At 65.7% G+C, this 453859-nt stretch carries 440 protein-coding genes, 3 tRNA genes, 4 pseudogenes and 1 riboswitch (2 of these 448 running past the window's edge); of the genes and pseudogenes, 262 read left to right on the top strand and 185 right to left on the bottom strand.

What is annotated here, in order from left to right:
• The 4 genes in view from ACTU6V_RS00275 to ACTU6V_RS00290 are tightly spaced (at most 58 nt apart) and all read right to left on the bottom strand, a layout consistent with a single transcriptional unit that may run on beyond the window.
• Positions 1-178 carry the beginning of an NAD-dependent epimerase/dehydratase family protein gene (locus ACTU6V_RS00275; RefSeq protein WP_443469575.1) on the bottom strand. It extends 857 nt beyond the left edge of the window, so 178 of the gene's 1035 nt are visible here — the first part of the coding sequence; it begins with the start codon at positions 176-178; its stop codon lies off the left edge, out of view.
• Positions 179-194: 16 nt separating this feature from the next.
• Positions 195-1070, bottom strand: a complete 876-nt coding sequence (locus ACTU6V_RS00280) for a carbohydrate ABC transporter permease (RefSeq protein WP_443469576.1) — start codon at positions 1068-1070, stop codon at positions 195-197.
• Entirely contained in the window at positions 1067-2002 is a 936-nt protein-coding gene (locus ACTU6V_RS00285; RefSeq protein WP_443474599.1) for a carbohydrate ABC transporter permease, read from the bottom strand. Before ACTU6V_RS00285 ends, ACTU6V_RS00280 begins: the two co-directional genes overlap by 4 nt.
• Positions 2003-2060: 58 nt before the next feature.
• Positions 2061-3293 (bottom strand): ABC transporter substrate-binding protein, encoded by a 1233-nt coding sequence (locus tag ACTU6V_RS00290; protein ID WP_443469578.1) that lies wholly within the window; start codon positions 3291-3293, stop codon positions 2061-2063.
• Between the two features lie 195 nt (positions 3294-3488).
• Here ACTU6V_RS00290 and ACTU6V_RS00295 point away from each other — a divergent pair, with 195 nt between their 5' ends.
• The 7 genes from ACTU6V_RS00295 to ACTU6V_RS00325 all read left to right on the top strand — a co-directional run bounded on the left by ACTU6V_RS00295 (position 3489) and on the right by ACTU6V_RS00325 (position 10050).
• Positions 3489-4661 (top strand): ROK family protein, encoded by a 1173-nt coding sequence (locus ACTU6V_RS00295; protein ID WP_443469579.1) that lies wholly within the window; start codon positions 3489-3491, stop codon positions 4659-4661.
• A complete protein-coding gene (locus ACTU6V_RS00300) occupies positions 4658-5659 on the top strand; it encodes a Gfo/Idh/MocA family protein (protein ID WP_443469580.1) in 1002 nt (333 codons plus the stop codon). Before ACTU6V_RS00295 ends, ACTU6V_RS00300 begins: the two co-directional genes overlap by 4 nt.
• The gene (locus ACTU6V_RS00305; RefSeq protein ID WP_443469581.1) at positions 5656-6693 is read left to right on the top strand and encodes a Gfo/Idh/MocA family protein; all 1038 of its coding nucleotides are present in this window, start codon (positions 5656-5658) and stop codon (positions 6691-6693) included. The genes ACTU6V_RS00300 and ACTU6V_RS00305 overlap by 4 nt, the downstream gene beginning before the upstream one ends.
• 1 nt (position 6694) lies before the next feature.
• Positions 6695-7918: an aminotransferase class III-fold pyridoxal phosphate-dependent enzyme gene (locus ACTU6V_RS00310; protein WP_443469582.1), complete on the top strand. Its 1224-nt coding sequence runs from the start codon at positions 6695-6697 to the stop codon at positions 7916-7918.
• A complete protein-coding gene (locus tag ACTU6V_RS00315; RefSeq protein ID WP_443469583.1) occupies positions 7915-8661 on the top strand; it encodes an amidohydrolase family protein in 747 nt (248 codons plus the stop codon). The genes ACTU6V_RS00310 and ACTU6V_RS00315 overlap by 4 nt, the downstream gene beginning before the upstream one ends.
• Complete coding sequence (locus ACTU6V_RS00320; protein WP_443474600.1) at positions 8658-9437, top strand: hypothetical protein; 780 nt, start codon at positions 8658-8660, stop codon at positions 9435-9437. The genes ACTU6V_RS00315 and ACTU6V_RS00320 overlap by 4 nt, the downstream gene beginning before the upstream one ends.
• 79 nt (positions 9438-9516) lie before the next feature.
• Complete coding sequence (locus ACTU6V_RS00325) at positions 9517-10050, top strand: Gfo/Idh/MocA family protein (RefSeq protein ID WP_443474601.1); 534 nt, start codon at positions 9517-9519, stop codon at positions 10048-10050.
• A 175-nt stretch (positions 10051-10225) separates the two neighbouring features.
• Here the strand turns inward: ACTU6V_RS00325 and ACTU6V_RS00330 are convergent, their stop codons facing one another.
• From ACTU6V_RS00330 to ACTU6V_RS00355, 6 genes are all read right to left on the bottom strand, one after another.
• A complete protein-coding gene (locus tag ACTU6V_RS00330) occupies positions 10226-10600 on the bottom strand; it encodes a lipase maturation factor family protein (RefSeq protein ID WP_443474602.1) in 375 nt (124 codons plus the stop codon).
• A 198-nt stretch (positions 10601-10798) separates the two neighbouring features.
• The gene (locus ACTU6V_RS00335) at positions 10799-11710 is read right to left on the bottom strand and encodes a glycine betaine ABC transporter substrate-binding protein (protein WP_443469587.1); all 912 of its coding nucleotides are present in this window, start codon (positions 11708-11710) and stop codon (positions 10799-10801) included.
• Positions 11711-11765: 55 nt separating this feature from the next.
• Positions 11766-12716: an ABC transporter permease gene (locus tag ACTU6V_RS00340; protein ID WP_443474603.1), complete on the bottom strand. Its 951-nt coding sequence runs from the start codon at positions 12714-12716 to the stop codon at positions 11766-11768.
• On the bottom strand, positions 12716-14017 hold the full coding sequence (locus ACTU6V_RS00345; RefSeq protein ID WP_443469589.1) for a quaternary amine ABC transporter ATP-binding protein: 1302 nt from the start codon (positions 14015-14017) through the stop codon (positions 12716-12718). Before ACTU6V_RS00345 ends, ACTU6V_RS00340 begins: the two co-directional genes overlap by 1 nt.
• Positions 14018-14298: 281 nt before the next feature.
• The gene (locus ACTU6V_RS00350; protein WP_443474604.1) at positions 14299-15516 is read right to left on the bottom strand and encodes a class I SAM-dependent methyltransferase; all 1218 of its coding nucleotides are present in this window, start codon (positions 15514-15516) and stop codon (positions 14299-14301) included.
• An 86-nt stretch (positions 15517-15602) separates the two neighbouring features.
• Positions 15603-17069, bottom strand: a complete 1467-nt coding sequence (locus ACTU6V_RS00355) for an MFS transporter (protein ID WP_443474605.1) — start codon at positions 17067-17069, stop codon at positions 15603-15605.
• 237 nt (positions 17070-17306) lie between these two features.
• Here ACTU6V_RS00355 and ACTU6V_RS00360 point away from each other — a divergent pair, with 237 nt between their 5' ends.
• Positions 17307-18014, top strand: coding sequence for a GntR family transcriptional regulator (locus ACTU6V_RS00360; RefSeq protein WP_443474606.1), 708 nt, complete (start codon positions 17307-17309; stop codon positions 18012-18014).
• Between the two features lie 119 nt (positions 18015-18133).
• On the opposite strand, the gene ACTU6V_RS00365 is transcribed toward ACTU6V_RS00360, so the two are convergent.
• Positions 18134-19363, bottom strand: coding sequence for a CaiB/BaiF CoA transferase family protein (locus tag ACTU6V_RS00365; RefSeq protein WP_443474607.1), 1230 nt, complete (start codon positions 19361-19363; stop codon positions 18134-18136).
• A 179-nt stretch (positions 19364-19542) separates the two neighbouring features.
• Between ACTU6V_RS00365 and ACTU6V_RS00370 the strand changes: the two genes are divergently transcribed.
• The 9 genes from ACTU6V_RS00370 (at position 19543) to ACTU6V_RS00410 (ending at position 29489) form a co-directional block, all read left to right on the top strand.
• Positions 19543-20295 (top strand): SDR family NAD(P)-dependent oxidoreductase, encoded by a 753-nt coding sequence (locus ACTU6V_RS00370; protein ID WP_443474608.1) that lies wholly within the window; start codon positions 19543-19545, stop codon positions 20293-20295.
• Positions 20289-21746, top strand: a complete 1458-nt coding sequence (locus tag ACTU6V_RS00375; protein ID WP_443474609.1) for an aldehyde dehydrogenase family protein — start codon at positions 20289-20291, stop codon at positions 21744-21746. The genes ACTU6V_RS00370 and ACTU6V_RS00375 overlap by 7 nt, the downstream gene beginning before the upstream one ends.
• 2 nt (positions 21747-21748) lie before the next feature.
• Complete coding sequence (locus ACTU6V_RS00380; protein ID WP_443474610.1) at positions 21749-23125, top strand: MmgE/PrpD family protein; 1377 nt, start codon at positions 21749-21751, stop codon at positions 23123-23125.
• A gap of 114 nt (positions 23126-23239) precedes the next feature.
• Positions 23240-24121, top strand: coding sequence for an amidohydrolase family protein (locus ACTU6V_RS00385; RefSeq protein WP_443474611.1), 882 nt, complete (start codon positions 23240-23242; stop codon positions 24119-24121).
• Positions 24122-24144: 23 nt separating this feature from the next.
• On the top strand, positions 24145-24978 hold the full coding sequence (locus ACTU6V_RS00390) for an SDR family NAD(P)-dependent oxidoreductase (RefSeq protein ID WP_443474612.1): 834 nt from the start codon (positions 24145-24147) through the stop codon (positions 24976-24978).
• 46 nt (positions 24979-25024) lie between these two features.
• A complete protein-coding gene (locus ACTU6V_RS00395) occupies positions 25025-26230 on the top strand; it encodes a cytochrome P450 (protein ID WP_443474613.1) in 1206 nt (401 codons plus the stop codon).
• Complete coding sequence (locus ACTU6V_RS00400) at positions 26230-27063, top strand: SDR family NAD(P)-dependent oxidoreductase (protein ID WP_443474614.1); 834 nt, start codon at positions 26230-26232, stop codon at positions 27061-27063. The genes ACTU6V_RS00395 and ACTU6V_RS00400 overlap by 1 nt, the downstream gene beginning before the upstream one ends.
• A gap of 22 nt (positions 27064-27085) precedes the next feature.
• Positions 27086-28291: a cytochrome P450 gene (locus ACTU6V_RS00405; RefSeq protein ID WP_443474615.1), complete on the top strand. Its 1206-nt coding sequence runs from the start codon at positions 27086-27088 to the stop codon at positions 28289-28291.
• Between the two features lie 76 nt (positions 28292-28367).
• The gene (locus ACTU6V_RS00410) at positions 28368-29489 is read left to right on the top strand and encodes an MFS transporter (protein ID WP_443474984.1); all 1122 of its coding nucleotides are present in this window, start codon (positions 28368-28370) and stop codon (positions 29487-29489) included.
• Here the strand turns inward: ACTU6V_RS00410 and ACTU6V_RS00415 are convergent.
• Positions 29471-29902 carry an HtaA domain-containing protein gene (locus ACTU6V_RS00415; protein ID WP_443474616.1) on the bottom strand — a complete coding sequence of 144 codons (432 nt, stop codon included), beginning with the start codon at positions 29900-29902 and terminating at the stop codon, positions 29471-29473. The genes ACTU6V_RS00410 and ACTU6V_RS00415 overlap by 19 nt on opposite strands.
• Positions 29903-30054: 152 nt before the next feature.
• Between ACTU6V_RS00415 and ACTU6V_RS00420 the strand changes: the two genes are divergently transcribed.
• Genes ACTU6V_RS00420 through ACTU6V_RS00435 form a run of 4 tightly spaced genes read left to right on the top strand, consistent with a single transcriptional unit; the run spans position 30055 to position 35158 of the window.
• On the top strand, positions 30055-30867 hold the full coding sequence (locus ACTU6V_RS00420; protein WP_443474617.1) for an SDR family NAD(P)-dependent oxidoreductase: 813 nt from the start codon (positions 30055-30057) through the stop codon (positions 30865-30867).
• A gap of 27 nt (positions 30868-30894) precedes the next feature.
• Positions 30895-32067, top strand: a complete 1173-nt coding sequence (locus tag ACTU6V_RS00425) for a serine hydrolase domain-containing protein (RefSeq protein WP_443474618.1) — start codon at positions 30895-30897, stop codon at positions 32065-32067.
• 35 nt (positions 32068-32102) lie between these two features.
• Complete coding sequence (locus ACTU6V_RS00430) at positions 32103-34346, top strand: cytochrome P450 (RefSeq protein WP_443474619.1); 2244 nt, start codon at positions 32103-32105, stop codon at positions 34344-34346.
• Positions 34343-35158 carry an SDR family oxidoreductase gene (locus ACTU6V_RS00435; RefSeq protein ID WP_443474620.1) on the top strand — a complete coding sequence of 272 codons (816 nt, stop codon included), beginning with the start codon at positions 34343-34345 and terminating at the stop codon, positions 35156-35158. The genes ACTU6V_RS00430 and ACTU6V_RS00435 overlap by 4 nt, the downstream gene beginning before the upstream one ends.
• 70 nt (positions 35159-35228) lie before the next feature.
• Here the strand turns inward: ACTU6V_RS00435 and ACTU6V_RS00440 are convergent, their stop codons facing one another.
• The 3 genes from ACTU6V_RS00440 to ACTU6V_RS00450 form a co-directional block, all read right to left on the bottom strand.
• Positions 35229-35597 (bottom strand): FmdB family zinc ribbon protein, encoded by a 369-nt coding sequence (locus ACTU6V_RS00440; protein WP_443474621.1) that lies wholly within the window; start codon positions 35595-35597, stop codon positions 35229-35231.
• Between the two features lie 8 nt (positions 35598-35605).
• Positions 35606-36391, bottom strand: a complete 786-nt coding sequence (locus ACTU6V_RS00445; protein WP_443474622.1) for an N-acyl homoserine lactonase family protein — start codon at positions 36389-36391, stop codon at positions 35606-35608.
• A 132-nt stretch (positions 36392-36523) separates the two neighbouring features.
• Positions 36524-37207, bottom strand: coding sequence for a GntR family transcriptional regulator (locus ACTU6V_RS00450; RefSeq protein ID WP_443474623.1), 684 nt, complete (start codon positions 37205-37207; stop codon positions 36524-36526).
• Positions 37208-37393: 186 nt separating this feature from the next.
• On the opposite strand from ACTU6V_RS00450, the gene ACTU6V_RS00455 reads away from it, so the two are divergent.
• The 6 genes from ACTU6V_RS00455 (at position 37394) to ACTU6V_RS00480 (ending at position 44239) form a co-directional block, all read left to right on the top strand.
• A complete protein-coding gene (locus tag ACTU6V_RS00455) occupies positions 37394-38596 on the top strand; it encodes an ABC transporter substrate-binding protein (protein ID WP_443474624.1) in 1203 nt (400 codons plus the stop codon).
• Between the two features lie 87 nt (positions 38597-38683).
• Entirely contained in the window at positions 38684-41464 is a 2781-nt protein-coding gene (locus ACTU6V_RS00460) for an ABC transporter permease subunit (RefSeq protein WP_443474625.1), read from the top strand.
• Positions 41461-42162, top strand: a complete 702-nt coding sequence (locus ACTU6V_RS00465; RefSeq protein WP_443474626.1) for an ABC transporter ATP-binding protein — start codon at positions 41461-41463, stop codon at positions 42160-42162. Before ACTU6V_RS00460 ends, ACTU6V_RS00465 begins: the two co-directional genes overlap by 4 nt.
• A 93-nt stretch (positions 42163-42255) precedes the next feature.
• The gene (locus ACTU6V_RS00470) at positions 42256-42645 is read left to right on the top strand and encodes a GntR family transcriptional regulator (RefSeq protein ID WP_443474627.1); all 390 of its coding nucleotides are present in this window, start codon (positions 42256-42258) and stop codon (positions 42643-42645) included.
• Complete coding sequence (locus ACTU6V_RS00475) at positions 42642-43553, top strand: ATP-binding cassette domain-containing protein (RefSeq protein ID WP_443474628.1); 912 nt, start codon at positions 42642-42644, stop codon at positions 43551-43553. Before ACTU6V_RS00470 ends, ACTU6V_RS00475 begins: the two co-directional genes overlap by 4 nt.
• Positions 43553-44239, top strand: a complete 687-nt coding sequence (locus ACTU6V_RS00480) for a hypothetical protein (RefSeq protein ID WP_443474629.1) — start codon at positions 43553-43555, stop codon at positions 44237-44239. Before ACTU6V_RS00475 ends, ACTU6V_RS00480 begins: the two co-directional genes overlap by 1 nt.
• A gap of 51 nt (positions 44240-44290) precedes the next feature.
• On the opposite strand, the gene ACTU6V_RS00485 is transcribed toward ACTU6V_RS00480, so the two are convergent.
• The 5 genes from ACTU6V_RS00485 to ACTU6V_RS00505 all read right to left on the bottom strand — a co-directional run bounded on the left by ACTU6V_RS00485 (position 44291) and on the right by ACTU6V_RS00505 (position 48537).
• The gene (locus ACTU6V_RS00485; protein ID WP_443474630.1) at positions 44291-45073 is read right to left on the bottom strand and encodes an ABC transporter ATP-binding protein; all 783 of its coding nucleotides are present in this window, start codon (positions 45071-45073) and stop codon (positions 44291-44293) included.
• Between the two features lie 16 nt (positions 45074-45089).
• On the bottom strand, positions 45090-45941 hold the full coding sequence (locus ACTU6V_RS00490) for an ABC transporter permease (RefSeq protein WP_443474631.1): 852 nt from the start codon (positions 45939-45941) through the stop codon (positions 45090-45092).
• Positions 45941-46747, bottom strand: a complete 807-nt coding sequence (locus tag ACTU6V_RS00495) for an ABC transporter permease (RefSeq protein WP_443474985.1) — start codon at positions 46745-46747, stop codon at positions 45941-45943. The genes ACTU6V_RS00490 and ACTU6V_RS00495 overlap by 1 nt, the downstream gene beginning before the upstream one ends.
• 37 nt (positions 46748-46784) lie before the next feature.
• Entirely contained in the window at positions 46785-47804 is a 1020-nt protein-coding gene (locus ACTU6V_RS00500; RefSeq protein ID WP_443474632.1) for an ABC transporter substrate-binding protein, read from the bottom strand.
• Between the two features lie 139 nt (positions 47805-47943).
• Positions 47944-48537, bottom strand: a complete 594-nt coding sequence (locus ACTU6V_RS00505; protein ID WP_443474633.1) for a helix-turn-helix domain-containing protein — start codon at positions 48535-48537, stop codon at positions 47944-47946.
• 75 nt (positions 48538-48612) lie between these two features.
• Between ACTU6V_RS00505 and ACTU6V_RS00510 the strand changes: the two genes are divergently transcribed.
• Entirely contained in the window at positions 48613-49923 is a 1311-nt protein-coding gene (locus tag ACTU6V_RS00510; protein ID WP_443474634.1) for an MFS transporter, read from the top strand.
• A gap of 202 nt (positions 49924-50125) precedes the next feature.
• On the opposite strand, the gene ACTU6V_RS00515 is transcribed toward ACTU6V_RS00510, so the two are convergent.
• The 7 genes from ACTU6V_RS00515 to ACTU6V_RS00545 all read right to left on the bottom strand — a co-directional run bounded on the left by ACTU6V_RS00515 (position 50126) and on the right by ACTU6V_RS00545 (position 55885).
• Entirely contained in the window at positions 50126-50344 is a 219-nt protein-coding gene (locus ACTU6V_RS00515) for an SCO4848 family membrane protein (protein ID WP_443474635.1), read from the bottom strand.
• A 21-nt stretch (positions 50345-50365) separates the two neighbouring features.
• Complete coding sequence (locus ACTU6V_RS00520) at positions 50366-51118, bottom strand: DeoR/GlpR family DNA-binding transcription regulator (protein ID WP_443474636.1); 753 nt, start codon at positions 51116-51118, stop codon at positions 50366-50368.
• Entirely contained in the window at positions 51118-51960 is an 843-nt protein-coding gene (locus ACTU6V_RS00525) for a class II fructose-bisphosphate aldolase (RefSeq protein WP_443474637.1), read from the bottom strand. Before ACTU6V_RS00525 ends, ACTU6V_RS00520 begins: the two co-directional genes overlap by 1 nt.
• Complete coding sequence (locus ACTU6V_RS00530; protein WP_443469607.1) at positions 51957-52895, bottom strand: 1-phosphofructokinase family hexose kinase; 939 nt, start codon at positions 52893-52895, stop codon at positions 51957-51959. Before ACTU6V_RS00530 ends, ACTU6V_RS00525 begins: the two co-directional genes overlap by 4 nt.
• Positions 52892-53782, bottom strand: a complete 891-nt coding sequence (locus ACTU6V_RS00535) for an ROK family protein (RefSeq protein WP_443474638.1) — start codon at positions 53780-53782, stop codon at positions 52892-52894. Before ACTU6V_RS00535 ends, ACTU6V_RS00530 begins: the two co-directional genes overlap by 4 nt.
• A gap of 101 nt (positions 53783-53883) precedes the next feature.
• Entirely contained in the window at positions 53884-54792 is a 909-nt protein-coding gene (locus ACTU6V_RS00540; protein ID WP_443469609.1) for an SIS domain-containing protein, read from the bottom strand.
• A gap of 79 nt (positions 54793-54871) precedes the next feature.
• Entirely contained in the window at positions 54872-55885 is a 1014-nt protein-coding gene (locus ACTU6V_RS00545) for an N-acetylglucosamine kinase (protein ID WP_443474639.1), read from the bottom strand.
• 95 nt (positions 55886-55980) lie between these two features.
• Here ACTU6V_RS00545 and ACTU6V_RS00550 point away from each other — a divergent pair, with 95 nt between their 5' ends.
• From ACTU6V_RS00550 to ACTU6V_RS00590, 9 genes are all read left to right on the top strand, one after another.
• Positions 55981-56775, top strand: coding sequence for a sugar isomerase domain-containing protein (locus ACTU6V_RS00550; RefSeq protein ID WP_443469611.1), 795 nt, complete (start codon positions 55981-55983; stop codon positions 56773-56775).
• A gap of 21 nt (positions 56776-56796) precedes the next feature.
• Positions 56797-58215: an N-acetylglucosamine/diacetylchitobiose ABC transporter substrate-binding protein gene (ngcE, locus tag ACTU6V_RS00555; RefSeq protein WP_443474640.1), complete on the top strand. Its 1419-nt coding sequence runs from the start codon at positions 56797-56799 to the stop codon at positions 58213-58215.
• A complete protein-coding gene (locus ACTU6V_RS00560) occupies positions 58212-59213 on the top strand; it encodes a carbohydrate ABC transporter permease (protein ID WP_443469613.1) in 1002 nt (333 codons plus the stop codon). Before ngcE ends, ACTU6V_RS00560 begins: the two co-directional genes overlap by 4 nt.
• A 62-nt stretch (positions 59214-59275) precedes the next feature.
• The gene (locus ACTU6V_RS00565; protein WP_443469765.1) at positions 59276-60124 is read left to right on the top strand and encodes a carbohydrate ABC transporter permease; all 849 of its coding nucleotides are present in this window, start codon (positions 59276-59278) and stop codon (positions 60122-60124) included.
• A gap of 54 nt (positions 60125-60178) precedes the next feature.
• On the top strand, positions 60179-60772 hold the full coding sequence (locus tag ACTU6V_RS00570; RefSeq protein WP_443474641.1) for a short chain dehydrogenase: 594 nt from the start codon (positions 60179-60181) through the stop codon (positions 60770-60772).
• Positions 60773-60791: 19 nt separating this feature from the next.
• On the top strand, positions 60792-61991 hold the full coding sequence (locus ACTU6V_RS00575) for a sensor histidine kinase (protein ID WP_443469615.1): 1200 nt from the start codon (positions 60792-60794) through the stop codon (positions 61989-61991).
• Positions 61988-62608, top strand: coding sequence for a response regulator (locus ACTU6V_RS00580; RefSeq protein ID WP_443469616.1), 621 nt, complete (start codon positions 61988-61990; stop codon positions 62606-62608). The genes ACTU6V_RS00575 and ACTU6V_RS00580 overlap by 4 nt, the downstream gene beginning before the upstream one ends.
• 133 nt (positions 62609-62741) lie before the next feature.
• Positions 62742-63461 carry a DUF4822 domain-containing protein gene (locus ACTU6V_RS00585; RefSeq protein WP_443474642.1) on the top strand — a complete coding sequence of 240 codons (720 nt, stop codon included), beginning with the start codon at positions 62742-62744 and terminating at the stop codon, positions 63459-63461.
• 12 nt (positions 63462-63473) lie between these two features.
• Positions 63474-64727 carry an ankyrin repeat domain-containing protein gene (locus ACTU6V_RS00590; RefSeq protein ID WP_443469618.1) on the top strand — a complete coding sequence of 418 codons (1254 nt, stop codon included), beginning with the start codon at positions 63474-63476 and terminating at the stop codon, positions 64725-64727.
• A gap of 43 nt (positions 64728-64770) precedes the next feature.
• On the opposite strand, the gene ACTU6V_RS00595 is transcribed toward ACTU6V_RS00590, so the two are convergent.
• Positions 64771-65070 carry a chorismate mutase gene (locus ACTU6V_RS00595; protein WP_443469619.1) on the bottom strand — a complete coding sequence of 100 codons (300 nt, stop codon included), beginning with the start codon at positions 65068-65070 and terminating at the stop codon, positions 64771-64773.
• A 61-nt stretch (positions 65071-65131) separates the two neighbouring features.
• Here ACTU6V_RS00595 and ACTU6V_RS00600 point away from each other — a divergent pair, with 61 nt between their 5' ends.
• A complete protein-coding gene (locus ACTU6V_RS00600) occupies positions 65132-66382 on the top strand; it encodes an AI-2E family transporter (RefSeq protein ID WP_443469620.1) in 1251 nt (416 codons plus the stop codon).
• Between the two features lie 8 nt (positions 66383-66390).
• Here the strand turns inward: ACTU6V_RS00600 and ACTU6V_RS00605 are convergent, their stop codons facing one another.
• From ACTU6V_RS00605 to ACTU6V_RS00650, 10 genes are all read right to left on the bottom strand, one after another.
• A complete protein-coding gene (locus ACTU6V_RS00605; protein WP_443474643.1) occupies positions 66391-66768 on the bottom strand; it encodes a hypothetical protein in 378 nt (125 codons plus the stop codon).
• A gap of 54 nt (positions 66769-66822) precedes the next feature.
• Entirely contained in the window at positions 66823-67740 is a 918-nt protein-coding gene (locus ACTU6V_RS00610) for an ABC transporter substrate-binding protein (RefSeq protein ID WP_443474644.1), read from the bottom strand.
• A gap of 22 nt (positions 67741-67762) precedes the next feature.
• Positions 67763-68494 carry an ABC transporter permease gene (locus tag ACTU6V_RS00615; RefSeq protein WP_443469623.1) on the bottom strand — a complete coding sequence of 244 codons (732 nt, stop codon included), beginning with the start codon at positions 68492-68494 and terminating at the stop codon, positions 67763-67765.
• Positions 68491-69180, bottom strand: coding sequence for an ABC transporter permease (locus ACTU6V_RS00620; RefSeq protein ID WP_443469624.1), 690 nt, complete (start codon positions 69178-69180; stop codon positions 68491-68493). The genes ACTU6V_RS00615 and ACTU6V_RS00620 overlap by 4 nt, the downstream gene beginning before the upstream one ends.
• Positions 69177-70019: an ABC transporter ATP-binding protein gene (locus ACTU6V_RS00625; RefSeq protein ID WP_443469625.1), complete on the bottom strand. Its 843-nt coding sequence runs from the start codon at positions 70017-70019 to the stop codon at positions 69177-69179. Before ACTU6V_RS00625 ends, ACTU6V_RS00620 begins: the two co-directional genes overlap by 4 nt.
• A 169-nt stretch (positions 70020-70188) precedes the next feature.
• Positions 70189-71604 (bottom strand): dihydrolipoyl dehydrogenase family protein, encoded by a 1416-nt coding sequence (locus ACTU6V_RS00630; protein ID WP_443474645.1) that lies wholly within the window; start codon positions 71602-71604, stop codon positions 70189-70191.
• Positions 71605-71767: 163 nt separating this feature from the next.
• Positions 71768-72961, bottom strand: a complete 1194-nt coding sequence (locus tag ACTU6V_RS00635; RefSeq protein WP_443474646.1) for a lactonase family protein — start codon at positions 72959-72961, stop codon at positions 71768-71770.
• Between the two features lie 13 nt (positions 72962-72974).
• Positions 72975-74261 carry an adenylosuccinate synthase gene (locus ACTU6V_RS00640; protein WP_443469628.1) on the bottom strand — a complete coding sequence of 429 codons (1287 nt, stop codon included), beginning with the start codon at positions 74259-74261 and terminating at the stop codon, positions 72975-72977.
• 82 nt (positions 74262-74343) lie between these two features.
• Entirely contained in the window at positions 74344-75789 is a 1446-nt protein-coding gene (locus ACTU6V_RS00645; protein ID WP_443474647.1) for a mechanosensitive ion channel domain-containing protein, read from the bottom strand.
• Between the two features lies 1 nt (position 75790).
• Complete coding sequence (locus ACTU6V_RS00650; protein ID WP_443474648.1) at positions 75791-77944, bottom strand: adenylate/guanylate cyclase domain-containing protein; 2154 nt, start codon at positions 77942-77944, stop codon at positions 75791-75793.
• A 182-nt stretch (positions 77945-78126) separates the two neighbouring features.
• On the opposite strand from ACTU6V_RS00650, the gene ACTU6V_RS00655 reads away from it, so the two are divergent.
• From ACTU6V_RS00655 to ACTU6V_RS00695, 9 genes are all read left to right on the top strand, one after another.
• Entirely contained in the window at positions 78127-79221 is a 1095-nt protein-coding gene (locus tag ACTU6V_RS00655; RefSeq protein WP_443469631.1) for an AAA family ATPase, read from the top strand.
• 2 nt (positions 79222-79223) lie between these two features.
• The gene (locus ACTU6V_RS00660) at positions 79224-80111 is read left to right on the top strand and encodes a DUF58 domain-containing protein (RefSeq protein ID WP_443474649.1); all 888 of its coding nucleotides are present in this window, start codon (positions 79224-79226) and stop codon (positions 80109-80111) included.
• Positions 80098-80586, top strand: a complete 489-nt coding sequence (locus ACTU6V_RS00665; RefSeq protein WP_443469633.1) for a hypothetical protein — start codon at positions 80098-80100, stop codon at positions 80584-80586. Before ACTU6V_RS00660 ends, ACTU6V_RS00665 begins: the two co-directional genes overlap by 14 nt.
• The gene (locus ACTU6V_RS00670) at positions 80577-81563 is read left to right on the top strand and encodes a VWA domain-containing protein (RefSeq protein ID WP_443474650.1); all 987 of its coding nucleotides are present in this window, start codon (positions 80577-80579) and stop codon (positions 81561-81563) included. Before ACTU6V_RS00665 ends, ACTU6V_RS00670 begins: the two co-directional genes overlap by 10 nt.
• Positions 81560-82582, top strand: a complete 1023-nt coding sequence (locus ACTU6V_RS00675) for a vWA domain-containing protein (RefSeq protein WP_443474651.1) — start codon at positions 81560-81562, stop codon at positions 82580-82582. The genes ACTU6V_RS00670 and ACTU6V_RS00675 overlap by 4 nt, the downstream gene beginning before the upstream one ends.
• Entirely contained in the window at positions 82579-83352 is a 774-nt protein-coding gene (locus tag ACTU6V_RS00680) for a tetratricopeptide repeat protein (protein WP_443469636.1), read from the top strand. Before ACTU6V_RS00675 ends, ACTU6V_RS00680 begins: the two co-directional genes overlap by 4 nt.
• Positions 83346-84443, top strand: coding sequence for a hypothetical protein (locus ACTU6V_RS00685; RefSeq protein ID WP_443474652.1), 1098 nt, complete (start codon positions 83346-83348; stop codon positions 84441-84443). The genes ACTU6V_RS00680 and ACTU6V_RS00685 overlap by 7 nt, the downstream gene beginning before the upstream one ends.
• A gap of 76 nt (positions 84444-84519) precedes the next feature.
• Complete coding sequence (gene argG, locus ACTU6V_RS00690; protein WP_443474653.1) at positions 84520-85950, top strand: argininosuccinate synthase; 1431 nt, start codon at positions 84520-84522, stop codon at positions 85948-85950.
• 109 nt (positions 85951-86059) lie between these two features.
• The gene (locus ACTU6V_RS00695) at positions 86060-88705 is read left to right on the top strand and encodes a penicillin acylase family protein (RefSeq protein ID WP_443474654.1); all 2646 of its coding nucleotides are present in this window, start codon (positions 86060-86062) and stop codon (positions 88703-88705) included.
• A 3-nt stretch (positions 88706-88708) separates the two neighbouring features.
• On the opposite strand, the gene ACTU6V_RS00700 is transcribed toward ACTU6V_RS00695, so the two are convergent.
• Positions 88709-89470 carry a GntR family transcriptional regulator gene (locus tag ACTU6V_RS00700; protein ID WP_443469649.1) on the bottom strand — a complete coding sequence of 254 codons (762 nt, stop codon included), beginning with the start codon at positions 89468-89470 and terminating at the stop codon, positions 88709-88711.
• Positions 89471-89660: 190 nt separating this feature from the next.
• Here ACTU6V_RS00700 and ACTU6V_RS00705 point away from each other — a divergent pair, with 190 nt between their 5' ends.
• The 5 genes from ACTU6V_RS00705 to ACTU6V_RS00725 are packed head-to-tail and all read left to right on the top strand — an operon-like array spanning position 89661 to position 93577.
• Entirely contained in the window at positions 89661-90542 is an 882-nt protein-coding gene (locus ACTU6V_RS00705; RefSeq protein WP_443469650.1) for a transporter substrate-binding domain-containing protein, read from the top strand.
• 14 nt (positions 90543-90556) lie between these two features.
• Positions 90557-91303, top strand: coding sequence for an ectoine/hydroxyectoine ABC transporter permease subunit EhuC (gene ehuC, locus ACTU6V_RS00710; RefSeq protein ID WP_443469651.1), 747 nt, complete (start codon positions 90557-90559; stop codon positions 91301-91303).
• A complete protein-coding gene (ehuD, locus tag ACTU6V_RS00715) occupies positions 91303-91977 on the top strand; it encodes an ectoine/hydroxyectoine ABC transporter permease subunit EhuD (protein ID WP_443469652.1) in 675 nt (224 codons plus the stop codon). Before ehuC ends, ehuD begins: the two co-directional genes overlap by 1 nt.
• The gene (ehuA, locus tag ACTU6V_RS00720; protein WP_443469653.1) at positions 91961-92776 is read left to right on the top strand and encodes an ectoine/hydroxyectoine ABC transporter ATP-binding protein EhuA; all 816 of its coding nucleotides are present in this window, start codon (positions 91961-91963) and stop codon (positions 92774-92776) included. Before ehuD ends, ehuA begins: the two co-directional genes overlap by 17 nt.
• 33 nt (positions 92777-92809) lie before the next feature.
• The gene (locus tag ACTU6V_RS00725) at positions 92810-93577 is read left to right on the top strand and encodes an alpha/beta fold hydrolase (RefSeq protein WP_443469654.1); all 768 of its coding nucleotides are present in this window, start codon (positions 92810-92812) and stop codon (positions 93575-93577) included.
• A 122-nt stretch (positions 93578-93699) separates the two neighbouring features.
• On the opposite strand, the gene ACTU6V_RS00730 is transcribed toward ACTU6V_RS00725, so the two are convergent.
• From ACTU6V_RS00730 to ACTU6V_RS00770, 9 genes are all read right to left on the bottom strand, one after another.
• Positions 93700-94575, bottom strand: coding sequence for an endonuclease domain-containing protein (locus tag ACTU6V_RS00730; RefSeq protein ID WP_443474655.1), 876 nt, complete (start codon positions 94573-94575; stop codon positions 93700-93702).
• Positions 94576-94839: 264 nt separating this feature from the next.
• On the bottom strand, positions 94840-95664 hold the full coding sequence (locus ACTU6V_RS00735; RefSeq protein WP_443474656.1) for a DUF2510 domain-containing protein: 825 nt from the start codon (positions 95662-95664) through the stop codon (positions 94840-94842).
• 17 nt (positions 95665-95681) lie between these two features.
• Entirely contained in the window at positions 95682-96071 is a 390-nt protein-coding gene (mnhG, locus tag ACTU6V_RS00740; protein WP_443474657.1) for a monovalent cation/H(+) antiporter subunit G, read from the bottom strand.
• Positions 96068-96337: an MrpF/PhaF family protein gene (locus ACTU6V_RS00745; protein WP_443469658.1), complete on the bottom strand. Its 270-nt coding sequence runs from the start codon at positions 96335-96337 to the stop codon at positions 96068-96070. Before ACTU6V_RS00745 ends, mnhG begins: the two co-directional genes overlap by 4 nt.
• On the bottom strand, positions 96334-96909 hold the full coding sequence (locus tag ACTU6V_RS00750) for a Na+/H+ antiporter subunit E (RefSeq protein ID WP_443469659.1): 576 nt from the start codon (positions 96907-96909) through the stop codon (positions 96334-96336). Before ACTU6V_RS00750 ends, ACTU6V_RS00745 begins: the two co-directional genes overlap by 4 nt.
• A complete protein-coding gene (locus ACTU6V_RS00755) occupies positions 96906-98459 on the bottom strand; it encodes a Na+/H+ antiporter subunit D (RefSeq protein ID WP_443469660.1) in 1554 nt (517 codons plus the stop codon). The genes ACTU6V_RS00750 and ACTU6V_RS00755 overlap by 4 nt, the downstream gene beginning before the upstream one ends.
• Positions 98456-99019 carry a Na(+)/H(+) antiporter subunit C gene (locus ACTU6V_RS00760; protein ID WP_443474658.1) on the bottom strand — a complete coding sequence of 188 codons (564 nt, stop codon included), beginning with the start codon at positions 99017-99019 and terminating at the stop codon, positions 98456-98458. The genes ACTU6V_RS00755 and ACTU6V_RS00760 overlap by 4 nt, the downstream gene beginning before the upstream one ends.
• On the bottom strand, positions 99019-101964 hold the full coding sequence (locus tag ACTU6V_RS00765; protein ID WP_443469662.1) for a Na+/H+ antiporter subunit A: 2946 nt from the start codon (positions 101962-101964) through the stop codon (positions 99019-99021). The genes ACTU6V_RS00760 and ACTU6V_RS00765 overlap by 1 nt, the downstream gene beginning before the upstream one ends.
• Positions 101965-102058: 94 nt before the next feature.
• Positions 102059-103123, bottom strand: coding sequence for a LacI family DNA-binding transcriptional regulator (locus ACTU6V_RS00770; RefSeq protein WP_443469663.1), 1065 nt, complete (start codon positions 103121-103123; stop codon positions 102059-102061).
• Positions 103124-103181: 58 nt separating this feature from the next.
• Between ACTU6V_RS00770 and ACTU6V_RS00775 the strand changes: the two genes are divergently transcribed.
• From ACTU6V_RS00775 to ACTU6V_RS00785, 3 genes are read left to right on the top strand one after another with little or no spacing between them, the layout of a single operon-like run.
• A complete protein-coding gene (locus ACTU6V_RS00775) occupies positions 103182-104411 on the top strand; it encodes an MFS transporter (RefSeq protein ID WP_443469664.1) in 1230 nt (409 codons plus the stop codon).
• A 9-nt stretch (positions 104412-104420) separates the two neighbouring features.
• A complete protein-coding gene (gene nucS, locus ACTU6V_RS00780) occupies positions 104421-105116 on the top strand; it encodes an endonuclease NucS (RefSeq protein WP_443469665.1) in 696 nt (231 codons plus the stop codon).
• A 41-nt stretch (positions 105117-105157) separates the two neighbouring features.
• On the top strand, positions 105158-105838 hold the full coding sequence (locus ACTU6V_RS00785; protein WP_443474659.1) for an HAD hydrolase-like protein: 681 nt from the start codon (positions 105158-105160) through the stop codon (positions 105836-105838).
• 70 nt (positions 105839-105908) lie between these two features.
• Here the strand turns inward: ACTU6V_RS00785 and ACTU6V_RS00790 are convergent, their stop codons facing one another.
• Both ACTU6V_RS00790 and ACTU6V_RS00795 read right to left on the bottom strand, forming a co-directional pair.
• Positions 105909-106115: a cold-shock protein gene (locus tag ACTU6V_RS00790; protein WP_417512196.1), complete on the bottom strand. Its 207-nt coding sequence runs from the start codon at positions 106113-106115 to the stop codon at positions 105909-105911.
• A 294-nt stretch (positions 106116-106409) separates the two neighbouring features.
• Entirely contained in the window at positions 106410-108029 is a 1620-nt protein-coding gene (locus tag ACTU6V_RS00795) for an MFS transporter (RefSeq protein ID WP_443474660.1), read from the bottom strand.
• Positions 108030-108232: 203 nt separating this feature from the next.
• On the opposite strand from ACTU6V_RS00795, the gene ACTU6V_RS00800 reads away from it, so the two are divergent.
• Positions 108233-108406, top strand: coding sequence for a CsbD family protein (locus tag ACTU6V_RS00800; protein ID WP_443474661.1), 174 nt, complete (start codon positions 108233-108235; stop codon positions 108404-108406).
• A gap of 110 nt (positions 108407-108516) precedes the next feature.
• Here the strand turns inward: ACTU6V_RS00800 and rarD are convergent, their stop codons facing one another.
• Entirely contained in the window at positions 108517-109440 is a 924-nt protein-coding gene (rarD, locus tag ACTU6V_RS00805; RefSeq protein ID WP_443469766.1) for an EamA family transporter RarD, read from the bottom strand.
• A 24-nt stretch (positions 109441-109464) separates the two neighbouring features.
• Positions 109465-110025 carry a small multidrug efflux protein gene (locus tag ACTU6V_RS00810; RefSeq protein WP_443469767.1) on the bottom strand — a complete coding sequence of 187 codons (561 nt, stop codon included), beginning with the start codon at positions 110023-110025 and terminating at the stop codon, positions 109465-109467.
• Between the two features lie 112 nt (positions 110026-110137).
• Here ACTU6V_RS00810 and ACTU6V_RS00815 point away from each other — a divergent pair, with 112 nt between their 5' ends.
• The 3 genes from ACTU6V_RS00815 to ACTU6V_RS00825 are packed head-to-tail and all read left to right on the top strand — an operon-like array spanning position 110138 to position 112672.
• On the top strand, positions 110138-111364 hold the full coding sequence (locus ACTU6V_RS00815; RefSeq protein WP_443474662.1) for a sensor histidine kinase: 1227 nt from the start codon (positions 110138-110140) through the stop codon (positions 111362-111364).
• Positions 111361-111963, top strand: coding sequence for a response regulator (locus ACTU6V_RS00820; protein ID WP_443469670.1), 603 nt, complete (start codon positions 111361-111363; stop codon positions 111961-111963). The genes ACTU6V_RS00815 and ACTU6V_RS00820 overlap by 4 nt, the downstream gene beginning before the upstream one ends.
• 16 nt (positions 111964-111979) lie before the next feature.
• Positions 111980-112672, top strand: a complete 693-nt coding sequence (locus ACTU6V_RS00825) for an aspartate/glutamate racemase family protein (protein WP_443474663.1) — start codon at positions 111980-111982, stop codon at positions 112670-112672.
• Positions 112673-113064: 392 nt separating this feature from the next.
• Here ACTU6V_RS00825 and ACTU6V_RS00830 read toward each other — a convergent pair whose 3' ends face one another.
• The 7 genes from ACTU6V_RS00830 to ACTU6V_RS00860 form a co-directional block, all read right to left on the bottom strand.
• On the bottom strand, positions 113065-114036 hold the full coding sequence (locus ACTU6V_RS00830; RefSeq protein ID WP_443474664.1) for a helix-turn-helix transcriptional regulator: 972 nt from the start codon (positions 114034-114036) through the stop codon (positions 113065-113067).
• A 131-nt stretch (positions 114037-114167) separates the two neighbouring features.
• Positions 114168-115109 (bottom strand): helix-turn-helix domain-containing protein, encoded by a 942-nt coding sequence (locus ACTU6V_RS00835; protein ID WP_443474665.1) that lies wholly within the window; start codon positions 115107-115109, stop codon positions 114168-114170.
• A 202-nt stretch (positions 115110-115311) separates the two neighbouring features.
• Positions 115312-116445, bottom strand: coding sequence for a non-hydrolyzing UDP-N-acetylglucosamine 2-epimerase (gene wecB, locus ACTU6V_RS00840; protein ID WP_443474666.1), 1134 nt, complete (start codon positions 116443-116445; stop codon positions 115312-115314).
• A 43-nt stretch (positions 116446-116488) separates the two neighbouring features.
• Positions 116489-117115, bottom strand: a complete 627-nt coding sequence (locus ACTU6V_RS00845) for a hypothetical protein (RefSeq protein ID WP_443474667.1) — start codon at positions 117113-117115, stop codon at positions 116489-116491.
• On the bottom strand, positions 117115-118467 hold the full coding sequence (locus ACTU6V_RS00850; RefSeq protein ID WP_511198792.1) for an XrtP-associated glycosyltransferase: 1353 nt from the start codon (positions 118465-118467) through the stop codon (positions 117115-117117). The genes ACTU6V_RS00845 and ACTU6V_RS00850 overlap by 1 nt, the downstream gene beginning before the upstream one ends.
• 3 nt (positions 118468-118470) lie before the next feature.
• Positions 118471-119130: an archaeosortase/exosortase family protein gene (locus ACTU6V_RS00855; protein ID WP_443474668.1), complete on the bottom strand. Its 660-nt coding sequence runs from the start codon at positions 119128-119130 to the stop codon at positions 118471-118473.
• A 245-nt stretch (positions 119131-119375) separates the two neighbouring features.
• A complete protein-coding gene (locus ACTU6V_RS00860) occupies positions 119376-120053 on the bottom strand; it encodes a hypothetical protein (RefSeq protein WP_443474669.1) in 678 nt (225 codons plus the stop codon).
• A 482-nt stretch (positions 120054-120535) separates the two neighbouring features.
• On the opposite strand from ACTU6V_RS00860, the gene ACTU6V_RS00865 reads away from it, so the two are divergent.
• A complete protein-coding gene (locus tag ACTU6V_RS00865; protein ID WP_443469671.1) occupies positions 120536-121906 on the top strand; it encodes a DUF2252 domain-containing protein in 1371 nt (456 codons plus the stop codon).
• Between the two features lie 18 nt (positions 121907-121924).
• On the opposite strand, the gene ACTU6V_RS00870 is transcribed toward ACTU6V_RS00865, so the two are convergent.
• Complete coding sequence (locus tag ACTU6V_RS00870; RefSeq protein ID WP_443474670.1) at positions 121925-130675, bottom strand: metallophosphoesterase; 8751 nt, start codon at positions 130673-130675, stop codon at positions 121925-121927.
• 242 nt (positions 130676-130917) lie between these two features.
• Positions 130918-131000: transfer RNA gene (locus tag ACTU6V_RS00875), tRNA-Leu, on the bottom strand.
• A gap of 144 nt (positions 131001-131144) precedes the next feature.
• On the opposite strand from ACTU6V_RS00875, the gene ACTU6V_RS00880 reads away from it, so the two are divergent.
• The 7 genes from ACTU6V_RS00880 to pknB are packed head-to-tail and all read left to right on the top strand — an operon-like array spanning position 131145 to position 140019.
• Entirely contained in the window at positions 131145-131828 is a 684-nt protein-coding gene (locus tag ACTU6V_RS00880) for an FHA domain-containing protein (RefSeq protein ID WP_443469673.1), read from the top strand.
• Positions 131825-132340, top strand: a complete 516-nt coding sequence (locus tag ACTU6V_RS00885; protein ID WP_443469674.1) for an FHA domain-containing protein FhaB/FipA — start codon at positions 131825-131827, stop codon at positions 132338-132340. Before ACTU6V_RS00880 ends, ACTU6V_RS00885 begins: the two co-directional genes overlap by 4 nt.
• A 7-nt stretch (positions 132341-132347) precedes the next feature.
• On the top strand, positions 132348-133697 hold the full coding sequence (locus ACTU6V_RS00890; RefSeq protein ID WP_443469675.1) for a PP2C family protein-serine/threonine phosphatase: 1350 nt from the start codon (positions 132348-132350) through the stop codon (positions 133695-133697).
• Positions 133694-135079, top strand: a complete 1386-nt coding sequence (locus ACTU6V_RS00895; protein ID WP_443469676.1) for an FtsW/RodA/SpoVE family cell cycle protein — start codon at positions 133694-133696, stop codon at positions 135077-135079. Before ACTU6V_RS00890 ends, ACTU6V_RS00895 begins: the two co-directional genes overlap by 4 nt.
• Entirely contained in the window at positions 135079-136533 is a 1455-nt protein-coding gene (locus tag ACTU6V_RS00900) for a penicillin-binding transpeptidase domain-containing protein (RefSeq protein ID WP_443469677.1), read from the top strand. The genes ACTU6V_RS00895 and ACTU6V_RS00900 overlap by 1 nt, the downstream gene beginning before the upstream one ends.
• Positions 136530-138275: a serine/threonine protein kinase gene (locus ACTU6V_RS00905; RefSeq protein ID WP_443474671.1), complete on the top strand. Its 1746-nt coding sequence runs from the start codon at positions 136530-136532 to the stop codon at positions 138273-138275. Before ACTU6V_RS00900 ends, ACTU6V_RS00905 begins: the two co-directional genes overlap by 4 nt.
• A 49-nt stretch (positions 138276-138324) precedes the next feature.
• A complete protein-coding gene (gene pknB, locus ACTU6V_RS00910; protein ID WP_443469679.1) occupies positions 138325-140019 on the top strand; it encodes a Stk1 family PASTA domain-containing Ser/Thr kinase in 1695 nt (564 codons plus the stop codon).
• A 112-nt stretch (positions 140020-140131) separates the two neighbouring features.
• Here pknB and pucL read toward each other — a convergent pair whose 3' ends face one another.
• From pucL to ACTU6V_RS00950, 8 genes are read right to left on the bottom strand one after another with little or no spacing between them, the layout of a single operon-like run.
• On the bottom strand, positions 140132-141088 hold the full coding sequence (gene pucL / locus ACTU6V_RS00915; RefSeq protein ID WP_443474672.1) for a factor-independent urate hydroxylase: 957 nt from the start codon (positions 141086-141088) through the stop codon (positions 140132-140134).
• A gap of 9 nt (positions 141089-141097) precedes the next feature.
• Positions 141098-141439, bottom strand: a complete 342-nt coding sequence (gene uraH, locus ACTU6V_RS00920; protein ID WP_443474673.1) for a hydroxyisourate hydrolase — start codon at positions 141437-141439, stop codon at positions 141098-141100.
• Positions 141436-141933 carry a 2-oxo-4-hydroxy-4-carboxy-5-ureidoimidazoline decarboxylase gene (gene uraD / locus ACTU6V_RS00925; protein WP_443474987.1) on the bottom strand — a complete coding sequence of 166 codons (498 nt, stop codon included), beginning with the start codon at positions 141931-141933 and terminating at the stop codon, positions 141436-141438. The genes uraH and uraD overlap by 4 nt, the downstream gene beginning before the upstream one ends.
• A gap of 5 nt (positions 141934-141938) precedes the next feature.
• Positions 141939-142433 carry a thioredoxin-dependent thiol peroxidase gene (gene bcp / locus ACTU6V_RS00930; protein ID WP_443469682.1) on the bottom strand — a complete coding sequence of 165 codons (495 nt, stop codon included), beginning with the start codon at positions 142431-142433 and terminating at the stop codon, positions 141939-141941.
• Positions 142430-144934 carry an allantoinase AllB gene (gene allB, locus ACTU6V_RS00935; protein ID WP_443474674.1) on the bottom strand — a complete coding sequence of 835 codons (2505 nt, stop codon included), beginning with the start codon at positions 144932-144934 and terminating at the stop codon, positions 142430-142432. Before allB ends, bcp begins: the two co-directional genes overlap by 4 nt.
• 1 nt (position 144935) lies before the next feature.
• The gene (gene gcl / locus ACTU6V_RS00940) at positions 144936-146717 is read right to left on the bottom strand and encodes a glyoxylate carboligase (RefSeq protein ID WP_443474675.1); all 1782 of its coding nucleotides are present in this window, start codon (positions 146715-146717) and stop codon (positions 144936-144938) included.
• Between the two features lie 31 nt (positions 146718-146748).
• Positions 146749-147627: a 2-hydroxy-3-oxopropionate reductase gene (locus tag ACTU6V_RS00945; RefSeq protein ID WP_443474676.1), complete on the bottom strand. Its 879-nt coding sequence runs from the start codon at positions 147625-147627 to the stop codon at positions 146749-146751.
• 40 nt (positions 147628-147667) lie between these two features.
• Positions 147668-148465 carry a hydroxypyruvate isomerase family protein gene (locus tag ACTU6V_RS00950; protein ID WP_443474677.1) on the bottom strand — a complete coding sequence of 266 codons (798 nt, stop codon included), beginning with the start codon at positions 148463-148465 and terminating at the stop codon, positions 147668-147670.
• A gap of 350 nt (positions 148466-148815) precedes the next feature.
• Between ACTU6V_RS00950 and ACTU6V_RS00955 the strand changes: the two genes are divergently transcribed.
• Entirely contained in the window at positions 148816-149691 is an 876-nt protein-coding gene (locus tag ACTU6V_RS00955; RefSeq protein ID WP_443474678.1) for an endonuclease domain-containing protein, read from the top strand.
• Between the two features lie 233 nt (positions 149692-149924).
• Here ACTU6V_RS00955 and ACTU6V_RS00960 read toward each other — a convergent pair whose 3' ends face one another.
• The 4 genes from ACTU6V_RS00960 to ACTU6V_RS00975 all read right to left on the bottom strand — a co-directional run bounded on the left by ACTU6V_RS00960 (position 149925) and on the right by ACTU6V_RS00975 (position 155017).
• Positions 149925-150740 (bottom strand): bifunctional allantoicase/(S)-ureidoglycine aminohydrolase, encoded by an 816-nt coding sequence (locus ACTU6V_RS00960; protein ID WP_443474988.1) that lies wholly within the window; start codon positions 150738-150740, stop codon positions 149925-149927.
• 16 nt (positions 150741-150756) lie between these two features.
• Positions 150757-152007: a DUF6986 family protein gene (locus ACTU6V_RS00965; RefSeq protein WP_443474679.1), complete on the bottom strand. Its 1251-nt coding sequence runs from the start codon at positions 152005-152007 to the stop codon at positions 150757-150759.
• Positions 152004-153653, bottom strand: a complete 1650-nt coding sequence (gene aceB / locus ACTU6V_RS00970) for a malate synthase A (RefSeq protein ID WP_443474680.1) — start codon at positions 153651-153653, stop codon at positions 152004-152006. Before aceB ends, ACTU6V_RS00965 begins: the two co-directional genes overlap by 4 nt.
• Before the next feature lie 122 nt (positions 153654-153775).
• Complete coding sequence (locus ACTU6V_RS00975) at positions 153776-155017, bottom strand: metal-dependent hydrolase family protein (protein ID WP_443474681.1); 1242 nt, start codon at positions 155015-155017, stop codon at positions 153776-153778.
• Between the two features lie 163 nt (positions 155018-155180).
• On the opposite strand from ACTU6V_RS00975, the gene ACTU6V_RS00980 reads away from it, so the two are divergent.
• The 4 genes from ACTU6V_RS00980 (at position 155181) to xdhC (ending at position 160838) form a co-directional block, all read left to right on the top strand.
• Positions 155181-155933, top strand: a complete 753-nt coding sequence (locus tag ACTU6V_RS00980; protein ID WP_443469691.1) for an IclR family transcriptional regulator — start codon at positions 155181-155183, stop codon at positions 155931-155933.
• A 257-nt stretch (positions 155934-156190) separates the two neighbouring features.
• Entirely contained in the window at positions 156191-157657 is a 1467-nt protein-coding gene (locus tag ACTU6V_RS00985; protein ID WP_443474682.1) for a xanthine dehydrogenase small subunit, read from the top strand.
• The gene (xdhB, locus tag ACTU6V_RS00990; protein WP_443469693.1) at positions 157654-160020 is read left to right on the top strand and encodes a xanthine dehydrogenase molybdopterin binding subunit; all 2367 of its coding nucleotides are present in this window, start codon (positions 157654-157656) and stop codon (positions 160018-160020) included. The genes ACTU6V_RS00985 and xdhB overlap by 4 nt, the downstream gene beginning before the upstream one ends.
• 8 nt (positions 160021-160028) lie before the next feature.
• Complete coding sequence (gene xdhC, locus ACTU6V_RS00995) at positions 160029-160838, top strand: xanthine dehydrogenase accessory protein XdhC (protein WP_443474683.1); 810 nt, start codon at positions 160029-160031, stop codon at positions 160836-160838.
• Between the two features lie 164 nt (positions 160839-161002).
• On the opposite strand, the gene ACTU6V_RS01000 is transcribed toward xdhC, so the two are convergent.
• The 3 genes from ACTU6V_RS01000 to ACTU6V_RS01010 all read right to left on the bottom strand — a co-directional run bounded on the left by ACTU6V_RS01000 (position 161003) and on the right by ACTU6V_RS01010 (position 164427).
• Positions 161003-162175: an MFS transporter gene (locus ACTU6V_RS01000; protein WP_443469695.1), complete on the bottom strand. Its 1173-nt coding sequence runs from the start codon at positions 162173-162175 to the stop codon at positions 161003-161005.
• 205 nt (positions 162176-162380) lie between these two features.
• On the bottom strand, positions 162381-163844 hold the full coding sequence (locus tag ACTU6V_RS01005) for an NCS2 family permease (protein ID WP_443469696.1): 1464 nt from the start codon (positions 163842-163844) through the stop codon (positions 162381-162383).
• Between the two features lie 52 nt (positions 163845-163896).
• Positions 163897-164427 (bottom strand): nucleoside deaminase, encoded by a 531-nt coding sequence (locus ACTU6V_RS01010; RefSeq protein WP_443469697.1) that lies wholly within the window; start codon positions 164425-164427, stop codon positions 163897-163899.
• A gap of 180 nt (positions 164428-164607) precedes the next feature.
• On the opposite strand from ACTU6V_RS01010, the gene ACTU6V_RS01015 reads away from it, so the two are divergent.
• The 5 genes from ACTU6V_RS01015 to moaA are packed head-to-tail and all read left to right on the top strand — an operon-like array spanning position 164608 to position 168808.
• A complete protein-coding gene (locus ACTU6V_RS01015; protein WP_443474684.1) occupies positions 164608-165015 on the top strand; it encodes a TOBE domain-containing protein in 408 nt (135 codons plus the stop codon).
• Positions 165012-165776, top strand: coding sequence for a molybdate ABC transporter substrate-binding protein (gene modA, locus ACTU6V_RS01020; protein ID WP_443474685.1), 765 nt, complete (start codon positions 165012-165014; stop codon positions 165774-165776). The genes ACTU6V_RS01015 and modA overlap by 4 nt, the downstream gene beginning before the upstream one ends.
• A complete protein-coding gene (locus ACTU6V_RS01025) occupies positions 165773-166600 on the top strand; it encodes an ABC transporter permease (protein ID WP_443474686.1) in 828 nt (275 codons plus the stop codon). Before modA ends, ACTU6V_RS01025 begins: the two co-directional genes overlap by 4 nt.
• Complete coding sequence (locus ACTU6V_RS01030) at positions 166597-167676, top strand: ABC transporter ATP-binding protein (protein WP_443474687.1); 1080 nt, start codon at positions 166597-166599, stop codon at positions 167674-167676. Before ACTU6V_RS01025 ends, ACTU6V_RS01030 begins: the two co-directional genes overlap by 4 nt.
• 37 nt (positions 167677-167713) lie before the next feature.
• Complete coding sequence (moaA, locus tag ACTU6V_RS01035) at positions 167714-168808, top strand: GTP 3',8-cyclase MoaA (RefSeq protein WP_443469702.1); 1095 nt, start codon at positions 167714-167716, stop codon at positions 168806-168808.
• Here moaA and ACTU6V_RS01040 read toward each other — a convergent pair.
• Positions 168793-169950: a ThiF family adenylyltransferase gene (locus ACTU6V_RS01040; RefSeq protein WP_443474688.1), complete on the bottom strand. Its 1158-nt coding sequence runs from the start codon at positions 169948-169950 to the stop codon at positions 168793-168795. The genes moaA and ACTU6V_RS01040 overlap by 16 nt on opposite strands.
• A 64-nt stretch (positions 169951-170014) precedes the next feature.
• Between ACTU6V_RS01040 and ACTU6V_RS01045 the strand changes: the two genes are divergently transcribed.
• The 3 genes from ACTU6V_RS01045 to ACTU6V_RS01055 are packed head-to-tail and all read left to right on the top strand — an operon-like array spanning position 170015 to position 171243.
• Positions 170015-170263 carry a MoaD/ThiS family protein gene (locus ACTU6V_RS01045; RefSeq protein WP_443469704.1) on the top strand — a complete coding sequence of 83 codons (249 nt, stop codon included), beginning with the start codon at positions 170015-170017 and terminating at the stop codon, positions 170261-170263.
• 42 nt (positions 170264-170305) lie between these two features.
• Complete coding sequence (gene moaC / locus ACTU6V_RS01050; protein ID WP_443469705.1) at positions 170306-170776, top strand: cyclic pyranopterin monophosphate synthase MoaC; 471 nt, start codon at positions 170306-170308, stop codon at positions 170774-170776.
• Positions 170773-171243, top strand: coding sequence for a MogA/MoaB family molybdenum cofactor biosynthesis protein (locus ACTU6V_RS01055; RefSeq protein WP_443469706.1), 471 nt, complete (start codon positions 170773-170775; stop codon positions 171241-171243). Before moaC ends, ACTU6V_RS01055 begins: the two co-directional genes overlap by 4 nt.
• A 6-nt stretch (positions 171244-171249) precedes the next feature.
• Here the strand turns inward: ACTU6V_RS01055 and ACTU6V_RS01060 are convergent, their stop codons facing one another.
• From ACTU6V_RS01060 to ACTU6V_RS01070, 3 genes are read right to left on the bottom strand one after another with little or no spacing between them, the layout of a single operon-like run.
• Positions 171250-171885 (bottom strand): anthranilate synthase component II, encoded by a 636-nt coding sequence (locus ACTU6V_RS01060; protein WP_443474689.1) that lies wholly within the window; start codon positions 171883-171885, stop codon positions 171250-171252.
• Entirely contained in the window at positions 171882-172037 is a 156-nt protein-coding gene (locus ACTU6V_RS01065; protein WP_417512146.1) for a hypothetical protein, read from the bottom strand. The genes ACTU6V_RS01060 and ACTU6V_RS01065 overlap by 4 nt, the downstream gene beginning before the upstream one ends.
• A 10-nt stretch (positions 172038-172047) precedes the next feature.
• Entirely contained in the window at positions 172048-172839 is a 792-nt protein-coding gene (locus ACTU6V_RS01070; protein ID WP_443469708.1) for a class E sortase, read from the bottom strand.
• A 78-nt stretch (positions 172840-172917) separates the two neighbouring features.
• Between ACTU6V_RS01070 and ACTU6V_RS01075 the strand changes: the two genes are divergently transcribed.
• Complete coding sequence (locus ACTU6V_RS01075) at positions 172918-173157, top strand: cell division protein CrgA (RefSeq protein ID WP_443469709.1); 240 nt, start codon at positions 172918-172920, stop codon at positions 173155-173157.
• 250 nt (positions 173158-173407) lie between these two features.
• Here the strand turns inward: ACTU6V_RS01075 and ACTU6V_RS01080 are convergent, their stop codons facing one another.
• Positions 173408-174304 carry a rhomboid family intramembrane serine protease gene (locus ACTU6V_RS01080; protein WP_443469710.1) on the bottom strand — a complete coding sequence of 299 codons (897 nt, stop codon included), beginning with the start codon at positions 174302-174304 and terminating at the stop codon, positions 173408-173410.
• 24 nt (positions 174305-174328) lie between these two features.
• Positions 174329-174886 (bottom strand): peptidylprolyl isomerase, encoded by a 558-nt coding sequence (locus ACTU6V_RS01085; protein ID WP_443469711.1) that lies wholly within the window; start codon positions 174884-174886, stop codon positions 174329-174331.
• Positions 174887-174992: 106 nt separating this feature from the next.
• Between ACTU6V_RS01085 and ACTU6V_RS01090 the strand changes: the two genes are divergently transcribed.
• Positions 174993-175490: a DNA helicase gene (locus ACTU6V_RS01090; RefSeq protein WP_443469712.1), complete on the top strand. Its 498-nt coding sequence runs from the start codon at positions 174993-174995 to the stop codon at positions 175488-175490.
• Positions 175487-175951: an aminoacyl-tRNA deacylase gene (locus ACTU6V_RS01095; RefSeq protein WP_443469713.1), complete on the top strand. Its 465-nt coding sequence runs from the start codon at positions 175487-175489 to the stop codon at positions 175949-175951. The genes ACTU6V_RS01090 and ACTU6V_RS01095 overlap by 4 nt, the downstream gene beginning before the upstream one ends.
• Positions 175952-175971: 20 nt before the next feature.
• Here the strand turns inward: ACTU6V_RS01095 and ACTU6V_RS01100 are convergent, their stop codons facing one another.
• Positions 175972-176394, bottom strand: coding sequence for an NUDIX hydrolase (locus ACTU6V_RS01100; RefSeq protein WP_443469714.1), 423 nt, complete (start codon positions 176392-176394; stop codon positions 175972-175974).
• A gap of 105 nt (positions 176395-176499) precedes the next feature.
• On the opposite strand from ACTU6V_RS01100, the gene ACTU6V_RS01105 reads away from it, so the two are divergent.
• From ACTU6V_RS01105 to ACTU6V_RS01115, 3 genes are read left to right on the top strand one after another with little or no spacing between them, the layout of a single operon-like run.
• Positions 176500-177603, top strand: coding sequence for an alcohol dehydrogenase catalytic domain-containing protein (locus ACTU6V_RS01105; RefSeq protein WP_443469715.1), 1104 nt, complete (start codon positions 176500-176502; stop codon positions 177601-177603).
• A gap of 47 nt (positions 177604-177650) precedes the next feature.
• Positions 177651-178400, top strand: a complete 750-nt coding sequence (locus ACTU6V_RS01110) for an SDR family oxidoreductase (protein WP_443474690.1) — start codon at positions 177651-177653, stop codon at positions 178398-178400.
• Complete coding sequence (locus tag ACTU6V_RS01115) at positions 178397-178852, top strand: MaoC family dehydratase (RefSeq protein ID WP_443469717.1); 456 nt, start codon at positions 178397-178399, stop codon at positions 178850-178852. Before ACTU6V_RS01110 ends, ACTU6V_RS01115 begins: the two co-directional genes overlap by 4 nt.
• A 53-nt stretch (positions 178853-178905) precedes the next feature.
• On the opposite strand, the gene ACTU6V_RS01120 is transcribed toward ACTU6V_RS01115, so the two are convergent.
• Positions 178906-180129, bottom strand: a complete 1224-nt coding sequence (locus ACTU6V_RS01120) for an acetyl-CoA C-acetyltransferase (protein ID WP_443469718.1) — start codon at positions 180127-180129, stop codon at positions 178906-178908.
• Between the two features lie 24 nt (positions 180130-180153).
• A complete protein-coding gene (locus ACTU6V_RS01125) occupies positions 180154-181371 on the bottom strand; it encodes an acyl-CoA dehydrogenase family protein (RefSeq protein WP_443469719.1) in 1218 nt (405 codons plus the stop codon).
• Positions 181372-181483: 112 nt separating this feature from the next.
• Here ACTU6V_RS01125 and ACTU6V_RS01130 point away from each other — a divergent pair, with 112 nt between their 5' ends.
• From ACTU6V_RS01130 to ACTU6V_RS01150, 5 genes are all read left to right on the top strand, one after another.
• Positions 181484-182137 (top strand): QsdR family transcriptional regulator, encoded by a 654-nt coding sequence (locus ACTU6V_RS01130; RefSeq protein ID WP_443469720.1) that lies wholly within the window; start codon positions 181484-181486, stop codon positions 182135-182137.
• Between the two features lie 33 nt (positions 182138-182170).
• Positions 182171-182572, top strand: coding sequence for an acyl-CoA thioesterase (locus ACTU6V_RS01135; RefSeq protein WP_443469721.1), 402 nt, complete (start codon positions 182171-182173; stop codon positions 182570-182572).
• 77 nt (positions 182573-182649) lie between these two features.
• The gene (locus ACTU6V_RS01140; protein WP_443474691.1) at positions 182650-183684 is read left to right on the top strand and encodes a phosphotransferase family protein; all 1035 of its coding nucleotides are present in this window, start codon (positions 182650-182652) and stop codon (positions 183682-183684) included.
• Positions 183684-184898 carry an acyl-CoA dehydrogenase family protein gene (locus ACTU6V_RS01145; RefSeq protein ID WP_443474692.1) on the top strand — a complete coding sequence of 405 codons (1215 nt, stop codon included), beginning with the start codon at positions 183684-183686 and terminating at the stop codon, positions 184896-184898. Before ACTU6V_RS01140 ends, ACTU6V_RS01145 begins: the two co-directional genes overlap by 1 nt.
• 36 nt (positions 184899-184934) lie before the next feature.
• Positions 184935-186512 carry an AMP-binding protein gene (locus tag ACTU6V_RS01150; protein ID WP_443469724.1) on the top strand — a complete coding sequence of 526 codons (1578 nt, stop codon included), beginning with the start codon at positions 184935-184937 and terminating at the stop codon, positions 186510-186512.
• Between the two features lie 62 nt (positions 186513-186574).
• Here the strand turns inward: ACTU6V_RS01150 and ACTU6V_RS01155 are convergent, their stop codons facing one another.
• From ACTU6V_RS01155 to ACTU6V_RS01205, 11 genes are all read right to left on the bottom strand, one after another.
• Entirely contained in the window at positions 186575-187858 is a 1284-nt protein-coding gene (locus tag ACTU6V_RS01155) for an ABC transporter substrate-binding protein (RefSeq protein WP_443469725.1), read from the bottom strand.
• Positions 187755-188903 (bottom strand): branched-chain amino acid ABC transporter permease, encoded by a 1149-nt coding sequence (locus ACTU6V_RS01160; RefSeq protein ID WP_443469726.1) that lies wholly within the window; start codon positions 188901-188903, stop codon positions 187755-187757. Before ACTU6V_RS01160 ends, ACTU6V_RS01155 begins: the two co-directional genes overlap by 104 nt.
• Positions 188900-189778 carry a branched-chain amino acid ABC transporter permease gene (locus ACTU6V_RS01165; RefSeq protein ID WP_443469727.1) on the bottom strand — a complete coding sequence of 293 codons (879 nt, stop codon included), beginning with the start codon at positions 189776-189778 and terminating at the stop codon, positions 188900-188902. Before ACTU6V_RS01165 ends, ACTU6V_RS01160 begins: the two co-directional genes overlap by 4 nt.
• Entirely contained in the window at positions 189778-190497 is a 720-nt protein-coding gene (locus ACTU6V_RS01170) for an ABC transporter ATP-binding protein (RefSeq protein ID WP_443469728.1), read from the bottom strand. Before ACTU6V_RS01170 ends, ACTU6V_RS01165 begins: the two co-directional genes overlap by 1 nt.
• Entirely contained in the window at positions 190494-191255 is a 762-nt protein-coding gene (locus tag ACTU6V_RS01175; RefSeq protein ID WP_443469729.1) for an ABC transporter ATP-binding protein, read from the bottom strand. Before ACTU6V_RS01175 ends, ACTU6V_RS01170 begins: the two co-directional genes overlap by 4 nt.
• Positions 191256-191356: 101 nt before the next feature.
• Positions 191357-192091: an SDR family NAD(P)-dependent oxidoreductase gene (locus tag ACTU6V_RS01180; RefSeq protein ID WP_443469730.1), complete on the bottom strand. Its 735-nt coding sequence runs from the start codon at positions 192089-192091 to the stop codon at positions 191357-191359.
• Entirely contained in the window at positions 192088-193095 is a 1008-nt protein-coding gene (locus tag ACTU6V_RS01185) for an NADPH:quinone oxidoreductase family protein (RefSeq protein ID WP_443474693.1), read from the bottom strand. Before ACTU6V_RS01185 ends, ACTU6V_RS01180 begins: the two co-directional genes overlap by 4 nt.
• Positions 193079-193672, bottom strand: a complete 594-nt coding sequence (locus tag ACTU6V_RS01190; RefSeq protein ID WP_443469732.1) for a TetR/AcrR family transcriptional regulator — start codon at positions 193670-193672, stop codon at positions 193079-193081. The genes ACTU6V_RS01185 and ACTU6V_RS01190 overlap by 17 nt, the downstream gene beginning before the upstream one ends.
• 52 nt (positions 193673-193724) lie before the next feature.
• Complete coding sequence (locus tag ACTU6V_RS01195; protein WP_443469733.1) at positions 193725-194465, bottom strand: SDR family oxidoreductase; 741 nt, start codon at positions 194463-194465, stop codon at positions 193725-193727.
• 61 nt (positions 194466-194526) lie between these two features.
• Positions 194527-195660 carry an aminotransferase class V-fold PLP-dependent enzyme gene (locus tag ACTU6V_RS01200; RefSeq protein ID WP_443469734.1) on the bottom strand — a complete coding sequence of 378 codons (1134 nt, stop codon included), beginning with the start codon at positions 195658-195660 and terminating at the stop codon, positions 194527-194529.
• Between the two features lie 45 nt (positions 195661-195705).
• Positions 195706-196509, bottom strand: a complete 804-nt coding sequence (locus ACTU6V_RS01205; RefSeq protein WP_443469735.1) for a hypothetical protein — start codon at positions 196507-196509, stop codon at positions 195706-195708.
• A gap of 104 nt (positions 196510-196613) precedes the next feature.
• On the opposite strand from ACTU6V_RS01205, the gene ACTU6V_RS01210 reads away from it, so the two are divergent.
• The 6 genes from ACTU6V_RS01210 to ACTU6V_RS01235 all read left to right on the top strand — a co-directional run bounded on the left by ACTU6V_RS01210 (position 196614) and on the right by ACTU6V_RS01235 (position 201850).
• Positions 196614-197057: a hypothetical protein gene (locus ACTU6V_RS01210; protein WP_443474694.1), complete on the top strand. Its 444-nt coding sequence runs from the start codon at positions 196614-196616 to the stop codon at positions 197055-197057.
• A gap of 207 nt (positions 197058-197264) precedes the next feature.
• Complete coding sequence (gene ectA / locus ACTU6V_RS01215) at positions 197265-197711, top strand: diaminobutyrate acetyltransferase (RefSeq protein WP_443474989.1); 447 nt, start codon at positions 197265-197267, stop codon at positions 197709-197711.
• Positions 197712-197784: 73 nt separating this feature from the next.
• Positions 197785-199125: a diaminobutyrate--2-oxoglutarate transaminase gene (gene ectB / locus ACTU6V_RS01220; RefSeq protein WP_443474695.1), complete on the top strand. Its 1341-nt coding sequence runs from the start codon at positions 197785-197787 to the stop codon at positions 199123-199125.
• On the top strand, positions 199122-199514 hold the full coding sequence (locus tag ACTU6V_RS01225) for an ectoine synthase (protein ID WP_443469738.1): 393 nt from the start codon (positions 199122-199124) through the stop codon (positions 199512-199514). The genes ectB and ACTU6V_RS01225 overlap by 4 nt, the downstream gene beginning before the upstream one ends.
• A 49-nt stretch (positions 199515-199563) precedes the next feature.
• Positions 199564-200460 carry an ectoine hydroxylase gene (gene thpD, locus ACTU6V_RS01230; RefSeq protein WP_443469739.1) on the top strand — a complete coding sequence of 299 codons (897 nt, stop codon included), beginning with the start codon at positions 199564-199566 and terminating at the stop codon, positions 200458-200460.
• A gap of 310 nt (positions 200461-200770) precedes the next feature.
• Positions 200771-201850, top strand: coding sequence for a 3-deoxy-7-phosphoheptulonate synthase (locus ACTU6V_RS01235; protein ID WP_443469740.1), 1080 nt, complete (start codon positions 200771-200773; stop codon positions 201848-201850).
• Positions 201851-202026: 176 nt separating this feature from the next.
• Here ACTU6V_RS01235 and ACTU6V_RS01240 read toward each other — a convergent pair.
• The 5 genes from ACTU6V_RS01240 to ACTU6V_RS01260 all read right to left on the bottom strand — a co-directional run bounded on the left by ACTU6V_RS01240 (position 202027) and on the right by ACTU6V_RS01260 (position 205138).
• Positions 202027-202099, bottom strand: a tRNA-Ala gene (locus ACTU6V_RS01240).
• 28 nt (positions 202100-202127) lie between these two features.
• Positions 202128-202201, bottom strand: a tRNA-Ile gene (locus ACTU6V_RS01245).
• A 53-nt stretch (positions 202202-202254) separates the two neighbouring features.
• Positions 202255-203154, bottom strand: a complete 900-nt coding sequence (locus ACTU6V_RS01250; RefSeq protein WP_443474696.1) for a DUF4097 family beta strand repeat-containing protein — start codon at positions 203152-203154, stop codon at positions 202255-202257.
• The gene (locus ACTU6V_RS01255) at positions 203151-203846 is read right to left on the bottom strand and encodes a response regulator (RefSeq protein ID WP_443474697.1); all 696 of its coding nucleotides are present in this window, start codon (positions 203844-203846) and stop codon (positions 203151-203153) included. The genes ACTU6V_RS01250 and ACTU6V_RS01255 overlap by 4 nt, the downstream gene beginning before the upstream one ends.
• Complete coding sequence (locus ACTU6V_RS01260) at positions 203834-205138, bottom strand: sensor histidine kinase (RefSeq protein ID WP_443469743.1); 1305 nt, start codon at positions 205136-205138, stop codon at positions 203834-203836. Before ACTU6V_RS01260 ends, ACTU6V_RS01255 begins: the two co-directional genes overlap by 13 nt.
• Positions 205139-205257: 119 nt before the next feature.
• Between ACTU6V_RS01260 and ACTU6V_RS01265 the strand changes: the two genes are divergently transcribed.
• Positions 205258-205971 (top strand): VIT1/CCC1 transporter family protein, encoded by a 714-nt coding sequence (locus ACTU6V_RS01265; protein WP_443469744.1) that lies wholly within the window; start codon positions 205258-205260, stop codon positions 205969-205971.
• Positions 205972-206031: 60 nt separating this feature from the next.
• On the opposite strand, the gene ACTU6V_RS01270 is transcribed toward ACTU6V_RS01265, so the two are convergent.
• The 7 genes from ACTU6V_RS01270 to dnaA form a co-directional block, all read right to left on the bottom strand.
• Positions 206032-206436, bottom strand: coding sequence for a DUF3566 domain-containing protein (locus ACTU6V_RS01270; RefSeq protein ID WP_443469745.1), 405 nt, complete (start codon positions 206434-206436; stop codon positions 206032-206034).
• Entirely contained in the window at positions 206433-209003 is a 2571-nt protein-coding gene (gene gyrA, locus ACTU6V_RS01275; protein WP_443474698.1) for a DNA gyrase subunit A, read from the bottom strand. Before gyrA ends, ACTU6V_RS01270 begins: the two co-directional genes overlap by 4 nt.
• Before the next feature lie 58 nt (positions 209004-209061).
• The gene (gene gyrB / locus ACTU6V_RS01280; RefSeq protein WP_443474699.1) at positions 209062-211119 is read right to left on the bottom strand and encodes a DNA topoisomerase (ATP-hydrolyzing) subunit B; all 2058 of its coding nucleotides are present in this window, start codon (positions 211117-211119) and stop codon (positions 209062-209064) included.
• A gap of 118 nt (positions 211120-211237) precedes the next feature.
• Entirely contained in the window at positions 211238-211723 is a 486-nt protein-coding gene (locus tag ACTU6V_RS01285; protein WP_443469748.1) for a DciA family protein, read from the bottom strand.
• Positions 211720-212901, bottom strand: a complete 1182-nt coding sequence (recF, locus tag ACTU6V_RS01290; protein WP_443474700.1) for a DNA replication/repair protein RecF — start codon at positions 212899-212901, stop codon at positions 211720-211722. The genes ACTU6V_RS01285 and recF overlap by 4 nt, the downstream gene beginning before the upstream one ends.
• Positions 212902-212978: 77 nt before the next feature.
• A complete protein-coding gene (dnaN, locus tag ACTU6V_RS01295; RefSeq protein WP_443474701.1) occupies positions 212979-214121 on the bottom strand; it encodes a DNA polymerase III subunit beta in 1143 nt (380 codons plus the stop codon).
• 407 nt (positions 214122-214528) lie between these two features.
• Positions 214529-215920, bottom strand: coding sequence for a chromosomal replication initiator protein DnaA (dnaA, locus tag ACTU6V_RS01300; protein ID WP_443469751.1), 1392 nt, complete (start codon positions 215918-215920; stop codon positions 214529-214531).
• Between the two features lie 322 nt (positions 215921-216242).
• Between dnaA and rpmH the strand changes: the two genes are divergently transcribed.
• The 10 genes from rpmH to ACTU6V_RS01350 all read left to right on the top strand — a co-directional run bounded on the left by rpmH (position 216243) and on the right by ACTU6V_RS01350 (position 223201).
• Positions 216243-216380 carry a 50S ribosomal protein L34 gene (rpmH, locus tag ACTU6V_RS01305; protein ID WP_045278552.1) on the top strand — a complete coding sequence of 46 codons (138 nt, stop codon included), beginning with the start codon at positions 216243-216245 and terminating at the stop codon, positions 216378-216380.
• A 5-nt stretch (positions 216381-216385) separates the two neighbouring features.
• Positions 216386-216736, top strand: coding sequence for a ribonuclease P protein component (rnpA, locus tag ACTU6V_RS01310; protein WP_443469752.1), 351 nt, complete (start codon positions 216386-216388; stop codon positions 216734-216736).
• On the top strand, positions 216733-217083 hold the full coding sequence (gene yidD / locus ACTU6V_RS01315) for a membrane protein insertion efficiency factor YidD (RefSeq protein WP_443469753.1): 351 nt from the start codon (positions 216733-216735) through the stop codon (positions 217081-217083). Before rnpA ends, yidD begins: the two co-directional genes overlap by 4 nt.
• A gap of 3 nt (positions 217084-217086) precedes the next feature.
• On the top strand, positions 217087-218154 hold the full coding sequence (gene yidC / locus ACTU6V_RS01320; protein ID WP_443474702.1) for a membrane protein insertase YidC: 1068 nt from the start codon (positions 217087-217089) through the stop codon (positions 218152-218154).
• Positions 218154-218648, top strand: a complete 495-nt coding sequence (locus ACTU6V_RS01325; protein ID WP_443469755.1) for a Jag family protein — start codon at positions 218154-218156, stop codon at positions 218646-218648. Before yidC ends, ACTU6V_RS01325 begins: the two co-directional genes overlap by 1 nt.
• A 19-nt stretch (positions 218649-218667) precedes the next feature.
• Entirely contained in the window at positions 218668-219288 is a 621-nt protein-coding gene (rsmG, locus tag ACTU6V_RS01330; RefSeq protein WP_443474703.1) for a 16S rRNA (guanine(527)-N(7))-methyltransferase RsmG, read from the top strand.
• 160 nt (positions 219289-219448) lie between these two features.
• Positions 219449-220372, top strand: coding sequence for a ParA family protein (locus ACTU6V_RS01335; RefSeq protein WP_443474704.1), 924 nt, complete (start codon positions 219449-219451; stop codon positions 220370-220372).
• Complete coding sequence (locus tag ACTU6V_RS01340; protein WP_443469758.1) at positions 220372-221346, top strand: ParB/RepB/Spo0J family partition protein; 975 nt, start codon at positions 220372-220374, stop codon at positions 221344-221346. The genes ACTU6V_RS01335 and ACTU6V_RS01340 overlap by 1 nt, the downstream gene beginning before the upstream one ends.
• A 67-nt stretch (positions 221347-221413) precedes the next feature.
• Complete coding sequence (locus tag ACTU6V_RS01345) at positions 221414-222856, top strand: sugar porter family MFS transporter (protein WP_443469759.1); 1443 nt, start codon at positions 221414-221416, stop codon at positions 222854-222856.
• A gap of 9 nt (positions 222857-222865) precedes the next feature.
• On the top strand, positions 222866-223201 hold the full coding sequence (locus ACTU6V_RS01350; RefSeq protein WP_443469760.1) for a tryptophan synthase subunit alpha: 336 nt from the start codon (positions 222866-222868) through the stop codon (positions 223199-223201).
• A 107-nt stretch (positions 223202-223308) separates the two neighbouring features.
• On the opposite strand, the gene trxA is transcribed toward ACTU6V_RS01350, so the two are convergent.
• The 3 genes from trxA to ACTU6V_RS01365 all read right to left on the bottom strand — a co-directional run bounded on the left by trxA (position 223309) and on the right by ACTU6V_RS01365 (position 226875).
• The gene (trxA, locus tag ACTU6V_RS01355) at positions 223309-223662 is read right to left on the bottom strand and encodes a thioredoxin (protein WP_417509667.1); all 354 of its coding nucleotides are present in this window, start codon (positions 223660-223662) and stop codon (positions 223309-223311) included.
• 48 nt (positions 223663-223710) lie between these two features.
• Positions 223711-224682: a thioredoxin-disulfide reductase gene (gene trxB / locus ACTU6V_RS01360; protein ID WP_443469761.1), complete on the bottom strand. Its 972-nt coding sequence runs from the start codon at positions 224680-224682 to the stop codon at positions 223711-223713.
• Positions 224683-224766: 84 nt separating this feature from the next.
• Complete coding sequence (locus ACTU6V_RS01365; RefSeq protein WP_443474705.1) at positions 224767-226875, bottom strand: DUF6049 family protein; 2109 nt, start codon at positions 226873-226875, stop codon at positions 224767-224769.
• 98 nt (positions 226876-226973) lie between these two features.
• Between ACTU6V_RS01365 and ACTU6V_RS01370 the strand changes: the two genes are divergently transcribed.
• A complete protein-coding gene (locus tag ACTU6V_RS01370) occupies positions 226974-228488 on the top strand; it encodes a class I SAM-dependent methyltransferase (protein WP_443474706.1) in 1515 nt (504 codons plus the stop codon).
• Positions 228489-228531: 43 nt separating this feature from the next.
• Positions 228532-229584, top strand: coding sequence for an LLM class flavin-dependent oxidoreductase (locus ACTU6V_RS01375; protein ID WP_443474707.1), 1053 nt, complete (start codon positions 228532-228534; stop codon positions 229582-229584).
• Between the two features lie 299 nt (positions 229585-229883).
• Here ACTU6V_RS01375 and ACTU6V_RS01380 read toward each other — a convergent pair whose 3' ends face one another.
• Entirely contained in the window at positions 229884-231065 is a 1182-nt protein-coding gene (locus tag ACTU6V_RS01380) for a S8 family peptidase (RefSeq protein ID WP_443474708.1), read from the bottom strand.
• Between the two features lie 258 nt (positions 231066-231323).
• Between ACTU6V_RS01380 and ACTU6V_RS01385 the strand changes: the two are divergent.
• Positions 231324-231446 (top strand): annotated as a pseudogene (locus ACTU6V_RS01385) (LLM class flavin-dependent oxidoreductase); the annotation flags it as partial.
• Here ACTU6V_RS01385 and ACTU6V_RS01390 read toward each other — a convergent pair.
• Positions 231447-231800, bottom strand: a complete 354-nt coding sequence (locus tag ACTU6V_RS01390; protein ID WP_443469954.1) for a nuclear transport factor 2 family protein — start codon at positions 231798-231800, stop codon at positions 231447-231449. It lies immediately after the preceding pseudogene.
• A gap of 74 nt (positions 231801-231874) precedes the next feature.
• Here ACTU6V_RS01390 and ACTU6V_RS01395 point away from each other — a divergent pair.
• The 4 genes and pseudogenes from ACTU6V_RS01395 to ACTU6V_RS01410 all read left to right on the top strand — a co-directional run.
• Positions 231875-231994 (top strand): annotated as a pseudogene (locus ACTU6V_RS01395) (LLM class flavin-dependent oxidoreductase); the annotation flags it as partial.
• Positions 231995-232167: 173 nt separating this feature from the next.
• Entirely contained in the window at positions 232168-234222 is a 2055-nt protein-coding gene (locus tag ACTU6V_RS01400; protein ID WP_443474709.1) for a serine hydrolase domain-containing protein, read from the top strand.
• A gap of 179 nt (positions 234223-234401) precedes the next feature.
• Positions 234402-234845, top strand: a complete 444-nt coding sequence (locus ACTU6V_RS01405; RefSeq protein ID WP_443469952.1) for a MepB family protein — start codon at positions 234402-234404, stop codon at positions 234843-234845.
• Between the two features lie 44 nt (positions 234846-234889).
• The gene (locus tag ACTU6V_RS01410; RefSeq protein WP_443469951.1) at positions 234890-235180 is read left to right on the top strand and encodes a hypothetical protein; all 291 of its coding nucleotides are present in this window, start codon (positions 234890-234892) and stop codon (positions 235178-235180) included.
• A gap of 54 nt (positions 235181-235234) precedes the next feature.
• Here ACTU6V_RS01410 and ACTU6V_RS01415 read toward each other — a convergent pair whose 3' ends face one another.
• Positions 235235-235936 carry a hypothetical protein gene (locus ACTU6V_RS01415; RefSeq protein WP_443474710.1) on the bottom strand — a complete coding sequence of 234 codons (702 nt, stop codon included), beginning with the start codon at positions 235934-235936 and terminating at the stop codon, positions 235235-235237.
• 123 nt (positions 235937-236059) lie between these two features.
• Here ACTU6V_RS01415 and ACTU6V_RS01420 point away from each other — a divergent pair, with 123 nt between their 5' ends.
• Genes ACTU6V_RS01420 through ACTU6V_RS01430 form a run of 3 tightly spaced genes read left to right on the top strand, consistent with a single transcriptional unit; the run spans position 236060 to position 238902 of the window.
• Positions 236060-236596 carry an ArsR/SmtB family transcription factor gene (locus tag ACTU6V_RS01420; RefSeq protein WP_443469949.1) on the top strand — a complete coding sequence of 179 codons (537 nt, stop codon included), beginning with the start codon at positions 236060-236062 and terminating at the stop codon, positions 236594-236596.
• On the top strand, positions 236593-237441 hold the full coding sequence (locus ACTU6V_RS01425) for a M23 family metallopeptidase (protein ID WP_443474711.1): 849 nt from the start codon (positions 236593-236595) through the stop codon (positions 237439-237441). Before ACTU6V_RS01420 ends, ACTU6V_RS01425 begins: the two co-directional genes overlap by 4 nt.
• A gap of 33 nt (positions 237442-237474) precedes the next feature.
• Positions 237475-238902 carry a CCA tRNA nucleotidyltransferase gene (locus ACTU6V_RS01430; RefSeq protein ID WP_443474712.1) on the top strand — a complete coding sequence of 476 codons (1428 nt, stop codon included), beginning with the start codon at positions 237475-237477 and terminating at the stop codon, positions 238900-238902.
• A gap of 14 nt (positions 238903-238916) precedes the next feature.
• Here ACTU6V_RS01430 and ACTU6V_RS01435 read toward each other — a convergent pair whose 3' ends face one another.
• The gene (locus ACTU6V_RS01435; protein ID WP_443474713.1) at positions 238917-239834 is read right to left on the bottom strand and encodes a hydroxyacid dehydrogenase; all 918 of its coding nucleotides are present in this window, start codon (positions 239832-239834) and stop codon (positions 238917-238919) included.
• 85 nt (positions 239835-239919) lie between these two features.
• Entirely contained in the window at positions 239920-241038 is a 1119-nt protein-coding gene (locus ACTU6V_RS01440; RefSeq protein WP_443474714.1) for a hypothetical protein, read from the bottom strand.
• A 34-nt stretch (positions 241039-241072) separates the two neighbouring features.
• Here ACTU6V_RS01440 and ACTU6V_RS01445 point away from each other — a divergent pair, with 34 nt between their 5' ends.
• Positions 241073-241426: an avidin-fold protein gene (locus ACTU6V_RS01445; protein WP_443474715.1), complete on the top strand. Its 354-nt coding sequence runs from the start codon at positions 241073-241075 to the stop codon at positions 241424-241426.
• Between the two features lie 48 nt (positions 241427-241474).
• On the opposite strand, the gene ACTU6V_RS01450 is transcribed toward ACTU6V_RS01445, so the two are convergent.
• On the bottom strand, positions 241475-242062 hold the full coding sequence (locus tag ACTU6V_RS01450; RefSeq protein WP_443469943.1) for an Lrp/AsnC family transcriptional regulator: 588 nt from the start codon (positions 242060-242062) through the stop codon (positions 241475-241477).
• A gap of 145 nt (positions 242063-242207) precedes the next feature.
• Between ACTU6V_RS01450 and ACTU6V_RS01455 the strand changes: the two genes are divergently transcribed.
• From ACTU6V_RS01455 to ACTU6V_RS01475, 5 genes are read left to right on the top strand one after another with little or no spacing between them, the layout of a single operon-like run.
• The gene (locus ACTU6V_RS01455; protein WP_443469942.1) at positions 242208-243791 is read left to right on the top strand and encodes an ABC transporter substrate-binding protein; all 1584 of its coding nucleotides are present in this window, start codon (positions 242208-242210) and stop codon (positions 243789-243791) included.
• Positions 243792-243799: 8 nt separating this feature from the next.
• Positions 243800-244858: an ABC transporter permease gene (locus tag ACTU6V_RS01460; RefSeq protein WP_443469941.1), complete on the top strand. Its 1059-nt coding sequence runs from the start codon at positions 243800-243802 to the stop codon at positions 244856-244858.
• The gene (locus tag ACTU6V_RS01465; protein WP_443469940.1) at positions 244855-245772 is read left to right on the top strand and encodes an ABC transporter permease; all 918 of its coding nucleotides are present in this window, start codon (positions 244855-244857) and stop codon (positions 245770-245772) included. The genes ACTU6V_RS01460 and ACTU6V_RS01465 overlap by 4 nt, the downstream gene beginning before the upstream one ends.
• Entirely contained in the window at positions 245769-246578 is an 810-nt protein-coding gene (locus ACTU6V_RS01470; RefSeq protein WP_443469939.1) for an ABC transporter ATP-binding protein, read from the top strand. Before ACTU6V_RS01465 ends, ACTU6V_RS01470 begins: the two co-directional genes overlap by 4 nt.
• Complete coding sequence (locus tag ACTU6V_RS01475) at positions 246571-247410, top strand: ABC transporter ATP-binding protein (protein WP_443469938.1); 840 nt, start codon at positions 246571-246573, stop codon at positions 247408-247410. Before ACTU6V_RS01470 ends, ACTU6V_RS01475 begins: the two co-directional genes overlap by 8 nt.
• A 138-nt stretch (positions 247411-247548) precedes the next feature.
• Here the strand turns inward: ACTU6V_RS01475 and ACTU6V_RS01480 are convergent, their stop codons facing one another.
• Positions 247549-248409: a hypothetical protein gene (locus tag ACTU6V_RS01480; RefSeq protein WP_443469937.1), complete on the bottom strand. Its 861-nt coding sequence runs from the start codon at positions 248407-248409 to the stop codon at positions 247549-247551.
• A gap of 47 nt (positions 248410-248456) precedes the next feature.
• Positions 248457-249539: a hypothetical protein gene (locus ACTU6V_RS01485; protein ID WP_443474716.1), complete on the bottom strand. Its 1083-nt coding sequence runs from the start codon at positions 249537-249539 to the stop codon at positions 248457-248459.
• A gap of 212 nt (positions 249540-249751) precedes the next feature.
• On the opposite strand from ACTU6V_RS01485, the gene rpsF reads away from it, so the two are divergent.
• The 4 genes from rpsF to rplI all read left to right on the top strand — a co-directional run bounded on the left by rpsF (position 249752) and on the right by rplI (position 251422).
• Positions 249752-250120, top strand: a complete 369-nt coding sequence (rpsF, locus tag ACTU6V_RS01490) for a 30S ribosomal protein S6 (protein WP_417509527.1) — start codon at positions 249752-249754, stop codon at positions 250118-250120.
• A 5-nt stretch (positions 250121-250125) separates the two neighbouring features.
• Positions 250126-250638 (top strand): single-stranded DNA-binding protein, encoded by a 513-nt coding sequence (locus ACTU6V_RS01495; RefSeq protein ID WP_443469935.1) that lies wholly within the window; start codon positions 250126-250128, stop codon positions 250636-250638.
• A gap of 65 nt (positions 250639-250703) precedes the next feature.
• Positions 250704-250958 (top strand): 30S ribosomal protein S18, encoded by a 255-nt coding sequence (gene rpsR, locus ACTU6V_RS01500; protein ID WP_017829850.1) that lies wholly within the window; start codon positions 250704-250706, stop codon positions 250956-250958.
• Between the two features lie 11 nt (positions 250959-250969).
• Entirely contained in the window at positions 250970-251422 is a 453-nt protein-coding gene (rplI, locus tag ACTU6V_RS01505) for a 50S ribosomal protein L9 (RefSeq protein WP_417509523.1), read from the top strand.
• Here rplI and ACTU6V_RS01510 read toward each other — a convergent pair.
• Entirely contained in the window at positions 251394-251882 is a 489-nt protein-coding gene (locus tag ACTU6V_RS01510) for a chaplin family protein (RefSeq protein WP_443474717.1), read from the bottom strand. The two genes, rplI and ACTU6V_RS01510, sit on opposite strands and share 29 nt — an antisense overlap.
• Positions 251883-252418: 536 nt before the next feature.
• On the opposite strand from ACTU6V_RS01510, the gene dnaB reads away from it, so the two are divergent.
• From dnaB to ACTU6V_RS01535, 5 genes are all read left to right on the top strand, one after another.
• Complete coding sequence (gene dnaB / locus ACTU6V_RS01515; protein ID WP_443469956.1) at positions 252419-253792, top strand: replicative DNA helicase; 1374 nt, start codon at positions 252419-252421, stop codon at positions 253790-253792.
• 145 nt (positions 253793-253937) lie between these two features.
• Positions 253938-254204: a hypothetical protein gene (locus ACTU6V_RS01520; RefSeq protein WP_443474718.1), complete on the top strand. Its 267-nt coding sequence runs from the start codon at positions 253938-253940 to the stop codon at positions 254202-254204.
• Between the two features lie 120 nt (positions 254205-254324).
• Positions 254325-255563, top strand: a complete 1239-nt coding sequence (locus tag ACTU6V_RS01525; RefSeq protein WP_443474719.1) for an MFS transporter — start codon at positions 254325-254327, stop codon at positions 255561-255563.
• Positions 255560-256579 carry a DUF2804 domain-containing protein gene (locus ACTU6V_RS01530; protein WP_443474720.1) on the top strand — a complete coding sequence of 340 codons (1020 nt, stop codon included), beginning with the start codon at positions 255560-255562 and terminating at the stop codon, positions 256577-256579. The genes ACTU6V_RS01525 and ACTU6V_RS01530 overlap by 4 nt, the downstream gene beginning before the upstream one ends.
• Before the next feature lie 27 nt (positions 256580-256606).
• A complete protein-coding gene (locus ACTU6V_RS01535) occupies positions 256607-257992 on the top strand; it encodes an aldehyde dehydrogenase family protein (protein ID WP_443474721.1) in 1386 nt (461 codons plus the stop codon).
• 7 nt (positions 257993-257999) lie between these two features.
• Here the strand turns inward: ACTU6V_RS01535 and ACTU6V_RS01540 are convergent, their stop codons facing one another.
• The 3 genes from ACTU6V_RS01540 to ACTU6V_RS01550 are packed head-to-tail and all read right to left on the bottom strand — an operon-like array spanning position 258000 to position 259887.
• Positions 258000-258656, bottom strand: coding sequence for a histidine phosphatase family protein (locus tag ACTU6V_RS01540; protein WP_443469780.1), 657 nt, complete (start codon positions 258654-258656; stop codon positions 258000-258002).
• 59 nt (positions 258657-258715) lie between these two features.
• Entirely contained in the window at positions 258716-259663 is a 948-nt protein-coding gene (gene zapE / locus ACTU6V_RS01545; RefSeq protein ID WP_443474722.1) for a cell division protein ZapE, read from the bottom strand.
• Entirely contained in the window at positions 259660-259887 is a 228-nt protein-coding gene (locus ACTU6V_RS01550) for an RNA-binding S4 domain-containing protein (protein ID WP_443469782.1), read from the bottom strand. The genes zapE and ACTU6V_RS01550 overlap by 4 nt, the downstream gene beginning before the upstream one ends.
• Before the next feature lie 126 nt (positions 259888-260013).
• On the opposite strand from ACTU6V_RS01550, the gene ACTU6V_RS01555 reads away from it, so the two are divergent.
• The 8 genes from ACTU6V_RS01555 (at position 260014) to murQ (ending at position 269264) form a co-directional block, all read left to right on the top strand.
• The gene (locus ACTU6V_RS01555; RefSeq protein WP_443474990.1) at positions 260014-261177 is read left to right on the top strand and encodes an exo-beta-N-acetylmuramidase NamZ family protein; all 1164 of its coding nucleotides are present in this window, start codon (positions 260014-260016) and stop codon (positions 261175-261177) included.
• Between the two features lie 27 nt (positions 261178-261204).
• Positions 261205-261900, top strand: coding sequence for a PIG-L deacetylase family protein (locus ACTU6V_RS01560; RefSeq protein WP_443474723.1), 696 nt, complete (start codon positions 261205-261207; stop codon positions 261898-261900).
• Positions 261901-261948: 48 nt separating this feature from the next.
• Positions 261949-262914 (top strand): GNAT family N-acetyltransferase, encoded by a 966-nt coding sequence (locus ACTU6V_RS01565; RefSeq protein ID WP_443474724.1) that lies wholly within the window; start codon positions 261949-261951, stop codon positions 262912-262914.
• A gap of 32 nt (positions 262915-262946) precedes the next feature.
• Positions 262947-264596, top strand: coding sequence for an ABC transporter substrate-binding protein (locus ACTU6V_RS01570; RefSeq protein WP_443474725.1), 1650 nt, complete (start codon positions 262947-262949; stop codon positions 264594-264596).
• Between the two features lie 74 nt (positions 264597-264670).
• Positions 264671-265648 carry an ABC transporter permease gene (locus tag ACTU6V_RS01575; RefSeq protein ID WP_443469787.1) on the top strand — a complete coding sequence of 326 codons (978 nt, stop codon included), beginning with the start codon at positions 264671-264673 and terminating at the stop codon, positions 265646-265648.
• Between the two features lie 3 nt (positions 265649-265651).
• The gene (locus ACTU6V_RS01580; protein ID WP_443469788.1) at positions 265652-267508 is read left to right on the top strand and encodes a dipeptide/oligopeptide/nickel ABC transporter permease/ATP-binding protein; all 1857 of its coding nucleotides are present in this window, start codon (positions 265652-265654) and stop codon (positions 267506-267508) included.
• Complete coding sequence (locus ACTU6V_RS01585) at positions 267505-268362, top strand: ABC transporter ATP-binding protein (RefSeq protein ID WP_443469789.1); 858 nt, start codon at positions 267505-267507, stop codon at positions 268360-268362. The genes ACTU6V_RS01580 and ACTU6V_RS01585 overlap by 4 nt, the downstream gene beginning before the upstream one ends.
• A complete protein-coding gene (gene murQ / locus ACTU6V_RS01590; protein WP_443474726.1) occupies positions 268359-269264 on the top strand; it encodes an N-acetylmuramic acid 6-phosphate etherase in 906 nt (301 codons plus the stop codon). Before ACTU6V_RS01585 ends, murQ begins: the two co-directional genes overlap by 4 nt.
• 3 nt (positions 269265-269267) lie before the next feature.
• Here murQ and ACTU6V_RS01595 read toward each other — a convergent pair whose 3' ends face one another.
• Entirely contained in the window at positions 269268-270779 is a 1512-nt protein-coding gene (locus ACTU6V_RS01595; RefSeq protein ID WP_443474727.1) for a glycoside hydrolase family 3 protein, read from the bottom strand.
• A 17-nt stretch (positions 270780-270796) separates the two neighbouring features.
• Entirely contained in the window at positions 270797-271939 is a 1143-nt protein-coding gene (locus tag ACTU6V_RS01600) for a serine hydrolase domain-containing protein (protein WP_443474728.1), read from the bottom strand.
• Positions 271940-272039: 100 nt separating this feature from the next.
• Here ACTU6V_RS01600 and ACTU6V_RS01605 point away from each other — a divergent pair, with 100 nt between their 5' ends.
• Positions 272040-272633, top strand: a complete 594-nt coding sequence (locus tag ACTU6V_RS01605) for a GNAT family N-acetyltransferase (protein WP_443474729.1) — start codon at positions 272040-272042, stop codon at positions 272631-272633.
• Between the two features lie 141 nt (positions 272634-272774).
• Here the strand turns inward: ACTU6V_RS01605 and ACTU6V_RS01610 are convergent, their stop codons facing one another.
• From ACTU6V_RS01610 to ACTU6V_RS01625, 4 genes are all read right to left on the bottom strand, one after another.
• Positions 272775-273185: a hypothetical protein gene (locus tag ACTU6V_RS01610; protein ID WP_443474730.1), complete on the bottom strand. Its 411-nt coding sequence runs from the start codon at positions 273183-273185 to the stop codon at positions 272775-272777.
• 214 nt (positions 273186-273399) lie between these two features.
• On the bottom strand, positions 273400-274335 hold the full coding sequence (locus ACTU6V_RS01615) for a J domain-containing protein (protein ID WP_443474991.1): 936 nt from the start codon (positions 274333-274335) through the stop codon (positions 273400-273402).
• Entirely contained in the window at positions 274335-275066 is a 732-nt protein-coding gene (pnuC, locus tag ACTU6V_RS01620) for a nicotinamide riboside transporter PnuC (RefSeq protein ID WP_443469796.1), read from the bottom strand. Before pnuC ends, ACTU6V_RS01615 begins: the two co-directional genes overlap by 1 nt.
• A gap of 7 nt (positions 275067-275073) precedes the next feature.
• A riboswitch (FMN riboswitch) is annotated at positions 275074-275202 on the bottom strand.
• A gap of 31 nt (positions 275203-275233) precedes the next feature.
• Positions 275234-276301 (bottom strand): LacI family DNA-binding transcriptional regulator, encoded by a 1068-nt coding sequence (locus tag ACTU6V_RS01625; RefSeq protein WP_443474731.1) that lies wholly within the window; start codon positions 276299-276301, stop codon positions 275234-275236.
• 298 nt (positions 276302-276599) lie between these two features.
• On the opposite strand from ACTU6V_RS01625, the gene ACTU6V_RS01630 reads away from it, so the two are divergent.
• From ACTU6V_RS01630 to ACTU6V_RS01680, 11 genes are all read left to right on the top strand, one after another.
• On the top strand, positions 276600-277526 hold the full coding sequence (locus tag ACTU6V_RS01630; RefSeq protein WP_443474732.1) for an ABC transporter permease: 927 nt from the start codon (positions 276600-276602) through the stop codon (positions 277524-277526).
• Positions 277523-278410: an ABC transporter permease gene (locus ACTU6V_RS01635; RefSeq protein WP_443474733.1), complete on the top strand. Its 888-nt coding sequence runs from the start codon at positions 277523-277525 to the stop codon at positions 278408-278410. The genes ACTU6V_RS01630 and ACTU6V_RS01635 overlap by 4 nt, the downstream gene beginning before the upstream one ends.
• Positions 278407-279423, top strand: coding sequence for an ABC transporter ATP-binding protein (locus ACTU6V_RS01640; protein ID WP_443474734.1), 1017 nt, complete (start codon positions 278407-278409; stop codon positions 279421-279423). The genes ACTU6V_RS01635 and ACTU6V_RS01640 overlap by 4 nt, the downstream gene beginning before the upstream one ends.
• Positions 279416-280243, top strand: coding sequence for an ABC transporter ATP-binding protein (locus ACTU6V_RS01645; protein ID WP_443474735.1), 828 nt, complete (start codon positions 279416-279418; stop codon positions 280241-280243). Before ACTU6V_RS01640 ends, ACTU6V_RS01645 begins: the two co-directional genes overlap by 8 nt.
• A 28-nt stretch (positions 280244-280271) precedes the next feature.
• A complete protein-coding gene (locus ACTU6V_RS01650) occupies positions 280272-281822 on the top strand; it encodes an ABC transporter substrate-binding protein (RefSeq protein WP_443474736.1) in 1551 nt (516 codons plus the stop codon).
• Positions 281823-281919: 97 nt separating this feature from the next.
• Positions 281920-283272 carry an FAD-dependent oxidoreductase gene (locus ACTU6V_RS01655; protein ID WP_443474737.1) on the top strand — a complete coding sequence of 451 codons (1353 nt, stop codon included), beginning with the start codon at positions 281920-281922 and terminating at the stop codon, positions 283270-283272.
• 40 nt (positions 283273-283312) lie between these two features.
• Positions 283313-284242: a DUF6772 family protein gene (locus ACTU6V_RS01660; protein WP_443474738.1), complete on the top strand. Its 930-nt coding sequence runs from the start codon at positions 283313-283315 to the stop codon at positions 284240-284242.
• Between the two features lie 39 nt (positions 284243-284281).
• Positions 284282-284608, top strand: a complete 327-nt coding sequence (locus ACTU6V_RS01665; protein WP_443474739.1) for a DUF6385 domain-containing protein — start codon at positions 284282-284284, stop codon at positions 284606-284608.
• A 4-nt stretch (positions 284609-284612) separates the two neighbouring features.
• A complete protein-coding gene (locus ACTU6V_RS01670) occupies positions 284613-286088 on the top strand; it encodes a mannitol dehydrogenase family protein (protein ID WP_443474740.1) in 1476 nt (491 codons plus the stop codon).
• Complete coding sequence (locus ACTU6V_RS01675; protein WP_443474741.1) at positions 286085-287101, top strand: NAD(P)-dependent alcohol dehydrogenase; 1017 nt, start codon at positions 286085-286087, stop codon at positions 287099-287101. The genes ACTU6V_RS01670 and ACTU6V_RS01675 overlap by 4 nt, the downstream gene beginning before the upstream one ends.
• The gene (locus ACTU6V_RS01680; protein WP_443474742.1) at positions 287088-288011 is read left to right on the top strand and encodes a carbohydrate kinase family protein; all 924 of its coding nucleotides are present in this window, start codon (positions 287088-287090) and stop codon (positions 288009-288011) included. The genes ACTU6V_RS01675 and ACTU6V_RS01680 overlap by 14 nt, the downstream gene beginning before the upstream one ends.
• Here ACTU6V_RS01680 and ACTU6V_RS01685 read toward each other — a convergent pair.
• The 3 genes from ACTU6V_RS01685 to ACTU6V_RS01695 all read right to left on the bottom strand — a co-directional run bounded on the left by ACTU6V_RS01685 (position 287995) and on the right by ACTU6V_RS01695 (position 290318).
• Entirely contained in the window at positions 287995-288912 is a 918-nt protein-coding gene (locus ACTU6V_RS01685; RefSeq protein WP_443469797.1) for a DUF808 domain-containing protein, read from the bottom strand. The genes ACTU6V_RS01680 and ACTU6V_RS01685 overlap by 17 nt on opposite strands.
• Before the next feature lie 44 nt (positions 288913-288956).
• The gene (locus ACTU6V_RS01690; protein ID WP_443474743.1) at positions 288957-289787 is read right to left on the bottom strand and encodes an SDR family NAD(P)-dependent oxidoreductase; all 831 of its coding nucleotides are present in this window, start codon (positions 289785-289787) and stop codon (positions 288957-288959) included.
• A gap of 162 nt (positions 289788-289949) precedes the next feature.
• The gene (locus ACTU6V_RS01695) at positions 289950-290318 is read right to left on the bottom strand and encodes a cupin domain-containing protein (protein ID WP_443469799.1); all 369 of its coding nucleotides are present in this window, start codon (positions 290316-290318) and stop codon (positions 289950-289952) included.
• Between the two features lie 86 nt (positions 290319-290404).
• Here ACTU6V_RS01695 and msrA point away from each other — a divergent pair, with 86 nt between their 5' ends.
• Positions 290405-290938, top strand: a complete 534-nt coding sequence (gene msrA / locus ACTU6V_RS01700) for a peptide-methionine (S)-S-oxide reductase MsrA (RefSeq protein WP_443469800.1) — start codon at positions 290405-290407, stop codon at positions 290936-290938.
• A 104-nt stretch (positions 290939-291042) separates the two neighbouring features.
• On the opposite strand, the gene ACTU6V_RS01705 is transcribed toward msrA, so the two are convergent.
• Both ACTU6V_RS01705 and ACTU6V_RS01710 read right to left on the bottom strand, forming a co-directional pair.
• Positions 291043-292092 carry an NAD(P)-dependent alcohol dehydrogenase gene (locus tag ACTU6V_RS01705; protein ID WP_443469801.1) on the bottom strand — a complete coding sequence of 350 codons (1050 nt, stop codon included), beginning with the start codon at positions 292090-292092 and terminating at the stop codon, positions 291043-291045.
• Positions 292093-292128: 36 nt separating this feature from the next.
• The gene (locus ACTU6V_RS01710; protein WP_443474744.1) at positions 292129-292923 is read right to left on the bottom strand and encodes an alpha/beta fold hydrolase; all 795 of its coding nucleotides are present in this window, start codon (positions 292921-292923) and stop codon (positions 292129-292131) included.
• Between the two features lie 132 nt (positions 292924-293055).
• On the opposite strand from ACTU6V_RS01710, the gene ACTU6V_RS01715 reads away from it, so the two are divergent.
• Together ACTU6V_RS01715 and ACTU6V_RS01720 are read left to right on the top strand one after the other, a co-directional pair.
• Positions 293056-293457 carry a hypothetical protein gene (locus tag ACTU6V_RS01715; protein ID WP_443474745.1) on the top strand — a complete coding sequence of 134 codons (402 nt, stop codon included), beginning with the start codon at positions 293056-293058 and terminating at the stop codon, positions 293455-293457.
• 67 nt (positions 293458-293524) lie between these two features.
• Entirely contained in the window at positions 293525-294997 is a 1473-nt protein-coding gene (locus ACTU6V_RS01720) for an MATE family efflux transporter (RefSeq protein ID WP_443469804.1), read from the top strand.
• 18 nt (positions 294998-295015) lie between these two features.
• Here ACTU6V_RS01720 and ACTU6V_RS01725 read toward each other — a convergent pair whose 3' ends face one another.
• On the bottom strand, positions 295016-295480 hold the full coding sequence (locus ACTU6V_RS01725) for an Lrp/AsnC family transcriptional regulator (RefSeq protein ID WP_443469805.1): 465 nt from the start codon (positions 295478-295480) through the stop codon (positions 295016-295018).
• Positions 295481-295593: 113 nt separating this feature from the next.
• On the opposite strand from ACTU6V_RS01725, the gene ACTU6V_RS01730 reads away from it, so the two are divergent.
• Positions 295594-296805 carry a trans-sulfuration enzyme family protein gene (locus ACTU6V_RS01730; RefSeq protein ID WP_443474746.1) on the top strand — a complete coding sequence of 404 codons (1212 nt, stop codon included), beginning with the start codon at positions 295594-295596 and terminating at the stop codon, positions 296803-296805.
• Between the two features lie 75 nt (positions 296806-296880).
• Here the strand turns inward: ACTU6V_RS01730 and ACTU6V_RS01735 are convergent, their stop codons facing one another.
• Genes ACTU6V_RS01735 through ACTU6V_RS01750 form a run of 4 tightly spaced genes read right to left on the bottom strand, consistent with a single transcriptional unit; the run spans position 296881 to position 301238 of the window.
• A complete protein-coding gene (locus ACTU6V_RS01735; RefSeq protein WP_443469807.1) occupies positions 296881-298791 on the bottom strand; it encodes a M3 family metallopeptidase in 1911 nt (636 codons plus the stop codon).
• Positions 298757-299641: a metal ABC transporter permease gene (locus tag ACTU6V_RS01740; RefSeq protein ID WP_443469808.1), complete on the bottom strand. Its 885-nt coding sequence runs from the start codon at positions 299639-299641 to the stop codon at positions 298757-298759. The genes ACTU6V_RS01735 and ACTU6V_RS01740 overlap by 35 nt, the downstream gene beginning before the upstream one ends.
• Positions 299638-300363, bottom strand: a complete 726-nt coding sequence (locus ACTU6V_RS01745; protein ID WP_443469809.1) for a metal ABC transporter ATP-binding protein — start codon at positions 300361-300363, stop codon at positions 299638-299640. Before ACTU6V_RS01745 ends, ACTU6V_RS01740 begins: the two co-directional genes overlap by 4 nt.
• Positions 300360-301238 carry a metal ABC transporter substrate-binding protein gene (locus ACTU6V_RS01750; RefSeq protein ID WP_443474992.1) on the bottom strand — a complete coding sequence of 293 codons (879 nt, stop codon included), beginning with the start codon at positions 301236-301238 and terminating at the stop codon, positions 300360-300362. Before ACTU6V_RS01750 ends, ACTU6V_RS01745 begins: the two co-directional genes overlap by 4 nt.
• A gap of 234 nt (positions 301239-301472) precedes the next feature.
• On the opposite strand from ACTU6V_RS01750, the gene ACTU6V_RS01755 reads away from it, so the two are divergent.
• From ACTU6V_RS01755 to ACTU6V_RS01765, 3 genes are all read left to right on the top strand, one after another.
• On the top strand, positions 301473-303020 hold the full coding sequence (locus ACTU6V_RS01755) for a hypothetical protein (RefSeq protein WP_443469810.1): 1548 nt from the start codon (positions 301473-301475) through the stop codon (positions 303018-303020).
• A gap of 85 nt (positions 303021-303105) precedes the next feature.
• Positions 303106-303729, top strand: coding sequence for a ClpP family protease (locus tag ACTU6V_RS01760; protein ID WP_443469811.1), 624 nt, complete (start codon positions 303106-303108; stop codon positions 303727-303729).
• The gene (locus tag ACTU6V_RS01765; protein WP_443469812.1) at positions 303726-304325 is read left to right on the top strand and encodes a ClpP family protease; all 600 of its coding nucleotides are present in this window, start codon (positions 303726-303728) and stop codon (positions 304323-304325) included. The genes ACTU6V_RS01760 and ACTU6V_RS01765 overlap by 4 nt, the downstream gene beginning before the upstream one ends.
• 96 nt (positions 304326-304421) lie before the next feature.
• On the opposite strand, the gene ACTU6V_RS01770 is transcribed toward ACTU6V_RS01765, so the two are convergent.
• Positions 304422-304757, bottom strand: a complete 336-nt coding sequence (locus tag ACTU6V_RS01770; RefSeq protein WP_443469813.1) for a helix-turn-helix domain-containing protein — start codon at positions 304755-304757, stop codon at positions 304422-304424.
• 62 nt (positions 304758-304819) lie between these two features.
• Entirely contained in the window at positions 304820-305791 is a 972-nt protein-coding gene (locus tag ACTU6V_RS01775; RefSeq protein ID WP_443474747.1) for an acetylxylan esterase, read from the bottom strand.
• A 223-nt stretch (positions 305792-306014) separates the two neighbouring features.
• Here ACTU6V_RS01775 and ACTU6V_RS01780 point away from each other — a divergent pair, with 223 nt between their 5' ends.
• The 5 genes from ACTU6V_RS01780 to ACTU6V_RS01800 are packed head-to-tail and all read left to right on the top strand — an operon-like array spanning position 306015 to position 310031.
• The gene (locus ACTU6V_RS01780; RefSeq protein WP_443474748.1) at positions 306015-307475 is read left to right on the top strand and encodes a coiled-coil domain-containing protein; all 1461 of its coding nucleotides are present in this window, start codon (positions 306015-306017) and stop codon (positions 307473-307475) included.
• Between the two features lie 3 nt (positions 307476-307478).
• Positions 307479-308303 carry a sulfurtransferase gene (locus ACTU6V_RS01785; protein ID WP_443474749.1) on the top strand — a complete coding sequence of 275 codons (825 nt, stop codon included), beginning with the start codon at positions 307479-307481 and terminating at the stop codon, positions 308301-308303.
• A gap of 36 nt (positions 308304-308339) precedes the next feature.
• A complete protein-coding gene (locus ACTU6V_RS01790; protein ID WP_443469817.1) occupies positions 308340-309008 on the top strand; it encodes an acyl-CoA synthetase in 669 nt (222 codons plus the stop codon).
• Complete coding sequence (locus tag ACTU6V_RS01795; protein WP_443469818.1) at positions 309005-309364, top strand: hypothetical protein; 360 nt, start codon at positions 309005-309007, stop codon at positions 309362-309364. The genes ACTU6V_RS01790 and ACTU6V_RS01795 overlap by 4 nt, the downstream gene beginning before the upstream one ends.
• A 34-nt stretch (positions 309365-309398) precedes the next feature.
• Positions 309399-310031 carry a YoaK family protein gene (locus ACTU6V_RS01800; protein WP_443469819.1) on the top strand — a complete coding sequence of 211 codons (633 nt, stop codon included), beginning with the start codon at positions 309399-309401 and terminating at the stop codon, positions 310029-310031.
• Positions 310032-310034: 3 nt separating this feature from the next.
• Here ACTU6V_RS01800 and ACTU6V_RS01805 read toward each other — a convergent pair whose 3' ends face one another.
• From ACTU6V_RS01805 to ACTU6V_RS01815, 3 genes are read right to left on the bottom strand one after another with little or no spacing between them, the layout of a single operon-like run.
• Positions 310035-310790 (bottom strand): patatin-like phospholipase family protein, encoded by a 756-nt coding sequence (locus tag ACTU6V_RS01805; RefSeq protein WP_443469820.1) that lies wholly within the window; start codon positions 310788-310790, stop codon positions 310035-310037.
• 42 nt (positions 310791-310832) lie between these two features.
• Positions 310833-312191, bottom strand: a complete 1359-nt coding sequence (purB, locus tag ACTU6V_RS01810; protein ID WP_443474750.1) for an adenylosuccinate lyase — start codon at positions 312189-312191, stop codon at positions 310833-310835.
• Between the two features lie 47 nt (positions 312192-312238).
• Entirely contained in the window at positions 312239-312730 is a 492-nt protein-coding gene (locus tag ACTU6V_RS01815; protein ID WP_443469850.1) for a low molecular weight protein-tyrosine-phosphatase, read from the bottom strand.
• 178 nt (positions 312731-312908) lie between these two features.
• Between ACTU6V_RS01815 and ACTU6V_RS01820 the strand changes: the two genes are divergently transcribed.
• Both ACTU6V_RS01820 and ACTU6V_RS01825 read left to right on the top strand, forming a co-directional pair.
• Positions 312909-313172 carry a hypothetical protein gene (locus ACTU6V_RS01820; RefSeq protein ID WP_443474751.1) on the top strand — a complete coding sequence of 88 codons (264 nt, stop codon included), beginning with the start codon at positions 312909-312911 and terminating at the stop codon, positions 313170-313172.
• Positions 313169-314464: a hypothetical protein gene (locus ACTU6V_RS01825; RefSeq protein WP_443474752.1), complete on the top strand. Its 1296-nt coding sequence runs from the start codon at positions 313169-313171 to the stop codon at positions 314462-314464. Before ACTU6V_RS01820 ends, ACTU6V_RS01825 begins: the two co-directional genes overlap by 4 nt.
• A 2-nt stretch (positions 314465-314466) precedes the next feature.
• On the opposite strand, the gene ACTU6V_RS01830 is transcribed toward ACTU6V_RS01825, so the two are convergent.
• On the bottom strand, positions 314467-314868 hold the full coding sequence (locus ACTU6V_RS01830; RefSeq protein ID WP_417509434.1) for a phage holin family protein: 402 nt from the start codon (positions 314866-314868) through the stop codon (positions 314467-314469).
• Positions 314869-314957: 89 nt separating this feature from the next.
• On the opposite strand from ACTU6V_RS01830, the gene ACTU6V_RS01835 reads away from it, so the two are divergent.
• From ACTU6V_RS01835 to ACTU6V_RS01915, 17 genes are all read left to right on the top strand, one after another.
• Positions 314958-316064, top strand: coding sequence for a histidinol-phosphate transaminase (locus ACTU6V_RS01835; protein ID WP_443474753.1), 1107 nt, complete (start codon positions 314958-314960; stop codon positions 316062-316064).
• Positions 316065-316085: 21 nt separating this feature from the next.
• The gene (locus tag ACTU6V_RS01840; RefSeq protein WP_443474754.1) at positions 316086-317213 is read left to right on the top strand and encodes a thiamine pyrophosphate-dependent dehydrogenase E1 component subunit alpha; all 1128 of its coding nucleotides are present in this window, start codon (positions 316086-316088) and stop codon (positions 317211-317213) included.
• Positions 317168-318190 (top strand): alpha-ketoacid dehydrogenase subunit beta, encoded by a 1023-nt coding sequence (locus ACTU6V_RS01845; protein ID WP_443469826.1) that lies wholly within the window; start codon positions 317168-317170, stop codon positions 318188-318190. Before ACTU6V_RS01840 ends, ACTU6V_RS01845 begins: the two co-directional genes overlap by 46 nt.
• Before the next feature lie 25 nt (positions 318191-318215).
• Positions 318216-319559, top strand: a complete 1344-nt coding sequence (locus ACTU6V_RS01850; protein ID WP_443469827.1) for a dihydrolipoamide acetyltransferase family protein — start codon at positions 318216-318218, stop codon at positions 319557-319559.
• Positions 319560-319645: 86 nt separating this feature from the next.
• Positions 319646-320641 carry a metal ABC transporter solute-binding protein, Zn/Mn family gene (locus ACTU6V_RS01855; protein WP_443469828.1) on the top strand — a complete coding sequence of 332 codons (996 nt, stop codon included), beginning with the start codon at positions 319646-319648 and terminating at the stop codon, positions 320639-320641.
• Entirely contained in the window at positions 320638-321474 is an 837-nt protein-coding gene (locus tag ACTU6V_RS01860; protein ID WP_443469829.1) for a metal ABC transporter ATP-binding protein, read from the top strand. The genes ACTU6V_RS01855 and ACTU6V_RS01860 overlap by 4 nt, the downstream gene beginning before the upstream one ends.
• Entirely contained in the window at positions 321471-322337 is an 867-nt protein-coding gene (locus tag ACTU6V_RS01865) for a metal ABC transporter permease (protein ID WP_443474755.1), read from the top strand. The genes ACTU6V_RS01860 and ACTU6V_RS01865 overlap by 4 nt, the downstream gene beginning before the upstream one ends.
• A gap of 206 nt (positions 322338-322543) precedes the next feature.
• Positions 322544-322954: a Fur family transcriptional regulator gene (locus ACTU6V_RS01870; RefSeq protein ID WP_443469831.1), complete on the top strand. Its 411-nt coding sequence runs from the start codon at positions 322544-322546 to the stop codon at positions 322952-322954.
• On the top strand, positions 322951-324006 hold the full coding sequence (locus ACTU6V_RS01875) for a permease (protein WP_443474756.1): 1056 nt from the start codon (positions 322951-322953) through the stop codon (positions 324004-324006). The genes ACTU6V_RS01870 and ACTU6V_RS01875 overlap by 4 nt, the downstream gene beginning before the upstream one ends.
• Positions 323999-324769: a TIGR03943 family putative permease subunit gene (locus tag ACTU6V_RS01880; RefSeq protein WP_443474757.1), complete on the top strand. Its 771-nt coding sequence runs from the start codon at positions 323999-324001 to the stop codon at positions 324767-324769. Before ACTU6V_RS01875 ends, ACTU6V_RS01880 begins: the two co-directional genes overlap by 8 nt.
• On the top strand, positions 324759-326366 hold the full coding sequence (locus tag ACTU6V_RS01885) for an Ig-like domain-containing domain (protein ID WP_443474758.1): 1608 nt from the start codon (positions 324759-324761) through the stop codon (positions 326364-326366). Before ACTU6V_RS01880 ends, ACTU6V_RS01885 begins: the two co-directional genes overlap by 11 nt.
• Before the next feature lies 1 nt (position 326367).
• Entirely contained in the window at positions 326368-327030 is a 663-nt protein-coding gene (locus tag ACTU6V_RS01890; RefSeq protein WP_443474759.1) for a DNA-3-methyladenine glycosylase, read from the top strand.
• A gap of 134 nt (positions 327031-327164) precedes the next feature.
• Positions 327165-327401, top strand: a complete 237-nt coding sequence (gene rpmB / locus ACTU6V_RS01895) for a 50S ribosomal protein L28 (RefSeq protein ID WP_443469836.1) — start codon at positions 327165-327167, stop codon at positions 327399-327401.
• Positions 327401-327571 carry a 50S ribosomal protein L33 gene (rpmG, locus tag ACTU6V_RS01900; RefSeq protein WP_441884558.1) on the top strand — a complete coding sequence of 57 codons (171 nt, stop codon included), beginning with the start codon at positions 327401-327403 and terminating at the stop codon, positions 327569-327571. Before rpmB ends, rpmG begins: the two co-directional genes overlap by 1 nt.
• Positions 327572-327574: 3 nt before the next feature.
• Positions 327575-327880: a 30S ribosomal protein S14 gene (gene rpsN, locus ACTU6V_RS01905; protein ID WP_144793638.1), complete on the top strand. Its 306-nt coding sequence runs from the start codon at positions 327575-327577 to the stop codon at positions 327878-327880.
• A gap of 323 nt (positions 327881-328203) precedes the next feature.
• The gene (locus ACTU6V_RS01910; protein ID WP_417509406.1) at positions 328204-328491 is read left to right on the top strand and encodes an HU family DNA-binding protein; all 288 of its coding nucleotides are present in this window, start codon (positions 328204-328206) and stop codon (positions 328489-328491) included.
• 95 nt (positions 328492-328586) lie between these two features.
• On the top strand, positions 328587-330611 hold the full coding sequence (locus tag ACTU6V_RS01915) for a bifunctional copper resistance protein CopD/cytochrome c oxidase assembly protein (RefSeq protein ID WP_443474760.1): 2025 nt from the start codon (positions 328587-328589) through the stop codon (positions 330609-330611).
• 1 nt (position 330612) lies between these two features.
• On the opposite strand, the gene ACTU6V_RS01920 is transcribed toward ACTU6V_RS01915, so the two are convergent.
• Positions 330613-331668, bottom strand: a complete 1056-nt coding sequence (locus ACTU6V_RS01920) for a hypothetical protein (RefSeq protein ID WP_443469838.1) — start codon at positions 331666-331668, stop codon at positions 330613-330615.
• An 81-nt stretch (positions 331669-331749) separates the two neighbouring features.
• Here ACTU6V_RS01920 and ACTU6V_RS01925 point away from each other — a divergent pair, with 81 nt between their 5' ends.
• On the top strand, positions 331750-333141 hold the full coding sequence (locus tag ACTU6V_RS01925) for an ATP-dependent DNA helicase (protein ID WP_443469839.1): 1392 nt from the start codon (positions 331750-331752) through the stop codon (positions 333139-333141).
• A gap of 13 nt (positions 333142-333154) precedes the next feature.
• Here the strand turns inward: ACTU6V_RS01925 and ACTU6V_RS01930 are convergent, their stop codons facing one another.
• Entirely contained in the window at positions 333155-333802 is a 648-nt protein-coding gene (locus ACTU6V_RS01930; protein ID WP_443469840.1) for a biliverdin-producing heme oxygenase, read from the bottom strand.
• Positions 333803-333840: 38 nt separating this feature from the next.
• The gene (locus ACTU6V_RS01935; RefSeq protein ID WP_443469841.1) at positions 333841-334155 is read right to left on the bottom strand and encodes a DUF2470 domain-containing protein; all 315 of its coding nucleotides are present in this window, start codon (positions 334153-334155) and stop codon (positions 333841-333843) included.
• A 131-nt stretch (positions 334156-334286) separates the two neighbouring features.
• Here ACTU6V_RS01935 and ACTU6V_RS01940 point away from each other — a divergent pair, with 131 nt between their 5' ends.
• The 3 genes from ACTU6V_RS01940 to ACTU6V_RS01950 all read left to right on the top strand — a co-directional run bounded on the left by ACTU6V_RS01940 (position 334287) and on the right by ACTU6V_RS01950 (position 337016).
• Complete coding sequence (locus ACTU6V_RS01940; RefSeq protein WP_443474761.1) at positions 334287-335567, top strand: serine hydrolase domain-containing protein; 1281 nt, start codon at positions 334287-334289, stop codon at positions 335565-335567.
• Positions 335568-335597: 30 nt separating this feature from the next.
• Complete coding sequence (locus tag ACTU6V_RS01945) at positions 335598-336389, top strand: TspO-related membrane protein (RefSeq protein WP_443474762.1); 792 nt, start codon at positions 335598-335600, stop codon at positions 336387-336389.
• Positions 336390-336452: 63 nt separating this feature from the next.
• Positions 336453-337016: a Dps family protein gene (locus tag ACTU6V_RS01950; protein ID WP_443474763.1), complete on the top strand. Its 564-nt coding sequence runs from the start codon at positions 336453-336455 to the stop codon at positions 337014-337016.
• A 90-nt stretch (positions 337017-337106) separates the two neighbouring features.
• Here the strand turns inward: ACTU6V_RS01950 and ACTU6V_RS01955 are convergent, their stop codons facing one another.
• Positions 337107-338309 (bottom strand): 4-hydroxybenzoate 3-monooxygenase, encoded by a 1203-nt coding sequence (locus tag ACTU6V_RS01955; RefSeq protein ID WP_443469845.1) that lies wholly within the window; start codon positions 338307-338309, stop codon positions 337107-337109.
• 179 nt (positions 338310-338488) lie between these two features.
• Positions 338489-339238 (bottom strand): IclR family transcriptional regulator, encoded by a 750-nt coding sequence (locus ACTU6V_RS01960; protein WP_443474764.1) that lies wholly within the window; start codon positions 339236-339238, stop codon positions 338489-338491.
• A gap of 103 nt (positions 339239-339341) precedes the next feature.
• Here ACTU6V_RS01960 and ACTU6V_RS01965 point away from each other — a divergent pair, with 103 nt between their 5' ends.
• The 3 genes from ACTU6V_RS01965 (at position 339342) to ACTU6V_RS01975 (ending at position 342538) form a co-directional block, all read left to right on the top strand.
• On the top strand, positions 339342-341243 hold the full coding sequence (locus ACTU6V_RS01965) for an FAD-dependent monooxygenase (RefSeq protein ID WP_443469847.1): 1902 nt from the start codon (positions 339342-339344) through the stop codon (positions 341241-341243).
• 76 nt (positions 341244-341319) lie between these two features.
• Positions 341320-341775 (top strand): MarR family winged helix-turn-helix transcriptional regulator, encoded by a 456-nt coding sequence (locus tag ACTU6V_RS01970; RefSeq protein WP_443474993.1) that lies wholly within the window; start codon positions 341320-341322, stop codon positions 341773-341775.
• Positions 341776-341890: 115 nt separating this feature from the next.
• Positions 341891-342538: a nucleotidyltransferase domain-containing protein gene (locus tag ACTU6V_RS01975; RefSeq protein WP_443474765.1), complete on the top strand. Its 648-nt coding sequence runs from the start codon at positions 341891-341893 to the stop codon at positions 342536-342538.
• A 55-nt stretch (positions 342539-342593) separates the two neighbouring features.
• Here ACTU6V_RS01975 and ACTU6V_RS01980 read toward each other — a convergent pair whose 3' ends face one another.
• Genes ACTU6V_RS01980 through ACTU6V_RS02005 form a run of 6 tightly spaced genes read right to left on the bottom strand, consistent with a single transcriptional unit; the run spans position 342594 to position 349819 of the window.
• The gene (locus ACTU6V_RS01980; RefSeq protein ID WP_443474766.1) at positions 342594-344165 is read right to left on the bottom strand and encodes an FAD-dependent oxidoreductase; all 1572 of its coding nucleotides are present in this window, start codon (positions 344163-344165) and stop codon (positions 342594-342596) included.
• Positions 344162-345520: an FAD-dependent oxidoreductase gene (locus tag ACTU6V_RS01985; protein WP_443474767.1), complete on the bottom strand. Its 1359-nt coding sequence runs from the start codon at positions 345518-345520 to the stop codon at positions 344162-344164. Before ACTU6V_RS01985 ends, ACTU6V_RS01980 begins: the two co-directional genes overlap by 4 nt.
• Positions 345517-346902, bottom strand: a complete 1386-nt coding sequence (locus ACTU6V_RS01990) for an FAD-dependent oxidoreductase (RefSeq protein WP_443474768.1) — start codon at positions 346900-346902, stop codon at positions 345517-345519. The genes ACTU6V_RS01985 and ACTU6V_RS01990 overlap by 4 nt, the downstream gene beginning before the upstream one ends.
• The gene (locus ACTU6V_RS01995; protein ID WP_443469895.1) at positions 346899-348248 is read right to left on the bottom strand and encodes an MFS transporter; all 1350 of its coding nucleotides are present in this window, start codon (positions 348246-348248) and stop codon (positions 346899-346901) included. Before ACTU6V_RS01995 ends, ACTU6V_RS01990 begins: the two co-directional genes overlap by 4 nt.
• Before the next feature lie 45 nt (positions 348249-348293).
• Positions 348294-349085, bottom strand: a complete 792-nt coding sequence (locus ACTU6V_RS02000; RefSeq protein ID WP_443469896.1) for an SDR family NAD(P)-dependent oxidoreductase — start codon at positions 349083-349085, stop codon at positions 348294-348296.
• 8 nt (positions 349086-349093) lie between these two features.
• Positions 349094-349819 carry an SDR family NAD(P)-dependent oxidoreductase gene (locus ACTU6V_RS02005; RefSeq protein WP_443474769.1) on the bottom strand — a complete coding sequence of 242 codons (726 nt, stop codon included), beginning with the start codon at positions 349817-349819 and terminating at the stop codon, positions 349094-349096.
• Between the two features lie 110 nt (positions 349820-349929).
• On the opposite strand from ACTU6V_RS02005, the gene ACTU6V_RS02010 reads away from it, so the two are divergent.
• Complete coding sequence (locus ACTU6V_RS02010; RefSeq protein WP_443474770.1) at positions 349930-350685, top strand: IclR family transcriptional regulator; 756 nt, start codon at positions 349930-349932, stop codon at positions 350683-350685.
• Between the two features lie 10 nt (positions 350686-350695).
• On the opposite strand, the gene ACTU6V_RS02015 is transcribed toward ACTU6V_RS02010, so the two are convergent.
• Positions 350696-351610 (bottom strand): LysR family transcriptional regulator, encoded by a 915-nt coding sequence (locus tag ACTU6V_RS02015; RefSeq protein WP_417509372.1) that lies wholly within the window; start codon positions 351608-351610, stop codon positions 350696-350698.
• Between the two features lie 113 nt (positions 351611-351723).
• Here ACTU6V_RS02015 and ACTU6V_RS02020 point away from each other — a divergent pair, with 113 nt between their 5' ends.
• From ACTU6V_RS02020 to ACTU6V_RS02075, 12 genes are all read left to right on the top strand, one after another.
• Positions 351724-352761 (top strand): amidohydrolase family protein, encoded by a 1038-nt coding sequence (locus ACTU6V_RS02020; RefSeq protein WP_443474771.1) that lies wholly within the window; start codon positions 351724-351726, stop codon positions 352759-352761.
• A gap of 11 nt (positions 352762-352772) precedes the next feature.
• A complete protein-coding gene (gene ligK, locus ACTU6V_RS02025) occupies positions 352773-353465 on the top strand; it encodes a 4-carboxy-4-hydroxy-2-oxoadipate aldolase/oxaloacetate decarboxylase (RefSeq protein WP_443469899.1) in 693 nt (230 codons plus the stop codon).
• Between the two features lies 1 nt (position 353466).
• A complete protein-coding gene (locus ACTU6V_RS02030; protein ID WP_443469900.1) occupies positions 353467-354396 on the top strand; it encodes an amidohydrolase family protein in 930 nt (309 codons plus the stop codon).
• Positions 354397-354407: 11 nt separating this feature from the next.
• Complete coding sequence (locus ACTU6V_RS02035) at positions 354408-355718, top strand: protocatechuate 4,5-dioxygenase subunit alpha/beta (RefSeq protein WP_443474772.1); 1311 nt, start codon at positions 354408-354410, stop codon at positions 355716-355718.
• Between the two features lie 24 nt (positions 355719-355742).
• Positions 355743-356696 carry a Gfo/Idh/MocA family oxidoreductase gene (locus tag ACTU6V_RS02040; RefSeq protein WP_443474773.1) on the top strand — a complete coding sequence of 318 codons (954 nt, stop codon included), beginning with the start codon at positions 355743-355745 and terminating at the stop codon, positions 356694-356696.
• Between the two features lie 80 nt (positions 356697-356776).
• Positions 356777-357736, top strand: coding sequence for an aldo/keto reductase (locus tag ACTU6V_RS02045; RefSeq protein WP_443469929.1), 960 nt, complete (start codon positions 356777-356779; stop codon positions 357734-357736).
• Positions 357733-358425, top strand: coding sequence for a substrate-binding domain-containing protein (locus ACTU6V_RS02050; RefSeq protein WP_443469903.1), 693 nt, complete (start codon positions 357733-357735; stop codon positions 358423-358425). Before ACTU6V_RS02045 ends, ACTU6V_RS02050 begins: the two co-directional genes overlap by 4 nt.
• 167 nt (positions 358426-358592) lie before the next feature.
• A complete protein-coding gene (locus ACTU6V_RS02055) occupies positions 358593-359999 on the top strand; it encodes an LLM class flavin-dependent oxidoreductase (RefSeq protein ID WP_443469904.1) in 1407 nt (468 codons plus the stop codon).
• An 87-nt stretch (positions 360000-360086) separates the two neighbouring features.
• Positions 360087-360839: a 3-oxoacid CoA-transferase subunit A gene (locus tag ACTU6V_RS02060; RefSeq protein WP_443469905.1), complete on the top strand. Its 753-nt coding sequence runs from the start codon at positions 360087-360089 to the stop codon at positions 360837-360839.
• Positions 360836-361471 (top strand): 3-oxoacid CoA-transferase subunit B, encoded by a 636-nt coding sequence (locus ACTU6V_RS02065; RefSeq protein WP_443474774.1) that lies wholly within the window; start codon positions 360836-360838, stop codon positions 361469-361471. The genes ACTU6V_RS02060 and ACTU6V_RS02065 overlap by 4 nt, the downstream gene beginning before the upstream one ends.
• Positions 361468-362634 (top strand): thiolase family protein, encoded by a 1167-nt coding sequence (locus ACTU6V_RS02070; RefSeq protein ID WP_443474775.1) that lies wholly within the window; start codon positions 361468-361470, stop codon positions 362632-362634. Before ACTU6V_RS02065 ends, ACTU6V_RS02070 begins: the two co-directional genes overlap by 4 nt.
• 161 nt (positions 362635-362795) lie before the next feature.
• Positions 362796-363581 carry an IclR family transcriptional regulator domain-containing protein gene (locus ACTU6V_RS02075; protein WP_443474994.1) on the top strand — a complete coding sequence of 262 codons (786 nt, stop codon included), beginning with the start codon at positions 362796-362798 and terminating at the stop codon, positions 363579-363581.
• A gap of 47 nt (positions 363582-363628) precedes the next feature.
• On the opposite strand, the gene ACTU6V_RS02080 is transcribed toward ACTU6V_RS02075, so the two are convergent.
• The 4 genes from ACTU6V_RS02080 to hpaD all read right to left on the bottom strand — a co-directional run bounded on the left by ACTU6V_RS02080 (position 363629) and on the right by hpaD (position 366946).
• The gene (locus ACTU6V_RS02080; protein ID WP_443474776.1) at positions 363629-364087 is read right to left on the bottom strand and encodes a MarR family winged helix-turn-helix transcriptional regulator; all 459 of its coding nucleotides are present in this window, start codon (positions 364085-364087) and stop codon (positions 363629-363631) included.
• A 66-nt stretch (positions 364088-364153) separates the two neighbouring features.
• Positions 364154-365290 (bottom strand): FAD-dependent monooxygenase, encoded by a 1137-nt coding sequence (locus ACTU6V_RS02085; protein WP_443474777.1) that lies wholly within the window; start codon positions 365288-365290, stop codon positions 364154-364156.
• Positions 365291-365405: 115 nt separating this feature from the next.
• Complete coding sequence (locus ACTU6V_RS02090) at positions 365406-365717, bottom strand: Rossmann-fold NAD(P)-binding domain-containing protein (protein WP_443474778.1); 312 nt, start codon at positions 365715-365717, stop codon at positions 365406-365408.
• A 233-nt stretch (positions 365718-365950) separates the two neighbouring features.
• Entirely contained in the window at positions 365951-366946 is a 996-nt protein-coding gene (hpaD, locus tag ACTU6V_RS02095; RefSeq protein WP_443474779.1) for a 3,4-dihydroxyphenylacetate 2,3-dioxygenase, read from the bottom strand.
• 103 nt (positions 366947-367049) lie between these two features.
• Between hpaD and ACTU6V_RS02100 the strand changes: the two genes are divergently transcribed.
• The 7 genes and pseudogenes from ACTU6V_RS02100 to ACTU6V_RS02130 form a co-directional block, all read left to right on the top strand.
• Positions 367050-367952: a LysR family transcriptional regulator gene (locus tag ACTU6V_RS02100; RefSeq protein ID WP_443474780.1), complete on the top strand. Its 903-nt coding sequence runs from the start codon at positions 367050-367052 to the stop codon at positions 367950-367952.
• Between the two features lie 51 nt (positions 367953-368003).
• Positions 368004-368693 (top strand): GntR family transcriptional regulator, encoded by a 690-nt coding sequence (locus ACTU6V_RS02105; protein WP_443474781.1) that lies wholly within the window; start codon positions 368004-368006, stop codon positions 368691-368693.
• Positions 368694-368843: 150 nt separating this feature from the next.
• A complete protein-coding gene (locus tag ACTU6V_RS02110; protein WP_443474782.1) occupies positions 368844-370376 on the top strand; it encodes an ABC transporter substrate-binding protein in 1533 nt (510 codons plus the stop codon).
• Between the two features lie 60 nt (positions 370377-370436).
• On the top strand, positions 370437-371384 hold the full coding sequence (locus tag ACTU6V_RS02115; RefSeq protein WP_443474783.1) for an ABC transporter permease: 948 nt from the start codon (positions 370437-370439) through the stop codon (positions 371382-371384).
• Positions 371381-373321: a dipeptide/oligopeptide/nickel ABC transporter permease/ATP-binding protein gene (locus ACTU6V_RS02120; RefSeq protein ID WP_443474784.1), complete on the top strand. Its 1941-nt coding sequence runs from the start codon at positions 371381-371383 to the stop codon at positions 373319-373321. Before ACTU6V_RS02115 ends, ACTU6V_RS02120 begins: the two co-directional genes overlap by 4 nt.
• A gap of 8 nt (positions 373322-373329) precedes the next feature.
• On the top strand, positions 373330-374214 hold the full coding sequence (locus ACTU6V_RS02125; protein ID WP_443474785.1) for an ATP-binding cassette domain-containing protein: 885 nt from the start codon (positions 373330-373332) through the stop codon (positions 374212-374214).
• A pseudogene (locus ACTU6V_RS02130) lies at positions 374211-374684 on the top strand (FAD-dependent monooxygenase); the annotation flags it as partial. The gene ACTU6V_RS02125 and the pseudogene ACTU6V_RS02130, both read left to right, overlap by 4 nt.
• Before the next feature lie 204 nt (positions 374685-374888).
• On the opposite strand, the gene ACTU6V_RS02135 reads toward ACTU6V_RS02130, so the two are convergent.
• Genes ACTU6V_RS02135 through ACTU6V_RS02160 form a run of 6 tightly spaced genes read right to left on the bottom strand, consistent with a single transcriptional unit; the run spans position 374889 to position 379910 of the window.
• Positions 374889-376154, bottom strand: coding sequence for a multidrug effflux MFS transporter (locus tag ACTU6V_RS02135; protein ID WP_443474786.1), 1266 nt, complete (start codon positions 376152-376154; stop codon positions 374889-374891).
• On the bottom strand, positions 376151-376543 hold the full coding sequence (locus tag ACTU6V_RS02140; RefSeq protein WP_443474787.1) for a RidA family protein: 393 nt from the start codon (positions 376541-376543) through the stop codon (positions 376151-376153). The genes ACTU6V_RS02135 and ACTU6V_RS02140 overlap by 4 nt, the downstream gene beginning before the upstream one ends.
• A 3-nt stretch (positions 376544-376546) precedes the next feature.
• Entirely contained in the window at positions 376547-377398 is an 852-nt protein-coding gene (locus tag ACTU6V_RS02145) for a fumarylacetoacetate hydrolase family protein (protein WP_443474788.1), read from the bottom strand.
• The gene (locus ACTU6V_RS02150; protein WP_443474789.1) at positions 377395-377829 is read right to left on the bottom strand and encodes a nuclear transport factor 2 family protein; all 435 of its coding nucleotides are present in this window, start codon (positions 377827-377829) and stop codon (positions 377395-377397) included. Before ACTU6V_RS02150 ends, ACTU6V_RS02145 begins: the two co-directional genes overlap by 4 nt.
• The gene (locus tag ACTU6V_RS02155; protein WP_443474790.1) at positions 377826-379100 is read right to left on the bottom strand and encodes an FAD-dependent monooxygenase; all 1275 of its coding nucleotides are present in this window, start codon (positions 379098-379100) and stop codon (positions 377826-377828) included. The genes ACTU6V_RS02150 and ACTU6V_RS02155 overlap by 4 nt, the downstream gene beginning before the upstream one ends.
• Positions 379101-379136: 36 nt before the next feature.
• The gene (locus ACTU6V_RS02160; RefSeq protein ID WP_443474791.1) at positions 379137-379910 is read right to left on the bottom strand and encodes a dienelactone hydrolase family protein; all 774 of its coding nucleotides are present in this window, start codon (positions 379908-379910) and stop codon (positions 379137-379139) included.
• A 108-nt stretch (positions 379911-380018) separates the two neighbouring features.
• Here ACTU6V_RS02160 and ACTU6V_RS02165 point away from each other — a divergent pair, with 108 nt between their 5' ends.
• From ACTU6V_RS02165 to ACTU6V_RS02190, 6 genes are all read left to right on the top strand, one after another.
• On the top strand, positions 380019-381071 hold the full coding sequence (locus ACTU6V_RS02165; RefSeq protein ID WP_443474792.1) for an amidohydrolase family protein: 1053 nt from the start codon (positions 380019-380021) through the stop codon (positions 381069-381071).
• An 8-nt stretch (positions 381072-381079) separates the two neighbouring features.
• Positions 381080-381538 (top strand): Rossmann-fold NAD(P)-binding domain-containing protein, encoded by a 459-nt coding sequence (locus ACTU6V_RS02170; protein WP_443474793.1) that lies wholly within the window; start codon positions 381080-381082, stop codon positions 381536-381538.
• Positions 381539-381551: 13 nt separating this feature from the next.
• Positions 381552-382856 (top strand): DUF3500 domain-containing protein, encoded by a 1305-nt coding sequence (locus tag ACTU6V_RS02175; protein ID WP_443474794.1) that lies wholly within the window; start codon positions 381552-381554, stop codon positions 382854-382856.
• A 107-nt stretch (positions 382857-382963) separates the two neighbouring features.
• Positions 382964-384517 (top strand): sugar ABC transporter ATP-binding protein, encoded by a 1554-nt coding sequence (locus ACTU6V_RS02180; protein ID WP_443474795.1) that lies wholly within the window; start codon positions 382964-382966, stop codon positions 384515-384517.
• Entirely contained in the window at positions 384514-385527 is a 1014-nt protein-coding gene (locus ACTU6V_RS02185) for an ABC transporter permease (protein WP_443474796.1), read from the top strand. The genes ACTU6V_RS02180 and ACTU6V_RS02185 overlap by 4 nt, the downstream gene beginning before the upstream one ends.
• Positions 385528-385606: 79 nt before the next feature.
• The gene (locus ACTU6V_RS02190) at positions 385607-386767 is read left to right on the top strand and encodes a sugar ABC transporter substrate-binding protein (protein ID WP_443474797.1); all 1161 of its coding nucleotides are present in this window, start codon (positions 385607-385609) and stop codon (positions 386765-386767) included.
• Between the two features lie 48 nt (positions 386768-386815).
• On the opposite strand, the gene ACTU6V_RS02195 is transcribed toward ACTU6V_RS02190, so the two are convergent.
• A complete protein-coding gene (locus tag ACTU6V_RS02195) occupies positions 386816-387424 on the bottom strand; it encodes a TetR/AcrR family transcriptional regulator (protein WP_443474798.1) in 609 nt (202 codons plus the stop codon).
• Positions 387425-387644: 220 nt separating this feature from the next.
• Here ACTU6V_RS02195 and ACTU6V_RS02200 point away from each other — a divergent pair, with 220 nt between their 5' ends.
• The 13 genes from ACTU6V_RS02200 to ACTU6V_RS02260 all read left to right on the top strand — a co-directional run bounded on the left by ACTU6V_RS02200 (position 387645) and on the right by ACTU6V_RS02260 (position 400752).
• On the top strand, positions 387645-389264 hold the full coding sequence (locus tag ACTU6V_RS02200) for an MFS transporter (protein ID WP_443474799.1): 1620 nt from the start codon (positions 387645-387647) through the stop codon (positions 389262-389264).
• A 146-nt stretch (positions 389265-389410) separates the two neighbouring features.
• Positions 389411-390217, top strand: a complete 807-nt coding sequence (locus tag ACTU6V_RS02205) for an ABC transporter ATP-binding protein (protein ID WP_443474800.1) — start codon at positions 389411-389413, stop codon at positions 390215-390217.
• Positions 390218-390219: 2 nt separating this feature from the next.
• Positions 390220-391074 carry an ABC transporter permease gene (locus ACTU6V_RS02210; protein ID WP_443474801.1) on the top strand — a complete coding sequence of 285 codons (855 nt, stop codon included), beginning with the start codon at positions 390220-390222 and terminating at the stop codon, positions 391072-391074.
• A gap of 51 nt (positions 391075-391125) precedes the next feature.
• Positions 391126-392247, top strand: a complete 1122-nt coding sequence (locus ACTU6V_RS02215; RefSeq protein ID WP_443474802.1) for an ABC transporter substrate-binding protein — start codon at positions 391126-391128, stop codon at positions 392245-392247.
• Positions 392231-393217, top strand: a complete 987-nt coding sequence (locus ACTU6V_RS02220; RefSeq protein WP_443474803.1) for a phosphotriesterase family protein — start codon at positions 392231-392233, stop codon at positions 393215-393217. The genes ACTU6V_RS02215 and ACTU6V_RS02220 overlap by 17 nt, the downstream gene beginning before the upstream one ends.
• A 1-nt stretch (position 393218) precedes the next feature.
• Positions 393219-394169 carry a phosphotriesterase family protein gene (locus ACTU6V_RS02225; protein WP_443474804.1) on the top strand — a complete coding sequence of 317 codons (951 nt, stop codon included), beginning with the start codon at positions 393219-393221 and terminating at the stop codon, positions 394167-394169.
• A 1-nt stretch (position 394170) separates the two neighbouring features.
• Entirely contained in the window at positions 394171-394917 is a 747-nt protein-coding gene (locus ACTU6V_RS02230) for a methyltransferase domain-containing protein (RefSeq protein WP_443474805.1), read from the top strand.
• A gap of 21 nt (positions 394918-394938) precedes the next feature.
• A complete protein-coding gene (locus tag ACTU6V_RS02235) occupies positions 394939-395676 on the top strand; it encodes a GntR family transcriptional regulator (RefSeq protein ID WP_443474806.1) in 738 nt (245 codons plus the stop codon).
• A 124-nt stretch (positions 395677-395800) separates the two neighbouring features.
• Positions 395801-396766 (top strand): phosphotriesterase family protein, encoded by a 966-nt coding sequence (locus tag ACTU6V_RS02240; RefSeq protein WP_443474807.1) that lies wholly within the window; start codon positions 395801-395803, stop codon positions 396764-396766.
• 1 nt (position 396767) lies between these two features.
• Positions 396768-397736: a phosphotriesterase family protein gene (locus ACTU6V_RS02245; protein ID WP_443474808.1), complete on the top strand. Its 969-nt coding sequence runs from the start codon at positions 396768-396770 to the stop codon at positions 397734-397736.
• A gap of 4 nt (positions 397737-397740) precedes the next feature.
• Positions 397741-398880, top strand: coding sequence for an FAD-dependent oxidoreductase (locus ACTU6V_RS02250; protein WP_443474809.1), 1140 nt, complete (start codon positions 397741-397743; stop codon positions 398878-398880).
• A 10-nt stretch (positions 398881-398890) separates the two neighbouring features.
• Entirely contained in the window at positions 398891-399829 is a 939-nt protein-coding gene (locus ACTU6V_RS02255) for an alpha/beta hydrolase (RefSeq protein ID WP_443474810.1), read from the top strand.
• A complete protein-coding gene (locus ACTU6V_RS02260; RefSeq protein WP_443474811.1) occupies positions 399829-400752 on the top strand; it encodes an MBL fold metallo-hydrolase in 924 nt (307 codons plus the stop codon). The genes ACTU6V_RS02255 and ACTU6V_RS02260 overlap by 1 nt, the downstream gene beginning before the upstream one ends.
• Here ACTU6V_RS02260 and ACTU6V_RS02265 read toward each other — a convergent pair.
• Positions 400747-402453 carry a helix-turn-helix domain-containing protein gene (locus ACTU6V_RS02265; RefSeq protein ID WP_443474812.1) on the bottom strand — a complete coding sequence of 569 codons (1707 nt, stop codon included), beginning with the start codon at positions 402451-402453 and terminating at the stop codon, positions 400747-400749. The two genes, ACTU6V_RS02260 and ACTU6V_RS02265, sit on opposite strands and share 6 nt — an antisense overlap.
• A gap of 142 nt (positions 402454-402595) precedes the next feature.
• Here ACTU6V_RS02265 and ACTU6V_RS02270 point away from each other — a divergent pair, with 142 nt between their 5' ends.
• The 6 genes from ACTU6V_RS02270 to ACTU6V_RS02295 all read left to right on the top strand — a co-directional run bounded on the left by ACTU6V_RS02270 (position 402596) and on the right by ACTU6V_RS02295 (position 410000).
• A complete protein-coding gene (locus ACTU6V_RS02270; RefSeq protein ID WP_443474813.1) occupies positions 402596-403885 on the top strand; it encodes an LLM class flavin-dependent oxidoreductase in 1290 nt (429 codons plus the stop codon).
• Positions 403886-403899: 14 nt separating this feature from the next.
• On the top strand, positions 403900-404844 hold the full coding sequence (locus ACTU6V_RS02275) for an MBL fold metallo-hydrolase (RefSeq protein ID WP_443474814.1): 945 nt from the start codon (positions 403900-403902) through the stop codon (positions 404842-404844).
• Entirely contained in the window at positions 404841-405455 is a 615-nt protein-coding gene (locus tag ACTU6V_RS02280; protein WP_443474815.1) for an NADPH-dependent FMN reductase, read from the top strand. Before ACTU6V_RS02275 ends, ACTU6V_RS02280 begins: the two co-directional genes overlap by 4 nt.
• A 96-nt stretch (positions 405456-405551) precedes the next feature.
• Positions 405552-406295 (top strand): GntR family transcriptional regulator, encoded by a 744-nt coding sequence (locus ACTU6V_RS02285; RefSeq protein ID WP_443474816.1) that lies wholly within the window; start codon positions 405552-405554, stop codon positions 406293-406295.
• Between the two features lie 116 nt (positions 406296-406411).
• Positions 406412-408130 (top strand): CocE/NonD family hydrolase, encoded by a 1719-nt coding sequence (locus tag ACTU6V_RS02290; protein WP_443474817.1) that lies wholly within the window; start codon positions 406412-406414, stop codon positions 408128-408130.
• Between the two features lie 157 nt (positions 408131-408287).
• Positions 408288-410000, top strand: a complete 1713-nt coding sequence (locus ACTU6V_RS02295; RefSeq protein WP_443474818.1) for a long-chain-fatty-acid--CoA ligase — start codon at positions 408288-408290, stop codon at positions 409998-410000.
• 78 nt (positions 410001-410078) lie between these two features.
• Here the strand turns inward: ACTU6V_RS02295 and ACTU6V_RS02300 are convergent, their stop codons facing one another.
• Entirely contained in the window at positions 410079-411281 is a 1203-nt protein-coding gene (locus ACTU6V_RS02300) for an MFS transporter (protein ID WP_443474819.1), read from the bottom strand.
• Positions 411282-411493: 212 nt separating this feature from the next.
• On the opposite strand from ACTU6V_RS02300, the gene ACTU6V_RS02305 reads away from it, so the two are divergent.
• Complete coding sequence (locus ACTU6V_RS02305) at positions 411494-413035, top strand: MFS transporter (protein ID WP_443474820.1); 1542 nt, start codon at positions 411494-411496, stop codon at positions 413033-413035.
• An 11-nt stretch (positions 413036-413046) separates the two neighbouring features.
• Here ACTU6V_RS02305 and ACTU6V_RS02310 read toward each other — a convergent pair whose 3' ends face one another.
• The gene (locus ACTU6V_RS02310; protein WP_443469911.1) at positions 413047-414288 is read right to left on the bottom strand and encodes a multidrug effflux MFS transporter; all 1242 of its coding nucleotides are present in this window, start codon (positions 414286-414288) and stop codon (positions 413047-413049) included.
• Between the two features lie 192 nt (positions 414289-414480).
• Here ACTU6V_RS02310 and ACTU6V_RS02315 point away from each other — a divergent pair, with 192 nt between their 5' ends.
• The 10 genes from ACTU6V_RS02315 to ACTU6V_RS02360 all read left to right on the top strand — a co-directional run bounded on the left by ACTU6V_RS02315 (position 414481) and on the right by ACTU6V_RS02360 (position 424366).
• Complete coding sequence (locus ACTU6V_RS02315; RefSeq protein WP_443469912.1) at positions 414481-415527, top strand: cupin domain-containing protein; 1047 nt, start codon at positions 414481-414483, stop codon at positions 415525-415527.
• 1 nt (position 415528) lies between these two features.
• On the top strand, positions 415529-416770 hold the full coding sequence (locus ACTU6V_RS02320) for an FAD-dependent oxidoreductase (RefSeq protein ID WP_443469913.1): 1242 nt from the start codon (positions 415529-415531) through the stop codon (positions 416768-416770).
• Positions 416767-417630, top strand: coding sequence for a fumarylacetoacetate hydrolase family protein (locus ACTU6V_RS02325; RefSeq protein ID WP_443469914.1), 864 nt, complete (start codon positions 416767-416769; stop codon positions 417628-417630). The genes ACTU6V_RS02320 and ACTU6V_RS02325 overlap by 4 nt, the downstream gene beginning before the upstream one ends.
• 25 nt (positions 417631-417655) lie before the next feature.
• Positions 417656-418795, top strand: a complete 1140-nt coding sequence (locus tag ACTU6V_RS02330; protein WP_443469915.1) for a zinc-binding dehydrogenase — start codon at positions 417656-417658, stop codon at positions 418793-418795.
• A gap of 166 nt (positions 418796-418961) precedes the next feature.
• Positions 418962-420191 carry an acyl-CoA dehydrogenase family protein gene (locus ACTU6V_RS02335; RefSeq protein WP_443469916.1) on the top strand — a complete coding sequence of 410 codons (1230 nt, stop codon included), beginning with the start codon at positions 418962-418964 and terminating at the stop codon, positions 420189-420191.
• Positions 420192-420220: 29 nt separating this feature from the next.
• Complete coding sequence (locus ACTU6V_RS02340; protein WP_443469917.1) at positions 420221-420973, top strand: SDR family NAD(P)-dependent oxidoreductase; 753 nt, start codon at positions 420221-420223, stop codon at positions 420971-420973.
• Positions 420963-421487 carry a flavin reductase family protein gene (locus ACTU6V_RS02345; protein ID WP_443469918.1) on the top strand — a complete coding sequence of 175 codons (525 nt, stop codon included), beginning with the start codon at positions 420963-420965 and terminating at the stop codon, positions 421485-421487. The genes ACTU6V_RS02340 and ACTU6V_RS02345 overlap by 11 nt, the downstream gene beginning before the upstream one ends.
• 25 nt (positions 421488-421512) lie before the next feature.
• On the top strand, positions 421513-422358 hold the full coding sequence (locus ACTU6V_RS02350) for an SDR family oxidoreductase (RefSeq protein ID WP_443469919.1): 846 nt from the start codon (positions 421513-421515) through the stop codon (positions 422356-422358).
• 17 nt (positions 422359-422375) lie between these two features.
• Positions 422376-423437, top strand: coding sequence for a maleylacetate reductase (locus tag ACTU6V_RS02355; RefSeq protein ID WP_443469920.1), 1062 nt, complete (start codon positions 422376-422378; stop codon positions 423435-423437).
• Positions 423438-423451: 14 nt separating this feature from the next.
• Complete coding sequence (locus ACTU6V_RS02360) at positions 423452-424366, top strand: hydroxyquinol 1,2-dioxygenase (RefSeq protein WP_443469921.1); 915 nt, start codon at positions 423452-423454, stop codon at positions 424364-424366.
• Here the strand turns inward: ACTU6V_RS02360 and ACTU6V_RS02365 are convergent.
• Entirely contained in the window at positions 424355-425887 is a 1533-nt protein-coding gene (locus tag ACTU6V_RS02365) for a class I adenylate-forming enzyme family protein (protein ID WP_443474821.1), read from the bottom strand. The two genes, ACTU6V_RS02360 and ACTU6V_RS02365, sit on opposite strands and share 12 nt — an antisense overlap.
• Positions 425888-426148: 261 nt before the next feature.
• Here ACTU6V_RS02365 and ACTU6V_RS02370 point away from each other — a divergent pair, with 261 nt between their 5' ends.
• The 4 genes from ACTU6V_RS02370 to ACTU6V_RS02385 are packed head-to-tail and all read left to right on the top strand — an operon-like array spanning position 426149 to position 431076.
• Positions 426149-427717, top strand: coding sequence for a sugar ABC transporter ATP-binding protein (locus ACTU6V_RS02370; protein WP_443469923.1), 1569 nt, complete (start codon positions 426149-426151; stop codon positions 427715-427717).
• The gene (locus ACTU6V_RS02375) at positions 427714-428712 is read left to right on the top strand and encodes an ABC transporter permease (protein WP_443469924.1); all 999 of its coding nucleotides are present in this window, start codon (positions 427714-427716) and stop codon (positions 428710-428712) included. Before ACTU6V_RS02370 ends, ACTU6V_RS02375 begins: the two co-directional genes overlap by 4 nt.
• A complete protein-coding gene (locus ACTU6V_RS02380; RefSeq protein ID WP_443469925.1) occupies positions 428709-429749 on the top strand; it encodes an ABC transporter permease in 1041 nt (346 codons plus the stop codon). Before ACTU6V_RS02375 ends, ACTU6V_RS02380 begins: the two co-directional genes overlap by 4 nt.
• Before the next feature lie 40 nt (positions 429750-429789).
• Entirely contained in the window at positions 429790-431076 is a 1287-nt protein-coding gene (locus ACTU6V_RS02385) for a substrate-binding domain-containing protein (RefSeq protein ID WP_443469926.1), read from the top strand.
• Between the two features lie 184 nt (positions 431077-431260).
• Here ACTU6V_RS02385 and ACTU6V_RS02390 read toward each other — a convergent pair whose 3' ends face one another.
• Together ACTU6V_RS02390 and ACTU6V_RS02395 are read right to left on the bottom strand one after the other, a co-directional pair.
• Complete coding sequence (locus tag ACTU6V_RS02390; protein ID WP_443469976.1) at positions 431261-432541, bottom strand: cytochrome P450; 1281 nt, start codon at positions 432539-432541, stop codon at positions 431261-431263.
• A gap of 32 nt (positions 432542-432573) precedes the next feature.
• Complete coding sequence (locus ACTU6V_RS02395) at positions 432574-433560, bottom strand: PDR/VanB family oxidoreductase (protein WP_443469975.1); 987 nt, start codon at positions 433558-433560, stop codon at positions 432574-432576.
• Positions 433561-433681: 121 nt separating this feature from the next.
• Between ACTU6V_RS02395 and ACTU6V_RS02400 the strand changes: the two genes are divergently transcribed.
• Positions 433682-434311, top strand: coding sequence for a TetR/AcrR family transcriptional regulator (locus ACTU6V_RS02400; RefSeq protein WP_443469974.1), 630 nt, complete (start codon positions 433682-433684; stop codon positions 434309-434311).
• Here ACTU6V_RS02400 and ACTU6V_RS02405 read toward each other — a convergent pair whose 3' ends face one another.
• Genes ACTU6V_RS02405 through ACTU6V_RS02415 form a run of 3 tightly spaced genes read right to left on the bottom strand, consistent with a single transcriptional unit; the run spans position 434312 to position 436627 of the window.
• On the bottom strand, positions 434312-435274 hold the full coding sequence (locus ACTU6V_RS02405; RefSeq protein ID WP_443469973.1) for an aldo/keto reductase: 963 nt from the start codon (positions 435272-435274) through the stop codon (positions 434312-434314).
• Position 435275: 1 nt separating this feature from the next.
• A complete protein-coding gene (locus ACTU6V_RS02410; protein WP_443469972.1) occupies positions 435276-436013 on the bottom strand; it encodes an SDR family NAD(P)-dependent oxidoreductase in 738 nt (245 codons plus the stop codon).
• Positions 436010-436627, bottom strand: a complete 618-nt coding sequence (locus ACTU6V_RS02415; RefSeq protein ID WP_443469971.1) for a TetR/AcrR family transcriptional regulator — start codon at positions 436625-436627, stop codon at positions 436010-436012. Before ACTU6V_RS02415 ends, ACTU6V_RS02410 begins: the two co-directional genes overlap by 4 nt.
• 88 nt (positions 436628-436715) lie before the next feature.
• On the opposite strand from ACTU6V_RS02415, the gene ACTU6V_RS02420 reads away from it, so the two are divergent.
• Complete coding sequence (locus tag ACTU6V_RS02420; RefSeq protein ID WP_443469970.1) at positions 436716-437180, top strand: MarR family winged helix-turn-helix transcriptional regulator; 465 nt, start codon at positions 436716-436718, stop codon at positions 437178-437180.
• Here ACTU6V_RS02420 and ACTU6V_RS02425 read toward each other — a convergent pair.
• On the bottom strand, positions 437169-438116 hold the full coding sequence (locus tag ACTU6V_RS02425) for an SMP-30/gluconolactonase/LRE family protein (protein ID WP_443469969.1): 948 nt from the start codon (positions 438114-438116) through the stop codon (positions 437169-437171). The genes ACTU6V_RS02420 and ACTU6V_RS02425 overlap by 12 nt on opposite strands.
• A 186-nt stretch (positions 438117-438302) precedes the next feature.
• Between ACTU6V_RS02425 and ACTU6V_RS02430 the strand changes: the two genes are divergently transcribed.
• A complete protein-coding gene (locus ACTU6V_RS02430; RefSeq protein WP_443469968.1) occupies positions 438303-439016 on the top strand; it encodes a flavin reductase family protein in 714 nt (237 codons plus the stop codon).
• 24 nt (positions 439017-439040) lie between these two features.
• On the opposite strand, the gene ACTU6V_RS02435 is transcribed toward ACTU6V_RS02430, so the two are convergent.
• A complete protein-coding gene (locus tag ACTU6V_RS02435) occupies positions 439041-439946 on the bottom strand; it encodes a LysR family transcriptional regulator (protein ID WP_443469967.1) in 906 nt (301 codons plus the stop codon).
• Between the two features lie 154 nt (positions 439947-440100).
• Between ACTU6V_RS02435 and ACTU6V_RS02440 the strand changes: the two genes are divergently transcribed.
• The 3 genes from ACTU6V_RS02440 to ACTU6V_RS02450 are packed head-to-tail and all read left to right on the top strand — an operon-like array spanning position 440101 to position 443443.
• Positions 440101-441204, top strand: a complete 1104-nt coding sequence (locus ACTU6V_RS02440) for an iron-containing alcohol dehydrogenase family protein (protein ID WP_443469966.1) — start codon at positions 440101-440103, stop codon at positions 441202-441204.
• 14 nt (positions 441205-441218) lie between these two features.
• A complete protein-coding gene (locus ACTU6V_RS02445; protein WP_443469965.1) occupies positions 441219-442718 on the top strand; it encodes an aldehyde dehydrogenase family protein in 1500 nt (499 codons plus the stop codon).
• A complete protein-coding gene (locus tag ACTU6V_RS02450) occupies positions 442715-443443 on the top strand; it encodes a class II aldolase/adducin family protein (RefSeq protein ID WP_443474822.1) in 729 nt (242 codons plus the stop codon). The genes ACTU6V_RS02445 and ACTU6V_RS02450 overlap by 4 nt, the downstream gene beginning before the upstream one ends.
• Positions 443444-443446: 3 nt before the next feature.
• On the opposite strand, the gene ACTU6V_RS02455 is transcribed toward ACTU6V_RS02450, so the two are convergent.
• The 4 genes from ACTU6V_RS02455 to ACTU6V_RS02470 are packed head-to-tail and all read right to left on the bottom strand — an operon-like array spanning position 443447 to position 446546.
• Complete coding sequence (locus tag ACTU6V_RS02455) at positions 443447-444277, bottom strand: amidohydrolase family protein (protein ID WP_443469963.1); 831 nt, start codon at positions 444275-444277, stop codon at positions 443447-443449.
• Positions 444278-444280: 3 nt separating this feature from the next.
• Positions 444281-445267 (bottom strand): substrate-binding domain-containing protein, encoded by a 987-nt coding sequence (locus tag ACTU6V_RS02460; RefSeq protein ID WP_443469962.1) that lies wholly within the window; start codon positions 445265-445267, stop codon positions 444281-444283.
• The gene (locus ACTU6V_RS02465) at positions 445264-446025 is read right to left on the bottom strand and encodes an SDR family NAD(P)-dependent oxidoreductase (protein WP_443474823.1); all 762 of its coding nucleotides are present in this window, start codon (positions 446023-446025) and stop codon (positions 445264-445266) included. Before ACTU6V_RS02465 ends, ACTU6V_RS02460 begins: the two co-directional genes overlap by 4 nt.
• Positions 445998-446546, bottom strand: coding sequence for an EthD domain-containing protein (locus tag ACTU6V_RS02470; protein ID WP_443469960.1), 549 nt, complete (start codon positions 446544-446546; stop codon positions 445998-446000). The genes ACTU6V_RS02465 and ACTU6V_RS02470 overlap by 28 nt, the downstream gene beginning before the upstream one ends.
• Positions 446547-446662: 116 nt before the next feature.
• Here ACTU6V_RS02470 and ACTU6V_RS02475 point away from each other — a divergent pair, with 116 nt between their 5' ends.
• Genes ACTU6V_RS02475 through ACTU6V_RS02485 form a run of 3 tightly spaced genes read left to right on the top strand, consistent with a single transcriptional unit; the run spans position 446663 to position 450301 of the window.
• Entirely contained in the window at positions 446663-447439 is a 777-nt protein-coding gene (locus ACTU6V_RS02475) for an alpha/beta fold hydrolase (RefSeq protein ID WP_443474824.1), read from the top strand.
• A 42-nt stretch (positions 447440-447481) separates the two neighbouring features.
• Positions 447482-448648: a MalY/PatB family protein gene (locus ACTU6V_RS02480; RefSeq protein ID WP_443474825.1), complete on the top strand. Its 1167-nt coding sequence runs from the start codon at positions 447482-447484 to the stop codon at positions 448646-448648.
• Between the two features lie 54 nt (positions 448649-448702).
• Complete coding sequence (locus tag ACTU6V_RS02485; RefSeq protein WP_443474826.1) at positions 448703-450301, top strand: Ig-like domain-containing protein; 1599 nt, start codon at positions 448703-448705, stop codon at positions 450299-450301.
• On the opposite strand, the gene ACTU6V_RS02490 is transcribed toward ACTU6V_RS02485, so the two are convergent.
• Positions 450252-450662 (bottom strand): SDR family oxidoreductase, encoded by a 411-nt coding sequence (locus ACTU6V_RS02490; RefSeq protein ID WP_443474995.1) that lies wholly within the window; start codon positions 450660-450662, stop codon positions 450252-450254. The two genes, ACTU6V_RS02485 and ACTU6V_RS02490, sit on opposite strands and share 50 nt — an antisense overlap.
• On the opposite strand from ACTU6V_RS02490, the pseudogene ACTU6V_RS02495 reads away from it, so the two are divergent.
• Together ACTU6V_RS02495 and glsA are read left to right on the top strand one after the other, a co-directional pair.
• A pseudogene (locus ACTU6V_RS02495) lies at positions 450570-451741 on the top strand (IS256 family transposase); the annotation flags it as partial. The gene ACTU6V_RS02490 and the pseudogene ACTU6V_RS02495 overlap by 93 nt on opposite strands.
• Before the next feature lie 288 nt (positions 451742-452029).
• On the top strand, positions 452030-453244 hold the full coding sequence (glsA, locus tag ACTU6V_RS02500; RefSeq protein ID WP_443474827.1) for a glutaminase A: 1215 nt from the start codon (positions 452030-452032) through the stop codon (positions 453242-453244).
• A gap of 3 nt (positions 453245-453247) precedes the next feature.
• Here glsA and ACTU6V_RS02505 read toward each other — a convergent pair whose 3' ends face one another.
• On the bottom strand, positions 453248-453859 hold the 3' portion of the coding sequence (locus tag ACTU6V_RS02505; RefSeq protein WP_443474828.1) for a class II glutamine amidotransferase. It continues 180 nt past the right edge of the window; the window shows 612 of its 792 coding nt (coding positions 181-792); its start codon lies beyond the right edge, outside the window — the gene reads right to left on this strand; it ends in the stop codon at positions 453248-453250.

The following is a 453859-nucleotide window of genomic DNA, read 5'->3' on the forward strand; positions in this document are numbered from 1 at the left end:
GACCCGCTGCATCCATCGCCTTGCGCGCGAGCATCGCGAGCGTGGGCCCCATCTTGCCGCCGGCTCCGAGGACGACGAGGTCACCCGACGACTTCTCGAAGTCCGCGATCAGCGCGGGACTGGGATCGACGAGCGCGAGCTCGAGTTCTTCCTCGGAGGTGAATCTCTGCTGTGACACGGTGGTGATGGTCCTTTCAGCCCTTGATCCCAGAGCCGGTGACGCCCTCCTGGACGTACCGCTGAGCGACCAGATAGGCCATGAAGATGGGGATGAGCGCGACGACCGAGCCGGCGAGCATGACGCTCAGCGGCACGTTCTGCTGCTGCAGTGAGGAGATGCCGACGGTCAGTGTGAACATGTCGTTGGACTTCGCGATGATGAGGGGCCACAGGAAGTCGTTCCAGTGCCACAGGAACACGAAGATGCCGAGGGTGGCCAGCACGGGCTTGCACAGGGGCAGCACGATTCGCAGGAAGATGCGCATCTCGCTCGCACCGTCGATGCGCGCCGCCTCGAAGAGCTCGTCCGGCAGGCCCTGGATGAACTGGCGCATGAGGAACACCGCCTGGGCGTTCGCGAGGGTCGGCAGGATCAGGCCCCAGTATTCATCGACGCCGCCGAGGTTGGCGATCAGCAGGAACGTGGGGATGAGGGTGACGTGGAAGGGCACCATCACCATCGCCAGGAACGACCAGAAGATCACTTCCTTGCCGGCGAAGCGCTTCTTGGCGAACGCGTACCCGGCCATCGCGGACAGGAAGAGCACCGCGACGACTGAGACAAGGGAGTACACCAGCGTGTTGAACAGCCATAGCAGGATGTTCTGGCCGCTGAGCACCTGTTCGTACGAGGCGAACGACATGTCGCCCCAGGGCAGCAGTGAACCGGGGAACTCGACTGCGGCGCCGGGCTTCAGGCTCAGCACGACCATGGCGTAGAACGGGAAGAAGCTGAAGACGGCGGCGATGCTCAGCCAGAGCCAGCGCAGTGCCAGACCCCCGCGGCTCGGCTCCAGCGCGCGGTACGACCGCTGCTTCCGTGCGTTCTTCGCTGACGTGACGGCGGTCATTTCTGCTTTCCGATCACGAGGCGCTGGATCAGCGCGACGACGAGGGTCATGATGAACAGGGCGACACCCGCGGCGGCCGCGTAGCCGTATTCGAAGTACTTGAACCCCTGGTCGTAGATGAGGTAGACGAGCGAGTAGCTGGCGTTCGCAGGCCCGCCCTGCGTCATCACGTAGATGACGTCGAACACCTGGAACGCGGCCGTCGTCTCGATGACAGCGAGGAAGAACACTGTCGGCTTCAGGTAAGGCAGGATCACCCAGCGGAAACGCTTCCAGGCGTTCGCGCCGTCCATCAGCGCAGCCTCTTCGAGTTCTCGAGGGATGTCCTGCATCGCGGCGATCATGATCATCATGCCGTAGCCGAATCGCGACCAGACGCCGACGATGATGATCGCCGGGAGGACCAGCACAGTGCTCGCCAGCCAGGATCCGCCCAGTCCGAGCGGTGTCATCATCGCCGACCACGGCCCGTTGCTGGAGAAGATCCAGACGAAGATCGCTCCGGCGAGCACCAGCGAGGTGATGACCGGCAGGAAGAAGATCGAGCGGAAGAACCGGGAGCCGCGGAAAGCGCGGCGCACGCCCAGTGCCATCGCCGTGGACAGCACGAGCGAGATCGGCACGGCGAAGACCGTGTAGATCAGAGTGGTGCCCAGGGCCCGCCAGAACAGCGGATCGTTGACCAGGCGCTGGAAGTGGTCGAGCCCTCGCCAGGCGATCTCACCGGAGATGTCGTAGTCGAAGAAGCTCAGCAGCACGCCGGCGATCGCCGGCCCGAACCGGAACGCGAGGAAGAGCAGGAATGCAGGAAGCACGAAGAGCAGCGCGATGCGCGCCTCGCGCCGGGCGAGCACGCGTGTGGAGACGAACGCGCGCTTCTTCGTCTGTGCGGACGGCTCGGGCGGGGCGGCCGTCGGTGGGGCAGTCGTCATTTCTATTCCTCGTCGGAGCGGGTGGGACGCACGGAACGACCGTGCGTCCCACCATCGATCACTTCAGCAGGGGCTCGGCGGCCTTGGCCGCGTCTTCGAGGGCCTGCTGCGGACTCTTCTGACCGAGCAGGGCGGCCTGGATCTCGGGCGAGAGCACGCCCATCAGCGCACGAGCGCTCGGTGCGAGCTCGCCGACCGTGCTGACGTCGACGAACTGCTCGACCTGGCCCTGCAGCGAGTCGGGGGCGTTGAGCGGCTCGCCCTCGAGCGCCGAGAAGAACCCGGAATCGAGCAGGTAGGGCTTGATCACGTCGGCGCTGGTGGCGAACTCGGCGAACTTGCCCGCAGCATCCTTGTCCTTCGACCCCTTCAGCATCGACAGCGAACCGACGGTGCCGTAGGTGACCGTCTCCACGTCGGTGAGGGGCGCGAGCACCTTGACGTTCTCCTCGCCCCAGATCGGGGCCAGCTCGGTGACCGAGTTGACCCAGCTGCAAGCGGTCGTGCCCTGCGCGATTCCAGTCTGCTCGAGCGGGGGCAGCGACGTCAGCGGATCGGGGTCGAGCGCACCCGACTCGGCAAGGTCAGCCAGGAAGGTCAGCGCCTCGACGCCCTCGTCGCTGTTGAAGGCAATCTGGCCGTCGTCGGTGTACACGCTCCCTCCGGCCTGCCACAGTAGCGGGTAATAGGTCATGTTGAGGGTCGCTTCTGCGGACGCCGTGTAGTTGAACAGGTGCATACCCGCGTCGACGAATTTCGGTGCGATCTCACGAGCGTCTTCCCAGGTCTCGGGGTACTCGGTGACGCCGGCAGCCTCGAAGGTGGCGGCGTTGCAGATCAGCGGCTGCGTGCTGGTCAGCATCGGTGCGCCCATCATGCCCTCCTCGAGGGAGACCGACTCGACCACGTTGGGAAGGATCTCGGCCTTGCGCTCGTCACTCAGGTATTCGTCCATCGGCTCGATGGACTTCTCGTAGGCGACCAGCTGGTCGGGGATCAGGTAGACGAGATCGGGGCCCTTGTTGGCGGCGATCGCCGTCTGCAGGCTCTCGTCGCGGTTCGCCCACGGGAAGATCTCGTAATCGACGGTGATGCCCTCGTTGGCGGCCTCGAAGTCGGCGACCGTCTTGTCCCAGAACTCCTTGTGCTTGGCCTCGTCGGCGATGACCGGGTACAACCAGACGGTGACGCTCTGGTCTCCGCTGGCCTCACCGCTTCCTCCGGCGCAGCCGGCCATGAGGCCGACCGCGGCGATACCGGCGACGACGCCGGTGATCCTCTTGACGCGCATGATGCTCCTTTGCTGAACGTGCAGGTGTAATGCCATTATGACAGTGGTCTTGGATAATTAGTCAAGCACGAAAGGTGCAATCGCACGAGATCGGTATATTTTCATTGCTTCAAGGTCGAGAATCACATCACGGCCATTCCGCGAATCACGTGTGCTAATTTTGTCGCACGTTCATCGACGACGAGAGGACCCCGCATGTCGCGCACCAGCGCCCTGCCCATCGCCGTCCGCGTCGCACTGCATCTGCGCGACAGGGGTTCGGCGACGGTCACGGAGATCGCCCGCACCCTCGAGCTCTCGCGCACCTCGGTCGAGAACGCCATGACCGCGCTCAGCGAGATCGGCCTGATCGCCGATGCCCCCGCCACCTTCGGACGCGGCGCCGGGCGCCCCGCCCGAAGGTTCTCATTCGAGGGTCGATCGGGCTTCGTCGTCGGAGTCGACATCGGCATCGCCTCCGTGCGCGTGGTCATCGCCGACCTGACCGGTGGCGTCGTCCGCCATGAGAGTTTCGGCGGCGTCGCCCACTCCCGCGACGGCGCCGACAAGCTGGCCGTCGTCATTGACGACATCCGCTCCACTCTGACCGCGTCGGCCATCCCGCCTTCGCGCGTGCGCGCGATCGGCGTGTCGCTGCCGGGTATCGTCGACGACGCGGGGCGCGTGACGACCTCGGTGGTCATCCCCGAGTGGTCGGGGGTCGACATCGGCGCGCAGCTGTCGTCCGCTTTCGGATTCCCGGTCTCGGTCGACAACGGCGTACGGCTCGCAGCTGTGGCCGAGCATCACCTCGGCGTCGCGCAGCTCGTCGACGACATGCTCTACCTCTCGGTCGGCAACCGCATCTCGATGGGCCTGATCCTCGACGGTCGTCCGCGCCGTGGCATCCACAACGCCGCAGGCGACATCGGCCGTCTCGCGTTCCCCGGTCTGGTTACTGAGACGGGCCAGCTCACGTGGCGCTCCGGCAGCACAGCCGAAGACGTCTTTGCTCTCGCCCGCGACGGCGAAGAGGCGGCCTCCGACGAACTCGCAGCCTTCGTCGATCAGCTGGCCCGGGGCATCGCCACCCTCGCGCTCACCGTCGACCCCGCCATGGTGGTGATCGGCGGTGGGCTCTCGGCCGCGCACGAGCAGTTCCTCGATCCGCTCAGGCAGGCGCTGTCGACGCACATCGGGCTTCCATTCTCGGTGCCACTGGTGGGCGCCCGGCTCGGTGCCGAGGCCGCTTCACACGGCGCCCTCGTGTTCGCCTTCCACCGCCATTCCGCGCAGATCTACCAGCTGGACGACGTTCCTGTCCCGCCGATCACGCCGCTGCCGGCCGACGCCACCGCCATCGCAGAACCCCGCAAGGAGAGAACGTGAGCACACTCAAAGTCGGACTCATCGGTGCCGGAGGGATCTCGCGCGTGCACGCCGATGCCTGGCGCACCCTGGGCGTCACCGGTTACGTGACCTCGCTCGCGGGAGCCGGCGAGATCGCCGCCGAGTACGGCTTCGAGGTCGTCGCCGACGTGAACTCCCTCATCGAGCTGGTCGACATCGTCGACATCGTCACCCCCAGCAGCACCCACGCCGATTTCGCCCTGCGCGCGATCGCCCGTGGACGAGACGTCATTTGCGAGAAGCCTCTCGCCCACACCGCTGAGGCCGCGGCCGAGGTCGCGGACGCCGCAGTCGCCGCCGGCGTGCGCCTCTTCCCTGCGCACGTGGTGCGCTACATGGGCGAGTACGCGGGTATCAAGGCCGGCATCGACGCGGGTCGCATCGGCACCGTCGCCGTGCAGCGCTTCAGTCGTGCCGGCTCCGCTCCCGCATCGCCGTGGTTCTTCACCGAGAGCACAGGCGGCGGCATCATCCGCGACCTGATGATCCATGACATAGACCAGGCGCTGTGGTTCGCAGGACCGGTGGCATCCGTCTACGCCGTGCAGAACCCGCCCACCGTCGACGACCTCGTGCCCGTGCCGGTGACCTCGCACGTCGTGCTCACCCATCGCAACGGCGTGATCAGCCACGTCCATGGGAGCTGGGTGGCCGCGGGAATGCCGTTCCGCACCAGCGTCGAGGTGGCCGGCTCGGCCGGCCGGCTGCGCTATGACAGCGCCGAGGACACCACGATGCGGGTGGACTCGATCGTGCCGCCTGGCCATGATGACTACTTGCCGCCGATGTCGCCGCAAGAGAGCCCCTACTATGCCGAGATCGCCGACTTCCTCGCCGCGATCGCCGAGGATCGCGATGCGCTGGTGACGCCGGCCGCCGGAATCGCGGCCGTCGCCGTGGCCGAGGCTGCTTACGCCTCGATCATCACCGGCGCCCCCGTCTCACTCGACGTCGAGGCCGAGGAGGCCGCCGCATGACCGCGCTCACTCCGCTGCGCGTCGCCGTGCTCTCGTTCGCCCATACCCACGCGCTCAGCTATGTGCACGCGCTGAAGGAGATGCCCGGTGTCGAGCTGATCGCCGCGGACCCCGAAGGAGCAGTGGCTCCCGACGACGCGCCGCGCGGCGCCGAACTCGCCGCCGAACTGGGCGTCGAATATGTCGACAGCTACGACGAGGCGTTCGCCTGGAAGCCGGATGCCGTCGTCGTCGCCGCAGAGAACTCGCGCCACCGCGACCTCGTCGAGCGAGCGGCGTCCGCAGGCGCCCACGTGCTGTGCGAGAAGCCGCTCGCGACGACCGTCGAGGACGCGATCGCGATGCAGCAGGTGTGCGAGCGTGCGGGCGTGACCCTGATGGTCGCCTATCCGGTGCGGTTCTCCCCCACCGTGCGCGACGCGATCGCACAGCTGCGCAGTGGGCGCCTGGGTCGCGTTCTCGGCGTCACCGGCATCAACAACGGCAAGCTGCCCCAGGACCGCGCCTGGTTCACCGACCCCGCACTGGCGGGCGGTGGCGCCCTGGTGGATCACGTCGTGCACTGCGCCGACCTGCTCGACGAGCTGCTCGGCGAGCGCGCGGCCTCGGTGCATGCCGTCTCGAACACCTTCCTGCACGCCGATCGCAACCTCGAGGTCGAGACCGGCGGACTGGTCACGATTCGATACCCCAGCGGCGTCGTCGCGACGATTGACTGCTCATGGAGCTGGCCGATGAGCTCGCCCACATGGGGCGGCCTGACACTGCAGGTGATCGCCGAGCGCGGCTCGATCACGGTGAGCCCGTTCGCCAAGGCCGTCTCGGGCCACGACGCGAAGGGTGAGACGTGGCATCCGATCGGCGCCGATCTCGACGCGCTGCTGCTCGCGGAGTTCATCTCGGCAGTGCGCGAGGGCAGGCAGCCGCAGCCCGACGCGAGAGCCGGCATCCGCACAGTCGAGATCGTAAAGGCGGCTCAGGCCTCGGCAGCCGTCGGCGGCGACGTCGTCGCTCTCGGGCGAGGCAGCCAGTGACATGGCGCATGCGACGCGAACGACCACCGGCTGGCGGGACCGCGCCCTCACGGTGATGCCCGTCGGCAGCAGCACCAATTCGAAAGCTCCGGTGCTGCTGCCGGACGAGCCCGAGGTCATCGCGCGCGGCCGCGGATGCCGGGTGTGGGACGACCAGGGGCGCGAGTTCATCGACTACCGCAACGCTCTCGGCCCTGTCACGCTCGGCTACGCCGAACCGCGGGTGGATGCCGCGATCCGCGCTCAGCTCCATGACGGCATCCTCTTCGGGCATCCGCACCCGCTCGAGACGACCACCGCCGAGCTGTTCTGCTCTCTCGTGCCGGGGGCCGAAGCCGCACGGTTCCTGAAGACGGGCGGAGAGGCGCTCGCGGCGCTGATCCGCATCGCTCGTGCGCACACGGAACGCGACCGCATCGTGCAGATCGGCTACAACGGCTGGCTGAACTCGCTGGCTCCCGGGGCGCGCGTTCTGCCGGGCGCGACGACGACCAAGGTGCCGGGCGTGCCGGCCGCTCTGGCCGAGCTGCATCATGCCGTCGATTGGAACGACCTGGCGATCCTCGACGAGCTGTTCACGGCGCACGGCTCAGAGATCGCGCTGATCCTCGTGGCCGCTGACTACCCCGGCCTTGCCGACGCCCCCGACTTCTATCGTCGCCTTCGCGCGCTGGCCGACGAGCACGGTGCGCTGCTCGGCTACGACGAGATGGTGACCGGATTCCGGGTGGCGCTGGGCGGCATGGCCGAGTTCACCGGCGTGCTGCCTGACCTGTCGGTGTTTGGCAAGGGCATCGCGAACGGCATGCCCTTGTCGGTGTACTGCGGGCGCCGGGATGTGCTTTCGGTGCTCGACCGCACAGAAGTGGTCGTCTCGTCAACCTATGGCGGTGAGACCCTGTCGCTGGCCGCGGCCACCGCGACTATGACGGCGATGCGCGACGAAGGGATCATCGATCAGCTGCACGCATCGGGCACAGCACTGCAGGCCGGCATGAACGCCGCCTTCGCGGCGTCTGGCGTCAGCATCCGGCTCGAGGGCCACCCGACCTGCCCGCAGCTCGTCGCCGGCGACGAAACGACGCTGCAGGCATTCCTGCGCGCAGCGTTCCGCCATGGCGTCTCGCTGTACCGCGTGGTCTACGTCAACGCCGCGCACACCGCCGACGACATCGACGAGACGCTGCGTCGGGTGCGCAAGGCGCTGGCCGAGGTCGCCGCGTGACGGGCGTGGACGCGCACACCCACCTGGGCGACGGCCGGTTCAATCCCGACATCATCCGCCGCGGCGAGCAGCTCGGCATCGGGCTGTTCCTGTGCAGCAACATCGGCGCGTTCGTCGCACACCCCTCGCTCGACGAGGTGCGCGAGATGAACCGCGTGATGGCGGGCGAACTCGAGCAGTATCCCGACCACCTGCGCGGCTACTGCTACGTCAACCCGCGCTACGGACGCGACAGCCTCGACGACCTGCGCCGCAACGTCGAGGATCGCGGAATGATCGGCATCAAGCTGTGGATCGCCACACTTGCCGACGATCCGCTGAACGATCCGATCCTCGAGTACGCGGCCGAGCACCGGCTCATCGTGCTGGCGCACGCCTGGCGGAAGACAGTCGGCGGATTCCCCTACGAGTCGACGGCCGAGCACATCGCGGCGGCTGCGCGACGGCATCCGGAAACCCGCTTCGTCATGGCGCACCTGGGCGGACAGGCCGACTCGGCGATCAACACCGTGCGCGAGACGACCAATGTGGCCGTCGACACCTCGGGCACGATCATCGGCGCCGGTGAGGTGGCGCTCGCAGTCGATCGGCTCGGCGTCGACAGGGTGGTCTTCGGTTCCGACCTGCCTCACGTCGACCTGTCGGCCAACGTCGGGAAAGTGCTCGGCGCGGGGCTGCCGGTCGAGGCCGAGCAGCGCGTCTTCGGCGGCACCATAGCCGGCTGGCTGGCGGAGGTGGCATGACGGCAGAAGGGCGGATGCTGCTGCGCGCATTCTCGCAGCTGGGGGTGATCGACACGATGTGCCACCTGGGCACCTGGCCGTACCGGCTCACGGCGAGCGCGGACGCCGACGGACTACGCGCGTACGCAAGACGCCACGGGTTGCGGAGCCTGTGGGTCTCGCACCTGTCGGCGCTGTTCGGCTTCGACACGCACACCGGCAACCGGGCAGCGCTGACCGAGTGCGCGGGAGACGAGCTGTTCCGGGTGTTCGCGGTGATCGATCCGAGCGAGGCCGACTGGCGCAGCGAGCTGGCCTGGGCGGCGGATGCCGGTGCCTTCGGCGTGCGCGTCGCCCCCGGCTTCCACCACTACCCGGTGCCGCTGGTCGCCGAAGTGATCGACGCAGCGGCCACACACGGAATGTCGGTGCAGCTGATCGCTCGCATGGACGACGCCCGCGTGCGGCATCCGTTCTCCCTCGCTCGGGATCTGGACGTGCACGACATCGCCGATCTTGTACGTTCCCGTCCGGAGCACCCGCTCGTGATCAGCGGGCTGAACGCGGCCGATTGGACGGAACTAAGTCGCCATCTCAGCGACGCGGTGCCTGAGACGGTGCGCCTCGACCTCTGGCACGTCAACGGCCCCACGGGCATCGTCGATCGTCTTGATCCGGCGCGCTGGGTGTTCGGCTCCGGTCTGCCCGTGCAGACGCCCGAGGCAACCATGCTGCAGATGATGGCATCTGACCTCCCACCCGACGCCCTCCGCACGATCACCACCCCGCGGCTCTGAAAGGATGCCGTCATCCCTCGCTTCGACCTGAGTCCCGAAGAACTGCGCGCGTACCGCCCCGAGTCGCCGAGCCCTGTTCATGGACACCCGCGGGCAAGGCTCGACCTGGGGCACCGCCGACCCGCGCGGATCGACGCCCGCCGCATCCGGGGTCATAACCCGTGGCATCCTCAACCCGCACGACTACTACTACCGCCGTGCGATGACCGATGGGGTGCTGGCCGTCGCCCGCCGCGCGTTCGCACGCGACCGACACGTCGTGCGCGAGAAGCCGTTCGCCGTCAGCACCGCAGATGCCGTCTCGTTGGTGCAGGAGGCATCGGATGCAGGTGAGCGCCTCTTCCCGGCGCACGTGGTGCGCTATTTCGAGAGCTACCAGCGGATGAAGGAGGGTGTCGGCTCGATCGTCACGCTGCTCGATCTGACCTTCCGCCGGGCCGTGGCGGCGCCGGATTCGGTCTGGTTCTATGCAGAGGATGCCGGCGGCGGGCTGATCCCCGACCTCATGATCCCCGACCTCGATCAGGCCCGGTGGCTCACGGGCCCGGTCGCCGAAGTGTCCGCGACGCGGGATCCCCCAGCCTTGGACGGCCGGGTCAGGCGAAGCCCGTGAGGGCTACCTGCCGCCGGCATCCGACCTCGATCCGTACCGGGCGGCCGGTCCTGCTATAGGGCTGACGCCCGGTCACGTCCTGGGGGCCGACACGCCAGATCACGGACCGGATGCCCGTCTTGGTCCGACAAGTGGCGTGTCGGACCCCGAAGCGTACTCCGCACCAGGGTCAGGGTCACGCGGGCAGGCTCACCGGCCGCACGATCACGCGCTGGCGGTCGCGCCCCCACACGGCGCCGCCCGCGCGGTGCTCGGCCCTGGCCGCGAACCGGTAGCGGTACGAGATGACGATTCCCGTCCAGCACAGCGCGGCGAGGCGGCCGTCGGTGTAGCGGATCCGCGTAAAGAGCGTGGGGCGCAGCGCCCTCTTTCGCGCCGTCGATGATGCGGCCCAGGCGAGCAGCTCCGGTGCGGGCAGAAGCCCTCGCTCACCGAGAAGCGGTCGGACCTGATTCAGCGTCGACACGAACGCGACCAGATACAGCGCGGCGGTGCCCCGCTGGAGCATCTCGCCCGCGAAACCGAAGTCGACCGCGGCGAATCCATCCATGCGACGTATCGTCGTCCGCGCCGACGTGCGGTGAAAGGGGCCTGCGCACCGCACAACTCCTGAGAATCTCTCTGGTTCGGGCACGCAGCGCCCGAGATCATGCGGATCCGGTAAAAACCTCAGGAGTTGTGCGCGGCCGGTGCAGACGAGAAGGGCGCCGCGGCCGAAGCCGCGACGCCCTCTCGCACGAAGCGGGCTCTACTTCTTGACGACCCAGTCGAACTGGTCGCCGTTCTCCTCGAGCCACTTGTCGACGGCGTCGGCCTCCTGGCCCTCGCCGAACTCGTTGACGACGAGGTCCTCGAGTGAACCGTACTGGTCGTCATCGAGCTTGATCTTCTCGACGAGCGCAGCAGCCTCGGGGAACTGCTCGCTGAAGCCCTTGTGGCCCATGAAGTTCAGCGTCTCCGCCTCACCCATCGCGCCCAGCGGGTCTTCGAGGTCCTTCACGTCGTACGTGCTGTTGGCCCAGAACGGACGCCACAACGTGACGACGACGTCCTCTTCGTTGTCGATGGCCTCACCGAGAACGGTGAGCATCGCGGCGGTCGATGAGGTCTCGAGCGTGTACTCGTCCTCGAGGCCGTACGCCGGAATCATCTCTTCCTGCGTCTGGCGGGTCAGGCCCGCCCCCGGCTCGATGCCGATGATCTTGCCGTCGAAACGAGCGGCGTCGCCCTTGAGGTCCTCGAGCGAGTCGATGTCCATGTAGCTGGGCACAGCGATCGTGAGCTTGGCGTTGTCGTAGTACGCGCCGAGGTCCTCGAGATCGTCGCCGTACTTCTCCATGTACTCGACGTGCGTGACCTCGGGCCACGCCGACGGGTACATGTCGACGTCGCCCTGCGCGAGGCCGGTGTAGAGCGGACCAGCCTCGGTCAGCGTCTCCATCTCGACCGTGTAGCCGAGCTTCTCGAACTGGTCCTGCAGGAGGTAGGCCATGCTCAGGCCGTCGGTCCAGGAGGGCAGGAATCCGAGGGTGATGGTGCCCTTGCTGTCTTCGCCGCTGTCGCCTCCAGCGGTGTCGTTGCCTGCCGCACATCCTCCGAGTGCGAGGGATGCGGTGACACCGATTGCTGCGATGGCTGTGATGTGCCGGAACTTCTTCATGTGCTTCCTTTCGTATGTTCTGCTGCGTTTCGTATGGGTAGTCAGTTGTTGTCGATCACATGATCGGGGCACGGTGCGGCGAAGCCGATTCGCGCTCGGCCTGAGCCGCAGCATCCGCCGCGGTTGCGCGACGCTCACCCTGGCGACGCGAGATGACTCCGATCAGCGATGAGCGGTACTCGCTCGGTGTCCCCAGGGCCGCAGTCACGCGGTCGAGGAACACGGCGACCAGCACGACGCCGAGACCGGCCTCGACGCCCTTGGCGATGTTCACTGTCGAGATGGCCTCGACGACCATCTTGCCGAGCCCATCGGCCCCCGCCATTCCAGCGATGACAGCCATCGACAAGGCGAGCATGATCACCTGGTTGATACCGGCCATGATGGTCGGCATCGCAAGAGGCAGCTGGATGCCGCGCAGGATCTGCCCGGGCGTCGCACCGAAGGCATGCCCCGCCTCGACGGTCTCCGAGTCGACTCCGCGGATGCCGAGCTCCGTCAGCCGGACGCCCGGAGGCAGCGAGAAGATCACGGTGGCAACGAGACCCGGGACGACGCCGATGCTGAAGAACACGATCGCCGGGATCAGATACACGAACGCCGGCATCGTCTGCATGAAGTCGAGGACGGGCTTGAGGATCGCTCTGACGGTCGCATTGCGCGCCGACCAGATGCCCAGTGGGATTGCGATAAGCACTGCCACGATCGCCGAGACGATCACCAGCGACAGGGTCTGCATCGCGGGCTCCCACAGGTTCATGCCCACGATGAGCACGAACGCCACCACGGTTCCCACGGCCATCTGCCACGATCGCACGAACCATGCGATCAGCGCGAAGATCGCGATGAGAAGCGGGAAGGGCGTGCCGACGAGGATGTCGGTCAGCCCGTTGACCAAGAACTTCACCACGAACGAGATGAAGTCGAGCAGTCCCTCGAGGTTGTCTTTGACCCAGTCGACAGCGGTCGAAGCCCACTCACCGATCGGAATGCGGAAACCGTCCATCAGCGCACCTCTCCTTCGACGTGAGCCGCCTCGGCAACCGCAGCATCCGCCTCTCCCAGCACTGCGGCGATCTCGGCATGCGAGACCGGCGGCATCGGCAGAGTGATCTCCTCCGTGGAGTTCGGTCCAGGACCCAGCGCTGCCAGAAGCGTGATGCGCGGGATGACGCCGACCAGGCGGTTCTCAGCATCCGTCACTGCGAGCGGCAGCGGCGACTCGACGGCGGGCACGAACAGGTTCATGAGGATCTCGTCTTCAGAGACGCTCTGCGGCACCGGCTTGATGATGGACGTCAGCGACGTGTCGCCCTTGCGGATGAGCTTGACGGCGTCGCGGTCGATGACCATCCCCAGCAGCTTTCGGTCGCGGTCGGTGACGTAGACCGCCGACGAATAGGTGTCGCGCATCTGGCGCAGCGCCGTGCGGGGACCGCCCGTGTCTGGCACGAAAGGACGCGGCAACTCCATGACGTTCGCGGCGGTGAGCACGCGCGCACGGTCGACGTCCTGCACGAACTGCTCGACGTAGTCGTTGGCGGGATCCGTGAGGATGTCTTCCGGCGTGCCGATCTGCACGATACGGCCATCGCGCATTACGGCGATCCGGTCACCGAGGAACATCGCCTCGTTGAGGTCGTGCGTGATGAAGACGATGGTCTTCTGCAGCTTGGCCTGCAGCTCGACCAGCTGCTCCTGCATCTCGCGGCGGATCAGTGGGTCAAGCGCGCTGAACGCCTCATCCATCAACAGGATCTCGGTGTCCGCGGCGAGTGCGCGAGCGATACCGACGCGCTGCTGCATTCCGCCGGACAGCTGCGAGGGCAGTTTGTCGCCCCAGCCGGTGAGCCCGACCATCTCGATGACCTCGTTGGCCTTCGCCAGGCGCTCTGCCTTAGCCACGCCCTTGAGCTCGAGCGGATAAGCGACGTTGTCAGCAACGGTGCGGTGCGGCAGCAGCGCGAAGTGCTGGAACACCATCGACACGTTGTCGCGGCGGATCTCGCGCAGACGTGCCGCCGAGACTCCGGCGATCTCGTCGCCGCCCACCACGACGGAGCCATCAGTGATGTCGTGCAGCCCATTGAGCATGCGGATGATCGTGGACTTGCCCGATCCGGACAGCCCCATGATCACGAAGATCTCGCCCTTGTTGACGGTGAAGCTGGCGTCGATGACGGCGGCGGTTCCGGCCTCCTGCACCTCGGCACGAGATGCACCAGCCTTCAGCCGCTGCACTGCCTGCTTCGGATTGCGTCCGAACACTTTGAAAAGATGGCGCGCCTCAAGTGCGGTTTCAGTCACGTTTCCCCTGGCGACTCACCGATACTTCGGGTTTCGGGAGCCACTTCGGTTACGTCCGGGTGATGCTCAGGGCCGTTCGACATCGTCTTGCGGGCGGCACGAGAGGGGGATCCTGCTCCCCCGTAAAAGCATCGACCTTACGCCCACGTCGCTTCCCAGCATGAATCAATTCGAACGCACGACGTGTTCGCGGACTGGTCTCAGACCAATTGGCCTACATTCCAACGTAACAAAGATGAGGATCGCTGTCGAATGTCGACAATCTGCGGCGAAGAATGAATTCAACGACGGATGCTTCGCGTGACGGTGAATTTCGAGGTGCGGTGAAGCTGGTCCGTGGGACCGATCCGCGTCGCCAGCTCTTGCTTGTACGCGAGGTGCGAGTTGTAGACGGTGAGCAGTTCGCCGCCGGGCTTGAGGATGCGCGCGGCAGCCTCGAACAGTCTGGTCGCCGCTCCGGTGTGGATGCTCGCGCCGAGGTGGAATGGCGGATTGAGCAGCACAAGATCTACTGATTGATCGGGGATTTCTGACCCGGCGTCGTCGTGGGTGACCTCGACATCGGCCCCGTTCGCATGCATCGTCGCGCGAGCGGATGCCACGGCTGCCGCCGAGCGATCAGTGGCGATGACGCGGGCCTCAGGATGGGTGAGCGCGTAGGTTGCGGCCAGCACTCCGGTCCCGCAACCGAGGTCGATGACCGTCGCCCCGGCGCCGCCTTGCATAACTCCTGAACTTTTTCGCCGATCGCTGCTTTCGCGGCTCCGGCCGGGCTGATCAGCGGAGTTTCTCAGGAGTTGTGCGCGGGAAGCGAGCACCTCGAGCAGCACGCGCGTGCCGATGTCGAGCTTCACGCCGGCAAAAGCGCCGCCGTGGGCGACCACCGTCAGCGGCTGGTCGCGCCCCGGCACCTCGATGCGCGCGCTGACCGGGAACATCGACTCAGCGGGCACGCCTCGGGGAGAGGACGCCACGATCAGCCGCGACTTGCGCTCAGCGCGCTGCGGCTGCACGTGCCCGAAACTCCGAGCGAGCACCTCGTTCTGCGTCAGAGTCATGTGCTTCACGCGACCACCGGCGATGAGTGTGACCTCGGGCGCCGCCCAGCGGGTCACGGCATCCGCGATTTCTTCAAGCTCAGCGAGCGACTTCGGCAGCTGCAGCAGCACGAGCCCCGCGCCCTCGAGCAGCTGCGCGTCGAGTTCGTGCGAGCGCAATCCCACTAGCCCGAGCGCCACGGCGTTGCGTGCCAGAGCCCGTCTCCCCGTGGCGAGGTCCTGGTGCACGCGCAGGCCGGTGAGCCCAGCATCCGCCAGCGCGAGCGTGATCGCGCCGTACTCGTCACCGATGATGGCGATCTCGGAGCCCGGCACCTGCTGATCGGCAGCGTCTGCGCGAGCGCGCTCGACCAGCATCCGGTCGGTCGCGTCGTACGCGAACAGGTTCTCGGCTTCGACGTCCGGTGAGCGGCGAAGGCGGTCGTAGGCGAAGTCGGGCACGATCCCAGACTACGAGTCCGCGCATGCGCCTCAGACGCCGACAGAGGGCGCCGCCCAGTGGCGACACCCTCTGTCGGCAGCGCTCGTCAGCGCTTGCTTGCGACCCTTGGGTCGACGTGCGGTGCACCGAGGATGAACAGACCGGCGAGCACGAGGGGAATGACACCCATATACCAGGCGGTCGAGATCCAGGTCATGCCCGCGGTGAGCATGATGGTGACGACCGTTCCCGAGATGAGGTTTCCGAGCATTCCGCTCGCGGTGATGATCGACGTCGCCGTCGCGCGAATCTTGCTCGGGAAGCTCTCGCCAGCGAAGAACATCAGCGGAGCGAACGGGCCGAGCATCATGCACATGCCGACGGCGTATGCGATGACGATCGGAACGAAGGCGCCCTGCGGGAGCATCAGCATAATGCCGTAGACGATACCGGCGAGGATCCAGCCGATCGAGATGGTGAGGCGTCGACCGATGCGGTCTCCGAGCCATCCGAATCCGAGGTAGCCGAGGAAGGCTGCGACGTTGGAGACGATGAGGATGAGGATCGCGTTCGTGAAGTCGATGTTCATGCCCGACTCCGAGGTCATCAGCGACGTCGCGAGGATCTGGAAGACCATGACACCGACACCCTGCAGCAGGTAGCCCGCGAAGATGAAGATGAACGGGCGCGCGTTGCCGTGACGGAAGAGGTCAGCCGGCGAGCTGGACTCGGCCGACTCCATGCTGATGCCGACGTGGTCTGCGACAGCCTTGGCGTCGTCAGAGCGACCGGCCTTGACGAGGTTCTTGATGCCCTGGTGAGCCGCCCACAGGGGGCTTTCCTTCATCTTCGTGGCAGCCCAGACGATGAAGATCGCGGGGATCGCGGCGACGACGAACGTCAGGTACCAGTGCCCGATCGGCATCAGCAGGTTGATCGAGAACGCGGCGATCATAGCGCCGACGGGCCAACCGGCCTGCACCAGCGAGTAGGTGAAGCCACGACGACGCACAGCCTTCTCGTCCTGGGCCGCGACGGCGTAGACCTCGTTGAGGTAGGTCGCGTTGACGGCCATCTCGGCGAAACCGAGGCCAGCAACGGTACGAACCAGCACGAGCACGACGAGGCCGAGACCGGCGAACAGGCCGTAGATCCAGTGCGTGGTCGCCGTCAGGAGCGACGCGAGAGCGGCACCGGCCACCGCGACGATGAGGCCCGCACGGCGGCCGTAGCGGTCGACCAGGCGGCCAAGGAAGTATGCGACGACCGCGGTTCCCAGGGTGACCCAGGTGTTCAGCCCCGTGGTCGCCGCCTCCGTGAGACCGAAGTCCGCACCGATGACGGGAAGCAGGTTGGCGAAAAGGATGAAGTCATAGACCGCAGCGACCCAGGCGAAGAAGCAGAGCCAGTTCGCGAAGCGGACGTCTTTCGGACCGAACTTCGGGATGCTGGCGATGACCGACTCTACGGACAGCCCAGAGTCGACAGTTGCTGATCGGCGGCTCGCCCGAGGCGAGGTGCTTACGCTCGACCCAGAACCTTCTGGATCAGCATTCAAACCCGGTTTCGTCACGGGAATCTCCTAGTTTCTCTTCGTTGAGGCAGGGGCTCTCTGGAGTCGCTTGCACGATTTCCGATAATTCCTTTTGGGAGTGTATCCCATAAAGTGTCGACAGTACAGCCAAGCTTGACACAATTATGTGAAGAGATCGCAGGCAGTTCCGTGGCGGCTGATCCCGGAGCCGCTCGACGTGTCAGTGGAAGTGTCGACGCGATGTACGGTAAACAGTCCGTGGTGAAAGGGAACCCCATGCAACTCGAAGGACAGCAGCGCGACGTCGCGACGCAGATGATCACTCGCATGCTGCGACTGACTGATCGCCAGGAATCCCTTGTCGCGCGCATCGCCCTCGACGTCGGACTGCGCATCATCGAGGGCGAGCTGCCCCCGGGTGAAGACGTCAATTCCGTCGAGCTCTCGCAGCGCTTCGACACGAGCCGCACACCGGTGCGCGAAGCATTGATGCTGCTCGAGAAGCAAGGACTCGTCGAGATCCCTGCGCGCCGTCGCCCCCGGGTCGCCGACGTCAGCGAAGGACCCGTCGAGGAGATCTACACGGTCAGGGCGCTGCTCAGCTCGCTCGCCGCTCGCCGCGTCTGCGAGCGGTCGACCGATGAGCAGCTCGTCGAGCTCAACGAGAAGCTCGACGTCATGCGCGAAGCCGTGAAATCGAATGACTCCCATGCCTACTTCTGGGCCAACGTCGCCTACAACGACCTCGTCACCGAGGTGACTGCCGACAGCGTGCTCGGCGACCTGCTCGACTCGCTCGGACTGAGCGTGCTGCAGCTGCGCCACCAGTCGATGACCTACCCGAACCGCATGGCGCAGTCGCTGGCCGATCATGAGCGCTGCTATATCGCGTTCTGCCAGCGTGACGCAGACCTCGCCGCCGCGCTGTCATCCGCGATCGTGCACGACGCGTACCGCGTGCTCACCGGCAGCTACACGCGCTGAGCGCAGTAAAGCGCTGAGCGCGCCGCAGCACGCCCGCACGCCCGCCGCACGCCCAGCGCACCGACTACATAAAGACGGCGCAACCGCCCCCACGGTTGCGCCGTCTGGCCAGCATCCGCTCAGCGGCGGACGGGAACCTTCTTCTCTGTGGCGATGACACCCGCCTCGATCAGATCGTGGATCCGGTCGTCGTCGTACCCGAGCACCTCGGCGAGCACGGCGGGGCCAGCGGCACCGACGGCCTGCGGGAACGAGTTCTCGGCCAGGCTCGAATCCTCGAGCTTGATCGGGTTTCCGAGCGTGCGGACGACCTGCCCCTCGCCCTCCAGTTCGATCACCATGTCGCGGTGCAGCACCTGCGGGTGCGAGAGCGCCTGCTCCAAGTTGTTGACCGTCGAGACCGGGATGCCGTTCTCATTGAACAACTCGACCCACTCGAGTGCTTCCTTCTTGAGGAAAGCGGGCTCGAGGTACGACCAGAGGTCTTCCTTGTTCTTGAGGCGGGCGGGGTTGTTGAGGAAGCGCTCGTCTTCGATGAGCTCTTCGAGTCCGAGCACGCGCGCCATCGACTGCCACATCCGCTCGGTGTTCGCGGTGGTGACCAAGCTCGTGCCGTTCTTCGCGGCGAACAGTCGGTAGGTCGGGATCGAGTCGTGCCTGGCGCCCTGCGGCCCAGGGTTCACACCCGACTTGAGGTAGTACGTGCCCTGGTAGCTCAGGAGAGCGATCATGCAGTCCAGCATCGAAATGTCGACGAAGTCACCGAGCCCGGTCGCCTTGCGGCGCAGGAGAGCTGCTTCCACTCCGATGACCGCGTGCAGCCCCGCTGCGATGTCGCCGATGGGGTTTCCGGTGCGCACCGGGCTGCCACCGGGCTCACCGGTGAGGCTCATCGTTCCCGACATTGCCTGCACGATCATGTCGTAGGCCGGCAGGTCGGCGCCGGGGCCGTCCTGGCCGAATCCCGAGATCGAGCACCACACCAGCTCCGGGCGGCGCTTGCGCTCTACCTCGCGGTCAATGCCGAGGCGGGCCAATACACCAGGGCGGAAGTTCTCGATCACGACGTCGCTCTGATCGATGAGGTCGCGCAGCAGCTCCGTGGAGCCCTGCGCCTTCATGTCGACAGCAATGCTGCGCTTGTTGCGGTTGATGGTGTGGAAGTAGAGGCTGTCACCGCGCACGAAGTGCGGCGGCACGATCCGGCTCGAATCGCCGACCGGCGCCTCGACCTTGATGACCTCTGCACCCAGGTCACCCAGAATCTGCGTGCCGTGGGGGCCCGCAAGGAACTGCGTGAAATCAAGTACGCGGATACCCGCCAGTGGACCGATGTGACCGTCCGACATCTCTACTCCGTCTCGTCCGTACGCGCGCTGGCTACATTGCCGCACCGCGATTCAGTAGCTCGAGCGTACGACAGAAAGACATTAAATGTCGACACTTGACGTTCTCGAGTTCGAGGACTAGCCTCAAAACGAGCAAAAATTGTCCAACAAGTCGACACAACTAGAGGGAGTGAGCAACGATGCGGTTGCAGAACGAAGTAGCGATCATCACCGGCGGCGGTTCAGGAATGGGTCGCGCTGGCGCGATTCGCTTCGCAAACGAGGGCGCTTCTGTCGTCGTCGTCGACCTGAACGAGGCAGCCGCACAGGAAACCGCCGCACTGGTCGAAGCCGCTGCTGGCAAGGCTATCGCGGTGAGCGCGGACATCTCGACGCTCGAGGGAAACCAGAAGGCCGTGGATGCCGCGGTCGAGGCCTACGGCAAGCTCTCCATCTTCTGGGCGAACGCCGGCGTCGCCGACGCCGTCGGACCTTTGGCCAACGCCTCCGAGGACCGCTTCAAGCTCATGAACGCCGTCAACGTGATCGGACCGTGGAACGGCGCGAAGGCCGCCATGCCCGAGCTCGCCAAGGCTGAGGGCTCGTTCCTCATCACGGCATCCCTCTCTGGCCTGAAGGCCCGCCCCGGGAACGCCGCGTACTCCGCGACCAAGGGTGCCGCAGTCCACCTCGTCCGCGCGCTGGCCGTCGAGTTCGCACCGCACGTGCGCGTCAACGGCATCGACCCGGTCGCAACCGAGACGCCGATGCAGCAGGTCTTCACCCCCGGCGACAAGGAAGCTGAGATGAAGCCGAAGATCATCGCCGGCGTTCCGATGGGCCGCCTCGCTCAGCCCGAGGACATCGCCAACGCTGCGCTGTTCCTCAGCTCGCGCGAAGCATCCATGATCACGGGCCACAACCTCCCGGTTGACGGTGGTGCTCTGTGCTGACCGCCGCTCCCGCTGTCGCGGATTTCTACGGTTCGTTCATCGGAGGCCAGCAGGTCGCTGCCTCCGGTGCCTCGACCTTCGAGACCTACGACCCCGCCACCGGCCTGCCGCTCACCGCGATCCAGCGCGGCGCTCAGGCCGAGGTCGACGCCGCCGTCGCGAACGCGCAGGAGGCCTTCCCGGCATGGCGCGACCTTCCCGGTTTCGAGAAGGGCCGCATCCTGCTCGCGGTCAGCCACAAGATCCTCGAGAATAGGGACACCCTGGTTGCCCTCGAGTCGCGTGACAACGGCAAGTCCTACATGGACGCGACGTTCGACGTGATCACCGCGGCGCGTTACTTCGAGTACTACGCCGGTGTCGCCGACAAGCTCGGCGGCGAGACCATTCCGATCGGCTCCACGCACGTGTCCTACACGCGCCCCGAGCCGTACGGCGTCACCGCGCACATCGTGCCGTGGAACGCTGCCTTCCAGCAGGCTGCACGCGGTGTCGCCCCGGCGCTCGCTGCCGGAAACGTCGCCGTCGTCAAGCCCGCAGAAGACACCTCCATCAGCACGGTGGAGCTGGCTCGGATCGCCGTCGAAGCTGGCCTTCCCGCCGGTGTGTTCAACGTCGTCACCGGTCTCGGTCGCGAAGCGGGCGCAGCTCTCGTCAAGCACCCCGGCGTCTCGCGCATCACCTTCACCGGCTCGGTTCCCACCGGCCAGGAGATCATGCGCTCGGCTGCAGAGAACCTGAACCCGGTCACGCTCGAGCTCGGCGGCAAGGGCCCGAACATCATCTTCGAAGATGCTGATCTCGACGTCGCCGTCCCCGGTTCGCTGATGGCCATCAACATCAACGCCGGACAGGTGTGCGCCGCAGGTTCGCGTCTGCTCGTGCACAGCTCGATCCACGACAAGGTCATCGAGCAGCTCGTCGAGCGCAACCGCAGCATCAAGCTGGGTGCCGGATGGACGGGTGCCCAGATGGGCCCGATCACCACGGCTGCGCAGTTCGCGAAGGTGCAGGAGTACCTTCAGATCGGCAAGGCCGAGGGCGCAACGGTCGCCGTCGGCGGCTCTGCCGCTACGGGCGAAGGCGTCGATGGCGGACAGTTCATCGAGCCGACGATCTTCACGGATGTGAACAACTCCATGCGCATCGCGCAGGAGGAGATCTTCGGTCCGGTGCTCTCGGTGATCCGCTTCGATTCCGAAGAAGAAGCCGTCGCGATCGCGAACGACACCCCCTACGGCCTCACGGCCGGAATGTGGACGCAGAACCTGGGCCGCGCGCATCGCGTTGCCGCACAGATTCAGGCAGGCCAGGTGTCGGTGAACGACTACTTCGCCGGCGGTGTGCAGGCCCCCTTCGGCGGCTACAAGGCCTCCGGCATGGGACGTGAGAAGGGCATGGCTGCCATCCACGAGTACCTGCAGACCAAGACCGTCAGCATCAAGGTCTGACCATGTCTCAGAACGGTGTGCTGGAAGCACTGCGCACCGAGGTGGCACGGAGTCGCGCAATGCGATTCGACTCACTGCCTGAGAACGCACGCGCAACCGCGCATCACAGCCTGCTCGACTGGCTGGGGTGCGCGGTTGCCGGTTCTCGCGAGGAATCGGCGGCACAGGCCGCTGCCGCCCTGTCACCTCAGTCCGGACCGAGTTCCGTGATCGGCTCGGCCGATCGCATCGGATGGCGCGATGCGATCATGCTCAACGGCGTGCACGGTCACGCCCTCGATTTCGACGACATGCTCCCCGAGTTCCAGGGACACCCGAGCGCCGCGATCTTCCCTGCGCTCTGGGTGCTCGGCGAGGAGCGCTCGAGCACTATCACCGAAATCCTCGAGGCGTACGTCGCAGGTGTCGAGATCGGTGTCTGGATCGCCCGGCAAGTGATGCCGGAGCACTACGACGCCGGTTGGCACGGCACCGCCACGATGGGCGTCTTTGCTGCGGCCGCCGCGGTCGCGAAGCTTCTCGATCTCGACGCCGATCACTGGATCGCGGCGCTCGACTTCGCCGCAACGCAGTCGGCCGGCATCCGTTCGCTCTTCGGAACGCCCGGTAAGCCGCTGCACGCGGGCAAGGCTGCCGAAGCCGGTGCGCTCGCGGCTCGCCTCGCGCAGGCCGGAGCCGTATCTCGCGGTCAGGGTCTGACAGCCGAGCGCGGCTACTTCTCGCTCTACGGTGCGGGAAAGACCCGCCCAGCCGACCCCGCGGGCTACGAGTGGGCCGTCGCAGGCACGCTCTACAAGACCTACGCGTCGTGCTTCATGACCCAGTCCGTCGTCGACACTGCACTCGAGCTCGGCGCAGCGCTCGGCGATGAGAAGATCGAGTCGATCGAGTCGATCGAGTCGATCGAGGTGACCGTCAGCCCGAAGCTTCGCGATGTCTGCGCCATCGAGGACCCCACGACGGGCAACGAGGCGAAGTTCAGCGTGCACGCCACGACGGCGCTCGGGCTGCTGGGCCACGACCTCAGCACGGAGGACACCTACAGCCCCGAGGTTCTCGCCGAGCCCGCCTATCGCGCCCTGCGCGAGCGGATCACGCTGGTGTTCGACCCCGCGCTCAGCGGCATCGAGACGCAGTCGCGCACACGAATCCAGCTCGCCTCCGGCACGGTTCTCACGGCAGAGCGCGATCGGGGCGTGCCCGACAGCGACCTCGCCGCACGTCTGCAGGCGACCGCGCGCAAGGTCACGGCCCTCGTCGCACCGGTGTACGGATCAGGCGCCGCAGCGCGTCTCATCGACATGCTTGAGACTCCCTCGAACACCATCAACCAGCTGAGCGATGCACTAACTGTCGCCTCTAAGCCCTGGCACAACTGACACTCGCCCCAAAATTGGGGTAAAGTGTCGACACAAGACGAAGATGTCAGCATTGCAGCGGCATCTCGAGTTACACCGGGGATCATCCTGATCCCCCCCAAGGACGGAGTAGTAATGCCCGCTGAGCGCCTCTCGCTTGACGACATCGTCGCGATCGACTTCCATGCGCACGCTCTGAACAGCAAGGACGACGTGAAGGATGCCGCATCCGACACGATCAAGGCAGACCAGGCCAACCGCTGGAAGTCCGACCTCGTCAACATCGACATCGATGCGACGGCCGAGTATTACCGCGAGCGCAAGATCATGGCGGTCCTGTTCGGTGTCGACTCCGAGCGTCACATGGGTGACAAGCGCGTTCCCAACCGCGAGGTCGCGGATGCTGCGCGCGAGCACGACGACGTCCTGATCCCGTTCGCCAGCATCGACCCCTACCGCGGCAAGGCGGCGATCGCCGAGGCCGTGGACCTCATCGAGAACCACGGCGTCAAGGGCTTCAAGTTCCACCCCAGCGTGCAGGGTTTCCACCCGCACGACCCGCTGGCGCGCGACCTGTACGAGGTCATCGCCGAGCACCGCAGCATCGCGCTGTTCCACACCGGCCAGACCGGCATCGGCCGCAACTTCCCTGGCGGTGGCGGCGTGCGCCTGAAGTACTCGAACCCGATGTACTTCGACGACCTCGCCGTGGACTACCCGGACATGACCATCATCCTGGCCCACCCGTCCTTCCCCTGGCAGGACGAAGCGCTGGCCGTCGCACGCCACAAGCAGAATGTGTTCATCGACCTGTCCGGTTGGAGCCCCAAGTACTTCGACCCGAAGCTCATCCAGCACGCGAACTCGCTCATCCGCGACAAGGTGCTCTTCGGCAGCGACTTCCCGCTCCTCACCCCTGACCGCTGGCTGGCAGACTTCGAAGCGGCCCCGTTCAAGGACGAGGTCCGGCCGTTGATCCTCAAGGAGAACGCGATCCGCGTTCTCGGACTCAAGTAAGACAGGATCGCAGCTTCATGGACATGACCGGCAAAGTCGCCGTCGTCACCGGCGGCGCAAGCGGCATGGGTTACGCGATGGCGGAGAAGTTCCTCACCGCTGGCGCGAAGGTCGTCATCGCCGACATCGAGCAGTCCGCGCTGGACCGTGCGGTCGCCGAGCTGAGCGCGCACGGCGAGGTCTTCGGCGTGCGCACCGATGTCTCGTCCGAGGAGAGCGTGCAGGCTCTCGCCGACGCCACCATCGAGCGCTTCGGCGCCGTGCACGTGCTCTGCAACAACGCCGGCGTCGAAACCGGCGGAACCTTCGGCGCGATCGAAGCACGGTCGTGGCGCTGGGTGATGGACGTCAACTTCTTCGGCGTGCTGAACGGATGCCGCGTCTTCCTACCTCTTCTCGAGCAGCAGGAAGAGGGGCACATCGTCAACACCGCCTCGGTGGCAGCGTTCAACACGGGCACCGCGACGATGACCCCCTATGCGACCTCGAAGTTCGCTGTTCTGGCGCTGACCGAATCCCTCGACATCGAGCTGCGCGCCCGTGATGCGAGCGTCAGCATGCACTTGCTTGCCCCTGGCCCCGTGAAGACCCGCATGGTCGAGGCTGAGCGCAACAAGCCGGTCGACGTGCACGTCTCTCAGGAGCCGGAGCGCGTCGCGCAAATGGAGAACCTGGCGCGGATCACCGCCGAGGTCGGACTGGAGCCGAGCGCCGTCGCCGACATGGTCTACGACGCGATCCAGAGCGGCACGTTCTTCATCCTGACCCACCCGGAGCATGCTCTCACCGGTGTGCGCAAGCGTCTGCACTGGATGGAGACGGGCGAGGCTCCGGCCCCGCGCGTCGCCGGAACGTGATGCGCCGGATCTGACACAACGACCAAGTTCTAGGAGGAGAGCGATCATGAGCACCCCTGCAGTTCCCGCAGATATTCCTGTCTTCGACGGAGACCCGTTCTCGATGGAGGCCCTCGCTGACCCCATCGGATTCGACGGTCGCGTCCGCGAACTCGGGCCCGTCGTGTACATCCCCAAGTACGACTACTACGCGGTGACCCAGTGGGATGAGATCCAGAAGTCGCTGCGCGACTGGCGCAAGATCTCCTCCGACGATCGCCCCTTCTACGAGCCGAACCCGTACCGCCCGAAGGTGCTTGTGCTGGAGGACCCGCCGTCGCACACGAAGAACAAGGCCGCAGCGATGGCCGTGCTCTCGGGTGAGAACCTCGTCAAGTTCGAGCAGTACTTCGCCGTCGAAGCAGAGCGGATCGTCTCCGACATCCTCGCCAACGGCCCGGCTGAGATCGACGCGTTCCACGACCTCTCTGCCCGCTACGTGCTGAAGGTGTTCCCGGACATGCTCGGCCTGCCCGAAGAGGGCCGCGAGCTCCTCCTGAAGTTCGGCGACGGCGTGTTCAACGTCTTCGGCCCGGACACCGAGTTCCAGCGCATGAAGCTCGCCGGTGCCGCTCCCGCCCAGGACTGGGTGGAGCGCAACAGCTACCGCGACGCGCAGACCGAGGGCACCGTCGGCTGGCAGCTGTACGAACTCGCCGACGCCGGCAAGCTCCCCGAAGAAGATGCCCGCCAGGTGCTCAAGTCGATCTTCGCGGCTGGGTTCGACACCACGACCGCATCGATCGCGTCGATGATTCGCGCGTTGGCCGACCACCCCGACGAGTGGGCGAAGCTCAAGGCGAACCCCGACCTGGTCGACAACGCCTGGGAAGAGTCGATCCGGTACTACCCGGCATCGCGCTTCGGCGGACGCTACGCCAAGCACGAAGTGCAGATCGGTGAGAACACGCTGCCCGAGGGCGCGAAGATGCTGATGATGTGGCTCGGCTCCGGACGCGATCACCGCAAGTACGACAACCCCGACACCTACCTCGTCGACCGCGACCTCACCGGCGGACACCTCTCCTTCGGCTTCGGCATCCACACCTGCGCCGGAAACCTCGTCGCACGCCTCGAAGCCCGCACTCTCCTCAAGGAACTCGTCAAACAAGTCGACACCATCGAACTCACCGGCGAACCCCGCCAAGCCATGAACTACCAGGCCTTCGGACACGAATACGTCCCCGTCCGTCTCACCCCGAAAGCAGCATGATGTCGACGACTGAAGACACGCGACTCTCGTACCTGGGTGGGCTGTTCGACCTGCGCGGCCTCGGCGCGATCGTCACCGGCGGTGCCGGTGGCATCGGCAGCGCGATGGCTGCCGCGCTGGCGCGCGCAGGCGCGGCGGTCACGCTGCTGGATCTGTCGTCGGAAGCGCTCGAGGCCGCGCAGCAGCGTCTGCAGGATGAGGGCGTCACGGTCGGCATCAAGCAGGCCGACATCACCAAGGCCGATGAATTGGATGCCGCATTCGCCGAGATCGCTTCGGCGAACGGGCTGCACATCGTCTTCGCCAACGCCGGGATCAGCGCGGGCCCCGGCCCGCGGCTGGAGTCCGGGCGGATCGCCAACGTTGACCAGGACCGCTGGAACAGCGTGCTGGACGTCAACCTCACCGGAGCGCTCAACACCGTCGCCAGCGCCTCGCGGCACATCGCCGACGGCTACGGCCGCATCGTCGTCACCGCATCACTGGCCGGCGTGCGCTCGGACGCAATGGTGGGCTACGCCTACGCCGCAACGAAGGCCGGCGTGATCGGCATCGTGCGCAACGCCGCCCTGGAGCTCGCGCCCCGCGGCATCCTGGTCAACGCGATCGCGCCAGGGCTCTTCCACACCAGCATCCGCTCCAGCGACCCGGTGCACTCCCGCTCGACGGACGACTTCGTCCGAGCATCCGCCATCGGGCGCGGAGCGCAGCCGTCCGAGATCGAAGGACTGGCGGTTTATCTGGCATCCCCCGCCAGCAGCTACGTCACGGGAGCCACCATCTCGATCGACGGCGGCGCGCAGCACGCCGGCGCGAACCCCGTCGCGATCTGATCGACAACCAGCAGGAGTCACGATGACCACCACCGAACCCGAAGCAATCGACGCCCCCGTCTTCGACGGCGACCCGTTCTCGATGGAAGCGCTCGCCGACCCCATCGGTTTCGACGGTCGCGTGCGCGAACTGGGTCCGGTCGTGTACATCGAGAAGTACGACTACTACGCGGTGACTCAGTGGGATGAGATCCAGAAGTCGCTGCGCGACTGGCGCAGGGTGTCGTCCTCCGACCGCCCGTTCTACGAGCCGAATCCCTACCGCCCGACTGTGCTGGTGCTCGAGGACCCGCCCTCGCACACGAAGAACAAGGCGGCAGCGATGGCCGTGCTCTCTGGTGAGAACCTCGCGAAGTTCGAGGAGTACTTCGCCGCCGAGGCCAAGCGCCTCGTGACGGAGATCCTCGCGAACGGTCCGGTTGAGCTCGACGCGTTCCACGACCTCTCGGTGAAGTACGTGCTCAAGGTGTTCCCGGACATGCTTGGGTTGCCAGAAGAGGGCCGAGACCTGCTGCTGAAGTTCGGCGACGGCGTGTTCAACGTCTTCGGACCCGACACGGAGTTCCAGCGGCAGAAGCTCGCCGGCGCAGCCCCCGCCCAAGACTGGGTGGAGCGCAACACCTACCGCGAGGTGCAGAAGGAAGGCACGGTCGGCTGGCAGCTGTACGAACTCGCTGACGCCGGCAAGCTCCCCGAAGAGGACGCCCGCCAGGTGCTGAAGTCAATCTTCGGTGCGGGCTTCGACACCACGACCGCATCGATCGCGTCGATGATCCGTGCGCTCGCCGACCACCCCGCGGAGTGGGCAAAGCTCAAGGCGAACCCCGAGCTCGTCGACAACACCTGGGAGGAGTCGATCCGCTACTACCCCGCGTCGCGCTTCGGTGGCCGCTGGGCGAAGGACGACCTCGTCGTGGGCGGCACGAAGATCCCCGCGGGCTCGAAGATGCTGATGATGTGGCTCGGCTCCGGACGCGATCACCGCAAGTACGACAACCCCGACACCTACCTCGTCGACCGCGACCTCACCGGCGGACACCTCTCCTTCGGCTTCGGCATCCACACCTGCGCCGGAAACCTCGTCGCACGCCTCGAAGCCCGCACTCTCCTCAAGGAACTCGTCAAACAAGTCGACACCATCGAACTCACCGGCGAACCTCGCCAAGCCATGAACTACCAGGCATTCGGACACGAATACGTCCCCGTCCGCCTCACACCGAAAGCCTGATCTCATCGCTGTCCGTGGTCGAGAGAGGGAGCCGCTGTGGACCGCTGGCTTCCTCTCCGCCACGGTCATCAACTTCCTGCTGAACGTCGTCTTCTACCTGTTGATGACGACCATGGCGGTCTACGCCCTCGACCGCTTCGCGGCGAATGAAGCACTCGCCGGCTTCGCCTCTTCCGCATATGTCTTCGGCGCACTGGCATCCCGATTCGCGGCGACGGCGCTCATCGCGCGCTTCGGCACCCGCCCGGTGTACCTCGTCGGCGCGGCCGCGGCGACGCTGGCGTGCGGGCTCTACTTCGCCGTCGACAGCCTCTGGTTCCTGATCGTCGTTCGCGCGGTGCACGGCATGACCTTCGGCCTTGCGCACTCCGCACTCGGAGCGATGTCGCAGACGCGCATCCCGGCATCCCGTCGCGGCGAGGGCAACGGCTACTTCGCGATGTCGTCGACCGTCGGCACGGCGATCGGCCCCGTGCTCGCTGTCGCGCTCACCGTCGACGGCGGATACATGCCGCTGTTCATCGCGGCCACAGTCATCTCGCTCATCTCACTGGCGGCCGGCGCGGCGATCCGCCCGCTCCCTGCAGACCTCGCCCAGAGCAGAACCGGCGGAGCACGACCGGCGTGGATCGCGCGCCCCGCGGTGCCGATCGGCCTCGTCGCCTTCCTGCAGTCGCTCGGATACGCCGCGCTGGCCGCGTTCCTCGCGGAGTACACCACCGAGCTGAACGAGCCGGCCGCCGCAGGCTGGTTCTTCCTCGTGTACGCGGGCTGCGTGCTCGTCGTGCGCGCGTTCGCTGGCCCGCTCTACGACCGGTTCGGCGCCGATGTGGTCTTCTACCCCGGGCTGGCGCTCTATGCGATCGGGTTCATCGTGCTGGCGACTTCGCCGACGATCACGGGGATCATGATCGCCGCTGCCGCGATCGGATTCGGCTACGGCACGCTGCTACCGGCCGGCATCACGATCGCCGCCGAGCGGATCGACCCCGAGATGCCCGGCGGAGCCTTCACCACGTACTACGTGTTCGTCGACCTCGGCTACGGCCTTGGGCCGATCCTGCTCGGATTCGCGCTGGGGCTGTGGGGCTGGACCGGACTCTTCTGCGCCGGGCTCGCCACAGTCATCGCGGCATCCGCGGTCTATACGCTGGTGCGCCGGCCCCCGCGTCTAGACACTCAGCTGTCAGACCGATGAACAGCAATCGGGTCGAAGGCTTCACCGGCTGCGTAGTAGTCGCCGAACATCTCCGATCCGATCGCCGTGAGAGTGACCGTGTCGAACGTGAGAACGTCGTCCTGCTCGGTCAGACCGCCCAGCTCGAAAGCGTCGACGCGGGGCCCGTCGTCGGGCGACATCGCCAGCATCCACGCGCCGTCGGTGCTCTGGTGCAGATGCAGCGACGCGAACGTCGTGAGCGGCATCCCGTAGTGCGCCTTCAGCGCGACCGAGCCGGAGAAGAACAGCTCGGAGCCGTCGGCCGACTCCACGGAGAAACGGAACTGCCCCTGCTCGGACGTCACACCGTCGGCCTGGATACCCCCTCCCGGCGCGGTCGTCACGTACATCAGCAGGCTGAGCTTGAAGCTCCACTCGAGGTATCCAGACATGATGCGGCCACTCTAGCGGCGGTGCGTGTGGTCCTGGTAGAAGGCGCACCCTTGACAACGAAGCTGTCTGACAGCAATATAGGTGAAAGCGACGAAGGCGTCCTCAATCTGAGCCGATGCCATTCCCGCACACGCACAGTTGAGGAGCAGGGATGAGATTCACCGACTCAGTCGCATTCGTGACCGGAGCCGCATCAGGCATGGGTCTGGCAACAGCCAAGGCCCTGGCCGCAGAGGGCGCCATCGTCTACGGCGCAGACCTCTCGCAGGAAGCGCTCGAGCGTGAGTTCGCGCAACTGCCCGGTGCCGTCCCTATCGCCCTCGACATCGCCGACAGCGCCGCGATCGACGCAGCCTTCGAGACGATCACTGCCGAGCACGGCAAGCTCCGCGTGCTCGTGAACGCCGCTGGCGTGAACGCACCGCACCGTGCCGCGCTCGACGTACTGAACGCCGAGAACGAGAAGGTGTTCAACGCCATCAAGAAGGGCGAGCGTCACAACTCGGTCTTCATCGAGAACACCACCGACGAGGACTTTGACCGCGTCATGCGGATCAACGTGTACGGCATGTTCTACACGACGCGCGCGGCAGCGCCGCTGCTCAAGGCCAACGGCAAGGGCGCGATCATCAACTTCTCTTCGGCGGCCGCGGTCACCGGCGTGGTCATGCCCCCGTACTACCCCGCGTCGAAGGCGGCCGTCCTTGGCCTGACCCGCGAGGCCGCAGCGGAGCTCGCTCCCTTCGGCATCACGGTCAACGCGATCGCACCGGGAGCCGTGGACACGCCGCTGTTCCGTCAGAGCGATGACGAGTTCATCGACTTCCTGATCGGGATGCAGCCGATCAGGCGAGCAGCTGACCCGGCCGAGATCGCTCAGACCGTCCTCTTCATGGCGAGCGACGAGGGCTCTTATTACACCGGACAGACCTGGTCGCCCTCCGGCGGCCTCGTGATGCACTGATCCACCCCGACTGACTCAAAGGAGATGATGACGTTGACCCGCGCAGACATTGATGAAGCCGCCCTCCAGCGACTTGTCGCCGAGATCGAATCCGATATCGCGACGGGCGCCTACGACGGCGTGCACGTGATCCTCGCCCGCGGCGGCGAGAAGGTACTCGAGCACGTGACGGGCTGGGCCGAGCGCGCCACTGACCGTCCGTTGCGCGATGATGGCGTCTACCGGGTGCTGTCGCTGACCAAGGGCTTCACCAACGTCATGGCGCTCCGGGCGATCAGCGAGGGCAAGCTCGCGCTGTCGACCCGGGTCGTCGATCTGATCCCTGAGTTCCTCGGCACCGATCGCTTCCGCACGCTGCGCAAGGACGAGATCAATGTGCTGCACCTGCTCACGCACCGCTCGGGCATGGCCGCAACGCCGAACCCGGGTCTTGACCTCAAGGACTGCGGCAAGCTGTCGGACGTCATCGCTGCGCTCGCGAGCGTGGACGTCCAGTTCGAGCCGGGCACGAACCTCAACTACTCCCCCGCGATCAACCACGCTCTCCTCGGCGAGATGGTGCGGCGGGCGTACGGCGCGGAGTCGTTCAGCCAGCTCGCGAAGGAGCTCGTGTTCGAGCCGGTCGGCATGTCCGAGACGCAGTTCGGTCTCCCCGCGGCCCTCGCCGATCGCGCGGTGCCACTGAAGGCGTACCTGCCCGAGGGCGGCTTCCTCGATCCGTCCGACATCGAAGAGCTCAACGACGTCCTCACCGAGAATGCCGAGCTCCCCTGGGTCGGTTCGACCGCGACGGCGAACGACGTGTTCCTGTTCGCCGAGATGATCCGCCGTCAGGGCTTGACGGACGGCGGCGAGCGCATCGTGTCGAAGGCGGTCATGGACCAGGCGACGACGCTGCAGACGGGCGACATCCCCAACGACATGTACGCGGCGATGGCCGTGGCGCGTCGCTGGGAGATCCCGGCAGGAAACTTCGGGCTGGGCTTCTCCCTGTCCGGTGCCGGCACCGCCCCGAACTTCTTCGGCCCGTTCACCTCTCCGCGCACGCACGGCAACTACGGTGCCGGTTCATCGCTGTTCTGGGTCGACCCGGAGCGCGATCTCACGCTGGTCTTCCTCTCGGCCGGCGTCATGGAGGAGAGCGAGAACGTCGCCCGCTTCCAGAAGATCTCGACCATGGCCGTCGCCGCGGCCGTATAACTCTTACCCCCCCCCCTAGATTCCAGGAGTCGATGATGACCGAGACAGCCCTGCGGGAAAAGCAGCCCACCATCCCCGAGTTCGACGCGATGAGCGACGACTACTTCGCAGATCCGGCGAGCTACTTCGCCCGCTTCCGCGATGACGCACCGGTGTTCTTCTACCCTTACCTCGGTGCGTGGATCGTCACGCGCCGCGAAGACATCCTCACCGTTCTCGGCGACTGGACCGACTTCTCGAACGCGGCGAACGCCGCGGACATCGAGGTGCCCGAGAAGTGGCACCACATCCTTCCTCCCGGACTCATGGCGCAGCTCGTCACCGGAATGGACCCCGACGGGCACACTCGCCACCGTGCGGTCATGCAGCGCGGGTTCACCAAGGCCAGGATGGAAGCGATCCAGCCGGAGATCGAAGCGCGTGCGAACCGCATCATCGACAAGATCGAGCACACCGGCGGCGGCAACATCATGGAGATGTACTGCCTCGAGCTGACCACCCAGACGCTCCTCGCACACCTGGGCCTCAGCTACGAGTACGACGGCATGATGCGCCAGCTGCGCAGCGATATGGCCCGCGTGCTCTCGTCCTCGCGCGAGCCGATCCCTGCTGAGCTGTACGACGGCGTGTGGGAGCGCTACGCCCTCGCACTGCAGGATCTGCAGAACATCGTGCTGGAGCGCCGCGAAAACCCGGGCGACGACTTCATCAGCGAGATGGCGATCCAGAAGGATCCCCGCACGGAGGAGTACGTCCTGTCGCCGGCGCAGATCGCGCTGCACATCTGCGAGTTCGCGATGGCCGGCACCGACTCGACCTCGCAGGCGATGACGGCCGCGATCCTCTACCTGCACAAGCACCCGCAGGCTCTCGCCGACGCCCAGGCGGGTCCCGCGCTGTGGTCCAACGTCTTCGAAGAGACTCTGCGTCTGCGCCCGTCGGCGGCTTTCGCCTCGCGACAGGCGATGCGCGACATGGAGCTGTCGGGTGTGCAGATCACCAAAGGCGACATGCTCTGGGTCGCACTCCCCAGCGGCAACACCGACACGAGCGTCGTCGAGCGACCCTTCGAGTTCGACATCCACCGCGAGAACATCACTGATCACCTCGCGTTCACGCGCGGTCGCCACACCTGCCTCGGCCAGGCCCTGGCCCGCGTGCAGGGACCGACCGGACTGAAGGTGCTGTTCGAGCGGCTTCCTTCACTGCGTCCCACCGACGACATCCCGATGGACTTCGTCAAGATGGTGCTCCTGCCGGTGCGCCTGTCGCTGCCGGTGACGTGGGACGTCGCCGACATCGAGCAGCAGATGAAGCACACCAAGCGCGAGATGAACCTGACGGTCATCGAGAAGACGGATGCCGCAGACGGCGTCACCACGCTGACGCTGGCCCACGCGGACGGCGGCGCGCTGCCCCGCTGGACCGCCGGTGCGCACGTCGACATCCACCTCACGTCGGCCAGCGGCGAGGCGGTCACCCGCCAGTACTCGCTCTCCGGTGACCCGGATGTGCCCGAGACGTGGCGCCTCGGCGTGCTGAACGAGCCGAACGGCCGCGGTGGTTCGGCAGCCGTGCACGCACTCTCAGTGGGTGACACCGTGCGGACAGGGTGGCCGCTCAACAACTTCGCGCTCGCCCCGGCGAAGAAGTACATCTTCGTCGCCGGCGGCATCGGGCTCACCCCGATCCTGCCGATGATCGCGCAGGCCGAGGCGCAGGGCGCCGAATGGGAACTGCACTTCGGTGGCCGCTCTCGTGCATCGATGGCGTTCCTGAACGAGCTCGAGCCGCACGGCGAGCGGGTGCGCCTGTACCCGCAGGACGAGGTCGGGCACCCGCCGCTCCCTGAGCTGTTCGCCACTCCGAGCGAGGGCACCCTCGTCTACGCGTGCGGTCCTGAGCCGCTGCTGCAGGCGATCGAGGGCAACCTCACGCACTGGCCGACCGAGACGCTGCACACCGAGCGGTTCACGCCGAAGGTGATCGAGCTCACCGAGCCGGACTCTTCGTTCGAGGTCGAGTTCCAGCTGTCGGGTGTGACCCTCACGATCCCGAACGACAAGTCGATCCTCGACGTGGCCGAGGAAGCTGGCCTCGCCGCGATCTCGTCCTGCCGCGAGGGCACCTGCGGTACCTGCGAGACGCCGATCCTCGAGGGACAGGCCGACCACCGCGACTCGATCCTCAGCGCGAGCGAGCAGCAGGAGAACCGCACCATGATGATCTGCGTCTCACGCGCCGCGGGCAACTGCCCCCGTCTCGTGCTCGACGCATGACCGACATCGCAGGGCGTGTCGCGGTCGTTACCGGAGGTTCCTCCGGCATCGGCCGCGGCATCGCCCGCCAGCTCATCGGTGAAGGCGCCACTGTCGTCATCACCGGCATGGACCCGGAGCGCGTCAAGGCCACAGCTAGCGAGATCGGCGCTGTCGGTCTCGCCGCGGACGTCGCCGATCCCGACGCGATGCTCGCGCTGGCCGACGAGGTCATGATGAGGTTCGGACGCGTCGACATCCTGGTGAACAACGCCGGCATCGGCCCGGCAGGGCGCATCAGCGACCTCACGCTGGCCGACTGGAAGTGGATCACCGACGTCAACTACTACGGCGTGATCCACGGACTGCTCGCGTTCCTGCCGCACCTGCGCGCCAACGAGAACGGTGGCCACATCGTCAACACGACCTCGATGGCGACCTTCCTCCCGCTGGAAGGACTCGGAGCGTACGCGGCGACAAAGTCGGCCGTGCACGCACTCAGCGAGATCCTGGCGATGGAGCTTGCTTCCGAGAACTCCTCGCTCAAGGTGACGGTGATGCCTCCAGGGCCAGTGCGCACCGATATTCGCTCGAGCACGCGGAACCGCCCTGAAGCGGCATCCGCTGGCGCGCTCGCCGATGTCGATCTCGAGGCGGCACCGGATGCTGAAAATCTGCGCTGGCTTTCGCCTGACGAAGCGGGAGCGGTGGTGGTCGAGGCGATCCGCGCCGACGCGTTCCTCGCGCTGACCCACCCCGAGTGGCTCCCCCAGATCGATGCGCGCAATGCGGCCACCCGCCAGCACTTCGAGCGCTACGACGCTCAGGCGTAAGAACACAGAACTAAAAAGGTTGTCCGGCCGCACGAGGTGCGGCCGGACAACCTTTTTTGCTTACTGCCGGTCAGTGCGAGTGCACGACGTCGCTGAGCTTCGGCGGACCGCTCTGCTCGAACTTGCGCTTCTGCTTCGCGCGTTCCGAGGCCAGTGTCGTCTCGTCGCCCCGGTGCGCCGCGATGGCTGCACGACGCGCTCCCGGCGCGATGTGGCACAGACCCGGGACATCCGGGTTGTCCTTGCAGTCGACGCTGCCGGCGGCCGGCGCGATAGCGGCCAGGTCGCGACCCGACCGCATCAGCCCGCGAATCGCGAACTTGCGCTTCGCCTGCGCACCGCAGTGCCGGCACTCAGTGGTGTCAGGGGCGGGCGAGACCAACAGCAGGTCTCCGTACCACCCACACTCGTGGCATCCGTACTCGTACATCCGGCGCATGACGACTCCTACTGAACGACCGCGCGAACGCCGCCGAACTTCTCCCAGTCGCGCGAGTCATGCGGAACCCAAACGTTGGCGTTCTCGGCCTGCGCGATGCCGGTCATCTTGCGGATGCTGGCGCGGGCCTCGTCGTAGTCCCAGTCGCTCGGGTCGGCTTCTTCCCACTCGATGTTCTCGCGCAGGTGCGCGACGTCACCGGTCAGGAGCACGTTCTGCGACGGGAGCCGGGTGAGCAGGCCGAGCGACCCAGGCGTGTGGCCGGGGAGGTGCAGGATGTTGATCGCGCCGTCGCCGAACAGGTCGAGTCCCTCGGTCGGAACCTCGTTCCAGTCGAACGTCCGCACGTACTCGGAGTCGAAGTCCTCGGGGAAGAAGAGGTGCGCGGAGCTCTCGGCGGGGTTGCGACCCCACGCGAACTCGCCAGGCCCGATGTAGAACTTCGCCTGCGGGAACAGCGAGATTCCACCCGCGTGGTCGGAGTGCGTGTGCGAGAGGATGACGTGCGTGACGTCGGAGGTGGAGTAGCCGAGCATGCTCAGCTGCGTGTCGATGCGCTTCTCGGGCGAACTGATGATCCAGTCGGATTCCGGACGATCCCCGAACAGCAGGCGCGGGTCCTCGTTGACGATGGGGTTCATCCCGGTGTCCCAGAGGACAAGGCCTTCATCATGCTCGATCACGTGTGCCGGCAGAGGGATCTCGACGATGCCCTCACCACCGAACACCAGGTGCTGTGCGTCGATACGCATCTTTGGCGCGTCGAGTCCCCACATGCGGTTTGCGGTACCCACGGCAGGTCCTTCCTTGGCTCTCACCGGCGAGAACCGTTAAAGCGAAACTAGCCTAAGTGTCGACAGAAGAGCAACCGGAAGGCCTTCATCGGGCAATTTAGACGTGAACTGTCGGCAGACTGCGAGCGCGGACTACTGACTCTCGGCGGAAAGCATCCCGTACGTCGTGCTGGCGACCTGCTGCGCATAAGATGCTGCGGCACGACGAGAGGCGGCAGGATCGTACGATTCGATCGACAGCACGATGGTCGTGAGATCGGAGAACATCCGCGCAGGACGACCGGGAATCTCCATGCCACGGATCAGGAGAGCGCTCACCCGGTTGTGCAGCTGCTGAATCGTCTGCGCCAGCACCTCGTTGCGCGTGCCCACCAACAGGATCTCGAAGAACTTCGAAATCAGGGCGAACAGCTCCGTCGGGTCGGACTCTGCTTCCACTGCCGTCTGGAACTCGGTCAGCACCTCACGAAGATCCGCCTTCTCCTCAGCGGTGGCCCGGGTGACGAAGACCTCAGCGGCAACCGCTTCGAGCTCGACGCTCACCTCGTACACACCGCGCGCCAGCGGCAGATCAGGAACGGCCACGATCGTGCCCCGGCCGTTCACCGAGATCACCAGGCTCTCGGCCTCGAGCTGACGCAGCGCTTCACGCACGGAGGGCCTGCTCGCCCCCGTCATGTCGCACAGCTGGCGCTCGACGAGCACCTGCCCCGGCGCGAGCCGCAACTCCACGATGGCGTCGCGGATGATGCCGGCCACCTGCTCACGAATCGGCGCATGCCGCTGCACGTGCCTTCCACCAAGAAGATCGTCCACGTCGTTATGCCTCCTTCGCGCGCCCGAACACCATAATTCAGGTCGCGTGCACGTCACTCTAACGCTGAGACGGTCCGCTCGGCATCCATCAGCTATCACCTATTGACTTGTCAGACAGGTGCGGCTACGCTCACGTTGACCACAGCCGAGGCTGGCCGTGGACCCGAAGCAAGGAGGCTTGGAATCGTGAACATCAACAAGACCGCGGCAGCGCTCGCAGTCGGCGCTCTGGCGCTCGCACTCACAGCGTGCGGACCTGAAACAGACACTCCAGCGGCGAACGCGCCCGCCGGTGACAGCGTGAAACTGATGGTGTTCGGCTCATTCAGCCAGCCTCCGTTCCCTCTCGCTCAGATCCGCGAAGCAGCACAGGCTGCCGTCTCGTACGTCAACGCCAACGGCGGTGCCGGCGGGTCCCAGATCGACCTCATCGAATGCGATGACAACGGAACCCCCGACGGTGCAGCCGCGTGCGGTGCCAAGGCTGTTGAAGAAGGCGTCGCCGGTGTCGTCGGATCGTTCACGCTGTTCGGTGACTCCATCGTTCCGCAGCTCGAAGCCGGCGGCATCCCGAACATCCTCAACACGGTGGTCAGCGAACTCGAGGCCACGAGCGAGCAGAGCTTCTCGATCATGAGCTCCGGTACTCCGCTCGCCGCCGCACTCCCGCTCCTGAAGGACCAGGGCTGCACGAACGTGATCCTCACCGCCAGCGACAACCCGCAGTCGCGCGGCAACCTCGACGCTTACGGAAAGCCCGCAGCAGACGCTGCAGGCATCTCGCTCGACTTCATCGGCTACCCGGCGAACACGACGGACTACACGACCGTCGCGCAGCAGATCGCTGACCGCACCAACTGCGTCATCTACGGTGGCGGCGCTGCCGACTCGGCCGCGATCATCACGGCCCTGTCGCAGATGAACGGCGACTTCGTGCACATGCCGCTGTCGACCGTTGCTTTCCCCGAGTCCGTGCTCGCTGACCTCGGTGCCGCAACGGCCGGTGTGCAGGTGCCGTCGACGTACAACTTCCCCGCCGTCGGCGGCGAGGCAGTCGACACCGCGATCGCCGAGATGAAGAAGGTCAACCCGAACATCGCGATCGACGACCCCGCTCTGAACGCCTACGCCGGCGTGCTGACGTTCGCGCTGGCCGCTGACCTCGTCGAGGGCGACATCACCGCCGAAGCGATCTCGGCAGTGCTGTCCGACCCGGCGAACACCTTCGACACCGGACTGTACGCACCGACGAACTTCGCCGAGTCCTTCGGCTGGTTCCCGGCAGCACCCCGCGTGGCAGGCACGGTCTACCAGGTCTACAGCGCCGAAGACGGCCGCTGGACGCCCGTCGGCGAGCCGATGGACGTCTCGACGATCCTGAAGTTCTAAGCAACTCCTTCTCGTCGGTCGGGACGCCTCGCTGAGGCATCCCGACCGACGTTCTTCCCTTCGACTACCGCAGCGTCAGGAGACGACATGCTCGAGGTCATCCGTTTCGCCGTCTTCGGCGCCGCCGCGGGCTCCGTGCTCGCACTCCTCGCCCACGGAATCAACGTCGTGAACCGCGCCTCGCGGGTCATGAACTTCTCCGCCCCCGCGATCGCCGTGACATCGGCCTACATGTACCGCGAGTACCTCGGGTTCACCCCCTGGCCGATCGCGCTCGTGCTGGCGATCATCACCGGCATGCTCCTCGGCGGAATCGTCGAAGTCGTCGTGATGCGCCCGCTGCACAACGCCTCCACGCTCACCAAGGCGATCGCGACCATCGGCGTGATGCTCGTCCTCCAGTCGATCCTCAACATCCGCTACGGCTACCAGCCCGCGATCGTGCCCGCGTGGCTTCCGACGACCGCAATCGATCTCGGCGGCGTCAGCGTCGGCCTCGACCGTGTGCTCACCTTCTTCATCGCGCTCGTCCTCACCGCCGCGCTCTGGCTCGTCTTCAAGAAGACCCCGCTTGGCCTGGCATCCACTGCGCTTTCGTCCAACCGCCGGGCGCTCGCAGCGCTCGGAACGTGGAACCCCTCGACGGTCAGCTTCCTCAACTGGGTGATCGCCGGCGGACTCGCGGCCATCGCCGGTGTACTGCTGGCCCCCGTGACCTCGCTCACGCCGACCCTGTCGCTCACCCTCGTCGTCCCGATCCTGTCTGTCGCCCTGCTCGGCCGTCTCGAGAGCTACTGGCTCACCTTCCTCGGCGGCGTGGGCATCGGCATCGCACAGGCCGAACTCGGGCGATTCGTTCCCGGTGTCCCCGGCATCCAGGACGCCGTGCCGTTCCTGCTCGTCGTCGTGCTGCTCGCGCTGCGAGGCAGCTCGCTGCCCAGCCGCGGCGAGACCGCCGAGCGCCTGCCGCGCATCGCCTCCGGACGCATTCCCTGGGTGCCGATGCTCATCTTCGCGGCCGCCATCGGCGTGCTCGTGTGGACCCTGCCCAACGACTGGGTGAGCGCCATCACGATCAGCACCACCTTCGCGATCGTGCTCATGTCTCTGGTCGTGGTCACCGGTTATGCAGGACAGCTCAGCCTGGCATCCTTCGCCCTCGCGGGCGTCGCCGCGCTCGTCGCCGGCCAGCTCACCGCGACATTCGGCTGGGACTTCGCGCCCGCAGCCCTCGTCGCCGTCCTCGCCACAATTCCCGTCGGCGTGCTGGTCGGTCTGCCGGCTGTGCGCACCCGAGGCACCGCCCTCGCCGTGATCACGCTCGGACTCGCCGTCGGATTCCAGTCGATGGTGCTCAACAACGGTGCCATCGCCGGTGGTCTCGGTGGGCTGAACCTCGGCACGCCGTCCCTCTTCGGCCTCCCGATCGACAACCTCACCCACCCCCGCTCGTACACGACTCTGACGCTGATCGTGCTCGTGCTCGTCGGCATCCTGGTGCTCAACATGCGCCGCAGCGCGGTCGGCCGCCGCATGGTCGCCGTCCGCGGCAACGAGGCGGCCTCCGCGGCGATCGGCATCTCGGTCGCCAAGACTAAGCTGCACGCTTTCGTCGTCTCGGGCGTCATCGCCGGCGTCGGCGGTGTGCTCATCGCCTTCACCTCTTCGCTCCTGCGTCTCGACGACAGCGGATCCGGCGGACGATTCGGCCCGAGCGCCGCCATCAACGGCATCGCGCAGGCCACCACCGGTGGCATCGGCTGGGTGGGTGGCGCCATCGGCGGTACGGCGATGCAGACCAACGCCATCGGCTTCAAGATCTTCGAGCTGTTCTCGGGTGGTGCGTGGCTGAACCTTATCGGCGGCCTGCTCATGCTCATCACGCTGATCTCGGCCCCCGCCGGAATCGCCGCACTGCAGGCGCGCGACTTCAACCGCCTGTTCGGACTGATCCCCGGAGTCAAGGAGCGCCGCGAGCGCGCCCGCCTCGCCCTCATCCCGGAGGACATCGCGACCGTGCTGCCGCAGCGCGTCTCGCCCGCGCACGTGCACGTGCAGGGGCTGGACATGTCGTTCGGCGCGAACCACGTGCTCAAGAACGTCAGCCTCGTGATCAAACCGGGCGAAGTGCTCGGTGTCATCGGCCCGAACGGTGCGGGGAAGACAACGCTGGTCGAGGCGATCACCGGATACAACCGCCCGCAGCGCGGTTCGATCCGGTTGGACGGCGACGAGCTGATGGGCACCTCTCCGACGAGCCGCGCTCGTCTCGGGCTCGCCCGTTCGTTCCAGTCACTCGAGCTCTTCGAAGACCTCAGCGTGCTCGACAACCTCACCGTCGCGGCCGACAAGCCGCTCTGGTGGCGCACGCTGCTGGCCGGTGTACTTCCCGAGAAGCCGCAGCTCGGGGATGCGGCCAAGGCCGCCGTCGCAGCATTCGGCCTCACCGACCGCCTCACCGATAAGCCGGACGACCTCTCCTACGGTGAGCGTCGCCTGCTGGCCATCGCCCGCGCGCTCGCGACCAACCCGCGCGTGCTGCTGCTCGACGAACCGGCCGCCGGCCTCGGCGCGACCGAGCGCAAAGAGCTGCGCGAACTCGTACGCCGCATCGCCGACGACTGGGGCATCGCGGTGCTCATCATCGAGCACGATGTCGAGCTCGTCATGGGAGTCTCCGACCACGTGGTCGCGCTCGACTTCGGTGAAGTCATCGCGTCCGGCGCTCCGGCTGAGGTGCGCAACGACCCCCGGGTCATCGCCGCCTACCTCGGCTCGAGCGAAGAGACGCCGGAAGGCGCTGGACTGAACACGTCATTCGTGGCTGCCGCTGGCACCACCGCCGCATCGAAGAAGGAGCAGACATGAGCACCGGAGCAGTCCGCATTCGACTCGACGGAGTGAACGCCGGATACAACGGCCAGCCCGTCATCCGCGACATGGATCTCGAAGTCCGCGAGGGCGAGATGCACGGCCTGTTCGGTACGAACGGCGCGGGCAAGACCACGACGCTGCTCACAATCGCCGGATCCGTCAAGGTGCTGGGCGGGAAGCTGGAGATCAACGGTCATAAGCATCCTGGGTCGCTGTTCAAAGCATCCAAGCGCGAACAACTCGCCCTGCTGACCGATGACCGCGGCATTTTCCCGCCGCTCAGCGTGCGCGACAACCTGCGTCTCGGCAAGGGAAGCGTGGAGCGTGCGATCGAGTTCTTCCCCGAGCTCGAGGAGCACCTCGGCCGTCGCGCCGGCCTCCTCTCCGGAGGGCAGCAGCAGATGCTCGCGCTCGGACGGATCCTCGCAGCAGAGCCCTCGATCATCCTCGCCGATGAGCTCTCGCTCGGGCTCGCCCCTCTCGTCGTCACCCGGCTCGCCCAGGCGCTCCGTCAGGCGGCCGATGCCGGCGCAGCAGTGCTGCTGGTCGAGCAGCACGTGCCCGTTGCGCTGGCTGCAGTGGACCGTGCCAGCGTGCTCGTCCGCGGCAAGATCGAGCTCAGCGACGACGCCGAGAACCTACGGGCGAACCCGCAGCAGATCATGGATCTGTATCTCTCGAACGCCGCCTGACCGCGCAAGGCCGCCCGCGCGGAGAAGTTGACACCTTCGAGGTTAAGTGGTTAGTTAGTCATCTAACTAACCACTTAACCTGGCGGAGGCATCGTGATCGAAGAAGGCAGGGCGCTCTTCCTCCAGATCGCTGAGCGAATCGAGGATCAGATCCTCGACGGCTCGCTGGAAGAGGAGTCCAAGGCACCCTCGACCAATGAGCTCGCCGACTTCTACCGGATCAACCCCGCCACCGCCGCCAAGGGCGTCGCCATGCTCACCGAGAAGGATGTGCTGTACAAGCAGCGTGGCATCGGCATGTTCGTCGCCACCGGGGCGCGCTCCGCACTCCTCGCCGAGCGGCGCTCCGCCTTCGCGGACCGCTATCTCGATCCTCTCCTGGCCGAAGCCCGCACGCTCGGGCTCGGCCCCGAAGATCTGGCCGCACTGCTGCGCGAACGAGCAGCGGCATCCGAAACCACCACTGAAGGGAACCGCGCATGACCGCCGTCATCGAGGTGAACAACCTCACCAAGCGCTACAAGGACAAGAACGCACTCGATAATGTGTCCCTCGCAATCGAGGAGAACGCGATCTACGGACTGCTCGGACGCAACGGCGCCGGCAAGACCACGCTGATGTCGATCCTCACGGCACAGAACTTCGAGTCCGCAGGAACCGTGAAGGTGTTCGGTGAGCACCCCTACGAGAACTCCCGCGTCCTCAGCCGGATCTGCTTCGTTCGCGAAAGCCAGAAATACCCAGACGATGCGACCCCGCGGCACGCATTCAAAGCTGCCTCTCTGTTCTTCAAGAACTGGGAACAGGAGTTCGCCGAGCAGTTGATCGAGGACTTCCAGCTGCCGATGAAGCAGCCGATCAAGAAACTCTCCCGCGGGCAGCTCTCGGCGGTCGGCGTCATCATCGGGCTCGCTTCGCGCGCCGAGATCACCTTCTTCGACGAGCCCTACCTCGGACTCGATGCGGTCGCGCGGCAGATCTTCTACGATCGCCTGCTCGAGGACTACGCCGAGCACCCGCGCACGGTCATTCTGTCGTCGCACCTGATCGACGAGGTATCCAACCTCATCGAGAAGGTCATCGTCATCGACAACGGCCAGATTCTCATGAACGACGACACGGATGCTGTGCGCGACCGCGCCGTCACCGTCGTCGGAGATGCCGACAAGGTGGACGCCTGGCTGCAGGGCCGAGAGGTCCTGCACCGCGAGGCGCTGGGACGGGTGGCATCCGTCACCGTTCTCGGCGCGCTCTCACCCGACGAACGCGCAGAGGTCGCGGCATCCGGCCTCGATCTTGCGCCCGTCTCGTTGCAGCAGCTCATCGTCCGCCTCACCCAGAAGGCCAGCCCCGGCCCGCACGCCGGCGCAGAAACTCAGGAGGTTCGCTGATGTCTCGCACGCTCAACGTTGTTCGTCTGCAGCTGATCAACAAGCAGACCTTCATCTGGGTGCCGCTGATCGTTCTCGTCGGCGCCGTGCTCATCTCCGTCCTGATCTACGCGATGATCCCGGTCGACGGGCCGAAGTACGGCGGCGGCGGACAGGCTCCGCTGTGGGTCTTTTTCGGTACGGGCCTTACGGCGATGACGCTCACCTTTCCGTTCTCACAGGCGCTGAGCATCACACGACGCGAGTTCTTCGTCGGGACGCTCCTGTCGGCGGTGCTGGGCAGCACTTTCATGGCCGTGATCTTCCTCATCGGCGGCGGTATCGAGCTGTTGACGCACGGCTACGGCATCAACGGCTACGTCTTCCACCTGCCGTGGATCTGGGAGGCGGGCCCGCTCGGCGCCTTCGTCGTCTTCTTCACTCTGCCGCTGTTCCTCTTCGTCGTCGGCTTCACCGGAGCGACGATCTACAAGAGCTGGGGGCCCGCGGTGCTCACCATCGTGAGCTTTGCGCTCGTGCTCATCCTGCTCGCGATCGCGTTCGTGATCACGCGGCTCGAACTGTGGGGCAACGTGTGGACGGGGATCCTCGAGCTCGGCGCCGTCGGCCTCGCACTGTGGGGACTGGTCGCGGTCGTGGCGCTCTCTGCGGTGTCGTTCCTCGCCTTCCGGCGGGCGAAGCCGTAGCCCCGCGGCCAGAGCGCCCACCATCCTTCTGGGGAGGTGGGCGCTTCTGGGTCAGAGCGAGGCGGCGACAGCAGAAACGCTCTGGTCGCGGATGAGGCGAGCGACGTGGCTGCGCAGGTGCACGAAATCTGACCGTTCCTTCGTGGCGATCTGGTCACGAGGAGCAGGAATAGGTACATCGATGACTTCGGCGAGCGTGGCGGGAGACTTCGTGAGCACGAGTATCCGATCCGCCAGATACACGCTCTCGGTGATGTCATGCGTGACGAACAGCGTCGTGATGTCGAAACGTTCCCTCAGGTTCAGCACGAGATCTTCGAGCTCTTCGCGCGTCTGCGCATCAAGCGAGGCGAACGGCTCATCCATCAGCAGAAGCCGAGGACGATACGCCAGAGCACGTGCGATGGCCACACGCTGCTGCATCCCGCCGGAGAGTTCCCACGGATACTTCTCCTCGTGACCCTTGAGCCCCACAGCTTCCAGGCTCTCGCGCGCACGTTCGCGCATTTCCGCCTTGGAAAGTCCCGTCAGCGGGAACATCACGTTCTTCTCCACCGACAGCCATGGCGGCAGCGAACGACTGTAGTCCTGGAAAACCATCGCCAGATCCCGCGGGACCCCCTGAACGGGCTTTCCTTCGAACTGAAGAGACCCTCCGGTCGGCTTCATGAGCCCCGAGAGGATTCGCAGAAGAGTCGTCTTTCCCGCACCCGAGGGTCCGACGATGCAGACGAACTCTCCGGATCGAATATCGAAACTGATGTCACCGATCACCTGATTCGCATTGTAATGGTGCGACAGGTTGCGCACTTCGAGAATGCTGTCGTTTGTCATGGCGATACCCTTCGGATCACTTTCGCTTCGAGTCCGAGTGCCAACGGAGCACCCGTGCCTCAACGGCTTCAAGAATGGAGTTTGCGAGGAATCCCGCGACCGCGATGACCACCATCCACGCCCACATGTCGAGAACCTGGAACCTACTCTGCGTCTGAATGAGCATGAAGCCGATGCCGTTCGTCGACCCCATGAACTCGCTCGTGACGAAGAGGATCATCGCCGCCGTGAGCCCAATGCGCATACCGGCGAAGATCTTCGGAGATGCGCTCGGCAGCACCACGCCGAAGAAGATCTTCGGTCGGCTGAGGCGGAAGGTACGGCAGAAGTCGAGCATCGTCGGGTGGATCTCCGCCACAGCAGCGGCAGTGTTGATCAGAACGAACCAGCTCACACCCCAGGCGATGAACAGGATCTGCATCTCTGATCCCAGCCCCAGCAGCATGATGAAGATCGGCAGCACTGCGGTAGCCGGAATCGAGCGGAGGAACTCCACGATCGGGGTGACGTAGTCGCGAATCGTGCCGAACCAGCCGATCAGCGCCCCCAGCAGCACGCCCGCGAGAGTCCCCAACAAGAACCCTGCCGCCATCCGCCCGAGGCTTGTGAGCACATCGGTGAAGAACGGGGCCTCAAGCGTACTGACGTTTCGGGGGAAAAGAACAGAGGGCGTGTTCGCCAGAATCGTCAGCGGCGGCGGGAAGAACCGGTTTCCTGCCGCAGAAGCCGCGATCTGCCAGATGAACAGCAGCGCCACCAAGACACCGATGCCGGTGAGCGTCCGGACAGAGGCGGCCGCATGCTTCCACCTGCTCCGTCGCACGGGCGATCCGGCCTGCGCCGGAGCCTGATCCACGATCGCAGTCATCAGTTCCTCCTCCGTTCGCTCCAGCCGAACACGCGCGTCTCGACAGCACCTATGACCGAGTTGATCGCCAGACCGAGGATTCCCGTCATGAGGGTGCCGGCGAATATCTTCGGCACATCTGTTCCGATCGCACGTGACTCCGCGATGTACGCCCCGAGGCCGTCCGAGCCGCCCGCGATCATCTCGACAGTCACCACGACGATGAGCGCGATCGAGGATGCGATGCGCACACCGGTCGCCATGAACGGCGCAGCGGAGGGAACGACCACCTTCCAGATCGTCTTGGGCCGCGAGTATCCGAAGCTGCGAGCCATCTGCACAAGCTGCGGCTCGACGTCTCGAACGCCCGAGATCGTGTTGAACAGAATCGGCCAGACGACGGCGAACACGACGAGCACGAGCTTCATCTCCAGCGTCTGACCGAGAACGAGGATCAGTAGCGGGATGAGGGCGATCGGGGGGATCGGACGGATCAGATCGATGACCGCCCGACTCACCCGATACGTGAACTCGGACAAGCCCAACAGCGTTCCCAGCGGAACAGCGATCAGCGTGGCGATCCCCAGCCCGAGGAACCAGGTCAGGAGCGTGTTGAGCGTTGCCAGGAGAAATGCCGGCGAGGCGAACTCCTGCACGAGCTTCACCAGAACCGTGCTCAGCGGTGGAAGGAATGCCTGATCGACGATCCCGAGACGAGGCACTATCTCAAGGATCAGCGCCAGGATCACGACACCTGTGATTCCGCGCCGCAACCGTGGTGACTTCTTGGCGGGGACGAGGGCCCGCATCACTGCGGTCTCCGTCATCGTGTTCACAACCATGATTATCAGCGACTGTTCGCGCTTAGCAGCTTTCCGGCTGCGGGATGATGATGTCGCTGAGATCCACCGGCTGGTCGAGCGTGCCGATCTCCGTCATGATCTCAGGGAACTTCGCCAGCGATGCAGGGTCCGCTGTGGTCTGGAACAGCGGTTTCTTCTCGATCTCCGACGGGATCAGCTCGGGTGCGAAGCCGAGTTCCGATTCGAGGATGCTGCCGAAGAGTTCGTCGTCCTCCACAGCCGCGACGCCATCAGCCCAGACGCACTGGAAGGCGGCGATCGTGTTCGGGTTTGCGCGCGCGAATTCGCCCGAGGTGATGATGCCGCCCTCGCCGTGGCCCTCGAACAGGCCTCCGGCGAAGTCCAGCACGGTCTTCGAGTCGTACTCGTCCTTCAGCACGGTGAGCACGGGGCCGGCCACCGCACCTGCATCGATGGTTCCGTTCACCAGGGCTGCGGTGACCTCACCGAACGGCATCGGCACGTACTCGACAGTCGATGAGTCGATACCGGCGTCCAGGAATGCGTACTCCAAGCGGTTGTGCTGCGCCGAGTTGAGGGCCGGGACAGCGACCTTCTTGCCGAGAAGATCCTTGAGCGAGCTGATGCCGGAATCCGGCATCGTCTCCATGGTCATGACACCTGGGCCGAAGTTGAACATGGTCGACACGATGGCGACGTCCATGCCCTGAACCATGGCGTCGACCACGCCCCAGTAGGACGAGTAGGTGAGCTGTGCGTCGCCGCCCAGCAGAAGATTCATTCCGGCCGAGCTGCTCTCAACCCATGACGCGTCGACAGTGATGCCGAACTCCTTCTCTGCACCGGAATCTTTCGCCCCGAAGACCGGGGCCGCGGTCGCCTGCCGGTACATCGCGAACGTCAGGTCAGTCTGCTCGGGCGCGCTGGGGTCGCCGGCGACGAAACCCTCATCTGTTGCGGTATCACCACCGCCAGACGAGCAACCGGTAACGACGAGTCCAAGGGCGAGCAGGCTGGCACCGATACCGAATCGGAGGGAACGAGGAGCCACGTGAGCCATGAGTTGATCCTTACTTCGTTGTAGGGCCAACGTCCGAGAGAACTGCAAGGGAAATGACGCTGGTGTCGACAGATTACGCATTTAACCGGCATCTGGCAAGGCGGAGTCCCACCAAATGTCGACAGAAATGAAACGCCGATCAGATCAGGTCGTCGGCGGCAACGATGTCGAGTGACCATAAGCGAGCCGCGGGGTCATCGGGGTCCGCCGCATCCTCAACCTCTTTAATCACCTCTTGGATTCGTCGTTCAACTTCACTGAACTCTGCAGCGGTCAGACGCATGCTGCGTTGGGAGAACGTCCCGTGCACTTCCGGGTCTCGCCCCGAGACATACTCCGGCGCCCACACCAAGACGCGCCGCACCATATCGACGTGATCGTCAGCGAGGGAATTCATGAGCACGCCGCCGAGCACTTCATCGACAATCGGATGCTCCGGAGAGCCGACGTTCCACGCCCCCTCGGTGGGCTTCCACACGCGATCGCGCTTGTCTCTGGCACGCTCCGGGGCCGCTTCAATGAGTCCAGCATCGGCGAGGACACGCAGGTGGAAGCTGATGCTGTTGGCAGGAATGTCCAGGTCACCGGCGAGATCGGCGGCGCGAGCATATCCGCGCGCCGCGACGGCCTTGGCGATCCGGCGACGCAACGGATGCGAATACGCCTTCATCATCGCGGTCGTCGCATTACGACCATCCGGATGCGTGACCGTGCGAGGTTCCTCGTCCACCATGCCCCGATCATACCCGCACCAAAAATTGCGCAAGAGTAGTTGCGCAACAGAGCTTGCGCATTTACTCTGGACAGCATGACCACCGCCGCCCCCGCACATCGGCTCACGCGCAACAGCCGCTACATCACGTGGCTGATCAGCGACACCGCCAAGGGTCTCGCGAGCGCGCTGTTCGGTTTCGCCATCCCGCTGATCGCGCTGTTCGTCACGAACGATCCCGCTCAGGCCGGCATCATCAGCGCGGTTGGCATGACGATCCGCACGGTCACCACCGTGTTCGGAGGGGTGCTCGCCGACCGCCACCGCCGGATCGCGATGATGGTCACCGGGTCTGTCGTGGGTGCCCTGCTCTCGATCGCCTTCACCGTTCTCGCCCTCGTCGACGCATTGACCTTCGTCACACTCCTGATCGCGGAGGTCCTGCTCGCCGCACGCGCCGGACTGTTCGACATCGCCGGTGAGAGCGCCATCAAAGAGGTCGTCCCCGATGACGCGATGGGCCGGGCGCAGGCGGCGAACCAGGGGCGCGATGCCGTGCTGCAACTGGCCGGCGGACCACTCGGCGGCGTCCTGCTCGCCGCAGGTGCATGGCTGATCGGCGCGGCAATGGCCGTGTGCCACGTGATCGCCGCCGCAACAGCGTGGATGCTGCAGCGTTCGCCCCGCACTTCTCTTACTGAAGAAGCGGATGCCGCGGCATCCGACATCGGCCTTTCGGCGGCCGCGGTCGCCGTCGGAAAGCCGAACGCCCTCCGCGAAGTGCGCGAAGGATTCGCGTGGCTGTTCTCACGCCCCGACCTGCGCGGCGTGCTGTTCGTGGCGACCATCGTCAACCTCGGCTTCAGCACTGCGCTGACCACTGTCATCTACGCGCTGCAGCAGCAGGGCCACTCCCCTGTCACGATCGGTCTGCTCGCCACTGGGGCGGGAATCGCCATGCTCATCGGCGCACTGTTCGCACCGCTTCTCGTCTCTCGCGTGCGAGCCGGCACCATCATCATCGGGGGGCTGCTGGTTTCGACGGTCGGAATCTTCGGACTCATCCCCGTGCATGCGCCCATCTGGCTCGCGGTCGTGCTCGGCGGTGTCGTGTTGTTCATCCCAGCGGTCAATGCCGCGCTGATGGGTTACTTCATGGTCGCCACTCCGAGCCCGATGCTGGGTCGTGCGAACAGCGCCGCCGCCGTGCTGGGAATGGGCGCGATGCCGCTTGCCCCGCTGGTCGCCGGTGTCGGGCTGTCGTTCATCGGGCGCGAAGCGACCCTCATCGTCGGCGCCGCCCTCTGCGCCGTCTCGGTCATCCTCGCCGTCTCGACGCGGCCGCTGCGCGCCCTTCCCCCCGAGTCCGCCTGGACCGCCCACGCCGCCCAGTTCGCCAGTCGCTGACTCATGCACAGCTTGGGTCACCGAGCTGCAACAACCCGGTTGCACGCGCCTGACGCCCGAACCGCCGCTACAGACGTCAGCGCGGATCACACATGTCGGCGCGGATCTGGGATACGCACCGACATCTGTGATCGGGACGGACAAGTGTCCGGCCGGTGGGTGTCGCGTCGGCAAGTGTCGGGTCGGCGGTCGGATGCCGCGACTAAAGCGCCCCGACGAGCGCAGCGATCCCGGCGATCACCGAGACCAGCGCGAGCACGAGAGCGAAAGCGATGAGAACGGCGTGCACCTTCAAGAATGCGGTGGCATTGCCCGCGGCATCCCGAGCCCGTGGATCACGAACGACCCGCTTGTAGAACTGCGGCCACACGATCACGTTGAAGGCCGCGTTGATGAACAGGAGTACAGCGAGAGCGATCACCCCTCCAGCGTAGGCGCGACCTCAGGCGACGATGACCTCGAATCCGGCGTCGACCAGGGCAGGCGCCGGGGCATCGGTGATCACGGTCTGGAAGAGCTCAGGCCCGCCGACCCGCGCGAAAGCAGCGCGACCGATCTTGCCCGAGTCGGCGACGACGACGGCGCGCTGCGCGCGCGAAGCCATCATGCGGTTGACCGCCGCCTCGCGTTCGTCATGCGTCGACGCCCCGCGGTCCGCCGAGAGCGCATTGACGCCGATGAAGGCGATATCGAGCTGGATGCCGCTGAGCAGCTGCTCCACGAACGGCCCGACGAGCTCATAGCTGCGCGAGTGGATCACGCCCCCGGTGACGACGACCTTGATGTCGGGGCGGGTGGCCAGCTGCGAGGCGATGTTCACGGCGTTCGTGACGACCGTGAACTCGCCCAGATCTTCGCGTGCGGCGAGCGCCGCGGCGATGGCGGTGGTCGTGGTGCCGCCGGAGAGACCGACGACCGCGCCGGTGGCGACCAGAGCGGATGCCGCGCGCGCGATGCGCTCCTTCTCATCTGTGCGCTGGTGGCTCTTGTACCGGATGGGCAGTTCATAGGCGACCGACTGCGCCACCGCGCCGCCATGCGTGCGAGTGAGCAGGCGCTGCTCGGCAAGGCTGTCGAGGTCGCGACGGATCGTGGCAGCGGATGCTTCGAACCGCACGACGAGCTCGTCCACCGAGACCTCGCCCTGCTCAGCGAGCAGATCGAGGATGGCGCTCAACCGTGCGGCGCGCTTCATCAGGCGTCCTGCAGGGCGAACAGCCGCAGCATCCGGGCGGCTTCATTGGTAACCGCATCGCGCGCCGGGGCGATGTACTTGCGCGAGTCGACGAGCTGCTCGTTCGCCGCGAGGGTCGAGCGCACCTCGCGGGTGAAGAACCCGTTCAAGTGAGTGGAGACGTTGATCTTCGTCATTCCGGCGCGCACAGCTTCGACGATAACGGCATCCGCGACACCCGACGATCCATGCAGCACGAGCGGCACCTCGAGCGCGGTGTGCAACTGCGCGATCAGGTCGATGTCGAGCGAGGCACTGCGATCGAGCATCGCGTGCGAGGAGCCGACCGCGACGGCGAGCGCATCGACACCGGTCTCGGCGACAAAAGCACGCGCCTCGTCAGGGTCGGTGCGCACGCCCGGCGCATGCGCACCGTCCTTGCCGCCGACCTCGCCCAGCTCGCCCTCGACATAGACGCCGGCCGCATGTGCACGCGATGCAACCGAGCGGGTCAGTGCGACGTTCTCGTCGTAGGGCAGCGCCCCACCGTCGAACATGACAGAGCCGAACCCGAGCGCGATGGCGTCGTTAACGAGAGCGGGGTCCTCGGCGTGATCGAGGTGCACCGCGACCGGCGTCTCGGCGCGACGGGCGACCGCGAGGGTCGCGAGGGCGATCGGCTCGAGCGCGCCGTGATACTTGGCGCAGTTCTGAGAGATCTGCAGAATGACGGGCAGGCGCGCCTCCGCGGATGCCGCGACCAGAGCCTCTGCCGTCTCGAGGTGGATCACATTGAACGCACCGATCCCGCGGCCGCTCGATGCGGCATCGCGGACGAGGTCGGCGGCAGAGACGAGGGTCATTCGGAGTCCTTTTGAAGTTCAGCGTCGGTGGGTTCGGTGATGATGAGTTCGTCCGCGAGCTGCGCATGCCGCGGTGAGATCTCGCCGGCGAGCGGCATGAGCACGGCCGCGGCCGACCAGGCGGTCGCCCGGCGCAGGATCTGTTCCGGGTCGCGCACGCCGCTCTCGAGAAGGGATGCCGCGGCGGCGACCGCCGCGTCTCCTGCACCGGTCGGGTTCCCCGCCAGAGGCTCAGGCAACTGCGCCCTGAGTACACGATCTGCGGTGACCGCCAGCATCCCTTCGGCACCGAGCGAGAGCAGCACGAGACCCGCACCGCGGCGCAGCAGCTCGCGCGCGCCGCCTGCCGGGTCGTCGATGCCGGTGGCCTCCGCGAGCTCCGCGCGGTTCGGCTTGACCACGGAGACCCCGGCGTCGGCCGCGGCGAGCAGCAACGGCCCAGACGTATCGACGATCACCGGACGCCCGCTCGCGGCGACGATGAGCGCTTCGAGAAGTCCGTGCGGCGCCGCGGGCGGAAAGCTGCCCGAGATCACGAGAACGGATGCCGCGACGGCATCCTCATGCACGGCCGCGACGAACTCGGCCCACTCTTCGCGGGTGGGACTCGTGCCGCGCTCGTTCACGATCGTGGTGTCGCCGAGCGAACGGTCGACCCAGGCGACGCTGCGCCGGGTGTCGGCGGCCACGGGCAGAAGCACGTGCGGCACGCCGCTCGCAGCGAGGTCACGGCGCAGCTCGTCGCCGGTCGCACCGCCGGCCGTCGAGATCGCGCGCGCATCGAACCCCTCAGAGTGCAGGACTCTGGCGACATTGAGTCCCTTGCCGCCCGCGCGCACCGCCCCGGCATCCGCCCGGTGAGTGCCGCCGATCTCAATGCGATCCAGCTCCCACGTCAGATCGAGCGCGGGGTTCGGGGTGACCGTGAGGATCATGCGAGTTCCCGCGCCCGGAGCGCTGCGCCGAGAAGGCCCGCATTGCCGGACAACTCCGCGGGGATCAGCGCGGGAATCCGATGGAAGCTGAGGCGCGCGGCAAGACGCGTGCGCAGCTCGTCGAAAAGCGTGCTCGCGCGCGACAGCCCGCCGCCGATGATGATCGCCTCCGGCGCCATGATCGCGGTCAGCTGGGCGAGCGACATCGCCAGGGCGTCGAGGGCTGCGTTCCAGATCTCGGCAGCGGCCTCATCGCCGGCGGCAGCACGAGCGATGACGTCCTTCGCGCCGTTCGGTGTGAGGCCGGTGGCCTCTCGGTAGCGGCGGGCGATGGCTCCGGCCGAAGCCACGGTCTCCAAGCATCCGCGCGCGCCGCAGGCACATTCCGGTCCGTCGGCGACAGGCGAGTGCCCGATCTCTCCGGCGTAGCCGCCGGCGGTGTAGGGCCGGCCGCCGACGAGAATCGCACCGGCGATCCCCGTGCCGATGATCACCACGACGACGTCATCGTGCGCGCGCGCACCGCCGAGCTCATGCTCGGCCCAGCTCGCCGCGCCCACGTCGTGGTCGAACGCGACCGTCAGGTTCAGCCGCTGCTGCGCGAGCGCGCGCAGCGGCGCGTTCCGCCACCCCATATTGCTCGCGAAGACGCCGATTCCGGCATCCACGTCGACGATGCCGGGCACGACGAAACCGAGCGCCCGAGGCTCGACAGACGGATGCTGCGCCCGCAGCCCATCCGCCAATCGTGCGATCTCCTCGATCAGCGCGGCCGCGGGGTCTGCGCCCAGCTTCGGCGTCGGTGTGCGCTGCAGTCCGAGCGGCGTGCCGTCGGCGTCGAAGAGGGCCGACTTGATGTCGGTGCCGCCCACATCGAAGGCGAGCACCGGCGATCCCTGGCCAACACCCCACGAACCCGCAAAACCACGCCGAGCCTCACGCGAATCGGGATTGTTTCGGCGTGGTTTTGCTGGCTCGGGAGAAGTGCTCACGCGTCCAGGATGACCGATCGCGAGAGGTTTCGGGGCATGTCGGGGTCGAGCCCCTTGCCGACTGCGCGGTCGAGGGCGACGCGGTGCAGACGTGCGAGATCAGCGAGCGGGTCGACGTCGTGCTGCACGAAGCGTCCGCCGGTGGCCTCGACCTGGCCGGCGAGCCCCTCGGGAGCGACACCGAACTGCCACGTGATGCGGCCGGGAGCCGCGATCGCGATCGGACCGTGACGGTAGTCCATCGACGGGTACGACTCGGTCCACGACTGCGAGGACTCGCGCATCTTCAGCGCCGCCTCGTGCGCGAGGCCGATGGTCCAGCCCCGGCCGAGGAACGTGTACTGATCGGCGGTGGTGAGGCCTTCATCGTCGGTCGCCGCGAGGACAGCCGCAGCATCCTCGATCGACTTCGCGACATCGGCGTCGAGGCCGAGCGACGCGCGCATCAGCGTCAGCGCGGTCGTCGCGAAGCGGGTCTGCACGACCGACTGCTCGTCGGCGAACGGGAGGAGAACCGACTCATCAGCGAGGGCGACGAGCGGAGACGTCGGATCGCCGATCACGCCGATGACGGGGATGCGACCCTTCACCTGGCTTGCTACCTCGAGCACCTCGCTGGTCGTGCCGGACCGCGTGAGAGCGACGATCGCGTCATAGTCGCGATCGAGAAAAGCTTCGGATGCCGCGTACGCATCGGTCACGCCGTGCCCTGCCCGCTCGCGCAGAGCAGCGTAGGACTGTGCCATGAACCACGAGGTGCCGCATCCGATGACGGCCACGCGCTGACCCGATCCGGGGAGCACCTTCTGCTCGTCACGCATTGCCGCCGCCCGTGCCCAGGTCTCGGGCTGCGAGAGCAGCTCTTCTCGCATGTGGGCGCCAGGTGCGGTGATCGGATCGGTCATGTTCGCCTTTCTCGTGGTCAGTCAGTGAATGACGTTTTGTGATTGATTCAATTCATTTTCAATCATAGACCATCGATTGTCAACGAAAACGGGCCATCGTGGCCGCGACCAGCTCGAGCGTTCGCGCAGAAACGGTCACCCCACCAGCGCGCAGCGCCAGCAGCCCCGCCCCGACAGCTCCGTCGACGACCGGCAGCAGCGGAAGCCCGGCAGCTCGGTCGCCGAGGCGCTCGAGGAAGGCATCCCGCACCAACCCCTCCCGGCCCAGCACTCCGCCACCGATCACAAGGGGACCAGGCCCTGCAAGGACCGCCACGAGCGAATCGGCCAGTCGAGAACCCGCACGGCGCAGGATCCCTGCGGCGACCGGATCGCCGGCCCCACCGGCGACCGGATCGCCCGCAGCGACCGCGAGCGGCGCGAAGTCGGCGAGCTCGATCGGCGCCAGCGCGTAGAGCGATTTCACCAGCTGCACCAGTGCTCCGCCGCGCCCCTCGCGTCGCACGTCGTCCACCTCGATGCCGAGCATCTCGAGCAGCCCGGGTGTCAGCGTCGTGGCGGGACCTGCGCCATCGAGATCACGGACGACGGCCTTCGCGACGCGCTGGCCGATCCAGAATCCGCTGCCGCGATCACCGACCAGCCAGCCGAGTCCATCAGCGACCGCGTCGATCCGTCCGTCCGAAACCCGAATGACGGATGCGCCGGTACCCGCGACCACCGCGTACCCGAACGACTCCGCCGTTCCGCTGAAGTACGTCGCCAGCAGATCGGACTCCAGAACCACCCGGCCGCGGAATCCTTCAGCGGCCAATGGATCACGCAACCATGCGGTGTCTCGGTCGTCGACGCCCGATTGTCCTGCAATCGCGAAGACGATCACCGACACTTCTGCCAGAGTGCGGCCGGTGGCGGCGAGCGCTCCGGCGATCGCCGCGCGGACACCCTCGGCTGCGCGATCCAACCCGGCAGAGGTCGGGTTGCCGCGCCCGCCGAGACCGTAACCGAGACAGCCGCCCTGCTCCGTCACGAGCACGCCACGGGTCGAAGTGCCGCCGGCATCCACGCCCAACATCAGGGTGTCGTGACTCATTTGTTATCCCTCCTAACTTGACCTTCGTCGAGGGTGAGAATAGCTTTCATCCCACGGAGACTTCATTGGCGAGTCTGGAGGCAATGGTGCCACGCATGAATACTGACAACCGCAATAGCGACGGTTCCACCACGCCTCCAGCGCCCACGCCCAGCGACCTTCTCCGTGAAGTGGACGAGCGACTCACCCGCCTCGCAGAGACAACCGAGAACGGCGCGCTGGATGCCGCGATCGCACTCATGGTGCGGGCTCTCGACGTCGGCGGAATCATTCACGCCTTCGGCACAGGGCACTCCGAAGCTTTCGCGATGGAGATCTCGGGACGTGCCGGCGGACTCATCCCGACCAACAATTTCGCACTGCGCGATCTGGTGCTGCACGGCGACCGCGAGGTCGGCGCGCTCACACCCGCGCTGGAGCGCGAACCCTGGCTCGTCGACGAACTCATGGCGACGGTTCCGGTGGCCGATGGCGACGTCTTCCTCATCGCTTCGAACTCCGGGGTCAACGGCTCGATCGTCGGCACGGCGCTCTGGGCAAAGGAGCGCGGGCACTCCGTGATCGCGGTCACGAGCATGGAGCACACGATGCGCGTGGAGCCGAAGCATCCGTCTGGCAAGCGTCTCGCCGACGTCGCGGATGTCGTCATCGACAACCTCGCCCCCTACGGCGACACGACGCTCGAGCTACCCGGCGGCATCGGTGTCGGCGCGGTCTCATCCATGACCGGCGCTTTCATCGCTCAGCTGCTCACTCTCGGTGTCGCCCGCACAATTGCTGCACGCGACGAGACTCCACCGATGTACATCTCCGCCAATATCCCCGGCGGCGACGAGCACAACTCTGCCCTCGAAGACCGCTATCGCGGTCGCATCCGCCGGGGAAACTAACCACCAATGAAAGGTACGAAGATGGAAATCACCCAGTCATCCATCAGCCGCCGCAACCTCCTGCGCGGCGCAGCAGCGACGGCGCTGCTGCTGCCGTTCGGCATGTCGCTGGCGTCGTGTGCAGCGCCAGGAGGCGGAGGCGGGGGGAGTGCCCCGGCGGGAGAGATCACCGCAGACAACCCCTTCGGCGTCGCGGCGAACACGACCGTCGATGCGGTCATCTTCAACGGTGGTTACGGCGTCGACTACGTCGAGAACGCCGGCAAGATCATGGAGAAGAACAAGGGCCTCGACGGCGTGACCGTCAAGGTCTCGCCCTCCACGAAGATCGCCACCGAGCTGCAGCCCCGCTTCGTCGGCGGCAACCCGCCGGACCTCGTCGACAACTCCGGTGCGAACTCCATCGGCTGGAACACCATCATCGACCAGCTCGAAGACCTCACCGACGTGATCGACTCGAACAACCTCGAGGGCACGAAGATCGCTGACACCCTCTTCGCAGGCATCAAGGCTCCCGGCACCTTCGACGGCAAGTTCGTCGCGCTGAACTACGTGATGACCGTGTACGGCATCTGGTACTCGTCGAGCCTGTTCGAGAAGAACGGCTGGCAGGTTCCGACGAGCTGGCAGGACCTGAAGGCCCTCGGTGAAGCGGCCAAGGCACAGGGCAAGTACCTGTTCCTCTGGGGCAAGGAAGCCGCCACCTACTACCAGACGATGGTGGTCGACTCCGCTGTCATCCAGGGCGGCGACGAGGTGCGCCTGCCGCTGGAGAACCTCGAAGAGGGATGCTGGTCGAACCCGATCCTGCAGGACATCCTGACGATCATGCACGAGCTGATCGCTTCGGGATACGTCAAGCCCGGTGGTTCGGGAACGCAGTTCACCGAGGCCCAGGCGCAGTGGAGCAACAAGGAAGAAGCGCTGCTGTACCCGTCCGGCTCGTGGATCGAGAACGAGATGAAGTCGCAGACCGCCGAAGGCTTCGCGATGATGGGCTTCCCCGAGCTGCCGCTGAACGCAGATCAGACGACGCCCGCAGGCTTCATGCGCGCCGAGGCCGGAGAGCCGTTCATCGTTCCATCGAAGGCGAAGAACCCCGCGGGCGGCAAGGAGCTGCTGCGCACCATGCTCTCGAAGGACTCGGCTGTCGCGTTCGCGAAGGAGAAGCTCGCTCCGACCATCGTCAAGGACACCGTCCCCGAGGACGGCTTCGGTTCGACCGCACTTCAGTCGCAGGGCAAGATGCTCGCGGCCGCCGGCGACAACGTCTTCACGATCAAGTCGTTCAACCTGTACGGCATGAACAGCGATCAGCTGCCGATCTGGAACTCGTTCCTCGACGGCAAGATGAGCGTGGAAGAGATCACGAAGCAGCTGCAGGACCTCACTGACAAGATCCGCAACGATGACTCCATCACCAAGATCGAGATCAAGTGACCACAGCTCCTGTTCTTGATACTGCGGTATCCGCCAAGGCGGGGCGGCGTCGGCCGCCCCGCCTTGGCGGGCGCCCGCTGACGTTCGATTACATCTCTTTCCTACTGGTCTTCCTGGTCATACCTGTCGCGATCTTCCTGATCTTCGTGATCTCGCCTTTCGTGCAGGCCGTCTACTACTCGATGACCAACTGGACCGGCTTCTCCCCCGAGATGGACTTCGTGGGACTGAAGAACTTCGGTCGCCTGTTCACCGATTCGACCTTCCTGCAGGCGATGGGCAACAACGTCATCCTGGCGATCTTCGTCCCGCTGATCACCCTGTTGATCGCTTTGATCTTCGCCAGCATGATCACCGTCGGCGGCCCGAGCACCGGACAGGTCAGGGGGCTCGCCGGGTCGAGCTTCTACCGCGTGGTGTCGTTCTTCCCCTACGTCATCCCCGCGATCGTCATCGGTATTCTGTGGGCGCTGATCTACTCGCCAGAGGGTCTGCTCAACGGCATCCTCGGGGCTGTGGGTCTCGACACCAACGGCTTCGCCTGGCTCGGTGACGAGAGAACCGCGATGGGTGCGTCGATCTTCGTGATCGTCTGGGGCATGGTCGGTTTCTACATGGTGCTGTTCATCGCCGCGATCAAGGGCGTCCCGGCCGAAGTCTACGAGGCCGCCCGCATCGACGGCGCAGGTCGCTACCGCACGACCGTCTCGATCACGCTGCCGCTGATCCGCGACAACGTGCAGACAGCGGTCATCTACATCGGCATCCTCGCGCTCGACGCCTTCGTCTACATGGCGGCGCTGAACTCCACCGGGGGCCCGGGAAACACCACTCTCGTGATGTCGCAGTACCTGTATCGCACCGCGTTCGAGAAGAGCCAGTTCGGTCTGGCGAGCGCGATGGGTGTCGTGCTCGCTGTGGTCACTCTGGTCTTCGCCGCGATCGTGTTCATCGTGAACAGGCTCACCGGAGGCAAGGAAGACGGAGGGCGACTGTGAGCGACAAGACAGAGAATCTGGTCACGATCGATCGCAAGCGCGTCCGCAAGGACGCTGTGCGTCTGCGCGCGAGTCGCGGCACCAAGAGCGACAGGGTTATCGGCACCACCTCGCACGTGATCCTCGCGATCTGGTCGATCATCGTGATCCTGCCGCTGCTGTGGACCCTGTTCAGCTCGTTCAAGACCACCGGTGAGATCTTCGATTCGCCCTTCACGCTGCCAGCATCGTGGGCTCCGACGAACTACATCAACGCCTGGACGAAGTACAACTTCGGCCAGATGTTCTTGAACACCGTCATAGTGGTCGGTGTCGCGCTGGTGCTGGTGATGTTGCTGGGCGCCATGTGCGCCTACGTGCTCGCGCGCTTCTCGGTCCCTGGCAGCAGAGTGATCTACTACCTGATGCTCGCAGGGCTCACCTTCCCGGTGTTCCTCGCGATCGTGCCGCTGTTCTTCATCCTGCAGGGCATCGGGCTTCTGGGGACGCTGCCAGGCCTCATCATCACGTACGTGGCGTTCGCGCTGCCGTTCACGGTGTTCTTCCTGTACTCGTTCTTCAAGTCGTTGCCGTACGAGATCCAGGAGGCCGCCTACGTCGATGGCGCCAGCGAATGGCGCACGTTCTTCCAGGTGATGCTGCCGATGGCGAAGCCCGGACTCGCAGCGGTCGGCATCCTGAACTTCCTCGGTCTGTGGAACCAGTTCCTGCTGCCGGTCGCGTTGAACCCGAACGCCTCGCAGTACGTGCTCTCGCAGGGAATGGCGGCCTTCGCGTCGGCCGCCGGCTACGAGGTCGACCAGGGCGCGCTGTTCGCCGCGGTGATCATCACGATCGTCCCGGTGCTCATCGTGTACATCTTCTTCCAGCGCCAGCTGCAGGGCTCGGTGTCGCAGGGCACGTCGCGGTAGCGCAAGAGAGGCGACGGCGCCGAGCGCAAGGGCCCCGCGGCTAGGATCAAGCGCATGAAGATCCTGGTCATCGGAGCAACCGGCCACATCGGCGCCGTCGTCGTGTCGACTCTCGAGTCGCGCGGTCACGAAGTGCTGCGCGCATCGCGCGGCAGCGAGTGGACCGTCGATGCCACCGATCCGGCCTCGGTGCGCTCGCTGTTCGAGCGGGTCGGCGAGGTGGATGCTGTGGTGGTGGCATCCGGATCCGTGCCGTTCGCGCACCTGACGGAGCTGACCTGCGACGACTACCTGACGGCATTCACGTCGAAGGCGCTGTCGCAGATCAACATCGCCCGCACCGCTCTCGACCACGTGCGCGACGGCGGCTCGATCACCGTCACCACCGGCGTGCTCGCCCGTGAGCCGATCCCGACCGGTGCCGCTGCGGCCATGGCCAACGGGGCACTGGAATCCTGGATCGTCACGGCGGCCGCCGAGGCGCCGCGCGGCATCCGCATCAATGCCGTCTCGCCGAACGTTCTCGAGAACTCGCCCGGCAGTCACGCGCTCTTCGCCGGTCAGCGACCGGTTCCGGATGCTGAGGTCGGGCGCGCCTACACGCTCGCCGTCGAGGGGCTCGTGCGCGGACGCGTCATCACGGCGTAGGACTTTGTACGCTGAGGGCATGAGCGCCTCGCATCACCGACGCCTGCCGGCGATGGATCTCGCCGTCGACATCGGCTTCGCGATCCTGCTCGTGGTGTGCGCGGTGCGCTACTTCGGCCGGCATCCGCTGGAGGGCGTCGGAGTCGCCGCCCTCGTTCTCGCGATCGGCACCGCGGTGAGCTACGCGGTCGCAGTGATCGCCCGCCGCAACCCGGAAACCGCCAGAGCTGCCTCCGGCCTCGAAGCACTCGGGTCCCGGCAGGGCGTCGGGCTGCTCCTTGCGACCGCGTTCTGGCTTCCGCTGACGATCCTCGCGCCCTCATTCGGCTGGTGCGGGTTCGCGTTGTTCTTCGCCGTGCACCGGGTGATCCGAGGCCGACTCGCCATTGCGATCTCGACCGCGATCGTCGTCGCGGTGAGTGTCGGGCTGCTCCTGATGTCCAAGGGAGATGACTTAGGTCTCGTGCTCGGGCCGTTCTTCGGGGGTCTCGTGCTCACGTACGCCTACACCGCGCTGGATCGGGCACTGGATGCTCAGCAGGTGCTTATCGGCGAACTGATCGACACGCGCGCGCAGCTCGCCGAGTCAGAACGCGACGCCGGCGCAATGGCCGAGCGCGAGCGGGTGGCCAGCGAACTGCACGACACCGTGGTGCAGAGCACGGCTTCGGCGCTGCTCATGCTCGAGTCGGATGACCTGCGCGGCGCGACGGGCTCCCCCGCCGTGAGAAAAGCACGTGAGTCACTGCGTGAGACGCTCATCGAGACCAGACAGCTTCTGCATGGTCTGGCCGATCCGCGCACGAGCGCAGACTCGTTGGCGGCAGTTCTGGAGGCGCAATCTCTGTCAGCCGAGGCATCCTTCTCGATCGTCGGATACGAGCGGGTCGTCCCCGAAGCCGTCTCACACGCGCTTGCTCGCATCGTGCAGGAAGCACTCGTGAACGTACGCAAGCACGCGCACGCCTCCTCGGTCCACGTCACGCTCACGTTCTTCGACAGTGCGGTGGGCATTGACGTCGCGGATGACGGCATCGGGTTCGATACGGATGCTGTCGGCACGGAAACGAACGAAGCGAGTTCCGGCTTCGGCATCCGGGCCATGACGTGGCGTGTGGAGAATCTGGGCGGCACGCTGACGATCGAGACGCGGCCCGGCGAGGGGACGGTCGTCTCCGCGATCGTGCCGTCACCTGCTGCCGAGGAAGGCACGACATGATCCGCATCCTGCTGCTCGATGACCATCCTGTGCTTCGCCACGGGATCCGCGCCGTCCTCGATACGCAGAGTGACCTCGAAGTGGTGGCCGAAGCGGGATCGGTCGCCGAGGCCGCGGCTGCCGCTCACGGCATCGACGTCGCACTGGTCGATCTCGACCTCGGTGACGACGTGCCGGACGGCATCGACGCGATCCGTGCGATCCGCCGAGAGAACCCGGCCACTCGGGTGCTCGTGTTCACCGCATACGATTCCGATGCCGATATCGTGCGCGCGCTGGATGCCGGGGCCGCCGGCTACCTCGTCAAAGACAGCCGTCCCGCCGAGCTGTTCCGCGCGATCAGGCAAGCCGCGGACGGTGACCGCGCACTGGAAGGCGCGATCGGCGCGCGTCTGCTCGAGCGCATCGATCGGCCAGAAGAAGCCCTCACCGCGCGGGAGCTCGAAGTTCTCACCCTCGCGGCGGAGGGCCTCTCGAACCGCGATCTCGCGCGTGCGCTGCACGTCAGCGAGGCGACGGTGAAGACGCATCTGCATCACGCGTTCGCCAAGCTCGGCGCAGACAACCGTCAGGCAGCGATCGCTCTGGCAGCCAAGCGCGGTTTCATCCGCATCTGAGCGCACAGGGTTCTGTCAGCCAGCGTCAACTGATCGGTTGATGTGCTGCCTCTCGCGCATTCCTAACGTGGAATATGTACGCTTCGACGATCGGCGTCGAGGCTCGCATACCCTCAGGAAAGCAGAGCACACCATGCAGAACCGTATCGCTCCCTCGCGCGGCACCATGATCGTCGCCTCCGTCGTCACCGCCGTCGCCATCGGCCTCGTCCCGGCTGGCGGAGCCTTCGCCGCAGAAACGACCGCTGTTCCGGTCTCGGTGTCGGCGGCGGCATCGACCACCTCGCCGTCGGACGTGCTGTCCGGCACGCCGTGGGAAACGACCGGCGCCGTGGATCAGGACGGCAACGTCGTCCCGCTGACCGACGAGGCCGTCGTCAACTTCGTCGGCTGGGCGTACTACGGCACCGACGGAACCTTCACGATGTACGACCTCGCGGACGCCCCCAAGATGCAGGGCGACTGGACGGTGTCGGCAGACGGCGCCGAGCGCACACTGGTCGCGAAGGATGCCGCCGGCGAGGTCCTCTTCGAGCGCACCGTTCCGATCACCGTGCTCACCGCTGACGAGTTCACCTACCGGGTCATCCCGGATGCTGCCGACCCCGCAACGTTCTACGACATCATCCACACCCCCACCGACCACCCCGAGCCCCTGGCCGAGGCGCCGGTCGACGAAGAGGTCGTGACGATCGCCCCGGACGGCGACGCCGCTGACGGCGAAGCATCCGATGAGCTCGCAGAGACGGGCAACGCTGGTCCGATCGTCGCACTCGTCGCCGGAATCGTTGCTCTGCTCGGTGGCGCCGCCGTGTACATCACGCGCATGGTTCGCCGCGGACGCACGAGCTGAATCACCGCCATCATGACCATTCGCGCACTTCTTCTCGCAGCGACCGCGATGTCGGCGGCTCTCGTGCTGACCGGTTGCGTCGCCGGGGCATCGGCCCCGGCCAAGACCCCTGTGGAGTCCCCGGCTCCCCCCTCCTCGGGGGCTCCACAGGCCGACCTCGATGCGAAGCTCATCGCGGCAGCCTGGGCGAACGACGTCGAAGAGGCAGCCCAGCTGATCGAAGCAGGAGCAGATGTGAACGCCAAAGATTCCACCGAACAGAGCGCCTACCTCATCGCCACCAGTGAGGGATACCTTCCGTTGCTGGACCTCACCCTCCAGCACGGCGCCGACGTGACGAGTCTGGATTCGTGGGACGGCACCGGGCTCATCCGCGCCGCCGAGCGGGGCCACGCGGGGATCGTCGGGCGCCTGATCCAGGCCGGAATCGACGTGGACCACGTCAATAATCTCGGCTGGGTAGCCTTGCACGAGGCACTCGTGTTCGCGAAGGCGGATGCCGCCGATGACTATGTGGACACCGTGCGAGTACTCGTCGCAGGAGGAGCAGATGTGAACATTCCCGCTGAACGAGACGGCCTGACTCCGGCACAGCTCACAGACGAGCACGGGCTGCAGCCGCAGGGCGAACTTCTGCGCGCTGCCGCTTCTCTGAACGGGGTCGAGCAGGCCGATGCCGACCAGCAGCTCCTCGCCGCCGCTCGGGATGGCGATGCGGATGCCGCGGCTCTCGCGCTGCGCGCGGGGGCAGACCTCGAGACCCGCAACGATCGCGAGCAGACTCCGCTGCTCCTGGCATCCACGCACGATCACGTCGATGTCGCGCGGCTGCTCGTCGCGCTCGGCGCTGATCCGGATGCGCTCGACCACCAGCACGACACTCCGTGGCTCGTCACCGGCGTGACCGGAAGCGTCGCCATGCTCGAGGCGCTGCTGCCGGCGAACCCAGATATGTCGATCCCCAACCGCTACGGCGGACTCTCTCCCATCCCCGCCGGCGAGCGCGGACACGCGGACTACATCGCACGGGTCGTGACGACCGGGGTCGACCTGAATCACGTGAACAACCTGGGCTGGACAGCTCTGCTCGAAGCGGTCGTCTTCGGCGACGGATCACCACGATACGTCGACCTGGTGACTTCGCTCGTCGAAGCCGGCGCTGACGTCAACATCCCGGATGGCAACGGCACGACCGCCCTGGATCATGCCCGCGCGAAGGGGCAGACCGGCGTCGTCCGGGTCTTGGAGAGCGCCGGCACCGCCTGATCGCGGCGGGGCGGCGGGGCGGCGGGGCAGCGGGAGCCGCGAGTCAGCGCCCCTCGGCCGCCTCGGTGTGATGCCGGATCACCTCGGCCACGACGAAGTTGAACCACTTCTCGGCGAACTCGGGGTCGAGGTGCGCCTCTTCGGCGAGAGCGCGCAGGCGCGCGACCTGCTGCTCTTCACGACGTGGGTCCGATGCCGGCATCGCATGTTCAGCCTTGAGGAGTCCGACCTGCTGAGTAGCGCGGAATCGCTCGGCGAGCATATAGATCAGTGCGGCGTCGATGTTGTCGATCGTGCCGCGCAGGCGCAGCAACTCGGCGCGGGCATCCTCAGCGTCGGTCATGACTCTCCCTGTTCGTCGGCGCTTATGACGATATCGCGCCGATGACCTCTAGAGTGGGCGCATGAGCAACGATTTGCCCGCCGGATCCGACGAGTCCGGCTCTTCCGCCGAGGTGACGGCGCCAGAAACTCCTGCCGCGCCGACATCACGAACGCGAGTCGCGAAGACCACGTCGAAGAAGCGGAAGGAGCCCAAGCCCGAGCCAGCCGAGGTCCCCCTCACGCCGAAGCCGGTCGTCGAGCCGGAGCCGTCGTCGCGGTCGGTCTGGACGCGCATCGATCGGCCGTTCACCTTCGGGTTCCTCGTCACTCTCGGCGGACTCGGGGCGCTCCTGCTCGGATTCGCCCTGTCGAACCTCTCCACGGTGCTCATCTACATCGCGCTCGCACTTTTCGCCGCGCTGGGACTCGACCCCGCGGTGCGCTTCCTCGAGCGCCGCGGCATCGGCCGTGGATGGAGCGTGGTGGTCGTCCTCATCGCGCTGATCGTCGTGCTGGGCCTCGTGCTGTGGACGATCATTCCGACGGTCGTCGAGCAGATCACCTCGTTCGTCAAGAGCGTGCCAGGGCTCATCAGCGACTTCACCTCGAGCGATATCTACAAGACGCTCGAGGGGCAGTTCGGCGATCAGTTCCAGGATCTCGTCGCCGACGTGCAGCACTTCCTCACCAACCCGAGCAACATCGCCACGATCGGCGGCGGAGCACTCCAGGTCGGCGCGTCGATTGCCAGCGGAATCTCCGGCATTGTCATCGTTCTCGTGCTGGTCATCTACTTCGTCGCCACACTGCCGACCATCAAGCAGGCCATGCTGCGTCTGGTGCCGGCCCGCGATCGCGCCAACACCGCAGCCATCACCGAGCAGATCACCGACTCCGTCGGCGGTTATGTGATGGGCATGGTGATTCTGGCCTTCATCAACTCGATGATCGTGCTGATCCTGTACTCGGTGATGGGCTTGCCATTCCCGCTGCTGTTGGCGGTCGTCGCGTTCCTCATCACGCTGATCCCGCTGGTCGGTTCACTCATCTTCTGGGTGATCGGAACCGGAATCGCGCTGTTCTCCGACCCGCTCCTCGCGCTGGTGTTCGCCGTGATCTATCTGGTCTACATGCAGGTGGAGTCGTACTTCCTGACGCCCCGCGTCATGAACCGGGCGATTTCTATTCCCGGCTCGCTGGTCGTGATCGGCGCACTCGTCGGAGGCACGCTGCTCGGACTGCTCGGAGCGCTGGTCGCTGTACCGGTCACAGCATCCATCCTCATCATCATCAAGAAGCTCTGGATTCCGAGGCAGGATTCCCGAGTCTAGGGTCGCACTCAGACGGTCACGTCGACGATGCCTATGAATCGGCTGCCGACGCCTTCGATCTCAGTGCGGTGCTGATCGGATGCCGGGGCGGGAACATCCTGCGGCGCGTGAGTGCGGCAGCTGAGGTAGGTGAACTCCGGCCACCACTTCTTGGGACGGGCTGACTCGGTGAACCCGCAGACGACGCACGTCAAGGTGGCCCAGACGGGGCGCGCGCCCTTCTTGCGGTTCGCGCGCGATTGGACGAGCCAGGCCGGCGGATCCTGTTCGATCGCGGTGAGTGATTCTTCGCTCATTCCACCGTCGAGCCCGTGGCGGGCGGCCATCTCGACGGGGATGTCCAGCCGCTGAGCGACCTCGCGTGCGGTGATTGTGGGTCCGGGCATACGCCCATTCTCTCAAGCCTTCTCACGCACCGCCGCGAGGTCACCCTATGAAGGTCAGATGAGACTCTTGTCGGTCAGCCACTTCTTCGCGATCTCGTCGGGAGACTTCTGGTCGACCGTGCTCTGCACGCCGAGGGCGACGAGGTCTTCGGCAGACAGCTCTGCGCTGACCGCATTGATGACGCTGGCGATCTCGTCGGCGATATCGCTGGACGCGATCGGGACGACGTTCGAGGCAAGGATCAGGTTCTCCGGATCCTCGAGCGCGACGATGTCCTCGGTCTCGAACGCAGGGTCGGCGCTGTAGATGTCGGCAACCTGAATCGTGCCGGCCAGCAGCGACTCGAGCGTCGTGTCACCCGTAGCAGAGAATGCGAGGTCGACGCCATAGACCTCCTTGGCACCCGCCGGCCCGTACGGACGCTGCTCGAACTCGGGCGCACCGCCGATCGTGACCTGCCCGCTGACGTTCGCGAGGTCGGCGATCGTTGTGAGGCTGTTCGCCTCGGCGAACTCGGTGGTCACGGTGTAGGTGTCCTGATCGCTGGCCTCGGCGTAGTCGAGTGCGGTGAGGCCACCGGGCAGAGCATCTTGCAGCGCCGCGTAGACGTCTTCGGGGCTGGTGGCGTCGGCTGCGTCATCGAAGTACTCGAGCAGGTTGCCGGTGTACTCCGGGAACAGCCCGATCGCACCGGATTCCAGGTCGGGCATGTAGGCGTCGCGCTGACCGATGTTGAACTGGCGGTCGACGGTGTAGCCGGCACCCTCGAGCGCCTGGGCGTAGATCTCGGCGACGATCTCGTTCGAGTAGTAGGCCTGCGATCCGACAACGATCGTGTCGGTGCTGCCACCGGATGACTCTTCAGTGGGGGCGTCGAGCGGGTTGCTGCTGGAGCAGCCGGCCAGGGCGAGAGCTGCGGCGAGCGCGACTCCGGTCGCAAGGGCAAAGCGTGATCTGCGTGCGGTGAACATGATGTTCCTCTCTGGTGGGGAGTCAAGCGGATGCTGTGGATGCTGCCGCGCGACGGGCCGCGCGCGGTGTGGTCGTGCGGGGTTCGGCGGCGCGGATGCCGGCCGGCACCGCTGCCCGTTGAGCGAGGGCGAGCAGCAGGTCGACGATGAGGGCGAGAACGGCGACGAGAATCGCACCGCCCAGCACCTGGTCGAAGCGGCGCAGGGGAATGCCCTGGATGATCGGCCAGCCGAGTCCGCCGAGATTCACATAGGCGGCGATGGTGACCGTGGCAATGACCTGCAGGGTCGCCGCGCGAAGGCCGCCGACGAGAAGGGGCATGCCGAGCGGTACCTCGACCTTCCAGAACACCTGCCACTGCGTCATCCCCGTGGCCTGAGCCGCATCGATCACGCGCCGGTCGATCGCTTCGAGTCCGGTGTAGGCACCGGCGAGCAGCGAGGGGATCGCCAGCAGCACGAACGTGATCGTCGCGGCCTCCGGCACCCGAAGCACACCCAGCACCAGCACGAGCAGGACCATGAGTCCGAACGACGGGACAGCACGGGCTGCACCCGAGATGGCGACGGCGACCTCGCGACCGCGACCAGTGTGGCCGATCGCCCAGCCGGTCGGCACAGCGATGACGGCCGCGATCAGCACGGAGATCACGGTGTAGAACAGGTGCTGTCCGAGCAGCGTGGGCAGCGCGTACTGGCCCTCGAGCCGTTCGGGCGAGAACAACCAGGCAAAGGCATCCGCGAAGAGATTCATGCGGCGGCCCTCATCGGCAGTGCCGGTCGGCGGTGGCTACGGCCCGCGACCGCAGCGGCACGCGTCCACGGCATGATCGCGCGTCCGGCGAGCATGAGCAGCAGATCGATCACGAGGGCGATGATGACGACCGCGAGCACGCCGGCGAGCACCTCGGGGATGATACGGCGCTGCAGTCCGTTCGTGAACAGGTAGCCGAGGTTCTCGACCCCGACGAGGATGCCGACCGTGGCGAGCGAGATCGTGCTGACCGCGGCGACCCGGAGACCGGCCAGGATCACCGGGCCTGCGAGCGGGAGATCAACAGTCCAGAACCGGCGCAGCCCTCCGTAGCCGACCGCTGTGGCTGCCTGGCGGATGTCGGGGTCGACCGAATCGAGACCGTCGGCGACCGATCGCACGAGGATCGCCACGGCGTAGATCGTGAGACCGACGACGAGGTTGATCTCGAGGCGCGCCTGGTACCCGAGCACCGAGGGAAGCAGGATCAGCAGCGCGAGCGAGGGGATCGTGTAGAGCAGGCCTGTGAGGACGATGATCGGGCCGCGGACGAGCCGGTACCGCCACGCGATCCACCCCAGCGGCAGCGACAGGATGAACCCGATCACAATGGCGATCGCGCTCTGCCGTAGATGCGTCAGAGCCAGCCCGAAGATCAGGTCGAGGTTGTCGGCGACCCAGGTCATGGTGTCCTCGGCTCACCGGCATCCGCGTCGTCGAGCAGCGCGCCCTGGGTGCGCCCATCGGAATCGACCACGACGCGTCCGCGCGGTGTCTGCTTGATGCGCAGTGCCCGCTTGCCACGTTCGACGCCGATGAATGCGGAGACGAAGTCATCGGCCGGGTTCTCGATGATCTCGCTCGGGCTTCCGACCTGAACGATGCGCGCGCCCTTGTCGAGGATGACGACCTGATCGCCGAGCAGGAACGCCTCGTCGATGTCGTGCGTGACGAACACGACGGTCTTGTCGAGGTCGCGCTGCAGCCTGATGAGCTCCTGCTGCAGATCGGCCCGCACGATCGGGTCGACGGCGCCGAAGGGCTCATCCATCAGCAGGATGTTGGGGTCCGCAGCAAGGCCACGAGCGACCCCGACCCGCTGCTGCTGACCGCCGGAGAGCTGGCTCGGATACCGGTCGGCAAGCGAGCGATCAAGGCCCACAGTGTCGAGCAGATCACGTGCCCGATCGTGGGCCTGCTTCTTCGATGTGCCGTTCAGCCGCAACACGGTCGCGACGTTGTCGATGACCGAGAAGTGCGGCATGAGGCCGGAGTTCTGCATCACATAGCCGATGCTGCGGCGCAGAGCCACCGGGTTGCCGGTGAGCACGCTCGAACCGTCGATCTCGACGTCTCCGCTGGTGGGCTCGACCATTCGGTTGATCATCCGCAGCAGCGTCGTCTTGCCGCATCCGGATGACCCGACGAAGACCGTGGTCTTGCGCGAAGGCAACATGAGACTGAAATCCTCGACGGCCAGCGTGCCGTCGAGGAACCTCTTCGATACTGAGCGGAACTCGATCATGAGCAGACCGCTACGGCCCGACCTCCCTGTCGGGCGCGAACGCGATGTGAGCGGAGATGTCCTCGCCCACCCGCTCGGCGATCACGGTTCCTGCGAGCACAGCCTTCATGATGGTGTCTCCTCGGTTCGGTTTCGAGCGTATGGGAATGGTCAGACATGCGGGGCCGATCTAGGCAGATTCCCGCCCGTATGCCTCCAGCAGGCGGAGCCAGATCTCACTGACCGCGGGATACGACGGCACCGCGTGCCAGAGGCGCGTGATCGGCACTTCGCCGACGATCGCGACGGTCGCGGCATGGAGCAGCTCAGCGACATCAGGGCCCACGAAGGTCACGCCGAGGATGACGTCGCGCTCGGAGTCTATGACCATGCGCGCCTGACCGCTGTAGCCGTCTTCGCGCAGGCTGGCACCCGCAACGCCACCGAGGTCGTAGTCGATCACGCGGGTCGTGTATCCGGCATCCTGCGCCGCCGCGGCGGTGAGACCGACCGACGCCACCTCGGGATCGGCGAACACGACCTGCGGAACGGCTGCGGCATCCGCTGTCGCCACGTGACGCCCCCACGCGGCGACGTCGACGTCATCGCCGTTGCCGCGGGCGGCGATCACATCGCCCGCCGCGCGGGCCTGGTATTTACCCTGGTGTGTCAGGAGGACTCGGCCGTTGACATCGCCGACGGCATACAGCCAATCGCTTCCCGGCACACGCAGCGTGTCGTCGGTCTGGATGCTCTTCCCTGGCTCCAGCCCCACCGTTTCGAGGCCGATATCACCGCTGCGCGGAGTGCGCCCGGTCGCCACGAGAACCTCGGATGCCGTGACGTCTGTGCCATCGTCGAGAGTGACCGTGACGCCGTCGTCGCCCCGGGTCACCTTCTCGGTGCTGGTGTTCAGGCGCACCTCGACGCCGAGATCGCGCAGGCTCGCGGCGACGCGTTCGCCCGCGAACGGCTCCATCCCCGAGAGCAGCCCACCGCGCGCGATCAGCGTGACCTGTGCACCGAGCCCGGCATAGGCGGTGGCCATCTCGATGCCGACGACTCCGCCGCCGATGATGGCGAGGGATGCCGGGATCTCCTGCGCACTCGTCGCCTCGCGGCTCGTCCAAGGACTGGCCTCGATGAGACCGGGAATCGGCGGGATCGAAGCATCCGTGCCGGTGCTGATCGCGACCGCGTGCTTCGCCGTGAGAATCCGCGTGGTGCCGTCTTCGGCCGTCACGGTGACTTCGCGCGGGCCGGTGATGCGGCCGTGACCGCGAGCAAGATCAATGCCGGCCGACTCGAGCCACTTCACCTGGCCAGCATCCGACCAGTTGCTCGTGAACGAATCGCGCCGGGCGAGGACTCCGGCAGGATCAAGCTCCCCACCGATGACGCCCTGCACGTGCTGGGCTGCCCGAAGCGCCTGCGCGGGTCGCAGCAGCGCCTTCGATGGCATGCACGCCCAGTACGAGCATTCACCTCCGACGAGCTCGCTCTCGACGATGATCGCGGTGAGTCCGCCCTGCACGGCTCGGTCCGCGACGTTCTCGCCGACAGGACCGCCCCCGAGGACGATCAGGTCGTATTCATCCGTGGCCATTATGAAGCCTTCCGTCCGAGCCGATACCGCACCAGTCTTGCCGAAGTGCAACGCGATGTCACCGGGGTTGTTTCCGCCTGGGTCACACCTGTAAAGGAGACTCCTGCGGCCTGCGGCGGACTGACGCGGGACGTGCGCCGCCAGCGTCCGAGATCGGCGCAGGTCAGCGGGCGAGCAGAATGCTGGTCGGCGAGGGCGCCGCTGCGCGATGGCGGATGCCGCGGGGCGCGCCCGTGCGCTCATCGAGGTCGAGCACGCTGATGGCGCCTGATCGCTGACCTGCCACGAGCAGAGCGCCGTCGTGCACGAGGTGGTGCCGCGGCCAGTCGACTCCGGACTCGGCGAGCGCGAACGATTCGACGCTCTCTCCAGAACCCCGCACACGCAGCGCCGCGACCGTGTTGCTGCCGCGCACCGAGACGTACAGCGTCTCACCGTCGCGCGAAGGCGAGATCTCCGAGGGGAAGTCGAGGCCTTCCTGCATTCCGGGAGCTGCGGTGACGGCCGAGATCGCACCCCAGTAGCCGTCTTCGCCGGCGGCGAGAGTGAAGACCTCGCCGGAGTACTCGGTCACGACATGCAGGTGACCGCTCGGGTGCACGACCATGTGGCGCGGTCCCACTCCGTGCGGCAGAACGACTCTGTGGTCCTGCGTGAGCCCGTTCGCCGTCACGCGCCAGATGCGCACGAGGTCGAAGCCGAGATCGGTCGTCGCAATGCGCCCATCGGGCAGGAATGCCGCGGCATGCGCGTGCGAGCGGCGGGCCGGCCCGTCTTCCACCGGAGCTTCTTCTTCGGGCTCTGGCGCAGAAGCGTTCAGCCCCAGCGCCTCGTCGAACAGAAGCAGTCCGGAACGCGGGGACTCGGGCAAGACCTCGGGCGGGGACGCGAGAGATGCCAGGACGTCGGTGAGATCGGCGGAGCGCGGATCGCCCTCTGTGCCGTACGGGTCGGTTGCGGCATCCGCTACCGTCGGCGCCCCTGGCCGTCCGGCGGAATCCAACGTGATCCGCACCACACGGCCGTCGCCGTAGCAGCTGGCCACGAGATACGTACCGGACGGCGCGACGGCGAGGTGGCACACCGCCTCGCCCGCGTCGATCGGCGCGCCCAACGGCGCAAGTGAAGATTCGCCGTTGCGCACGAAAGCCTGGACGGTTCCGGATCCTTCGAGCGCCGCGTAAACGACATCGAGGGAGGGATGCTGGGCCAGCCACGACGGCGACGCAGCGGCTGCGACAGCGCCACGGTAGGCGAGAGTGGTGGGCTCGCGCCCCTCATCGCCCTCAAGCAGACCGATGCCGCTGGCATCGCCGCCCATGTCGGTGCCGTATCCGCCGATCCAGAACTGCGTCATCGTCGCGACAGACTCAATCGACGAGGTCGTGACGGACGATGACCTCGTCGCGCTCCGGGCCGACACCGATCACCGAGATGCGCGTATTGCTCATCTTCTCGAGCGCGAGCACGTAGTCCTGCGCGTTCTTCGGCAGGTCGTCGAAGGTGCGGGCGACGGAGATGTCTTCTGACCAGCCGGGGAAGTACTCGTAGATCGGCTTCGCGTGGTGGAAGTCGGTCTGGTTCACGGGCACGTCGTCGAAGCGCTCGCCGTCGACGTCGTACGCGACACAGACCGGGATCTCCTCGAGGCCGGTCAGGATGTCGAGCTTGGTCAGCACCAGGTCGGTGATGCCGTTCACCCGCGTGGCGTAACGGGTGATCGGGGCGTCGTACCAGCCCGTGCGGCGCACGCGGCCGGTGGTCGTGCCGTACTCGAAACCGGTCTTGCGCAGCCACTCGCCGCGCTCGTCGAGCAGCTCGGTCGGGAACGGGCCCGATCCGACACGGGTCGTGTACGCCTTGACGATGCCGACGATGCGGTCAAGACGCCCAGGCCCCACACCAGATCCGGATGCCGCGCCCGCAGCCGTCGCAGTCGACGAGGTCACGAATGGGTAGGTGCCGTGATCGACATCGAGCATGGTGGCCTGACCGCCCTCGAACACGACGACCTCGCCGCGCTGGAGAGCCTCATCGAGCAGGTGTCCGGTGTCGGCGACCATCGGGCGCAGCCGCTCGGCGTAGGAAAGCAGTTCGTCGACGATCTCATCGCACGTGATCGCGCGGCGGTTGAAGACCTTCACCAGCAGGTGGTTCTTCTGGTCGAGTGCACCCTCGACCTTCTGACGCAGGATGTTCTCGTCGTAGAGATCCTGCACGCGGATGCCGACGCGGTTGATCTTGTCAGCGTATGCCGGGCCGATGCCGCGGCCGGTCGTCCCGATGTTGCGCTTGCCGAGGAAGCGCTCGGTGACCTTGTCGAGCGTGCGGTGATACTGCGTGATGATGTGCGCGTTCGCGCTCACCCTCAGCTTCGAGACGTCGACGCCGCGCGCCGAGAGCGCCTCGAGCTCGTCGAAGAGCACCTCGAGGTCGATGACCACGCCGTTGCCGATCACCGGCGTGACGCCGGGAGACAGGATGCCTGAGGGCAGCAGGTGCAGCGCGTACTTCTCGTTGCCGACCACGACCGTGTGGCCAGCATTGTTGCCGCCGTTGAACTTCACCACCCAGTTCGTGCGGTCACCGAGAAGGTCAGTGGCCTTTCCCTTGCCCTCGTCGCCCCACTGGACGCCGACGATCACAATTCCTGGCATGGGTGTCCCCCTTGCTTTCGTCGGGTTCGCACCGACTGATGAGCTGGCCCTTCTCGGGCCTTCCCATCCTAACGGAGGGCATTCAGCGACCCTCGCTGCGGCGTCTTTCTTCGATAATCCGCTTGCCGTCTATGCCCAGCTCCGCGAGCTTCTCCTCCGCGAGACGTCGCCTGTTCTCCAGTGACTCACCGATCTCGGTGGCGAGCCTCGGGCGCGTGCGGATCAGCGCATCGATCGACGTCAGCGGTATCGCGACGAGCGTGAGGACCTCGGCGGCCACGGTGACGGCATCCGTGCGTTCGCGCGTCAGTGCGGTCAGACCGATGAGATCGCCCTTCTCGACCGTGCCGAAATCGATCCGGCCGCCATCGAACTCCGCGCCGAGCACGGCGCTGCCGGAGAGCACTACCTTGACCTCGTCGGGAATGACGCCCGCGGCCAGCACGATCTCACCGATCCCGAAGCGCTCCAGACGCGCCGTGTCCAAGAGCGCTTCCGTATCGTCTTCTCGCAGGTGCAGCGTCGGTGCGATCGCGGCCATCGCTTCGACGAGACGCGCGGGCTCAGCGACCGGATCGGTCGAGTCGCCATCCAGCGCGAAGCCCCGCCGGCGCGCCGCGTACCAGAGCCACGACAGATACATCGAGAGTGCGCTGTCGGCATCAGCAGGGCCCATGACGGGAATCGACACGCCGTACGAGCCGCTCCCGGCGTACTCGACCGACGCGCGCAGCCGGTGCAGCCGCATGGGGAGCGCATCGGCGACGTCGATCAGCATCGTGATCACCTCGTGCGGGGGGTCATCGGTGGAGAAGCTCACCGTCGCGTTCGCAGAGTACGGTCCCGCTGGCTCGCTCATGTTCGTGAACGAGGCACCAGACAGGGTCGAGTTCGGCACGATCTGAATGCCTGCCCCGGTCTGGATGTGCACGGCCCGCCAGTTGACCTCAACGACCCGCCCCTTCACGCCGCCGGTGTCGAGCCAGTCTCCGATCTTGAACGGCTGTTCGAACAGCAGCAGCAGGCCGGAGATGACACCGCCCACCGCATTCTGTAACGCGAGGCCGATCACGATCGACGTGACTCCGAGCGCCGTGATCAGGCCGCCGACATCGGCATCCCACACCCAGGAGAACAGGAGCGCGAGCCCGACGACCACCAGGGCCAGCCGGGCGATCTCGACGAAGATCGTCGGAATGCGATCGCGCCACGACCCCGGAGAGGCATTCGCGAACAGCGCCACGTTGAACGACGAGAGCACGAGCAGAATCACCAGGAAACCGAAGACGGTGGCGACGACGCGCACCCAGACCTGGTCGGCCGGAGACCGCACCGCGAAGATCAGGAGCGCGAACAGTGCGCCCGCCGGCACCACCCAGTTGCGGAGCAGCTTGATGGGTGCAGCGACCGGACTGTTGCGGCGCACCAGCGCGCCGATCACCTCGGTGAGGACCACCAGCAGCACTGGCACACCGATCGCGAGTGCGATCACCCACCACGCCCACCCGTCGCGAAAGGCCTCGGTCATCTCAGACCACCTTCCAGACGGTCTCGGTCTGTCCCTGCGTCTCGACCGTGCCGGCCTCGACGTAGTCGACCATCTCCTGCGTGCGGTCACGCACCGTCTGGCTCACGTAGATGCCAGGCTGCCCCGACACCGAGCGCACCCGATACGCCAGATTCACCGCGTCGCCCCACAGGTCGTACGCCAGGCTGGTGCGCGCCACGAGTCCGCTCGTGACAGTGCCGGTGTCGATGCCGGCACGCAGTGTGATCGACGTGCCGTTCTGCGCGTTGAAGCGGTCGAGGACCTCGACCGCTTGGCGGGCGAACTCGACGCTGCGGCGCACGTTATCCACCCTCGGGATCACGAGACCAGATGAGGCCAGGTATCCACCATGGAGGGTCCGGACCTTCTCGACACCGGCCTTGGCGGCAGCCTCGTCGATGCCACGCATCAGAGTGTTGAGCTGGCTGGTCTCCTGCTCCGCGGTCAGCCCTCTCGCGTAGTCGTCGAACCCCAGGAGTTCGGCGAAGACCACCGAGACGTTCTCGTGAGCCTCGGAGATCGTCTCGTCACCCTTCTTGTACCGGTTGGCCACACTCTCAGGCATGAGCGTGTGCAGCAGCTTTTCGTTCTCCTTCTGCTGCTCCTCGATGAGCTCCTGCTTGACGCGCAGGCTCGAGGCCATGTCGTTGAACGCGTTGCCGAGGTCACCGAACTCGTCTCTCGCCCCGCCGGGAACCTGCACGTTCAGATCCCCCGCGGCCACCTGACGCACGGCGCCGACCAGCCGATGGATCGGCCGAGTGAACGCCTGCGCGAGCACGAGCGAGAGCAGAGAGACCCCCAGCAGAATGCCGAGCAGCGAAAGCAGCACGTTGCGGGTGAACTCCACCACGGGAGCGAACGCCTCCGCAGTATCGATCCGCGCGTTGATCACCCAATCCAGACCCTCGATGTGCAGCGGAGCGTAGGCGATGACGCTGTCTCCGCCGAGATAGTCCAGGCCGGTCATTGTGCCGGCACGCCCGGCCTGAGCCTCCGAGATAGCCCGGGTCGTCACAGGCTGCAGGAGAACCGCTCCCCCGATCTCGGCGATGCGACTCGCGATGCTCGGGGAGGTGCCGCCGTCGGCCGCACGCTCCGCGTACGTGTCGGGATGCTCGATGAGCAGACGCGAATTGCTGCGCATCAGGTCGTCGCGGCCGACCAAGTAGACCTCTCCGGTCTCGCCGAGTCCCTGTTCCGCCCATTGCTCGCCACCGGTCATCACGTTGTTGATCCTGTGGAGAGACAGCTGGAACGCCATGACCCCGGTGATGCCATCGTCGTCGCCCACGGGTGACACGACCCACATCGTGGGGTGGTTCAGCGAGGGAATCCATGCCTCGAAATCCGTGATCTCCACTGCGTCGACAGAGTTCGTGGCGGTCACATCGCGATACGCCTGCGCGAACAGGGTGTCGCGATACGGCCCGGTGTTTACGTTCGTGCCGAGATCTGGGCCCTTGTACGCGGAATAGACCACATCGCCGTCGAGATTCAACAGCAGCGCATCCTCGTACCCGGCCTCTTCAACGAGGTGCGTGAGGTAATCACCGTACTGTGCGGCCGCGGCCGAGTACGCCGTGCCGTCGCCGAGATCCTCTCGCGCAAGCAGCTCTTGGTAGTCCTCATCGAGGTCGAGGTTGCGCGAGGTGTAGCCGAGCTGCAGGCGTTGTCCGGCGTTCGAGTCAGGAATGAAAGCGGTATCGCTGTACTCCGTCTCCGAGCTCTCTTCGAGCGGGGGGATGAAGACCTCCGCGTAGTAGGTTTCCAGCGTCTCGAGCTGTTCCTCGCTGAGCGGATCGCTCTGCAGCTCATCGAACGCCGCATTCATGGTCTGCGACAGCGTCTGCGCACTGAGATTGCGTGACTGCAGCGACGCATCGCGGATGACCGAGTCGATGGTCTCGGTGATTTCCGCGGCACGCAATTCCCGGATGCTGATGAGCTGGTCGAGTGCCGAATCCTGCAGCGCCTGCCGACCATTGGTGAATCCGATGGCTCCGACGATGACCGCCGAGACCAAGCTGACGCTGAGCAGCATGAGCAGGAGCTTGGATTGGATGCTCAGTCCACCGCGAAGCCGCTTCCAGCGTCTGGGGCGCGGCGGCGCGAGGGTATCAGGGTCAGCCAACGGGTTCTCCATTCGTCGTGCGCGGTCAGGCGAGGATCCCGATTCCCGGTGACTGTGCACGGTTCCCCCCGCCGCTGAGATCGAATCTAGCGGCACCCGCGTCTGACTCGCGATGGCGGTTGCGGCGGTTACGCTGTTTCGGGGGAAACGATCTGCGACCCCGCCGACGCGAGGAGACAGTGATGGACGAGTCGAACGCCGCCAGCCCGAAGGGCCCCGCCGCCCCGCCTCCCCCACCTCGCTCCCCCGCGCCGCGGCCCGCTGCGGCGGTTCCGACCCCTTCGACAGGCGACGGCCCCACCAGTGCCGAGATGTCGCACGCCGGCAGCATCCTGAAGGTCATCTCCGATTCCTATTCGGCGAAGATGGTCGGTCAGGAGCGGCTGCGCACCAGCCTGCTGGTCTCCCTCATCGCCGGCGGGCACATTCTGCTCGAGTCCGTTCCTGGACTCGCGAAGACGACCGCCGCATCCACCCTCGCCGACACCGTCAAGGCGAGCTTCAAGCGCATCCAGTGCACGCCCGACCTGCTGCCCAGCGACATCACCGGCAACCAGATCTACGACGCGCAGACCGGGTCCTTCCGCACTGTTCTCGGCCCCGTCCACGCGAACTTTGTGCTGCTCGACGAGATCAACCGCTCGAGCGCCAAAACGCAGTCGGCGATGCTCGAGGCGATGCAGGAGCATCAGACCACGATCGGCGGTGAGGTGCACCACCTCCCCAAGCCGTTCCTGGTGATCGCGACGCAGAACCCGATCGAGCAGGAGGGCACCTACGAGCTGCCCGAAGCGCAGATGGACCGCTTCCTGCTGAAGGAGATCGTCGAGTACCCGAGTCCCGCAGAGGAGTTCGAGATCCTCGGCCGCATCGACTCCGGCGTGCTCGACCCCGACCGGCATGTCACCAGTGCCGTCACGCTCGAAGATGTCCTGGCGCTGCAGGAGACAGCATCCAAGATCTATGTGGATGCCTCGATCCGCAACTACATCGTCCAGCTCGCCTACGTGACCCGTAACCCGGGGCCCTACATCGGCGAGGACCGCGCGCGCTTCATCAAGTACGGCGCCAGCCCTCGAGCAAGCATCGCCTTCCTGCAGGCGTCCCGTGCTCTCGCGCTGCTGGGCGGCCGCACGCACGTGCTGCCCGAAGACATCCGCACCCTCCGTCACGTCGTGCTCCGCCACCGGGTGCTGCTCACGTTCGAGGCAGATGCCGAAGGCATCCGGAGCGAGGAGATCATCGATCAGATCTTCGGCGCAGTCCCCACCCCCTGACGATGGCAAGCCTGATCACCCAGGTGAAGAGCAAGCTCTTCATCCACTCGTCGCAGAAGTCGATGCACGCGCTCGACGGCGCCTACGCGTCTCTTCTGCACGGGCGCAGCCTCGATTTCGAGGACCTGCGCCAGTACGAGTACGGCGATCAGGTGCGCGACATCGACTGGCGGGCGACGGCACGGATGGGTGAGCCGCTCGTCAAGCGCCACCGCGCGAACCGCATGCACACGGTGCTGTTCGTGGTCGACACCGGCCTCTCGATGACCGCGCTCGCACACGATGAGCAACCGAAGAAGGACCTCGCGATCCTCGCCACCGGGGCCCTCGGCATCCTGGCCCTTCGGCACGGTGACGATTTCAGCGTCGTGCACGGCGACGTCCAGCGCATCCGCCGTCGCGCGCCGGGGCGCAGCGAAGGTGCGCTCGAGCACGCGCTGCGCGCGCTCGATCATGAGATCGCGAACGCGAGCGCACCCAGCGATCGCGACGCGCTGCTCTCGTACGTCGCGCGCACGGTCGCGAAGCGGTGCATCGTCGTGGTCGTCACCGATGACGCCCCCGTCACCGATGAGACCGAGCGGATGCTGCGCCGCCTGCGCGTGCAGCATGATGTGCTGTGGATCACGCTGCGCGATGCCGACCCCGCACTCCCTTTCGCCTCTCACGCCGCACGTGCAGATGTGAACACCCGCTGGGCGGTCCCCGACTTCGTGCATGGCGATGCCGAGGTGCTCGGCGAGATCGCCGCACAATCCCGGGCAGATGCCGCGCGACGCGACGATCTACTCGACCGGTTAGAGATCAGCCGCGCCGCTCTCGATACGCAAGATGCCGCGGTGGGAGAGCTGCTGCGCCTGCTGAATCGGAGGGCGCATGTCCGCCGCTGACGAGCTGTACCCTCCCGCGCAGTACGGATGGGGTTGGATCCTCCTCGCCCTCGGCATCCTTGCCCTGCTCGCTCTCGCAGGGTGGTTGCTGTTCTTCCTCACGCGTCCGAAGCGCAGCATCACGCTTGCCGGTCACATGCCGATCGCTCCGCCGACGGGCGATGTACTGTCTATGCTACGAATGGAATATGACGCAGAGATCAATCTGATCGAGGCCGCGTACCGGGCGGGAGCGCTGACCGCGCGCAGCGCGAACCTTGAGCTGAGCCGCGTCGTGCGCGCGTTCGTCAACGAGTACAGCGGGCTCGAGGCTCCCGTGCTCGCGCTCGATGACCTCGTGAAGATGGGCGTGCAGCCGGCGCTCGTCGAAGCGATGGCTCGGCACTACTACCCGAACGCCTTCCGCAGAGGCCCCGCCCTCGACCCGCACGCTGGCGCAGAGGCCGCCCGCAAGGTGGTGGCGACATGGCACTAGCGAACTGGTGGGTCGTCCTCATCGCCGTCGCGGTGATCGTCATCGCGATCGGCACCGGTCTACTGATCGGCTTGCAGCGGGGCGCGCAGCACGAGTCCGCACCGAGCGCACCGATCGCCCGCGCTGAACGCCTGCGGGGGCTCCCCTCGTTCCGCCGCGCCGTGCAGCGGCGCACTGCGGCCCTCGCCGGCGTCATCGCTCTCGGCGTGATCGCGACGGTCATCGGCGGCGTGGTCGCCGCCCGGCCGATGTCGTCCCAGACGATCCAGCCCGTCAACACCAGCCGCGACATCATGCTGTGCCTGGATGTCTCGGGATCCATGAGCGACGTCGACGTCGAAGTGCTCACAGTGTTCGAAGAGCTGCTCGACGGCTTCGAAGGCGAGCGCATCGGGCTGACGATCTTCAACAGCTCTCCTGTGCAGGTCTTCCCGCTGACCGATGACTACGAGTTCATCCGCACGCACCTCGAGAGCATCCGCTCGAGCTTCGATTACATGGAGGAGATCCCCGAGCACTGGGTCGGCACTCTCAACGGCCCCGGCGCCTCGCTCATCGGCGACGGCCTCGCATCCTGTGCCATGCGCTTCGATCACCAGGACGACGAACGCAGCCGCTCGATCATCCTCGCCACAGACAACGAGCTCGCCGGGGCCTCCATCGTTTCGCTCGAGGAGGCTGCGAGCTACGCAGCATCCGCCGGTGTGCGCGTCTTCGCTCTCAATCCCGTGCAGGGAGTGAACACCGAGATCAGCGACGAGCTGGTCTCCGCCGCCCAGGCGACGGGCGGCGAAGCCTACGGATTGCGCGACACGACGACCGTCGCCGACATCATCGCCGACGTGCAGGAGCAGGATGCCACCGAGCTGCGCGGCCAGGCACAAGTGGTCTGGACCGACACCCCGAACGTGTGGATCGCCGTGCTGTTCGTGCTCGCCCTCGGATTCATCGTGTTGATGTGGAGGGTGCGCCTGTGATCTTCCAGCCCGTCCTCAACATCTTCCTGCTGATCCTGCTGTTCGCGCCGGTCGCGGCCGTCGCCGTGTGGATGCTGATGCGCGGACACCGTGTCATGTGGACGATGCGCCTGGTGATGCTGCTGGCGTGCTTCTTCATGCTGCTGCGTCCCGGTATTCCCGGCGGTGCCGTGCAGACTCTGGCAACCGAAACCGACATCGTCATCGTGCTCGACACCACAGCGAGCATCGTCGCGGAGGACTGGGACGGCGACCAGCCGCGGCTTAGCGGCGTGCGCGCCGATGTGCAATCGATCGTCGACGAGTATCCGGGGGCGCGCTTCGCGCTGATCACCTTCGATGCGTCCGCCGAGCAGCGGCTGCCGCTGACGACGGACACCACAGCGCTGATCTCCTCGCTCGAGATCCTGCATCCCGAGGTCACATCGCAGTCGCGCGGTAGCTCGATCGGCATCGCGAGCACGATGCTCGAAGAGACGCTCGCCGCTGCGGCGGAGTCGGCGCCTGACCGCTCGCGCATGGTGTTCTACCTCGGCGATGGTGAGCAGACCGTGACAACCGAGCCGGAGTCGTTCGCCGGTAGCGCGGAGTTCATCGACGGCGGTGAAGTGCTCGGCTACGGCACGAGCGAGGGCGGCCCGATGAAGATCACCTCCGGCGACCCTTCGACAAGCTCAGGGACCGACTCGACAGGCTCAGGGACCGGAAGCGATGCCGGCGAATACATCGAGTACCAGGGCACACCGGCCATGTCAGTCCTCGATGAGGCGAACCTGCAGGCGATCGCGGATGAGTTGGGCGTTCCGCTCCAGCTCCGGGATGCCACATCCTCCCTCGACCTGCCGGAGGCGCCGACCACGACGACGAACTACGCCGAGTCCGGTTCGGTGGGCAACGTCATCGAGCTGTACTGGGTGTTCGCGCTGCTCATCGTGGTGCTGCTGGGAGTGGAGCTCGCACGCGCCACGATGCTCGTGACGCAGCTGCGCGGACTCGCTGTTCGAGGGGGCGACGCATGATCCCGACGATCTCGGAGCCTGTCGAAGGGCAGGCGGATGCCGCGGCCGCTCTTCTCGCGGCGAATCGGCGTCGTCGGCGCATCCGGCGCTGGGTTCTGATCGGCACGCTCCCGCTCACCCTCGCGGCGCTGCTGTTCGTCGGCAAACTGCTGAGCATGTACGGCTTCGCCCACCAGGCGATTTCGACCTACGTCGTGGGCGACTACTCGGGCTCGACCTCAGCCGCGCAGAGTCAGGAGTTCTTGAACTGGTTCGAGCCGTACAAGGCTCCCTACAACCTGGGTACAGCCCTCGCGGGCGCGGAGGAGCTCGATGCCGCCCGCAGCAAGCTCGAGGAGGCGCTGCCCCTGGCATCCGGTCTCGAGGTCTGCGCCGTGCGCGTGAATCTCGCACTCGTGATCGAGCGCCAGGGCGATGCCGCGCGCGCGGACGGTGATGGCCCGGGTTCCGTGCAGCTGTACGGCGAGGCGCTGAAGGTGACCGCCGAGACGCCGGAGGAGTGCGACAGCGAAGAGGCCGATCAGCAGTCACCGGACCCTGACCGCAGCATGAGTGACACTCTCGGCGAGCTGCAGGACCGCCTGCAGGAGAAGCAGCAGCAGAGCGATCAGCAGCAGAACCCTGACCGGGGAGATGAACAGCAGCAGACTCAGCCGAACCAGGACAAGCTCGACGAACTGCAGAAGAAGCTCGAACAGGGCGCCGAGGAGCGGCAGCAGAACCAGGGCGATGAAGACGGCCCCGGCGGCGGGACGGACAAGCCATGGTAGATCCGAAGCGGGCCCGCTACATCGCTGGGGCCGAGGGCGCGCCTCCTCTTCCGCCACCCGGTGGATATCAGGGCGCCAGGCGCCCGACCGCGCAGCCGCCGCTGTTCCCGACAGCCCCGCTCGTCAACAGCGCTGAGGCGACGGCCGAGAAACAGTCCGCCGGCGCAATCGGGTGGATCGCGCTGGTCGCCGCCATTCTGTTCGCGCTGACTCTGCTGGCGACGCTGTTCGCCGGCGGCACCGATCTGCTCTACGGCGCCACGATGCTGGTGCTGCAACTGGTCGTGGTGGGAGTGATCATCGCCGCACTGTGCTCGCCGCGCGGGCGGGTGCTCGGAGCATCCGCTCTGGTCATCATGCTGCTGCTGAACGTCGCGACGGTGGGTGCGATGAGCGCGCTGCAGACCTCGGCATCCGGAAGCTACGGCGGCCAGCAGACCGCGGAGCAGAGGCACGCGGCGGCGTATCCGGGCGTCAAGGATCTGTCGGCTGCCGAAGTCCTCGCGCAGCCTTCGCTCGAAGAGGTGCGCGCCGAGAGCGATGCCGCGTCGGCCCAGATCCGCCAGCGCCTCAGCGACCGCTTCGGGTATACGTGGACGCAAGTCGGACCAGAGGACCTGCGCCCCGAACGCAACGGATACGGCGGCGAGTCGATGCTGGTGCAGTACATCTCCGTGCCGTGGATGACGAATGAGCCGGTCCAGGACTACGACCGCAAGCTCGAGGTCATGCGCGTGATCGAAGACGTGCTCGTCGAGCGCGGCTTCTACGGGATGTACTCGTTCAACGAACCGTCCTCGAGCCTCGACGACACGATCCTCGAGAAGTTCTACGGCACCGCGGACGCGCACACGCAGCACACCTGGGAGTGGTACACCGACAACTACCCCGATCCGCTGCGGTTCTACGCGGTGCTCTTCGATCTCTCGAATGACCCGGCCGGTGAGCTGCGCGCGGAGCGCGAGTCCGACAGCGCAAAGACCGGTGAACCCCTGGAGGGTCTGCGGATCTCGTTCCTCGCACCTCAGCTGCTCAGCGAGGCTGACCGCGAAGAGTTCGAAGAGCGGATGCGGGAGTACCCGGGGTACTGAGTGGCGGTTCGTCCTCAGCATCCACTCGAACCGGAGGAGAACAGACGACACGCCACCCGCCGATAGACTGGACACCATGTCCAAGGTCCTTCAGTCACTCCCCGTCGGCGAGCGCGTCGGCATCGCCTTCTCCGGAGGCCTTGACACCTCCGTCGCTGTCGCATGGATGCGCGACAAGGGAGCGATCCCCTGCACCTATACCGGTGACCTCGGCCAGCCCGACGAGGACGACATCGAGTCGATCCCCGGCCGCGCGCTCGAGTACGGCGCCGAGATCGCCCGCATCATCGACGCGAAGACCGCCCTGGTCGAAGAAGGCTTCGTCGCCCTGCAGTGCGGTGCGTTCCACATCCGCTCTGGCGGCAAGACCTACTTCAACACCACCCCCCTCGGCCGCGCCGTCACCGGCACCATGCTCGTTCGCGCCATGAAGGAAGACGGCGTCGACATCTGGGGTGACGGCTCCACCTACAAGGGCAACGACATCGAGCGGTTCTACCGCTACGGTCTGCTCGCCAACCCGCGCCTGCGCATCTACAAGCCTTGGCTCGACGCTGACTTCGTCACCGAGCTCGGCGGCCGCCAGGAGATGAGCGAGTGGCTCGTCGAGCACGGCTTCCCGTACCGCGACGCCGCCGAGAAGGCCTACTCGACCGACGCGAACATCTGGGGTGCCACGCACGAGGCGAAGACCCTCGAGCACCTCAACGTCTCGCTCGAGACCGTCGACCCGATCATGGGCGTGAAGTTCTGGGACCCCTCCGTCGCGATCGAGACCGAGGATGTCACGGTCACTTTCGAGGCCGGACGTCCCGTCGCCATCAACGGCGTCGAGTACTCCGACCCGGTGGCGCTCGTGAACGAGGCGAACACGATCGGCGGACGCCACGGCCTCGGCATGAGCGACCAGATCGAGAACCGCATCATCGAGGCGAAGTCGCGCGGCATCTACGAAGCCCCGGCCATGGCGCTGCTCTTCATCGCCTACGAGCGCCTCGTCAACGGCATCCTGAACGAGGACACCCTCGCGACCTACCATGAGCAGGGCCGCCGCCTCGGGCGCCTCATGTACGAGGGACGCTGGCTCGAGCCGCAGTCGCTCATGCTGCGCGAGTCGATCCAGCGCTGGGTCGGGCTTACGATCTCGGGCACTGTGACGATCCGCCTCCGCCGCGGCGACGACTGGACGATCCTCGACACCGTCTCGCCGAACCTCTCGTACGGTCCGGAGAAGCTCTCGATGGAGCGCGTGGGAGATGCGGCCTTCGGCCCGGTCGACCGCATCGGTCAGCTGACGATGCGCAACCTCGACATCGCCGACTCGCGCTCGCGCCTCGAGCAGTACGCGAGCCTCGGCCTCGTGGGTGGCGCCACGGGCGAGCTCGTCGGTCGTGTGACTGCGGGCGAAGCATCCGAGATCACCGCGTCGGATGCCGAGGATGAAGCCCTCGCGAACGCTGTGGATGCCGCATCCGAAGGCGCGGCTTTCGACTCCGGCACGGACTGAACGCGAACGTCATTCGACTCTGATCGGTTAGGCTTCCAGAGCGCGCACCCGAAACGCGCTCCGAGGTTCAGTGGGACTGAATCTCACTGGTGACCCTGAAAGAGCTTCAATGACGACTGCACCTCAGCCCCCCGCACCCCGGCGCCTCGGCGCGAAGATCGGCCGCATCGCCTTCATCGTCGTTGCGGCTCTCATCGTCGTCGCCGTTGCGGTCGCGTTCTTCGTCGTGTGGACGATCCAGCGCTCCTTCCCGCAGACCTCCGGTGAGCTCAAGCTCACCGGGCTGCAATCCGAGGTCACGGTGCAGCGCGATGCGCTGGGCGTCCCGACGATCACCGCCGACTCCACTGACGATCTCTTCTACGCCCAGGGGTATGTGCACGCGCAGGACCGGTTCTTCGAGATGGACTTCCGCCGCCACGTCACCAGCGGCCGCGTCTCGGAGATGTTCGGCGAATCGCAGGCCGGCACCGATATGTTCCTGCGCACTCTCGGCTGGCGCGACGTGGCAGAGCAGGAGGTCGACGCACTCGATGAGACAACCCTGTCGTACTACGAGGCCTACGCCAACGGTGTGAACGCCTACCTGTCAGGGCACGACGGTGCACAGGTCTCGCTGGAATATGCCGTCCTCGGAATACAGAACCCTGACTACGAGATCGAGCCTTGGGTGCCCGCCGATTCGGTGGCGTGGCTGAAGGCCATGGCCTGGGACCTGCGCACCAACGTCGAGTCGGAGACCGAGCGAGCGCTGCTCGCCGCAGAGACCGGTGACGCCGATAACCCTGACGACACCCTCGCGCTGCTCGAGAAGCTCTATCCTGCGTACCCGTTCGATGAGAACCCGGTAATCGTGCCGAAGATGTCCACGGTCGCTCCCCCCGAGTCCGATACAGATACCGCGCCGGCCTCGTTCACCACAAACGGCGACTCCGAGGTCCAGAACGCCATCACGACCATCGAGTGGACCGAGGCCGACAGCGTCATTGAAGCTGCGGGACTGCTGGTCGGCGATGCCGGTGAGGGCATCGGCTCGAACTCCTGGGTCGTCTCGGGCAAGCTCACCGAGAGCGGGATGCCGCTGCTGGCCAATGACCCGCACCTCGGGGCGGCGTTGCCGAGCGTCTGGTATCAGGTGCAGCTGCGCTGTTCGACCGTGTCAGCCGAATGCCCGTTCGACGTGGGCGGGTTCTCGTTCTCGGGCCTGCCCGGAGTCGTGATCGGCCACAACGGCACGGTCGCGTGGGGTTTCACGAACCTCACCACTGACGTCGCAGATCTCTATATCGAGAAGATCGACGGCGACTCGTACTGGCGCGATGGCGCGCTCGTGCCACTGGACGTGCGCGAAGAGACCGTGAAGGTCGCGGGTGGCGAAGACATCGATCTGACGATCCGTTCCACCGCGCACGGCCCGATCATCTCGGGGCTCACCGACGACTTCACCGCGCTCGCCGACGGTGACGTCTGGGCAGAGGGCGATGCGCTCGTGCAGGGTGAGACCGATGCCGCAGCTGCCATGACGGGCGAGTACGCCGTGTCGCTGCGCTGGACCGCGCTCGATCCGGGGAAGACCGCAACGGCGATCTTCGCGCTCGATACGGCGCAGAGTTTCGAGGACTTCCGCGCCGCGGCATCCCAGTTCGATGTCCCCGCGCAGAACCTCATCTACGCCGACATCGATGGCAACATCGGCTACCAGGCTCCTGGCCGGCTGCCGATCCGCGGCGCCGGCGACGGCTGGCTGCCGCAGCCTGGCTGGGACAGCGCCTACGACTGGACGGGGTACATCCCGTTCGAAGAACTCCCCGTCTCGTATAACCCGTCGTCGGGCTACATCGTCACGGCGAACAACGCCATCGTGACGGACGACTACGACTACTTCCTCTCGCGCGACTGGGACTACGGCTATCGTGCCGCTCGCATCGCCTACCTCATCGAGCGCACCGCTGCCGCCGGCCCCATCACCGCGCAGGACATGCGTGATATCCAGAACGACAACCAGATGTGGGTGGGCAAGAAGCTGGCGACGGTCATGGCCGACGTCACGGTCGCAGGCGACGGCCCGAAGGAGGCCGTCGCGCTTCTTCGCACCTGGGACGCGCAGAACAACGCCGACTCCGCAGCCGCCGCCTACGCGAACGTGCTCTGGTCGAACCTCGTGCTGAATGTCTTCGCGAACCGCGAGAAGCCGCTCCCGTACGGAAGCCAGAGCCGCCTGTTCACTGTCATGGACGCACTGCTCGACGATCCGAGCGACCCGCTCTGGACGAATGAGCAGATTGACGTGAACGGCATGGATGAGATGCTCACACTCTCTGCCGAGCAGGCCTACGATGAGCTCGTCTCGCTGCAGGGCAATGTCGTCTCCCGGTGGAATTGGGGCGACCTGCATGCCATCACGCTCACCAGTGACACGCTCGGCTCCTCTGGAATCGCACCGATCGAGGCGCTGTTCAACCGCGGACCGTACCCGGTCGGCGGCGGAGCATCCGTCGTCAATGCCACCGGGTGGAGCATCGGCGAGTCCTACGCCACGACGACCGTGCCGTCTATGCGCATGATCATCGACCTCGCCGATTTCGACGAATCCTCGTGGAACCACCTCACCGGAGCATCCGGTCATGCGTTCCACCAGCACTACGTCGATCAGACCGAGGACTGGGCCGCCGGCATCCAGACGGTATGGGCCTTCAGCCCGGATGCCGTCGACAAGGCTGCTGTCGACACTCTGGTGCTGACGCCCGCGGAATAGAGCTCAGACTTCTTCGGTGATCTCGATCGGCGTGATGGTCGGGATCACATCGGTCACCACGCGCTCGACCGTCTCGACGCTCTCGTCCTTGCCGGTGAGTCGCGCGACCGCCTCGGCGAACTGCTGCTCAAGCGCTGCGAAAGCGGCAGCCGCGTCACTTGCGGCGAGCGCGTCGAGAAGCCTGCGGTATGTTTCGGAGATCGAGCGCCGCACGGCGTAGCCGTTCGGGTCGCTGAAGCTGGCGATGCGCATCTCGATGACGAGGGTCGCCATGTAGTGCGAGAGGCGACGGCTTCCAGCGGAGTCGACGAGCAGGCGGTGGAATTCGAGGTCGGCGTCACCGATGGCGATGGCGTCGTCGCCGTCGCTGAGCTCGACGAGGTGCGCATACGCGGCCTCGAGTGCGTCGAGCACCGAAGCCGCACCCGCCTTGATGATGAGCCGTGCGGCTTGTGCTTCGATCGCGAGCCTGGCGTCGTAGACGTCGGCGACATCGTCGGGACGGATCACGCTGACGCGCATACCTCGCCCCGGGGATGCTGTCAGCAGGCCTTCCTGCACCAGCCGCTGTGTCGACTCCCGAAGCGGGCTGCGGCTGACGCCGAGCTGGGAGGACATCTCGACCTCGCCGATGGGGCTTCCTACCGGGAGCGCGCCGGTGAAGATCGCCTTGCGCAGCTCCGCGGTGATCAGATCGACCGTTGAGGGGCGCGCGACGCGCACCATCGAGATCGGCGTCACCGCGCGAGGTGTGTGTGAGGCCATGGATATCCCTTTCGACCGTTGCCGTCTTGCCGTGCGTGAAACAGCGAACATCTCATTGTCGATCCTCCGCGGTCAGAAGCGAAGCCGACTCGGCAACTCAGTCTGCCCGAAGATCACATTTTTGTATACGTGTCGACAATCTGCGCGTCTGACTGTACATATGCCGACAGGTTCTTTAGTCTGGGGCACCATGACGAAGAGAACGCTACGAACCAACATCGCCGCAGCGGCGATCGGAACCCTCGCTCTCGGCCTGCTCGCCGGTTGCGCTTCCGATGACACCGAGGGGATGAGCACGCTCGAGAAGGCACAGGAGGAGGGCACGATCACGCTCGCCGTCGCCTCAGAGCAGCCGTACTCCTGGGTCGAAGACGGCGAGCCCACCGGCGCGACGATCGCGATGCACGAGCAGATCTTCAAGAATCTCGGCATCGACAACATCGAGGTCGAAGAGGTCGCCTGGGACAACCTGATCCCCGGACTGAATGCGGGCCGTTGGGACGTCATCAGCGCAGGCATGTCGATCCTCCCCGACCGCTGCGCCGAAGCAGCGTTCAGCGACCCCGAGATCATGTACACCACGACGCTCGCCGTGCCCAAGGGCAACCCGAAGGACCTCAGCGATCTCGACTCCGTCGCAGCAGCGGGCGACATCAAGCTCGCCGTGCAATCCGGAGCCATCGAAGACGGTTACGCCAAGGACCTCGGCATCACGAACACGGTGCAGGTCGATTCCGCCAGCGCGGGCCTTGAGGCCGTACAGGCAGGCCTTGCCGACGCCTTCGCCCTGACCGCGGTGTCGCTGAACTGGATGACCGAGGACATGGACGACCTCGAGACCACCGAAGCCTTCGTGCAGGTGATCGACGGTGTCGAGCAGATCGGCGCCGGTGCCACGGTGTTCCGTCAGGACGACACCGCGCTTCTGAAGGCCTACAACGAGGAACTCGCCAAGATCACCGGTGACGAGCAGTCGTACCTCGACCTCGTCGAGCCGTTCGGATTCACTGCGGAGAACCTGCCGCCGGCAGATCTGACCACCGAGCAGCTCTGCGCTGGCGAACTCGGCTGAGTCCATCCCTCTCGGTGACTGACAATCTCGAAGCGCTCCAGCGGGCGCTGCCTCAGATCCTCGACGGGCTTCTCATAACCCTCGAGCTGACCGTGGGCGGCGCCCTGCTGGCGTTCATCATCGCTATCGGACTCGGGCTGCTCGCCCGGTTCGACAACATCCTGCTGCGCGGGTTCGCCCGCGTGGTGATCGAGTTCTTCCGCGGCACGTCGCTGCTCGTTCAGCTGTTTTTCTTCTTCTTCGTGCTGCCCCTCCCCCCGTTCAACCTCGAGCTGCCGCCGGTGTTCACCGGAATCCTGGCACTCGGTCTAAACTACGGCGCCTACGGCGCCGAAGTCGTGCGCGGATCGATCAACTCCGTGCCAGCCGGGCAGTGGGAGGCGACGACGGCGCTGAGCCTGTCGCGCACGCAGCGCATGTGGCGAGTGATCTTCCCCCAGGCATGGGCACTGATGATCCCGTCGCTGAACAACCTGCTCATCCAGCTTCTGAAGGGCACTGCGGTCGTCTATCTGATCACGATCGTCGACCTCACCGCCGAGCTGAACAAGCTGCGCATCAACACTGACGTCTTCTTCGCCTACACGCTCGGGCTCATCATCTACTTCGTCATCGCCTATCTTCTCTCGCTCATCATGAACGCGCTCGAAGCGCGCGCCAAGCACCGGCTCGGCCAGAGCACTCGGTGGCGCGAAACGGTCGCCGCCCCTGAGACCGTCGCCGAGCCCGAGGCCATCGCCAAACCAGAGGGGAGCGTGTGATGTCCGACGATTCCTTCCCCTGGAACTGGGACCACGTCTGGGGCGCGCTGCCCGACATGCTCTGGAGCTTCCTCACCGTCACTCTGGTGATCACCGTCGTCAGCAGCGCGATCGCGGCTGTCCTCGGGCTGCTCATCGCTCTGGTCCGCCGCAGCGCTCCTCGACCAGTCGCCGCCATCGTGACCTTCGTGATGAACTTCATCCGGATGACACCGATCGTGGTGCAGCTGCTGTTCGGCCTCTACGGACTGCTCGCGCTCGGCGTCGACATCCCGCCGATCATCATCGGCATTGCGATCTTCGGCATCCATTACGCCACGTATATGGCCGAGGTATACCGCGCGGGGATCGACTCGATCGCCCCCGGACAGTGGGAGGCTACGACGGCCCTGTCGATGTCGCGCCGTCGCACGTGGACCGCGGTGGTCATCCCACAGGCGGTACGGGCGACGGTCCCATCCCTAGGCAACTACGTGATCTCCATGTTCAAGGAGACGCCGTTCGTGTCGGTCATCTTCGTCGCCGACATGGTGAAGACCGCGCAGCTCTACGGTGGCGAACACTTCCGCTACGTCGAAGCGATCACTCTCGCCGGCCTCTTGTTCCTAGCCGCGAGTTACCCCACCTCCCTGCTGATCGGTCGATTGGAGAAGCGCCTTGCCCACAAATCCTGATACCCACACCGGTGCCATCACACTGGACGACGGCGACGTCCCCGCCATCCGCTTCGACAAGGTCGAGAAGCGCTTCGGCGATCACGTCGTGCTGCACGATCTCGACTTCACCGTGCGCAAGGGGGACCGCGTGACCCTGATCGGGCCGAGCGGATCGGGCAAGACGACGATCCTGCGTCTGGTCATGACGCTGGAAGAGGCCAACGCCGGGTACGTCTACATCGACGGCAAGCCGCTGACTCACTATGAGAAGGATGGCAAGCGGGTCGAGCTGAAGGAGAAGCACAAGAACGAGATGCGCAAGCGGATCGGAATGGTGTTCCAGCAGTTCAATCTCTTCCCGAACATGACGGTGATCGAGAACATCATCGAGGCCCCGGTGCACGTGCTCGGAATGTCGAAGCAGGATGCTCTGGCGCGGGGCCGTGCGCTGCTCGAGAAGGTGGGGCTCCCCGATAAGGAGAACGCGCACCCGACTCAGCTCTCCGGCGGACAGCAGCAGCGCGTGGCGATCGCGCGGGCTCTCGCCATGGAACCCGAGATCCTCCTGCTCGACGAGGTCACCAGCGCGCTGGACCCCGAGGTCGTCGGCGAAGTGCTGAACATCCTGCGCGACGTCGCCCGTGAGACCGATGTGACGATGCTGATCGTGACCCACGAGATGCAGTTCGCGCGTGACGTGTCGAACCGGGTGCTGATGTTCGACAGCGGCCGAGTCGTCGAAGAGGGGTCGCCGCAAGAGATGTTCAGCAACCCGCAGGAGCAACGGACCAGGGACTTCCTCTCGGCCGTGCTCTGACCTCTCAGTCGTGGCGTGACGCGTTAGGGTCGTATGGTGCCAGAACGTCTGCTTGCTCCTGAGGGTGTTCCCGCATCCATCGTCGAGTTCGAGCACGGCGGGGCGACGCTCGTCGCAGAGGACTTCGGAACCGGCGAGCACCCGTATGTACTGCTGCACGGCATCGGCATGGGCCGCAGCGTCTACCTCGACTTCATCGAACGCCTTCCTGGGCGCATCATCGCGCTCGATCTGCCCGGCTTCGGTGAAGCGCCGGAGCCGGATCGAACGCTGACGATGGCCCGGCACGCGGACCTCATTGCGGCGTTCCTGCGCAGCATCAGCGTCTCGGATGCCGTCATCATCGGCCACTCCATGGGCAGTCAGATCGGTGCGGAGCTCGCTGCGCGGCATCCGTCCCTCATCGCCGGACTCGTCCTGGCTGGCCCGACTGTGAACAGCGCTTCACGCAGCGTGCGGGAGCAGGCGACCTACCTGTTGCGCGACCTGATCGGCGAGCGTCCGATCGTGCTGTGGCGCGGCGCGCGCGAATATCTGCGCGGCGGCCCGCACCTGATCAGGAAGATCCGTGCGACCGTGGTGCACGAACCCGAGAAGGCGTATGCGCAGGTGAAGTGCCCCGTGCTCGTGCTGCGCGGCGAACGCGATCCCCTGGCGCCGGTGTCGTGGTGCCGTGAGATCGTCTCCCTCGTGCCGGGACCGGCCGATCTGAAGGAGATCCCCGACCACGGCCACGGCACGCTGATCAGCGACGCCGAGCTCGCCGCCGACCTGATCACGGAGTTCCGCGGCTCGCTCTGACGCGGCTCTCCCTGCCCCGGCTCTCCCTTGTTGCCCGCTTCTCGCTGCATAACTCCTGAACTTTTTGCCAGTTCCGCATGTTTCCGGCCGGGCCCTCCCCGTTTGAACCAGCTTCTCAGGAGTTATGCAACGCGGCGGCGACGCGCTGGCTGCGCGAAAGCCTCCAGGACGTCTGAGATCTTCTGCCGAACACTCGGTGAGTCGTACAAGATGTCAGATGCGATGGGTCGGATCGTCGTGTAGCCGAGTCCCGCGGCGGCGATGTCACGGCGCCGATCCTCGACCTGCTTGTTCCACCCCTCATGGAATTCTTTGCTGTCGCACTCGATGATCAGCCATCCTTCGATGACGAAGTCCACCCGCCCAACGCCTGGGATCACCACCTGCGTCTCGAAGCGCACTCCAAGCGTGCGAAGAATCAGCCTCATATACGTCTCTGGACCAGACTCGGCCGTGCCGTCGACCAGACTCAGGATCGGCTGCAGCCGCACCGGGAGCAGCTCGAACAAGCCGATGAGCTGCGTCCTGGTTGCCAGACGCAGATGCAGGAGACTGTCGAGAGTGGCGATGGCGGCGCGCGGGTCCTGGCAGAGGGTCGCCTGAAGGACGGCATCCCTGAGCGAGACGACATGTCTCGATTTACCGCGCTGCGAGCGGCGGGACCAATGCAGCACCGTGGATCTCAACCGAGGAGCACGAATACGCGACGTGTCCGGGGCGATAAAGATGTGCAGACAGGCTGCGTTCAAGACGAAGACGCCGAGCTTCTGCAAAAGCGTGAGGCACGCCAGACGCCCGCCCACCCGCACTGCTTCCGCAACGTCTGGGTCAATGTCCGGATGCGCATAATGATCTCGCCGTAGCCGAAGGAGCAGCCCTGCGTTCACGGCACGCGTGATCTCGTGCCCACTCGCGCCGCCTTGCAGCAGGTCAGCACGCGAGAACACCATCTGCGCATAGAGCTCGGAGCGGAGTGCAGCTGTCTTGTTCTTGATCATCCACCGAATCGTGCCCGCAATGCGGCGGACGCCGCCGCCGCGAACCCACGTTCCGTGGATAACTCCTGAGCCTGCTCGACGGTGCAGAAGGAATCAGCCCCAGCCGCCCCGTTGCACAACTCCTGAACTTTTTGCCGGATCCCCGGAATCCCGGTCACTCTGCGGGCAACTCGGCCAGTTTCTCAGGAGTTATGCGCGCGCGGGGCAACGACGGCAGGACAGCGGCGACAGCGCCCCGGCAGCGACAGAGCGCAACGGCGGAACTCAGCGCAGCGGCGGGGCCTGCGTCGGCAGAATCAACGTGTAGCGGCGGATGTAGACCATCAGCAGCACCACGCCACCGACGAAGGCGAAGACCACCGCAGGGATGATGATCACCGCTGCCGCCCAGCCGACCGCGCCCACGAAGACGACGCCGAGAAGTGTTGCCAGCACGCCGAGCCCGACGAGCACCCACCCGAGGATCATCGAGTTCCGGTAGGCGCGCGACCCGTAGTGGGTCGGCCGCACCCCGAACTTCTGCGCGATGTACGGACTCCACTGGGCACCGGTCCACCATCGTGCGATCTGCCCTGACACGGGGAACCAGCCGGCGCCCGCGCCTTCGATCTCACCCGGCAGCGGCCGCGTCAGCGGATCGAACACCGGCGCCGTCGTGGGTGCAGCGAGCTTCCGCACCCGGCTGGCGTGGATGCCGCCGATCAACCAGAGAATCCCCGCGATGAGAAACAGGAAGGGAGCGAGGGTGAACAAGGGCTCATCAAGGAGCTGATAGATACCGAACTGCGAGACGCTGAGCACGATGAACATGATGCCGAGCGCGACGCCAGTGGAACCGGGTTCGATGGCAATCGCGTCCGGTCGCGGCGAGCCCGCACGAAGACGGTACGGTGTCCACCCTGCGCCGTCCCACCACCGAACATCCGCCGTCCCCACCACGGGATACCAGCCCATCGGTGCAGTCTGCACCACAGGTGCCGGCTGCAGCGCCACTGCGGCCGCACGCTCATGGGCGGTCCACTGCACGCCGTCCCACCAGCGCTGCTGCCCCGGGACCCCGGCGTCGTACCACCCTGGCTGTGCACTCATCTGTTACCTCTGTGCCCTCACCCCGCGGCGGGCGGGGTCTGCTTCGATTCGGCGAGCTCGTCCACGACGAGCGTGCGCTCCTCGGACGTTCCGTTGCGATAGGCCTGACGCCCGACGATATGGGCCGACAGCGGTGCGGTTGCGAACTGCATCAGCACGATCGGGGCGACGAGTGCGACCCCGAGCAGAATTCCGCCAACCGACCGCTGCGACAGCGCGATGGCCAGGCAGATCAGCATGAGGCCGAGCACCTGCGGCTTCGTGGCCGCGTGCAGTCGCGAAGGCACGGCACGGAAGTGCAGCAGTCCGACCGCGGCCGAGAGGCACAGCAGTGCACCAAGCAGGATCAAGACGAGCACGGTGATGTCGATGACAGCATCCGGAACTTCAAAGCCGAGGACATTCATGAGGTCGTGTTGTCCCTTCGCGCGACGTATCGTGCGACAGCGATCGACCCGAACACGCCCACGGCGGCGATGATCAGCAGCACCGGAATGCTGCGGGTGTGCCCGTTGATGGCCATCTCGGCCCCGATCACACACATCACTTCGGTGAGGAGAACATCGGATGCCACGGCACGGTCGAGAATCGACGGACCCCGGATGATGCGGATCACCGTCAGCAGCGCCGCGACGCTGAAGACGACGAAGATCACGAACATGAGCCAGTTCATGCCTTGCCCTCCGCCCGCTCGTCGGCTTTCAGTGCACGATACTGCGCGGGGCTTCCGAGCGCCCGAACGATCCGGCGCTCCCACCTCAGCACGCCCGCGCGCTGCTCCTCGACGTCGTCGAGATTGCGCACGCCGATCACGTGCAGATACAGGATGCCGCGGTCTCGGTCGGTCTCGACGACGAGCGAGCCTGGGATCAGCGACGCCGTGATAGAGACGTGCGTCATGATCAGGTCATCCGCGTAGCGAAGGTCGACGCCGATGATGGCAGCCCCAGGCTGGCGCCGGAAGTCGAACACCTGGATGGTCACCGCAACGGCACCGCGCACGATCGCCCAGACGAACTGCACGGCGAACAGCACCACGTACCAGAGGTTGATGCGTCCGGACAGTTCGATCGTCGGCAGCCGGAAGACGCGCGTGACGAAGATCGCGACCAGAAGGCCTGTGACGAAAGAGAGCACCGTGAACTGGTTCCACACCAGCATCCACAGCACGATCAGCCAGGCGAGGAACGGCAGCTGCATAAGGATGTCGCGCACGATGGCGCGGGGGTTGCTCTCCGGGCTCACGGGCTCGCCTCCTCTTCGAGCTGAATGAGGTTCACCGGCTGCAGCAGCGATTCGCCGATGCTCGCGCAGAGTTCGTAGAGCGGGCCGGCGAAGATGGTGAGCATCAGTGTGACACCGACCATCCCGCCGGTCGCGACCGTCATGATCTTCGGAATGCGGCGGCGTTCCTGCTGCTCGTCGGCGGCCGGGGCGTTGCCGAGGTACGAGACGCGACCGTCGGTCTCGGTGGAGTCCTCCTCCTCGCGCCAGAACGCGAGGTTCCACGCGCGCATGAGCGCGTAGAGAGTCAGGAGCGAGGTCAGGATGCCGGCGAAGATGAGCACGATCATGATCGGGGTGCCGACCTCGGCCGCAGCATCGAACAGCGCGAACTTTCCGATGAATCCCGAGAACGGAGGAAGACCGCCGAGGTTGATCGCGGGGACGAAATAGAGCACGGCGATCAGCGGTGCGGCTTTCAGCAGTCCCTTCACTCTCAGGATCGAGGTGCTGCCGGCACGGCGCTCGATGAGTCCGACGGCCAGGAACAGAGTCGTCTGCACGATGATGTGGTGCACGATGTAATACACCGTCGCGCCGATCGCCGCAGGCGTCGCGATCGCCAAGCCGAAGATCATGTAGCCGACGTGGCTCACAAGTGTGAAAGACAGGATCCTCTTGAGCTCGGCCTGCGCGACAGCGCCGAGTACTCCCACGATCATGGTGGCCAGCGCGATGATCAGCAGCAGAGTGTTGATGTCATTGCTGGCGAAGAGCTGCGTCTCGGTGCGGATCAGGGCATAGACGCCCACCTTCGTCAGTAATCCGGCGAACACCGCGGTGACCGGCGCGGGTGCCGTCGGATAGGAGTCGGGCAGCCAGAACGAGACGGGGAAGATCGCGGCCTTGATCCCGAATGCCACGACGAGCATGAGGTGCAGCACGAGCTGCGTGTCCTGCGGCAGTTCGCTCATCCGCTCGGCGATCTGCGCCATGTTCACCGTGCCGAGCGCACCGTAGATCATCGCGATCGCCGCGAGGAAGATGATCGACGAGACCAAGGAGACGACGATATACACGGCGCCGGTTCGGATGCGCGACTCGGTGCTGCCGAGGGTGATGAGCACGTACGACGCGACCAGCAGGATCTCGAAGCCGACGTAGAGGTTGAACAGGTCGCCGGCGATGAAGGCGTTGAAGATCCCGGCGGCGAGGATCAGATACGACGGGTTGAAGATCGAGATCGGGGTCTCATCCGCGCCATCGGCGGCACCCTGACCGATCGAGAAGAGCAGAACCGCGACCAGCACGATGCTGGAGATCAGCACGAGGAGCGCTGCGAGCCGGTCGACGTAGAGCACGATGCCGAACGGCACCGGCCACCCGCCCACCGAGACCGCGAGAGGTGCGCCCTGATCGACGACGAACAGCAGCACGGCCGCGATGACGGCGACGGCCGTGAGGCTCGCCACGGTGACAAGCACCTGCAGTCGGGGGCTCCGCCCGAAGACAAGGGTGATGGCAGCGCCGAGCAGCGGAAGCGCGACGAGCAGCGGGACGAGCGCGCTCACCTGCGGTCCCCCTCGTCGTCGTCGGTCACGTTGTCAGCCGAAGGGGCGGATGCCGCGGCATCCCATGACCGGTCGACGGGCGCGTCATCGTGAATCGACGGGTGATCCCGCATGTGCAGCACGGTGATGGGCGAGGTGCGCACGTCGACGAAGTCGGTGGTGGCCTCTTCGTCGTCGATGTCCTCATCGTCGTCGAGCACGTCTTCGTCAGCATCCGTACGTGCGCGAAGCGCGATGTCTGCCTCGTCGTCCTCGACGGTGTCGGCCTGGCCGAGCTGCCACGAGCGATAGATCAGCGCGAGCAGGAATGCGGTGACCGCGAACGTGATGACGATGGCTGTGAGCGTGAGCGCCTGGGGAAGGGGGTCGCTGAGGTCGCTGTACCCGAAGAAGGGGGCGTTGCCCGGCACGCCCATGACGATCAGCAGCAGCAGGTTCGTCGCATTGCCGAGCAGCATGAATCCGATGAGCACGCGAGTCAGGCTGCGCTCGAGCATCGCGTAGACGCCGGCGGCGAAGAGAATCGCCATGACGATGATGAGGGTGAGCGAGACATCCATCAGGCGCTCACCGCCCGGCTGCGCAGCTCCTGCGCCTGACGGTCGACCTCGGCACCGAGGCTGCGCAGCACATCGAGCACGAGACCGATCACAACCAGATACACGCCGATGTCGAACACCGTCGAAGTGACGAACTCCATGTGACCGATACCGGGTATCTCCCATTCCCAGAACGTGCTGGTCAGCGGTGCAAGACCGAAGAACAGCGGGATAACGGCGGTTCCGACCGAGAGCAGCAGCCCCGCGCCCAGCAGGCGACCGGCATCGGTGGGCGCCGCGGACCCGAGCTCCCAGCGGCCGCCGGCGATGTACCGCATTACCAGCGCCATTCCGGCGACCAGGCCGCCGGCGAAACCGCCACCGGGCTGATTGTGGCCGGCGAAGAGCAGATAGATCGACACCACGATGATCGTGTGGAAGAGGATGCGCACGATGACCTCGAGCAGAATCGAGCGGTTCTCAGGCTTCATCTGCTGGCCGCCGACGAGCCACGCACGAGGGCTGCTGCGGTTCTCCGCGGTCTGGAAGCGCACACCCTCTGTCGTCTCGACGAGCGGCATGATCCGCGCTCGACGCCGAACCTGCTTGGGAAGGGCGGGGCGGGCCGAGAGCATGTCGGCGCGATGGGTGACGAACACGAGGGACGCCACACCCGTCGCCGCGAGCACCAGAACAGACAGTTCGCCCATCGTGTCCCAGCCGCGGAGGTCCACCAGCGCGACGTTGACGACGTTCTGTCCGTGCCCGAGCTTGTAAGCGAGTTCGGGAAAATCGATCGAAATCGGCTCGGCGACGCGCGACTGCGTCGCGATGATGACGACGAACGCCATCGTGAGGCCCGTGCCGATGGCCAGAAGCGCCCTCGGGATGCGCGACACTGACTCGTTGTGTTCACCCAAGCGCGATGGCAGGCGGCGAAGTACGAGCGCGAAGGTGACCATGGTGACGGTCTCGACGAGGATCTGCGTGAGGGCGAGGTCAGGAGCGCCGCTCGTCGCGAAGAGCGCGACCATGCCGAGGCCGGTGACCGAGACGAGTACGACGCCCGTGTAGCGCTTGCGTGCCTGCACGGCGAAGACCGCGGCGATCGCCATGATCGGTGCGACGGCGATCTGCGTCGGGGTGTGCCACGCCGACAGATTGAGCTGGTCGACATCACTCGCGAGAAGGGCGGTGACCTCGGCGGCGACGACGACCACGAAGATCGTGCCCACGTAGACCGGCAGAGAACCACGCTGGGTGAGTGTCGTGGTGATGACCGAGAGCCGGTCGACGCCTCTCATCACGAACGCGTATGCGTCTGCCGCAGTGAACGGCAGCATGCGCGGTTTGGCGTCCCAGCCAGTGCGGCGAGTGAGCAGGAACAGCCCGATCCCGAGCAGGATCGATGCGATCGAGATGCCCAGCGCCGGCTCGAACCCGTGCCACAGCGCGAGGTGACCGGTGCCCTCGGTGGGCATGCCCTCGGGGTCCAGGCCGGGAATGGCGGTGACCGCATAACCGTGCAGCGCTACGTCGAGCGCCGGGGCGCCGAGGCCGGCAGCAAGAGTGAGCCCGGCGAGGATGATCGGCGCCGAGAGGAATCCGACGGGCGGGTCCGGCCAGACCGTGTCGGGCATCGGTGCCCCCTGCTTATCGCGCTTGCGCCAGAACGCTCCCCAGAGGAACCGCACGCCATATGCCGCAGTCAGCATGGAACCGAGAATGATGCCGATCAAGGCGACGAGGCCCCAGACCGATCCGCCCATCGCGTCGTCCAGCAGGCTGGTGAGTGCGGACTCCTTCGCGACGAATCCGATCGTCGGGGCGATCCCTGCCATGGATGCCACCGAGATGAATGCCGCGGTCGCCATGACCGGCGCCTGTCTGCCGACGCCGGACAGTTCGCCGATATCTCGCGTGGAGAGCTGACGGTCGATGACGCCGACGATGAGGAAGAGCGCCGATTTGAACAGCGCGTGCCCGATGACCAGTGCGAGTCCTGCGAGCGCTGTGGCCTGCGTGCCGTAGCCGACCATGACAGTGAAGAAGCCGAGCTGACTCACCGTGCCGAATGCGAGCACGCGCTTGAGGTCGGTCTCACGCAGCGCCTGGAAACCGCCGAGCAGCATGGTGAACACACCGAGCGAGATGACGATCGGCCGCCACGGCGCCGACAGCGCGAAGACTGGAGCGAACCGCGCGATCAGGTAGATGCCAGCCTTCACCATCGCCGCCGCGTGCAGATACGCACTCACCGGGGTCGGAGCAGCCATGGCGCCAGGAAGCCAGAAGTGGAACGGGAAGATCGCCGACTTGCTGAGCGCACCGATCAGCAGCATCACGATCGCGGCGTTGACGAGCGGCCCGGACGGCGCGATCTCCAGGATCCTGGAGATACTCGTCGTTCCGGTGTCGACCGCGAGCAGCACGACCCCCACGAACATGACCAGACCGCCGAGAGTCGTCACCAGCAGGGCCTGGAGTGCGGCACGACGGCTGGCTGCACGCCGGCGATAGTGGCCGATGAGCAGGTAGGAGAGGATGCTGGTGATCTCCCAGAACATCACGAGCATGATGATGTCGTCAGTGAGGACGAGCCCGTACATCGCTCCCGCGAAGCCGAGCAGCACGCCGGCGAACTGTCCGACATCAGTGGTGTCGTCGTAGAAGTACCAGCGGCAGTACAACAGCACCAGTGCGCCGACGCCGGTGACGATCAGAGTGAGCACCCAGCCGAGCACGTCCATGTGCATCGACAGATTCAGGCCGAGCTGCGGGATCCACGCCACGGACTCGAACGGCGAGGGATCCGCCGCGAGCACCTGCGGGGTCAGAGTGAGCGCGTGCACGAACGCCGCAGCAGGAACGAGAGCCGCGACCGCGAAAGCCTGTGCTCCGAGCCAGCGCACCAGAACCGGGAGAACGAGAGCCCCGAGGAGGAACACCGCAAGGAGCACGATCATCGGCGGCTCCTCAAGGGCTCGTCGGCCGGAAAAGGCACAGGCGGGCGGGTTTCTCCCAGTTTACCCGGAGCTGACTCTCCCCGATGCGAAACCGTCAGCGTGCGGGAGCGCCGGTGGTGGTTCCTTGACGAAATCGGCACGTGAGGTGCACCGACTCGGCCGGCTCTCCACGCAGCATCCGTGCGATCTGCTCGCCGGCCGCACGCCCCTTCTCGACCGCGGGCTGGACCATCGTGGTGAGCACGTGGTCGCCGATGCCATCGACGCGGACGCCATCGAAGCCCGCGACGCTGAGGTCTTCAGGAACGCGCAGCCCGAGCTCTTCTGCCGCGCGGATCACGCCCACCGCGAGCAGATCGCTCTGCGCGAGGACGGCGGTGGGGCGGTTCGCGGGGTCCGCGAGCAGCGTGCGCCCGGCGATCACACCCTCATCGATCGAGCTCGCCTTCGTCGCGAGCGCCATCGCGTCGGGATAAACCTCGCGCACGCCATCGAGCCGCTCGACGGTGATCTCCACCGTGGCCAGGACAAGCCGCTCGGGTGTGATCGGTCCGCGCTGACGGTCGCCTCCCGGTGGCAGCGTGACGATTGCGACGCGCGTGTGACCGAGGTCCCTGATGTGGCCGGCGATGTCTGCCGCCGCATCGTGATTGTCCAGCGTGATGCGTGGGATGCCTTCGCCGGCGTCGCCTTCGATCACGACAACGGGCAGCCCTCTGCCGCGCACGATGTCCAGCGATGCTCGGAACCGAGCGGAGCATCCGATCAGCACTGCCGCATCGACCGGCGCAGTGTTGAGGGAAGACACCCCGTCGTCACCGGGCTCATCGCGCAGCAGCAGCACGCCGGCACCGAGATCGGCGAGCCCGTCGGTGAGACCGTCCATCATCGGAATCGTGACCGGATCGAGGAACGCGGTGCGCAGGTGCCCTTCGAGGACGACGGCGACGATTCCGCTCCGGCCACGGCGGAGGGAAGCAGCCATCGGGTCGGGGCCGGTGTATCCGAGGGCATCCGCCGCCGCGAGCACGCGCGTGCGGGTGGCGTCTGACACCTTCGTCTTGCCGCTGAAGACGACGGATGCTGTCGATGTGGACACTCCGGCCTCATGGGCGACATCGGACAGAGTCGCCCGACGCGGTGCGGATGCTGCGGTCATATCTCGAGGATAGCCGCTCCGGGTTTCACCTATCGAATCGATTCGATACGCTGTGGGGATGGAATCCACGCTCACTCGCGCGCAGTACTCGCGCTGGCGGAACGCGGTCTTCGCGATCTTCCTGGCCAGCGGCATGTCGTTCGCGACGTGGGCCTCGCGGGTCCCTGACATCAAGCGAATGCTCGAGATCGATAATGCGCAGATCGGTCTGCTGCTGCTCGGCATGGGCATCGCGTCGATCCTCGGCATCTCGACCGGACCCGCGGTGATGGCGCGCACGGGTGCGCGCCGCGGGATGCTGGCGATGATGATCATGCTGTCCATCGGCCTGGCGCTCGTCGGAATCGGCACGACCGTGCTCATGTCGTTCCCGATCGTGATCGTCGGTCTCGCACTGTTCGGCTTCGGCAACGGAGCCCTCGACGTCATGATGAACGTCGAGGCGACCGCGATCGAGCAGGCGGCGGGGAAGACGATCCTCCCGCTGTTCCACGCCTTCTTCAGCTTCGGCACGGTGATCGGAGCGGGACTCGGCTGGGTGGCGGCTGACGCCCAGCTCTCTGTCGTCGTGCACACCTCCGTGATCACCGCGGTCATCCTGGTCCTGGCGTTCGTGTGCTTCGCCAATGTCCCGGACCGCGAAGCCACGCTCGACCCGGAAGAGTCAGGGGAGAAGCCGCACTGGCGCGAGCGGATGCACGACGCGCTGGCTGCCTGGCGCGAACCGCGCACCTACGCCCTCGGCGTCGTGATGCTCGGGATGTCGTTCGCCGAAGGCGGAGCGAACGACTGGCTCGCACTCGGCACGGCTGAGGACCACGGCGGTGGAACCGCGATGGGCGCTGCCGCCCTGACCGTGTTCTCGGTGTGCATGACCACAGTGCGGGTTTTCGGCGGACCGCTCGTCGACCGCTTCGGCCGGGTGCTCGTGCTTCGAGTGCTCGCAGTGACAGCAGCCGGCGGCATCCTGCTGTTCATCCTCGCCCCCTCGCTTCCGCTCGCCTTCCTCGGCGCCGCACTGTGGGGCCTCGGTGCATCGCTCGGCTTCCCGCTGGGCATGTCGGCGGCGGCGGATGACCCGGCGAAGGCGGCAGCACGCGTGAGCGCGGCGGCAACGATCGGATACATCGCCTTCCTCGGCGGCCCGCCGGTTCTGGGCCTCATCAGCGAGCACATCGGCCTGCTGAACACCCTGTTCATCCTGGTCGCGCTGGTCGTGGCATCCGGACTGTTTTCGGGAGCGGCGAAACCACTGGTGAAAGAGAGCGTCCCCGCCGAGACGAAGTAGGCTCTTCGCGTGCGCCTCGTCATTGCCCGTTGCTCCGTGAACTACACCGGTCGCCTCAACGCTCACCTCCCCCTCGCCACACGCCTGCTCGTACACAAGGGCGACGGCAGTCTGCTCGTGCACTCCGACGGCGGCAGCTACAAGCCGCTGAACTGGATGAGCCCGCCCTGCACGCTCGTCACAGAGGTGCCGGGCGAAGATGAGGCGGATGCAGGCGTGATCGACGTCTGGCGCGTCACGCACAAGAAGACCGGCGACGCACTGCGCGTGCAGATCTACGAGGTGCTCCACGACTCCGCCCACGAGCTCGGCATCGACCCCGGCCTGCAGAAGGACGGCGTCGAGGCCGACCTGCAGCGACTTCTCGCGGAGCAGGTCGATCGCATCAGCGAAGGCGCGACCCTGGTGCGTCGCGAGTACCCGACGGCGATCGGGCCGGTCGATCTGATGGTGCGGGATGCTTCGGGCGCCGCCATCGCGGTCGAGATCAAGCGCCGCGGCGACATCGACGGGGTCGAGCAGCTCACCCGATACCTCGAACTGCTCGGACGCGATCCGCATCTCGCACCGGTGCAGGGCGTTTTCGCCGCTCAGGAGATCAAACCTCAGGCGCGCGTGCTGGCCGAGGACCGTGGCATCCGCTGCCTCGTGCTCGACTATGACGACATGAAGGGCATCGAGTCCGGAATCCCACGGCTGTTCTGACCCTGGCCTGGCGAGGCTGCGCCTGACCATAGGCTGGATGCATGCTTCTCTCTCCCTACACCTGCGTGCTCTGGGACGTCGATGGCACGATCGCCGACGCGACTCCCGGCATCTTCCCGCGGCTGCTCGAAGTGCTCGCCTCCTTCGATCTGCCGGCCCCCGACGCCGCAGACCTTCCGCGCTGGGTCGGACCGCCCATGCACGAGTCCTTCCAGCTCCTCGCGGGACTCAGCTCCGAGCAGGCCGATGAAGCCCTCACCCGCTACCGCACTCTCGCCGCGCGCGACGGGTATGCGGCATCCGTCGACATCTACCCCGGCGTTCCCGATGTGATCCGCGCGGTTGCGGCGGCAGGGATCCCGCAGGCGACGGCGAGCACGAAACCCGAGAATCAGGTGCGTGCGATTCTCGAGCACAACGAGCTGATCGGCCTGTTTACCGCGATCTCCGGAGCGCGCAGCGGCGCGATCGGTCGTGCGGACGGCAAAGCGGATGTGATCGGCTGGGCTCTGGAACGCCTGGAGGCCGCTGGGGCAGACGTGTCCAGGCCGGTACTCATCGGCGACCGGCACCATGACGTCGACGGGGCAGCTCACTTCGGCATCCCGGTCATCTTCTCGGAGTGGGGCTTCGGGGATGCTTCCGAAGCAGAATCCGCCGCCTACCGAGTGTCCGATGCCGAAGCTCTGCACGCGCTGCTTCTGCAGGCAGAGGCCGCTTAAGACACAGAACTCCCCGCCGAGCCACGCGGGTAGCGTGCTCTCCGACGGGGAGTCCTATGGAAATCGCCCCTCAGAGGGGGCGGATGTTCTCGGCTTGCAGGCCCTTGGGGCCCTGCGCCACATCGAACTCGACGCGCTGGTTCTCGTCGAGTGAGCGGTAGCCGCTTGAATCAATGGCGGAGTAGTGCGCGAAGACGTCAGCGCCGCCGTCGTCGGGGGAGATGAAGCCGAAGCCCTTCTCCGAGTTGAACCACTTGACCGTGCCTTGGGTGCTCATGTACTGCCGTTCTGCTGGAATGTCGTCGACGCTGGATGCCCCGACGATGCCCACATTATCTGCGCAGTGTCTGAGTGGAATAGCTTCGCTCGGATGTTAATCCAAATGTTGCAACGGCCATGGAACGAAGACGGCCCTCACCGCGGGGGGAGCGGTGAGGGCCAAAGACGACCGGAGGGTGCGTCGAAAATACACTAACCCAGGATCGGCTGTTTTGTCCCCCATTTGGGGGACAATTCCCGAATCTTGTCCCGTTTCACAGCTTCGCCGCCCGGCGACGATGCGCCGAAGTGGCTAGCGCGAAGCGCGGCGAAGGCGCAGTGCGCCGATGAAGCCCAGCAGCAGGAACACCATGGCGATCAGCAGCGACCAGCGCGTGGCGTCCGTGAAGCCTGCCGAGAGTGCATCCACTGCCGCCGCCGTCTGGTCTCCGAGCGGGCTCGCTGTGCCTTCCCCTCGCAGTTGACCGATCACCGTTCCGGCGGACTGGCGCGCGGTCTCTGCGAGCTGATCGGCGGCCTTCCCGGTCACCCCTGCCGCCTCGAGCGACGCGGGAAGCGTCAGCGCGAGCGCGACCGACAGCGTCGCACCCGCGAACGCCGTACCGAACGCAGAACCGATCTGCCTGACTGTGCTCTGGGTCGCCGAGCCCTGGCCCGACACTTCGACCGGCACGTCGCGTAGTACTGTTCCGGTCAGCTGAGCGGATGCCAGCCCCAGACCCAGGCCGTAGACGATGAGCGGCAGCGCGACCATCCACCCCGGGCTCGTGCTCGTGATGAGCAGGGCAAGGGCGCCGATGCCGGTGACTTCCAATCCGAGGCCGATCAGCACCGTGCCCGGAGACCCGAATCGAGCAGCGAGATGACGCGCGGATGCGCCCGAGAGGAACGCCCCCACAGCCATCGCGGCGAGAACGAGCCCTGCGCCCATGACGTCGAGACCGAGCGCATTGATGAGGTAGAGGGGAAGCACGAAGATGATCGCGAACTCGCCGACGGCAACCATCGCCGCGGTCACGTTGCCCCACGAGAAGGTGGGGAACCCGAAGAGCGAGAGGTCGAGGATGGCCGAGCGTCGCACCTTCTCGCGGTGGCGCTCCCACACCACGAAGAGCGTCAGCGCGACAACCGCAATGGCGAAAGCGATCGGAACGACCGAGATCGGAGCATCCATCGGCCATGGCCAGCCGAAGAGCTCGAACTTCGCGGTGGGTTTCCACCACCCGATATCCGGGCCTTCGATGACGGCGAAGACGAGCGCGCCGAAGCCGATCGCGCTCAGCAGCGCGCCGTCGACATCCGCGCCGGGGCGCACCTTGCCGCCCTTCGTCTCGGGGACGAACAGCATCGCCGCGATGAACACGAGGATGCCGAGGGGAATGTTCACGAGGAAGATCCAGTGCCATGATGCCCACTGCGTGAGCGCACCGCCTGCGAGCGGTCCGATGGCGGCAGCACCAGAGATGACCGCTCCCCACACCCCGAAGGCAGCCGCGCGGTACTTGCCGCGGAAGACCGCGTTGACGGTGGAGAGAGTCGAAGGCATGATCAGCGCGGCGCCCACCGCCTGCACAGCGCGTGCCCCGATCAGTGTTCCCGCGGCATCCGACATGGCCGCAAGGATGCTGCCGCCGACGAAGATCACCAGTCCGATCTGGAACATCCGCCGGCGCCCCCACCGGTCTGCAAGCCGCCCGGTCGAAAGTAGCAGTGCCGCCAGCAGCACGGCATACAGACTGTTCACCCACTGCGCGTCGGTGAGATCGAGATGGATATCGCTGATGATGACCGGCAGCGCGACACCGACGATCGTTCCATCGAGCACGATGAGTCCGAGTCCGAACGCCAGAACGGCGAGCCCGATCCATTCCTTGCGGGTGGGAGCGGATACCGCGGTGTCTTCGACGCTCATGGGGCCACCTTTCTCTCGATCGGTCAGACGACACCTTGACCGTAGCGTGACGCGAGTCGTTTCTGATCGATCGAAAGGATGATGTGGCGGTGCGTTCTGCGGATTACTACCTTTTCGTCTGCGAGACGTCAACCCCTTCGTCGTATCGAACAAGCGGTGTGAGGGTGAGGAACACGGATCCCGCCGACGAAAGGAATGGATCAATGGGCATCGGAGACAAGGCGAAGCACACCGCTGAGGACATGGCCGGTCACATGAAGGAAGCCGCCGGCAAGATGACCGACAACGAGAAGCTCGAGGCCGAGGGCAAGATGGATCAGGCCAAGGCCGACATGAAGAAGGCCGGCGACGACGTCAAGGACGCCTTCGACAAGTGATCTGAGCGTCGGATGAGACGGGGCTTGCCGCCACCTGCTGGTGCGCGGCAAGCCCCGTCTCGTCGTTCATCCTGTGTCGCCGCGGGGCTGACGGCTCGCGAGGCCGATGACTACAGCGGCGGCTCTTCGAGGTGCGCGCGCCGTCGGCGTCCGCCGCCGAGCCCGAGCAGCACCAGGGCGATCACGATCGGGGCGTAGACGAACGTGTCGGCGGTCGTCAGGATCTCGCCGAGAAGCAGTGAAGCTCCGAGCACCAGCAGCGGCTCGAGGTAGGAGAGCAGACCGAACAGTGACAGCGGCAGCAGACGAGAGGCGAGGATGTAGCAGATCATCGCCACCGCGCTCAGCGTCGCCATGATCAGCACCGTCGGCCATGCTGTCGGTATTCCGCGACCGGGGTGAGCCGTGTAGGAGGTGACGATCACGATGATGGCCGGCACGGCGAGCAGAGCGATCTCGATGAGGAACACCTGCATCGAGTCGATGCTCGCCCACCGTCGCAGGGCGAAGTAGAGCGGATACAGACCGGCGATGATCAGCACGGGCCAGTTCACTCCCCCGGCGATCACCGCCTGTGCGAGGACGCCGACGGCGGCTGCGATCACCGCCGCCCACTGCAGAGCGTGCAGACGGTCGCGGAAGAACGCGCGCCCGACGACGACCATCACCAGCGGCAGCAGGAAGTAGCCGAACGCGATGTCCTGTGCATGCCCGTTGGCGGGCCCCCACATGAACACCCACAGCTGCACCCACATGATCGCCGTGTTCACGAGCACGATCACGATCAGCTTCGGGCTGCGCGCAATCCGTGACACCACGGTCTTGAGCTGTCTGCGGGCATGAGAAGAGGCGTGCACCACGCCGAGGGCCGCGAGGATGAACAGCACCCGCCAGGCCGTCGTCTCCTCGGACGAGAACCCGTCCAGGTGCCCGCCCAGCAGGCTGATGACGCCGAACAGGACCGACGCGAGGACGGATGCCGCGACGCCTCGGCCGGCGGATGAGAAGGGTGCAGTGCGAGAGATGATCTCAATCTAGCGGCGCGAGGCCCGTGGGCCTCAGACCGCGAAGTGCACGATGCTGCTGACCAGGATCGAAAGGCCCGTCGTCCAGCCGATGATCGCGACGGCCTGCCAGATGAGCACGCGCACGGTGCCGACACCGATCGCTGCGAGCATCGTGGCGGTGAACTGCGTGGGCAGCAGGAGAGGTCCGAGCAGGCTCACACCGGGGACGCCGTAGCGTTCCAGCGCGCGCTGGAACTTCTGCTTGCGAGCGGTCTTGCGTGCGCTCTCGTCTTCGACGTGGATGCTGTCAGCGGCAGCATCCGTTTTCTCGATGGCCGCGCCATCGGCGCCGACCAACGCCTTCGCACGGTGCCGGTTCACTACCGCGGCACGCGCTCGTGCGCTGAGCAGCACGAGGATCGCGACGCAGGCGAAGTTACCGGCGATCGCGGCGATGGCGGCGATGACCGGAGGGATTCCGCCGAGGATGCCGATGGTCGCAGCCCCCTCCCCCTCAATGAAGGGAACGGCCCCGGCGAGGGCGATGATGAGCGGCTGTACCAGCTCTGGCACCTGGGCGACAAGGTTCTGGAAGGTCTCGATGAGGTTCATGACTACAGTCCAGCCGAGCGGCCGGGATCCCAGAAGTGTCATGCTGTCACCTCTGTGCGGGCAGTTCGCATGGCCGATGGGTGACATCTGTCACGCCCATAGGCTGGAAGGCATGAGTGCTCTTCTGCCCGACTCCGCCCTGCCCGATGCGATCGGTGCGCGCCGGTTGAGTCAGGGCATCACGGCGACCTGGTGGTACACGGTCAGCGGCGTCATGGTCTTCCAGGTGATGATGGCGCTGATCTGGCTGACGGTGCTCGTCGGCAGGGACACCGATCCGCTGGTCGTCACGGTCGTCGGAGTCACCAGCCTCCTGTGGTGTGCAGCCAGCGTGCCCCTGCTGCTGCAGTATCGCCACCGCGATGACTCCGCCGGGCCGTTCGCGAACTGGCGCGGCGTCATCGTTCCGCTGGCAGTCGCTGTCGTCTTCGGAGTGCTGGCCGGCGTCCTCACCGGAATCTGGGTGTTCGGCGCACTTCCGATTGCACAATCGCTGATGCTGCTGAACTGGCCGCGCGGCATCCGCGTGCGACTGCTGATCGCTGTGATGGTGGTGCTGGGCACACTGTCGTTCATCGATCTGCGTACGTCGTTCACAGACGTGGATGTGCGCGAGAGCAGCGGCTGGTGGCTGTTCGCGTTCTTCGCCGTGATGCTCCCGGCGATGACCGTGATGTCGCTGTGGTGGTGGGATGTGCTTGTCACCCTTGACCGTGCGCGCGCCGCCGAGGCTCGTCTGGGCGCGACGCAGGAACGACTGCGGGTCGCGACGGACGTTCACGATCTGCAGGGGCATCATCTGCAAGTGATCGCCCTGCAGCTCGAACTCGCCGAGCGTCTGCTCGGAAAAGATGATCCGGATGCTGCGCTTGAACAGCTGAGACTCGCTCGCGCCAGCGTGGCTGACGCCCGCCAGGGCACGCGCGACCTCGCGATGCGTTTTCGCGGGGTGCCGTTGCCCGACGAGATCGCCAACGCCGTGGATCTCCTGCGTGCGGCAGGAACGACGGCGGATGCCGCGGTGTCTGCTGATGCGGCCGCGGCGCCGGCATCCGTTCTGGGTCCGGTCATCCGCGAGACGACCACCAACGTGCTGCGGCACGGCGGCGGCAAGTGGGCGCGATTGTCGCTGTCGCGACAGGGCGCCGCATGGCGATACGAGATCAGCAATGATGCGCCGCATGAGTCCGCGGATGCAGGCGACGGTTCGGGGCTCGAGGGAATCACGCGGCGTGTGACCGAAGCAGGCGGTGACGTGCACATGGACCGCGGCAAGGGAGAGTTCCACGTGATCGTGACGGTGCCCGATTCTGCGATCGGTGCGGAGGTCGGCCGATGATCCGCGTGCTGCTCGCCGATGATGAGGCGATGATCCGGTCGGCTCTGGCGGCGCTGCTGCGCCTCGAAGACGACATCGATGTGGTCGCAGAGTGCGCCGACGGGCTGCAGGCGGTGGCCCTCGCCGAGAAGCTTCAGCCCGATATCTGCCTTCTCGATCTCGAGATGCCTGGACTCGACGGCGTCGAGGTGGCCGAGCGGCTGAGGCGCACGAGCGCTGCGCGCTGCGTCGTCGTCACCCGGCATGCTCGCCCTGGCGTGCTGCGGCGAGCGCTGGCATCCGGTGTGGCGGGGTTCCTGCCGAAGTCTCGAGGTGCCGACGAAGTGGCGGAGGTCATCCGCCGCGTCGCGGCCGGCACGCGCTATGTCGACCCGGAGGTCGCTGCCGACGCGCTGAGCGACGAGCGCAGCCCGCTCACCGAACGTGAGCTCGACGTCCTGCGCGCTGGCCGCCGCGGCGAGACGACCGGTCAGATCGCCAGGGCCCTGTCACTCGCACCCGGAACCGTGCGCAACCACATCTCGGCCGTGCTCGCGAAGCTGCACGTCGCCACCCGACAGCAGGCCGTACTCATGGCCGAAGAGCGCGGCTGGATCTGACTCGAAAGGTAATGCCATGAAGATGATCGGGGTGCTCGGCGGGATGAGCTGGGAATCGTCGCTGGAGTGGTATCGCCTCGCGAACGAGCGCGTCAGGGATCGTCTGGGCGGGCACCATTCCGCCCGAATTCTGCTGGATTCGCTGGACTTCGCGGAGATCGAGGCGATGCAGGTGCGAGGCGACTGGGATGCCGCCGCACAGCTGCTCACCGGGCGCGCCCGGGCCCTCGAAGACGCGGGAGCCGAGTTGCTGGTGCTGTGCACCAACACGATGCATCTCGTGGCAGAACAGATACAGGATGCCGTCAGCATCCCGTTCCTGCACATCGTCGACGTCACGGCCGAGGCGATCCGCCCCACCGGCGTGCGAACCGTCGGGTTGCTGGGCACGGCTTTCACCATGGAGCGGCCGTTCTACGCGGATCGACTCGGTGCTCACGGCATCCGCACGATCGTCCCGGACGCAGCAGGGCGACGGGTAGTGCACGACGTGATCTACGACGAACTCGTGCACGGCGTCGTTCGGGAAGAATCCCGGCAGCGCTACCAGTGCGTCATGGAAGATCTCGTCGACCGCGGTGCCGAAGGGATCATTTTGGGCTGTACAGAGATCGAGCTGCTCATCGGCTCCGATGATGCGGCAGTGCCGGTGTATCCCACGACCTCGCTACACGTAGACGCCGCGCTCACCGCCGCGCTGGCAGGTTGAGCACCGGCACCGGCACCGGCACCGGCTCGAGGATTCGAGGTTTTCATCCCTGCCGCTATCGCGGATGTCTGGGAACTCGTGTCGGATGCTGAGCGGATGCCGAAGTAGGAACCGCAGGCCGGAACCGTCGAGGTCGAGGCGCTGGCCCCGACCTCAGTGGCCTGGTCGTTCGTGTTTCCCGACGCCGCGCGCCCCAGCGCCGCGGCAGCTGGCGCCGCATCGTCGGATTCCTGCTGAGCCCGCTGCAGCGCTTCTTCGTTTGGCTGCAGGTGTTTCAGACCGGGGGCGCCATCAGCCGGGCGTTCCGTTGATCAACGGGCACGAAGCTCAGGATCCGAACGGGGCGAGTACGAACTTCGGCACCCGCCCCTTGCCCTGGGGAGGGAAGATGCTCATCGGGTTGAGCTGACGCCTGGCGGTGTCGTTACGAGATTGTCCGTGGCGGTCACCGCATCATCGGATTCTGAGTGAAGTGAACGGTACATGGCGGAAAGCGATGCGAAACCAGACAGCCGTGCAACCTGCGACTGGGAAAGCTGAGGGTGGGTTCGACGCAATCCTTGTGCCGTGCGCGTGCGCGCCTCTCGCAGTTCCCGGCGCACAGTAGAGCCGTGTGTCGAGAAAGCTGCCTGCAGCGTCCGGGTTGCGATGCCGAAGCGGTCGCTGATCGAAGCCAGCGTCAAGTTTGGATTGTTGTGGTACTCCGCGATGAAGGCTCGGACCCGAAGAACGACACCTCCCTGCGCAGAGATATCCCCGACAATCGTTCGTGCGCATGATTCGACGATTGCCTCCGAACAGGCCGCGAGCACATCTGGTTCATCCCCCGTGGTCGGCGGTGAGGTGCACACGGCGTGCACGAAGGCATAAAGCGGCGCAATCCGGTGCCAGGGGAGCGGCGATCCCTGCACATCGTTCGACAGATCGAGAGCGAGTGGCGGCACGATTCCAGCCCCGGCGCTGATGTAGATGAGTTCGCTACGCGGTTCCATGACCGAAACCTCCGCCGGACGGTCGCTCGGCAAGAGCATGATGGCGTTACCCCCTCGTCGCACAACGGGTCCCTGCGTCGACACCGACAGCTTGCCCTTGCGCGCGAACAGGAGGAGGGTTCGGGCTCTCGACGCCTCGTCGCGTTTCCAGCGAACCGTCACGCGTGGCGCCGTGACCATTGCCAACGTGGTCTGCGCATAGTGAGCGAGGCGCGCGTCGAGGGGCACTTCCCGCCCCAGCTCCGTGATTTCGAAGTTCGCGCTGCGCAGATAGTCCCCGAGGCCCGCATTGCTCGCTCCGTCAGACGGATTGGTAATGCGGAACTCCTCCTTCATGAGAGGTGTGCGATAACGAGCGCGCAGTGTTCGCACGGCATCTTCCTTTCACGCTGTGCACCCGATCATGGAGACGACATAGGCATCACATATGGACGACTGGGTGCAGGTTCCCGAACTGTAGCACTGGCTCTCTGGCGCGCCGGGCGCCGTCCGTTGCGGCCGGCTCAGGCCGCGCGCTGCATGAACCCCGGATCCGCATGGTCCTCTGTCACTACGCGCAGAGCGCGATACAGCGCTGACTCAGATCCGAACCCTACGGCGCGCGCAATAGCGACGTTGGACATACCTGAATTGCACTGTCGCAGCCGTCGCGCCGCCCGCACTCGCACATCACGAAGCACACTCTGACAAGTCGCCGCTTCTTCACTGAAGGCCATCTGAAGCGTACGCACTGATGCTCCCAGTCGATGCGCGGTCCGCGCCACCGACAACTGCGGGTTCGAGTACTCCGCGAGGATGATCTCTATCGCCCGATCGAATAGGCTCCTCGGCGCGGCGACGTCATCGAGTACGACGCGCAGGATCGATTTGACCACCTCGGTGGCCGAGTGCTGCAGCGGCGTCACTTCCGCGCCCGGTTTGACACTGGCGCGAGAGAGCGCGATGAGGTACATCATCGGAGGCACCAGAACACCTTCATCGACCGGAGGCAGCAACCGTGAAGGTGACATCGCCCACGCGCTGGCGTTCATCTCATCCAGGAGGGATGCGGGAGCACTGATGTAGAAGAGCTCGTTTTCCGCAGCCATCAACGATATTTCTGCTGACGACTCACTCGGCAGCAGAACAATGACTCCCGGATCCCGGCGCAGCACTGGCCCTTCGGTGCGCACCTGCACCTCTCCGGATCGGACGACCAAGATGATCACCCGGTCCAGCGAGCCGGCATCGCGGGCCCAGGTCACCGTGGTGCGCGGTCCAGAAACCCGCACCACTCCAAGGTGCGGGAACAGGGCCGCTTGCGCTACCAACGGCCGAGATGCTGCGACATCTGAAATGCGCAAGTTGGCCGAGGCAAGGTACATGAGCAGCTCGGCGTTAGTGCGCCACCGCTCAGCGCCATCAATAACATAGTCACCGCGGTAGAAATTCTTGGCGTTCAACATTCTCTGACGCCACAGCCGCCGAACACTCATCGCACACGTCCCTTTTCTTCCCCATGCAAGAGCTCGAATCCACCCCTACATGGATCGCGCGCCCTTGATCGTCAATCGACGACCACAGTAATGAGACGAACGCAATCAGATCCCGTTACTGAGACTGCGCAATCCGACACATCTCCTGCGCGATGTGGAAGTCGACGTCGCGTTACGTGAACGCCCGATCGACAACGGCAACGGCTTCCGCTGCCGTTGCGCCTTCATCCAGAGCGCGACAGATCGTCGCGATACGTGTGCTGGCCATCCCATCACCGAAGGGCGATGGGACATCATCAAGGCCATGCGACGGCTCCGATAGGAGCGCGTTGGCCTGCCGAGCAAGCGGTTGCGACGGCGTCACCAGACGCGAGAAGCCTGCGCGCATCGACTCCGGGCGCTCGGTGCTGCGCCGTACGACGAGCAACGGCTTCTTGAGCACGGTGCACTCCTCTTGGAATCCGCCGGAGTCTGACACCAGGAGGGTGGCATTCTTCGCGAGAGCAAGCAGCTCATGATGCGGGACGGGATCGATCATTGTCAGCCCGGTTGTGAGTGTGTCGAGCCCGAACCGTTCGATGGCGGCACGGGTGCGCGGATGCACGACGAACAGCACCTGAGATTCGATCGCGGAGAGCTCCCGCAGTACCCGCTCGAGAGCGTCTACCGAATCGGTATTCTCCGGCCGATGGATGGTCGACAATACGTACTGCCCGGATGCGGCGCTGAACGCGGATTCCCCGTCGCCAAGCCTCTCCGCCGCCGACAGTGAGTCCTGAACGGACTCCACGATTGTGTTCCCGGTGCGGGCGATGATCTCATCGGAGATCCCCTCGGCACGGAGATTCTGCACGTTCTCCGGCGTAGCCACGCAATGAACATCCGCCAGGACACCGGCGACCTGCCGGTTAATCTCCTCCGGCATGCCGCGATCCCACGACCGAAGGCCCGCCTCGACGTGCACGACGGGTATGTCGAGGTAGTTCGCGGCTTGAGCGCCAGCCGACACTGTATTCGTGTCACCCTGCACGACGACCACCGAAGGCTGGTTCTGCTCGAATTCGGCTAGCAGCGCCGTGATCCCACCAGCAATCTGCTGCCCGCGCCCCCGCCCGCCGATCCCGTCAAGCACGACGTCTGGCTCGCGCATACCGAGCGCCTCCATGACCTTGCCCGAGAGCTGTGCGTCATAGTGCTGCCCGGTGTGGACAACCCTCGCCTGAGCGCCCAACTCCTTGCTGAGAGGTGCGAGCTTGATCATCTCGGGCCTGGTACCCATAACCAGGGCGATCTGAGTTGAATTCATGTTTTGAGTCCGATCGTGGTGTGTGTGCAGACCAGGTGACGCGTCACCGGTCAGTGAGGGAGTTGACCCAGAAGACGACGAGCCCCCCGAGTACAGCGGCACCGATGGTGATGACAAGCAGAATGTCGACGATTCCGTTTGTCCACAGGTGAATCGGCGCTGTCACGACCAGCGCACTCAGCCCGGCGACGAATCCGACGAGACGCACCAGAATCATCCGGAGCGTGCGCGCACCGATCACAGCACCGACAAGTTCGCAGAAGGATGCCGCGGTCATCATTCCGGCGCCAAAACAGGCGACCCAACCGAGGAAGTATTCCCCGACGATCGACCATGCGGCGATCAATCCCGCGAGCAGCAGTATCCGCGAACCGATGAGCATTCCCGCAACAGCGATGTCGCTGCGCCGCGTCGCAGCACGGATGGCGACATCGATCCGAATTCGCGCCGCGATCAGCACGGTGCACAGGACGAATGCCCCGACCTGCACGAGAACCCCTCCGGTGAACACTGTGGATCCACCGAACTCCCACAACAGCGCAGCCGGCGCCCCGATGAGTAGAGCATCAACCAGGAACCCGGCAACCACAATGGGCCATACCGATCTGCGGCGCACACGGCGGGCGCCGACCGCCGCCTGGGCAGCCTCCGTATCGTCGATCGTTGACATCAGGAATCCTTCGCTACCGGACCGACGACATTGACCTCGGCATTACGCCGCGTCTTCGCCCACCCGTTCTTGCCTGAGATGATGCGCCCGAATGCACGCGAGACCGAGATGAGGATGTAGGGCAGGAGCACCCAGAGACCGATTCCCCAGCGGATCGCCTGTAGCCAACTGGTCTGGGGCTCGCAGCGCAGCTTGTACAGAATGCCCCAGGTAATAAATGGCGCCAGCCCGAATACCGCACCAAGCAACAGCACTGCCCAGATGTTCTCGATCATCCCTTCGCGTGCTTCAGGATTCGTCACCGCGAGGTTCACCTGACCGATCATCAGCGCGACGACCACGACGTATCCGAAGATCTGCACAAACGGCAAGAAGAGGTAGTAGCAACACTCCAGAACACCGGATGCGTCGAAATGTGGTGACTTGATGATGTTCTTTAGGTACTTGATGCACTGGATGTTGCCCTGAGACCAGCGAGAGCGCTGGGTGACGAACCGTCGCAAACTTGGCAGTGCCTCCTGCGCGACATGGGTCGAGTGAATCTGCCGGTTCTGATAACCAGCCAGAATCACGTGAAGCCCGAGCTCGTAGTCCTCGAGAAGAGCGCCGTGCCAAGGGGCGTCATGCCCCTCTGCGATGGTGTCCAATACCGATAGGCGAGCGAACTGTCCGTTTCCGCCGAGGCCCACCGTGCCAGTGCGCGCACGCAACGACTGCATGGCAAGAATGACGGTGCGAAACTCGAGATCCTGCATCCGCAGGAGGTAGCTGGCAAACCAGTTGGCCAGTCGGCCCTTGTTCGGGTACGGCCGCTTGTCGTTTCGGTTCTTCATCCATACGGCAATTTGCGCGGCGCCGACGTCAGGGTCGCCGAAGCATTCTTCAGATGACACCGCTGCTAGGGCATTGGCTGCCATTTCCCCGTCTGCGTCGACAACGGCAATGATGATGCGGCTGCGGTCTGCGTCGGAGGGAAGGAACTCATTGAGATGTGCGTATGCGCTGTTAAGTGCGTCACCCTTGCCCGTGCGTGCATTGGGGCGGCGCCGTTGGACGAGATGTACGAAATCATCGGCCGCGGCGTGTGCGCTGACGATCGCGGCGGTCGCATCTTCACTGTCGTCATCGATGACCCACAGGTGTGCATGCGGGAATCGCTCACGCTGGCGTTGGATGGTGTTCGCGATGACGACTTCCTCATCACGGCAGGGCACAAAGATGTGCCAGTCGAACTGGGAAGGGTCGCCCGGGGCCTCAGGCTTCTGCCTGATGTACGGGACGAGGATGAACATCACGTACGTCAGGAACGCAACCGTCATCACAAGCGAAATGGATCCAAGGATCGGAGGCATGCGTCAGCGCCCCTTCATTGCGGCAGATTTGGGGGATGTGCCCGCGCGTCGCCGCGAGCTTGTGATGAGCAAAAGAACTGCGATGCCCGCGGAGAAGCCGATGATTCCGATGACAGAGCCGACGAACCGATGGCTAATCTCGTACCCGGGATCCATGCCCCATTGGTGGGTGGCCCACGCGATCACGCCCAGGCGAATCTGGTTGACAAGCAGCGTCACTGAGATCATCGCGAGCACGCCGCCCAGCAGCCTCGACACCGTCACTTTGGTGGAGAGCATGATGACTGCCGCGACGACAAACAGGGGGACCAGCAGCACGACAGCGGAGCATTCCTCTGTAATCCGGAAGGCCTGTGCCGTAGGTGTGTGGGCGCGGATCACGTAGTAGGGGCCGTCACTCACCATGCCACCGGGCAAGATCGGTCCCAGCCAAAGCGTCACCAGGCGCGCCTCGACCGCCTGCACCGTTCTTGAGCCGACTGCCAGCGCGATGGCTCCGGCGAGGAGTGCGAGGGAGACGAAAATCTGCGCGGCGCGCGTTCTGCGGCGCCCGTTTGCGCTGCCCGCGCGATCTGATCGCCGCACGGGTAAATCAGTGTGCATGGCAGCCTGCGTTGTCATGGTCGTTCCTGTAGGTAGATGGATCGCATCGAAGTAGTTCATTTCTGTGTGGTCGCGAGCCGTGAAACAGCTCCCGACCACACAGACGGGATACGCGAGTAGCCTCTACTCAGCGTGCGAGCTGAGGTAGCGCGAGCGAACCACCAGCAGGCCGCCGACGACGGCCGCGATCACTGCGACGACGATGTACACCGTCATGTCTGCACCGCCTGTGGCCGCGAGACCGCCGCCAACAATGCTGGCTGTAGGGACCGTTGGATTTGAGTACATGTTCTTACCTGCGTCGATTAAGAAGCAGAGGTCGCCGAGCGACGACGCATAATGAAGAACGCGGCTGCACCAAGCACACCAACGCCAGCGGCAGATGCCCCCACAACGGGATCAATCATGGGCGTATCTGCCGCCGGAATGATCGTCATTGTGCTGGTGGTGGTGCCGCCAGTCATTAGTGGGTCGTTCGGGGTGAGGGTCGCGTACGTTGTGTACGTGCCACCCGGTGCGTCAGCGGCTGCAGCTACTCCCGGCGCGAAAAAATAGATAGCGGGGTTGTTCACGCCATCGGCCGGCATACCTGGCATCACGTAGGGTGACTCCGGGCATGTAATGACGGTCTTGTCTGCGCTCAGCGTGCAGCTGGCAACCGACTGGATCGGCGAGTAGCCGGTCCCGTCATATGTCTGCCACTCGACGTTCGCGCTCGTGTACGTCGTGTGCTCGGGCGCAGTGAAAGACACACCTGTGCTAAACGGGTAGTCGACCGATGGCCAGCTAGTCGGGTTACCGATGGCAACGTTGTGGGTGTAGTTGTCGGCCGTAGCGCCGGCGTTGACCCACCCCTCGTACCCGCCGCCAAAAGTTGGCATTACTTGAGTGGCGGCGTTCGCGGCGGCGGCGCCGCCGCCGACGAGTGCTACGGCGAGAACTGCCGCGGCAGCTCCCCGGCCAGCAATTTTCTTCAGGTTCATGTGAACTCCCTCTCTGTGGTGATGGCCCCGGAGAAGGAGAATGACCCCTTCGTCGCGTCCGGCGCAGGACAACGAGAGCCTGCCGAGCCGATCGCAATCCTGCCCAAGGATGCTCTCCCGATCAGGGTGGGTGCGCATTCCGACGGTGACGGTGCGCGAGGCGACAGTCCCACGCCACGAGCCGTTGGATCTGGCGGGATGCCCGACCTATGGCGTCTGGCGCAGAAGGTCTGTCACATGCCGCAACCGGCCCCGTTTCGGCCGCACTGTGTCGCGTCGCAGCCCGCTCACCGAACGTGAGCTCGACGTACTGCGCGCTGGGCGCCGCGGCCGCGGGAGCGCCGCTTTCCATCCCGCGCGCCCGCCATCCCGGCATCCGCCGCCGCGCACCGGCACCCCGGCGCCCGCGATCCGCGCGCCTCTTGTCCGCGGCATCCGGGAGATATAGCTTTTGGGGAACCGGCGCAGAAGGGGCGATCGCGATGAATCACTCACTACCGAGCCTTCCGCCCAGTCGCGCGGAGCGCCGTGCGTCCGGAGAGAACCGTCGCAAGGCTCTCCCCCGCAGTTCGCTGGCTGCGATGGGCGATGCCGCACGTGATCCGCTGAGGATCATCGACGAACAGAACGTGAACCGGCTTCAGGATCTCGTCCCGCTGCGCGCGGAGCGCATGGGCCAGAACCCGTTCACCTTCTACCGCGGCGGCGCAGCGATCATGGCGGCGGATCTTGCCGCTGAGCCGCACACCGGCATCCTGGTGCCATCCTGCGGCGACGCGCACGTCGCGAACTTCGGGTTCTATGCCTCCCCGCAGCGTACCCTCGTGTTCGACCTCAACGATTTCGATGAGGCCGCGTGGGCGCCGTGGGAATGGGATCTGAAGCGGCTGCTCGCAAGCGTGGTGATCGCCGGGCAGAGCACCGAACGTGACGAAGGTGTCGTAAGAGACGCCGTCCTCTCCGCGGTGACGACGTACGCGATTGCGATGCACGCGGCCGCCGAAGCCACTCCCCTGCAGAGATACTTCACCCACTTCGACGCCACGGTGGGTACCGCGAGCATGGACCCGAAGTCGCGCAAGGTGTTCAATCGTGCGATCAAACAGGCCAAGAAGCGCACCGGCGAGCGCGCCTCGCGCAAACTCACCCAGCGCGACGAGCACGGTGTGCTCCGTTTCGTCGCTACTCCCCCGACTATGGCGCCGGTGACAGACGAACTGCACGAGCGTCTCACCGACCTGATGCAGCGTTACCTGCTCACTGCAGGCGCCGACATCAACATGCTGCTGCGCCATTACACGGGGGTGGATGTCATCCGCCGCGTGGTCGGAGTCGGCAGCGTCGGTACGCGATGCGCGCTCTCGCTGTTCGAAGACGGAGACGGGAACTCGCTGATCCTGCAGTCGAAGCAGGCAGAGGAAAGCGTGCTCGCGCACTACGGCGGCATCGAGCAACCCGCCGAGCTGAAGGCTCTCATCGGTGCGTTCGGTCAGGGAGCTCGCGTGGTCGCAATGCAGCGCATTCTGCAAGCCGTCAGCGACCCCTTCCTCGGATCACTCACCCGCACGGAGGAGACGGTCGGCGAACTCGACCTCTATGTCAGGCAGTTCCATGACATGAAGGGCGGCATCGCCATCGAGGTCCTCGAAGACGGCCCGTTCGCCACGTATGCCCAGGCCTGCGCGATCACTCTCGCCCGAGCGCACGCACAGGCTCCCCAAGCCGCCGAGATCAGTGGATACCTCGGCACAGGAAAGACCGCAGGCAAAGCGCTCTTCGAATGGGCCAGGGCCTATGCCCAGCGCTCGCGCGACGACTACGAAGCGTTCGTGGCGCGGGGCGCTGGGCGATAAGGCGGGTCTACCTCGTTCTCACTCGACTCCGCCTCGGAATCGACGGAGGTACAGCAGGATGCCAGCAGCACCCAGCGCCAAGGCGAGTGCGATCATCACCCAGATGGCGAGCGCCGGCCCGGTGAGCGCCAGCGGGTCTCCGTCGGATCCGGACGGATCCGACGCCCCCGCCCCCTCACCGTCGCCCGACCCAGACGAACCGTCGCCGGCCCCTGGCCCTGTTCCTGGGTCGGTCCCAGGGTCGGTTCCCGGATCCGTCCCAGGGTCGGTTCCCGGATCCGTCCCAGGGTCCTGATCTGCTGTGACGACGAAACTGGCCGTCGCGCTGCGGGTGACGTGCCCGGCCCCATCCGTGAGCTCGACGTACCATTCGTGCGTGACGTCTGCCGGCACGACAATCGTCTCGATAGCAGCAGCCCGCTGCAGCGCGGTACGCATAGTCGCGTCTTCGGCGTTGATCCGGATCTCCGCGTGCTCTGCCCCTACGAGCGAAATCGGATCTCCGATGGCTGCGGGCACTCCGGTGGAGAGAGTCACCGCATCGGCTGACAGGGTCCGCGTCTGCGTACCCCCCAGATCGAGCTCGAGTACGAAGTTCTCCGAGTCGTCACCGTGGAAACCGGGGACGACGTCCTCCGAGATCGGAGAGTGCCAGCGACCATCCGACGTCCATGACTCCAGCCATGGAGAGTAGGTGTTCACGTAGAGCAGCCCGTTCTCGGCGTCGACACTGAGGTTCTTGAGGAACTCATGTCCACCCCACGGCCGGGTCTGGTAATCCGTGAGGATTCCGTACGATCGCGTCCCGTGATCTGTCTCGCGAGCCGCCACGTAACTGCCCGAGTTGTGCCCGGCGAGGACGAGCGCCACGTTGGGGTACGGGTCAACGAGCAAGTCGTTGATCCGGGGATTGCTGTACGGGTCAGCCGCGTCACGCGCCTGCATGTAATCGTGCGTCGCAAGGATGATGGTGTGCTCTGGGTGCGCCTCGATCACGCCGCGCGCCCAGGCGATCCCCGGATCATCGTCGGTGTTCGCCGACCAATAGCTCAGCGACAAGAAGAGCAGGTTCGCCCCATCGATCTCGGCGGTGTAGAACGAGTTGTCGATGTCGTAGCTGTCCCCGAATGTGAACGGGGTTCCTTCCAGACCGTCCTTCATCCGGTCCATCGGGAAGTACTTCTCCAGCATCAGTCGCCCGTTGCGCTCCTCCGAGTAGTCGTGGTTACCCCACGACACCATCAGCGGAATGCCCGCTTCCTCGAGAAGTCGTGCCGACGGTTCGGCCGCCTTCCACTGATACTCATCATCCAAGTACTCTCGGTTCACCCAGTCGCCCGCATGCACGACGAGTTCGGTCTTGCGCTCATCCGCGTTGTCGACGATGTGCTCGAACATGTCCGTCATCATCCATGGCGTCGACTCCGTGTAGAGCTGAGTGTCGGGCACGTGGTTGAATGCCCAGTCGAAGTCCGAAGCATCCGGATGCTGCTCGTAGACGCGCTCACCTCCCCACGGCTCTTCGACGAGGCCGCGCCAGATCAACATGTCGATCGTTCGCTCCGGTCCGACCGCGTTCTCCGCCGCAGTGGCATCGACATCGAGCTGAATCTGCGCTCCTGAAGCATCCGACGCGGAGTCCTTGAGGATCCAACGGGCCGCTCCGTGGTCCCACACCCATGCCGAGACGCGTCGGTCATCCCCGGTGCCCGACCATGTGAGGTGAAACTTGGGCTGGGTGGCCTGCTCCTCCGAAAGAGCGACCGTATAGATCTGGAACGGGTTCGCGTCCATTCCTACCGTCGTCGGCAGATAGTCCGCGGCTGGTTCACCCGAAGCAGGGGTGAGAGCCGTCGGCACACGATCTTCGGTCGATCCCACTCTGACCGAAGTGTTCTCTTCAACGAGCGGGACAGCCGCACTGGTGAAGAACTGGGCATCGACCGGCTCCCGGTTATCCGCCTGCGGCGTAGCTCGGAGCGTGACGCCACCCGCCGCTGCGCTCTGCTCAAGTCGCGGCGCGAGCGGAGCGACGGTGTCAGAGATCGTGAGCACGATCTCGTCGACAGCCGGCTGCTTCCCTCGTACGGACGCGCTGAAAATGACGGCCTGCTCGCCGAGCGCATACACCGGCGCTTCGATCTCGAACTCCCCGGCATCGACGCTCTCGCGATACATCTCCTCGCCGGCGACCTCCACGCGCACAGTTGCCCGCTCGCTCAGCACGCCCGTGAACGTGGTGTTACCGGCCTCGATCACCGTGCCGTCACGCGGACTGCCGAGCGCGATGACGAGTGCGTCTTCATCCTTCGCCGTGCGCTCACCGTATGCGATCGCGTCGCCGAAGTAGTTGTCGTATCGGAAGGCTTCGAACTCCGGTACGAACGGAATGCCAGCGATCTGCACCTCATCGATGTTCCCGCGGAACGGCGATACCGCCCGCGCGTTATCGCTATGGAAGTCGCCGATCGTGGTCGATACACCGAAGTCGGACAAGGTCGGCCGCTTCTCCGCCATGACCTCGCTCTGCTGCACTCCGTCGACGAACACCGCGTACGTCATGCCGTCGTAGTGCTGCGTGACGAGGTGCGGTTTGCCGTCGGCGGGCACGGTCGCGCCGAAGATCGAGCTCCCCAGGCGCGCAGACACGCTACCGCCCGCGGCGTCAACCGCCTGCACGAAGGCAGAGTCGTCTTCACCGAGACGTCCCTTGGTCACGACACCGGCAAGACCGGACATGGCTTCGAGGTCCTCAGGTGTGAACGAGTAGATTCCGCTGACCGAGAGGTTCGCGAATCCGCCTCCGAGGTCGCCTGCGTAGTCGAGCCGCGCCCCGTCGAATCGGCTTTCACGCGTGCCTTGATCCGTGACCTGCGCGCGCAAGTCACTGCCCGAGAGAGTTCCGGTGGCGTTTCCTGTCGAGTCCACACGCTTGCCGCCGGCTGCGAGATCGCCCGCGAAGTGCTCTACGAGGGCGTAGCCGCCGCTCCAGACATCCGTCGGGTCATTGTTCTCGGAGCCACCTCCGAAGTAGGCCCACACGACGGGGGCGCTGAGCCGCGCCAACTCTGGCAGCTTCACCCACACGGTCGAGACCGCTCCGGGCTTCCAGTGCTCCACCTCGAATGACAGTGGCACTGCGTTCGCATCGGTGAAAGCGATCTCATCGGCCTTCACATCCGGAGTGTCGACCAGCGTGAGCCGGACCGGGACATCCGTGAAGTCGCGCTTGGTGTCATTGCGCACAGTGATCGGCTGACGCTCAGTCGCCTCAGCATCCGCCCACGCGACCATGCTGCCGTCAGTGTTGGCCAGGCCCTGGATCTCGCGCAGACGTTGCTCTGCTGCCTCGAGCCTCGCGATGTCGAGGACGCCGTGTTGCGCGGACGTGAGGGCATTGACTGCCGCGCGCACATCACCGATCCGCTCGGCGTGCACAGCGCTGACCTGCTCGACCTCTGGCAACTCGGCGATCTGTGCGGCGACCTTCTCGACCTGGCGATCGATGCCGAACCCTTCGACCCGGCGAGGGCTGCCGCCATCGGTGATGTGGAATGTCTCGACAGTCAGTCGGTCGGCAGTGACATCGACAGAGCTGAATGTCTGCGCGTTGGGCCCCTGACGCGGAGTACCCAGGCGATCGAACAGCCCGAGGTAGGCCTCCAGGTCGAACAGCTCTGACTCCGCGACCTGTGAGTAGCGCTTCGCGCCCGCCTTGTTCGGTGTGAAGTACAGCGTCCCATCGGGAGAGACGGAATACTCGATGCGCACGCCGTTGACGACCTCAGTGAAGACGGTCGTTTCCACGGGCTCGGCAGCCATCGCATCATCCGGCGACGACGCGAGCACCTTGGTGCGGGAGAAATAGTGGTCATGCCCCTGCAGCACCAGATCCACGTCGAGCTCATCGATCACCGGAACCAGCTTCTGGCGCAGCGCGTGCACGTCAGCGTCATTGACGTGGCTCGCGGCGGTGTAAACGCCCTTGTGCATGACGAGGATGAGCCACTCGGCACCACTGATACGCGCCGTGTGTGCGTCCTCCTTCAGCCAGTCCAGCTGGGCGTCCGAAATGGCCTGCCCGGCATCCTCGTTCGTGTTCAGCACCATGAAGTGCGCGTTGTTGTACGTGTACGAGTAGTACGCGCCGGTGGTGGTGTCCTGCCCGTTCGGATGCTCGAGCGTGAAGTGGTCGACGAACGCGCTCTGCGTGTCTTCGTGGTTGCCCGCCGCCGGGGCGATGGTGGTGCGCAGCAGTCCGTCCTGCGACGTATCGAGCAGATCGATCCAGTCCCGTTCGATGTGTCCGTCCTGCACGACATCGCCGTTGTGGACGACGAACTCCGCGTCGGGAACGGAGTCGAGCGCCTTGCGCAGAGTGGCGGCCGAGAGCTCCGCTTCCTGGCTCGCCTTCGCCTGCGTGTCCGTGAGGTTGATGAAGCTGAAGTCGCCCTCGCCAGCGGGGGTTTCGAACGTTCCGGTGCCGCTCCACAGGCCCGTGTTCGAATCGCCGACCCGGTAGTAGTAGGTGTTCCCCGGCTCGAGGCCGGTCGCGACCGCCTGGTAGACGCTCTCACCGCTGGCGGTCTTGCGGACCTCGGCATCCGTCTGCACGCGCGTGCTCGATGCGAACCCGCGGTCGGTGCTCACAATGACCTGGGGCGCGTCGGTATCAGCGAGCTGGTACCAGGAGAACCCGCGCTGTGTCTGGGGATCGCCCGCGAATGTCGTGGTGATGCGGTTGGGCATCTGCTCAGGCAGCAGGTGCTTCACGAAAGCACGACGATCGGTCGGGTCCCACCGCCAGCCGTCCATGAAGTCCCACTCGAGCCCGTCGTAGGTGCCCCGGTCCATGAGCGTGGAGAGGGTTGCATCGTCACCGTGTCGGCCTCGCTCCCCCGGCCCCGTAACGGTGCCGCCGGCGACGTCGATCTGCTCGGATGCGATGTTGCGCAGGGCCTCGCCCGCCGATGCCCCGACGACCCGTCCGGCGAACTCATCGCCGCTCTGCGGGTGTGAAACGGTGCCCGCGAGCACGACGTTCCGTGACACCGTGCTGGCTTCCGCGCTCGTTCCGACCACAAGCGCGGCGCCCGAAGTCTCGCCGGTCGCGGTGACGGAGCCTGCCACGAGGTTCTCGCTGACATCGGCGCCTGCGCCTGCGGTGCCGATGATGACAGCCGGTGACAAAGCCGTCACATCAGCGGTGATGTCATTCGTCGTGACGCGAGCATATGAGGCCATCGCCACCAGGCCAGCAGCCGTCTGGGAGTTCGGCGCGTTGATGGTCGTCTTCGTCATCGTCGTGCTTTCGACGACGGCCGGGCGATCCGCCGTGCCCGTCGCGCTCACGACCAGGCCAGATGCTGCGGCACCGTCCTCGGGTGCGACCGTCACGCCTCGAAGGGTGAGGCCACGCACCGTACCGGACAGGTCACGGATGAAGCCGAGCGACGTCGAGGTCGCGCTGGGCGCGTAAACGATATTCGAGATCGTGTGACCGTGACCGTCGAACGTGCCGGAGAAGGTGTCGAGTCCCACGAACGGTGCGTGATCGACGAAATCGAGATCACCGGTGAGCATGACGTGCACGGGCCCGCGGAGGGTGGGGTCGCCATTGTTGGAGCCATTGGCGAGGAACTCCAGGTCTTCGATCCCGCGCACTTCGAACGGCGTGCTCTCCGTGCCGGCGCCGAACAGATAGGCACGCTCGGGAACAGGATGCTGCAGCACATCGTCCCAGCGCCAGGCCGAGCTGAAGTCCCAGCCGAGCCCTTCGTAGGTGGACTTCATCGCAAGATCGGTGGCTGGCACGGATGTTCCGTGCATGTTCGCCTCCCCCGGCGACGACGGAATCTTCCCTGCGACGCGGATCCCCTCGTCTGCGAGGTTGTTCTCCATGACGTACCCGGGGCTGCGGTGGACCGCCGCTACGCGACCCGGGGCCACGTCGGTGCGACCACCGCGATAGGCCACCTCACCGCCGATCAAGACGTTCTCAGAGAAAGTGGACACGGGTCCTTCGGAGTAGCCGCCCTGGTACGCGACAACCATGGCACCGTATGCACGAGCACCACCCGACTCGACGTGGGCGCGGACGAGGTTGTTGCGCACCTCGATCCCGAACCGGGCATAGCCGACGAGCGCTGCGGGATAGCGAGCGCTGTCGTAAGTGCCGGTCACCCAGTTGTTCGTGATGCGGACGCCGTCCTGCGCGTCGGCCACGAGGCCAGCGACGTACGCGTTTCCCGTCTGGAGGTTGGCGCCGAGCACGGCGTTTCCATCAAGAACCGTTCCGTCGCGCGCATCGAGCGCGATTCCCGCGAGCCTGACGTCCGCGGGATCGCGGACCGCGAGCCCATCGATCGTGAGGTTCTTCACCGTCGCACCCCGCAGGGTCCGGAACATCGCCAGCCCGTCCTGCGACCCAGGGGCCCAGGTGATGTTGTAGATCTTGTGACCCGCGCCGTCGAATACGCCGCTGAACAGGTTGATTCCCGTGAAACCCCCACCCGCGAAGTCGATGTTCGCTGTCAACCGGAAGTTCCGCGCGGCGTACGTGCTGGCATCCTCATTGATCGCATCCTGTGCACGCACAAGGTGGTCGGCCGAAGCGATCTGGTACGGATCGCTCGGCGTGCCGACGCCCTCAAGTCCGTCAAGCGTGATCGGGTCCGGTTCGGCCTCGGGAAGAGGGACGATCGGCGTCGTGGTCGCGCCCGAAAGCACAGGCACTGGATGCTGCGATGCGTCGTCCCAGCGCCAATGGCTGTCGAAATTCCATCCGAGAGCCTCGTACGTCTCGCGCTTCGACAGCTCGGCGTACGACGTGTCGGTGCCGTGCATGTTCTGCTCGCCAGGCCCTTCGACCTGCACACCCGCCAGGGTCACTGCGGTGTTCGCGAGGTTGCCGTCGATCACGAACCCCGGCGTCCTCGGCATGGCAATCACGCGTCCGAGTTGAATGCCCGTACCGCCGTTGTCGTAGGTGACCATGCCGGAGTGCACGACGTTCCCGGTGATCAGGGTGTCGCCAGCGCCCGCAGACATCGCACCTGCATACGAGAGCACCATGCCACCGTGTGCACGAGCACCGCGGGAGTGAACGATCGCTTCGACGAGGTTGCGAGTGATCTGCACGTCGTTGTGCGCGTAGCCGACGACTGCTCCCGGGTAACGTGCGCTGGCGAACGTGCCATGCACGTGGTTGTCGGTCACGACGGTGCCGGACTTCGCATCGGCGACGATGCCCGCGGTGTACTGGTGCCCTGACAGCAGGTCCGCGTTGCGCACGGAGTTGCCTTCCAAGCGCGCACCGTTCTCGGCGAGCACAGCGATGCCAGCGACGCGCGCACTGGCCTTGTTGTGCACCGTCAGCCCATCGATGGCCAGATCGCGCACGGTTCCCCCATCGAGAACGCGGAACAGACCGCGCTCGTCAGTGGACCCGGCACCGTAAGTGATGTTCGTGAGTACGTGTCCTGCACCGTCGAAGACTCCGGAGAACAGGTCGATACCCGGAAATTCGTTCCCGCCGTAGTCGATGTCCGCTGCGAGCACGACGTGCGCGCTCTGGTAGGAATCCGGCTCGCTGTTGATCGCCGTCGCTACCGAATCGAGGTTCGCGGCGGTACGGATCTGAAGCGGGGCCTCTTCTGAGCCATCTCCGGTGACACCGGAGATCGGTCCCTCGGGGAGTGACTCGAAGGCTCCCGGGATGGGGTGACTCAGGACGGAATCCCAGCGCCACGGGCTGGAGAAGTCCCAGCCGAGCGACTCATACGTGGCTTGGACGGCAAGGTCGTCGGCTGAGGTGGCAGTGCCGTTCTTATTGAACGGACCTGGGCCTTCCGGTGCCTGACCATCTAAGAGAACGCCGTCATTCACGAGGTTGTTCTCGGTGAGGAATCCTGCCTCACGCGGGCGCGAGAACACTCGGCCCATCTCCACTTCGTCGCCCCCGCTGGCGATCTTCACTGATCCGCCGAGAACGACGTTCTCCGCGATCCGGGTGACCGGATTCAGCTGCGAGTTCGCGTTACCGGCGTACGCGGCGACCATCCCACCGAATGCACCAGCACCGGTGGTCGCGATGTCGACCCGCACGAGGTTCTTCGTGATCTCCACGCTCTTGCGCACATACCCGGCGATGCCCGCTGGATAGCGGGCACTCGTCACCGACGCATCCACACGGTTTCCGGTGATCACGGTGTCGGTGTCGGCGGTCGCAGCGATACCGCCCGCGTAGTCGTGCCCCGTCGAGAGCACGGCACCGCGGACCGCGCTGCCCTCCACTCGAGCGCCGTTGATCGCATCGACAGCGATGCCCGCCACGCGCTGTCCGTCGTCGCTCTGACCCACTACCCCGTCGAGACCGAGATCATGAATGACACCGCCGTCAAGCGCACGAACGAGGGCGAGTTCGGTGCTCGCGGAACTGGGGACGTAGACGATATCGCTGATGGTGAAGCCTGCGCCGTCGAGGACTCCCGTGAACCGGTCGATTCCAGCGAAAGCACGACCCTCGTAGGCGATGTCTGCGGTCAGCTGGTAGTACGCACCGGCATACGCATCTGCATCCGCGTTGATTGCTGACGCCATTGCGTCGAGTTCTCCCGCCGACCCGATGAGGTAGGGCACGTCAGCGGTACCATCACCGCCGACTCCCTCCAAAGGCCCAGCGGCGTAAGCCGGTACGACCGGTGCCGCGATGAGCGCGCCGACGAGGAGGACAGCAGCGGTAGGACGCAGCAAAGACTGAAATGACACGGAGTTTCCCTCGGGATGCCGATTCCGACGAGTCCGCGCCAGGAATCGGGGTGCTGGGAAAACGCGCGGACGTCATCGAACCAACCAGCACCGGATGACTCAGCCGTGACCGGAAGGTGAACGCGTGAGATCCTGCTGTTTCCTTAGAAGAAGCTCCGATGGTGTATCGCGCGCGCATCCGTCATGCGGGCACGAAGAAGCCCCCGAATCTGGAACCCAGATCGGGGGCTTTTCACTCGCTGTGCGCGAGGGGGGACTTGAACCCCCACGTCCATAAGGACACTGGCACCTGAAGCCAGCGCGTCTACCATTCCGCCACTCGCGCGAGCGTCTTGCTCCGAAGAACTCAACTTCACGAGGATATCACGCGATTTCATCCGTCAAGAACGCCACAAGAGGACTCCGGAACGGCACACGTCCAGGTCACCTGGCTACGATATGTCTACCACCGCCATGCCAGAGGAGCCCAGTGGGACTACTTGACAGCTTTGAGAAGGGTCTTGAGCGCGCCGTCAACGGTGCGTTCGCCAAGACCTTCCGCAGCGGCATCCAGCCGGTGGAGATCGCGTCCGCTCTGCGCCGCGAGGCCGACATCAAGGCCGCCGTCGTCAGCCGCGACCGCATCATCGCTCCGAACAGCTACCTGGTGCGTCTGAGCTCCGATGATCTGGATCGGATGCGCGGGCTCGGCGGCGCATTGACTGACGAACTGCATGCGCTTCTCACCAAGCACGCGAAGTCCCAGGGGTACAGCTTCGCCGGCCCGCTCTCGATCGCGCTCGAAGCCGACGAGAAGGTCGCGACCGGCACTGTGCGCGTGGGCTCCGGCACCGCCGAAGGCCGCGTCAGCTGGCAGGCAGTGGTCGACGTCGACGGGCGTCGCCACCCCATCACCAAGGCGCGGACTGTCATCGGCCGCGGCGGCGACGCCGACATCACCATTTCGGATGCCGGATCCAGCCGCAAGCACGTCGAGATCCTCTGGGACGGCGAGCGCGCCATGATGCGCGACCTCGGCTCGACCAACGGCACGAAGGTGAGCGGGGAGAAGGTGCGCGAAGCGCCGCTGCCCACTGACACCACGATCACGATCGGCCGCACAGACCTCGTGTTCCGTGTGATCGCCGTCGCGGCCAACGGAGGCGCACGATGAGTGAACTCGTCCTCCTGCTGCTGCGCATCGGCTTCCTGGTGCTGCTGTGGTTCTTCGTCTTCGGCGTCGTCTACTCTCTTCGCGCCGACCTGTTCGGCGTGAAGGTGCGAAAGCTCCCGGCCGGAGCATCCGCCGGCGCCCCCGCGGCTGCGGCCCCGACCCGCGATGCGAAACCCAAGGCCGCACCCAAGAACGGTTCCCCCGCCACGACCTCCAGCGTGTCGAAGCTCGTCATCACCTCTGGTCCGAAAGCCGGCCTCGAACTGCCCCTGGGGCACGAATCGATGACCATCGGCCGCTCGAGCGAATCCGCGCTCGTCATCCGCGACGACTACACGTCCAGTCACCATGCCCGCCTGCTGCTGGTGCGCGGCGACAACTGGGCGATCCAGGACCTCGACTCGACGAACGGAACCTTCCTCGCCGGCAAGCGCCTCGGCAGCGCTCCGGCATCGATCAGTGTCGGCGACGCCGTCAAGGTCGGCGCCACGACCTTCGAGCTGCGAGCCTGAAGCCGGCATGGTCTTCGAAGGATCCGCATCCGCGATCTCCCACACCGGGAAGGTCCGGTCCAACAACCAGGACTCCGGTTATGCCGGTGCGAACCTCTTCGTGGTCGCCGACGGCATGGGCGGTCACGCCGGTGGAGACGTGGCGTCCAGCATCGCCATCCACCAGCTCGAGCAGCTCGATCAGGCATTCGCATCGACCGATGACGCGCAGGCCGAGCTCCAGGCCTCAGTCACCACCGCGGCGGGCGACCTCATCCGCGCGGCGAAAGAGCGGCCAGAGCTCGCGGGCCTGGGCACCACGGTCAGCGCGATCGTCATGGTCGACGACCACGCCGTCATCGGTCACATCGGCGATTCGCGCATCTACCTCTACCGCGACGACGAGCTGACGCAGATCACCGCCGACCACACCTTCGTACAGCGCCTCGTCGATTCCGGACGCATCACTCCAGAAGAAGCCAGGTACCATCCCCGCCGCTCGGTGCTCATGCGCGTGCTCAGTGACATGGACAACGACCCCGAGCTCGACCTCTTCGTCATGCCGACGCTCCCCGGCGACCGCTGGCTGCTCTGCTCGGACGGGCTCTCCGGCGTCGTCGACGAAGCACACATCCTCAAGGCGATGCGTCTGGACCTCACGCCGGGACGCACGGCCGACAACCTGCTCAAGCAGGCTCTCGACGGCGGTGCACCAGACAACGTCACCATCGTGATCGTGGAGACCGGCGGTCACCACCCGCTCTCCTCCGGCACGCCGACCATCGTCGGTGCCGCGTCCACCCCCTCGGGCGTCCTCATCCCGCCGGCGCGCGCGGTCCGCACCAGCTGGCTGCATCCGGTCCGTCAGGCCGCGAACGATCCTTCGCACTTCGAACCGGCCGCCGACTACCTCGAAGAGCTCATCGAAGAAGATCGCCGGCGCGCGAAACGTCGCCGAGCCGGATGGATCGCTGCCCTCGTCATCGTCGTGCTCGCTCTCGCGGGCGGCGGCTTCCTCGCCTACAACTGGACGCAGACCCGCTACTTCGTGGGTGCCGATGAAGACAGCGTCGTGATCTTCCAGGGCGTGCAGCAGAACATCGGACCGATCTCGCTCTCCACCGAGATCGAAGACACCGGCATCCTGCTCGCGAACCTCCCGCCGTACCAACGCGCGTCTGTCGAGCGCACGATCAATGCCCGCTCGCTTTCTGACGCGCAGGCGATCGTCGACCGTCTGCGCGCGGGTGAAGAGGCGGTCACCGGCGAGATCTCGTCGACGCCCACTCCCACGCCTCCACCTCTGGCCCCGACGCCGGTGCCGACGTCGACTCCGCAGGGCGCTGCGCACGAAACGGATGTCGAGGTGATCGGATGACCACCGACGTCGTCGCCGATACCGCTGTCGTCAAAGCGCTCAAGCGGATGCGACTGCCCCAGACTCAGCGCAACCGTGAGTTCTGGCTCCTGCTGTTCGCCTGCGCCATCAGCGGTGCAGCCCTCGCGCTGGTGCAGCTGGGCGCGCTCGGCTTCATCGACCCGTTCATCCTCTTCATCGGCGGCGGCCTCGCGGTGCTCGTCTTCGCATTGCACATCGTGCTGCGGTTCGTCGCATCTGATGCTGACCCGTTCGTTGTGCCCATCGCGACGCTCCTCACCGGTCTCGGCATCGCGATGATCTACCGCATCGACATCGCCAAGAACTACACCGGCTGGACGGCATACTCGACCAAGCAGCTCGCCTGGACGGCGATTTCGCTGGCTGGGGCCATCGTCGTGGTCATCGTGCTGCGCAACTACCGGATCCTGTTCCGGTACACCTACCTGTTCGGCCTTGCCGGCATCCTGCTGCTGCTATTGCCGTTCGTCCCGGGCCTGGGGGCCACTGGCGCGAACGCCGACGTCTGGGTCTCGATCGGCGGGATGTTCGCGTTCCAGCCCGGCGAGATCGCCAAGATCTGCCTTGCGATCTTCTTCGCGGGCTACCTCGTGCGCACCCGTGAGAGCCTGACGTCCGTCGGCAAGCGATTCCTCGGGATCACCTGGCCGCGGATGCGCGAGCTCGGCCCGGTCATCGTCGTCTGGGTCCTCTCGCTCGGAATCATCGTGTCCCAGCGCGACCTCGGCACCGGCATGCTCATCTTCGGCCTCTTCATCGCGATGCTCTACGTCGCCACCGGCAAGACCAGCTGGGTGCTCATCGGTCTCGCGATGGTCGCGGCCGGAGTGCTGGTCGCCACGCAGATCCTCGCGTACGTGCAGGGGCGTTTCACGAACTGGCTGGATGCTTTCAATCCCGAGATCATCGACGCACAGGGCGGCAGCTTCCAGCTCGTGCAGGGCATCTTCGGCCTCGCACACGGTGGTCTCATCGGCACCGGCCTCGGCCAGGGCCGCCCGCAGATCACGCCGCTGGCGCAGAGCGACTACATCATCCCGAGCCTCGGCGAAGAGCTCGGACTCATCGGGCTGTTCGCCATTCTCTGCCTGTACATGGTCTTCGTCAGCCGTGGTCTGCGCATCGGTGTCGCAGGGCAGGATGACTTCGGCAAGCTCCTCGCAACCGGCCTGTCGTTCACGATCGCCCTGCAGGTGTTCATCATGGTCGGCGGCGTCACCCGCGTCATCCCGCTCACCGGCCTCACGACGCCGTTCCTGGCCGCCGGTGGATCGTCATTGGTCGCCAACTGGCTGATCGTCGCTCTGCTGCTTCGCATCTCCGACGGCGTGCGCCGCCAGCCTCGGGTGGTGATCGGCTGATGACGAAAGAAATGCGCCGGCTCAGCATCGTGATGCTGTTCATGTTCCTCTCGCTGTTCGTGGCGACCAGCTGGATCCAGGTCGTGCAGGCCGACAGCCTCGCGCAGTCCGAGCGCAACACGCGGTCACTGCTGGACAGCTACGAGATCCAGCGCGGGTCGATCATCGTCGATGGCATGCCGATCGCGACCTCAGTGCCGACGAACGACGAGTTCCAGTATCAGCGCGTGTACGCCGATTCACCGATGTGGTCGGATGTGACCGGTTACTTCAACCCCGCGCTGCAGTCGTCTACCGGGATCGAGCGCGCGTTGAACGCCGAACTCTCGGGCACCGGCGCCGGCGCGTTCCTCTCCGAGATCGAACGCATCGTCTCGGGTCAGCCACAGACCGGCTTCAGCGTCGAACTGACCCTGGATGCCGCCGCTCAGCGCGCCGCGTATGAAGCGTTCGGCGAACTGGAAGGCGCGGCCGTCGCGATAGAACCGGCCACTGGTCGAGTCCTGGCGATGGTCTCCACTCCTGGCTACGACGCGAACCAGATCGCCGTCCACAGTGCGAACGAGGCCGATGCGGCGTACAACGCCCTCGACGAGCTCAAGCCGAATCCGCTCATCAACGCCGCGACGAACCAGACCAGCCCTCCCGGATCGACCTTCAAGGTCCTCGTCGCCGCTGCCGCGTACGCCACCGGAGAGTGGACGCCAGAGTCGACCCTCCCGAACCCGGCCCGATACACCCTCCCCGGCTCCACCGCACAGGTGTCGAACGCCTGGGGCGGCACGTGCGGCGATGGACCGACCGTGACGATCGCCGATGCGGTCAAGCTCAGCTGCAACATCCCGATGGCAGAGCTGGCAGTCGAACTCGGCAGCCAGGAGATCTTCAAGATGGCTGAGAAGTTCGGCTTCAATCAGGAGTTCGAGACGCCGCTGACGACGGCAGCCTCCAGCTACCCGCGCGTGCTCGACGATGCGCAGACGGCCCTGACCGGTTTCGGTCAGGGTAAGGTCACCGCCACCGCCCTTCAGGTCGCGATGATCTCTGCAGGGCTCGCCAACGACGGAGTGGTGATGAAACCCCAGCTGGTGGATGCCGTGATCGGCAACGACCTCTCGACGGTGCGCGAATACCCGAACGAGGAGTTCGGCCGTGCGACTGAGGCTGATGTTGCGGACGATGTCACGAAATCCATGGTGGCAAGCGTCAGGGATGGCGCGGCACAAGGTGCAAGAATAGACGGAATCGACGTTGCCGGTAAGACGGGAACGGCCGAGAACGACGGCGATGAGCCATACACGTTATGGTTCACCGGCTTTGCACCTGCGGACGATCCGCAGGTTGCAGTGGCGGTCGTCGTCCAGAACGGCGGCGGTATGGGACAGTCGGGATCCGGTGACACGCTCGCCGCCCCGATCGCGAAGAAGATCATTGAGGCGGTGCTTAACAGATGAGGCCGACGCAGGGTGTGTCGTTCGGTGGTCGATACGAGCTCCAGTCGCGTATTGCGATCGGTGGCATGGGTGAGGTCTGGGAAGCGACCGACCATGTCATCGGGCGAACCGTCGCCATCAAGATCCTCAAGGACGAGTACATGGGGGATCCTGGCTTCCTCGAGCGCTTCCGCGCCGAAGCCAGGCACGCCGCTCTCGTCAACCACGAGGGCATCGCGAGTGTGTTCGACTACGGCGAGGAGAACGGCAGCGCCTTCCTCGTCATGGAGCTCGTTCCGGGCGAGGCCCTCTCCACGATCATCGAGCGCGATGGCTCACTGAGCGCCGACAAGACGCTCGACATCGTCGCTCAGACGGCATCGGCATTGCAGGCGGCGCACGCCGCAGGCCTCGTGCACCGCGACATCAAGCCGGGAAACCTGCTGATCACCCCGGACGGCCGCGTCAAGATCACTGACTTCGGCATCGCCCGCATCGCCGACCAGGTGCCGCTGACGGCCACTGGTCAGGTCATGGGAACGGTGCAGTACCTCTCCCCCGAGCAGGCATCGGGTCATCCGGCATCCCCCGCGACCGACACGTACTCGCTGGGAATCGTCGCGTACGAATGCCTCGCAGGCAAGCGTCCCTTCACGGGTGAGTCGCAGGTCGCGATCGCGATGGCGCAGATCAATGAGCAGCCTCCGCCGCTGCCGCCGACCGTGCCGATCCCCGTGCAGAACCTCGTCATGGCGATGATCGCGAAGAAGCCGGCCGACCGGCCGTCATCGGCTGCGACCGTCGCACGTGCTGCGCAGGCCCTGCGCCGTGGCGACCTGAACTCCGCCGCGATCGCGGTTCCCGCCATCGCAACCGGCGGAGTCGCCGGCGATGACGCCACGCGTCTTCTCACAACCGGAGACGACGGCGCCACGCGCATCCTGCCGACGACCGCTCAGGTGCCCACCGATGAGGTCGCTGAAGAGGACGGCAAGAAGAAGCGCAGCGCGTGGACCTGGCCGTTGATCGCGTTGATCGTACTGCTGGTGCTCGTGCTGGGCGGAACGCTCTTCGCGCTTCTGAACCCTGGCAGCCCTGACGCCGGTCAGACGTCCACTTCCGCGCCGGCCACGAGCGCGAAACCGTCGGCGAAGCCGACGACGAACACACCCACGCCCGAGGCGACGCGCGTCAGCGTCGACGCACTGGGCCTGGTGGGTCTCAGCTGTGACGATGCCATCGCGAAGGCCACTGCGGCTGGGCTCGCGCCAGTGTGCCAGACCGGTTCGACGGCAGCTCCCTCCGACGACAAGGTCGGCACTGTCGAGTCGGTGAACCCGCGCGGTGACCTCGAGCAGGGTGCATCCATCACGCTCACGCTCTTCGCAGACCGTGTGCAGATCGGCGCACCGCAGAACGCTCCGACCATCACGGGCGACCCCATCACGGGCACAACTGTGACGCTGAACTGGACGAACTTCACCTGCCCGAGCGGCACGGGAAATCTCAGCGGCTACAAGGTGAGCATCACGAACGCGACCTTCACCGATGGCAGCACCGCGCGCACCTTCGACCCAGGCACCCGCAGCGCGGACATCACGCTCGGCGGCGCAGGGCTACAGGCCACGGCAACGTACACCGCACTGTGCTCCGGCGGCGGCGCTGACCAGCGCGAGTCGGGTGTCTCCCCGCAGATGTCGGTCACCATCACCCCGGGTCAGCCCACTCCCGACAATGGCGGTAACGAAGAAGACGCGGGCTGACCTTACCTTTACGTAGTCCACACCATCGTCATTCCAGGGGGAAAGCACTGTGTCTGAAGAGTCGCGCATCATCGCTGAGCGATACCGCGTTGGTGAACTCATCGGCCATGGCGGAATGGCGAAGGTCTATCGCGGCTACGACATGACGCTCGGGCGCGACGTCGCCATCAAGATCCTCGACCCGGATCTCGCCCGCGATACCGCGTTCCGCACGCGCTTTCGGATGGAGGCGCAGGCTGCTTCACGCATGTCGCATCCGTCGATCGTGCGCGTTTTCGATGCGGGAGACCCGTCGACCTCCGGCAGCGCGGGCGCTGCCAGCGAGCCGTACATCATCATGGAGCTCGTCAGCGGTCGGCTTCTGAAAGACATCATCGCCGAGGGCCCCGTCCCCGCCGACGACGCGATCAGGTACGTCGACGGCATCCTCGAAGCGCTCGACTACTCGCACCGCGCCGGAGTTGTCCATCGCGACATCAAGCCCGGCAACGTCATGGTCACCGACAGGGGCCAGGTCAAGGTCATGGACTTCGGCATCGCACGCGCGGTGTCGGATTCGTCGTCGACAGTGGCCGAGACGACGCAGATCCTAGGAACAGCCGCATACTTCTCGCCTGAGCAGGCCAAGGGCGAGCCGGTGGATGCCAGGACCGATGTGTACTCGACAGGCGTGGTGCTCTACGAACTGCTCACCGGCCGTCAGCCGTTCCGCGGCGAGTCCCCGGTCGCTGTCGCGTACCAGCACGTGAGCGAAGCCCCCCTGCCGCCGACCGAGGTCAATGAGGATGCACCGCGAGCACTCGATCCGATCGTGCTGCGTGCGCTGGCGAAGGATCCTTACCAGCGGTACCCGGATGCCGCGAGCTTCCGTCTCGCGCTCGACTCAGCCATGTCGGGCAAGGCGCCGACCAAGAAGGAACTCGGAGCTCTCACCAGCGAGCTCTACGGCCCGAGCCCGCGCCAGGCCCAGGAGACGGCCCGCTCGCTGCGGCAGCTCAGCACCGATACGACGATGACGCGCACGCAGTCCGGTCCGCCCGTGGCGTGGATCTGGGCGGGTGTCGCGCTGCTGGCAGTGCTGCTCGTCTCGGTCCTGCTGTGGGTGCTGATGATGCCGCGCGGCGAACAGGCACCTGCAGACGCCAGGCTCGTGCCCGACCTCGTCGATGTGTCGTACGAGCGCGCGCAGGATGAGCTGCTCGATCTGGATCTGCAGTCGGCGATCGTCTACGAGTCGAGTGCCGACGTCACGCAGGACAACGTGATCCGCACCGACCCGGTAGCGGGACAATCTGTGAAGATCGGCCAGCGGGTGACGCTGTACGTGTCCACCGGAGCCGAAACCGTCGAGGTGCCGTCTCTCGTAGGCCTCTCCCAGGCCGCGGCCAAGCAGGCGCTCACCGACGTCGGTCTGGAGCTCGGCAGTGTGACTCCGCGGAATGATCCGGCAAGTCAGGCCGACACCGTCCTCGAGGTCACGAACGTGAAGGAGGGCGCCAAAGTCGCCCCCAAGACCGTCGTGAATCTCGTCGTCGCTAGCGGGCGGGTCACCCTTCCGGATGTGACGGGGTGGACAGTGGATGCCGCCGTCGCGAAGCTCGAAGAGCTCGGACTGAACGCGATCAAGACGGAGTCGGCGGACTGCCCGGCCACGAACCCGGCGACTGTGTCGTCGATGTCCGCGGCGCCGGGCGACGTCAACGTGCACTCCGACGTCGAGCTGCGGTACTGCACCGGCGCGTAGCCCGTGCGTTCGTGAGCGCAGCGATGGGAGAAGGATTTCCCGGGTGGAACAACCGCTGAACCCGTGAGATCCTTCTCCCATCCGCATGAGGCGCCGCGCGCGACGCCCGCGCTCAGCAGAGCGGCGAGACGGCCTCCCAGATGTGCTCGGCGGGAGCCTCGTCCTCGCGCGTCACGGATGCCTCGATGAGCCCGTAGGGGCGGTCCGCGGCGAAGAAGACCTCATTCGGGTTGTCGAGCCCGAAGGGTGCGAGGTCCACGACGAAGTGATGCTTGTTCGGCATCGACATGCGGATCTCTGCGATCTCAGGGTGAGCCTCGAGCACCGCACGACCCATGTCGAAGAGCGTGGCCTGAAGCGCAGCCGAGTAACGCGCCGCGAACTCGGCGAGCAGAATCCGCTTGACGTCTTCGTACACCGCATTGAAATCGACGTCGCGCGCGCCTTCGGTGAAGCGCCAGCGCGCAGCGATGTCGGTCGACATGATGCGGTCACTGGTCTCGGGCAGAGTTGTGTAAGGGTCCTTCGGGTACCCCTGGAAGCCGGACTCGGTGCTCTTGAGCACCGTGAGGTCCTTGAGTCCTGACACGATGTGGCGCTCGTCGCCGATGCCGACGACGAGCGCGGTGCGCACCTCCTGATTGCTGCGCACGAACGAGTGATCGTGCTCGCGACCGTCGACCTCGATGCGGTTCCAGTCGTAGCTCTCGGCAGCCCAGCGGCCGCCCTTGACCCAGTCGAACGAGCCGATGAAGTGATCTGACAGTCGCAGCAGGAACTTCTCGGGCGATCCGATCCCCTCGCGGGCGAGCGCGTAGATGGTGTTCTTCTGCGTGTCCGTAGCGACGCAGTGGCCGTTGTCGCCCTCGAGGTGCACGGCCTCGAAATCGCCGCGCAGCTGCGAGGTCACGTTGAGGTCCTCGATCTCGTGCCGGGGGCTGTCGCGGGTGATCTTGACGAGGCGCACCTCGGCCTTGCCGTACTGGTTAGAGCCAAGGACGATGCGGCTCGATGCCGTGGTTCCGGTGCCTGCCTCAGTCGGAGCAGGGGCGATCAGGGTGTCAGACATGTGCGGTACTCAACTTCCTCGGTAAGTGGAATAGGAGAACGGGCTCAGCAGAAGCGGCACGTGGTAGTGCGGCCGTTCCTCATCGACGAGGAACGTGAGCAGAGCCTCAGGGAAAAAGGTCGGGGTGTCACTGGCAGCGAAGTACGCACCGGTGTCGAAACGCAACCGGTAGATGCCTGCGTCGAGCCGCTCGGGGCCGAGCCGCTTCGCACGGCCGTCGGCATCGGTCACCGCCTCGGCGATGACCGACCACTGGCCTGCCTTCTCGGCGAACAGTTGCACTTCGATGCCGGGAGCGGGAACCCCCTGCACGGCGTCGAGCACATGCGTAGTGATGTGGGAGACAGTCATGCGGTGATGACTCCTTTCAATCGGAGCAGCGCGATCTCGCGCAGCTGCCCGGCGACGACGCGCTCTTCCTCGTCGTCGGTGTGTGTGAGACGGGTCCGAAGCGTCGTGAGGATCTCCGCGGCCGAGCGCCCAGCCGCACGGATAAGGAAAACGCGGCCGAAACGCTCCTCGTAGGCGTGATTTCCTTCTCGCAGAGCCTGCTGCACCGCGACATCCGCCGGGTCAACGCCAGCCTGCTCGGATCGCGACATCGACGCTTCGCGCGAGTCGCCGTCGGCGCGTTCGCCGATGCGCGGGTGGTGGGCGAGTGCGGCCTCGACCTCATCGCTGCGGAACGGCGACGCCACCTCCGCTGCGGATGACACGAGCGCGTCGATCGACGCGAAAGGACGTTGATCGACGATGCCCTCGCACCACCGCGTCACATCGACGCAGGGACGCAGCACCGCGATCGCCGCCTCGCGATCCGCCGTGTTGAACTCTGCAAGCTCCATCACTCTCAGCTGCCTCTCGTGCCCTGGATGCCCAGTGCCGCGCGCAGCCGCGCGACGTGACCGTTCGGGTCGACGTTGTACTCGACCGCGCTCACGCGCCCGTCGGCGTCGACGACAGCTGTCGAGCGGATGAGTCCGTCGAAGGTGCGGCCGTTCACGGTCTTCTGACCCCACGCACCCCAGACCTTCGCGACTTCGGCATCCTCGTCGGCGAGCAGCGGAAACGCGAGCTGCTCGGCATCAGCGAACTGCGCGAGCTTCGAGGCAGGATCGGGCGAGACGCCGAGCACTGTGTATCCGGCGCCCTGAAGCGACGCCAGGTTGTCACGGAAATCGCACGCCTCGGTCGTGCAGCCCGGAGTGAATGCCGCCGGATAGAAGTAGACGATCACCGGTCCGCCGCGCAGATCCGACAGCCGCACCGTGTTGCCTGCGGCATCCGGAAGGGCGAAGTCGGGGGCGGGCTGACCCACCTCGAGTTCTTCGGACGTGTTGATCATGCGGGTGCTCCGATCTCGATCCGCGGGAGGCGCAGCAGCCGGCCGCGGGGCTGGTCCTGGTCGATGAGGCGACCGGCGAGGTACGTGGCGCGCACCACCCCGGTCAGCTCACGGCCGTCGTAGGGGGTTACGGGATGCCGGTGGGCGAGAGAGGTGGCATCCACAGCGAAGGTCTCCTCCGGTGCGAAGACGGCGAAGTCGGCTGCCGCGCCCACCGCGATGCGTCCTTTGCCGGCGAGCCCGATGCGGTCTGCGGGGGATGACGACATCAGCTCGACGATCCGGGCGAGGCGCACACCGCGGCGGCGGCCCTCGGTCCACATCAGCGGCAGGCCGAGTTGGAGCGAGGCGATCCCGCCCCACGCGACCGAGAAATCGCCGTCACCGGCGTACTTCATCTCGGGCGTCGAGGGCGAGTGGTCTGAGACGACGTAGTCGATCGTGCCGTCAAGGAGTCCGTGCCACAGCTCGTCGCGGTTGTCGTCTTCTCGGATCGGCGGGCAGCATTTGTACGCCGTCGCTCCGGCCGGGATATCCTCGGCGGCGAGGGTCAGGTAATGCGGGCAGGTCTCGACCGTGATGTCGACGCCCTCGGCCTTGGCCACGGAGAGACGTCCGATCGAGTCGCCGTTCGAGAGGTGCAGGATATGCGCGCGGGCGCCGGTGTCGATGGCTCCGCGGATGACCTCGGAGATCGCGGCATCCTCCGCCGATCGCGGACGGGATGCGAGGAAGTCTCCGTACTCGCGCCCTCCGGGCTGCACGGACTCCTCGATGATGTGGGCATCCTCTGCGTGCACCACGAGCAACGACCCGAGCTGAGCGATCGATGCCATCGCCCGCCGCATCTCGTAGATCGAGACCTCGGGGAACTCGTCGACTCCCGACGGCAGCAGAAAGCACTTGAACCCGAAGACGCCGGCCGCGTGCAGGCCCGGCAGGTCATCGAGGTTCCCTGGGACCACGCCGCCCCAGAATCCGACGTCGACGAAGACGCGGTCTTGCGCTGCGGCGCGCTTGATGTTCAGCGCCTCGACCGTGACCGTCGGCGGGATGCTGTTGAGCGGCATGTCCACGATCGTCGTCACACCGCCCGCGGCCGCGGCCCTGGTGGCGGACTCGAAGCCCTCCCACTCGGTGCGGCCGGGCTCGTTGACGTGCACATGCGTGTCGACGAGGCCTGGAATGAGTACTTCGTCGTGTGCGAGCTCGACGATCTGTGCGGCATCCAGCTTCTCGTCCGCTCCCGCGATGAAGACGATCCGTCCGTCGCGCACGCCGATCTGCGCGTCGCGGAATTCGCCGTCGATCAGCGCGCGGCCACGGATGATGAGTTCGCAGCGACTCTGGATGCCGTCCAGCGAACCGGCGATCGCGGCGCCGCCGAGCAGACGTGCGGCGACCTGCTCGAGCAGGCGGCCGGCGTCAGCCATGCTGCGCTCGGAGTCGGGTTCGAGGTCGGCGAGAGCGTGCACGCCGGAGAACCCGGCGGCCCCGATCTGCGCAGCATCCAGTGCGGATCGACCGCAGATGACGTGCACCGGGATGCCGGCGGCCTGAGCCGCACGCGCGACGCCGATCGGCGTCTTGCCCATGAGGCTCTGCTCGTCGAGACTGCCCTCACCGGTGATGACGAGGTCGGCGCCCTCGAGACGCTCGGCGAGACGCGTGAGCTCAAGGACGACATCGATGCCCGCCCTGCGCTCCGCGCCGAGTGCGATGGCCGCGAATCCAACACCGCCGGCGGCGCCAGCGCCCTTGCGTTCGGAGGCTTCGACGGCCGGGACCTTCAACCCCCCGCCGGAACGGCCGAGCACTTCGACGAAATGCTCGAGCGCCCGGTCGAGTGACTCGACGTCATCGGCGCTCGCGCCCTTCTGCGGGCCGAACACAGCGGCGGCGCCGCTCTCCCCGAGCAACGGGTTGTCGACGTCGCTCGCGAGGACGAGTTCAGCGCCAGAGAGGCGCGGGTCCAAGCCCGACAGGTCGACGGTCTTCAGCGCGGCGAGGGCTCCGCCGCCCAGCGGCAGCTCGATACCTGCACCATCGAGCAGTCGTGCGCCGAGGCCTTGCAGCAGACCCGCGCCGCCATCGGTCGACGCGCTTCCGCCAATACCCAGGACGATGCGGCGACTGCCGGCATCCAACGCCGCTCGCACGAGCTCGCCCGTGCCGAGACTGGTCGCGCCCGTGGCATCCTTTCGTCCGCCCGGAAGAAGGTCGAGACCGGATGCCTGTGCCATCTCCACGACCGCCTCGTCACTGCGAACCGCATAGCGAGCGACGACCTGCTCACCGGTCGGGCCGGTCACGTACGCACGTCGCTCCTCGAAGCCCGCCGCGATCGCGGCATCCACGGTCCCCTCGCCGCCATCGGCGACGGGGATCTCGAGAACGTCGATCGCAGGGTCGATCCGGCGCGCGCCTGAGGCCACCGCGGCGGCGACCTCAGGCGCGGTCAGCGACCCTTTGAACTTGTCGGAGGCGACGACGATGCGCATGTCAGACCTGCACCAGTGATCGGATCGAGGTCGGCGCGTCGTCCGGGATGATCGCGAGCTCCTCGAACTCGTTGACGTTGTCGAGCTCTGTGCCCATGGCGATGTTCGTGACGCGCTCGAGGATGACTTCCACCACGACGGGAACCTGGTGCTCACCCATCAGCGACTGCGCCTCAGCGAATGCCGCACCCATGTCCTCCGGGCGCTCCACTCGAATCGCCTTGCAGCCCAGCCCTTCGGCGACCTTGACATGGTCAACACCATATCCCTGGGTCTCGGGCGAGTTGATGTTGTCAAACGCCAGCGACACTTCGAAGTCCATCTCGAACCCGCGCTGAGACTGACGGATCAGCCCCAAGTAGCTGTTGTTGACCACGACGTGCACGTAGGGCAGCTTGTGCTGTGCCCCCACGGCGAGCTCCTCAATCATGAACTGGAAGTCGTAGTCACCCGACAGAGCCACGACCAGTTCTCCCGGCTTGCCTCGAACGACGCCGAGGGCTGCCGGCCCCGTCCAGCCGAGCGGGCCGGCCTGGGCTGCGTTGATCCACTTGCGCGGACCGAACACGTGCAGCAGCTGTGCGCCGGCGATCTGCGAGAGGCCGATCGTCGTGACATAGGTGACGTCCTCGCCGAAGGCGCGATTCATCTCCTCGTAGACGCGCTGCGGCTTGATCGGCACCTGGTCGAAGTGGGTCTTGCGCAGCAGGGTGCCCTTGCGCTCCTGGCACTGCCGAGCCCACTCAGAGTAGTCCGGCAGGGTGCCGGCGGCGCGGCGCTCTCGGGCGATCTCGAGGAATGCGTCGATGGCCTCGCCGGCATCCGACACGATCCCGAGGTCGGGTGCGAAGACGCGTCCGATCTGGGTCGGCTCGATGTCGACATGCACGAAAGTGCGGTTCTCGGTGTACTTGTCGATGCTGCCGGTGTGCCGGTTGGCCCAGCGGTTGCCGATGCCGAGCACGAAGTCGCTGGCCAGCAGAGTCTGGTTGCCGTAGCGGTGCGCGGTCTGCAGACCCGCCATGCCGGCGTTCAGCTCGTGCGCGTCGCTGATCGCGCCCCAGCCCATCAGGGTCGGGATGACGGGGACGCCGAGCGTTTCGGCCAACTCCACGAGGCGCTCCGATGCGCCGGCGTTGATGATGCCCCCACCGGCGATCAGCACCGGGTGCGCGCTCGCGGTGAGCATGTCCATCGCTTTCTCGGCCTGACGGCGGGATGCCGCTGGCTTCGCAACGGGCAGCGGCTCGTACGTGTCGATATCGAACTCGATCTCGGTCATCTGCACGTCGATCGGGAGGTCGAGCAGCACGGGACCGGGGCGACCTGAGCGCATCAGCTGGAACGCTTTCTGGAAGGCGCCGGGAACCTGGGCGGCTTCGAGAACAGTCATCGCCATCTTGGTGACCGGCGTAGCGATCGTCTGGATGTCGACCGCCTGGAAGTCCTCTTTGTGCAGCTTCGCGACCGGCGCCTGCCCGGTGATGCAGAGGATCGGCAGCGAATCGGCCCACGCAGCGTAGAGTCCCGTGATCATGTCGGTGCCAGCGGGGCCGGAGGTGCCGATGCAGATGCCGATGTTGCCATCGGCCGCGCGGGTGTAGCCGTCGGCCATGTGGGATGCGCCCTCGACGTGACGGGCAAGCGTATGCCGGATGCCGCCGTGGGCGCGCATCGCGGAATAGAAGGGGTTGATGGCGGCCCCTGGCAGGCCGAACGCCTCCGTGGCGCCCTCCTTCTCCAGGATGGCCACGGCGGCGTCCACCGCGCGCATGCGAGTCATTTCGTTCTCCTAGGTTCGGTGCCCGGACTGCTTATTCGCGACCGGAGAAGGCTGCGGTCAGCTTGAACAGACCGGAATGATCGAGGCCGCCGTCGCCCTGCTGGACGGTCGAGCCGACGAGCTGTGCCACGTGCGCGCCGAGCGGGATGGTGATCCCGGCCTGGCGGGCGGCGGCGGTGATGATGCCCATGTCCTTGTTGTGCAGGGCGAGGCGGAAGCCGGGGCCGAAGTCGCGATCGAGCATCTTCTGACCCTTCTGGTCGAGGACCTTGGAGCCGGCGAGACCGCCGCCGAGGACCTTGAGCGCAGCATCCGTGTCGACACCGTACGCCTCGAGGAAGATGATCGCCTCGGCGAGTGCCTGGATATTCACGGCGACGATGAGCTGGTTGGCGGCCTTCACGGTCTGCCCTGCACCGGAGGGGCCGACGTGCACGATCGTCTTGCCGACTGCGTCGAGATACGGCAGAGCCGCGGCGAAGTCGTCGTCCGAGCCGCCGACCATGATCGACAGCACGGCGTCGATCGCACCCTGCTCGCCGCCCGACACCGGAGCATCGACGGTGCGCAGCCCCGCGGCCTGTGCCTCTTCGGCGAGCTCTTTAGCCACGTCAGGGCGGATGCTGGATGCATCGATCCACAGCGCACCCTGCTGGGCACCGGCGAGGATCCCCTCGTCGCCACGGAGGGCCGCTGCGACATCAGGGGAGTCGGGGACCATCGTGATGATGACGTCGGCGGCCTTCACGGCATCCGGGATGCTGGTGGCGCCCTTGCCGCCCGCTGTGACGAGCTCGTCGATGCGATCCTGCGTGAGGTTGTAGCCGGTGACGTCGTGTCCGGCGGAGATGAGGTTCTTGGCCATGGGCAGGCCCATGATGCCGAGGCCGATGACGGCGATGCTGGTCATGATGCTCCTTGAGTTCGTGGGGTTCGTGGTTCGCGGGCTGTCAGCGGACGTGCGCTGCGAGGATCGTGTCGAAGGCCGTTTCGATCGGTGCCTTGTACTCCAAGCCGATGTAGCCGGTGTAGCCGAGCTCGCGGCTGCGGGCGATCCAATCGCCCAGCGGCAGCTCGCCGGTGCCGGGGGCGCCGCGACCGGGATTATCAGCGATCTGGATGTGTCCGAAGCTCGAGGCGTGCTCCTCGATGACGGCCGCGACGTCATCGCCGTTCACCGCGAGGTGGTAGAAGTCGGCGAGGAGCGCGAGGTTTCCGTCGCCTGTGCAGGTGCGGACGTGCTCGATGACGTCGAGCGCCTGTGCCGCAGTGCGCAGCGGGTAGTGGTCGGCGCCGCTGACCGGCTCGACCAGCACGGTGCCGCCGATCGGTGCCACCGCGGCGGCAGCTGCGGCGAGGTTCTCGACGGCGACGGCATCCTGAGCCTGCGGGTCGACCCCGTCGATGCGGTTGCCGTAGAGGGCGTTGAATCCCTTCGTGCCGAGTGCCTCGCCGATCGCGGCGACGACGGCGAGGTTGTCGCGGAACTCCTTGCCGCGAGCGGGCCAGGAGACGAGACCGCGATCGCCACCCGGCATGTCGCCGGCGTTGAAGTTGAGGCCGCTCAGCTGCACGCCCGCGTTGCGGATCGCACCGATGAACGCGTCGACCTCGGAGTCGAGCGGCACTGACGTCGAGAACGGCCACCAGAACTCGACGGCGTCGAAACCGGCCGTCTTCGCAGCTGCGGGCCGCTCGAGCAGCGGCAGCTCGGTCAAGAGGATCGAGCAGTTCACGGTGTAAGTCATCGACGACTCCTTCGTCCGTTGGGCTTCTTTGCGTTATTCCGTAATGCGGAAGATGATTTCTACTAGATGAAAGTGTAAGAGACGTTTGCGAGAGTGTCAACGGTTCGGAGGCGGGAAGGTTTTCGCGCCTTGTACCGGATGCCGGAAGGATTTCGCGGCTACGCACCAGTCGGAATGCGCGAAACCCTTCTCCCATCGCTTCGGGGGCGACCTGTTCTGCACAGATCGGCCGGCGCCGCGAGTTGTGCACAGGCCGCGGATTTCCGGGATGCCACGGCGCGCAAGTGCGTCAACATCGTGGGATGCGACACAGAGTTCCCCTTCCCCTCCGCTTGGGTGATCGGTTCTCCGTGCGCAGCGCGGAAGCCGTCGGCATCCGCCCCGGCCGGTGCAGCACCCCCGATCTGCACCGGCCGTTCCGGGGCGTTCGCTCACTCGAGAAACCCGAGACCTTCGAGGACTTCGTGCGCTGCTACGAACCTCGCCTCAGGCCCGGTCAGCGCTTCGGGGGCATGACGGCAGCTCGTGACTGGGGACTTCCCGTGCCGACACTGTGGAAGCCGACGGAGCCGCTCGACATCATCGTGCCGTCATCGCATGCCGCACCGAAGACCGCGGGTGTGCGGGGACGGCGCCTGCGCGAAGACCGCGCGAAGACCCGCATCCTCAAGGGACGGCCCGTCATCGATCCGGTTGCCGCGCTGTTCACATGTGCTGCGGATCTGACCGTTCCAGAGGCGATCATCATCATCGACGCGCTGCTGACGACAGCATCCAACTATCCGGATTTGGGGCCCGGGAGGCCGCTGGCCTCGCTCGAAGAGATAGCTGGTCGGCTTCAGGAATGGGGACGGTTCCCTGGCAGCGGAAAGATCCGCGCCGCCTTGCCGCATGCGCGCGAGCTCGTCGAATCTCCGAAGGAGACCGAAACCCGGCTGCTGCTCATCGAGAACGGGCTGCCAGAGCCCGTCGTGCAACATGAGGTCTGGGCGTACGGGCAGCTGCTCGGCCGCACCGACCTCGCATACCCGGAGTGGAAGATCGCGATCGAATACGAGGGCGACGGCCACCGCACAGACAAGAAGCAGTGGCGCACAGACATCCAGCGACAGCGCTACCTCGAGAGCGAGGGATGGGTCGTCATCCGCCTCACCCAAGCCGACCTCGAAGCGAAGGAACTGCTGATCACCAGCATCCGTCGCGCGATCGCCGCGCGGCGCGGCTGAGCCGCTTCGTCTCACCGCTCTTCGCGGTGCCATAGCGCGGCCGTTGAGTCCCTTCGCGCTGCGTCACGCGACCCTCGAGTCCGTGTCACGCCACGGCTTACGCCCGCTTACGCCCGCGCACACCCGATGCGGGAAGATTTTCCTCGGTCCAGGCGCCATCGAACCCGCGAAAACGTTCTGGCATAGCGAAATGGCGCGGCGGGCGGGGGGCGAAGCGCGGCGGGCAGGGCAACTCAGGTCAGCCGGACCTGCCGATTCACGTCCTTGTACAGCAGGTACCGGAACGGTCCTGGCCCGCCGGCATAGCAGGCCTGCGGACAGAACGCGCGCAGCCACATGAAATCGCCCGCCTCCACCTCGACCCAGTCGTCGTTGAGGCGATAGACGGCCTTGCCCTCGAGCACGAAGAGCCCGTGCTCCATCACGTGCGTCTCGGCGAACGGGATCGACCCTCCCGGCTGGAAGGTCACGATGTTCACGTGCATGTCGTGCGTGAGGTCGTCAGGGTCGACGAACCGGGTCGTCGCCCAGGCATCGTCGGTGTCGGGCATCGGGCGAGGCGCGACCTCCTGGTCACTCGTGACGAAGGATGCCGGGGCCTCGATGCCATCGACCTTCTCGTAGGCCTTGCGCACCCAGTGGAACCCGACCGGCGCCGACCCTTCGTTGCGCAACGACCACTGCTCGTCCGGTGCGAGGAATGCGTAGCCCCCCGCCGCGAGCATGTGCCGCTCCCCCGCGAGCGTCAGCGTCAGCTCTCCGGAGGTGACGAAGAGCACTCCCTCGACACCCGCTTCGGGTTCCGGCCGCGAGGAGCCGCCGCCGGGCGCGATCTCCACGATCAGCTGCGAGAATGTCGTGGCGAATCCCGCGATCGGGCGTGCGATGATCCACGAGCGCGTGCCGGTGAATCCGGGCAGGTTGCTCGTGACGATGTCGCGCAGCACACCCTTCGGAATCACGGTGTACGCCTCTTTGACGATGGCGCGGTCGGTCAGCAGCTCGTGCTGGCCGGGCAGTCCGCCGGTCGGTGTGTAATAGCTCATCAGCTCTCCATGTCTATAGTCAGGCAGCAAGCTGCGGATGCGCGAGCACAGTCAGCGCCGGAACGTCGATCCCCACCGTCACGAGGAGCTCGTCCTCACCGATCGCTCCGCACTGCACGCCGCGCAGCACGAACCACGCCAGCGCGCGGGCAGTCGCGGGCTCGTCGAGCACCGCACCGGGCGTCTTCGAGAGGTAGGCGTACAGACGTGCAGCGGCAGCCTCGAACCCCTCGCGGTAGAACGCGTAGGTGGCCAGGTAGCGAGTGGGCAGCTGGTGCGCGTGCAGGTCCCACCCCTGGAAGAACCCGCGCTCGAGCGACCGGCGCACCAGGCGTGCGTGCAGCGCCCACGCCTCGTCGGCGCTGTCGCCGATGGGGAGGATGTTCGTCGACCCGTCCGAGAGGCGGATGCCGGTGCCGGCCACCGCCAGCTGCATGACCTGTTTGGCGAGATCGGCTGCCGGATGCTCCATCGACTGGTATGCGGCGGCGATACCGAGCGAGGCGCTGTAGTCGTACGTGCCGTAGTGCAGGCTCGTGATGCGTCCGGGAGCCGCGAGTGGCAGCTGCGCCAACGGCGAGAACCCCTCAGCGCCGAGCACCAGCTGCGGCGTCTCGACCTGCACCTCGAAGCGGATGCGTCCGGCATCCAGCCCATGCGCCCGCTCGAGGAGCGAGGCGACCTCGGCCATCGCCTCGACCTGCGCAACGGTCGACACCTTCGGCAGCGTCAGGGCGAGCCCGTCCGGCAGTCCGCCCAGGTCCATCAGCGTTCCGAGGAACAGGTCGAGTGTGCGCAGCCCACGCTCGCGCGTGGACTGTTCGAAGCACTTGAATCGGATGCCGATGAAGGGCGGAGCCGTCCCCGCGGTGACGGCCTCATGAACGCGCTCGGCTGCGGCCGCGGCATCCTGATCCTCTGTCGCACCGCGGTCGCCGTATCCGTCCTCGAAGTCGAGACGCAGGTCCTCGATCGGTTCGCTCTCGAGTTTCGCGGCGACGCGCGAAGCGACCGACGCGATCACGTCGTCGCGAATGCCCACGCGCTCGGCGAGTGTCTCCAGCCCACCTGCGGAGGATGCCGCGGCGAGCGCCGCCTCACCCCACCGAGCCGCGAGATCAGGAGTGAACGTGTCGGCGGGCACGTACACAGTGTGCACCGGCTGCCGCGATCCGTCGTCGCCGGGGTACGCGCGCTCGAGCAGCTCGTCGGTGCCGGCCAGGCGGGACGCGATCCCCGCGCGATCGGCGTCGGTCAGCGCCGCGCTCACGCAGCGACCTCAGTGTCAGCATCCGGCTCCACGATCAGATCGTATGCGGGGAGCGTGAGGAAGTCGACGTACTCCTCATCGAGGCACAGGCGTGCGATGAGTGCGGCAGCGGGTGCGTAGTAGGCGACGAAAGTCGCCGCATCCACACTCTCGCGCAGCGCCGCGACCTCTTCGGCGAGCACGCGCTCGACGAGCTCTGGGGTGACAGTGTTGCCGGTGTCGACGAGCACGACGCTGTTGCGCAGCTGCTGCCACACCTGCGAGCGCGAGATCTCGGCGGTCGCGGCATCTTCCATGAGGTTGTTGATCGCGACGGCGCCGTTCCCCGACAGCCACACCGCCACGTACTGCACCGCCACGGCGAGGTTGTTGCGCAGCCCCGCCTCAGTGACGCGGCCGGGAGCCGATGCCACATCCAGGAGGTCCGCGGCAGTGATCGAGACTTCCGGACGCTGCCGGTCGATCTGGTTCGGGCGGTCGCCGAGCACGGCATCGAACACCTCCCGGCAGATCGGCACGAGGTCGGGGTGCGCAACCCACGATCCGTCGAAGCCGTCGCCCGCCTCGCGACTCTTGTCCGCGCGGACCTTGTCGAAGGCGGCCGCGGTGGCCTCCGGGTCGTGGCGGTTGGGGACGAACGCTGCCATGCCGCCGATCGCGAACGCACCACGGCGGTGACAGGTCTGCACGAGCAACTCGGTGTACGCGCGCATGAACGGAGCCGTCATCGCGACATCGGCGCGATCCGGAATGACGAACTCCACGCCCCGGTCGCGGAACACCTTGATCAGGCTGAAGAGGTAGTCCCACCGCCCGGCATTAAGGCCGGAAGCGTGGTCACGCAGTTCGTAGAGGATCTCGTCCATCTCGAACGCCGCGGGGATCGTCTCGATGAGGACGGTCGCGCGGATCGTTCCGTGGGGGATGCTGAGGGTATCCTGCGCGTGGATGAAGATGTCGTTCCACAACCGGGCTTCGCGATGGCTCTCGAGCTTGGGCAGGTAGTAGTAAGGACCGTGGCCGTTGGCGATGAGCTGGCGAGCGGTGTGGAAGAAGTGCAGGCCGAAGTCGACGAGCGCGCCGGATGCCTCTCGGCCATCGACGATGACATGACGCTCAGCGAGGTGCAGACCGCGAGGGCGAGTGACGACGGTCGGGCGCTGAACGTCGGTGCGAAGTGCGTAGGCTTTGCCGGCCGGCGAGGTGTACGAGAGGGTGCCGCGGGCGGCATCGCGCAGGTTCTGGATTCCGGCGACGACGTTCTCCCAGGTGGGACCAGCCGCATCCTCGAGGTCGGCGAGCCATACCTTCGCCTGCGAGTTCAGGGCGTTGATGGCCATCTTCGGCGGAGCGGCAGGGCCGGTGATCTCGACGCGGCGGTCGTGAAGCGCAGTCGGCGCGGGCGCGACCTGCCAATCGGCGGCGCGGACTTCTACAGTTTTGGGGAGGAAGTCGAGAGTGCCGCCTGCGGCGATCTTGTCGCGACGCTCGGTGCGCGCGGTCAGCAGTTCGTGGCGGCGCTCGTCGAAGGCACGGTGCAGGCTGGCGACGAAATCCAGCGCCTCGGCGCTGAGAATGTCATCGGCGCCCTCGATGAGCGGCGCTCGGGTGACCCGGATAGAAGCGTCTGAAGTGTCTTTCGTCATTGAAGAGGATCCTTTCGCATCCTGGATTCTGAAGTCCACTATACGGAAACCATCGCACTCGCGCATCATGGAGTTCACAAAAGGGGTGCCCGTCCGCAGACGGGCACCCCTTTGGAATTCACTCAGATGGAGAAGGCGCCCCGGTTGACCGCTGCGCGCCCCTGCTTCATCACGAGCAGGATCTTGTCGTTGTCGGCGACCGCGGAGATGTCCTTGAGCGGGTCACCGGCCACCACGACGATGTCGGCGATCTTGCCGGCCTCAACGGTACCGAGGATGTCATCCACGCCGCAGCACTCGGCGGACGTCTTCGTGCCCGCCACGATCGCCTGCATCGGGGTCATCCCGCCGTACTGCACGAGGAGCGGGAGCTCGCCGAGGTTCGCACCGTGATCGGGAACGAGCCCCGCGTCAGTGCCGACCGCGATCTTGATGCCGGCCGCAACCGACTTGGCGATCGACTCATGCGCCATCGCGTGCCATTTCGCGCTCTTCGCCGCCGCCTGCGGAGTGGCCGTGTCGGGGTGAATCGTCTCCAGCAGGGTGGGGACGAGGAACTGACCGTTCTTGACCATCTGCTGACGCAGTTCATCGTCGAGCTCATAGCCGTGCTCGACGCTGTGCACGCCGCCCTCGACCGCAGCGCGGATGCCTTCGTACCCGATCGCGTGTGCGGCGACCGGAACACCACCGTAAGCCTTGCCCTCTTCGACGACAGCGGCGACCATGTCGGTGCGGAAGCCCAGCCAGCCCGGTTCGTCGCTCATCGAGGTGACACCACCGCTGGACGCGATCTTGATGACGTCGACATGCTCGCGCAGCAGCACGCGTGCTGCCTTACGGGCCTCGTCGACCGAGTCGACCAGGTCGCCACCCACGAGGGTCGTGCCATCAATGCCCGACTTCAGATGCCAGTCGGCGTGCCCGCCGGTCTGGCTGAGCATCCGGTCTGCTACCAGCAGTCGCGGCCCCTCGATGATGCCGTATTCGACGGCGGTGCGCACGCCCGCATCGACGCCCATGAGGTCGCGGACCGTCGTGACGCCCGCTGCGAGAGTTGTCTTCAGACGCCCGATCAGCTCGAAGTACCGGAAGGATGGCGCAACCATCCCCTCCTGCATCGGCGAGCCACCGCTGGGGCCGGGGAGCGAGAGGTGCACGTGCACGTCGAAGAAGCCCGGGGTGATCGTATTCCCTCCGAGATCGACCTTGACGGGATCCTTGGAGTCATCGATCGCCGGGGCGTCGGCAGCTGCGCCCACCCACGTGATCTTGCCGTCGTCGATGACGACCACAGCGTCCGCGACGGGGTCGCCCCCCGTGCCATCGATGAGCTGAGCATTGTGAAGGATTGTCGTAGTCATGGTTACCGCTTTCCCCCCGAAGTTGACATGTCCCCTCAACCTAGTGGTACGTCCGCTCCGAGGAGACTACTGAGGCCGTTGATCTGCGCGATGGGCTACCCTGACGAATGAATATTTCCGCGATGCGGATAACTAAGTTCAATCACGTGGGGAAGGTATGGGAATGGCCGCAGGGACCACGGACGGAGTGAAGTCCGTCACACGCGTCTTCGATCTACTCGAATTGATCGCGGATGCTGGGGGCGACGTGACTCTCAGCGAGTTGTCCGCGGCCGCCGACCTGCCGCTGCCGACCATCCACCGCCTGTTGCGCACACTCGTCTCGCGGGGATACGCGCGTCAGCTGCAAAATCGCCGCTACGCACTCGGCCCACGGCTCGTCCGCCTCGGCGAAGTCGCCAACCGCAAGTTCGGGCAGATCGCGATGCCGCAGCTGAAGGAACTCGTCGAGCGCCTCGGCGAGACCGCGAACCTGGCCACGATCGACGGTGATCGAGTCGTTTACATCTCGCAGGCGCCTTCGCCGCACGCGATGCGCATGTTCACCGAGGTGGGGCGACGTTCGAGCCTGCACTCCACCAGCGTCGGCAAGGCGATGCTGGCCGACATGGATGACGCCAAAGTGCGCGAGGTCATCGGGCGCACCGGGATGCCGGCGAGCACCGAGCACACCATCACCAGCATCGACGCCCTGCTCGCCGACCTGGCAGAGACCCGCAAGCGCGGCTATGCGATCGACGACAACGAGCAGGAGATCGGCGTCCGCTGCTTCGCGGTGAGCGTCCCCGGCATGTCCATCCCCACCGCCGTCTCGGTCTCCGGGCCGGTCGCCCGCGTCTCCGGAGACTTCGGCGAGCGCGCCCTTCCCGTGCTCCAGGAGATCACTGCGGAGATCTCCGCCGCCGCCGGCGCCTGACCGAGGCCGCACGGCCCCTGCCCGGTTCGAGGGATTTCTGCCACGCCACGAGTTACGGCAGGCAAACTCGCGACCTCTTGACCGCGCCCAGCAGTCGGCCTATTGTTTCCATAGATAGAAATAGTATTTCCGGATACCGGAAGTGGTGGGGTGTGCGCTTTTGCCCCAACCGGCATCGCCGGGCGCCTAGACTCGCATCATCGAATTCGGATCGGCGTTCGCTCCCGCAGCAACGCCGGATCTGAGGAGATCTACCTATGAATGACATCGCCGTCAACGTAAACGGGAACAGCCGCCCTCTCTCGGGCACCCCGACCCATACCACCGCGCTGGACTGGCTGCGCGACACCGGACTCGCCGGAGCGAAAGAAGGATGCGCCGAGGGCGAATGCGGCGCGTGTGCCGTGCTCCTTGCGGCACCGACGCCCGATGGCGGCACCGCGTGGACCTCGGTGAATTCGTGCCTGGTGCCGGTGTACGCCCTTAACGGTCAGGAGATCATCACGGCTGAAGGGCTGGGCAGCCCCGAGGCGCTGCATCCCGTCCAGGAGAAGCTCGCCGAGGCCGGGGGATCGCAGTGCGGGTACTGCACGCCGGGCTTCGCCTGCAGCATGGCCGGCGAGTACTACCGTGACGGTCGCGAAGCGACGGAAGAGGGCGCTGATGAGGAGTGTCCCCTGCACGACGCCGAGCACGGTCCGAACGGTTTCGACCTGCATGCGCTGAGCGGAAACCTCTGCCGTTGCACCGGCTATCGTCCGATTCGGGATGCCGCCTACACGCTCGGCTCCCCCACCGAGGATGACCCGATGCGCCAGCGCATGGATCAGCCGGCTCCCGCGACGGTGTCCACCGACACCACCGTCGACGGCGCCCGCTTCGTCCGCCCGCAGACACTCGCCGGCACCCTGCAACTGCTGCAGGACGAGCCCGATGCGCTGCTCGTCGCCGGATCCACCGACTGGGGCGTCGAGGTGAATATCCGCGGCTCGCGCGCGCCGTTCGTCGTGGCGATCGAGCAGCTCGAAGAGCTCCGCACCCTCACCGAGACTGACGATGTCATCGAGATCGGCGCAGCACTCCCCCTCTCTGAGATCGAACGGCGCCTCGCCGGCCGCGTTCCGCTGCTCGCCCAGCTGTTCCCGCAGTTCGCCTCGCGGCTGATCCGCAACCGCGGCACCATCGGCGGCAACCTCGGCACGGGCTCCCCCATCGGGGACACCCCGCCCGCGCTTCTCGCGCTCGGTGCACGCCTCGTGCTGGCATCCGTCCGCGGCGAGCGCGAAGTCGAACTGTCGGAGTACTTCACCGGCTACCGGCAGACGGTGCGCGCGAAAGACGAGCTCATCCGCGCCATCCGCATTCCCCTGCCGTTGGCGACGACGACCGCGTTCCACAAGATCGCGAAGCGACGATTCGACGACATCTCCAGCGTCGCGATCGGTTTCGCCCTCGACATCTCCGGCGGCACGGTCACCGCTGCGAAAATCGGCCTCGGCGGCGTCGCCGCCACACCGCTGCGCGCCCTCGCGACCGAGGAGGCGCTGATCGGTCAGCCCTGGAGCATCCAGACCATCAAGCGGGCATCCGAGATCCTGCGCGCCGAAGGCACGCCGATGTCGGACCACCGCGCGAGCGCGGACTACCGCTCGCACATGCTCGGCACCTCGCTGTTGAAGCTCTACAGCACCACCGTCATCGAATCGAAGGAGGTCTCGGCATGAGCGCGCTCGCCGACCGTCCCCAGAACCCCGTCGTCGGCACGCGCGCGGTGCACGAGAGTGCAGCACTGCACGTCACGGGCGCCGCGATGTACACCGACGACCTCGCAGGCTCCACGATGGGCGTCCTGACCGCCTGGCCAGTGCAGTCGACCAACGCACACGCGAAGGTGCGCGTCGACGTCACCGGTGCCTACGGGGTGCCCGGGGTCGTCCGCGTGCTCACCGCCGCCGACGTTCCAGGAGTCAACGACGCCGGTATCAAGCACGACGAGCCGCTGTTCCCCGATGAGGCGATGTACTACGGACACGCTCTCGTCTGGGTGCTCGGTGAGACGCAGGAGGCCGCACGTCTGGGAGCTGCCGCCGTGACGGTCGAATACGAACCGCTCCCCTCGCTGATCACAGTGCAGGATGCCGTCGATGCCGGCTCCTTCCAGGGCACCGCCCGCACGGTGCAGCGCGGAGATGCGGCATCCGCTCTTTCGTCGGCGACGCACGTCTTCGAGGGCGTGACGGAGTTCGGCGGACAGGAGCATTTCTACCTCGAGACGCAGGCATCGCTCGCGCTGCGCGACTCCGAGGGCCAGTACTTCGTGCAGTGCTCCACGCAGCATCCGTCCGAGGCGCAGGAGATCGTCGCTCACGTGCTGAACATCCCCTCCAACGAGGTCACCGTGCAGTCGCTGCGCATGGGCGGCGGGTTCGGCGGCAAGGAGATGCAGTCGCACGGGTTCGCGGCGATCGCCGCGCTCGGCGCCACGCTCACTGGACGCCCCGTGCGCCTGCGCCTGAACCGCACGCAGGACATCACGATGACCGGCAAGCGCCACCCGTTCCGAATCGAGTGGAAGGTCGGTCTGGATGACGCGGGTCACCTGCAGGCGCTGGATGCCGTGCTCACCTGCGACGGCGGGTGGAGCCTCGATCTCTCCGAGCCCGTCCTCGGGCGGGCCCTGTGCCACCTGGACAACTCGTACTGGATCCCGAACGTGCACGCGCTCGGCCGCATCGCGAAGACGAACAAGGCGTCGAACACGGCGTTCCGCGGATTCGGCGGACCCCAGGGCGTGTTCCTCATCGAGGACATTCTCGGCCGGGTCGCCCTCGCACTCGGGATCGACCCGATGCAGCTGCGCGAGAAGAACTTCTACCAGCCCGGTCAGTCGACCCCATACGGACAGCTCGTGAAGGATGCCGATCGCCTTGGCTCCATCTGGAATCAGCTCCGCGACGAATCGGACTTCGATGTGCGCCGGGCCGAGATCGCCGCATTCAACGAGAGCAGCGCGCACGTCAAACGGGCGCTGGCGATGACGCCGGTCAAGTTCGGCATCTCCTTCAACTTCGCCGCCTTCAACCAGGCCGGTGCCCTCGTGCACGTCTACAAGGATGGCTCGGTGCTCGTCAACCACGGCGGCACCGAGATGGGTCAGGGCCTGCACACGAAGATGCTGCAGGTCGCGGCGACCGCGCTCGGGCTCGAACTGCACCAGGTGCGTCTCGCTCCCACCCGCACCGACAAGGTGCCGAACACGTCGGCGACCGCCGCGTCTTCGGGCGCCGACCTCAACGGCGGCGCAGTGAAGAACGCGTGCGAGCAGATTCGCGAGCGGATGGCGGCAGTGGCCGGACGTCTGCTGAACGTCGACGGGCGAGATGTGCGCTTCTCTGGCGGGCTCGTGACGGCGCTCGGCAGCCCGCAGTCGATGACGTTCGCGGAGGTGGCCGAGGCCGCCTACCTGCAGCGCGTGCAGCTGTTCGCCGCGGGCTATTACCGCACCGAGGGATTGCACTGGAATCCCGAGATCATGCAGGGCTCCCCTTTCAAGTACTTCGCGTACGGGTGCGCGGCCAGCGAGGTCGAGGTCGACGAGTTCACCGGAGCGTACCGAGTGCGTCGCGTCGACATCATCCACGACGTCGGCGACTCGCTCTCGCCCATGCTTGACATCGGGCAGATCGAGGGCGCGTACGTGCAGGGGCTCGGCTGGCTGACGCTCGAAGAACTGCGCTGGGATGTATCGGACGGCCCGAACCGCGGACGCCTGCAGACCCAGTCGGCCTCGACCTACAAGCTGCCGAGCTTCTCGGAGATGCCCGAGGAGTTCAACGTCCGCCTCTACGAGAACGCCCGTGAAGACGGCGCGGTGTACGGTTCGAAGGCCGTCGGCGAGCCGCCGTTCATGCTCGCGTTCAGCGCCCGTGAGGCTCTTCGCGAGGCCGTAGCTGCGTTCGCGCCCGCAGGTCACGTGGTCGAGCTCGGTTCGCCGGCGACGCCGGAGGCGGTGTTCTGGGCGGTTCAGGCTGCCCAGGCCGCGGCATCCGCTGGTGTTCCCGAACGCGAACTCGCCCCGGCTCGCTGAGGCACGACGTGGACTGGCTCGATGCCCTGCAGCGGTTGCGCACCGAGCGCACCGCCGCCGTACTGGTGACCATGGTCACCGTGCGCGGGCATTCGCCGCGCAACGGCGGCGCCAAGATGGTCGTGTCGGCGAATGCCGCGTTCGGCACCGTCGGCGGCGGCAACCTCGAGGCGACGGCGACGCAGAAAGCGCGCGAGCTCATCGCTTTCGGTGCCGAGGAGCCCTCGCTTCTCACGCTCACCTTGAGTGACAAGGCGACGGTCGAGTACGGCGTGCAGTGCTGCGGAGGAGAGGTCACCATGCTGCTGGAACCGGTCAGGGTCGTGCCATCGGTCGCTGTGTTCGGCATCGGACACGTCGGTCTCGAACTCGCTCGCATCCTCTCGCGTCACGAGATCGACCTCTATCTCGTCGACTCGCGCGCCGAGATGCTCATGCCCGCGCGACTGTCGGTCCTCGACGACGCTCTGGCCCGAGTGCATACCGTGCACGCACCCGTGCCTGAGTCGGCGCTGGTTGATCTTCCGGAAGGCGCACACGTGCTCGTGATGACGCACGATCACGTCGAAGATCTCGCGATCGTCGACCAGGCACTGCGCACCGAGGGGCTCGGATCGATCGGCCTGATCGGCTCGGCATCGAAATGGACCCGGTTCCGCAAGAAGCTCGGTGAGCTCGGCCAGAACGAGGATGCTCTCGGCAGAGTCACCACGCCGATCGGGGTCCCTGAGGTCACCGGCAAGCAACCCGCGGTGATCGCCGTCAGCGTGGCTGCGCGCATCCTGCAGCTGATCGGCGAGGCCGCAGCCGAGGACTGACGCGCGCGCCGCGCCGCACGCGCGCGCCGCGCCGCACGCGCGCGCCGCGCCGCACCGATGCGAGAAGGGTTTCGCGGGTGCCGTCGCCACCCTGGCACCGAAATCCTTCTCCTATCCCTTCGAGGGGCGTGCCCGCCGCGGAGCGTGCGCGGTGGGCTGCGGGGCTACGAGACAGGTCTCCGACCGCGCAGTCCGATAAGCGCCAGCGGCAAGGTCAGGAGCGACAGCGCCGCCGCGAACAGCAACGCGGGCGGGAACGCGAACGCCGACGCCAGTGCCCCGACCACGACCGCGCCGAGTCCGGTACCCGCGTCGAAGCCGATGTTCCAGGCAGCGCTCGCGACGACGTGATCGCGTCGCGGCACAGCCTCGAACGCGACGCCGAGCGTGAGGTTCTGCAGTGCTCCGTACGCGATGCCGACCAGCGCCATACCGAGAAGCAGGGCGGCGGTGCGCTCCTCCGCCGCCACCGACCAGGCGATCACTGCCATGCCCGCGGTCGCCGTGACGACGAACGGCCAGAGGATGCGGCGTGCTCCGACGCGGTCTGCGAGATGCCCCACACCCCAACGCGCCAGTGCCGCAAGGCCTGTCAGCAGGAGCAGTCCCACCATTGCATCGAGCGCCGAGACGCCGAACTGAGGCACGAACGTGATGAGTGCGCCGCCTGCGAGGGTGACGCCGAGCAGCACGAGCATCGGCGGCAGCAGGCCGAGGTAACGCCGCACACCGTGCCTGGCGTGTTCGGGTTCCGGATGCGGCGGCAGGGCGTCGAGTCGTCGACCAAGCGGCACGGCGAAGACGATGCCGACCAGCGGGATCGTCGCGAGCGCGAACACGACTGCAGCACCCAGGTGCTCGGCGATCCAGGGGGCGGCGGGAAGCAGCAGCACCTGGGGCGCCGCGATCCCCAGACCGAAGGCTCCGATCGCCCGGCCACGGCGTGCGGGATCGACAAGCTCGGCGACGGCACTGCTGCCGCACACCGTCAGCACGGCGAAACCCGCTCCGCGCACGGCAGCGAGCGCGAGGATCGGCAGCAGTGCGTCGGACAGAATGTGCGCGAGTGAGGGCGCACCGAGCAGGATCAGCCCGATGACGAGAACAGGCGTCCAACCGAATCGGCGTATCGCCGCGGGAACGAACAGCTGCACCAGCACGGTGAAGAGCATGAAGACGCCGGTCACTGCACCGACTCCAGCCTCATCCGCTCCCCCGCGCGCGGCCCACAGCGGCGCGACGGGCATGAGCAGCGCGTATCCGGAGAACCCGGCCACGACCATGCCAATGAGGGCGGGAATGCCCGGCTCACGCCATATCGAGTTCTGCTGCTGCATCATTCCATCCTTTCATCCGACGCAATCGTCGGCCTGCCGCAACCTCATCGTCGGCATCCAACGCGATGCGAGAAGGTTTTCCCGACTCCGCACACCAACGAATCGGGGAAACCCTTCTCCCGTCCGCTCGAATGAAGTGACGCCGTAGCGCACGCGTGCCCGGCGCCGCACGAGGTGGTGCCGGGCACGTGGGATGACGGTGAGGCTATCCCGCGAGCAGGGCCTCGATCGGTCCGCGCACGAAGTACAGCGCGAAGCCGGCGGCGACGACCCACAGCAGCCAGTGCACCTTGCGTGCCCGTCCGGACAGTGCGTTGATGAGCGCCCACGAGACGAACCCGATGCCGATGCCGTTCGCGATCGAGTAGGTCAGCGGCATCGTGACGATCGTGAGGAAGGCAGGAAGCGCCACAGAGAACTTCGAGAAGTTGATCTCCTTGATCTGCGCCATCATCATCGCACCGACCACGACCAGCGCAGCAGAGCCGACTTCGATCGGCACGGTCAGCGTCAGCGGCGTGAAGAACATCGACAGCAGGAACAGCACGCCGACGGTGAGCGAGGCCAGGCCCGTCCGCGCCCCCTCACCGATGCCGGCGGCGCTGTCGACGTAGACGGTCGCCGACGACGATGAGGTGGCGCCACCCGCGACCGCTCCGAGGCCCTCGACGACGAACGCCGAGCGCAGGCGGGGGAATGTGCCGTCTTTGTGCGCGAGACCGGCGTTCTTCGCCAGGCCCGTCATGGTGCCCATGGCGTCGAAGAAGTTTGTGAACACGAGAGTGAACACGAGCATGGTCGCCGACAGGATGCCGATGCGGCCGAACGCTCCGAACAGATCGAACTGGCCAACCAAACCGAAGTCGGGAATGGTGAGAATCGCCGACGGCAGCTCTGGAATCGTCATGTGCCAGCCGCCGGGACCGTCTGCACTCGATCCGAGCTGGAGCATCGCCTGCGTGATGATCGCGAGGATCGTGGAGGCGACGATTCCGATCAGGATGGCGCCGGGAACCTTGCGGGCGACGAGGACGCCGATCAGCAGCAGGGCGAACAGGAAGATCAGGGTGGGCACGGAGGCGATCGACCCACCGTCGCCGAGCTGCACGGGAGGGCCACCAGGGGTGCGGTTGACGAAGCCGGAGTCCACGAACCCGATGAAGGCGATGAACAGGCCGATGCCGACCGTGATCGCGGCCTTCAACGGCTGCGGAATCGCACGGAAGATCGCGGTGCGCGCTCCGGTCGCTCCCAGCAGAACGATGATGATGCCGTTGATGATCACCAGGCCCATCGCCTCCGGCCAGGTGACGCTGCCGACGACGGCCACTGCGAGGAAGGAGTTGATGCCGAGGCCTGCGGCGAGCGCGAACGGCATCTTGGCGACGAGGCCGAAAAGAATGGTGATGACACCGGCGGTGAGGCCCGTCGCAGCGCCGATCTGCGCGCCGTCGAGGGCGAAGTTCTCGACGTCGGCGACACCGCCGAGGATGAGCGGGTTGAGGATCACGATGTAGGCCATCGTGACGAAGGTGACGATTCCGCCTCGGAGTTCGCGGGAGATCGTCGATCCCCGCTTGGTGATCTCGAAGAAGCGGTCGATTCTGCTGAGTTTCATGGCGGGGTCAGGGGTGTCCGCATCTTCGCGGACGGCGGCGGTCTGAGACATCGTTGTTCTCTCCTGCTCTGAGGGATGCTGTGCGATCGAAGTCGCTGCGGTGTCAGTACTCTGTGCGCGTGGAGAGCGTCGTCCATTCGGTGAACGGTGCGATGCGCTGCACCGGCGGCAGCGTCTCCTGTGCGACCGGCATGATGGTCCGGTCGGTGTCGTCACCTTCGAAGTAGCGATAGAAGAGAGCGTCATCGAACCCGGCGTCGGCGGCGTCGTGGCGGTTGGCTGCGAAGTAGACGCGGTCCACCCGCGCCCACAGCGACGTCGCCAAGCACATCGGGCACGGTTCGCAACTGGTGTACAGCACGGCACCGCTGAGGTCGAACGTTCCCAGCTGCGTGCACGCGTTGCGGATCGCCGATACCTCGGCGTGCGCGGAGGGGTCAAGATCCGCGGTGACGCGATTCACTCCCTCGAAGACCTGGCCGTCCGCGGAGACGACCACGGCCCCGAATGGTCCGCCGTCGTTGCGCACATTCTCCGTGGCGAGCTCGATGGCGTGGGCGAGGTACTGTGCGGCTGCGGGTTCGGTGTCACCCTGCGCGACGTACGGGGATGTCGTGATTCCGGTGGCGTCCATGGGAGCTTCCTTGCTTCATCTCGGTGTTCACAGGCCGATAGCGTGCACCTTCATGAGGCGTCGTCGGCGTGAACGACGATAACAGCGATGAGTGCGCACGTCCAGATTTTTCGGAATAACTCTTCCACGGTGCGAGAATCGCTCTCGCGCTACCGCATGTGCGGCGATATACTCCGTCTTATGGCGCACTTTCGGATTAGCGAAGCAGCAGAACTCGTCGGGGTCAGCGATGACACCGTGCGACGCTGGGTGCAGACCGGCATCCTGGGACTGGATCACGACGCCTCCGGTGTTCAGGTAGTCGACGGCGCAGAGCTCGCCGCGCACACAAAGACGACGTCCGTCGACGCCGCCGATGTCGGCCAGGTCCGCAGCAGCGCCCGCAACCGTTTCGTCGGCCTCGTCACCAAAGTCACGATCGACGGGCTGATGGCGCAGGTCGAGTTGCAGAGCGGACCCCACCGCATCGTGTCGCTGATGTCGGCCGAGGCCGCGCGCGACCTGCGGTTGGAAGTCGGCTCGAAAGGCGTCGCCGTCGTGAAGGCGACCATGGTGATCCTCGAGACCGAGAAGGAAGCCTCGGCATGAGGCGCGCGGCTGCCGCAATCATGGTGGGCCTGTCGCTTGCGTTGACCGGATGCTCCGCTGGAGCAGAGCCCCCGTCCGATTCGCCAGACGGCGAGCTGACCGTTTTTGCCGCAGCATCCCTCTCTGGCGCCTTCGACCAGCTCGCCGAGGACTTCGAAGCCGCGAACCCCGGCACCGACGTGCTCCCGATCACGTACGACGGTTCCGCCGTGCTCGCCACCCAGCTCCTGGAGGGCGCCTCGGCCGATGTGTTCGCCTCGGCAGATGGGCGCAACATGGCCAAGGTCACCGACGCCGCTCTCGCCGGAGGCGCCGCGGCATTCGCCACGAACACCCTCGAGATCGCCGTGGCGCCAGGCAACCCGCTCGGCGTGACGGGTCTCGACTCCCTCGCGGACAGCGAGCTGATCATCGTGCTCTGCACTGCTGAGGTTCCGTGCGGCACGGCCTCGGAGACCCTGATCGAGGCGGCAGGGATCACGATCACGCCCGCGAGCGAGGAACAGAACGTCACCGCGGTGCTCTCGAAGGTCAAGTCGGGAGAGGCGGATGCCGGGCTCGTGTACCGCACCGACATCCAGGCGGCCGGCGACGAAGTGACCGGCGTCGAGATCGCGAGCGCCGACGCTGCCGTGAACGTCTATCCGATCGTCTCGCTGGCGGATACTCCGAACCCCGCCCTCGCGGCTGCTTTCGTCGACTACGTGCTCTCCCCCACAGGCCAGAAGGTGCTCGCGGCCTTCGGGTTCGGAGCACCATGAGTCAGCCGCGCCTTCTCCGAGCTGCGCGTTCGACGTCCAGCGGACTTCCGCTCTGGCTTCTCATTCCCGCAGCCATCGGCGCGGTGCTGCTTCTGCTGCCGTTCATCGCGCTGATCGCTCGGCTCGATTGGTCAGAGATGGCCACCGCGATCGTCTCCCCCGAAGCCCAGCAGGCGCTCGGCCTGTCGCTGCTGACAGCATCCATTGCCACGATCATCTGCGTGGTGCTCGGCATTCCGCTCGCGATGCTCATCGCTCGCAGCTCCGCGGGCCCTGCCGCGGTTCTGCGCACCCTCACCACGCTCCCCCTCGTATTGCCGCCGCTGGTGGGCGGCATCGCGCTGCTCTCGCTGCTCGGCCGCAACGGCCTGCTCGGCGGCGCGCTCGACGTCGTCGGCATCCGGATCCCCTTCACGACGACCGCCGTCGTGATCGCCCAGGCGTTCGTGGCGCTGCCGTTTCTGGTGATCTCCGTCGAAGGAGCTCTGCGCACGATCGACACTGGCCATGAGCGCGTCGCCGCAAGCCTCGGAGCGAACCGGATGACGGTGTTCCGCCGTGTGACCCTGCCACTGGCCGCCCCCGGCATCCTCGCGGGAACCGTACTGTGCTTCGCGCGAGCACTCGGCGAGTTCGGCGCCACCGCACTGTTCGCCGGCAACTCCCCCGGTGTCACGCGCACCATGCCGCTCGCGATCTACACGGCCTTCAATGGCGCGGGCGTGCGCGAAGACACCGCGATCGCGCTGTCCCTCATGCTCATCCTCGTCGCAATCGCCGTGCTGGTGCTCATGCGCGGCTGGCGCCCGGGAGCACTCCGATGAGCGCTCTCACAGCCGACGTGCGCGCTCGCGTCGGTGGGTTCGCCCTCGATGCGGCCATCCGCGCAGAGCCTGGCGAGATACTCGCGATCCTCGGGCCGAATGGCGCGGGCAAGTCAACGCTGCTCGGCGCGATCGCTGGCCACGTCCGTGACGTCACCGGCGCGATCAGCCTGGGCGACATCGAGCTCCACGCCGCAGATGGACGCCGCGTGCCGCCCGAGCACCGCCGCGTTGGTCTTCTCGGTCAGCGATCGATACTGTTTCCGCACCTCTCGGTGCTCGAGAACGTCGCGTTCGGTCCGCGGTCTCAGGGCATGAGGCGATCGGATGCTCGGGCTGAAGCCGGCCGTCTGCTCGAAGAGGTTGGACTCGCGGGCTTCGAGAGCAGACGCCCATCGCAGCTGTCGGGCGGACAGCAACAGCGTGCGGCGATCGCCCGTGCACTCGCGGCAAACCCCGGGGCCCTGCTGCTCGACGAACCATTCGCGGGACTCGACGCGCAGACCGCGGCCCACGCACGCCGTCTGATCGCCGAACTGCGCGATCGCCGCGGCATCCCGATGATTCTCGTCACTCATGACGTGCTCGACGCCGTCGTACTCGCCGACCGGACCACTGTTTTGCAGGGTGGTGCGGTCGTGCAGGACGGCACGACTCGCGACGTGCTGGGTCATCCTGGTTCTGCGTTCGTCGCGGCCCTCGCCGGGGTCAATCTGGTCTCAGGACGAGCCGACTTCGAGGGCCGACTCGTGCTCGACGCAGCCGAGGGACCAGCACTGCTGCTTCCCGCTGTCGAGGGCGCCCGTGAAGGCGACGAGTTGTCGGCCGCCTTCGCTCCTGGCGCGGTGCGCGTGCGCAACTCGGATGCTCCGCGCCCCGACGCGGCGATCGGGTGGACCGGGTCCGTGCATACTCTCGAGCCGATTCCCGGGGGGATCCGGATCACGACGACGGAGCACCCGGAGATCGCTGTCGACTGCTCTTCCTCCGCAGCCGTTGAAGTCGGTCTGCGCCCAGGAGCTCGTTTGTCGTTCGCCCTGTTACCCACGGACGTCTCGGTGCGCCTCGTGCCCTGAGTGGTGCTAGCGTTCCACTCAGAGGGAGGTTTCTGCGATGTCGACTGCTGCGGATCCCGGCGAACGCGCCTTCCGTGCTGGCGCGCAGCAGATGGCTTCCTCGGGCATTCGCGACCGCCTCGATCGCCCGATGCGCGACCTGCGGATCTCTGTCACAGACCGGTGCAACTTCCGTTGCGTCTATTGCATGCCGAAAACGGTATTCGGTCGCGATTATGCATTCCTTGAACGGAATGAACTGCTCAGTTTCGAGGAGATCGAGCGGATCTGCCGAGTCTCGGCGGCTCACGGCGTCCGCAAGATCCGCCTCACCGGAGGCGAACCTCTCCTTCGAAAGGGCATCGAAGAACTCATCGAGCGTCTCGCCGCCCTCCGAACGCCAGAGGGCGTGCCGCTTGAGATCGCGCTGACGACGAACGGCTCTGCTCTGGCAACCAAGGCGGCAGCGCTGAAGGCGGCGGGGCTCACCCGCGTCACAGTGTCGATCGACTCGCTCGATGACGAGCTGTTCCAGAGCATCAACGACGTGCGCTTCCCGGTCGCGCGCGTTCTCGCGGGCATCGACGCCGCACATGCGGCCGGGCTCGGCCCGATCAAGCTCAACATGGTCGTCAAGCGCGGAGTGAACGACGGTGAGATCGTCGACATGGCCTCGCACTTCAAGGACTCCCCCTTCACGCTGCGCTTCATCGAGTACATGGATGTCGGCACGACCAACGGCTGGTCGCTCGACGACGTGGTTCCCTCGGCAGAGGTCATCGAGCGCATAAACGCCGTCCATCCACTCGAGCAGATCGCCCCGGTCGTGACCGGGGAGGTCGCCAAGCGCTGGCGCTACCGCGACGGCGGCGGTGAGATCGGCGTGATCTCCTCTGTCACGAACGCGTTCTGCGGCACGTGCAATCGCGCCCGCATCTCGACAGAGGGCAAGCTCTTCACCTGCCTGTTTGCCGACGAGGGTCACGACCTGCGTGTCCTGCTGCGCAGCGGGGCCGATGATGACGAGCTCGCTTCAGCGATGGCATCCGTCTGGGGCGCGCGCGACGACCGCTACTCCGAGATCCGATCCGAACTCACACCGGGGCTCCGCGAGGCGCGCAACCGCATTGAGATGAGCTACATCGGCGGTTGAGTGCTCACGTGCGCTACAGCCCCGCTGATGGCTTCTCCCCCGACCTCGACGAATGAGCGGATGCCGCCGGCGAGATAGCGCGCCTCGATCCCCCGTTCGCGGAGTTCACGAACGGCTCGCCGTGCGCGCGGATCGCGTTCGCAGTACACGACCAGTTCGCCCGTGGCATCCGGCATGCGACCGCCCTCGACCTCTCCGAGCGGCAGATGGATGCTGCCGGGGATCCGGCGGGCTTCGACCTCGACGAGCTCGCGCACATCGATGAGCGCAAGGTTCTCCCCCGCCCTCAACCGCGCGAGCAGCTCCGCGGCCGAGACAGCGGTGTCATCAGCATCCGCGGTCATGCCGCAGAACAGCTCGTAGTCGATCAACTCCGTGACGGGCCGCGCGTCGGCGGGACGCGCATAGCGAATCTCTCGCGTGCTCGCGCTCAGGGCGTCGTAGACCAGGACGCGTCCGATCAGCGGTTCGCCGATTCCGGTGATGAGCTTGATCGCCTCGGTGGCGAGGAAGGACCCAACGGCCGGGCACAGGCTCGGCAGCACGCCGCCGAGTTCACAGGAGAGCGCCTCCTCGGGTGGCGGCGGCGAGGGAAACAGGTCGCGGTAAGTGGGTCCGTGACCTTCCCATGAGATTCCCACCTGCCCCTGAAACCTCAGGATTGACCCCCAGATCAGGGGTTTTTCTGCCATGGATGCCGCGTCGTTCACCAGGTAGCGGGTGGGGAAGTTGTCGCTGCCGTCGATCACCAGGTCGTAGTTCGAGAGGATCTCGGGCAAATTCGCGGCGCTGAGGCGAAGATCGTGAGTCATCACGCAGCAATCGGGGTCGATCGCGCGGACGGTGTCTGCCAACGAAACCGTCTTGCGCGAGCCGATGTCGGCGACACCGTGGCTGAGCTGGCGGTGCAGGTTGGAGAGCTCGACGGTGTCGTCATCCGCAACACCGATCGTGCCGATTCCGGCAGCGGCGAGAACAGGGACCACGGCGCTGCCGAGGCCGCCAGCGCCGACGACGAGAACTCGGGATGCTCGCAGACGCCGCTGCGCCTGTTCACCGAAACCCGGCAGCATCAGCTGTCGGCTGTAGCGTTCCAGGCGTTCGGGCTCGAGCACCGGACCCGGATCAACGAACGGGATCATGCGTTCAGCGTACCCACCACGATCTCCCGTCGGGCGGTGTCGGGCCAGGTAATAGGATCGAGACATGTCGGACGTGTCAGTGCGCTATTTCGCGGCAGCAGCCGAAGCGGCTGGGCGCGAGCAGGAATTGCTCGCGTTCGAATCTGCCCCGACGGTGGGTGACGTGCACGACCGCCTGCTCGAGTCCTATGGGCAGCCGATGGCGCGCGTGCTGCGATCGGGGTCGTTCCTCGTCGACGGCCTGGTCACCCGCGATCACGCACAGCCCGCAGGGCTCGCAATCGATGTTCTGCCTCAGTTCGCCGGGGGATAGGCGTGTACCCCGAGAGTGCGAAAGTGAAGATCTGGAGAATCGATGACTGACCTGACCCACCTGCGCGCCGACGGTTCGGCGCACATGGTCGACGTCACCGACAAGGCGGTCACCCGGCGCGAAGCGCGCGCTCAGGCCGTGCTCGTCACGACTGCCGAGGTCGTCTCGCGCATTGCTGACGGGTCGCTGCCGAAGGGCGAGGCACTCGGCACCGCACGGCTGGCGGGGATCATGGGCGCCAAGCAGACGTCCACCCTGATTCCGCTGTGCCATCCGCTCCCTCTGACCAAGCTCGCCGTCGACCTCGAACCGGCCGGCGACCGCGTCACGATCACCGCCACCGCCGTCACCAATGGCGTCACAGGCGTCGAGATGGAGGCGCTGACCGCCGCCAACATCGCCGCCCTCACGCTCTACGACATGATCAAGGCCGTCGACAACCGCGCCGTGATCACTGACGTGAAGGTGCTCGCGAAGTCCGGCGGCAAGAGCGGCGACTGGTCGATCGAATGAGCCGCAGCGCCCGCGTGCTCGTCGTCTCCACGCGCGCGGCGAACGGGCACTACGCCGATCGCACAGGCCCCGTGATCCGCGAGTGGCTTCTCGAGCGCGGATTCGAGACGCCCGAGCCGATCATCGTCGCGGATGCTGACGTCGCCAGCGCCCTTCTGCGGGTGTTGGCCGAGCGCCCCGACGTGCTGCTGACCACCGGAGGCACGGGCGTGTCACCGGATGACCGCACGCCCGAGGCCACTCTCGCGATCATGGATGCTGAACTCCCCGGTCTCTCGGAAGAACTGCGCCGCCGCGGCGCCGAGAAGACGCCGACGGCGCTGCTCTCGCGTGGACGCGCGGGTATCGCAGGACGCACGGTGGTGATGAACCTGCCCGGGTCAACCGGGGGAGTGCGCGACGGCCTCGAGGTGCTCGGCGGAGTGCTCGATCACCTGCTCGATCAGCTCGCCGGCGGCGATCACTGACCGGAACTACCGGCTGAGCGGATGGAGCGCGGCCGCCGCGTCGACGGCATGAGTGTCGCCGATCGACGCAAGCCAGTTCGCGAGCAGCCGATAGCCGTGCTCCGTGAGGACGCTCTCGGGGTGGAACTGCACCCCGAGAATCGGAAGGTCGCGGTGCGCGATCGCCATGACGGTTCCGGATGCTGTGCGGGCCGTGACCGCGAGCTCCGCGGGCAGCTCGGCTTCGGCGAGTGCGAGCGAGTGATACCGGCCGACGTCGACGGGAGAGGGGATGCCGTCGAACAGCACCGAGCTGTCGTGCTCCACGGCGGAGACCATTCCGTGCATGAGCTCCGGCGCCTGCGACACTTCGGTCCCGAAGGCGGCACCGATCGCCTGATGGCCGAGGCAGACGCCGAGCAGCGGCATCCGCATCGCGGCGCACAGCGCCACGATATCTACGCAGGCTCCGGCGTCTCGCGGGCGGCCGGGGCCGGGGGAGAGCAGCACGCCGTCATAGCGGGGGAGCAGGTCGGCGAAGCCGGGCGTGCCTGAGGCATCCGATTCGATCATGTCGACGAGCGCGCCGAGTTCGCGAAGATACCCGGCAAGCGTGTGCACGAAGCTGTCATGGTTGTCGACCACGAGCACCCGCACGCTCATTCCAGGTCGACCTCGTTCGGCGTGATGATCGGGCTCACCCATGGGAAGACGTAGAAGAACAGCCCGTACAGGATGGCGGCGACCGCGACGAGCAGGATCAGCACGCGCAGCCACCACGGGCCGGGAAGGATGCGCCACAGCGCTGCGTACATGTCAGTGCTCCTAGATGGACGGGGGTGCGACTTCGGCGACGGGGTCGAGCGATGCGGGCGGCCCCTCAGCACGAGGCTGGAAGCCCTCGAAGACGGCGTAGCCGACGATGCGCTCGGCGAGGGAGTAGAGGGGTGAACATGCCGTGAGCGTCATATACCGCTCGCCGGTGGCCGCTCCCGGGACCTGCGGCACGTCCAGCAACACATCGACCTTGTCGGGGGTGACGTACTCGAGCGTGCGGAAACGGTAGGTGTACCAGCCCTCCTGCGTCTCGACGACGATGGCATCGTCCAGGCGCAGCTTGTCCATGCGGTTCAGGGGAGCGCCCCACGTCGTGCGGTGGCCGGCCACAGAGAAGTTGCCGACCTGCCCCGGCATGGCGGACTGGTCGTACACCCCGAGCCATCCGTTGTCGAGGGTGACCGGACGCGAGGTGCCACCGGCGATCGCGACGTTGTAGTCGGGGCCAAAGCGCGGAATCAGCATCTGGGCGAACTTCATGCCGTGCTCCGGGTGCTGAAGCACCGGCGGCTCGTACCAGACGTCGCCATCGTCTTCTGTCGTGGCCGGTGGTGGCTCGGGGACGGGAAGCTGAGCCCACTCCTGCGAGACAGCGTGCCCCTCGCTGTTGCTCTGTGCGCCGATGATGATGTCACCGATCCACATCTGCCATGAGACGAACAGCAGCACGAGGACGCCGGCAGTCAGCAGCAGCTCACCGAGGACGCTCGTGAAGGTTGCTCGTGGCCGTGTGCGCCTACGGCGCTCGCGCCGAGTCGGCAGCGAGGCGGGTGCGGTCATAGGCGTGATCATATCCGGCGAAGTTTGCCATCACCCGAGGAAGCGGGCGGAACGGACTCTCATGGGTAGAATGACGACATGGCACGTGACCGCAAGAATGAAGAACCCGTCGTCGAACGGGCAGAGGGCGACGTCGCCCCCAACGCCGTCTGGTTCAAGCCCGTCATGCTCGGCTTCATGCTGCTGGGGCTCGCGTGGATCCTCGTCTTCTACATCTCGGGCATGCAGTTCCCGATTCCCGGCATCGGCTCGTGGAACCTCGGCATCGGCCTCGGCATCGCGCTGATCGGCTTCTTGATGACGACCCGGTGGCGATGAACGCCCCTTGATCTGCTCGAGATGCCCCTCGCTTCGGCGAGGGGCATCTTTGTGCTCTGCTCCGGAGGGTCGCGCTGCGGAAAGCTGTTCGCGCGGCTGAAGTAACCGCAGCGCGAGTCGCGAAGAGCAGCGCGAGCGCTCAGCGCGTCGACGGAAAAGTTATCCACAGGTCTGTCCACAGCCTGGGGAGAATTACACGGTTGTTATTCACAAGGGTGGAGAAGTCTGTTAACAACTTCTGACCGGGCAGTTAAGCCGTGATGATCAGCGGTGGGATGAACGCGACCACCAGGATCAGTACGACAACGACCGCGATGAGCAGAAGGATCTGCCACCTGCGCTGGGCGCGGCGTCGGGTGCGCGTGTAGATGAACGCGATCAGCGCGCCCACGATCGCCCCGCCGAGGTGCGCCTGCCAGGCGATGCCGCCGACGAAGAAGCCGAAGGCGAAGTTCACGCCGAGCACGATGAGGATTCCGGTGACGTTCGCACCGATGTGCCGGCCGATGATCAGGAGCGCTGCGAGTAGGCCGAAAATCGATCCGGATGCTCCGACAGTTGCTGTGTTCGGGGCCAGCAGGGCGACCATGACAGATCCGCCGAGCCCGCTGATCAGATAGAGGGCGAGATAACGGACGCGGCCGAGCATCGGTTCGAGATTCTGACCGAGCATCCACAGCGCGAGCATGTTCAGCGCCAGGTGGATGAAACCGCCGTGCACGAAGATCGCCGTGAGCAGACGCCACGGCTCGAACGGCATCCCCGACAGACTCGGGTACAGATAGGCCGCATGAAAGAGGAGGGCGCTGGAGATCTGGTCACCGAGGCCCGGGATGAGCTGAACCAGCCCGATGAAAGAGGTGATGGCGAGAAGCGCGTAGGTGACGACGGGCTTGCCGCTGCGCGTTGCCATGGTGAGCGAGCCAGCGGACCGGCGTCCCCACTGGCGCTGCGCGCGCTTCTGCGCGGGTGTGCGGTTCTGCTGCTGCTGCTTCATGCACTCCGGGCAGATGACGCCGACCGCAGCCTGCGTCTGGCATTCGGGGCAGATCGTGCGCATGCAGCGCTGGCAGAGCACGAAGCTCTGGCGATCCGGATGGCGGTAGCAGAAGTTGTCGCGGTTGCTCGCGAATTCAGAAGACGTCATCCGGATCGGCCAGAGAGTGCGGAATCAGACCGCGACGATGTCGACCGACTGCAGGACGACGTCCTCGACCGGACGGTCACCGGCAGCGGTGGGAACGGCGGCAATGGCGTCGACGATCTTCTTGGACGCGTCGTCTGCGACCTCACCGAAGATCGTGTGCTTGCCCTGCAGCCACGGCGTCGGGTCAGTGGTGATGAAGAACTGTGAGCCGTTCGTGCCCTCTGCCTTGCCCGTGATGGCATTGCGGCGAAGGCCTGCGTTTGCCATGGCGAGGATGTAGGGCTCGTTGAAGTTGAGGTCCATGTTGATCTCGTCGTCGAAGTTGTAACCGGGGCCGCCGACGCCCTGACCGAGCGGGTCGCCGCCCTGGATCATGAAGTTCGGGATGATGCGGTGGAAGATGACGTCCTTGTAGAGAGCGCCCTCACCCGGCTTGCCCGTGGCGGGGTGGGTCCAGTCCTGGGTTCCGTCGGAGAGGCCGACGAAGTTCTTGACGGTCTTCGGGGCCTGGTCGCCGAAGAGGTTGACGACGATGTCGCCATGGTTGGTGTGGATGGTGGCAACGTGTGAGTGCTGAGGCATGCACTTATTCTTTCAGAGGTTCGTATGAGATGGCCGATTCTCCCCTTGCATCCAGCCTTGTCTGGCAAGATAGTGAACCCGTACTCCCCATCGACAGGAGAACATTGTGAGCCTCACCCGCAAGCGGAAAAAGGAACTGCGCCGTCTGCAGAACGACGCGACCGAGCTTTGGGAACACCAGCAGGAGCTCGTCGGCCACGCGGCCGGGATCGCACGTGAGGCCGGTCGCCAGCTCGGCAACGTCGGCCGCGAGCAGGTCTTCCCGATCGTCCAGGACGCCTACAAGCGCAATGTGGCCCCGACTGTCGATCGCGGCGTCAGGATCGGTCGCCACGTCGTGGATGACAAGGTCGTCCCGCTCGTCGGCGGTGTCGTCGGCAGTGCGCTCTCTGCGTGGGATGTCGCGAACGCCAAGCGCCAGGGACTGACCGTCACCAATGGTCGCATCATCAAGAAGAAGCAGGGCCCGGGCCTCGGATCGATCATCGCGATCGTGCTCGGCGCAGCGGCAGCCGCCGGCGTTCTCTACGCAGCGTGGCAGGCACTGCGCGCAGATGACGAGCTCTGGGTCGCAGACGACCCGCTTTCTGCACCTGACGCGTGAGCCTCGACCGCGTTCGAGATGCCGCGGCCACCCGTGGCCTCGACATCGAGATCCGCGAGCGGCCTGAAGCCGGTAGCCTCCATGAGGCTGCCGGGCTTCTCGGCATCTCGGCATCCGGCATCGTGAAGACCCTTGTGGTCAAGCGCCGCGATGACACCTACCTGTTCGCGCTGATCCCTGGCGGTCGCTCGATCTCGTGGCCGAAGCTGCGCGCACTCGTCGGAGCGAACAAGCTGCGCCTTCCCGAGCCGGAACTCGCCCTGGCCGCAACCGGTTTTGAGCGCGGCACGATCGTTCCGATCGGCAGCTCGACCGACTGGCCGATCTACGCCGACGAGTCGATCGTCGGCCAGCGCATCGCGATGGGGGCCGGAGCACACGGATACAGTCTGTTCGTGGATGCCGACGCGCTCATCGTGGCGTATGGGGCGACCGTCGCTGACATCTCGGTTCCGGAGTAGTCATTTCGGCTCCCGAGTAGTCAGAGAATCCCGGCCATTCGCAGCGCGATGTCGACGAGCTTGACTCGTTGCAGGCTGGCCAGCTCGGGCACGATGAACCACCCCGCCATGTCGGTCGAGCCATTCTCCTCGAAGCGGAGCCTGCCACCGGTGATCGCTGCGCGATAGACGATGCGCAGGGTGTGCAGCGGAGCATCCGATGCCGGCGACCGACGGGTGGCGGGGATCACCCGCGAGTGGACGCCGAGCAGCTCGAGCACCCGCGCAGAGTAGCCGGTCTCTTCGCGAACCTCTCGGCGCACGGCGTCTTCGGGGTCTTCGCCTGGCTCGAGGCCACCGCCGGGCATCGTCCACGCGACACGACGGCCGCCGGTCCAGCGCGCAAGCAGGACGCGGCCGTCATCATCGGTGATGACTGCGTACGCAGCGACACGCAGATCCATGCCCTCACACTACTGGCAGGTCGCGGAACTCCTGACTAGATTACATACCGCGCGGTCGGTATGATGAAGATGTCGTGCACTGCCGCATGACCACAGGGAGGTCGGATGCTGATCCGTGGAGCCGTGCTGGAGACTTCCGGCACCCCGTCCCCATTTGCCAAGTCTCGCCCGTTCACGATCGGCGAGATCGAACTCGATCTACCATCGCACGGGGAACTGCTCGTGCGCATCGAGACGGCGGGCATCTGCCACTCCGACCTCAGCGTCGTCGACGGCAATCGGCCACGCCCACTGCCCATGCTTCTGGGGCACGAAGCCGCTGGCATCGTCGAAGAGATCGGCCCCGGCGGCTCAGATATCGCCGTCGGCACGCGCGTCGTGATGACATTTCTTCCGCGGTGCGGTACCTGCGAGAACTGTCAGACCGACGGGCGGCTCCCGTGCATCCCCGGCTCTGCCGCGAACAATGCCGGCACTCTCTTGAGCGGCGGGATCCGCTTGCGTCGGCCGAGCGGCGAAAGCGTGCATCACCACCTCGGCGTCAGCGCCTTCGCCACGCATGCCGTCGTGAGCCGCAGCTCGGTCGTCGCCGTCGCCCCTGATGTGCCGGCATCGATCGCCGCGCTGCTCGGCTGCGCCGTGCTGACCGGCGGGGGAGCAGTCGTCAATGCTGCCCGTCCCGCACCGAACGACCGAGTGATCGTCGTGGGGCTCGGCGGTGTCGGCATGGCGGCTCTGCTGGTCGCCATCGCGCTCGGCCATGAGGTGATCGGTGTGGATGCTGTGCCGGCCAAGGTCGCTCTCGCCCGCGAACTCGGCGCTGCCGCCGCGTTCGAACCTGCCGACGCTGCCGCGGCCGGATTGCTTGCCCCCGTCGTGATCGAAGCCGCCGGCTCCGCTCGGGCGTTCGAGACGGCGCTGGCGCTCACTGCCCCCGGCGGCACGACCGTGACCGTCGGGCTGCCGGCACCGGATGCCACGGCGACTGTCTCTCCGCTCCTGCTGACCGCTCAGGCGCGCACGATCATCGGCAGCTATCTCGGCTCGGCCGTTCCTGAGCGCGACATCCCACGCTACGTCGAACTCTGGCGCGCAGGCCGGCTTCCGCTGGAGCGACTCGTCTCCTCGCACATCCAGCTCGACGATCTCCCCGAGGGCATGGACCGCCTCGCCTCGGGCACCGAGCTGCGTCAGCTGCTCATCCTCTGACCCCCGAACCGACCACCACCGAACCGACCCCACCGAAAGGACCCTCGATGACTCGAACCGCCATCGTGACCGGAGCCGCCCGCGGCATCGGCGCCGCCACTGCCATTCGTCTCGCTGCCGACGGCAACGCCGTTGCCGTTCTCGACCTGGATGAAGCAACCTGCGCTGCGACGGTCAAGACCGTCACAGCTGCCGGGGGGCGCGCAATCGCCGTCGGCGCAGACGTTGCTGATGCTGACGCGGTCGCCGCAGCCGTCGATCGCATCGCAGACGAGCTCGGCGCACCGACGATTCTGGTGAACAATGCCGGAATCATCCGCGACAACCTGCTGTTCAGGATGACCGAGAACGACTGGGACAGCGTGATCTCCGTGCACCTTCGCGGCGCCTTCCTGATGAGTCGCGCCGTGCAGAAGCACCAGGTCGATGCCGGTTGGGGTCGCGTCGTGAACCTCTCCAGCACGTCTGCGCTCGGCAACCGAGGCCAGGCGAACTATGCCGCCGCAAAAGCGGGCATGCAGGGCTTCACGAAGACGCTCGCGTTCGAACTCGGCCGCTACGGCGTGACCGCCAATGCGATCGCCCCGGGATTCATCGTCACCGATATGACCAGGTCCACCGCCGACCGTCTCGGGGTGGAGTTCGACGACTTCATCGAGCACATGGCGAAAGAGGTCGCTGTGGGACGCGCGGGTCACCCCGAGGACATCGCTGCCGCGGCCTCGTTCTTCTGCTCTGAGGAGGCTGGTTTCGTCTCGGGTCAGGTGCTCTACGTCGCAGGAGGGCCGACCTCATGAGCATCGTCGCCGCGACACCGGCTGCTCTTACCGAAGCGATCGGTCAGAGTGCCACCGGAGAATGGTTCACCATCGATCAGGCGCGCATCCAGGCATTCGCGGATGCCACCGAGGACTGGCAGTGGATTCATCTGGATGCGCAGCGCGCAGCATCCGGCCCGTTCGGTGCGACGATCGCACACGGCTACCTCACCCTTTCGCTGCTTCCTCGCCTCACCGATGGGCTTCTGCAGGTCGATGGCGCGTCAATGGTCGTGAACTACGGCATGGACAAGGTGCGTTTTCTGCAGCCGGTGACGGCGGGGTCTCGGGTTCGCGCCTCCACCGAGATCACCGCAGCCGAGAGCGGACCGCAGGGCTGGCGGATCGGCATGCGCACCACGGTCGAGATCGAAGGCGCTGAGCGGCCGGCACTGGTCGCGGAGACCATCGCGCTGTTCATCCCCGCGTAAGCAGACGCGAAAGAGGCGCGACCGGCGGGGTCGCGCCTCTTTCTTGTGCCGCGTCACATGCGTTCGAGCACCATGGCCATGCCCTGTCCGCCGCCGACGCACATCGTCTCGAGGCCGTATCGGCCACCTGTGGCGGCCAGGCCGTTGATCAGCGTCGACGTGATGCGCGCCCCGGTCATGCCGAAGGGATGGCCCACCGCGATCGCGCCGCCATTCACATTCAGGCGCTCCTCGTCGATACCGAGCTCGCGCGCCGAAGGAATCACCTGTGCGGCGAATGCCTCATTGATCTCCACGAGATCGATGTCGCTCACCTCAAGCCCTGCCAAGGCGAGCGCGCGCCGGGAGGAATCCACGGGACCGAGCCCCATGATCTCCGGCGACAGCCCGCTGACGCCCGTCGAAACGATTCGGGCGAGCGGCTGGAGCCCCAGCTCATTGACCACGCGGTCCGAGACGATCACCACGGCTGCCGCTCCGTCGTTCAGTGGGCAGCAGTTTCCGGCCGTGACCGTGCCGTCGGGGCGGAACACGGGCTGCAGCCCCGAAAGCGACTCTTCCGTCACGCCCGAACGCGGCCCGTCATCTGCTGAGATGACCGTGCCGTCGGCCAGGGTCACCGGGGTGATGTCCTGCGCCCAGAAGCCACTGGCGATGGCCGCCTCCGCGCGCTGCTGCGAGCGCGCGGCGAAAGCATCCTGTTCTGCGCGGGTGATGCCGTGCACCTGCGCGACGTTCTCGGCGGTCTGCCCCATCGCGATGTATGGATCTGGAAGCATCCCCCCGGTTCGCGGATCGGTCCAGACCGGAGCATCCGCCTGCGATCGCTCCGACGAACGGCCCTGCGCCGCGCCGAACACGGGGTTCTCGATCACGTTTCCTGGCGAGGCATCTGCCGCGCCAGACGCGTAACGACTGACCATCTCGACGCCGGCCGAGACGAAGATGTCTCCCTCGCCGGCCTTGATCGCGTGGAACGCCATGCGGGTGGTCTGCAACGACGACGAGCAGTACCGATTGACAGTGGTGCCCGGCACGCTGTCGAGCCCCAGCAGCACCGAGACGATGCGGGCGATGTTGAATCCCTGCTCTCCGGCCGGCTGACCGGTGCCGAGCAGCAGGTCATCGATGCGCGACGGGTCAAGACCCGGCACCTTGTCGAGGGCGGCCTGCACCATCCGGGCGGTGAGGTCGTCACCCCGCAGTGACGTGAGCGACCCCTTTCCGGCGCGGCCGATCGGGGAACGGGCAGTGGCGACGATGTATGCCTCGGTCATGAGGTCTCCTGAGGTTGGGTGTGATCAGACGAAAGCGGGGATGCCGGTGATGGCGCGGCCGACGATAAGGGAGTTCATGTCGTACGTGCCCTCGAAGGTGTAGACGGCCTCGGCGTCGGCGAAGTAGCGCGCGACGCCATGGTCGAGCTGGATACCGTTTCCGCCGCAGATCTCGCGGCTGCGGGCGACGACCTCGCGCATGCGCTTGGTCACGAAGGCCTTCGCCATCGCCGAGTGGTGATCGCGCTGTTCGCCCTCATCCTGCAGTTGCGAGACGCGCATGCACATCGCGATGGATGCCGTGATGTCGGCCAGCGAATCGGCAAGCTTCTGCTGCACGAGCTGGAAGGAGGCGATCGACTTTCCGAATTGGATCCGGTTCTTCGCGTAGTCGAGGGATGCTTCGTAGGCGCCGACGGCGACGCCGAGCGCCTGCCAGGCGACATCGCCACGCGTCAGGCGGAGCACTACGGCGAGATCGCGGAATCCGTTGATGTTCTGCAGCCGGTCGCTTTCGGCGACCACGACGTTCTCGAGCACGATGTCGGCGTTCTCCACCGCACGCAGCGACTGCTTGCGCTCGATCTTCGTGCCGGTGAATCCGATCGCCGGGGTGCGGACGAGGAAGCCCTTGACCTGATCGTCGGCGACATCGCGCGCCCAGATGACGACGAGGTCTGCGAAGGCGCCGTTCCCGATCCAGCGCTTCGCGCCGTTGAGCACCCACTCGTCTCCGCGGCGCTCTGCGGTGGTCTCAAGACCCCTGGCGGTGTCGGAGCCGTGGCCGGGCTCGGTGAGGCCGAAGGCTGCGACGAGCTCCCCTGCGGCGAGCGTGGGCAGCCACTGCGCCTTCTGCTCTTCCGATCCGCCGACCCAGATCGAGGTCATCGCGAGGCCGCTGTGCACACCGATGAAGGTCGCGGTGGAGGGGTCGGCACGCGAGATCTCCATCGCGACCCAACCGCGGAACACCGCGCTGTTCTCGTACTGCGCTGTTTCAGGGAACGCGTGGCCGTAGAGACCGAGTTCGGCGATCCGCGGCACCAGATGGCGTGGGCTCTCCGCACGCTCCCAGTGGTCGTCGGCGAACGGCCGCACTTCCGTATCGAGGAACTCGCGGATTCCGCGCAGTGCTCGCTGCTCCGTGTCGGTGAGACGACTCTGGAACTCATAGAAGTCGGCAGCCAACAGGTCAGCGGGTGCGGCATCCGTCAGGGCGGATGGGGCGAGGGTGGACGTCATCGTTTCTCCGATCGTCAGTGATCACCATCGAGTATGCATCAAATCCAGAAACGTTGCACAACAAATCTCGAAACGTTGCACGCGGCGGTCTCAGCGCGGGTAGAGTTCTCGCATGACCAGCACCACGACAGCCCCCGAAGCGACGGATGCGACGATCGCCGACGTCGGCCTGTCGACCGCCCCCTCGTGGCTGTCCGAGCGCCTGACCGCCCACGCGGATGCCGCACGCGCCTTCGACGCCGCGCGCGCGAGCTTAATCGCCGGTCACCGCATCGATATGGGCGGACTTGCCGCTTCGCTCGGGATCGAGCGCACCTCGCTGTTCCGCTGGGTCGGAAACCGCGACGCACTGCTCAGCGAGGTACTGTGGTCGCTGGCGGTGCCCACTCTCGCGCAGGCAGAGCATGCCACCGCACAGCTCAGCGGCGGCGAGCGCATCGCGGCGATCCTCACTCACTTCGTCGACGATCTGATCACTGCGGACTATTTCCGTGAGTTCCTGCGTCGTGAGCCCGCCCGCGCACTGCGCCTGCTCACGACCAAGGAATCTCCGATCCAGCGCCGTTACGTTGCGACGGCCGAGTGGCTGATCCGTCGCGAACTCGGCGACGAGCCGCTCGATGGAGCCATCGATCCCGCAGGGCTGGCGTATCTGCTGGTGCGGATGTCCGAGTCATTCACCTACGCCGACCTGATCTCGGGGGATCAGCCCAGCGCTGCGCGCGCTCGCATCGCCTTCGCACTTCTGCTGCGCGTCGACGGCTGAGCCGCCCCGCCGACACTGCTCAAGGAGGAGCCCATGGCCGCATTCCGTGTGCGCGAACCGTTCACGACCCGGTGGAGTGACAATGACCAGTACGGTCACATCAACAACACCATCTACTACCAGGCGATGGATACCGCGGTGAATGCCTGGATGATCCGCGCGGGCGGCCTTGACCCGGCGGGCTCAGCGATCGCGCTGTGCGCGGCGTCCTCGTGCGAGTTCCACGCCTCCGCGTCGTACCCCGATCCGCTCGAGGTCGGCATCGGCGTCGAGCGCCTCGGAACCACCAGCATCACCTGGTCGCTGGGCATCTTCCTCGGTGAAGAGCAGATCGCGACGGGGCGCTTCGTGCATGTCTTCGTGGATGCCGAGAGCAGGCGGCCGGCGGCAATCCCGGCATCCATTCGCAAAGCGATCGAGGACCAGATCCTCTGAGAGATCTGCGCAACAAACCGACCATCCGGTATGGTTAGGTGACGGCTCACCGCAGAGTCGCAGGAAGGTGGGCGCAGATGCCTGAAGTTCCCGGGCTCGACGTGACGGCACTGACCGCGTGGCTGACTGCCACCCATCCTGAGATCGACGTGCCAGCCGCATTGCATGCTGCCGTGATCGCCGGTGGGCGCAGCAACCTGACCTACTCCGTCGACGGGGCTGCGATCCCGCTGATTCTGCGCAGGCCGCCGCTCGGACACGTGCTCTCCAGTGCTCATGACATGGGCCGCGAGCACCGGGTGATCTCAGCTCTCGCCGGCACCCCGATCCCGGTTCCGGTCGCCATCGACATCGTCGACGACACCGACGGCACCATCACCGGCACGCCCTTCTTCCTGATGAAGCGCGCACCGGGCCGCGTGCTGTCATCGCGCACGCAGAACAGCGAGTACACCGCCTCGGGACTCCACCAGCTCAGCATTCGACTGGTGGAGCATCTCGCGGATCTGCACGCGGTCGACCCCGCGGCGGTGGGCCTGGGCGACTTCGGCCGCCCGGATGGTTACCTCACCAGGCAGCTCTCGACCTGGCGCCGACAGCTCGACGCCTCCCGGTCTCGCGAGACACCCAACCTCGACCGTCTGCAGGACAGTCTCGTCCAGGACATCCCCCAGACCTCGTGGAGCGGCATCGTGCACGGCGACTACCGCCTCGACAATGCCCTCGTGGACGGGCCGAGTGACCATCCGCGCATCTCCGCGATCCTCGATTGGGAGATGGCAACCCTGGGCGACCCGCTCGTCGACCTCGGCATCTTCGCGCTGTACTGGGACCTCGCCGACCTTCCCGGTGGCGGCAGTGCCGTACCGAGCGCCGTCGACCAGAACGCGGGATACCCGAGCTTCGATGAGCTCGCCGACGCGTACGCCGCGCACGCCGGCATCGTGCTACCCAGCCTCAACTGGTACCGCGCATTCGCCGCATACAAGCTCGCCGTCATCCTGGAGGGCATCCACTGCCGTTACCGCGCCGGCGACACCGTCGGCGACGGATTCGAACGAATGGGCGGACTCGTCGAGCCGCTCGCACAGAAAGGACTGCGGGTGCACTGATGGACTTCGCCCCTGATACACGAACCTCCGAGATCACCGCGCAAGTGCGCGCGTTCATCGACGAAGAGGTCATCCCCGCGGAGCCCGTGCTCGAGCACCAGCTCGCGGCGACTCCCGATGAGTGGTCGTTCCGCCCGATCGTTCGCGAACTGCAGCAGAAGGCGCGCGAACGCGGACTGTGGAACCTGTTTCTGCCCGGCGACCCCGCAGTGACAGGCGCCGCCGGGCTCACCAACCTGCAATATGCGGCGGTCGCCGAGCTCACCGGGTGGAGCCCCAAGCTCGCACCGGTCGCCCTCAACTGCGCAGCCCCTGACACCGGAAACATGGAGGTGCTGAACGAGTTCGGCACGCCAGAGCAGAAGCAGCAGTGGCTGACGCCGCTGCTGAACGCCGAGATCCGCAGTGCGTTCTGCATGACCGAACCGGATGCCGCCTCCAGCGACGCCACGAACATCGGCACCAGCATCCGGCGCGTAGGAGACGAGTACGTCATCGACGGTCGGAAGTGGTGGTCGACGGGCGCCATGAACCCGGATGCCGCGATCTTCATCGTCATGGGCAAGACCGATCCGAACGCAGATCGCCACCGTCAGCAGTCGATGATCCTCGTCCCCAGAGACACCCCTGGCGTGCGCGTCACCCGTCCACTGACTGTCTTCGGGTACGACGATCGTGACCACGGCGGCCACGCCGAAGTGGAGTTCACCGGCGTCCGGGTACCGGCGTCGAACCTGATCGCCGGAGAGGGCGATGGATTCGCCATCGCGCAGGCGCGACTGGGCCCAGGCCGCATCCACCACTGCATGCGCGCCATCGGCATGGGGGAGCGGGCGCTGTCGCTGCTGACCGCCCGGGCCAACTCCCGGCACACGTTCGGGCGCACGCTTGCCGAACAGGGCGTGATTCGGGAGTGGGCAGCGGAAGCCCGCATCCAGCTCGAGGCGCTGCGACTGCTGGTGCTGAAGACCGCGTGGCTGATGGACACCGTCGGAAACCGCAAGGCGATGACCGAGATCCAGGCCATCAAGATCGCCGTTCCCCGCGCGATCCAGACGATCATCGACCGGGCCATTCAGGTGCACGGCGGTGCGGGTGTCTCCAGCGATACCCCACTCGCCGAACTGTACGCCGGGATTCGCTCGCTGCGGATCGCCGACGGACCAGACGAAGTGCATCTCTCGAGCCTCGGCCGCGCGCAGCTGCGCCTCTGACATCTACCCACCGACATCCACGTCAAAGGAGACATGATGACCCACACCCCAGACCCCGCCGTTGATGGACCGGGCTTCCCGACGCTCTCGGTCGCCTCGATCCTCGCCGAATCAGCCGTTCGGCACGCTGACCGTCCGGCCATGCACTTCGCCGGCACAACCACCACCTACAGCCAGCTGTGGGACCAGACCCGGGCGTACGCCGGAGCACTGCGTGCAAGGGGCGTCGGCAAGGGCGACCGCGTCGCGCTGCTGATCCCCAACGTGCCGGATTTTGCCCGCGCCTATTACGCGGTGCTGTCGCTCGGGGCGATCGCCGTGCCGGTGCACCTGCTGTTCAAGGCCGAGGAGATCGCGTACGTGCTGCGGGATTCCGAGGCGGATCTGCTGATCGTCGCAGCACCCCTGCTCGGCGAGGCAGTCCCTGCCGCACACGAAGCCCAGGTCCCATTGACGACGGTGCTGCTCCCCCCGGATGCCGGAGTCGAGCTTCCTCGTCTGGAGGTGGAAGCCGCGGCATCCGAACCGATCGCCCGTCACGTGGCGACGGGAGCGCTGGATGCCGCGACGATCCTCTACACGAGCGGAACGACTGGCACCCCGAAGGGCGCCGTCGGCAGCCACCTCTCGATCGTCGAGCAGGTGCACACGACCCTCATCGACGCGTTCGACCTGCGCGCCTCCGACGTCGTCTTCGGCGGTCTTCCGCTGTTCCACACGTTCGGCCAGACCGCGGTGATGAACATGGCCTTCCGGGTGGGGGCATCGGTCATCCTGCTGCCGCGCTTCGATCCGGACGAGGCCCTGGCGCTGATGGTGGCGCAGCAGGCAACGGTGTTCACGGCGGTGCCGACGATGTACGTCGGGATGCTGGAGGCTGCCCGCCGCTCTACTGACAGGCCGCCGCTGCGCTATGCGGTCTCGGGAGGCGCAGCGCTGCCGGTGGCAGTTCTCGAATCCTTCCACGATGCCTATGACGCCGATGTTCATGAGGGCTACGGGCTCACCGAGACTGCGCCGACTGTGTCGTCGAACCCGCTCGGAACGCCGATCCGTCCCGGAACAGTCGGCCGCACGCTGTGGGGTGTCGATGTCGCCATCGCCGACCCGGAGGTCGATGACTGGATCGTCCTCGACGAAGAGCCCGGCGCACTCGGCGAGATCGTCGTCCGCGGCCACAACCTCTTCAAGGGATACCTCGGGCGCGCGGATGCCTCCGCGGCAGCCGTTGTCGACGGCTGGTTCCGCACCGGCGATCTCGGCACCTACGTCGATGGCGTCCTGACGGTCATCGACCGCAAGAAGGACATGATCGTGCGCTCGGGCTACAACGTGTACCCCACCGAGGTCGAGGCCGTGCTCGCCCGCCACCCCGGAATCGCCGTCGCCGCCGTCTTCGGCGTTGCCGACGACGTCAAGGGCCAGGAGGTGCACGCGGCCGTCGTCGCCCTCGACGGTGCAGAGCTCGACGCCGAAGAGGTCATCTCCTTCGTTCGCGATCGGATCGCGGCCTACAAGTACCCCCGCGTGATCCACCTGGTCAGCGAGCTGCCCCTTGGCAGCAGCGGCAAGGTTCTCAAGCGCGAACTGGTGGAGCAGTTCTCCGCTGTGTGAGCACTGAGATGCCGAAAGAGGCGGCCCGGATCTGATCCGGACCGCCTCTTCTGTGCTACCGGTCAGGACCCGGGCACCCCTTCAGCGGTGAGCTTCACGGGTGACTGATCGACCACGGTGATCTCGCCGCCCTCGACCATGTAGGTTGAGCCGACGTAGTCCTGCACGCCCTGATCGACCATGCTGATTCCGACGCCGAGATAGGCGGCGTGGTTGTCGCTGCTGAACGAGAGCGGGAGGATGCCGTTGCCGACGAGATCGCCCGAGCGCACAGCATCCACCAACGACGCGCGCGTCGGGTTCTCACCCGCGGCGGCGAGCGCCTCTGCGAACAGGTAGGCAACGCTCATACCGTAGATGGTGTTGCCGTCGAAAGGTGCACCATCGTTGTACTCGTCGTTGATCTGTGTGAACAGCGTGACCCACTCGCTGTCACCGTCGAGTGCGGGCAGGTAGTTCGTTCCGACGAATCCCTGCAGGAGCTTGGGCCCGACCTCTTCACCGAGGTATCCGATCAGTGTCGGGTAGTCCGCGCCAGAGGACGAGGAGAACCACTGCGGGAACCAGCCCAGCTGCGCGGCGGTGCCCACGGCGAGCGCGGTGAACCCGTTGATCGTGCCGAGGATGTTGATCTCGCAGCCGGCCGCCTGCATCGCGCCGATCTGCGCGGTGACGTCCTGGTTCGAGGTCGAATAGCGCTCGACGTGCGCGAGGCCGCCCTCGCCGAGAGCGAGCTCGGCGCCGACGATCATCTCATCGCCGAAGTCGTCGTCCTGCCCGAGCAAGCAGACCACCTTGTCGGGATACTCGTCCGCGGCGTACTGCGCGAGGGCAGCGCCCTCGACGACATAGTCGGCATTGAACCCGAACGTGAAGGGGTACTTCTCGGGCTGGTTCCAGTTGGTGGAGCCGGAGGCGACGAAGAGGTCGGGCACCTCGTTCTGGTTGAGGAAGTCGAGCACGGCGTTGTGCGGCGCCGTGCCGAGACCGTTGACGATCGCGAAGACCTCGTCCTCCTGCACGAGTTCTCGCACGACGTTGAGGGTGGTGGCCGGGTTGTACCCGTCATCCTTGACGATGTACTCGATCTCGCGCCCGTTCACACCGCCCTTCTCATTCAGGTAGGCGAAGTACGCCGTGGCTGCGGCCGAGATCGACGCGTAGCCTGCGGCAGCGGGTCCGGTGAGCGGGGTGTGCGTGCCGATCGTGACGGTGTCGTCTGTGACACCGGGAGTCGCGACATCAGTCCCGGTCTGAGCGGGTGTGCTGCAGCTGGCGAGCGCGATCGTCAGGGCTGAGGCCGTGACGAGGGTCGCGATCCGCCGCAGCGGGGAGTGCTGTGACATGGTCCACCTCTTTCGTTGATACGGGTTTTGCTGAACGGATGCGGAGGCTTGCGAGCCCTCCTGGACGGGCGAGGATCGTGATGATGAGCAGTACGCCGAACACGAGCACCGGCAGGTTTCCGGCGAGACGCTGAGCCAGCTCTGACGGCAACGGGAGAGCTGCGGTCGCGGCGCCGATGGCCCACGGCAGCATCACGACGAGGACGGCACCGATTGCCGCGCCGCCGATGCTGCCGAGTCCGCCGAGGACGGCGGCGACCAGCAGGAGGAGCGAGAACGCCAGGGTGTAGGCGCCGGGGCTCACCGACTGGGTGATGAAGCAGAGCACCGCACCGCCTGCCCCTGCGGCGAGGGCGCTGACGGTGAAGGCGCTGACCTTGACCCGGCCAGCGGCCACGCCGTTGAGGCGGGCAGCGGTCTCATCGTCGCGGACAGAGCGCATCCGCAGTCCGAGGGCGCCGGCGCGCAGCAGCGCGAGGGTCGTGACGACGACGCCTGCGACGAGGATGGCCACCCAGGCCTGCCACTGCTCCAGCGCGATGATCATGCGCAGGGCCTCGGGCACTCCGTCATATGCGATCTGCAGGCCCTGGTCTCCTCGGAAGACTCCGGAGAACACCGCGGTGACCGCGGGGACGGCGATGACGAGCGCGAGAGTGACACCGGCGAGATAGGGGCCGTGCAGGCGTGCTGCGGCGAGCCCCAGCAGCAGCCCGAGGAGACCAGCGGCGATGACTGCGACGAGGAACGACACCACGAACCGCACGGCACCATCGATGCCGACTTCGGTCATGGCGTTGGAGGTCAGGGCATAGCCATAGCCGCCGGTGGCCATGAGGGCTGCGTGTCCGAGTGAAAGCTGTCCGCTCTGACCGACCAGCAGCGTGAGGCCGGCAACGGTGCAGAACGTCGCAGCGATGGTGGCGAGTTGGAAGTTGCGATACGGATCCAGCAGGAACGTGCCGCCGATGGCGAGCAGGGTGAGGATCACGCCGAAGATGATCGTCCGGCGAGGTCCCCCGAGCCCTGGCAGTATGCGAGTCATGCGGTACGCGCCTCTCGAAGGGAGAACACTCCGCCTGGTCGCAGCAGCAGCACCGCGACCAGCAGCAGGAGCACGCCGATCGGCGCGGCTGTAGCGCCGAGGTAACCGGTGATCAGGGTCATGAGAACTCCGACGACGAGTCCGCCGAGCATCGCGCCGGCCGGAGAATCAAGACCGCCGACGACCGCCACGGCGAATGCGTAGACGAAGAGCATGTCGGTGGAGTGCGGGTTGAGACCGAGCTCCGTGGGAACCAGCAGGATCGCGGCGAGCGCCGCGACTGCGCTCGAGAGCATCCACCCGATCGTCACCATCCGGTTCACCCGCACGCCAAGCACGCGGGAGACTTCGGGAGAGAAAGCGGATGCGCGCAGCTGCAGGCCGAGGGAGGTGCGCGTGAACAGAATGGCAAGACCCGCCATCACCACGAGTGCAACCGCGAGGATGAACAGATCGTTCGGCGACAGCAGCGGCACACCGCCGACGATGATGGGCGCGTCGTCGAACGGCGCGGTCATCGGCCGGTACTGCGGACCGAACAGGATGCCGAGCAGCGACTGCAGCACCAGTACGAGGCCGATCGCGACGATGACTCCCGTGAGGGGATTGGCCTGCGGAGCGAAGCGCATCACCCCGCGTTCCACGACGAGACCGACGACGGCGCCAGCGATCAGTCCTGCGCCAAGGCCCGCGAAGTAGTTGCCGGTGAGTCCGCTCACCGCGAAGGCGACGTAGGTGGCGACTAGTGCCATCGCACCCTGGGCGAAGTTGATGATGCGCGCTGCCCGCCAGATCAGCACGAGCGACAGCGCGAACAGCGCGAAGATCGCTCCGCGGGCAAGACCGGTGGCGACGAGAAAGGCGAGACGATCCATCAGAACCCCAGGTAGGCGTGTCGTATGGCGGCGTCGCCGGCGAGTTCGGATGCCGGAGCATCCGCCACCAGGCGACCAAGGTCGAGCACTGCACCTCGATCGGCGATCGAGAGCGCGCTGGTCACGTTCTGCTCAGCGAGCAGGACCGTGATGCCGTACTGCACGGCCGCGTCGCGGAGCGTGGCCATCAGCTGCGCGACCACGAGCGGAGCGAGTCCGAGCGACGGTTCGTCGAGAGCGAGCACCCGCGGCTGCGAGATGAGGGCGCGGCCGAGAGCCAGCATCTGGCGCTCCCCGCCGGAGAGCTGGTGACCGTCGGCAGTGCGACGCCTGGCGAGCGGCTCGAACAGCTCGAAGATGTCGGCGATCGCCCGCTCTCTGGCGGCACCCCGGTGACGCCAGAGAGCACCGAGCCGCAGGTTCTCCTCGACGGTCAGTTCGCCGACGACGCTCTGACCTTCCGGTACGAGCGCCACACCGCGGCGGGCGCGGTCCTCCGTGCGCAGAGCGCCGAGGTCTTCTCCGTCGAGCGAGATGGATCCGGATGCCGCCGGCACGAGCCCTGCGAGCGTGCGAAGCAACGTGGTCTTTCCCGCGCCGTTCGCGCCGAGCAGGGCCACGATCTCACCTGCCTGCAGATCGATGCTGACCTGCTGCAGGACCGGCGCGCCGCCGTAGCCGACCGTGAGGTCGCTGATCGTGAGAGCCGCGCCGTTCATGCTGACAGCTCCTCTGCCGCGGCATCCGCCGCTTTCACGCCGAGGTAGGCCTCTTCGACGCGCGGGTCACCTCGGACTTCGGCGGGAGAGCCGCAGGCGATCATCCGGCCGAAGTCGAGCACCACGATGCGATCGGCGATGCCCATGACGAAGTCGACGTGGTGCTCGACGAGGAGCACCGCGCACCCGGCATCCGCCACCTGACGCACGGTGGCGCCCAGCGACTGGATGTCTTCTGCTCCCAGGCCTCCGGCCGGCTCATCCAGCAGCAGCATCGACGGCCCCGTGACAAGAGCCCTGGCGAGGGCTGTGCGCTTGCGGTCGGGGTAGGCGAGAGAGTCGACCGGGCGATCTGCGAGGGCGGTCAGGTCCAGGGCGTCGAGCTGTGCATCGACGGCGTCGTCGGCGTCCTTTCGCCCTGCGACCGGCACCCGCACGTTCTCGCGCACGCTCAGCCCCCTGAAGAGCCCGAGGCCCTGAAGCGTGCGGGCGAGCCCTCTGGCCGTGAGACCGGCTGTGCGCCGCGGCACCGGCCGACCGTCGAGCGTGATCTGACCGCGGGTGCGCACCAGTGCGCAGATCGCGTTGAACACCGTGGTCTTGCCCGCGCCGTTCGGTCCGATCAGTGCGACGACTTCTCCTGGACGCACGGTGAAAGAGACGTCGTCGACGGCGGTCAGACCGCCGAACGTCACCGTGAGATGGCTCACGTCGAGCCTGGCGGGCTGGGCCCCAGGCTGCAGGCTTTGGGTATTCATCGGCACCTCTTCGTGTCGCTGGTGTGATCACCATACATCAGAAACCGACCGGGCGGTATGTTCTTGTTGCAGAAATGTACTGTTCGCGTGGACCGGCTGCGTCAGCGGTGCGGGATGCCAGCGATCATGCCGCCGTCGACGACGAACTCCGCGCCGTTCGTGAACGCAGAGGCATCGCTTGCCAGGAAGACGATGGTGCCGACGAGGTCCTCCGGCTGGCCGGGGCGACCGAGGGGGATGTCGAGGTGCGCGGGGTCGATGCGGCTCGTCATCGAGGTGTTGATGAACCCGGGGTGGACCGAGTTCACCCTGATGCCGAACTGCCCGAGCTCGACGGCGAGCGATGCAGACAGTCCTCGTACGCCGAACTTCGCCGCGGTGTAGCCGTGGAGGCCGGGGCTGCCGCGCATTCCCTCCACGGAGGAGATGTTGATGATCGACCCACGACCGTGCTCTTTCATCACGGGCACCACGGCGCGGCATCCGAAGAAGGTGCCGGTCAGGTTCACCGCGATCACCGCGTTCCACTTCTCGGTCGTGAAGTGCTCGATGGGTGCGGCGTTGGCGATGCCGGCATTGTTCACCAGCACGTCGACGGTGCCGAAGGCCTGCACGGCAGAGGCTGCGGCGCTCTCCCACTGCGCTTCGTCCGTGACGTCGAGCGGAACGAACACGGCGCGGTCTTCGAGCTCTGCCGCGAGTTCTCGCCCGGCATCCTCAAGAATGTCGGCGATGACGACGCGCGCACCCGCAGCATGCAGTCCGCGGACGTACGCCTCACCGATCCCGCGCGCCCCACCGGTGACGAGGGCGACCCGACCGCCGAGGTCGGTCACTCGGTCACCTGAATGACCACGCGACCCACGGTCGTGCCCGTCGCGAGCTTCGTGATCGCGGCCGGTGCGTCATCGAAGGCGACGACGTGATCAACGACGGGCGCGATCTTTCCCTCGTCGAAGAGTCGGATGAGCTCGTCATGCGCAGCATCCACGAGGTGCGGCATCCGCTCTTGGTACAGCCCCCAGTAGAGGCCGAGCACGGCGTAGTTCTTCACGAGGGCGTGACTCACGGTGAGCTGCGGGATCTCGCCGCTCGCGAAACCGATCACCACGATGCGGCCCTCGAAAGCGACAGCGCGTGTGGACGCGGTGAATGCCGCGCCACCGACCGGGTCGAAGACGACATCGGCGCCGTGACCCTCGGTGATGCGCTTGACCTCACTGGCGATGTCGCCGCCGCGCAGGATGACATGCTCTGCTCCCGCAGCGCGCGCGACCTCGGCCTTCTCCGCAGATCCGACGACGCCGATCACGCGTGCGCCGGCGGCGACGCCGAGCTGTACGGTGGCAGCGCCCACCCCGCCTGCGGCGGCGTGCACGAGAAGCCATTCGCCCGCCTTCAGCTCTGCCCGGCGATGCAGGGCGAACCACGCGGTCTGGTAGGCGATGTTGAGTCCGGATGCCGCGACGAAGTCGAAGCTGTCCGGAATGGGGTGGACGGATGCTGCATCCACCGCCGCGTATTCGGCGAGCACTCCGATCTTGCCGGCGACAACCCTGTCGCCGATCTGGAAGGCTGTGACTCCGGCTCCGACAGCGGCGACCGTGCCGCTGCACTCGACCCCCGGAATGAAGGGGAGCTCTGGCTTCACCTGGTATTCGCCTCGGGCGAGCAGCACATCCGGGAAGTTCGCTGCGACCGCGGCGACGCGGATGAGCACCTCTGCGTCGGTCGGCACCGGGGCGGGAAGACTCTGCTGCGTCAGCGCGTCTTGCGGTTCACCGAGCTGGGTGACCTGCCAGGCGCGCATGGACTGTGGGACTTCAGTGTGGGATGGCATCCGTTCTCCTCAGACTCGTCAGGAACAGGTCGGTGATCTGCTCAGCGATGAGCGTCTTTCCCTCCGGGCCCTCCGCGGAGTACCAGTGCGAGAGGTAGTGCAGGTCGCTGAAGAAGTGTGCGGCGAGCAGCGCGGTGGGGATGTCGCTGCGGTAGATGCCGTCGCGCTGTCCGCGCTCGATGAGGGCCGCGAACTCGTCGTGGTACGCGCGACGGCGACGGGTCACCTCCTGCTGGCGCGGCTCGGAGAGCATGTGCATGCTGCGGAAGAACACGGCACCAGCGCTGATGTGATCGATCGACGTCTCGAGAACGTCGACGCACACGGCACGCAGCACCTCGTCGACCTCTCCGCCACCCGCGATGATCTTGTCGAGGTGCTCCTTCTGCAGTGAGAGCAGGGAGTCGTAGATACCGAAGAGCAGATCGTCCTTCGACTCGAAGTAGTGGTACATGGCACCCTTGGTGACGCCAGCGGCCTCGACGATCTGCTGAACACTGGTGTTCGCATAGCCCTTGGTCGAGAACAGCTCGACCGCAGCGCGCATGACGTCTTCTGAGACGTGTGAATCCTTCATACCCTCATCTTTCCGCGAAACACGATTGTCCGTGGTGCGTGCGTGCCGACTCTCACAGTGGACGGATGCTGGCTCCGCCATCGATGGACAGCGTCTGACCGGTCATCCATGCCGCGTCCTCAGAGAGCAGGAAGGCGACCGGGCCGGCGACGTCTGCGGGCTCACCGAGCCGCGCGAGCGGATAGCCGGCGGCGACTTCGCTCTCGCGCCCGTCGTACAGCGCTTTGGCGAAGGCCGTCTTGATCACGGCGGGAGCGACGGCGTTGACCCGGATCTTCGGGGCGACTTCGTAGGCGAGCTGAATCGTGAGGTTGATGAGCGCGGCTTTGGAGATGCCGTAGAACGCGATCCCAGGACTCGCGCTGAGACCCGCGACCGAGGCGATGTTCACGATGCTGCGCGTGAGCCCAGCGGCGAGCGCCGTACGCGACCAGTCAAGGGCCGCGACGACGTTGACCTCGAGGATCTTGCGCGCAGCGTCTGCGTCGACATCGACGATCGGACCGTAGACGGGGTTGATCCCGGTGTTGTTCACCAGGTGGTCGAGGCGGCCGTGGTGCGAGGCGATGTGCGCGAAGACCGCGGCGCGGTGCTCAGCGTCGTCGGCTCGTCCGGCAATGCCTGTTGCGGCGGTTCCGAGTTCAGCGACTGCGGCATCGAGCGCCTCCTGCTTGCGGCCGGTGATGACGACCGAGCCGCCTTCAAAGACGATCCGCTCGGCGATCGCGAAGCCTATTCCTCGGCTCGCGCCGGTGATCAGCGAAACGGTGCCGTCGAAGCGTGTTGCGGGCATGGCGCCTCCTTGCGCTGTTGTCCATACCGTCTAGTCGGTTTGGACAACAGTAGCACGCGGGTCAGCGCCCCATCGCGTCGAGTGCCGTCTCCAGCCGCGCGATCGTGCCGTCGACGTCAGCGAGCTTGTCGAGGCCGAAGAGGCCCAGGCGGAAGGTCGAGAAACCGGCCGGCTCATCGCAGTGCAACGGCACACCGGCCGCGATCTGCAACCCCTGCTCCTTGAACGCCGCGCCCGACTTCAGCGCGGGGTCGTCGGTGTGCACGACGACGACACCGGGGGCTGCGCAGTTGGATGCCGCAACCGACGCCAGCCCGCGCGACGCCAGCAGCTCGCGCACGCGCGTGCCGAGTTCGATCTGCGCGTCACGCAGGGCTTCGAAGCCACGGTCACGCGTCTCGATCATGGCACCGAGGTTGCGCAGCAGCGCATCCGTCGGCATGGTCGCGTGATACGCCGCACGTCCCGCGCGGTATTCGTCGGCGATCGACAGCCACTTGGCGAGATCCATCGCGAAGCTGGTCGATGCTCGAGTGATCACGGCATCCCGACCCGCCTCGCTGAGCATGACGTACCCGGCGCACGGCGTTCCGCTCCACCCCTTCTGCGGTGCGCTGAGCAGCACGTCGACGCCAAGCGCCTTCATGTCGACCCACATCGCACCGGAGGCGATGCAGTCCAGCACCAGCAGAGCGCCGACCTCGTGCGTCGCCTCAGCGAGAGTGCGGATGTAGTCGTCGGGCAGGATCATTCCCGCAGCGGTCTCGACGTGCGGCGCGAAGACGACCTCCGGCTGGCGAGCGCGGATCGCTGCGACGACGCTCTCGATCGGTGCGGGAGTCCAGGCCGACTGCACGTCGTCGCTCTCGGGGTGTGCGGTGAGCACCGTGACGTCGTCGCTGATGCCGCCGGCATCCAGAATCTGTGACCACCGGAAGGAGAACAGGCCATTGCGCACCACGAGCGTACGTCGTCCGGTCGCGAGCTGGCGCGCCACGGCTTCCATCGCGTAGGTGCCGCCGCCGGGGACGATCGCCGACGTATGCGCGTTGTACGCCTCTTCCAGAATGCTCAGGATCTGGGGCATCGCCTCGACGAATCGGGCGGACATGTGGTTGAGGGAACGATCTGTGAAGACCACCGAGTACTCGAGAAGACCACCAGGATCGACGTCATCGTGCGGAAGTGCGCTCATGCGCCCCAGCATCCCACACCACAGTGAGCGTGGGTCAGTCTCGTATCAGCCGACCGGAGTGATCTCGACGGGCTCGCCGAGGTCGTAGTAGGTCTGCCGTGTCGTATCACTGATGCCCATCATCTGGATCGTCGCTTCGCTGCCAGTAGGCGTCCAGTCGGCTTCGAACCACACCGAGTACTGAGAAATCGGGATCTCGTTCCATGAGAACCCCGCACTGCTGGTGATCCGATGCGACGAAGAGACGGTACCGTCTCCCAACGGGAAATCCTCGACCGGCCCGACAACCCAGGTTGGGCTCGAACCGATCATCTCTGCCGCCATCGATGGGTCCGAGAAGACCCTGTACAGCTCACCGGCGACCCCCGCCATCTGCTCTTCGAGATCTTCGGAGGTCACATCACCTCTGATCCACCCGGCTCCGCGGTCGATCCACATCGAGTCATCGATGAACGTCATGTGCACATCGCCTTCGGAGGTTGTCAGAGTGCCCTGAAACTCGAATCGCGGCGTGTAACGGAAGACGATCTCACCGGTTCCCGTGCCTCCCGCGATTGACTCCCGGCCGCTGCCGTAGCTAGACAGCGCCGTCTGCACGCAGGCACCCAGACCCTGACCGTCCAACGTGGCTCCTGGTGTGAGGTCGAGCGTCGTGCATTCCACAGGAGACGCCCAGGCCACATCGGCTGCGCTCGCGGTCGGCTGCGCTGCTTCAGTGCCGTTCACAGGCTTCTCGTCGGGTTCCGGTGCGGAGCATGCGGTGACCAGAGCGAGAGAACCGACGGTGAGGACAGTTGCGGCGATCCTGCGAATCATGCGGCGACCGGCGCGAGTGTTCGAGAAAGTCATTCACACAGGATCCCATAGTGGGTGGTGGCGTTCTGGTCAGAAATCAAGAAGCACTCGGCCCGACTGATTCGTAGGCTCGGATCACCATTGAGAAGGAGAACCCGATGACCGAGAAGAATTTCACCGACGAAGAACGCGACGCGATGAAAGCCAAGCTGGTCGAGAGCAAGACGAAGCGCCCGCGCGCGAAGAAGAGTCCAGAAGAGGCGCGCACCGAGGGTGCGGCAGAGATTCAGGCGAAGCTCGCGGACATGCCGGACGAAGATCGGATGCTGGGCGAGAAGCTCACTGCGATGGTGACCGAGAACGCGCCTCACCTGATCCCGAAGACCTATTACGGCATGCCCGCGTGGGCGAACGAGGCGGGCAAAGTGGTCTGCTTCTTCAAGCCGAAGTCCAAGTTCAAGGTGCGCTACGCGACCTTCGAGTTCGACACCGCCGCCCAGCTCGACGATGGCAACGTGTGGCCGACGGCGTACGCCGTGACAACGCTGACCGATGCCGATCTGACCTTCCTCGCCGAGCAAGTGCGTCACGCGGCACGCTGATTTGAGGTCGAGCGGTCAGCGTGACACTGTGGAGAGGATGCTTCTTATCTCTACGTGCGCCCCGATCTGGGATGGTGACACTCTCTGACCTCCGCCGGCTCGACTGAGCCGAGAAGGTCACCACACGCTGCGCATATCGATGCGCAGTCAGGCAGGACGAGCCTGATTCGTCCCCCACGCATCGATGAGGGCATCGACCTCTGGCGCATCGCGCGCGACTCGCAGACACTCGATCTGAACTCCTCCTACGCCTACGTTCTGTACGCCAGGGATTTCGCCTCGACGTGCCGGATCGCCCTCGTGGACGAGCATCCGGCCGGCTTCGTTCTGGGCTACCGGCGTCCCGCCGACCCCTCCTGCCTTTTCGTCTGGCAGGTCGCCGTCGACGCCCGGTTCCGCGGGTTGGGCCTCGCCGGGCGGATGCTCGATTCGCTGATTCACGACTCCGGCGAGACCGCCGTGCGGACTCTGCAGACGACCATCACCGACGACAACGTCGCCTCGCAGCGCACTTTCCGCAGCCTCGCGAACCGCTGGGGCAATGCGCCGATGACCGTCGCTCCCCTTTTCGAGACCGCGCATCTGAGCCTTGAGGGGCCGGATGCCGATCTCCACGATCCTGAACGGCTGTACGAGATCGGTCCGCCGATGTAGCCGTCGCCATCCGCCCGACCTCGGGCGGCGTGCACTCCCCGCACGACGACAACAAGGAGGAGAACCACCCCAAATGAATATCTTCACCCAGCTGGAATCCGAAGTCCGCAGCTACTCGCGCTCGTGGCCGGTCGTGTTCGACCGGGCCGTCGGCAGCATGATGTACGACGAGTCGGGCGCCGAGTACCTGGACTTCTTCTCAGGTGCCGGAGCGCTCAACTACGGACACAACAATCCTGAGCTGAAGAAGGTCCTCATCGACTATCTGGCCGATGACCGTGTCATGCACTCGCTCGATATGTTCACCACGGCCCGACGTGACTTCCTCGAGGCGTTCGACGAGGTGCTGCTCGAGCCCCGCGGCCTCGACTACAAGGTCGTTTTCCCTGGCCCCGGTGGCGCCAACGCCGTCGAGGCCGCGCTGAAGCTCGCGCGCAAGGTCACCGGTCGCGAATCGGTCATCAACTTCACGAATGCCTTCCACGGCATGACGCTCGGTGCGCTCTCCGTCACCGGAAACTCGCTCAAGCGGGGCGGAGCAGGTGTGCCGCTCGTCCACGCGACACCGATGCCTTTCGACGACTACTTCGACGGCGACTACCCGGACTTCTTCTACTTCGAGCGCCTGCTCGAAGACTCCGGCAGCGGCCTGAACACACCCGCAGCCGTCATCGTCGAGACGGTGCAGGGCGAGGGCGGGATCAACGCCGCGCGTGCCGAATGGCTTCGTCAGCTGGCAGCACTCTGCAAGAAGCACGAAGTGCTGCTCATCGTCGATGACGTGCAGATGGGCTGTGGCCGCACCGGGGACTTCTTCAGCTTCGAAGAGGCCGGCATCGTCCCCGACATCGTATGCCTGTCGAAGTCGATCAGTGGTTATGGCATCCCCATGGCGCTGACCCTGATCAAGCCGGAACTCGACATCTGGCAGCCCGGCGAGCACAATGGCACCTTCCGCGGAATCGGTCCCGCGTTCGCGACCGGCGCCGCGGCACTGCGCCGCTACTGGTCCGATGACGCGCTGCGCGACGCGACGATCACAAAGGGCGCACGCGTCGAGGGCTGGTTCAACATGATCGCCGCGCGCTACCCGCAGCACGAGCTGTTCGCGAAGGGACGCGGGCTTGCCCGCGGACTGCAGTTCCCCTCGGGTGAGCTGGCGGATGCCGTCTGCAGGGCCGCGTTCGAGCGCGGGCTGCTCATGGAGACCTCAGGGCCAGAGGGCGAGGTCATGAAGATCCTTCCCGCGCTCACCATCACCGATGCCGAGCTCGCTCGAGGACTGCGCATCATCGACGAGTCCGTGTGTGCGGTACTCGGGGAACCGGACCCGGATGCCGCGGCGCACGCCAACCTGACCATCGAAAACGACATCGAAAACGACATCGAAGACAAGGAGAACACCCCCGCATGATCGTCCGCACACTCGACGAGATCACCGACACCGACGCCGACATCAAGACCGAGAACTGGCGCAGCAAGCGCATCGTGCTCGCGAAGGAGAAGGTGGGCTTCTCGGTGCACGAGACCACGCTCTACGCGGGAACCGTGAGCCGGTTCTGGTACGCGAACCACATCGAGGCCGTGTTCGTCGTGGCCGGTGAGGGAGAGATCACCGAACTCGCCAACGGCAAGACGCACCAGCTCGCACCCGGCTCGCTGTACCTGCTGAACGACCACGACAAGCACGAGGTGCGTCCGCGCACCGAGATGCGGGTCGTGTGCGTGTTCAACCCGCCGGTCACCGGGCGCGAGGTGCACGACGAGAACGGCGTGTACCCGCTGGTGACCGAACCGGCCTGAGCCACCGCACGCACTACCCACCACCGCACAAGAGACAGGAGAACGAAGCATGACAACCACGACGTCCGCAGAGGACCTGTTCCCGACCCGACTGGCCACACCGAGTGATTTCATCGCTCGCACGCAGCCCGCTGTGTGGGGTTCTGACGGCGACGGCCCCTTCGAGGAGGCCGAGCTGGAAGCTCATGAGCGGCGCGGATACACAATGATCGACGATTTCATCTCCGGCGATGACGTTGCGCTGTACACGAGTGAGCTCGATCGACTCGCCGCGGATCAAGCGTTACAGGATGACCCTCGGATGATCACCGAACGCACCACCGGCACGGTGCGCTCGGTGTTCGAGGTGGAGAAGCTGAGCGGCGTGCTCGACGCCCTCGCCCGTGACCCGAAGGTGCTTGATCGGGCCCGGCAGATCGTCGGGTCAGAGGTGTACCTGCATCAGACCCGCATCAATTACATGCCGACCTTCACGGGCACCGGCTTCTACTGGCACTCGGACTTCGAGACCTGGCATGCCGAAGACGGGATGCCGCTGCCGCGGGCGGTGAGTCTGTCGATCGCACTGACCGACAACTATCCATTCAACGGCGGGCTCATGGTGATGCCTGGTTCGCACCGCACGTTCGTGCCGGCTGTGGGCAAGACGCCCGACAACAACCATGAGCAGTCGCTGCAGGCGCAGGAGGCAGGTGTGCCCAGTCACGCCGCCATCACTGCGCTGGCCGAGAAGTACGGGATCGATCAGTTCACGGGAGCCGCAGGGTCTGCACTGTGGTTCGACTCGAACATCATGCACGGTTCGGGAAACAACATCACCCCGTACGCGCGATCGAATGTGTTCATGGTGTTCAACAGCGTCGAGAACGCGCTGGTGGATCCGTTCGCCGCGAAGTCTCCCCGCCCGGAGCACATCGCCAACCGCGATTTCACGCCGCTGCGCTGACGGAGCCTCGCCCCCGCCCTCGCCCCCGCCCTCGCCCTCGCAAACCTGCAAAACCACGCCGAGACGGCGTCGATTCGCTGCAGTCTCGGCGTGGTTTTGCAGGTTTGGTGGAATCGAGGGGCAGCGGATGGGGTAGTGTCTTTCGCATGACAACCCGTTGGTATGCGTATTTCGAGTCGGCTCTGGAGGGGCCGGTGCAGAAGTAGCGCCCACCAACCTTCAGAGCCGACAAGCCAGAGCATTTGCTCTGGCTTTCGCCGTTTCGGCGGGCTCTGCATCGGGGGTCCGTCTCCGACAGAGGACAGGACCCATGAGCACCATCACAGCCACCGAATCCACCGCAGACCTGCACGTCGCCGAATTCACCACTCTCCCCACTCCGGGCGACATCGCAGCTGAGCTGTCGATCGGCGATGAGCGTTCTGCTCTTGTCGCTCGCACGCGCGATGAAGTGCGCGCGATCATGGCGGGGGAGGATGATCGCCTGCTCGTCGTCGTCGGTCCCTGCTCGATCCACGACACCGCGGCAGGTCTCGAATACGCCGGCAAGCTCGTGCGGGAGGCCGAGGCACACCGCGATGATCTGCTGATCGTGATGCGCACCTACTTCGAGAAACCACGAACGACGATCGGGTGGAAGGGTCTCATCAACGACCCGCACCTCGACGGCAGCCATGACATCGAGACCGGACTGCGCATGGCACGCGGATTCCTGCGTGACGTCACCGCCCTCGGGATGCCGTGTGCAACGGAGTTCCTCGAGCCGATCAGCCCGCAGTACACCGCCGACCTCATCACGTGGGGCGCCATCGGCGCACGCACCACCGAGAGCCAGATCCACCGCCAGCTAGCATCTGGCCTGTCGATGCCGATCGGTTTCAAGAACGGCACCGACGGCGGGCTTCAGGTGGCGCTGGATGCCGCATCCGCAGCATCCGCTCCGCAGGCGTTCCTCGGGATCGGTGAGGACGGGCGGGCGAGCCTGGTGGCGACGACGGGCAACCCCGACACGTCGATCATCCTGCGCGGAGGCGCCGATGGCCCCAACTACGACGCATCACACGTGGCAGAGGCATCGCGCCGGTTGGGTGCCGCAATGCTCACTCCTCGCGTGATTGTCGACGCGAGCCACGCCAACAGCGGCAAGGACCACGTGCGTCAGGCCGTCGTGGCCCGCGAGCTGGGGGAGCAGATTGCTGCAGACGGTGCGGCAATCGCCGGCGTCATGCTCGAGAGCAACCTCGTCGCCGGAGCACAGAAGCTTGACATCGCGGCTGGACGCACACGCCTGACCCACGGACAGAGTGTGACGGATGCCTGCATGGGATGGGATGCCACGACCGCAGCCCTCGCCGAACTGGCCGACGGAGTGCGCCGGCGCCGCGCGTGACTCCCCCGTGCAAGGAGTCGCTCAGGTCGCAAAATAAGCCGCTTAGGCGCGCTCAAAGCGGCCGTTTTCGCGACCTGGGCGGGCGACGCGGAGCACACCCGAGTTGTTAACAGGAGTTGTTAACATGTGGAAACTGCAGAACCCCCGGAATCTGGACGATTCCGGGGGTTCATCTGTGGAGCCTAGGAGATTCGAACTCCTGACATCCTGCTTGCAAAGCAGGCGCTCTACCAACTGAGCTAAGGCCCCTTGCGGTATTCAATTTTAGTGTAAAACGTGGGGCTACCAGGACTTGAACCTGGGACCTCTTCATTATCAGTGAAGCGCTCTAACCGCCTGAGCTATAGCCCCGTCAACCTCCAAGACTTTACCTGAGATTTTCAGAAAATCCGAATCGGCGCCGTTTAGTCTCCCGCGCGCAGGACGACACTCCCGGCCGACACCGACGCGTCGATCACGAACCGCGATTGGCTCGAGGTGTCGAGCCGGTTGTCCAGCGATCCAGCGCTGACTTCCTGGTCCACGCGGTACGCGTCATCCGGCACCGTCAGATCAAGCGATCCAGCACTGACATCGATTGATACCGAGCTCGGCGTCGTGTCGATCAGCTCGGCCACGATCTTGCCGGCGGAGACCGTGAAGTCGGCCTCGGTCACTCCGGCAAGTGCCATGTCTGCGCGCCCCGCGCTGACGTCGGCATCCAGCGATTTCGCCGATCCGTCGATCTTGAGCGCACCAGCGCCCACCTCGATGTCGACTTCGTCGTACGCTCCGTCGATATCGAGGCTTCCAGCGCTGAGTGTGAACTCCGCGTCCAGGCGCCCGTCATTCAGACTCTCCGGCAGCGTCAAGATGACGGTCTCTTCGGAGAGCCAGTCGTCGCCGAACCAATCGAGGTCGAACCACCCCCCGAATCCGCGATCCGGGCTGCGGACGACAAGCTCGTCGTCGTCCCGTTCCAGCGTCCAGTCGCTGCGGCCTTTGCCGTCGACCTCGAGCGTCGCCTCGTCGACGTCGCCGAACCGGGCGGTGACGTCGCTGCCGGCGACATCCACTCTCAGGCTCTCGACGCCGTCGACGCTGACGCTCTGGCTCTGCGCACCGGCACCTCTCGGATGCGCGGCTTCCCGCAGGTCGTGAGTCGCAGCGAAGGCGGCAGTTCCACCCGCACCGAGCAGCACGACTCCGCCGAAGACCGCGAGCGCGATCGCTGTGGCGCGCCCGCCTGAACCGCGCGGCTCACGGCCCGGGGGAGTCGGGGGAACCTCGTGCCCACCCTGCAGATTCCGCTGGTCGTCGTTCATCGTCCTGATCCTGTCTGAATGTCATTTCCGGCAGGCGATCCGCCACCGGTGTTCTCGATGTGTGCAAGAGCTGCGAGCACTCGTCTGTTGCCTGATTCGTCCTGCTCGAAGCCGAGCTTCTGGAAGATCGCGGTGATGTTCTTCTCGACGCTCGCGGCCGAGAGGAACAGCAGGCTCGCAATCGCCTGGTTCGACTTCCCCTCGGCGATGAGGGAAAGCACCGTGCGCTCGCGCTCGGTGAGCTGCAGCATCCGATCGTCACGATTGCGACGCGTGAGCAGCTGGGCCACGACTTCTGGGTCGAGCATCGACGCGCCCTCGGCGATCCGCTCCACCGACGCGAGGAACTCCGAGACATCTGCCACACGATCCTTCAGTAGATATCCGAGCGGCCCGCCCTGCGCAGCGATCAGATCGCTGGCGTACCGCTCCTCGACGTACTGCGAGAGCACGAGCAGCGGCAGGGAAGGATGAGTCTTGCGCAGGCCGAGCGCCGCCCGGATCCCCTCATCGGTGAACGTCGGCGGGAGCCGCACGTCCAGAATGCAGAGCTCGGGATTCGTGTTCTGCACTGCCTCGGTGATTCCCGTGGTGTCGGGGAGCGCTGCGACCACGTCGTGCCCGGCGTCTTCGAGAAGCCTGACGAGGCCTTCGCGCAGCAGGACGGAATCTTCACAGATCAGGATGCGCATGGCACGCTCACTTCCAGTGCTGTCGGACCACCCTGGGGGCTGTCGATGCGAATGTCGCCACCCGCCCCGAGGACCCTGTTCGAGATTCCGTCGAGACCGCCGCCGGGCTGCACCTGTGCGCCGCCCACGCCGTTGTCTTCGACGCGCGCCCACAGTGTGCCGCCGTCGCGCAGTCGCACGACCACTCGGCACTCGCTCGCGCGAGAGTGCTTGGCAGCGTTCGTCAGCGACTCGGCGATCGAGAAGTAGACCGCAGCCTCGGCATCCCTGCTGCACCTTCCGTCCATGCGCACGTCGAGGTGCACGGGAATGTGTGATCTGCTGGCCAAGGCCGACAGGGCGGCATCCAGTCCTCGATCATCGAGAACAGAAGCATGGATGCCGCGGGCAAGTTGTCGCAGCTCAGTGATCGCCGCTTTCGTCGATGTGTGCGCTTCTGAGATCAGTGCCTTCGCGGCATCCGGGTCGGCGTCGATCTTCTGCTGCGCAAGTCCCAGCGTCATGCCGACGGAGACGAGCCTCGGCTGAACGCCGTCGTGCAAATCGCGCTCGATGCGGGTGCGCTCGACATCTGCCGCGCGCACTGCGCCCTCACGCTGAGCGGAGGTGGTTCGCACCCGCTCGACGAGTTCCGCCTTGTGACTGGGGATGACGAGGGATCGTGCGATGGTCCGATCCAGCAGAGCGAGTCCGATGATGCCGGCTGCTGCAGCGAGAACGCCGAGGATGCCGAGAACTGTTGCCCACCCCGCGGTGACGAGGTTTCCGAAGGGACCGGCGACCTCGTCACGCGCGAACAGCGGCGTGAAGGCGAAGATCGCCGACCACACCAGGCCCCAGAACAGTCTGAGCACGAGGGCGCCGAAGACGCAGGCGATGACGAAGCTCGCGACCGCGCGCCACATGCGTCCATCGATGCTCTGGCGTCCGAGTGAACGGATCCATCCGCCGAACCCGGGGGACTGTCGACGACGGTGCTGGAGGTCGGGAACGTCGAGACCGTAGAGCCCGCGCACGCGGACCACCTCGAACCATCCGACGCCGTACAGGGCGTAGACGAGGCCAACCAGGAACAACGCTCCGATCCCGAAGGCGAAGAGCAGACCGGCACCAGCGCCGAGCAGACCGGAGAGGATGCCGATGACACCGCCGCCGATGACGCCGAGGGCAGCCAGATGTAGGACGGTGAAGAACACGCGCAGCGGCGTCGCAGAACGCTGCGGAGCCGGCGATGCGGCTGGCTCTGCGGCGGGCGCGGTGGCCGGTGCTGGGGGGACAGGCGGAGTGGTCATGTCTCAAAGGTAGGCCGCCAACCGCAACGCGCGACACCGAGCCAACCGGATCATCGCGTTCGGGTTTTCCCTACTCGTCAAGGTCACCTTTCCCGCGAGCCATCGGCGAAGATGGGACCGTGAGCGAATCGCATCCGCAGGAACCGCACGGTGCAGGCATAGGCCAAAAGCTGAACTGGCTTCGCGCCGGCGTGCTCGGCGCCAATGACGGCATCGTCTCGGTGGCATCCCTCGTCGTCGGTGTCGCCGGCGCGACCACCGACAATTCCGCGCTGCTGGTCGCCGGCATCGCCGGTCTCGTCGGCGGCGCCATCTCGATGGCCCTCGGCGAGTACGTCTCAGTGAGCAGTCAGCGCGACACCGAGCGTGCACTGATCGAGAAGGAGCGCGAAGAGCTGCGCACCATGCCGGCCGAAGAGCTCGACGAACTCACCGATCTTTACCGGCAGCGCGGACTCAGCGAAGACACCGCCCGGCAGGTCGCCATCGAACTCACCGAGCACGATGCGCTATCCGCGCACCTCGAGGTAGAACTCGGCATCGATCAGGACGACCTCGTCAACCCCTGGCACGCCGCACTCTCATCCGCAGTCTCCTTCACCATCGGTGCACTGCTGCCGCTGCTGGCGATACTGCTTCCACCGGTTCAGTGGCGGGTACCGGTGACATTCGTCGCCGTGCTCATCGCCCTCGCTGCGACAGGAGCTGTCGCAGCCCGCGTCGGAGGCGCCTCCCCTGTGCGAGCCGCCGCAAGGCTGGTGATCGGAGGAGCGCTCGCGCTGGTCGCCACCTGGGGGATCGGCACGCTTCTCGGAACCACCGGGATCGTCTGACGTCGCCTCGACGACGAATGGCGGATGCCGAAGCACCCGCCATTCGTACGAGAAAGTCCGCTAGTTGGACATGAAGCCGACGAGCAGTCCGCCGGTGACCTTCACTGCGAGGTTGTAGATTCCGGCGACGACTGCGCCGAGAACCGTGAAGACGATCAGGTTCAGGATCGACACGACAGCGGCGAACGCCATCACCTGGGGAAGCCCCAGCAGCGACGCGAGCGAAACCGAACCGTCCGTGATGTTCCCCACGAAGGAGTCCGCCTGCGTGATGAGGTTCGTCGCCTGCAGCACGAGGTAGATCAGGAAGAACGAGACCATGGTCACGATCGCCAGCGCGACCGCAGCCAGGAACGAGAGCTTGACCGCCGACCAGAAGTCGACATAGACCAGGCGCAGGCGGACCTGCTTGCCACCGGTCTTGCGTGTGGACTTCTTCGCGAGCTTGTCAGCTACTGTGCTCATTCGTCGTTACTTTCCTCGATGGTCTCAGTCGTTTCGGGGGCCGGTGCCGACTCGGGGGCGTCGTTCGCTGACTCCGCACCCGCCTCATCTCCTTCGAGGCCTCGCTCTTCGTTGCGAGCAATCGCGAGGATCCGGTCCTTCTCGGACGTTCGGGCGAACAGGACACCCATGGTGTCTCGACCCTTCGCTGGCACCTCGGCCACGGCAGAGCGTACCACCTTGCCGCTGGAGAGAACCACCAAGACCTCGTCGCTCTCGTCGACGATCAGACCACCCGCGAGGACCCCGCGGTCATCGTTGAGCTTCGCGACCTTGATGCCGTATCCGCCGCGGTTCTGCACGCGGTACTCGTCGACGATCGTGCGCTTGGCGTAGCCGCCGTCGGTGACGGTGAACACGAACTGGCCGGGAGTGGCAACGGATGCTGAGAGCAGACGGTCTTCGCCCTTGAACTTCATTCCGGTGACACCCGCTGTCGCTCGGCCCATCGGACGCAGCGCCGTATCGGTCGCCTGGAAGCGCACCGACATGCCCTTGCTGCTGATGAGCAGGATGTCGTCGGAGGCGTCCACGATCATCGCGCTGACCAGCTCGTCCTCCTCGCGGAGACGGATGGCGATGACGCCGCCCTGACGGTTGGTGTCGTACTCGCTCAGGCGCGTCTTCTTCACCAGACCCTCACGGGTCGCTAGGACGAGGTAATCCGCGACGTCGTAATCACGCATCGCGAGGATCTGCGCGATGCCCTCGTCGGGCTGGAGCGCCAATAGGTTGGCGACGTGCGTGCCCTTGGCATCGCGACCGGCCTCTGGCACCTCGTACGTCTTCGTGCGGTAGACGCGGCCCTTGTCGGTGAAGACGAGCAGCCAGTGATGCGTCGTGGTGACGAAGAAGTGCTCGACGATGTCATCTGCGCGCAGCTGCGCACCCTTGACACCCTTGCCGCCGCGGTGCTGTGAGCGGTAGTTGTCGCTGCGCGTGCGCTTGATGTAGCCATCGCGCGTGACAGTGACGACCATCTCTTCTTCAGCGATGAGGTCTTCCATCGAGACATCGCTGTCGAAGCCCTGCAGGATGTGCGTACGACGCTCGTCACCGAAGCGGTCGACGATCCCCTCGAGCTCTTCGCGGATGATGCCGCGCTGGCGAGACTCGTTGGCGATGATGTCCTTGTAGTCGGTGATCTTCGCTTCGAGCTCGGTGGCCTCGTCGACGATTTTCTGGCGCTCGAGAGCGGCAAGGCGGCGAAGCTGCATCTGCAGAATCGCATCGGCCTGGACCTCATCGATGTCGAGGAGTGTCTGCAGGCCCCCGTTCGCCTCTTGCGGCGTGGGCGAGCGGCGAATCAACGCGATGACCTCGTCCAGCGCGTCGAGCGCCTTCAGGTACGCACGCAGAATGTGCATGCGCTCTTCAGCCTTACGCAGGCGGAAGATCGTGCGGCGCACGATCACGTCGATCTGGTGCGTGATCCAGTGCGAGACGAAGCCGTCCAGCGCGAGGGTGCGCGGAACACCATCGACGATCGCGAGCATGTTCGCGCCGAAGTTGTCCTGCAGCTGCGTGTGCTTGTACAGGTTGTTGAGGACGACCTTGGCGACAGCATCCCGCTTGAGGACGACCACGAGACGCTGACCGGTGCGGTCACTGGTCTCGTCACGGATGTCGGCGATGCCGGTGATCTTGCCGTCGCGGGCCAGGTCACCGATCTTCACCGCGAGGTTGTCGGGGTTGACCTGATAGGGGAGCTCGGTGATGACCAGGCACGTGCGGCCCTGGATCTCTTCGACGCCGACCACCGCGCGCATCGTGATCGAGCCGCGACCGGTGCGGTACGCCTCGTGGATTCCCTTGGAACCCAGGATCTGGGCTCCGGTGGGGAAGTCCGGGCCTGGAATGCGCTTGATCAGGCCCTCGAGGAGCTCTTCCCGCGGAAGCTCGGGGTTGTCCAGCGCCCAGAGCGCAGCATCCGCCACCTCACGCAGGTTGTGCGGGGGGATGTTCGTCGCCATACCGACAGCGATACCGACCGAGCCGTTGACCAGCAGGTTCGGGAAGCGCGCCGGGAGGACAGTCGGCTCCTGGGTCTGACCGTCGTAGTTGTCCTGGAAGTCGACGGTCTCCTCTTCGATGTCGCGCACCATCTCGAGCGCGAGCGGAGCCATCTTCGTCTCGGTGTAACGCGGGGCCGCAGCACCCATGTTTCCGGGGGAACCGAAGTTTCCCTGTCCGAGTGCGAGCGGGTACCGCAGCGACCACGGCTGCACGAGACGGACGAGGGCGTCGTAGATCGCCGAGTCACCGTGCGGGTGGTATTGACCCATGACTTCACCGACGACGCGGGCGCACTTCGAGAAGGACTTGTCGGGGCGGAAGCCGCCGTCGTACATGCCGAAGATCACACGGCGGTGCACGGGCTTGAGACCATCGCGGACATCCGGCAGCGCACGACCGACGATGACGGCCATCGCGTAGTCGAGATAGCTGCGCTGCATCTCGGACTGCAGGTCGACCTGGTCGATCTTGCCGTGTTCGTGAACCGGCTCGGGGCGTTCTTCGTCAGTCATGTGTTTCTTTCGTTTGCTGAGCTTGTCGAAGCATCCGGTCGCAGTGAATGCCTGAGCATCAGATGTCGAGGAAGCGAACGTCCTTGGCGTTGCGCTGGATGAAGCCACGTCGAGACTCGACGTCCTCACCCATCAGCACGCTGAAGATCTCGTCCGCGGAGGCTGCGTCTTCGATGGTCACCTGGCGAAGAGTTCGCGTGCTGTGATCCATCGTGGTCTCCCACAGCTCCTTGGCGTTCATCTCACCCAGACCCTTGTAGCGCTGCACGCCGGAGTCCTTGGGAAGGCGCTTGCCGTTCTCGAGACCGTGCTTCATCAGTGCGTCGCGCTCAGCATCCGAGTACACGTACTCGTGCGGCTGGTTCGTCCACTTCAGTCGGTACAGCGGCGGCATGGCCAGGTATACGAAGCCCGCTTCGATGAGCCCGCGCATGTAGCGGAACAACAGCGTCAGCAGCAGTGTCGTGATGTGCTGGCCGTCGACGTCAGCATCCGCCATCAGAACGATCTTGTGATAGCGGGCCTTCTCGATGTCGAAGTCCTCGCCGATGCCAGTGCCGAAGGCCTGGATCATCGCCTGGACTTCTTTGTTCGCCAGCGCCTTGTCAAGGCGCGCGCGCTCGACGTTGAGGATCTTGCCTCGAAGCGCCAGGATCGCCTGCGTGTGCGGGTCGCGTCCCTGCACAGCAGAGCCGCCGGCCGAGTCACCCTCGACGAGGAAGATCTCGCTGATCGAGGGGTCCTTGCTCGTGCAGTCCTTGAGTTTGTCGGGCATGGCAGCCGACTCGAAGACGCTCTTGCGACGAGCGGTCTCACGAGCCTTGCGCGCTGCCATTCGCGCGGTCGCCGCGTCGATCGCCTTTCGGATCACGCTCTTGGCCAGGGTGGGGTTGCGATCGAACCAGTCACCGAGCTGATCGCCGACGACCTTCTGCACGAAGGCCTTCGCTTCGGTGTTGCCGAGCTTGGTCTTCGTCTGCCCCTCGAACTGCGGCTCGCCGAGCTTGATCGAGATGACAGCGGTCAAACCTTCACGTACGTCGTCGCCGGAGAGGTTGTCGTCCTTCTCCTTGAGAAGGTTGTTCGCGCGGGCATACTTGTTGACCAGGGTGGTCAGCGCGGCGCGGAATCCCTCTTCGTGCGTCCCGCCCTCATGAGTGTTGATCGTGTTCGCGTAGGTGAAGACGTTCTCGGTATATCCGGTCGTCCACTGCATCGCCACTTCGAGCGAGATCTTGCGAGTCGTGTCTTCGGCTTCGAAATCGATGATCTCGTCGTGCACTGTTTCGGCACGACGCACGCGGTTGAGGTACTCGACGTAGTCGACAAGACCGCGCTCGTAGAAGAAGACGTCACCGCGCTGCCTGGTGACAGTGGTGCCCTCTTCTTCGATTTCGTACGTGGATCCTTCGCGCTCGTCGTGGAGCTCGATGCGCAGCCCCTTGTTCAGGAAAGCCATCTGCTGGAAGCGGGTGCGCAGCACGTCGTATTCGAACTCGACGGACTCGGTGAAGATCGCAGGGTCCGGCCAGAACGTGATCTCGGTCCCGGTCTGGTCGGTCGGCTCGCCCTTTTCAAGCTTCTGCAGCGGGGTTCCGCCATTGCCGAAGCTGTGGTGCCAGGCGAAGCCCTTCTGCTTCACCGTGACGTTGAAGCGGGTGGACAACGCGTTGACGACCGAGGAGCCGACGCCGTGCAGGCCACCCGAGACCGCGTAGGCGCCGCCGCCGAACTTTCCGCCGGCGTGCAGGATCGTGAGCACCACCTCAACGGTCGACTTGTTCGGATCGGAAGAGTGCGGGTCTGTGGGGATGCCGCGGCCATTGTCGATGACGCGGATGCCGCCGTCAGCGAGCATCGTCACGATGATCGTGTCGGCGTAACCGGCCAGCGCCTCATCAACGGAGTTGTCGACGATCTCGTACACGAGGTGGTGGAGCCCTCGAGGACCGGTCGAGCCGATGTACATACCTGGCCGCTTGCGAACGGCCTCAAGGCCTTCGAGGATCTGAATCTGATCGGCGCCGTAGTCACCAGATGGCTTCGCCGCGGCATTCGTCGACGAGGTTTCTCCGGGTGTGGATTCAGGCTCGTCAGCAGTATTTTCAGGCGTCATCAGAGGGCATTCTCCACATCGATATCTCGAAAGCCCAGTCTACCCTCATCAGAGCGTTTCACGTCGCTGGGCGCCCGTGTGTGGCCCTGAAATCGATCCGGACCCCGTTCGCGGTGTCCTACCCGTAGGTATCGCGCGGGCCCCGCCCTGGGACGGCTCTGGGACCCCATTTCCAAGAAGGAACGTCCGGGCCGATGAAACGGAGGTTGTCGACACCCGCGTGCGGATAACGTCTTCCGATCTCGGTGAGGATGGTCGCCCGCATGAATTGCAGGTTCTTCGCCCACGCCGTCGAGTCGCACTTCACCGTCAGCATCCCGTTCTCCAGAGATACGGGTTCGGAGTGTTTTGCGGTGTCGCTTCCGGCGAGATCTGCCCACTGACGGACGAGGTCTTCGCGGGCGAGAGTGATCTCCCACCCTGAATCACGACTGAGCTTGTCGAGCACAGCGCCCAGTGCGCCGGGATCGCGCCCGGGCGTGAATGGAGCGTTGTCGTCGTCATCGCGGATGCGACGCTTGCGCTTCCAGCTCTTCGAACTCGGCTTCAGTCCGCGCAGGCGCAGATAAGTTCCGATGGTCTCGGGGACTTCGGCATCGGTCATGATGCATCCCCCTCATCGGTATCGACTGCCCGGTCATCGCTGATCGTACCCGCGTCAATCCGCACGACATGCCGGTGCAGCGGTTCGGGAATGTCCGCCTCGACTGCAGCGGTGACGATGACCTGCTCGTATCCCGCGGTGAGACTGGCCAATCGCTGGCGACGATCGGCGTCGAGTTCGGCGAAGACATCGTCGAGGATGAGCACCGGATCACCTGCCGGCGACTCGGCGCGCAGAAGCTCAGCGGATGCCAGGCGCAGAGAAAGTGCGACTGACCAGGATTCACCGTGCGAGGCATAACCCTTGACCGGAAGATCGCGCACGCGCATCAGAAGATCATCGCGGTGCGGTCCGACGAGGGTGAGACCGCGGTCGAGTTCCTGCTGCCGCTTGGCGAGAAGAGCCGCACGGAACATCTCGGCGAGTTTGGTGCGCTGGGTCTGCGGCAGTGAATCGACCTCGCCCTCTTCGGGGTCTGCCCCACTCACCGACAACGCCCATTCGAGTTCAGGACTGTGATCTGCACCGGCGATCGCGGAGTATGCCGCGGCCAGCGGATGCTGCAGATCGGATGCCAGGCGCAGACGCGCATCGATGATCTCAGAGCCGAGCGCGATGAGCTTGTCGTCCCAGACTTCGAGCGTCGTGAGCGCTTCGCCTCGGATGCCGCGCGCCCTGGCGGATTTCAGCAGCGCAGTGCGCTGCTTGAGCACCCGGTCGTAATCGGCGAGCACCCCGGTCATGCGCGGAGTGCGCTGAATCAGGAGCTGATCGGCGAATTTCCTGCGTGAAGACGGGTCGCCGCGCACGATCTGGAGGTCTTCCGGGGCGAAGAGCACCACATGCGCGTAGCGCGGAAGTTCATTCGTCTTCGATGGCGAACCGTTGATCCGCGCCTTGTTCGAACCCTGTCGATTGATCTGGACCTCGACGAGGACCCGGCGATCGCCGACCGAGAGTCTGGCGCGAATGACAGCGAACTCGTGACCGTCTCGCACCATCGGTGCATCCGATGAGACCCGATGCGAGCCGAGTGTCGCAAGGAACACGATCGCCTCGGCCAGATTCGTCTTGCCCTGACCATTTCGTCCGACGAGAACATTCGGACCCGGAAGCAGAGCAAGATCTGCGGTCGCGTAATTGCGGAAATCAACCAAGTTCAGGTGCTCCACGATCACGGAGTCAGCCTACCTTCGGGCTCTGACAACGCGACGCTGCGGTCCCTGATGCTTCGACAGGCTCAGTGATCGAAGGGTCAGCGAAGCAGCAGGTTCGGCTGGAGGAGGTACTTGTACGAGTCAAGACCCGCCTGGTCAACCGAGGTCTGGCTCGTGATGAGCACCGGGCTCAGCTTGTTCGCATTGTCACTGGAGGTGAATGTCACGCGGACGAACTCGCTCTTGACCGCACTCAGAGCTTCGGTCAGGTACTGCGGGTTCAGTCCGAGCGTCACTTCGTCGCCACCGGAAAGGTGAGCGTCGACGGATTCAGATGCACGAGCGTGCTCGCTGCCCGAAGCATCCATCGTCACGTTGTCGGAGCTGAACGTGAAACGCAAGGGAGCTGCGCGGTCAAGCACCAGCGCAACACGGCGCACGGCTTCGATGAGATCCGCGGTGTTCACAACCGCGTAGTGGTCGGTCTGCTCGGGGAACAGCCGGCGCACAGGCGGGAAGTTTCCCTTGATCAGCAGCGACGTCACGGTCTTGTTGCCCGCGGTGAAGGCGATGATCTCGCGGTCACCGGTTCCGGAGAACGCGATCTGGATCGTGCCGGCATGCCCGAAGGTCTTGCCGACTTCGGTCAGCGTGCGAGCGGGAACGAGCGCGGTCTGCTCGGATGCTTCGCCATCCCACGGAACATCCCGCAGTGAAACGCGATAGCGGTCGGTGGCGACCAGGCTCAGGTTCTGGCCCGAGACCTCGAGCTGCACACCGGTGAGCACAGGAGTCACGTCGTCGCGGGATGCTGCGAAACCGACCTGTGCGATTGCCGTTGCGAACTCGTCAGCGGGAACGACACCGGAAGATCCGGAGACCTCGGGAATCGAGGGATATTCCTCCACTGGCATGGCTGCCAGCATGAACCGCGCAGATCCACACGTCACGGAGATCCCGCCGTCTTCTTCGACGGCGATCTCGATCGGAGCGTTCGGAAGCCGGCTTGCGATGTCGGAGAGTAGACGACCGTGCACCAGGATCGTGCCCGGTGTGTCGACTGTCGCGTCGATCGTCGTGCGAGCGGATGCCTCGTAGTCGAATGCCGAGAGCGTCAGTCCGTCTGCGCCTGCCTCGATGAGAACACCGGCAAGAATCGGCTGCGGATTGCGCTGTGGCAACAGCTTGACGACGAAGGACACAGCCTCGCTGAATACATCGCGGTTGACCTGGAACCTCACTGGCGCTCCCTCGTCGTGAATTACAAGACCTGAGGGGCATCGGCTCACCTCAGGGGTTCCCATCGTATCCCCACAGCGCGATCGCGCCATACGCCCAAGTTTTCACATCTTCGAGGTGATCGGATGTCAGCCCTAGAGGATTAACTTCTTAACATTGTTAACAGCTGTGGATACTGTGGATAACTCGGTGGATATCAATCGCGAGTAAGGAACTACACACGTGTGAGTTGTGGAATTCCTGAGGAAACCGCGTGAATACGGGTCTGGCGCAGCATCCGCTCAAACCAGAGTTATCCACAGGTTCTGGGGATTCGCACACATTCGTCCCGAACCTGAGGCACATTCATCCACAAGTTATCCACATGTGCAAAGGGGCATTTTGAGGGGTGATTCCCCGCGCGTCAAACTCAGCGGCGACCGAGCTGCGTGGTGATTTCAGTCACCTGGTTGTAGATCGAGCGTCGTTCCTTCATGAGGTCGCTGATCTTCTTGTACGCGTACATCACCGTCGTGTGGTCGCGGTTGCCGAAGAGCTGGCCGATCTTCGGCAGGGACAGGTTCGTACGTTCGCGGCACAGATACATCGCGATCTGACGAGCAGTGGCGATCTGCTGTGAGCGGCTGGATCCGTAGAGGTCATCGACCGTGAGCTTGAAGTACTGCGCCGTCGCCGTGATGATGTCGGTCGGCGAGATGATGTTGTCTTCGGCCGTGTCGACGATGTCGCGGAGAACGGTTTGCGCGAGAGAGATGTCGAGCGCGGAGCGGTTGAGACTGGCAAAGGCGGAGACGCGGATGAGCGCGCCCTCGAGCTCGCGGATGTTCGACGAGACGATCGTCGCGATGTACTCGAGTACTTCATCGGGAATGTGTAGTGCTTCGCTCTGCGCCTTCTTACGGAGGATCGCGATGCGAGTCTCGAGGTCAGGCGCCTGCACATCGGTGATCAGGCCCCACTCGAAGCGGCTGCGCATGCGGTCTTCGAAACCGGTGAGGTGCTTGGGTGCGACATCACTGGTGATCACGATCTGCTTGTTGTGATCGTGCAGGGTGTTGAACGTGTGGAAGAAGGTCTCCTGCGTCTCGGCGCGACCCTGCAAGAACTGGATGTCATCGATCAGAAGGATGTCGACATCGCGGTAGCGGGCCTGGAAAGCAGAGCCGCGGTTGTTCGCAATCGAGTTGATGAAGTCGTTGGTGAATTCTTCGCTCGAGACGTACCGCACCTTTACCCCGGTGTAGAGCGATTGCGCGTAATCACCGATGGCGTGCAGCAGGTGAGTCTTGCCGAGGCCGGAGTCGCCGTAGATGAACAGCGGGTTGTACGCCTTCGCGGGTGCTTCGGCGACAGCGACCGCTGCCGCGTGGGCAAAGCGGTTCGACTGTCCGATGACGAAATTGTCGAACGTGTATTTCGGGTTCAGCCGTGACTCGTGACGCAGCGGGGTCGGCAGTTCGTTGCTGATGTCTGTTCGGGGTGCTTCTGGTCGACCGAAGTCGGCAACGGCGATGGGGGCAGTGGGCTGCTCGGCGAGTTCGTGATTGACGACGACTCGGAAGGAGGTGACATCTTCTCCGAGCTGGGCGAGCGCTTCCATGATCGGCACCCGCAGGCGCTTGTTGATCTGTGCGGCGGTCAGATCATTGGGGACGTCGAGATAGAGCGTCGCGCTCATGACGCCGGCGGGAACGGCGAGGCTCAAGAACCCCTGCAGCTGCGGGGTGACGCGCTCATCCTGATCGAGGAGCTCTGTGACCTCTGCCCAGATAGGAACGTCGGGCTGGGCAGGAGAGGACATGGTGCTCCAGGCGGGTGTTGTCGGAGGAGCAGTGAAACGTGCATTCCCCCTGTGGATAACTTCGGATGCCACGGTAGTCATCCGCGCCGTTATCAGCAACCTGCCTGTGGAAAACCGGGGGTGTGTCTTGCACGCCGCGTGTGTCGAGGTTGTGGATAATTGGCTTGCAGGTAGATGCACAGGCCTGAGCCCTCGCGCGGAGAATTTGCTCTCTGCGCTGTCAAGACGTACCCTTAATCGGTTGACTTATGCCCGGATCTGGGCAGTTCCCCAATGTCTCCGGTCGTACTCATCCGGTGACAGCCATTCCCGGAGTGATTCCATGACCAAGCGTACTTTCCAGCCCAACAACCGTCGTCGTGCCAAGAAGCACGGCTTCCGCGCCCGCATGCGCACTCGCGCCGGCCGCGGCATCCTTGCGGCTCGCCGTGCGAAGGGCCGCACCGAGCTCTCGGCTTAAGCTTCGTGCTCGCCCGTCCGTTCCGACTGACGCGAGGCACTGACTACAAGTCGGTCGTCCGTCGCGGTGTCCGGTGCGGGGGCGCCCGGGTCGTCACCTCGATGTTGACGACCGGTGAAGCACGTGAACCCCGGTTCGGGTTCATCATCAGCAAGCAGGTGGGTACCGCTGTGATCCGCAACACCGTGCGCCGACGGCTGAAGGCCGTGTGCGCAGAAGCGATCGCAGAAGTACCGCAGGGCACGGACGTCGTCATCCGTGCCCTTCCTGCGTCTGCAACCGCATCCTTCAGCGAGCTGAGATCAGATGTGACGCGCTGCCTCGGCAGGCTTGGCCGACAGACGGATGCCGCATGAGCGCACTGCCTTCGTATGCAATGGGCTCTGCTCACCTCCACGGTGGCGACCTCGCGCGCGGCATCCCGTTGGTCCCACGCAATCTGGTCCTCGGTTTCCTCACCGCATATCGCACCGTGATTTCACCGATCTACGGAGATGTGTGTGCCTACTATCCGTCGTGCTCGGCTTACGCTGTAGGAGCGGTTCAGCAGCACGGCGCGATCAAGGGAGCTCTGCTCTCGGCATGGCGCATCCTGCGCTGCAACCCCTGGACCAAGGGCGGCGTTGATGACGTTCGCCCCCACGACCATTTCCGATACGACCTGACCCCCCGAGGTTTCGTCGTACCTTCCCGAAAGGACTGATCAGTGGGTCTTGACCTTCTGCTCGCCTCAGCGACGCCGACACCTAACACCGGGGGCGGCGGATTCGATCTGCTCGGCACCATTCTCTGGCCGCTCAAGTGGGCGGTTGAGCTCATCCTCGTCGCCTGGCACTGGCTGTTCACCGCGGTGGGGCTTCCCGCGGCATCCGGCATCACGTGGATCCTTTCGATCATCGGCCTCGTCATCGTCGTTCGCGCGTCGGTGTTCCCTCTCTTCGTGCGGCAGATCAAGAGCCAGCGCAAGATGATGGAGATCGCGCCGGAGATGAAGAAGATCCAGGCGAAGTACAAAGGCAAGAAAGACCAGCTCTCTCGGGAGGCCATGAGCCGCGAGACGATGGGCCTGTACAAGAAGCACGGCACCTCGCCGATGTCGAGCTGTCTGCCGCTCATCGTGCAGATGCCGATCTTCTTCGCGCTGTTCAGTGTGCTCAACGACGTCACGAAGCACGCGACCCAGGGTCTCGGTGGCGTAGGACTGCTCAGCGCCGAACTCACCCAGGAGTTCTACGACGCGACGATCTTCGGCTCTGTCTCGCTGCAAGGCACGCTCGGGCAGGCCGTCGAAACGCAGAACACGGTCGCGATCGTGCTGCTGGTGATCCTCGTCGTCCTCATGATCGGTTCGCAGTTCTTCACGCAGCTGCAGATTATCTCGAAGAACCTGTCGCCCGAGGCCAAGACCGGCCAGGCGTACCAGATGCAGAAGATCATGCTCTACGTGCTGCCGCTGGGCTTCATCTTCTCGGGTGTCTTCTTCCCGCTGGGTGTCGTCGTGTACTGGTTCATCTCGAACCTGTGGACCATGGCTCAGCAGTTCCTCGTCATCCGTGAGATGCCTACCCCGGGTTCTGAAGCCGCGAAGGCACGCGAAGAGCGTCTGGCTCGCAAGGGCAAGGCAATCGACGCCTCGGGCAAGGTTGTTCCGATGGCGGCGTACGAGGCAGAACAGCAGCGGATGCTGGAAGAAGCAGAGAAGGCGAAGCAGGAGGCGTACAAGCGCCAGCAGCCTGTGAGTAAGAAGCGCGCGAAGAAGAAGGGCTCGAACTGATGGCCACTGACAACGTGACTGAACGCCCTGAGCAGACCGCTGATCAGCTGGAGCACGAAGGCGATGTCGCCGCGGACTTCATCGAAGAGCTTCTCGACATCGCAGACATCGACGGCGATCTGAACCTCGACGTGCGACAGGGTCGTGCGTACGTGTCGGTTGAATCCGAGGATGAGAGCATCTCGGTGCTCTCGAACCCCGACACCGTGCAGGCACTGCAGGAGATCACCCGCCTCGCAGTGCAGAGCAAGACCGGTGCGTTCTCACGGTTGATCCTCGACGTTGGCGGATCTCGTGACGCTCGTCGTCGTCAGCTCGAGAAGCTAGTCGACGCTGCAGTGATCAAGCTTGATGAGGGTGCATCGCAGGCATCCCTGCCCGCAATGTCGAGCTACGAGCGCAAGCTCGTGCACGATGTGGTCGCTGACCGCGACCTCGTTTCGGAATCATACGGCGAGGGTCCGGACCGCCACACGGTCATCCGTCGTCGTTGATGTTTCACGTGAAACATTCATGACTGTTGAGGTTGAGCCCGAGGCTGCACACGCACTGTTCGGTGATCGCATCGAACTGGCACGATCGTTCACTGCCGCGCTTGCTGCTCAGGGTGAAGAGCGCGGTCTGATCGGCCCGCTCGAACTCCCACGTCTGTGGACCCGTCATGTGCTGAACAGCGCGATTTCCGCTCCCCTCTTCCATGGTTCTGCTGCGGACATCGGTTCAGGTGCGGGACTCCCAGGCATCGTCCTGGCCATCGCACGCCCGGACGTGTCGTGGACGTTGGTGGAGCCGATGGAGCGTCGTGTCATCTGGCTCAATGAGCAGGTGGCTGAACTCGATCTGCAGAACGTCACGGTGTTGAGGTCACGCGCGGAAGATGTGCCGCCGACTCAGTTCGACGTCGTGACGGCTCGTGCTGTGAGTGCGCTGCGCACTTTGCTGCCTTGGACAGCGCCGCTCGTGCGCGATGGCGGAGAACTCGTCCTCCTCAAGGGCAAGAATGCGGATGCTGAGATCACTGCAGCAGCAAAGCAGATCAAGAAGTACCGACTGAGCGACGTGCGTGTCGAGGTGCTCGGCGAGGACACTCTGTCGGAGTCGACACGAGTCATTCGAGCAACCGTACGTGGCTGATCCCGTACACGGTCGCTACACAAGTGAAGAGCCAATGTTTCACGTGAAACATTCGGGCGACAATCGCTAGCTCGCACGAGTTCTGCACAGGCTGGCCACTACGTGGATCTCCCTGTCGGAAGACCCCAGTAGAGTGGAACGCGGCCATCGAGAGGAGTGGATGTTTCACGTGAAACAATCCGAGAAGCAAGCACCGAACGATGCATTCGGGATGGATACGCCGCTCGCGAGAGAGATCGCTGATCTGTCGGCCCGTCGTCGCAATCTCGAAGATGTGAAGGTCAGTTTCACCGGAGAGACCCGTATTCTCACGGTGTCGAACCAGAAGGGTGGCGTCGGAAAGACGACGACCGCCGTGAACATCGCTTCGGCGCTGGCTTCACTGGGCGCCAAGGTGATGGTGATCGATCTGGATCCCCAAGGAAACGCGTCGACCGCGCTCGGTGTTCCGCACAATGCTGAGACCCAGAGCATCTACGACGTGCTGATCAATGAGGTTCCGCTCGCTGACGTTCTGCAGCAGAGTCCGGAATCTGAAAACCTCGTGTGTGCGCCCAGCACGATTCACCTCGCGGGTGCAGAGATCGAACTCGTCTCCCAGGTGGCGAGAGAGCATCGCCTCCGCGGAGCACTGGATCAGTATCTCGCTGAGCACCCCATTGACTTCATCATCATCGATTGCCCGCCATCGCTCGGACTGTTGACGATCAACGCGTTCGCCGCGGCAACCGAGGTTTTCATCCCGATTCAGTGCGAGTACTACGCGCTGGAAGGATTGAGCCAGCTGCTCGGCAGTATCCAGATGATTAAGAAGCACCTCAACCCCGCACTGCATCTGTCAACCATCCTGCTGACGATGTACGACGGACGGACCCGTCTCGCGCAGCAGGTCGCCGATGAAGTACGCAATCACTTCCCAGAGCAGGTGTTGAACACGGTTATTCCGCGTTCTGTCCGTGTGTCTGAGGCACCCAGTTTCGGCCAGACGGTGATCACCTACGACGGAGCATCCGCCGGAGCGATCGCGTATCGCGAGGCCGCTGTAGAAATCGCGTCCAAAAAGACGCAGAGCAAGGAGAACTGATGGCGAAGCGCACCGGATTGGGCCGCGGAATCGGCGCCCTTATCCCTACAAGTGATCAGGCGACCCGGCCTGTCGACGTGTTCTTCCCTGGGGCGACGATCACCGCGGATGCAGCGAAGCCGGCGAGCACCGCTCCCGCGGCCGATTCTGAGCCTGACCTCGAAGTGGTTCCCGGCATCCATCTGATTCAGGTTGATCCGAACGCGATTGTCCCGAACCCGCGTCAGCCGCGAACGCACTTCGATGAGAACGAACTCGCAGAGCTGGTGCACAGTGTGCGTGAGTTCGGAGTTCTGCAGCCTGTTGTTGTTCGAAAGAACTCTGAGGGTGAGTACGAACTGATCATGGGGGAGCGGCGCACCCGCGCTGCTCGCGAGGCTGGACTCGAGATGATCCCTGCGATCGTTCGCGAGACCGACGACGAAGATCTCCTCCGTGACGCGCTCCTCGAGAACCTGCACCGATCCGAGCTGAACCCGCTGGAAGAAGCATCCGCCTATCAGCAGCTTCTCGAAGACTTTGGCATCACACAGGAGCAGTTGGCCACACGCATCGGCCGTTCGCGTCCGCAGATCAGCAACACGATCCGTCTGTTGAAGCTCCCTGTGCCTGTTCAGCAGCGCGTTGCGGCGGGTGTCCTCTCCGCGGGGCACGCTCGCGCTCTGCTCTCACTCAACGATGCCGAGCAGATGCAGAGGCTCGCCGACAAGGTGGTCAACGAGGACCTCTCGGTTCGCGCGACTGAGGAGGCCGCCAAGACGCTGCCGGCCGCCGGTTCTAAGAAGGTCAAGCCGCAGCCGGGAGCACGTCGTGCGTATCTCGATGAGGTCGCCGGCAAGCTCGGTGACCGTCTGAATACCCGAGTGAAGATCACTCTGGGCGCACGAAAAGGCCAGGTCGCGATCGAATTCGCGTCGATCCAGGACCTCAACCGGATCCTCAGCGATCTCGGTGAAGAACAGTACGGATCCTGACGCGATTCAGATTTGTCTCGCCCTGATGCGCGACGACTCCTAGAGTGGGCTCAAACGAGGGGGACACATGTCTGATGGAAGCCGCACGCCCGGACGTTTCAGCGCACGAGTAATCGGAATCAGCATCGCGGCCGCTCTGGGCGGCTTCCTGTTCGGCTTTGACACTGCGGTCATCAACGGAGCTGTGGATGCTCTGGCGGGCGCCTTCTCGCTCGGACCCGGACTTCAAGGCTTCGCTGTCTCCTCAGCTCTGATCGGCTGCGCCGTCGGTGCGTGGTTTGCGGGAAGTCTCGCGAACAAGCTCGGTCGCATCCCCGTCATGATCATCGCGGCGGTTCTCTTCCTGGTCTCCGCGATCGGATCAGGTCTCGCTTTCAGTGTGGTCGACCTCATCATCTGGCGTGTGATCGGCGGACTTGGGGTGGGCGCGGCATCCGTCATCGCCCCTGCGTACATCGCCGAAGTCTCGCCGGCGAAAATCCGCGGCAGACTCGGGTCCCTCCAGCAGCTCGCCATCGTCACCGGTATCTTCACCGCGCTGCTCTCCAACGCGCTTCTCGCGACCATCGCCGGTGGCGCAGCGAACATGCTGTGGTTCGGCATCGACGCCTGGCGCTGGATGTTCATGGTCGAGGCGATCCCGGCGATCGTCTACGGCGTGATGGCGATCAGGCTCCCGGAATCTCCACGGTTCCTGGTCGCCAGAGGCCAGATCGACAAGGCATCGCAGGTCCTCTACGACTTCACGGGTGAGTCAGACGTCAACCTCAAAATCGAAGAGATCCGCAAGACGCTGAATGTCGAGCAGAAAGAGTCACTCAAGGACCTTCGTGGTGACAAATTCGGCCTGAAGCCCATTGTGTGGGTGGGCATTCTGCTGAGCGTCTTCCAGCAGTTCGTTGGCATCAATGTGATCTTCTACTACTCGACCACACTCTGGCTTTCGGTTGGATTCGACGAATCGAGTGCCCTGATGACCTCTGTCATCACCTCGATCACGAACATCGTGGTGACGATCATCGCGATCCTCCTCGTCGACAAGGTTGGCCGGCGCCCGATGCTGCTCACCGGATCGATCGGCATGGCAGTGACCCTAGGCATGATGTCCGTGGCCTTCTCGTTCGGCACCCTGCAGGACGGCAACGTCGTCCTCCCGCAGCCGTGGTCACTGATCGCCCTCATCTGCGCCAACGGATTTGTGGTGTTCTTCGGCGCCACCTGGGGTCCGCTGGTCTGGGTGCTGCTGGGGGAGATGTTCCCGAACAGCATCCGCGCCGGTGCTCTGGCAGTCGCCGCCGCCGCTCAGTGGGTGGCGAACTTCTTCATCTCGACGACGTTCCCGGCCTTTGCCGAGATCGGGCTGACCTTCGCCTACGGGTTCTACGCGTTCTTCGCGATCGTGTCGTTCTTCTTCGTGTACTTCCAGGTACCAGAGACTAAGGGTCGAGAGCTCGAAACCATGACGGATGTTGTGAATCTGCCGCGCCGCGGAGGCAAAAAGCACGCGTAGGCTTGAGGTATGTCTGAAGCTGTTCCGCGCCGCGCGAGTCTTGAAGTCCTGCGGGCAGAAGCTTCTGACGAACGCGCGGTCCTCATTCAGGAGCGGCTACTGAACGGCGAGGATCCATGGGAATTCATGGAGGATCTCCCCACCGTCGACGAGCTGGTCGTCTTCTTGCTGCGCGCCGAGAACATTGCGGCGAACAACGGCGTACGACCGAACTCAGCCCGCAACTACCGCGTCATGCGCCAGATCGCACTGGAGTACCCGGAGTTGACCCCGGCTGTGTGGCGACTGCTCGATGAGGGTGCGCGGTACCGCCTCTGGGACGCGTCGATCGCTGACGCCTCGTAGCGAGGCGCGAGGCATGACGCCCCTCGCGTAACAAAACGACAAAACCACGCCGAGACCACATCGTTTCGATGTGGTCTCGGCGTGGTTTTGCAGGTTCGCGAGCGGAATCAGCCGATGTACGCGGCGAGATCCTGCTCAAGAGCGGGCTTCGGCTTGGCGCCGATGATGGTCGTCTTGACCTCGCCGCCCTGGAAGACCTTCATCGCCGGGATCGACGTGATCTGGTACTTCATCGCAAGCTCGGGGTTCTCATCGACGTTGAGCTTCATGATGGTGATCTTGTCGGGGTGCTCAGCCTGGATCTGGTCGAGAACCGGTGCGACCATGCGACATGGTCCACACCACTCGGCCCAGAAGTCCACGAGAACGGGGCCCTCAGCCTGCAGGACGTCCTGTTCGAACGTTGCCTGGCTCGTTACCTTGGCAGTCATCTGATTCTCCTGCTTCTTATCTGTCGAAATTATTCAAGTTCTCCCTCTGTAACAGCAGAGAGGTCTATCGTGTTCCCGTCAGGCAATGACCGCAGCGGCCTCGGCTGCCGGAACCTCCACCGAGGCATCCTCAAAATCCGCGAGGTAGTGCTCAGCGTCGAGGGCAGCGACCGTTCCGGAGCCTGCAGCGGTGATGGCCTGGCGGTAGGTAGGGTCGATGACGTCACCCGCGGCGAAGATGCCGGGCACCGAGGTGCGCGAGGAGCGGCCGTCGACCCAGATCGTGCCCTCAGCGGTGAGCTGGAGCTTGTCGTGCACGAGGTGCGTGCGCGGGTCGTTGCCAATCGCGACGAAGACGCCGTCGAGGGCGAGCTCGCGCGAAGAACCGTCGACCGTCGAACGCAGCGTCACGCCAGAGACCGAATCGCCACCGGTGATCTCGGCGACCTCGCTGTTCCAGATGAACTCGATCTTTTCGTTGGCGAAGGCACGCTCCTGCATGATCTTCGAGGCGCGAAGCGTGTCCTTGCGGTGGATCACGTAGACCTTGGAGGCGAAGCGGGTGAGGAATGTGGCCTCTTCCATCGCCGAGTCGCCGCCGCCGACGACCGCGATCGTCTTCTCACGGAAGAAGAAGCCGTCGCACGTGGCGCACCACGAGACGCCGTACCCGGAGAGACGTTCCTCGCCCTCGATGCCGAGCTTGCGGTACGCCGAACCGGTCGCGTAGATGATCGACTGCGCTTCGTGTTCTGCGCCGCTGCCGAGAACGATCTTCTTGACCGGCCCGTCCACAGAGAGTGACGTGACGTCGTCGTAGACGACCTCGGTGCCGAACTTCTCGGCCTGCTCCTGGAACTTCGCCATCAGCTCAGGACCCTGGATGCCGTCGGGGAAGCCCGGGTAGTTCTCGACATCGGTGGTGTTCATCAGCTCGCCACCGATCTCGACCGAGCTCGCGATGAGCAGGGGCTCGAGATTCGCGCGGGCCGCGTAGATGGCCGCGGTGAATCCGGCGGGGCCGGAGCCGATGATGATGACCTTGCGCATGTGCTCTCTCTTCTCGCCGTTGCAGACGCTCACTGCTTCAAACCAATGGTAGCGGCGTGGCATTCCCGCGCAGGGATGCGCAGACTATGGCGCGATGGGGGTCTGGGCCGCGGCATCCGATTCTTTTGTCTTACGACGACGGACGACGGTGCGGATAACACCCAGGACAAGCAGAATCGCGATGACGCCACCGAGAATGATGAGCCCGATGCTCTCCCATTCCGCGCGCACTGTCACGCTCGCGGTCTGGTCTTCGCCGATGTGCACCCCGGTGGGCGAGGTGAGAGTGAAATGAACGTCGAGCTCGCCGCTTCCGACGCGTGCTTCGACTGGAACCTTGACTCGTGTATTGCTGGCCGGCTGCGCGGTCACCTCGGTGCGCGGTCGCACGTCGAGCCGGGCATCCGATGGGCGGGAGTCGAGGATGACGTTCACCGGCCAGGGCAGATCGTTGCGCACCCAGACCGGCAGCGGAGCGGCGGAGGTGAACAGCTGGATTGGGCTCGGCTGCTGCACCCCCACGGCATTCAGGGTCGCAACGGTTGCCATCCGGTGGCTCGTGACGGCGGCCGGGAAGTTCGAGGCAGCACCCACACCGATCAGGTGCAGGATGCTGAGCCGCTCCGGCGACAGCAGCACGTCAGGGTCGTCGAGGATCGATGCGAATTCTGTCAGCCGGCCCTCGTCAGAGAGGAGGCCCGACAGCGCGGTGGTGCGTTGGTCGCCCGGCTCACCCGCGATGGTGCTGAGCGCGGGTGAGCCGGCGCGCAGATCGTCCATCGTCGTCGGCTGCGCGATCACAGAGACCGACAGAATGGTCTCGCGCAGCGAATCAGATGTGCGGGTCTCATCACGGTCGAGACCAACGAGAAGCGATGTGCCAGCGGCGGCATAGGTGAGCTGGGCGATCCCGGCAGTGATGTCGTTCTCGCGAGACGCGTCGTCGCGCGTCGCGGCAGCATCGGAGAACGAGGCGGATGCTGCGGCATCCGCAGCCATCACCTGATGACCGTCGACATCGATGAGTGCGGATGCTGTGGCGGCCAGAGACGTCGACGGCAGAACTGTCGTCGCGTCGGCGGCGAGATAGGTGTCGAACGTCGACAGATCGGCGGTCTGCACGTCCCCAAGCGGCCAGAGAATTCCGGGAGTTGCGCCGGCGATCGCGGTGAGCTCTTCGTAGGTGGGAAGTTCGGGTTCGTTCGGTGTGGGGGAGGGCGAGGGGGATGCCGACGCAGAAGGCGTGGGCGTCGCGGCGTCGCTCGTCGGTGCGAAGTTCGCCGGGTCGAGGTACGAGTCCAGCGTCAGTGGCTGGAGCAGCGTGGGTAGCTCCGCGCGAGCCTGCACGGTGGCATCCGCATCACCGGGCTGCAGCGCGAAGCGCTCGTTGGAGAGCGATTCGAGTCGCGTGAGCCAGGTGATCGCACTCGTGGGAGCCGCGGTGCCGAGCACTCGGATGGCCGCGGGAATGAGGGGGTCGATCGCCAGCACCGCGGAGGTTCCGGCCACGCCATCCAGTTGCGCGGTCAGCGCGCCATCGGGAGCGGTCAGCGCGGTGAGCTCGTCGGCAGTGAGTAGCGCGCCATCCTTCGGAGTCGTGGTGATCGGCACGAGAACGGTGATCTGTCGTGAGCTGTCGGCGTTGACGATGAGCACACTGCTTGCGATGGCGTCGGACGACAGACCGGTCGTGGACAGTGATCCTCGCAACGGGTACACACCGGGGGCGAGGTCACCGACGGCGCTTGCGGGCGCACTGACGGGCACGGTGATGTTCTCGGACTCCGGCACCGGAAGCGAGTCGTCTGTGCCGAGCGGCGTGAAACTCCCCGCCGCTTCGCCGCTGTCGAGCCACGCCGTCAGCGCCTCGGAACTCGAGAGCGCAGTGCGGTTCAGCTCGACGGTGACCCGACCGGCGGTGAGAGCCTCATCGGTGTCATTCTGCACCGACGCGATAACGGTCACGGGCGCGCCGGGCTGGACCACCCCGTGCACTCCTGCGCGCAGAGAGAGCTGGATCGTGCTGTCATCTGCCGCGTCATTCGCGTCATTCGCGTCATTTGCGGAGGCGACTGCTGCGGTGGGGGAGGCGAGATGAGGCGCGGCGACGAGACCGAAGGCGAGCGCGAAGACGACAGCGACGCGTGCGCCGCGGTGCGCGCGCTCATGTCTGCCGGTTCGGGGGCTGATCAAGTCTCTGGTCTTCCTCGGGCGCCGGGGGTGGCGGATCCGTGAGTTGTGACCCCGCAATTCTAGGTGCGCGCCTTCAGGGTTGCCTGAAGGCGCGTAGAGTGACGGCCGTGTCCGACGCGCTCCCGCCCATCCCTGATCCCGCTCTCATCTCGGCATTGGCCGCAGATCTGGACGGGGTCGACTTCCGCTCTGAACCCCTTCGGATGCTGTGGGGCGAAGAAGCCGATGACGCTCTCGGCCGCGGCGTGCGCGAGCCGCTGCTGCGCGCTGTCGACGGTGACGAGAGCGCCCTGGCAACGCTCGGGCGGCTGCTCATACTCGGGATGCCGCAGCCGACTGCCCTCGTCTCGGAGGCGCTGGTACGGCTGGGAGTGGACGGTCTTGTCGCTCTGGGACTTGCGCGCCTGTCAGAGGCAGACGTCGTTCCCACGGCGCTGATCAGGCCCCAGTCCTTCGTCGACGCTGATGGCATCGGCGAGTGGTGGATCGCCAGCGATCTCGACGAACTGGCACTGGGTTCCGAGCTGCCTGCCGATCACGTGCTGGGGGTGGGTGGAGCATCCCGAACCCTTGCCGAACTCGTCGTTCCCGCACCCGTCTCACGGGCGTTGGATCTCGGAACCGGCTGCGGAATCCAGGCGCTGCTGGTCGCCCGGCACGCTGGTGAGGTCGTCGCGACAGATGTGTCTGAGCGTGCTCTGGCGTTCGCGGCACTGAATGCGCGACTGAACGGGGTGGGGAACATCACGTTCCGGCAGGGGAGCATGTTCGAGCCGGTCGCCGGCGAGGCCTTCGATCTGATCGTGTCGAATCCGCCGTTCGTGATCACTCCGCGCGTGGACGGGGTCACCGCGTATGAGTATCGCGATGGAGGGCTGATCGGCGATGCGCTCGTCGAGCAGTTCGTGCGCTCAGCCGCATCGCACCTGCTGCCCGGCGGCGTTGCGCAGCTGCTGGGCAACTGGGAGTCATCCGGCGAAACCGGTCTCTCCCGTCTCGAATCGTGGATCGCGCCCGAGCTCGACGCTTGGGTCATCGAGCGTGAAGAGCTCACTCCGCTGGGGTACGCGGAACTGTGGATCCGCGATGGCGGTACGACGCCGCGCGATGAGGCATTCGGGCGAATGCTGGAAGCCTGGCTCGACGACTTCACCGCCCGCGGGGTCACCGCCATCGGGTTCGGGTACGTGCTGCTGAGGCGCGGTCCCGCAGGTCACGAGCCGCTCCGCCGTTTCGAGAAACTGTCACAGCCGCTCTCCGGCACGGGGCGGGCGCTGCGCGACGGTCTTTCCGCTCATGACATTTTGGCTGAGGGGTTGCCGCAGACCCTGGTCACGGCATCCGATGTCACCGAGGCGCGGCACTACATGCCCGGCGATGATGACCCGAGCGTGATCGAACTTCGTCAGGGCGGCGGGTTCGGCCGGACGATCTCGGTGGATTCTGCGCTCGCCGGATTCGTCGGCGCGTGCGATGGCGACCTCACCGTCGCGCAGATCGTTGCGGCGTTGGCTGATCTGTTCGAGGTGTCGCTCGCTGACCTGTGGGCGGAGCTCGAGCCGCGCATCCGCGACCTCGTGCGCGACGGCTTCCTGGTGCCGGAGGTTCGGTGAACGGCCGGGAATGCCGCGGGTATGCATGCGGTTGCATGAAGCTATGAAGGCTTTCGGATTCCTCTCGTTCGGGCATTACGCCGATGTGCCGGGTTCCGGCACGCGCACAGCCGGCGAGATGCTGCATCAGCACATCGACCTCGCGGTCGGCGCCGATGAGATCGGCGTGAACGGCGCGTACATGCGCGTGCACCACTTCGCCCGCCAGGCGGCGTCTCCTATGCCGCTGCTGGCCGCGGTGGCCGCGAAGACCGAGCGCATCGAAGTCGGCACCGGTGTGATCGACATGCGCTACGAGAACCCGCTGCAGTTTGCCGAAGAGGCAGCTGCCCTCGACCTCATCGCCCGCGGGCGCATCGCACTGGGTGTGAGCCGCGGCTCACCCGAGACCGCGCTGCGCGGTTACGAGGCGTTCGGGTACGTCGGTTCTGAAGACCCGCGCGGGGCTGATATCGCTCGTGACAAGTTCGAGCTGTTCCTCGAGGCGATCGACGGCGCAGGCGTCGTGCAGGGTGATCCTCAGCAGGTCGGCGAGGGCCGGTACCTTGCCGTTGAACCGCGCTCCGAGACTCTGCGCGACCACATCTGGTGGGGCTCGGGGTCCCGCACGAGCGCGGAGGAGACCGGCCGCAAAGGCCTGAACCTGATGAGCTCGACGCTGCTCACCGAGGCGACAGGGGCGGAGTTCCACGTGCTGCAGCGTGAGCAGATCGATATGTACCGGGCGGCCTACAAGGATGCCGGTCACACGAGGACTCCGCGGGTCTCGGTCAGCCGCAGCGTCTTCCCGTTGATCAACGACATGGACCGGGCCTACTTCGGGCTTCGCAGCGCCGAGAATGGCGACCAGATCGGCATCATCGACGGGATGCGCTCCACGTTCGGCAAGACCTACGCCGCTGAACCCGATGCGCTGATCTCGCAGCTGAAGCAGGACGAAGCGGTCATGGCCGCTGACACGCTGATGCTCACGATCCCCACGCAACTGGGTGTTGCTTATTGTGTACATATCTTGGAGTCGTTCGCGAAGCATGTAGCACCCTCGCTTGGCTGGAAGCCAAACTGGGAGGGCCCGGTCGAGGGATACGCGATCTGAGCGCGATTCCTCGACCCACGCACACATTGTCGAGGGCTGGCTAGGATGGGCTGAGATCGCAGCCCAGGCGTGCTCATGGCACGACAAGAGGCCGTGGAGCTTTCGCCTCCCCGCCTCTTGCCGATTGAAACCTCAGTGAGTGGTGGGTACCACCTGGATGGGAACGAAAGCCCTTCCACACCAAGGCAGCTTCCGATAGAACCGGCCACGGCTGTTGCTTCAGCTTGCTAGCCATTGCCACCTCCGCGTCAAACATGGTGGGTGTGCAGACGTTCGGGCTATGGGCCTTGGACTTCTTCTTACTTCTTCCGACGCAAGAGCGCCACTGAGACTCCGATTCCCACGATGATTACGGTGCTTCCGCCGAGTACCCACGGTAGCGCTCCAGCCCCGGTGGCGGGTGGTGCGGTTGGTTCTGGTGTCGGCGCGGGGTAGACATCGTCGGGTGTGGGGAGTTGGTCGTCGGTGAACAGTGGATTCTCGTCTGGATACTGAGACGGATCGTGTTCGATCATGCGGGTGGCGTTGACAGGGCCGTATCCAAAAGTGTCTGACCAGGCCAGGTCGTGTGGGGCGGTGCCGGTGTTGTGGATGAGCGATTGCAGAATTTGGTTCGGCGTTGCGTCTGGCCATTTCTGCATGGCGAGTGCGATGACACCTGACACGAGGGGCGTCGCTGCGGAATTTCCCGACCAGGGAGACGTTCCCCAGGTGCCATCCCAGCCGACGCCGGACACGTCGATTCCTGGTGCGGAGACGTCGACATCTTCGAACGTCATCGGTGTGCCATCGGGCCACGGAGCCGCGTTTGATGCGACATCGAAGGAGGCTACATTTACAACACCATTCATCGTTGTGAGTGTCGAAATGAGCGTGGTGTCCTCGTTTGAAAGCGCAGTGACGATCAGCGCGCCTGCCTGCAGTGCCGCGGTCACGCTCGCGACCTCGGCCTCGTTACCAACGGGAAGTACTCCAGTGCCACCGGAAAAGCTGACGATGTCGGCGCCCGCACCGACTGCGTCATCGAGCGCTCGGGTGAAGTTCGTGCCGTTAGGGCATTCGGTGTTCAGCACACCGTAGAAGAGAATCTTCACCCCGGGAGCGACACCTACGGGCCCCGCGCCAGACTCTGATGTTCCGTTTCCGACGAGCAACGATGTCACGGATGATCCGTGTCCCTCGAGGACGGTGCCGTTGTACGGCACCGCGATGGGGGCGGGGCATCCTTCAAGTTCTCGAATCTCGATGTCGGCGTCCTGAAGCCCTGGGAGATCAGGATCGATCTCGTCATCGAACACCGCGATCGTGATGCCTTCTCCAGTGATTCCGGCATCGTGCACAGCGGAAACCTGGAGGGCATCGAGGTACCAGAGAGCGTCAGCGTCGGTATCGGCGCTTGCCGCTGACGCGAAAGACAGCCCGAGCGAGCCTAAGATCACACCAGCTACGAGCATCCGCCGCACGCGGGGTTGAGAACTCAAAGGCCCTCTCCACCATCGGCCTTGAGTACTTGCTCAAAGTTCACGTTGATTTCCATCGATATCGCAGCCCCCTCCGGCGTCACACAAGCTTAGCTTCCGGCCACTCGACGCAGTTCAAATGGACAGCGTCGAGTGAATTCGGTAAATATGCTCGATGACGTCCTGGCCCATGCCATCGACATACGATGTTTCCGAGCCGACTTCAACGAATCCCGCGCGGACTACTATCTGCGCTTGAACCGCGTACCACGCTAACGACTACCGAACCAATTGGGTGTCGATTACAACCTGCACGTGCTCGAATCATTCGCGAAATACGTCGCACCTGAACTCGGCTGGAAGCCGAACACGGAAGGCCCCGTCGAGGGATACGCGATCTGACTACGCCGGATCAGCGACTGATGTACGAGTATCCGGAGGAGCCTGCTGTCCTACATCAGTCCAGACCTCGGTGAGCTGAAGGATCTGACCGTCGGCCATGCGCGCAAAGCTTGCGCAGGAAAAATGCTCGGTTCCTGCGGCCCCTCGACTGGTGACATGGGAACGACAGGCGGCCTCAGCCTCGGCCGCCACAAGTTCCTCAATCTTCAATCGGTCAAAATCTGGGTAGCCCGCATTGAACTGAATCCACTCGGTGCGGGAGAACGACTCACCTGTGTGTACCAAATGGCAGAGAAACTCTGGGTGAAGGTACTGCTCAAGGTCATCCCAACGATGCTCATCGATTGCGGACATGAGCCCTCGTAGCGCTACGCCGGCTTCCATGGATCAATAGTATCCGGGCGCCCATGCGCCCTTATAGGCCTGCCCCGAACCAATTGGGTGTCGATTACAACCTGCACGTGCTCGAATCATTCGCGAAATACGTCGCACCTGAACTCGGCTGGAAGCCGAACACAGATGGCCCGGTCGAGGGACACCCGATGTAAGCAATGGTGTCGAATGCAGCACGAGCAATTTGCCTGCGCAACACAGCCTCTTGTGCGGCATAGTGCGATGCCGGAAAATCAAGCGCATGCGGGGGTGAGGTTGCTGCATATGGCGTGAGGTGGTGTCCCAGCTCGACGTCGGCCCCGGCCCCATCGGTACAAAGGAGTACAGAATGGGAAAAACATTGCGTGTCTACGTGGTGCTCGCGGTCTGCGCAGCCGTGGTTGCGACTGTCGCCGTAGCCACCGCAGTGGCCCGGAATGCCCCGGACTTTTCGCATACCGCCTCGATTGCGAGCGCGGATGCAGAGGCGTTGCTCGCTGAGCATGATGCCTCGTCGCTTTCTCTGGCTTTGGTAACCGGCGATGAGGTGGCGTGGTCAGCAACGTTCGGGGCCGTGGATACAGACGGCGCCCCGCCGACAGCGGAGACGCTGTACGGCATCGGATCTGTCAGCAAGATGATCACCACGGTGGCGGTGATGCAGCTAGTAGACGCGGGTCTGGTGCACCTCGATGCCTCGATCACCGATTACATCACTGACTTTCGGATGGCCGATCCAAACTTTACGCAAATCACGGTGCGCATGCTCCTGAACCACTCGGCGGGGTTTCCCGGCACCGACTATGCCAATGGCTTCACGACCAGCCCGTTCGCCGACTACGCCGGGCAGATGCTCGGCAACTTAGCGCAGTCGCGGCTAAAGAGCATTCCAGGCTCAGTGGCGGTGTACTGCAACGACTGCTTCACGATGGCCGGACTTCTCGTCGAGCGTGTAAGCGGCATGCCCTTTACAGAGTACGTCGATGCCCGAGTGTTCGAGCCTCTTGGTATGACCCGCACGATATACCCCACGATCGCGTTGGACCCAGATAGTTTCGCACCGGTGATCGTCGAGGGCGTCACCCAGCCAGCGGAATACCTCAACCTCCATGCGTCCGGTGCGATTTTCTCGACCCCTCAGGAGATGGCACGACTTGCGAAGGTGCTACTTGGCGACGGAACGTGGCGGGGAACGCAGGTGCTCTCAGCCGCTGCGATCGAGGAGATGGGGCTAGACCAGATAGCTGGCACACTCGAGCCCATTTCTACGACCACGTTCCAGTACGGCCTCGGCTGGGACACGGTGACGGACCCCGGGTTGGCAGCGGTGGGGGCACGCGGGTGGACCAAGGGTGGTGACACCGTGGATTACCACGCGACCTTCATGCTTGCGCCAGATTCCGATGTCGGCGTGATCATCACTGCCGCCGGACGCCACCTTGGCTCGGGGATGCTGAGCACTCTCGCTCAGACGATCTTGCGTAGCGCGATCAGCGAAATCGATGGGGCTGCGCTCCAACCGGCGACTTTGGATGAAAAGGGCCAGGAGCCGGCCACGGCTACAGATGAAGAACTGGCCGCGATGGCCGGATCGTACGCGGGGTCGATATTGGTTCGCGTTGAAGCAACACCCGAGGGCTCGCTAAAAGTGAACGCGTACACCGGCGGGGAATGGCTGCCACCCGAGACTTACACGCTACGCAAAGACGGCCTCTTTTGGCGGACGACCGAGCCATCTCGGTCGTTGCAAACGCGTGTTGCTTGGGGTCGGACTTACCTTGTCCTTCAGCTTCCAGATCAGTCGGGAGGCTTTCTGGACACCTCGATTCTCGGTGAAAAGGTTTCACCGAACGGAGCGCTCGAGGCTGCCTGGGCGCAACGCGTGGGCCGAACATGGGTGATGACTAACGAGCGTTCGGACTCATTGCTCTGGAACGGCAACCCAACTCTCACCATGGCAGATCCGGATGACACCGGTTACCTGTGGGTCACTCACGCCCAGGGCTCGACGCCCGTTGATCCGCGAGGCAGCGACGAAGTGGCAGCGATGTTCGTGCAGCTCCCCGCGGTGAACGGGCGCGACATGAATGATCTGCGCATCTTCTCCCGCGATGGCGAGGAGTGGGTGCAGCACGGCTCGGGAACGTATCGTCCTGTCGAGTTTCTTCCCCAGCTCGAAGAAGGCGAGGTGCGGATAGAGATCGGCGACGATTCGGCTGCGGAATGGTTGTCCGTACCGGCCGATACGCGACTTGAGTCGGTCGGCGGCATCTGGCGTGCCTACACACAGGACGGTCACGCGATCGACGTTGCGGCCGGCTCGAGCATACTTCCAGCCGGATCATTGGTCGTCGTGTTTGGAAAGGCGGGCGAGACCGTCACTCTCAGCGCTGAGAGGACCTGAGGCGATTTAATGATCTCGTTCGCGAAGCATGTAGCCCCCTCGCTCGGCTGGAAGCCGAACGGGGAGGGCCCGGTCGAGAGATACGCGATCTGAGTCCACCGCGGCGCTCCGCTGTGGAGGTAGCAGCACCTCTGACATCCCTAGCCAAGAGGCTCTCGGGGTCTTGTTAGGCTGCGGTCATGCAGTTCTCGGCCTTCGAAGAGTATCGACTTCGTTCAGGCTTGGCCGCTTCGGAGATTGTCTCAGAGGAGCAGGACAGCGACTATGAGGCCGGTCGAGTAGAGATAGGTTCGGGCAGCTGGCGCATCCGGACGGCGCGAGTCACTCCAACAAAGCCGGGTGCATTCGTAGCGGTGTGGAAAAGATCGCCAACGGGAAAGACTCAACCGTTTGAGAGCACTGATAGCTGCGAGGGCCTCATGGTCTTCGTGAAAGACGGGGCACGGTTCGGGGTATTCACTTTTTCTCGCGAGCATCTGGTGGGACTCGGTATTGTTCAGTCTTCTCTTGCCCCGGGGAAGAGGGGATTTCGGGTTTACCCCACATGGTGCACGAACTTGAACGCTCAGGCGACTCGCACTCAACGCGCCCAAACTGGCGCTTTCACTGAGCTATCCGCGTGATGGCAGCACGATCGCGGTGTAGAGCGGGCCGGTACGCTTCAGCCATGAGTTACTCGCTGAACGGCAGTTCGAATGACGATCGTGTCGACCAGCTGAGGCGTCAGCACCAGCAGCGACAGACTCGCTTCTTCATCGCGTTCGCCGTGATCGAGGGATTCGCGTTCATCACCACGCTGATAGTTGTCTTCGCGCTCGGTCTGGTCGACGCCGACCTCGGCGTCTGGATCCTGTTGGCCATCGCGCTCATCGGAGGAGCGTTCATGAGCGTCTCTCTTCTCGCGATGAGGCGCCGCCACAGCCAGGAGATCCGCGACATCACTGGCTATCCAGGCTGAAACGACGGTGCGCCGCCGGAGCAGAGCCTCTGGCGGCGCACCCTCTGTCGTGAGTTACTCCGCACGCATGCGACGGCGCATCGCGAACAGGCCGAGGCCCATCGCGAGAAGCAGCACAGCACCCGCAATGAGTGCGGTGCTGTCCGCACCGGTCGTTGCGATGTCGCCAGAGGCAGAACCACCAGAGCCGGTAGTCCCATCGTCCCCGGCCCCAGGTCCGACGTCACTGGCAGCGGCGGTCACGGTGAGAGCCGCGGTCACCTCGGTGCCGTCGGGGAGGATCGCGGCGAGCGTGTGCGCGCCTGCCGGAGTTTCCGCCGGGATCGTCAGGGATGCCGTGAACGAACCATCAGCGGCAACCGTGGCTGATCCGATGCGCACCGGCGTCGAGCGCAGCTCGAAGACGATCTCCGCGCCCGGTGCGAAGTCCGCACCCGAAACGGCTACCTTGCCACCTGCGACGACGGACTCCGCCCCGAGTACGAGCGATGCGGGAACCTCGGGCTCAGGCTGCGCCGGAGGGGTGATGCCCGCCTCGGTGACCCACTTCTGGCCGTCGTCGTACTTCGTGACGCCCGCACCACGCAGCACCTGGGTGGCGCCGTTGTTGGTCCAGACGTTCTTCGCGTCCGTCTCGAGGTCGTAGTGCTTCGCTCCGGAGTTCGAGACGACGTAGACGGGGCCAGAGGTGATTCCGGGGGTCTCCGTCGCATCGGTGTTCACGTAGCCGCGGGCGTACGTGTGGTCATGACCCATGAGAACGAGGTCGATGTCGTTGTTCTGGAAGACCGGCAGCCACTCCGCACGAAGAATCGGTTCGTCGCGTCCTGCGGACGGAGCGCTTTGCGTCGATAGTACGTAATAACGTACTATCGACGCATGGGTGAAGAAATTGCCGACCTCCGCGAGGCCGTACAGAGTCTCGCGGCCCGCGTTTCAGCACTGGAGTCGTCCCGTGTTGCGCGATCTGCTGAGGCGACGAGCGTTCCTGCCGAAGGAGACGCCTTCTGGGCCCTGACCGAACTCCAGTCACGACTGCCCGATGATCCGAGCACCGTGGGTGGTGCGGTGATGATGGTCGGATCACTGACGCTGCCGACCGGTGCGCCGGTGGCGTGGCAGCAGGGGATCGGTGCCGAGGGCCTCCTCGAATCCGATTGGGGTGAGCGCTCGCAGGTGCTGGCGGCACTGGGGCATCCGGTGCGACTCGAACTGCTGCGGCACGTCCTCGCCGGCGTGCATGCGACGGCCGATCTCGGCGCCATCGAATCACTTGGCACGACAGGTCAGCTCCACCATCACCTTCGTCAGCTGGTCGCCACCGGATGGGTGCGACAGAGCGGTCGCGGCACGTACGAGGTGCCTGCTGCGCGCGTCGTGCCGCTGATGATCTGCATGCTGGGGGCCGAGCGATGACCGGCATCGTCATCGCCGTCTATCGCGCGCGGATGCTGATCCTCGCGGTCTCCACTGTCATCCTCCTGGCGATCGCCGTCCTGTCACCGCTTTTCGGTGGGCTTCCACGGTCGATCCGGTTGATGCTCGTCGGCATCGCCTTCGCCGGCTGGGCGCTGACGGCGCTGCTCGTGTTCGTCGGTCCTCGTCTTCTGCCGCACACAGACACCGTGCTCGTCGGCTCTCCGGTGCGTGGGCGCTGGTTGGCAATGAACAGTCCTGCATCCAGGGTGCCCAGTCACGGCATCCGCATGTACGGGCAGGCGCATGCGATCGACCTGGTGTACGAACCGAATGGTGCGTCGCGGCCGGTGTTCGGAACGGGCGGTCCGATGCGACCGAACAGCGACTACCCGGCGTTCGGGCAGCCCGTGTTCGCCATGGTCGGTGGCGTCGTCGTGAAGTCCTCGGACTGGCGCCGCGACCACCGTGCCCGTTCGACGGTGCTCGGCCTTCTCTATCTGATGGTCGAAGGGATGATCCGCGAGTTCGGCGGGCCTGGCTTTATCGTCGGTAATCACGTCACGATTCGCACGGACGACGGGTTGTATGCCACGCTCGCTCACCTCCAGAAGGGGTCCGTCACCGTGAGTGTCGGTGACACCGTGCGTAGCGGCGACCAGATCGGGCAGTGCGGAAACTCCGGAAACAGCACCGAACCTCACGTGCACGCCCAGCTCATGGACCGACAGTCGCTGTTCCTGGCGCAGGGAGTGCCCATAGTGTTCACCGCGATCACGCTGGGTGATGCTCCAGAGCGCCACGATGCGTTGCCGCGCAATGAGGAGCGCATGAGCGCTGCCTGAATCGAGGGCTCTTCCCCCGGTACGCTGGAACCCATGCTGAATATGGCCGAAGGGCTCGCCCGACTGCGCGAGCTCGCCGAAGGACCGGTCGTCTCGGTGGTGGCGCAGGCATTCCAGGATGCCGGGTTCGATCTTGCTGTCGTCGGCGGTCCTGTGCGCGATGCGCTGATCGGCCGCGACGTGAACGATCTGGACTTCACGACGAACGCTTCGCCCGACGAGATCCTGAAGATCGTCACCCCCATCTCGAGCACCCAGTGGGACATCGGCCGCGCCTTCGGCACGATCGGCGCCCGTGTGCGCGGCGAGCAGGTCGAGATCACGACTTACCGCGCTGACAGCTACGACGGTGTGACCCGCAAGCCGACCGTCGAGTTCGGTGACGCGATCGAGGGCGACCTCGTGCGCCGTGACTTCCGGGTGAACGCGATGGCGCTGAAGGTGCCAGAGATCAAACTCGTCGATCCGACCGGTGGTGTCGAAGACCTGGTCGCGGGGGTGCTTCATACCCCGACCGATCCGAAGGTGAGCTTCGGAGACGATCCACTCCGGATGCTGCGCGCCGCCCGTTTCAGCGCCCAACTCGGCTTCTTCATCGGGGACGAGACCCTCGCCGCGATCTCGGAACTGCGTGAAACGCTCAAGATCGTCAGCCCCGAGCGCATTCAGAGCGAACTGGTGCGCCTCATGCAGACCGACGACCCGGTCCGCGGCATCCGGGTTCTCGTCGACACCGAGCTCATCGAAGAGTTCATGCCCGAAGTGAGCGCGCTGCGCCTTGAGGTCGACGAGCACCATCATCACAAGGACGTCTACGAGCACTCCCTGACCGTGCTGCAGCAGGCGATCGAGCTCGAGAAGTCGCGGCATCCGGGTGATGCCCCTGATGTTCCGCTGCGTATCGCGGCCCTGTTGCACGACATCGGCAAGCCCCGTACCCGAAAGCTCGAGTCCGGGGGAGCGGTGACGTTCCACCACCATGACGTGGTCGGCTCGCGGATGGCGCGCAAGCGCCTGCAGGCGCTGCGCTTCGATGGTGACACGACGGACGCTGTGGCGACGCTCATCGAGCTGCACCTGCGCTTCTTCGGCTATGCCGAAGGCGCGTGGACGGATGCCGCGGTCCGCCGCTACGTCCGAGACGCCGGCGACCGCCTCGAGCAGCTGCACATCCTGACCCGAGCGGATGTGACCACTCGCAATCGTCGCAAGGCGCAGCGCCTGGCATCCGCGTACGACGACATCGAGACGCGCATCGCCGACCTGCGCGAACAGGAGGAGCTGGACTCGATCCGTCCTGACCTCGACGGCAACCAGATCCAGCAGATCCTCGGAATCAGGCCCGGTCGCGACGTGGGCGAGGCGTACAAGTTCTTGCTCGAGCTGCGACTCGACGAGGGTGTGCTGGGGCCGCATGCCGCCGAGCAGCGCCTGCGCGAATGGTGGGCCGCGCGCGGGTAGCGCGCCCACGGCGGTTACGCCATTGTGGCGAGCTGCTCGAACGTGATGGTGTCGACCGGTGACTGCCCGGCGAGGATCTGAGCGAGCTGTTCGATGACCAGGTCGCCAAGCAGTGCGACCTCAGTGCCGGCGGCACCGGCCAGGTGCGGGGTGAGCACCACGTTGGGCAGCGCATAGAGGATGTCGTCGTCATCGAGAGGCTCAGGGTCGGTGACGTCCAAGATGGCGCTGATGCGTCCGGGGCGCAGTTCGGCGCGAAGCGCACCGTGGTCTACGAGCCGTCCGCGCGCGGTGTTGATCAGGCAGGCGCCGTCCGGAAGCAGCGCGAGCGAGGCGCCATCGATCATTCGCTCCGTCGTAGGCGTGAGCGGTGCGTGCAGCGAGACGATCGAGCTGCGCTCGAGCAGTTCGTGTTGCGATACGTGCGTTGCGCCGAGGCTGCGCGCGTCGCCTGGATCGATCATGGGATCGGCCAGCAGCACCTCATAATCGAATGGATGCAGCAGCTCGAGCACTCGCCGCCCGATTCGCGATGCGCCGATCACCCCAACAGTGCGACCTGCGTTGCCGATTCCCGGATACCCGGTGGCGACGCTTAGCGTGCGACGAGTGCGCCCATACTCCTCGGAGAGCTCAAAGGTTTTCTTGCCGGCGAGCAGGATCATCGCCAGAGTGAACTCCGCGACGGGACGCGCGTTGGCGCTCGCCGCGGTCGTCACGATGATGCCGCGCCGCCAGGCCTCGGCATCCACGTGGGCTTTGACGCTCCCGGCGGCATGCAGGATCGCGCGCAGGCGCGGCATCCGGTTAAGTTCGGAGGGGCCGATCTTCGGCGCACCCCACCCGGTGATGAGGAACTCGACTGTGGCGAGTTCCTCAGACGGCACCGCGCCGAAGTCCTCGATCACGAACCCGGGATCGATGTCGACCATCGATCTCAGGCGCGCAAGGGATGGCGGCCGGAAGAGTCTGTGGACAAGTCCGGGGTCGAGGGCAAACATCGTCTTCATCGGGTCGTCAGCTCAAGAACCGCGACACGAACCACACGGCTGCGAAGATCGCGACGAAGACGACCGTGAGCCACCGGCCACCGCGCTTGAGTCGTCGCCCTGACGGTGCCACGCCGGGCGGCGGCGTCAGCATCGCCGTCGGCGGCGCGAAGGGAAGCGCGTGCGATCCCGACCCCGGCTCGATGTGCACAGCGGGGGTATGGCTCAGGCGCTCGTCGCGCCACCTCGCCCACTGGTCGAACTTGGTGATGAGGGCTCCGACCGTGCCGAACAGCCAGGCCCACGTCGCCGGATCCAGCGTCGACGCCTGGCGCTTCGTGTACAGGAACAGCCAGTCATCGACGATCTCGACGTCGAGCTGCGCGGCATTGTCGATGAAGCGCGCCATGATGTCGGGCGTGAACAGGTACAGGGCATCCTGCTCGTAGCCCGCCGGGCAGTACAGCGTGAAGTACTTGTCGAAGTCACCTTCGAGAGAGAGGTGCTGTTCCTTCTGGAACGACGCCGGCAGGTTCGTGCCGAAGATTGCGTTATTACCGAGGGCGTCGAGCACGATATTCGGCAGTGGCACGTCGAGCTTCACCGCGACGTAGCCCCACTTGTGGGTCGTCGAGTTCTTACCCGAACCCGTCGTGTACTGGTAGTTGCCGAACTCGACGAAACGGGGGCTGTGCCCGCGGACGAGCTGATCCGCTTTGCGGGCGCGACCCAGGGTGAAGATCATGCCGGGCAACGGAGGATCGGAGACCTCACCGGCATACGTCATGTTGTTCGCCGCAGCGAAACGATCGAGGCGGAAGTCCGCGACGCGCCGGCGACGGACGGACAACCATGCGACGATCCCGACCGCCACTCCCACGAAAGCGATGAACAGCAGCGGTAGCACGGCGATGAAGGAGTTGTAGCCGATGATGATCGTGACGGTGAACACGAACATCATCGGCACGATGATGAGGACGGCGATGACTGCGACGACGATCGCGATCACCGTCAGCGCCGTGGTGGATCCGCTGCGGCGCGACTTCATCTCCGCGGCGAAGGCACTCACGGCTCTCGGGTCGACGGGCTCGGTCAGCGGACGAGCATCGAACGTGGACGGCTGAGAGCCGGTGGCGGGCGTGGTCACCCGTCCACGCTAACCCCTTGCCATAATCAGACGTGTGAACACGCAGACCACGCTCCCGTCGCTCGACGGCCGCACTTTCCAGATGATCTCCTCCACGACCTCGGTCGTCGATCCCGATGCACCCAGCACGTTCCGCTACTTCGAGAAGGATGGCGCCGTCTGGGGTGACTACTTCGGCGACACCGTGACCTTCGGTCGTTTCGTCGGCACCCGCACCGGAAACGTGATCAGCATCCACTTCGTGCACGTGCTCGTCGCCGACGGCACGGTCGTCACCGGCTCAGGCGACAGCGATATCGAGCAGGACGAGAGCGGCCTGCGCCTCATCGAGCACTACGAGATGCACGGCAAACCGCAGCTCAGCGTCTGCGCCGAGGTCATTGCCTGAGGGCCCACCCTTCGACAAGCTCAGGGACCGACAAGCTCAGGGACCCGGTCAGCGCGGTGGCAGCGGTTCTCGAGCTCCGGGCGCCGGCGTCCACCGTGTCATTCCGATGGCATCACCAGGTGTGCGCTCGGGAAGATCGGTCGGCAGGATGAACGGGCGCCGCACCACTTCGTCGAGGATCACCACGCTCACGACGGTGCGCACCTCGGGCAGCTGGGCGATCACCCCCGTCGAGAAGTCGTGCACTCCGCCGACATCGGTTGCGCGGATCATGAGCATCGCGTCATGCTCACCGGTGGTCACGGCGCAGTACTCGACTTCGGGCATTCCCAGCACGCGTTCGCGGAACGACGGCCAGGACTGCGGATGCACCGTGACGAACACGTGCGCGCCGATGGACAGACCAGCCTTTGCAGGATCCACATTCGCGGAGAAGCCGGTGATCACACCGGCATCCAGAAGCGCCTCCACTCGCGAGTATGCGCCGGCGCGTGAGATTCCCACCCGCTCTGCGAGCGCCGCCATCGAAAGTCGCCCGTTCTCACGAAGCGCGGCGAGAATGCGGAAGCCGACGTCATCGAGCGTCGGCGCACTTCGTCCAGCGGATGCGGAATCCGAAGCTCGAATGTTGGACATCTTGGCCACCGCTCTCAGTTCTACGGACAATTTGTGTCTCAGGGTGCGAGCATATTGGACATATCGTCCGCCTACGTGCCAATCTGAACACGGTCGTCCACAGCCGTCCGACCTTCCCCGAATCGCTCCCTTCCTTGGAGGGTCTATGTCCTCGCTGTCCCGCAACTCATTTATCGCGGCGGGCGCTGTCGCGCTCTTGGCCGTCACCGGATGCTCCGGAGGAAACTCCGCCAACGGTGGAGGAGAAGCCGCCGCCGACTCGCTCGTGATCGACACCGCCTTCTCGATCGAAACCGCAGATCCCGGTCACAGCTACGACCCGACCGGCAACATGCTGGCCAAGGCGCTGTACGAGACTCTGGTCGATTTCGAAGGCTCCGACGTATCGACGCCGATCCCCGGGCTCGCATCCTGGGAGCAGAATGACGAGGCGACGGAGTTCACCTTCACGCTCGAGGGTGACCGCGTCTTCTCCGACGGCACTCCGATCGAAGCCAAGGACGTCGTCTTCTCCCTGCAGCGCATTCAGGGCATGGTCGAGGCGAAGCCGAACTTCCTGCTCACCGGCGTCACGATCGAAGAGGTCGACGACAAGACGGTGAAGTTCACCACCGAGTCGCCGATGCTGCAGCTTCCCGCGATCCTCGCGAACCCCGCCCTCGGCATCCTGAACTCCGACGTCGTCATCGAGAACGGTGGCACGACCGACGGAACCGACACCGCACAGGCGTTCCTCGACAGCGAGTCCGCAGGTTCCGGCCCGTTCGTGCTCGACACCCTCGACCTCTCGTCGCAGATCGTGCTGACCGGCAGCGAGGAGTACAACGGCGCCGAGGCCAGTGCATACGACCGCGTCGTCATCCGCAACGTCACCGAGTCCGCGACCCAGCTCGCCAACCTCAAGGGCGGCGACACCATGGTCGCGCTCGACCTCAACGGCGACCAGGTGGCCACCCTCGGCGACGATGTGAACATCGACTCGGTGGCATCCGCTCAGACGATCTTCCTGCTGCTGAACCAGAACCCCGAAGTTGCCGGCGACCTCGCGAACGTGAAGATCGCTGAGGCGATCCGCTACGCGATCGACTACGACTCGCTGCTGGAGCTCGCGGGGGCCGGATCCGTCCAGGCCACCGGCGTCATCCCGCCCGGATTCGAAGGCGCACTGGACTCTGGTGTCGAGCAGGACCTCGACCGCACCGCTGCCGCGCTCGCCGAGGCCGGCTACGACGGCCAGACGCTGAAGCTGCAGTTCCCGAACGACTACCCGGTCGGAGGCGTGGAATTCACCCCGCTCGCCGAGCGCGTGCAGGCACAGCTGCAGGATGCCGGCATCAATGTCGAACTCGCACCCGCACCGTTCGCCACTGAGCTCGACGCGTACGTCAACGGCACCGAGGGCTTCGGCCTGTGGTTCTGGGGCCCGGACTACGCGGACTCGGCGAACTTCCTGCCGTTCGCACCGGGCCTGAAGGTCGGTCTGCGTGCGGGCTGGGCAGCTGACGCCAACCCGGAGATCGCCGGCCTCGCTGCAGGTGCCGCAAGCGCGACCGACACCGAGCAGCGCACCGCTGCGTTCACCGAGTTCGCTGAGGCGATGCAGGCTGATGGCCCGTTCGTTCCGCTGATCGTCCCCGGTCGCAACATCGCCTCTGCAGGCGACGTCACCGGCGCGGTGTACAACTCCGTCTGGGAGATCGACATCGCCGAGATCACACCGGCAGGCTGATTCACTCCATGAGCACCACCACTGTCGCACGCAGGCGCCCGACCCGCTCTCCGCTGGTCGGGTACCTGCTGCGACGCCTCGGCACGTCGATCCTGCTGCTGATCGGCGTGACGATCGTGACCTTCCTGCTCACGAACCTCGTCCCGGGTGACCCGGTCTCCGCGGCTCTGGGCGAGGGCGCAGCACAGAACCCCGCGACGCGCGAGGCCTTCATCAAGTCGCACGGCCTGGACCAGCCGCTGTTCGTGCAGTACTTCATCTATATGGGCAACCTGCTGCGCGGTGACCTCGGCACTTCGCTCGTCACAGGCCGCCCCGTCACACTGGACCTTGCCACCGCGGTTCCCGCCACGATCGAGATCGCGGTCTGCGCGATCGTCGTGAGCCTCGCGGTCAGCATCGTGCTCGGCACCCTCGCCGCCTACCGCCGCGGCCTGGTGACCGACCAGGTCGTGCGAGTGGTCACCCTCGTCGGGCTCAGTGTTCCGACGTTCTGGCTCGCGCTGGTGAGCTACTACTTCTTCTTCCTGCAGCTCGGGGTCGCACCCGGCTCCGGACGCATTTCGCCATCGATCACGCCACCGCCGCGGATCACCGGCTTCTACACCGTCGACTTTCTGCTGAATGGCGACAGCGTCGGGTTCTTCGATGCCGCATCTCACCTCGCGCTGCCGGTCATGGTGCTCTCGCTCGTGACGATCGGACTGCTCACGCGGTTCGTGCGCACCTCGGTGCTCGAGGTGCTCGACAGCGACTATGTGCGCGCCGCTCGCGCGAAGGGACTTTCGGGCCCGCGCGTCGTGCTCGACTACGTGCTGCGCGGCGCCTCGCTGCCCATCCTCACCGTGGTCGGTGTCGCCTTCGGTGCGCTGCTCAGCGGCACCGTGCTCGTCGAGTCGGTCTTCGCCTGGCCGGGTCTTGGCACCTATGCCTACAACGCCGCCGCGAACCTCGACCTCACGGGCATCATGGGCGTCGGCCTCGTGGTCGGCGTCATCTACCTCGTCATCAACCTGGTCGTGGATCTGCTCTACGGCGTGCTGGATCCGAGAGTGAGGATCGCATGAGCGCCCTGGACGACAAGCGGGTCGCATCCCGTTGGAAGATCCGCTTCCGCTGGCCGCGCGCCTGGCGCACGCCGCTCGGCATCATCGGCTCGGTCATCGCACTGGGGTGGGTCATCATCGCCTTCACCGCGCAGTGGTGGGTGCCGTTCGGACCGAACGCCCAGGTGCTGCCGCGTCTGCAGGCCCCTGGCATCGACACGCTCATGGGCACGGACGGCAACGGCCGCGACATCTTCTCGCGGCTGATGACCGGCGCGACCGTGACGATCCCACTCGCGCTCATGCTTGTCGTGGCCGCGCTTGTGATCGGCACGATCCTCGGCGCCGTCGCGGGATACTTCGGCGGCTGGGTCGATGAGACTCTCATGCGCATCACCGACCTGTTCATGGCTTTCCCGACTGTGATCCTCGCGATGGTGGTCGCGGCATCCCTCGGTCCCTCGCTCTTTAATGCGGTAATCGCCGCGGTCATCGTGTCGTGGCCACAGTACGCCCGCGTCACCCGCAGTCTCGTGCTGAGTCTGCGCCAGCAGAACTATGTCGTCGCCGGGCGCCTGCTCGGGCACTCACCCGTGCGCAGCCTCTTCGTCGACATCCTGCCGAACATCGCCGGCCCCGTGCTCGTGCTCGCCACGCTCGACATCGGAACCGCGATCCTGCTGCTGTCCGGCCTGTCGTTCCTCGGCCTCGGCGCTCAGCCGCCCACGGCCGAGTGGGGCTCGATGATCTCTGCGGCCATGTCGAACTTCGACGCCTGGTGGCTCGGAGTGTTCCCCGGCCTCGCGATCCTCACGGTCGTCGTGGCGTTCAACTTCCTTGGTGACGCGATGCGCGATGTGCTCGACCCGACCGCAGAGGTCGCTCACGAGAATCAGGCTGAACTGGTCTCCTCCGCGAAGGGGGCGAGCGCATGAGTTCTGTCGCCCTCAGCATCCGGGATCTGCACATCTCCATCGGCCGCCCGCTCGTGCACGGCATCTCACTCGATCTTGAGCGAGGGCGCGTGCAGGGCCTGGCCGGCGAGTCCGGATCCGGTAAGACGCTCACCTCGCTCGCCGTGCTCGGGCTGCTTCCGCGCAAGGCGACGACATCCGGCTCGATCCTGCTCGGCGAGGATGAACTGCTCGGGATGCCGCGGCGCGCACTGAATCGCGTGCGCGGAAAGCGCATCGCGATGGTCTTCCAGGACCCCTCTGCGTCGTTGCATCCGCAGCTCACGATCGGGCGCCAGCTCACCGACCATATGAAGGTGCACCTGGGCCTGAAGGGCAAGGCGGCAGACGCCCGCGCCGTCGAACTCCTCGAAACCGTGCAGGTGCCGCGCGCCGCGGAGTCGCTCGGGCGCTACCCGCACCAGTTCTCGGGCGGACAGCGCCAGCGCATCGCGATCGCCTGTGCCCTGGCCTGCGACCCCGACGTGCTGCTCGCCGATGAACCGACGACCGCACTGGATGTCACCGTGCAGGCCGGCATCCTTCAGCTGCTGCGCGACCTCGCCGTCGAACGGGAGCTCGCCGTGCTGCTGGTCACCCACGACCTCGGCGTGATGAGCGCGATCGCCGATGATGTCGCCATCATGAAGGACGGGCGGATCGTCGAGCGCGCCGACCGTGCGACACTGTTCGCCAACCCGCAGCACGAGTACACGCGCACGCTGCTCGCGGCGCTGCCGGGGTCACGACTGGATGCTGGCGACAACGAAGGAGCCGGCGATGACTGACGCACTCGTGCTCGACGCGCAGAACGTCGTGGTGCGCTACCCCGGCAACCCGCCGGTGGTCGCGGTGAACGATGTCTCGGTGCAGGTCGCCGTGGGCGAGACCGTGGCACTGGTCGGCGAGTCCGGAAGCGGCAAGTCATCGCTTGCGAGGGCGGCGGCAGGGATCGAGAAGATCGTCTCGGGTGTCGTGCACTTCGATGGGATGCCGGTGCTTCCGATGGGCATCCGCCGCCGGTCCGTGGCTCTGACCGGAATCCAGATGGTGTTCCAGGACCCGTCGACCTCGCTGAACCCACGTCGCCGGATCGGCGACCAGATCAACGACGGCATCCAGACCGCGCTCGCGCGAGGTGACGAGGGGTCGCGTGTCGAGGAGTGGCTGGAGCGCGTCGGGCTCAACACGGCATGGACGGCCCGCTTCCCGCATCAGTTCTCCGGCGGGCAGAAGCAGCGCATCGCGATCGCGCGTGCGCTCGCCGCTCGCCCCAAGCTGCTCATTGCCGACGAGCCGATCTCTGCGCTGGATGCGTCGACGCAGACCAGCGTCGCCGCCCTCATGCGCGATCTCGTCGCCGAGGTCGGCGCGGGAATGCTGTTCATCTCGCACGATCTCGCTGTTGTGCGGCGCATCGCCGACCGCACGCTCGTGATGTACGCCGGAGAGGTGCTGGAGTCAGGCCCCACGGACGAACTGTGGGCTGATCCGCAGCATCCGTACACTCGCTCGCTGCTCGCAGCGATTCCCGAGCCTGACGGCCTCGGCCGCATTCCCGCGGCGCCGTCCGCGGAGGATCGCGCGGCGTGGTCGACGGTCCCGCCCGTCGTGCGCTGAGCGCGCTTGCCGCGGCGGGGCGGCCGCGGGCTCGGGCGGCAGTCGTGGACCGCGGCACCAGCCCGGAAGGATTTCGCGGTTTCAGTACCGGGGGGAGCCGCGAAACTCTTCTGCGCTGGCTGTCCGGACCGGGCGGCGTTAGCGGTTGAGGTCGTCGGCGTCCCAGGGCAGCGACGAACCTTCGCGGATCGGCAGCGCCTCGATGGCCGGGTCAGCGCAGATCGCACGCACGAGCTCGTTCGAACCCGCAACGATCGTCGAGTCGTAGTCGATCTCGGTCGCCATGACCCATGCGCGATCAGCGGGCCAGAGCAGGCTCAGCGCCTCGTCGCCCCATGGCGCCTCGTCCTGCCAGTCCGGGTTTGCGAACGTCGACAGCGCAGCGGTGAAAAGCACGTGTGCGCGGTCGGGCAGCTCGAGACGCGGTCCCTTCGATATCTCGTCCGAGAGGATGCCGGGCTGCCAAGTCGCCCGCTGAAACGGGTTCTCAAAAGGATTGCGGATGCTCTGGCCCAGCACCTGCTGATGGATCTCGTCCTCGCTGAACGCGAGAGATGCGCGTGACGGTCCGGTGCCCATGAACCCGAGCATCCCGCCCCAGCCCTCCCAGACACCGCACACGCACTCGTCCGGCGTGCTCGTGTGCACAGAAAGGTGGCCGGTGAGGCGGCTCAGGATGCTGGCATCCAGCCATCCTTCGCGTGGGGCGGAGAACTCGCGACCGTCGGGCGCGGTCTGCGTATGCCAGTTGCCCTCCGGAGGGGTGCGGACCAGCCGCTGCCAGGATGCTTCGGCGTGCAGCGTCGTGCCGAAGACCGCCGCCGCTTCTCCCCAGGGGGTGGGCTGGTCGACAGCATCCGAACTCGAACGCACCGAGGCCGGATGGAAGATACGCGCATACGCCTCGTAACCACGGGGAGCGAAGTGGTGAATCGACCAGTCGTCATCGAGCCGGTCCCGTAGCCAGTCGCCGACAGAAACATCTGAGATCCACTGCATGCCGACCACGCTACTGCGCGTGCACCGGCGATGCTGTGAGATGCCGGTCAACCCGCGAAATCCTGGACGCAGGCATAGAGGCCGAACACCAGGAACACACCCGTCACGATGAACAACACCCAGGGAACCGGCCGCCGCAAGCGCCGCCCCCGGGCTGAGACACCAAGAGGACGGTTCGCAAATTCGGTGACCACGGATGCAGGACGCATCGAGTCATCCCCCGCCAAAGACCGCGCCGATGTTCGAAGGCGATCATCGCGCCATCGTTCCCACTGGTCGAGCCGTCGCGTGACCGCCTCGACCATGTTCGCGAGCCTCTCCCAGGTGAGCGGATCCGTCGTGACCACCGGCTTCTTGCTGTAGAGAAGCAGCCAGTCGTCCACGATCTCGACATCAAAGTGCGCAGCGCTGTCAATAAAGTGCACCATGACGTCAGGCGTGAAGAGATATAGGGCGTCAACCTCATAGTCGCTGGGGCAGTACAGCGTGAAATAGTCGTCGAAATCACCTTCGAGAGAGAGGCGCTGGTCTGTGTCGAAGCGGACCGGCAGGTTGCTGCGAAGTAGCGAGTTGTTCCCCACGGCGTCGAGAACGATGTGCGGAAGTGGATTCGCGAGTCGGATGGCCACATATCCCCAGCGATGCGTGATGTGGAACTTCCGGTAATCGATCGCATACGAATGGTTGCCGAACTCGACCGAGCGCCGCCCCCGCTCCCTCCGACCCCATCGCTCGTGCCCCTCCAGGAGGTCGGTGGTCTTGCGGTCCCGACCGACTTCGAAGATCACACCCGGCAGCGCTCGCGAGGTGCGGGGGGTGTAGCGCAGCCCGTTCGCCTTCGCGAAACCGGTGAGCCGGAACCTGCGGTGATCCTGAGTCCACCACCGGTGCAGGCCGAGTCCGATGATGCAGCCGGTGACGACCCACGCGCCCAGGATGAAGAAGCCGATGGGTACGGGAGCAAGAACGATTCCCAGGAGAATGAACAGCAGGATGCCGCAGTAACTCAGGCCGAGGATGGTGAGCAGGGTCGCGCGAAGCCAGGTCGGCCACCTCTCGCGGGTGCGGTCGATGAAGTCCCGCAGCTCGTGCCGATCGATCGGGTCGGTCAACGGGGCGGGTCGGAGCATGGACACCACGTTAGCGCGGGCGTCGGGCTGGCCTCCGGTTGTTTCGCGCCTTCCGGTTGTCTCTGTTCGCGACTAGCTCGCAACTCCGTTAGACTGCTGTGGTTGTCTGCCCATCGAACCGCATCAGGTGGCGAGAAGGGCGGGCACGTGCACACACCCTCCTGCTTTCGAGAGAGTCTCGAAAGCCGTTCAAGTCCGAAGGAGGTGGGTAAGTGACGCACCAGTACGAACTCATGGTCATTCTGAACCCTGAGGTCGACGAGCGCCAGGTTGCGCCCACGCTCGACAAGTTCCTGAAGGTCATCACCAACGATGGCGGTTCAGTGGACAATGTCGATGTCTGGGGCAAGCGCCGGCTCGCCTATGAAATCCAGAAGAAGACCGAAGGCATCTACGCCGTCGTCAACTTCACCGCTACCAGCGAGGCCACGCAGGAGCTCGACCGTCAGCTCAAGCTGAACGAGCAGATCATGCGCACCAAGGTCCTCCGCGCTGAAGAGGCACAGGCCATGGTTGCATCCGAGGCCAAGCGCTCCGAAGAGAAGGCTGCCCGCAAGGCTGCCAAGGCTGCGAAGGCCTGAGTCTCATGGCCGGCGAAACCGTCATCACCGTGGTGGGAAACCTCACGGCCGACCCTGAGCTGCGTTATACGCAGAACGGGCTGCCGGTGGCGAACTTCACCATCGCATCGACGCCGCGAACCTTCGACCGTCAGGCGAACGAGTGGAAGGACGGCGATGCGCTGTTCCTCCGTGCGTCCGTGTGGCGCGAGTTCGCAGAGCACGTGGCGGGTTCTCTGACAAAGGGCATGCGTGTTGTCGCGCAGGGCCGTCTGCGTCAGCGCTCCTACCAGGACCGCGAGGGAAACCAGCGCACGTCCATCGAGCTCGAGGTCGACGAGATCGGCCCGTCGCTGCGTTACGCGACCGCTCAGGTCACCCGCGCTGCTTCTGGCGGTGCCGGTGGCGGTGGCGGGCAGTCGCGTCCGGCTCAGCAGCAGCAGCAGGTGTCCGAAGAGCCGTGGTCCACGCCCGGTTCTTCGACCAGCGCCGATGCCTGGAGCACTCCGGGCAGCTTCGGCGACGACACCCCGTTCTAACGCTTCGACAGGCTCAGCGACCGCAGTCGCGCCTGACAACACAATCTCATTGATAAGGAAAAACCATGGCTGGAAAGTCGAGCGGCGACCGCCGCAAGCCGCGGAAGGGTGGCAAGCCCACCGCTCCCGCGAAGTCGATCCGGGTTGGCGTCATTGACTACAAGGATGTCGCAACCCTCCGTAAGTTCGTTTCGGAGCGTGGCAAGATCCGCGCCCGTCGTATCACCGGAGTTTCGGTGCAGGAGCAGCGTCTGATCGCCACGGCGATCAAGAACGCACGCGAAATGGCTCTCCTGCCCTACGCCGGCGCTGGCCGCTAAGGGGTGCTGACATGGCAAAGCTGATTCTCACGAATGAGGTCGCCGGGCTCGGAAGCGCCGGTGACGTTGTCGAGGTCAAGAGCGGGTACGCCCGTAACTACCTCGTCCCCCAGGGGCTGGCCACTGGCTGGACCCGTGGCGGTGCCAAGCAGGTCGAGTCGATCCAGGCTGCTCGCAAGGCACGCCAGATCCACGACCGCGAAGAGGCCGTGGCGCTCAAGGACGCGATCGAGGGCCAGAAGGTCCGCCTGACAGTCAAGGCCGGCAACGGCGGACGCCTGTTCGGCTCGGTCAAGACCGAGCACGTCGCCGATGCTGTCGCGACTGCCGGCCTCGGTGCCATCGACAAGCGCAAGGTGACCATCACCTCGCCGATCAAGTCGACCGGTGACCACGAGGCGACCGTGCGTCTGCACGAAGACGTCGTCGCCGTCATCACCCTTCAGGTCGTCGCAGCCAAGTAAGTCGCAACAACCTTCCGGAGAGCCTCCGATCCTTGCGGATCGGAGGCTCTCCGCTTTTTCGGCTGCCGACCACCGCGCTGTCTCCCAGGGCGGCGATGGCGTTGCCCGTCACGTCCACTGGAACAGCGACGGGTGCCACGACCTGAGTTCCGCTGGCAGTGCCGTCGGTCCCATCGGTCACGGCGTCGGGCAGCGGGGCGCTCAGCAACGAGACGGGAGAGTCCTGCAGCGCGCCGGCCACGGATTCGGTCACCGCGGGGACGACGTCGGTTCCGACACTGACGCCAGAATCGAGCGTCGAAGCGACCAGATAAGAGATGCCGTCGAGAGGGCCTCCCGGTGCCTCGTCTGCATGCGCGGTGCGGCCGTTGCTGGAACGGATGAGCGTGGCCCAGGCGAGCGCGCCGAGGGCGCGCCACAAAACCCCTGTGGGCATCTGACGGGATGCTGCGGCAGGCACGCTTACCTCCCCCTCGAAGCGAAATGGCTTCGGCGCGCAAGGCGCCGTGCCCTCGTCCGTACGCGCGCAAGTGGTGCGTGTCCAGAGTGTTTTAGCTGCTGACCGGCGTGTTCTCAGCCTCATCGGAAATGGACGCGCCCGAGAAAAATCGGGCTTGACTTCTCCCCAGGTTGTACACATCCGCTCGCGTCGAGCGAAACCTTCAATCAGTGATTTAAGCCGGATTTCATCCACAGGCTGGGGAAACTCTAAACCCCTGGTCATAAGCCGTTAACGTGAACGAAATTTTTACCCACCACAGGGTTATCCACATGCGTTCTACACAGACACTCCGAAGTTCTCCGCAATCTCTCCACATAGTTATCCACAGGCCGTCTTGCATGGGGATAACCCTGCTCGTACCGTGGACACGCGACGAGATGTCTGTGGTGCGTGATTCGCTTGCCCTGATCGCAAAAATCACTCCGCTGTCGCCGGGCTTGGGGGCCGCTGATACCTGAGCTGTCCGCATGTCAGCCGTACCCGAAGGGATCACAGTGTCGATAGCCGACATCTCGGAGGAACGTCTTGGTGGGCAGCGCAAACCCGAACGCGTACCGCCGCACGACCTCCTCGCTGAACAGAGTGCGCTCGGCGGCATGCTGCTTTCGAAGGATGCTGTCGCCGACGTGATCGAGACGCTCAAGGGCGCCGACTTCTATATCCCCAAGCACGAGCTCATCTTCGAAGCGATCCTCACCCTGTACTCGCACGGTGAACCCACCGACGTCGTCGCCGTCACTGACGAGCTCATCAAGACGGGCGAGCTCGGGCGGGCGGGCGGGGCTGACTACCTGCACACGCTCACCTCGATCGTTCCGACCGCGGCGAACGCCGGCTACTACGCCGGCATCGTCGCCGAGCGTTCCATCCTGCGCCGCCTTGTCGACGCGGGCACGCGGATCGTCCAGCTCGGATACGACGGGCAGGGCGACGCGACCGACCTGGTCAACAACGCGCAGGCCGAGATCTACGCGGTCTCCGGCACGCAGACCGCGGAAGACTACGTTCCGCTGACGGTCGCGGTGGATGCTGCGATGGAAGAGATCGAGGCAGCCAGCGGCCGTGACGGGTCGATGACGGGTGTGCCGACCGGGTTCAAAGAGCTCGATGAGCTGACGAACGGCCTGCACGGCGGTCAGATGATCGTCGTGGCAGCGAGGCCTGCTGTCGGCAAGTCGACGCTCGCGCTCGATTTTGCTCGTGCCGCTGCGATCGGCCACAAGCAGCCCGCAGTCTTCTTCTCCCTCGAAATGGGCAAGAGCGAGATCGCCATGCGTCTGCTCAGCGCAGAGGGCGCGATCCCACTGCAGCACATGCGCAAGGGATCGCTCGATCCGCGCGACTGGACCACGGTCGCTGCGACCCGCGGACGCATCAACGACGCGCCCCTCTTTATCGATGACAGCCCCAACATGACGCTGGTCGAGATTCGTGCGAAGTGCCGTCGCCTCAAGCAGCGCGAGGGCCTGCGGCTGGTCGTCATCGACTACCTGCAGCTGATGACGAGCGGCAAGCGCGTCGAGTCGCGCCAACAAGAAGTCTCGGAGTTCTCGCGTGCGCTGAAGTTGCTCGCGAAGGAGTTGCAGGTGCCGGTCATCGCACTGTCGCAGCTGAACCGTGGTTCTGAGCAGCGCACGGACAAGAAGCCGCAGATCAGCGACCTTCGTGAGTCCGGGTCGATCGAGCAGGATGCCGACATGGTAATCCTGCTGCACCGTGACTCGGTCTATGACAAGGACGTTCGACCCGGCGAAGCTGACCTCATCGTCGCCAAGCACCGTAACGGACCGACTGCGACGATCAATCTGGCGTTCCAGGGGCACTACTCGCGCTTCGCCGACATGGCGCAGGGTGGCGACTTCAACTAGCTAGTCATCAACCGACAGCGCCACGTTCTGAGTCGTCTGCGACAGGTCGGCGCTCGAAGTCACTTAGCGATCGCATTCGTGTTGGTTCGGTTACGCGTGCGATCGCAAGGTCATCGAGGGTGGCGAGTAGTCCGGCGGCGTCGCGATGCTGCCACGGAACCTGCGCATCGGCAGCGTGATCTCGATCATCATCTACGCGTTCATCGCGTTCATCGCCTGGGAGCGCGTCGGCGCGAGCTCACTGTTGCCTGCCGCGTTCACGCAGGTGGCGATGTGGGTCGTCTTCACGTACTTCGCGCTCGGCATCGTGATGAACGCGATCTCACGCAGCAAGTCAGAGCGTTACACGATGACGCCAGTGGTCGCCGTGCTCGCGATCGTCTCGCTGCTGATCGCGATGGGGCTCGGCTGACTCGCCACGATGAGGGGCGTCGCTAGGCATTTTCCACGTGGCAAGTTACAGTGAGATCGCTTCCGTAACCCGAACGCGGCAGCATCACACGTCGGCGACGCTGCCGCGAGAAGGATTTTGATGAGCACCCTGGCCCCCGCGCTCCCGAAGACGACTGATCGTCGACTCCTCACCTGGCTGTTCGTCATGAACGCCGCCCTGCTCACCTGCTATGCGGGGTTCATGGTCATCTTCATCCCCGACCAGGTGCAGCAGATCGACCCGGTGAACAAGGTCGCCAACCTCGCACTGGTCATGACCGCGGCATCCATCGGTGCGATCATCATCCACCCGCTGATCGGCGCCTTCTCTGATCGCACGCGCAGCCGGATGGGCCGCCGCGCACCGTGGATGGTCATCAGCGCCGCGACGGCCGCACTGTGCATGGTTCTGCTGTCCGGCGCGGGCGAACTCTGGACGCTCGGCATCTACTGGGTGCTCGTCATGCTCGCACTCAACTCGGTCGCCACCGCACAGGCCGCCATCGTGCCCGATCGCATCCCGCGGGAGCGCTTCGGCGTCGCATCCGGAATCCTGGCGATGGGCACGTTCGTCGGCATGGGACTCGGCGTCGCTGGCGCCGGGTTCTTCATCAACAGCATTGGGGTCGGATATGCGACCTTCGGCGGCATGATTCTCGTCGTCACCCTGCTGTTCACGATCTTCAACCGCGACTTCTCGTCGAAGAATCTCGAGCGACCGCCATTCAGCTGGAAGGAGTTCTTCGCGAGCTTCTGGGTCAACCCGCGACAGTATCCGGACTTCTGGTGGGCCTTCGCCGGCCGCTTTCTGCTGATCCTGGCCTACCAGAGCGTGCAGTCGTATCTGCTCTACATCCTGCGCGACTACATCGGCGTCTCCGATGCCGAATCCACCGCGCTCAGCATCCCGATGACCGCAGTGATGCTGGTCGGCGCTCTGGCGACGGCGTTCCTCACCGGGAAGATCAGCGACCGGATGCAGCGGCGAAAGGTCTTCATCATCGTGGCCTCCGCGATCATGGCAGCATCCCTCGCGATCCCGCTGTTCTCGCCGACTGTCGCCGGGATGTTCGCCCTCGCCATTACTTTCGGCCTCGGCTACGGCATCTACATGAGCGTCGACTCCGCCCTGATGAACGAGGTGCTCCCGAAGGCCGAGGCCGCGGCGAAGGACCTCGGCATCCTGAACATCGCAACGACCCTCCCGCAGGCCATGACGCCGGTGATCGTCTGGGCGCTGATCGCGATCACCGGCAGCTACACCGCCGTCTTCATCGCCGGCATCGTCTTCGCGCTCGCTGGCGCACTCTCGGTCATCCCGATCCGCAGCGTGCGATGAGCCGCCCCGACGTGCACGACCGTGAGATCACCTCACCGGTACGGCTCACAGATGAGCGTGGCCGGCTGGACGAAGCATCCGTCGGGTGGACGAGAAGCCAGCTGCACGACACCAGTCGCATCGGACGCGGCTGGTACGGCTGGGGACGCAACAAGCGCTGGGAGTACTGGGGCGTCGTCACTCCGACCCACATCTTCGCGCTCACGATCGGCGGACTCGATTACGCGAACGTGCGGCAGGTATGGGTGCTCGACCGCGAGACGCTCACCGAGATCGACGCCTTCGAGATCTCACCGCTGAGCCGTGGGCTGTCGATGACAGCCACCCACGGTACGGGGGTGAACACCTCGCGCGGGCGCACGATCGAGGTGCGTCTGATCGATTCGGATGCCGGGACGAGACTCCTCGCCCGCGCGCCGCGCGTGCAGGTCGATGTGCTCGCCCGGACCCTGCCGGGCCACGAGGCGATGGGGATCGCCTCTCCACCCAGTCGGATGCTGGCGGAGTACACCGTCAAGGACGTCGACAGGCCGACCACCGGCACGATCTCGGTCGACGGAGTCATGCACGACGCGACCGGGTTCGCGGTGCTCGATCATGCGCGCTCGCGCACGCCCTACGTCACCGACTGGAACTGGGGCGCTGCCGTGGGTGAGGTGGACGGGCGACGGATCGGCATCAACTTCGGCGGCTCGGGCCCTGACGGGACGCTGCTGAACGGCATCTCGCACACCGGTGTGACGATCGATGGCCGGGTGCACAAAATCCCCATGGCACTGACCTGGGAGTACGACCGCAGCGACTTCATGAAGCCGTGGCGGCTCTCGAACGAGCGCATGGACATCACATTCACGCCGTTCTTCGACCGCCATGCCCGCACAAACTTCATCATCATCTTCAACGAAGCCCACCAGTGCTTCGGCACATTCACCGGTCGAGTGCTGACAGACGAAGGTGAGTGGGTGAGCGTCGACGGCCTCGAAGGATGGGCCGAGGACGTTCGCAACCGGTGGTGACCGGACCGGACCGGTACTGTCATGGGCATGGGCGATCTTGATTACACCGGTCTCGTTGCAGCGCAGCGCTCCTACTACTTGACGGGGGCGACTCGGTCGGTGCAGTGGCGCAAAGCGCAATTGCATGCACTCGCGACGATGGTCACCGAGAACAGTGAAGCCATGTACGACGCGCTCTGGCATGACCTGCGTCGGAATCGCTACGACGCCGACCTCATGGACGTGGCGTACAGCGCGAAAGAGGCCCTGCATGCGCTGCGTCACATCGATGACTGGATGAAACCAGAAAGGGTGCCCACCCCCGTGATCATGGAGCCCGGCCACACGGAGGTGCGCCGTGACCCGCTCGGGGTCACCCTGATCATCGGTGCGTGGAACGAGCCGTTCATGCTCACTCTGGCACCGCTGGTAGCCGCGATCGCCGGAGGGAACACCGCGGTCATCAAACCTTCCGAAGTCGCAGTGGCATGCTCGAAGGTCGTCGCGGACATGATTCCCCGGTACCTGGATCCCCAGGCATTCGCGGTGGTCGAAGGTGCTGTTCCCGAGACGACAGCCTTGCTCGAGCAGAACTGGGACCTGATCTTCTTCACGGGGAGTCCTGGCGTGGGCAAGATCATCCACCAGGCGGCTGCCAAGCAACTCACCCCGGTCGTGCTCGAGCTCGGTGGCAAGAACCCGACGGTCGTGCATTCCTCGGCTGATCTTCGTACAGCGGCACGCAGGATCGCCTACATGCGATACATCAATGCCGGTCACATCTGCACGGCGCCCGATCATGTGCTCATCTGGCCGGAGGCGAAGGACGAGTTCCTCGATCACCTCAAGGACGCGATTCGCGAGTTCTACGGAGAGGATCCGCAGGCCAGCCCGGACTTCGGTCGCGTGATCAACGAGCGGACCTTCGATCGGCTCGCCGGATATCTGACGAACGGCACGATCGTCGTAGGCGGGCAGACCGACCGTGCAGACCGATACGTAGCGCCCACGGTGCTCGTCGGCGTGAGCGAGGACGATCCGGTGATGAAGGAGGAGATCTTCGGCCCGATCCTTCCTGTGATCGAAGTCGCCTCTGTCGACGAGGTGATCGACTGGGTGAACAGGCATCCCGAACCGTTGGGGCTGTACGTCTTCAGCAGAGATGAGCAGGTGATCGAGCGCATCCTCGACTCAACCGAGTCGGGGGATGCCGTCGTGAACGACTGTGCACTCCAGCCATTGATCCCCGAGCTTCCGTTCGGCGGCGTAGGCAACTCGGGGATGGGCAAATACCACGGAAGGTTCGGGTTCGAGGCGTTCACGAACGCACGCGGCGTCCTGTACCACGCGCCCTTCGTCGATCCCGATATCAAGTACCCGCCGTATGGAGAGCACAAGGGACTTCACGATATGATCGGGCGCTTGGCGCCGTAGAGCACAGTCACGACTCCGGCGGCTCCAGTGGCAGCTCCGGTCCGTGGTTCCATGCGAGGATCGCAGGCTGCTCGCGGTCGTAGCCGAGTACTGAAACGGATCCCGCACCGAAAGTGATGGATGCTCCGAACCGGGGAGCCTGCCGCAAGAAGACCGCGGCGAGGATCCGCAGATAGTGACCATGCGCTACGAGGGCGACGTCGCCTTCGGCCATCGCGGGGAGTACGCGGGTGAGCACGCGCGAAGCACGGGCCGCGACCTCTTCGACGGTCTCGCCAGGAGTCTCACCGCGGATGACGCCGTGCATGAACGCTGACCAGTTGTAACCGAGCTCCGCACGGATGTCTTTCGTGGTGCGCCCCTCGTACCCGCCGTAGTCCCATTCGACGAGCAGCGGATCGATCTCTGCGTCGAGTGTCGCGAGCTCGGCTGTGCGGCGGGCGCGCTGCAGGGGTGAGCTCAGAACGAGGCGGAAGTCGTACTCGCACACCAGCTCTCCGGCGGCGCGGGCGAGGTCTTCACCGTGTGCGGTGAGCGGAACGTCGGTGAGCCCGGTATGGCGCCCACTGCGCGACCACTCGGTCTCGCCGTGACGGAGCAGAACGAGTTTGCCCTGCGGGTTCTCTGGGGCGGGGCGATCGGGCAGCTGATCGGTGGCATCCACACGGCAACCGTACCGACTCGGGAGGTGCCGGTGGGAGCGGCCGCGCGGCGTGGAGCCGGTCAGCGCCTGAGCAGCTGCAGCCTGCTCGCCATGCGGTAGGCATCCGGACGCGCGGTGGTGCCGGATAGGAACGCGTCGAGATCGAGTGGCGAGACGAATGTCGTCGGAACGTCCGCATCGACCAGCACGTCGACGACGTTGATGAATCGCTGCTGAGCCTGGGCGTCAGCATCGGCGAACGCCGGGACGTCTGCGATGGCCCAGCTGGCGAACGACCGCCCCCAATCCAGGTATTCGATCGTCGACGTCGGCGTCTCACAGAGCTGCGCAAACGAGATCCACAGCTCGTCCGCACGCGCGGCGAGCACCGGAAATTCGCGGTCGCGCACCTGGATGGAGGTGGCCTCGTGCGCCTGGGGACGCACGGCCGACGTCGTCCAGGATCCACTGGCGAAGCCGCGGGAGTGATCGTGCGCGAGCGTGCGGTAGTCGATCGGTCCGTCGAGCTCGAAGGTCTCTGTATTCGCCTTGATCAGCGCGATTCCAGGCTCGAACAGGTGATGCCAGATGGGGTCCGGCAGCAGATCGTCCGGTGCATAGTTCGACGTCATGATCACGGTGAGATCTTGCCGGAACACATGTTCGAGCAGTCTCGTCAGCAGCCGTGCATCACCGGAATCGTGCACGTGGAACTCGTCGAAGAACAGCACCCTGCTGCGGCCGGTGATGTCGTCGAGCGCGTGCGCGACGGCATCCTGCACGTCTCCTTCTCGCCGAAGGCGGCGGTCATGGATGCTGCGGTGCAGCGAATCCAAGAATCCATGAAAGTGCACGCGGGTCTTGCGTTTCGTCGGAAGCGCCTCGAAGAACGTATTCGTGACCCATGACTTGCCTCGGCCCGCTGGGCCGTGGATGTAGAGGCCGCGCGCGCTCGATGAGCGCGCCGTCACACGTGAAAGCGCCTCGATCAGCGTGCGCTGGTCGTCGTCAAGGATGAAACCTGTCACGGACGGACGCGAACGGTTCGCCCCTCGACCGTCACGGTGTCGCCGTCGCGCAGCTGGCGGCCACGTCGCCGGTCGACCTCATCGTTGACCTGCACGTAGCCGTCGATGATCATCTCTTTGGCATCGCCGCCGGAGTCGAGGAGACCCGCGAACTTCAAGAACTGTCCGAGCCGGATGACCTCGCCCCCGATGGAGACGTCCTCGATCGGATCAGAGTTCGACATGTCTGAATGCTAGTCGACCCAGGACGCGAATCGCGCGGGGTTTGTAAAAGATTGACACAAACTCGATCATCTGCGTAACCTGCTTACATTCAGTCGCTGGTGAGTGGGGGGAGTCTCGTGGTCGAGATGGTCAAGTCGAAGCACGTCGATACCGGGTTGGCGCGGTTGGTCGCGCGTCCGGAGCTGATCGCGCCCGTGCCGACCGGAATCTGCACCAACTACACCGGCGTCACCTCCGATCTCCGTCGAGGTGTGGATGCCCTTACCGAAGCCGGTGTCGCCCTCAGCGCGATCTTCACTCCTGAGCACGGGTACTGGGGCGCAGTGCAGGCGGGCGAGAGCGACGGCGACGGCGTCGACGAGACGACCGGCATCCCCGTCATCGACACCTACCTCTGCGACGGCGAGCGCCTCGACGCGCTGCTGCGCGACTCGGGCGTGCAGCAGATCCTCGTCGACTTCCAAGACATCGGTGCGCGGTTCTACACGTACACCTGGACGCTGTTCGACCTGCTCTGCTCGGCTGCGCGCCTCGGCATCCGGATCGTCGTGCTCGACCGTCCCAATCCGCTCGGCGGGCGCGTGCGCACCGGCCCCGGCCTGGATGCCGCCTTCTCGAGCTTCGTCGGGCGTGTCTCGATCCCCGTCCAGCACGGGCTCACCCTCGGCGAGCTCGGCCGCTGGTTCAACGCCGTGCACGTTCCGGAGGCCACCGGCCGCGCCGCCGAATTCGAGGTCGTCGAGCTGGACGGCTGGAGCCGTGAACGGCAGCCTGCGGATGCTTCGTGGGTCATGCCCTCGCCGAACATGCCGACCCTCACCACTGCCACGGTGTTCCCGGCGATCGGACTGCTCGAGGGAACGACACTCTCCGAGGGCCGCGGTACCACCCGCCCGTTCGAACTGTTCGGCGCCAAGTGGACCGATGGGCGCCTCACCAGCGCGCTGAACGAACGGCAGCTGCCGGGAGTGACGTTCCGCGAGGCCGTCTTCCGGCCCACCTTCAGCAAATGGCACGGAGACGTCGTGCACGGATCCCAGCTGCACCTGAAGGACGCTGGTGCTTTCGACCCGATCACGACCGGCATCTCGGTGCTGCAGACCATCGCCGAGCTGTACCCGAGCGAGTCGCTGTGGCGTCAGGCAGAGCCGGGACGTCCGCAGTTCATCGACCTGCTGTGGGGTTCCTCGGCGCTGCGCGAAGGTATCGACTCCGGGGCGGACCAGCAGTCGATCCTCGCCCAGAGCCCCGCGATGCCCGACGTCCCGGCGTCCGCAATTCTCTACTGACCGACCCGCAATCCGAAGGACGAATTCTTGACCCCCCAGACGATCATGGCCGTTGGCGGCCACATCGGCGATATGGATCTCGCCGCCGGCCCCATCCTCGCTCAGAACGTCATCGACGGCGGACGCTCGGTCCTCGTCGCCCTCACGCCGGGCGAGCGCGGTCACCCCCGCATGCCGATGGCAGAGTACCGCGAGCAGAAGATCGCCGAGGCACGCGCGTTCGCCGAGGGCATCGGCGCCGAGGTCATCGTGTTCGACGACATCTCCGACGGCTTCCTCACCGCGGATGATGCCACCGCCGAGCGCCTCGCCGACCTGATCCGCGAGATCAAGCCCTCGATGCTGCTCGCGCACTGGAAGAACAGCATGCACACCGATCACGAGAACGCTTCTGTGCTCGCTGAGCGTGCGCGGTTCCTCGCCGGGCTCCCGGGCTGGAAGGACGAGACCGCACGTCACGGAATCGGTCGCCTGCTGTTCACCGATAACTGGGAAGACTCGATGGGGTACGACGCTGACACGTTCGTCGAGATCTCTGAAGAGGCCCACGAGAGGTGGACCGCAGCGATCAGCGGTCAGGCCTTCGCGCGCGGCGAGACCTACGGCTTCCGCTACATCGACTTCTACTCCGCCCAGATGATCAGCCGCGGATGCCTCGCAGGCGTGCCTTACGCGGTCGGGCTGTCGACCGGTCGCACCTGGGGCATGGCTCGGCTCGGCTGAGCCGCCGGCACTGCCAGATCCGCTGAACGAAGTACGGAAGGACTCCTCTTGCACGTCATATACCGCAGCCATCGTCTCGGCGACGCCGACCGCATCGCCGACCTCACCGCCCTCGCGATGCCGCGCGACGCGATCAGCGCCGACTGGTTCACCCACACGATCCTTCTTGACCCCAACTTCGATCCGGACGGCCTGATCGTCGCGACCGGCGATGACGATGAAGTACTCGGCTTCGTTTACGCCGTGCGTGCCGGACGTGGGATCGGCCCGGATCCGGACGGCGGCTGGATCACGATCGGTTGCGTGCACCCGGATGCCCGCCGCCACGGCATCGGCACCGAACTGTTGAACCGCGCCAAGGCATTCCTCTCTGCCAAGGGCGCGAAGTGGGTCAACTACGCCGCGTACCCGCTCGCGTACTTCGTGCCCGGATTGGATGCCGAGGCCTACCCGGATGCTGCGCGACTGTTCGAGCGCAACGGATTCGGTCGCCAGTACACGGCCGCCGCGATGAGCATCGATCTCGCCGACTACGCCATGCCCGATGACGTTCGCGAACTGCGTGCCACCCGTCTCGCCGAGGGCTACCGCTTCGGACCGGCGACCCGCGACGACCTGCCGGAGACCCTGACCTTCGCAGCCCAGCGCCTCGCACCCGACTGGGGCGAGGCCGTGCGCGACTCCGTGCTGCAGCACGGCCGCATCGACCGGGTACTGGTGGCACGGCATCCCGACGGCCAGATGGTCGGATTCGCCACCTACGGCGCCTACCGGGGTCTGCGCGAGCGCTTCGGCCCCTACGGCGTCGACGAATCATGCCGCGGAACAGGTCTCGGAAAGGTGCTCTTGCACGACACCCTCACCCGCATGCGCGCCGAGGGCGCGCAGAGCGCCTGGTTCCTCTGGACCGGTGAGGAATCACCCGCCGGTCACCTGTATCTCCGCTCCGGATTCCATATCACCCGCCGGTTCGACGTGCTCCGCGCCGACCTCGATCAAGACGTCCCTCTGTAATCACACGCAGTACCACGCACTGAAAGGCAGTCATGAAGGTTCCCAAGCTGTTCCGCCTCGCCGCAGTCCTCACTGTCGGCGCCCTGGCGCTGTCCGCATGCTCCAGCGGAGGTGACAACGCCGAAGAAGGCGGTGTCCAGCCGCTCACGATCCACGCGAACACCGCCACCACCTACCAGTCGAACTTCAACCCGTTCTCGCCCACGGCGCTGCAGGGCACGAAGGGCATGCTGTACGAGCCCCTGATGATCGCCACACCCATGAAGACTGGTGAGCTGCAGCCGTGGTTGGCCGAGTCGCTCGAGTTCAACGAAGACGGCACTCAGGCTACTTTCGTCCTTCAGGGCGACGTCACCTGGTCCGACGGCGAGGCATTCACTGCCGACGACGTCGCCTTCACGTTCAACCTCATGCGCGACAACCCCGCCGCGAACGCCGGTGCGTTCGACATCGCCGGCGCTGAGGCGACCGACGAGACGACCGTCGTCATCACGTTCAACGCGTCGATGTTCGCGTTCAAGGAGGCGCTGGCCAACACGATCGTCGTCCCCGAGCACATCTTCAAGGATGTCGACCCCGTCGAATTCACCAACGACGACCCCGTGGCCACCGGCCCCTTCGTGATGGGCAAGTTCGGCCAGCAGCTCTACACGCTCACCTCGAACGAGAGCTACTGGAACGCCGAAAACATCGAGGTCGAAGAGGTGCGGTACCCCGCATCCACCGACCAGACGTTCAACAGCTCGCTTCAGGCCGGCGAGTTCGACTGGTCCGGCGGCTTCGTCGCCAACATCGACAAGATCTACATCGAGAAGGACCCGGAGCACCGCGCCTACTGGTACCCGGGTGACGGCCTGGTGAACCTGCTCGTCAACACGCAGACCGCACCGTTCGACGACATCGCTCTGCGCCAGGCGCTGAGCCTCGCGATCGACCGCGACCAGCTCTCCGAGGTCGCGATGCAGAGCTACACGCCGCCGGCCAACCCGACGGGCCTGCCTCTGCCCGCATACGAGTCGGTGCTGAGCGACGAGTACGCTGACGCCGAGTTCGCGACCGACGCGGATGATGCCAACGCCATCCTCGACGAGGCTGGATACACCATGGGCGCCGACGGCGTTCGTGTCACTCCTGCCGGCGAGAAGATGTCGTATGCGCTGCAGATCCCCTCGAGCTACGTCGACTGGGTCACCATCTCCGGGCTCCTGCAGGAGCAGCTCGCCGAGGTCGGCATCGTGATCGAGCCGCAGGGCGTCTCGTTCGAAGCATGGCTTGAGGCGCGAGGCGCCGGAACCTACCAGATGACGATCGCCTCGGCGGCGATGGGCCTGACGCCCTACACGCTGTTCCGGTCGATGATGAGCTCGGAGTACGAGGTCGCGCCCGGCGAGAAGGCGCTGTCGAACTACAACCGGTACTACGACGCCGAAGCCGACGCGCTGCTCAGTGACTTCGCCTCGACCATCGATCCGGCTGCGCAGCAGAAGGCCCTCGACGGACTCCAGACGATCATGATCGACAAGCTCCCGGTCATCCCGATGCTGCAGTCGCCGAACTGGTTCCAGTACAACACCGTGCGCTGGGAGGGCTTCCCGAACGAGGAGGACCCCTACGCACTGGGTGCACCGTTCCAGTTCCCCGACAACCTCCTGGTCGTCACCAACCTCACACCCGCCAACTGATCCGCTGGTGGGAGCGGGGGCGCCGCAGTGCGCCCCCGCTCCGACCGTGATCCCTGACCGAGAGGTCGTCTCGCGTGAAGTACCTCCTGCGCAAGGTGATGCTGTACATCTTCATCGCCTGGGCCGCGCTCACGATGAACTTCCTGATTCCCCGGCTGATGCCGGGAGATCCCATCTCGCTGCTCGTCGAGAAGCTCAACGGCCGCATCGATCCTGCCGCCATGGGGGCGATCGCCAAGAGCTACGGCATCACCGATGACCCGCTGTACGTGCAGTACTGGAACTACCTCGTCGATCTCTCCCGCGGCGACCTGGGACTCTCGATCGGCTTCTTCCCCGTACCCGTTGCCGACATCGTCTGGGGCGCCATCCCCTGGACGATCGGTCTCGTCGGCATCACCACGGTCATCAGCTTCATCCTCGGAACAGGCCTCGGCGTCGTCCTCGCCTGGCGCCGCGGAAAATGGAGCGACCACGCACTTCCCGCGCTGACCTTCCTCAACGCCGTACCGTACTTCTGGATGGCACTGATCCTCGTGCTCATCTTCTCGGTCAACCTCGGCTGGTTCCCCGTTTCGGGTGCCTACGACCCGATGGCCACACAGGGCTGGAACTGGGAGTTCGTCGGCTCGGTGATCTACCACGGCATCCTGCCTGCGGTCACGATCGTGCTCGCCTCGTTCGCCGGCTGGGTGCTCGGAATGCGCAACATGACCGTCACCGTGCTCGGTGAAGACTATGTGACGATGGCCGAGGCCAAGGGCCTCCCCAAGCGCATGGTCATGCTCAACTACGCCGCCCGCAACGCGATCCTTCCCTCGATCACGGGCTTCGCCCTCTCGCTCGGCGCGGTCGTGGGCGGTTCGATGCTCACCGAGGTGATCTTCAACTACCCCGGCGTCGGATACACGCTCTTCGAGGCGGTCAGCAACCAGGACTTCCCCCTGATGCAGGGACTTTTCCTCATCATCTCCCTGGCGGTGATCGTGGCGAACCTCATCGCCGACATCGTCTACGTGTTCCTCGATCCGCGTACGCGGCAGGAAGGCTGACCCATGAAGATCTCTCAGTTCATGCCGAAGTCCGGCAAGGTCCTCGCGGGCCTCATCATCGTCATCTTCTTCGTGCTGCTCGCCGTGTTCGGGCCGATGCTCACGTCATACTCGCCGCAGACGAGCAGCGCGGATCTGCTGCAGCCGCCATCGGCCGAGCACTGGTTCGGCACCACGCAGACCGGACAGGACGTCTTCGCCCAGTTCGTGTACGGCGCCAGGATCTCGCTCGGCGTCGGCATCTTCGCCGGCATCATCTCGCAGATCGTCTCGGTGATCGTCGGTGTCGTCGGCGGATACTTCCGCGGTATCAGCGACGACCTGCTCTACATCCTCACCGCAGTCTTCCTCGTCGTCCCCGGCATGCCGCTTCTGATCGTGCTGACCGGCTACCTGCCATCCCGCGGCATGATCTCGGTGGCGATCGTCATCGCGATCACGTCATGGGCCGGGTCTGCGCGCGTGCTGCGCGCACAGACCATGTCGCTGCGCCGCCGCGAGTTCATCGAGGCAGCCAGGGCCACCGGCGAATCGCGAACCCGCATCGTTCTCGCGGAGATCATGCCCAACGCCCTTCCGCTGATCGCATCGGGCTTCCTGTTCTCTGTGATCGGTGCGGTGCTCGCTGAAGCAGGCCTGTCGTTCCTCGGTCTCGGGTCGCTCACGACGACGAGCTGGGGGTCGATGCTCTACTTCGCGCAGAGCTCGCAGGCCTTCCTGTTCGGCGCATGGTGGTGGTTCGTGCCTCCCGGACTCGCGATCGCGATCATCGGCGCGGGCCTCGCGCTCATCAACTTCGGAATCGACGAATACTCCAATCCGCGTCTACGCACCGGGAAGAGCCGTGCGAAGGCCGCCCCCGTCACGCGCACGGCATCGCTCAGCACCGTCGGTGCTGCGGCAGCCGCCGGCTCCGAGACGGTGACGGTCGCGACACTGCCGGATGCTACCGATGAGGCGCCCGACCATGTCGACGAGCCGAAACCGGACTTCCCGCCGCAGTTGCGCCCGATCACGGTGCCGGGCGAGCCGATCATCGACGTGCAGAACCTCAAAGTCGATTACCCGACGGCCGAGCAGCTCGTGCACGCGGTCGATGACGTCTCGATCACGCTGCACCGTGGCGAGCTGCTGGGGCTGGCGGGTGAATCCGGCAGCGGCAAGTCGACGCTCACCAACGCGATCACGCGGCTGCTGCGCAGCCCCGCCGAGGTCACGGGTGGTTCGATCACGTACCACCGCAAGATCAAGCCGCGCGGCGGCGAGGCAGAGAAGACCGTGGACGTCGACCTGCTGTCGATCCCGGCCGAAGAGCTGCGTCGCTACCGCTGGGACGAGATCGCGATCGTGTTCCAGAGCGCCATGAACGCTCTGAACGCGGTGACCCGCATCGGCGAGCAGTTCGACGATGTGCTGCGCGTGCACCGGCCGAAGATGAAGCCCGCCGAGCGCAGGGCGCTCGCGCGCACCATGCTCGAGAAGGTCGGCATCGACGGTGACCGCATCACCGCCTACCCGCACGAGCTGTCCGGCGGCATGAAGCAGCGCGTCGCCATCGCGATCGCACTGGTGCTCGAGCCCGACGTCATCATCATGGACGAGCCGACCACAGCGCTCGACCTGCTGATCCAGCGCGAGGTGCTCGAGCAGATCATGGCGCTGCGTGACGAGTTCGGCTTCGCGATCATCTTCACCACGCATGACCTGTCGCTGCTGCTCGAGGTCTCCGACAGCATCGCCATCATGCAGCGCGGGAAGCTCGTGGAGTATGGTCCGGCACTCGAGGTCTACGGTGACCCGCGGCATCCGTACACGAAGAACCTTCTCGCCTCACTCGCCGACTTGGGAGCACTCGTATGACCGACGCATCCGTCCCGGTTTCCGAATCCGATGCCCAGTCGGGCCGCGTCGTCCTCGAGGCGCGCGACCTGGTGAAGGAGTTCCGCACCGACAAGCGCAAGGGGCTGTTCGGGCGCGAGATGTTCCGGGCGGTCGACAACGTCTCGCTCGAGCTGCGCGCAGGACAGGTCACGGCGCTGGTCGGTCAGAGCGGGTCGGGCAAGAGCACAGTGGGACGCCTGCTCGCCCAGCTCATGCCGCTGACCAGCGGGCAGATCCTGCTAGATGGCACTCCCATCTCGGCGAACCGAGGCCGCGCGTTCATCGAGTACACGCACACCGTGCAGATGACGCTGCAGGACCCCTTCGCGTCGCTGAACCCGCTGCACCGCGTCAGCTACACGCTCGGTCGCGCGCTGCGCATCCACGGCGGACGCATGTCGGATGCCGAGGCGGAGGAGCGCAGTCTCGCACTGCTGCGCAAGGTCGAGCTGTCACCGCCAGAACGCTACCTGCACCGCTTCCCGCACGAGCTCTCCGGAGGTGAACGGCAGCGCATCTCGTTCGCCAGGGCGCTCGCCGCGAATCCCAAGGTGCTCCTCGCCGATGAGCCGGTGTCGATGCTCGACGTCAGCATCCGCAAGGAGATGCTCGACCTCATCGACAACCTGCGCATGACCGAGAACCTCGCCGTGCTCTACATCACCCACGATCTGGGTTCCGCGCGCGAGTACTCCGCGGAGACACTCGTGATGTATCACGGCAAGGTCGTCGAGCGCGGCCCGAGCCGCCGGGTGATCGACTCGCCCGAGCACGAGTACACGCGCCGGCTGCTGGCTGCAGCCCCCAACCCCCGCAAGAGACTGGCCAGGTGAGCGTGTTGGATCGACCAGGGCTTCTGGCCACCGAGCAGATCGACGAGCGCTATCGCGACCTGGACACGATGCCGACGCTGGACGCCATGCGGGCGATGAACGAGGCCGAGGCGTCGGTGCCTGCCGCGATCTCGGCCGCGCTGCCCGCGATCGCGGCCGTGGTGGACGCGGTGGCCGAGCGACTCGCCGCGGGAGGACGCTTGCTCTACTTCGGAGCCGGGACGTCGGGGCGACTGGGTGTCGTAGATGCTTCGGAGTGTCCGCCGACGTTCCACTCCGATCCGCAGCAGGTGCAGGGCGTGATCGCCGGCGGCAAGAGTGCCATGTTCCAGGCCGTCGAGGGTGCGGAGGATTCTGTCGAGCTCGGTGCCGCCGCGGTGGCTGAACTCGAGGTCACCGAGCGCGACGTCGTCTTCGGGATCGCCGCGAGCGGACGCACGCCGTTCGTGCTCGGCGCTGTGCGCGCCGGCAGGGCTGTCGGTGCGCTCACGGTGGGGCTCTCGTGCAACACAGGATCATTGCTCGGTGCCGCGGTCGATATGCCGATCGAGGTCGCGGTCGGGCCCGAGGTGCTGTCGGGATCGACGCGATTGAAGGCGGGGTCGGCGACCAAGCAGGTGCTGAACATGGTCTCCACCGGAGCCATGATCCGGATCGGCAAGACGTACGGCAATCTCATGGTCGACCTGTCGGTGAGCAACGCGAAGCTGCGCGATCGTGCGGAGCGCTTGGTCACGGCGGTCACCGGTGCGGACGCGGTGACGGCGGCTGCCACACTGGTCGCGTCAGGACTCAGAGTGCCGGTGGCGTCGGTGATGATCGTGCGCGGAGTCGACCGGGATGCTGCGGAGGCGCTTCTTGCGGATGCCGGCGGCCGCCTCAGCGGGGTGCTGCGGGGCTGACGCTCAACTCCGACCGCGCAGCACGCGGGCTGCGTGCTGCGCCGTTGCGCGCGACGCACCGTAGGTGAGGAGGGCGCGTCGGGCAGCGGGCGCGCCATCGGCGGGCCACCCCGCGTAGATCACGATCGTGTCGGGGCGCACCGCGAGCACGGCGTCGAGGACCGATGCTTCGAACGCGCTGCTCTGCGGCTGATTGACGATGAGTACAGCATCATCCGCTCGCTCGGCGATCACGGCAAGGGCTCGCTCGGCAGCATCCGCCTCGCTCAGACCACCAAGGGAGATGCGATCGGCCGGCATGTGCTCGCGCAATGCGAGCGTGAAGAAGTCCGCGGCGTCGCCGACCGCGATGTTCCGCTTGGTGCGCGCGTCGATCATCACGGCGGCGTCTCCTGGCAGACGCACGTCACCGATCACGATGGCGGCCCGTTCAGCGAGGGGCGCGCCGTCGAAGGGCTCGGGACGAGCGACTGCGGCGGGCTGTCGGCGCCGCCACTCTGCGAGCTCGGCGATGCGTGCGGCTGCCTCCTCGACTCGTGCGACCGGGAGCGCACCGGATTCGAGAGCGTCGTAGACCGCGTGCAACGGCTCGAGGAACTCTCGCTGGTCGGTGTTCATCCCGTTGACCTGCTCATTCGTGGCGGGATTCCCGATGCAGATGAGGTCTGCTCCCGCGGCCAGGGCCGCGACCGCGCCGGGTCCGCTGCCGAGGGTGCCACTGATCGCCGCCATATCGACGGCATCCGTGATGAGCACCCCCTCGAAACCGAGCTCCCGCGCCATCGCGAGCGTAGTGCTGTTGATGGTCGCGACCGCATCACCCAGCGCAGGTACGCGGATGTGCGCGCTCATCATGGTCTTCGCACCCGCCTCGATCGCTGCTGCGAACGGCGGAAGATGGATGCTGCGCAGCTCGTCCACGGAGATGTCGGAGGTCGCGACGGCCAGGTGGGAATCCGTGACGGTGTCGCCGTGTCCGGGGAAGTGCTTCGGGCAGGCAGCGACGCCGGCGCTTTGGATGCCGCGCACGTAGGCGGCGGCGTGGCGGGCGACGACCGCGGGGTCTGCGCTGAATGAGCGCACGCCGATCACAGGGTTGCGCGGGTTCGAGTTGACGTCGACGGTCGGCGCGAGGTCGATGTCGATCCCGGCAGCAGCCACGAGTGCTCCGATCCAGGCGGCGGTGCGCTCGGTGGTCTCTACGTCATCGATGCGTCCGAGCACGGCGTTGCCAGGTGCTGACGACCCGGTGGCCGCCTCCAGCCGCGTGACGATGCCGCCTTCTTCGTCGACGCCGATCAGTGCGCGCGGGTTCGCCTGGTGGATGCGCTCAGACAGCTCGACGACAGCGTCGGGGAATGCGGGATCGAGGTTGTGCTCGAAGTAGACAGTGCCGGCGAGCCCGCGATCGAGCGCGCGCAGGAGCCAGTCCGGGGCAGCGGTGCCGTGGAATCCCGGCCACAGCACACTGTGGGCGAGTCGGCTCAGATAGGGGTCGGGGAGGCGGGCAGACATCGGCGATCCTTCTCAGTTCAGTGTCCGTACGCGATCGTGCTGATCGCGTGGCGCAGGTCCGTGGCATCGGCCAGCGAACGATTCGGGTGCACGCGATTCGTGAGCAGGGCCACTACGAGATCGTGCTCGCGATCGACGAGCAGCGAGGTGCCGACGAAGCCGGTATGCCCCCTGGCCCCTGTGCCGGCGTCACTCATCCAGGTGCGCTGTCCGATGCGCAGTCCGAGGCTCTGACCGTAGCCGAGGTTGTGCTCGACGGCTGCCGCGTTCGGTCCGATCAGCCGGGGGAGCTGGTCCTCCCAGAGCAGGGCGGCGAACTCTGGCCTGAGTACGTCGGGCAGACCGGCCAGCAGCGCGGAGCCGAGCGCGGTGAGATCTGCCACCGGGGCGAACAGTCCGGCATTGCCGGCGGCACCGCCGAGTGCGCAGGCGGTCTCGTCGTGCACGACGCCGCGGATCATGCCGCGGCCGAGTTCAGGCTGGAACTCGGTGGGTGCGGTGCGCGCGGCATCCGGGGTGAGGGTTGTGCGCTCCAGACCGAGCGGCGCAAGCACGCGTTCGCGCACGATCTGCGACCACGACGCCCCGGTCGCCGCTTCGGCGGCGGCCATCGACGTGATGTAGCCGAGGCACGAATACACCTTGTCCGTGCCTGGTGCGCGGTCGAGGGGGAGTGAGAGGATGCCGTCGAGGAGCGCGGATCGATCCGGGGTGACCCAGCGGGGGTCATCGGTGCCGAACCCCTGCACCGCGTGCTGGATCGTGAACGGATTCACGGGGGGCAGACCTGCCGTGTGACTGAGCAGGTGTGCGAGGGTGACGTCTGATCTGACGCCATTGCGGAAGCTCGGCAGCCACTCGCCCACGCTCGCGTCGATGTCGACGATGCCCTCGTCGGCGAGGCTGAGCAACGCGATCGACGTGAAGACCTTCGAGACGGACGCGAGGTCGTAGACCGTTTCGGAGGAGACCGGGGTGCGCTGATCGAGCGGGATCGGCGCGCCGGCGTCGTCGTGAGATGCGAGGTCGCCCGCGGTCGCCGTGACGGTCTCGCCGGCGATGGTGACCTGACACACCGCTCCTGGGGTGACGCAGGCCTCGACGGCCTGCGCGAGCGCGGCGCCCAATCGAGACGAGAGGGCGGCATCGGCGCCGGTCATCAACAGGCCTTCCGGTCGGCGGGGAGTGTGATCGGCAGAGCACTGGATTCGCGACAGCACTGGGTCCGAGTCAGAACGGGGTCCATGTCAGTATGGAGCAATGTCGCACATCCGTCGATTCCGTGAAACCGACCGCGCCGACGTCGCGGAGATCTGCCTGAAGACCGGCGACGGCGGCCAGGATGCGACGGGAATGCACGGCAGCGACGAGCTGCTTGCCGACATCTTCGCCCTGCCGTATGTCGATCTCGAACCGGAGACCTGTTTCGTCGTCGACACTGGGGAGCGGGTCTCGGGATACATCGTCTGCGCAGCCGATACGGGCGCCTTCGTGGAGCGCTACCGCAGCGAGTGGTTGCCCGCATTCGCGCAGAAGTATCAGGATCTGGAGCCGTCGAACATCCTCGAGATGGGCCTCGATCCCGACCGCATGATCATCGAAGAGCTGGGTGACTATCCCGCCCACCTGCACATCGATCTGCTGCCGGAGCTGCAGGGCCAGGGGATGGGTCGCATGCTCATGCGCACGCTGCTCGCGGCGCTGCGCGAGCGCGGCGTGCCTGGCGTTCATCTCGGGGTATCGCCGAGCAATACCAATGCTGTCGCGTTCTACAAGAAACTCGGCTTCCGGCCTTTGCCCTCGGATGCCGGCGCGGGAAGTCTGCTCGGCATCCGCACCGACGCCGTCGTCTAACGGACCCGCCTCGTCGTCTGACGCAAAAACCCCCCGCCCAGGTCGCAATCTGTGCCGCTTACAGCGCGGTAGAGCGGCACAAATTGCGACCTGGACGAGGGGTGGGTGACCCTGGGCGAGGGGTGAGTGCCCGGGCTGGGGTTACGCCGAGGCGCGGAAGTAGTCGTTCGACTGCCGTACCCACAGCAGCACGATGACGACGACCGAGATGATGGCGGCGATGATTCCCAGGGTGGAGACCCCGCCGAGCAGGCTGAGGATGCCCAACACCTCGAGCACGGTGATGACGATCCGTGCCCAGTTGCGGCCAGCCCGCATCTTGCGCAGCACGAGCAGCTCGATCAGGAGGATCACGATCAAAATCACTCCGGTGGCGATCATCACTCCACCGCCGAATGAGGCTCCATCGACCTCGACCTCGACCGCGCCGCCGGCCAGTGCGATACCGGTGGTGATGAGGACGATTGTCGTGATGAGGTCGAGGATCAGCCCGACGATCAGGATCCAGAAGGCTGCGGTGACCGTTGTCGGCCGGCTTGTGGAGGGGCTCATACTCAGTTCCGTTCTGCGGCGGATGCCGCCATGTAGGTCGGACGTCAGTGTCCGTTGGCCACAGATTAGCGTCGTAACGGCCTCGAGTGCGGTAAATTTAGCCGCTCAGGTCTCAATTTGTGCCGCTTACAGCGCGCCAAAGCGGCATTAATCGCGACCTGGACGTGGGGGCGCGTGGGGGTACGTGGGCGTGGCGGAGGGGTGAGCGCGCGCGTCAGACGAAGCGGATCGTCTGCTGCAGACGAGTGCGCACGTCGAACAGCTCGTTGCCGCCGATATCGCGCGCGCCCGGCACGCCCTGGCGCAGCACCATGCTCAGCGCGCTGCGACGCACCACCACGACGGGGGTGCCGCGCACCTTGCCGAGTGCGACGACAGCCTGGTCGAGGTCGTCATCGGGCAGCACGATGATCGCCCCGCCGAAGCGTACCTTGGCTGCACGGGCGATCACGCGCATGCGGGCGAGCAGGGTGGCGATCGGGGCGCGCCCATCGACGCTGCCACCGATGATCTCGCCGCGACGGAAGCGTACGACCTCGGCGAAGTCTTCTGACATCACCCCGTAGAGCCCTGAGGGGCTGAGGATCACGTGGTCGAGCTTGTCGGCCGGATCGGTGCTCGTCGCGACGTCGTGCCAGACGGTGAAGCCCATGCCGAGGTCGCTGATGGTGCTGGCCGTGGCCTCTTCAGCGAGAGCATCCGCCAGCAGGTGACGCACCTCGCGGGGCGCAGAGCGCACGAGAGCGGGGTCGTACGGGTCGGGAACCTCGACGCCGTGACCGGCCCACTCGCGGATCAGTGTGAGATAGCGCTCGCGGCGCCATCCGCCCGGATGCCCGTACGCACGCGCCTTCGGCCGCGTGTCGGTGCGGGGCGCCGGCGCCTGCCATCCGCTCCAGTTCTGTGCGGTCGTGCCGGTGGCGGATGCTGTCGCAAACCCGTGGCCGCGATCGTAAGAAGCGCGCCCTTCCGGCGTGCCGATCAGCTCCCACGCCCGCTGCACCTGGATGAACGCAGCAGCATCTCCACCGGCATCCGGATGTGTCTGGCGCAATCGCAGGCGGAACGCGCGCTTGATCTCTTCGGCCGTGGCGGTCGGATCGACGCCGAGCACTTCGTAGGCGGAGGAGGAGAGCGGGCTGTCGAACATCACTCCCTATTCTCGCCTGCACCGCTCTCTGCCGGGGCGCCGATGCGGGGATCAGGCATGATCGTGTCGATCTGGGGTTTCGCATTCGCCTGCGCGCGCCACCAGACGAAGAAGCCGATCGCGGTGAAGGCGCCGTAGAACACGTACATGAAACCGGTGGCGTAATAGCCGGCGCTGAACAGCAGGGGAACGCCGACGACGTCGACGGCGATCCAGATCAGCCAGAACTCCGTCCACCCCTTGGCCATGCCGTAGGTGGCAAGGAGCGACCCGACGAAGGTCCAGGCATCCGCCCAGACCGGCTCGTACGAACCGAGCACGCGGAACAGGGGAGTGAGCGCGACCGTGCCGATGATGAGGGCGAGAACGAGTCCGATGCGCGCACGGCCGGACGCCCAGCGCGGGGTGACCTGGCCGGTGTCTGATGCTGCCTGTCGCCAGCGGATCCAGCCGTAGATCGCCACGGCGATGAACATCACTTGGCGGCCGGCCTGACCCAGCAGGCTCGGTAGCGAGTGGTCGGGGCTGAGGATGGTGCCGAGGAAGACCGTGAGCAGCAGCAGGTTGCCGACGATGCCGACCGGCCACGCCCAGATCTTTCGACGCATGCCGCCCAGAGCGCTGGCGAGGCCGAAGATGTTGCCGACGACTTCTCGGATGAGGAGCGTCTGCCCGCCCGGCAGCATCCACTGCGAGTTGAAGAGATCGACCAGCCATCGCAGAACGTCCATTGTTCCCCCTGTGCTTCTCCCATCCAGACTGTGACTGTCGGTACCGGAATCTCACCGGTTCAATCGCCGCCCGGAGGGGTTGCGAGTCGCGGACTATCACCGCCGGTTCGGACTTTCACCGATCCCGGAGCACGTATGTGTTCGAGTGGAAGATTACCTGAGCGCGCTCAGTCCTGTGGTGGGCGGGTGGTCGAGGCCCGCAGCGCCAGTTCCGGTGTGACTAACTCGGTCACGGGAGGGGTGTCGTCGACTGTCTCGAGGCGATGGAAGAGTTGAGATGCGGCCCGGCGTGCGACTTCTGCTGCCGGGAGCTTGAGCGTCGATAACGGGGGATTGAGGAATCGTGAGAATGCGTAGTCTCCCCAGCCCATGACCAAAACGTCATCAGGAACACGCAGTCCATGCTCACGCAGCGCGGTGTACAGGCCGAGTGCGAAGTAGTCGTTTCCCACGAGGAATGCGTCAGGCCGGTTGCTGCCTTCCAGAATGTCCCGCGCAATGCGGTATCCGTCCTCCACGCGCCAATGCATCGCTCCGCGCGTATGACGGCGTGATGGCACGAGGACGACGCGGCTGTCGTCGAACGGCAGTCCGGCTTCGTGGATCGCTCGTTTGAAGCCCGCGATTCGGTGATCCACGGTAGAGATCCGAAGATCTTCTTCGAGCAGCAGCGGATTCTTCGCCCCGCTGGCCAGGATGGCTTCTGTCGTCATGTACCCGCCGACTTCGTTGTCGTTCGAGAAGAAGTCGACGTGCAGGTCAGGCAGTTCGCGCGCGGTGAGCACGAGCGGGATCCCGGCACGTGTGATGGCGGTCCACGGGTTGGATCTGCCTTGCACGGGAACGCCGATGACGCCGTCGACTCCTGCGCGCAACGCGGCGTCGATGGCGATGCGCTCGCGCTCCGGGTCTTCCTCGGAGAGAAGAAGCAGAACGGTGTAGCCGCGACTCACGGCCTGCTCTTCGATCTCGGTCACCAGGTCGTTGAAGTACGGATTGGCCAGATCGGTCACGACGACGCCAATCGTCTTGCGCGAGCCGAGGACCAGCGACCGGGCGCTGGCATTGGGCACGTACCCGATGCGCTCGGCCTCTGTGGCGATGGTCGCGCGGGTGGAATCACTGACTCCAGGCATCCCGTTCAGCGCGCGCGAGACGGTATTGACTGACAGGCCCACGCCATCGGCGACGTCCTGGAGCGTCCGTCGACGCGAACCGGTCGCCTTCTTCGCCATACGGTGTCTTCCCCTGGATCTGCTGAGCGGTCTCTGTATCCGCTCAGTGTAGGAGCGCCATCGGCTGAACGGTCGGTTCCGCGTCGAAGATGACGTCTCGGTAAACATTAGCGTTCATGTTTTCCCTGCGCAACTGTGCGGAAAAGCCGAGGCAGGCGAATCGACTGTTGAACCGATATAACTGTTGATCAGGGTTTTTTTCGAGAGTTGACAAAACCATCGCTGATGCGAAAGAGTCATGAACGGTAATCAATCACCGCAATCGACTCACGATGTGGTGCCAGGACAATGGAGGTCGATGTTGCTCGGATACGTCATCCGGCGCGTGCTTCTCGCCCTGCTGGTTCTCTGGGGTGTGGCCACGGTCGTCTTCGTCGTGGTGCGTATCGTTCCGGCAGATCCCGCACTTCTCATCGCTGGTGACACCGCGACTGAAGAACAGCTCGCGTCGCTTCGGCACCAGATGGGTCTCGATCGCCCCCTGATCGAGCAGTACTTCGGTTATCTGGCCGGAGTCGCGACCGGTGATTTCGGGAAGTCGTATTCGCATGCCGTGCCGGCGATCGACCTGATCGCACAGGTGCTGCCGAACACAGCTCTGCTTGCAGCCCTCGCATGTCTCGTCGCGATCGTGGTCAGCATCCCGCTCGGCTTACTGGCAGCGCTCAAGGTGAACGGTGTCGCAGACCGCCTTGTCACCGGCGGCTCGCTGATCATGCAGGCGGTCCCCGGATTCTGGCTGGCGGTCGTGCTGCTGCTCATTTTCTCGCGCAAGCTGAAATGGTTCCCGAGTTCGGATCTGTCGAGTCCACTGAGTCTGGTCCTGCCGACACTGGTCCTCGCGCTGCCCTTCATCGCGATCCTGACACGACTCATTCGCAGCGGCCTGCTCGAGGTCTACGGCGAGGGGTATATCAGCACGGCACGGGCGAAGGGGCTGTCGGAGCGCACGGTGACGTTCCCACATGCAATCCGGAACGCGATGATTCCGATCGTCACGGTGCTCGGACTGGAATTCGGCACGCTCCTGGGCGGTGCGGTGATCACCGAGACCGTCTTCGCCTTTCCTGGGATCGGCAGGCTGCTCGTCGCCTCCATTCAAGTTCGCGACTACAACGTCGTCCAGGCATGTGTCGTCGTGATCGCCGTGGGCTTCGTCATCATCAACCTTCTGGTCGACCTGCTGTATGCCTACCTTGACCCGAGAGTGAGGCTCGCGAAGTGACCGCCGCACCGCGCACCATCATGCTGCAGTCGATGCAGCGTCCGAAGCGCCGTCGTAAAGCATCCCTGCGCATCTGGGTTCCGATCGGCGTGATCGTTCTCATCACGCTCGGGGCGATCATCATCCCGATGCTCTACAACTACGACCCGCTGAAGTCCGACCTCGTCTCCCGACTCAAGCCGCCGGGGACGACGCTGCCCGACGGCTCAGTCGCGATCTTCGGCACCGGACAGATCGGGGCGGATCTGTTCGCCGAGATGATGGCGGGTGCGCGAGTCTCCCTCATCATTGGCGCCGCTACGCTGCTGATCGCCGGAGTGATCGGCGTGCTGATCGGCTTGCTCGCCGGATACTACGGCGGATGGCTCGACACCGTGCTTATGCGCGTGGCGGACATCCAGCTCGCCTTCCCCGCGATCCTGCTCGCGATTCTGCTCGCCTCCGTGCTCGGCCAGGGCGTGATGAACGTCATCATCGTCCTGTCGATCTCGAACTGGGTGGTCTTCGCCCGAGTGGCTCGCAGTCAGATGATGTCGCTCAAGAGCCGTGAGTACGTCGAAGCCGCCAGGACACTGGGTCTGAGCGACGGACACATCATCTTCCGCACGCTGCTTCCGGGGTGTCTGCCGCCGATACTGGTGGTCGCGACCGTCGAACTCGGCCATGTCATCCTGGCGGAAGCCGCACTGTCCTTCCTCGGAGTGGGCGTGCCGCTCGGCACACCCAGCCTCGGAAACACGATCTCGACGGGTACCCAGTACCTGGCGACCGCCTGGTGGATCTCCACGCTGCCCGGCATCCTGCTCGTCGCACTCGTACTGGCCACTGGCATCCTCGGCGACGCGATCCGCGACCGCTTCGATCCCCGCCTCAGGAGCGCATGATGGACGATTCTGTGAAGACCGCCGAGCCACTGCTGTCGGTACGCGACCTGCAGGTCGAATTTTCGACCTCCGCGGGCGTCGCCAGAGCACTCGACGGTGTGAGCTTCGACGTTCATGCCGGTGAGACGCTCGCCATCCTCGGCGAATCAGGGTCGGGGAAATCGGTCACGGCGCAAGCGATCATGGCGTTGCTGCCCAAGCCCATCGGTTCGATCGTCGGCGGCTCGATCCAATACGGCGGACTCGATCTCGCGTCCGCCCCGACGCCCAAGGTGCGCGCGCTGTGCGGCACCGAGATCGCCATGATCTTCCAAGATCCGCTGAGCTCGCTCAACCCGGTGTTCCGGGTGGGGGATCAGGTCGCCGAGCCGTTTCGCAGGCGACAGAAGATGCCCAAGAAGGCCGCGCTCGCGAAGGCCCTCGAGCTCCTCAAGCGGGTGGGAATCCCAGATCCTGAGAAGCGCATGTTCGACTACCCGCATCAGTTCTCCGGCGGACAGCGGCAGCGCATCATGATCGCGATGGCGATCGCCCTCAAACCGAGGGTCCTGATCGCCGACGAGCCGACCACTGCTCTCGATGTGACGGTGCAGGCGCAGATCATGCAGCTGCTCGCCGATCTCCAGGCGGAGACCGGGATGGCGATGATCCTCATCAGCCACGATCTCGGCGTGGTTGCCGAGGTCGCACAGCGGGGCGCTGTGATGTACGCCGGACGCATCGTCGAGACCGGAACGATCCGAGAGATGTACGACCATCCCGCGCACCCGTACACGCAAGGCCTTCTCGACTCCATCCCGAGCGCGCAATCGCCGGGTGCACCCCTGAAGCCGATCGAGGGCTCACCGCCGAATCTGCTCGCGCTGCCATCCGGGTGCGCGTTCAGTCCACGCTGCCCGTTCGCGGTGGACGCGTGCCGTGCCGCGGTTCCGGAGCCGCGTCGTGCCGAGGGGCGCGCAGAAGGCCACCTCGCGGCATGCATCCGAACCGAGGAGGTGCTGTCCAATGTCTGATCAGACACGTTCTCAGGCGAGTCCGTTGCTGAGGGTCGAACACCTCAGAGTCACCTATCCGGTGCGCTCTTCCGTGCTGCTACGCAAAGCGGGGGAGAAGGTCGCGGTGAGCGACGTGAACTTCACTCTCGACCCGGGCAAGACAGTCGGACTGGTCGGCGAATCCGGGTCGGGCAAGTCGACAGTCGCCCGCACCATCATCGGGCTCGTCTCACCCGACAGCGGTGCGATCGAATTCGAGGGTAGAGACATCACCCGACTGCGTCGGCGTGAGCTCCATGCGGTGCGGCGCGATATGCAAATGGTGTTCCAGGATCCGTTCGCATCGCTCAACCCGCGGCTGACCGTCCGCGACATCATCGTCGAGGCTTGGCGCGCTCACCCGGGAGTCGTGTCACGTCGCGACTGGACGCGCGAGGCCCAGGAACTCCTGGACCGTGTAGGGCTCAACCCCGACTACCTCGACAGGTTCCCTCACCAGTTCTCGGGAGGGCAGCGGCAGCGCATCGGCATTGCGCGGGCGCTGGCCCTCCGTCCGAAGCTGATCATCTGCGACGAGGCAGTCTCGGCTCTGGACGTGTCCGTCCAGGCGCAGGTGCTGAACCTGCTCGCAGAGCTGCAGTCCGAGTTGAACCTCGCCTACCTGTTCATCTCGCACGACCTGTCCGTCATTGAGCACATCTGCGATCGCGTGCTGGTGCTCGATCAGGGGGTCGTGGTCGAAGACGGCACGCCGCGCGACCTCGTAGACAACCCGCAGCACCCCTACACAAAGAAGCTGTTCGCTGCCGTACCCAACGTCAGGCCCTGGCTGGCCTGATCCATCAGAGATCAAAGGAGATTCACCAATGACGTCCCTCACTCGGAGACTCACCACGGCTGCCGCAGGCGCTGTGGTCGCGCTCCTCGCACTCACAGCGTGCGCCGGCGGCGGGAGCGGCGAGGCAACACCAGACGGTGTTGACCGCGTTGCGCTCGCCGACGAGCAGCAGAACCTCACCTTCATCCCCAACTTCGCGGTCCCCAGCCTCGACCCCACGAAGGCGCCGTTGGAGATGGGAACGCGTCAGGTGATGACCAACGTCATGCAGGCGCTGGTGACACTTGACGAGAATTCAGAACCGCAGTCGCAGATCGCCGAGTCCTGGGAGTGGACCTCGCCGACAACATTGTCGTTCACGCTGCGGGACGACGTGACGTTCAGCGATGGCACGCCGCTCACGGCGGATGATGTCAAGGCGTCCGTGGACCGGTACATCGCCCAGAATGCACAGCTTGCTGCGGCCCTCTCGATCATCTCGGAGACCACGGTCGAAAGCCCGACGACGTTCACGATCACCACCTCGGCACCGACTGGCACCCTGGTCGGTGTGCTCTCACTGGTGTACATCGGTCAGGCAGCACATCAGAACGATGATGACTGGTGGAGCAAGCCGATCGGCTCGGGAGCGTTCGTGATCGACGAGGTCGTCCCGAACGACCACATCACGCTGATCCGTAACGAGAACTACTCCGGCGAACCGGCCAAGCTCAAAACACTGACCTTCAAGCTCGTGACCGACGTCAATGCCAAGGTCACGGCGCTCTCGAACGGCTCGGCGCAGGTCATCAACGATGTGACGTATGACCAGATCCAGACCGTGATGGATATGCCGAACGTGGTCTTCACCGACGTCGACAGCCTGACCTACGCATTCCTGTGGTTCGAGAACGAGCACGAGCCTCTCGACGACCCGCGGGTGCGCCGCGCCATGTGGGAGGCGATCGACCTCGACACGATCATCACGAGCCTGTACGGCGAGACGGCGAGTGCGATGGACTCGTTCTGCCCGACATCAGCCTTCGGCTGCGTGCCGGCGAACGGGATGCCGGAGTACGACCCCGAGCATGCCAAGGAGCTGCTCAAGGAAGCGGGCGTCGACGACGGATTCACCGTCGACATCATCTTCAGCACCGCCAACTCCGGCTACGACAGCCTGACCTCCGCGCTCGTGTCCGCATGGGACGAGGTCGGCATCACGGTTGAGCCCCGCGCGCTGGATGGCGCGACCTGGCTGTCGGAGTTCTCGGCGCTGAACTGGGACCTCGACGTGCAGCCGAACACCACGGCGACGGGAGATGCGGACTACACGCTCAACCGTCTGTACCAGTGCGAGGCGAAGCGCCTCGGCTACTGCAACCCCGAGCTCGACGAGATCATGGCGCAGGCGCAGGCATCCGCCGATCCCGCCGAGCGGTTGAAGCTGTACCAGCAGGTGGTCGACATCATGGCCGAGGACGTCCCTGCCATTCCGCTCTTCCAGCTGAAGGCGAACGTCGCAGCCCTCGACACCGTGCAGGGCCTCAGCATCCCCGCCACCGAGATGATCGACTTCAGCTCGGTCTACCTGACCGAGTGACGTCACGGTGCGGGAGGCCCATCGCCTCCCGCACCGGCTGATCGCACCACCCCGAAACAACCAGACCATCCAAGAGAAATTGCGTGAGGAAAGAACCGTGTTCATTACGGAACAGGCCAAGGACGTTCCGGTCGTCGGAAGCTACGATGTCATCGTCTGCGGAGGTGGCCCGGCAGGAATGATCGCGGCCACCGCGGCGGCGCGCAACGGCGCCCGGACCCTGCTGATCGAGCGATACGGATTCGTCGGCGGCATGTCGACGAGTGCGCTCGTCACCCCCATTAGCGAGTTCCGCATCAACAGCAAGCAGCACATCGGGGGAATCCCGTTCGAGCTGCTGAAGAACGCGGCTGAACTCGGCGGCGCGAACGTCGAGCTCGACAGCGGTAACTACCCGGTCAACGACGAGGTGCTCAAGCTCGCCTCCCAGCGCCTGCTTCTCGACAGCGGCGTGACGCTGCTCTACCACAGCTGGTTCGCCGACTCGGTGGTGGAGGATGGAAAGGTCACCCATGTGATCGTCCAGAACAAGGCCGGTCGCGTCGCCTACGAGGGCAAGGTCTTCATCGACTGCACAGGTGACGCCGACGTCGTGCGTTCTGCGGGTTTCGACACCATCAAGGGTGACGTCCTGCAGCCGGCATCGCTGTGGTTCCAGCTGGGCGGTGTCGATACCGATTCTCTGCACCATATCTTCGGCGACGCCGTCGACGGTGTGCTTCCGATCTCCGACGAGATCCGCGGACGCCTGGCCGAGCTGAACGAACAGGGAGAGATTCCGAACTTCGGCGGGCCTTGGATCAGCAAGTTCTTCCGTGACGGCTTCGTGAGCATCAACCTGCTGCGCGAAGCAACCGACGCGAGCGATCCCGAATGGTTCACCCGCACCGAGTGCATTCTCCGTGAGCAGCTGCAGAGCATCATCGAGGTTCTCCGCGAGAACTTCCCCGAGTTCAAGGACTGCTGGCTTTCAAAATCCGGCATCCAGACCGGCGTGCGTGAGACCTACCACATCGTCGGCGAGTACGAGTTGACTCGTGACGACATCCTCAATCCCAAGCCGTTCCCCGACACGATCGCAAAGGGGGCGCACGTCATCGACATTCACGAGATCGACAGCAACGACCAAGCTGATTTCGTTATGCCCAAGCAGGAGTACAACGTTCCGTTCCGGAGCCTCGTGCCGCAGGGCAGCATCAACCTCCTCACAGCCGGCCGCTGTCTAAGCGCCGACGGGCCAGGCTTCGGCTCGGTGCGGGTGATGGCGACGTGCATGGCGATGGGCCAGGGCGCGGGTACCGCCGCAGCCCTCAGCGTCAAGCATGGCTACAGCATGAGCGACATGGACTTTGACGCCCTTCGAAACGCACTTATCGAACAGGACGCGATCGTCGACTTCGACAACTGCGACCCGGCATCCTTCGAACTTGTCGGATCCTCCGCGAAGTGATCCACTCACCAGACCGATCCACCCCTCACGAAAGAAGATCATGAACCGCGTTCTCGTCGCCGACCGCCAACTCGAGCGATTCAACCCACTGCCCCGCATCGTCACCCACGACGACTTCGACACCGGCTTCAACGGCTGGCTCGACCTCAGCTGCAACTACGTCGGAAAGGGCTTCGAAGCCTTCGACACTGTCGTAGATCTTGATCACTGGGCCCCGAACATGCTCAGCTCCGCCTCCATGCGGTTCGCGTCATCGCACGGATCGATGGAGGGCACGTACTCGCTGAAGCTCAGCACCGCGCCGACCGGTGGCCCGCACACTGAGCCGCCCGCGCCGGGCTCGATGGGCATGGCGATCAAGCGTCTGTCGCGCTTCGGTGACCCGAACCTGATCCAGATCGAGACCTGGTACGCCTACACGCCGACCCAGGACCGTGAGGGCCTCGGCGAAGAGGATATCCGCGCCTTCGGATTCTTCTTCGACGTGCAGGACTCCGAGTACCGCTACATGCCGGGCGTGCGTTACGTCAACGCGCTCGGCGGAGAACCCGTCAAACGCTGGCAGTATTTCCAGGTGTCCGAAGGCGTTACGCAGGAGGACTGGAACCTCGGTATCCCCGAGGGCTGGAACATGCCCGGCATCGACAACCAGTGGTATGGCCGTCGCTACGAGGACGGTTCGACCGATGGTCTGCAGTGGGTGCCAGACGGTTACCAGGATCTGCTGTACAACGAGAGCCCGGACAAGCTCAACTGGATCTACCTGCGCTTGACGGTCGACGTCAAGAAGCGCGAGTACGTCGAAATGCAGAGCATGGACAAGGTCTTCGATCTGCGAGGAATCGGACCGACGCTGTCGCCGAAGTACAAATCGATCGACAACCTCATTAACCCGGTCTTCTTCGTGGAGACCGACACCGATCGGTCCGTCAATCTGTTCCTCGACTCAGTCGTCTACTCGACTGACTGAGCCGCCCTCTCCGCTTCGAGATCACGAAAGAGCGATACCGTGCAGAACATCAATACGACCGTCCTTGCCCGCAGGGTCCGCATCACCGATTCGTACACCACTCACCCCTATGAAGCCGGCTGGGCCAACGAAGGAGTGATCTTCGTGCAGACCGAGGGGGAGCATCCCGCTCTCACGGTCGGCGTCGAAGTCTCTCCCGACGGTATCCACTGGATCGCTCGTTCCGGCGAGGTCACCCTCGCCCTCGACGCCGCGATCGTCGAACTGCCGGTGACCAACTTTGGAAACTGGTTGCGTCTGCGCATCGACGGCGCACAGCCAGATGCACCCGCACGAGTCCTCGTGCACGCGGCGATGAAGGGCTGACCCGATGACCCCCGTCCCCCAGCTCGATCGTGAAACCGTCGGTCTCCTCGCTGAGCGAGCTCCGGTACCGGAGTATCTCGATGAGGACCTCCGGATCGGTATCGTGCATTTCGGCGTTGGGAACTTCCACCGCTCGCATCAGGCCGTCTACGTCGATCGGCTGCTGCGGGACGGGGGTCATGACTGGGCCATCTGTGGTGTGGGTGTCACTGATCGTGACAGACAGATGGCGGACGTGCTCGCCGCGCAGGACGGGCTCTATACGCTGACGCTTCGTCACGCTGATGGCGATGAGGAGGTATCGGTCATCGGGTCGATCCGCCGCTACCTCCACTCCGCAGACGAGACCGACGCGGTGATCGAGCAGATGGCGCACCCGAACGTGCGCATCGTCTCGCTCACGATCACCGAGGGCGGGTATCTCCAGGGAGAACTCGATGAGAGCCCGCTCGTGCGCGAGGAGACGGAGAGTGATCTCTCCGCACCTCGCTCGGCATTCGGCTTCATCCTTGCGGCATTGCGCCTCCGGCGCTCGCGGGGCATCGCTCCGTTCACCGTGATGTCCTGCGACAACATCCAGGGAAACGGCCGGATCGCACGGACCGCGACGCTCGGCATCGCTGAGAAGGTCGACCCTGAGCTTGCGGCGTGGGTCGCCGAGAACGTCGCGTTCCCCAGCACGATGGTCGACCGCATCACCCCCGCCACGGAGCAAAGCGATCGTGAGCGGGTTGAGCGGCTGCTCGGAGTCACGGATGCCTGGCCGGTTGCGGCTGAACCGTTCATCCAGTGGGTTCTCGAGGACGACTTCCCCTCGGGACGGCCGCCGTTCGATGCGGTAGGTGCGGTCTTCACCGATCACATCGACGCGTACGAGTCCGCCAAGCTACGGCTGCTCAACGCCTCTCATCAGGCGGTCGCGTACATCGGTCAGTTGGCCGGATACACGTACGTGCACGAGGCGATGGCCGACCCCGCGGTGCGCGAGTTCGTCGAAGGCTACATGTCTGAGGCCAGGTTGAGCTTCACTGCACCAGCAGGTCTGGATACCGCACAGTACTGTGCCACGGTCATCGAACGATTCATGAACCCGGCAGTGGCCGACCCGCTCCTTCGGCTCAGCGTCGACTCATCCGATCGAGTGCCGATCTTCGTCGGCCCGGTCGCGATCGATCTCCGCACCGCTGGAGCGAGCGTCCGCCAGACAGCGGCGATCCTGGCGAGCTGGTTCGTCTACTGGACGGATGGAGCTGTTGCCGAACGAAGCAGTGATCGCGCAGCGATCACGACCGCGGCGGCCGCTGAGGCGGGACCGATCGATTTCATACAGACGTTCTCGGCTCTCAGGGCGCTCGGAGCCGACCCTGACTTCATGTCCGAGTTCGCAGCGGCCGCTGACGTGCTGCAGACTGCCGGAGCCAGTGCATTCCTCACCATCTATGGCCCGGGCGCGACCCCTCGGAACGGACCGGCATCATGACTGCATCAGCACCACTGCGCAACCGTGCGGCTGTCCTGCACGGTCAGGGAGATGTGCGTGTTGAAGAGCGACCTGTTCCGATCGCGGGAGCCGGCGAACTGCAGATCCGGGTCCTGGCGTGTGGCATCTGCGGGTCGGACGTGCATTACTTCCGCGAGGGGCGCATCGGGCGCTATGTCGTAGACGAACCGATGATCCTGGGTCACGAGAGCGCTGGAATCGTGCTCGCGGCTGGTAGCGATTCCGATCGATGGCTCATCGGCAAAACGGTGGCGATCGAGCCCGGTGTTCCTTGCGGCCAGTGCGAGCAGTGCATCCGCGGACGCTACAACCTGTGCCCGGATGTGCGTTTCCTGGCGACACCACCCGTCGATGGTGCGCTCTCTGATGTGATCGTCATGCCTGCCCGCTGGGTTCACCCTGCTCCAGACGGCATGACAGCGGAGGTGGCAGCGATGGCGGAACCGCTGTCAGTCGGTCTGTGGGCCGCGAGGAAGGCGAACATCGCGGTAGGCGATCGGGTTCTCGTGACCGGAGCAGGGCCGGTCGGACAGCTCGCCGCACAGGTTGCACGGGCACGAGGCGCACATGTCGAGATCTTCGACGTCGTCGAGTCGCGACTGCGGGTCGCCGCTGGTCTCGGTATCCCCACGGCCGATATGACTGATGCGGCCTACGACGTTTTGCTGGAGTGCTCGGGAAATCAGCGCGCGGTGGATGCCGGCGTGGCGGCCTTGGCTCCGGCGGCGCGAGTCGTTCTGGTGGGCATGGGGGCACCACGCGTGGAGCTCGACCTGGGGACACTCCAAGGGCGCGAGCTGTCGGTGACGGGGACTTTCCGTTACGCGCATACGTATCGGGAGGCACTGGAGCTGCTGCACAGCGGTGTGATCGATGTGAAATCGCTCATCACTCATCGATATCCGCTGGAGCGTGTTGCAGACGCGCTCGACGCAGGCCGGAGCGATCCGAACGCCATCAAAGTCGTGGTGAGGCTCGATGCCGACCAATAGCGACCAGGATCCGCGCGTTCTCGTTATCGGCGAGACCCTGATCGATGCACTTCCGCAGCGCGAGGAGGTCGGCGGATCCCCGGCGAACGTCGCCGTCGGACTCGGGCGCCTGTCGGTGCCTGTTCGGTTCCACTCCGCGATCGGGACCGATGTACGTGCAGATCGCATCGCTGAACACTTCCGAGAGTCCGGCGTGGAGGTGACAGCACAGTCGAGGTCATTGACAACGACGTCTGTGGCGCACGTCGAGCTCGACGGAGAAGGTGCAGCGACTTATCGGTTCGAAATCGACTCGTCGTTGGCGCCCTGGGATTATCGCGGTGAGCCGATCGTTCACATCGGATCGCTTTTCGCCTTCCTCGAACCAGCGGCGACCGCCGTCGAGACATTTGTCAAGACGCTTCCACCGGAAGCGATCGTCACATTCGATCCGAACATCAGAGCGGAGCTCATCGACGATGTGACCAGCGCAAGGGATCGTTTCGCGCGGTTGTGCGCCCTGTCAGACATCGTCAAGCTCAGCGACGAGGATGCGCGGTGGCTCTATCCTTCGAGCTCCGAGTCGGACGTGCTTACCCAGATCGCCTCATTCGGGCCGCATCTGGTGGCACTCACGCGCGGCGCGGAAGGCGCGGTCATGTTCGCCTGCGGGGCGACCGTCAGCACCCGCCCGGCCAAGGTCCCGGTGGTCGACACGGTCGGGGCGGGCGATACCTTCATGGCGGCACTCATCTCGTGCGTCGTCGTCGGCGGCCTGCCTGCGACGACCGGGGAGGTCGCACGAATTGGGGACCTCGCCGCGATGGCGGCCGGTGTGACTGTCAGTCGCCGCGGTGCAGATCTGCCATGGGCGGAGGAGCTGCCCGGATTCCTCCCGGCATTGATGGGTTCCGCTACGCGGCCACGTTGACGGGCGAATCGCCGCCCTCTTGGAACGACGGCGTTTTGCCCAGCATCCGACCGATCAGCAGCACGACGCCGACGACGATCAACCCGACGATGAGTCCGCAGACGGCCGAGACGAATGTCTCGCCGATCCACGCGACCACACCGCCGGTGGGAGCCAGGAAATCGTGGATGCCGTGCAGCATGTCGCTGAAGAAGTGCAGGCCGACCTCGCCGAGGTTCGCCAGCAGCAGGTGGCCGCCGACCCAGAGCATCGCGACCGTGCCGACCACGCTGATCACGCGGAACACGGCCGGCATCGACCGCACGATCCGCGTGCCGGTGTGGCGCACGCGCCGGGAAGGATTCTTCGCCATCTTCAGCCCGATGTCGTCGATCTTCACCAGCAGCGCCACGGCGCCGTACACGATCACGGTCATCATGAGGGCGATCACCGCGAGGATGGCCAGTGTCATCCAGATGCTCATGCCGGCATCGAGATTCGACAGCGAGATGAGCATGATCTCGGTCGACAGGATCAGGTCGGTGCGGATGGCTCCCCACACGAGCTTGTTCTCGTTGCGCGCGCTACCGCTTTCGTGATCGTGGTGGAAACCGAACCACTCCAACACCTTCTCGGCGCCTTCGAAACACAGGTACGTTCCACCGATGATCAGCAGGAACGGCAGCACCCACGGTGCGAACGCGGTCAGCAGCAGTGCGATCGGGATGATGATCACGAACTTGTTCACGAGCGACCCGAGCGTGATCTTCATGACCACGGGAAGCTCGCGCGCCGGCGTGATTCCCTGCACGTACTGCGGGGTCACCGCGGCATCATCGATCACGACACCAGCCGACTTCGCCGATGCTTTCAGCGCTGCGCTGAGGATGTCATCGACGACAGCGAGCAGACCAACCGACATGCGACCCCCTGAGAGACGTTCAGGAAAGCAAGACTACTGGCACCTCAGCTGCGCCCGGTGAAGTGATCCATCGACGAGTACACCTTGAACACATACCGAGCGAGGAAGTCCCACGTCTTCGTCGGAAGCACGCCGCGCAAGGCCATCGAGAGTTTCACGGTCCACGGGCGCAGCACCATGGGTGTTCCGCGCAGCATCCCGTTCCACGCCGTTGCCGTCGCCTTGCGGGGCGTCATGATCGGCGTCATCAGCGGGCCGCGCGCGCCCTCGAACATGCCGGTGGAGATGTAGCTCGGGCAGAACGTGGTCACCTTGATGTGGTCGTGGCCGTAGCCTTCGAGCTCCAGGCGCACCGATTCGCCCCAGCCGATCATCGCCCATTTGGATGCCGCGTACACACTCATGTTCGGATTCGCCAGCGTCCCTGCGGCGGAGGCGATGTTGAGGATGCGCTTGGGCCGGGACGTGTCAGCGATCATGTCGGGCAACACCTCGCGGGTCAGCCACATGGCCGCGAGCGTGTTGATGCGCATGGTCGCCTCGATATCGCGCACCGGGTCGTGCTCCCAGAACGGTGCGCCCCGCACGATGCCGGCGTTGTTGATGACGACGTCGGGCGTGCCGAAGTCCGCACGCACCCGCTCCATGCCGGCGGCGATCTCCTCGCGCTGCGAGACGTCCACGCGATAGCCGCGGACTTCGACCCCTGACTTCGAGAGCTCGGTGGCGACAGCGGTGACGGCATCCTCATCGATGTCCCACAGCGCGACGGCCCGCGCGCGGGCGGCGACAGCGCGGCGGGCGTACAGCTCGCCCATGCCGCGTGCGCCACCGGTGATGAGGACGAGAGCGTCAGTGATCGGGTTCTCAGACATGGATCACACGGTACGCCACGCACACCCGCACACCGGGAATCTTGGCCCTCGCGACGTGCGCAGGGCGCGCGGGCTGCTTCTCGTTGGTGAAACTCGCACAAGAGCGAGGAAATCCATCCCGCGCGGGCGGGCGGGGCGGGGCGGGTCGTGCGGGCGCGCCGGTCACCCGAGCCGAGAGCGGATGCTGAGGCCGGGCTTGCGCTGATGCACAGAGAAGTAGCGCAGGCCGGCGGCTCCGGCGACGAAGCGGCGCTGTGACCTGGCCGGCAACCACACCATCGTGCCGGGGGAGAGCGCGAGCGGATCCGCAGCGGTCTCGAGCGTCCCCGAGCCTTCGAGAACGACGATCAGCACGTCCAGTTCCGGCCCGATGTGCGCCTGGATCTCGCCGCCAGCCGGTAGCACGATCACGTTCGCGTCGAGCCCCCGCTCGGAAGGCTCCAGGCGCCACGCGGAGCCGGCGGCAGCAGCCGACGCGGCGAACGCGTCACCGACGATGCGGGGCGTGGGGGCGGTGTTCTCGGCATCCATTGGTCGTCTCCGTTCCTGAGCGTTCCTCCAGAATGGCACCCGGTCCTCGATAGTGCGTCAGACTTGAAGAGCGAAAAGGAGTGCACATGACTGACACCGGCACCATCACCCGCACACCCGGCACCGAAACGGCCGTCCTCGCGGGCGGATGCTTCTGGGGAATGGACGATCTCATCCGCCGCCAGCCCGGCGTGCTCGACACTCGAGTCGGCTACACCGGTGGCGAGAACGAGAACGCGACCTACCGCAACCACCCCGGCCACGCCGAGGCCGTGGAGATCGTCTTCGATCCCGCTAAGACGACGTACCGCGACATCCTCGCGTTCTTCTTCCAGATCCATGACCCCTCGACGCTCGACCGGCAGGGCAACGACGTCGGATCCAGCTACCGCTCGGCCATCTTCCCGCTCAGCCCTGAGCAGGAGCAGATCGCCCGCGACACCATCGCCGACGTGGATGCTTCAGGCCTTTGGCCCGGCAAGGCCGTCACGAAGATCGAGCGGGAGGGCCCGTTCTGGGAGGCCGAGCCCGAGCACCAGGACTACCTGCAGCGCATCCCGAACGGCTACACCTGCCACTTCCCGCGTGCCGGCTGGGTGCTTCCGAAGCGCGCGGCCTGACCCGCCAACAGCTCAGGTCGCACCCGCCCACACCTCAGGTCGCAAACTATGCCGCTATGCCTCGCGCAAAGCGGCAGAATTTGCGACCTGGAGCGGGGGTCAGGTCAGCCCTTGAGCGTGTCGATATCGATCACGAAGCGGTAGCGGACGTCGGATGCCAGTACCCGCGCCCACGCCTCGTTGACCTGGTCGGCCGAGGTGATCTCGACCTCGGGCGCGATGCCGTGCTCAGCGCAGAAGTCGAGCATCTCCTGAGTCTCGGCGATGCCACCGATGTTGGAGCCGGCGAATGAGCGACGACCGCCGATCAGCGTGCCAGCGCTCACGGACATCGGCTCGGCCGGAGCTCCGACGCCTACGAGCGTGCCGTTCAGCGCGAGCAGCTTGAGGTGCGCATCGAGATCGATCGCGGCGGAGACCGAGTTGATGATCAGGTCGAACCTGCCGCGCAGCGTGCGGAAGGTCTCTTTGTCCTCGGTCGCGTAGTAGTGGTCGGCGCCGAGCGTGAGCGCGTCGTCGCGCTTCGAGTTCGACCGCGACAGCACGGTGACTTCGGCGCCCATGGCGTGCGCGATCTTCATGGCCATGTGCCCGAGTCCGCCGAGCCCGATCACGGCGACCTTCTTGCCGGGGCCTGCGTTCCAGTGGCGCAGCGGCGAGTACGTGGTGATGCCGGCGCACAGCAGGGGGGCGGCCTTCTCGTAGGGGATCGCCTCCGGCACGCGCAGCACGAAGTGCTCGGTGACGACCACCGAGGTCGCGTATCCGCCCTGCGTGATCGTGCCGTCGACGTCCTTCGCGCCGTAGGTGCCGATGGCGCCGTTCAGGCAGTATTGCTCTTCACCCGCCTCGCAGTTCGCGCACTCGCCGCAGGAGTTCACGAGGCATCCGACCCCGACGCGGTCGCCGACCGTGAACTTGGTGACGTCGGATCCGACTTCGGCGACGGTGCCGACGATCTCGTGACCGACGGTCAGCGGGTACTGCTGCGTGCCCCAATCGCCCTGCACCGTGTGGATGTCGGAGTGGCAGATGCCCGCCCAGCGGATGTCGATCCGCACATCCTTCGCGCTGACATCGCGGCGTTCGATGGTGCCCGTGAAGAGCGGGTCGGTGGCGGACGGCGCGACGATGGCGGGAATCGAAGTGGGCATGGTCAAGATCGTAGACCGGATGCCGCGGACAAGGGGCTACGTAAGAAACTCCAACGCGGCATCCTTAAATGCGCGTGCACCCGGGGCGTTGAAGTGGTGCCGGTCGGGAATCGTGAAGAACGTGCCCTGCGGTGCGGCGTTCGCCAGGGCCCGAGAGCCGTCGATGACAGCATCCTGCGACCCTGTCGCGAACAGGATCGGCTGGGTCGGGGCCTTGGCCGGGTCGGGGCCGATCGTGCGCTGCTCGCGCATGCCCTCTGCCAGCGCGAGCAGCGCGCGAAGGTCGTTGCCGTGGACGCGCTCGGTGAGCGCGATGTAGTTCTGGGTCGTGCGATCACGCACGGGCGTGCCGTCGTCGATGTACGCGCGCACCTGGTCGAGATCGAGACGGGTGAGCGGGATGCCTTCGGGCACGCCGCCGAGCACGGCCCTGCTGATCTTCTGCGGGAGGTCGCGCACGACCTCCCAGCCCACGAACGCGCCGAGTGAGTACCCGATGTAGAACGCTTCCTCGACGAGGTAGACGTCCATGATGTTCTCGACGTCGGCGGCGAGCGTGCTCACGGCATACGCCTCAGGCTCGTGCGGCTTGTCGCTGAGGCCATGGCCGCGCTGATCGATCGCGAGCACACGGTATCCGGCTCTGGTGAGCATTCGGACCCACCCGGTCTGCACCCAGTTATCGCGCGCGCTGGAGGCGAAGCCGTGCACGAGAACGACGACCGGGGCGTCGAGATCGCCCCAGTCGTACGTCGCAAGGCGTGTGCCGTCAGCGGCATAGACGCGCTGCGGTTCCGGCATCTGGGTCAGATCAGAGAGGAGGGCAGCCACCCCTCCATCATGCTCCTCTGCGCGCGGAGGCGCTCAGGTCAGACCCGTTTCAATAACATCATCCTTGCGATGGATGCAGATGTCTGCGGTACTGCGTAGTTTTATAGGTACGGAGGCGACCGGGGGGTCAAAATGTCAACGATCGGTGTCGTGCAAGATCTGACGGGGTTCTTTCTGTCGGTGGGGATGGTCGGTGCAGGAGTAGCAGTCCTCTGCGCGCTCATCGCACTCACCGCGCTCGCGCAGGGTGCTGCCGGGGTCACGGGCGGCGCCGTGGCGGTCTGGATCGGCGGAGCACTGTTGAGCCTGACCTCGGGCTTCTCGGGGCAGTGGCTTCCCGCGATCATCGCTGGTGGTTCGCTGGTGGCGGCGCTCGCGCTGGGCGGGGTCGCCCGGGTCGTCTTGCGCTCGTTGCAGCTGAGGGTGAAGGCCGTGCCCGTCGAGGCATCCGAGGCGGCCGCTACCGTGACGACCATTGCTCAGCCGGCACGTCAGCTGAGCGTGCGTACAGTGACACCCGAATCGATTCGATAGACTTCTCGCCTGCCGGTTCGCCGACATCCTGACCTCTTCGTCCTTCGTTCCGGAAGTCCTCCCCCGCATGGCCACCTCCCTCACCACGGGCCGCCCCTGGCGTGTCATTCTCGCGTTCTCCGTTCCGCTGCTCATCGGCAACATCGTGCAGCAGCTCTACCAGGTCGTCGATACGATCGTCGTCGGCCGCGAGCTGGGCGTGAACTCACTCGCAGCCGTCGGTGCGACGGGGTCGCTGCTGTTCCTCCTGCTCGGATTCGCCTGGGGTATGACAAGCGGTTTTGCGATTCCGACTGCTCAGGCCTTCGGCGCCAAGGACTATGCGGCCGTGCGACGTTCGGTCGCTACGGGCACGGTGCTGGCCGCTATCGCGAGCATCCTGATCACGATCGCAGGACCGCTGCTGGCTGGTCCCGTTCTCGTGCTCATGCAGACACCGCCGGAACTCCTCGCCGAAGCCACTCTCTTCACCCAGGTGAGCTTCCTCGGTGGCGGGGCGACGATGTTCTTCAACTACCTCGCTGCGATTATCCGTGCCATCGGCGACTCCAAGACGCCGCTGGTATTCCTCACCATCGCGTGTGCGCTGAACGTCGTGCTCGTCATCCTTCTGGTAGGGCCCGTGGGCTGGGGCGTTGCCGGTGCCGCACTGGCGACGGTTGTCGCGCAGGCCGTCTCTGTGCTGCTGTGCCTTGACTACATCAGGCGCCGCATTCCGGTTCTGCACGTTCGGCGCGAGGACTGGAAGATCACCGGCGACGACGTCGCCGACCACCTTCGGCTCGGGCTGCCGATGGGCTTCCAGGCCTCGATCATCGCGATCGGAACCCTGGTCGTGCAGGTGGCCCTGAACGTGCTCGGTGCCGATGCCGTCGCGGCGTACACCGCGGCATCCCGTGTCGACAGCCTCGCCACCGCCCTGCTCGCATCCCTCGGCCTCGCGGTCTCGATGTATGTGGCGCAGAACTTCGGCGGGCGCCGGCCCGACCGCATCCGTGCCGGTGTGAAGCAGGCGACCTGGATGGCCATCATCGCCTCGGTCATCCTCGGTGTCGTGCTCATCGCGTTCGGCACGAACCTCGTGCGACTGTTCGTCGGCGAGGGGGCGGATGAGGTCGTCGAGCTCGCCCACCTCATGCTCATCATCAATGGATCGGCCTACGCGCTGCTGGGAACGCTGTTCGTGCTGCGCGGCGCACTGCAGGGGCTCGGCCAGGCAATGATCCCCACGGTGACGGGAGTCGTCGAGCTCTTCATGCGTGTGGGAGCTGCTGTCGTGCTCGGCGGTCTGCTCGGCTTCGGCGGTGTCGCGCTGAGCAACCCGCTCGCGTGGATCGGTGCCGTCGTGATCCTCATTCCGGCGTATGTGCGCGCGCATCGCGCGTTGGCGAAGATGCCCGTCGATCCGGATGAGCCGACGCTCACCACGCCGATCGCGCTCGTCGGGCCCGACAACAGCTCGCTGACCGTGGATGCTGTGGTCACGCAGCCCATTCCGATCGTGATGCAGAAGCGGTGGAAGAAGCTGCTGCGCCGCTGAGTTGATCGGTCCTCCGGGTCAGCCGAGCACGCCTCGACCGTCGCGGAGCTCGAAGACCAGTTGAGTCTCGGTGCCGCGCACGACCGGATGCACCGTGATGTGCTCGAGGACGATGTCGCGGAGGGCCGCGGCATCCCGCACTGCCACATGCAGGAGGAAGTCATCGACGCCCGCGACGTGGAACACCTGCAGCACCTGCGGTGTCGCGACGAGCGCATCGAAGAGCGCGTTGACCTTGTCGCCGGTGTGGTTCGCAAGGCGTACCTTGATGATCGCCTCGAGCGGGAAGCCCAAAGCCGCGTGGTCGAGCCGGATACGGGAGTCGCGGATGATCCCGCGATCGCGCAGGCTGCGCACGCGGTGCGCGCACGTGGATTCAGCCAGGCCCAGCTGCTGCGCGAGCGCCTTGTTGGTGAGGTCGGCGCGGGTGCTGAGGGCGGCAAGCACTCTCAGGTCGACTTCGTCGAGTGGGGAATTCGCCAATTCGGCCACCTCCAGGGCGCTCGATTCTTGTAGAAAAATGCGAGAAGTTCTGATCAGACGACGGATACTGTCGGATTCTCCTATTCTCGTTGGGATTCCGGCAATGTGGAAGCATGAGTGACCAGTCCTTGCATCCTGACACCGTCGCCGTCCACAGCGGGCGCGGTGACCTGACCGACCTCGGGGTCCACGCCCTGCCGATCGACCTGTCGACGACGAACCCGCTGCCCGACGTCGAGCGCGGCGGTGACTCCTATGAGGCGATGGCGACCGGTGGGCGACCGCCTGCGGATGGCAGCATGGTCTACGCCCGACTGTGGAACCCGACGGTCGGCCGTTTCGAAGAAGCTCTCGCCGAGATGGAGCACGCCGAGGCATCCGTTGCGTTCTCCTCCGGAATGGCGGCGATGACCGCCGTGATCCTCGCGATGACATCGGCCACGGGCAAGCGGCACGTCGTCGCCGTCCGTCCGCTGTACGGCGGGACCGACCACCTGCTCGGCTCCGGCCTGCTCGGTACCGAGACGACTTTCTGTCACGCCTCTGAAGTGGGCGTCAGCATCCGCCCCGACACCGGACTCGTCGTCATGGAGACCCCCGCGAACCCGACTCTAGAGCTCGTCGATATCGCTGCGGTCGTCCGCGCGGCGGGAGACGTGCCGGTTGTCGTCGACAACACGTTCGCGACCCCCATCCTGCAGAACCCGCTCGATCATGGTGCGGCGATGTCACTGCACAGCGCAACGAAGTACCTCGGCGGGCACGGCGACGTGATCGCCGGCGTCGTGGCCTGCAACGAAGAGACCGCCGAGGCGCTGCGCCGGGTGCGTGCGATCACCGGCGGCGTGCTGCATCCGCTCGGCGCCTACCTGCTGCACCGCGGGCTCACGACGTTGCCGGTGCGGATGGCGCGCCAGCAGGAGAACGCGCAGGCGCTCGTGCAGTGGCTGATCGATCAGCCAGGCGTCGACGAGGTCTTCTTCCCCGGACTCGACGGCGACCCCGACGGCATTCTGGAGCGGCAGATGCACGGCACGGGTGCGATGATCGCGATCCGGATGCGGGGCGGCTACGCGGCCGCGAGCGCTGTCGCAGGGTCGGTGAAGCTCTTCACACATGCGGTCTCGCTCGGCGGAGTGGACTCGCTCATTCAGCATCCGGCCGCCCTCACGCACCGACCGGTGCCGGCGGATGCCAGGCCGGATGCTGATGTGCTGAGACTCTCGGTCGGTCTGGAGCACGTCGGCGACCTGATCGCTGACCTTGCGCAGGCGTTCGCGACGGTTGTGGACTCCGAAGAGGCGGCTCGCGCGGCTGTTTCCTGACTCGCGCGGCTAAAAACTGCTCGCGCGGCTGAAACTTCTGCAGCGTAAGCAGTTTTGAGCAGCGCGGAGGCCGCATCAGCTCCCGGCGAGCCACTTTCCGAAAGCGTCGAACGAGTACTCCCGCCCGAGGAATGCGGCCACCAGGTCGGCGGCATCCGCTGATCCTCCGCGCGCGAGCACCTCGTCGCGGTACCGGCCCGCGACGTCGGCGGCGAACAGGTCCTCAGGGTTGAATGCGCTGAACATGTCCTTCGCGATCACCAGGCTCCACATGTACGTGTAGTACGCCGAGCTGTAGCCGGTGAGGTGTCCGAACCCGGACTGGAAGTGCGTGTCGGCCAGCGGCGCGATGACCGAGTATTGGCGGGAGAGCTCGGCGATCGCGACATCGTGATTGTCCGGACGCTCCTGGTGCAGCCAGTACGAGACCGCGGAGTAGAAGATCTGCGTTCGCGCCCAGAGGCCGCGATCGGAGTCCGCGGCCTCATGCATGCGAGCGACGAGGTCGGCCGGGATCGGCTCGCCAGCGGCATCCACGGCGAAGGTGCGGAGGATGTCCGCATCCCACGCCCATTCCTCGAGCATCTGCGAGGGGGCCTCGACGAAGTCCCATTCGGTGGCGACGCCCGAGAAGCGCACCCACTTCTGGTCGCCGCCGAGCACATGGTGCAGCAGGTGACCGAACTCGTGGAACAGGGTCTTGACCTGCTCGTGCTCCATCAGCCCGCGCGGGAAGTTGCACACCAGTACGCCCTCGGGCAGCTGCGTGCCGCGCACGCCCCGTACCAGGTCGAACTGCGCGGCGTGCTTGTACTTGCCCTCGCGCGGATGCAGATCGAGATGGATGCGTCCGATGCGCTCCCCGCCCCGCAGCACGTCGTAACTCGTGACATCGTCTGCCCAGGTCGGCGCATCCACCGCGCGGTACTCGAGGCCGAACAGGCGGCCCGTCACCGACAGTAGCCCCTCGCGCACCCGAGAGAAGTCGAAGTACTCGCGCACTGCCTGAGCGTCGACGTCGTACTGCTCGCGGCGGATGAGCTCGCCGTAGTAGTCCGAGTCCGCAGTGGTGATCTCGGTGAACGACGGGTCGTCCTGCTGTGCGCGGGCGAGGAGCGCATCGGCATCGGCCTGCGCACGATCAGCCGAGAGTTCGGCGATGCGATCGATGAACTCGGCGATCGCGCCACCCGTGCCGATCATCTTCACTTCGGCGTCGTAGTCCGGCCAAGAGCTGTATCCGAGCAGGCCCGCCTGCTCTGCGCGCAGGTCGAGCAGTTCGTGCAGCAGTGCGTCGTTGGCAGGCCATCCGCGGGAGTTGTACGCACGGGCGATCTCTTCGCGGGCGGCACGATCATGTGCATACGCGCGGAACGGCCGGAAGTCGGGATAGTCGGTCGTGATCTCGACGAGTCCGTCGTCGCCGGCGGGGTGCGATGCGCGGAAATCGTCGGGCAAGCCGTTGAGACGCTCGGGAGCAATACGGATGCTGCGCACATCGTCGCGGACATGGCGCGAGAACTCCTGCTCGATCACGGTGATCCGGGCTGCGATCTCGGACAGGCGCGCACGAGTGTCATCGTCCTGGTCCACGCCGCCGCGGCGGAAGTCCCGCAACGTGCGATCGAGCAGGCGGGCGGCGTCGGCGTCGAGTGCGGATGCATCGACGGCAGCGAGCACCGCGTAGAGCTCGCGGTCCTGATCGCGTTCCGTGACGAAGGATGCCGCGTTCTGCATCCGATCTTCAGCGATCTCGCGCACCGCAGCATCGGGGTGGACCTCAGAGAACAGCTCGGTCATGCTCGCGGCGTTCATCACCGCGGTGTCGCCGATGTTCCAGAGCTCGAGGGTCTCGAGCGGGGTGCGTGCAGAGCCGTCCTTCAGCTGCCCGGCGACGTCGCGCGCGGTGCTCAGTGCGGTGTCGGCGCGCTCGGCGACGAACACCGCCCAGTCAGATGCGGGCAGGACGAGAGGTTCGATGGCCATCGATCCAGCGTATGCGCTGCCAGAGCCGCCAGAGCGCGCCCTGGCGCGGCGCGAACAGGTAGACGAGCGCGAACACGCACCCCTGCACGACGACCACGAGTCCGCCGGATGCCGCATCCACCCAGTAGCTGAGATAGATCCCGACCACGCTGCACGCCGCTGACATAACGGGAGCGATCACCAGCATCCGCCCGAACCGGTCGGTCAGCAGATACGCCGTCGCTCCGGGGATGATGAGCATCGCCACCACGAGCACGACGCCGACCACCTGCAGGGCGACGACCGCCGTGAGCGCGAGCACGCCGAGCAGCAGCGCGCCAAGGAACCGCGGTGACAGCCCGATCGCGAAGGCATGCGTCGGATCGAAGGCGTACAGGGTGAGGTCACGCCGCTTGACGACGAGCACGGTGAACGCGACGGCGGCAAGCACACAGATCTGCACGAGGTCGGCATCCGAGACGCCCAGGATGTTGCCGAAGATGATGTGATTCAGATCGGTCTGGCTCGGCGTCACCGAGATCATCACGAGCCCCAGCGCGAACAGGGTCGAGAAGACGATGCCGATCGCGGCATCCTCTTTCACCCTGCTCGTCCCACGGATCAGTCCGATCAGCCCCACCGCGAGGAACCCGAACACCAGCGCCCCGAGCGCGAACGGTGCACCGAACACGTACGCGAGAACGACGCCGGGCAGCACCGCGTGCGAGACCGCATCGCCCATCAGCGACCACCCCACCAGCACCAGCCAGCACGACAGCAGCGCACACACCACCGCCGCGATCACCGTCGTCACCAGCGCGCGCACCATGAAGTCGTACTGCAGGGGTTCGAGGATCCAGTCGAGAATCATGCTGCCTCCTCCGGAGAATCCAACCCGAACGCCCGAGCGAGATTCGCCGGCTCGAGCGCCTCGGCCACCGACCCGTGGAACAGCGCTCGCCGCAGTAGCAGCACTGCCTCATCCGCAAGAGCAGGCAGCGCATGCAGGTCGTGCGTCGACACCAGCACCGTGCGGCCGGATGCCGCGAGCTCGCGCAGCAGCCGCACGATCGTCGCCTCGCTGCGCTTGTCGACGCCCGCGAACGGCTCGTCCAGCAGCAGAACCTCGGACCCCTGGGCGATGCCCCGAGCGACGAAGGCCCGCTTGCGCTGTCCACCCGAGAGCTGTCCGATCTGCCGATCGGCGAGGTCGGTGAGCTCGACGCGCTCGAGAGCCTCTCTTACGGCATCCCGATCTGCAGGCCGCGCTCGCCGCAGGAATCCCTGTCGTCCGTACCGCCCCATCATCACCACGTCGCGCACCGAGACCGGAAACGCCCAGTCCACGTCTTCGCTCTGCGGCACGTACCCGATGAGGCCGCGCTTCCGGGCGGATGTCGGGTCGCCCCCGTTGATCGAGACGACACCGGATGCTGGCCGCACCAGCCCCAGAATCGTCTTGAACAGCGTCGACTTGCCTGAGCCGTTCATGCCGATGAGTCCGGTGACGCGGCCGGGCTCGACGCGCAGCGACACGTCATCGAGTGCGAGCACCTCGCCGTATCGCACAGTGACACCTGTGACATCGATCATGGCGTCGTCCCGGTAAGTCCGGCGACGATCAGATCGGCATCGTGGCGGATCAAGTCGAGATAGGTCGGCACAGGACCGTCGGCCGTCGAGAGCGAATCGACGTAGAGGACTCCGCCGAACTTCGCACCGGATGCCTCGACCACCTGTTGCATCGCTCGATCCGACACCGTCGACTCGCAGAACACCGCGCGAACCTCGTTGTCCTTCACGAACTCGATGGTCGCGGCGATCTGGCGCGGCGTCGCCTGCTGCTCGGCGTTGACGGGCCAGATATACGCCTCCGCGAGTCCCGCATCTCGAGCCAGGTACGAGAACGCTCCTTCGCACGTGACCAGCGCGCGTTCGTTCGCCGGCAGCTGCGCCAGCGCATCGACCAGGTCGTCCTGCACCCGCTGAAGCTCCTGCTTGTACCCCTCGGCGTTGGCGGCGAAATCCGCGGCGTGGGTGGGGTCGAGGTCGGCGAACGCCTCCGCCATGTTGTCGACATAGCGCTGCACGTTCAGCGGACTCATCCACGCGTGCGGATTGGGCTTGCCGGCGTACGCATCCGCCGTGACGTCGAGAACGTCGATGCCCTCTGAGACGACGACGTGCGGCACGTGCACGGAGTTGACGAACTGCGCGAACCAGGCCTCGAGGTTCAGCCCGTTATCGAGGATCAGTTGGGCGCTGGCCGCCTGACGCACATCTCCCGGCGTGGGCTCGTAGCCGTGGATCTCGGCGCCGGGCTTGGTGATCGACTCGACCCGCAGGTGCTCACCGGCGACGTTCTGGGCGATATCGGCCAGCACCGTGAAGGTCGTCAGCACGACGGGACGATCGTCCGGCGCGTCGGTCGGTGGACCGGAGCATCCGGACAGCGCGAGAGCGCTCATCGCGAGGAGCGCGAGCACGCGACCATAATTTTTAGGCACACCGAAAACGTACCTTTTAGGCGCACCGAAAACAACCGATGCCCGTCGCTTCCGAGGCGCGTTTGTGGACGCCCAACAAGAAACCAAGTACCGATCCTCGTGAAACTTAGTTCCTGGTGGCAAAGCGCGGAGGCTTTCCGCAGCCCACCCATACGATCACCAGTGGCGACGACGCCACAGATCCTTGGAGCCTCAATGACGAGTTCTACGCCTCACGTGCACGGCAATGGCCTGCGCATCACTGTCATCATCCTCGCCGTGCTTCTTGCCGTGATGGTGGCGCTCTTCTTCATGACGACCGGAAAGATCGCCGCCGGTGCGGCCGAACTGTCCGATGGAACCGTGACCGCACATGAGGGATCGAGCGACCTCGCCATCGGTGCGAAGGACCTCTCTGAGGGCGCGGGCAAGCTTGCTGCGGGCACGGAGGGCCTCGCCGATGGCGCATCCAGCGCACACGACGGCTCGAAGAAGCTCGCCGCCGGCGCACTCAGTGCCTCGACCGGCGCAGCCACGCTTGCCGCCGGTGCAGACACGCTCGCCGCCGGTGCCGCGAGCGCTCAGGACGGCGCTGGCCGACTCAGCTCTGGCGCTCAGACCGCGCTGACTGGCGCGCAGGACCTGACCGCCGGTGCGCAGAAGCTGGATGCCGGCGCTCAGACCGCCGTCACCGGCGCTCAGACCCTGGCAACCGGTGCGCGCGACGCGGACGCGGGCGCCCAGCAGGTACTCGGCGGCGTGACCAACCTCGCGGCTGGTGTCGCAGGGGCGCACCAGGTCGCCGGTCAGGTACTCACGGGAGCCGACAATCTGAGTGCTGGTCTCTCTGCCGCAGTCACCCCGCAGCTGCACGGACTCGCAGCCGCCGCACCCACGATCTCGGTTGTCGCGGCTGAGGTGCCGCAGAACTCGCAGACCCTCGCTGATGGGCTGGCAGCGCTCGCCGCCGCTCATCCAGAAGACACGCAGCTGCAGCAGCTGGCAACCCTTGCCGCCGGCGTCGATGCGCAGGTCGACGGCATCGCCGGTGCCGCTGCCGCAGCGCCAGCACTCGCGCAGGGCACGATCGACGCCGCAGCAGGCGCTCAGGGCCTCGCAGCCGGAGCAGGCGCACTGGTCTATGGCAACGCCGCTGCCGGATGGCCGGGCACCGTGGCACTGGTCGATGCGAAGCAGGGCGCTCCGGCGCTCGTGCAGGGTGCGACCGCACTCAAGGCCGGCACCTCTCAGCTCTCCACCGGTGCGCAGCAGCTCGCCACGGGGCTGCAGCCGCTGAAGGCCGGCACCTCGGACCTCACGGCGGGCGCGAGCCGCCTCTCGGGTGGTCTTTCGACGCTGTCCGACGGTGCGAGCTCGCTGCGCGAGGGATCCGCACGACTGAACTCCGGTGCCACGGCCCTGAACGACGGCGCAGCCTCGCTCGCCGAGGGCACGGCCACTCTGCAGGCGGGCGCCGCCGACCTCAACAGCGGCATCGGTGCTCTCTCCGAAGGTGCGACGACGATCGCCAGCGGATCCAGCGACCTCGCCGAAGGCGGCGGACGACTCGAGGCCGGCGCCGCCGACCTCGCCGCGGGCAACGGCCAGATCGCCGACGGTTCGGGCACTCTCGCAACCGCGACCGCACAGGCTGCGCCGTCGATGCTGCCCTGGATGCTCGGCGCAGTGCTGATCGGCCTGATCGCCATCGGATTCTGGGTCGGTCACCGGGTCAGCCACCGCCGTACGCTCGCGATCGCGTAGGACTCAGCAGACGAATCCGCTCACGGCAGATCGGCCGTGAGCGGATTCACGCTCTCTGCCCGCGGATGCCGCACAGGGTGGAGACATGAGCGAAGACACACCCATTCCGCATTTCGGTCCTGAAGCCAGACGAGCACTGTTCCACGAACGCGTGATCGTGCTCGACGGCGGGCTCGACGATGACAACGGCACGCTGCTGATGACGCAACTGCTCACCCTCTCGGCAGAGGATCCGGCATCAGACATCGCGCTGTGGATCCACTCGCCGGGCGGCTCCGTCCCATCGATGCTCGCAATCCGCGACCTCATGAAGCTGATCCCCAACGACGTCGCCACCCTCGCCCTCGGCATGGCGGCCAGCGCCGGGCAGTTCCTGCTCTCCGGCGGCACGAAGGGCAAGCGGCGGGCCCTCCCGCATGCCCGGGTCCTCATGCACCAGGGCTCAGCGGGGATCGGCGGTTCTGCCGGCGAGCTCGAGACGCAGGCCGACGATCTTCGGCACATGCGCGACACGGTGCTCGGCCTCATCTCCGATGACACCGGGCAGACGACGGAGCGCATCTTCGAAGACTCGCTGCACGATCGCTGGTACACCGCGGCACAAGCACAGAAGTACGGATTCATCGACGAGATCGTCGACGACTTCGCACAGATCTTGCCACCGCGCAGAGCGCGAGTCGGCCTCGGAGCGGAAGGACCCAAGTCATGAGCAGCTACACGATCCCGAACGTCATCGCGCAGCATCCGCGCGGCGAGCGCGTCATGGACGTGTACTCGCACCTGCTCGCAGAACGCGTCATCTACCTCGGGACCGGAATTGATGCCGGTGTGGCGAACGCACTGATCGCGCAACTGCTGCATCTGGATTCAGACAGCCCAGACACCGGCATCCAGTTCTACATCAACAGCGAGGGCGGAGATCCGGGGGCGGCGCTGGCGATCTACGACACGATGCAGCACATTCGCCCTGCCGTCGCGACGACCGTGATCGGTCAGGCAATCGGCCCGGCGGCGCTGCTCGCCGCGGCCGGCGCACCCGGTCAGCGAGCGGCTCTCGAGCACGCGCGCATCGTGCTCCATCAGCCGGCCGGACAGTCGCGCGGAGCGATCCCCGATCTGATCCTCGCCGCCGATGAGGTGGTACGGGTACGTTCGGATCTGGAGTCCACCCTCGCACGCCACACCGGCCGGACCGTCGAAGCGCTGCGCGCGGACACCGATCGGGATCGGGTGTTCACTGCATCCGCAGCGCTCGCTTACGGACTGATCGACACCGTGCTTGGGGAGCGGACGACGAACCAGTAGTCCGCGCAGACACTCGTCAGCACGGATCACACCCGTCAGCGGAAATCCCGGTTCTGGGCTGACATCTGTGATCTGGGCTGACGGGCGTGCAGAGACTCACGCCGCGAGGGCGAGAGCCCCGCGGGCGCTCGACACGACGGCAGCTTCCACCGTCGTGGTCGAGCGCAGCTCCTCGGCCACACTGCTGGTGAGATCGATGAGCGTGGTCTCAAGGGCGCCTGCGATGGCAGCGATCATCTCGCTGGAGGGCTCCTTGAGTCCGCGCTCGACCTCGGAGAGGTACTGCGGCGAGACCCCGGCCTTGGCGGCCGTCTCACCGAGCGTCTCTTCGTGCTCGTGACGCAGGCGACGCAACTGGTCGCCGAGCATCTCGCGCCACAGCGGTTCAGGGCGACGAGGTGCGGGACGGGGGAACGCGAGGATATCAGCCATGGTTCACGGTAACGCCGAGATCCGAACGTGCGACAGCCGTTCTGCTCAGAGCAGAAACGCGCTCAGCCGGCGAGCTGCTCGGCGAGGAATGCCGCCTGCTTCTCCCAGTGCAGTCCCTGGCCACCCTCGTGCTCGTTGAAGTGGTAATCGACGATCTCGGATGATCCGCCCCAGCGGTTGTGCGCGGCGTACACCGTCGAGGGAGGGCACACCGGGTCGAGCAGGGCGACCGAGAAAAGTGCGGGGGCGGTGGCGCGCCTGGCGAAGTTCACGCCGTCGAAGTACGACAGCGTCTTGAAGACGTCTGTCACGGCTTCGCGGTGCACGGCGAGATACCGCACGATCTCCTGGTACGGATCGCGGCCGGTCATGCCCACCGCGCGCTCGAAGTGGCACAGGAAAGGCACTTCGGGCATCGCGGCGGCAAGGCCGGTCGCGAGTCCTGCCGCTGCGATCGCGATGCCACCGCCCTGGCTCCCGCCGCAGATGGCGACGCGGGCGGCGTCGACGCGGTCGAGAGAGCGGATCGCGTCGATCGCGAGCACAGCATCGGTGAAGACCCGGCGGTAGTAGTAGTCGTGCGGGTCTTCGATTCCGCGTGTCATGTAACCCGGTACTGCGGGCCCCGTGCCGTGCGGATCGGCGGTGGTGCCGCCGGTGCCCCAGACGCTTCCCTGGCCTCGGGTGTCCATGAGGAAGTACGCGTAACCCGAGACGGCCCATCCGAGACGCTCGTGCGGAAGACCCCGCCCGCCCCCGTAGCCGATGTACTCCACGACGGCAGGCAGCGGCTCATCGGAGCCCGCTGGCAGCAGCAGCCACCCGCCGACGGGGTCTCCGCCGAATCCGCTGAAGGTGGCGTCGTAGACCTCGACCGACTGCAGAGGAGAGTCGATGCGCCGCAGCTGGATCGGCTGCGCGAGTGCACGCGACTCCGTGAGGGTCTGCTCCCAGAAGTCATCGAAGTCCGCGGGCTCGGCCACTTCGGGGCGGTACGTGCGCAGCTCATCTACGGGCAGGTCGAAACGCGGCATTGCGGAGTCCTTCGCTTGGGGGTCGCCCGGCAGTTTATCTGTGCATGCGGCTCTGCGTTATCTCGATCGGCGCTTCCCGCGGAGGCAGTGCACTCGTTAGGCTTGTCGGCGAGCTCCGAGTCTCGTTTCTCCTCACAAATCCGCAGCCCCATCTCCTCTTGCTCCGACCTGGCTCGGTATCGCGGAGATCGTGCGAGGCGCACCGTTCCGAAAGGTGGAACCCATGACCGATAACGGCGAGAACCGCACAACCCAGGATGGGGATTTCTTCGATCAGCTCGCGCAAGGACAGTCGCGCGAACAGGACAGCTTCACCGTCGGATTCCGCGGATACGACCGAGGTGAAGTGGACGCTGCGGTCGCAGGCCTTCGCATGCAGGTGCAGCGCGTGGAGAACGAGCTCGCTGATGCTCGCTCTGGCGTGAGTCGCGACGTCGAGTCGGTGCGCGAAGAACTCGATGCCGCACGGGCGGAGAGCGAGCAGCTCGCCGCGGAGCATGACGCACGAGTCGCTGAGATCGAGAAGCAGCAGGACGAGAAGATCGCCACGGCTCGCGCCGAGGATGAGGAGCGCATCGCCGCACTCGAGGCCGATCTCACTGCCGCCCGTGCGCAGGTCGAGGAGGCCGAGCAGCAGGTCACTGCACTCTCGAACGAACTCGTGGATGCGCCGCGTGACGATGACTCGGCAGGATCCCGACTGCAGTTCGAGGCCGTTCTGCGCGTGGCCGAGGAGCAGGCATCCGTCCTCATCGAGAACGCCGCAGTGCAGGCCGAGCGTCTGCTGCAGGCCGCACGCGAGGAGATCGATGGCCGCCGCACCGAGCTCGCCACCGAGGTCGACCGCGTCACCACGCAGGCCCAGAACGATGCAGATCAGGTGCGACTACGCATCGACACCGAATACACCGCGCACGAGGCGCGTCTTGAGCGCGAGGCCGCGCACGCCGCCGAGAAGGTCAACCAGGCCGAGCAGGAAGCTGCAACCGTCCGCACCGAGGCCGAGAAGGGCGCGGCCGCGCTGCGCTCGATGGTCACGCGCGAGACGACGCAGCAGCGAGCGGATGCTGAGCGCGAGGTGCGCGAGATGAACGCGCGCGTCCTCGAGTTCGAAGAGACCCTGACGCGCCGTCAGGATGACGCGCAGCAGGAGTTCCTGCTGCTGCACAACCAGGCGGTTGCGCACGCCGAGCGCATCACGACCGACGCGAACGAGCAGGTCGCGTCGTCGCTCGAGCACTCCAAGCGGATCTCCGCCAAGGCCGACGACTATGAGCGGCTGATGCGCTCGCAGTCGCAGTCGATCGAGGCCGATGCGCAGATGCGCGCACGCGAGACCCTCGACCGGGCGCGCCAGAAGGCGCAGAAGATCGTCAGCACCGTCATCGGTCACACCACCGACGTGGTGCGCGATGCTGAGGACCGCACCCGTCAGCTGCGCTGGCAGCAGCAGCAGCTGAACAGCTTCATGGCCGAGGTGCGCGAGCTGATCCGCCCCGACGGTGTGCTCGGCACGGATGCTGCGGATGACGGCGACACGGATGACGCCGATGACGTGGACGTGCTCGAAGAGGGCGACGAGATCATCGAGTTGGCTCCGGAAGACGATTCCGATGACGATGACGATGACGATGACGATGACGATGACGAGGACGATGACGAGGACGAGGACGACGAGGACTGAGCCATGACCCACCTGGTGACTGCCACTGAACTGGCTGGCCTGATCACTGCGGAAGCAGTGCGCGTCCTCGACGTGCGGTGGCAGCTGGGCAGGACAGACGGTCAGCAGGAGTATCTGGCAGGTCACATCCCCGGTGCGGTGTTCGTCGATGTGGAGAAGGATCTGTCGCGATCCGGCGCTCCGGCTGAAGGACGGCATCCGCTTCCCTCGACAGAGCAGGTGCAGGATGCCGCGCGGCGTTGGGGTCTCGATGACGGCGATTCCGTCGTCGTGTACGACGACGGAATCGGAGTTTCCGCTGCCCGAGCCTGGTGGCTGCTGTCGCACGGAGGCGTTGACGTGCGCGTGCTGGATGGCGGCTGGGCTGCCTGGAAGGCGGCAGGTGGCGATGCGGAGAGCGGATCGGCAGAGTACACCCCCGGCATGATCACTCTGACCGATGTCTCAGGCGACAGCCTGACGATCGATGAGGCGGCAGCCTTCCCCGAGCACGGGGTGCTGCTCGACGTTCGCGCACCGGAGAGGTTCCGCGGCGAGGTCGAGCCGATGGATCCGATCGCAGGTCACATCCCGGGTGCGGTGAACCTGCCGACCACCGTGCACATCGGGGAGGGCGGCACGCTGCTCGGCGCGGACGAGCTGCGCGCGAACTTCGCGGCAGTCGGCGTCGACGCCGACACACAGGTCGCGACCTATTGCGGTTCGGGGCTCACCGCTGCCCACACTGCACTGGTGCTCGCGGAGGCAGGAATCGACGTGAAGATCTTCCACGGCTCGTGGAGCGCGTGGTCGAATACCCCGGGTCGTCCCATAGCTACGGGCGCGTAGACTGGAGTGATCACCCCGGAAGACCGAGGATCCGTCATGTCTGCCCCTGCTCGCACGTTCTCTGTGCGCCACATCCAGTTGCTGCGCGCGCTGTTCGCTGCGGCATCCGCACTCATGATCACGTTCTCCTCCGATCACTCGGCCGCTGTCGGCTTCGCCGTGTTCGGTGGATTCGTCGCTGCGAGCGGGTTCCTTCTGATCGTCGGAGCCTGGATCGTTGCATCCGCCGGCACTCGCTGGCCGTTCATCCTGCTCGCTGTCATCGACCTGCTCGCGGCAATGGCCAGCAGCGTCCCGACCTGGCGCACCGACGGTGCGTTCTTCATCGTCGTGATCGTCTGGGCTGCGGCATCCGGTCTCGTCGAGCTGATCGCGGGGCTTCGCGGTCGCCGCACAGACCCGACCTCGAAAGACGCCATCACGATCGGCACGCTGGGTCTCGTGCTCGCGGTCGTGCTTGTGTTCATCCCGTCCGACTATGCACTGCAGTATTCGGTCGATGGGGCGGGAGCGCTGACGCTCTCTGGAATCATTCTCGCGGTCGGCATGTTCGGCGGCTACACGGCGATCGTCGCGGTCTTCCTCGCGATCGCCGGCTTCTCGCCGAATCGTCCCTCGTCATCGGGTGCGGCATCTGCGACAGACGGGGTGGCTGATTCCGGCGCATCCGCGAGCGAATCGGTCGAATCGGGAGGCACCGCGTGAGCGAGAAGAAGTCGACACGTCGAGAGCTGTTGCGTCCGCTGCATCTGCTCGGCATTGCGCTGGGAACCGGGATCTTCGCCGCGGTCGTGACGTTCGTCTCGACCGGAGCATTCACGTCGCGAGTCAACAGCGCGATCTCCAACGGCACCTACACCGGTCTCACACCGCTCGTGCTGGGACTCGTCGTCGGCGGGGGCGCATTCATCGTGACGCTGCTCGTCATGTCGATGCTGATCCTCGCGGTCGACCCGCGTGAGTACGAGAAAGAGACGCTCGAGCGTCCAGTGCTGTACGACGAAGAGTCCGGCGACGAGCCCTCGAGCGATGCCGCGAACTCGGGATCATCGTCACCCTGAGCACCCGTATCCGATGACGAGTGAAACTGCGCGTGTGTCGTCAGACGTGCTCCTCGGTGTCTGGCTGCTGGGCCTTGCTGGTTTCGTCGACGCGATCGCCTTCATGGTGCTTCAGGGGAACTTCGTCGCATTCATGTCGGGGAACACAACGGTCATGGGGTATGCGGTAGCTACTGGTCGGTGGAGCCTCGTCGGTGTGTCAGCGGCCTTGCTCATCCTGTTCTTCATCGGCTGCGTGGCCGGGGCATCGATCGTGCGCTGGGGCGGCTCGAGGGGGCATCGCGGCGCGATGATCCTGCTGGCTGCGCTGACCATCGTGGCCGCGATCGTGGCGAACACCGCATCGGCGCATTTCGGAGTGATGCTGATCGCGGTCGTCGGCGGGCTGACGAGTTCGGTCCTGGCTGCGGACACCGATGTGAAGGTCGGGCTGACGTACGTCACTGGAACCTTGGTGAAGGCAGCCCACCAGCTGGTGGCGGGTATCGGAACACCGCATCCGTGGAGCTGGTTGAGTACCGCAGGTTTCTGGTTCGTTCTTGCCGTGGGAGCAGCACTCGGCGGAATCGCCTTCCACGGACTCGGCACCACATCGCTGTGGATTGCCGCCGCGATGGCTGTCGTGGCGTGCGTGCTTCCCCATCGGCGAGCCCCCAAGGGGCAATGAGCGCTAAAGCACCGCAGCATCGAGCGCGACGTTCGCCGCGCGTCGACCCTCGTCGATGAGCCGGCTGACGTCACGCATCGTCCACTGAGCCATCCGCTCCATCTCGGGTTGGATCAGGATCACGTTCGGATCGCGAGCGAGGTCAGCGGTCTGCGTGATCGTGCGCATCATGCGGACGTTCTCCCACTTCGCGTGCAGATGCACGACGATCACACGCTCGGCGCCGAGCTCTTTCGCGGCCGCGTGGGGAACGTTGTCGATCATGCCGCCATCAGCGAGCAGTCGGCCATCTGATCGCACTGGTGGGAGGAGCCCCGGGACGGCGATCGTCGCGCGCAGCGCAGTACTCAGCGGGCCCTTGGTGAGCGTCACGGCGCGACGCGTGCGCAGGTCTGTGGCGACGGCTCCGAAGCGGCGAGGGAGCTCCTCGATCTGCGGGTCGTGGCCGAGGAGTCCGTGGATGGCGTCGGTGGTGATGGTGGTATCCAGCAGTCCCCAGCGCGGCCGCAGGGTCCACTTCGCGATCCTGTTCCAACGGAACCGGCGCGTGATGTCTTCGATAGCCGCGCCGTCCAGACCTGCAGCGTACGCCGATCCGACGAGGGCGCCGGAGCTCGTGCCGGTCACGATGCCCGGACGGATGCCGCGCTCTTCGAGAACTCGGAGCACCCCCGCGTGAGCTGCGCCGAAGGCACCGCCGCCGCTCAGGGTTACGGCAAGGGTCGCGTCATCGCCGTTCGGCTGCGGATCTGTGGGCACGAGGTGACCGTACCACCGACTTGCTGTGGCGCAGCGGCCGCGCTACTTCGCGAGTCGCTCGGCGATACCGGTGTAGGTCGCGGGGGTGAGCGCGAGCAGGCGCTGCTTGGCGGCGTCTCCGATCTCGAGACCTCCGACGAACTCCGCCAGCTCTGCGGCGCCGACGCGGTGACCGCGGGTGAGTTCCTTCAGCAGCGCGTAGGGGTCGCTGATCGTCGAACGGCCGGCGACGACCTCTGCGCGGATGACGGTCTGGATGGCCTCGGCAAGGACCTCCCAGTTGTGGTCGAGGTCATCGAGCAGCACCTCGCGCGCGAGCGAGATCTCGCCGAGGCCGCGGCGCAGGTTGTCCAGCGCGAGCAGCGAGTGCCCGAACGCGACGCCGATGTTGCGCTGCGTGGTCGAGTCGGTGAGGTCGCGCTGCATGCGGCTGGTGACCAGCGTCTGCGACAGCGAGCCGAGCAGGGCCGCCGACAGCTCGAGGTTCGCTTCGGCGTTCTCGAAGCGGATCGGGTTGATCTTGTGCGGCATCGTCGACGACCCGGTCGCACCGGCGACGGGGATCTGCGTGAAGTAACCGATCGAGATGTAAGTCCAGATGTCGGTCGCGAGGTTGTGCAGGATGCCGCCGACGTGACGCACCCGGTCGTAGAGCTCGACCTGCCAGTCATGCGATTCGATCTGGGTGGTCAGGATGTTGAAGCCCAGACCCAGTCCCTCGACGTACTCGCGGGCGATGGTGGGCCAGTCGGCGTCGGGGTCAGCCGCAAGATGCGCTGACCAGGTGCCGGTCGCGCCGGAGAACTTCGCCAGGTAGTCGGATGCTGCGATCTGGGCGCGTACGCGCTCCAGACGCCATGCGAAGACGGCGAGCTCCTTGCCCATGGTCGAGGGCGTCGCGGGCTGTCCGTGCGTGCGGGAGAGCATGGCGGCATCCGCCTGCTCGACGGTCAACTCGCGGAGCTTGGCGATCACGGCATCCAGGCCGGGGAGCCAGACGTTCTGGACCGCGCGCTTGACGGTCAGCGCGTAAGAGACGGAGTTGACGTCTTCACTCGTGCACGCGAAGTGGGTGAGCTCGGCGATGGAGTCGAGCCCGAGGGCCTGGAGCCGGTCGCGCACGAGGTACTCGACGGCCTTGACGTCGTGGCGGGTGACGGCCTCTTTCTCCGCCAGCCAGTCGATCTCGGCCTGGCCGAAGTCGCGGTAGAGGCCGCGCAGGCGCTCCTTGTCAGCATCCGCCATGGGAGAGGTCTCGAACAGCGAGCGATCGGTGAGAGCGATGAGCCACTCGACCTCGACCTCGACGCGGGCGCGGTTCAGGCCCGCCTCGGAGAGGTAGTCGCCCAGAGGGGCGACTGCGGAGCGGTAACGGCCATCGAGCGGGCTCAGGGGCTGCACGGGGAAAGCGTTCGGGGTAGTCAGGGGAGTCCTCCTGATCGGGCCCCTCAGTTCTGGGGCGACGTGTGCTGCGATGGCGTCGTGCGGGGCTGAGCGCGCACCCCGCGATTGCTGCGCAGCGCGGGTTCGAGCTGACGGAACAGGCCTCGGCTCGCCGTTTCAATCATAGCCAGCACCGAATCGAACGTTGCGGTGTCAGCGTAGTAAGGGTCGGGGACATCGAGGCTTTCGGCTGCGCGATCGTAGGCGAGCAGAAGGGTGACCTTGCCCTCTTGATCTTCGTCGCGCGCCCACTGGCGCAGGATGCGCTCGTGGGTGCGGTCGAGTGCGACGATCAGGTCGTTGTCGGTGAAGGATGCCGCGGTGAACGGTTTCGCGCGGTGGCGGGAGCCGTCGTATCCGCGGCGTTCGAGTGCTTCGATGGTGCGCACGTCCGCACGCTCTCCCACGTGCCACTCGCTCGTGCCGGCGCTGGTCGAGACGATGTGTGACCCGAGGCCCTGATGTTCGGCGAGGTCGCGGAAGACCACCTCGGCCATGGGCGAGCGGCAGATGTTTCCCGTGCATACGAAGAGGACGCGGAAGGGATCCGTCGGGGACACCCCTCCATTGTGCAGGTCACCGACTCGTTCTGCACAGCGATTGTTCGGCGCGGAGTTCGCACGGTTCGTGGGTTCTCGGTATTCGGGCGGTGTGGGGGCGGATCATCCTTGCCTCATGTTGAATTTCATCGCGGCCGACGCTCTTGCCTCTGATGCCCTGTTCGCCTGTTGTTCGGCACAGCGAGCGCTGCGCGATGCGATCGCCGCACACGAAGAGGCGGCGGCGGCGCTCGTCCCACTCATCGCCGACAGTGAATGGCACGCGAAGGGAGTGATGGCGCTGCACGAGCTTCTCATCGACCTCAGAGCCCGAACGGCAGGAGAAGTCGGCGAGCTCGAGAATCGCCTGCATGAGGTCCAGACGCTACTGGCGTCATGAGCGACGAGATCGAGGTCACGCACGGCGGTGCGATCGCCGTCGATCCCGATGCGCTTCGCGCGGTGGCCGATGCGCTCATCGCGCTCGCGCCGAGACTCGCGGATGCCGCGGCCGCAGCCCGTCGCGCGCACGGATGCCTCGTCTCGGTGCCCGGCGCCTCCGGCGTGCTCGACAGCACGGCGTTGTGGGGGAGTGCCGACCGGGCGGAGGCTCTGCAGGCGGAGTGCCAGACCGCGGGGGAGGGCGCCGCGTTGATGGCCGATGCGTACGAACTCGTCGAGCGCAGGGTCGAGCTACACGCGCTCGCCATCCAGGGCAAGGCGCCGTCTGATGGTCTCCTGGATCGCATCGCAGAGCTCGAAGTATCTGATCCGCGGGTGAGTGAGATGCGAGTGTGGCTGCTGGCCGGGTGGCAGAAGGGACGCTTCGAGGGCCTCGACGATCAGTATGAGCTGGAGTGGAAGGGCGTCGGCACGAGCCTCGATACGGGAGTGCTGTTCGCCATGTCGACGATGCTGGGCGCGGCAGGCATCGGGCGATTGCCGCCCGGCGCGCGCCTGAGCGGGAATGGCGGACCCATCTCGGTCACGCCCGTGCGGTCTGCATCGCCGATCGGGCCGCCGAACACGATCGCCGAGGGACTCAGACGGCTTCCGGACGCTGGGGGCGCCCAGATCAAAGTCGAGAAATACACCATGCCCGATGGGTCGCGGAAGTTCGTGCTCTACGAGAAGGGAACGCAATCGGGCGGATACGGCGGAGAGAACCCCTTCGACGTGAAGTCGAACATCGAGCTGTACACCGGCCAGGAGTCCGCGTCGTACGCGGCGACGCTCGAGGCGTTGAGAGAGTCGGGCGCCCAGGCCGGCGATGACGTGCATGTCTACGCCCATTCTCAGGGCGCGATGAATTCGGCGTACCTGTCATCGCAGAGCGAGTTCGACGTGACGGTGCAGGTGACTGCGGGCAGCCCTGTGCATCCGAGCGTCAGCGACCATCAGCTGCTGATAGAACTGCGCCATACCGATGACATCGTGAGCAGTCTCGCCGGTGGTGGGGTGCCCGCGGGGACCGGGTCTGCCGACAGCATGGTCGTCACCCGGGTCGGCGATCCGCCACGAGTGATGCATGATCTCTGGGTTCACACGCATTTCGAGGATCAGTACATCGAGACTGCAGAACTGCTCGAAGCATCCGACGACGTGCGCCTGGAAGCATGGCGCGACAAGATGCGAGAGCTGAACGACGCCGTATCGATCGAGTCGACGGAATACGTCGCGAAACGGGAGTGAGGTCAGTCGCGACGCTTGTTCTTCTGCGGGCGCAGGATGCCGCCGAACACGGCGTTGATGATCGCGATGATGATCGCCGCGAGCACGCCCCACCAGAACGATCCGAGCGTCAGGCCCCAGCCGAAGCCCGACGTGATCCAGGCAGTCAGCCACAGCAGGAAGCCGTTGATGATTAAGCCGATCAGGCCGAGAGTGAGGATGTACAGCGGGAACGCGATGATCTTGATGACCGTCCCGATGATCGTGTTCACGAGCGCGAAGATCGCGCCGACCGCGAGCAGGGTCAGCACGAACTGCAGCATCTCGCCGGGAGGGAACGCAGTGATGTCGACCTGCAGTGCAGGGATCAGCGTCACCACCCACAGGGCGAACGCGTTGATGACGACTCGGATGATGAAGCGCATAGTGAATTCAGTCTTGCACGCGATCAGCCGTGCGTCGATGGTGCCCGTGCGTCGATTGCGTCCGGCGGCGCCACTCGTAGACTGAGCCCGTGACCGAGCCGATCCTTCCCCGCATTCGTCCTGAGATCGCCGCCCTCGCGCCGTACCGGCAGGGCAAGCAGGCGGGCCCCGACGCGTTCAAGCTCTCCAGCAACGAGAACCCGTTCGAACCCCTCCCGTCGGTCATCGAGGCGCTCGAGAGCACCACCCCGATCAACCGGTACCCGGATGCATCCGCCACGCGCCTGCGCGAACGCCTCGCCGCCCGCTACGGCGTCGAGCTCGACGAGGTACACGTCGCCAGCGGCAGCGTCGCCATCCTGTACCAGCTCGTGCAGGCCGCAGCATCCGTCGGCGACGAGATCGTCTACGCCTGGCGCTCGTTCGAGGCGTACCCGGGACTCGTGCTCGTCTCGGGGGCGACAGGGGTGCAGGTGCCGCTCATCGAGTCGGACGACCTCGACCTCACCGGACGCCACGACCTCGATGCCATGGCGGATGCCGTCACCGACCGCACCCGCGCGATCATCGTCTGCACGCCGAACAACCCCACCGGTCCCATCATCACCAGCGCCGAGTTCGCCGCGTTCGTGAAGCGCGTCCCCGCCGACGTACTGATCATTCTCGATGAGGCATACGCCGAGTTCGTCACCGCCGAAGGCGCCGTCGACGGCCTCGGGGAGCGGGTCTTCGAGGAGCATCCGAACGTCGTCGTGCTGCGCACCTTCTCCAAGGCGTACGGGCTCGCCGGCCTCCGTGTCGGCTACGCGATCGGACACTCGAAAGTGCTCGATGCGGCTCGTGCGACCGGCGTCCCGCTTTCGGTGACCTCCGCAGCCGAGATCGGCGCCATCGCGAGCCTCGACGCAGAAGCCGAGCTGCTGCAGCGCGTTGCAGTGATCGTCGAGCGGCGCACCACCCTCGTCGCAGCGCTCCGCGCACAGGGATGGGCGGTGCCGGACAGCCAGTCGAACTTCGTGTGGCTGCCCACGGGTGAGCGCACCATCGAGATCGCCGCGGCCTTCCATGCCGCCGACGTCGTCGTGAGGGCGTTCTCCGGCGACGGCATCCGTATATCCGTCGGCGAGCATGAATCCGTGGAGAAGGTCCTACAGGTTGCGCAATCCGTTGTGGCACCCCTCCAGCAAGAGATCTGAGAGAGCGGATAGCGTAGAACGGTGACTTCGTCAGAGACCGAATTCGTCCGCGTCCTGGAGGCGGATGGCACTTACGCGCCCAACGCCGCCGCAGAGCAGTATCTGCCACTGATCGAAGCGATCAGTGACGCGGAACTCGAGCAGTTCTATCGCGACATGGTCGTCATCCGCGCCATCGACAATCAGGCGACCAACCTGCAGCGACAGGGCCAGCTCGCCCTGTGGCCACCGAGCCGCGGACAGGAAGCCGCTCAGGTCGGCTCCGCGCGTGCCGCGCGCGCACAGGACACGATCTTCCCCTCGTACCGGGAGCACGCGGTCACCCGCATCCGCGGCGTCGATCCGCTCGGCATCATCAAGCTCATGCGCGGCGTCTCGCACGGCGGCTGGGATCCCACGGACCCGGCCAACGGCAACACACGCCTCTACACCCTGGTGCTCGGGTCGCAGACCCTGCACGCCACCGGGTACGCGATGGGGCTCGCCTTCGACGGTCGCAGTGGGACCGGCGACCCCGAGCGCGATGAGGCTGTCATCGTCTATTACGGCGACGGCGCCTCCAGCCAGGGCGATGTGCACGAGGCCATGGTGTTCGCCGCCAGCTACCAGACGCCCACCGTGTTCTTCCTGCAGAACAACCAGTGGGCGATCTCGGTCCCTGTCGCGACCCAGACCAGGGCTCCATTCGCGCAGCGTAGCGCCGGCTACGGCATCCCGAGCGTTCGCGTGGACGGCAACGACGTGCTCGCAAGCTACGCCGTCTCGCGCATCGCGCTGGACGAGGCGCGCGCAGGCCGCGGGCCGCGCGCGATCGAGGCCGAGACCTACCGGCTCGGTGCGCACACGACCAGCGACGACCCATCGAAGTACCGCACAGCCGACGAGGAGCAGTCGTGGGAGAAGCGCGATCCGGTCACGCGCATGCGCGCCTTCCTCGAGAACAAGGGCGCATCGGCATCCTTCTTTGATGACGTGGATGCCGAGGGCGCCGCGGCAGCCGACGACCTGCGCGTGCGCACTCTCGAACTCGGCCCGCCGCCGGTGAACACGATCTTCGATCACGTGTACAGCGATCCGCATCCGCTCATGGAGGAGCAGCGCGCATGGCGCGAGCAGTACGAGGCATCGTTCGAAGGGGGAGCTCAGTGACTCTCGAGACCATGCCGCTTGCCAAAGCACTCAACGCCGGCATGCGTGCTGCGATGGAGAACGACCCGAAGGTCCTGCTCATGGGTGAGGACATCGGAAAGCTCGGCGGTGTCTTCCGCATCACCGAGCACCTGCAGCGCGACTTCGGCGAGAAGCGCGTCCTCGACACCCCGCTCGCTGAATCCGGCATCGTCGGAACCGCGATCGGCCTCGCCATGGCGGGATTCCGCCCGGTGTGCGAGATCCAGTTCGACGGCTTCGTCTTCCCCGCCTTCGATCAGATCACCTCGCAGCTCGCGAAGCTCACCAACCGGCACGAGGGCGCGGTGTCGATGCCGATCGTGATCCGGATTCCATACGGCGGACACATCGGCGCCATCGAGCACCACCAGGAGAGCCCAGAGGCGTACTTCGCGCACACTCCGGGTCTGCGCGTGGTCTCGCCGTCGACGCCGAACGACGCGTACTGGATGATTCAAGAGGCCATCGCCTCGAACGACCCGGTCATCTTCCTCGAGCCCAAGAGCAAGTACTGGCAGAAGGGCGAGGTCGACCTCGAGCAGTCGGCCGTGCCGCTGCACACCTCGCGCGTAGTCCGCACGGGAACCGACATCACTCTCGTAGGTCACGGGGCGATGGTGACGACGCTGCTGCAGGCGGCTGCGCTCGCCGAAGGCGAGGGAACCAGCTGCGAAGTCGTCGATGTGCGCTCGCTGTCGCCGGTCGATTACGGCCCCATCCTCGATTCGGCGCGCAAGACCGGTCGCATGGTCTACGCGCAAGAGGCTCCGGCCCACATCAGCGTCGGCAGCGAGATCGCCGCGACCGTGATGGAGCGTGCCTTCTACGCGCTGGAGGCGCCCGTGCTGCGGGTGTCGGGCTACGACGCCCCCTTCCCTCCGGCGAACCTCGAGGGAACGTTCTTGCCGGATGCTGACCGCATTCTCGAAGCCGTCGACCGGTCGATGGCCTACTGAGCCCGCTTTTCCGAAAGGCGTCATCATGAGCACGCAGAACTTCACCCTCCCGGATGTCGGCGAGGGCCTCACCGAGGCTGAGATCGTCACGTGGAAGGTCGCCCCCGGTGACACGGTTGCGATCAATGATGTGATCGTCGAGATCGAGACCGCGAAGTCCCTCGTCGAGCTCCCGTCTCCCTATGCGGGCGTCGTCGGCGAACTGCTCGCGGCCGAAGGCGCCACCGTCGAGGTCGGCATGCCGATCATCAGCTTCGAATCGGATGCCGCCGCCGCTGCTCCTTCGGCCCCCGCGGCGCCGGCGGCAGAGGAAGCAGGCGGCGCGGTGCTCGTCGGCTACGGAACCGGTGCCGGCGCAACATCTCGCCGTACTCGTCCCGCCGTGCGGCCAGTGCGCTCATCGGTCGGCGTGATCGCGAAGCCCCCGATCCGCAAGCTCGCTCGCGACCTCGGCGTCGACCTCTCGACGGTCTCCGCGACCGGCGCTGACGGCGAGGTCACCCGCGATGATGTGATGAAGCACGCATCGCAGGCGAGTGTCTTCCGCAACATCGAGACCCCCGAGTGGGGTGCGGTGCGCGAAGAGATCGTGCCGGCACCGACCAATGCGCCGGGCGGCCTTGCGCGCGGGATCGCGCCCACGCCGCGGCCGACGGGGGCGGATGCTGAGCGCACCGAGTCGATCCCCGTCAAGGGCGTGCGCAAGGTCAGCGCTTCGGCGATGGTTCAGAGCGCCTACTCCGCACCGCACGTGACGGTGTGGAAAGAGGTCGATGCCACCCGCTCGATGGAGCTCGTCAAGCGGCTGAAGTCGTCGCCGGACTACGCCGACATCCGCGTCTCACCGCTTCTGATCGTGGCTCGTGCTGTGATCTGGGCTGTGCGGCGCAACCCGATGGTGAACGCTGCCTGGGTCGAGGCCGAGGATGGCGCCGAGATCGCGGTGCGTCATTACGTGAACCTCGGAATCGCAGCGGCGACTCCGCGCGGGCTGCTCGTTCCGAACATCAAGGACGCGCAGGAGCTGAGCATGAAGGACCTCGCCCGTGCGCTGAACCGGCTCACGCTCACGGCCCGCGATGGCAAGACGCCTCCGGCGGATCAGCAGGGCGGCACGTTCACGATCACCAACATCGGTGTGTTCGGGATGGATGCTGGCACCCCGATCATCAACCCGGGTGAAGCGGGAATCCTCGCGATGGGCACGATCACGCAGAAGCCGTGGGTCGTCGACGGTGAGGTGCGCCCCCGCTATGTCACCACGGTCGCAGGCTCCTTCGACCACCGCGTCGTCGACGGGGATGGCATGAGCCGCTTCATCGCCGACGTCGCTTCGATTCTCGAGGAGCCCGCGCTCCTCGTCGATTGAGCTCGCTCAGCAGGTGAGGGGGCGGATGCAGCGGTGCGCACCCGCCCGTGGTGATAATGATTCTCATTAGCGTGTAATATCGGAGCATGCAGAAATTCAACGCCGCCGCGATCCTTGCCGCATCCGTGCTCGTTCTCGCCGGATGCTCCGGTACGACGAGCGACGACGTTGATGACGGACTCATCCGTGTCACGGCGAGCACGAATGTGTACGGCTCGCTCCTCGAGCAGATCGGCGGCGACCGGGTCGACGTCACCACGATCATCGACTCGGCAGCTCACGACCCGCACTCCTATGAGGCGACCGCGCGCGATCGCCTGGCCGTGCAGGGTGCCGATCTGGTCGCCCGGAACGGCGGCGGGTACGACGCGTTCATCGACACGCTTCTCGACGGATCCGATGCACATGTGTTCACGGCGGTCGAGTTCTCACACGACTACCCCGGCAACGCCGGGCACGACGGCGATGCGGATGAGCACGAAGCGGCCGAAGGGGAAGAAGGCCACGACCACGCCCACGCCGACGAGGGGGATCACGAGGGCCACGACCACATCGAGGGCTTCAACGAGCACGTCTGGTTCGACCCTCACACGATGATCCACGTCGTCGAGGGGCTCGCTGACGAGCTCGGCGAAGTCGACCCCGATGGCGCTGCCGATTTCACCGCCGCGGCCGATGAGATCATCGCCGACCTCGAAGCAGCCGAGGCCGAACTCGAGGCGATCAAGGCCGAGGCGCACGGTGCCGGAGCCTTCATCACCGAACCTCTGCCCGGCTACATCGCAGCATCCGCTGGTCTCAGCGACCTCGCCCCGGAAGGCTTCGCTGCCGCAGTGGAAGAGGGGCGCGACGTCCCGCCCGCCACGATCCTCGAGTCCCTCAAGATCATCGAGAGCGGCGACGTGAAGGTCGTGCTCACCAATGCGCAGACCGGTGGTGGCGAAACCGAGCGCGTCGAGGATGCTGCGAAGACTGCTGGCATCCCGATCGTGGCGTTTACGGAGCTGCTCGAGGAAGGATCGTCGTACTCTGAGTGGATGCACGACGCGATTCAGAGCCTCGCCGACGCGCTCCGTTCGTGAGTGCGGTCGCTCGTCGGGCTCAGGGGGCGGGCTCAGGTCCAGTCCTCGAGATCAGCGGCGCAGCTCTCCGGCGAGACGACCGCGAGCTGTGGTCCGGCCTGGATCTGACGGTCGAGCCCGGCGAGTTCATCGCGGTGCTCGGGCCCTCCGGGTCGGGTAAGACGACGCTGATGCGGGCGATTCTGGGTCTGCAGCCGCTCAGCAACGGCAGCATCCGGGTTGCGGGCCAGCCTGTGCACAGGGGAAATCCACGCATCGGCTACATTCCGCAGCAGCGTCCCCTCCCGCCCGACACGAGCATGCGCGCCCGCGATGTCGTCGCTCTCGGCGTCAGCGGCACACGGTTCGGATTCCCGATTCCGCGCCGTGGCGACCGGGCTAGAGTCGACGCCCTCCTCGACGGCGTGGGTGCATCCCACTTCGCAGAGCGCCCGGTGGGTCTGCTCTCCGGAGGCGAGCAGCAACGGCTGCGGGTCGGACAGGCGCTCGCCGATGAGCCAACGCTCCTGCTGTGCGACGAGCCGTTGTCGAACCTCGACCTCGCCAACCAGGTCGGGATCACCGAGATCATCGACCGACAGCGTAAAGACCGAGACGCCGCAGTGCTCTTCGTCACCCACGACATCAACCCGATCCTCGGCCGAGTCGACCGCATCCTTTACATCGCCGGTGGACGCTTCGTGCTCGGGACGCCCGACGAGGTGCTGCAGAGCCGCGTGCTCACCGACCTGTACGGAACCCCGGTGTTCGTGCTGCGCGCCGGTGACCGGCTGGTCGTCGTCGGCGCTCCGGACACCACGCCGCACCACGACCACGACGAGGACGACGCATGATCGTGCCGCTGCTCGACTGGAGTGACGTCTTCTCGTTCCAGGACTACGGGGCCCTCGTCGCGCTGCTGGCCAACTCGATCATCGCCGGTGCCGTGCTCGGCGTCGTCGGCGGGCTGATCGGCGTCTTCGTCATGCAGCGCGATCTCGCGTTCGCGGTGCACGGGGTCAGCGAACTGTCCTTCGCCGGTGCCGCAGCAGCGCTGCTGTTCGGCGGGAGCGTCGTGGCGGGATCGCTCGGCGGTGCGCTGGTCGCGGCGATCCTCATCGGCATCCTCGGGTCCAAGGCGCGTGACCGCAACTCGATCGTCGGCGTTCTCATGCCGTTCGGCCTCGGTCTCGGCATCCTGTTCCTCTCGCTCTACGACGGCCGAAGCGCGAACCGCTTCAGTCTGCTCACCGGGCAGATCGTGTCGGTCTCCAGCCCCGACCTCGGCTGGCTGATCGGGATCAGCGTGGTCGTGCTGCTGGGGCTGCTGCTGATGTGGAACCCGCTGCGATTCGACTCCCTCGATCCGATCGCGGCGTCGGCGCGCGGCATCCCGACCAGGCTCGTGAGCCTGACGTTCATGGTGCTGCTCGGGCTCATCGTCGCCGTCAGTGTGCACATCATCGGCGCGCTGCTGGTGATGGCGCTGCTGGTGACGCCGGCGGCCGCCGCCATGCGGGTGACCGCAGGCCCACTGGCGGTTCCGCTGCTGGCAGCACTGTTCGGGTTCGTCTCTGCGGTCGGGGGCATCCTGCTCGCACTCGCCGGCACGCTTCCGGTGAGCCCGTACATCACCACGATCTCGTTCCTCATCTACGTCGGATGCTGGATCGCACAGCGCATCCGCGGGCGGGTGCGGCGCGGCGCGCGCGCATAACTCCTGAACTTTCCGCCCTGACCGCGGCGACGGGCGCTGAGAACCGCGAGTTTCCGCGGGCGCTCGCTTCCGGCCGACAAAAAGTTCAGGAGTTATGCGCGTGCCCGGTGATGGACTGCTGCGTGCGACTGCTGCGAGCGGCTGCCCCGTGCGGCGCAGCGCCGTTCCCAGGACCGGCACAACGCTTCCGGCCTAGAATCAAGGGCATGGCTCAGCGGAACACCTGGCAGCGCGAACGCGTGCGCGAAGCGCTCGCCGACGCGCGCGGTTTCGTGAGCGCACAGGGTCTGCACGCTACTCTTCGCGAAGAGAACACCGGCATCGGCCTGGCCACGGTCTACCGAGCACTGTCGGGTCTCGCCGCTGCCGGCGACGCCGACTCGCTGCAGAGCCCCGAGGGCGAGGCGCTCTACCGCGCCTGCACGAGCGAGGGTCACCACCATCACCTGATCTGCCGATCGTGTGGGCTGACCGTCGAGATCGAAGCGAAGGACGTCGAAGCCTGGGCGCAGCGCACCGCGGCCCTGCACGGCTTCACCGACGCAGAGCACGTCGTCGACATCTTCGGGCTGTGCACGCCGTGCGCCAATGAGCGCGCGGCCGAAGGACAGGCGTGAGCAGCCCCACGTCGACGCGGCCGCACCCTTCGACAGGCTCAGGGCGCTCGTCGGACTCAAGGAACGGGCGCGCGCGTTCGCCATGGATCGGCGTCGCGATCGGTGTCGCAGTCATCGCCGCGCTCTTCCTGATCGACTGGCTCGCCCCGACGCTGTTCCAGGACGCACTGCCCGACCGCGCACAGGACGGACTGACCCTTGCGCTCAGCGTCCTCATCGAGGCGCTGCCGTTCGTCGTGCTCGGCGTGGTGCTCTCGATCGTCGTGCAGGTGTGGCTGCCGCCGGATCTCATCCACCGCTGGCTTCCGAAAGCTGGCTGGGCCAGGCGCGCAGTCCTCTCGCTGCTCGGGATGCTGATCCCGGTCTGCGAGTGCGGAAACGTGCCCTTCGCGCGCGGACTCATGATGCGCGGTCTTGCGCCCGCCGAGGCGATGACTTTTCTCATCGCCGCTCCCATCGTGAACCCGATCGTCATCATCACCACGCATGCCGCGTTCGGCTTCGACGGTGGCATCCTCATCGCTCGCCTCGTCGGCGGATACCTGATCGCCAACCTCATCGGCTGGATCTACAGTCTTCAGTCCAACCCCGGCGCCTCGCTCACCCGCCGGTTCACGCAGACGTGCGAGCGCGTCACGCACGAGCACGGCACGCCGACGCGTCGCAGTCTCACGCAGTTCCTCATCGAGCTCCGCGCGGTCATGCCCGCGCTCGTGATCGGTTCAGCGCTCGCCGGAGCAGTCCAGGTGCTCGTGCCGCGCGACATGCTCCTCGCGATCGGTTCGAACCCCGTGCTGTCGATCGTCGCGATGATCCTGCTGGCGATGACGGTCGCGATCTGCTCCAACGTCGATGCGTTCTTCGCGCTGTCGTTCGCGTCGACGTTCTCGTCAGGCGCGCTGATCGCGTTCCTGCTGGTCGGGCCGCTCGTCGACATCAAGATGCTCGCTCTGCTGCGCACCACGTTCACCGCGCGCACTCTGGTCGGGGTCGTCGCAGTCGTGGTGATGAGCGCCTTCGCGATCGGGATCGGGGTGAACGTCTTTGGCTGATTCCTCGTCGCGCGCACGCGCCCTCGGTACCCGCTGGCTCGGCGTGGGCCTTGCCACTGTTCTCGCCGTCGTCACGATCGGCCTCGCCGCGACGGGCCGGCTCACCCTCTTCATCGCGCCGGAATCGATCTGGTTCGCGTGCGCAGGCGCTGTCGTCGTGCTCCTCGGCGCGATCTGGTCATTCGCGCTGCCGCTCGGAGCAGAGTCGGACCACGACCACGACCACGACCACGGGATCGACGAAGACGAGACCCCGCGCCGTCGCACGCTCACCCTCGTCGGCACGGCGTCCGCAGGAGTCGTCGCCACGGCGGTCGTCGTCGGTGCGCTCGTTCTTCCCCCCGCGTCGCTGTCGGTCGATCTCGCGATGTCGCGAGCGGATGCTGGCGGCACCCTCTTCGCCGGCGCAGACACCCCTCAGCTCGGCGTTGCCGACACCACCACTTTCGGGGTGGGCGAGTGGTCGAGCGTCTTCGCGACCGCATCGCGGCCCGAGGCCTACGACGGCGCTCCCGTCACGCTCGTCGGCTTCGTCACCCCCGGCGAATCAGATGCGGTGAACCTCACCCGGATGGTCATCACGCACTGCGTGATCGACGCCCAGCCTGCGGCTGTGCCGGTGACGATCGATGGGGCGGAGTACGGAACCGGACAGTGGATCGAGGTCACCGGCACGGTCAAGGCGGATGCTGACGGCTCGCTGCGCGTGCTACCCGAGTCGGTCGTCGCGATCGATGAGCCCGGGGATCCCTATGAGTACTGAGGACCAGCCCGAGGCGCCCCAGCCCCCGAGGAGCCGCGCCGAAGCCCGCGCCGCGCGCGAGGCCGCAGAGCGCGCTGCTCAGGATGCCCCCGCGATCCCGGTCGCGCCCGAGAGCGACACGCTTCGACTTCCTCCGGTCGCTGAGCCTGTCGAAGCGTCCGTAGACGACCCGCCGACCCTTCGACAGGCTCAGGGGCCGGCTGTGGCTCAGGGGTCGGCGGTGGCTCAGGGGAAGAACCGCCGCTTCCTCTACGCGATCCTCGGTGTCGTCGGAGTGCTGATCCTCGTGACCGGGGTGCTCGGCGCGATCAGTCTGTTCCAGGGTCCGCGCGTCAGCCAGGTGCAGGTCGATGCCGCCGAAGCAATTCAGGTCTCGGGCAGCCGGGTCATCCTCACCGCGAACCAGTCGCTGGGCGAGATCGATGAGTCGCAGGTCACAGTGGATCCAGCCGTGCCGTTCACCGTGGATGCCACTGGACGCAGTGTCGGCATCCGCTTCACCGTCCCGCTCGATGACTCGACGAAATACACCGTGAAGGTCGCCGATGTGACCAGCAGCGGCGGAGGCCCAGCATCCGACCTTCAGACGTCGTTCACGACGCCGGCGTCTCAGATCTTCCTGCTGAACCGCTCCGAGGACGACGACTCGATCTTCCGCACGGATCTCACCGGTGAGAGGGCAGTGCCGGTCTTCACCCATCCGCGCATCAATGACTACCGGGCGACCGCGAATCAGCTCGTCGTCGCTATCGAGGATGACGACGGCTCACGCATTCTCGTCATGGATCATGAGGGCAAGAACGTCCACGAGCTCACCCTTCCCGGAGATGGATTCGTGAGCACCGTGCAGGTGTCCGACCGGGGCGGCCTGGTCGGTTATACGTATTCCGATCGCACGATCACCGCAGACAGCGGACGCGCGAGTGTGCTCGTGACGCAGCCGATCAGCGGCGAGGGCGAGCCGCAGATCGTCGAGGTCGGCGACGAAGAGGCGAGCATCGCGTCGTGGCAGTTCGTGCCCGATTCCGCAGCAGTGCTATTCATCGATTTTGCCGGCACCCTCTCGCTGGATGACCGCGCCGGCGACGCCGGCGCACAGAACATGGGGATGGCCTCCCAGCTGCTCGGCATTTCGCGCGGCACCTACACCGCCATCATCAGCCGCGCCGACCAGAGCATCATCGAGCTGGATCTCGCCGACGGCACGGAGACTCCGCTTGCGGCATCCGACCCCGACTTCGGCCCCTCGAAGACGATCACTCCGTTCCCCGGCGGCACTCTGCGCCACATTGTCGCGCGCGACGAGAGCGGACTGCCGACCGGTCAGGCGATCATCCGCGTTGGCGACGACGGGATCGCAGAACCCGTGCTCGAGGTCGAGTCCGGCAGTGCGATCCTGCAGGCGTGCCCGTCGCCGAGCGGGCAGTACGCCGCGGTGACGGTTGCCCCGAAGCTCGTCGAGAACCCCTACGACAATATGCTCGTGCCCCTTCCGAAGAATCTCGAGACGCACCTGCTCGACCTGCGCACCGGTGAGGAGCTCGTCGCCCTCACCGGATTCGACGTGTCGTGGTGTCAGATCGCCCCGGCCTTCTGAGATGACGCTCCACCGCGCGACCAGGGTGCATCTCGAGCGCCTTCCGCTCGAGATCGCACCGCAGCTGCTCGGCGCTCAGCTGCGCACGACGGTGGACGGCGCACCGGTCTGGCTGCGCATCACCGAGACCGAGGCGTATCACGGGCGGGGGACCGGCGATGTGTCGGACCCCGGATCGCACGCGCGCATGGGACCGACCGCCCGCAACGCCACGATGTGGGGGGAGCCCGGCCACCTCTACGTCTACCTCAGCCACGGCATCCACTCGTGCGTGAATGTCGTATGCGGTCCGGAAGGGACCGCAGGGGGAGTGCTCCTGCGCGCGGGTGAAGTGATCGAAGGGGCGGATGCCGCGGCATCTCGATCTGGCAGATCAGGACGCGATCTGGCGCGAGGTCCTGGACGGCTCGGTCAGGTGATGGGCCTGCGGCACGCGCTGCACGACGGGATCGATTTCGTCGACGGGACGCTTCTGAACGGTGCCTCCGCACAGCTGTGGTGGGACGATGAGCCTGTCGAGGTCGCATCCGGACCGCGGGTCGGCGTCGCGGGCATCGCGGGGACGGATGCTTTCCCCTGGCGCTTCTGGATCGCCGGCGACCGAACGGTCTCGCCGTTCCGCTGGGGGCGCGGTGCAGCAGACGCGCAGGCCATGCTAAACTGACTCCTTGTCTGTGCACACTCCTGTGCGCAGTTCGTGTGTTGCTTGGTCCTCTCACTTGTTGAAAGGGCTGCGGCGCGCAGACAAGGGATCTTGGGTGAGGCCGTCCGGTCTCACGGTAATGAAGGAGTAATCACATGGCAGCAGTGTGCCAGGTGACAGGAGCTGTTCCCGGCTTCGGTCACAATATCTCGCACTCGCACCGCCGGACGAAGCGTCGCTTCGACCCGAACGTGCAGAAGAAGACGTACTACGTGCCCTCGCTCGGCCGTAAGATCACGCTCAACGTGTCCGCCAAGGGCATCAAGGTGATCGACGCGCGCGGTATCGAGAAGGTTGTCGCAGACCTCAAGGCGAAGGGTGTGAAGCTCTAATGGCTAAGAAGTCTCAGGACGTCCGTCCGATCATCAAGCTCCGTTCGACGGCGGGCACCGGTTACACCTACGTGACCAAGAAGAACCGTCGTAACACCCCCGACCGCATCGTGCTCAAGAAGTACGACCCGGTAGTCCGCAAGCACGTCGAATTCCGAGAGGAGCGTTGATCCATGGCTAAGAAGAGCAAGATCGCTCGTAACGAGCAGCGCAAGGTCATCGTCGAGCGCTACGCCGAGCGTCGCCTCGAGCTGAAGAAGACCCTGGTCGACCCGAACGCTACCGACGAGGCTCGCGAAGCCGCTCGCGTCGGGCTGCAGAAGCTTCCGCGTAACGCATCGCCTGTGCGCGTGCGTTCGCGTGACGCCATCGACGGACGCCCCCGTGGCATGCTGACCAAGTTCGGCATCTCGCGTGTGCGCTTCCGCGACATGGCCCACCGTGGCGAGCTGCCCGGTGTGACCAAGTCGAGCTGGTAAGCATCGCTTAGAAGGGGCGAGGATCTTCGGATCCTCGCCCCTTTTGTGTGCCTGGCATCCGCTCTGCTTGGGGAGGTGGCGCAATTGGTCGCCTCTGGCGCGAAATGGCGCCCCCGGCGACCCCTCCCGGATGCCGGTGCACCCCGCGAATCGTGTGACGAAAGTGGCCAAAGTGACCCGACACGCCTAGAAAAACCCCAAAACCCGCGAAATGACGCGGAAATACGGGTCTCGGTTGGTACATTCAAGGCGGTCACTCGACCAGGAGCACCTGCTCCGACCACAACGACAATGCGACGGGAACCTCGTCGCTGGAGGATGACATGGCTGACAAGTCCATCACCAAGACCGAGCTCGTCGCGAGCATTGCTTCCGCCACCGGCCAGAGCCAGGCCACCGTCTCGGGCGTCCTCGACTCCCTCTTCGCCACGGTTTCGGACGCAGTTGCCAAGGGCAGCAAGGTCTCGATCCCGGGCTGGATCGCTTTCGAGCAGGTCGACACCGCTGCCCGCACCGGCCGCAACCCGCAGACCGGCGCAGAGATCAAGATCCCCGCTGGCAAGCGCGTCAAGGTCACCGCTGGCTCCAAGCTCAAGGCAGCTGTCAAGTAAGTCCGCTTACTTCACGAAGCTTATGAAGGCCGTCCCTATCGGGGCGGCCTTCATGCGTGGTGCCGCAGCAGTGCCCGCGAGCTTAGGCTTGAAGGGTGAGTTCTCCCGGCCAAGGCACCATTCCCGCATCGTCGTATCGCGCGGCCGGAGTCCTGATCCTCGTCGCGTCCGCCGCGGTCGCCGTGGTCGCAGCTCTCCTGTTCGGCGGAGGCGCTGCGCCCCTGCTGATCGGTGACCCCGGCGACGTCATCCGCTGGAGCCTGCCGATCGCCCGGTTGGTGAACAACCTCAGCGCCGCACTCATGATCGGCCCGATGGTTCTCGCCCTGTTCGCGCTCCGCGCGGGGGAGAAGCCGTTCGAAACGGCGATGGACACCGCATCCCTCGGCGCCGCCGTCTTCACGATCTCTGCCGGCGCCACCGGCTTCCTCACCTTCCTCGCGGCGTTCACCCCTGAACTCAGCCTCGAGCAGCAATTCGGCTCAGATCTGGGGCGCTTCCTCCTCGCCCTCCCTCTCGGTCAGGCCTGGCTGATCACCACGATCATGGGCGCGATCGTCACGATCCTCGCTTTCGCCTGGCGCAGCTGGCTTCCGACGCTGATCACCGCGGTCATCGCACTCGCCGCTCTCCTGCCGATGGCGACGCAGGGTCACTCGGGCGAGCTGTCCGGTCACGTCATCGCGGTGAACTCGATCCTGCTGCACACCGTCGGCGCTGCGGTGTGGCTCGGCGGACTCATGCTCCTGGTCGTGCTGCACCTCACCAAGGGTGTCGATGCCGTTTCCCTCGTGCGCCGATACTCGAGCCTCGCCATCGCCGCCTTCTTCGTCGTCGCCGTCTCGGGCGTCGTCCGGTCCACCGTCGGCCTCGGCAGCTGGGACGCACTCTGGAGCCCCTACGGCCTCATCATCATCGCCAAGGCGGTGCTGCTGTGTGGCATGGGCCTGCTCGGCGCCTGGTATCGCGCCCGCCTCATTCCGCGAATGGACGCGTCGCACGCGGCCGGCGAGAGCGCTTCGCGCTGGTTCTGGATGCTGGTGCTCTGCGAAGTCGCGCTCATGGGACTCGCATCGGGCGCCGCCGCTGCGCTCGCGCGCACGCCCCCGCCGACGGGCCTGACGGCCGTCGACCGGCAGACTCCAGCAGAGATCCTCACACGCTCGCCGCTTCCTCCCGAGTTCACGATCGACATGTGGTTCACCGGGTGGGACGTCGACATCCTCTGGGCGCTGGCTGCAGTGCTCGGTGCGTTCTTCTACATCGCGGGCGTCTGGCGCCTGCACCGACGCGGGGATCGTTGGCCGATCCAGCGCACCGTGTTCTGGATGCTGGGATTGCTGCTGCTCGTCTGGGTCACGTGCGGACCGATCAACCTGTACCAGGAGTACCTGTTCAGCGTGCACATGCTGGGCCACATGATCCTGTCGATGGCGATCCCGCTGCTGCTGGTCTCCGGTGCGCCGGTGACCCTCGCGCTACGCAGCATCCACAAGCGCGATGACGGCACCCGCGGCGCGCGCGAGTGGATCCTCTGGGCTGTGCAGTCCCCGTTCTCGCGGATCATCACGCACCCCTTCGTCGCGGCCGGCATCTTCATCGTGTCGCTCTGGGCGTTCTACTTCACCGACCTCGTGCGGTGGTCGATGTACGAGCACCTTGGACACGAGTGGATGATCATCCACTTCCTCATCTCGGGCTACCTCTTTGTGCTGAGCCTGGTCGGCATCGACCCGGTACCGTACCGCCTGCCGTACGCGGGACGCCTCATCACGCTCATCGCCGTCATGGCCATGCACGCGTTCTTCGGAATGGCGATCATGATGCAGGAGGGGCTCATGGTCGCGGAATGGTTCGGATCCATGGGCCGCACCTGGGGTCCGACGCCGATGGAGGACCAGTACATCGGCGGAGGAGTGGCCTGGTCTGTGGGTGAGATCCCGACGCTTATCCTCGCGGTCACCGTCGCCATTCAGTGGAGCCGCGACGACACCAAGGTGCAGCGGCGCACCGACCGCAACGCCGATCGCACCGGGGAAGCCGAGCTCGAGGAGTACAACGCGAAGCTCGCAGCCCTCGCCGAAAGAGACCAGCGCCAGGCGGCCCGCGAAGGCCGCTGACTCAGCCGAGCGGTGACCCGACCCTGATCGACGCTGAGCCGTCGGGAAGGATGGCGATCGAGCCATCGACCTGGAACGGCACATCTTCAGAGACGTGCTCGACCGAGCCGTCGAACAGCGAGCGGATGTCGACCTCGATGTGAGCGACGGCGTCGGTCGGCGGGATCCTCCAATGCGCGCCATCGGGCTCGACCGTGACGACGGGCTGAGCGGCGATCGACCACACAGGCGGGTCGACGATGCGGTTGCGCACCTCGAGACCGAAGGGGCAGGCAGTCGGCTGCAGTACCTGCTGAGTCGTGCACTGCGTGAGGTACTCCTCGACGCGCTCTTGGACGACGGCGGTGAACTTCTCGGTGGGTGCGGTCTGCACCTCGACCGGGGTTTGAGTGAGGGGAGAGTCCGCAAGGATGCTCACCCCCGGTGACGTCGCGATGGCGGTGTCGACGGTGATCGAGTAGAGCCCAGGGGTGAACACCAGCAGCGGCAGCGGGTCTCCTGCGACAGTATCCGCACCGGATGCCATGACCTGCCGCCGATCTACGGGGAAGCCGTTCACGGCGAACTGGTCGGCGCCGAGGAGCGTCAGCGAGACGGCGGCAAGGGGCGAGCGGGTGAAGCGCCAGTTGGGAGTGATGCCTTCCCAGCCGTCCTGCTCGACCTGGAAAGTCGTGGACCCCCCGTGGGTTCCGGCGACGTAGGAGGCGGTGACGGAGAAGACGCCATCTTCGGATGCCGTCGCGAAGACGTCGAGGTCGCTCAGCGGAGCGAGCGCGCTCTTGCGCAGCATCGCCTCGGACGCATCGGCATCGATGCCGGCCTTCTCCAGAGTGCTGCGATCGACGGCGACGCCGGGAACAAGTAGAGCATCGGCGGCGCGGCCGCTGGAGAGGAGATCGAGATAGCGGGTGACGAAGGCCGCTGGACCGTAGAACTCCTTGTAGAGGACTGTTCCTCCGGCGCCCATGGCGCCGAGCAGAAGTACTCCGACCAGCGCGAGAGCAGTCAGATCGAACCACAAGCGGCGGCGCACGCGCGTCGTCGAGGGCTGATCCATGGCGCCAGTCTAGAAGTGCGGGCTGTGACAGTGCCGAGTTCGCGCCCATCTGGTGCCGGAGGTCGACGTACGATGAGAGTCGTGTCTTTCCCCGCCCTTTCCGATGAGCAGCAGGAGCTGTTCCGACTCATCGAGGACACCAGGGAGCACGTCTTCATCACGGGGCGCGCGGGAACCGGCAAGTCCACGCTCCTGCAGTACTTCGCGTGGCACACCCAGAAGCAGATCGCGATCTGCGCGCCAACCGGTGTTGCGGCCCTGAACGTCGAGGGCCAGACGATTCATTCACTCTTCCGGCTGCCGATCGGGCTCATCGCCGAGAGCGAGATCGAGCAGAACGATGCCACCCGCCGCATCCTGAATGCGATCGACACTCTCGTCATCGACGAGGTGTCGATGGTCAACGCCGACCTGATGGACGGCATGGACCGCGCGCTGCGCCAGGCCCGCGGCAGGCGCGCCGAACCGTTCGGCGGGGTGCAGGTGGTCATGTTCGGCGACCCATATCAGCTGGCACCGGTGCCGCCGCGGGGCGATGAGCTCCGCTACGTGCAGGACCATTACCGCTCGTTCTGGTTCTTCGACGCGAAGGTGTGGGCCGGAGCGACGATGGGCGAAGCCGACGGTCTGATCGATCTCGGACGTCACGGCGCACCGCTGCACGTGCGCGAGCTGGTGCAGATCCACCGGCAGTCCGATGATGGTTTCAAGTCGATGCTGAACGCCGTCCGCTACGGGCGGGTGACCGCAGAGATCGCCGAGGTGCTCAACACGCAGGGCACGCGCACGCCTCCTGACCCTGAGCCGGGTGAGATCCCCATCATCACGCTCGCGACGCGCAATGACATCGTCAACAACATCAACAAGCGCCACCTCGCAGCCCTCGCGGGCAAGGAGCAGACCGCGCGCGCCGAGATCAACGGCGACTTCGGGCGCGGGGACGGCAACTACCCCGCAGACGCGGAACTGAAGCTCAAGGTCGGCGCGCAGGTGATGTTCCTGCGCAACGACGTGTCGATGACCGGTGAGCCCCCGCGCTGGGTCAACGGCACGATCGGCACGGTCAAGCGCATTCTCGGCGGATCGGTGCGCGTCGAGATCGACGGCGAGGACGTCGATGTCGAGCCCGCTGTGTGGGAAAGGTTCCGCTACTCCTACGACGCGAACACGAAGACGCTCAGTCGCGACGTGATCGCGGAGTTCATGCAGTTCCCGCTGCGGCTGGCGTGGGCGGTCACGATCCACAAGTCGCAGGGCAAGACCTACGATCGCGCGGTCATCGACCTCGGTGGAGGAGCGTTCGCGCCGGGGCAGACCTACGTGGCGCTGTCGCGGCTCACCTCACTCGACGGGCTGTACCTGTCGCGTCCGCTGCGTCCGAGTGACATCCGGGTGGATCAGGACGTGCGACGTTTCATGCGCGACGCGTGGGAGGCTCGGCAGGGCTCGACTCCGCAGGTCGCTGGCAACTGAGTTCGCCTGCGGGTCAGGCGGCGAGCCGGGCGTGGTCGAGATCCTCGAACAGCTCGGTGTTGAAGCGGTAGGCCAGCAGCACCTCATCGATGACGCGCTCGCGCTCTGCGGCATCCCACGGTGCGGCATCCAGCTGCTCGCGGTAGACGTCCTTGAAAGCGTTCGGGTCGGCGATGTCGTCGAACAGGTAGAAGCCGACGCCATTGGTCTCGAATCCGAACCGGCGCTGCATCACGCGGCCGATGAACACACCGCCTGACAGATCGCCCAGGTAGCGCGTGTAGTGGTGCGCGACGAAACCGCCCGCCCACGTCGCGCCGACCTCGTTGATGCGCGCGACGTAGCGCTGCGTCGTCGGAAGACGTGCGATCTCATCGCGCCAGTCCGGCCCGACGAGGAACTCGAGATCGGCCTCGAGGGCGGGAAGGCGGGTGAGCTTGTCGCTGATGAAGACGGACGCGACGGGGTCGCGCCGCATTCGCTCGCCGGCTGACTCGAGCGCTTCGTAGATGAAGTAGTGCTGTGCGACGAGCGAGATGTAGTCCTCGCGGGATGCCTCGCCCTTGAGCAGATCGGCCATGAAACCGGCGTGCTCGCTGCGCGAGTGCGAACCGGACGAGCGCTCACGCAGCGCCGCGGAGAACGAGAGGATTTCCACCATGCGCTCAGTGTAAGGCAGACCTTACTTAACCGGAAGGGTCAGGAATGCGGTCGCGGTTCGACCCCGAGCTTCGCGCAGGCAGCGTCGTAGAGAGCGACGACCTCGCGCCGCACGGCGGGGCGCTCGTCGATGGCGCCGCCCGGCCACGGCACGCGCAGTTCCTCCTGGACGTCGCCGCGGGTGATCTGCCAGACGCCGCCGTCTCCGTCGAGGTCTGTCATCACGGCATCCGTGATGGGCAGATCGGATGCCGTGGCGAAAGCGCGGGCGATCAGGAGGTTGTCATCGGAGTGGTCGCCGTTCATATGGCGGAGAATAGCGGCGACCACGTCGCTGTCGAAGATGTGCGGCATGGTCATCACTGTACGTCTGGAGCTGCGCATCTGAGTGAAGTCTGTGTGTCTGCCGCGATCGCCATCAACCGTGCAGTGTTTCAGACGGCGCGCCCTAGACTCGTGGGATAGATCTTCCAGGAGTCCCACCCATGCCCCATCTTTCGTCGCGCCCCTGGCGTGCTGCCGTCGCCGGCGCGGCCGCTCTTGCTCTTGTGCTGACCGGATGCGCGTCGGAGGACTCCTTCACGTACACGGCGCCCGAGCAGGTGGACCAGATGCTCCCCGATGACACGGTCGCGCCGATGCAGGCCGCTGTCGAGAACGCCATGGCCAAGGTCGGCGCGACCGGCGCGATCGTCGGCGTGTGGGTTCCCTGGAGCGGCACCTGGGTCACGGCACTCGGCACGCAGTCGGTCGAGGATCAGACCGCCGTCACCACGGACATGTCCTTCCGCATCGGCGATGTCACTCGGATCATGACCTGCGAGGTGCTCTACGCGCTCGTCGATGAGGGCACGGTCGAACTCGATGCCCCCGTTCCCGACTACGTGTCGGGTGTGGCGAAGATGAAGGACATCACGCTGCTCGACCTCTGCAACGGCACCAGTGGCGCTGGATCGTCCGAGATGGCAGTGGCGGGGATGTGGCTGAACACACCCGAGCGCGTCTGGGCACCGCTCGAGCTCGCATCCTTCGGCCTCGGACAGGCGCCGACCGCGCCGCACACGAGCTACCGCGACTCCGACGCCGGATACCTTCTTCTCGGGCTCGCTCTGGAGCGCGCCTCGGGGATGACCGCATCCGAGCTGATCGCGAAGTACGTCACCAACCCGCTCGAGCTGACGAGCACTTCGCTTCCGAGCCCGGCGGCGGCAGTGCCCGGCGAGAACCCACTCAGCGGAAATCGGCTGAACGCCATCGAGGGCGGCTTTGACTGCACGGCTCCCGTCGACATCACGACGCTCTCCTCCAGCGTGGGCTACACCGACTCCGGTGTGGTCTCGACGATCGACGACCTCGGCCGGTTCGCCCAGGCCGCAGCACGCCAGGGGCTTCGCGAGGACCCGAAGCCAGACCAGTTCGCGACTCCTCTGCCGGCATCTCCCAACGCAGAATCCTGGTACCAGGCGACCGGCGGCGCATATCTGGTCGGACCCCTGATCGGACAGCACGGCTCGACGCCCGGTTACACCACAGCCGCGTACGCCGACCCGACGACAGGGTTCACTGTCGCCGTCGTGCTGAACAACTCCACCTCCGGATCCAGCGTTGCCGCCTACCTCGCCTGGGAGCTCGCAGCGATCGCCTCCAAGGCGCCCGCTGCCCAGGGACAGACGGCCCCGGAGTTCGGTCTGCCGTTCACTGCCGAGCAGTATCACGAGGGAATCTCGGCCATGGCAGTGTGCGCCACGCCGCCGCCCGCAGAGTGAGCTGACCGAGGCCACGTCTACCCTGGGGGCATGTCCCAGAGCGAGAAGTCTGACCGCGTGCGTCGGAGCCTTGTTGCGCTGACGGTGGTCGGATCCCTTGTTGCAGCGCTGTTCGGATCCGGGCTGTTCGACGGCTCGGGAATCTCGGATGCTGCCGGCGGAGCCTTCGCCGCGGACGCCACAGTGCTCGCGCCCGCAGGCCTCGCGTTCGCGATCTGGTCCGTGATCTACCTCGGCCTTCTCGCCTATGCGATCTGGCAGTTCATGCCTGGACAGTCGGCGAAGCCGCGTCACCGGGCGATCGGGTACGGCGTCGCGGCATCCGCTGTGCTGAATGCCGCGTGGATCATGTGCGTCATGGCCTGGCGGATCGCGGAGTCCTTCGTGATCATCGCGCTGCTGCTCGGCGTGCTGCTGGTGACCTTCGTGCGCGTGTGTCGACGCCCGCGTCGCGGGACAGTCGCGGAGATCGTGCTCATCGACGGCGTCATCGGGCTCTACCTCGGCTGGGTGACAGTTGCGGCGGCAGCGAATCTCGCGGCCTGGCTCGCCGACATCGGCATTGCTTCGTGGGCGGAGGCGCCGGGGATCCCTGGGACCATCACACTCATCGCGGCCGGCCTCATCGCTGTCTTCACCGCGTGGCGCGGGGGTCGGTGGGCGCCTGCGGGCGCAACCGCCTGGGGGCTCGTCTGGATTGCGGTCGGTCGCTGGGGTGGGGATCCCGCGGCTCCCGTGGTGGCGACAACGGCCATCGTGCTCGCGGCCATCGTGCTCGCGGTCGCCGCGTGGCGGTTCCGACAGCGCGCGTCGCGGCAGTGACGAGTTGTCAAGCCCCTCTCTGTGCGCCATCTGGCTGGATAGCGTTTCGGGCAGGAGGTCATAATGGCAACGACTAAGGCAAGTACGAAGTCAGACTCGAAGAACAAGGGCGCAGCTCGCGGCGGCTCGGGAGAGAAGAGCACGCGGCGCCAGAACGCTGAGAAGGGCTTCGTCGCATCGAAGCAACTCGGAAAGAACCTGCAGGCGGTGCTGGTCGATCTTCTTGAGTTGTCGATGCAGGGCAAGCAGGCGCACTGGAACGTCGTGGGACGCAACTTCCGGGATACGCACTTGCAGCTCGATGAGATCGTCGCCGCCGTCCGGACGTTCAGCGACACCATCGCAGAGCGCATGCGGGCGCTGCACGCCCTTCCGGACGGACGAAGTGACACCGTTGCATCGACGACCACGCTGCCGGAGTATCCGCAGGGTGAGATCACCACGACCGAGACCGTCGACCTGATCACCGTGCGGCTCGAGGCGACCGTCGGGACGATGCGCGACGTGCACGACCCGATCGACGAGGAGGATCCGACAACCGCAGACATCCTCCATGAGATCATCGACACGCTTGAGCAGTTCGCGTGGATGGTCAGTGCAGAGAACCGCACGCCCTCGAAGGGCTGATTCCCCCGCTGCAAAACCGCAAAACCACGCCGAGGCAACGTCAGTTCGACGTTGCCTCGGCGTGGTTTTGCGGGTTCGCGAGGTTCGGAGTCAGTCGTGCGGCCACCCGGTGTAGGCCTCGGCGAGGTAGGTGCGTCCGGCTTCTGAATCGACGACCGAGCGCAGTTCACCGAGCTGGCGCCTGCGGTCGAACTCATTGTGCGAGGGCTCCAGGTGCAGCATGCTCGTCATCCACCACGAGAAGTTCTGCGCCTTCCAGATGCGGCGCGATGCGGCATCCGCGTAGCCATCGATCAGGCGGGAGTCGTTCTCGACGAGCAGCGCGTTCAGCGCCTTCGCGAGTATCACGACGTCGGCGACCGCGAGGTTCATCCCCTTCGCTCCGGTGGGCGGCACGGTGTGCGCGGCGTCACCGACGAGCGCTGCGCGACCGTGGCGCAGCTCGCTGGCGACGAAACTGCGGAAGCGCAGCACGTCGCGCTGGAAGATCCGGCCCTCTTTCAGGGTCGTGCCGGGCACGCGTGACTGCAGCGTCTCCCAGATCTCGGCTTCGCTGGGTGCGAGTGGGTCGGCGTCGGGGTCGCACTGGAAGTACATCCGCTGCACCTCGGGGCTGCGCTGGCTGATCAGAGCGAAGCCGTTCTCGGAGTTGCTGTAGATGAGTTCATCCGAGGAGGCCGGTGCTTCGCAGAGGATGCCGAACCACGCGAACGGGTATTCGCGGAAGTATCCGGTGCGCGAGGCGCCGGTGATGGCGGGGCGCACGACAGAGCGTGAGCCGTCGGCGCCCACCACGAAGTCGGCATCGATGACGAGCTCGGCGCCCTCGGCATCCGTCGCGGTCACGCGTGGACTGTCGGTGTCGACGCCCTCGACGCGGGTCGCGGTCACGCCGAAGCGCAGGTCCTGCCCTCGGCTCAGGCGCAGGGTGAGCATGTCTTTCAGCACTTCGTGCTGAGGGTAGAGCCAGACGCTGCGGCCGACGAGGTTCGCGAAGTCGATGCGGTGCCCTTCTCCCTCGAACCGAAGCTCGATGCCGTCGTGACGGTCGCCGACCGTGTGCACTCGGCTGTTCGGGTCGATCCGGGTGAGCAGGTCGACCGTGCCCTGCTCGAGGATGCCGGCGCGAATGGTCTGCTCGATCTCTTCGCGCGAACGCTGATCGATGATGACCGACTCGATCCCGGCATCGGCGAGCAGCTGGGAGAGGATGAGGCCGGCGGGGCCTGCGCCGACGATCGCGACCTGGGTGCGGATCGACGAGGTGCGGACGGTGTCGGATGCGGTACTCATTCAGTCTCCTTCGACGGGTGGATGCTGCGCACCAGTGTGCCTCGCTCCGCGCCTCCTGTGTCGATGGATCCCATTGAATGGGCGGAAGTGCCCGCTCAGGTCGCGAGTTCTGTCGCTTTCGCGGCTCGATAGCGGCACAGATCGCGACCTGAACGGCGCGTGTCGGCGGAGCGCGCGTGTCAGCGGAGCGCGCGCAGGTCACGCTCTGTGTCGCGCGCGGCTCCGCGTAAAGCGTCGAGTGCGGCGGTGGGATCTGCATCGCGGGGCAGCACGACTGAGAGTGCGGCAACGACTTCACCCCTGTCGCGGACCGGAACGGCGACCCCCGTGGAGACCGCTTCGATCGATCCGGGGGCTGCGACGAAGCCGCGCCGGCGGATCGATGCGAGCAGCGCGCGGAGAGCCGCGGCATCCGTCATCGTCTCGGTCGAGAGTGCGCGAAGCGGGCCGGAGAGCACCCGCTCGCGAACGGCGGGGTCCGCGAACGCGAGCAGAACAAGACCGGAAGAGGAGGCGTGCAGCGGGAGGCGCCCGGCGATGCGGGTGATGTTGGCGCCGGCATCCGGATGGGAGAGGCGCTCGAGGAAGAGCGCTTCATCGTGTTCGAGCACGGCGAGCTGGGTGTGTTCGCGGACGAGCGTCTGCACGCGCTCCATGTGCGGCATCGCGGCTTGGCGCAGGCGCAGCGCGCTGGATCCGCGCAGCGCGAGCTCCCACAGGCGCATGCCGAGACGGATGCGGCCTTCTTCGTCGCGCTCGAGGATCCCTTCGGCGCTGAGTTCGCCGACGATGCGGTGCGCCGTGGAGCGCGGAAGGCCGGAGCGATCGGCGATCTCGGTCGCGGTCTGCACCGTGCGCTCGGCGCTGAAAGTCTCGAGAACACGCACGATGCGCACGGTCATCGAGTCACCGGAGCGCGAGTTCGCCATGGGGCTAGCTTCGCACGGCGCATCCATGTACAATCGTTGGTACCCCAACTAACCCGACGAGGTCGGACGAATTCCGGGCGCACCGGAGATCGAAGGAGATCAGATGCAGTTCTACCGCGACGGATACCGACCCGGCGATCCTGACGTCCGCCCCGTGGCCCCTGAGGCCGCCTCGCGCAGCGACGTCTTCCCCGAGAAGCTCGACGTTCTCATCGTCGGCACGGGGCCCGCGGGAACGGTTCTGGCCGCGCAGCTCTCTGAGTTCCCCGACATCACCACCCGCATCATCGAGCGTCGCGAAGAGCCGCTGCAGGTCGGTCACGCCGATGGCGTCGCCTGCCGCACGGTCGAGATGTTCCAGGCTTTCGGCCTGGCAGATGCGCTGGTGCGCGAGGCCTACTGGGTCAACGAAGTGCGCTTCTGGGGGCCGTCTGAGGACGACCGCTCCAAGATCACCCGCACTGGGTGGGTCGAGGACACCCCCGCGGGACTCAGCGAGTTCCCGCACGTCATCGTCAACCAGGCGCGGATGCAGCAGTACCTGCTCGAGCACGCCGCGAACTCCCCGTCGCGGCTCGAGGCCGATTACGGCATCGAGTTCGCCGGCTTCGAGATGGATGCCGCATCGGACCACCCGGTCATCGCCACGCTCCGTCGCGCTGACGGCACCGAGTTCACCGTTCGCGCCAAGTACGTCGTCGGCTGCGACGGTGCGCGCAGCAACGTGCGCCGCGCGCTCGGGATCCAGCTCAAGGGCGACGCCGCCAACCACGCCTGGGGCGTCATGGACGTGCTCGCCACCACAGACTTCCCCGACTGGCGCACCAAGAACGTCGTGCAGTCCGCCGGCAAGGGGAGCCTCTTGATGATCCCGCGCGAGGGCGGCAACATGGTGCGCTGCTACGTCGACCTCGGCGAGGTCCAGGCAGGCGACAGCGACATCCGCAAGAAGACCGCCGAAGAGCTGCGCGAGGTCGCCAACGGCATTCTGTACCCGTACTCGATCGACGTGCAGCAGGTGGCCTGGTCGAGCGTGTACGAGGTCGGCCAGCGCGTCGCTGACCGCTTCGATGACCTGGCCTCTGACTCGCCCTCGGATGCCGTGCCGCACCTGTTCGTCGCCGGCGACGCGTGCCACACGCACAGCGCCAAGGCGGGCCAGGGCATGAACGTGTCGATGCAGGACGCCTTCAACCTCGGTTGGAAGCTCGCCGCCGTTCTGCAGGGACGATCGGATGCCACGCTGCTGCGCACCTACTCGGAAGAGCGCCAGAGGATCGCCGCCGACCTTATCGCCTTCGACAAGCACTGGTCGGCCTTCATCGCGCAGCCGGCGCTCGACCCCGCGCACCCCGAGCTCGGCGGCGTCTCGGCCGCAGACATGCAGGACGAGTTCGCCCGCCAGGGTCGCTACACGGCGGGCCTTGCGACGCAGTACACCCCGTCGCTGCTCACTGGGGCATCCGGCTATCAGGGGTTGGCGAGCGGATTCGAGGTCGGCACGCGCTTCCACTCCTCGCCCGTGCGCCGTGTCGCAGACGCGCGCCCGCTGCAGCTCGGCCACTCGCACGTCGCCGACGGTCGCTGGCGCATCTACGCTTTCGGAGATACTTCTGGGGCGGCACTGCGGGAGTTCGCCACGTGGCTGAGCGACGGAGAGAACTCGCCGGTCCGCGAGTTCACCGGAGCGGATGCCGATATCGACAGCGTCATCGACGTGCACGCCATCTTCCGCGGCTCGCACCACGACGTCGATGTCACGGCCCTGCCCGAGCTGCTGCTTCCGAAGTCGGGGCCGCTCGGCCTGCAGGACTGGGAGAAGGTCTGGGCAGCAGACGCTGCGGACGACATCTTCGCCGTTCGCGGCATCGCCGCAGAGGGTGCGGTCATCGTCGTGCGTCCGGATCAGTATGTGTCGCACGTGCTGCCGCTGTCGGCACGCACCGAGCTGCGTGACTTCTTCGCAGGCTTCCTGCTGCCGGTCGGAGTGCCCGTCGCCGTCTGAGCCTGTCGATCCCTGAGCCTGTCGATCCCTGAGCCTGTCGAAGGGGCCGTGACCTGAGAGGATGGACTGCGTGACCATGCCTGATCTCCCCGAGCCCCAGCGGCACGTCGGAAACCTCATCCGTCGAGCGCAGCAACTGCACTTGGCGACCTGGGCACGAGTGGCATCACCAGACATCACGAGCGCGCAGTACAGCATCCTCGCGGTTCTCGACCGGCTGGGGGAGGCGAGCCAGCGCGAGCTGTGCGATGAGGTCGACCTCGACCGCTCGACGATCGCGGACTTGGTGCGTCGCATGGAGAAGGCAGAGCTCATCACCCGGCGGCGCGCCGAGGGCGACGCGAGGCGCAACGTCGTCACCCTCACCGCGCACGGTGCGGCCGAGCGCACGAGACTGGCGCCACTGGTCGTCGAGGTGCAGCGCGAACTCACCGGACACCTCGACGCCGCGGAGTCGACCGCGCTTTTCCAGGGGTTGTGGGCGATGCTTGAGGGGGCCGGACGCGATCGTTCGTCCGACTCTCGCGCATAACTCCTGAGCCTTTTCGCAGATCCGTGCGTTCTCGGTGCCTATGTGGCCGAAACGGGCAATCTATCAGGAGTTGTGCCGCGCGGCTGCAGCGGAAGACCGAGGGTAATCTCAGATCATGACCTCACGAGCTGACCTCCGATGGAAGCCGCTCGAGCCGCAGGCGATCGCGGAGCTGTTCTCGGCGGCATCCGTGCGCTGGTGGCTCTCGGGCGGAGTCGCGCTCGATCGTTGGCTCGGGCGTCCGATCCGCGAGCGGGAGAACATCGACGTGAGTGTGGTGGCGGGCGACCTCGCAGAGCTGATCGCGGCACTGCCCGAGGGGTTCAGCGCATGGGCGCCCTCGGGCGAGGAAGACGAGATCGTGCCCTTCGCGGACGCTCCGGAGGATGCCGACCTGCAGCCGGTACTCGTGCGCGACGACGCCCAGAACTCCTGGGTGCTGCAGATCAACGCTGAAGACGGCGCACCGCGCGCGTGGGTCTACAAGCGAGACCCACGGTTGACGCTTCCGTGGGACCGAGCGGTGCTCGAGGTCGAGGGCATCCCGACCGGAGCCCCAGAGGTGCAGCTGGTCTGGAAGGCGCTTCGCCCGCGTCCGGAGGACACCATCGACAAGGATGCTGCGCTGCCTGAGCTCGACGAGCAGGCAGTCTCGTTCTATGAGACGGCGCTGCTGCGCATCCACCCGCACTCGACGTGGGCAATCCACGTGCGCAGTCCGTTCGCGCCGGCCAAGGCCAGCTGGAACAAGAAGAAGTCCTAGGGTCACCCACAACGCGGGGTCACACCGCTCTATCTGCAGCGTGACCCCGCGTTGGTCACTGGATGACGTTCAACTCCGCAACCGGCGTCTCGAGAACGGATCCCTTCGCCCCGACCGAGGTGAGATCGGTGCGAGGGGAAGCCTGAGCGGCGTGGCGACCGGCGATCCGGCCCGAGACCATGGCCCAGCCGATGTGCAGACCGTGGTTGAGCAGCTGAAGCCCGCCCTGTCCGGTGGAGCCTGCGGCGTACAGTCCGGCGATCGGCGCGCCCTCTGGCGTCGTCACCCGCAGTGTGGTGTCGACGGCGAGGCCGCCGTCGGCGAGCGTGATGTACGACTGCATCGGGCCGAGCGCATAATACGGACCGTCGCCGATCCCCGCGCCGAAGGTGGTGCGTCCGAAGTCGGGGTCCTCGCCCGCCGCCGCGTAATCGCGCACCTGCTGAATCGTCGAGAGCAGTGCGGCCGGGTCGATCCCCGCCTTCGCCGCGAGCTCTTCGATCGTGTCGGCCTTGTGGAACATGTCAGGACGGTAGCGTGCGTAGTCTCCGACGTAGGCGTAGGCGACACCGGGGAACGTCGAAACCGGGTTCGGCCACGCTGAGAACCGCTTTGCGAGCGCTTCGTCGAACACCATGTATCCCCGGTTGCTATCTGCCGCGACTCCGCGAGCAAGCAGCTTGTCGGAGTCTTCATTCGCGACGCGCTGCCCCTGCTCGTTGACGAGGATGGCGCCGGCAGCGTACATGGTGTTGTTCGGCCCGACCCAGCTCGTGAGCGCTCCGCGCAGGAGCACTGCGAGGAGGCGCTTGGGCAGTCGCTCGGCGACCAGGCGCACCAGACGCGAGACCGACGGATGCGAGGGCAGCAGCTTGATCGGATCAGGGAAGCGCCCTGGCGGGAAGCGCAGCCCCTCATAGAGGCGGTCCATCTGCAGCATCACGCCGCCGACGTCGCTGCCGAGCCGAAAGCCGTCACCGGTGTTGGTCTTGTTCACGGCGGGGACGCGCGCGGCATCCTCTCCAACGTAGGCGGCCTTGAGATCGGTCGCTCCGGAGTAGTCGCCGGTCGCGAGCACGACAGCACGACGGCCGAAGTACTCCACGCCGTTCGCGCTCGCGCCGATGACCTCGCCTGCGGCGTTGCGCAGCAGTCGGTCTACGCGGACGTTCGTGACGACTTGCACACCACGCTTGCGCGCCTCGCGCAGCAGTGCCGTCACGTACGCGCCCGCGTTAGGCAGCACGTTGTGCATGCGGGGCTTCTCGTATGGAGGCTCGGGAGTCGGGCCGAGAAACTGCACGCCGATACTGGAGAGCCATTCGAGTGTTGCCCCGGCGTTCTCGGCCAGCACGCGCCTCAGTGCGACGTTCTCGCGCGCCTCGTCTTTGCCGTTGGCGACCTTCATGTCTTCGATGAACAGATCGATCGAATCGTTGACGCCGGCGCGGTATTGGTACGCGGTGTTCGCCGCGGTGAAGCTGCCCACCGACATTCCGGTGCTGCCACCGGGCCGGGCGCATTTCTCGAGGACGATGCTCTTCGCACCGCTGGTCGCGGCGGAGATCGCGGCCGTGAGACCTGATCCGCCGCCGCCGATGACCAATACGTCTGTCGTCACACTCATGCGTGCGTCCTTTCCAAGAGGGCTGCGGTCGCGGCGGCATCGCCAGCCCACCGCCCGGTGATGTAGGCGGGGGCCAATCCGCCGGCGTATCCGACGTTCGACAGTCCGCCGATGTCTGCCCCTGCCGCGTAGAGCCCGGGGATGGGCGCACCGTCCGGATCGAGCGCCTCGCCGCGCGTCGAGATCGGCACACCCCCGAAGGTGAAAGTGATCGACGGCTGCACCATGAGCGCGTGGAATGGTCCGGTCTGCGGAGCTCGGGCGCTCGCGGCCACGGGTACGCCGGATACCCAGCCAGCACCGGTATCAGCCGCGCAGCGATACGCATCAAGAGTGGAAGTGAGGGTCGTGGCATCCACACCCCAGGAGGCGATCTGCGCGATAAGACCATCGAGCGTGTCGGCGCTCGCCCACAGTCCACCGGCCGCCTTCGCCGTCTCGAACCTGTCGGTGGCGCCGAGGCCGGGGAACGGTTCCTGCCGCGCTTCGGTGAGGTGCACGTGCTCGTCGAAGATCAGTACTCCGCGACTTTCCGGCTGCCCGACCACGACCTGATTGATGATCTCGTCACCGAGCGTCTCGTCGACGAAGCGCTCGCCGCGGAGATTCACGAACAGGGTGGACCCTGAGTAGTACTGCGAGTACGGCAGGTAGTGCTCTGGTTCGAAAGCTGTCAGCGGCCAGGGAACGAGGTGGCCGTAGTAGGAGGCCATGGAGCGACTGCCACCGGACCCCGCCGTGCGGGCCATCCGTATCCCGTCGCCGACGTTGCCGACGTGTGAGCGCATCAGCAAGTTGTCGGCCTGCGGGCCGATGTAGCGGGTCAGCATCTCCGGGTCACGACCGAACCCGCCGGTCGCGAGTATGACACTCGCCGCGCGGTACTCGACCGGGCCGCCGGCGGTTGACGCGACGACACCCGTCACGCGGCCGCCGTCGATGAGGAGTTCGCGCACCGGAGCGTCGGCCACGATCACGCCGCCGGCAGCGGTGACGGCATCCCGGCACGCTGCGAGAATCGCGTGGATGTCGGTGGAGTATCCGATCCCGAAGGTCATGATGTCGTTCGTCGGCTCGGCGGCCACTCGTGCACCTGTTGCGCGTACCTCCGCGATCGCATCCGGGAAGTCCGTCACCACGCGCTCGCCGAGAATCGCATCACCTTGGGGGATGCGGCGACGGTAGGCGTCCATGTCCGGCGCAGTCCACAGCATCCCCGCCGACAGCGCTGTCGATCCACCGAACGTCGCTGACTTCTCCAGCACGGCGACTCGCGCGCCTGCGCGTGCGGCCGCTGCTGCGGCGGACGACCCGCCGATGCCCGAGCCGACCACGATGACGTCGAAGGAGTTCATGAGGCCGCCCCCGCGCCAAATCTCTCCGCCGCCTGACGGGCGACGTGCAGTCCGAAGATCGCGCCCTTCCCGAGCGAAGTGCCGGTCATGTAGGCCGCACCGTGGAATCCGCCGACGACTTCACCGATCGCGTAAAGCCCCGGGATGATCTCGCCCTCGACATCGACGACCTCGGCATCCGGGGTGACCTTCACCCCGCAGTACGTCGTCGTCATGAGTGACTTCGCCGGGTAGGCGTAGAACGGCGCCTTCGTGATCGTGCGCAGCTCGCCGATTCCGTTGCAGAGGCTCTCCCGGCCGAGTTCGTCGGCTGTGCCATCGGTCACCGCGCGGTTGTAGCGCTCGACCGTCTGAACCAGCTGATCGCCATCGATGCCGACGATCTGCGCGAGCTCTTCGAGAGTGTCGGCGTGGTGCAGGTGACCGAGCGACTCGATCGCTTCCATATCTTTCAGCGGGATGCCGGGGTGCGACTTCGCGCGGACATCGGCGTCAAAGATCTGCACTCCGAGACCGTCTTCCTCGTCGAGGACCGCGCGGCCCAGAGTCTTGTACGACTGCGACTCGTCGGTGAAGCGCTCGCCCGCCCGGTTCACGATGATCGCGCCCATGTAATAGGCGGTGAGCAGTTCGTGGACGTCGCCCGTCTCGGGGTGCGAGCCGTACGTTCCGCTCACGAAGGACATGTCGGCCATGTCTGCGCCGAGCTTCCACGCCATCCGCAGCCCATCTCCGGTGTTGCCTCTGCCGCCGAAGGGGATCGCTGCGAGTTGCTCGGGTGCGAAGATCTTCATCAGCTCGTTGCCGCGGGTGAACCCACCGGTCGCGATGACCACGCCCTGGCGGGCGATCACGTCGATCTCACCCTCAGATGACGCAAGGGTCGCACCCGTGACGCGTCCGGATGCGTCGGTGATCAGACGAACTGCGCGATGTTCGCGCAGCGTCGTGCCCTCGGCCGCCTCGAACTGATCGTGCAGTCCTGCCATCACCTCGGCGATCGCCGTGTTGTGGCTGCGCTTCGCCGACTGGCCTGAGCTGATCTCGATCTCGCGGAACTGCACGCCGTGCTCCTTGAGCCAGTGGTACGCCGCGTGCTGACGATCCAGATACGTGTGCAGCAGGGCGGGATCGTTGCGGAACTCACCGACCTCCTGCATGTCCTTGAGGAACAGCTCGGTGGAGTCCTGCTCACCGGCCTCGCGCTGCTCGTCCGTGCCGCTGAAGGCGAACCATCCGCCGCTCATCACGGTCGATCCGCCGAGGTCGGCGGTCTTTTCCGCGAGGATGACCTCGAGTCCCGCCTCTGCCGCCGCAGTGGCGGCGGTCTGCCCGGCGATGCCGCTGCCGAGGACGAGGAGGTCGACGGTGCGGGTCGTCATCGCTTCGCTCCCGCCTTCGGCTGGATGACGCCCAGCTTGTCGAGCGGCGTCTTGTAGGTCTCGCGGCCCGAAGCGATCGCGATCGCCGAGATCACACACGCGATGCTCGTGAACACGGCGGCCGGCCACCAGGCGTCGTTGTTCGCGGTGGAGATGGCCTGGATGATGACGGGCGAGAATCCGGTCAGCACGAGTCCCAGCTGCAGACCGACGGCCATACCGGTCACGCGGTAGCGCACGTTGAACAGCTCGCTGAAGTACGCCGGGTACACGGAGTTCGTCGCCGCGAAGCCGATTGAGACGCACAGCAGCACGCCGACGAAGATCATCGGGATGTTCGCCTCGCCGACTGCCCAGAAGAACAGCCAGACAGCCGCGGCGCCGAAGAGGTTGCCGCCGATCAGTACGGGCTTGCGACCGATCTTGTCGCTGAGGCTGGCGAACAGGGGCTGCGTGACGAGCGCGACGACATAGCCGACGATCACGACCCACAGCATGGTGCCGGCTTCGATCCCGGCGATGTTGGTCGCGTACGTCAGTCCGTAGACCGGAACGGTGGTGCTGATCACGACGAGGAAAGCGGCGAAGATGACGCGCACGACATCGAGCGGCTGGTGACGGAGAACTTCTCCCAGGGGCACCTTGGCGGTGGTTCCCAGCTCCTTCTCGACGGTGAATGCTTCGGTATCGCGCACGGTGCGGCGGATGACGAGGCCCACGACGAGGATGAGCGCACTCAGCCAGAACGGCACGCGCCAGCCCCAGGAGAGGAGCTGATCTTCGGGGAGAGCCGCGACGCCGATGAAGGCCAGCGTGGCGAGAATGTAGCCCACCCAGATGCCATTGATCGCCCATGAGGTGTAGAGCGCTCGGCGGTCCGCCGGAGCGTGCTCGAGGGTCAACGAGGATGCGCCGGAGAGCTCACCGCCCACGGACAGGCCCTGACATAGGCGCAGGATGATGAGCAGCGTGGGGGCGAGGATGCCGACGCTGTCGTACGAGGGCAGGCAGCCGATCAGGAACGTCGCGATACCCATGACGAGCAGCGTCAGGATCATGATGTTCCGTCGTCCGAAGCGGTCGCCCAGGTGGCCCGCGAGGAAACCGCCGACCGGGCGCGCGATGTACGCCACGCCGTACAGGCCGAGGGCGTAGAGGAGGCCGGTGGCGCCGGCATCCGGGAAGAAGATCCGCGCGAAGACGAGCGCCGACGCGGATGCGTAGATGTACATGTCGTAGTACTCGAGGGCGGAGCCGATGAAGCCCGCGAGCGAGGAGCGCTTGCTCTGATTGCCCGGCGCGCGCATGCTCGCCGTCTCGGAGAGAATTCCGGTCTTCGTTGACATCGTGAACGTCCTGTTCTGTGTATGGGAGGAGAGGAGGCGGGGCGCTCAGCAGGTGAGCATGCCGCCGTTGACGTCGAGGCTGGCGCCCGTGATGTAGGAGGCCTTGTCGCTGATGAGGAACTCGATCGCATCGGCGATCTCGCTCGGTTGGGCGAAGCGTGCCATCGGAACCTGTCCGATCATCTGCTGCGCCTCGTCCGACGGAACGCCGCCGGTCATCTGGGTCTGCACGAATCCTGGGGCGACGCCGTTGACGCGGATGCGGAAGCTCGAGAGCTCACGCGACAGTGAGGCGGTCACGTTCTGCAGAGCGCCCTTCGAGGCGGCGTACGCGATGGACGAAGGAAGGAAGGGCGGGAATGTGTCGCTCGGGAGACCGCCGGTGCCGAGGCGCGACACGATCGAGAGGATATTGACGATGGATGCCGATCCGTCTGTTGGCATGTGGCGGAAGGCTTCTTGCACCAACAGCAGCGGCGCCTTCACGTTGACGGCCATCACGAGATCCCATTCGTCGGGGGAGATGTCGTAGAACGGGCGCTTGCGACCTTCGTCCTTGGGGGAGATTCCGACCCCGTTGACGAGAACGCTCAGCGTCCCGAGTTCGCGGGCGGCCTCGACGGCGGCGCGGTTCGTTTCGGAGCTGGTGAGATCCCCGGCGACGACTTGGTGACCGCCGTTCGGTGTGGGGAGGGATGCTCCGACGGCTTCGGCCGAATCGGCGGAGGCGTCGGCGATGACGACCCGGTAGCCGACCGAGGCGAGTCGCTCGGAGACGATGCGGCCAATGCCTCCGCCTCCGCCCGTGACGATCGCGCTGCGCGTGGTGGTGTTCATAAATGCTCCTAGTAGGTGGCCCGGCCGCCGGAGGCGTCGAAGACGAAGCCCGTGGTGAACGAGGAATCGGGAGAGGCGATGTAGGCGACGAGTCCGGCGATCTCTTCGGCCGTGCCGAACCTGCCCATCGGAATGAGCGACTTCTGCACCTCGCGACGCTCTGCAGTCATCCCCTGGATAAGGGGGGTGTCGATGGATGCCGGGGCGATGGCATTGACGGTCACCCCGCTTGCCGCATACTCGCGGCCGATCGCCTTGACCATGCCGATGACTCCCGCCTTCGATGCGGAGTAGGCGGCCATCTGCGGGTTGCCCTCCTTGCCGGCGATCGAGGCGATGTGGATGATCCGGCCAAAGCCTTGGGGTACGAGGTGCGCGAGTGCGGCCCGCGTGACAGCGAACGCGCCACCGAGGTTCAGGCCGACGATCCGTGAGAAGGTCTCCTGGTCGGTCTCGAGGGTGGGGGTGACCGGGCCGAGGATGCCGGCACAGTTCACGACGATGTCGAGGTGTGCGAGGTGTGCAGCTGCATCGGTGATGGCACGCGCGACGCCTTCGGGGTCAGTGACGTCTATCGAGCCGGTGGTCGCACCGAGGCCAGCGGGCCATTGTGCGGTGGCGAGGTCAAGGGCGACGACCTCGATGCCGTCTGCGACGAGTCGGCGCACGATGGCCGCGCCCATTCCGCTCGATGCGCCGACGACGATAGCGCCGCGGGATGTGCTCGGTGTCATCGACATTGATTCCTCAAACCTCGTCGTTCGTTGGGGCGCGGAGTTTTTCCGGTTGTAGCGATGGTAAGGCACAGATTGCGCAGTAGGCAATAACGAGTAAGGTAAATTGCGTGATACGCAAAGATGCTCCGCGAGTCGAGTCCGTCCACCGGGCGCTTGTCCTGCTGAAACTCCTGATCGAAGAAGGAAATCTGGGGGTGACCGAAGCGGCAGCGGCGCTCGACGTCAATGCCTCGACTGCGCAGCGTCTGCTCGCGACGCTCGTGCAGGATGGCTTTGCCGCGCAGGGGCGCGATCGTCGGTACTCGGTCGGGCCCGCTCTGCATAACCCCGGCCTTTCGACACGGATTCCGCAGCTGACCGATCGACTGCGTCCGGCGCTGGAAGACCTCTTCGAGCGCACGGGAGAGACGGTGCATGTCGCCGCGCTCGTCGGCACGCGCATTCTGCACTTGGACGGTATCGAGGCGCGCACGCACATTCTGCGCTTCGGCCTGCGCGTAGGAGTGTGGCTCCCAGCGCACGTCACGTCGGGCGGAAAGGTTCTGCTGGCGGATCTGACCGACGAAGAGGTCGACGCGCGTTACAAGATGGCGCTCACGGGCCCTCGGGGTCAGCACATCGGCGTGGATCTGGAATCACTGCGCGAGCAGCTCGATGATGTGCGCCGATCGCGGATCGCATGGAACTTCGAAGAGAGCGAGCCGGGCGTCGCCGCGCTATCGATCTCGGTCGGGGAATTCGGAGGTCAGCGCGTGGCCTTCAGTATTGCGCTGCCGATCGCCCGATTCACCCGCGAACTCGGCGAGAAGTGGACGCAGGATCTCATCGAGGTGGCGGACGCCGTCGCCGGGCGGCGTTCCTGAGAAGAGTCCGTCACGCGGGCCTGCGCCGGTACTCGCCGGCGGCAACGGCGTCGAGCACCACGCTGCGGAACCACTTCTGTGCCGGTGACAGGCTCGCCTCGCGCCGGGTGTACAGCGAGACGGGCGTCGACTGCGCGGGCCACGGAAGATCGGTGATCCGCAGTCCCTGGAACCATCCGCTGAACACCTCGGCGACGTGCCGCGGCAGCAGCACGACAAGGTCGGTGGCCTGCAGCACAGCGGGCACGGTGGCATACTCCTCGACGGTGAGCGATACCTGCGGCATCAGTCCGTGCTCGGTCAGCGCCTGAAGCGGGAACACGTGGCCGCCGCGTGTCGAGACACGCACGAAGTGGCGGCCGACGAACATGTCCGGCCCGGGGTCGGGCAGCGGATGCGCAACCGACGTCAGTGCCACGTACTCCACGGCACGCACATGCGTGCGCCACAGCCTGGGGCTGCCGATCATCGACACCGTCATCGCCAGATCGATCGCCCCGCGGATCAGTCCGTCTTCGACCTGGTCGGCATCCAGACGCTCCACCTGCAGATGCGGGCCGGATGCTTCGCGGGCGAGCGCCTCCATGATCGGAGGCAGGAAGGTCTGCTCGCCGATCGAGGTGAGACCGAGCGCCAGTTCACCGCTGAAGCCGGCCGGTTCGAAAGCATCCGGATCACTCACTGCCTGATCGATCTGCGCCAGTGCCTCGTGCAGCGGCGCGAAGAGCGCCGTCGCTTTCGCGGTCGGAACCATGTCGTGTCCCTCGCGACGGAATAGCTCATCGCCGAACTTCTCGCGCAGGCGCCGCAGCGTGTAGCTGACCGTCGGCTGCGTCACGTGCAGGCGCTCGGCGGCGGCCGTGACGCTGCGCAACTCGTAGAGCACGACGAAGGTGCGCAACTGGTTGAGATCTGCCATGGCCATGTATAGAGCGTATCTATGGTTCGGGCTCAAAACATCTATTGGACTGTATAGAAACGGCGACCTAGAGTCGTGATCAACAGCACCCGAGTGACAAGTGACAAGGACGACACGCGTTGATCATCGACATCCACGGCCACTACACGACAGCTCCGGCACAGGTCGGCGCCTGGCGCGACCAGCAGATCGCCTTCACCAAGAGCGAGGGCGACGCTCCTGACCCCGCCGCGCTCACGGTCAGCGACGACGACATCCGCGAGAGCATCGAGAAGAACCAGCTCCGTCTGATGAACGAACGTGGCAGCGACCTCACCGTCTTCAGCCCTCGCGCGTCGTTCATGGCGCACCACATCGGCGATCTCGAGGTCAGCGAGACGTGGGCACGCATGTGCAACGATCTCGTCGCACGCGTCAGCTCGCTGTTCCCCGACCGGTTCATGATGGGCGCCATGCTCCCGCAGTCGCCCGGCGAAGACCCGAAGACCACCGTCGCCGAGATCACGCGCGCCGTCGAGGAGCTCGGGGCGGTCACCGTCAACATCAACCCCGACCCGTCGGCAGGCCGCTGGACGTCCCCTGCGATCACTGACCGCTCCTGGTACCCGATCTACGAGAAGCTCGTCGAGTACGAGCTGCCGGCCATGATCCATGTGAGCTCCACGTGTATGCCGCAGGTAATGCACACCACCGGCGACCACTACCTGGGCGCCGACACCACCGCCTTCATGCAGCTGATCCGCGGCGGCGACACCCTCTTCAAGGACTTCCCCGATCTGAAGCTGATCATCCCCCACGGTGGCGGCGCGATCCCTTACCACTGGGGCCGCTTCCGGGGGCTCGCGATGGCACTGGGTAAGCCAGAGCTCGAGGAGTACCTGCTCGACAACGTCTACGTCGACACCTGTGTCTACCACCAGCCCGGCATCGACCTGCTGACCGACGTCATCCCCACAAAGAACATCCTGTTCGCGAGCGAGATGATCGGCGCCGTCCGCGACATCGACCCGCGCACCGGTCACTACTTCGACGACACCAAGAAGTACGTCGACGCGACCACGAACCTCAGCGACTCGCAGCGTCAGGCGGTCTTCGAGGGCAACGCTCGCGACGTCTACCCCCGCCTCGACCGTGCCCTCAAGGCCCGCGGACTCTGAAAGGCCACACCATGCGACTGAACAACCTCGGAATCGTCCACACCAGCATCCAGCGCCCCGACCCCGACGACGTCGCGCGTCTGTCGAAGTTCGGCGTTGCGACCATCCACGAGGCCATGGGCCGCGTCGGCCTCATGCGCCCCTACATCCGTCCCGTCTACAAGGGAGCGGCGATGTGCGGCCCCGCCGTCACGGTGCTGCTTCAGCCCGGTGACAACTGGATGTTCCACGTCGCCGCCGAGCAGGTGCAGGAGGGTGACGTGATCGTCGCCGGCTGCACCACCGAGAGCGAAGACGGCTTCTTCGGAGACCTGCTGGCCACCTCCCTCACCGCTCGCGGCTGCAAGGGTCTCGTGATCGACGGCGGCGTCCGCGATGTCGAGGACCTCGAGAAGATGGGCTTCCCGGTCTTCTCCCGCGCCATCAACTCCAAGGGCACGGTCAAGGCCACTCTCGGTTCGGTGAACGTGCCGGTCGTCGCAGCGAACGCGCTCGTGAACCCAGGCGATGTCGTCGTCGCTGACGTCGACGGCGTCGTGGTGGTTCCACGCGAGCTCGCAGGTGTAGTGGCTGATGCCAGCCAGAAGCGCGAGGACAACGAGGCATCCAAGCGGCAGCAGTTCCGCGACGGCGTGCTCGGCCTCGACCTCTACGGCATGCGCGAGCCGCTGGCAGCCGCCGGCCTCGAGTACCTGGAGAACTGAGATGGCGCACGGCGACACCACGGGCGACTTCACCAAGACCGAGGGGTGGCTGGACTGGTACGACGGCCCCACGAAGCCGACATTCCAGCTGCCTGCGGGCGCTGTCGACGCGCACTGCCACGTCTTCGGCCCCGGTGCGGAGTTCCCGTACGCGCCGGAGCGCAAGTACACGCCGTGCGACGCTTCGGCAGACCAGCTCTTCGCCCTGCGCGACCAGCTCGGCTTCGACCGCAACGTCATCGTGCAGGCCACCTGCCACGGTGCCGACAACTCGGCACTCGTCGATGCGCTCACCCGCAGCGAAGGCCGCGCACGCGGTGTCGCCACGGTGCGCCGCGATGTGACCGATGAGCAGCTCGCACAGCTGCACGAGGCGGGCGTGCGCGGCGTGCGCTTCAACTTCGTCAAGCGCCTCGTCGACCGCATCCCGACCGACTCGCTCGACGAGATCGTCGCGAAGATCGCCCCGCTCGGATGGCACGTGGTCATCTACTTCGAGGCCGAGGATCTTCCCGAGCTGTACGACTTCTTCTCTCGCATCCCCACCGATGTCGTTGTCGACCACATGGGCCGACCTGACGTCACGAAGGACGTCGACGGCGAGGAATTCGCACTCTTCCTGCGCTTCATGCGTGAGAACCCCAACGTGTGGACCAAAGTCTCGTGCCCAGAGCGGCTCAGCGTCACAGGTCCCCGCGCACTCGATGGCGAGCAGCACGCGTACACCGACGTCGTGCCGTTCGCCCGCCGCGTGGTCGAGGAGTTCCCCGACCGCGTGCTGTGGGGCACCGACTGGCCCCACCCCAACCTCAAGAACCACATGCCCGACGACGGGCTGCTGGTCGACTACATTCCGCAGATCGCGCCGACCGTCGAACTGCAGCAGAAGCTGCTGGTCGACAACCCCGGCCGCCTGTACTGGAAAGACTGAAGGAGAACGACATGGCACTCGACAAGCCGTACAAGGACATTCCGGGCACCACGATCTACGACGCCGAGCAGGCGCGCAAGGGCTTCCATCTGAACCAGTTCGCGATGTCGCTGATGAAGCCCGAGAACCGGGTGCGCTTCCTCGCTGACCAGCCCGCGTACCTCGATGAGTGGCCGCTCAATCCGGTGCAGCGTCAGGCCGTGTTGGACATGGACCTCAACTCCATGATCGCTGAGGGTGGCAACATCTACTTCCTGAGCAAGATCGGTGCAACGCATGGGCTGAGCTTCCAGCAGATGGCTGGCTCTATGACGGGTATGAGTGAGGCTGCGTACCGCGACATGATGGTCGGTGGTGGACGCCGTCCGGAGGGCAATCGTCTCAAGGATCTGGATGGTTGGACTCCTCCCGCGCCGGGTGAGAAGGCTGACACGTTCCGTCCGAACGCGCCGGCGAGGTACACCTCTGCGGTGTTCACCTCGCATGTGCCGGCGATTGGTGCGGCGATGGATCTCGGTAAGACGGAGGAGCCGTATTGGAAGAAGGTCTTCGATGGTTACCAGTGGACGCGCAGTTGGCAGCAGGAGTCCAAGCCTGACGTCGTGATTCTGATTTATAACGACCATGCGACCGCGTTTGATGCGTCGATCATTCCGACGTTCGTGCTGGGTACGGGAGCGGCGTATGCCGTCGCTGATGAGGGCTATGGTCCTCGTCCGGTTCCTGGCATCGAGGGTTACCCGGAGCTTGCCGCCCATCTTGCGCAGTCGATCATCCAGGATGATTTCGATCTCACTCTCGTCAATGAGATGGTCGTCGATCATGGTTTGACGGTGCCGTTGTCGCTGGTGTTCGGTGAGCATGGCACGGAAGATGAGTGGCCGGTGAAGGTCATCCCCCTCGCTGTCAATGTGGTGCAGTACCCGGTGCCGTCCGGGCGCCGCTGCTATGAGCTCGGCAAGGCACTGCGCCGTGCGCTGGACAAGTGGGACGGCCCTGAGCTGAACGTGCAGATCTGGGGCACCGGGGGCATGAGTCACCAGTTGCAGGGGCCGCGTGCGGGGCTTATCAACGAGGAGTGGGACAACGCGTTCCTTGATCACCTGATTGCTGATCCGAAGGGGCTGACCGAGTGGTCGCACATGGAGTACGTCGATGAGGCCGGCTCAGAGGGCATCGAACTCGTTGACTGGCTGATCGCTCGTGGTGCGATGGATGATCAGTTCGGCGGCGAGTCGCCGTCGACGGATCACCGGTTCTACCACGTGCCAGCATCCAACACCGCCGTCGGACACCTCGTCCTCAGCAACCCCACCGCCTGATCTCGCTCGCGAAAAGGAGACCGCATGACTGACAAGATCCGCATCGCCGTCGTGGGCGCCAATGGCGCCTTCGGCATGAAGCACCTCGACGGCCTGGCACTCATCGAAGATGCCGAAGTGACCGTCGTCGCCGCCACCTCGCAGGAGAAGGCGGATGCTGTCGCCGAAAAGTTTGGCGTCGCGAACGCCGTCGTCGGGCTCGAGGCGGTGCTTGAGCGCGACGATGTGGATGCTGTCATCCTCGCGACTCCGACCGGTCTGCACTCGGGCCAGACGCAGGCCGTGCTCGCCGCCGGCAAGCACGTGCAGGTGGAGATTCCGCTGGCGGATTCGCTGGAGGATGCCGAAGCGGCACTGGCTGCGGCCGAAGCATCCGACCGCGTGGCGATGGTGGGGCACACCCGCCGGTTCAACCCTTCGCACCAGCTCGTGCACAACCGGATCTCCGCCGGCGAATTCAGCGTGCAGCAGATGGACGTGCAGACGTACTTCTTCCGCCGCACGAACACGAACGCCAAGGGCGAAGCGCGTTCCTGGACTGACCACCTGCTGTGGCACCACGCCGCGCACACGGTCGATCTGTTCGCCTACCAGGCGGGCAAGATCGTCGAGGCGCGCGCCGTTCAGGGGCCGATCAACCCGGAACTGGGCATCGCCATGGACATGGGCATCCTGCTCAAGAGCGAGACCGGTGCGATCTGCACGCTGTCGTTGTCGTTCAACAACGACGGGCCGTTCGGCACGTTCTTCCGCTACATCGGCGACACCGAGACCTACATCGCTCGCTATGACGATCTGTTCAACGGCAAGGACGAGCAGATCGATGTCTCCGACGTCGCGGTCAGCATGAATGGCATCGAGCTGCAGGACCGCGAGTTCATCGCCGCGATTCGCGAGGGCCGCGAGCCCAACTCCTCGCTGCGTCAGGTGATCGACTGCTACCGCGTGCTCGGTCAGCTGGAAGAACAGCTGGCGTGAGCATTCCTTCCCCTAACCCGCAAAACCACGCCGAGACTGCGGCGAGCCGCCGCAGTCTCGGCGTGGTTTTGCAGTCTCGCATGGGCCTCGGCTGCATGAATCTCAGCCATGCCTACGGCATCCCGCCCTCTCCTGAAGAGGGCCTCGCGGTGCTGCGCACGGCGCTCGATGACGGGGTGAGCCACCTCGACACGGCCACGCTCTACGGCGCCGGTCGCAACGAGGAGCTCGTCGGTCAGGCGCTGCGCGGGCGACGCGACGAGGTCGTGCTCGCGAGCAAGGGCGGGATGGCGATGGTCGACGGCACGAAGGTCATCGACGGGCGGCCCGACACCCTGCGGGCGCAGGTGGATGCTTCGCTCTCACGCCTCGGAGTCGACCACATCGACCTGTACTACCTGCACCGCTGGGACAAGAAGGTGCCCATCGAAGAGAGCGTCGGTGCGCTCGCGTCTGCGGTGGAGCAGGGGAAGATCGGCGCGATCGGGCTCTCGGAGGTGTCGGTGGCGACGCTGCGCAAGGCGCAGCAGGCAGCCCCGATCGCCGCGGTGCAGAACGAGTACTCGCTCTGGAGCCGCAACCCCGAACTCGGGATGCTCTCGGCCACCGCGGCCGACGGGATTGCACTGGTCGCGTTCTCGCCGGTGGCACGCGGATTCCTCAGCGACTCGGTCGGAGACCCTGCCGAGCTCGCGGAGAAGGACATCCGGCGGGCGATGCCGCGGTTCTCGGCGCAGAACTGGCCTGCGAATGAAGCGCTGCTGCCGGCCTGGCGTGCGCTCGCCGCAGAGGCAGAGTGCACTCCGGCGCAGCTCGCTCTCGCCTGGTTGCTTTCACGTGGCGATCACGTCGTGCCGATCCCTGGCACAACCAGCGTTTCGCATCTGCGTGAGGACTTCGGGGCGCTTTCGCTTTCGGTGGACGCTGCGCTGCTCACGCGTGCCGGTGAGCTGATCACCACGGCTACGGTCGCAGGCCCACGCTATGCGCCAGGCCCTGCCTCTGAGGTGGATGCCGAGACCTTCGAGGCAGACGCATGAAGGCCATTTCCTCGATGGCGACGCGGCACGTGCTCGCCGATCTTCTCGACGCAGCCGCATCTGCGGGGCTGCCCGCCGTCGAGGTCGAGTCGGTCGGGGGAGTGGATGCCGCTGCCCGCGTTGCCGACGGTGAAGCGTTCGATCTGGTATTCCTCGCTTCGGGGGCGCTGACCAAGCTCGCATCCAGCGCACACGTCCCGGGCCCTGTCGTGCCTCTCATGCTGTCGCAGACCGCGGTGGCTGTGCCCTCCGGCTCGTCCGAGCCGGCCACGCGGCCGGAGGGCCCCGCCTTCGCAGACGCTTCGGAGCTTCGCGACGCACTGCGCTCCGCGAACCGGATCGGCTATTCGACCGGACCCAGCGGCACTGCACTCGTGAAGATGATCGACGGGTGGGGGCTGACCGATGAGGTAGGCGACCGGCTCGCGCAGGCGCAGCCCGGCGTTCCGGTCGCTCGCTCTCTTGCGAAGGGTGTCGTCGACCTGGGATTCCAGCAGCTCAGCGAGCTCGTAGGCCAGCCGGGCGTGCGCATCCTCGGTGTCATGCCTTCTGACTGCGCGATCGACACCGTGTTCGCCGGGGCCGTGGCGACAGCATCCGACTCGCCCGAGAAGGCTGCTGAGGTGCTGGCGTTCCTGGCGTCAGACGCGGCCCGGCCGATCAAAGAGCAGCACAGCTTCCGCGCATAACTCCTGAAGAATTGCCGCTTTGCCCGGCTCAGGTGACCTGTTTTCGCGGTTTCTGAGAATTCCTCAGGAGTTGTGCACACGGAAGCGGCGCTGACGCATGACGTAACGTGTCGTGATCTTTCGACACAGAGGGAGCCGTGCGGCCTGTCGCGCGGCATCCTCGTGTCATGAGCGAATCCCGTCCCCTCCGGTTCAACGCGTTCGTGATGAACACGAACTCGCACATCCAGCACGGCCACTGGCGCAGGCCCGAGGCCGCACAGGTCGATTTCGAAGACGTGCAGGTCTGGATCGACCTCGCGAAGACCCTCGAGGCCGCGAAGTTCGACGCGATGTTCTTCGCGGACGTCGCCGGTCACTACGGCGATGCGGATGCTGATTACGAGGTGTACGTCCGGCACGGGCTGCAGATCCCGAGCAATGACCCGACGGTTCTGCTCGGTGCGCTCGCGGTGGTGACCGAGAATCTCGGTCTCGCACTCACCTCGAACGTGGCCCAGAACCACCCGTTCAACTTCGCCCGCCAGGTCTCGACCCTCGACCACATCTCGCGCGGCCGGATCGCCTGGAACATCGTCACCGGCACGCAAGACAACGGGGCGCGCAACTTCGGCTTGCCCCAGCTGACCGACCACGCCGAGCGCTACCGCTGGGCCGAGGAGTACGTCGACGTCGTCTACAAGCTGTGGGAGGGGTCCTGGGATGAGGGCGCGATCCTGAAGGACAAGGGGAGCGGCGTGTACGCCGACGTCACGAAGGTGCACAAGATCTTCCACGAGGGAGAGCGCTACCGCGTAGAGGGCCCGCACCTGCCGGCGCCCTCGCCCCAGCGCACACCGCTGCTGTTCCAGGCCGGAGCATCGGAATCAGGACGCCGGTTCGCCGCGCAGAACGCGGAGGCGGTGTTCATTCTCGCGCCCACCCCCGAGATCGCCAGGTGGCAGATCGACGAGACGCGGGCGCTGGCCGTCGAGTACGGGCGTGAGCCCGATGACATCAAGTTCTTCCAGGGCCTGACGTTCGTCATCGGCGACACGGAGGCCGAGGCGCAGCAGAAGGCCGAGGAGTATGAGACGTGGTCGAGCGACGAGGGCTTCCTCGCGCACGCCGCCATCGTCGACCCGACGGGTCGCACGTACCCGCCGGAGACCGAGCTCAAAGACGTCGACACCAACACGATGAAGGGATTCACCGAGCTGCTGCGCCGCACGATCACCGATCGCGAGCCGACCGTTGCGGATGTCGCATCACGGATGACGCGCAACAACCTGGTCGTCGGAACCCCGGAGCACATCGCGGATGAGCTCGAACGCTGGCAGGCCGCCGGCGTCGATGGGATCAATGTCGTGAACGCCGTGATCCCCGGTTCCTTCGAGGAGTTCGCCGACAAGGTGCTTCCTGTCCTCCGCGAACGGGGCCTCGCGCAGAGCGAATACGCGCCGGGAACCCTGCGCGACAAGCTGTTCGGCGCGCCACGGCTCAATGAGCGCCACCCGGCCGCACGCTATCGCGGTGCGTTCTCGAGCGACCGCACCGCGCAGCCGCTGGCCGCAGAGGCCGCTGCGCGGGCGTAACCGCAGGCTTCTTCCCTGCGCGCGCGGTGCGATAGTATGGGCGCCAAGCGAACGTCAGTTCGCACAGCGAACACGCAAGGAGGCGCAGTGATTGACAAGACCGTGGCGGATGCGGCATCCGCCGTCGCCGACATCCCCGACGGCGCGACCGTCATGATCGGCGGGTTCGGGCGCGCGGGGCAGCCGGTCGAGCTGATCGACGCGCTCATCGAGCACGGCGCCCGCGACCTCACGATCGTCAACAACAACGCCGGCAACGGCGATGTCGGACTTGCGGCGCTCCTGGCCAAGGGACTGGTGCGCAAGATCCTGTGCTCCTTCCCCCGACAGAGCGACTCGTGGGTGTTCGATGACCTGTACCGCTCGGGCAAGATCGAGCTCGAACTCGTTCCGCAGGGCAATCTTGCTGAGCGCATCCGTGCCGCCGGAGCCGGCATCGGCGCCTTCTTCACGCCGACGGGTGTCGGCACCGCGCTGGCCGAAGGCAAAGAGGAGCGCGTGATCGACGGACGCCGCTACGTGCTCGAGTACCCGATCACCGCCGACTTCGCCCTGATCAGCGCGCTCAAGGGCGATCGCTGGGGCAACCTCGTCTACCGCGGCACCGCGCGCAACTTCGGTCCGATCATGGCGACCGCCGCCACCACGACCATCGCGCAGGTCGACGAGATCGTCGACCTCGGCGCGATCGACCACGAGGTCGTCGTGACACCGGGAATCTTCGTCAATCGCGTTGTCGCCGTCGGCGAGCGCCGGTGGCTGCAGGGTGGCGAGTTCGTCGGCGGCGTCGATCTCGAGGGTGCGCCATCGGATACTTCAGAAGAGAAGGTCGCCTCATGAGCACTCGCATCACTCGCAACGACCTGGCAGCGCGCATCGCGGCTGACATCCCCGAGGGCTCCTTCGTGAACCTCGGCATCGGCGCCCCGACCCTGGTCGCCAACTTCCTGCCCGACGACCTCGAGATCATCCTGCACACCGAGAACGGGCTGCTCGGGATGGGCAGCGCACCTGAGGAAGGGCAGATCGACCCCGACCTCATCAATGCCGGCAAGCAGGCCGTCACCGCGGTCGCGGGAGCTGCGTACTTCCATCACGCCGACTCCTTCGCGATGATGCGCGGCGGACACCTCGACGTGTGCGTGCTCGGCGCGTTCCAGGTCGCGCAGAACGGCGACCTGGCGAACTGGTCTACGGGAGCGCCGGGTGCGATTCCGGCGGTCGGCGGCGCGATGGATCTGGCGATCGGCGCCAAGGACGTTTACGTGATGACCGACCTGCTCGCCAAGGACGGTTCTTCCAAGCTGGTCGAGGCGTGCACGTATCCGCTGACCGGTGTCGGCTGCGTCAGCCGTGTCTACACCGATTACGCCGTGTTCGACGTGACGCCCGACGGCTTCCAAGTGCGCGAGGCGTTCGGCGAGAATACGGTGAAGTCCCTTTCAGAGCTGACTGGCTTGGAGCTGCAATGACCACTTATATCTACGACGCTGTCCGCACTCCGTTCGGGCGCGCGGGTGGTGCGCTCGCCGGCATCCGTCCCGATGATCTTGCGGCGACAGTGATGCGTGCGACGATCCTGCGCACCGGGCTCGATGCGGCACGCATCGACGATGTGATCTTCGGCGACGCGAACCAGGCTGGCGAGGACAATCGCAACGTCGCCCGAATGGGTGCTCTGCTTGCCGGATTCCCGACGTCGGTGACCGGTACGACGGTGAACCGGCTGTGCGCCTCCAGCGTCGAGGCCGTCATCCAGGGTGCGCGGGCGATCGAATCCGGGGATGCCGAGATCATTCTCGCGGGCGGCGTGGAGTCGATGAGCCGGGCGCCGTTCGTGGTCGAGAAGTCGGCCAAGCCGTACCCTGCGACGGGCAACCAGACGATGTGGAACACCGCGATCGGCTGGCGCATGACCAACGAGGCGCTGCCGACGGGCTGGACGATCTCGAACGGCGAAGCCGCCGAGAAGACGGCCGCCACCTGGGGCCTCTCGCGCGAAGATCAGGATGCTTTCGCGGTGCGCTCGCACGAGCTTGCCGCCAAGGCATGGGCTGAGGGCATCTATGACGGCGAGATCGTGCAGGTGCCGGGTGCGGAGCTTGTCCGCGATGAGGGCATCCGCGACGGGTCGACGGTCGAGAAGCTCGCCGGGCTCCGTGCTCTGTTCGCCGCGGACGGCACCGTGACAGCCGCGAACTCCTCGTCGATCAATGACGGCGCCTCAGCGGTGCTGTTGGGTGCCGAGGGCGTGCTCGACGTCGAGCCGCTGGCGCGCATCACCGGTCGTGGTGCGCACGGCGTCGACCCGGATGAGTTCCCGACCGCGCCGATCGAGGCGGCCAACAAGGCCCTCGCCCGCGCGGGCCGCACCTGGGCCGACGTCGACTTCGTGGAGTTGAACGAGGCGTTCGCATCGCAGTCGCTGGCATGCCTGCGGGGCTGGCCCGGCCTGGATCCCGCAAAGCTCAACATCCATGGCGGGGCGCTGGCGATCGGGCATCCGCTCGGAGCATCCGGCGGACGCATCATCGGCCATGCCGCACATGAACTCGCGCGCCGCGGTGGCGGAGTCGCGGTCGTGGCAATCTGCATCGGTGTCGGCCAGGGCCTCGCCGTCGTCCTCGAGCGCTGAGCCGTGGCATCCGGGACGGCGCGGCGTCGCCGCGCGCTCCCGCGAAACGGAGGAAATCTCATGATCCGGAGGATGGATTCCGGTCAGGCCTCCTCCGATTCGAGAGATGTCCTCCGGATCTGCACGGTGGCAAGGGGCGTTAGGGTTCTCGAGTGACCGAAATGGATGCCGCACCCGCTGCCGATCCGGCATCTGCCGACTTCGTGCAGTCGCTGGCGCGGGGGCTCGCCGTCATCCGCACGTTCGACGGGGAGCCAGCCGAACTGTCGCTCGCGGAGGTTGCTCGTCGGGCGGACATCCCGCGCGCCGCCGCACGCCGGTTCCTGCGCACGCTCGAGCAGCTCGGCTACGTTCGGGCGACCCCGGACGCGAGATTCCGGTTGACCCCGCGCATTCTCGAACTCGGCTACGGATATCTCTCATCGCTCTCGCTGCCGGAGATCGTGCAGCCGCACCTTGATGAGCTCTCGCATCAAATCGGTGAATCGGTGTCGGTCGCTGTGCTCGACGGTGACGAGATCGTCTACGTCGCGCGCGCCGCCGCCCGTCGCATCATGAGCGTGCGCATCACGATCGGCACGCGACTGCCCGCAGCGGCGACCAGCATGGGGCGTGTGCTTCTCGCGGCGCTTCCGGAGACAGCTGCCGCCGAGACCGTAGGCGAACTGGTGGCTTACACCCCGCGCACGCGCGTCGATCCGGCGGAGCTTTCCGCAGAGCTCGAACGCGTCCGCGCGCAGGGTTGGGCAATGGTCGATGGCGAGCTCGAAGACGGGCTGCGCTCGATCGCCGTTCCGCTGCGGACGCGCGCCGGGGTGACCGCGGCGCTCAACGTCTCGACGAGCACTGCCCGCGGTGCGGCTGACGACGTGCGGGCGGAACTGCTGCCTGCGCTGCAGCGCACAGCATCCGAGATCGAAGCGGAGCTGGTCGCTGCCCGCGTGTGATCCCTCTCCGACGTCCGCAGGACAGGGGATCGACGGTTCGAGGCTGTTCAACGACCCAGCTGTCGACGCAGGGCCAGGTGCGTCGCGGCCAGGGCGTCGACAGCGGACTCCAATGCGTGCTGCTGTTCAGAAGTGAGGGCACGCAGCACATCGTCGATCGGACGTGCCCACTCTTCGGAGATCGCGCGATGCTCAGCTCGACCCGACTCGGTGGGTTGGATTAGAGATACGCGTCGATCCCGTGGACTCTTCTCACGAGTGACGTACCCTCGCTGTTCAAGGGTGCGCAGTGCCGCACTGGCATTGGGCTGCTGAAGTCCGAGTGCGTCGGCGAGTTCGCCGACGGTGGATGCAGGGGTGTCGATCACTTGCTTGAGCAGGGCGATCTCCGTCGTCGGAAGCGGACCGACACCGGCGCGCTCTGGAGCCTTCCGATGAATCGTCCACGCCAGTTCGCGCAGCGTGATGCTGACGTCGGTCAGGTTCGAGCCGCGGGTGTTCACCATGGTCTTCTGAGCCTATCGCCCGGGCAGCGCGAGATTGCGTGCGCGGCCCAGGCGTGACGATGCGCGTCAGAGTGGCTGTGCCATGACCTTCAACACATGCTGAGTGGCGGCGACGTTGTCGAAGCCGGGCAGGTTGCCCATCTCCCACTCGCCGATGTTGCGTGAGGTCTCGACGATGAGCTTGCAGCGTTCGAAACGGCGCTCGGTGAACTCGACGACGGCATCCTCGATGCTCTCGTCGGTCGAAAGCACTTCTCCGAGTACGACACCGTCCTCGATCGCTTGTGCCGCGCCCTGCCCGAGGTGCGGCGTGATCGCGTGCACCGCATCGCCCATGAGCACCACGCGACCTTTGTGCCACGGGGCTGGTGCGATCATGGCCTCTTCGGGCCGCAGCACGATGTCCGCCGGATCGTCGCTGAGGAACTCGTCGCGGAAGCGCCCGGCGAGGCCGCCGAAGCCCTCGAGCTCCTTGCGGAGGGCAGTCGGGAGATCCGCGGTCGCAGGTCGCTCATCTCGCGCCATCGGCTTGTTGAAGAACATGTACGCCAGGTCCTTGCCGATCGGCACGAAACCGGCCATGCCGTTCGGGCCCTCCTGGAGGATGATCCGGTCGATCTCCGGCAAGATCGGCATGTTCTGGCGGTAAGCCGACTGGCCGATGTACTCAGGACGCAGCTCGGCGTCGAGCACATACCCGCGCACCTTCGAGGCCACACCGTCGGCGCCGACAACAAGATCAGCCGTGATCTGCTCACCGCTGGCGAGGGTGACGATCACGTCGCCACCGCGCTCTTCGAGTGAGACGAATGAGGTCGAGTACTGGATATCGACGCCGACTTCGACCGCACGCTCGGTGAGGATCTCGTGGAGTCGTGGGCGGGTGACTCCGTTCATCGGAGGCAGTGTGCTGCTCTCGATCGGGGTGCCATGGATGTCGCGGATGAAGTTGCCGTCGTAGTCGTACATCGCGCCCCAGGCCGCAGCGGCGAAGCCGGACTCCAGGCAAGCGTCGGCCGCACCGAGGGCGTCAAGAGCACGCAGCGCGTTGATCGGCTGGATGATGCCGACCCCGAAGACAGATGCATGAGCCGATGCGTACCGCTCGATCAAATGGACATCGTGCCCGGCCTTGCGGATCGCGATTGCGGCGGAGAGGCCGCCGATGCCGCCACCGACGACAAGAATATTGAGCTTGTTCATGATTCCTACACCTTCGTGGATTCTCACCACGCGTCTTCGCGGGTGCTCATAGCTAGCATATATGTCTATATATATATGTGACAACATGTTGTACGGACATCGGTGGCACTGGTTCTCAGATCGGTTGCGCCATGATCTCGAGAACGCGCTGGGTCGCGGCGATGTTGTCGAAGTCTGGAAGCTTGCCCATCTCCCACGCGCCGATCGCCTCGGACGTCTCCACAACGAGCTTGCACCGCTCGTAGCGGCGCACGGTGGACTCGTCGAAGGCGGCATCCAGATGTTCGTGTCGGGTGCGCACATCCGCCAGTACGACGCCGTCCTCGATCGCCTGGGCGGCACCCTGGCTGAGGTGAGAGGTGATCGCGTGGACCGCGTCGCCTATGAGGACTACGCGGCCCTTGTGCCGCGGGGCGGAGGCGATCATCGACTCCTCGGGGCGCAAGCGCGATGTCGGTCGGGTCGTCGCTGAGGATGACGCCGACGCCGAGCACCGACGCATGTGCGCTCTCATAGCGATCGATGACGTGGACGTCATGCCCCTCCTACCGAAGGGCGATCGCGGCTGACAGCCCACCGATGCCGCCACCGAGGACGAGAACCTCGCGTTGAGACATATCCAACTCCTTTGCTGGTCTGCTGCGAACGGATGGGCCTTGCTCAGTGGATGCCGAGGTAGTCCTCGAGTGTCGCGGGGCCCGCTTTCAGTAACGGCTCGTGTACGGGCTCCTGCGGGAACTCGCTCGCCTCGAAGAACCATCGGTTCGACGCGGGCATCCCCCACAGTTGCGCTCGCCGCGGGTTCGAGACGTCCCAGCGGATCGGTGGGGTCTCCAGGTCGATGAACTGATAATGCGTGTTGAACAGCTCGACCCGGTGCTGGTCCGGGTCGCGAAGGTAGAGGAACAGCGCGTTGCTGATGCCGTGGCGGCCGGGGCCCCGGTCGATCTCGTCACCGAACCCAAGTGCGCCCGCGACATCGGCGGCGTGGATGAGCGAGGAGCCGTCCGGCACCGCGTAGGCGAAGTGATGCAGGCGGGGCCCGCGGCCGTTCGTGAAGACGAGGTCATGCGTGTTGCCCTTGACCTCCATCCACGTGCCCCAGAGCTCATCGGTGTCATCCTTGGCGGTGTATTCGGACATGCGCATGCCGAGTCCGGTCCAGAAGTCAGTTGCGGTCTGGACGTCATGCGTGACGCACTGATAGTGGTCGAGACGCTGCGGGGCGCCGGCGACGAACTCGTTGTAGTTCTGCATCTTGCGCGGCACGACGTCCATAGATGAGGTGAGCTCCATGCGGGTGCCCACGGCATCGCGGAACTGGATCGTTGGGCCCTGGTGATCGCGTTCGACCCGCTGGTGCTCGATATTATTCTCGGCGAAGAACTTCTCCGCGGCGACGATGTCGTCGTCAGTGCGCACGCGCAGGCCGACGTGCAGCGCCTTCGCCTGCGGGGCGAGTTCGAGGATGAGGCTGTGGTGCGCCGCCTCCTCGAGTCCGCGCAAGTAGATCGCGTCGCTCGTCTCCTCGGTGACGACGAGACCGATGACGTCGCGGTAGAAGTCGCGGCTGCGCGCGAGATCGGTCACCGAGATGGCGACATGGCTCGAGCGGGTGAGTGTGAAGGCGGGGTTCGAGTTGGTGATCGGGAGCATGTGCTCAGCGTGACACTCTGATGCCTCGGGCAGAACTACCGGTTCGCTCTCGAAGCCATACGACCAATGTATGGGCAGGGCCACCGTTCGGTACTCTGCATATGTGGAGCTGCGACACCTGCACTACTTCGCCGCCGTTGTCGAGGCGGGGTCGTTCACCGCTGCCGCCGTCCAGTTGCACATGTCGCAACCTCCGTTGAGCGTCGCAATCGCCAAACTCGAGGTCGAGCTCGGTGTAACTCTGCTCGTGCGCACGCCTCGTGGGGTTGAGGCTACGAGCGCAGGGCGCTACCTGCTCGATGCATCCACCCGCATACTCGGCGAGGTCGACGATATCGCGTCGGCGCTCAAGCGGTTCGGCGCAGGACTCGCTGGTGCACTCACCATCGCCGCGGTGCCTGTACTGATGTGGCATCGCATGCCGCGTCTGCTGCGCGAGTTCGCGACAGGCGCTCCGGACGTCGAGGTTCGTCTCGTGGATCCACCGCCGTGGACGGCGATCGACATGCTGCAGCAACGCAGCGTCGACGTCGCGGCCGTCATGGTGGCCGACGCGAAGCAGTTCGCGCAGCGTCACGGCGACGTGCTCGACATCGTGGACTGGGGCCCGGTGCCGCTCGTCGCCGCTCTCCCACCAGAGCGGGATGACATGCCGGACCCGCTCCCGCTCAAATGGTTCGACGACCAGGTTGTCGTACTGCCGCGGCGCACGACCGCGGTGCCGAGCCTGCCGGAGGCGGTGGAGGCGGCATTTGATCGCCACGGGGTCTCGCCGGCCTCGATCCGCACCGTTGACACCATCCAGACCAGCATCCCGCTTGTCGAGGCGGGTGTCGCGAACGCGATCCTCCCCGACCCGGACGGTGCGAGCCTCGCGAGATTCGATCTGACGTTACGAGACGTCGAGCCGCGGCCGAAGCCGTTGCGTGCATTGGTGCTGGCGCGGGCCGGTTCCTCGGAAGAGCCGGTCATCGCGCGTTTCCTCGCGCATATCGGGCGAGCGTAACCCAAAATCGCACATGATCACCGATAGGATTGCTGAGCACAAGGAGGCACCGTGACCGAGACGAAGACGTTGAGTAAAGCCGAGCAGGCATATGTGATCCTGCGCCGAGGGATCATGGACGGCACGTATAGCCCTGGCCAGAGGCTCGTGATCGATCAGCTCGGTCGTGAGCACGGTATCAGCTCGGTGCCCTGGCGTGAGTCGCTCCGGCGCCTCGAGGCCGAGGGCTGGGTCGACATCGTCCCGAACGCCGGAGCCGTGGTCAAGTCAGTGGATGTCGACTCCTGGCATCGCACGATGAATCTGCTAGCGCGACTCGAGGGATACGCGACCGCGCTCTCGGCTCCGCGCCTGACGGACGATCAGGTGGCAGAGGCACGCGACTTGAACAAACGGATGGGTGAGGCGCTCGCGAACTTCGACCCTAAGCGGTTCGGCGATCTGAACCGGGCCTTCCATGAGCTGCTGTGCTCGCAGTCCGATGACGAGCGCCTCAATAATCTCGTGCACTCTGAGTGGACGCGGCTGGACCTCATTCGCCGCACCGCGTTCTGGTACGCGCCCGGTCGCGCGCTGGCCTCTCTGACGGAGCACGATGAGATCCTCGACCTCATCGAGAGCGGTGCCGAGGCTGATCTCATCGAGACGTCGGTGCGCCAGCACGAGATCAACACGCTGGACGCCGTCGCCAAGGATGAAGCGGAGCGCGAAGCCGAGGAGATCGGTCGCAGCAGGCGCTGATCGCCGCCATCTGGGCATCGCGATGGATCACGATGTGATCACGTTGACTATCGCGTCGAAAATCGCACTAGCAATCGTGTGCGATCCTCGATAGCTTTCTTGCACACGTACTCGGTTGCTCGAACCGAGCCGAGACGCAAGGAGGCGTCGATGTCCCGAATGCACCCCGTCCTCAAAATCGGAGCACCACTGGTCGTAGCTGGTCTGCTGCTGGCCGGATGCTCCGGTACTGGCGGTGACGAAACCGGTCCTTCCGCCGAAGAGGGTACCAACGACACGCTCAAGGCGAACTGGGGGTCGTTCCCTGAGAACTGGGCACCCGGCGTCTCGAACGAGCCCGGCTACATGCGAGTCCCCTACCAGACGCTGGTCAACCGCTCGACGACCGGTGAAATCCTCCCGAATCTCGCCACGGCGTGGGAGTTCAACGACGATGCAACGGTGCTGACGGTCACCTTGCGCGAGGACGTCACCTTCCACGACGGCACCGCGTTCAATGCCGACGCCGTTGCGGCGAACTTCGACTACATCGCCAACACTGTCGGGGGTGAGTACGGTGGCCCACTGAAGGTGCAGGTCGCCAGCGTCGACGCGGTGGATGAGTACACGGCGGCTTTCAATCTCACCCAGCCCAACCCGGAGTTCGTCGCGACGCTGTCACAGATGAACATGCCGATCGGAAGCCCCGCGGCGATCGCGGACGGCTCCATCGAGACCCACCCCGTCGGCACAAGTCCCTGGCAGTTCGACGCGGATGGATTCATCGCCGGCACAAAGGCCTCCTTCGTTCAGTACGAGGACTACTGGGGTGACCAGCCTGCCTTCGAGAACATCGAACTCTACGGTGTCACCGATGTGAACTCGGTCGCGGCGGGTATCTTGAGCGGCGAGTTCGATGTTGCGGACTCCGAACCCGAGGTCATCTCGATGTTCGAGTCTTCAGCGAACGCTGATTTCTATGACTACCCGGCGATTCGCAACAACATCACCTTCTTCGACCGCGCCGAGGGTGGCCAGTTCGCCGATCCTCGAGTACGCCAGGCGTTGTGCATGGCGATGGACAACGAGGCCGTCGCAGCTCTCGGTGACGGTACCGCGCAGCCGCAGCACTTCATCGACGGCGAACCGGCCCATAACCCTGCCATCGCCGGATACGACGGTCAGCTCGACGAAGCGCTCGCGCTGTGGGAGGAGCTGGGCAACCCGACGATCGAAGCCGAGATGTCCGTCGCACCGTTCACGAAGAACGAGAGTGCGCAGCGCGCAGAGCAGATGGGACAGCTGCCGAACGTGACGATCACGGTTCAGGAATTCGCGCCACCGCAGTGGAGCGGTAACTGGAACTCGGGTCAGTTCGGGCTCGGGCTCGGACAGCACTCGCAGATCGTTCCGTCTGCTTGGTACTCCACCTGGTGGGCGGCAGGCGCGGGGGCGAATCCGGCTGGTGAGGAAAGCGCAGAGTTGAAGTCGCTCGCTGACGCGGCTCTTGCGGCATCCGAAGACGAAGCGCCCGCCGCGTGGCAGGCCGTGATGCAGCAGATCGCCGACGAGGCCCTCGTGTGCAGTCACAACCAGGGCAACGAGATGATCGCGTTCAACACCTCTACCGTCGACAACGTGCAGCCGTTCCTGTACTGGGAGCCCAAGCAAATCGACTACTACGCGATCACCCCGGCTGCCTGAACGAGTCGATAGAAGAAAGCGGATGGCTGTGGCACGACGTGGAGGAACTGTGAGAAGACGATGCTGAAACTCATCGGCAGCCGGCTCCTCCTCGTCGTGCCACAACTCGTCATCGTCTCAGCGCTGGTCTTCCTGATGGTCTACATGATCCCCGGAAGCCCCGCGGCTGCGATCCTCGGCGAAGCCGGATCCAACCCGGAGTCGATCGCTCGGGTCGAAGCAGAACTGGGCCTTGATCAACCCTTCTTGGTGCGCCTCGGCGACTGGTTCGCGGCCGCACTCACCGGTGACCTCGGCAACTCGCTGATCAGCGGTCGGCCCGTCACCGAACAGGTCATCACACGACTGCCCGCCACACTCTCGCTGGTCGGTGGCGGGTTGCTCGTGGCCATGCTCATCGGTGTGAGCCTCGGTGTTCTCGCCGGCACCCATGCCCGCACAGGCATCGATCGCGGCGTCACGGCGTTCTCCTCGCTCATGCAGGCGATCCCTGAATTCTGGCTCGGGCTGATCCTCATCATCGTGTTCGTCAACGGCCTTGGCATCGCCCCGGTTGTGGCATGGGTGCCACCGTCCCAGAGCCTTCCTGCGTGGTTGGGCGGGCTCGTACTGCCGTGCCTCGCGCTCGGTGCCGGTGCATCCGCCCTCATCGCGCGGCAGACGCGTACCGCTGTGGCCGATGCCCTTGCGTCCAAGTACGCCGACACGCTGACTGCTGCCGGCGTACCGCGGCGGCGAATCATCTGGGTCTACGCGCTCAGGAATGCGATGGTTCCCGTGCTGGCATCCTCCGCGCTGGCGGTCTCGATTCTTGTCGGCACGAGCCTCGTGATGGAGCGGGTCTTCGGCTTCCCCGGCATCGGAACGCTCCTGATCAACAGCGTCGCCGGCAAAGACTTCTCCGTCGTGCAGGGAGCCGTGCTGTTCGTGGCGGTGCTCATCATCCTGGTCAACCTCGTCGTAGACATCCTCTACGGCGTTCTCAACCCGAAGGCCAGGCCCGCGTGACTCTGCCCGCTCCCAAGACTGAAGTGCTCGTCGCCGTCCCGGAGGCGAGGAAGCGCAGCGTTCCGCGAGTGGTCACGCGGCTGATGAGGCAGCCCACCGTGGTCCTCTCCCTCGTCTGGCTGCTGGCCGTGGCGCTGTGCGCGATATTCGCCGGAGCCATCGCGCCCTTCGGCCCACTGGAGACGAACTACACACCGGAAGGCGTGCTGCAAGGACCCAACGCCGAGCACTGGCTCGGTACGGACGACGCCGGCCGGGACGTGCTCAGCCGCATCATCTTCGGTGCGCGCATTGCCCTCACCGTCGGGCTCGGCTCTGTGCTCGTTGCCATGGTCATCGGCGTGCCGCTCGGACTTCTGCTCGGATACCGCGGTGGATGGTACGACCGCATCGGCACGCGCTTCATCGACATCTTCGACTCGTTGCCGGGCATGCTCGTTGCTTTCGCGGTGATCGCGATCCTCGGGCGTGAGCTGTACGCGATCGTGATTGCGGTCGGAGCGATCTTCGTCATGAACTTCGCGCGCATGGCGCGGGCGATCACGCTCACCGAGCGCAGCAAGCTCTACGTGGATGCGGCGAAAGTCTCCGGTATCAGCGAGACCTCCATCATCTTCCGGCAGATCCTGCCGAACCTCATCGGACCGCTCGTGATCCAAGGCGCTGTGCTCACCGGCGCCGCGATCATCATCGAATCGATGCTGAGCTTCGTCGGCATCGGACTGCAGTCCAACGTCCCATCGTGGGGCGGCTTGCTCGGGCTCGCCGCTGCGCAGATCGGCGTGCAGCCGTTCCTCGCGATCCCACCCGGCGTCGTGATCGTTCTCACGGTGCTGTCGTTCAACATGGTCGGCGACGGCATCAACGACGCACTCGCAGGCGACAAACGCAAGCGCATCAAGCCGATCACACATGACACGCGTACAGAGGCGCCGGTTGACCCAGAGTCGATCTCAGTCACCAGTGCGGTTCCCCGGCTGGCCGTCGGGGGTCTGCACGTCGCGCTGAGCACACCGGGTGGGCAGATACCGCTGGTGCGCGATGTGTCGCTGACGATCGGCAAGGGTGAGATCGTGGGCCTGCTGGGCGAATCCGGTTCAGGCAAGTCGATGCTCGCTCGCGCCATTCTCGGTCTCCTGCCGCCCGGCATCGGCGTGAGCGCTGGGACGATCCTCCTCGACGGAGAGAACATCGCCGGCCTTTCGGAGAAGGAGCTCCGCGGCATCCGTGGCACACGCCTGGCTGCCGTCTTCCAAGACCCGATGGCTTCCCTCTCGCCGGTGCATACGATCGGCAAACAGGTCATGGAGCCGCTGCGCGCGCACTTGAAGATGTCGAAGGCGCAGGCGACGGAGCGGGCGATCGAGCTGCTCACACGCGTCGGTGTGGCAAAGGCGGAGACGCGGCTGAAGGACTATCCGCACCAGTTCTCCGGCGGTATGGCGCAGCGCGTCGCGATCGCGATCGCCCTGGCATCCGAACCCGACATCATCGTCGCTGATGAAGCCACGAGCGCGCTGGACGTGACGACGCAAGCGCACGTCCTTGACCTGCTGCTCGAACTGCGCGACGAGTTGGGGCTCAGCATCCTCCTGATCACGCACGGTTTGGGGGTCGCGGCAGAGGTATGCGACCGGGTCGCCGTCATGTACGCCGGCGAGATCGTCGAGGAGTCCGATGTGGCGTCGCTGTTCGATGACCCGAAGCATCCGTACACCGCGGCCCTGCTCGCGGCCAACCCGACGCGGGAGGAAGAAGGCGAGCGTCTTCCCACGATTCCGGGCGTCGTGCCCCTCGCGGGGAAGTGGCCGGTCGGCTGCCACTTCGCGAGCCGGTGCGAGTTCGCGACCCAGGCGTGCACGATTGCGACCATTCCGATGGTGGACGGCGCACGGTGCATCCGCGCTCACGAGCTGACCCTGGAGGTGGTGCAGTGAGTACGGATATGGTCTTGCCAACTCTCACGCCGGTGACCGATCCGCTGCTGCGGGTGCGTGATATCGCGATCGAATACGGTACGTCCTCCCTCTTCGGACGACGCCCCACACGCGTCGTGGAAGACGTCAGTTTTGACATCGGCCGGGGCCAGACGCTCGGGCTCGTCGGCGAATCGGGCTCGGGAAAGTCGACAACCGGACGTGCCATCCTCCGACTTCTGCCGATCGCCGAGGGCACGATCGAGGTCGACGGTGTCGACATCTCCAGCTACGGGGCACGTACACCGCTGGGATACCGCAAGCAGGTGCAGGCGGTGTTCCAGGATCCTTCGATGTCCCTGAACCCCAAGCGGCCGGCGGCATTCGCGCTGACTGAAGCACTGGCGCGTCACGGCATCTCCGACCGCCGGGAACGCGCACGCGTGACGCAGGACGCCTTTGACCAGGTCGGACTCCAGAGGGCGCACCTCGAGCGCTACCCGACCGAGCTCTCCGGCGGCCAGCAGCAGCGAGTCGCAATCGCGCGCGCTCTCGTGCTCAAGCCGCAGCTCGTCGTCTGTGACGAGGCCGTCAGTGCGCTGGATCTCTCCACCCAGAGTCAGATCATCAATCTGCTGGTTGATCTTCAACAGGAGACGGGCGTCAGCTACTTGTTCATCGCGCACGATCTCGGCATCGTGCGGCACATCTCCGATCGTATTGCCGTGATGAGGTCTGGCCGCATCGTGGAGATCGCCGACGCCGACGATCTCTTCGAACGACCCGAGCACCCGTACACAAAGCGATTGTTGGGGGCGACGCCCGCCGACCATCCGCGGGGGCGAGAAGAACGTCGCCTCACCCGCGTCGCATACGCGCACGCGATCGCGGACGGAGTCGTACCCCTGCCATGACACGTTCGGACAGCGATACAGGCACGATTCACCCCGACGTTCTCATCGTCGGCAGCGGGCCGAGGGGAGCGACCGCCGCCCTCCTGCTCGCCCGCCACTGCCTCGACGTCATGATGATCACACGATCCAGCTAGGCGTCCGACTCGCCTCGCGCACACATCACCAATCAGCGCACGATGGAAGTCATGCGCGCGATCGGACTTCAGGATGCCGTGACAGCTCAGGCCGCTTCTCGCGCGGACATGGCGAATCACGTGCTGTGCACGACTCTGGCCGGTGAAGAGATTGGTCGCGTGTGGTCGTGGGGCAACGATCCGCAGCGGCAGAGCGAGTACCTCACCGCGAGTCCGGTGTCGGGTCTCGACATCCCGCAAGATCGCCTGGAGCCGATTCTGCTCGGTGAGGCCGCTCGCCTCGGCGTGCGGATCGTGTTCCGCACGAAGGTCGAGAGCCTTGAGCAGGCGAACAGGTCGGTCGAGGCGCTGTTCGCAATACCGGTGGCCCTGGGGCTGGAGCCGGGTCAGTCTGCGGAAGAGTGTGAGGCGGCTCTCGCTGGGCGCTTCGCAGACACCCCGGGCGGCGCTGCGAAGCGCCGCCGCCACTCGGAGTTGGTCCCGAACACTCAACGAACCGAAGTCGACATCCAGGTCGCAGATTACGTCGCTTCGGCCGCCTCAGAGCGACGGAGATCGCGACCCAGAGGGTGTGTCGGGCGTGTCGGGCGCAGGGGACGCATCGCGGGCGTCGCGGTGTCGCACGGCCCTCCGGAACGCGAGCACGCCGACCGTCGAGCTGACCGCGATCACTGCACCGAGGGTTGCGGCCGTCGTGCCGATCACTCCCGTGAGAGGTGAGCCGATCACTCCGCCGAAGAACTGCGCGGCGCCGGTGAGCGCTGAGGCTGCACCGCTTGCGGTGACCACGGTCTGACCCCAGCTGTGTGCGCCGGTGAGCACGAAGGCTGTCGCCGCAGCGAAGACCGTCGACAGTGCCCAGAGCATCCATGGCGCAGCCCCCGAAACGGCCAGGATGAACAGCAATGCGCCCGCGACCGCACTCACCGCGAGCCCGATTCCCATGGCCGACGACGGATGCCGGGTGCGCGCCATCCGTCGGAACAAGATGTTGGCGGCGAACATCGCCACAGCGTTCGTTCCGAACACCAGCGCGAACACCAGCGGAGGGAATCCGAACTCCCGCTCGACGATGAACGATGCCGTCGTAATGTACGCGTAGAAGCCGAGCGAGTGTGCGGCCATCGCTGCTGCGGTCCACGCGAGCTCTCGGTCACGCAGCGCGGCACCGAGGGCGCGGAAGACCCCGGCGCCTTGCCCACCCGTACGCTGATCCGCGGGCAGGGTCTCCGGAACGATCAGGGCGAAGGCCAGCGCCAGCACCCCGCCGAGTGCTGTCAGCACGACGAAGTCGGTCCGCCACCCCCACGCCGCCGCGATCAGGGCTCCTGCGAGCGGTGAGAGCACGGGAGCCAGCGCCGTCACCAGCGCGAGCAGCCCGATACGTGACGAGATGACATGGCTGTCGTCGGAGATGTCCCGCACGACACTCCGTGCCACCACGATGCCCGCCGCGCCGCACACCCCGGCGAGGCCTCGAACGATGATGAGCGTTGTGGCATCGGCTGCGACGGCGCTCAGTACCGAGGCGAGCGTCCACCCGATCACCCCGATCAGAATGATCGGACGTCGACCGTGCCGGTCACTGAGCGGGCCCCACGCGAGCTGGCCGACGCCGATTCCGAGCAGGCAGGCTGTGATGCTCGCCTGGATGACCCAGGCCTCGCCGCCGAGCTCAGCCTGCATCGTCGGCAGCGAGGGAATGTAGATGTCCATCGACAGCGGCGCCAGCGCCGACAACACGGCGAGGACGGCGAGGATTCGGACGATGCGCCCGCCGGAGGGAGATAACCCTCGAGTGCTCACTCGGCGAGCACCGCCTGCAGATCGCACTGCACGAGCGTTGAGCCATCGAACCGCGCGGACATCACCTGGCGTGCAGGGCGGCTGGAAGCATCCGGGAACATCGCCGTCCACTCGCGATTGAGCGCCTCACGATCGCGATAGCGGTCGTCGGCCAGCCACACCGTGATCTTGGAGATGTCGTCGACGGTGCCGTCCGCGGCATCCATCAGCTCACGCACGTGCGCGAAGACGTTCACGAGCTGTGCATCGAGGTCTGCCGGCATCTCCTTCGTGATCGGATCACGTCCGGTCAGCACCCCGGAGACGAGATGCTGACCGATCACGCTCGCCGCGGGAACCGGGTTCTCATGTTCGAACCCGGCGATGAAGATGCTCCTGCGACGAACCACGGATCAGGCTCCGACGACGCGGTTCTCGATCGCGCCGAGACCTTTGATCTCTGCGTGCACGACGTCACCCGGCACCAACCAGTTCTGCGTCGGTGCACCGATCCCGGACGGTGTGCCGGTGGCGAGGATGTCGCCCGGCTGCAGCGTCATGACCTGGCTGAGGTACGCGATCTGCTCGTAGATGTCGTAGATCATGTCGCTGGTGTCGGCGCTCTGACGAACTTCGCCGTTCACGGTCAGTGTCATCTGCAGCTTCAGCGGGTCGGCGATCTCGTCGTCGGTCGTGAGCCACGGTCCGATCGGACCGTGCGTGTCGAACGATTTGCCGAGCGTGAAGGTGGGAGAGAGCTTCGCGAGCCAGTCGCGGATCGAGACGTCGTTCGTCACCAGATATCCGGCGATGTACTCGCGGGCATCCTCGGCCGACACGTTGCGGGCAGGCTTTCCGATCACGACGCCGAGCTCGATCTCGTAGTCGAGCTGCTCGGACACGACGGGACGCACGATGTCACCGAACGGGTCGTTGATGCACGAGACCTGTTTGTTGAACCACATCTGACTGGTCGGGATCGGGATGCCAGCCTGCCGCGCCTCCTCGGCGTGCTCGGCATAGTTCATGCCGATGCCGAGGAACTTCTGCGGGTCGTCGATCGGGGCGAGCAGAGTGACATCTGAGAGCGGATGGCGCGCGCCATCGGAGGCGAGGATGCTGTCGCGCCGAGCATCCAGCTCGCCGATCAGCATCCGCAGGGACGACCCGATGCCTGCAATGCCGGACAGATCGACGATCTCGGCACCATCGACACGGCCGAGGCGCACCTCTCCGTCGCCGGTGTGGAAACGTGCGAGCTTCATGCCTTCTCCTTCTCGCTGGGCAGCTTGCCCCACACCTCTTCGCCGTATGGCGTCATCTGGAAGCTCACGAACCGCCAGTGTCCATCTGCGCCCTGCTCGTCAGGTGAGCGGTGCACAACCTGGGTGACGACGCCGTCGACGATGCGCTCACCGCCGCCCGGTGCGTGCATCCGGTTCACGATTCCGCCCGTGATCACGGCCGTATCGCCGAAGACGCGCACGCGCAGGTCTTGTCGGGTGATCTCGATGTACGCGCGGCGCACTGCCACATGCTCCAACAGCTGTGCCTTGGTGTGCACGAGCCCTGGGGCGTGGATGTGGATCAGCGAGTCATCGAAGATCGCGTCCAGTGCGTCGATGTCGCCGGCGATCAGGGCATCCTGTCGAAGCTTCTCGACGGCGAAGATCTCGCCCTCCGCGGAATGACTCATCGTGCGCTGACCTCTTCCCACGTGCGAAATCCGGTCGCCTCGCCTGCCTCGTGGCCGGGGCGGGGAGAGCCGACCAAGGCATGATACTTGCTGAAGATCTCGTCTGCCTCGGCCAGCGGCAGCACCTGTTCGACATCGTCGAACGGCTTGCCATCCGTGCGCTCAGCCACCATCCGGCGGATGACCTCGTAGCCCTCGCCACGCATGTTATCGGTGATGCGGTTGACGATCGGGCGGCGGGCGGCATCGAATTCGGCGAACGCGGTGACCGGGTCGCCGTGGTCTACGAGCTTCTCGGTGAGCACGCGTGCATCGAGCATCGCCTGTGTGATGCCGTTTCCGCCGCGTGGGTACATCGCGTGCGCGGAATCTCCCAGCAGCACCACGCGCCCGTCCACCCAGGAGTCCAGCGGGAAGTGCCGAATCAAGGGGAACAGGTAGACCTCGCGCGCCTCTCGGATCAACTCCTGCACATCGAGGAACGGCAGCTTCAGCGTGTCGAAGGCGGGGATGATCTCCTCAGGGTCGGCGACCGCATTCCAGTCCTCGACGGTCTCCTCGCCGTTGGTCTCGACGACCCAATTGATGAGGTCGAGGCCGGTGTCCTCGAAGTTCTCGGCGATCGGATAGATGATCATCGTCGAGATGCGCGGATCTCCGAGGTGCAGGATCGTGTGGCCGCCGCGGATGGGCTCGCGCAGCGTCGTGCCGCGCCACATCGTGATGCCCGAGAACTCGGGCTCGGCCTGGTTCGGATGCATCTGCCGGCGCGCAGCCGACTTGATGCCGTCCGCGGCGATCACGGCATCGTGACGCGCGTGCGAGACGTTGCCGTCCGGATCTTCGAACTCGAGGGTCACACCGTCATCGTCCTGCGTGTAACCGGTGACGCGGGCGCCCAGCACGACCGCGTCTTCGCCGAGACGCTCGAGCACGGTGCGGTAGAGCATCATCTGCAGCAGGCCGCGGTGCACGAATCGCTGCTCGTGCAGGTACCCCATATGCACGCCGCACTTCTCGGCGTAGATCTCCTGGCCGAAGTGGTTGTAGAAGATGGAGTCCACGGCTTCGACCGACATCGCACGGAAGTCGTCGAGCAGCCCGAGCTCGTCGAATTCCTTCGTGCCGACCGTTTTGATATCGACGCCGACGCCGAGGGGCTTCAGCTCGGGGACTGCTTCATAGACGGTGGTCGTGATGCCCTGCTGATGCAGGCGCAGAGCCGTGACCAGTCCACCGGGGCCGGCTCCGATGATCGCGATATCGTGCATGTCTTCTCTTTCTTGCGGATGTGGCTCGTCGCCTGTTCAGGCGTCGGTGGTCACGGGGAAAAGCTCGTCGAGCACCCTGGTCGTCGCCTGCCAGGCGCGCGCCGCGTTGCGAGGGTGATAGTTGAAGAGCTCCGGACGGGGAGAGTTCTGGGAACGCAGACTGGTGAAAGCATGCGTGGTGCGGCTGTAGACGTCGATCTCCCAGTCGGCGCCCGCGCCGGTGAGGTCATCTTCGAGCTGCAGACGCTGTTCGCGCGTCGCCATCGGGTCGGTCGAGCCGACAGCGACGTAGACCTGGGTGTCGGATGCTGACGTACCCGATGCCGCCGCCGCCGACCAATCGTGCTCAAGAAGGTCGAGGCCGGGATGGATCGCGATCACGCCGCGTACGTCACCGCCGGTGCGGATGAATTCGAGGGCGGATGCTCCGCCGAAGCAGTAGCCGAGCAGCACAATGCTGTCGGCATCGACTTCTGGCTGTCCGATCGCTGTCCGATGCGCTGCGGTGATGCGTGCCTGCCACTCCGGGCGGTCACCGGTCATCGATCCGATCAGCGGACCGATCTCAGGCTGCGCCGTCGGAGTCGCGCGATCGCCCCAGACGTCTGCCGCGAACACAGTGAGGCCGCGGTCTGCGAGCTTCGCGGCGATCGCGATCATGTCCGCACTCAGGCCGAACGCATCGTGAATGAGCAGGACTGTCGGGCGTGCGATGTCGCCTTCCGCCGTCTTCGGCGGTGTGACTAGCAGCCCACGCATCGTCGTTGCACCGTGCCGGTACTCGATGTCGCGGCGTGTGAGTTCGACCATTTCACTCCTCCTTGAATGCGAGACTGATCGTACGCAGAATCGCACACGATTTCAAGCACGATGCGCTAAGGTTGCGTTATCGAGTCGCCGAGAGCACAAAGGAGCCTCATGACCAAGGTCGTAGACATCAACATCCATCACCTTCCCGAAGACCTGTTCACGAACGAGAAGATCCTGAACGGCTTCCTCGACAGTGCGCCGCGAGGCTTCGGTGAGATCGCCACCGTCATCGAGATGGAGAACGGCAAGAAGCAGCTCGTCCTGGAAAAGCCCAAGGGCTACCCGAACCTCAACTACGTCGAAGGCGACTACTCGGCTGAAGCCAAGCTCGCGGCGATGGATGAGGCGGGCGTCGACTACGGCATCATGCGCGTGCCCGTCTGGCAGGAGTGGCTGGGGCTTGAAACCTGCAAGGCCGTCAATGACAACGCTGCCCAGATCGTGGAGCGCTCGAACGGCCGTCTGTTCTCCACCGCATGCGTGCCGCCGTGGGGCGGCAAGGAGAACGTCTACGAGCTCGAGCGCGCAGTGGGGGATCTCGGCGCCGTCGGCGTGCAGCTCGCCTGCCACTACGGCCAGCTGTACCTCGACGACGAGGTCTTCCGCCCCTACCTGAAGGCGATCGAGAAGCTCGATGTACCCGTCATCGTGCATCACACGCCCTTGCCGGTGGAGTACAAGTCGGTGCTCGACTACACCAACCTGCGCCGCGAATTCGGTCGGATCGTCGACCAGGGTGTCGCCGTCGGTCGCGAGCTCTTCAGTCACATGTTCGATGAGATGCCCGGTCTCCGGTTCATTCACACGATGATGGGCGGCAACTGGTTCGCGAACACCGAACTGCTCACCCCGCACGCGCCTGTGAAGAAGGAGGCCATGCAGCGCCTCGACGCGTCGGAGGGCGACAAGATCAAGCGCTACCTCGACGAGAACATCTACTACGACATGACCCACCCGCACTCGTGGGGTAAGACGCAGGTCGAGGCTGCTCTGAAGATCAACGGCGCCGACCACTACATGTTCGGCTCGTCGTTCCCGGTTTTCTACAGCTGGATGAGCCAGGGTGTCGAGTTCCTCAAGAACGAGATCGAAATCAGCGACGCCGATCGCGAAGCCGTGCTGTACGGCAACGCCAAGAAGATGTTCAACCTTCCGATCTGAGATCGGTGATGGCGGACTCGATGCGTGCGCTGGTGATCGGCGGCCCGTCGTTGCGCGCCCTCGGGGGTATCGGGGTGCTCGACGAGTTCTTCGCGCATGGCGCGGGTGGCGACGACCAGTCGGTACGGACGCCGGACGGGCTGACGTCTTCGACACGTGAGTGGCTATTCCCGGATGCTCCCGAACCGGAGTTCTCCGGCCAGGGCGCGTGGCGAGCGATCGTGCCGCGTCCCGCCGAGGTCGCGAGCACCAAGACCGCCGATGTCAGATTCGCTCGTGCTGTATCGCCCGATGGACAACCTCCTTCTTCCGCTCCCGTGGCATCGGGGCCGCATTGTCCCCTGATCGGCGATGCCGTCCATGCCACGACACCGCACCTCACCGCCGGAGCGGGTCTCGGACTCGAGGACGCCGTCGTGCTCGCCGATGAGACCGAGTCGTACCGCCTGCTGACAGAACCCGTCTAGACCGGAGCATCTGATGAATGACCACACCGATCAGAACGACATCGACGACTTCTTCTCCACCGACCGTGTCGTCGGTCGCGAGGAGGCCGTCGAGCTGAGCTCGGGCAGCTACCGAGAGCACCTCATCGACCGGGACGACCCGATGCTCGCAAGCGTCCGCGGCATGGACTACGAGCAGTTCGCGTCGGACCGCTACCAGGCACCCTTCCTTCGTGAACTGCTGGAGTACTGGAAGGGGCTGTACGACGAGCCGTTCGTCGGCATCACGACCGACGGTATTCCACTCGAGGGTCTGTACTCACTTCCGGCCGGCGCACGATCCGACCCTGCTCCGGCGACCGCGGCGTTTGCGCTGCTCGACCTGCTCACGCCTGGGCAGCGCGCGAAGCTCTGCTACCCGATGGATGCCGACGAGTGGCGCGGTTGGAGCAACCCGGAGTTCGTCTTCTTCCGCATCGGTCTCCGGCTTGAAGAGCAGAGCGACGAGGTCGTGCGGGCGGCGCTCGCCGTCATCCGCGCGTCGCTGAGCCCTGTCGGCTACGAGCGGTTGGCCGAGGCTATGGCCCTCAACGGCTACCTCGGTGGGCTCGTCGATCTGCCGTCGATCATGAACGACCGCAGCTACTGGTTCGCTCTTTATGGCACGCCCTCTCCTGACCAACCCTGGGGGTGGCAGCTGTTCGGCCATCACGTCGCACTCAACTTCGTCTCGGTTGGCGGTCGGCACGTCATCGCACCGGTCTTCCTCGGCGCCGAGCCTGCGCTTTCGGATGACGAACGGCCGCCGCTCTTCGACGCGCGCGAGCAGCTTGCGATCGAACTTGCGGAGAGTCTGGATGCCGGCCAGCGGGCGCAGGCGATCGTCTACCGGTCGGTGCTCGACCCTGCGATGCCGGAGGGGCGGCTGCATCCCGCCGACGAGCGCCATGTGGCCGGCGCGTTCCGTGACAACCGCGTCGTGCCCTACGAGGGCATCAGCGCGGCGGAGCTGCCCGATGACCAGTGGACCCTGCTGCGTGCCATCGTCGAGGACTTCCTGCTCCTGCTCGTGGACTCCCAACGTGCGCTCACACTTGCCGAGTTCGATGCGCATCGCGACGAGACCCATTTCAGCTGGTACGGGGCTACAGACGGCACCCAGCCGTTCTACTTCCGCATCCACAGTCCGATCATTCTCGCCGAGCTCGATCACCACGCCGGCGTATGGCTGAACAACCGGCTTCCCGCGCGGTTCCACGTGCATACGACGCTACGAATGCCCAATGGCAATGACTACGGGACTGCTCTGCGGGCGCAATGGAAGATCGCACACGATTGATCTAGTAATGCCATGTGAAATCACGTAGGATTTCACACACGATCCGAGGCGACGACGCCCTCGGATGATTTCATGCCACACGAGGAGGTGTCGCGAGGATGACTGCAGTGACTGCACCACGACTCGAAGTCCGCTCGCTGTCGAAGACGTTCGCCGGGATCACGGTCCTCAATGACGCACACCTCGAGGTGCGGCCCGCTGAGGTGCACGCACTGATCGGTCAGAACGGATCCGGCAAGTCGACGCTGATCAAGCTGATCAGTGGCGTGTACCGCGCGGATGCCGGGGGAGAAGTGTTCATCGACGGCAAGCGCATCGGTGCGCCGGTGGATCCCGGCAGGCTCCACGAAGAGGGCCTGGCGTTCGTCCACCAGGACCTGGGGCTCATCCCCGACCTCTCCGTGCGTGAGAACGTACGCGTCGGGCGGCACTCGACGAACCGGTTCACCGGCTGGATCAACAAGGCCAAGGATGCCTCAGCAGTCCGTGAGGCGCTGGAGTTCCTGAATCTGGGACACATCGATCCCGAGACGAAGGTTGCGAAGCTGCGCCCCAGTGAGCGCGTCGGCGTCGCGATAGCCCGCGCGCTGCAGGAGCGCACGGCCGGCGGCGGCATCATCGTCTTCGACGAGTCATCGCGTGCCATTCCGCATGAGGCGCTGGACGACTTCTACGGCATGATCCGGCTGCTCACCTCGCAGGGCACCGCGGTCGTCATCGTGAGTCACAACCTCACCGAGGTGCTGCAGATCGCCGACCGCGTCACCGCCCTGCGCAATGGCCGCGTCGTAGAGATGGGCGTGCCGACCGCCGACCTCGACGAGGGCGCACTGACCAAGCTCGTGCTCGGGCGCTATGGCGAACTCGATGACTTCGCAGAGAGCATGCCGTCAGAGATCCAGGACGGAGGCATCGAGCTGCGCAGTATCCGGGGCGGTCGCATCCGCAACGTCTCTGCCACGATCAAGCGCGGCGAAGTCGTCGGCTTCACGGGCAGTGTGGATTCGGGGCTCTCCGGCCTCGGCACCCTCATCTCTGGCGCGCAGCCGGGGCGTCGTGGCTCGATCGTCGTCGATCAGACCGAGATCCCTCTCGAGCGGTCCACCATCAAGAAGGTGCTCCGCGCCGGCGTCGCGTACATCCCCCAGGACCGACATGGGGAGGGCCTCGCCACAGAACTCACCGTGCAGGAGAACGTCACGCTGCCGCATCTGCGCAAACGCGGCAAGTCCTGGTGGACAGGGCTCGGATGGCAGAAGGCCGAGACGGAAGCCGTGCTGCGCGACTTCGATGTGACTCCGCCGAACCGAAACGCTGTGATCGCCACATTCTCCGGGGGCAACCAGCAGAAGGTGCTCATGGGCAAATGCCTTCTCGGGGGACCGGCGGCACTCGTCCTCGACGACCCGACGCAGGCGGTGGACGTGGGCGCGCGTTCGGCCGTTCTGCGGGCCACCCGTCAGGCGGCCGTCGATGGCGCAGCCGTCGTGCTCTGCAGTTCAGAGGTCGACGATCTCGCCGCAGTCTGCGACCGTGTCGTCGTGCTCGAGGAGGGGAAGGTGCTCACCGAGCTCACCCGTCCGTTCAGCGCCGACGACATCTTCTCCGCGATCTTCCACAGCACAGCGGATCTCCACCAGCACGAAGGAACCGACCGATGACCACGACCCAGCCCTCGACGACGACGACGAACGTTGTCATCCCGCAGCCCGTGTCGCCACTGCGGCGGATCAGTATGGATCTGCTCTCGCGCTACGCGCTCGTGATCCTCTGGATCATCATGCTCCTCGTGCTACTGGCACTGGTTCCGGGAGATGTCAGCGCGATCAATGCGATGCGCACCGTGTTCAGCCAGATCACCCCCGTGGTATTCCTCGCGCTGGGCGTCGTTATCACGATGTCGGTGGGAGAGTTCGATCTGTCGTTCGCGGGCATCTTCAGCATTGCCGCCGTCGCCGTGCCATCGCTCGCGGTGCTGCACGGCTGGCCGATTCTGCCCGCCGTGCTCGGTGCGATCGCCCTCGCGTTGGTGTTCGGCGCGATCAACGCAGCGCTCGTCGTGGGGTTGGGTATCAATTCTGTCGTCGTCACCCTCGGTACTTGGAGCGTCGCGGGCGGCCTCGCCTTTCTGCTGTCCGGCGAGACCACCGTCAGCGGGCTCGACCCGGCGCTTGCCGCGATCTCGACCGGACGCTTCCTGGGGCTTCCGCACCTGTTCTGGTACGGGGTGATCCTCGTCGTGATCGTCGCGTACATCATGGGGGCCACTCCGATCGGCCGCCACATGACCTTCGTCGGATCGAACCGTGCCGTCGCCGCCCTCGCGGGCATCTCGGTCGGTCGCGTCCGCGTCGGCGCGTACCTCGCCAGCTCCCTGCTGGCAGGGTTGGCCGGAGTGGTCATCTCGATCGGCAACGGGGGATTCAACCCGGCATCGGCGTCGGCCTACCTCCTGCCGACCTTCGCAGCGGTGTTCCTCGGCACAGTCGCCGTCGTGCCGGGTCGCTTCAACCCGATCGGCATGCTGATCGCCGCGTACTTCCTCATTACCGGAGTCTTCGGACTGCAGCTGCTCGGCCTCACCGGCTGGGTCACCGAGGTGTTCTACGGAGCGGCGCTCATCATCGCCGTCACCGTCTCCCACCTGCTGCAGCGCCGAGTCAAGGGCTGACCCGATCAGCCCGCACCAGCACCACACGCGCAATACCCTGCACAAGCATGTTCTCCACACCACGCAAGGAGTCACTCGCATGAAGTCACCACGCATCGCTGGCGTCGCTGTCGCCGCCATCAGCATGCTCATTCTCGCCGGCTGCGCCTCAGGCGGCGAAGAGCCGACGGGCAATGCCACAGAACCTGCCGCAGAGCTCAGCGCCGAGGCGCAGGCGGCGAAAGACATCGTCGATGCGGCATCTGTCGCTGTCGACGAGTTCGACGCTCCAGGTCCCGCGTTCGACGGCAGCGCTCTATCCGGCAAGACCGTCTATTACATCCCCGCTACGCTGCAGGTGCCGACGCTGAACTACATCGGCGAGTCGCTCGCTGATGCCCTGTCGAACCTTGACGCCAAGGTCGAGATCTGTGACGGCAAGGCCAATCCGGCCGATATCTCCAGCTGCATCGCCCAGGCGATCGACGCCAAGGCCGGAGCCGTGGTCTCCTCGGGAATCACTCCGGAATTCGCGCCGACTGCCGTCGCAGACCTGCAGGCCGCGGGCATTCCGTGGGTTCAGGCCACCACGACGCCGACCGGCGATGGCGACCCGTCGCAGGTCGCGTACGTCGCCGAGGATCAGGTCAAGCTGCAGAGCTGGTCGACCAACTGGATCATCGCCGACTCGAATGCCAAGGCGAACGTGCTCGTGATCAAGCTGACCGATACCCCGGCGACGAGCGCGTGGGCCGATCACGGCATCCTCGGGGTGTACGAGCAGGCCTGTGCGGACTGCACCACCGAGGTGATCGAGATCAACTCTGGTCAGCTCGAGCGGCTGCCGAGTCTGATCAGCTCCGCATTGGTCGCGAATCCCGACATCACCTACATTCAGGCACAGTTCGACCAGTTCCTGCCGGCGGTGACTCAGGGCATCCAGTCTGCTGCCCGCGACGACATCAAGGTCGCGAGCGTCGACGCCAATCTGTCCGCGCTGCAGGATCTCGCCTCCGACGGAGACGTGAAGTCCTCGGTCGGCTACAACAAGACTGCGCTGGCCTGGTACATCGCTGATGCCGCTGCGCGCATGGCCGCGGGGGAGTCCGCCGTCGAGAATCTCGACTTCCCGTACCGCCGTGCGTTCAACGAGACCAACGTCGCCGACTTGGCGCTGACGCCGGATGCCGAGGCGAGTGGCGAGTGGTTCGGCAAGGCCGACTACCAGGCCGGCTTCCTCGAACTCTGGGGCGTCAACTGATCTGACGAGTGAGGTCGGCCCCGTCCTGGTGGACGGGGCCGACCTTCGTCATTCTCCCAGCAGGCTCGTCCAGGCGACGGCGAGGATGTCGAGCTCCGGCGCGTCGTCCAGTGACCAGGGATGCCGGATCCACCGCATATTCGCACTGTTCAGCAGCTCCATCGCGAGATACCCGCGATATCGTCGGGTGTCCCCGTCAAAGCGTCCGGCTGCGGCAAGACCGGTCGTGATGTCATCGATCACCTCGCCGAACCACGCGTCGCGCAACTCGCGCATCTCCGGGTCGACGGCCGACGCCTCTTCGACCACGGTGATGTACGGCTTGATGTCGGGCCAGCGCGCGGCCTGCGCTCCGATCCAGGTGCGGATCTCGGTGAAGCCACCCTCGCGCGCAGCATCCACCAGTGAACCCGCCGTGGATCCGTGCTCTGAGTCCTCGCGGCGATCCAGGTGCCGGTTCAGTTCGCCGAACAACGCTCGCATGAGCTCGGTCTTGTTCGGGAAATGCGCATAGAACGTCACGCGCGTCGTGCCAACCGCCGTGGCGATGTCGTCGATCGTGGTGGCGACGTAGCCCTGCTCCTGAAACAACCGCAGCGCGTGATCCAGCAGAGACTGCCGTGTCTGCTGCTTCTGCTTCTCGCGAAGATTTGCCATTCACCAACACTAGCGACATGACAGTCCGTACGCTCGCTTGACAAGCTATAAAGTTAGGTGCACTCTTGGCGAAGGCCTGGCGGATCCGAACCGCGGGCCGCTATCGCATTCACGCTATGCAGTCAGGGACGAAGGAGTTCCCCTTATGTCAACGCAGACCAGTACCATCATCGCCGCGCGCGGTTCGGTGAGAGCGACTTTCCTCGCAGCCTTCCTTTCCGTGACACTGGCCCAGACGGCCTATGCCGTTCCCGGTGCGCTCAATGGAGCGTTCGCCGCGGAGTTTCACGCCACCGGCGCAGGCCTCACTTGGATCACCGCAATCTTCGAGATCGGCATCGTCGCCTTCGAGCTGACGTTCGGCCTCTTGGGCGATCTGTTCGGTCGCAAGAAGCTGATGATCGCCGGCTCCTTGTTCGTCGTCGTCGGTGCGGGGCTCTCGGCGATCGCGACCGACATCGGGTTCATGATCTTCGCCCAGGCCGTGATCGGCATCGGCGCAGGGCTCCTCTTCCCGATCGGGCTTGCGATGGTGTCCGCGCTCACGCCGGATCGGGCGAAGCGCTCGCGAGTCATCGCGACCTGGGCGGGCTTCCTCTCGCTCGGCGCCGTCATCTCGCCGGTGATGGCCGGTCTCACCTCGCAGTTCTTCACCATCCCGGGCGCCGAGCCCGGTGCTCCGAATGAGTTCAGCGGCTGGCGCGTCTCGTACTGGGTCATCGCCGCAGTCGCCGTCGTCCTCGTCGCCATCTCGGCGAGTACTCGTGACTCGTCCGCTCCCGCCGGCCGCCGACTGGATCTTCCGGGCCAGATCACCTTCGCGCTCGGCCTCATCGCGGTGCTTTACGCGACAGTCACCGCTGTCGACCACGGCTTCGCCTACTGGCAGGTCATTGCCGCGTACATCATCGGTGTCGTGCTTCTCGTCGCGTTCGTCATCATCGAGCTGCGCTCGCCCTCTCCGCTGCTGCATCTCGAGCTGTTCCGCAACCGCACCTACTCCACGGCGGCGATCGTCGCCGTGACCGGCATGTTCGCGTTCCTCGCGATCTGCTTCGCGACCTCGATCTCGGTGGGAGCTCTTGCGCAGGAGCCGGTCTGGGTGATCGGTGTGCTGTTCGTCGTCATTCAGGGGCCGGCGTTCGTGCTGTCCCCGGTCGTCGGACGCCTCATTCACTCGGTCGCACCGCGCTGGCTGCTGAGCAGTGGATTCGCGCTGATGGCGATCTCGGGCCTCTGGCTCTCGTCGTTCGCTGTCGGCGTCCCGGCCCGCTTCGGAGGAACGCCGTGGACTGATTTCCTTCTGCCGCTGCTGCTGCTCGGCATCGGCTTTGCGCTCACGATCGGGTCGATCACCGCTGTCGCGATCAACACCGTGCCCGAACACCAGATCGGCATGGCCTCCGCCACGACCAGCTTGATGCGCGACCTCGGCTTCACGCTGGGGCCGGTCATCGGGTCGGCGATCGCTTTCGGTGTCGGTGCGTCGGCGTTCGCGCTTCCGATCGTCAGCGTGCTGCAGGGCGCCGGCATCGCCCCGGAAGCCATCGAGGGCCTCTCGCACGTGCCGCCGCTCGCATGGCTGTCGGGCTGGGAAGGCGTCGTCGGTCAGTTCGCCGGCGAGATGACCGCCGCTGGGGCCCCGGCGCAGGCCGTCGAAGGTGCTGTCGCATCCCTCACCGCCTCGCAGGGCGACATCATGGGCCTCGCCGGAGCATCGCTCGGCGGCGGCTTCAGCATCGTCTACGTCGTGGCCGGCTTCGCCGCCCTGGCATCCGCCGCCCTGACGATGTTCCTGCCCAGCGGCAAGCGTGCGGAGGCACTGACCGCAGCGAAGTAGCCCGAACGCGCGCGACCAGAACAGCCCCGGAGGTCTCCTCTGGGGCTGTTCTCGTCACATTCTTGCATTTGACCGTACAAACGGATAATGTAAGGAAACCGCAGAGCTCGCCATTACGGCGGGCCCCGACCATTCAGGATCGATCAATGACGATTGCAAGCCCACACGACGTGTCGCGTCCGGACTCGCCCTTCATCGAAGTGCGCGATGTCAGCCAGGTGTTCCGCACGACCTCGCGCGGCGAGGTCGCTGCCCTCAAAGACATCGACCTGACCATCCGGGAAGGCGAGTTCCTCTCCGTTCTCGGTCCGTCGGGCTGCGGCAAGAGCACGCTCATGCGAATCGTCGCAGGCCTCGTGCCCCCGACATCCGGTGAAGTCCTGCTGCAGGGCAAGCGCGTCACCAAGCCGGGCCGCGATGTCGGAGTCGTGTTCCAGCAGGCAGCGCTGTTCCCCTGGCGCACCGTCAAGAAGAATGTCCTGCTCAGCGCTGAGATGCTCGGCCTCGACAGCACCCAGGCCGAGGCGCGCGCTGAAGAGCTCCTCGAGATGGTCGGCCTCGGGCACGCCAAGAACCTCTACCCGTATGAGCTCTCCGGCGGAATGCAGCAGCGGGCCAGCATCGCCCGCGCCCTCCTGCACGACCCGGCTCTGCTCCTCATGGACGAGCCGTTCGGCGCGCTCGACGCGCTCACCCGCGAAACGATGGGCCTCGAGCTCCTGCGCATCTGGGATCAGAGCCGCAAGACCGTGATCTTCATCACGCACGACGTCGATGAGGCGCTGTTCCTCGCAGACCGCGTGCTCGTCATGGCCGCACGCCCCGGCCGCATCAACGAGCTCATCGAGGTCGACCTGCCGAGGCCCCGGGACCTCGACATGATGAGCAGCCCGGAATTCGGCGAGACCGCCAAGCACCTGCGCCACCTGCTCGGCGCTCGGACGGGAGAATGACGATGGCCACCACCGCGATCGCTGTCGGCGCAGACAAGAACGGCGGCGACAAGAAGTCCTTCGGCACGTGGCTGCGCACCCACCGTCCTGAGACGATCGGCACGCCGATCACGATCATCGCGATCGTGCTCGTCTGGTGGGCGGGAGTGAGCATCTTCGAGGTGCGCGCAGTCGTGCTTCCGAGCCCTGTCGATGTCTGGAATGCACTCGTGCAGGCGCTCGATCCCTCAAACGTCTCCAACCTTTATGAGGACATCGCCGTAACTCTGTACGAGATCATGGTCGGCTTCGCGCTGGGCTCTCTGCTCGGGTTGGTCCTCGCTCTGATCCTCGTGCAGTTCCGCATCGTCGAACGCATCGCGAAGCCCATCATCGACGCGTTCCAGTCGATGCCCAAGATCGCGATCGCCCCGCTGTTCATCATCTGGTTCGGGTTCGGGTCGATCTCGAAGATCGCACTGGTGATCGTCGTGGTCTTCTTCCCCGTGCTCGTTGCGGGGCTGGCGGGCTTCAAATCCGTCGATCAGGAACGGCTCGAGGTCATGCAGTCGTTCGGCGCATCGAAGTGGGACACTTTCCGCAAGCTCGTCCTGCCTGCATCACTTCCGTTCCTCTTCACTGGCCTCGAGATCGCGCTCGTGACGGCCATCACGGCCACGATCGTGGCGGAGTTCCTCTCCGGTACGGCTGGGCTCGGCGTGATCATCGTCCAGATGGGCCAGGTGCTGAACACCGCCGGAATCTTCGCCGTGACGATCATCCTCGGCGTCATCGGCTGGCTCCTCGTACTCATTCTCGCCTTCGTGCGTCGACGGCTGCTCTTCTGGTCGCCGGACACCCGCCGCACCGGCATCTGAACCCCCTGAACGCAACATCTGTAAACCACCCACACCATCACAGAGAGGTCGATGATGATCTTCACCCGTAAGAATGTCACTCGAGGACTCGCCGTCCTCGCCACCGCCGCTGTCTTCGTCGTCACCGGATGCTCCGCATCTGCTCCGGAGAAGACCGACGCAGGCGAGGAGGCAGGCGATGCCGCACCCGCGAAAATCACGATTGCCACACCGACCCCGGCGGGTACCCCGGCCGGCATCCCGATCTGGACCGGAGAGCTCAACGGCTACTTTGCCGACGAGAACCTCGATGTCGAAGTGATCACGTTCCCGGGACAGCCCGCGAACGCCGTCGCGACGGTGATCGCAGGCCAGGCGGATCTGGTGATCACTTCTCCCGACGCGCTGATTGTTCCGACGGCGAACCAGGGCCCACAGGGTCTCACGTGGATGTTCACTCCGTATCAGGCGCCGACCTTCGCGATCGCCGTGCTCGCGGACGGCGACATCGAGGATGCCGGCGACCTTGAAGGCGCGACCGTCGCGATGCCGTCCACCGGTGCACCGTTCGAGACCTTCCTCAAGGCGAATGTACAGGGCGAGGACGCGGATCCTGCCGGCGTTCAGATCGTCGCCGTCGCCGGCGCCGCCGCTGTCGAACAGCTGAACCAGGGCGTGGTGGACGCGATCGTCATGAACCCGAGCGACATCGCTCAGGCGACCGTCGCCTCCGGCACCGACGTCCGGATGCTCCCGCTGGCCGACGACGTCGCAGACGACTTCGGCGCAGGCTTCCTCATGCGCAGCGACGCCACCGACGAGCAGAAGGATGCTTACGCACGTTACCTGCGGGCATATCTCAAGTCGGCCATCTTCGCCAAGGCGAACCCCGACGCCGCACTCGAGATGAACTGGGAGCTGTACCCCGAATCGCGTCCCACCGGCGGGCAGGTTGCGGTCGATGCCGCCCTCGCGAGCCTGAAGGCGACCATCGACCTGTTCGTCCCCGCAGAGGACGGCCAGTGGGGCTACATCTCGCCCGAGCGCTGGGACAAGCACATCGCCGCCCTCGGACTGTCCGAGAAGATCCCGGACCCCAGCGTGCTGTTCGACAACTCGATGCTCGACACTATCGGCGACTTCGACGTCGCGGAGGTGGAGAAGGAAGCAGCGGACTATGACCCGGGGAAGTGATCCGACCGGCGCCGTACTCGTCTCCGAGTCGATCCTCGCGATCCTCCCGGGGGCGGACCTGATGCCCGAGCATCCGGTCGACCGCGCGCTCGTCTTCGAGCAGCTCTGCGCTGCGCTGACCGGGTTCCGCGAGCTCGGCGGATCGACCATCGTCGACATGGGCGGGCTGACCACCGGACGGGATGCCGAACTGCTCGAGCTGCTGACCGAGGCCACCGGCGTCGAGATCATCGCGTCGACCGGTTTCGGGCCCGCATGGACGATCGGCTCACACTTCACGAACAACGTCTCGCCGCAGGGCATGACCGCCGACCGCATCGCGGACATCTTCCGCCGCGAGCTCGAGGAGGGACTCCTCGTGCCGACGCGCGAGCGGCTGACCTCGACGGCGGGCATCGTGAGCATCACCCAGACGGCGTCCGACGATCCGGCTCTGCCGCGCACCAGGGGCAAGGATGTCATCGAGGCGGACACCGCGCGGGCTTCGGCCCGCGCGGCGCTCGCCGCGGGAGCATCCGTCGCCGTTCGCGTCGCCGATGCACCGCGCGAGGTGCTCGCTCTGCTCGCCGAGGAGGGCGTGCCCGCCGGGCGCACGATCGTGCTCGGCCTCGACCGCGCCGATCATGCGGATGCGGGCCTGCCGCTCGCGCTCGCCGCGGAGGGGTACGTCGTCGGCCTCGACCACGTCGGCTGGCCGGCGGATGCCGGATACCTCGATGCGGATCGTCGGGTCGCGCTCGTCCGCGAACTGATCGATGTGGGGCTCGGCGATCGGGTCGTCGTCTCCGGCAGCGCGATCGGCTGCGCCGTCGAGCTGCCGGCGCCGGTGTCGGGCGACTTCGGTGCTGTTCTGCGCGACTTCGCCCCCGGATTCCTGGCCGCCGGCGGCACCGAGGAGCAGCTGGGCACCATCCTGAACACGACTCCGCGGCGACTGCTGATGCGCGACGCCGCGAATGAGAGGGCATGACATGGGAGTCGTCAACACGGTCCTCGGGCAGATCCCGACCGAGCAGCTCGGCATCACGGCCGTGCACGAGCATATCAACTTCGGGCAGAACGGCTGGTACCTCGAGTCGGACTACTGGCGCCCGGTGTCGAGCATCATCGCCAAGGCCGAGGAGCAGCTGGGGGAGTACCGCGCGCACGGCGGCCGCACCTACGTCGATCTCACCGGCATCGGCAACTTCCGCAGCGTCGAGCTCTACCGGGTGATCGCCCGTGCCACGGGCATCAATTTCATCGCCTGCACCGGATTCTGGACCGGCATGGGCGCCCGCCCGTTCTTCTGGGACAAGCCGGTCGAATACCTCGCCGACCTGTTCATCAAGGAGATCACGGTCGGCATCGACGACACCGCGGCCAAGGCCGGCGTCATCAAGGTCGGCGTCAGCCACGGTGGGCTCAGCGACATGGACAAGAAGATCTACGCCGCGGCCGGCCGCGCCGCCGTCGCCACCGGAGTGCCGATCCTCACCCACCTGTCCACGGACGCGATGATCCAGCTCGACATCCTCGAGGCGCAGGGTCTCTCGCCCGACCGCGTCGTGATCGGGCATGCGGATGCCGGAGTCGACGTCGACCGCAAGCGCGATCTCGCCGTCGCTGCGCGCGGGGCATTCGTCGGCATCGACAACATCGGCTACGAGACCGAGAAGGAACCGCGGGTGCCGTGGGCGCAGGCGCGCACCGAGCGGCTCAGCCAGTTGATGGCGCTGCTGGATGCGGGCTACGCCGCGAATGTCGCGGTCTCCGCGGATGCCGATGTGCAGCCGCTCGGCTGGACTTCGCCGCCGCACTCGGTCGCCGAACTGCTCACGCGATTCGTTCCCGATCTGCGCGAAGAGGGAGTCGACGAGGACACGATCGATCAGCTGCTGGTGCGCAACCCCGCGAATCTGCTCACGATGCAGGAGGTGTGAGGTGGCTGAGAAGTGGGGTGGAGGAAACCCGTTCGCGCTCGTCCAGGACTGGGACGTCGAGCGGATGGGCGAGGGGATCAAGGATCCCGATCAGCGCCGCAACTGGGAGATGGTCATGCGTCTTGCTGGGGGGCTACCCTATATCTGGCAGGAGCTCGCGCGGCCGATCTCCGAGGTCGCATACGGGCTGCTCGAACTTCGTCGCGGTGATCGGGTGCTCCTCATCGCCGAGGGGGCGGGCCCCGCCGGCTGGGAGGACGACATCCGCGCGCTCGTCGGGTCCGAGGGTGGCGTGGACACGGTCGAGATCATCCGGGACGGGCGCGAGGCAGTGCACAGTCGCAAGGTCGGCCGTGACGGACAGTTCGGCACGTGGAAGTGGAACTACACCGACGGCACCCCCGACGAGCACTATGACGCCGTGGCCGTGCTGCAGGCCACGCAGCACTCGGATGACTGGCCGGAGACGGCGGGGGAGCTGCTGCGCGTGCTCAAGCCGGGGCGCCGTATCGTGCTCGCCGAAGCGGTGATGGCAGGGGACACGTTCTTCAGCAGAGTGAACAGTGACGTGCATCTGCGGTCATGGTTCGACAAACTGTTTGAACACCTCGATCCTGCGGTCATTCCGTACTGGACGCGGGAGCAGATCCGCGAGTCGTTCGGCGACCGGGTCGACAGCCCGCAGTCGCTGGAATGGCGCGGCATCGAGATGTTCTGGGGTCGGAAGCCTTCCGCCGCAGATCGATGAGTGAGAGGGCACGTGCGGAGCATGTCGCAGATCGATCGTCGCAGCGGCATTCCGCTCTACCTGCAGATCAAGCACATCCTCGCCGACGAGATCGCCGAGAACCCCGCCCAGGCGCGAGGGATGACCGAGCAGCAGCTGACCCAGCGTTTCCGGGTCAGCCGGGCGACCGTCCGGCAGGCGCTGCAGGAGATGGTGACTGCGGGCCTCATCTACCGGGAGAGGTCGAAGGGGACGTTTCCGGTGGAGCGGGTGAACATCGACCGGCCGGCGACGCTGCAGGTCGGTGGGCTCGTCGGATACCTGCAGGACCAGGGCCTTCATCCGACCTCCGAGGTCAGCGACGTGCATCGAGATGTGCCGAGCGAGGAAGTGGGCGCAGCGCTGGCGCTCGAACCCGGCGAGCGGGTGCTGAGCTTTCGGCGAAGGATCATGGCGAAGGGCGGCCCGCTTTCGCTGGCGAGGGTGTACTTGCGCAGCCCGGACGACTTCGCGCCGACCGTCGAAGAGCTGGAGGCTGCCGGATCTGCGATCGCGCTGCTGGAGGAGCGGCACGGGATCGTCGTCACGCGCAGCGAGCATCATGTGTGGGCGACGGGGGCATCTCCCGAGGAGAGCGCGGCCCTGGACATCGAGCCCGGTTCGCCGATTCTGGCGCTCGAGACGCGGCTCATGACGCGGGAGGGACATCCTGTCGTCTGGCGGCGGATCTCGGACCGCTCCGACCTGATCAAGCACACCTTCGTCTCGAACGTCGTGTAGCCCGAGGTTCTGCTGTCGCACCGGAAGGTCGCTTGGCAACATGTAAAGTGAATGGGATGATGGTCGTCATCCCCCGAACGCGCCACCGCGCATATCGGGTGAGGACTCAATGGAGAGGAATCCTGTGAGCACATCCGTCAACACCGTGCTCGGCCCGATCGAGGCCGAGGCCCTGGGCGTCGTGGCGATTCACGAGGCGCTGCTCTCGGTCGTTCCCGGCGCGCAGTACGCGTACGACATCGACATCGATCGTGCCGAGATCTTCGAGATCCTGAGGGACAAGCTCGAGGCGTTCAAAGCAGCCGGCGGCGGCACCGTCGTCGACCGCACCGGAATGTTCCACGGCCGCGACCTGCCGCTGTACGAGGCACTGGCCCGCACGACGGGCGTGCACATCGTGGCATCCACCGGCATGGGGCCTGAGGAGAACCTCGGCGGCTACTTCCTCACCCCGCAGACGAACCCGCCGACGCCCTGGCCCGCCGAGCGCTTCGCCGAGCTTTTCGGCGCCGAGGCGACCGAGGGCATGGTGCTGCCGCGCGTCGAGCGTCGTGCCGCCGCCGGTCTCATCGTCACCACGCAGACCACCGCGGGCGCCACCCCGACCGATGACAGCCTGCTGCAGGGCGCGGCTCGCGCCGCCCGCCAGTCCGGCGTTCCGCTGTCGTTCTCGGCGCCAGCTGACATGCTCGGCGCCCTCGAGCTCGCGCTCGCCGAAGGCCTCTCCGCCGATCGCGTCGTCGTCGCGGGCCTCGACCGCACCGGTGCCGCAGACATCGTTCGAGCGGTCGTCGGGCGCGGTGCGAACGTCGCGATCGACCACGTCGGGCGGTCGGATGCAGACCTCCTGAGCGACGACGAGCGCGCAGCCCTGGTGGCCGAGCTCGTCGAGGCCGGCCACGGCTCCCGCATCCTGCTCTCGGCCGGCGCCACAGGCGTCGCCAAGGGCCACCCCGAGACCGCGGTCGCCTACGACGCCGTGCTCACCGGATTCGCCCCGAAGCTGGCCGCGCTCGGCCTCGACGAGGAGACCATCCGCGGCATCCTCGTCACCAACCCTGCAAACCTGCTCGCCGTGAAGGAGGCCTGACATGACCCGTGTGAACACCGTCACCGGACCCATCGCCGTGGAGCAGCTCGGCTTCACCTCGATCCACGAGCACATCGGCTACGGTATGCCGGGCAGCGAGCTCGACACCCGTTGGTGGAAGACCCCGGAGCAGCGCTACGAGGAGACGATCCCGAAGCTGCGGAAGTTCGCCGAGTACGGCGGGCAGACCTTCGTGGACGCCACCGGCATCTGCAACGGCCGCGACATCGACTACTACCAGTCGATCTCCGAGAAGACCGGCATCAGCATCATCGCCGCCACCGGCTTCGTCGGCGGCGACACCGCGCTCAAGCACTTCGCCGAGGCGAGCGTCGAGTACCTCGCCGAGCAGTTCATCCACGAGCTGACCGTCGGCATCGGCCGCACGGGCGGCAAGGCAGGCATCATCAAGGTCGGCGTCAGCCGCGGATTCAAGATGCTGCCGCTCGACCTGCGCATCTACCGCGCAGCCGCCCGCGCCTCGCTCGCGACCGGTGCACCGATCATCACGCACCTCGCCGTCGACGCGCAGTCGGCGATCGACGTGTTCAACGAGGAGGGCCTGCCCCTCACCCGTGTGCTCTTCGGTCACGCCGACGACGGCGTCAGCCAGGGCAAGGTCGATGAGGAGGGCATCGTCAGCGCCGGCGGACGCATCGGCTTCGACACCTTCGGCTACGACCTCGAGCTCCCCGACCCGCCATTCTGGGGTCGCCACCGCGACGAGCGCTTCCAGCACCTCATGCGGTACCTGCGCTCAGGTCGGATCGACAAAGTGCTCGTCGCCGCCGACGCCAACTGCAGCCCGCTGGGCTGGCCGGGCGTCAAGGGCCACACGATCAACTACCTGTTCGAGCAGCTGATCCCTGATCTCAAGACCGACGGCGTGGATGATGCCACGATCGATCAGCTCTTCGTCGGAAACGTCGCCGACTTCTTCTCGACCACCACCCCCCTCGAAGGCGAGTGAACGCATGGATCTCAACGGACTGGACGTCGCCATCATCGGTGCCGGGTACGCAGGAGCATCGACCGCCAAGGCACTGAGCCTGCGTGGAGCGAACGTCACCGTCTACGAGCAGGCTCGTCAGTCGGGCGAGGTCGGCGCAGGCATCGGCCTCCGCCCCTCGTCGATGGCGGCCTTCCGCGAGTGGGGCGCATTCGACGCGATCGCCGCGGTGAGCACGACCAGCAACGGCATCCGCATCCTCACCCCTCAGGACGAGCTCGTGCACGCCGAGGAATGGCCCGAGAAGGAGCTGTTCGGCACGACGACCCACCTCATCCACCGTCGCGACTTCATCGACGCCCTCATGTCGGTGCTCCCTGCGGGCATGGTCAGGTTCGGCCACCGAATGGAGTCGATCGTCGACAACGGCGACACCGCCACCGTGAACTTCGAGAACGGCGAGAGCGCGACCGCCGACCTGGTGATCGGCGCAGACGGGATCAGCTCGCGTGTGCGCAACACGATGTTCAGTCAGAATGGCCCGGTGTTCGCACACGAGCACGCCTACCGTGCGGTGTTCGACATGGCTCTCGTTCCAGGTGTGTTCGACGAAGACGATGACTTCCGCGTCTATTTCGACGCGCCCACCAACCGCCACCTCTACCTGCTGCCGCTGCGTCACCGCGGCCAGGTGTCGTTCGACATCACGGTGCCGTCCGACGATGAGACTTGGTCCCCTGCGGTCACCCGCGACATCATCGTCTCGTCACTGCAAGGCTTTGACCCCCGTTTCGAAGACGTCACACGCACGATCGACATCGATACGATCAACTGCCGCTCGGCCTACGACATCGACCCGGTCGACACCTGGCACAGCGATTCGGTCGTGCTCGTCGGCGACGCCGCGCACGCCATGCTCCACCACCAGGGCCAGGGCGCGAACTCCGCCATCCTGGATGCGAAGGGATTGGCGGACGCTCTGGCTGCGGCCCCTTCGGTGCGGGAAGGCCTCGCCGCCTTCCAAGCCGCCCGCAAGCCCATCACCGACGGATATCAGCGGGTCTCCCGCAGCGGCTGGGACCCGGAGGCGCTCGATGACGGCTTCCCCGGACAGCATTCTGACTCCGGGCACGCCGATGCCGAGCCCGAGACCACCGGCCGCTGAGGAGACATACATGCCCCTGCACCCTGAGATCGCCCGCATTCTGGCATCCTTCCCGCACGAAGAGCCGGGTCCTCTCGATCCCGCCGCCATGCGTGCGGGGGAGGAGGCGCAGGTTCCCGCGCACCGAGACCGTCACCCCGTCGCGTATGTCTCGGAGCAGTTCGTCTCGACGAATGGCGGCGACGTCCCGGTTCGCGTCTACGCCGAATCGGATGCTCCGACCGGCGCCATCGTGTACATCCACGGCGGCGCGTACTTCCTCGGCAGCCTGGACACGCACGATCACGTCGCACGGCAGCTGGCGACGGCAACCGGACTGCGCGTGTTCTCGGTGGGCTACCGCCGGGCACCGGAGCATCCGTTCCCCGCCGCGATCAATGACGTGACCGGCGTCGTCGAGTGGCTTCTTGAGGAGGGCGGAGCAGTGGGCTGGGACGGCACGACTCTCGCGTTGATCGGCGACAGCTCGGGCGGTACGGTGGCCACCGTCGTGGCATCCGCGCTGCACGATCGCGGCATCGACCGCATCACGCATCAGGTGCTCTACTACCCGTCGGTGGACCTCGATCTCGATCCCGAGCGTTACCCGTCGATGGTCGAGAACGCCACAGGATACGGCTTGGAGACCGCCGGAATCGCGCCGTTCAACGCGTTCTACTTCGAGACCGGGGCCGACCCGCTCGACCACCGCGTCTCGCCGATCAAGCGTGAGGATCTCTCTGGCCTGCCACCGGCCCTCATCCTGACAGGCGAGTTCGACCCGATGCGCGACGAAGGCGAGCTGTACGGCCGGCTGCTGAAGGATGCCGGAGTGCCGACCGTCGTGCACCGTTACGAGGGTGCCGGGCACGGCTTCGTGCAGCACTTCTCGTGGCTGCCCGAGTACGGCGCGGCGTTCACAGAGACCGCGAGCTTCCTGAAGGACGACGCGTTCCGGAGGGGCGCCTGATGGTCGACATCCACCCGCTCGTCGCTCCGTGGGGCCGCTTCGGCCTGCGCAGCTTCTTCATCGACGCACCCGAACCCGCCATCATCGACACGGGCGTGACCGAATCTCCTGAAGGGATGCGCGCCGGACTCGACGCCATCGGACGCCGCATCGAAGATGTGCGCTGGATCCTGCTCACGCACGGCCACATCGATCACGTCGGCGGTGCCCACGCACTGTGGGAGCTCACGGGGCGCAAGGCCGAGGTCGTGATCCACCGCGATGACGCGCCGATGCTGCGCTCGCGCGAGGCACATGTCGAGGAGTGGCGCGAGGGGCGCGGGCAGTGGCTGACCGACCCCGAGGGCGAGGCCAATGAAGAGGCGCTGCTGCGTGCGGCGATCAGCGGCGAGATGGAGCCGACTCTGGCGCTCGACGGTGGAGAGGTGCTCGATCTCGGTGGTGGCGTACGCGTCACTGTGCGTTCGATTCCTGGTCACACCGCGGGGGCCGTCGCCTACGTCGTGGACGAGACCCGTGATGTGTTCGTCGGAGACGCTGTGCAGGGCTATGGTGCCGCGAGCGGATTCCCCGGTTACGAGGATCCCGACCGGTATCGCGCGAGCCTGGAGTTCCTGCGTGATTCCGTGAAGCCCGAGCGACTGTACCTCGGGCATCCGTACCGCCGGGCGGATGGCTCGCCGTTCCCTGAGGTCCTGGGTGCCGCGGACGCCCTCGAGGCGATCCAGGGCAGCCTCGATAACGAGGCCCGCATTCGTTCGGCCGTGCTGCCCTACGTTTCGAACGGGCTGGTGTCCACCGATTCGCCGTACTCACCGTTCCAGCCGGTCGCCGAACAGCTCGGCTACACGGGCGACCCGACGCTCGAACCCGCGCCGTTCTTCACCACCATGAACGCGTACGTCACGCAGGCGCGTTCATAGCAGCTGCAGAGTGAGGGTGGCGATCCTCGCCTGCAGCAGGTCGTCAGGATTCCTGAGGTCAAGACGGCAGAGCTCTTCGAGCTGTCGGAGTCGGTACTTCACCGTGTTGACATGAACGAACAGCTGCTCCGCAGTGGCGGCGACGCTGCATGCTGAATCCAGGTACGTCGTGATTGTCTCGATGAGGGAAGCGGAGCGCTTTCGATCGTGGGTGATCGCTGCCCCGAGCACCCGGTGCGCATTGGCGGTGAGCTCATCAGGGTTGCGCGTATCGACGAAGAACGCGAGAAGTCCGAGATCGTCCCGAACGAGCGTGAGATCGATGCGCCCGAGCCGACGCGCCAGCTCGAGGCACAGCTCCGCTCCGCGATGAGACTCAGCGAAGTCCGCGATTTCAGCGGTGGGCATCCCGACACCGACGGTCAAGGAGGCTTCCAGCCCGAGGCTCTGACGCATGGCCTCGACTCGGACGCTGAACGGTGGACTCGTATCCGCCGGGACGAGTGCGGTGATCGTTGCACCGGTTCCGGAGACGATCGAGCCCGGGATCTGCGCCAGTTCACGTGCGATTCGTGGGCGGGACGAGGCATGCCCGCCGATTACGCGAGTGATCGACACTCGATAGCTGTGTTCGACGTCGACCCCATGCCGGAGCGCACGAGCATCGGCCTGGGGGTCTTGGTCAAGCCGTCCTTGTACCAGATCGGAGAGGAAGTCCGCCCTCAGCCGGTCTTCAGTGGCCTGAACGACGCGCTCCTTCACCGCCTCGAGAGCGAGTACGGTCGCCGCATGCTCGACAGCCCGCTGCCGGACATCATCGTGCTCTTCGGCAGTGCCGCTGGTTCGGACATGGCCCAGCAGCTCCCCGGGGATTCTGATCTCGGCGATGATCTCGGGTCCCGTCGGCTTCGCATCGGCCATGAATGCATCCGGATGTGAGGCGGATATCACCTGGCCATCCGGCGCGGTGAGGGCAACCGGGCTGTCGATGAGCGCCGACAGCGTGCGCGCGATCTCGGTGACTCCGTTGCCGGTGAGAGCGGCCTTCGTCAGCTGCTGGTGGATCTCATTCGCGCGCTCGAGAGACCACTGCTGTCTTTCGAGCGCGGAGTTCGCCGTCTGCAGCTCTGAGATGGTTGCCCGCCGAGCATCCATCAACAGGCTCACCTGCAGTGCGACGGCCGCCTGTGCAGCCAGGGTTTCGATCGATGCCAGTTCATCGGCTGCGAAGTCGCGTTGGCCCGATGAATAGCCGTTGAGTACGCCGATGACCTCGCCGGCGACGATAAGAGGCACGGAGGCCATCGAGCGATAGCCGAATCGCTGGGCGAGCTCTCGCCAGGGGGCGAAGTCTTCGGCGGTGCGCACGTCGGTGTTGACGATCGTCCGGCGCTGCTCGGCCGCCTGCCTAGTGGGTGAATCTCGCTGCTGTTCACCCACCGAAACGAGGAAGAGCTCATTGAGCCGGTCGATGTATTCAGGTGGGAAACCGTGCCCCCCGGCGAAGCGGAACGAACTCCACGATGCGTCCGGTATCAGTACGCCGCAGAAACGTAACTCTGCGAGTCTGCAGATGGTTCGGCAGACGAGGTCAACGGTCTGCTCCACGGGTGCTCCGCTGACCAGACTGTCGCTGAGGTCGGAGAGCAGTGCGAGCCCCGCGACCTCCCTGCGTCGACGAGTCTCTGATGGATCTTGCATCGAATCAGACTATCCACTGATTGTCGATCACGACAGTCTCTGAGGCAGATCATGTCGCTGTAGACATTGGGTTTGCGGCTCGACGCTGACAGGCTGAAGGCCAATTCACTGACCGCACCGCACTCACTGGAAGGCGTCGACGATGATCAAGCCGATTCTGCAGCTCTACCCCGTAATCCCCGCGGAGTCCGAGGAGGAGCGCGCCGCGCTGCGACCGATCGGACGCAACGTCGAGCGATACCACGAGGTCGTCCATGGACTCACCGAGTTGGTGAAGACGGCGGAACGGCTCGGTTTCTGGGGTGTCTCGACCATTGAGCATCACTTCCACTCGGAGGGCTATGAAGTCGGTCCGAGCCCGAGCGTGCTGAACGCCTACTGGGCGGCGATCGTCAAGGACATCCGTGTCGGGCAGATCGGTTACACGATGACGACGCAGAACCCTCTCCGGGTCGCTGAGGACACCGCGGTTCTCGATCATCTCACTCGGGGGAAGTCATTCGTCGGATTCTCCCGCGGCTACCAGCGTCGCTGGACGAACGTGCTGGGTCAGCACTACGGCGCCCGCTCGACGTCTTCGCCGCAGGATCGTGACTCCGATTACAACGCAGGCCTCGCGGCTCAGTCTCTGGAGCAGCAGATCGAGGACGATCGCCTGAACCGCGAGGTCTTCGAAGAACATGTCGATCTCGTACTCCGCGCCTGGACCGAAGAGAGCATCTCGCACCACTCGCCCCGCTGGCAGATCCCTGCAGGACCCGAGGGCATGCAGGGCTGGGAGATGGCCGATGCCACACGCCGACTCGGCGCACACGGCGAGATGGGTGAGAACGGGAACCTGCAACGGATCAGTGTGACTCCGGCGCCGTACACGAGCCCCCACCCGCCGGTGTTCGTCGCCGCGGCTGGAAGCCAGGAGACGATCGAGTTCGCCGGTTCTCGGGGCTTCATCCCCTCGTACTTCACTCCGTCCGGCAAGGCGGCAGCATACGCGCAGAAGTATGTCGAGGAAGGCGCGAAGGCAGGTCGGGACTACCGTTTCGGCGAGAACCAGAACATGGTCCGCTGGCTGCAGATCGGCGACACCAACGCGCAGGCTCATGAGATGCTCCGCGACTACGATCTCGAGCTCTACCGCAACCTGTACTACCCGCTCTCGCCGTACGGGCGTATGGACAAGGACAACCCGACGCAGTCGCTGATCGACTCGGGCCTGTACCTGGCAGGCACCCTGGACGAGGTCCGTGATCAATTCATCAAGCAGTGGACGCAGCTGCCGGCCGAGTACGTGACGATCGTCTCGCACTACGGGCAGCAGCCTCTCGAGAGTGCCATCCGCAACCTCGAGCAGTTCGCTGAGCACATCCTGCCTGTGCTGAACGAGATGACCGACGAAGCGCAGGTCGGCGACCCTGCTGCTGCGGCAGTGTGAACCTGGGAGTGAGAATGTCGAACCCTGTGAAGGTCCATCCCATCGTCTCCCCCTGGGGGCGGTTCGGGTTGTACAGCTTCTTCATCGATGCCCCGGAGCCGGCGATCATCGACACCGGGATCGCAGTATCTCCCCGTGACGGCATCGCGCCAGCGCTTGAGGATCTCGGGCGCAATCTCGAGGATGTCCGATGGATCCTGGTCACACATGGTCACCCCGACCATGTCGGCGGCGCAGTGGCCGCATGGGAGACGACAGGACGTCGCGCTCAGGTTGCGATCCACGAAGCCGACGCCGGGCTGCTGCGGCGTCGATCAGCTCACGTCGACAGCTATGTGCAGACGCGCGAGCGCTATCTGAACGACCCGGACGGGGTCGCGAAGCAGCAGGCGATGGCGGCAGAGGTGATCTCGGGAGAGATGGAGCCGTCGATTGAGCTGCACGGAGGCGAGACGCTCTCGCTGGGAGGCGACGTCACCATCTCGGTTCATCACACGCCGGGTCACACACCCGGATCGGTGACCTACGTCCTCGACCAGCAGAACGCCGCGTTCGTCGGTGATGCCGTGCAGGTGAACGGCGCCGCGAACGGGTTCCCGGGCTATGAAGACCCCACCGCTTATCGGCGCAGTCTGCAGTATCTCCACGACGAGGTTCAGCCGGCACGGGTCTACCTCGGCCACCATTTCCGCAATCCCGTCGGACACCCGTATGGCATCGAGCTCCATGGCGCCGATGGTCTGGGCGCGATCCGCACCAGTCTCGATGTCGAGGAGCGAATCGCGGATCGCGCTCGTGCACAGTTCCAGCGCGGGCTGTCACGCGAGGACAGCGCCTACGATCCATTCGCCCTGGTCGCCGCCGACATGGCGTACGCGGCCGACCCCACACTGGAACCGTCCCCCTTCTTCACCACTCTGAACGGTTATCGCAACGAATTCGAAAGGGCCGCATCATGACTCGTCCTCTGCACATCGTCGGACTCGGTGGAACGACCCGATCGGGATCGTCCAGCGAGCAGACTCTGCGCATCGCACTTGGACACGCGGAGCTCGCCGGGGCCACCACGCGCCTTTTCGGGGGGACCGAACTCGCGCAGCTGCCGATGTACTCGCCCGATGCCGCAGCATCCGATTCGATCGCTGACGATCTCGTCGCGGAACTGCGCCGCGCGGACGGTGTGATCGTCGCATCGCCGGGCTACCACGGTTCGATCTCAGGACTGGTCAAGAACGCGCTCGATCACATCGAGGATCTGCGCGACGATGAGCGCCCGTATCTCGCCGATCGCTCGGTGGGCCTCATCGTCACCGCCTATGGGTGGCAGGCGGCAGTCACAACGCTCGCGGGGCTGCGCGTGGTCGTCCATGCGCTCCGCGGATGGGTGACGCCGTACGGTGCCACCATCAATACAACCCACACCACGTTCGCGGATGGCCGTTGCGATGATCACAACGTTGATCGCCAACTCCGGAAGGTCGCCGAGGAGACGATGCGGTTCGCCCAGCTCATGGCCGCCGGCCGTGAGGCAGAGGCACTGTCTTCGGAAGGTGTTCTCGCGGGAGCCTGAATCGCGGTTGGCAGCACATTCGCCGTCAGCCGGTTTCCGGCAGGATGGATGGAGCGAGTTGCGGGTCGGGCTCACGCGATTGAATCGGAGGCGCACATGGTCGCGCAGGAGTTGGATCTCACCTCGGGCATCCCTATGTACCGTCAGATCAAGGACATTCTCCGGGCTGAGATCGTCGACGGCGCAGCCGACGCCGATAATCCGATGACCGAAGCGCAGCTGCTGGAACGATTCGATGTCAGTCGTGCGCCGATTCGCCAAGCGCTGAAGGAACTGACTCTCGAAGGATACGTCTACCGGCGCCAGGGGAGGGGGACGTTCCCCGTCGCAGGCGCGCGGATCGAGCGGCCGGTGGATACGCGCCCCGGAGATCTTCATCGCTACTTACTGGAGCGAGGGCTCGAACCGCGTTCCAGTGTTGCGGGGCTTACGTATGCCGTCCCACCCGTGGAGGTGGGACAGCGCTTGAGCGCACAGCCCGGGGAACGCCTTCTGCGCTTTACGCGCCTGATCACCGTCGAAGGCAAGCCGTTCGCGAGTAACCTGCTGTACTTCCGGGTTCCCGACGAATTCAGTCCGACCAGAACGGACCTCGATGACGGCGGATCCATGCTCGCGATCCTTGATCGGCGGTACGGGTTGGTTGTCGAGCGGTCGGAACATGATGCTCGGGCGATCGCTGCGAACGCGGAGCAGGCCGCAAGCCTCGACGTCCGACTGGGAAGCCCGCTTCTGGCAGTCGAAACGGTCTTCTTCGCGACGGGAGGCTTGCCGATCGGCTGGCGTCAGGCTGTGCATCGCGCCGAGGAGTTCGCGTTCCGTTTCGTCACCACGCCGTGAGCATCCGGGATGGTCCGATCTTTCGCTCACGCTTCTTGAGTTTAGTAGTTTATTATGCCAAACTTTAGTCGGAATGTGATGCTCGCTGACGAGCAGACCCTAAGACGAGGACGAAGATGCACGAAACGCGAACAATCCAGGCGGGAGGCCGCTCCTTCGGCGTCCACAAGGACCTGCGCGTCCCGATGCGCGACGGCGTAGGTCTCGTCGCTGACGCGTACGGCGCCTCTGCTGATGAGCCTCGCCCGGCACTGGTGGCGCTGAGCCCCTACGGCAAGGAGCTGCAGGCGCTCGCGCTGACGATGCCGCCGCAGCGCAGGCCCTCGCCGATGTGGGACGGCTGCATCGAGGCCGGCGACATCGCACGCGTCATCGACGAGGGCTACGTGCACGTCATCGGTGACCTGCGCGGCTCGGGCGGATCCGAGGGCGAGCACATCGGCAATTACAACGCCGGCGGCGTCTCGCTCGGCGAGGACGCCTACGACTTCATCGAGTGGGTCGCAGAGCAGCCCTGGTGCGACGGCCGGGTCGGCATGATCGGCATCTCGTACTTCGGATCGATGCAGCTGCTCGCCGCTGCCGAGCGCCCCCCGCACCTGAAGGCCCTGTTCATCTCGGGCGGCCACTACGACTTCTACGAGACCACGTATCACGGCGGCATCATGTGGTTCATGCCGCGCGCCGCTCGCGAGGGACGAGGCGGTGACAGCGGCTGGGCGTTCACCGATCGGGTCAAGAGCCGGATGCTGGAGACGCTGTCCGATGAAGACGTGAAGGCCCGCGTCGCCGAGCGGCTGGCGGACCCGGATGTGCAGGCGTGGCCGAACCTCGTGCACACGCTGCACTACCCGACCAATCACGAAGCCTGGTTCGACATCATCACGAACGAGCTCGACGGCGAATGGTACGAGGAGCGCAACCCCGTGAACCTCGCCTCGCAGGTCGAGGTGCCGGTGTGGCTGCAGATCGATCAGGGCCGCGGCTGGACTCTCGACGGCACGATCGAGGCCTACAACCAGCTGGGCGGGCCGAAGAAGCTGACGATCGGGTCGTACCCCCCGATGCAGTCCCGGCCGTGGGTCGAAGAGCACGACAAGATGTTCCGCTGGTACGACTACTGGATCAAGGGCATCGACAACGGCGTGATGGACGAGGCGCCGGTGAGTGTGTTCGTCGAGGGCACGCGCGAGTACGCGACCGGCGACCAGTTCCCCCCGAAGCCCGTTTCGCATCGCCCACTGTACCTGCGCACGCGGGGCCGGTTGTCGACGGAGCCCGAGACGATGGATGCCACGGCTGCCGCCCCCGACGGCTTCTATCAGGCGCCGCTCACCGTTACCGACAAGGTCGAGGTGCTGCGCTGGGCGACTCCGGTGTTCGAAGAGCCGACGGAGATGATCGGAACGGGTGCCGCGCATCTGTTCGTCGAGATCGATCAGCCCGACACGAACCTCATCATACGGTTCTGGGATGAGGCGCCCGGTGGCAAGCGCCAGTTGCTGACCTCGGCGTATCTGAAGGCATCGCACCGCGAGCTGGATCCTTCACGGACTTCGGAGGGAAATCCGATCCACCCGCACACGCGCGCGGTGCCGGTCGAGCCGGGTGCGATCGAGGAGTACGTGCTGCGGATCTACCCGTTCGCGGCCACGCTGCTGCCCGGTCACCGCTTCATCGCCGAGCTATCGAACGATGAGCCGCTGGCTGACGAGCACAACTCGCTGCTGCCGCCCGACGCATTCCACCTGCCTGTCGGCCGACCCGTGATGCACAAGGTCTACCGCGACGCGGAGCATCCGTCCCGCCTCGTGCTGCCCTTCACGACCGCGTAGCTCGTGGAGCTTGCATGGTCACGCAGCAGGCGATCGATGTGATGCGATACGAGAAGAGTTTCACGGCCTCCGGCGCCCCGGAAGGCGGGAAACCCTTCTCGCATCGGTGCTGCGCGCGAGACGACGCTCGGAGGCTGCTCCCGCGTAGGCTTTCGCTATGCACCTGAACGAGACGCGCGCCTGGAACAAGTTCTACGCACCGGGCACTCCGATCGACATCGAGCCGGTCACCGGTTCCCTCAGCGATCTGCTCGACGAACGCGTCGCCGAATGGAACGACCGACCGGCGATCGCGTTCTTCGATCGCACGGTCAGCTACCGCGAACTCGGCGACCGCGTCTCTCGCGTGGCGAACGCTCTGCGCGAGCGAGGAGTGAAGGCCGGCGACCGTGTCGCGCTGATCATGCCGAACGCGCCCCAGCACGTCATCGCGTTCTACGCCGTACTGCGCCTGGGTGCCGTCGTCGTCGAGCACAACCCGCTCTACACCCGCGACGAGCTCGAAGTACAGTTCCGTGACCACGGCGCGACCGTCGTCATCACCTGGGACAAGATCGTGCCGACGCTGCAGGCGCTTCCCGCCGACCTCGGCATCCGTGACATCATCGCCGTCGACATCACGCGCGCGATGCCGTTCGGGATGCGTCTTGCGCTGCGCCTGCCGATCGCAAAGGCTCGCGAATCGCGCGAGAAACTCACGGCTCCCGCTCCCGGGGCGACACCGTTCGCGCAACTCGAGAAGAGCGAGCCGCTGCCGTCGTCGCATCCTCGCCCTGAAGCATCCGATATCGCTTGCCTGCAGTACACGTCGGGCACGACCGGAACGCCCAAGGGCGCGATCATCACGCATTCGAACCTGTGGTCCAACGCCCGCCAGGGCAAGGCGTGGATGCCGGACTTTACCCGCGGCGACGGCCGCATCTACGGGCTGCTGCCGATGTTCCACTCCTTCGGCGTTCTGCTCTCGGTGATCTACTCGGTCGAGACCGGGTCGTGCGCGGTGCTGTTCCCGACCTTCGATCCTGCGCTCGTCGAGAAGGCGGCGAAGAAGTTCCCGCCGACGTTCGTGCCCGCCGTTCCGCCGATGTTCGATCGGCTCTCGCGCGTTTCCAAGGAGGGAAAGCTCGATCTCACCGGCGTCGTCTACGCGATCTCTGGCGCGATGACGCTGACCCCTGCGATCGTGAAGCGCTGGGAAGACCAGGCTGGCAGCATGCTCAACGAGGGGTACGGTCTCACCGAGACGAGCCCCGTCGCCCTGGCGAACCCCTTCACGGATGCTCGCCGCATCGGCGCGATCGGCCTGCCGTTCCCCTCCACCGACATCAAGGTCGTCGACCCGGATGAGCCCACTCGCGAGGTCGAGCTGGGCGAGGTCGGCGAGCTTCTCATCCACGGTCCGCAGGTGTTCCACGGGTACTGGAAGCGCCCGGAGGAGACCGCAGCCACGCTGCTCGATGGCGGATGGCTGCGCACCGGCGACCTCGTCGTGCAGGACGAAGACGGATTCGTGACCGTGGTCGACCGCAAGAAGGAGCTCATCATCACCGGTGGCTTCAACGTGTCGCCGAGCGAGGTGGAGCAGGTGATCACCTCGGTCTCTGGCGTGGCGGCCTGCGCTGTCGTCGGCATTCCGCGCGGCAGCGGAGCCGAGGTGGTGACGGCCGTCGTCGTCCTCGAAGAGGGTGCGTCCTTCGACGAGGATGCTGCGCGTGCCGCCGCCCGTGACAGCCTCGCCGAGTACAAGCGCCCGAGCGCCTACACGGTGTGGGAAGAGCTGCCGACCTCCCTCATCGGCAAGGTGCTGCGCCGCAAGGTGCGCGACACGCTCATCGCCGATCGCAAGGCGACGCGCGCCGCCGAGGACTGAGCGCCCAAACCCGCAAAACCACGCCGAGCCCGCAGCGAATCGACGCTCTTTGGGCGTGGTTTTGCAGGTTCACGAGGGTCACGGGCGCTCGAGCACATACCGGTCGCGTGCGGCGAAGGCGCCGAACACGCCCTGCAGCGTCATCGTCACCAGCAGGATGATCAGCGGAACCGTCCAGTTCCCGGTCATCGCGTGCACGGCTCCGAACAGCGCTGGTCCGATGGCCGCGATGGCATAGCCGACCGACTGCGACATCCCCGACAGTGCGGATGACGTGTGGTGATCGCGGGCACGCTGAGCCATCAGGGTCAACGAGACGCCGAGCGACAGCCCGGAGAAGACGCCGAGCGGCACGACCCAGATGCCGATGGCCTCCGGCCAGATCATCAGGCCGATGATGCCGACGAAGCCGAGCAGCGGCAGCGCGCCTGGAGTGATGCGCGCGCCGCGGCCGCGCATGGCGAAGGCGACGGTGAGGGCTCCCACCAGAGAGAACATCTGGTAGATCATCACGTCGACACCGGCGAGTGTGTCACTGCGACCGGTAGCGAGCGACATCGTCGCGAGCCAGGTGACCAGCACATAGAACGTCGTCGACTGCACGCCCATGTAGGCGGCGACCTGCCAGGCGATCGGGTCGCGCCAGATGCCGAGGCGGGATGCCGGAGCTGCAGTGCTTCCGCGCATCGCTCGCATCTCGTGCCGGCTGACGAACCACCACACGAAGAGTGCGAGCGGCGCGATGGCTGCACCCGTGAGAAGCAGTGCGACGCGCCATCCGGCCCCGACGTCGCTGCCGGTGAGATTCGCGATCGGCACGGCGAGTCCCGATGCCACGGCTCCTGCGCCGCCGAGCAGCGCGGAGTAGACGCCCATCATCATCGGCACGCGCAGCGGGAAGTCGCGTTTGATCACAGCCGGCAGCAACACGTTGCCAATCGCGAGGGCGACGCCGATGATCGCCGTGCCGACCCACAGCCAGGCCGTCGAACCAGGCAGCGAGCGCACGACCACGCCGACGGCGAGCAGCCCCATCGCCGCGAGTACGGCTCCGCCCAGTCCGAACCGACGGCCGACGCCGTGGGCGAACGGGGAGACGATCGCCCAGGTGATGAGCACGATCGTCGAGAGCGATCCGAGCAGCGCGAGCGGGATGCCGGTGTCCTGCGACATGCGGTCGATGACCGGCCCGACCGCGGTGATCGCCGGCCGCATCAGGGTGGCGACCAGGCACAGCGCGATGATCGCGAAGATCACAGGGCGACGGCTGCGCGGGGTCATGCACGGTCCTTTCGCGCTGGGTCCAGGTGCACACCGGCGTTGTGCTTAGTGCGCTGGATCTCACCGTAGATGTGATTGGCGCACTTCCACGAATCGCGACCCGAATCCGCGCAGCACGCGGGAAAGTTGCGGCAACGCCGCCGATGCTGTGGCTCAATGGCGCGCGTCGGCGTAGCTTGGATGCCATTCAATCGGCCCAGAAGGAGAACCCGATGCCCAGCCGAAAGAAAGCGATCACGCGCCGCAGGCGTCTCGAAGTCGACGATGTCCTCGTCGTCAAGAAGTCGAAGCTGAGAACAGCGATCACCGGCACCGTCGTCGGAAATTTCATGGAGTGGTTCGACTTCGGCATCTACGGCTACCTGGCGGTGACGCTGACCGCCGTGTTCACCAGTGATGCATCGGGCGGCCTCGGTCTGCTGCTGACACTCTTCGGTTTCGCGATCTCGTTCCTTGTGCGGCCTCTGGGTGGCTTCATCCTCGGACCGCTGGGGGATCGGATCGGCCGGCAGAAGGTGCTGTTCGTCACCATGGCGATGATGGCCACGGCGACCGCCCTCATCGGTCTTCTTCCCACATCAGAGGCGATCGGCCTCTGGGCGATCGTGCCGCTGTATCTGCTGAAGATGATCCAGGGCTTCTCCACTGGCGGCGAGTACGCCGGTGCCACGACCTACGTCTCGGAGTTCTCGCCCGACCGCTCACGCGGGTACTGGTCATCGTTCCTCGACGTCGGCTCGTACATCGGCTTCGCCGCCGGTGCCTCGACGGTCGCGGTGACCACGTGGATCGTCGAGGGGATCTCCGGCGACGGCGCCATGGTCGATTACGGATGGCGCATCCCATTCCTCGTCGCGATCCCGCTGGGGGCTGTGGCGATCTGGTTCCGATTGAAGATCCCCGAGACTCCGGCCTTCGAAGCAGAAGCAGAGGACGCTCGCGCCGGGCAGGAGGACGACCCGCTCGGACGCCACGGCATCCCGGGCATCTTCCGTCATCACTGGCGCGAGGTGCTCATCGGCATCGCGCTGGTGTCGGCGACCAACACGGCGGGGTACGCGCTGACCAGTTACATGCCGACCTACCTCGAGACCGAAGTCGGGGTGTCGAACCTCATGGCCGCCATCGCGACCGTGCCCGTGCTCATCGTGATGAGTGCGTGTCTGCCGTTGATAGGCAAGCTCTCTGACCGCATCGGACGCAAGCCCGTGTACGGCATCGCGGTCGGCGCGACGATCATCCTGATGGTGCCGGCGTTCTCGATCATGCAGATCGGCCAGGAATGGGCGGTGTTCATCGCGCTGGCGATGGTCGCGATCCCTGTCGCGTTCTACGTCGCGATCTCTGCATCCGCTCTGCCTGCGCTGTTCCCGACGGCATCCCGTTTCGGCGCGATGGCGGTCGCCTACAACCTTGCCGTGTCGCTGTTCGGCGGCACGACGCCGCTGTTCAGTCAGGCGCTGATCGATCTCACCGACAACACCTACATGCCCGCGTTCTACATCATGTTCTTCGCGGCTCTCGGGGGAATCGCGATGCTGACGATGAAGGAGACGGCAAAGCGCCCGCTGCTCGGTTCCTTCCCGACGGTGGAGACGAAGGCGGAGGCGAAAGAGCTCGTCGAGGGGCAGGAGGACAACGAGCTGCTCGACACCAGCACCATGCCGCTGGGCATCATCCTTCCCGTCGTCGAGGGCACCGTCGGCGGGGATGCCGATCCCGAGGCGTCCGGGAAGCAGGCCGAGCCGGTGTAGCGAGGCGGCATTCATCGCTCGGCGGAAGCTACTTCCGCCGTGTTCCTCGAATCGAGCGAGCGGGTGGCGGTGAGCCATTGCACTAGACCGAGTGCGATGGCCCCGCTGATCACAATCACCAGTGCGACGGGCAGGCTCTCGGTGGCGCCGCCCACACCGCCGAGCGGTGCGGCGATGCTGCCAAAGATGAACTGTCCGCAGCCGAGTAGCGCCATGGCGGTACCCGCCGTGCGCCGGGCGTTGCGGATGACGAGCGCCGTTCCCGGTCCGAAGACGGCGCCCATACCTGTCGGAATGAGAAACAGAGCGGGGAGCACGAGCCACGCCGTGAATGCGTCGAACACGGTCGCAAGCAGCAGGATGGTGCCGCCGAGCGTCAGAGCGGAGAGTCCGAAGCGGCAGAGCGTGGTCTCGCTGACCCGACCGACGGTCTTCGCGGCGATGGCGCCGCTGAGGGTCAGACCGATCCCGTTGATCGCGAAGATGATCGTGTAGGACATGGCGTCGAAGCCGAGAATCGTCTGGATGACGAAGGGGGATGCTGCGATATAAGCGAAAGTCGCGCCGACGGCGAAGCACATCATCAGGGTCGCGGAGAGGAACGTGCGGTCGTTGAGCAGGCCGGCCGTCGAGCGGAAGAAGGCCGGCAGTCCACCGCTGACGCGGTTCTGCGCCGGCAGAGTCTCGGGCACGAGCAGGATGACACCGAGAAGCGCGATGAGGCAGAGCGCGGCGAGAATCCAGAAGATGACCGGCCACGCGGCCCAGCCGAGGATCAGGCCGCCCACTGGAGGGCCGATGATGGGCCCGACGCCGCCGATCAGGCCGAGGATCGAGAAAGCGCGTGCGGTATTCTCCTCATCGGCGAGGTCGGATACGATGGCCCGGCCGATCACGACGCCTGCGGCTGAACCGATTCCCTGGAGCACCCGCCAGATGATGAGCATCTCGACGTTCGGCGCGAGCGCGACGAGCACTGTTGCGATGAGAGCGATGGCTGATCCGCCGATGAGCAGCCATCGGCGACCGACCGCGTCGGAGAGCGGGCCCAAGCAGAGTTGCCCCGCGGCCATGCCGAGGATGAATGCGCTCAGCGTCGTCTGGATCCATAAAGCGTCGGTCTGCAGATCGGCCGCCATGACCGGCATCGCCGGTAGGTAGATATCGGTCGCCAGAGTACTGATCGCGGTCAGCGTGCCGAGCACGAGCAGCAGCGCGGCGGGAACGCGGCGCGAGTCTTCCATGATGCCCATCTGATCGATTATTCCGTCGACGGATGACTTTGAGGTCGAATCATGTGCCCTATTGATACGGGTCCGGCGCCGATTGATACGAACCCCCATGATGACCGCGCTACGCATTGACACACTTCGAGCCATCTGGATACGGTGGTCGAAATAGTCAGTCAACGGACTATCCGTTGACGTTTCAATGGAGGCGACGTCATGGCGATCGACAAAGCAGTCAAGACCGATTACTACGAGCGGCTCAAGCAGGCCAACGTGGCCGCGCTCTGGACCATCCCCGGCACGATGGCAACCGAGCCGACGCTCGACGAGGTTCCGTACGTCTGGCGGGCGAAGGACATCTACCCGCTGCTGCACGAATCAGCGGATGTCATGACGGAGGATGACGACTACGATCGTCGGGCGCTCAACGCGTCGAACCCGAAGCGCGTCTTCGGCACGAGCCACAACATCGTCGCCGGCTATCAGCTCGTGCTCCCGGGTGAGGAGACCGGCGCGCATCGTCATTCGCCCAGTGCGATCCGCCTGCTGCTGCACGGCAGCGGCCACACCACGGTCGACGGCGAGCCGGTGCTCATGCATCGAGGCGACCTCGTGCTCACCCCGCAGTACGCGTGGCACGATCATCGCCTGCAGGCCGATGAGCCGATGATCTGGCTGGACGGACTCGACGTCCCATTCGTGCGAGGTCAGCACGCCCAGTTCGCGGAGGAGCATGAAGACGGGCTCCAGCCCCTCAACCAGCCCGAAGACGCCAGCGTCGCCCGCTATGGTGCGGGTCTGGTTCCCTCAGGTGTCAAGGAGACCTGGAAGAAGACCTACTCGCCGATCAACAAGTATCCGTACGACCGGGCGCGCAAGACCCTCTTCGCGCTGCACGAAGTCGAGGGATCACCGGCTGAGGGGGCATCGATCGACTACGTCAACCCGCTCACGGGTGGCCCGGTCATCGCAACGATCGGCTGCTCGCTGAGCATGGTGCCCGCGGGCAGCCACGGCCTCGCGCGTCGACACACCCCGAGCAAAGTGTTCTGCGTACTCGAGGGTCGCGGTCACAGCATCATCAACGGCGAGCGCTTCGACTGGGAAGAAGACGACTTCTTCGTCGTCCCTTCCTGGAACTGGTACCAGCACTTCGCTGAAGAGGGCAGTGACGTCGTCCTCTTCGAGATGACCGACCGTCCGATCTACGAGCCCTTCGGCCTGCTGCGCGAGCAGAGCGCCGACGCTGCACCGGAGAAGTGACATGGCACAGGAAGAACGAAGTGACGAAGTCCTCATCGTCGGCTGCGGCATCGGCGGCGCCACCGCCGCGCTCGCTCTCGGGCGAGCCGGGATCCCTGTAAGACTCCTTGAGCGTGCGGCCGTCATCGCCGAGGTCGGCGCCGGTCTTCAGGTCGGCCCCAACGCGATGCGCATCCTCCGTGACCTCGGAGTGCGTGAGCATCTCGCACAGAAGGAAGTGCTGCCCGGTCGTGCCGTCATGCGAGACGTGAACACCGATGAGGAGGTCGTCGCCTTCGAGTTCGACGATGAGTTCCGCGCGCTCTACGAGGAGCCGTACGCAGTGATGCACCGCGGCGATCTGCTCTCGGGCCTCATGAAGGCGGCCGAGTCGACCGGGAACGTCACGATCATCCCGGGGCAGACGATCGACGGCATCGAGGATCTGGGCGACCGGGTTCGCGTGACCACCGCCGAAGGCGCGGTCCATGAGGGTCGCGCGGTGATCGGCGCCGACGGCATCCGCTCGCGTGTTCGCCGACACGTCATCGACGACCAGGTCCCGCTGGCATCGCAGTACGTCATCTACCGCGGCACGATCGCGCGCACGGATGACGTCGAGAACGCCGTGACCCTGCGCACTGGCCCGCATCACCACGTGATGCACTATCCGATTCGCGGCGGCAGCGAGGTCAACGTCGTCGTCTCGTTCCGCAGCGACCGTGCCCCGGTGGGCTCGGAAGGCTGGGGCACCGAGGAAGAACTCGACGAGGCCTTCGCGGCCGCGAGTCCGTTCGTGAGGGGTCTTCTCTCGAAGATAGATCGTTCGCACAAGTGGGTGCAGTTCGACCGTGCCCCGCAGGCCGGCTGGTCGAAAGGCCGGGTCGTACTCACCGGCGACGCGGCTCACCCGACGCACCAGTACCTCGCGCAGGGTGCAGGTCAGGCGATGGAGGATGCAGTGGCGCTCGCCGCAGTCCTCACTGAGTTTCCCGACGACATCCCGGCTGCGTGGAACGAGTTCGAGAGGCGCCGCTTCGACCGCTCATCGGCGGTGCAGCGCGGTTCGCGCTTCTGGGGAGAGCTCAGCCATGTCGCGGGCAGCGAGGCCGATCAGCGCGATGCGCTGCTGCGCACGATCGCACCGGATGATCGACGCTTCATCGACTGGATCTACACGACCTCCGGCGACGTTCCGCTGCCGGTGATCCCGCCGCATCGCGACGTCTATGAACCACTCGAGTCCGAGCGGGTGCTGTCATGAGGATCGGTCTGTTCAACGGTGGCCGACTCGGCGTCGTGCAGGAGCCGGTGGTCCGAGACGTCACGGACCTCGTCGGATCGGATGCTCCGCAGGGACCGCTTCACGAGGTCATCCGTCGTGGCATCCGCATCGATGAAGGGATGCTGGCGTCTGCGCCGAGCGTGCCGATCGCCGACGTCGCGTGGGACGCTCCGCTGCTGCGACCGGGGAAGATCCTTGGGGCGCCGGCGAACTACTACGAGCATGTCGACGAGATGCCCGACTCGAACACGATCCTGGATTGGGGGGTGTTCCTGAAAGCCAGCACCTCGGTCACCGGACCCGGTGGAGTCATCGAGTTGCCATACACCGACAAGCGCACCGACTACGAGGGCGAGCTCGCCGTCGTGATCGGGCGCGGTGGCCGAGACATCCCTCTGGATGAGGCGCTCGATCATGTCTACGGATACACCGGCGTGCTGGATATCACCGTGCGATCCACCGAGGACCGCTCCACTCGCAAGTCATTCGACACCTTCACCCCTCTCGGCCCGGTGGTCGTCACGGCCGACGAGTTCGGCGATCCCGGCGATGTCGCGTTGCGCCTTGAGGTGAACGGCGAGCTCAAGCAGGACAGCACGACGGCCAAGCTGATCTACAGCGTGCCCGCGGTCATCGCCTATGCCAGTTCTGTGATGACATTGGAGCCAGGCGATGTGATCGCGACAGGGACTCCGGCAGGGGTCGGTCCGATCGTCGATGGTGACGTGGTGACGCTGCGGATCGACGGCATCGGCGAACTGTCCGTGACTGTCAGCGGCAGGCGGGCCATCGCCTATGTCGACCGCCCAGGACCCAGCGTCGCGCTCACGCGCGCGTGATGAGCCACCGAGTGAGAGGAACACCATGACCCGTGCATTCAGAGCCGCAGTTCTGCGGGGGCGGGCCGAGGACGGCACCGTGCAGTTCGGCGTCGAGGAGCTCGAGCATCTCGAGGAACTCGATCCCCAGTATGTGGAGGTGCGGGTGACCGCATCGAACGTATCGATATCGGACCAGCTCTTCATCCGGGACGAAAACCAGGGCGGCCCCGGTCCGCTGCCGCGGGTGCTCGGTCACGGCGGCGTGGGCATCGTCGAGCGCATCGGCGACGCGGTGACCGCCGTCAAGATCGGCGATCGTGTGCTGATCTATGGCACGCCCCAGTGCGATGACTGCTGGTACTGCCGCAATGGCCGACCGGACTGGTGCGCACAGATCCAGTTCGATGGTCCGGCGATCGCACGTACAAAGGACGGCCTCGGCGTGCACGCATCGAGCGCTGTCGGTTCGTTCGCCGAAGCGGCGATCGTGCCCCAGTCTCAGCTGGTCGCCGTCGACACGGAACTCGGCGACGACGTGCTGTCGTTCCTGACGATCAGTGGCAGTTCCGGTATCGGCCCGGCGCTCCGCATCGCGGCAATCAAGCCGACTGACACAGTCGCCGTGGTGGGCCTCGGGCCCTGCGGGCTCAGCTACGTGCAGGCGGCCAAGCTCGCCGGAGCCCGCACCGTCATCGGCATCGACCCTGTCGCCGCTCGCCGCGAGGTGGCGGCGGCCACCGGTGCTGACCTCGTCATCGACCCCACCGACGTCGACCCTGTCGCCGCTGTGCAGGCTGCGGGTCCCGATCGCGGCGGACCGCTGGGCCGGGGTGCCGATATGGTCTTCGAGGCTTCCGCTTCGACCGAGGGGATGCAGCAGGCATGGGCGATGGCTCCGGCCGGGGGCACTGTCGTGCTCTCCAGTGTGCCCCTGAACATGGGTGCGTCTGTGGAGTTCCCGGCCACGCCCCTGGCCTGCCAGGGCAAGACCGTGCACGGCAGCCAGCAGGGTGGCTTCGGCATCCGTCGCGACACTCCGGCTGCGATCGACCTGCTCGAGTCCGGTGCGCTCGACTTCGGGGCGATCCTTGACTCCGAAACGGATCTTTCGGGGATCGCAGCGATGCTGGATGCAGTCGCCGAGCGCCGTGTGATCGGAGCGACGCTCTACCCGGGTCGCTGAGACCGCTGACCCATTTACGGGACAGGGCTGTGCCGTAGTTCACAGCTCTGTCCCGTTTTCATTGGAATCGCTCAGAATGTCGGAGTTGTCTTTACGAGACGATAGCGTCTACTATGTAGAAAGGCGCACGAGGCAGTGCCCCATCGAAAAGCTGCGAAGGAGCATGATGACCATCACGACAGTCGACCGCACGGCCACCGCCGATGAGATCGTCGAAGCTGCACGTTCACTGCGCGGCCTGCTCCGCGAGCAGCAGGATACGGCAGAAGAACTCGGCTACTACACCGAAGAAGTCCACCAGCAGATGGTCGACCTCGGCCTCTACCACCTGCTCACACCCAAGCGCTTCGGTGGCCTCGAGCTGGGTCCCACCGCTTTCGCCCGCACGGTCATGGAGATCGCGCAGGGCGACCCGGGCAGCGGCTGGTGCTACTCACTCGGACACGGGCACGCGCTGTCGGTCGCCTCGTGGTGGCCGATCGAGGCACAGGAGCAGGTGTTCAACAATGACACGGGCTACTTCCGCTCTTCGCAGTCGATGCCGCCCGCCGGCACCGCGAAGAAGGTCGACGGCGGCTACATCATCAACGCCCGCTCGCCCTACCAGTCGGGCAACCCCTATGCGACGCACGCCATCGTCCGTGTGATGCTCGAGGGGCAGCCCGATGGGGCGCCGAAGAAGTTCCTGAACGCCATGGTCTCTGCCGAGCAGTTCTCGCGCATCGACGACTGGGGCGGCGACAAGATCCTCGGCATGCGTGCGAGCGGATCGAACAGCATCCTCGTCGAGAGCCAGTTCGTTCCGGAGAGCTGGGTCGTCGACGGCGATTGGCTCACCGTGCCGACGATCTCGACATCACCCGGGCTCGAGTACCACGGCAACCCGATCTACCTCGGGATTCCGCAGACCTTCCTGATGACCGAGCTCGTCTCGGTCATGGTGGGCACGGCGCGTGCCGCGATCGACGAATACCGCGAGATCATCACCTCACGCACGACGCTGCTGCCCCCGCAGCAGCAGCGGTCCAAGGATCCCCAGCACCAGCGCGAGTTCGGCACGGCTATCGTCAAGACCGACTCGGCCGAATCGATCCTCATCCATGTGAACGAGGTTTTCGAAGAGCGCAGCCGCATCACGGCGGAGACCGGCAGCCCGTACACCCGCGCGATGGACGTCGAAGGATTCGGCCAGCTCATCCAGGCCGGAGATATGGCGTGCGAGGTCGTCGAGATGCTCTACCGCTCGGCCGGTGCGAGCGCCGCGAAGAAGGGGCAGCGCATGCAGCGCTACCAGCGCGACGTGCAGATGTATCGCTCGCACAACGTCTCGCAGTACGGCCAGCTGATGCAGCGCATCGGCATGATCCATCTCGGCGAAGCCGAGTCCGTCTACTGAGCAGCGCAGAACCGCAGAGGAGTAACGAGATGTCAGATCTCAATGGAAAGACCGCGGTCGTCACCGGCGGAGCGCGCGGCATCGGCCGGGCCTTCGCGGAGCGGCTCGCAGCAGACGGCGCCGCCGTCGCCATTCTCGACCTCGGCGACGGCGCCGAAACGGTCGACGCGATCACCGCCGCCGGCGGTCGCGCGCTCGCCGTCAAGGTCGACATCTCCGATCCTGAAGCCGTATCCGCCGCCGCCGCGACCGTCGAGCGCGAGTTCGGGCCCGTGCAGATCCTGGTGAACAACGCCGCGATCCACCCCGACCCGCCGATCCCGTTCCTGGAGATGACGTTCGACCAGTGGCGCCGCATGATGACGATCAACCTCGACTCGATGTTCCTCGTCACCCGGGCGTTGGCGCCGGCGATGACCAAGACGGGGTGGGGGCGCATCGTCAACATGAGCTCTTCTTCGGCATGGGTCGCGGTGCCGAACGGATCGCACTACGGCACGTCGAAGTCGGCCGTCGTCGGACTCACCCGTGCGCTGGCGACCGAGTTCGGTCAGTTCGGGATCACCGTGAATGCGATCGCACCGAGCATGGTCCGCACCGACGGCCTCCTGAGCTTCGTCGATGAGGAGGTCTTCGGCGCTGTCGCCACCACGCAGAGCGTGCAGACGAAGATGCTTCCCGAGCATCTCGTCGGCACGCTGGCGTATCTCGTCTCGAACGAAGCCGAGTTGATGACTGCTCAGGTCATGCATGTGGATGGAGGAACGGTTCGTGTTGGCTGAAGTCGTAGAGTCGCCTCAGGTGACTCTGGATGCCGCGTCTCTGCGCAGCGTGTTCTCGTGCTTCCCCAGCGGTGTGGTCGCGATGTGCGCCACCGATCCGGATGGAGTTCCCGGCGCGCAGCCGCATGGGATGATCTGCAGCTCCTTCACATCAGTGTCGATCGACCCGCCGCTGGTCTCGGTCTACATCCTCGAGGGCTCCTCGACATGGGCGCACCTTCGGCGCGCAGCGCGCATCGGCATCAGCGTGCTGAGCGAGGAGCACAGCGTGGCGGCCCGTCAGCTAGCAGTGAAGGTGCCGGATCGGTTCGCCGGTCTCGAATGGCGGCTGACCCCTTCGGGGGCCATCCTGCTCGATGACGCATCGGCGACGTTCGAATGCTCCGTCGAGCTGGAGCAGGTCGTCGGCGATCACACACTCGTGGTCCTGCGTGTCCACAGCGTCGAGGAGGCACGAGACGTCTCGCCACTCGTGTTCCATCACAGCCGTTTCAAGAAGATCCCCACACCCTGAACGCGAACCTCGGAGGAATGCGGAAATGAAGATCGCCGTCACGGGAGCCAGCGGCCAGCTGGGCGCCCTCATCATCGAGTCTCTCCTGGAGCGCGGTGTCGCCGCGGCAGACATCGTCGCCATCGCTCGCACCCCGCAGAAGGTCGCAGCAGAGGGCGTCGCCATTCGTCAGGCGGACTACGACGATCCCTCATCTCTGGACACCGCATTGGACGGCGTCGAGAGACTGCTGCTCGTCTCGGGAAGCGAGATCGGTCAGCGCTTCGCACAGCACAGCAACGTCATCGACGCCGCCAAGCGAGCCGGTGTCTCGTTCATCGGCTACACCAGCCTCATCAACGCCGACTCGTCGACGCTCATCCTCGCTGATGAACACCGCGCGACCGAGGCGGCGCTGGCGGGCTCGGGTCTTCCGTACACGGTGCTCCGCAACGGCTGGTACACCGAGAACTACACCGCCGGTGCCGCAGGCACGGTGGCGCAGGGAATGCTGCTGGGCGGTGCAGGCGGAGCCCGCATCGCGGCGGCGACACGCAAGGACTACGCGGATGCGGCGGCGGTCGTGCTGCTCGAACCGAAGCCGGGCGAGACGTTCGAGCTCGGCGGCGAGGGGGTCACGCTCCAAGAATTCGCCTCGGCTCTCGCCGAGGTCTCAGGCAAGCCCGTCGAATACCGCGATCATGACGGCGATGAGCTCATCGCCGCGATCGTCGCCACGGGGGCACCGGAAGGATTCGCGCAGTGGACGGCTTCGGCAGACGCCGAGATCGCCAAGGGAGTGCTCGACACCGACTCGACCGCACTCGAGCAGCTGATCGGCCGACGCCCGACCTCTCTCGTGCAGGCCGCGCGCACAGCGCTCGCCGGCTGATCGACCAGGAGCGGAAGATGACGATCGCATTCGATCACACGACACTGCCACAGCGCGTGCTGTTCGGCACGGGCCAGGCCGTCGAGCTTCTCGAGCGCGTTGTCGAGGAACACGGCTTCCAACGAGTCCTGCTCATCGGGGATGCCTTCACCGTGGCGTTGACTGATGAGATCGTTGACCGCGTCTCCGTCGCGGCTCGCATCGACGACGTCGTGCAGCACGTTCCGGCCGAGAACGCCCGACAGGCGGTCGAGCTCGCGGGGAGCACAGCAGCGGATGCCGTGATCTCGGTCGGCGGAGGGTCTTCGACGGGGCTCGCAAAGATCGTCGCACGCGACACTGGGCTGCCGATCATCGCCGTGCCCACCACTTTCGCGGGCAGCGAGGCGACCGATGTGTGGGGGCTGACCGAAGACGATCGCAAAGTGACCGGAGTCGACCCGAAGGTGCTGCCGGCGGCCATCGTCTACGACGCATCCCTTTCAGCGACGCTGCCCGCGCACCTTGCCGCAGCCAGTGCGATGAACGCCATGGCGCACGCCGTCGATGGACTCTGGGCACCGCGCGCGGACCCGATCAATACCGCCATGGGTGCGGAGAGCCTGCGTACTCTCGTCGCCGGACTTCGCGGATTGAGTGCCGACGCGGCAGATCTCGAAGCGCGCGAGAAGACACTCTACGGTGCATACCTTGCAGCGGTCGCATTCGCGAGCGCCGGCAGCGGAATGCACCACAAGATCTGTCACGTGCTCGGCGGTGCCTACGGCCTCTCGCATTCTGAGATGCACGCGATCGTGCTGCCGTACGTGACGGCGTTCAACAGTCCCGCTGCTCCCGCTGCCGCGGACCGCATCCTCTCCGCGGTGGGCGGAACCTCAGCGGCCCGCGGACTGTTCGAGCTGCGTCGCGAATCGGGCATCGCGGGATCGCTCGCCGAGATCGGGCTGAAGGAGTCCGACCTCCCCGAGGCCGCTGAACTCTCGGCGAAGGCGATCCCGGCATCCAACCCCCGACCGGTCACGGCTGCAGATGTCGAACGCCTCCTGCGCGCAGCCTGGGCCGGTGAAGAAGTCCAATAGAAGCGGAGCAGAGTATGGCTCAGATCAGCGCAGAGCAGCAGCGGCGTGAACAGGATCTCATCGACACCGTCGTCGCATCGTTCGAGAAGACCGAGGACCCGCGTCTCAAGGAGGTCATGCAGTCACTCGTGAAGCATCTGCACGCCTTCGTCCGCGATGTCCGGCTCACGGAAGCGGAATGGAACGCCGCCATCGCGTTTCTCACCGCTTCCGGGCACATCACCTCGGAGAACCGTCAGGAATTCGTGCTCCTGTCGGACACCCTGGGCATCTCCATGCAGGTCGTGGCGATGAACAACGAGGCTCAAGGCGATGCCACCGAGGCGACCGTCTTCGGGCCCTTCTTCGTCGAGGATGCGCCGGAGATCCCTCTCGGCGGAGACATGTCGTTCGGCGCCGCAGGTGAACCCTGCTTCGTGACCGGTTCGGTGCGCGACACCGACGGAGATCCCATCCCGGGCGCTCGCATCGAGGTCTGGGAGGCCGATGAAGACGGCTTCTACGACGTGCAGTATGACGACGGCCGCACTGCCGCTCGAGCCCATCTCTTCTCCGACACGCGCGGCGACTACAACTTCTGGGGGCTGTTTCCGACTCCCTATCCGATTCCGTATGACGGACCCGTCGGCAAGATGCTCGCGGCGACCGGGCGCTCACCGGTGCGGGCATCGCACCTGCACTTCATGGTCACCGCGCCCGGCTATCGCACTCTCGTCACCCACATCTTCGTGCGCGGCGACGAGCAACTGGAGATCGGCGACAGCGTCTTCGGTGTCAAAGAATCGCTCATCATGGATTTCGCGCACCACGAGGGTGCCGTCGCGACCCCGGACGGACGCGATGTCGGGGGCCAATGCTGGGCGGATGTGCGCTTCGACATCGTGCTCGCTCCCGGCGAGAGCCAGGGCATGCGCGTCTCAGGCGCGTGATGCGCTGAACGCTTCGCGGATCAGCGCGCGCGAGAGCTTCCCCGCTGGAGTCCGCGGCAGGTCGCCGTCGACGACTTCGATCTGCAGCGGCAGCACGGCCAGCCGGCTGTCACTGCGCCACCAGGTCCGCAGTTCATCGGCGTCCGTGGCATCCGCCTCTCTGAGCGTCACGATCGCACGGGGCAACTGGCCGAGATCGTCATCATCCTGTCCGATCACGACGACTTCGCGCACCGCTGCGTGATCGAAGAGCGCATCCTCGACGGCGGAGGGGTAGACCGCGTGACCGTCGACGGTCAGAACGTCCTCGACGCGATCGCTGAGTACGAGGACGCCGTCGTGGCGTAACAGGCCGATGTCGCCGGTGCGAACCAGGCCGTCGGCCGTGAACTTATTCCGCGTTGCGTCTGGATTCGCCCAATAGGCGACCATCGCGCCTGCGGCGTCGGCGGCGATCTCGCCGACCTCGCCGCGAGGCACCTCCCGGCCATCGGCATCCACGATGACGATGCGCGAGCGCAGGGTCGGCAGGCCGCAGCTCTGCAGCAGCTCCGGCTCGCCCGCGAGTGCCCGACGGATCAGGGCTGGCGTCAGCGCGGCGATCGGCAGGCACTCGCTCTGGCCATAGACGAAAGTGAGAATGGGCCCGAAACGGGTGATGAACTCACGGATAGTGCGGCTGCGAAGGGGTGCGCCGGCCGAGATGACCATGCGCATCCCTTCGAAGTCGTCGGCGTCGAAGGACTCCGAGCCGGCGAGCTCCTCGATCAGCGGCGGCAGGGCGAGCATGACGGTCGCTCCGTGGGCGACAGCCAGCCGAGCTGCCGTGGCAGCCGTGCGATCGGGAGCGATCACAATCGGCATGGCACGGGCGAGAGCTGAGAAGACGTAGGACCCGGCAGCGCCGGAGATCGGGCCTGCCGCCAGGTAGACATCGTGCTCGGGGTCGGGCGGCCCCATGAGGAGCAGGTTCTCGACCGTGACGTCGAACCAACCACGGTGGCTCTGGATGGCGCCCTTGGGTAGACCGGTCGTTCCGCCCGTATAACCGATCTGGATCGAGTCACCAGGGCGGATCGCCACGCGCGGGTCGGCAGAGGATGCTTCGGCGAGCGCCTGCTCGTAAGCGCCCTGCTCATCGTCGACGAGAACAGCAGACAGTCCCGCCGTCGATGTCGTCTCACCGATCTCGTGGAGACCGCCGGCGTCGACGATCAGCGCGCGGGCTCCGCTGTGCTCGATCATGTGCCGGTGGCGGTCGGCAGAGTTGCCTTGATGCAGGGGGACTCGCACGAACCCTCCGATCGCGAGACCGACGAGCTCTTCGATGCTGCGCAGCGCATTGCCACCGAGTGTCGCGATGCGGTCGCCTGGTTCAAGACCCGAGGCTCGCAGAGCGTTGGCGAGCCGGAAAGAGCGATCGAGCAGCTCGGACGCCGTCAATGACCGGTCCTCGAAGATGACGGCGACATGATCCGGGCTGGTCTCTGCGAGCTTTCGGATGATCTGGCCAGAGTCCACGCGTTACCTCCTGATGGCTTGATCGCGACACCGCGACCCTGACTTACCAGATTGATGCCGAGAGTGCATGGAGAGAAGGACGAATCAGTGCACGATCCATATCAGTGCATGGATGAATCCTTGGTTCTCTCGTCTTGGCCGTCTCGCCGCCGCTTCCGTAGCGTTGCATTCACGTACCCAGTTCGACGAGGACGTCGACACCCGAGACACCGATGTCGTCACCTTCGACATCGCCGTCGACAGCCGTGAGGAGCCCCGCTCATGTCAACATCTGCTCAGCGAGAACGCGCAGACTTCGGTGGCGAGCCCCTGGCCGATGGAGTCCGCGTCCAGGGCATCGCAAAGGCGTTCGGACCCGTCCGCGCCATTCGCGAGTGCACACTGGAGATCGCCCCCGGCCAGGTGCACGTGCTCATGGGAGAAAACGGCTCCGGGAAGAGCACCCTCGTCAAGATCCTCAGCGGTGTGCAGCGCCCCGATTCGGGCACGATCACGATCGACGGTGTGGAGACGACCGGCTTCGCGAATCCAGCGGCCGCACGCGGGGCGGGCATCATCACCGTCTTCCAGGAGGTGCTCACCGCTGATGCTCGCAGCGTGCTCGAGAACGTCTGGCTCGGTGTCGAGGGACTGCTGACCGGGCAGGTCCCGCGAGACCGCAAGCGAGTGCTCGCGAGCGAGCGCCTGAACCGCCTCCTCGGCTATGTGCCCGACCTTGACACTCCGATCGGGGCACTGTCCCTGAGCGAACGGCAGGCCTGCGTGATCGCCCGCGCACTGGTCTCCCGTCCTCGCCTGCTGATCCTGGATGAGTCGACGTCGGCGCTGGACATCGCGGTGCGCGACCGACTGCTCGAGATCGTCGGCGAGCTCACCCAGACCGGTGTGAGCGTGCTCTTCATCAGTCACCGAATGGACGAGGTGGAGATCGTCGGAGATCGCATCACGGTGCTGCGCACAGGTGCGACGACGGCCGAGTTCAGACGTGGCGAATGGACTCCGGCCGAGCTGGTGCAGCACATGAGCGGACTGGCGGCTGTCGACGCCCGCAACCGGGAGACCCGCCTCAAGGGGAGCGCGGCGGATGCCGCAGAAGCCGTTCGAGTGACCGGGCTGTCACTGGCAGAGGGGTCTGCTCCCTTCGATGCCACGCTGCGACGAGGCGAGGTCGTCGGGCTCGCGGGCCTCGACGGACAGGGCCAAGAAGACTTCCTGCTCACGCTGGCAGGTCACCGCGCGCCCTATGCCGGGACCGTCGAGCGGTTCGGGAAGCAGAGGCGTGAAATCGACACCGCGCTCACGGCCAGGCGAGCCGGCATCGTATATCTGCCTCGTGACCGTCGCGCCGACGCGATCTTCGGCTGGATGCCTATCCATGACAACTTCGCCGTGGCCACACTCGAGCAGGACCGACGGTCGGGTTTCGTCAATGCCAAGCGCGCGACGAAGCGGCTGGAGAAGTGGCGCGATGCCCTGTCCATCAAGTACGGCGATGCCGGCGATGCGATCACGACTCTGTCGGGAGGAAACCAGCAGAAGGTGATCCTCGCCCGCTGGCTCGCCGCGAATCCCGAGGTGCTGCTGTTGAACGATCCCACCCGAGGCATTGACATCAACGCCAAGCGAGACCTGTACCGGGTGATCTCAGAGCTTGCCGCCGAGGGCATGTGCATCGTCATGCTCTCGTCCGAGGTCGATGAGCACCTCGACCTCATGGACCGCGTGATCGTGTTCCGCGAGAATGCGATCGCCGCGGAGATCTCTCACTCCGAGCTCGACCGCGAGCGGCTCGTCTCGGCGTACTTCGGACAGCAGGAGGAAGCCTCATGAGCACCATCGCACCCGACGTCAAGCCCTCGGCGGCGACGCCGACCGCTCGCCGTGCGGCGAAACTGGCAACCGCAGTGGCCCGCTTCTACTTCGTTCCGGCGCTCGTGCTCGCGCTCATCCTGCTGGTCGTCAACATGATCCTCCAGCCGAACATGAGCTGGACGCACACGATCCTCTACTTCGCGCCGTTCGCGCTCGTCGCCATGGCCAGTGGCATGGCTCCTCTCGCAGGAGGCGGCGGGATCGATCTCTCGCTCTCCGCGCTGATGACGATGTGCTGCGCCATCTACGTGGTGTGGCTGGTGCCGGCCGGGCTCGGTGGTGTCATCTCCATCCCGATCATCCTCCTGGTGGGAACACTGTTCGGCATGCTCAACGGTTTCATCGTCACGCGGCTGCGGATCTCGCCGCTCATCGCGACTCTGAGCATGAACTTCGTGCTGATCGGGCTGTGCCTGAAGATCGCTCCGGTGCCGGCGTTCGCGAAGACCGGTTGGGTGGCGGATCTCGGCGCCCGCTCGTCGGCTTTCCCCATCGGTCTGCTGTTCATCCTCGTACCGATCGCTCTGTGGCTGATCGTTCGCCAGACCCCCTTCATCCGTACGATGCTCGCGACCGGCAGCAATGACGCCGCGGCGTTCTCGAGCGGTGTGAACGTCGATCGCGTGCGCCTGAGCGCCTACGCGATGGGCGGTCTGGTCGCCGGCATCGGCGGATTCGCTCTCGTCGCAGTGTCAGGGGCGGTGGACGCGTCCACTGCTCAGAGCTATCTGATCCCGGGCCTGGTCGCCATCGCGCTCGGCGGAACCGCGATCGAGGGCGGCCGCGGCGGCATCGTCGGGCCGCTGGCCGGTGTCGCGTTCATCTACCTGCTGCAGAGCGCGCTCGGCGTCGCCGGCATCGGGCAGTCCTGGATGCAGATCGTCTACGGCGCCGCTCTCGTCGGCGCCATAATCTTCAGCCGCCAGCTGAGTGCTGCAGGAGGCACGAAATGACTCTCACGAAGGACTCCACGATAGAACCCACCGTCACGATTCGCACCGAGCAGACGCCGCGGCGCAAAGCGTGGCATCGGGCTGTGCAGGTGCAGCAGGAGTACCCGGTCCTGCAGGTCATCGCGATCATCATCATCCTCGCTGTGGGCAGTGCCACTCTGCCGGGGCTGCTGAACGTCGGCGGTATCACGCTCATGCTCGTGCTCGCGTCGCTGGTCGGCATCGCCGCGCTCGGACACACGCTCGTCATGATCATCGGCGGAATCGATCTCTCCGCCGCGTCGCTCATTCCCGCCGCGGGGCTCGCGGTCGTGGCGCTGCCCGCACGTCTGGGCATCGACTTCTGGATCGTCGCGGTTCTCACGCTCGTTGGCACGGGTCTCATCGGGGCGGGCGTGGGCTACATCTGCCACCGGTTTGATCTGAACCCGCTGATCGTCAGTCTCGGCTCCGGAGCGTTCGGACTCGGCATCGTGTACGTGCTCGCCGCCGGCAACCTCACCGGCAGTGTGCCGTCCTGGCTGTCGCAGCAGCTCTCGCCCGTGACGAAGACCTTCGGCTTCATCCCACTGCCCCCCATCGTCATCTTCTGGTTCGCGGTGATCATCGTCGTCACCGTCTTCCTGCGCTGGACAGCCGCGGGAAAGCGCACCTACGCCGTGGGAGCGAACCGGCGCGCTGCGAACCTGGCCCTCGTGCCCACTCGTCGGATCTGGGTCACCACATTCCTCATCTCGGGACTCTGCTGGGGCCTGGTCGGCATCCTCCTCGCCGGCTTTGCGGGCAGTGTCAGCCTCGACCAGGGTGCGCACTACATGTTCCAAGGCCTGGCAGCGGTCGTCGTCGGCGGAACCGTCGTCGGCGCTCGTGGCGATTACATCAAATCCACCGCCGGTGTGCTGCTGATCACGGTGCTCAACACCGTGCTCGCCGGACACGGATTCACCAAGGGTGATCAGCAGATCCTCTTCGGCCTCGTCATCCTGGTCTCCGTCATGCTCTATGGTCGCGAGCGCCGCGTTCGCGACCGCGTCTGAACCCGATCACATCCCTATCGAACGAACAAAGGAACGCACCATGATCACTCACAGCATCACCGGTCAGCGGTTTCGGCGCACATCGCTGTGCGCGCTGACAGTCGTGCTCGCCGGAAGCGCCCTCGTCGCCTGCTCCGCCGATAACGGCAATGCAGCAGGAGGCGAGGACACAGTCAACGCAGTCAGCACGGCACAGCTCGCGGCGTCCGGATGCGGTTCGCTCACCGGCCCGCTGCCCAATGACCCCGACGGCCTGTTGGCGGGATACCCAGAGGACATCCAGGCAGCGTTCCAGGGCGTCGGTATGGATCTCGGAAAGAGCGCGTGGGCAGACCTGCCCGAGAGCGAGGGACCGTGGAAGATCGGCCTGACGATGCTTCCGCTGGCGACCGCGATCAACCAGGCGTACCACGATCAGCTCCAGAAGCGATTCGACGAAGCCAAGGAGCAGGGCCTGGTCGAGGGCGACCTCGTCGTCAACCTGATGTCGGAGTTCAACCCCGCCCAGCAGCTGCAGACCTACCAGCAGCTCGTCGGAGCCGGGGTCGACGGCATCCTCATCCAGCCGATGTCGGGCCAGACGATGGCCTCGGCCGTCGATGCAGCAGGAGAAGACGGCATCGTCACCGCGTCGTTCGCGACTCTGCCCAGCACGTACGCCGTCACGGCGCATGACAACTTCTTCCATGATGCGGGTGCCGCGGCAGCCGCCACACTCGGTCAGCTGCCGGACGGCACTGGCAAGGTCCTGATCGTCAACGGCATCGAAGGCGTCGACCCGCAGGTGCAGGGTCGCGAGGGTGTGGATGCCGCACTCGAGGCCTGCCCGGACATCGAGGTCGTCGGTGAGGTCGCCGCGGCATTCAACGATCCGTCCGCCAAGGAAGGCGTGCAGACCTTCCTCGCCTCTTACCCTGGAGAGATCGACGCGGTTCTGCAGCTCGGCGGTATGGCGACCGGTTCGATCGCCGCCTTCCAGCAGGTCGGTCGGGAGGTGCCGCTCGTCTCGATGAACGGTGCCACGGCAGGAGCATTGTCGTACTGGATCGACAACAAGGACACGTACTCGGCCGCTGGAGTGGTCGGCGACCCCGTGCAGCAGGCCGATGCGGTCTGGGACACGCTGATGCGTACGCTCGCCGGCGCATCGCCCAAGAGCAACTACATCTCGTTGCCGCCGGTCCTCATCAACAACGACAACCTCGCTGAGATCGCCGAGCCCGGTGGAGACTACTCGTCAGAGGCTCTCGCCGGTACCGGCGTGCCGTACTTCACCGATGAGATTCTCGACCAGTACTTCGCAAAGGACATCAACCCGCTGAAATAGCCTGACACGAGCAAGAGGCGGGGGGGGGGGGGGGGGGGGGGGGGGGGGGTGGGGGGGGGGGGGGGGGAAGGGGGGGGGGGGGGGGAGGGGGGGGGGGGGGGGGGGGGGGGGGAGGGGAGGTGGGGGGAGGGGGGGGGGGGGGNCCCCCCCCCCCCCCCCCCCCCCCGCCTCTTGCTCGTGTCGTTCAGGCCTTCCGGAACTTCAGCACCACACGGGTAGGGATGCGGAAGTTGAAGCCGGGCAGCGGAGTGAGATCGCTGGCCTCCTCGTCGAGCTCGAAGCTCTTGGTGCGGCTCAGCAGCCTCGTAAAGGCGGCCTGGGCGTACAGACGCGCCAGCGGTGCACCGGGGCAGCGGTGCGGTCCGGCACCGAACGACAGGTGCTGGGCGACGTTCCGCCGCGAAGGGTCGAACGTGTACGGGTTCTCGAACTTGGCCGGGTCGTGGCTTCCCGCTGCGAACGAGACGAACACAACCGAGCCCTCGGGAACGTCAGTGCCCGCGACGTTCGTGTCCTTCATGGCGACGCGCGGGTGCCACTGCAGCGGACCTTCAAGGCGTACGGACTCCTCCACGAATTTGCGGAGCTTGGTGGGCTGCTCGCGAAGCTCCTGCTGGCTGTCGGGCATCTGCGCCATGTGCACCGTCGCCGCCGCGAGCATCGCTGCGGTCGTGTGATAAGCGGCGAGGAACATCGAGCGGATGTGCACGACGATGGCGTTCTTGTCGAGTTCGCCATCGCGCTCGACCTGTGCCTGGACTACGGCGGTCATGTAGTCGTCGCGAGGGTTCTCCAGGCGATCCACGGCTTGACGATAGGCGTACTCGCCGCTGTCCTCCAGCGCCTTCGTCGCCGCTTCGACCTCTGCCGGATCGGGGTCGGAGTTCATTCCGAGACGGGTGACGATGTCGGTCCAGCTCTTGAGGTCCTTGGCATCCTCGCGGGGGAGGCCCATGATGATCGTGAGCACCTCGAGCGGCAGCGCTTCGGCAAGGGCATCCGTGATGTTGACGGTGCCCTGATCGATGAACTCGTCGATCAGGCGGTCGGCGACCTCCTCGATGATGGGCAGATAGTTTTTCATGCGATCTGCTTCGAACAGCATGTTCGCCCACGAGCGCTTGACCGCGTGATCCTCACCGTAGGTGAACGCGATTCCGGGCGCCTCGTAGTGGCTGGGCACGTCCGGGTAAGGCGCGGCGGCGAGGTTGCCCATCTCGGGCAGGGCATCGCCGAGCTTCGAATCGAACTCCTCGACGTGGGACAGGACGTAGTTTGCGGCATCCCACCCGGTGGCGAAGAAGATGGGCCGACCGCTCAGCGGGTGCGGCTCGGGGTACCGGTACAGCGGAGACTTCTCGCGTGCTTCGTCGTAGAAGCTGAACGGGCACTTGCGGGTCTCGGCAGAGGGTGGCCATGCGGTGAGGTCCTCCGGCTTGTGGGCATAGGCCATTTCGAGCGTCATTGCATCTCCTTTGGGTGTTGAGGGATCTGGGATCAGAGGTCGAGTACGAGGCGGGGGCACTTGGCGCGCGAGACGCAGATCATCATGCAGGTGTTCTCCTCCTGCTCCGCCTCGCTCAGCACGGAGTCCCGGTGGTCTGCTTCGCCCTCGATGATGGGGGTCTCGCACGAGCCGCAGGTGCCTTCCTGGCAGGAGAAGAAGACATCGACCCCCGCGTCCATCGCGGCTTGGAGGATGCTCTGGTCCGCACCGACGTGCACCGTGAGGCCACTGGCGCTCAACTCGACCTCGAACTCGTCGACGGCGTCATCGGATGCTTCGACGATCTTGGGCACGAAGCGCTCGATATGCAGGGCTTCGCGAGCCCAGGTGGTGCACTGCTCTTCGACGGCGCCGAGCAGCGGAGCCGGTCCGCAGCAGTAGACTTTGGTGTCCTCGCGGGGCGTGCCGAGGAGTGAGGGCAGGTCGATGATGCCCTTCTCATCCTGCGGCCAGACCTGCAGGCGGTCGCCGTGTTCGGCGGCGAGCTCGTCGAGGAAGCCCATCGAGGCGCGCGAGCGTCCACCGTACACGAGCACGTACTCGCGTCCGAGGCGCTTGGCTTCGCGAGCCTGGGCGAGGACTGGAGTGACTCCGATGCCGCCGGCGATGAAGATGTAGGACGAAGCATCGGTGAGCGCGAAATTGTTGCGTGGGCCGGTGATCTCGATCTGGTCCCCGAGCGCGAGCTCGGTGAAGACGTACTCGCTCCCGCCCCGGCTGGCGGGCTCCCGCAGCACGCCGATGCGGTACGAAGAGAGGTCATAGGGGTCGGAGCTCAACGAGTACTGGCGGACGATGCCGTTGCCCAGCAGGACGTCGATGTGCGCACCGGGTGTCCACGCCGGCAAGTCTGAGCCATCGACGGCGGCCAGCGTGACGGCGCGTACGCCGTCTGCGACTTCGTCGATGCGGGCGACGCTCAGCGTGCGAGTCAGCTCTTGGTCGGGCTTGGACAGAGTGGCGGTTGGCGTGCTCATCGTGCATCTCCTTCGATGGTCGACATGTCTCGGCGGTTCATCGATGGTGATTTCCCGCATCTGTATGGAATGATCATTACATATAGACGCAGTGGCGTCCACTACCTATCCTGGGAACGACATGACTGAACTTATCGAGCAAGAGCCGACGATGACGTCGCGGCAGCAGCAAGGCCTTGAGTCGCGTGATCGCATCCTCGATGCCGCCGCCGAGATCATCTACGAGCGCGGTTACTCGGGCGCGAGCGTCTCCGAGATCCGAAAGCGCTCGGGCTTGCCGGCGAGCTCGATCTACTGGCACTTCGGCAACAAGGACGGCGTCATCGCCGCAGTTCTCCAGCGATACGCAGACCAGTTCTTCCAGGGGCTGCCCGCATTCGTGCAGCCGGACGACGCCGACCCCATCGACGCGTTCACGGCGTTCATGGTTCACGTCGGCGACGCCGCCACGGATGACGACCGGCTCTTCCGCGTGCTCGACATCCTGGCGCTGGAGACACCGGATGACAGCAGCGAGGTGCACGCCTCGGTCCGTCGCATCCGCGGTGAAGGGCTCGGATTCCTACTGGGGCCGATCCGGCGCATGTGCGAGGCGATCGGCAGCGAGAGGGACCCGGCGGAGATCGCGACCTTCTGCCTGGCGGTCCTCGACGGCTACGTCATCGCGCGTCGCGTCAATCCCGAGTCGGCTCAGACCTCGGTCACCTGGCGCCAGCTGGCGGTGGCTGCGGTGGCGCTGGCGCGCAGCTGATCAGTGCCGTGCCGGCGTGGGCACGACAGCACGATCCAGGCGCTCGATGGCCTGAGCGGAGAGGTGCAGGTCAGCCGCGGCTGCGTTCGACTGCGCGTGGCGGACGCGGCGTGTTCCCGGAATCGGAATGACGTGCGCGCCCTGTGCGAGCAGCCAGGCCAGGGCCACCTGCGGTGCCGTCGCTCCGTGCTCGGCGGCGACCTCGCGCACGGCATCCGTCAGCGGTTCCGCATCGCGTGCGGCCGCTGCGGTGAAGCGGGGGCTGCTGGTGCGGGCATCCCCTTCGTCGAGGTCCTCGGCGCGCGTCGCGCTCCCCGTCAGGAACCCCTGCCCTAATGGAGAGAACGGCACGAACGCGGCGCCCTGAGCGGCGCACCATGCCACGACGCTACTCGTGAGCGCTTCCCGGGCCCAGAGCGAGAATTCCGATTGGATCGCCGCGACGGGATGGATGCGGTGCGCGCGCTCCGCCTGCTCGACGGTGACCTCGCTCAGCCCCAGGCGAGCGACCTTACCTGCTGTCACGAGTTCAGCCAGGGCTCCCCAGCTGTCCTCGAGTGGAACCTTCGGATCGATGCGGTGCAGATACTGGATGTCGATGCGGTCGACGTCGAGCCTGCTCAGGCTCTCGTCAACCTGCGCGCGCAGCAATTCCGGACGGCCGTCGAGGTCGAGGACATGCGCGCCACCACCTGGAGACGGCACCAGGCCCGCCTTCGTGGCGACCGCGACCCGACTGCGGATGCCGTCAAGAGCACTGCCCAACAGTCGCTCGTTGTGCCCGCCGCCGTAGGCGTGCGCCGTGTCGATCAGAGTCGTACCGGCATCGACGGCACCGTGGATGACCGTGCGTGCTTCATCCGCACTCAGTGGCTGACCGGAGTAGATGCCGCTCAGGCTCATGCAGCCGAAGCCGATGGCACCGACGGCGAGATCGCCCTCTCCGAGAGCGCGACGCTGCATGTCAGGCGGCCGTCTGTCCGCCGTCGATCACGAAGCCCTGGCCAGTGATGAAGCCGGCCTCATCGCTGGCGAGGAAAGCGGCGAGGGCCGCAACCTCCTCGGGCTCGCCGAGCCGGCCCATCGGCACCTGCTGAGCGAGCACATCGTGAGAGACCGGGGCGCCGTCGAGAATGGGAGTGCGAATCAGGCCGGGGCACACGGCGTTCACGCGGACGCCCGTGGCGGCGTACTCGATCCCCGCCTGCTTGGTGAGCATGAGCACTGCCCCTTTAGAGGGCGGGTAGACCAGCGATCCGGGTGCGGCGATGTAGGAGGCGACCGACCCGGTATTCACGATCGCACCGTGCTTCTGGGCGAGCATCGTCGGCAAAACGGCACGCATCATGAGGAACGCGCCGCGCACGTTGACGTCCATCACGCGGTCCCAGTCCTCAAGGCGGTACTCGTGGCCAGGGGCGACGGGACCGGTGATTCCGGCGTTGTTCATCAGGACGTCGATGCGCCCGAACCTCGTCAGCGTCGTGTCGACGACCGACTGGACGTCTGAGGGCTCGGAGACGTCACAGGCTACCGCGGTAATCGCATCGGGCCGGCTGGCGGCAGTCTCGTCGCGGCCATCGCTGAGATCAGCGGCGATCACCTGAGCGCCTTCATCGGCAAGTCGTTCGGCCATGGCCCGCCCGATGCCGGAACCGGCTCCCGTGATGATGGCCACACGGCCGTCGAATCGCTGACTCATGTGGTCTCCTTGGGGGCTGACGCGTGCAGAAGGGGAATGAGGATCGTGTCCACCAACTCGGTCTGGAACTGCTCGTCGATCGGGTCGAGAGTGAGGAGCAGGCGCCCGATCGTGAGGGAGGGGGCAAGGTCGTGGAAGAGCCGGATGCCGCGGGCCTCCGCGCTGATCTCACCGCGCGCGATGGCGCGTTCGAGCACGATCTCGCTGGCGTGGCGGACATCGGAGGTGAATCGTGCCCGCATGTAGTCGGCGATCTTCTCATCGCTCTGCATGGCCTGAGCCATTCCGAGGATGATCGGCGCCTGAGAGGGGCCGAAGGTGCTGAACACGGTGAACTGCGGGATGACGGCGATCAGATCGTCGCGCAGGTTTCCCGTATCGGGGGGCGTGGAGGTGAACGACTCCTCCAGCAGTCGAACCGCGTCCAGGATCAGCTCGGGCTTGCCGGTCCATCGGCGATAGATCGAGGCTTTGCCCGTTCCTGAGCGCGCGGCGACGCCTTCGATGGTCAATCGGTCGTAACCGAGTTCGCCGAGCAGCTCGAGCGCGGCGAAGAGGATCGATCGGTCGACCTCGGGATCACGCGGTCGACCGCGTTGTGGGAAAGATGCCACTGCAGACCTCCATCGGCTCAGCGGTGTTAACTATACGTGATCGTATCGTAATTGCGATCGAGGCGCGCGAAGCGCATACACTCATGCCATGGCAGGCCACGCGAACGACGACATGCTCCGGCGTCCCGGGCACCTCGTGCGACGAGCGCAGCAGGTGCACTCGTCGCTGTGGTCGGCGATGGTGTCGAAGGATGTGACGCCCACTCAGTACTCCGCGATCAGCGTGATCGCGGCCTCTGAAGGCGTCGACCAGGTCACCGTTTCGCGAGGGGCCTCGCTGGACACCTCCACCACGGGGGCGGTGATCGAGCGTCTCGTCCAGCGCGGCTGGGTGCGTGCCGCGCCCGATCCCTCCGACCGACGGCGCCGCATCCTCAGCCTGACCGATGATGGGCGCAGGATCCACCGCGAGGTGGGAACCTCCGCCGATGCCATGACGGTGTGGATGACCGAGTGCTTCGATGCCGCCGAACGGGACCAGTTCGTCGGTCTGCTGCGGCGCTTCGTCGATCACGGTGAGAGCTTCGGCTCGGTCGGTGTTTCAGCGGTGTGAGAACGGCACGAGTCCGGGGGCGAGAGCCTCGAACTCGAAGACCGCGATGCCCGTTCGTCCACCCGCGACGAGGATGCCGCGCGTGCTACCGGGCTCGATCGCCACGTGAGTCGTACGCGGATACTCGCGAAGCGGATCGTCTCCCGGAGTGATGACCGCGATCGGGTTCGCCTCGCCATCGAGCACTTCGACGCGACCGCCGTCGTAGAAGGCCTGATAGACGTTATCGGCCGAGTCGACCGTGGTCGAATCCGCCAGGCCGCCCGTGAAGTATCCGTAGACGCGGGTTTCCGGAACAGCTCGACCATCGAGTTGGATGCCCACGAGAGTGTTGCGCAGATGCTCGCTGACCCACAGGCGCGATTCGTCTGCCGAGAGCGCGATGCCGTTGGGCATCGCGAGCCCGTCCACGAGCAGCGACTGCGTGCCATCGGGGTCGACGCGGATCACCCGGCCCGTGGGATGCAGCGCGGTGCCCTGGAAGTCGTTGTAGTACATCGTGCCGTCCGCGGCGAAGACCATGTCGTCCGGGACGATCGCCGTTCCCTCGAATTCGTCGATGAGGGTGCGATATCCGCTGCCATCGGGCTCAGATACGGCGATGCGCCCGCCGCCTGTTCGCCCGCCTCGGAAGTCAGCGTAGAAGAGCCTGCCATCTCGATGGATCACCAATGATGCCAGCGCTATCTGATCGCTGCCGAAGACGCCGGTGACCTCACGCGTGTCCAGATCGAAGCGGAACACCTTGAAGCCGTCGGGGTCGGGGAACGCACTGATGAACAGCAGGCCGTCGTCGCGCGTGAACGCCGGACCCTCGGGGATCGGGGTGATGCCGCCGGGGGTGTTCGTGCCGACCAGTCTCTCTCGAAGAGCGCGTGCTGTGATGCGCCGCACGGGCTGAGCCGATCGTCCGTGATGGCGGTCCGCGAGTGTCACCTGAGCTCCTTCATTCGATGGGTCGTGCCTCACGCTAACAGCGCCGTGGCGCGGGAATGAGACGAGACCGAGCCCAGTCATAACGCCAGCACTATCAGTCCCCATCGCTCCTGTCTTTCCCCTGCTCAGGGGCGCCTGCATAGGTTTGGCTCGCGACCACACTCGACTTCGACAGGAGCAGAAGACATGACCGTTGAGAAGACACTGGTGCGTCCGGAGAACTGGGACTGCATCATCGCGCCGACATCGCTGCTTGCGATCATCACGACGGTCGATGCCGATGGCAACGTGAATGCCGCGTCGTACGGATCGACCGTGCGGGTGTGCCATGACCCCGTGCAGCTGTCGTTCACCTGCACCAAGGGCAGCGACACTCATGCGAACATTCTTGCCAACGGCGAGTTCGTCATCAACTTCGTCCCGTTCGACAAGGAGCTCCTCGAGAAGGTGCTCATCTGCGGTCTGCCGTGGAAGCGTGGGATCAACGAACTCGAGAAGGCCGGATTCACGACCGTGCCGTCGACGAAGGTTGCGCCTCCCCGCATCGCCGAGTGCTATGCCCACTTCGAGATGAAGGTCGAGTGGACTCACCCGTGGATCCACCGGATGACCGTCAACGGCCAGACCCAGGCTGTCAGCGCCAACGCGGATGTCATCGACGAGAACCAGATGATCATCTGGGACAAGGCGAAGCCGGCGCACTTCTGCGGGGGTCGTTACATGGACCAGTTCGTGCCGGCCAATGAGCCGATGCGAGTGGAGTGGGACTACCGTCCGCTCGAAGCCGCAGGCGTGTCGCAGCTGGACTTCCGAGGTGCCGACGCCGGCGTCGAGGACCCGGTGCTCACCCCGGTCGAGGACTGGCGCGACATGATGCGCAGCGCAGAGCGCACGTTCTGAGAAGCCGGATGCCGAGATGACAGGTCAGTCGGCATCCGCCTCATCTTGGGAGAGCACGGCTCGGACCGCTTTGAACAGCGGTCCGAGCCGTCGGCCGTCCCCATCCGCCTGAGCGACCAGGTAGATCGGCAGCGTCACGGTGCTCACGGGTACGAAAGTCACCCCGGGCACCGCGCCAGGACGCGTGAACACATCGGGCACGACCTCGATGCCGCTGCCTTCGCTGACGCCGATGAAATCATCGTCGTAGTTGCTGGTCGCCGCTGTCGATACCCGCAGGCGGAATCCCGCTTCCAGGCACATCGCGTGCATCAACGAGTTCGAAGCGAACACGTCGGAGCTCGGCATGATCCACAGCTCGTCCCGCAGATCCCACAGAGTGATCTCGCTCCGATCCGCGAGTTCGTGCCCGGCGGGCAGCGCAGCGATCAGTGGAGCATCCCGAACCCGCACCGACCGCAGCGAGGCGGTCTGCGAAGGGGCGACGACGAGCGCGGCATCCACGCGCCGTGCGGTGACGGCCTGCACGAGACGCACGGTGCTCTCCGAGACGAAATCGATCGAGAGGCGAGGTGCGAGCCGCCCGAGCTCACCGGTGAATTCTCGGCGCAGCGCCGGTCGCAGACGAGAAGAGACTCCGAGACTGACGTGTCCTCCGCCTCCTCGGCGCAGCTGTGCGGCCGCGGCGAGAGTCGCGTCGTAGCTTTCGACGGTGTGACGGGCCCTGGCGGCGAACTCCGCGCCGGACGGAGTCAGCTCGACGGCGCGCGTGCTCCGCACGAGCAGCTGCACCTCGAGCTCCTGCTCGAGCTTCTTGATCTGAGCACTGAGCGCAGGTTGGGCGAGATGGAGCCGCTCTGCGGCACGTGTGAAGTGCAGCTCCTCGGCGACTGCGAGGAACTGGCGCAGGTGTCGGATCTCGATCGACATCGGTGGCTGCCTCCAATGGGACGGGTAGCTGCATTTATAACACAATCATGATGAGTGCCCCGGCCTTCGGTCTTTCCCTCGGCATGCCTCTCCTGCCTAGCCTGGTGCCGCGGCACACAGAGCGTGTGCGCCCCTCAAGGATTCGAAGACGAAGATGACTCAGAGCCGCCTTTACACCACACCCACCCGCGTCCATGCAGGCTGGGGTTCCACCGCCGAACTGGCAGAGCACGTGCGCACTCTGGGTGGCACCCGTGTCGCCCTGATCGGCGATGCCGGCCTCAAGCGCATCGGCTTGCTAGACCGCATCGCAGAGCTCCTCGGCGATACGGTGGTCATGGAGTCGCTCGCCGAGGTCGATCCGACGATCCAGGCAGCCGAGGCCGCAGCATCCGTCGCCCGTGACGCACAGGCGGATCTCGTCGTCGGCGTCGGCGGCGGCAGTGCGCTCAGCCAGGCGAAGGCCGTGGCTCTCCTGCTGACCAACGCCAGCCCGGTGACCGCGTACGTCGGCATCGATGTGGCTCCGAATCGTCCCGCGCCGTTCATCGCGATCCCGACCACGGCAGGCTCCGGCTCCGAGGTCTCCAATGCCTTCGTGCTTTACGACACCGAGAGCGACGCCAACGTGGGCATGCGCGGCTGGGGCTACGAGCCCGATCTCGCGATCCTCGACGGAGAGCACCTCCTGGGCCTTCCGGAGGTGCCGATGCGCGACGCCGCCGCAGACGCGCTCAGCCATGGCTTCGAGGCGCTGTGGGCAAACGGCGCGACATCCTTCACCGATACCGTCGCTCTGCAAGCGGTGCGCACCATACGCGCGGTCATGGCGGCGGCGATCCGAGAGCGCCGGCCAGAAGACCTGCAGGCTCTGCTCGAGGCATCGACCATGGCGAACTTCGCCTGTGGCAATGCCGGACTCAGCCTGGTACACGCGATCACCGGCTCCTCGCGGATCCGCGTCGCACACGGTCGTCAGAACAGCGTGCTGCTGCCCATCGTCGCGGAGTTCAACCGCTCCGTCGTCAGCGACGACGTCATCCGCGAGATCGATGCCCTGCCGGAGCTGTATCGCAACGCCGGCATCCCCACGGCGTTCGATGCCGATGAGCTCATCGCCGACGCCGAAGACGAGTTCTTCCTCGCCGGCGCGAACAGCCCGTTCCGCTTCAACAACCGACGCCCCAGCACCGACGACGAGCTGCGCGATCTTGCGCGCCGAGCCGTCGCCACGAACGTCGCCGTCGCCACGGCCTGATCTCGGAGGACAACATGAGCACAATGGCTGCACCCGCCACGCACACGGAAATCTCGAACCTCGCTCTCATCGGCGGCGAGCGTCGAGGAGCCCGCGACGGCCGCACGATCGACGTCACCAATCCGTCGACCGGCGAGCTCATCACGACCATCCCCCGCTTGAGCGCGGCCGACGTCGATGATGCCGTCCAGGCCGCCAAGCAGGCCTTTCCTGCGTGGTCCGCGCTCGAACCGCTGCAGCGCGCCCGCTACCTCGATCAGCTCGCCGACGCGATCGAGGCAGGCGCCGAGCGTCTCGCATACCTCGACTCGCTCGACAACGGCAGCCCGATGCATGAGATGCGCTTCGACAGCAAGGTCGCGGCCTCTCAGCTGCGCTACTTCGCCGGTCTCGTGCTCGAGGCGCAGGGCTCCACGATTCCCGCCGGTAACGAGCGACTGATGTACTCGCTGCGCCAGCCGTACGGCGTCGTCGGACGAATCAGCGCTTTCAACCACCCGCTTCTGTTCACCGTCGGCAAGATGGCCGGTGCGCTCGCCGCCGGCAACACCGTGGTCACCAAGCCCAGCGAACACACCTCGCTCTCTTCGCTGGCGGCGGCCGACATCATCAGCGACGTGCTGCCCCAGGGCGTGGTGAACATCATCACCGGTCTCGGCCAGGAAGCCGGCGATGCGCTGGTCGTGCATCCCGACGTCGCACGTCTCGCATTCATCGGCGCCGATGAGACGGGCAGGATGATCCAGCGCCGCGCCGCCGAGGTCAGCGTCAAGCACGTCACGCTCGAACTGGGTGGCAAGAACCCGCTGGTCATCTTCCCCGACGCAGACGTCGACACGGCCGTCGCCGGTGCGCTCAAAGGCATGAACTTCACGTGGCAGGGGCAGTCCTGCGGATCGACATCGCGGCTCATCGTGCATCGCAGCATCCACCGTCAGGTCGTCGACGCGCTGGCCGAGAAGATGGAGGCGCTCCGCTCAGGGCTGCCGCACGACGACAGCACGGACACCGCCGCGATCGTCAATCAGCAGCAGTTCGACAAGGTCACCCGCTACATCGAGCTCGGCAAGTCGCTCGGCTACGACGTGGCCGCCGGCGGTCATCGGGTGACCGACGGCGCACTCGCGGACGGACTTTTCGTACGCCCGACCCTGTTCGACAACGTCGATCCGTACGGACCCCTCGCGCAGGAGGAGATCTTCGGTCCGGTGCTTGTGGCCATGCCGTTCGACGACTACGACGAGGCGCTCACGATCGCGAACAGCGTGCGTTACGGTCTCACTGCCAGCGCCTACACGAACAACCTCCGTACCGCGCATTCCTTCGCCCGCGACATCCAGGCCGGCTATGTCTGGATCAACGAGACCAGCCGGCACTTCCTCGGCTCCGGCTTCGGCGGGTACAAGGACTCCGGCATCGGCCGGGAGGAGAACCACGACGAGCTGCTGAGCTGGACGCAGGCGAAGAACGTCAGTGTGCTGTTCGGCGATGCGCCCCAGCGGGCCGGCCATTGACCGCTCCGACTGACGGGTTCGCGGTCGCACCCGCGACGGATGCCGAATGCGCGCTGCTGATCTCGAGGGCCAGCCGTGTGCTCGCCGCTGGCGGGCTGCGCGACCTCGTGTGGGGGCACGTCTCTGTACGTGACCACGCGGGTCGTGGCCTGTGGATGAAACGCTCCGGCCTGGGTTTCGAAGAGATCGAGCCCGACGACGTGCAGCTCATCGACTGGAGCGGCGAGGTCGTGGTCGGTCAGGGCGACCGGCACATCGAATGGCATATTCACGCCGGCGTCTATCACGCGCGGACCGAAGTCACCTCAATCGTGCACGCGCACAGCGACGCGGTCAATGCGTGGTGCGCGACCGGTGAACCGATGCGGGCGCTCAGTCATGCCGGTATCGACTTCACGCTCGAGCAGCTTCCGCGCTTCACCGAGACCGCATCGCTCATCCGCAATGCCGAACTGCGCGAGCGCCTTGCGCAGACACTCGGCGGCGCCGTCGGCGTCGTCATCCCGCGGCACGGGTTCGTGACGGTCGGCGAAGATGTCGCCGTGGCGGTGATGCGGGCGGTGCAGCTCGAGCGCGCAGTCGGTGTGCTGCTGACCGCGCTCGCCGCGGGAAATGTCGATGAGGGCATGTCGGAAGAAGACATCCGCGCCCTGGGCTGGCCGCTTCGACAGGTGCACGCGGGGTTCGACTACCTCGTGCGCGAAAGCGAGCGGATGCTGCGCTGAGGTTCAGCGCCCGGTGAAGATGCGCGCCGCGCTCTCGCCGCGCACCAGACGAAGTTCGTCCGCATCCAGTCCGCTCTCGAGCATCCACTGCACTCCCGCCGCATAGTCGGCGAACTCGTGCACGCGGGTCCAGTCGGTGCCCCACATGACACGTTCCGCGCCGAACGCGTCCACTGTGCGATGCATGGCGTCATGCAGATCGGCGAATGGGTAGCGCTCATGCGAGAGCGCGGGCATGCCGGTGATCTTCACGGCGATGTTCGGCAGAGGCGCGAGCTGCAGAATCGTCCCGAGGAGGGTGAAGGGGTTCTCCGGTGCGGGCGGGGTCGGGCTGCTGGGCAATCCCAGATGATCGATGACGATCGTGAGTTCGGGAAAGCGGCCGGCGAGCTCGGCGATCTCCGCTGTCTCCCCGCGCGTCGCGACGCACAACGGCAGGCCTGCGCGGACCATGCCGCGCCAGAGGGCATCGAGCCGGAGCGAGTTCAGTGCGGCGCGCTGCTCTGGCGTCCACAGCATGTGGCGAAGTCCCGCCACGTATTTCCGGTCGGAGATCTCATCCAGCAGGTCTTCCGGATGCTGTCGTGCGAGATCGATGGGCACGATGACGGCGAATCGACCGGGGTGCGCCTCGGCGGCCTCGAACGCGTAGGTCGCGTCGGTCCCGTAGTTCAGCGAGGGCGAGACGAGCACCGCGCTGTCGACCCCGTTCTCATCCATGAGGTCGACGTTCGTCTGCGCGGTTGCGTGAGGAAGACCCGCACCTGGTCCTGTCCACGGCCGTGCGGGCGTGTTCGCCTCGAAGCAGTGCACCTGCGCGTCGATGACCGGCATGGCTCAGATGACGAAGTCGGTCATCGTCTCAGGAGCGAACAGCTCCTCCGGTTCCCAGTGCTTGGTGATGAGACCTTGATCGAGGGAGTAGCGCAGGAATGTTGAAAGCGTCTTGCGGTTCGGTTCGACGCCGTACGACCAGTAGTCATCGCCGAGTTTCTCACGTGCATCGCGTGCCGCGAGGTAGCTCCACGGAAGCATCGAATGCAGGGCCGCGGTCTCTTCGGCACGGCCGGTGACGATGTCCTTGGCCTCCGTGAATGCCTTATAGAGCGAGCGAGCGATCCAGCGGTTCTGTTCGTAGATCTCCCGGCGGATGACCACGACATGCATGATGGGAAACACTCCCGTGCGCTGGAAGTAGGCGAGCTCCTCCTCCTCGGTGTTCTCCCAGAGTCGACGCACGTTCGGGTTGCGGTCGAGGTATGACCGAGGTGCGCGGGGGGTGTGCAGAGCATCGATCTCGCCCGAGACGAGCATGTCGTCGAGTGTGCGGTCGATCGGGATCGGGGCGATGTCGATGCCGGGGATCTGCAACGGGATCTTCTCGACGCGACCGGGCTTGAGCAGCCCGCCGGTGCGATAGATGACCGAATCGACAGGCACACCGTAGTCTTCCGCGAGGAAGCCGCGGATCCAGACGACCGCGGTCATCTGGTATTCGGCGGTGCCGACGGTGCGTCCGATGAGATCCTTCGGCTCGTCGATTCCGCTCGACGCGTTGACGTACACGCCGTTGTGGCGGAACGCGCGCGAGGGGAACACGGGGATGGCGACGAAGCGGCGATCTCGCTCCATCGTCAGCGTGTACGACGACAGCGACATCTCTGCGGCATCGAATTCGCCGTACACGGCGTTGCGGTAGAAGATCTCCTCGACGGGCAGATTCAGCACATTCAGATCGAGGCCCTCCGCGCGGACTCGACCATTCGCGAGGGAAGAAGTGCGGTCGTAGTCGCCGCAGGCGAGCAGCAGGGGGCGGGTGGTCATGCGGTCACTCCTCCGTCGGCGGTGAACACGGCTCCGGTGACGTACGACGACTCGTCGCTGAGGAGCCAGAAGGCGAGGGCGGCGATCTCATCCGGTGTGCCGAAACGGCCGAGCGGAACATCCGCGAGGAACTGCGACTTGCGCTCTGGAGAAGCGGCGAGCAGCGTCGGGGTCTCGGTCGGGCCGGGGAGTATCGCGTTGACCCTGATATGCGGGGCGGCCTCTACGGCCGCAGTGCGGGTGAGGGAGATGATCGCGGCCTTCGTCGCCGAGTAGAACCCGGTGTTGGGGGCGGCCTGGAGCGCGGTGCCGGAGGAGTTGTTGAGAATGACGGAGGGGCGATCGGCCGCGTGGCGCAGCATGTGCTGCATCATGCGGAACGTGCCGAGCAGGTTGACAGATGCTACACGCTCGGCGATCGCGGGATCAAGATCCGCCAGCGGCACCCGCGGTGCGGTGATGCCGGCGTTGTTGAACAATCCGTCGAGGCCGCCCCAGTGCGCGGACGCAGACGCGAAGCAGCCGTCGATCTGTTCGGGGTCGCCGGAATCCGCGACGATCCCGAATACCGCGTCTGCGCCGAACTCGACGGCCACCGCATCCACGCGGTCGGGGTCGATGTCGCTGACGGCGACGCGGGCGCCGGCCTTCACAAGCCGGCGGACGGTCGCCAGCCCGATACCGGAGCCGCCTGCGGTGACGAGGAAGCGGCGGCTCGCGAGGGCGGCACTCACCCGGTGACCTCGACGCCGATCCATTGCGGACACTCCGCGGAGTCGGCGAGGAAGAGCGGGTAGTCGTCGGCGACTTCTTTTTTGATGTTCTTCAGCCCGCCTTCGTGCTCCTCGAACGCCGAGTGCGAAGGGAACCACTCCTGCAGCACGCCGTCCCACTCGGAGTCAGGATCGGTGGAGATGTTCGTGACGTAGTAGTCGTAGTGCGGGTTCATGCCGATCGCGAGAGGCGCGTGCACGTCGCGCCAGTGGCTCGCGAACTGATCGCGGGTGAGGCCGGGTTTGCGCACGTTCAGCAAGAGGCGCACGACCCCTCCGCGTCCTGGGCCGGAGCCATCCCGTTCGAACATCAGCTGGTCCTGGGCCGGGATGACCAGCGAGGCGCCGTCGATCGCTTTCGGACCGTCGGCCATGTACGTCAATCCGTCGAGCGATGCGGGCAAAGGGTTCTTCTGGGTCGCGTGCGGGCGTTTCGTCAACTCGTAGAGGCGGGTGCCCGCGGGGAGACTGGCCGGGCGCGTATCGAGGAAGCTGAAGACAGGCATACGACCACTATCGGCGTTGGCTCTCGTGCGGGCAAAGACGGATCGCGAAAGATTGATATCCCCTTGGGTATGGATTCGTCGTTGCGTGGGCGCCTGCATGGGTGTTGCCTGGGGGCATGGACATGATCACCTCCGCAGACGGCACCCCGATCGCCACGCACTCGACGGGCGCGGGCCCCGCGATCGTCATTGTGAACGGCGCGCTCTCGCGTGCAGAGGATGCCGCCGATATCGCGCAAGCGATGGCGGATGCCGGCCTGCGAGCCATCACCTACGATCGGCGTGCACGCGGCGACAGCGGCGACACCCCGCCCGCAGCTCCCGAGCGGGAGGTCGAGGATCTGGCGGCGGTGGTCGCCGCAGCAGGTGCGGATACCGCGGTTCTCGGACATTCGTCCGGCGCAGTGCTGGCACTGTATGCCGCGGGTGAGGGCATGCCGATGACGCACCTGTTCCTCTCCGAGCCTCCATTCGGCTTCGGTGAGGACGACCCGGCGCCCGATCTCGCGGAGCGGCTGCAGGCGTTCGTGGACGACGGGCATCCGGATGAGGCCGTGATCACGTTCCAGCGCGAGGGCGTCGGCCTGCCGGAGGAGTTCATCGAGCAGTTCCGTGCGTCGCCGGCGTTCGCCGCGACAGCGCCGCTCGGGCAGTCCACTGTCTACGACACGATGGTGACGCAGCGGGTGTCGACGCCGACGGACGCGATGCTCGGGGTGCGGATGCCGGTGACGATCCTGTGCGGCGTCGAGACGATGCCGTTCCTGGCAGGCGCGGCGAAGCGGCTGGCAGACGCGATGCCGGATGCCGAGTTCGTGAAGGTTCCGGAATCCGTCGGCCACCGCGTCCACCCGGATGCGACGGCCCGCATCGTCGCGAATCGCCTCGGGTGAGTTCTGCTCCAGGAGAATAGAGAGACGATCCGAAGGAGCAGCATGACCGAGCATCCGTTCGACACCATCACCGAGGCAGGCCTCCGGGCGGCAGGCAGCCTGAAGTGGACGATGTTCCCCGAAGCGATCGGCGCCTTCGTTGCCGAGATGGACTTCGGAGTCGCCCCCGCGATCGCCGAGGCGATCGGCGCATCGCTGAGCTCGGGACTGACCGGTTACCTTCCGCAGCACCTCGCCACCGACCTGCAGCAGGCCACCGCGCAGCGCTACGCGGATCATTACGGCTGGCCGCTCGAAGCCGATCAGGTTCGCCTCGTGCCGGACGTCATTGTCGCGTTCGAATTCGCGATCAAGAACTTCACATCGCCGGATGCCGCGATCATCGTGCCCACGCCGGCATATATGCCGTTCCTCTCGGTGCCGCCGCGGCTCGGCCGCCGGGTGATCGAGGTGCCCAGCATCCTGTCGGATGGCCGCTGGACGATGGATCTGGATGGCGTCGCCGCCGCATTCGCGGACGGCGGCGAGATGCTCGTGCTGTGCAACCCGCACAACCCGCTCGGCACGGTCGCGACCCGTGACGAGCTGCTCGCGATCGCCGAGATCGTGGCGGATGCTGAGGGCCGAGTGTTCTCAGACGAGATCCACGCGCCGCTCGTCTACGCGCCTGCGGCGCACATTCCCTATGCTTCGCTGTCGCCGGTTACTGCGGCACACACGGTCACTGCGGCATCCGCGTCGAAGGCATGGAATCTCGCGGGCCTGAAGTGCGCGCAGATCATCTTCTCCGATGCGAAGTCGGCGGAGGTGTGGGAAGCCGATGGGGGGTGGACCGGTCACGGCACGTCGACGACCGGCGCGATCGCGAACCTCGCCGCCTACACCTCTGGCGGCGACTGGCTGGCGGACGTGACGGAGTACCTCGATGCCAACAGGCGGCTGCTTGTCGAACTCGTCGACGAGATTCCCGGCGTGACCATGACCATGCCGGAGGGGACGTACATCGCGCTGCTCGATTTCCGTGAGGCGGGGCTGACCGGTGACCTCGGTGAATGGTTCCGTGAGAACGCCGGCGTCGCGATGACTGACGGTGCAGCCTGCGGTGAGGCCGGGATCGGCTTCACCCGGTTCGTGTTCGCCACTCCGCGACCCGTCATGCGCGAGGCTGTAGAGCGGATCAGGAAGGCGCTTGCGGCGCGGTCTTCGTGATGATCCTCCGACGCTGAGTTGGTGTTGGCAGGGTGCATCTACGAAGATGTCCCCATGACAAAAATGGATAGCGTCCAATCGCTGCGCGCTCTCTCTCATCTCCGACGTGCGCTGAGTGCGATTGTGGTCGGCGTCCTCGCGGCAGCGATGGTGCTGTTCGCGACGCCGTCGTACGCCGCCGTCGTGGCTGCGGAGCCGATCGCCCCGCCGGTGTCTACGACGACCAGTCTCGAGGTGATCACGGTGCCAGCGCAGTACGGATCAGGTCCGTCCATCGTCATGGCAACCGTCGCCCTCGACGGACCGTCTAACCTTTCCGGGCAGCAGGTGACGATCCTCCTGGATGGGGTCGTTGTCGGTAGTGCGCCGCTTGTCTATACCGGAAGCGGCACATTCATAGGGTTCTTCGGGTTCTCGAACTTCATCCCCGCGGGAACGCACGAGCTGTCGGCGCGGTTCGACGGGTACGCGCCGGACACCGGCCAGGGGGCCGCTCCGTCGACGAGCGCACCTGTGACCGTCACTGTGGCGAAGGCTCCGACAACGACTGAGATCGTCAGTGCACCAGCATCCGTCTCAGCATTCCAGCCGATCGACGTGCACGCGCGTGTCGCTCCTGCGACAGCCGAGCTCGACGGCACCGCCACGCTGTTCGCCGACGCCGCTCTTCTGGCAACCGTGACACTCGGCGCCAACGGGGAGGCGATGTTCAACGACGTCGTCGTTCCGATGGGCGCGATCGGGCTGAGTGTCGTCTACAACGGTGACAGCGCGGGCAACTATGCATCCTCGACGTCGCTTGCTTCGCCGATCAGCGTCACGGCGGTCGAGACGTCCACCGATCTGCGTCTCTCTGCGTCCGAGGCATGGGCAGATGAGAAGGTGACCGCGACTGTTGATGTGGTGACTCTGCCGGCGCAGTTCGGGGCGCCGCAGGTGGACGCGCGCGGAGAGATCGAAGTTCTCGTGGACGGCGCTGTCATCGCGTCTGCACTCCTGCCGGTTGCCGCTCCTGCGACCGGCACGGTTTCAGTGCAGGTGCCGCTGAGTGCGGCAGATATCGCCATCGGCGACCATGACGTGTCCGCTCGATTTGTGCCGGAGATCGGCTTCCAGCCTTCTGCCTCGGCGGACCTCGGCCTGCGGGTGAAGGCGATCGATACTTCGGTGCGGCCGCTCCAGCAGTCAGTGACTGGAACCCCGTCGCACCCGGCGTCGGTGGAGGTCGAGGTCGTCGAAGTGCGTGACGCCTCGCCCGCAGCTCCTGCCGCCACCGGCACAGTGCAGGCGTTCATCGACGGCGATCCGTTCGGCGACCCGATCGCTCTTGTCGCGGGGGCTGCGACCGTGCCCTTCGCCGGTCTCGCAGTGGGTTCGTACAACGTCGAGCTGCGCTTCACGCCCGATATCGCTGACCGTCTGCCGAGTTCTGCACTGGTGGACGTGGTCGTCACCGCTGATATCGTGCCGCCTGTGCCGACACCGGATGCTGCTCCCGCTGAGCACGGGAGTGCGAAGCTGCCCGCGACGGGGCTTTCGGCGTCTGACGTGTCGGGTGCGCTCGGCGTGGGCGCATTGCTCCTCGGTCTCGGGGCGATGCTGATCAGAGCGAGCGCGTCTCTCCGCCGTCGGCACGCAGGTTCTGACCGGTGATGTACGCAGACTCGTCGCTGGCGAGAAACCGAATGACGCGGGCCAGTTCCGCGGTGCTCTGCGCGCGACGGAGCGGGATGTTCTGAGTCCACTCCGCGGGCACGATCGACGGGTCGTCCTTCGTGAATCCCGGGAGGGCATTGTTCATACGGATGCCCAGGGGGCCGTACTCGGCGGCGTAGAGCTTCGTGTATGACGCAAGGGCGGCGCGCAGTGGACCGACCTTCCTGCGCTGCTCGCTGCGCTCGCCGCGGCGCTCGGCGACACCTCGATCCTCGAACCGGACCTGCGCCCCCCGCTCACCCTGGAATGGGGCGCGTCCAGCCCCGACCGGATTGCCCAGCGCAACGGCTACCGGCACCGAGACCTCGACACCCGCGTCGGGACAATTGATGTCGCTGTTCCGAAGTTGCGCCAAGGGACCTACTTCCCGGAGTGGCTCATGGAGCGCCGCAAACGCGCAGAGACAGCGATGATCACCGTGATCGCGGACTGCTACCTCGCCGGAGTCTCGACCCGGCGGATGGACAAGCTCGTGAAGACCCTCGGGATCCACTCGCTGTCGAAGTCGCAGGTCTCGAGGAAGGCCGCGGAGCTCGATGAGCACGTTGAGCAGTTCCGCCACCGGCCTCTCGGAGATGCCGGCCCGTTCACGTTCGTCGCCGCTGACGCGCTCACGATGAAGGTCCGTGAGGGCGGCCGGGTGATCAATGCGGTCGTCCTCGTCGCGACCGGGGTGGACGCGGACGGCCGCCGTGAAGTTCTCGGCGTCCGCGTCGTGACAAGTGAGACCGGCGCGGCGTCGTGACAAGTGAGACCGGCGCGGCGTGGTCGAGTTTCTTCGCCGACCTCGTCGCCCGCGGCCTGGCCGGCGTTCACCTCGTCACCAGCGACGCCCACGCGGGACTCGTGGAGGCGATCGCCGCGAACCTTCCCGGCGCGAGCTGGCAACGATGCAGGACCCATTACGCCGCGAACCTGATGTCCGTCTGCCCGAAGAGCATGTGGCCGGCGGTCAAAGCGATGCTGCACTCCGTTTATGACCAGCCGGATGCTGACAGCGTTCACGTCCAGTTCGACCGGCTTCTGGACTACGTCGAGGACAAGCTCCCCGCCGCGCACGCTCACCTGGACGCCGCCCGGGCAGACATCCTCGCGTTCACACAGTTCCCCGACGGGCTCTGGGCGCAGATCTGGTCTAACAACCCGAACGAAAGATTGAACCGGGAGATCCGTCGCCGCACCGATAGCGTCGGCATCTTCCCCAACCGCGACGCGATCATCCGCCTCGTCGGCGCTGTTCTCGCCGAGCAGACCGACGAATGGGCCGAAGGACGCCGCTACCTCGGCCTCGAAATTCTCACCAAGAGCCGCCTCACCCTCGTCCCCGACACCGGAAGCGAGGTGAACGACCAGGCCGTCCTCGAACTCAGCGCCTAACCCTCACACCGAAGGACCGCGCTACACCACTCCTCGGGACTTGACCGCGAGGCCTCGCCACCCGCTATGACAAACAGGCGGTGATCTACCGCGCAGCCGTCGTCCTCAGCACCTTCACCGCCTGGACCAGGCTTTGTCACACGCCCTAGGAGCAGGGCAGCGCAGAGCTTGCAGGTGAGATGGTCGTCGATTGTGATCGTGAGGCACGGCGTACGTATGTCCGCGTGAGCGTTTGGACAAAATGTATGCAAAAAGCTGTAGTATGGATCCAATCACGGAGTCTATGCCGTGAATCAGTCTGGAGGCCTCGTGCGTGATGCCTTCGTTGATCTCCTTGATGCACGCCTCGATATCGTCCGCGATCAGCGCGACGGCGAGGTATCGAGACACATCCCTGCGCTCGCGGAAGTCGATCGGGAACTGTTCGGAATCGCTATGGGCGGCGCGCACGGCGAGGTGATGGCGGCTGGCGATGACAGTGCGTCCTTCACAATCCAGTCGGTGTCGAAGCCCTTCGTGCTGGCGTTGGCGCTGGAGCGGTTGGGTCGGGATGAGGTTCTGGGCATGGTGGGCGTGGAGCCCAGTGGTGAAGCATTCAACGCGATCAGCCTCGAGGCCGGCACCGGAAGACCGGCCAATCCGATGCAGAATGCGGGCGCGATCGCCACCACTGCGCTGGTGGAACGAGGATGCGGCAGCGCGGCGATCGTCGAGGGGCTCGCGGCCTTCGCCGGACGACCTCTCGCTGTGAGTGAGGCCGTGTACGAGTCGGAGCGGGCGACGGGCCACCGCAATCGAGCCCTTGGCCACCTGCTGCGTTCACACGCCGTCTTCGATGGCGACGTCGACGAGGTGCTCTCGACGTACTTCCGGCAGTGCTCGCTGCTGGTCACTGTGCGAGATCTTGCACGGATGGCGGCGACACTCGCCTTCGGCGGTCGCAACCCGGTCACGGGGGTGCAGGTCGTTTCCGCGATCGTGGCGAGGGATGTGATGTCGATCATGGCCAGTTGCGGCATGTACGCATACTCGGGGGAGTGGATGCTGCGGGTCGGTCTGCCGGCCAAGAGCGGCATCAGCGGTGCGGTGCTGGCGGTGGCACCATCCCAGTTCGGGGTGGCTGCGTACAGTCCACGTCTCGATCGCCACGGCAACAGTGTGCGGGGCACGGCGCTCGTCGAGCTCCTGTCGCGAGACCTCGGCCTGCACATGTTCGAGAAGCAGGATGGCATCGCTGATCTTCGCGTGCGTACGCGCGAAAGCGCGGAGGCGCTCGTGGTCAGCGTTGCCGGACAGCTGAATGTGAGTGGGGTAGGGGGCGTCTTGACGGCGGTCGAAGAGGCGCTGGCATCGAATCCGCGGGTCGTTGTCGAACTGCGCTCGCCGAAACGGGTGCATGCGGCGGCGCTCGAGGTGCTCACCGCACGTGCGCAGCGAGCGCCGGATCGTGTGCAGGTCGTGAACGCAGCTGGAGCGCGCACCGCGGGGCGAGATCTGAGCTGACGACTACAGCGCCGTATGTGACACCTCGGCCGCGGTCATTAGAGTTAGCGAATCCTGCGGGAGCGCCTGCCAGCCGTCCTGTGCAATCCCCGTCGTCGACACGATGCGCGTTCCTGATTCCGTCGTCGTCATGCGCATCACGTTGTACTCTTCGTCGTGGCCAGGGGGCAGCCGCTCCAGATCGGCACCGCTGCTCGCGAACGCGGCGAGCGGAGCGGCAGCTGTTCCAGGCGAGTGCACCACCCAGAGTCCATCTGCGGTGAGGAGCATGGCATTGAGGCATGCGTCGGGAAAGTGTGCACGCATCATGCGCACGGTTGAGGCGATCGAGTCCGCCGCTGCTCCCCGCTCCTGTGCCTCCCGCGGCGCACGCAGGACAAGGGCAAAGTATACTTCGCTGTCGGTTGTCCCCTGCAGCTCACTACGTTCGTCGGTCGACAACAGCGCGAGTGCGCGATCGCGCGGCGCGATGAGGCCGTTGTGCTGGAACGCCGCGCCATGGCGCCGGAAGGGCTGCGAGTTGGCGCGGGATGCGGGTGCGCCTGTGCTCGCGAAGCGCAGGTAAATGATGCGCGCGGATGCAGGGTTCGCCGACTGCTCGATGAGGTGCCGAGC

The organism is Microbacterium zouquanmingi (assembly GCF_052266675.1).
GTDB lineage: Bacteria > Actinomycetota > Actinomycetes > Actinomycetales > Microbacteriaceae > Microbacterium.

Bases quoted from the DNA above. Each gene is read 5' to 3' on its own strand.
- ACTU6V_RS02440 (WP_443469966.1), top strand. From the start codon at position 440,101: ATGACTCAGAGCCGCCTTTACACCACACCCACCCGCGTCCATGCAGGC.
- ACTU6V_RS01260 (WP_443469743.1), bottom strand. From the start codon at position 205,138: ATGACCACTCCGCCTGTCCCCCCAGCACCGGCCACCGCGCCCGCCGCA.
- ACTU6V_RS00825 (WP_443474663.1), top strand. From the start codon at position 111,980: ATGAAGATGATCGGGGTGCTCGGCGGGATGAGCTGGGAATCGTCGCTG.
- ACTU6V_RS00435 (WP_443474620.1), top strand. From the start codon at position 34,343: ATGACCGACATCGCAGGGCGTGTCGCGGTCGTTACCGGAGGTTCCTCC.
- ACTU6V_RS01070 (WP_443469708.1), bottom strand. From the start codon at position 172,839: ATGACCGCACCCGCCTCGCTGCCGACTCGGCGCGAGCGCCGTAGGCGC.
- ACTU6V_RS00425 (WP_443474618.1), top strand. From the start codon at position 30,895: ATGACGTTGACCCGCGCAGACATTGATGAAGCCGCCCTCCAGCGACTT.
- ACTU6V_RS01965 (WP_443469847.1), top strand. From the start codon at position 339,342: ATGCAGTTCTACCGCGACGGATACCGACCCGGCGATCCTGACGTCCGC.
- ACTU6V_RS00505 (WP_443474633.1), bottom strand. From the start codon at position 48,537: ATGGTGGACGAGGAACCTCGCACGGTCACGCATCCGGATGGTCGTAAT.
- rpmH (WP_045278552.1), top strand. From the start codon at position 216,243: ATGACCAAGCGTACTTTCCAGCCCAACAACCGTCGTCGTGCCAAGAAG.
- ACTU6V_RS01650 (WP_443474736.1), top strand. From the start codon at position 280,272: ATGACGTCCCTCACTCGGAGACTCACCACGGCTGCCGCAGGCGCTGTG.
- ACTU6V_RS02405 (WP_443469973.1), bottom strand. From the start codon at position 435,274: ATGCAGCGTCGCGCTCTCGGAGAGGGCGATCTCGCCGTCGGTGCCATC.
- ACTU6V_RS00680 (WP_443469636.1), top strand. From the start codon at position 82,579: ATGATCCCGACGATCTCGGAGCCTGTCGAAGGGCAGGCGGATGCCGCG.
- ACTU6V_RS00790 (WP_417512196.1), bottom strand. From the start codon at position 106,115: ATGAGCACCCAAGGCACGGTCAAGTGGTTCAACTCGGAGAAGGGCTTC.
- ACTU6V_RS01420 (WP_443469949.1), top strand. From the start codon at position 236,060: ATGGGTGAAGAAATTGCCGACCTCCGCGAGGCCGTACAGAGTCTCGCG.
- ACTU6V_RS01065 (WP_417512146.1), bottom strand. From the start codon at position 172,037: ATGTACGCAGCGCTGTGGCGCATCCTTCCCGGCCCGTGGTGGCTGCGC.
- pucL (WP_443474672.1), bottom strand. From the start codon at position 141,088: ATGTCTGACACCCTGATCGCCCCTGCTCCGACTGAGGCAGGCACCGGA.
- ACTU6V_RS00530 (WP_443469607.1), bottom strand. From the start codon at position 52,895: ATGATCCTCACGGTCACCCCGAACCCCGCGCTCGATCTGACGTGGGAG.
- ACTU6V_RS02420 (WP_443469970.1), top strand. From the start codon at position 436,716: ATGGCAGGCCACGCGAACGACGACATGCTCCGGCGTCCCGGGCACCTC.
- ACTU6V_RS02080 (WP_443474776.1), bottom strand. From the start codon at position 364,087: ATGGTGAACACCCGCGGCTCGAACCTGACCGACGTCAGCATCACGCTG.
- ACTU6V_RS01870 (WP_443469831.1), top strand. From the start codon at position 322,544: ATGGCTCAGCGGAACACCTGGCAGCGCGAACGCGTGCGCGAAGCGCTC.
- ACTU6V_RS02465 (WP_443474823.1), bottom strand. From the start codon at position 446,025: ATGGATCGGCGTCGAGGTCACCGGGTGAGTGCCGCCCTCGCGAGCCGC.
- ACTU6V_RS02435 (WP_443469967.1), bottom strand. From the start codon at position 439,946: ATGTCGATCGAGATCCGACACCTGCGCCAGTTCCTCGCAGTCGCCGAG.
- ACTU6V_RS00325 (WP_443474601.1), top strand. From the start codon at position 9,517: ATGGACACCCGCGGGCAAGGCTCGACCTGGGGCACCGCCGACCCGCGC.
- ACTU6V_RS02355 (WP_443469920.1), top strand. From the start codon at position 422,376: ATGACGATCGCATTCGATCACACGACACTGCCACAGCGCGTGCTGTTC.
- ACTU6V_RS01730 (WP_443474746.1), top strand. From the start codon at position 295,594: ATGAGTGACCAGTCCTTGCATCCTGACACCGTCGCCGTCCACAGCGGG.
- ACTU6V_RS02245 (WP_443474808.1), top strand. From the start codon at position 396,768: ATGACCCGTGTGAACACCGTCACCGGACCCATCGCCGTGGAGCAGCTC.
- ACTU6V_RS00700 (WP_443469649.1), bottom strand. From the start codon at position 89,470: ATGGCCTCACACACACCTCGCGCGGTGACGCCGATCTCGATGGTGCGC.
- ACTU6V_RS00480 (WP_443474629.1), top strand. From the start codon at position 43,553: ATGTCTCGCACGCTCAACGTTGTTCGTCTGCAGCTGATCAACAAGCAG.
- ACTU6V_RS00835 (WP_443474665.1), bottom strand. From the start codon at position 115,109: ATGTTGAACGCCAAGAATTTCTACCGCGGTGACTATGTTATTGATGGC.
- ACTU6V_RS01255 (WP_443474697.1), bottom strand. From the start codon at position 203,846: ATGCGCATCCTGATCTGTGAAGATTCCGTCCTGCTGCGCGAAGGCCTC.
- ACTU6V_RS01040 (WP_443474688.1), bottom strand. From the start codon at position 169,950: ATGATCCCGTTCGTTGATCCGGGTCCGGTGCTCGAGCCCGAACGCCTG.
- ACTU6V_RS01175 (WP_443469729.1), bottom strand. From the start codon at position 191,255: ATGAATACCCAAAGCCTGCAGCCTGGGGCCCAGCCCGCCAGGCTCGAC.
- gyrA (WP_443474698.1), bottom strand. From the start codon at position 209,003: ATGACTGACGAAGAACGCCCCGAGCCGGTTCACGAACACGGCAAGATC.
- ACTU6V_RS02110 (WP_443474782.1), top strand. From the start codon at position 368,844: ATGTCCCGAATGCACCCCGTCCTCAAAATCGGAGCACCACTGGTCGTA.
- uraH (WP_443474673.1), bottom strand. From the start codon at position 141,439: ATGACTGTCTCCCACATCACTACGCATGTGCTCGACGCCGTGCAGGGG.
- ACTU6V_RS00570 (WP_443474641.1), top strand. From the start codon at position 60,179: ATGAAGATCCTGGTCATCGGAGCAACCGGCCACATCGGCGCCGTCGTC.
- rpsN (WP_144793638.1), top strand. From the start codon at position 327,575: ATGGCTAAGAAGAGCAAGATCGCTCGTAACGAGCAGCGCAAGGTCATC.
- ACTU6V_RS00695 (WP_443474654.1), top strand. From the start codon at position 86,060: ATGACGACTGCACCTCAGCCCCCCGCACCCCGGCGCCTCGGCGCGAAG.
- rsmG (WP_443474703.1), top strand. From the start codon at position 218,668: ATGACTGTTGAGGTTGAGCCCGAGGCTGCACACGCACTGTTCGGTGAT.
- ACTU6V_RS01820 (WP_443474751.1), top strand. From the start codon at position 312,909: ATGTTGAATTTCATCGCGGCCGACGCTCTTGCCTCTGATGCCCTGTTC.
- ACTU6V_RS00460 (WP_443474625.1), top strand. From the start codon at position 38,684: ATGCTCGAGGTCATCCGTTTCGCCGTCTTCGGCGCCGCCGCGGGCTCC.
- ACTU6V_RS01450 (WP_443469943.1), bottom strand. From the start codon at position 242,062: ATGTCCAACATTCGAGCTTCGGATTCCGCATCCGCTGGACGAAGTGCG.
- ACTU6V_RS02035 (WP_443474772.1), top strand. From the start codon at position 354,408: ATGGCACTCGACAAGCCGTACAAGGACATTCCGGGCACCACGATCTAC.
- ACTU6V_RS01025 (WP_443474686.1), top strand. From the start codon at position 165,773: ATGAGTCAGCCGCGCCTTCTCCGAGCTGCGCGTTCGACGTCCAGCGGA.
- ACTU6V_RS01105 (WP_443469715.1), top strand. From the start codon at position 176,500: ATGCTGATCCGTGGAGCCGTGCTGGAGACTTCCGGCACCCCGTCCCCA.
- ACTU6V_RS00380 (WP_443474610.1), top strand. From the start codon at position 21,749: ATGTCTCAGAACGGTGTGCTGGAAGCACTGCGCACCGAGGTGGCACGG.
- ACTU6V_RS00630 (WP_443474645.1), bottom strand. From the start codon at position 71,604: ATGGCCACGGATGAATACGACCTGATCGTCCTCGGGGGCGGTCCTGTC.
- ACTU6V_RS00815 (WP_443474662.1), top strand. From the start codon at position 110,138: ATGAGTGCTCTTCTGCCCGACTCCGCCCTGCCCGATGCGATCGGTGCG.
- ACTU6V_RS02265 (WP_443474812.1), bottom strand. From the start codon at position 402,453: ATGCAAGATCCATCAGAGACTCGTCGACGCAGGGAGGTCGCGGGGCTC.
- ACTU6V_RS00635 (WP_443474646.1), bottom strand. From the start codon at position 72,961: ATGACGCAGTTCTGGATCGGCGGATACGGCACCGACATGGGCGGCGAT.
- ACTU6V_RS01185 (WP_443474693.1), bottom strand. From the start codon at position 193,095: ATGCCATCCCACACTGAAGTCCCACAGTCCATGCGCGCCTGGCAGGTC.
- ligK (WP_443469899.1), top strand. From the start codon at position 352,773: ATGCGACTGAACAACCTCGGAATCGTCCACACCAGCATCCAGCGCCCC.
- ACTU6V_RS01340 (WP_443469758.1), top strand. From the start codon at position 220,372: ATGGCGAAGCGCACCGGATTGGGCCGCGGAATCGGCGCCCTTATCCCT.
- ectB (WP_443474695.1), top strand. From the start codon at position 197,785: ATGAATATCTTCACCCAGCTGGAATCCGAAGTCCGCAGCTACTCGCGC.
- ACTU6V_RS02460 (WP_443469962.1), bottom strand. From the start codon at position 445,267: ATGACCACCCGCCCCCTGCTGCTCGCCTGCGGCGACTACGACCGCACT.
- ACTU6V_RS01005 (WP_443469696.1), bottom strand. From the start codon at position 163,844: ATGTCTCAGACCGCCGCCGTCCGCGAAGATGCGGACACCCCTGACCCC.
- ACTU6V_RS01675 (WP_443474741.1), top strand. From the start codon at position 286,085: ATGACTGCATCAGCACCACTGCGCAACCGTGCGGCTGTCCTGCACGGT.
- ACTU6V_RS00550 (WP_443469611.1), top strand. From the start codon at position 55,981: ATGAATACTGACAACCGCAATAGCGACGGTTCCACCACGCCTCCAGCG.
- ACTU6V_RS01755 (WP_443469810.1), top strand. From the start codon at position 301,473: ATGACGAGTTCTACGCCTCACGTGCACGGCAATGGCCTGCGCATCACT.
- ACTU6V_RS01415 (WP_443474710.1), bottom strand. From the start codon at position 235,936: ATGGGTCATGACCACACGTACGCCCGCGGCTACGTGAACACCGATGCG.
- ACTU6V_RS00745 (WP_443469658.1), bottom strand. From the start codon at position 96,337: ATGAACTGGCTCATGTTCGTGATCTTCGTCGTCTTCAGCGTCGCGGCG.
- ACTU6V_RS02090 (WP_443474778.1), bottom strand. From the start codon at position 365,717: ATGATCGCCTCCGCCCCGCGGCACAAGGGCCGCGTAGTCCTCATAGGC.
- ACTU6V_RS02030 (WP_443469900.1), top strand. From the start codon at position 353,467: ATGGCGCACGGCGACACCACGGGCGACTTCACCAAGACCGAGGGGTGG.
- ACTU6V_RS00705 (WP_443469650.1), top strand. From the start codon at position 89,661: ATGACGAAGAGAACGCTACGAACCAACATCGCCGCAGCGGCGATCGGA.
- ACTU6V_RS02410 (WP_443469972.1), bottom strand. From the start codon at position 436,013: ATGAGTCAGCGATTCGACGGCCGTGTGGCCATCATCACGGGAGCCGGT.
- ACTU6V_RS00890 (WP_443469675.1), top strand. From the start codon at position 132,348: ATGGTCTTCGAAGGATCCGCATCCGCGATCTCCCACACCGGGAAGGTC.
- xdhB (WP_443469693.1), top strand. From the start codon at position 157,654: ATGAGCGCGCTCGCCGACCGTCCCCAGAACCCCGTCGTCGGCACGCGC.
- ACTU6V_RS02300 (WP_443474819.1), bottom strand. From the start codon at position 411,281: ATGACCCCGCGCAGCCGTCGCCCTGTGATCTTCGCGATCATCGCGCTG.
- ACTU6V_RS01625 (WP_443474731.1), bottom strand. From the start codon at position 276,301: ATGGCGAAGAAGGCGACCGGTTCGCGTCGACGGACGCTCCAGGACGTC.
- ACTU6V_RS01600 (WP_443474728.1), bottom strand. From the start codon at position 271,939: ATGACCGGCGCCGATGCCGCCCTCTCGTCTCGATTGGGCGCCGCGCTC.
- ACTU6V_RS01100 (WP_443469714.1), bottom strand. From the start codon at position 176,394: ATGGATCTGCGTGTCGCTGCGTACGCAGTCATCACCGATGATGACGGC.
- ACTU6V_RS02255 (WP_443474810.1), top strand. From the start codon at position 398,891: ATGCCCCTGCACCCTGAGATCGCCCGCATTCTGGCATCCTTCCCGCAC.
- ACTU6V_RS01400 (WP_443474709.1), top strand. From the start codon at position 232,168: ATGGGAAAAACATTGCGTGTCTACGTGGTGCTCGCGGTCTGCGCAGCC.
- ACTU6V_RS00760 (WP_443474658.1), bottom strand. From the start codon at position 99,019: ATGGATGTCTCGCTCACCCTCATCATCGTCATGGCGATTCTCTTCGCC.
- ACTU6V_RS02290 (WP_443474817.1), top strand. From the start codon at position 406,412: ATGCACGAAACGCGAACAATCCAGGCGGGAGGCCGCTCCTTCGGCGTC.
- ACTU6V_RS00525 (WP_443474637.1), bottom strand. From the start codon at position 51,960: ATGACCCTCGTCTCTGCCGCCGACCTCGTCCGCGATGCCGCATCGAGC.
- ACTU6V_RS01690 (WP_443474743.1), bottom strand. From the start codon at position 289,787: ATGTCTGAGAACCCGATCACTGACGCTCTCGTCCTCATCACCGGTGGC.
- ACTU6V_RS00665 (WP_443469633.1), top strand. From the start codon at position 80,098: ATGTCCGCCGCTGACGAGCTGTACCCTCCCGCGCAGTACGGATGGGGT.
- ACTU6V_RS01285 (WP_443469748.1), bottom strand. From the start codon at position 211,723: ATGACCGATGCCGAAGTCCCCGAGACCATCGGAACTTATCTGCGCCTG.
- ACTU6V_RS01850 (WP_443469827.1), top strand. From the start codon at position 318,216: ATGAGCACGCAGAACTTCACCCTCCCGGATGTCGGCGAGGGCCTCACC.
- ACTU6V_RS01960 (WP_443474764.1), bottom strand. From the start codon at position 339,238: ATGGCGAACTCGCGCTCCGGTGACTCGATGACCGTGCGCATCGTGCGT.
- ACTU6V_RS02125 (WP_443474785.1), top strand. From the start codon at position 373,330: ATGGTCTTGCCAACTCTCACGCCGGTGACCGATCCGCTGCTGCGGGTG.
- ACTU6V_RS00585 (WP_443474642.1), top strand. From the start codon at position 62,742: ATGCAGAACCGTATCGCTCCCTCGCGCGGCACCATGATCGTCGCCTCC.
- ACTU6V_RS01010 (WP_443469697.1), bottom strand. From the start codon at position 164,427: ATGGACGCCACCGGAATCACGACATCCCCGTACGTCGCGCAGGGTGAC.
- gyrB (WP_443474699.1), bottom strand. From the start codon at position 211,119: ATGACGCCTGAAAATACTGCTGACGAGCCTGAATCCACACCCGGAGAA.
- ACTU6V_RS02055 (WP_443469904.1), top strand. From the start codon at position 358,593: ATGAGCGAATCCCGTCCCCTCCGGTTCAACGCGTTCGTGATGAACACG.
- ACTU6V_RS02260 (WP_443474811.1), top strand. From the start codon at position 399,829: ATGGTCGACATCCACCCGCTCGTCGCTCCGTGGGGCCGCTTCGGCCTG.
- ACTU6V_RS02225 (WP_443474804.1), top strand. From the start codon at position 393,219: ATGGGAGTCGTCAACACGGTCCTCGGGCAGATCCCGACCGAGCAGCTC.
- ACTU6V_RS00405 (WP_443474615.1), top strand. From the start codon at position 27,086: ATGACCACCACCGAACCCGAAGCAATCGACGCCCCCGTCTTCGACGGC.
- ACTU6V_RS01135 (WP_443469721.1), top strand. From the start codon at position 182,171: ATGGCCGCATTCCGTGTGCGCGAACCGTTCACGACCCGGTGGAGTGAC.
- ACTU6V_RS01585 (WP_443469789.1), top strand. From the start codon at position 267,505: ATGACCGACGCATCCGTCCCGGTTTCCGAATCCGATGCCCAGTCGGGC.
- ACTU6V_RS00845 (WP_443474667.1), bottom strand. From the start codon at position 117,115: ATGTCAACGATCGACGATACGGAGGCTGCCCAGGCGGCGGTCGGCGCC.
- yidD (WP_443469753.1), top strand. From the start codon at position 216,733: ATGAGCGCACTGCCTTCGTATGCAATGGGCTCTGCTCACCTCCACGGT.
- ACTU6V_RS01535 (WP_443474721.1), top strand. From the start codon at position 256,607: ATGGGCGATCTTGATTACACCGGTCTCGTTGCAGCGCAGCGCTCCTAC.
- ACTU6V_RS01890 (WP_443474759.1), top strand. From the start codon at position 326,368: ATGACGCTCCACCGCGCGACCAGGGTGCATCTCGAGCGCCTTCCGCTC.
- ACTU6V_RS00615 (WP_443469623.1), bottom strand. From the start codon at position 68,494: ATGAATCTCTTCGCGGATGCCTTTGCCTGGTTGTTCTCGCCCGAACGG.
- ACTU6V_RS02280 (WP_443474815.1), top strand. From the start codon at position 404,841: ATGACTCGTCCTCTGCACATCGTCGGACTCGGTGGAACGACCCGATCG.
- ACTU6V_RS01745 (WP_443469809.1), bottom strand. From the start codon at position 300,363: ATGATCGATGTCACAGGTGTCACTGTGCGATACGGCGAGGTGCTCGCA.
- moaA (WP_443469702.1), top strand. From the start codon at position 167,714: ATGTCGACTGCTGCGGATCCCGGCGAACGCGCCTTCCGTGCTGGCGCG.
- ACTU6V_RS01555 (WP_443474990.1), top strand. From the start codon at position 260,014: ATGGTCAAGTCGAAGCACGTCGATACCGGGTTGGCGCGGTTGGTCGCG.
- ACTU6V_RS01815 (WP_443469850.1), bottom strand. From the start codon at position 312,730: ATGGCCGAGGTGGTCTTCCGCGACCTCGCCGAACATCAGGGCCTCGGG.
- ACTU6V_RS00950 (WP_443474677.1), bottom strand. From the start codon at position 148,465: ATGACTTACACCGTGAACTGCTCGATCCTCTTGACCGAGCTGCCGCTG.
- ACTU6V_RS00365 (WP_443474607.1), bottom strand. From the start codon at position 19,363: ATGTCGGACGGTCACATCGGTCCACTGGCGGGTATCCGCGTACTTGAT.
- ACTU6V_RS00335 (WP_443469587.1), bottom strand. From the start codon at position 11,710: ATGAAGAAGTTCCGGCACATCACAGCCATCGCAGCAATCGGTGTCACC.
- ACTU6V_RS01425 (WP_443474711.1), top strand. From the start codon at position 236,593: ATGACCGGCATCGTCATCGCCGTCTATCGCGCGCGGATGCTGATCCTC.
- ACTU6V_RS01740 (WP_443469808.1), bottom strand. From the start codon at position 299,641: ATGATTCTCGACTGGATCCTCGAACCCCTGCAGTACGACTTCATGGTG.
- ACTU6V_RS01825 (WP_443474752.1), top strand. From the start codon at position 313,169: ATGAGCGACGAGATCGAGGTCACGCACGGCGGTGCGATCGCCGTCGAT.
- ACTU6V_RS00655 (WP_443469631.1), top strand. From the start codon at position 78,127: ATGGACGAGTCGAACGCCGCCAGCCCGAAGGGCCCCGCCGCCCCGCCT.
- ACTU6V_RS00730 (WP_443474655.1), bottom strand. From the start codon at position 94,575: ATGATCAAGAACAAGACAGCTGCACTCCGCTCCGAGCTCTATGCGCAG.
- ACTU6V_RS02155 (WP_443474790.1), bottom strand. From the start codon at position 379,100: ATGCACGATATCGCGATCATCGGAGCCGGCCCCGGTGGACTGGTCACG.
- ACTU6V_RS00900 (WP_443469677.1), top strand. From the start codon at position 135,079: ATGACGAAAGAAATGCGCCGGCTCAGCATCGTGATGCTGTTCATGTTC.
- ACTU6V_RS00360 (WP_443474606.1), top strand. From the start codon at position 17,307: ATGCAACTCGAAGGACAGCAGCGCGACGTCGCGACGCAGATGATCACT.
- ACTU6V_RS00580 (WP_443469616.1), top strand. From the start codon at position 61,988: ATGATCCGCATCCTGCTGCTCGATGACCATCCTGTGCTTCGCCACGGG.
- ACTU6V_RS00860 (WP_443474669.1), bottom strand. From the start codon at position 120,053: ATGAACCTGAAGAAAATTGCTGGCCGGGGAGCTGCCGCGGCAGTTCTC.
- ACTU6V_RS01570 (WP_443474725.1), top strand. From the start codon at position 262,947: ATGAAGGTTCCCAAGCTGTTCCGCCTCGCCGCAGTCCTCACTGTCGGC.
- ACTU6V_RS02390 (WP_443469976.1), bottom strand. From the start codon at position 432,541: ATGACGCTCGAAATGGCCTATGCCCACAAGCCGGAGGACCTCACCGCA.
- ACTU6V_RS01145 (WP_443474692.1), top strand. From the start codon at position 183,684: ATGGACTTCGCCCCTGATACACGAACCTCCGAGATCACCGCGCAAGTG.
- ACTU6V_RS01780 (WP_443474748.1), top strand. From the start codon at position 306,015: ATGACCGATAACGGCGAGAACCGCACAACCCAGGATGGGGATTTCTTC.
- ACTU6V_RS01865 (WP_443474755.1), top strand. From the start codon at position 321,471: ATGATCGTGCCGCTGCTCGACTGGAGTGACGTCTTCTCGTTCCAGGAC.
- ACTU6V_RS00895 (WP_443469676.1), top strand. From the start codon at position 133,694: ATGACCACCGACGTCGTCGCCGATACCGCTGTCGTCAAAGCGCTCAAG.
- ACTU6V_RS01980 (WP_443474766.1), bottom strand. From the start codon at position 344,165: ATGAGTGTGACGACAGACGTATTGGTCATCGGCGGCGGCGGATCAGGT.
- ACTU6V_RS00295 (WP_443469579.1), top strand. From the start codon at position 3,489: ATGTCGCGCACCAGCGCCCTGCCCATCGCCGTCCGCGTCGCACTGCAT.
- ACTU6V_RS01390 (WP_443469954.1), bottom strand. From the start codon at position 231,800: ATGTCCGCAATCGATGAGCATCGTTGGGATGACCTTGAGCAGTACCTT.
- ACTU6V_RS00795 (WP_443474660.1), bottom strand. From the start codon at position 108,029: ATGAGCGTCGAAGACACCGCGGTATCCGCTCCCACCCGCAAGGAATGG.
- ACTU6V_RS01030 (WP_443474687.1), top strand. From the start codon at position 166,597: ATGAGCGCTCTCACAGCCGACGTGCGCGCTCGCGTCGGTGGGTTCGCC.
- ACTU6V_RS01610 (WP_443474730.1), bottom strand. From the start codon at position 273,185: ATGAGCCCCTCCACAAGCCGGCCGACAACGGTCACCGCAGCCTTCTGG.
- ACTU6V_RS02305 (WP_443474820.1), top strand. From the start codon at position 411,494: ATGCCCAGCCGAAAGAAAGCGATCACGCGCCGCAGGCGTCTCGAAGTC.
- trxB (WP_443469761.1), bottom strand. From the start codon at position 224,682: ATGCGCAAGGTCATCATCATCGGCTCCGGCCCCGCCGGATTCACCGCG.
- ACTU6V_RS01335 (WP_443474704.1), top strand. From the start codon at position 219,449: ATGTTTCACGTGAAACAATCCGAGAAGCAAGCACCGAACGATGCATTC.
- ACTU6V_RS02175 (WP_443474794.1), top strand. From the start codon at position 381,552: ATGAATGACCACACCGATCAGAACGACATCGACGACTTCTTCTCCACC.
- ACTU6V_RS00660 (WP_443474649.1), top strand. From the start codon at position 79,224: ATGGCAAGCCTGATCACCCAGGTGAAGAGCAAGCTCTTCATCCACTCG.
- ACTU6V_RS01125 (WP_443469719.1), bottom strand. From the start codon at position 181,371: ATGACGTCCACCCTCGCCCCATCCGCCCTGACGGATGCCGCACCCGCT.
- rpmB (WP_443469836.1), top strand. From the start codon at position 327,165: ATGGCAGCAGTGTGCCAGGTGACAGGAGCTGTTCCCGGCTTCGGTCAC.
- ACTU6V_RS01920 (WP_443469838.1), bottom strand. From the start codon at position 331,668: ATGGATCAGCCCTCGACGACGCGCGTGCGCCGCCGCTTGTGGTTCGAT.
- ACTU6V_RS01130 (WP_443469720.1), top strand. From the start codon at position 181,484: ATGACCAGCACCACGACAGCCCCCGAAGCGACGGATGCGACGATCGCC.
- ACTU6V_RS02385 (WP_443469926.1), top strand. From the start codon at position 429,790: ATGATCACTCACAGCATCACCGGTCAGCGGTTTCGGCGCACATCGCTG.
- ACTU6V_RS01910 (WP_417509406.1), top strand. From the start codon at position 328,204: ATGGCTGACAAGTCCATCACCAAGACCGAGCTCGTCGCGAGCATTGCT.
- ACTU6V_RS01855 (WP_443469828.1), top strand. From the start codon at position 319,646: ATGCAGAAATTCAACGCCGCCGCGATCCTTGCCGCATCCGTGCTCGTT.
- ACTU6V_RS01640 (WP_443474734.1), top strand. From the start codon at position 278,407: ATGATGGACGATTCTGTGAAGACCGCCGAGCCACTGCTGTCGGTACGC.
- ACTU6V_RS02325 (WP_443469914.1), top strand. From the start codon at position 416,767: ATGAGGATCGGTCTGTTCAACGGTGGCCGACTCGGCGTCGTGCAGGAG.
- ACTU6V_RS02470 (WP_443469960.1), bottom strand. From the start codon at position 446,546: ATGCCTGTCTTCAGCTTCCTCGATACGCGCCCGGCCAGTCTCCCCGCG.
- ACTU6V_RS01405 (WP_443469952.1), top strand. From the start codon at position 234,402: ATGCAGTTCTCGGCCTTCGAAGAGTATCGACTTCGTTCAGGCTTGGCC.
- ACTU6V_RS01190 (WP_443469732.1), bottom strand. From the start codon at position 193,672: ATGAAGGATTCACACGTCTCAGAAGACGTCATGCGCGCTGCGGTCGAG.
- uraD (WP_443474987.1), bottom strand. From the start codon at position 141,933: ATGGAGCTTGCAGAGTTCAACACGGCGGATCGCGAGGCGGCGATCGCG.
- ACTU6V_RS00495 (WP_443474985.1), bottom strand. From the start codon at position 46,747: ATGACGGAGACCGCAGTGATGCGGGCCCTCGTCCCCGCCAAGAAGTCA.
- ACTU6V_RS01495 (WP_443469935.1), top strand. From the start codon at position 250,126: ATGGCCGGCGAAACCGTCATCACCGTGGTGGGAAACCTCACGGCCGAC.
- ACTU6V_RS02360 (WP_443469921.1), top strand. From the start codon at position 423,452: ATGGCTCAGATCAGCGCAGAGCAGCAGCGGCGTGAACAGGATCTCATC.
- ACTU6V_RS01605 (WP_443474729.1), top strand. From the start codon at position 272,040: ATGTCGCACATCCGTCGATTCCGTGAAACCGACCGCGCCGACGTCGCG.
- ACTU6V_RS01060 (WP_443474689.1), bottom strand. From the start codon at position 171,885: ATGAGCGTGCGGGTGCTCGTGGTCGACAACCATGACAGCTTCGTGCAC.
- ACTU6V_RS00775 (WP_443469664.1), top strand. From the start codon at position 103,182: ATGGAATCCACGCTCACTCGCGCGCAGTACTCGCGCTGGCGGAACGCG.
- ACTU6V_RS01775 (WP_443474747.1), bottom strand. From the start codon at position 305,791: ATGCCGCGTTTCGACCTGCCCGTAGATGAGCTGCGCACGTACCGCCCC.
- ACTU6V_RS00765 (WP_443469662.1), bottom strand. From the start codon at position 101,964: ATGATCGTGCTCCTTGCGGTGTTCCTCCTCGGGGCTCTCGTTCTCCCG.
- ACTU6V_RS01720 (WP_443469804.1), top strand. From the start codon at position 293,525: ATGGCCACCTCCCTCACCACGGGCCGCCCCTGGCGTGTCATTCTCGCG.
- ACTU6V_RS01120 (WP_443469718.1), bottom strand. From the start codon at position 180,129: ATGACCGAGGCATACATCGTCGCCACTGCCCGTTCCCCGATCGGCCGC.
- ACTU6V_RS01225 (WP_443469738.1), top strand. From the start codon at position 199,122: ATGATCGTCCGCACACTCGACGAGATCACCGACACCGACGCCGACATC.
- ACTU6V_RS01615 (WP_443474991.1), bottom strand. From the start codon at position 274,335: ATGTTCGACAGCCCGCTCTCCTCCTCCGCCTACGAAGTGCTCGGCGTC.
- ACTU6V_RS00430 (WP_443474619.1), top strand. From the start codon at position 32,103: ATGACCGAGACAGCCCTGCGGGAAAAGCAGCCCACCATCCCCGAGTTC.
- ACTU6V_RS01580 (WP_443469788.1), top strand. From the start codon at position 265,652: ATGAAGATCTCTCAGTTCATGCCGAAGTCCGGCAAGGTCCTCGCGGGC.
- ACTU6V_RS01235 (WP_443469740.1), top strand. From the start codon at position 200,771: ATGAGCACCATCACAGCCACCGAATCCACCGCAGACCTGCACGTCGCC.
- ACTU6V_RS01170 (WP_443469728.1), bottom strand. From the start codon at position 190,497: ATGAACGGCGCGGCTCTCACGATCAGCGACCTCACGGTCGGCTACGGC.
- ACTU6V_RS01455 (WP_443469942.1), top strand. From the start codon at position 242,208: ATGTCCTCGCTGTCCCGCAACTCATTTATCGCGGCGGGCGCTGTCGCG.
- ACTU6V_RS00785 (WP_443474659.1), top strand. From the start codon at position 105,158: ATGCTTCTCTCTCCCTACACCTGCGTGCTCTGGGACGTCGATGGCACG.
- ACTU6V_RS02340 (WP_443469917.1), top strand. From the start codon at position 420,221: ATGTCAGATCTCAATGGAAAGACCGCGGTCGTCACCGGCGGAGCGCGC.
- ACTU6V_RS01465 (WP_443469940.1), top strand. From the start codon at position 244,855: ATGAGCGCCCTGGACGACAAGCGGGTCGCATCCCGTTGGAAGATCCGC.
- ACTU6V_RS02085 (WP_443474777.1), bottom strand. From the start codon at position 365,290: ATGAACAAGCTCAATATTCTTGTCGTCGGTGGCGGCATCGGCGGCCTC.
- gcl (WP_443474675.1), bottom strand. From the start codon at position 146,717: ATGACTCGCATGCGCGCGGTGGACGCCGCCGTGGCCATCCTGGAGAAG.
- ACTU6V_RS00440 (WP_443474621.1), bottom strand. From the start codon at position 35,597: ATGCGCCGGATGTACGAGTACGGATGCCACGAGTGTGGGTGGTACGGA.
- ACTU6V_RS01115 (WP_443469717.1), top strand. From the start codon at position 178,397: ATGAGCATCGTCGCCGCGACACCGGCTGCTCTTACCGAAGCGATCGGT.
- ACTU6V_RS00500 (WP_443474632.1), bottom strand. From the start codon at position 47,804: ATGGCTCACGTGGCTCCTCGTTCCCTCCGATTCGGTATCGGTGCCAGC.
- ACTU6V_RS02330 (WP_443469915.1), top strand. From the start codon at position 417,656: ATGACCCGTGCATTCAGAGCCGCAGTTCTGCGGGGGCGGGCCGAGGAC.
- ACTU6V_RS00590 (WP_443469618.1), top strand. From the start codon at position 63,474: ATGACCATTCGCGCACTTCTTCTCGCAGCGACCGCGATGTCGGCGGCT.
- ACTU6V_RS01770 (WP_443469813.1), bottom strand. From the start codon at position 304,757: ATGGCTGATATCCTCGCGTTCCCCCGTCCCGCACCTCGTCGCCCTGAA.
- ACTU6V_RS01345 (WP_443469759.1), top strand. From the start codon at position 221,414: ATGTCTGATGGAAGCCGCACGCCCGGACGTTTCAGCGCACGAGTAATC.
- ACTU6V_RS00620 (WP_443469624.1), bottom strand. From the start codon at position 69,180: ATGACCTGGGTCGCCGACAACCTCGACCTGATCTTCGGGCTGGCTCTG.
- ACTU6V_RS01195 (WP_443469733.1), bottom strand. From the start codon at position 194,465: ATGCCCGCAACACGCTTCGACGGCACCGTTTCGCTGATCACCGGCGCG.
- ACTU6V_RS00800 (WP_443474661.1), top strand. From the start codon at position 108,233: ATGGGCATCGGAGACAAGGCGAAGCACACCGCTGAGGACATGGCCGGT.
- ACTU6V_RS02275 (WP_443474814.1), top strand. From the start codon at position 403,900: ATGTCGAACCCTGTGAAGGTCCATCCCATCGTCTCCCCCTGGGGGCGG.
- ACTU6V_RS01830 (WP_417509434.1), bottom strand. From the start codon at position 314,868: ATGCGCTTCATCATCCGAGTCGTCATCAACGCGTTCGCCCTGTGGGTG.
- ACTU6V_RS00400 (WP_443474614.1), top strand. From the start codon at position 26,230: ATGTCGACGACTGAAGACACGCGACTCTCGTACCTGGGTGGGCTGTTC.
- ACTU6V_RS01760 (WP_443469811.1), top strand. From the start codon at position 303,106: ATGAGCGAAGACACACCCATTCCGCATTTCGGTCCTGAAGCCAGACGA.
- ACTU6V_RS00865 (WP_443469671.1), top strand. From the start codon at position 120,536: ATGAATCACTCACTACCGAGCCTTCCGCCCAGTCGCGCGGAGCGCCGT.
- ACTU6V_RS00385 (WP_443474611.1), top strand. From the start codon at position 23,240: ATGCCCGCTGAGCGCCTCTCGCTTGACGACATCGTCGCGATCGACTTC.
- ACTU6V_RS01080 (WP_443469710.1), bottom strand. From the start codon at position 174,304: ATGACGTCTTCTGAATTCGCGAGCAACCGCGACAACTTCTGCTACCGC.
- ACTU6V_RS01970 (WP_443474993.1), top strand. From the start codon at position 341,320: ATGCCTGATCTCCCCGAGCCCCAGCGGCACGTCGGAAACCTCATCCGT.
- ACTU6V_RS02000 (WP_443469896.1), bottom strand. From the start codon at position 349,085: ATGAACACCACCACGCGCAGCGCGATCGTCACGGGCGGAGGCGGAGGC.
- ACTU6V_RS02480 (WP_443474825.1), top strand. From the start codon at position 447,482: ATGACCGAGCATCCGTTCGACACCATCACCGAGGCAGGCCTCCGGGCG.
- ACTU6V_RS00605 (WP_443474643.1), bottom strand. From the start codon at position 66,768: ATGCCCGGACCCACAATCACCGCACGCGAGGTCGCTCAGCGGCTGGAC.
- ACTU6V_RS02195 (WP_443474798.1), bottom strand. From the start codon at position 387,424: ATGGCAAATCTTCGCGAGAAGCAGAAGCAGCAGACACGGCAGTCTCTG.
- ACTU6V_RS01350 (WP_443469760.1), top strand. From the start codon at position 222,866: ATGTCTGAAGCTGTTCCGCGCCGCGCGAGTCTTGAAGTCCTGCGGGCA.
- ACTU6V_RS00340 (WP_443474603.1), bottom strand. From the start codon at position 12,716: ATGGACGGTTTCCGCATTCCGATCGGTGAGTGGGCTTCGACCGCTGTC.
- ACTU6V_RS02320 (WP_443469913.1), top strand. From the start codon at position 415,529: ATGGCACAGGAAGAACGAAGTGACGAAGTCCTCATCGTCGGCTGCGGC.
- ACTU6V_RS00415 (WP_443474616.1), bottom strand. From the start codon at position 29,902: ATGTCTGGATACCTCGAGTGGAGCTTCAAGCTCAGCCTGCTGATGTAC.
- ACTU6V_RS02430 (WP_443469968.1), top strand. From the start codon at position 438,303: ATGACCGTTGAGAAGACACTGGTGCGTCCGGAGAACTGGGACTGCATC.
- ACTU6V_RS01995 (WP_443469895.1), bottom strand. From the start codon at position 348,248: ATGTCAACGAAGACCGGAATTCTCTCCGAGACGGCGAGCATGCGCGCG.
- rpsR (WP_017829850.1), top strand. From the start codon at position 250,704: ATGGCTGGAAAGTCGAGCGGCGACCGCCGCAAGCCGCGGAAGGGTGGC.
- ACTU6V_RS02295 (WP_443474818.1), top strand. From the start codon at position 408,288: ATGCACCTGAACGAGACGCGCGCCTGGAACAAGTTCTACGCACCGGGC.
- ACTU6V_RS02455 (WP_443469963.1), bottom strand. From the start codon at position 444,277: ATGCCGGTCATCGACGCGCAGGTGCACTGCTTCGAGGCGAACACGCCC.
- ACTU6V_RS01950 (WP_443474763.1), top strand. From the start codon at position 336,453: ATGGCAACGACTAAGGCAAGTACGAAGTCAGACTCGAAGAACAAGGGC.
- ACTU6V_RS01955 (WP_443469845.1), bottom strand. From the start codon at position 338,309: ATGAGTACCGCATCCGACACCGTCCGCACCTCGTCGATCCGCACCCAG.
- ACTU6V_RS01550 (WP_443469782.1), bottom strand. From the start codon at position 259,887: ATGTCGAACTCTGATCCGATCGAGGACGTCTCCATCGGGGGCGAGGTC.
- ACTU6V_RS00305 (WP_443469581.1), top strand. From the start codon at position 5,656: ATGACCGCGCTCACTCCGCTGCGCGTCGCCGTGCTCTCGTTCGCCCAT.
- ACTU6V_RS02070 (WP_443474775.1), top strand. From the start codon at position 361,468: ATGACCACTTATATCTACGACGCTGTCCGCACTCCGTTCGGGCGCGCG.
- thpD (WP_443469739.1), top strand. From the start codon at position 199,564: ATGACAACCACGACGTCCGCAGAGGACCTGTTCCCGACCCGACTGGCC.
- ACTU6V_RS02145 (WP_443474788.1), bottom strand. From the start codon at position 377,398: ATGAAGCTCGCACGTTTCCACACCGGCGACGGAGAGGTGCGCCTCGGC.
- ACTU6V_RS01485 (WP_443474716.1), bottom strand. From the start codon at position 249,539: ATGCTCCGACCCGCCCCGTTGACCGACCCGATCGATCGGCACGAGCTG.
- ACTU6V_RS01325 (WP_443469755.1), top strand. From the start codon at position 218,154: ATGGCCACTGACAACGTGACTGAACGCCCTGAGCAGACCGCTGATCAG.
- ACTU6V_RS02205 (WP_443474800.1), top strand. From the start codon at position 389,411: ATGACGATTGCAAGCCCACACGACGTGTCGCGTCCGGACTCGCCCTTC.
- ACTU6V_RS01110 (WP_443474690.1), top strand. From the start codon at position 177,651: ATGACTCGAACCGCCATCGTGACCGGAGCCGCCCGCGGCATCGGCGCC.
- ACTU6V_RS00685 (WP_443474652.1), top strand. From the start codon at position 83,346: ATGGTAGATCCGAAGCGGGCCCGCTACATCGCTGGGGCCGAGGGCGCG.
- ACTU6V_RS02115 (WP_443474783.1), top strand. From the start codon at position 370,437: ATGCTGAAACTCATCGGCAGCCGGCTCCTCCTCGTCGTGCCACAACTC.
- ACTU6V_RS01210 (WP_443474694.1), top strand. From the start codon at position 196,614: ATGACCGAGAAGAATTTCACCGACGAAGAACGCGACGCGATGAAAGCC.
- ACTU6V_RS00490 (WP_443474631.1), bottom strand. From the start codon at position 45,941: ATGACTGCGATCGTGGATCAGGCTCCGGCGCAGGCCGGATCGCCCGTG.
- ACTU6V_RS01475 (WP_443469938.1), top strand. From the start codon at position 246,571: ATGACTGACGCACTCGTGCTCGACGCGCAGAACGTCGTGGTGCGCTAC.
- ACTU6V_RS01935 (WP_443469841.1), bottom strand. From the start codon at position 334,155: ATGCCGCACATCTTCGACAGCGACGTGGTCGCCGCTATTCTCCGCCAT.
- ACTU6V_RS02185 (WP_443474796.1), top strand. From the start codon at position 384,514: ATGACCACGACCCAGCCCTCGACGACGACGACGAACGTTGTCATCCCG.
- ACTU6V_RS01680 (WP_443474742.1), top strand. From the start codon at position 287,088: ATGCCGACCAATAGCGACCAGGATCCGCGCGTTCTCGTTATCGGCGAG.
- pnuC (WP_443469796.1), bottom strand. From the start codon at position 275,066: ATGGACGTTCTGCGATGGCTGGTCGATCTCTTCAACTCGCAGTGGATG.
- ACTU6V_RS01045 (WP_443469704.1), top strand. From the start codon at position 170,015: ATGTCGGACGTGTCAGTGCGCTATTTCGCGGCAGCAGCCGAAGCGGCT.
- ACTU6V_RS02045 (WP_443469929.1), top strand. From the start codon at position 356,777: ATGGGCCTCGGCTGCATGAATCTCAGCCATGCCTACGGCATCCCGCCC.
- ACTU6V_RS00510 (WP_443474634.1), top strand. From the start codon at position 48,613: ATGACCACCGCCGCCCCCGCACATCGGCTCACGCGCAACAGCCGCTAC.
- ACTU6V_RS01270 (WP_443469745.1), bottom strand. From the start codon at position 206,436: ATGAGCACAGTAGCTGACAAGCTCGCGAAGAAGTCCACACGCAAGACC.
- ACTU6V_RS00645 (WP_443474647.1), bottom strand. From the start codon at position 75,789: ATGACCGAGGCCTTTCGCGACGGGTGGGCGTGGTGGGTGATCGCACTC.
- ACTU6V_RS02485 (WP_443474826.1), top strand. From the start codon at position 448,703: ATGACAAAAATGGATAGCGTCCAATCGCTGCGCGCTCTCTCTCATCTC.
- ACTU6V_RS00390 (WP_443474612.1), top strand. From the start codon at position 24,145: ATGACCGGCAAAGTCGCCGTCGTCACCGGCGGCGCAAGCGGCATGGGT.
- ACTU6V_RS01250 (WP_443474696.1), bottom strand. From the start codon at position 203,154: ATGAACGACGACCAGCGGAATCTGCAGGGTGGGCACGAGGTTCCCCCG.
- ehuD (WP_443469652.1), top strand. From the start codon at position 91,303: ATGTCCGACGATTCCTTCCCCTGGAACTGGGACCACGTCTGGGGCGCG.
- ACTU6V_RS00330 (WP_443474602.1), bottom strand. From the start codon at position 10,600: ATGGATGGATTCGCCGCGGTCGACTTCGGTTTCGCGGGCGAGATGCTC.
- ACTU6V_RS02170 (WP_443474793.1), top strand. From the start codon at position 381,080: ATGGCGGACTCGATGCGTGCGCTGGTGATCGGCGGCCCGTCGTTGCGC.
- ACTU6V_RS00465 (WP_443474626.1), top strand. From the start codon at position 41,461: ATGAGCACCGGAGCAGTCCGCATTCGACTCGACGGAGTGAACGCCGGA.
- ACTU6V_RS01480 (WP_443469937.1), bottom strand. From the start codon at position 248,409: ATGCAGTGGATCTCAGATGTTTCTGTCGGCGACTGGCTACGGGACCGG.
- ACTU6V_RS00985 (WP_443474682.1), top strand. From the start codon at position 156,191: ATGAATGACATCGCCGTCAACGTAAACGGGAACAGCCGCCCTCTCTCG.
- ACTU6V_RS01715 (WP_443474745.1), top strand. From the start codon at position 293,056: ATGTCAACGATCGGTGTCGTGCAAGATCTGACGGGGTTCTTTCTGTCG.
- ACTU6V_RS00980 (WP_443469691.1), top strand. From the start codon at position 155,181: ATGGCCGCAGGGACCACGGACGGAGTGAAGTCCGTCACACGCGTCTTC.
- ACTU6V_RS02160 (WP_443474791.1), bottom strand. From the start codon at position 379,910: ATGGTCGAACTCACACGCCGCGACATCGAGTACCGGCACGGTGCAACG.
- ACTU6V_RS00575 (WP_443469615.1), top strand. From the start codon at position 60,792: ATGAGCGCCTCGCATCACCGACGCCTGCCGGCGATGGATCTCGCCGTC.
- ACTU6V_RS00545 (WP_443474639.1), bottom strand. From the start codon at position 55,885: ATGAGTCACGACACCCTGATGTTGGGCGTGGATGCCGGCGGCACTTCG.
- ACTU6V_RS01460 (WP_443469941.1), top strand. From the start codon at position 243,800: ATGAGCACCACCACTGTCGCACGCAGGCGCCCGACCCGCTCTCCGCTG.
- ACTU6V_RS02445 (WP_443469965.1), top strand. From the start codon at position 441,219: ATGAGCACAATGGCTGCACCCGCCACGCACACGGAAATCTCGAACCTC.
- ACTU6V_RS00855 (WP_443474668.1), bottom strand. From the start codon at position 119,130: ATGAACTACTTCGATGCGATCCATCTACCTACAGGAACGACCATGACA.
- ACTU6V_RS02310 (WP_443469911.1), bottom strand. From the start codon at position 414,288: ATGGGCATCATGGAAGACTCGCGCCGCGTTCCCGCCGCGCTGCTGCTC.
- ACTU6V_RS01885 (WP_443474758.1), top strand. From the start codon at position 324,759: ATGAGTACTGAGGACCAGCCCGAGGCGCCCCAGCCCCCGAGGAGCCGC.
- ACTU6V_RS01150 (WP_443469724.1), top strand. From the start codon at position 184,935: ATGACCCACACCCCAGACCCCGCCGTTGATGGACCGGGCTTCCCGACG.
- dnaA (WP_443469751.1), bottom strand. From the start codon at position 215,920: ATGTCCTCTCCTGCCCAGCCCGACGTTCCTATCTGGGCAGAGGTCACA.
- ACTU6V_RS00975 (WP_443474681.1), bottom strand. From the start codon at position 155,017: ATGACTACGACAATCCTTCACAATGCTCAGCTCATCGATGGCACGGGG.
- ACTU6V_RS00610 (WP_443474644.1), bottom strand. From the start codon at position 67,740: ATGTTCACCGCACGCAGATCACGCTTTGCCCTTGCGACCGGAGTCGCG.
- allB (WP_443474674.1), bottom strand. From the start codon at position 144,934: ATGCGCATCGTCGTCGCCTCCGACAAGTTCAAAGGGTCGCTGACCGCG.
- ACTU6V_RS01075 (WP_443469709.1), top strand. From the start codon at position 172,918: ATGGCACGTGACCGCAAGAATGAAGAACCCGTCGTCGAACGGGCAGAG.
- ACTU6V_RS01695 (WP_443469799.1), bottom strand. From the start codon at position 290,318: ATGGATGCCGAGAACACCGCCCCCACGCCCCGCATCGTCGGTGACGCG.
- bcp (WP_443469682.1), bottom strand. From the start codon at position 142,433: ATGATCAACACGTCCGAAGAACTCGAGGTGGGTCAGCCCGCCCCCGAC.
- ACTU6V_RS01085 (WP_443469711.1), bottom strand. From the start codon at position 174,886: ATGCCTCAGCACTCACACGTTGCCACCATCCACACCAACCATGGCGAC.
- ngcE (WP_443474640.1), top strand. From the start codon at position 56,797: ATGGAAATCACCCAGTCATCCATCAGCCGCCGCAACCTCCTGCGCGGC.
- ACTU6V_RS01375 (WP_443474707.1), top strand. From the start codon at position 228,532: ATGAAGGCTTTCGGATTCCTCTCGTTCGGGCATTACGCCGATGTGCCG.
- ACTU6V_RS01940 (WP_443474761.1), top strand. From the start codon at position 334,287: ATGCCCCATCTTTCGTCGCGCCCCTGGCGTGCTGCCGTCGCCGGCGCG.
- ACTU6V_RS01205 (WP_443469735.1), bottom strand. From the start codon at position 196,509: ATGACTTTCTCGAACACTCGCGCCGGTCGCCGCATGATTCGCAGGATC.
- ACTU6V_RS00475 (WP_443474628.1), top strand. From the start codon at position 42,642: ATGACCGCCGTCATCGAGGTGAACAACCTCACCAAGCGCTACAAGGAC.
- ACTU6V_RS01785 (WP_443474749.1), top strand. From the start codon at position 307,479: ATGACCCACCTGGTGACTGCCACTGAACTGGCTGGCCTGATCACTGCG.
- ACTU6V_RS02375 (WP_443469924.1), top strand. From the start codon at position 427,714: ATGAGCACCATCGCACCCGACGTCAAGCCCTCGGCGGCGACGCCGACC.
- modA (WP_443474685.1), top strand. From the start codon at position 165,012: ATGAGGCGCGCGGCTGCCGCAATCATGGTGGGCCTGTCGCTTGCGTTG.
- ACTU6V_RS00670 (WP_443474650.1), top strand. From the start codon at position 80,577: ATGGCACTAGCGAACTGGTGGGTCGTCCTCATCGCCGTCGCGGTGATC.
- ACTU6V_RS02235 (WP_443474806.1), top strand. From the start codon at position 394,939: ATGTCGCAGATCGATCGTCGCAGCGGCATTCCGCTCTACCTGCAGATC.
- ACTU6V_RS02220 (WP_443474803.1), top strand. From the start codon at position 392,231: ATGACCCGGGGAAGTGATCCGACCGGCGCCGTACTCGTCTCCGAGTCG.
- ACTU6V_RS00595 (WP_443469619.1), bottom strand. From the start codon at position 65,070: ATGACCGACGCTGAGGATGCCCGCGCCGAGTTGCTGCGCCTGCGCGGC.
- ACTU6V_RS01705 (WP_443469801.1), bottom strand. From the start codon at position 292,092: ATGCCCACTTCGATTCCCGCCATCGTCGCGCCGTCCGCCACCGACCCG.
- ACTU6V_RS00725 (WP_443469654.1), top strand. From the start codon at position 92,810: ATGGTGCCAGAACGTCTGCTTGCTCCTGAGGGTGTTCCCGCATCCATC.
- ACTU6V_RS02335 (WP_443469916.1), top strand. From the start codon at position 418,962: ATGACCATCACGACAGTCGACCGCACGGCCACCGCCGATGAGATCGTC.
- ACTU6V_RS00600 (WP_443469620.1), top strand. From the start codon at position 65,132: ATGAGCAACGATTTGCCCGCCGGATCCGACGAGTCCGGCTCTTCCGCC.
- ACTU6V_RS01015 (WP_443474684.1), top strand. From the start codon at position 164,608: ATGGCGCACTTTCGGATTAGCGAAGCAGCAGAACTCGTCGGGGTCAGC.
- hpaD (WP_443474779.1), bottom strand. From the start codon at position 366,946: ATGCTCCCGATCACCAACTCGAACCCCGCCTTCACACTCACCCGCTCG.
- ACTU6V_RS02250 (WP_443474809.1), top strand. From the start codon at position 397,741: ATGGATCTCAACGGACTGGACGTCGCCATCATCGGTGCCGGGTACGCA.
- moaC (WP_443469705.1), top strand. From the start codon at position 170,306: ATGACTGACCTGACCCACCTGCGCGCCGACGGTTCGGCGCACATGGTC.
- ACTU6V_RS01930 (WP_443469840.1), bottom strand. From the start codon at position 333,802: ATGGTGGAAATCCTCTCGTTCTCCGCGGCGCTGCGTGAGCGCTCGTCC.
- ACTU6V_RS00885 (WP_443469674.1), top strand. From the start codon at position 131,825: ATGAGTGAACTCGTCCTCCTGCTGCTGCGCATCGGCTTCCTGGTGCTG.
- ACTU6V_RS01735 (WP_443469807.1), bottom strand. From the start codon at position 298,791: ATGGCCATCGAACCTCTCGTCCTGCCCGCATCTGACTGGGCGGTGTTC.
- aceB (WP_443474680.1), bottom strand. From the start codon at position 153,653: ATGACGAAAGACACTTCAGACGCTTCTATCCGGGTCACCCGAGCGCCG.
- ACTU6V_RS01595 (WP_443474727.1), bottom strand. From the start codon at position 270,779: ATGTCTGCCCGCCTCCCCGACCCCTATCTGAGCCGACTCGCCCACAGT.
- ACTU6V_RS01645 (WP_443474735.1), top strand. From the start codon at position 279,416: ATGTCTGATCAGACACGTTCTCAGGCGAGTCCGTTGCTGAGGGTCGAA.
- ACTU6V_RS01845 (WP_443469826.1), top strand. From the start codon at position 317,168: ATGGCGCGAGCAGTACGAGGCATCGTTCGAAGGGGGAGCTCAGTGACT.
- ACTU6V_RS01765 (WP_443469812.1), top strand. From the start codon at position 303,726: ATGAGCAGCTACACGATCCCGAACGTCATCGCGCAGCATCCGCGCGGC.
- ACTU6V_RS01165 (WP_443469727.1), bottom strand. From the start codon at position 189,778: ATGGATCGTCTCGCCTTTCTCGTCGCCACCGGTCTTGCCCGCGGAGCG.
- ACTU6V_RS01525 (WP_443474719.1), top strand. From the start codon at position 254,325: ATGAGCACCCTGGCCCCCGCGCTCCCGAAGACGACTGATCGTCGACTC.
- ACTU6V_RS02370 (WP_443469923.1), top strand. From the start codon at position 426,149: ATGTCAACATCTGCTCAGCGAGAACGCGCAGACTTCGGTGGCGAGCCC.
- ACTU6V_RS01155 (WP_443469725.1), bottom strand. From the start codon at position 187,858: ATGTCACAGCACTCCCCGCTGCGGCGGATCGCGACCCTCGTCACGGCC.
- ACTU6V_RS00625 (WP_443469625.1), bottom strand. From the start codon at position 70,019: ATGATCGAGTTCCGCTCAGTATCGAAGAGGTTCCTCGACGGCACGCTG.
- ACTU6V_RS02190 (WP_443474797.1), top strand. From the start codon at position 385,607: ATGAAGTCACCACGCATCGCTGGCGTCGCTGTCGCCGCCATCAGCATG.
- rpmG (WP_441884558.1), top strand. From the start codon at position 327,401: ATGGCTAAGAAGTCTCAGGACGTCCGTCCGATCATCAAGCTCCGTTCG.
- ACTU6V_RS00520 (WP_443474636.1), bottom strand. From the start codon at position 51,118: ATGAAGCGCGCCGCACGGTTGAGCGCCATCCTCGATCTGCTCGCTGAG.
- ACTU6V_RS00945 (WP_443474676.1), bottom strand. From the start codon at position 147,627: ATGACCAGCATCGCCGTCATCGGCCTCGGCATCATGGGCCTGCCCATG.
- ACTU6V_RS02150 (WP_443474789.1), bottom strand. From the start codon at position 377,829: ATGAGTCATTCCGCGGAGGGCGAGATCTTCGCCGTCGAGAAGCTTCGA.
- ACTU6V_RS00280 (WP_443469576.1), bottom strand. From the start codon at position 1,070: ATGACCGCCGTCACGTCAGCGAAGAACGCACGGAAGCAGCGGTCGTAC.
- ACTU6V_RS02475 (WP_443474824.1), top strand. From the start codon at position 446,663: ATGGACATGATCACCTCCGCAGACGGCACCCCGATCGCCACGCACTCG.
- ACTU6V_RS00810 (WP_443469767.1), bottom strand. From the start codon at position 110,025: ATGAACCTCATCGAGACCTTCCAGAACCTTGTCGCCCAGGTGCCAGAG.
- ACTU6V_RS01985 (WP_443474767.1), bottom strand. From the start codon at position 345,520: ATGAACTCCTTCGACGTCATCGTGGTCGGCTCGGGCATCGGCGGGTCG.
- ACTU6V_RS01685 (WP_443469797.1), bottom strand. From the start codon at position 288,912: ATGTCGGTTGGTCTGCTCGCTGTCGTCGATGACATCCTCAGCGCAGCG.
- ACTU6V_RS02050 (WP_443469903.1), top strand. From the start codon at position 357,733: ATGAAGGCCATTTCCTCGATGGCGACGCGGCACGTGCTCGCCGATCTT.
- ACTU6V_RS00285 (WP_443474599.1), bottom strand. From the start codon at position 2,002: ATGACGACTGCCCCACCGACGGCCGCCCCGCCCGAGCCGTCCGCACAG.
- ACTU6V_RS01200 (WP_443469734.1), bottom strand. From the start codon at position 195,660: ATGAGCGCACTTCCGCACGATGACGTCGATCCTGGTGGTCTTCTCGAG.
- ACTU6V_RS02380 (WP_443469925.1), top strand. From the start codon at position 428,709: ATGACTCTCACGAAGGACTCCACGATAGAACCCACCGTCACGATTCGC.
- ACTU6V_RS01470 (WP_443469939.1), top strand. From the start codon at position 245,769: ATGAGTTCTGTCGCCCTCAGCATCCGGGATCTGCACATCTCCATCGGC.
- ACTU6V_RS01660 (WP_443474738.1), top strand. From the start codon at position 283,313: ATGAACCGCGTTCTCGTCGCCGACCGCCAACTCGAGCGATTCAACCCA.
- ACTU6V_RS02210 (WP_443474801.1), top strand. From the start codon at position 390,220: ATGGCCACCACCGCGATCGCTGTCGGCGCAGACAAGAACGGCGGCGAC.
- ACTU6V_RS00395 (WP_443474613.1), top strand. From the start codon at position 25,025: ATGAGCACCCCTGCAGTTCCCGCAGATATTCCTGTCTTCGACGGAGAC.
- ACTU6V_RS02065 (WP_443474774.1), top strand. From the start codon at position 360,836: ATGAGCACTCGCATCACTCGCAACGACCTGGCAGCGCGCATCGCGGCT.
- ACTU6V_RS01430 (WP_443474712.1), top strand. From the start codon at position 237,475: ATGCTGAATATGGCCGAAGGGCTCGCCCGACTGCGCGAGCTCGCCGAA.
- wecB (WP_443474666.1), bottom strand. From the start codon at position 116,445: ATGAATTCAACTCAGATCGCCCTGGTTATGGGTACCAGGCCCGAGATG.
- ACTU6V_RS02215 (WP_443474802.1), top strand. From the start codon at position 391,126: ATGATGATCTTCACCCGTAAGAATGTCACTCGAGGACTCGCCGTCCTC.
- ACTU6V_RS01000 (WP_443469695.1), bottom strand. From the start codon at position 162,175: ATGCAGCAGCAGAACTCGATATGGCGTGAGCCGGGCATTCCCGCCCTC.
- ACTU6V_RS01630 (WP_443474732.1), top strand. From the start codon at position 276,600: ATGTTGCTCGGATACGTCATCCGGCGCGTGCTTCTCGCCCTGCTGGTT.
- ACTU6V_RS01790 (WP_443469817.1), top strand. From the start codon at position 308,340: ATGTCTGCCCCTGCTCGCACGTTCTCTGTGCGCCACATCCAGTTGCTG.
- ACTU6V_RS01435 (WP_443474713.1), bottom strand. From the start codon at position 239,834: ATGGTCGACATCGATCCCGGGTTCGTGATCGAGGACTTCGGCGCGGTG.
- ACTU6V_RS02015 (WP_417509372.1), bottom strand. From the start codon at position 351,610: ATGGCCATGGCAGATCTCAACCAGTTGCGCACCTTCGTCGTGCTCTAC.
- ACTU6V_RS00540 (WP_443469609.1), bottom strand. From the start codon at position 54,792: ATGACCGATCCGATCACCGCACCTGGCGCCCACATGCGAGAAGAGCTG.
- ACTU6V_RS02005 (WP_443474769.1), bottom strand. From the start codon at position 349,819: ATGACACCGAGCACATCCCGCGGCGCTATCGTCGTCGGCGCATCGAGC.
- ACTU6V_RS00310 (WP_443469582.1), top strand. From the start codon at position 6,695: ATGGCGCATGCGACGCGAACGACCACCGGCTGGCGGGACCGCGCCCTC.
- msrA (WP_443469800.1), top strand. From the start codon at position 290,405: ATGACTGACACCGGCACCATCACCCGCACACCCGGCACCGAAACGGCC.
- ACTU6V_RS01990 (WP_443474768.1), bottom strand. From the start codon at position 346,902: ATGACGACCCGCACCGTCGACCTCCTCGTCCTCGGCAGCGGCATCGCC.
- ACTU6V_RS01140 (WP_443474691.1), top strand. From the start codon at position 182,650: ATGCCTGAAGTTCCCGGGCTCGACGTGACGGCACTGACCGCGTGGCTG.
- ACTU6V_RS00770 (WP_443469663.1), bottom strand. From the start codon at position 103,123: ATGACCGCAGCATCCGCACCGCGTCGGGCGACTCTGTCCGATGTCGCC.
- ACTU6V_RS01055 (WP_443469706.1), top strand. From the start codon at position 170,773: ATGAGCCGCAGCGCCCGCGTGCTCGTCGTCTCCACGCGCGCGGCGAAC.
- ACTU6V_RS02040 (WP_443474773.1), top strand. From the start codon at position 355,743: ATGACTGACAAGATCCGCATCGCCGTCGTGGGCGCCAATGGCGCCTTC.
- ACTU6V_RS00290 (WP_443469578.1), bottom strand. From the start codon at position 3,293: ATGCGCGTCAAGAGGATCACCGGCGTCGTCGCCGGTATCGCCGCGGTC.
- ACTU6V_RS02315 (WP_443469912.1), top strand. From the start codon at position 414,481: ATGGCGATCGACAAAGCAGTCAAGACCGATTACTACGAGCGGCTCAAG.
- rplI (WP_417509523.1), top strand. From the start codon at position 250,970: ATGGCAAAGCTGATTCTCACGAATGAGGTCGCCGGGCTCGGAAGCGCC.
- ACTU6V_RS00850 (WP_511198792.1), bottom strand. From the start codon at position 118,467: ATGCCTCCGATCCTTGGATCCATTTCGCTTGTGATGACGGTTGCGTTC.
- ACTU6V_RS01160 (WP_443469726.1), bottom strand. From the start codon at position 188,903: ATGACTCGCATACTGCCAGGGCTCGGGGGACCTCGCCGGACGATCATC.
- ACTU6V_RS02270 (WP_443474813.1), top strand. From the start codon at position 402,596: ATGATCAAGCCGATTCTGCAGCTCTACCCCGTAATCCCCGCGGAGTCC.
- ACTU6V_RS00820 (WP_443469670.1), top strand. From the start codon at position 111,361: ATGATCCGCGTGCTGCTCGCCGATGATGAGGCGATGATCCGGTCGGCT.
- ACTU6V_RS01670 (WP_443474740.1), top strand. From the start codon at position 284,613: ATGACCCCCGTCCCCCAGCTCGATCGTGAAACCGTCGGTCTCCTCGCT.
- ACTU6V_RS00420 (WP_443474617.1), top strand. From the start codon at position 30,055: ATGAGATTCACCGACTCAGTCGCATTCGTGACCGGAGCCGCATCAGGC.
- ACTU6V_RS01410 (WP_443469951.1), top strand. From the start codon at position 234,890: ATGAGTTACTCGCTGAACGGCAGTTCGAATGACGATCGTGTCGACCAG.
- ACTU6V_RS00735 (WP_443474656.1), bottom strand. From the start codon at position 95,664: ATGAGTGCACAGCCAGGGTGGTACGACGCCGGGGTCCCGGGGCAGCAG.
- ACTU6V_RS01750 (WP_443474992.1), bottom strand. From the start codon at position 301,238: ATGAGCGCTCTCGCGCTGTCCGGATGCTCCGGTCCACCGACCGACGCG.
- ACTU6V_RS00485 (WP_443474630.1), bottom strand. From the start codon at position 45,073: ATGACAAACGACAGCATTCTCGAAGTGCGCAACCTGTCGCACCATTAC.
- ACTU6V_RS00640 (WP_443469628.1), bottom strand. From the start codon at position 74,261: ATGCCAGGAATTGTGATCGTCGGCGTCCAGTGGGGCGACGAGGGCAAG.
- ACTU6V_RS02350 (WP_443469919.1), top strand. From the start codon at position 421,513: ATGAAGATCGCCGTCACGGGAGCCAGCGGCCAGCTGGGCGCCCTCATC.
- ACTU6V_RS01945 (WP_443474762.1), top strand. From the start codon at position 335,598: ATGTCCCAGAGCGAGAAGTCTGACCGCGTGCGTCGGAGCCTTGTTGCG.
- mnhG (WP_443474657.1), bottom strand. From the start codon at position 96,071: ATGAATGTCCTCGGCTTTGAAGTTCCGGATGCTGTCATCGACATCACC.
- argG (WP_443474653.1), top strand. From the start codon at position 84,520: ATGTCCAAGGTCCTTCAGTCACTCCCCGTCGGCGAGCGCGTCGGCATC.
- ACTU6V_RS02165 (WP_443474792.1), top strand. From the start codon at position 380,019: ATGACCAAGGTCGTAGACATCAACATCCATCACCTTCCCGAAGACCTG.
- ACTU6V_RS02395 (WP_443469975.1), bottom strand. From the start codon at position 433,560: ATGAGCACGCCAACCGCCACTCTGTCCAAGCCCGACCAAGAGCTGACT.
- ACTU6V_RS01530 (WP_443474720.1), top strand. From the start codon at position 255,560: ATGAGCCGCCCCGACGTGCACGACCGTGAGATCACCTCACCGGTACGG.
- ACTU6V_RS00320 (WP_443474600.1), top strand. From the start codon at position 8,658: ATGACGGCAGAAGGGCGGATGCTGCTGCGCGCATTCTCGCAGCTGGGG.
- ACTU6V_RS00370 (WP_443474608.1), top strand. From the start codon at position 19,543: ATGCGGTTGCAGAACGAAGTAGCGATCATCACCGGCGGCGGTTCAGGA.
- ACTU6V_RS02400 (WP_443469974.1), top strand. From the start codon at position 433,682: ATGACTGAACTTATCGAGCAAGAGCCGACGATGACGTCGCGGCAGCAG.
- ACTU6V_RS01520 (WP_443474718.1), top strand. From the start codon at position 253,938: ATGCTGCCACGGAACCTGCGCATCGGCAGCGTGATCTCGATCATCATC.
- ACTU6V_RS02075 (WP_443474994.1), top strand. From the start codon at position 362,796: ATGGATGCCGCACCCGCTGCCGATCCGGCATCTGCCGACTTCGTGCAG.
- ACTU6V_RS02285 (WP_443474816.1), top strand. From the start codon at position 405,552: ATGGTCGCGCAGGAGTTGGATCTCACCTCGGGCATCCCTATGTACCGT.
- ACTU6V_RS00905 (WP_443474671.1), top strand. From the start codon at position 136,530: ATGAGGCCGACGCAGGGTGTGTCGTTCGGTGGTCGATACGAGCTCCAG.
- ACTU6V_RS01975 (WP_443474765.1), top strand. From the start codon at position 341,891: ATGACCTCACGAGCTGACCTCCGATGGAAGCCGCTCGAGCCGCAGGCG.